The 457,861-nt window shown below is 69.9% G+C and carries 417 protein-coding genes and 9 pseudogenes (1 of these 426 cut by a window edge); 192 read left to right on the top strand and 234 right to left on the bottom strand.

Going from position 1 to position 457,861, the window contains the following annotated elements; translation table 11 throughout:
* On the bottom strand, positions 1-231 hold the 5' portion of the coding sequence (locus tag ABFX45_RS05045) for an acyl-CoA thioesterase (protein ID WP_346127967.1). It extends 183 nt beyond the left edge of the window; the window shows 231 of its 414 coding nt (coding positions 1-231); its start codon is at positions 229-231; the stop codon falls past the left edge of the window.
* 13 nt (positions 232-244) lie between these two features.
* Positions 245-2,623 (bottom strand): LuxR family transcriptional regulator, encoded by a 2,379-nt coding sequence (locus ABFX45_RS05040; RefSeq protein ID WP_109636801.1) that lies wholly within the window; start codon positions 2,621-2,623, stop codon positions 245-247.
* A 187-nt stretch (positions 2,624-2,810) separates the two neighbouring features.
* Between ABFX45_RS05040 and bdeA the strand changes: the two genes are divergently transcribed.
* A complete protein-coding gene (bdeA, locus tag ABFX45_RS05035) occupies positions 2,811-3,659 on the top strand; it encodes a bis(hydroxyethyl) terephthalate hydrolase (protein WP_407656916.1) in 849 nt (282 codons plus the stop codon).
* 38 nt (positions 3,660-3,697) lie between these two features.
* On the opposite strand, the gene ABFX45_RS05030 is transcribed toward bdeA, so the two are convergent.
* From ABFX45_RS05030 to ABFX45_RS05015, 4 genes are read right to left on the bottom strand one after another with little or no spacing between them, the layout of a single operon-like run.
* Positions 3,698-6,073: a bifunctional salicylyl-CoA 5-hydroxylase/oxidoreductase gene (locus ABFX45_RS05030; RefSeq protein WP_346127965.1), complete on the bottom strand. Its 2,376-nt coding sequence runs from the start codon at positions 6,071-6,073 to the stop codon at positions 3,698-3,700.
* Positions 6,070-7,659 (bottom strand): AMP-binding protein, encoded by a 1,590-nt coding sequence (locus ABFX45_RS05025; RefSeq protein WP_346127963.1) that lies wholly within the window; start codon positions 7,657-7,659, stop codon positions 6,070-6,072. The genes ABFX45_RS05030 and ABFX45_RS05025 overlap by 4 nt, the downstream gene beginning before the upstream one ends.
* A 22-nt stretch (positions 7,660-7,681) precedes the next feature.
* Entirely contained in the window at positions 7,682-8,587 is a 906-nt protein-coding gene (locus ABFX45_RS05020) for an acyl-CoA thioesterase (protein WP_346127961.1), read from the bottom strand.
* Positions 8,584-9,066 carry a cupin domain-containing protein gene (locus tag ABFX45_RS05015; protein WP_109636796.1) on the bottom strand — a complete coding sequence of 161 codons (483 nt, stop codon included), beginning with the start codon at positions 9,064-9,066 and terminating at the stop codon, positions 8,584-8,586. Before ABFX45_RS05015 ends, ABFX45_RS05020 begins: the two co-directional genes overlap by 4 nt.
* Before the next feature lie 40 nt (positions 9,067-9,106).
* Here ABFX45_RS05015 and ABFX45_RS05010 point away from each other — a divergent pair, with 40 nt between their 5' ends.
* From ABFX45_RS05010 to ABFX45_RS04995, 4 genes are all read left to right on the top strand, one after another.
* On the top strand, positions 9,107-9,520 hold the full coding sequence (locus tag ABFX45_RS05010; RefSeq protein ID WP_346127958.1) for a RidA family protein: 414 nt from the start codon (positions 9,107-9,109) through the stop codon (positions 9,518-9,520).
* A gap of 33 nt (positions 9,521-9,553) precedes the next feature.
* Complete coding sequence (locus ABFX45_RS05005) at positions 9,554-10,405, top strand: fumarylacetoacetate hydrolase family protein (protein ID WP_346127957.1); 852 nt, start codon at positions 9,554-9,556, stop codon at positions 10,403-10,405.
* Between the two features lie 8 nt (positions 10,406-10,413).
* The gene (locus ABFX45_RS05000) at positions 10,414-11,295 is read left to right on the top strand and encodes a PaaX family transcriptional regulator (RefSeq protein ID WP_346127955.1); all 882 of its coding nucleotides are present in this window, start codon (positions 10,414-10,416) and stop codon (positions 11,293-11,295) included.
* Positions 11,296-11,524: 229 nt separating this feature from the next.
* A complete protein-coding gene (locus tag ABFX45_RS04995; RefSeq protein ID WP_346127953.1) occupies positions 11,525-12,310 on the top strand; it encodes an ANTAR domain-containing protein in 786 nt (261 codons plus the stop codon).
* A gap of 98 nt (positions 12,311-12,408) precedes the next feature.
* Here the strand turns inward: ABFX45_RS04995 and ABFX45_RS04990 are convergent, their stop codons facing one another.
* The 4 genes from ABFX45_RS04990 to ABFX45_RS04975 form a co-directional block, all read right to left on the bottom strand.
* On the bottom strand, positions 12,409-12,939 hold the full coding sequence (locus ABFX45_RS04990) for a hypothetical protein (protein WP_112225318.1): 531 nt from the start codon (positions 12,937-12,939) through the stop codon (positions 12,409-12,411).
* Between the two features lie 359 nt (positions 12,940-13,298).
* On the bottom strand, positions 13,299-14,120 hold the full coding sequence (locus ABFX45_RS04985; RefSeq protein WP_346127950.1) for a hypothetical protein: 822 nt from the start codon (positions 14,118-14,120) through the stop codon (positions 13,299-13,301).
* On the bottom strand, positions 14,111-14,323 hold the full coding sequence (locus ABFX45_RS04980) for a hypothetical protein (protein WP_346127948.1): 213 nt from the start codon (positions 14,321-14,323) through the stop codon (positions 14,111-14,113). Before ABFX45_RS04980 ends, ABFX45_RS04985 begins: the two co-directional genes overlap by 10 nt.
* A 17-nt stretch (positions 14,324-14,340) precedes the next feature.
* A complete protein-coding gene (locus tag ABFX45_RS04975) occupies positions 14,341-14,868 on the bottom strand; it encodes a hypothetical protein (protein ID WP_109636789.1) in 528 nt (175 codons plus the stop codon).
* A gap of 210 nt (positions 14,869-15,078) precedes the next feature.
* Between ABFX45_RS04975 and ABFX45_RS04970 the strand changes: the two are divergent.
* Positions 15,079-15,219 (top strand): annotated as a pseudogene (locus ABFX45_RS04970) (alcohol dehydrogenase catalytic domain-containing protein); the annotation flags it as partial.
* A gap of 3 nt (positions 15,220-15,222) precedes the next feature.
* Here ABFX45_RS04970 and ABFX45_RS04965 read toward each other — a convergent pair.
* Positions 15,223-15,915, bottom strand: a pseudogene (locus ABFX45_RS04965) (helix-turn-helix transcriptional regulator); the annotation flags it as partial.
* A 112-nt stretch (positions 15,916-16,027) separates the two neighbouring features.
* On the opposite strand from ABFX45_RS04965, the gene ABFX45_RS04960 reads away from it, so the two are divergent.
* Positions 16,028-16,480, top strand: a complete 453-nt coding sequence (locus tag ABFX45_RS04960) for a VOC family protein (RefSeq protein ID WP_346127946.1) — start codon at positions 16,028-16,030, stop codon at positions 16,478-16,480.
* A 134-nt stretch (positions 16,481-16,614) separates the two neighbouring features.
* On the top strand, positions 16,615-18,936 hold the full coding sequence (locus ABFX45_RS04955; RefSeq protein WP_346127944.1) for an ATP-binding protein: 2,322 nt from the start codon (positions 16,615-16,617) through the stop codon (positions 18,934-18,936).
* Here ABFX45_RS04955 and ABFX45_RS04950 read toward each other — a convergent pair.
* The 3 genes from ABFX45_RS04950 to ABFX45_RS04940 form a co-directional block, all read right to left on the bottom strand.
* A complete protein-coding gene (locus ABFX45_RS04950) occupies positions 18,878-20,881 on the bottom strand; it encodes a GH36-type glycosyl hydrolase domain-containing protein (RefSeq protein ID WP_346127942.1) in 2,004 nt (667 codons plus the stop codon). The two genes, ABFX45_RS04955 and ABFX45_RS04950, sit on opposite strands and share 59 nt — an antisense overlap.
* A 326-nt stretch (positions 20,882-21,207) precedes the next feature.
* A complete protein-coding gene (locus tag ABFX45_RS04945; RefSeq protein ID WP_346127940.1) occupies positions 21,208-23,499 on the bottom strand; it encodes a VIT domain-containing protein in 2,292 nt (763 codons plus the stop codon).
* Positions 23,496-24,056 carry a MerR family transcriptional regulator gene (locus ABFX45_RS04940; protein ID WP_346127938.1) on the bottom strand — a complete coding sequence of 187 codons (561 nt, stop codon included), beginning with the start codon at positions 24,054-24,056 and terminating at the stop codon, positions 23,496-23,498. The genes ABFX45_RS04945 and ABFX45_RS04940 overlap by 4 nt, the downstream gene beginning before the upstream one ends.
* Before the next feature lie 101 nt (positions 24,057-24,157).
* On the opposite strand from ABFX45_RS04940, the gene ABFX45_RS04935 reads away from it, so the two are divergent.
* Genes ABFX45_RS04935 through ABFX45_RS04915 form a run of 5 tightly spaced genes read left to right on the top strand, consistent with a single transcriptional unit; the run spans position 24,158 to position 28,618 of the window.
* Positions 24,158-25,387 (top strand): lysyl oxidase family protein, encoded by a 1,230-nt coding sequence (locus ABFX45_RS04935; RefSeq protein WP_346127936.1) that lies wholly within the window; start codon positions 24,158-24,160, stop codon positions 25,385-25,387.
* 34 nt (positions 25,388-25,421) lie between these two features.
* On the top strand, positions 25,422-26,402 hold the full coding sequence (locus tag ABFX45_RS04930; protein WP_346127934.1) for a hypothetical protein: 981 nt from the start codon (positions 25,422-25,424) through the stop codon (positions 26,400-26,402).
* Positions 26,396-26,905 carry a GNAT family N-acetyltransferase gene (locus ABFX45_RS04925; RefSeq protein ID WP_346127932.1) on the top strand — a complete coding sequence of 170 codons (510 nt, stop codon included), beginning with the start codon at positions 26,396-26,398 and terminating at the stop codon, positions 26,903-26,905. Before ABFX45_RS04930 ends, ABFX45_RS04925 begins: the two co-directional genes overlap by 7 nt.
* Before the next feature lie 48 nt (positions 26,906-26,953).
* The gene (locus tag ABFX45_RS04920) at positions 26,954-28,126 is read left to right on the top strand and encodes a thiolase family protein (RefSeq protein WP_346127930.1); all 1,173 of its coding nucleotides are present in this window, start codon (positions 26,954-26,956) and stop codon (positions 28,124-28,126) included.
* Positions 28,127-28,153: 27 nt separating this feature from the next.
* Positions 28,154-28,618, top strand: a complete 465-nt coding sequence (locus ABFX45_RS04915) for a PaaI family thioesterase (RefSeq protein WP_428834085.1) — start codon at positions 28,154-28,156, stop codon at positions 28,616-28,618.
* Here the strand turns inward: ABFX45_RS04915 and ABFX45_RS04910 are convergent.
* The 6 genes from ABFX45_RS04910 to ABFX45_RS04885 form a co-directional block, all read right to left on the bottom strand.
* Entirely contained in the window at positions 28,602-29,078 is a 477-nt protein-coding gene (locus tag ABFX45_RS04910; protein WP_346127926.1) for a winged helix-turn-helix transcriptional regulator, read from the bottom strand. The genes ABFX45_RS04915 and ABFX45_RS04910 overlap by 17 nt on opposite strands.
* A gap of 42 nt (positions 29,079-29,120) precedes the next feature.
* Complete coding sequence (locus ABFX45_RS04905) at positions 29,121-29,735, bottom strand: hypothetical protein (RefSeq protein ID WP_112225330.1); 615 nt, start codon at positions 29,733-29,735, stop codon at positions 29,121-29,123.
* Positions 29,736-29,824: 89 nt separating this feature from the next.
* Positions 29,825-30,469: a response regulator transcription factor gene (locus ABFX45_RS04900; RefSeq protein ID WP_109636775.1), complete on the bottom strand. Its 645-nt coding sequence runs from the start codon at positions 30,467-30,469 to the stop codon at positions 29,825-29,827.
* The gene (locus ABFX45_RS04895; protein ID WP_346127923.1) at positions 30,454-31,500 is read right to left on the bottom strand and encodes a hypothetical protein; all 1,047 of its coding nucleotides are present in this window, start codon (positions 31,498-31,500) and stop codon (positions 30,454-30,456) included. The genes ABFX45_RS04900 and ABFX45_RS04895 overlap by 16 nt, the downstream gene beginning before the upstream one ends.
* Positions 31,493-32,509: a sensor histidine kinase gene (locus ABFX45_RS04890; RefSeq protein WP_346127921.1), complete on the bottom strand. Its 1,017-nt coding sequence runs from the start codon at positions 32,507-32,509 to the stop codon at positions 31,493-31,495. The genes ABFX45_RS04895 and ABFX45_RS04890 overlap by 8 nt, the downstream gene beginning before the upstream one ends.
* A gap of 332 nt (positions 32,510-32,841) precedes the next feature.
* The gene (locus tag ABFX45_RS04885; RefSeq protein ID WP_346127919.1) at positions 32,842-34,263 is read right to left on the bottom strand and encodes an RICIN domain-containing protein; all 1,422 of its coding nucleotides are present in this window, start codon (positions 34,261-34,263) and stop codon (positions 32,842-32,844) included.
* Between the two features lie 251 nt (positions 34,264-34,514).
* On the opposite strand from ABFX45_RS04885, the gene ABFX45_RS04880 reads away from it, so the two are divergent.
* Both ABFX45_RS04880 and ABFX45_RS04875 read left to right on the top strand, forming a co-directional pair.
* Complete coding sequence (locus ABFX45_RS04880; RefSeq protein ID WP_233439525.1) at positions 34,515-35,255, top strand: FadR/GntR family transcriptional regulator; 741 nt, start codon at positions 34,515-34,517, stop codon at positions 35,253-35,255.
* A 337-nt stretch (positions 35,256-35,592) separates the two neighbouring features.
* Positions 35,593-36,099, top strand: coding sequence for an RICIN domain-containing protein (locus ABFX45_RS04875; RefSeq protein ID WP_346127916.1), 507 nt, complete (start codon positions 35,593-35,595; stop codon positions 36,097-36,099).
* On the opposite strand, the gene aspA is transcribed toward ABFX45_RS04875, so the two are convergent.
* The 14 genes from aspA to solA (ABFX45_RS04805) all read right to left on the bottom strand — a co-directional run bounded on the left by aspA (position 36,068) and on the right by solA (ABFX45_RS04805) (position 50,804).
* Positions 36,068-37,546: an aspartate ammonia-lyase gene (gene aspA, locus ABFX45_RS04870; RefSeq protein WP_346127914.1), complete on the bottom strand. Its 1,479-nt coding sequence runs from the start codon at positions 37,544-37,546 to the stop codon at positions 36,068-36,070. The two genes, ABFX45_RS04875 and aspA, sit on opposite strands and share 32 nt — an antisense overlap.
* Positions 37,547-37,619: 73 nt before the next feature.
* The gene (locus tag ABFX45_RS04865) at positions 37,620-38,903 is read right to left on the bottom strand and encodes an NAD(P)/FAD-dependent oxidoreductase (RefSeq protein WP_346127912.1); all 1,284 of its coding nucleotides are present in this window, start codon (positions 38,901-38,903) and stop codon (positions 37,620-37,622) included.
* 20 nt (positions 38,904-38,923) lie between these two features.
* Positions 38,924-39,589: a haloacid dehalogenase type II gene (locus tag ABFX45_RS04860; protein ID WP_346127910.1), complete on the bottom strand. Its 666-nt coding sequence runs from the start codon at positions 39,587-39,589 to the stop codon at positions 38,924-38,926.
* A 16-nt stretch (positions 39,590-39,605) separates the two neighbouring features.
* Positions 39,606-40,541 (bottom strand): aldo/keto reductase, encoded by a 936-nt coding sequence (locus tag ABFX45_RS04855; protein WP_346127908.1) that lies wholly within the window; start codon positions 40,539-40,541, stop codon positions 39,606-39,608.
* A complete protein-coding gene (locus ABFX45_RS04850; protein WP_346127906.1) occupies positions 40,538-41,989 on the bottom strand; it encodes an aldehyde dehydrogenase family protein in 1,452 nt (483 codons plus the stop codon). The genes ABFX45_RS04855 and ABFX45_RS04850 overlap by 4 nt, the downstream gene beginning before the upstream one ends.
* Positions 41,986-42,939: a succinylglutamate desuccinylase/aspartoacylase family protein gene (locus ABFX45_RS04845; protein WP_346127904.1), complete on the bottom strand. Its 954-nt coding sequence runs from the start codon at positions 42,937-42,939 to the stop codon at positions 41,986-41,988. The genes ABFX45_RS04850 and ABFX45_RS04845 overlap by 4 nt, the downstream gene beginning before the upstream one ends.
* Positions 42,940-43,000: 61 nt before the next feature.
* Positions 43,001-43,204 carry a hypothetical protein gene (locus tag ABFX45_RS04840; RefSeq protein ID WP_346127902.1) on the bottom strand — a complete coding sequence of 68 codons (204 nt, stop codon included), beginning with the start codon at positions 43,202-43,204 and terminating at the stop codon, positions 43,001-43,003.
* Position 43,205: 1 nt separating this feature from the next.
* Entirely contained in the window at positions 43,206-44,594 is a 1,389-nt protein-coding gene (locus tag ABFX45_RS04835) for an aminotransferase class III-fold pyridoxal phosphate-dependent enzyme (RefSeq protein WP_346127900.1), read from the bottom strand.
* Positions 44,591-45,454 (bottom strand): ABC transporter permease, encoded by an 864-nt coding sequence (locus ABFX45_RS04830; protein WP_346127898.1) that lies wholly within the window; start codon positions 45,452-45,454, stop codon positions 44,591-44,593. The genes ABFX45_RS04835 and ABFX45_RS04830 overlap by 4 nt, the downstream gene beginning before the upstream one ends.
* Positions 45,451-46,374 carry an ABC transporter permease gene (locus ABFX45_RS04825; protein ID WP_346127896.1) on the bottom strand — a complete coding sequence of 308 codons (924 nt, stop codon included), beginning with the start codon at positions 46,372-46,374 and terminating at the stop codon, positions 45,451-45,453. Before ABFX45_RS04825 ends, ABFX45_RS04830 begins: the two co-directional genes overlap by 4 nt.
* A 3-nt stretch (positions 46,375-46,377) precedes the next feature.
* On the bottom strand, positions 46,378-47,517 hold the full coding sequence (locus ABFX45_RS04820) for an ABC transporter ATP-binding protein (RefSeq protein WP_346127894.1): 1,140 nt from the start codon (positions 47,515-47,517) through the stop codon (positions 46,378-46,380).
* On the bottom strand, positions 47,510-48,616 hold the full coding sequence (locus ABFX45_RS04815) for an extracellular solute-binding protein (protein WP_346127892.1): 1,107 nt from the start codon (positions 48,614-48,616) through the stop codon (positions 47,510-47,512). The genes ABFX45_RS04820 and ABFX45_RS04815 overlap by 8 nt, the downstream gene beginning before the upstream one ends.
* Before the next feature lie 61 nt (positions 48,617-48,677).
* On the bottom strand, positions 48,678-49,664 hold the full coding sequence (locus tag ABFX45_RS04810) for a succinylglutamate desuccinylase/aspartoacylase family protein (RefSeq protein ID WP_346127890.1): 987 nt from the start codon (positions 49,662-49,664) through the stop codon (positions 48,678-48,680).
* Between the two features lie 6 nt (positions 49,665-49,670).
* On the bottom strand, positions 49,671-50,804 hold the full coding sequence (solA, locus tag ABFX45_RS04805; RefSeq protein ID WP_346127888.1) for an N-methyl-L-tryptophan oxidase: 1,134 nt from the start codon (positions 50,802-50,804) through the stop codon (positions 49,671-49,673).
* 257 nt (positions 50,805-51,061) lie between these two features.
* Between solA (ABFX45_RS04805) and ABFX45_RS04800 the strand changes: the two genes are divergently transcribed.
* Positions 51,062-51,811, top strand: a complete 750-nt coding sequence (locus tag ABFX45_RS04800) for an IclR family transcriptional regulator (RefSeq protein ID WP_346127886.1) — start codon at positions 51,062-51,064, stop codon at positions 51,809-51,811.
* 94 nt (positions 51,812-51,905) lie between these two features.
* Here the strand turns inward: ABFX45_RS04800 and ABFX45_RS04795 are convergent, their stop codons facing one another.
* From ABFX45_RS04795 to solA (ABFX45_RS04780), 4 genes are read right to left on the bottom strand one after another with little or no spacing between them, the layout of a single operon-like run.
* A complete protein-coding gene (locus ABFX45_RS04795) occupies positions 51,906-53,093 on the bottom strand; it encodes an aminotransferase class V-fold PLP-dependent enzyme (protein WP_346127885.1) in 1,188 nt (395 codons plus the stop codon).
* Positions 53,094-53,137: 44 nt separating this feature from the next.
* Positions 53,138-53,338, bottom strand: coding sequence for a hypothetical protein (locus tag ABFX45_RS04790; RefSeq protein ID WP_346127883.1), 201 nt, complete (start codon positions 53,336-53,338; stop codon positions 53,138-53,140).
* Positions 53,339-53,381: 43 nt separating this feature from the next.
* Complete coding sequence (locus ABFX45_RS04785) at positions 53,382-54,350, bottom strand: M14 family metallopeptidase (protein ID WP_346127881.1); 969 nt, start codon at positions 54,348-54,350, stop codon at positions 53,382-53,384.
* 7 nt (positions 54,351-54,357) lie between these two features.
* Positions 54,358-55,491, bottom strand: coding sequence for an N-methyl-L-tryptophan oxidase (solA, locus tag ABFX45_RS04780; RefSeq protein ID WP_346127879.1), 1,134 nt, complete (start codon positions 55,489-55,491; stop codon positions 54,358-54,360).
* Between the two features lie 184 nt (positions 55,492-55,675).
* On the opposite strand from solA (ABFX45_RS04780), the gene ABFX45_RS04775 reads away from it, so the two are divergent.
* Positions 55,676-56,422 carry an IclR family transcriptional regulator gene (locus tag ABFX45_RS04775; protein ID WP_109637079.1) on the top strand — a complete coding sequence of 249 codons (747 nt, stop codon included), beginning with the start codon at positions 55,676-55,678 and terminating at the stop codon, positions 56,420-56,422.
* 40 nt (positions 56,423-56,462) lie between these two features.
* Here ABFX45_RS04775 and ABFX45_RS04770 read toward each other — a convergent pair whose 3' ends face one another.
* Genes ABFX45_RS04770 through ABFX45_RS04760 form a run of 3 tightly spaced genes read right to left on the bottom strand, consistent with a single transcriptional unit; the run spans position 56,463 to position 61,992 of the window.
* Positions 56,463-57,899, bottom strand: a complete 1,437-nt coding sequence (locus ABFX45_RS04770; RefSeq protein WP_346127876.1) for an NAD-dependent succinate-semialdehyde dehydrogenase — start codon at positions 57,897-57,899, stop codon at positions 56,463-56,465.
* Positions 57,899-60,736, bottom strand: a complete 2,838-nt coding sequence (locus ABFX45_RS04765; protein ID WP_346127874.1) for an FAD-binding and (Fe-S)-binding domain-containing protein — start codon at positions 60,734-60,736, stop codon at positions 57,899-57,901. Before ABFX45_RS04765 ends, ABFX45_RS04770 begins: the two co-directional genes overlap by 1 nt.
* Positions 60,733-61,992, bottom strand: a complete 1,260-nt coding sequence (locus ABFX45_RS04760) for an aspartate aminotransferase family protein (RefSeq protein ID WP_109636758.1) — start codon at positions 61,990-61,992, stop codon at positions 60,733-60,735. The genes ABFX45_RS04765 and ABFX45_RS04760 overlap by 4 nt, the downstream gene beginning before the upstream one ends.
* A gap of 211 nt (positions 61,993-62,203) precedes the next feature.
* On the opposite strand from ABFX45_RS04760, the gene ABFX45_RS04755 reads away from it, so the two are divergent.
* Both ABFX45_RS04755 and ABFX45_RS04750 read left to right on the top strand, forming a co-directional pair.
* Positions 62,204-63,766 carry a PucR family transcriptional regulator gene (locus ABFX45_RS04755; RefSeq protein ID WP_346127871.1) on the top strand — a complete coding sequence of 521 codons (1,563 nt, stop codon included), beginning with the start codon at positions 62,204-62,206 and terminating at the stop codon, positions 63,764-63,766.
* 113 nt (positions 63,767-63,879) lie between these two features.
* On the top strand, positions 63,880-64,029 hold the full coding sequence (locus ABFX45_RS04750) for a hypothetical protein (RefSeq protein WP_346127869.1): 150 nt from the start codon (positions 63,880-63,882) through the stop codon (positions 64,027-64,029).
* On the opposite strand, the gene ABFX45_RS04745 is transcribed toward ABFX45_RS04750, so the two are convergent.
* The 3 genes from ABFX45_RS04745 to ABFX45_RS04735 all read right to left on the bottom strand — a co-directional run bounded on the left by ABFX45_RS04745 (position 64,013) and on the right by ABFX45_RS04735 (position 68,478).
* Positions 64,013-64,780 (bottom strand): alpha/beta fold hydrolase, encoded by a 768-nt coding sequence (locus ABFX45_RS04745; protein WP_346127867.1) that lies wholly within the window; start codon positions 64,778-64,780, stop codon positions 64,013-64,015. The two genes, ABFX45_RS04750 and ABFX45_RS04745, sit on opposite strands and share 17 nt — an antisense overlap.
* A gap of 28 nt (positions 64,781-64,808) precedes the next feature.
* Positions 64,809-65,801 (bottom strand): glycoside hydrolase family 5 protein, encoded by a 993-nt coding sequence (locus ABFX45_RS04740; protein WP_346127865.1) that lies wholly within the window; start codon positions 65,799-65,801, stop codon positions 64,809-64,811.
* 160 nt (positions 65,802-65,961) lie between these two features.
* Entirely contained in the window at positions 65,962-68,478 is a 2,517-nt protein-coding gene (locus tag ABFX45_RS04735; protein ID WP_346127863.1) for a CHAT domain-containing protein, read from the bottom strand.
* 75 nt (positions 68,479-68,553) lie between these two features.
* On the opposite strand from ABFX45_RS04735, the gene ABFX45_RS04730 reads away from it, so the two are divergent.
* The 5 genes from ABFX45_RS04730 to ABFX45_RS04710 all read left to right on the top strand — a co-directional run bounded on the left by ABFX45_RS04730 (position 68,554) and on the right by ABFX45_RS04710 (position 74,004).
* Positions 68,554-69,744, top strand: a complete 1,191-nt coding sequence (locus tag ABFX45_RS04730; RefSeq protein WP_346127861.1) for a S8/S53 family peptidase — start codon at positions 68,554-68,556, stop codon at positions 69,742-69,744.
* On the top strand, positions 69,744-70,037 hold the full coding sequence (locus ABFX45_RS04725) for a hypothetical protein (protein ID WP_109636751.1): 294 nt from the start codon (positions 69,744-69,746) through the stop codon (positions 70,035-70,037). Before ABFX45_RS04730 ends, ABFX45_RS04725 begins: the two co-directional genes overlap by 1 nt.
* A complete protein-coding gene (locus tag ABFX45_RS04720) occupies positions 70,034-70,591 on the top strand; it encodes a carboxymuconolactone decarboxylase family protein (RefSeq protein ID WP_112225350.1) in 558 nt (185 codons plus the stop codon). The genes ABFX45_RS04725 and ABFX45_RS04720 overlap by 4 nt, the downstream gene beginning before the upstream one ends.
* 135 nt (positions 70,592-70,726) lie before the next feature.
* Positions 70,727-73,828 (top strand): M14 family metallopeptidase, encoded by a 3,102-nt coding sequence (locus ABFX45_RS04715; RefSeq protein WP_346127858.1) that lies wholly within the window; start codon positions 70,727-70,729, stop codon positions 73,826-73,828.
* A gap of 20 nt (positions 73,829-73,848) precedes the next feature.
* Positions 73,849-74,004 (top strand): hypothetical protein, encoded by a 156-nt coding sequence (locus ABFX45_RS04710; RefSeq protein WP_170154936.1) that lies wholly within the window; start codon positions 73,849-73,851, stop codon positions 74,002-74,004.
* Positions 74,005-74,101: 97 nt separating this feature from the next.
* Here ABFX45_RS04710 and ABFX45_RS04705 read toward each other — a convergent pair whose 3' ends face one another.
* Positions 74,102-75,331, bottom strand: a complete 1,230-nt coding sequence (locus tag ABFX45_RS04705; RefSeq protein WP_112225352.1) for an aspartate aminotransferase family protein — start codon at positions 75,329-75,331, stop codon at positions 74,102-74,104.
* A gap of 93 nt (positions 75,332-75,424) precedes the next feature.
* On the opposite strand from ABFX45_RS04705, the gene ABFX45_RS04700 reads away from it, so the two are divergent.
* The 3 genes from ABFX45_RS04700 to ABFX45_RS04690 all read left to right on the top strand — a co-directional run bounded on the left by ABFX45_RS04700 (position 75,425) and on the right by ABFX45_RS04690 (position 80,215).
* Complete coding sequence (locus ABFX45_RS04700; protein WP_109636747.1) at positions 75,425-76,294, top strand: LysR family transcriptional regulator; 870 nt, start codon at positions 75,425-75,427, stop codon at positions 76,292-76,294.
* Between the two features lie 10 nt (positions 76,295-76,304).
* A complete protein-coding gene (locus ABFX45_RS04695; protein WP_346127854.1) occupies positions 76,305-77,297 on the top strand; it encodes a LacI family DNA-binding transcriptional regulator in 993 nt (330 codons plus the stop codon).
* A gap of 122 nt (positions 77,298-77,419) precedes the next feature.
* Positions 77,420-80,215: a glycoside hydrolase family 2 TIM barrel-domain containing protein gene (locus ABFX45_RS04690; RefSeq protein ID WP_346127852.1), complete on the top strand. Its 2,796-nt coding sequence runs from the start codon at positions 77,420-77,422 to the stop codon at positions 80,213-80,215.
* Here the strand turns inward: ABFX45_RS04690 and ABFX45_RS04685 are convergent.
* Positions 80,199-81,476 carry a lanthionine synthetase LanC family protein gene (locus ABFX45_RS04685; protein WP_346127850.1) on the bottom strand — a complete coding sequence of 426 codons (1,278 nt, stop codon included), beginning with the start codon at positions 81,474-81,476 and terminating at the stop codon, positions 80,199-80,201. The two genes, ABFX45_RS04690 and ABFX45_RS04685, sit on opposite strands and share 17 nt — an antisense overlap.
* 80 nt (positions 81,477-81,556) lie before the next feature.
* Here ABFX45_RS04685 and ABFX45_RS04680 point away from each other — a divergent pair, with 80 nt between their 5' ends.
* On the top strand, positions 81,557-84,592 hold the full coding sequence (locus ABFX45_RS04680) for an AfsR/SARP family transcriptional regulator (protein ID WP_346127848.1): 3,036 nt from the start codon (positions 81,557-81,559) through the stop codon (positions 84,590-84,592).
* A 13-nt stretch (positions 84,593-84,605) separates the two neighbouring features.
* On the opposite strand, the gene ABFX45_RS04675 is transcribed toward ABFX45_RS04680, so the two are convergent.
* The 11 genes and pseudogenes from ABFX45_RS04675 to ABFX45_RS04625 all read right to left on the bottom strand — a co-directional run bounded on the left by ABFX45_RS04675 (position 84,606) and on the right by ABFX45_RS04625 (position 96,335).
* The gene (locus ABFX45_RS04675; RefSeq protein ID WP_346127846.1) at positions 84,606-85,379 is read right to left on the bottom strand and encodes an ABC transporter permease; all 774 of its coding nucleotides are present in this window, start codon (positions 85,377-85,379) and stop codon (positions 84,606-84,608) included.
* Positions 85,376-86,326 (bottom strand): annotated as a pseudogene (locus tag ABFX45_RS04670) (ATP-binding cassette domain-containing protein). The gene ABFX45_RS04675 and the pseudogene ABFX45_RS04670 overlap by 4 nt, the downstream one beginning before the upstream one ends.
* 69 nt (positions 86,327-86,395) lie before the next feature.
* On the bottom strand, positions 86,396-87,502 hold the full coding sequence (locus ABFX45_RS04665; RefSeq protein WP_346127844.1) for a MalY/PatB family protein: 1,107 nt from the start codon (positions 87,500-87,502) through the stop codon (positions 86,396-86,398).
* Entirely contained in the window at positions 87,499-88,539 is a 1,041-nt protein-coding gene (locus ABFX45_RS04660) for a tartrate dehydrogenase (protein ID WP_346127842.1), read from the bottom strand. Before ABFX45_RS04660 ends, ABFX45_RS04665 begins: the two co-directional genes overlap by 4 nt.
* Positions 88,539-90,143, bottom strand: a complete 1,605-nt coding sequence (locus ABFX45_RS04655) for an SLC13 family permease (RefSeq protein WP_109636740.1) — start codon at positions 90,141-90,143, stop codon at positions 88,539-88,541. Before ABFX45_RS04655 ends, ABFX45_RS04660 begins: the two co-directional genes overlap by 1 nt.
* Positions 90,144-90,243: 100 nt before the next feature.
* Positions 90,244-91,734, bottom strand: coding sequence for an alpha/beta hydrolase (locus ABFX45_RS04650; RefSeq protein ID WP_346127839.1), 1,491 nt, complete (start codon positions 91,732-91,734; stop codon positions 90,244-90,246).
* Positions 91,735-91,815: 81 nt separating this feature from the next.
* Positions 91,816-92,562 (bottom strand): glucose 1-dehydrogenase, encoded by a 747-nt coding sequence (locus ABFX45_RS04645; protein ID WP_346127837.1) that lies wholly within the window; start codon positions 92,560-92,562, stop codon positions 91,816-91,818.
* Positions 92,563-94,068 carry an aldehyde dehydrogenase family protein gene (locus tag ABFX45_RS04640; RefSeq protein ID WP_109636737.1) on the bottom strand — a complete coding sequence of 502 codons (1,506 nt, stop codon included), beginning with the start codon at positions 94,066-94,068 and terminating at the stop codon, positions 92,563-92,565. It lies immediately after the preceding gene.
* Positions 94,069-94,093: 25 nt separating this feature from the next.
* A pseudogene (locus tag ABFX45_RS04635) lies at positions 94,094-94,945 on the bottom strand (3-oxoacyl-ACP reductase); the annotation flags it as partial.
* Between the two features lie 21 nt (positions 94,946-94,966).
* A complete protein-coding gene (locus ABFX45_RS04630) occupies positions 94,967-96,052 on the bottom strand; it encodes a Zn-dependent alcohol dehydrogenase (protein WP_346127834.1) in 1,086 nt (361 codons plus the stop codon).
* Positions 96,053-96,143: 91 nt separating this feature from the next.
* The gene (locus tag ABFX45_RS04625; protein WP_109636734.1) at positions 96,144-96,335 is read right to left on the bottom strand and encodes a ferredoxin; all 192 of its coding nucleotides are present in this window, start codon (positions 96,333-96,335) and stop codon (positions 96,144-96,146) included.
* Positions 96,336-96,380: 45 nt separating this feature from the next.
* Here ABFX45_RS04625 and ABFX45_RS04620 point away from each other — a divergent pair, with 45 nt between their 5' ends.
* Together ABFX45_RS04620 and ABFX45_RS04615 are read left to right on the top strand one after the other, a co-directional pair.
* A complete protein-coding gene (locus tag ABFX45_RS04620) occupies positions 96,381-97,541 on the top strand; it encodes an acyl-CoA dehydrogenase family protein (RefSeq protein ID WP_346127831.1) in 1,161 nt (386 codons plus the stop codon).
* 12 nt (positions 97,542-97,553) lie between these two features.
* Entirely contained in the window at positions 97,554-98,465 is a 912-nt protein-coding gene (locus ABFX45_RS04615) for an acyl-CoA dehydrogenase family protein (RefSeq protein ID WP_346127829.1), read from the top strand.
* Here the strand turns inward: ABFX45_RS04615 and ABFX45_RS04610 are convergent.
* Together ABFX45_RS04610 and ABFX45_RS04605 are read right to left on the bottom strand one after the other, a co-directional pair.
* A complete protein-coding gene (locus tag ABFX45_RS04610; RefSeq protein ID WP_346127827.1) occupies positions 98,449-99,537 on the bottom strand; it encodes an NAD(P)H-dependent flavin oxidoreductase in 1,089 nt (362 codons plus the stop codon). The two genes, ABFX45_RS04615 and ABFX45_RS04610, sit on opposite strands and share 17 nt — an antisense overlap.
* Positions 99,538-99,581: 44 nt before the next feature.
* Positions 99,582-101,168 carry an acyl-CoA synthetase gene (locus ABFX45_RS04605; RefSeq protein WP_346127825.1) on the bottom strand — a complete coding sequence of 529 codons (1,587 nt, stop codon included), beginning with the start codon at positions 101,166-101,168 and terminating at the stop codon, positions 99,582-99,584.
* A 74-nt stretch (positions 101,169-101,242) separates the two neighbouring features.
* Between ABFX45_RS04605 and ABFX45_RS04600 the strand changes: the two genes are divergently transcribed.
* Entirely contained in the window at positions 101,243-102,034 is a 792-nt protein-coding gene (locus ABFX45_RS04600; RefSeq protein WP_346127823.1) for a crotonase/enoyl-CoA hydratase family protein, read from the top strand.
* 85 nt (positions 102,035-102,119) lie between these two features.
* Complete coding sequence (locus ABFX45_RS04595) at positions 102,120-102,872, top strand: hypothetical protein (RefSeq protein ID WP_346127821.1); 753 nt, start codon at positions 102,120-102,122, stop codon at positions 102,870-102,872.
* 342 nt (positions 102,873-103,214) lie between these two features.
* Here ABFX45_RS04595 and ABFX45_RS04590 read toward each other — a convergent pair whose 3' ends face one another.
* The 4 genes from ABFX45_RS04590 to ABFX45_RS04575 form a co-directional block, all read right to left on the bottom strand.
* Complete coding sequence (locus ABFX45_RS04590; protein WP_346127819.1) at positions 103,215-103,913, bottom strand: SAM-dependent methyltransferase; 699 nt, start codon at positions 103,911-103,913, stop codon at positions 103,215-103,217.
* Positions 103,914-104,074: 161 nt separating this feature from the next.
* Positions 104,075-105,784, bottom strand: a complete 1,710-nt coding sequence (gene kstD, locus ABFX45_RS04585; RefSeq protein WP_346127817.1) for a 3-oxosteroid 1-dehydrogenase — start codon at positions 105,782-105,784, stop codon at positions 104,075-104,077.
* A gap of 38 nt (positions 105,785-105,822) precedes the next feature.
* On the bottom strand, positions 105,823-107,337 hold the full coding sequence (locus ABFX45_RS04580) for an acyl-CoA synthetase (RefSeq protein ID WP_346127815.1): 1,515 nt from the start codon (positions 107,335-107,337) through the stop codon (positions 105,823-105,825).
* 25 nt (positions 107,338-107,362) lie between these two features.
* The gene (locus tag ABFX45_RS04575) at positions 107,363-108,391 is read right to left on the bottom strand and encodes an LLM class F420-dependent oxidoreductase (RefSeq protein ID WP_109636724.1); all 1,029 of its coding nucleotides are present in this window, start codon (positions 108,389-108,391) and stop codon (positions 107,363-107,365) included.
* Between the two features lie 45 nt (positions 108,392-108,436).
* Here ABFX45_RS04575 and ABFX45_RS04570 point away from each other — a divergent pair, with 45 nt between their 5' ends.
* From ABFX45_RS04570 to ABFX45_RS04545, 6 genes are all read left to right on the top strand, one after another.
* Entirely contained in the window at positions 108,437-109,381 is a 945-nt protein-coding gene (locus tag ABFX45_RS04570) for a Zn-ribbon domain-containing OB-fold protein (RefSeq protein ID WP_109636723.1), read from the top strand.
* A gap of 7 nt (positions 109,382-109,388) precedes the next feature.
* Complete coding sequence (locus tag ABFX45_RS04565) at positions 109,389-110,444, top strand: thiolase domain-containing protein (protein ID WP_346127812.1); 1,056 nt, start codon at positions 109,389-109,391, stop codon at positions 110,442-110,444.
* Positions 110,445-111,587: a thiolase domain-containing protein gene (locus ABFX45_RS04560; RefSeq protein WP_112225374.1), complete on the top strand. Its 1,143-nt coding sequence runs from the start codon at positions 110,445-110,447 to the stop codon at positions 111,585-111,587.
* Positions 111,584-112,444, top strand: a complete 861-nt coding sequence (locus tag ABFX45_RS04555; RefSeq protein WP_109636720.1) for a TIGR03619 family F420-dependent LLM class oxidoreductase — start codon at positions 111,584-111,586, stop codon at positions 112,442-112,444. Before ABFX45_RS04560 ends, ABFX45_RS04555 begins: the two co-directional genes overlap by 4 nt.
* Positions 112,441-112,881: a nuclear transport factor 2 family protein gene (locus tag ABFX45_RS04550; protein WP_109636719.1), complete on the top strand. Its 441-nt coding sequence runs from the start codon at positions 112,441-112,443 to the stop codon at positions 112,879-112,881. The genes ABFX45_RS04555 and ABFX45_RS04550 overlap by 4 nt, the downstream gene beginning before the upstream one ends.
* 99 nt (positions 112,882-112,980) lie before the next feature.
* Positions 112,981-113,103 (top strand): hypothetical protein, encoded by a 123-nt coding sequence (locus ABFX45_RS04545; protein WP_267900064.1) that lies wholly within the window; start codon positions 112,981-112,983, stop codon positions 113,101-113,103.
* Positions 113,104-113,362: 259 nt separating this feature from the next.
* On the opposite strand, the gene ABFX45_RS04540 is transcribed toward ABFX45_RS04545, so the two are convergent.
* Entirely contained in the window at positions 113,363-114,589 is a 1,227-nt protein-coding gene (locus ABFX45_RS04540; protein WP_346127808.1) for a cytochrome P450, read from the bottom strand.
* Positions 114,590-114,718: 129 nt separating this feature from the next.
* On the opposite strand from ABFX45_RS04540, the gene ABFX45_RS04535 reads away from it, so the two are divergent.
* Both ABFX45_RS04535 and ABFX45_RS04530 read left to right on the top strand, forming a co-directional pair.
* Positions 114,719-115,846 carry a steroid 3-ketoacyl-CoA thiolase gene (locus ABFX45_RS04535; protein WP_346127806.1) on the top strand — a complete coding sequence of 376 codons (1,128 nt, stop codon included), beginning with the start codon at positions 114,719-114,721 and terminating at the stop codon, positions 115,844-115,846.
* A gap of 35 nt (positions 115,847-115,881) precedes the next feature.
* Positions 115,882-116,832: a S41 family peptidase gene (locus ABFX45_RS04530; protein WP_346127804.1), complete on the top strand. Its 951-nt coding sequence runs from the start codon at positions 115,882-115,884 to the stop codon at positions 116,830-116,832.
* Here ABFX45_RS04530 and ABFX45_RS04525 read toward each other — a convergent pair.
* Positions 116,805-117,668, bottom strand: a complete 864-nt coding sequence (locus tag ABFX45_RS04525; RefSeq protein WP_112225378.1) for an SDR family oxidoreductase — start codon at positions 117,666-117,668, stop codon at positions 116,805-116,807. The genes ABFX45_RS04530 and ABFX45_RS04525 overlap by 28 nt on opposite strands.
* Complete coding sequence (locus tag ABFX45_RS04520) at positions 117,665-118,417, bottom strand: SDR family oxidoreductase (protein WP_109636715.1); 753 nt, start codon at positions 118,415-118,417, stop codon at positions 117,665-117,667. Before ABFX45_RS04520 ends, ABFX45_RS04525 begins: the two co-directional genes overlap by 4 nt.
* Before the next feature lie 70 nt (positions 118,418-118,487).
* Here ABFX45_RS04520 and ABFX45_RS04515 point away from each other — a divergent pair, with 70 nt between their 5' ends.
* Genes ABFX45_RS04515 through ABFX45_RS04500 form a run of 4 tightly spaced genes read left to right on the top strand, consistent with a single transcriptional unit; the run spans position 118,488 to position 121,795 of the window.
* The gene (locus tag ABFX45_RS04515) at positions 118,488-119,255 is read left to right on the top strand and encodes an enoyl-CoA hydratase family protein (RefSeq protein ID WP_109636714.1); all 768 of its coding nucleotides are present in this window, start codon (positions 118,488-118,490) and stop codon (positions 119,253-119,255) included.
* On the top strand, positions 119,230-120,027 hold the full coding sequence (locus ABFX45_RS04510) for a CoA transferase subunit A (RefSeq protein WP_112225379.1): 798 nt from the start codon (positions 119,230-119,232) through the stop codon (positions 120,025-120,027). The genes ABFX45_RS04515 and ABFX45_RS04510 overlap by 26 nt, the downstream gene beginning before the upstream one ends.
* The gene (locus tag ABFX45_RS04505; RefSeq protein ID WP_109636712.1) at positions 120,024-120,737 is read left to right on the top strand and encodes a CoA-transferase subunit beta; all 714 of its coding nucleotides are present in this window, start codon (positions 120,024-120,026) and stop codon (positions 120,735-120,737) included. The genes ABFX45_RS04510 and ABFX45_RS04505 overlap by 4 nt, the downstream gene beginning before the upstream one ends.
* On the top strand, positions 120,734-121,795 hold the full coding sequence (locus ABFX45_RS04500; protein ID WP_346127800.1) for an NAD(P)H-dependent flavin oxidoreductase: 1,062 nt from the start codon (positions 120,734-120,736) through the stop codon (positions 121,793-121,795). The genes ABFX45_RS04505 and ABFX45_RS04500 overlap by 4 nt, the downstream gene beginning before the upstream one ends.
* Here ABFX45_RS04500 and ABFX45_RS04495 read toward each other — a convergent pair.
* The 4 genes from ABFX45_RS04495 to ABFX45_RS04480 are packed head-to-tail and all read right to left on the bottom strand — an operon-like array spanning position 121,779 to position 125,362.
* The gene (locus tag ABFX45_RS04495) at positions 121,779-122,909 is read right to left on the bottom strand and encodes an acetyl-CoA C-acetyltransferase (RefSeq protein ID WP_109636710.1); all 1,131 of its coding nucleotides are present in this window, start codon (positions 122,907-122,909) and stop codon (positions 121,779-121,781) included. The two genes, ABFX45_RS04500 and ABFX45_RS04495, sit on opposite strands and share 17 nt — an antisense overlap.
* A gap of 13 nt (positions 122,910-122,922) precedes the next feature.
* Positions 122,923-123,528: a TetR/AcrR family transcriptional regulator gene (locus ABFX45_RS04490; protein WP_109636709.1), complete on the bottom strand. Its 606-nt coding sequence runs from the start codon at positions 123,526-123,528 to the stop codon at positions 122,923-122,925.
* Between the two features lie 14 nt (positions 123,529-123,542).
* Complete coding sequence (locus ABFX45_RS04485; RefSeq protein WP_109636708.1) at positions 123,543-124,286, bottom strand: SDR family oxidoreductase; 744 nt, start codon at positions 124,284-124,286, stop codon at positions 123,543-123,545.
* Positions 124,283-125,362 (bottom strand): acyl-CoA dehydrogenase family protein, encoded by a 1,080-nt coding sequence (locus tag ABFX45_RS04480; protein ID WP_346127796.1) that lies wholly within the window; start codon positions 125,360-125,362, stop codon positions 124,283-124,285. The genes ABFX45_RS04485 and ABFX45_RS04480 overlap by 4 nt, the downstream gene beginning before the upstream one ends.
* A gap of 42 nt (positions 125,363-125,404) precedes the next feature.
* Between ABFX45_RS04480 and ABFX45_RS04475 the strand changes: the two genes are divergently transcribed.
* The 6 genes from ABFX45_RS04475 to ABFX45_RS04450 all read left to right on the top strand — a co-directional run bounded on the left by ABFX45_RS04475 (position 125,405) and on the right by ABFX45_RS04450 (position 131,110).
* Complete coding sequence (locus ABFX45_RS04475; protein WP_346127794.1) at positions 125,405-126,892, top strand: FadD3 family acyl-CoA ligase; 1,488 nt, start codon at positions 125,405-125,407, stop codon at positions 126,890-126,892.
* Positions 126,889-127,719 carry an enoyl-CoA hydratase gene (locus ABFX45_RS04470; RefSeq protein WP_346127792.1) on the top strand — a complete coding sequence of 277 codons (831 nt, stop codon included), beginning with the start codon at positions 126,889-126,891 and terminating at the stop codon, positions 127,717-127,719. Before ABFX45_RS04475 ends, ABFX45_RS04470 begins: the two co-directional genes overlap by 4 nt.
* Positions 127,719-128,810, top strand: a complete 1,092-nt coding sequence (locus ABFX45_RS04465; protein WP_346127790.1) for an acyl-CoA dehydrogenase family protein — start codon at positions 127,719-127,721, stop codon at positions 128,808-128,810. Before ABFX45_RS04470 ends, ABFX45_RS04465 begins: the two co-directional genes overlap by 1 nt.
* A complete protein-coding gene (locus ABFX45_RS04460) occupies positions 128,807-129,622 on the top strand; it encodes an acyl-CoA dehydrogenase family protein (RefSeq protein ID WP_346127788.1) in 816 nt (271 codons plus the stop codon). Before ABFX45_RS04465 ends, ABFX45_RS04460 begins: the two co-directional genes overlap by 4 nt.
* Positions 129,619-130,647: an acyl-CoA dehydrogenase family protein gene (locus ABFX45_RS04455; protein WP_346127786.1), complete on the top strand. Its 1,029-nt coding sequence runs from the start codon at positions 129,619-129,621 to the stop codon at positions 130,645-130,647. The genes ABFX45_RS04460 and ABFX45_RS04455 overlap by 4 nt, the downstream gene beginning before the upstream one ends.
* 202 nt (positions 130,648-130,849) lie before the next feature.
* Entirely contained in the window at positions 130,850-131,110 is a 261-nt protein-coding gene (locus tag ABFX45_RS04450; RefSeq protein WP_346127784.1) for a hypothetical protein, read from the top strand.
* Here ABFX45_RS04450 and ABFX45_RS04445 read toward each other — a convergent pair.
* Entirely contained in the window at positions 131,107-131,496 is a 390-nt protein-coding gene (locus ABFX45_RS04445) for a helix-turn-helix domain-containing protein (RefSeq protein WP_109636700.1), read from the bottom strand. The genes ABFX45_RS04450 and ABFX45_RS04445 overlap by 4 nt on opposite strands.
* Positions 131,497-131,538: 42 nt before the next feature.
* On the opposite strand from ABFX45_RS04445, the gene ABFX45_RS04440 reads away from it, so the two are divergent.
* Complete coding sequence (locus tag ABFX45_RS04440; protein WP_109636699.1) at positions 131,539-132,360, top strand: class I SAM-dependent methyltransferase; 822 nt, start codon at positions 131,539-131,541, stop codon at positions 132,358-132,360.
* On the opposite strand, the gene hsaB is transcribed toward ABFX45_RS04440, so the two are convergent.
* The 6 genes from hsaB to ABFX45_RS04410 are packed head-to-tail and all read right to left on the bottom strand — an operon-like array spanning position 132,346 to position 137,639.
* Entirely contained in the window at positions 132,346-132,915 is a 570-nt protein-coding gene (hsaB, locus tag ABFX45_RS04435) for a 3-hydroxy-9,10-secoandrosta-1,3,5(10)-triene-9,17-dione monooxygenase reductase subunit (RefSeq protein ID WP_346127781.1), read from the bottom strand. The genes ABFX45_RS04440 and hsaB overlap by 15 nt on opposite strands.
* The gene (gene hsaC, locus ABFX45_RS04430) at positions 132,879-133,781 is read right to left on the bottom strand and encodes an iron-dependent extradiol dioxygenase HsaC (protein ID WP_109636698.1); all 903 of its coding nucleotides are present in this window, start codon (positions 133,779-133,781) and stop codon (positions 132,879-132,881) included. The genes hsaB and hsaC overlap by 37 nt, the downstream gene beginning before the upstream one ends.
* Positions 133,781-134,590, bottom strand: a complete 810-nt coding sequence (hsaD, locus tag ABFX45_RS04425) for a 4,5:9,10-diseco-3-hydroxy-5,9,17-trioxoandrosta-1(10),2-diene-4-oate hydrolase (RefSeq protein ID WP_109636697.1) — start codon at positions 134,588-134,590, stop codon at positions 133,781-133,783. Before hsaD ends, hsaC begins: the two co-directional genes overlap by 1 nt.
* 10 nt (positions 134,591-134,600) lie before the next feature.
* Positions 134,601-135,767 (bottom strand): 3-hydroxy-9,10-secoandrosta-1,3,5(10)-triene-9,17-dione monooxygenase oxygenase subunit, encoded by a 1,167-nt coding sequence (hsaA, locus tag ABFX45_RS04420; protein ID WP_109636696.1) that lies wholly within the window; start codon positions 135,765-135,767, stop codon positions 134,601-134,603.
* Entirely contained in the window at positions 135,764-136,786 is a 1,023-nt protein-coding gene (gene dmpG, locus ABFX45_RS04415) for a 4-hydroxy-2-oxovalerate aldolase (protein ID WP_109636695.1), read from the bottom strand. Before dmpG ends, hsaA begins: the two co-directional genes overlap by 4 nt.
* Positions 136,740-137,639, bottom strand: coding sequence for an acetaldehyde dehydrogenase (acetylating) (locus tag ABFX45_RS04410; RefSeq protein WP_346127777.1), 900 nt, complete (start codon positions 137,637-137,639; stop codon positions 136,740-136,742). Before ABFX45_RS04410 ends, dmpG begins: the two co-directional genes overlap by 47 nt.
* Before the next feature lie 128 nt (positions 137,640-137,767).
* Between ABFX45_RS04410 and ABFX45_RS04405 the strand changes: the two genes are divergently transcribed.
* Entirely contained in the window at positions 137,768-138,925 is a 1,158-nt protein-coding gene (locus ABFX45_RS04405) for an RNA-guided endonuclease InsQ/TnpB family protein (protein ID WP_428834078.1), read from the top strand.
* A 33-nt stretch (positions 138,926-138,958) separates the two neighbouring features.
* On the opposite strand, the gene ABFX45_RS04400 is transcribed toward ABFX45_RS04405, so the two are convergent.
* Both ABFX45_RS04400 and ABFX45_RS04395 read right to left on the bottom strand, forming a co-directional pair.
* Positions 138,959-139,729 (bottom strand): 2-keto-4-pentenoate hydratase, encoded by a 771-nt coding sequence (locus ABFX45_RS04400; RefSeq protein WP_109636693.1) that lies wholly within the window; start codon positions 139,727-139,729, stop codon positions 138,959-138,961.
* A complete protein-coding gene (locus tag ABFX45_RS04395) occupies positions 139,723-141,228 on the bottom strand; it encodes an FAD-binding protein (RefSeq protein ID WP_267900062.1) in 1,506 nt (501 codons plus the stop codon). Before ABFX45_RS04395 ends, ABFX45_RS04400 begins: the two co-directional genes overlap by 7 nt.
* An 84-nt stretch (positions 141,229-141,312) precedes the next feature.
* Between ABFX45_RS04395 and ABFX45_RS04390 the strand changes: the two genes are divergently transcribed.
* Genes ABFX45_RS04390 through ABFX45_RS04370 form a run of 5 tightly spaced genes read left to right on the top strand, consistent with a single transcriptional unit; the run spans position 141,313 to position 146,055 of the window.
* Positions 141,313-142,884 carry an FAD-dependent oxidoreductase gene (locus tag ABFX45_RS04390; RefSeq protein ID WP_109636692.1) on the top strand — a complete coding sequence of 524 codons (1,572 nt, stop codon included), beginning with the start codon at positions 141,313-141,315 and terminating at the stop codon, positions 142,882-142,884.
* Positions 142,881-144,023, top strand: coding sequence for a 3-ketosteroid-9-alpha-monooxygenase, oxygenase component (locus tag ABFX45_RS04385; RefSeq protein ID WP_109636691.1), 1,143 nt, complete (start codon positions 142,881-142,883; stop codon positions 144,021-144,023). Before ABFX45_RS04390 ends, ABFX45_RS04385 begins: the two co-directional genes overlap by 4 nt.
* On the top strand, positions 144,020-144,259 hold the full coding sequence (locus ABFX45_RS04380; RefSeq protein WP_428834077.1) for a hypothetical protein: 240 nt from the start codon (positions 144,020-144,022) through the stop codon (positions 144,257-144,259). The genes ABFX45_RS04385 and ABFX45_RS04380 overlap by 4 nt, the downstream gene beginning before the upstream one ends.
* Positions 144,252-145,217 carry a ferredoxin--NADP reductase gene (locus tag ABFX45_RS04375; RefSeq protein WP_109636690.1) on the top strand — a complete coding sequence of 322 codons (966 nt, stop codon included), beginning with the start codon at positions 144,252-144,254 and terminating at the stop codon, positions 145,215-145,217. Before ABFX45_RS04380 ends, ABFX45_RS04375 begins: the two co-directional genes overlap by 8 nt.
* 10 nt (positions 145,218-145,227) lie before the next feature.
* Entirely contained in the window at positions 145,228-146,055 is an 828-nt protein-coding gene (locus tag ABFX45_RS04370; protein WP_346127771.1) for a MaoC/PaaZ C-terminal domain-containing protein, read from the top strand.
* Between the two features lie 161 nt (positions 146,056-146,216).
* On the opposite strand, the pseudogene ABFX45_RS04360 reads toward ABFX45_RS04370, so the two are convergent.
* The 8 genes and pseudogenes from ABFX45_RS04360 to ABFX45_RS04325 form a co-directional block, all read right to left on the bottom strand.
* Positions 146,217-147,056, bottom strand: a pseudogene (locus tag ABFX45_RS04360) (arabinofuranosidase catalytic domain-containing protein); the annotation flags it as partial.
* Positions 146,956-147,204: an arabinofuranosidase catalytic domain-containing protein gene (locus ABFX45_RS04355; RefSeq protein ID WP_346128052.1), complete on the bottom strand. Its 249-nt coding sequence runs from the start codon at positions 147,202-147,204 to the stop codon at positions 146,956-146,958. The pseudogene ABFX45_RS04360 and the gene ABFX45_RS04355, both read right to left, overlap by 101 nt.
* A 258-nt stretch (positions 147,205-147,462) precedes the next feature.
* Positions 147,463-148,623 carry a lipid-transfer protein gene (locus ABFX45_RS04350; protein WP_109636688.1) on the bottom strand — a complete coding sequence of 387 codons (1,161 nt, stop codon included), beginning with the start codon at positions 148,621-148,623 and terminating at the stop codon, positions 147,463-147,465.
* Complete coding sequence (locus ABFX45_RS04345) at positions 148,620-149,003, bottom strand: MaoC family dehydratase (RefSeq protein WP_109636687.1); 384 nt, start codon at positions 149,001-149,003, stop codon at positions 148,620-148,622. The genes ABFX45_RS04350 and ABFX45_RS04345 overlap by 4 nt, the downstream gene beginning before the upstream one ends.
* Entirely contained in the window at positions 148,990-149,886 is an 897-nt protein-coding gene (locus ABFX45_RS04340) for a bifunctional MaoC family dehydratase N-terminal/OB-fold nucleic acid binding domain-containing protein (RefSeq protein WP_146231549.1), read from the bottom strand. Before ABFX45_RS04340 ends, ABFX45_RS04345 begins: the two co-directional genes overlap by 14 nt.
* Complete coding sequence (locus ABFX45_RS04335; RefSeq protein WP_109636686.1) at positions 149,883-151,010, bottom strand: acyl-CoA dehydrogenase family protein; 1,128 nt, start codon at positions 151,008-151,010, stop codon at positions 149,883-149,885. The genes ABFX45_RS04340 and ABFX45_RS04335 overlap by 4 nt, the downstream gene beginning before the upstream one ends.
* Entirely contained in the window at positions 151,000-151,977 is a 978-nt protein-coding gene (locus tag ABFX45_RS04330; RefSeq protein WP_109636685.1) for an acyl-CoA dehydrogenase family protein, read from the bottom strand. The genes ABFX45_RS04335 and ABFX45_RS04330 overlap by 11 nt, the downstream gene beginning before the upstream one ends.
* A complete protein-coding gene (locus tag ABFX45_RS04325) occupies positions 151,977-153,884 on the bottom strand; it encodes an acyl-CoA dehydrogenase family protein (RefSeq protein WP_346127764.1) in 1,908 nt (635 codons plus the stop codon). Before ABFX45_RS04325 ends, ABFX45_RS04330 begins: the two co-directional genes overlap by 1 nt.
* A 159-nt stretch (positions 153,885-154,043) precedes the next feature.
* Between ABFX45_RS04325 and kstR the strand changes: the two genes are divergently transcribed.
* The gene (kstR, locus tag ABFX45_RS04320; RefSeq protein ID WP_233439566.1) at positions 154,044-154,619 is read left to right on the top strand and encodes a cholesterol catabolism transcriptional regulator KstR; all 576 of its coding nucleotides are present in this window, start codon (positions 154,044-154,046) and stop codon (positions 154,617-154,619) included.
* Positions 154,620-154,698: 79 nt separating this feature from the next.
* On the top strand, positions 154,699-155,100 hold the full coding sequence (locus ABFX45_RS04315; protein ID WP_346127762.1) for a hypothetical protein: 402 nt from the start codon (positions 154,699-154,701) through the stop codon (positions 155,098-155,100).
* Positions 155,101-155,125: 25 nt separating this feature from the next.
* On the opposite strand, the gene ABFX45_RS04310 is transcribed toward ABFX45_RS04315, so the two are convergent.
* From ABFX45_RS04310 to ABFX45_RS04280, 7 genes are all read right to left on the bottom strand, one after another.
* Positions 155,126-155,422 (bottom strand): hypothetical protein, encoded by a 297-nt coding sequence (locus ABFX45_RS04310; RefSeq protein WP_346127760.1) that lies wholly within the window; start codon positions 155,420-155,422, stop codon positions 155,126-155,128.
* A 114-nt stretch (positions 155,423-155,536) separates the two neighbouring features.
* Positions 155,537-157,168, bottom strand: a complete 1,632-nt coding sequence (locus ABFX45_RS04305; protein WP_346127758.1) for a LuxR C-terminal-related transcriptional regulator — start codon at positions 157,166-157,168, stop codon at positions 155,537-155,539.
* Positions 157,169-157,255: 87 nt separating this feature from the next.
* Positions 157,256-158,623 carry a cellulose binding domain-containing protein gene (locus tag ABFX45_RS04300; protein WP_346127756.1) on the bottom strand — a complete coding sequence of 456 codons (1,368 nt, stop codon included), beginning with the start codon at positions 158,621-158,623 and terminating at the stop codon, positions 157,256-157,258.
* On the bottom strand, positions 158,608-160,011 hold the full coding sequence (locus ABFX45_RS04295) for a beta-N-acetylhexosaminidase (protein WP_346127754.1): 1,404 nt from the start codon (positions 160,009-160,011) through the stop codon (positions 158,608-158,610). Before ABFX45_RS04295 ends, ABFX45_RS04300 begins: the two co-directional genes overlap by 16 nt.
* On the bottom strand, positions 160,008-160,829 hold the full coding sequence (locus ABFX45_RS04290; protein ID WP_109636678.1) for a carbohydrate ABC transporter permease: 822 nt from the start codon (positions 160,827-160,829) through the stop codon (positions 160,008-160,010). The genes ABFX45_RS04295 and ABFX45_RS04290 overlap by 4 nt, the downstream gene beginning before the upstream one ends.
* A complete protein-coding gene (locus tag ABFX45_RS04285; protein ID WP_346127752.1) occupies positions 160,826-161,770 on the bottom strand; it encodes a carbohydrate ABC transporter permease in 945 nt (314 codons plus the stop codon). The genes ABFX45_RS04290 and ABFX45_RS04285 overlap by 4 nt, the downstream gene beginning before the upstream one ends.
* The gene (locus ABFX45_RS04280) at positions 161,767-163,002 is read right to left on the bottom strand and encodes an extracellular solute-binding protein (RefSeq protein WP_346127750.1); all 1,236 of its coding nucleotides are present in this window, start codon (positions 163,000-163,002) and stop codon (positions 161,767-161,769) included. The genes ABFX45_RS04285 and ABFX45_RS04280 overlap by 4 nt, the downstream gene beginning before the upstream one ends.
* A gap of 178 nt (positions 163,003-163,180) precedes the next feature.
* Here ABFX45_RS04280 and ABFX45_RS04275 point away from each other — a divergent pair, with 178 nt between their 5' ends.
* Positions 163,181-163,945, top strand: coding sequence for a GntR family transcriptional regulator (locus ABFX45_RS04275; RefSeq protein ID WP_109636676.1), 765 nt, complete (start codon positions 163,181-163,183; stop codon positions 163,943-163,945).
* 39 nt (positions 163,946-163,984) lie between these two features.
* On the opposite strand, the gene ABFX45_RS04270 is transcribed toward ABFX45_RS04275, so the two are convergent.
* Genes ABFX45_RS04270 through ABFX45_RS04255 form a run of 4 tightly spaced genes read right to left on the bottom strand, consistent with a single transcriptional unit; the run spans position 163,985 to position 169,630 of the window.
* Entirely contained in the window at positions 163,985-165,001 is a 1,017-nt protein-coding gene (locus tag ABFX45_RS04270; RefSeq protein WP_346127747.1) for a hypothetical protein, read from the bottom strand.
* A 43-nt stretch (positions 165,002-165,044) separates the two neighbouring features.
* Entirely contained in the window at positions 165,045-166,241 is a 1,197-nt protein-coding gene (locus ABFX45_RS04265; protein WP_346127745.1) for an SGNH/GDSL hydrolase family protein, read from the bottom strand.
* 43 nt (positions 166,242-166,284) lie between these two features.
* Positions 166,285-167,982, bottom strand: coding sequence for a cation:proton antiporter (locus tag ABFX45_RS04260; RefSeq protein WP_346127743.1), 1,698 nt, complete (start codon positions 167,980-167,982; stop codon positions 166,285-166,287).
* Positions 167,983-168,019: 37 nt separating this feature from the next.
* Complete coding sequence (locus tag ABFX45_RS04255) at positions 168,020-169,630, bottom strand: purine-cytosine permease family protein (RefSeq protein WP_346127741.1); 1,611 nt, start codon at positions 169,628-169,630, stop codon at positions 168,020-168,022.
* A gap of 78 nt (positions 169,631-169,708) precedes the next feature.
* Here ABFX45_RS04255 and ABFX45_RS04250 point away from each other — a divergent pair, with 78 nt between their 5' ends.
* Positions 169,709-170,176, top strand: coding sequence for a hypothetical protein (locus ABFX45_RS04250; protein ID WP_146231547.1), 468 nt, complete (start codon positions 169,709-169,711; stop codon positions 170,174-170,176).
* Here ABFX45_RS04250 and ABFX45_RS04245 read toward each other — a convergent pair.
* A complete protein-coding gene (locus tag ABFX45_RS04245) occupies positions 170,173-172,143 on the bottom strand; it encodes a WD40 repeat domain-containing serine/threonine protein kinase (RefSeq protein WP_146231546.1) in 1,971 nt (656 codons plus the stop codon). The genes ABFX45_RS04250 and ABFX45_RS04245 overlap by 4 nt on opposite strands.
* Before the next feature lie 123 nt (positions 172,144-172,266).
* Positions 172,267-172,887, bottom strand: a complete 621-nt coding sequence (locus ABFX45_RS04240; protein ID WP_109636669.1) for a class I SAM-dependent methyltransferase — start codon at positions 172,885-172,887, stop codon at positions 172,267-172,269.
* Between the two features lie 70 nt (positions 172,888-172,957).
* Here ABFX45_RS04240 and ABFX45_RS04235 point away from each other — a divergent pair, with 70 nt between their 5' ends.
* A complete protein-coding gene (locus ABFX45_RS04235; RefSeq protein ID WP_346127737.1) occupies positions 172,958-173,869 on the top strand; it encodes an AraC family transcriptional regulator in 912 nt (303 codons plus the stop codon).
* Positions 173,870-173,944: 75 nt separating this feature from the next.
* A complete protein-coding gene (locus ABFX45_RS04230) occupies positions 173,945-174,427 on the top strand; it encodes a GtrA family protein (RefSeq protein WP_428834074.1) in 483 nt (160 codons plus the stop codon).
* Positions 174,428-174,430: 3 nt separating this feature from the next.
* On the opposite strand, the gene ABFX45_RS04225 is transcribed toward ABFX45_RS04230, so the two are convergent.
* Positions 174,431-174,676, bottom strand: a complete 246-nt coding sequence (locus ABFX45_RS04225) for a DUF2630 family protein (RefSeq protein ID WP_109636666.1) — start codon at positions 174,674-174,676, stop codon at positions 174,431-174,433.
* Complete coding sequence (locus ABFX45_RS04220) at positions 174,677-174,982, bottom strand: nuclear transport factor 2 family protein (protein WP_346127735.1); 306 nt, start codon at positions 174,980-174,982, stop codon at positions 174,677-174,679. It lies immediately after the preceding gene.
* A gap of 74 nt (positions 174,983-175,056) precedes the next feature.
* Here ABFX45_RS04220 and ABFX45_RS04215 point away from each other — a divergent pair, with 74 nt between their 5' ends.
* Positions 175,057-176,112: a hypothetical protein gene (locus ABFX45_RS04215; protein ID WP_346127733.1), complete on the top strand. Its 1,056-nt coding sequence runs from the start codon at positions 175,057-175,059 to the stop codon at positions 176,110-176,112.
* A gap of 410 nt (positions 176,113-176,522) precedes the next feature.
* On the opposite strand, the gene ABFX45_RS04210 is transcribed toward ABFX45_RS04215, so the two are convergent.
* The 3 genes from ABFX45_RS04210 to ABFX45_RS04200 are packed head-to-tail and all read right to left on the bottom strand — an operon-like array spanning position 176,523 to position 179,981.
* The gene (locus tag ABFX45_RS04210) at positions 176,523-176,939 is read right to left on the bottom strand and encodes a hypothetical protein (protein WP_346127731.1); all 417 of its coding nucleotides are present in this window, start codon (positions 176,937-176,939) and stop codon (positions 176,523-176,525) included.
* Between the two features lie 2 nt (positions 176,940-176,941).
* Positions 176,942-177,370, bottom strand: a complete 429-nt coding sequence (locus ABFX45_RS04205; RefSeq protein ID WP_146231544.1) for a hypothetical protein — start codon at positions 177,368-177,370, stop codon at positions 176,942-176,944.
* 43 nt (positions 177,371-177,413) lie between these two features.
* A complete protein-coding gene (locus ABFX45_RS04200; protein WP_346127729.1) occupies positions 177,414-179,981 on the bottom strand; it encodes an ATP-binding protein in 2,568 nt (855 codons plus the stop codon).
* Between the two features lie 72 nt (positions 179,982-180,053).
* Here ABFX45_RS04200 and ABFX45_RS04195 point away from each other — a divergent pair, with 72 nt between their 5' ends.
* The 7 genes from ABFX45_RS04195 to ABFX45_RS04165 all read left to right on the top strand — a co-directional run bounded on the left by ABFX45_RS04195 (position 180,054) and on the right by ABFX45_RS04165 (position 187,232).
* Positions 180,054-184,310 (top strand): HAD-IC family P-type ATPase, encoded by a 4,257-nt coding sequence (locus tag ABFX45_RS04195; RefSeq protein WP_346127727.1) that lies wholly within the window; start codon positions 180,054-180,056, stop codon positions 184,308-184,310.
* 117 nt (positions 184,311-184,427) lie between these two features.
* Positions 184,428-185,276: a lytic polysaccharide monooxygenase gene (locus tag ABFX45_RS04190; protein WP_109636662.1), complete on the top strand. Its 849-nt coding sequence runs from the start codon at positions 184,428-184,430 to the stop codon at positions 185,274-185,276.
* On the top strand, positions 185,261-185,806 hold the full coding sequence (locus tag ABFX45_RS04185; protein ID WP_346127725.1) for a DUF305 domain-containing protein: 546 nt from the start codon (positions 185,261-185,263) through the stop codon (positions 185,804-185,806). Before ABFX45_RS04190 ends, ABFX45_RS04185 begins: the two co-directional genes overlap by 16 nt.
* A 49-nt stretch (positions 185,807-185,855) precedes the next feature.
* Positions 185,856-186,275 (top strand): hypothetical protein, encoded by a 420-nt coding sequence (locus tag ABFX45_RS04180; protein ID WP_109636661.1) that lies wholly within the window; start codon positions 185,856-185,858, stop codon positions 186,273-186,275.
* A 40-nt stretch (positions 186,276-186,315) separates the two neighbouring features.
* The gene (locus ABFX45_RS04175; protein WP_211337331.1) at positions 186,316-186,642 is read left to right on the top strand and encodes a DUF8129 domain-containing protein; all 327 of its coding nucleotides are present in this window, start codon (positions 186,316-186,318) and stop codon (positions 186,640-186,642) included.
* Positions 186,643-186,663: 21 nt separating this feature from the next.
* Entirely contained in the window at positions 186,664-187,074 is a 411-nt protein-coding gene (locus ABFX45_RS04170; protein WP_346127722.1) for a PRC-barrel domain-containing protein, read from the top strand.
* A 29-nt stretch (positions 187,075-187,103) separates the two neighbouring features.
* Positions 187,104-187,232, top strand: coding sequence for a hypothetical protein (locus ABFX45_RS04165; RefSeq protein WP_346127720.1), 129 nt, complete (start codon positions 187,104-187,106; stop codon positions 187,230-187,232).
* On the opposite strand, the gene ABFX45_RS04160 is transcribed toward ABFX45_RS04165, so the two are convergent.
* Both ABFX45_RS04160 and ABFX45_RS04155 read right to left on the bottom strand, forming a co-directional pair.
* On the bottom strand, positions 187,219-188,400 hold the full coding sequence (locus ABFX45_RS04160) for a PP2C family protein-serine/threonine phosphatase (protein WP_109636658.1): 1,182 nt from the start codon (positions 188,398-188,400) through the stop codon (positions 187,219-187,221). The genes ABFX45_RS04165 and ABFX45_RS04160 overlap by 14 nt on opposite strands.
* 51 nt (positions 188,401-188,451) lie before the next feature.
* The gene (locus ABFX45_RS04155) at positions 188,452-188,829 is read right to left on the bottom strand and encodes an STAS domain-containing protein (protein WP_112225417.1); all 378 of its coding nucleotides are present in this window, start codon (positions 188,827-188,829) and stop codon (positions 188,452-188,454) included.
* A 168-nt stretch (positions 188,830-188,997) separates the two neighbouring features.
* On the opposite strand from ABFX45_RS04155, the gene ABFX45_RS04150 reads away from it, so the two are divergent.
* Positions 188,998-189,810 carry an MEDS domain-containing protein gene (locus ABFX45_RS04150; protein ID WP_346127717.1) on the top strand — a complete coding sequence of 271 codons (813 nt, stop codon included), beginning with the start codon at positions 188,998-189,000 and terminating at the stop codon, positions 189,808-189,810.
* Complete coding sequence (locus ABFX45_RS04145) at positions 189,807-190,733, top strand: sensor histidine kinase (protein WP_109636655.1); 927 nt, start codon at positions 189,807-189,809, stop codon at positions 190,731-190,733. Before ABFX45_RS04150 ends, ABFX45_RS04145 begins: the two co-directional genes overlap by 4 nt.
* Here ABFX45_RS04145 and ABFX45_RS04140 read toward each other — a convergent pair.
* The 5 genes from ABFX45_RS04140 to ABFX45_RS04120 form a co-directional block, all read right to left on the bottom strand.
* Positions 190,661-191,167, bottom strand: a complete 507-nt coding sequence (locus tag ABFX45_RS04140; RefSeq protein WP_109636654.1) for an MSMEG_6728 family protein — start codon at positions 191,165-191,167, stop codon at positions 190,661-190,663. The genes ABFX45_RS04145 and ABFX45_RS04140 overlap by 73 nt on opposite strands.
* A gap of 165 nt (positions 191,168-191,332) precedes the next feature.
* On the bottom strand, positions 191,333-191,764 hold the full coding sequence (locus ABFX45_RS04135; RefSeq protein WP_233441869.1) for a YflT domain-containing protein: 432 nt from the start codon (positions 191,762-191,764) through the stop codon (positions 191,333-191,335).
* A 27-nt stretch (positions 191,765-191,791) separates the two neighbouring features.
* Positions 191,792-192,202 carry a DUF2243 domain-containing protein gene (locus ABFX45_RS04130; RefSeq protein ID WP_112225419.1) on the bottom strand — a complete coding sequence of 137 codons (411 nt, stop codon included), beginning with the start codon at positions 192,200-192,202 and terminating at the stop codon, positions 191,792-191,794.
* Positions 192,202-193,416, bottom strand: coding sequence for an Nramp family divalent metal transporter (locus tag ABFX45_RS04125; protein WP_109637065.1), 1,215 nt, complete (start codon positions 193,414-193,416; stop codon positions 192,202-192,204). The genes ABFX45_RS04130 and ABFX45_RS04125 overlap by 1 nt, the downstream gene beginning before the upstream one ends.
* 13 nt (positions 193,417-193,429) lie before the next feature.
* A complete protein-coding gene (locus ABFX45_RS04120; RefSeq protein ID WP_109636651.1) occupies positions 193,430-194,293 on the bottom strand; it encodes a manganese catalase in 864 nt (287 codons plus the stop codon).
* A 166-nt stretch (positions 194,294-194,459) separates the two neighbouring features.
* Here ABFX45_RS04120 and ABFX45_RS04115 point away from each other — a divergent pair, with 166 nt between their 5' ends.
* The 3 genes from ABFX45_RS04115 to ABFX45_RS46830 are packed head-to-tail and all read left to right on the top strand — an operon-like array spanning position 194,460 to position 196,645.
* Positions 194,460-195,137: an AfsR/SARP family transcriptional regulator gene (locus ABFX45_RS04115; protein ID WP_109636650.1), complete on the top strand. Its 678-nt coding sequence runs from the start codon at positions 194,460-194,462 to the stop codon at positions 195,135-195,137.
* 36 nt (positions 195,138-195,173) lie between these two features.
* Positions 195,174-196,307 carry an aminotransferase class I/II-fold pyridoxal phosphate-dependent enzyme gene (locus ABFX45_RS04110; protein ID WP_487047083.1) on the top strand — a complete coding sequence of 378 codons (1,134 nt, stop codon included), beginning with the start codon at positions 195,174-195,176 and terminating at the stop codon, positions 196,305-196,307.
* Positions 196,295-196,645, top strand: a complete 351-nt coding sequence (locus tag ABFX45_RS46830; RefSeq protein ID WP_487047082.1) for an Orn/Lys/Arg family decarboxylase — start codon at positions 196,295-196,297, stop codon at positions 196,643-196,645. The genes ABFX45_RS04110 and ABFX45_RS46830 overlap by 13 nt, the downstream gene beginning before the upstream one ends.
* On the opposite strand, the gene ABFX45_RS04105 is transcribed toward ABFX45_RS46830, so the two are convergent.
* On the bottom strand, positions 196,605-196,793 hold the full coding sequence (locus tag ABFX45_RS04105) for a DUF3072 domain-containing protein (RefSeq protein WP_109637064.1): 189 nt from the start codon (positions 196,791-196,793) through the stop codon (positions 196,605-196,607). The genes ABFX45_RS46830 and ABFX45_RS04105 overlap by 41 nt on opposite strands.
* 52 nt (positions 196,794-196,845) lie before the next feature.
* Entirely contained in the window at positions 196,846-197,175 is a 330-nt protein-coding gene (locus ABFX45_RS04100) for a hypothetical protein (protein WP_109636648.1), read from the bottom strand.
* A 112-nt stretch (positions 197,176-197,287) separates the two neighbouring features.
* Between ABFX45_RS04100 and ABFX45_RS04095 the strand changes: the two genes are divergently transcribed.
* Complete coding sequence (locus tag ABFX45_RS04095; RefSeq protein WP_109636647.1) at positions 197,288-197,644, top strand: DUF6401 family natural product biosynthesis protein; 357 nt, start codon at positions 197,288-197,290, stop codon at positions 197,642-197,644.
* Positions 197,645-197,688: 44 nt separating this feature from the next.
* Here ABFX45_RS04095 and ABFX45_RS04090 read toward each other — a convergent pair whose 3' ends face one another.
* The 3 genes from ABFX45_RS04090 to ABFX45_RS04080 all read right to left on the bottom strand — a co-directional run bounded on the left by ABFX45_RS04090 (position 197,689) and on the right by ABFX45_RS04080 (position 200,675).
* A complete protein-coding gene (locus ABFX45_RS04090; RefSeq protein ID WP_109636646.1) occupies positions 197,689-198,507 on the bottom strand; it encodes a mechanosensitive ion channel family protein in 819 nt (272 codons plus the stop codon).
* 87 nt (positions 198,508-198,594) lie between these two features.
* On the bottom strand, positions 198,595-198,849 hold the full coding sequence (locus tag ABFX45_RS04085) for a hypothetical protein (protein ID WP_109636645.1): 255 nt from the start codon (positions 198,847-198,849) through the stop codon (positions 198,595-198,597).
* A gap of 47 nt (positions 198,850-198,896) precedes the next feature.
* The gene (locus ABFX45_RS04080) at positions 198,897-200,675 is read right to left on the bottom strand and encodes a hypothetical protein (RefSeq protein ID WP_346127710.1); all 1,779 of its coding nucleotides are present in this window, start codon (positions 200,673-200,675) and stop codon (positions 198,897-198,899) included.
* 135 nt (positions 200,676-200,810) lie between these two features.
* Here ABFX45_RS04080 and ABFX45_RS04075 point away from each other — a divergent pair, with 135 nt between their 5' ends.
* The 5 genes from ABFX45_RS04075 to ABFX45_RS04055 are packed head-to-tail and all read left to right on the top strand — an operon-like array spanning position 200,811 to position 206,339.
* The gene (locus tag ABFX45_RS04075; protein WP_346127708.1) at positions 200,811-201,800 is read left to right on the top strand and encodes a LacI family DNA-binding transcriptional regulator; all 990 of its coding nucleotides are present in this window, start codon (positions 200,811-200,813) and stop codon (positions 201,798-201,800) included.
* 14 nt (positions 201,801-201,814) lie between these two features.
* The gene (locus ABFX45_RS04070) at positions 201,815-203,410 is read left to right on the top strand and encodes an FAD-dependent oxidoreductase (protein WP_346127706.1); all 1,596 of its coding nucleotides are present in this window, start codon (positions 201,815-201,817) and stop codon (positions 203,408-203,410) included.
* 13 nt (positions 203,411-203,423) lie between these two features.
* Positions 203,424-204,632, top strand: a complete 1,209-nt coding sequence (locus tag ABFX45_RS04065; RefSeq protein ID WP_346127704.1) for an ABC transporter substrate-binding protein — start codon at positions 203,424-203,426, stop codon at positions 204,630-204,632.
* Complete coding sequence (locus tag ABFX45_RS04060; RefSeq protein WP_233439513.1) at positions 204,629-205,516, top strand: carbohydrate ABC transporter permease; 888 nt, start codon at positions 204,629-204,631, stop codon at positions 205,514-205,516. The genes ABFX45_RS04065 and ABFX45_RS04060 overlap by 4 nt, the downstream gene beginning before the upstream one ends.
* Positions 205,506-206,339, top strand: a complete 834-nt coding sequence (locus tag ABFX45_RS04055) for a carbohydrate ABC transporter permease (protein WP_109636641.1) — start codon at positions 205,506-205,508, stop codon at positions 206,337-206,339. Before ABFX45_RS04060 ends, ABFX45_RS04055 begins: the two co-directional genes overlap by 11 nt.
* A 52-nt stretch (positions 206,340-206,391) precedes the next feature.
* On the opposite strand, the pseudogene ABFX45_RS04050 reads toward ABFX45_RS04055, so the two are convergent.
* Positions 206,392-207,344 (bottom strand): annotated as a pseudogene (locus ABFX45_RS04050) (Ppx/GppA phosphatase family protein).
* Positions 207,345-207,436: 92 nt separating this feature from the next.
* Between ABFX45_RS04050 and ABFX45_RS04045 the strand changes: the two are divergent.
* Entirely contained in the window at positions 207,437-207,694 is a 258-nt protein-coding gene (locus tag ABFX45_RS04045; RefSeq protein ID WP_346127701.1) for a hypothetical protein, read from the top strand.
* A 13-nt stretch (positions 207,695-207,707) separates the two neighbouring features.
* Here ABFX45_RS04045 and ABFX45_RS04040 read toward each other — a convergent pair whose 3' ends face one another.
* The 3 genes from ABFX45_RS04040 to ABFX45_RS04030 all read right to left on the bottom strand — a co-directional run bounded on the left by ABFX45_RS04040 (position 207,708) and on the right by ABFX45_RS04030 (position 211,569).
* Complete coding sequence (locus ABFX45_RS04040; protein WP_346127699.1) at positions 207,708-208,220, bottom strand: hypothetical protein; 513 nt, start codon at positions 208,218-208,220, stop codon at positions 207,708-207,710.
* Positions 208,210-208,989 carry a thermonuclease family protein gene (locus ABFX45_RS04035; RefSeq protein ID WP_109639439.1) on the bottom strand — a complete coding sequence of 260 codons (780 nt, stop codon included), beginning with the start codon at positions 208,987-208,989 and terminating at the stop codon, positions 208,210-208,212. The genes ABFX45_RS04040 and ABFX45_RS04035 overlap by 11 nt, the downstream gene beginning before the upstream one ends.
* 291 nt (positions 208,990-209,280) lie before the next feature.
* Positions 209,281-211,569, bottom strand: a complete 2,289-nt coding sequence (locus ABFX45_RS04030; protein ID WP_346127697.1) for a M28 family peptidase — start codon at positions 211,567-211,569, stop codon at positions 209,281-209,283.
* Between the two features lie 173 nt (positions 211,570-211,742).
* Between ABFX45_RS04030 and ABFX45_RS04025 the strand changes: the two genes are divergently transcribed.
* The 3 genes from ABFX45_RS04025 to ABFX45_RS04015 are packed head-to-tail and all read left to right on the top strand — an operon-like array spanning position 211,743 to position 214,110.
* Positions 211,743-212,303, top strand: coding sequence for a VanZ family protein (locus tag ABFX45_RS04025; protein ID WP_346127695.1), 561 nt, complete (start codon positions 211,743-211,745; stop codon positions 212,301-212,303).
* A 50-nt stretch (positions 212,304-212,353) separates the two neighbouring features.
* On the top strand, positions 212,354-213,013 hold the full coding sequence (locus tag ABFX45_RS04020) for a response regulator transcription factor (RefSeq protein ID WP_346127693.1): 660 nt from the start codon (positions 212,354-212,356) through the stop codon (positions 213,011-213,013).
* The gene (locus tag ABFX45_RS04015) at positions 213,010-214,110 is read left to right on the top strand and encodes a sensor histidine kinase (protein WP_109639442.1); all 1,101 of its coding nucleotides are present in this window, start codon (positions 213,010-213,012) and stop codon (positions 214,108-214,110) included. Before ABFX45_RS04020 ends, ABFX45_RS04015 begins: the two co-directional genes overlap by 4 nt.
* Here ABFX45_RS04015 and ABFX45_RS04010 read toward each other — a convergent pair.
* The gene (locus tag ABFX45_RS04010; protein ID WP_346127690.1) at positions 214,077-215,264 is read right to left on the bottom strand and encodes a serine/threonine-protein kinase; all 1,188 of its coding nucleotides are present in this window, start codon (positions 215,262-215,264) and stop codon (positions 214,077-214,079) included. The genes ABFX45_RS04015 and ABFX45_RS04010 overlap by 34 nt on opposite strands.
* Before the next feature lie 198 nt (positions 215,265-215,462).
* Between ABFX45_RS04010 and ABFX45_RS04005 the strand changes: the two genes are divergently transcribed.
* Complete coding sequence (locus ABFX45_RS04005) at positions 215,463-216,071, top strand: TetR/AcrR family transcriptional regulator (protein WP_346127687.1); 609 nt, start codon at positions 215,463-215,465, stop codon at positions 216,069-216,071.
* Between the two features lie 167 nt (positions 216,072-216,238).
* Here the strand turns inward: ABFX45_RS04005 and ABFX45_RS04000 are convergent, their stop codons facing one another.
* From ABFX45_RS04000 to mptB, 6 genes are all read right to left on the bottom strand, one after another.
* Positions 216,239-216,799, bottom strand: a complete 561-nt coding sequence (locus ABFX45_RS04000) for a helix-turn-helix domain-containing protein (RefSeq protein ID WP_109639668.1) — start codon at positions 216,797-216,799, stop codon at positions 216,239-216,241.
* Entirely contained in the window at positions 216,799-217,479 is a 681-nt protein-coding gene (locus ABFX45_RS03995; RefSeq protein WP_346127685.1) for an alanyl-tRNA editing protein, read from the bottom strand. The genes ABFX45_RS04000 and ABFX45_RS03995 overlap by 1 nt, the downstream gene beginning before the upstream one ends.
* 19 nt (positions 217,480-217,498) lie before the next feature.
* Positions 217,499-218,125: a DUF2238 domain-containing protein gene (locus ABFX45_RS03990; RefSeq protein ID WP_112225431.1), complete on the bottom strand. Its 627-nt coding sequence runs from the start codon at positions 218,123-218,125 to the stop codon at positions 217,499-217,501.
* Between the two features lie 69 nt (positions 218,126-218,194).
* Positions 218,195-219,430: a glycosyltransferase 87 family protein gene (locus tag ABFX45_RS03985; protein WP_346127682.1), complete on the bottom strand. Its 1,236-nt coding sequence runs from the start codon at positions 219,428-219,430 to the stop codon at positions 218,195-218,197.
* Positions 219,427-220,626: a glycosyltransferase 87 family protein gene (locus tag ABFX45_RS03980; protein ID WP_346127680.1), complete on the bottom strand. Its 1,200-nt coding sequence runs from the start codon at positions 220,624-220,626 to the stop codon at positions 219,427-219,429. The genes ABFX45_RS03985 and ABFX45_RS03980 overlap by 4 nt, the downstream gene beginning before the upstream one ends.
* A complete protein-coding gene (gene mptB, locus ABFX45_RS03975; protein ID WP_267899824.1) occupies positions 220,619-222,106 on the bottom strand; it encodes a polyprenol phosphomannose-dependent alpha 1,6 mannosyltransferase MptB in 1,488 nt (495 codons plus the stop codon). The genes ABFX45_RS03980 and mptB overlap by 8 nt, the downstream gene beginning before the upstream one ends.
* Before the next feature lie 236 nt (positions 222,107-222,342).
* Between mptB and ABFX45_RS03970 the strand changes: the two genes are divergently transcribed.
* From ABFX45_RS03970 to ABFX45_RS03960, 3 genes are all read left to right on the top strand, one after another.
* Positions 222,343-223,626, top strand: a complete 1,284-nt coding sequence (locus ABFX45_RS03970; RefSeq protein ID WP_109639447.1) for a glycosyltransferase — start codon at positions 222,343-222,345, stop codon at positions 223,624-223,626.
* A gap of 81 nt (positions 223,627-223,707) precedes the next feature.
* Positions 223,708-224,787: an NAD(P)H-dependent amine dehydrogenase family protein gene (locus tag ABFX45_RS03965; RefSeq protein WP_346127678.1), complete on the top strand. Its 1,080-nt coding sequence runs from the start codon at positions 223,708-223,710 to the stop codon at positions 224,785-224,787.
* Positions 224,784-225,263, top strand: a complete 480-nt coding sequence (locus ABFX45_RS03960; RefSeq protein WP_109639449.1) for a carboxymuconolactone decarboxylase family protein — start codon at positions 224,784-224,786, stop codon at positions 225,261-225,263. The genes ABFX45_RS03965 and ABFX45_RS03960 overlap by 4 nt, the downstream gene beginning before the upstream one ends.
* A 16-nt stretch (positions 225,264-225,279) precedes the next feature.
* On the opposite strand, the gene ABFX45_RS03955 is transcribed toward ABFX45_RS03960, so the two are convergent.
* Positions 225,280-226,827 carry an FAD-dependent oxidoreductase gene (locus ABFX45_RS03955; protein WP_456085580.1) on the bottom strand — a complete coding sequence of 516 codons (1,548 nt, stop codon included), beginning with the start codon at positions 226,825-226,827 and terminating at the stop codon, positions 225,280-225,282.
* 484 nt (positions 226,828-227,311) lie between these two features.
* Here ABFX45_RS03955 and dinB point away from each other — a divergent pair, with 484 nt between their 5' ends.
* Entirely contained in the window at positions 227,312-228,499 is a 1,188-nt protein-coding gene (gene dinB / locus ABFX45_RS03950) for a DNA polymerase IV (protein WP_346127675.1), read from the top strand.
* Here the strand turns inward: dinB and ABFX45_RS03945 are convergent.
* Positions 228,496-228,996 carry a nuclear transport factor 2 family protein gene (locus ABFX45_RS03945; RefSeq protein WP_346127673.1) on the bottom strand — a complete coding sequence of 167 codons (501 nt, stop codon included), beginning with the start codon at positions 228,994-228,996 and terminating at the stop codon, positions 228,496-228,498. The two genes, dinB and ABFX45_RS03945, sit on opposite strands and share 4 nt — an antisense overlap.
* Before the next feature lie 62 nt (positions 228,997-229,058).
* Here ABFX45_RS03945 and ABFX45_RS03940 point away from each other — a divergent pair, with 62 nt between their 5' ends.
* Both ABFX45_RS03940 and ABFX45_RS03935 read left to right on the top strand, forming a co-directional pair.
* A complete protein-coding gene (locus ABFX45_RS03940) occupies positions 229,059-229,943 on the top strand; it encodes a LysR family transcriptional regulator (protein ID WP_346127671.1) in 885 nt (294 codons plus the stop codon).
* Between the two features lie 84 nt (positions 229,944-230,027).
* A complete protein-coding gene (locus ABFX45_RS03935) occupies positions 230,028-233,021 on the top strand; it encodes a TIM-barrel domain-containing protein (RefSeq protein ID WP_346127670.1) in 2,994 nt (997 codons plus the stop codon).
* Here ABFX45_RS03935 and ABFX45_RS03930 read toward each other — a convergent pair whose 3' ends face one another.
* The gene (locus ABFX45_RS03930; RefSeq protein ID WP_112225440.1) at positions 233,022-233,723 is read right to left on the bottom strand and encodes a FadR/GntR family transcriptional regulator; all 702 of its coding nucleotides are present in this window, start codon (positions 233,721-233,723) and stop codon (positions 233,022-233,024) included. It abuts the gene before it with no gap.
* A gap of 125 nt (positions 233,724-233,848) precedes the next feature.
* On the opposite strand from ABFX45_RS03930, the gene ABFX45_RS03925 reads away from it, so the two are divergent.
* The 3 genes from ABFX45_RS03925 to ABFX45_RS03915 are packed head-to-tail and all read left to right on the top strand — an operon-like array spanning position 233,849 to position 237,996.
* On the top strand, positions 233,849-235,126 hold the full coding sequence (locus ABFX45_RS03925; RefSeq protein WP_109639456.1) for an SLC13 family permease: 1,278 nt from the start codon (positions 233,849-233,851) through the stop codon (positions 235,124-235,126).
* 7 nt (positions 235,127-235,133) lie between these two features.
* Positions 235,134-236,540, top strand: a complete 1,407-nt coding sequence (locus ABFX45_RS03920) for an acyl-CoA synthetase (RefSeq protein ID WP_346128046.1) — start codon at positions 235,134-235,136, stop codon at positions 236,538-236,540.
* Complete coding sequence (locus ABFX45_RS03915; protein WP_346127667.1) at positions 236,524-237,996, top strand: carboxyl transferase domain-containing protein; 1,473 nt, start codon at positions 236,524-236,526, stop codon at positions 237,994-237,996. Before ABFX45_RS03920 ends, ABFX45_RS03915 begins: the two co-directional genes overlap by 17 nt.
* Here the strand turns inward: ABFX45_RS03915 and ABFX45_RS03910 are convergent.
* Entirely contained in the window at positions 237,977-238,399 is a 423-nt protein-coding gene (locus ABFX45_RS03910) for a hypothetical protein (protein WP_346127665.1), read from the bottom strand. The genes ABFX45_RS03915 and ABFX45_RS03910 overlap by 20 nt on opposite strands.
* Positions 238,400-238,480: 81 nt before the next feature.
* On the opposite strand from ABFX45_RS03910, the gene ABFX45_RS03905 reads away from it, so the two are divergent.
* Entirely contained in the window at positions 238,481-238,861 is a 381-nt protein-coding gene (locus ABFX45_RS03905) for a hypothetical protein (protein WP_346127663.1), read from the top strand.
* Positions 238,862-238,977: 116 nt separating this feature from the next.
* Here the strand turns inward: ABFX45_RS03905 and ABFX45_RS03900 are convergent, their stop codons facing one another.
* Both ABFX45_RS03900 and ABFX45_RS03895 read right to left on the bottom strand, forming a co-directional pair.
* The gene (locus ABFX45_RS03900; protein WP_109639459.1) at positions 238,978-240,450 is read right to left on the bottom strand and encodes an amidase; all 1,473 of its coding nucleotides are present in this window, start codon (positions 240,448-240,450) and stop codon (positions 238,978-238,980) included.
* A gap of 16 nt (positions 240,451-240,466) precedes the next feature.
* On the bottom strand, positions 240,467-241,402 hold the full coding sequence (locus tag ABFX45_RS03895) for a patatin-like phospholipase family protein (RefSeq protein ID WP_346127661.1): 936 nt from the start codon (positions 241,400-241,402) through the stop codon (positions 240,467-240,469).
* Positions 241,403-241,641: 239 nt separating this feature from the next.
* On the opposite strand from ABFX45_RS03895, the gene ABFX45_RS03890 reads away from it, so the two are divergent.
* From ABFX45_RS03890 to fxsT, 5 genes are all read left to right on the top strand, one after another.
* Positions 241,642-243,252 (top strand): ABC-F family ATP-binding cassette domain-containing protein, encoded by a 1,611-nt coding sequence (locus ABFX45_RS03890; RefSeq protein WP_346127659.1) that lies wholly within the window; start codon positions 241,642-241,644, stop codon positions 243,250-243,252.
* Positions 243,245-245,302, top strand: a complete 2,058-nt coding sequence (locus ABFX45_RS03885; RefSeq protein WP_346127657.1) for an ATP-binding cassette domain-containing protein — start codon at positions 243,245-243,247, stop codon at positions 245,300-245,302. Before ABFX45_RS03890 ends, ABFX45_RS03885 begins: the two co-directional genes overlap by 8 nt.
* A 96-nt stretch (positions 245,303-245,398) precedes the next feature.
* Positions 245,399-246,901: a VMAP-C domain-containing protein gene (locus ABFX45_RS03880; protein ID WP_346127655.1), complete on the top strand. Its 1,503-nt coding sequence runs from the start codon at positions 245,399-245,401 to the stop codon at positions 246,899-246,901.
* Positions 246,902-246,903: 2 nt separating this feature from the next.
* Positions 246,904-247,935 (top strand): AAA family ATPase, encoded by a 1,032-nt coding sequence (locus tag ABFX45_RS03875; RefSeq protein WP_112225450.1) that lies wholly within the window; start codon positions 246,904-246,906, stop codon positions 247,933-247,935.
* Positions 247,932-252,344 (top strand): FxSxx-COOH system tetratricopeptide repeat protein, encoded by a 4,413-nt coding sequence (gene fxsT, locus ABFX45_RS03870; RefSeq protein ID WP_346127652.1) that lies wholly within the window; start codon positions 247,932-247,934, stop codon positions 252,342-252,344. The genes ABFX45_RS03875 and fxsT overlap by 4 nt, the downstream gene beginning before the upstream one ends.
* Positions 252,345-252,348: 4 nt before the next feature.
* Here fxsT and ABFX45_RS03865 read toward each other — a convergent pair whose 3' ends face one another.
* Both ABFX45_RS03865 and ABFX45_RS03860 read right to left on the bottom strand, forming a co-directional pair.
* Complete coding sequence (locus tag ABFX45_RS03865) at positions 252,349-253,905, bottom strand: HEXXH motif domain-containing protein (RefSeq protein WP_346127650.1); 1,557 nt, start codon at positions 253,903-253,905, stop codon at positions 252,349-252,351.
* Positions 253,906-254,293: 388 nt separating this feature from the next.
* A complete protein-coding gene (locus tag ABFX45_RS03860; protein WP_346127648.1) occupies positions 254,294-255,046 on the bottom strand; it encodes a class I SAM-dependent methyltransferase in 753 nt (250 codons plus the stop codon).
* Positions 255,047-255,114: 68 nt separating this feature from the next.
* On the opposite strand from ABFX45_RS03860, the gene ABFX45_RS03855 reads away from it, so the two are divergent.
* From ABFX45_RS03855 to ABFX45_RS03845, 3 genes are all read left to right on the top strand, one after another.
* Complete coding sequence (locus tag ABFX45_RS03855; RefSeq protein ID WP_346127646.1) at positions 255,115-255,741, top strand: GNAT family N-acetyltransferase; 627 nt, start codon at positions 255,115-255,117, stop codon at positions 255,739-255,741.
* 100 nt (positions 255,742-255,841) lie between these two features.
* Positions 255,842-257,158 (top strand): cytochrome P450, encoded by a 1,317-nt coding sequence (locus tag ABFX45_RS03850; RefSeq protein ID WP_233440017.1) that lies wholly within the window; start codon positions 255,842-255,844, stop codon positions 257,156-257,158.
* Positions 257,159-257,293: 135 nt separating this feature from the next.
* Positions 257,294-258,217, top strand: coding sequence for a hypothetical protein (locus tag ABFX45_RS03845; RefSeq protein ID WP_109639466.1), 924 nt, complete (start codon positions 257,294-257,296; stop codon positions 258,215-258,217).
* A 46-nt stretch (positions 258,218-258,263) separates the two neighbouring features.
* On the opposite strand, the gene ABFX45_RS03840 is transcribed toward ABFX45_RS03845, so the two are convergent.
* The gene (locus ABFX45_RS03840) at positions 258,264-258,863 is read right to left on the bottom strand and encodes an ABC transporter permease (protein ID WP_346127643.1); all 600 of its coding nucleotides are present in this window, start codon (positions 258,861-258,863) and stop codon (positions 258,264-258,266) included.
* Positions 258,864-258,893: 30 nt separating this feature from the next.
* Positions 258,894-259,958: an FtsX-like permease family protein gene (locus ABFX45_RS03835; RefSeq protein ID WP_346127641.1), complete on the bottom strand. Its 1,065-nt coding sequence runs from the start codon at positions 259,956-259,958 to the stop codon at positions 258,894-258,896.
* Positions 259,959-260,168: 210 nt separating this feature from the next.
* Here ABFX45_RS03835 and ABFX45_RS03830 point away from each other — a divergent pair.
* From ABFX45_RS03830 to ABFX45_RS03800, 7 genes and pseudogenes are all read left to right on the top strand, one after another.
* Positions 260,169-263,400: pseudogene (locus ABFX45_RS03830) on the top strand (serine hydrolase).
* Between the two features lies 1 nt (position 263,401).
* Positions 263,402-264,466 (top strand): M20 family metallopeptidase, encoded by a 1,065-nt coding sequence (locus ABFX45_RS03825; RefSeq protein WP_346127639.1) that lies wholly within the window; start codon positions 263,402-263,404, stop codon positions 264,464-264,466.
* Entirely contained in the window at positions 264,463-265,215 is a 753-nt protein-coding gene (locus ABFX45_RS03820; RefSeq protein WP_109639469.1) for a GNAT family N-acetyltransferase, read from the top strand. Before ABFX45_RS03825 ends, ABFX45_RS03820 begins: the two co-directional genes overlap by 4 nt.
* A complete protein-coding gene (gene menC / locus ABFX45_RS03815; RefSeq protein ID WP_346127636.1) occupies positions 265,212-266,309 on the top strand; it encodes an o-succinylbenzoate synthase in 1,098 nt (365 codons plus the stop codon). The genes ABFX45_RS03820 and menC overlap by 4 nt, the downstream gene beginning before the upstream one ends.
* Before the next feature lie 20 nt (positions 266,310-266,329).
* Positions 266,330-267,922 (top strand): PucR family transcriptional regulator, encoded by a 1,593-nt coding sequence (locus ABFX45_RS03810; RefSeq protein ID WP_346127634.1) that lies wholly within the window; start codon positions 266,330-266,332, stop codon positions 267,920-267,922.
* 204 nt (positions 267,923-268,126) lie between these two features.
* On the top strand, positions 268,127-270,238 hold the full coding sequence (locus ABFX45_RS03805; protein ID WP_346127632.1) for a DUF8189 domain-containing protein: 2,112 nt from the start codon (positions 268,127-268,129) through the stop codon (positions 270,236-270,238).
* Between the two features lie 24 nt (positions 270,239-270,262).
* A complete protein-coding gene (locus ABFX45_RS03800; RefSeq protein ID WP_346127630.1) occupies positions 270,263-272,566 on the top strand; it encodes a glycoside hydrolase family 95 protein in 2,304 nt (767 codons plus the stop codon).
* Positions 272,567-272,644: 78 nt separating this feature from the next.
* On the opposite strand, the gene ABFX45_RS03795 is transcribed toward ABFX45_RS03800, so the two are convergent.
* Entirely contained in the window at positions 272,645-273,289 is a 645-nt protein-coding gene (locus ABFX45_RS03795; RefSeq protein WP_346127628.1) for a class I SAM-dependent DNA methyltransferase, read from the bottom strand.
* Positions 273,290-273,310: 21 nt separating this feature from the next.
* The gene (locus tag ABFX45_RS03790) at positions 273,311-274,318 is read right to left on the bottom strand and encodes a LacI family DNA-binding transcriptional regulator (RefSeq protein ID WP_346127626.1); all 1,008 of its coding nucleotides are present in this window, start codon (positions 274,316-274,318) and stop codon (positions 273,311-273,313) included.
* A gap of 98 nt (positions 274,319-274,416) precedes the next feature.
* On the opposite strand from ABFX45_RS03790, the gene ABFX45_RS03785 reads away from it, so the two are divergent.
* Positions 274,417-276,267 (top strand): discoidin domain-containing protein, encoded by a 1,851-nt coding sequence (locus ABFX45_RS03785; RefSeq protein ID WP_346127624.1) that lies wholly within the window; start codon positions 274,417-274,419, stop codon positions 276,265-276,267.
* A gap of 37 nt (positions 276,268-276,304) precedes the next feature.
* Positions 276,305-278,110 (top strand): ricin-type beta-trefoil lectin domain protein, encoded by a 1,806-nt coding sequence (locus ABFX45_RS03780; RefSeq protein WP_346127623.1) that lies wholly within the window; start codon positions 276,305-276,307, stop codon positions 278,108-278,110.
* Positions 278,111-278,151: 41 nt separating this feature from the next.
* Here ABFX45_RS03780 and ABFX45_RS03775 read toward each other — a convergent pair whose 3' ends face one another.
* Positions 278,152-279,321: a zinc-dependent alcohol dehydrogenase gene (locus tag ABFX45_RS03775; protein ID WP_346127621.1), complete on the bottom strand. Its 1,170-nt coding sequence runs from the start codon at positions 279,319-279,321 to the stop codon at positions 278,152-278,154.
* A complete protein-coding gene (locus tag ABFX45_RS03770; protein ID WP_346127619.1) occupies positions 279,318-279,722 on the bottom strand; it encodes a hypothetical protein in 405 nt (134 codons plus the stop codon). The genes ABFX45_RS03775 and ABFX45_RS03770 overlap by 4 nt, the downstream gene beginning before the upstream one ends.
* A gap of 123 nt (positions 279,723-279,845) precedes the next feature.
* Between ABFX45_RS03770 and ABFX45_RS03765 the strand changes: the two genes are divergently transcribed.
* Together ABFX45_RS03765 and ABFX45_RS03760 are read left to right on the top strand one after the other, a co-directional pair.
* Positions 279,846-280,088 carry an acyl carrier protein gene (locus tag ABFX45_RS03765; protein WP_109639478.1) on the top strand — a complete coding sequence of 81 codons (243 nt, stop codon included), beginning with the start codon at positions 279,846-279,848 and terminating at the stop codon, positions 280,086-280,088.
* A 41-nt stretch (positions 280,089-280,129) separates the two neighbouring features.
* The gene (locus tag ABFX45_RS03760; RefSeq protein ID WP_267899825.1) at positions 280,130-280,258 is read left to right on the top strand and encodes a hypothetical protein; all 129 of its coding nucleotides are present in this window, start codon (positions 280,130-280,132) and stop codon (positions 280,256-280,258) included.
* A 1-nt stretch (position 280,259) separates the two neighbouring features.
* On the opposite strand, the gene ABFX45_RS03755 is transcribed toward ABFX45_RS03760, so the two are convergent.
* Positions 280,260-281,075: a UbiA family prenyltransferase gene (locus ABFX45_RS03755; protein WP_346127616.1), complete on the bottom strand. Its 816-nt coding sequence runs from the start codon at positions 281,073-281,075 to the stop codon at positions 280,260-280,262.
* A gap of 87 nt (positions 281,076-281,162) precedes the next feature.
* Between ABFX45_RS03755 and ABFX45_RS03750 the strand changes: the two genes are divergently transcribed.
* Genes ABFX45_RS03750 through ABFX45_RS03735 form a run of 4 tightly spaced genes read left to right on the top strand, consistent with a single transcriptional unit; the run spans position 281,163 to position 284,817 of the window.
* Entirely contained in the window at positions 281,163-281,798 is a 636-nt protein-coding gene (locus tag ABFX45_RS03750) for a class I SAM-dependent methyltransferase (protein ID WP_346127614.1), read from the top strand.
* A 3-nt stretch (positions 281,799-281,801) separates the two neighbouring features.
* Positions 281,802-282,944 (top strand): acyl-CoA dehydrogenase family protein, encoded by a 1,143-nt coding sequence (locus ABFX45_RS03745; RefSeq protein ID WP_346127612.1) that lies wholly within the window; start codon positions 281,802-281,804, stop codon positions 282,942-282,944.
* Complete coding sequence (locus ABFX45_RS03740; protein WP_346127610.1) at positions 282,941-283,990, top strand: type III polyketide synthase; 1,050 nt, start codon at positions 282,941-282,943, stop codon at positions 283,988-283,990. Before ABFX45_RS03745 ends, ABFX45_RS03740 begins: the two co-directional genes overlap by 4 nt.
* 11 nt (positions 283,991-284,001) lie before the next feature.
* Entirely contained in the window at positions 284,002-284,817 is an 816-nt protein-coding gene (locus tag ABFX45_RS03735) for an SDR family NAD(P)-dependent oxidoreductase (protein ID WP_211337552.1), read from the top strand.
* Here ABFX45_RS03735 and ABFX45_RS03730 read toward each other — a convergent pair.
* Entirely contained in the window at positions 284,806-285,300 is a 495-nt protein-coding gene (locus ABFX45_RS03730) for a DUF2231 domain-containing protein (protein WP_109639483.1), read from the bottom strand. The genes ABFX45_RS03735 and ABFX45_RS03730 overlap by 12 nt on opposite strands.
* A gap of 82 nt (positions 285,301-285,382) precedes the next feature.
* On the opposite strand from ABFX45_RS03730, the gene ABFX45_RS03725 reads away from it, so the two are divergent.
* Together ABFX45_RS03725 and ABFX45_RS03720 are read left to right on the top strand one after the other, a co-directional pair.
* Positions 285,383-285,700, top strand: coding sequence for a hypothetical protein (locus ABFX45_RS03725; protein WP_112225465.1), 318 nt, complete (start codon positions 285,383-285,385; stop codon positions 285,698-285,700).
* The gene (locus tag ABFX45_RS03720; RefSeq protein ID WP_170155150.1) at positions 285,697-285,855 is read left to right on the top strand and encodes a hypothetical protein; all 159 of its coding nucleotides are present in this window, start codon (positions 285,697-285,699) and stop codon (positions 285,853-285,855) included. Before ABFX45_RS03725 ends, ABFX45_RS03720 begins: the two co-directional genes overlap by 4 nt.
* A 1-nt stretch (position 285,856) precedes the next feature.
* Here the strand turns inward: ABFX45_RS03720 and ABFX45_RS03715 are convergent, their stop codons facing one another.
* The 15 genes from ABFX45_RS03715 to ABFX45_RS03645 form a co-directional block, all read right to left on the bottom strand.
* Positions 285,857-286,678: a carbohydrate ABC transporter permease gene (locus ABFX45_RS03715; protein WP_346127607.1), complete on the bottom strand. Its 822-nt coding sequence runs from the start codon at positions 286,676-286,678 to the stop codon at positions 285,857-285,859.
* Positions 286,675-287,571, bottom strand: a complete 897-nt coding sequence (locus ABFX45_RS03710) for a carbohydrate ABC transporter permease (protein WP_346127604.1) — start codon at positions 287,569-287,571, stop codon at positions 286,675-286,677. The genes ABFX45_RS03715 and ABFX45_RS03710 overlap by 4 nt, the downstream gene beginning before the upstream one ends.
* Positions 287,571-288,878: an extracellular solute-binding protein gene (locus ABFX45_RS03705; RefSeq protein WP_346127602.1), complete on the bottom strand. Its 1,308-nt coding sequence runs from the start codon at positions 288,876-288,878 to the stop codon at positions 287,571-287,573. The genes ABFX45_RS03710 and ABFX45_RS03705 overlap by 1 nt, the downstream gene beginning before the upstream one ends.
* Positions 288,875-289,225, bottom strand: a complete 351-nt coding sequence (locus ABFX45_RS03700; protein ID WP_346127600.1) for a hypothetical protein — start codon at positions 289,223-289,225, stop codon at positions 288,875-288,877. Before ABFX45_RS03700 ends, ABFX45_RS03705 begins: the two co-directional genes overlap by 4 nt.
* On the bottom strand, positions 289,222-289,506 hold the full coding sequence (locus tag ABFX45_RS03695; RefSeq protein WP_346127598.1) for a hypothetical protein: 285 nt from the start codon (positions 289,504-289,506) through the stop codon (positions 289,222-289,224). Before ABFX45_RS03695 ends, ABFX45_RS03700 begins: the two co-directional genes overlap by 4 nt.
* A 3-nt stretch (positions 289,507-289,509) precedes the next feature.
* Positions 289,510-289,761: a hypothetical protein gene (locus tag ABFX45_RS03690; RefSeq protein ID WP_346127596.1), complete on the bottom strand. Its 252-nt coding sequence runs from the start codon at positions 289,759-289,761 to the stop codon at positions 289,510-289,512.
* 13 nt (positions 289,762-289,774) lie between these two features.
* On the bottom strand, positions 289,775-289,927 hold the full coding sequence (locus ABFX45_RS03685) for a hypothetical protein (protein WP_346127594.1): 153 nt from the start codon (positions 289,925-289,927) through the stop codon (positions 289,775-289,777).
* A 63-nt stretch (positions 289,928-289,990) separates the two neighbouring features.
* Positions 289,991-290,776 (bottom strand): MBL fold metallo-hydrolase, encoded by a 786-nt coding sequence (locus ABFX45_RS03680; protein WP_346127592.1) that lies wholly within the window; start codon positions 290,774-290,776, stop codon positions 289,991-289,993.
* Positions 290,773-291,396: a DUF3618 domain-containing protein gene (locus ABFX45_RS03675; protein WP_346127590.1), complete on the bottom strand. Its 624-nt coding sequence runs from the start codon at positions 291,394-291,396 to the stop codon at positions 290,773-290,775. Before ABFX45_RS03675 ends, ABFX45_RS03680 begins: the two co-directional genes overlap by 4 nt.
* The gene (locus tag ABFX45_RS03670) at positions 291,372-291,758 is read right to left on the bottom strand and encodes a phage holin family protein (protein ID WP_346127588.1); all 387 of its coding nucleotides are present in this window, start codon (positions 291,756-291,758) and stop codon (positions 291,372-291,374) included. Before ABFX45_RS03670 ends, ABFX45_RS03675 begins: the two co-directional genes overlap by 25 nt.
* Positions 291,759-291,780: 22 nt before the next feature.
* The gene (locus ABFX45_RS03665) at positions 291,781-292,434 is read right to left on the bottom strand and encodes a hypothetical protein (RefSeq protein WP_346127586.1); all 654 of its coding nucleotides are present in this window, start codon (positions 292,432-292,434) and stop codon (positions 291,781-291,783) included.
* Positions 292,435-292,545: 111 nt separating this feature from the next.
* Positions 292,546-292,737: a hypothetical protein gene (locus tag ABFX45_RS03660; protein WP_109639495.1), complete on the bottom strand. Its 192-nt coding sequence runs from the start codon at positions 292,735-292,737 to the stop codon at positions 292,546-292,548.
* A 35-nt stretch (positions 292,738-292,772) separates the two neighbouring features.
* Positions 292,773-293,186 (bottom strand): DUF6292 family protein, encoded by a 414-nt coding sequence (locus tag ABFX45_RS03655; RefSeq protein WP_346127584.1) that lies wholly within the window; start codon positions 293,184-293,186, stop codon positions 292,773-292,775.
* An 80-nt stretch (positions 293,187-293,266) separates the two neighbouring features.
* The gene (locus ABFX45_RS03650; protein WP_346127582.1) at positions 293,267-293,647 is read right to left on the bottom strand and encodes a hypothetical protein; all 381 of its coding nucleotides are present in this window, start codon (positions 293,645-293,647) and stop codon (positions 293,267-293,269) included.
* A 59-nt stretch (positions 293,648-293,706) separates the two neighbouring features.
* Positions 293,707-295,071: a M14 family zinc carboxypeptidase gene (locus ABFX45_RS03645; protein WP_346127580.1), complete on the bottom strand. Its 1,365-nt coding sequence runs from the start codon at positions 295,069-295,071 to the stop codon at positions 293,707-293,709.
* A gap of 150 nt (positions 295,072-295,221) precedes the next feature.
* Here ABFX45_RS03645 and ABFX45_RS03640 point away from each other — a divergent pair, with 150 nt between their 5' ends.
* Positions 295,222-295,545, top strand: a complete 324-nt coding sequence (locus ABFX45_RS03640; protein ID WP_346127578.1) for an AAA family ATPase — start codon at positions 295,222-295,224, stop codon at positions 295,543-295,545.
* Here ABFX45_RS03640 and ABFX45_RS03635 read toward each other — a convergent pair.
* Positions 295,505-296,494 carry a TDT family transporter gene (locus tag ABFX45_RS03635; protein WP_346127576.1) on the bottom strand — a complete coding sequence of 330 codons (990 nt, stop codon included), beginning with the start codon at positions 296,492-296,494 and terminating at the stop codon, positions 295,505-295,507. The genes ABFX45_RS03640 and ABFX45_RS03635 overlap by 41 nt on opposite strands.
* Positions 296,495-296,603: 109 nt before the next feature.
* Here ABFX45_RS03635 and ABFX45_RS03630 point away from each other — a divergent pair, with 109 nt between their 5' ends.
* Both ABFX45_RS03630 and ABFX45_RS03625 read left to right on the top strand, forming a co-directional pair.
* Entirely contained in the window at positions 296,604-297,533 is a 930-nt protein-coding gene (locus ABFX45_RS03630) for a LysR family transcriptional regulator (RefSeq protein ID WP_346127574.1), read from the top strand.
* On the top strand, positions 297,517-297,879 hold the full coding sequence (locus ABFX45_RS03625) for an HNH endonuclease (protein WP_346127572.1): 363 nt from the start codon (positions 297,517-297,519) through the stop codon (positions 297,877-297,879). The genes ABFX45_RS03630 and ABFX45_RS03625 overlap by 17 nt, the downstream gene beginning before the upstream one ends.
* Here the strand turns inward: ABFX45_RS03625 and ABFX45_RS03620 are convergent, their stop codons facing one another.
* The 3 genes from ABFX45_RS03620 to ABFX45_RS03610 are packed head-to-tail and all read right to left on the bottom strand — an operon-like array spanning position 297,880 to position 300,174.
* Positions 297,880-298,446: a hypothetical protein gene (locus ABFX45_RS03620; RefSeq protein ID WP_346127570.1), complete on the bottom strand. Its 567-nt coding sequence runs from the start codon at positions 298,444-298,446 to the stop codon at positions 297,880-297,882. It abuts the gene before it with no gap.
* Positions 298,447-298,493: 47 nt separating this feature from the next.
* Positions 298,494-299,813, bottom strand: coding sequence for an MATE family efflux transporter (locus tag ABFX45_RS03615; RefSeq protein ID WP_346127568.1), 1,320 nt, complete (start codon positions 299,811-299,813; stop codon positions 298,494-298,496).
* Positions 299,728-300,174: a hypothetical protein gene (locus ABFX45_RS03610; protein ID WP_346127566.1), complete on the bottom strand. Its 447-nt coding sequence runs from the start codon at positions 300,172-300,174 to the stop codon at positions 299,728-299,730. The genes ABFX45_RS03615 and ABFX45_RS03610 overlap by 86 nt, the downstream gene beginning before the upstream one ends.
* A 172-nt stretch (positions 300,175-300,346) precedes the next feature.
* Here ABFX45_RS03610 and ABFX45_RS03605 point away from each other — a divergent pair, with 172 nt between their 5' ends.
* Both ABFX45_RS03605 and tsaA read left to right on the top strand, forming a co-directional pair.
* Entirely contained in the window at positions 300,347-301,750 is a 1,404-nt protein-coding gene (locus ABFX45_RS03605; RefSeq protein WP_346127564.1) for a protein adenylyltransferase SelO, read from the top strand.
* The gene (gene tsaA, locus ABFX45_RS03600; RefSeq protein WP_346127562.1) at positions 301,750-302,145 is read left to right on the top strand and encodes a tRNA (N6-threonylcarbamoyladenosine(37)-N6)-methyltransferase TrmO; all 396 of its coding nucleotides are present in this window, start codon (positions 301,750-301,752) and stop codon (positions 302,143-302,145) included. Before ABFX45_RS03605 ends, tsaA begins: the two co-directional genes overlap by 1 nt.
* Before the next feature lie 252 nt (positions 302,146-302,397).
* Here tsaA and ABFX45_RS03595 read toward each other — a convergent pair whose 3' ends face one another.
* Both ABFX45_RS03595 and tal read right to left on the bottom strand, forming a co-directional pair.
* Positions 302,398-304,230, bottom strand: coding sequence for a transketolase (locus tag ABFX45_RS03595; protein ID WP_346127560.1), 1,833 nt, complete (start codon positions 304,228-304,230; stop codon positions 302,398-302,400).
* Positions 304,231-304,233: 3 nt separating this feature from the next.
* Positions 304,234-305,313 carry a transaldolase gene (gene tal, locus ABFX45_RS03590; RefSeq protein ID WP_346127558.1) on the bottom strand — a complete coding sequence of 360 codons (1,080 nt, stop codon included), beginning with the start codon at positions 305,311-305,313 and terminating at the stop codon, positions 304,234-304,236.
* 56 nt (positions 305,314-305,369) lie between these two features.
* Here tal and ctaD point away from each other — a divergent pair, with 56 nt between their 5' ends.
* Positions 305,370-307,121 (top strand): aa3-type cytochrome oxidase subunit I, encoded by a 1,752-nt coding sequence (gene ctaD, locus ABFX45_RS03585; protein WP_346127556.1) that lies wholly within the window; start codon positions 305,370-305,372, stop codon positions 307,119-307,121.
* Here ctaD and ABFX45_RS03580 read toward each other — a convergent pair.
* From ABFX45_RS03580 to ABFX45_RS03565, 4 genes are all read right to left on the bottom strand, one after another.
* Positions 307,102-307,959 (bottom strand): NmrA/HSCARG family protein, encoded by an 858-nt coding sequence (locus ABFX45_RS03580; RefSeq protein WP_346127554.1) that lies wholly within the window; start codon positions 307,957-307,959, stop codon positions 307,102-307,104. The two genes, ctaD and ABFX45_RS03580, sit on opposite strands and share 20 nt — an antisense overlap.
* A 242-nt stretch (positions 307,960-308,201) precedes the next feature.
* Positions 308,202-308,762, bottom strand: coding sequence for a hemerythrin domain-containing protein (locus ABFX45_RS03575; protein WP_109639507.1), 561 nt, complete (start codon positions 308,760-308,762; stop codon positions 308,202-308,204).
* Between the two features lie 12 nt (positions 308,763-308,774).
* Complete coding sequence (locus tag ABFX45_RS03570; RefSeq protein ID WP_346127552.1) at positions 308,775-309,449, bottom strand: hypothetical protein; 675 nt, start codon at positions 309,447-309,449, stop codon at positions 308,775-308,777.
* Between the two features lies 1 nt (position 309,450).
* Complete coding sequence (locus tag ABFX45_RS03565) at positions 309,451-309,777, bottom strand: plasmid stabilization protein (protein WP_346127550.1); 327 nt, start codon at positions 309,775-309,777, stop codon at positions 309,451-309,453.
* A 235-nt stretch (positions 309,778-310,012) separates the two neighbouring features.
* Here ABFX45_RS03565 and ABFX45_RS03560 point away from each other — a divergent pair, with 235 nt between their 5' ends.
* From ABFX45_RS03560 to ABFX45_RS03550, 3 genes are read left to right on the top strand one after another with little or no spacing between them, the layout of a single operon-like run.
* Entirely contained in the window at positions 310,013-311,197 is a 1,185-nt protein-coding gene (locus tag ABFX45_RS03560; RefSeq protein WP_346127548.1) for a cytochrome P450, read from the top strand.
* The gene (locus tag ABFX45_RS03555; RefSeq protein ID WP_346127546.1) at positions 311,194-311,988 is read left to right on the top strand and encodes an SDR family oxidoreductase; all 795 of its coding nucleotides are present in this window, start codon (positions 311,194-311,196) and stop codon (positions 311,986-311,988) included. Before ABFX45_RS03560 ends, ABFX45_RS03555 begins: the two co-directional genes overlap by 4 nt.
* Positions 311,988-312,584 (top strand): flavodoxin family protein, encoded by a 597-nt coding sequence (locus ABFX45_RS03550; RefSeq protein ID WP_346127544.1) that lies wholly within the window; start codon positions 311,988-311,990, stop codon positions 312,582-312,584. The genes ABFX45_RS03555 and ABFX45_RS03550 overlap by 1 nt, the downstream gene beginning before the upstream one ends.
* A 104-nt stretch (positions 312,585-312,688) precedes the next feature.
* Here ABFX45_RS03550 and ABFX45_RS03545 read toward each other — a convergent pair whose 3' ends face one another.
* Genes ABFX45_RS03545 through ABFX45_RS03500 form a run of 10 tightly spaced genes read right to left on the bottom strand, consistent with a single transcriptional unit; the run spans position 312,689 to position 320,617 of the window.
* Complete coding sequence (locus ABFX45_RS03545; protein WP_346127543.1) at positions 312,689-313,081, bottom strand: phosphatase PAP2 family protein; 393 nt, start codon at positions 313,079-313,081, stop codon at positions 312,689-312,691.
* A gap of 33 nt (positions 313,082-313,114) precedes the next feature.
* A complete protein-coding gene (locus tag ABFX45_RS03540) occupies positions 313,115-313,786 on the bottom strand; it encodes an SDR family oxidoreductase (RefSeq protein ID WP_346127541.1) in 672 nt (223 codons plus the stop codon).
* Entirely contained in the window at positions 313,786-315,063 is a 1,278-nt protein-coding gene (gene rfaE2 / locus ABFX45_RS03535; RefSeq protein WP_109639513.1) for a D-glycero-beta-D-manno-heptose 1-phosphate adenylyltransferase, read from the bottom strand. The genes ABFX45_RS03540 and rfaE2 overlap by 1 nt, the downstream gene beginning before the upstream one ends.
* A complete protein-coding gene (locus ABFX45_RS03530; protein ID WP_428834072.1) occupies positions 315,060-315,635 on the bottom strand; it encodes a D-sedoheptulose-7-phosphate isomerase in 576 nt (191 codons plus the stop codon). The genes rfaE2 and ABFX45_RS03530 overlap by 4 nt, the downstream gene beginning before the upstream one ends.
* Complete coding sequence (locus ABFX45_RS03525) at positions 315,632-316,831, bottom strand: glycosyltransferase (RefSeq protein WP_346127538.1); 1,200 nt, start codon at positions 316,829-316,831, stop codon at positions 315,632-315,634. Before ABFX45_RS03525 ends, ABFX45_RS03530 begins: the two co-directional genes overlap by 4 nt.
* Complete coding sequence (locus tag ABFX45_RS03520) at positions 316,828-317,697, bottom strand: glycosyltransferase (RefSeq protein ID WP_346127536.1); 870 nt, start codon at positions 317,695-317,697, stop codon at positions 316,828-316,830. Before ABFX45_RS03520 ends, ABFX45_RS03525 begins: the two co-directional genes overlap by 4 nt.
* Positions 317,694-318,668, bottom strand: a complete 975-nt coding sequence (locus ABFX45_RS03515) for a glycosyltransferase family 9 protein (RefSeq protein WP_346127534.1) — start codon at positions 318,666-318,668, stop codon at positions 317,694-317,696. The genes ABFX45_RS03520 and ABFX45_RS03515 overlap by 4 nt, the downstream gene beginning before the upstream one ends.
* Positions 318,665-319,180, bottom strand: coding sequence for a D-glycero-alpha-D-manno-heptose-1,7-bisphosphate 7-phosphatase (locus ABFX45_RS03510; protein ID WP_109639518.1), 516 nt, complete (start codon positions 319,178-319,180; stop codon positions 318,665-318,667). The genes ABFX45_RS03515 and ABFX45_RS03510 overlap by 4 nt, the downstream gene beginning before the upstream one ends.
* A 52-nt stretch (positions 319,181-319,232) precedes the next feature.
* The gene (locus ABFX45_RS03505; protein ID WP_346127532.1) at positions 319,233-320,225 is read right to left on the bottom strand and encodes an NAD-dependent epimerase/dehydratase family protein; all 993 of its coding nucleotides are present in this window, start codon (positions 320,223-320,225) and stop codon (positions 319,233-319,235) included.
* Positions 320,222-320,617 carry a ChaB family protein gene (locus ABFX45_RS03500; RefSeq protein ID WP_109639520.1) on the bottom strand — a complete coding sequence of 132 codons (396 nt, stop codon included), beginning with the start codon at positions 320,615-320,617 and terminating at the stop codon, positions 320,222-320,224. The genes ABFX45_RS03505 and ABFX45_RS03500 overlap by 4 nt, the downstream gene beginning before the upstream one ends.
* Positions 320,618-320,662: 45 nt before the next feature.
* On the opposite strand from ABFX45_RS03500, the gene ABFX45_RS03495 reads away from it, so the two are divergent.
* Positions 320,663-322,015 (top strand): aldehyde dehydrogenase family protein, encoded by a 1,353-nt coding sequence (locus tag ABFX45_RS03495; RefSeq protein WP_346127529.1) that lies wholly within the window; start codon positions 320,663-320,665, stop codon positions 322,013-322,015.
* Here ABFX45_RS03495 and ABFX45_RS03490 read toward each other — a convergent pair.
* From ABFX45_RS03490 to ABFX45_RS03455, 8 genes are all read right to left on the bottom strand, one after another.
* Positions 321,999-323,228 (bottom strand): UDP-glucose dehydrogenase family protein, encoded by a 1,230-nt coding sequence (locus ABFX45_RS03490; protein ID WP_109639522.1) that lies wholly within the window; start codon positions 323,226-323,228, stop codon positions 321,999-322,001. The genes ABFX45_RS03495 and ABFX45_RS03490 overlap by 17 nt on opposite strands.
* Positions 323,180-324,115, bottom strand: a complete 936-nt coding sequence (locus ABFX45_RS03485; RefSeq protein ID WP_346127527.1) for a glycosyltransferase family 9 protein — start codon at positions 324,113-324,115, stop codon at positions 323,180-323,182. Before ABFX45_RS03485 ends, ABFX45_RS03490 begins: the two co-directional genes overlap by 49 nt.
* Complete coding sequence (locus ABFX45_RS03480) at positions 324,112-325,011, bottom strand: glycosyltransferase (protein WP_109639524.1); 900 nt, start codon at positions 325,009-325,011, stop codon at positions 324,112-324,114. The genes ABFX45_RS03485 and ABFX45_RS03480 overlap by 4 nt, the downstream gene beginning before the upstream one ends.
* On the bottom strand, positions 325,008-326,600 hold the full coding sequence (locus ABFX45_RS03475) for a carbamoyltransferase family protein (RefSeq protein ID WP_346127524.1): 1,593 nt from the start codon (positions 326,598-326,600) through the stop codon (positions 325,008-325,010). The genes ABFX45_RS03480 and ABFX45_RS03475 overlap by 4 nt, the downstream gene beginning before the upstream one ends.
* Positions 326,601-326,609: 9 nt before the next feature.
* Positions 326,610-327,527 (bottom strand): NAD-dependent epimerase/dehydratase family protein, encoded by a 918-nt coding sequence (locus ABFX45_RS03470; protein ID WP_346127522.1) that lies wholly within the window; start codon positions 327,525-327,527, stop codon positions 326,610-326,612.
* On the bottom strand, positions 327,517-328,650 hold the full coding sequence (locus ABFX45_RS03465) for a zinc-dependent alcohol dehydrogenase (RefSeq protein ID WP_109639527.1): 1,134 nt from the start codon (positions 328,648-328,650) through the stop codon (positions 327,517-327,519). Before ABFX45_RS03465 ends, ABFX45_RS03470 begins: the two co-directional genes overlap by 11 nt.
* Positions 328,651-328,762: 112 nt before the next feature.
* Complete coding sequence (locus ABFX45_RS03460; RefSeq protein WP_346127519.1) at positions 328,763-331,003, bottom strand: GH92 family glycosyl hydrolase; 2,241 nt, start codon at positions 331,001-331,003, stop codon at positions 328,763-328,765.
* Between the two features lie 20 nt (positions 331,004-331,023).
* Positions 331,024-331,623 carry a hypothetical protein gene (locus ABFX45_RS03455; protein ID WP_109639529.1) on the bottom strand — a complete coding sequence of 200 codons (600 nt, stop codon included), beginning with the start codon at positions 331,621-331,623 and terminating at the stop codon, positions 331,024-331,026.
* A gap of 207 nt (positions 331,624-331,830) precedes the next feature.
* Between ABFX45_RS03455 and ABFX45_RS03450 the strand changes: the two genes are divergently transcribed.
* The gene (locus ABFX45_RS03450; RefSeq protein ID WP_109639530.1) at positions 331,831-333,192 is read left to right on the top strand and encodes a hypothetical protein; all 1,362 of its coding nucleotides are present in this window, start codon (positions 331,831-331,833) and stop codon (positions 333,190-333,192) included.
* 20 nt (positions 333,193-333,212) lie between these two features.
* Here the strand turns inward: ABFX45_RS03450 and fusA are convergent, their stop codons facing one another.
* From fusA to ABFX45_RS03435, 3 genes are all read right to left on the bottom strand, one after another.
* Positions 333,213-335,201: an elongation factor G gene (gene fusA, locus ABFX45_RS03445; protein ID WP_346127516.1), complete on the bottom strand. Its 1,989-nt coding sequence runs from the start codon at positions 335,199-335,201 to the stop codon at positions 333,213-333,215.
* A 245-nt stretch (positions 335,202-335,446) separates the two neighbouring features.
* Positions 335,447-335,902: a P-loop NTPase family protein gene (locus ABFX45_RS03440; RefSeq protein ID WP_346127514.1), complete on the bottom strand. Its 456-nt coding sequence runs from the start codon at positions 335,900-335,902 to the stop codon at positions 335,447-335,449.
* Positions 335,878-336,093: a hypothetical protein gene (locus ABFX45_RS03435; protein ID WP_346127512.1), complete on the bottom strand. Its 216-nt coding sequence runs from the start codon at positions 336,091-336,093 to the stop codon at positions 335,878-335,880. The genes ABFX45_RS03440 and ABFX45_RS03435 overlap by 25 nt, the downstream gene beginning before the upstream one ends.
* A gap of 82 nt (positions 336,094-336,175) precedes the next feature.
* On the opposite strand from ABFX45_RS03435, the gene ABFX45_RS03430 reads away from it, so the two are divergent.
* From ABFX45_RS03430 to ABFX45_RS03415, 4 genes are all read left to right on the top strand, one after another.
* The gene (locus ABFX45_RS03430) at positions 336,176-336,772 is read left to right on the top strand and encodes an SGNH/GDSL hydrolase family protein (RefSeq protein ID WP_109639533.1); all 597 of its coding nucleotides are present in this window, start codon (positions 336,176-336,178) and stop codon (positions 336,770-336,772) included.
* Positions 336,773-336,843: 71 nt separating this feature from the next.
* Positions 336,844-337,992: a xylose isomerase gene (gene xylA / locus ABFX45_RS03425; protein ID WP_233440023.1), complete on the top strand. Its 1,149-nt coding sequence runs from the start codon at positions 336,844-336,846 to the stop codon at positions 337,990-337,992.
* A 1-nt stretch (position 337,993) separates the two neighbouring features.
* Positions 337,994-339,376, top strand: coding sequence for a xylulokinase (xylB, locus tag ABFX45_RS03420; RefSeq protein ID WP_346127509.1), 1,383 nt, complete (start codon positions 337,994-337,996; stop codon positions 339,374-339,376).
* Positions 339,373-340,512 (top strand): ROK family protein, encoded by a 1,140-nt coding sequence (locus ABFX45_RS03415; protein ID WP_346127507.1) that lies wholly within the window; start codon positions 339,373-339,375, stop codon positions 340,510-340,512. Before xylB ends, ABFX45_RS03415 begins: the two co-directional genes overlap by 4 nt.
* Here the strand turns inward: ABFX45_RS03415 and ABFX45_RS03410 are convergent.
* A complete protein-coding gene (locus ABFX45_RS03410) occupies positions 340,469-340,786 on the bottom strand; it encodes a DUF6223 family protein (RefSeq protein ID WP_346127505.1) in 318 nt (105 codons plus the stop codon). The genes ABFX45_RS03415 and ABFX45_RS03410 overlap by 44 nt on opposite strands.
* A 131-nt stretch (positions 340,787-340,917) precedes the next feature.
* Here ABFX45_RS03410 and ABFX45_RS03405 point away from each other — a divergent pair, with 131 nt between their 5' ends.
* Positions 340,918-342,003, top strand: a complete 1,086-nt coding sequence (locus ABFX45_RS03405) for a sensor histidine kinase (protein ID WP_346127503.1) — start codon at positions 340,918-340,920, stop codon at positions 342,001-342,003.
* On the top strand, positions 342,000-342,653 hold the full coding sequence (locus ABFX45_RS03400; RefSeq protein WP_109639538.1) for a response regulator: 654 nt from the start codon (positions 342,000-342,002) through the stop codon (positions 342,651-342,653). Before ABFX45_RS03405 ends, ABFX45_RS03400 begins: the two co-directional genes overlap by 4 nt.
* An 83-nt stretch (positions 342,654-342,736) precedes the next feature.
* Here ABFX45_RS03400 and ABFX45_RS03395 read toward each other — a convergent pair whose 3' ends face one another.
* A complete protein-coding gene (locus ABFX45_RS03395) occupies positions 342,737-343,402 on the bottom strand; it encodes a patatin-like phospholipase family protein (RefSeq protein ID WP_346127501.1) in 666 nt (221 codons plus the stop codon).
* A 27-nt stretch (positions 343,403-343,429) separates the two neighbouring features.
* Here ABFX45_RS03395 and ABFX45_RS03390 point away from each other — a divergent pair, with 27 nt between their 5' ends.
* Positions 343,430-343,963: a helix-turn-helix transcriptional regulator gene (locus ABFX45_RS03390; RefSeq protein WP_346127499.1), complete on the top strand. Its 534-nt coding sequence runs from the start codon at positions 343,430-343,432 to the stop codon at positions 343,961-343,963.
* A gap of 1,005 nt (positions 343,964-344,968) precedes the next feature.
* On the opposite strand, the gene ligA is transcribed toward ABFX45_RS03390, so the two are convergent.
* Genes ligA through ABFX45_RS03375 form a run of 3 tightly spaced genes read right to left on the bottom strand, consistent with a single transcriptional unit; the run spans position 344,969 to position 347,386 of the window.
* Positions 344,969-346,960, bottom strand: coding sequence for an NAD-dependent DNA ligase LigA (gene ligA, locus ABFX45_RS03385; protein ID WP_346127497.1), 1,992 nt, complete (start codon positions 346,958-346,960; stop codon positions 344,969-344,971).
* 46 nt (positions 346,961-347,006) lie between these two features.
* Positions 347,007-347,129 carry a hypothetical protein gene (locus tag ABFX45_RS03380; RefSeq protein ID WP_267899827.1) on the bottom strand — a complete coding sequence of 41 codons (123 nt, stop codon included), beginning with the start codon at positions 347,127-347,129 and terminating at the stop codon, positions 347,007-347,009.
* A 26-nt stretch (positions 347,130-347,155) separates the two neighbouring features.
* The gene (locus ABFX45_RS03375; RefSeq protein WP_346127494.1) at positions 347,156-347,386 is read right to left on the bottom strand and encodes a hypothetical protein; all 231 of its coding nucleotides are present in this window, start codon (positions 347,384-347,386) and stop codon (positions 347,156-347,158) included.
* Positions 347,387-347,441: 55 nt separating this feature from the next.
* Between ABFX45_RS03375 and ABFX45_RS03370 the strand changes: the two genes are divergently transcribed.
* From ABFX45_RS03370 to ABFX45_RS03345, 6 genes are all read left to right on the top strand, one after another.
* Positions 347,442-348,494 carry a pyridoxal-phosphate dependent enzyme gene (locus ABFX45_RS03370; protein ID WP_346127492.1) on the top strand — a complete coding sequence of 351 codons (1,053 nt, stop codon included), beginning with the start codon at positions 347,442-347,444 and terminating at the stop codon, positions 348,492-348,494.
* On the top strand, positions 348,481-349,596 hold the full coding sequence (locus ABFX45_RS03365; protein ID WP_346127490.1) for an ArgE/DapE family deacylase: 1,116 nt from the start codon (positions 348,481-348,483) through the stop codon (positions 349,594-349,596). Before ABFX45_RS03370 ends, ABFX45_RS03365 begins: the two co-directional genes overlap by 14 nt.
* A 256-nt stretch (positions 349,597-349,852) precedes the next feature.
* A complete protein-coding gene (locus ABFX45_RS03360; RefSeq protein WP_346127488.1) occupies positions 349,853-350,083 on the top strand; it encodes a hypothetical protein in 231 nt (76 codons plus the stop codon).
* A 58-nt stretch (positions 350,084-350,141) separates the two neighbouring features.
* Positions 350,142-350,519 (top strand): hypothetical protein, encoded by a 378-nt coding sequence (locus ABFX45_RS03355; RefSeq protein WP_109639545.1) that lies wholly within the window; start codon positions 350,142-350,144, stop codon positions 350,517-350,519.
* 6 nt (positions 350,520-350,525) lie between these two features.
* Positions 350,526-351,467, top strand: coding sequence for a hypothetical protein (locus tag ABFX45_RS03350; protein ID WP_109639546.1), 942 nt, complete (start codon positions 350,526-350,528; stop codon positions 351,465-351,467).
* Positions 351,464-354,373, top strand: a complete 2,910-nt coding sequence (locus ABFX45_RS03345) for a CHAT domain-containing protein (RefSeq protein WP_346127485.1) — start codon at positions 351,464-351,466, stop codon at positions 354,371-354,373. The genes ABFX45_RS03350 and ABFX45_RS03345 overlap by 4 nt, the downstream gene beginning before the upstream one ends.
* Positions 354,374-354,389: 16 nt before the next feature.
* Here the strand turns inward: ABFX45_RS03345 and ABFX45_RS03340 are convergent, their stop codons facing one another.
* The 5 genes from ABFX45_RS03340 to ABFX45_RS03320 are packed head-to-tail and all read right to left on the bottom strand — an operon-like array spanning position 354,390 to position 358,512.
* On the bottom strand, positions 354,390-354,764 hold the full coding sequence (locus ABFX45_RS03340; protein WP_346127483.1) for a MerR family transcriptional regulator: 375 nt from the start codon (positions 354,762-354,764) through the stop codon (positions 354,390-354,392).
* 41 nt (positions 354,765-354,805) lie between these two features.
* The gene (locus ABFX45_RS03335; protein ID WP_346127481.1) at positions 354,806-355,798 is read right to left on the bottom strand and encodes an acyltransferase family protein; all 993 of its coding nucleotides are present in this window, start codon (positions 355,796-355,798) and stop codon (positions 354,806-354,808) included.
* Positions 355,795-356,748: a D-alanine--D-alanine ligase family protein gene (locus ABFX45_RS03330; protein WP_346127479.1), complete on the bottom strand. Its 954-nt coding sequence runs from the start codon at positions 356,746-356,748 to the stop codon at positions 355,795-355,797. The genes ABFX45_RS03335 and ABFX45_RS03330 overlap by 4 nt, the downstream gene beginning before the upstream one ends.
* 52 nt (positions 356,749-356,800) lie before the next feature.
* Complete coding sequence (alr, locus tag ABFX45_RS03325) at positions 356,801-357,910, bottom strand: alanine racemase (RefSeq protein ID WP_346127477.1); 1,110 nt, start codon at positions 357,908-357,910, stop codon at positions 356,801-356,803.
* On the bottom strand, positions 357,895-358,512 hold the full coding sequence (locus tag ABFX45_RS03320) for a M15 family metallopeptidase (protein WP_109639550.1): 618 nt from the start codon (positions 358,510-358,512) through the stop codon (positions 357,895-357,897). Before ABFX45_RS03320 ends, alr begins: the two co-directional genes overlap by 16 nt.
* A 146-nt stretch (positions 358,513-358,658) precedes the next feature.
* On the opposite strand from ABFX45_RS03320, the gene ABFX45_RS03315 reads away from it, so the two are divergent.
* From ABFX45_RS03315 to ABFX45_RS03300, 4 genes are all read left to right on the top strand, one after another.
* Positions 358,659-359,453: an MBL fold metallo-hydrolase gene (locus tag ABFX45_RS03315; protein ID WP_346127475.1), complete on the top strand. Its 795-nt coding sequence runs from the start codon at positions 358,659-358,661 to the stop codon at positions 359,451-359,453.
* A 21-nt stretch (positions 359,454-359,474) separates the two neighbouring features.
* Positions 359,475-360,326, top strand: coding sequence for an NAD(+)/NADH kinase (locus ABFX45_RS03310; protein WP_346127473.1), 852 nt, complete (start codon positions 359,475-359,477; stop codon positions 360,324-360,326).
* Complete coding sequence (locus ABFX45_RS03305) at positions 360,323-360,796, top strand: GNAT family N-acetyltransferase (protein ID WP_346127471.1); 474 nt, start codon at positions 360,323-360,325, stop codon at positions 360,794-360,796. Before ABFX45_RS03310 ends, ABFX45_RS03305 begins: the two co-directional genes overlap by 4 nt.
* Before the next feature lie 93 nt (positions 360,797-360,889).
* On the top strand, positions 360,890-361,807 hold the full coding sequence (locus ABFX45_RS03300) for an alpha/beta fold hydrolase (RefSeq protein ID WP_346127469.1): 918 nt from the start codon (positions 360,890-360,892) through the stop codon (positions 361,805-361,807).
* Here the strand turns inward: ABFX45_RS03300 and ABFX45_RS03295 are convergent.
* A complete protein-coding gene (locus ABFX45_RS03295; protein WP_428834071.1) occupies positions 361,788-362,612 on the bottom strand; it encodes an MFS transporter in 825 nt (274 codons plus the stop codon). The two genes, ABFX45_RS03300 and ABFX45_RS03295, sit on opposite strands and share 20 nt — an antisense overlap.
* Positions 362,613-362,771: 159 nt before the next feature.
* Entirely contained in the window at positions 362,772-363,761 is a 990-nt protein-coding gene (locus tag ABFX45_RS03290; RefSeq protein ID WP_346127467.1) for a helix-turn-helix domain-containing protein, read from the bottom strand.
* Positions 363,762-363,892: 131 nt separating this feature from the next.
* Here ABFX45_RS03290 and ABFX45_RS03285 point away from each other — a divergent pair, with 131 nt between their 5' ends.
* From ABFX45_RS03285 to ABFX45_RS03255, 7 genes are all read left to right on the top strand, one after another.
* Entirely contained in the window at positions 363,893-364,843 is a 951-nt protein-coding gene (locus tag ABFX45_RS03285; protein WP_346127465.1) for an alpha/beta hydrolase, read from the top strand.
* A 414-nt stretch (positions 364,844-365,257) separates the two neighbouring features.
* A complete protein-coding gene (locus ABFX45_RS03280) occupies positions 365,258-366,463 on the top strand; it encodes a glycoside hydrolase family 5 protein (protein ID WP_109639557.1) in 1,206 nt (401 codons plus the stop codon).
* Between the two features lie 171 nt (positions 366,464-366,634).
* On the top strand, positions 366,635-367,717 hold the full coding sequence (gene chvE, locus ABFX45_RS03275) for a multiple monosaccharide ABC transporter substrate-binding protein (RefSeq protein ID WP_109639558.1): 1,083 nt from the start codon (positions 366,635-366,637) through the stop codon (positions 367,715-367,717).
* A gap of 26 nt (positions 367,718-367,743) precedes the next feature.
* Complete coding sequence (gene mmsA, locus ABFX45_RS03270; protein WP_109639705.1) at positions 367,744-369,249, top strand: multiple monosaccharide ABC transporter ATP-binding protein; 1,506 nt, start codon at positions 367,744-367,746, stop codon at positions 369,247-369,249.
* A complete protein-coding gene (gene mmsB / locus ABFX45_RS03265; RefSeq protein WP_109639559.1) occupies positions 369,246-370,460 on the top strand; it encodes a multiple monosaccharide ABC transporter permease in 1,215 nt (404 codons plus the stop codon). The genes mmsA and mmsB overlap by 4 nt, the downstream gene beginning before the upstream one ends.
* A gap of 31 nt (positions 370,461-370,491) precedes the next feature.
* A complete protein-coding gene (locus ABFX45_RS03260; RefSeq protein ID WP_346127461.1) occupies positions 370,492-373,584 on the top strand; it encodes a family 43 glycosylhydrolase in 3,093 nt (1,030 codons plus the stop codon).
* 183 nt (positions 373,585-373,767) lie between these two features.
* On the top strand, positions 373,768-374,664 hold the full coding sequence (locus ABFX45_RS03255) for a cellulose binding domain-containing protein (RefSeq protein ID WP_346127459.1): 897 nt from the start codon (positions 373,768-373,770) through the stop codon (positions 374,662-374,664).
* On the opposite strand, the gene mmuM is transcribed toward ABFX45_RS03255, so the two are convergent.
* The 3 genes from mmuM to ABFX45_RS03240 all read right to left on the bottom strand — a co-directional run bounded on the left by mmuM (position 374,653) and on the right by ABFX45_RS03240 (position 377,864).
* The gene (mmuM, locus tag ABFX45_RS03250; protein ID WP_267900089.1) at positions 374,653-375,540 is read right to left on the bottom strand and encodes a homocysteine S-methyltransferase; all 888 of its coding nucleotides are present in this window, start codon (positions 375,538-375,540) and stop codon (positions 374,653-374,655) included. The two genes, ABFX45_RS03255 and mmuM, sit on opposite strands and share 12 nt — an antisense overlap.
* Before the next feature lie 62 nt (positions 375,541-375,602).
* Complete coding sequence (locus ABFX45_RS03245) at positions 375,603-376,637, bottom strand: LacI family DNA-binding transcriptional regulator (protein WP_109639562.1); 1,035 nt, start codon at positions 376,635-376,637, stop codon at positions 375,603-375,605.
* Positions 376,638-376,952: 315 nt separating this feature from the next.
* The gene (locus tag ABFX45_RS03240) at positions 376,953-377,864 is read right to left on the bottom strand and encodes a pectate lyase family protein (RefSeq protein ID WP_233440026.1); all 912 of its coding nucleotides are present in this window, start codon (positions 377,862-377,864) and stop codon (positions 376,953-376,955) included.
* Between the two features lie 191 nt (positions 377,865-378,055).
* On the opposite strand from ABFX45_RS03240, the gene ABFX45_RS03235 reads away from it, so the two are divergent.
* Entirely contained in the window at positions 378,056-378,823 is a 768-nt protein-coding gene (locus ABFX45_RS03235; protein ID WP_346127456.1) for a pectate lyase, read from the top strand.
* A gap of 36 nt (positions 378,824-378,859) precedes the next feature.
* Here the strand turns inward: ABFX45_RS03235 and ABFX45_RS03230 are convergent, their stop codons facing one another.
* The 5 genes from ABFX45_RS03230 to ABFX45_RS03210 are packed head-to-tail and all read right to left on the bottom strand — an operon-like array spanning position 378,860 to position 385,215.
* A complete protein-coding gene (locus tag ABFX45_RS03230) occupies positions 378,860-380,005 on the bottom strand; it encodes an enolase C-terminal domain-like protein (protein WP_346127454.1) in 1,146 nt (381 codons plus the stop codon).
* Positions 380,002-381,270 (bottom strand): ABC transporter substrate-binding protein, encoded by a 1,269-nt coding sequence (locus ABFX45_RS03225; RefSeq protein WP_346127452.1) that lies wholly within the window; start codon positions 381,268-381,270, stop codon positions 380,002-380,004. The genes ABFX45_RS03230 and ABFX45_RS03225 overlap by 4 nt, the downstream gene beginning before the upstream one ends.
* Positions 381,271-381,281: 11 nt before the next feature.
* Complete coding sequence (locus ABFX45_RS03220; RefSeq protein WP_346127450.1) at positions 381,282-382,163, bottom strand: carbohydrate ABC transporter permease; 882 nt, start codon at positions 382,161-382,163, stop codon at positions 381,282-381,284.
* The gene (locus ABFX45_RS03215; protein ID WP_346127448.1) at positions 382,160-383,035 is read right to left on the bottom strand and encodes a carbohydrate ABC transporter permease; all 876 of its coding nucleotides are present in this window, start codon (positions 383,033-383,035) and stop codon (positions 382,160-382,162) included. Before ABFX45_RS03215 ends, ABFX45_RS03220 begins: the two co-directional genes overlap by 4 nt.
* Positions 383,032-385,215, bottom strand: coding sequence for a pectinesterase family protein (locus tag ABFX45_RS03210; protein ID WP_346127446.1), 2,184 nt, complete (start codon positions 385,213-385,215; stop codon positions 383,032-383,034). The genes ABFX45_RS03215 and ABFX45_RS03210 overlap by 4 nt, the downstream gene beginning before the upstream one ends.
* Before the next feature lie 379 nt (positions 385,216-385,594).
* Between ABFX45_RS03210 and ABFX45_RS03205 the strand changes: the two genes are divergently transcribed.
* Genes ABFX45_RS03205 through ABFX45_RS03180 form a run of 6 tightly spaced genes read left to right on the top strand, consistent with a single transcriptional unit; the run spans position 385,595 to position 391,849 of the window.
* The gene (locus ABFX45_RS03205; RefSeq protein WP_346127444.1) at positions 385,595-386,488 is read left to right on the top strand and encodes a cellulose binding domain-containing protein; all 894 of its coding nucleotides are present in this window, start codon (positions 385,595-385,597) and stop codon (positions 386,486-386,488) included.
* A gap of 40 nt (positions 386,489-386,528) precedes the next feature.
* The gene (locus tag ABFX45_RS03200; protein ID WP_346127442.1) at positions 386,529-387,533 is read left to right on the top strand and encodes a TerC/Alx family metal homeostasis membrane protein; all 1,005 of its coding nucleotides are present in this window, start codon (positions 386,529-386,531) and stop codon (positions 387,531-387,533) included.
* A 60-nt stretch (positions 387,534-387,593) separates the two neighbouring features.
* Entirely contained in the window at positions 387,594-389,024 is a 1,431-nt protein-coding gene (locus tag ABFX45_RS03195; protein WP_346127440.1) for a hypothetical protein, read from the top strand.
* A gap of 2 nt (positions 389,025-389,026) precedes the next feature.
* A complete protein-coding gene (locus ABFX45_RS03190; RefSeq protein ID WP_346127438.1) occupies positions 389,027-389,641 on the top strand; it encodes a VOC family protein in 615 nt (204 codons plus the stop codon).
* A 43-nt stretch (positions 389,642-389,684) separates the two neighbouring features.
* Complete coding sequence (locus ABFX45_RS03185; RefSeq protein WP_109639572.1) at positions 389,685-390,263, top strand: TetR/AcrR family transcriptional regulator; 579 nt, start codon at positions 389,685-389,687, stop codon at positions 390,261-390,263.
* Complete coding sequence (locus ABFX45_RS03180) at positions 390,260-391,849, top strand: CocE/NonD family hydrolase (protein WP_346127435.1); 1,590 nt, start codon at positions 390,260-390,262, stop codon at positions 391,847-391,849. Before ABFX45_RS03185 ends, ABFX45_RS03180 begins: the two co-directional genes overlap by 4 nt.
* Positions 391,850-391,852: 3 nt before the next feature.
* On the opposite strand, the gene ABFX45_RS03175 is transcribed toward ABFX45_RS03180, so the two are convergent.
* Positions 391,853-392,056, bottom strand: a complete 204-nt coding sequence (locus ABFX45_RS03175) for a cold-shock protein (RefSeq protein ID WP_346127433.1) — start codon at positions 392,054-392,056, stop codon at positions 391,853-391,855.
* 480 nt (positions 392,057-392,536) lie between these two features.
* On the opposite strand from ABFX45_RS03175, the gene ABFX45_RS03170 reads away from it, so the two are divergent.
* Positions 392,537-392,767, top strand: coding sequence for a hypothetical protein (locus ABFX45_RS03170; protein WP_109639576.1), 231 nt, complete (start codon positions 392,537-392,539; stop codon positions 392,765-392,767).
* Between the two features lie 4 nt (positions 392,768-392,771).
* Here the strand turns inward: ABFX45_RS03170 and ABFX45_RS03165 are convergent, their stop codons facing one another.
* Together ABFX45_RS03165 and ABFX45_RS03160 are read right to left on the bottom strand one after the other, a co-directional pair.
* Positions 392,772-393,860 carry a serine/threonine-protein kinase gene (locus ABFX45_RS03165; RefSeq protein ID WP_346127430.1) on the bottom strand — a complete coding sequence of 363 codons (1,089 nt, stop codon included), beginning with the start codon at positions 393,858-393,860 and terminating at the stop codon, positions 392,772-392,774.
* A 69-nt stretch (positions 393,861-393,929) separates the two neighbouring features.
* Positions 393,930-394,517 (bottom strand): NADPH-dependent F420 reductase, encoded by a 588-nt coding sequence (locus tag ABFX45_RS03160; RefSeq protein WP_346127428.1) that lies wholly within the window; start codon positions 394,515-394,517, stop codon positions 393,930-393,932.
* Between the two features lie 66 nt (positions 394,518-394,583).
* Between ABFX45_RS03160 and ABFX45_RS03155 the strand changes: the two genes are divergently transcribed.
* The gene (locus ABFX45_RS03155) at positions 394,584-394,964 is read left to right on the top strand and encodes a winged helix-turn-helix transcriptional regulator (RefSeq protein ID WP_109639711.1); all 381 of its coding nucleotides are present in this window, start codon (positions 394,584-394,586) and stop codon (positions 394,962-394,964) included.
* Between the two features lie 295 nt (positions 394,965-395,259).
* On the opposite strand, the pseudogene ABFX45_RS46320 reads toward ABFX45_RS03155, so the two are convergent.
* Positions 395,260-395,445 (bottom strand): annotated as a pseudogene (locus ABFX45_RS46320) (hypothetical protein); the annotation flags it as partial.
* Between the two features lie 241 nt (positions 395,446-395,686).
* On the opposite strand from ABFX45_RS46320, the gene ABFX45_RS03145 reads away from it, so the two are divergent.
* Complete coding sequence (locus ABFX45_RS03145) at positions 395,687-396,094, top strand: hypothetical protein (protein WP_346127424.1); 408 nt, start codon at positions 395,687-395,689, stop codon at positions 396,092-396,094.
* A gap of 1 nt (position 396,095) precedes the next feature.
* Here the strand turns inward: ABFX45_RS03145 and ABFX45_RS03140 are convergent, their stop codons facing one another.
* Entirely contained in the window at positions 396,096-397,103 is a 1,008-nt protein-coding gene (locus ABFX45_RS03140) for a LacI family DNA-binding transcriptional regulator (RefSeq protein ID WP_233441884.1), read from the bottom strand.
* A gap of 125 nt (positions 397,104-397,228) precedes the next feature.
* Between ABFX45_RS03140 and ABFX45_RS03135 the strand changes: the two genes are divergently transcribed.
* The 8 genes from ABFX45_RS03135 to ABFX45_RS03100 are packed head-to-tail and all read left to right on the top strand — an operon-like array spanning position 397,229 to position 406,611.
* Positions 397,229-398,731, top strand: coding sequence for a sugar ABC transporter ATP-binding protein (locus tag ABFX45_RS03135; RefSeq protein WP_346127421.1), 1,503 nt, complete (start codon positions 397,229-397,231; stop codon positions 398,729-398,731).
* Positions 398,728-399,777 carry an ABC transporter permease gene (locus ABFX45_RS03130; RefSeq protein WP_346127419.1) on the top strand — a complete coding sequence of 350 codons (1,050 nt, stop codon included), beginning with the start codon at positions 398,728-398,730 and terminating at the stop codon, positions 399,775-399,777. The genes ABFX45_RS03135 and ABFX45_RS03130 overlap by 4 nt, the downstream gene beginning before the upstream one ends.
* Entirely contained in the window at positions 399,770-400,729 is a 960-nt protein-coding gene (locus tag ABFX45_RS03125) for an ABC transporter permease (protein WP_346127417.1), read from the top strand. Before ABFX45_RS03130 ends, ABFX45_RS03125 begins: the two co-directional genes overlap by 8 nt.
* Positions 400,726-401,787, top strand: coding sequence for a rhamnose ABC transporter substrate-binding protein (gene rhaS / locus ABFX45_RS03120; RefSeq protein ID WP_346127415.1), 1,062 nt, complete (start codon positions 400,726-400,728; stop codon positions 401,785-401,787). Before ABFX45_RS03125 ends, rhaS begins: the two co-directional genes overlap by 4 nt.
* Before the next feature lies 1 nt (position 401,788).
* Positions 401,789-402,100 carry an L-rhamnose mutarotase gene (locus tag ABFX45_RS03115; protein ID WP_346127413.1) on the top strand — a complete coding sequence of 104 codons (312 nt, stop codon included), beginning with the start codon at positions 401,789-401,791 and terminating at the stop codon, positions 402,098-402,100.
* A gap of 19 nt (positions 402,101-402,119) precedes the next feature.
* Positions 402,120-403,274, top strand: a complete 1,155-nt coding sequence (rhaI, locus tag ABFX45_RS03110; protein WP_346127411.1) for an L-rhamnose isomerase — start codon at positions 402,120-402,122, stop codon at positions 403,272-403,274.
* Positions 403,274-405,298 (top strand): bifunctional aldolase/short-chain dehydrogenase, encoded by a 2,025-nt coding sequence (locus tag ABFX45_RS03105; RefSeq protein WP_346127409.1) that lies wholly within the window; start codon positions 403,274-403,276, stop codon positions 405,296-405,298. The genes rhaI and ABFX45_RS03105 overlap by 1 nt, the downstream gene beginning before the upstream one ends.
* The gene (locus ABFX45_RS03100) at positions 405,295-406,611 is read left to right on the top strand and encodes a rhamnulokinase (protein WP_346127407.1); all 1,317 of its coding nucleotides are present in this window, start codon (positions 405,295-405,297) and stop codon (positions 406,609-406,611) included. The genes ABFX45_RS03105 and ABFX45_RS03100 overlap by 4 nt, the downstream gene beginning before the upstream one ends.
* On the opposite strand, the gene ABFX45_RS03095 is transcribed toward ABFX45_RS03100, so the two are convergent.
* Genes ABFX45_RS03095 through ABFX45_RS03080 form a run of 4 tightly spaced genes read right to left on the bottom strand, consistent with a single transcriptional unit; the run spans position 406,559 to position 411,148 of the window.
* Entirely contained in the window at positions 406,559-408,238 is a 1,680-nt protein-coding gene (locus tag ABFX45_RS03095) for an amylo-alpha-1,6-glucosidase (protein WP_346127405.1), read from the bottom strand. The two genes, ABFX45_RS03100 and ABFX45_RS03095, sit on opposite strands and share 53 nt — an antisense overlap.
* Before the next feature lie 10 nt (positions 408,239-408,248).
* Positions 408,249-409,052 carry a carbohydrate ABC transporter permease gene (locus ABFX45_RS03090; RefSeq protein ID WP_109639590.1) on the bottom strand — a complete coding sequence of 268 codons (804 nt, stop codon included), beginning with the start codon at positions 409,050-409,052 and terminating at the stop codon, positions 408,249-408,251.
* Complete coding sequence (locus tag ABFX45_RS03085; protein WP_346127402.1) at positions 409,049-409,933, bottom strand: carbohydrate ABC transporter permease; 885 nt, start codon at positions 409,931-409,933, stop codon at positions 409,049-409,051. The genes ABFX45_RS03090 and ABFX45_RS03085 overlap by 4 nt, the downstream gene beginning before the upstream one ends.
* On the bottom strand, positions 409,934-411,148 hold the full coding sequence (locus ABFX45_RS03080) for a sugar ABC transporter substrate-binding protein (protein WP_346127400.1): 1,215 nt from the start codon (positions 411,146-411,148) through the stop codon (positions 409,934-409,936).
* Between the two features lie 50 nt (positions 411,149-411,198).
* Between ABFX45_RS03080 and ABFX45_RS03075 the strand changes: the two genes are divergently transcribed.
* The 5 genes from ABFX45_RS03075 (at position 411,199) to ABFX45_RS03055 (ending at position 417,419) form a co-directional block, all read left to right on the top strand.
* A complete protein-coding gene (locus ABFX45_RS03075; RefSeq protein ID WP_346127398.1) occupies positions 411,199-412,329 on the top strand; it encodes a LacI family DNA-binding transcriptional regulator in 1,131 nt (376 codons plus the stop codon).
* A 119-nt stretch (positions 412,330-412,448) separates the two neighbouring features.
* Positions 412,449-414,938 carry a hypothetical protein gene (locus ABFX45_RS03070; protein ID WP_346127396.1) on the top strand — a complete coding sequence of 830 codons (2,490 nt, stop codon included), beginning with the start codon at positions 412,449-412,451 and terminating at the stop codon, positions 414,936-414,938.
* 12 nt (positions 414,939-414,950) lie between these two features.
* Complete coding sequence (locus ABFX45_RS03065) at positions 414,951-415,085, top strand: hypothetical protein (RefSeq protein WP_346127394.1); 135 nt, start codon at positions 414,951-414,953, stop codon at positions 415,083-415,085.
* A gap of 125 nt (positions 415,086-415,210) precedes the next feature.
* Positions 415,211-416,440 carry an SGNH/GDSL hydrolase family protein gene (locus ABFX45_RS03060; RefSeq protein ID WP_346127392.1) on the top strand — a complete coding sequence of 410 codons (1,230 nt, stop codon included), beginning with the start codon at positions 415,211-415,213 and terminating at the stop codon, positions 416,438-416,440.
* A 7-nt stretch (positions 416,441-416,447) separates the two neighbouring features.
* Positions 416,448-417,419 (top strand): NAD-dependent epimerase/dehydratase family protein, encoded by a 972-nt coding sequence (locus ABFX45_RS03055; protein WP_346127390.1) that lies wholly within the window; start codon positions 416,448-416,450, stop codon positions 417,417-417,419.
* A gap of 9 nt (positions 417,420-417,428) precedes the next feature.
* Here the strand turns inward: ABFX45_RS03055 and ABFX45_RS03050 are convergent, their stop codons facing one another.
* From ABFX45_RS03050 to ABFX45_RS03040, 3 genes are all read right to left on the bottom strand, one after another.
* The gene (locus ABFX45_RS03050; protein ID WP_346127388.1) at positions 417,429-420,509 is read right to left on the bottom strand and encodes a family 78 glycoside hydrolase catalytic domain; all 3,081 of its coding nucleotides are present in this window, start codon (positions 420,507-420,509) and stop codon (positions 417,429-417,431) included.
* A 196-nt stretch (positions 420,510-420,705) separates the two neighbouring features.
* Complete coding sequence (locus tag ABFX45_RS03045; protein ID WP_346127386.1) at positions 420,706-422,616, bottom strand: DUF1996 domain-containing protein; 1,911 nt, start codon at positions 422,614-422,616, stop codon at positions 420,706-420,708.
* A gap of 95 nt (positions 422,617-422,711) precedes the next feature.
* Positions 422,712-424,748 carry a beta-galactosidase gene (locus tag ABFX45_RS03040; protein ID WP_346127384.1) on the bottom strand — a complete coding sequence of 679 codons (2,037 nt, stop codon included), beginning with the start codon at positions 424,746-424,748 and terminating at the stop codon, positions 422,712-422,714.
* A gap of 152 nt (positions 424,749-424,900) precedes the next feature.
* Between ABFX45_RS03040 and ABFX45_RS03035 the strand changes: the two genes are divergently transcribed.
* From ABFX45_RS03035 to ABFX45_RS03000, 8 genes are all read left to right on the top strand, one after another.
* A complete protein-coding gene (locus ABFX45_RS03035) occupies positions 424,901-426,190 on the top strand; it encodes an ABC transporter substrate-binding protein (RefSeq protein ID WP_346127382.1) in 1,290 nt (429 codons plus the stop codon).
* A gap of 1 nt (position 426,191) precedes the next feature.
* Entirely contained in the window at positions 426,192-427,085 is an 894-nt protein-coding gene (locus ABFX45_RS03030; protein WP_109639597.1) for a carbohydrate ABC transporter permease, read from the top strand.
* Positions 427,082-427,915 carry a carbohydrate ABC transporter permease gene (locus tag ABFX45_RS03025; RefSeq protein WP_233440030.1) on the top strand — a complete coding sequence of 278 codons (834 nt, stop codon included), beginning with the start codon at positions 427,082-427,084 and terminating at the stop codon, positions 427,913-427,915. The genes ABFX45_RS03030 and ABFX45_RS03025 overlap by 4 nt, the downstream gene beginning before the upstream one ends.
* A 26-nt stretch (positions 427,916-427,941) precedes the next feature.
* Positions 427,942-428,982 (top strand): LacI family DNA-binding transcriptional regulator, encoded by a 1,041-nt coding sequence (locus ABFX45_RS03020; protein WP_109639598.1) that lies wholly within the window; start codon positions 427,942-427,944, stop codon positions 428,980-428,982.
* Between the two features lie 161 nt (positions 428,983-429,143).
* Positions 429,144-430,256, top strand: a complete 1,113-nt coding sequence (locus tag ABFX45_RS03015) for a glycoside hydrolase family 53 protein (protein WP_346127378.1) — start codon at positions 429,144-429,146, stop codon at positions 430,254-430,256.
* Positions 430,257-430,320: 64 nt separating this feature from the next.
* Complete coding sequence (locus tag ABFX45_RS03010) at positions 430,321-431,589, top strand: poly(ethylene terephthalate) hydrolase family protein (RefSeq protein WP_346127376.1); 1,269 nt, start codon at positions 430,321-430,323, stop codon at positions 431,587-431,589.
* A gap of 54 nt (positions 431,590-431,643) precedes the next feature.
* Positions 431,644-432,675, top strand: a complete 1,032-nt coding sequence (locus tag ABFX45_RS03005; protein WP_346127374.1) for a rhamnogalacturonan acetylesterase — start codon at positions 431,644-431,646, stop codon at positions 432,673-432,675.
* A gap of 77 nt (positions 432,676-432,752) precedes the next feature.
* Positions 432,753-433,748, top strand: a complete 996-nt coding sequence (locus tag ABFX45_RS03000; protein ID WP_346127372.1) for a family 43 glycosylhydrolase — start codon at positions 432,753-432,755, stop codon at positions 433,746-433,748.
* Between the two features lie 108 nt (positions 433,749-433,856).
* Here ABFX45_RS03000 and ABFX45_RS02995 read toward each other — a convergent pair whose 3' ends face one another.
* From ABFX45_RS02995 to ABFX45_RS02960, 8 genes are all read right to left on the bottom strand, one after another.
* Entirely contained in the window at positions 433,857-436,121 is a 2,265-nt protein-coding gene (locus ABFX45_RS02995) for a cellulase family glycosylhydrolase (protein ID WP_346127370.1), read from the bottom strand.
* Between the two features lie 249 nt (positions 436,122-436,370).
* Positions 436,371-437,243, bottom strand: coding sequence for a glycoside hydrolase family 5 protein (locus ABFX45_RS02990; protein ID WP_346127368.1), 873 nt, complete (start codon positions 437,241-437,243; stop codon positions 436,371-436,373).
* Between the two features lie 206 nt (positions 437,244-437,449).
* A complete protein-coding gene (locus ABFX45_RS02985) occupies positions 437,450-440,206 on the bottom strand; it encodes an immunoglobulin-like domain-containing protein (RefSeq protein WP_346127366.1) in 2,757 nt (918 codons plus the stop codon).
* A gap of 156 nt (positions 440,207-440,362) precedes the next feature.
* The gene (locus tag ABFX45_RS02980) at positions 440,363-441,613 is read right to left on the bottom strand and encodes an ABC transporter substrate-binding protein (RefSeq protein WP_346127364.1); all 1,251 of its coding nucleotides are present in this window, start codon (positions 441,611-441,613) and stop codon (positions 440,363-440,365) included.
* Between the two features lie 49 nt (positions 441,614-441,662).
* Positions 441,663-442,757 (bottom strand): ROK family protein, encoded by a 1,095-nt coding sequence (locus tag ABFX45_RS02975; RefSeq protein ID WP_346127362.1) that lies wholly within the window; start codon positions 442,755-442,757, stop codon positions 441,663-441,665.
* 140 nt (positions 442,758-442,897) lie between these two features.
* Positions 442,898-443,626 carry a WXG100 family type VII secretion target gene (locus ABFX45_RS02970; RefSeq protein WP_346127360.1) on the bottom strand — a complete coding sequence of 243 codons (729 nt, stop codon included), beginning with the start codon at positions 443,624-443,626 and terminating at the stop codon, positions 442,898-442,900.
* Positions 443,627-443,639: 13 nt separating this feature from the next.
* Complete coding sequence (locus tag ABFX45_RS02965) at positions 443,640-444,131, bottom strand: YbaB/EbfC family nucleoid-associated protein (RefSeq protein WP_109639611.1); 492 nt, start codon at positions 444,129-444,131, stop codon at positions 443,640-443,642.
* Between the two features lie 86 nt (positions 444,132-444,217).
* On the bottom strand, positions 444,218-446,584 hold the full coding sequence (locus tag ABFX45_RS02960) for an ATP-binding protein (protein WP_346127357.1): 2,367 nt from the start codon (positions 446,582-446,584) through the stop codon (positions 444,218-444,220).
* A 407-nt stretch (positions 446,585-446,991) separates the two neighbouring features.
* On the opposite strand from ABFX45_RS02960, the gene ABFX45_RS02955 reads away from it, so the two are divergent.
* Positions 446,992-449,430: a glycoside hydrolase family 95 protein gene (locus ABFX45_RS02955; RefSeq protein ID WP_346127355.1), complete on the top strand. Its 2,439-nt coding sequence runs from the start codon at positions 446,992-446,994 to the stop codon at positions 449,428-449,430.
* A gap of 143 nt (positions 449,431-449,573) precedes the next feature.
* Positions 449,574-450,875, top strand: a complete 1,302-nt coding sequence (locus tag ABFX45_RS02950) for a jacalin-like lectin (RefSeq protein WP_346127353.1) — start codon at positions 449,574-449,576, stop codon at positions 450,873-450,875.
* 3 nt (positions 450,876-450,878) lie between these two features.
* On the opposite strand, the gene ABFX45_RS02945 is transcribed toward ABFX45_RS02950, so the two are convergent.
* From ABFX45_RS02945 to ABFX45_RS02935, 3 genes are all read right to left on the bottom strand, one after another.
* Positions 450,879-453,620, bottom strand: a complete 2,742-nt coding sequence (locus ABFX45_RS02945; protein ID WP_346127351.1) for a beta-L-arabinofuranosidase domain-containing protein — start codon at positions 453,618-453,620, stop codon at positions 450,879-450,881.
* Between the two features lie 73 nt (positions 453,621-453,693).
* Positions 453,694-454,578: a peptide-N-glycosidase F-related protein gene (locus tag ABFX45_RS02940; RefSeq protein WP_346127349.1), complete on the bottom strand. Its 885-nt coding sequence runs from the start codon at positions 454,576-454,578 to the stop codon at positions 453,694-453,696.
* The gene (locus ABFX45_RS02935) at positions 454,508-455,152 is read right to left on the bottom strand and encodes a discoidin domain-containing protein (protein ID WP_346127347.1); all 645 of its coding nucleotides are present in this window, start codon (positions 455,150-455,152) and stop codon (positions 454,508-454,510) included. Before ABFX45_RS02935 ends, ABFX45_RS02940 begins: the two co-directional genes overlap by 71 nt.
* Before the next feature lie 192 nt (positions 455,153-455,344).
* Between ABFX45_RS02935 and ABFX45_RS02930 the strand changes: the two genes are divergently transcribed.
* Together ABFX45_RS02930 and ABFX45_RS02925 are read left to right on the top strand one after the other, a co-directional pair.
* Positions 455,345-456,298 carry an arabinan endo-1,5-alpha-L-arabinosidase gene (locus ABFX45_RS02930; protein ID WP_346127345.1) on the top strand — a complete coding sequence of 318 codons (954 nt, stop codon included), beginning with the start codon at positions 455,345-455,347 and terminating at the stop codon, positions 456,296-456,298.
* Between the two features lie 33 nt (positions 456,299-456,331).
* On the top strand, positions 456,332-457,699 hold the full coding sequence (locus tag ABFX45_RS02925; RefSeq protein ID WP_346127343.1) for a glycoside hydrolase family 43 protein: 1,368 nt from the start codon (positions 456,332-456,334) through the stop codon (positions 457,697-457,699).
* A gap of 23 nt (positions 457,700-457,722) precedes the next feature.
* Here ABFX45_RS02925 and ABFX45_RS02920 read toward each other — a convergent pair.
* Positions 457,723-457,861: pseudogene (locus tag ABFX45_RS02920) on the bottom strand (IS110 family transposase); the annotation flags it as partial.

Below are 457,861 nucleotides of genomic sequence, written 5' to 3'. Positions count from 1 at the left end.
CCCGCCGTCCAGCGCGTCTGGGAACGAGACCGAGGCGCGGTAGTTGCAGTGGGACTCCACGCACAGGCCGATCACGGTGCCGTCGTGGATGTCCAGGCCCGCGCCGATCAGCCACGTGTTGATCACGGTGTCCATGAACGCGTAGTGGACGACGTTGTTCACGTGCCCGTACACGTCGTTGTCCGCCCACCGGGTCGGAATCCTCTGCCAGTGCCGGTAACCGTCGCGCACACGACCTCCAGTCTCAACCGAGTCTCCTGGTGAGCTCGACCCTCGACCGCACGCCGAGCCGCGCGAAGATGTTGCGCAGGTGGTGCTCGACCGTGCGGTGGCTCAGGAACAGCTGCGCGGCGATCTCGCGGTTCGTCGCGCCTTCCGCGACCAGGCGGGCGATCTGCGCCTGCTGCGGCGTCAGCTCGGACCGGGGCAGCGGCGCGCCGGTCGGCTCCCCCGCCGCGCGCAGCTCGGCGCGAGCACGGGTCACCCAGTGGTCTGCCTGGTAGGACTGGAAGATGCGCATGGCGTCGCGCAGGTGTTCGCGCGCCACCTTGGGTTTGCGCCCGCGCCGCAGCCGGTTGCCGTACAGCAGCTCGGTCTTCGCGAGCTCCATCGCGGTGCCGCTTGCGCGGTGCAGCCGGATCGCTTCCTCGAAGTGCTCGTCGGCCGTGCCGTGAGCCAGCAGCGCGTGGCAGCGGTGCGAGAGCGCCAGCCGGGCCGCGCTGCCGGTGGCACCGGCCCACTTCTCGTACCTGCGGAGCGCTCTGTCCCCTGTGGACGGTTCGCCGCACGCGACGGCGGCCTCCACGACGTGCGGTGCGGCCATCACCTTGATGCCGACGTGACCGGAGTGCAGCCGCAACCGGCCCAGTGCGTCGGCCGGCCGGTCCCGTGTCAGGTCGACGCACGCGAAAGCCCACGCGCGCAGTGTGCCGGGCCGGATCAGCCCGCGCTGGGTGATGTGCTCGGTGGCGGTGCCGATGCGTTCCAGCGCGCTGTCCGCGTCCCCGCGCAACGCCGCGAGCAGCGCGAGGATCGTCAGGTGGTCGACCACCGCGTTGTGCTGGCCGATCGCGGTCGCCGCGTGCACGCCCTCGGTGGCCGCCGTGAGCGCCGCGTCGTGCTGGTCCAGCAGCAACGCCGACAGCGCCCGGTACACCAGCGCCCACGGCACCAGCGCGATCAGTCCGCACTCCCGCGCCGACGTGACCGCGCTGGTCGCCATCTCGTGCGCACGGGCGGCGTCGCCCAGCACGTACGCGGCCTGGCTCGCCCAGATCCGCGCCTGCGGTCCCGGGACCTGGCCGGCGAGCTCGACCACCTCGCGCAGCACGGGCAGGGCCTCGTCGTGCCGTCCGGCGAACGTCGCGGACATCCCGATCAGGTGGTCGAGCGTGAGACGGGTGGCGGGCGACTCGTCGTCGCGGAGGATCTCCCTCGCGAACTCCGCCGCCTCGGCGTGCCGGCGCTGGTCACCCGCGATGTTCGCGGCCTCGCCGGCGAACCCCAGCGCGGCCACCGCGAGCGAGCGCCGGGTGCCCGCCAGGCTCTTCGCGGCCCGGACCAGGCGGTCGGCGGCCACGTCCGGCAGTCCCTCACCCAGTTCGATGCCGCCGGCCAGCAGGTCCGTGAGCGCCGTCAGCTCCGGGTTGTCGGTCAGCCGGACGGCGGTGCGCAGGACGGCCCGCGACCGGTGCGGCGCACCGTGCGACCAGTGGTCCGAGGCGGCGTTCAGCAGGCGCCGCGCCTTCACCTCGGGATCGGCGGTGAGCTGGGCCGCGCGGTCGTGGTCGCGGGCCGCGGTGGCGAAGTCACCGCACCGGCGAGCGCGTTCGGCGTGCGCGGTGAGCACCTCCGCGAGCGCGGTGTCCTGGCTCGTGACCGCCTCGTGCCAGGTGCGGCGAGGTCCCGGTGGCAGGATCGCCGCCAGCTCTGCGTGTGCCTCGCGGCGCAGCTCCAGCGGCACTTCCGCGCGCAGCACCGACCGGACGAGCCTGCGCGGATCGAGCAACGAACCCGCTTCCACCACGGCATCGAGGTCCAGCGCGGCCAGAGCCTCGGCGTCGAGCTCCTCGTCCACCGCGGCCAGCGCGACGACGTGCCGTGCGCGACGCGACAGCGCGTCGAACCGGGCACGCCACCGGATCCGCAGCGAGCTGTTCGCCGGCAGCACCTCTGGCGGCGGCGCGGTGCCCCCGAGCTGGGCGGGCGTGAGGGACTCCGCCAGCTCGACCAGCGCCAGCGGGTTCCCGCAGGCCAGGTCGGCGAGGTCCACGGCGAGGGTGGCGGGCACACCCGGCACCAGGTCGTGCAGCACGCGCAGGCTCGTCGAGCGGTCCAGCGGGTCGAGGGTCACGCTCGGCAGCCCGCGCGGCTCGCCCTCGCTGGCGATGAGCAGCGCGGCCCGTGTGCCGGTGACGTCGCGAGCGAGCCGCAGGAGGTCGTCGTCGAGAGCGAGGACGTCCAGGCACAGCAACGCGTCGTAGCTGTCCCGTACGGCGTTCAGCAGCGCGGTCTTGCCCGAACCGGCCTCACCGCGCAGCACCAGCACCCCGCCGCACCCGACGCGCGCACGGCTGATCAACGCGTCGACGGCGACGCGCTGCCGGTCACGACCACGCAGCATCGGGCCAGTCTTACGGCCCCCGGACGGCCCGCGGAAGGGGTCACGGCGAAATTCACCTACCGCTGTTAGTTTTGTGCCCGAAGTTTCTCGGTCAAGACCGGTGGTTGCACCGATGCGGACCGCACGACAGGGGTTGCAGGGTCGAGAACGTCCTCTCAGTTCCCTGCCGAATGAGGAGTACAACGCCGTGCAACTCCGTTCACTGATCCCGATCGCGCTCTCACTGCTGCTGGTCGGCGGCACCGCGCACGCCGCCGACAACCCGTACGAGCGCGGCCCCGCCCCCACCACCGCGAGCATCGAGGCGGCACGCGGCCCGTTCGCCATCTCGCAGACCTCGGTGTCGTCGCTCGTCGGCGGCTTCGGCGGCGGCACGATCTACTACCCGACCAGCACCGCGTCCGGCACGTTCGGCGCGGTGGCCATCTCGCCCGGTTTCACCGGCACGCAGGCCACCATCGCGTGGCTCGGCCCGCGCATCGCGTCCCAGGGCTTCGTGGTGTTCACCATCGACACGACCACGGTCTTCGACCAGCCCGACAGCCGCGCGACGCAACTGCTCGCGGCGCTGGACTACCTGACCCAGCGCAGCGACGTGCGGTCGCGGGTCGACGCCACCCGGCTCGGCGTCATGGGTCACTCGATGGGCGGTGGCGGCAGCCTGCGCGCCGCCGCCCAGCGCCCGGCACTGCAGGCGGCGATCCCGCTGACCGGCTGGCACACCACGAAGAACTGGTCGACGGTGCGGGTGCCGACCATGGTGATCGGCGCCGAGAACGACTCCATCGCGCCGGTCGCACAGCACTCCGAGCCGTTCTACACGTCACTGCCGTCCACTTTGGACAAGGCGTACCTGGAGCTCAACAACGCCTCGCACCTGGCACCGAACACGTCCAACACGACGATCGCCAAGTACAGCATCTCGTGGCTCAAGCGGTTCATCGACAACGACACCCGCTACGAGCAGTTCCTCTGCCCCGCCCCACGTCCCGGCACCCTGATCGAGGAGTACCGCGACACCTGCCCGCACTCCTGATCCGAGCACGGGTCGCGGCACGGCGCCGCGACCCGTTCTCAGGAGAGCGCCGCCGGTTCCCGGTGCGGGGTCCAGCGCAGGTGGACGTTCCGGTCGGGAGCGTCCGCCCGCAACAGCGACAGCCGCGGCCGGACGGCGTCGGTGCGCGACGTCGGCGGCTTGCGGCTGCCGGCCTGGAACTGGACGGGCCACTGCGCCCCGGCGCCGCGGTAGTCCTGTTCGGCCGCCGCGTGCAGGGTCCAGTGCGGGTCGTACAGGTGCGTGCGGCCGATCGCGCACAGGTCGGCGCGGCCCGCCAGCAGGATGGAGTTCACGTCGTCGTAGGACGCGATGGCACCGACCGCGATGACCGCCGTGCCGGTGGCGGCGGCGACCTCGTGCCGGATCCGGTCGGCGAACGGGGTCTGGTACGAGCGGCCGTACGCCGGCCGCTCCTCCCTGGCGACCTGCCCCGACGACACGTCGATCCCGTCCGCCCCGTGCGAGATGAAGGCACGGGCGATCTCTACCGCGTCGTGCTCGGTGTTGCCGCCGCTGATCCAGTCGGTCGCGGAGACGCGCACGATCATCGGCCGTTCGGCCGGCCACGCCGCGCGAACCGCGTCGAACACCTCCAAGGGGTACCGCAGCCGGTTCTCCAACGAGCCGCCGTAGGAGTCGGCGCGCTGGTTCGCGATCGGCGAGAGGAACGACGACAGCAGGTAGCCGTGCGCACAGTGCAGTTCGACCAGGTCGAAACCCGCTTCGGCACCACGCCGGGCGGCGGCGGCGAACTCGGCGGTGATCCGGTCCATCTCGTCGCGGCCGATCTCGCGCGGCACAGGCGATCCCGGCCCGTACGGCAGTGGCGACGGACCGACGGTCTCCCAGTTGCCCTCCGGCAGCGGGTCGTCCATGCCCTCCCACATCAGGCGCGTCGAGCCCTTGCGGCCGGAATGCCCCAGCTGCAGACCGATCCGGGCGGTGCTGCGCTCGTGGACGAACGACACGATCCGCGCCCAGGAGTCGCGCTGCTCGTCGTTCCACAGGCCGGTGCAGCCGGGCGTGATGCGGCCCTCCGGCGAGACGCAGACCATCTCCGTCATCACCAGCCCCGCCCCGCCCATCGCCTTGGACCCGAGGTGGACGAGGTGGAAGTCGCCCGGAACGCCGTCGACGGCCGAGTACATGTCCATCGGCGAGACGATCACCCGGTTCTTCAGCTCCAGCTGTCCCAGGCGGAACGGCTGGAACATCGCCGGCGCGGTGCTCTCCAGCCCCTGCGAGGCGGCGAAAGCGGCATCGACGCGGTCGGCGAAGTCCGAGTCGCGGGTGCGGAGGTTGTCGTAGGTGATCCGGCGGGACCGCGTCAGCAGGTTGAAGCAGAACCGGGTCGGCTCCTGCCCCACGTACATGCCGATGTTCTCGAACCATTCCAGCGACGCCTGCGCGGCTCGTTGCGTGGACTCCACGACGGGACGCCGCTCGGTCTCGTACGCCGTCAGCGCCGTCTCGACGTCCGGGTGCTCGTGCAGGCACGCGGCGAGAGCGAGCGAGTCCTCCATCGCGAGCTTGGTGCCGGAGCCGATCGAGAAGTGCGCGGTGTGCGCGGCGTCGCCGACGAGGACGAGGTTGCCGTCGTGCCAGCGCTCGTTGCGCACGGTGGTGAAGCTCAGCCACTTCGAGTTGTTCGCGAACACCTGGTGGCCCGCCAGTTCCTCGGCGAACAGCTCGCGGATCCGCTCGACAGCGGACATGTCGGAGACGCCGGGAGGAAACTCCTCGGCGGTGTCGAATCCGGCGCGGCGCCAGACGTCCTCGTGCATCTCGACGATGAACGTGGAACCGGTGCCGGAGTACGGATAGCCGTGGACCTGCATCGTGCCCCACTCGGTGTCCCTGATGAAGAACTGGAACGCCTCGAAGACCCGATCGGTGCCGAGCCACATGTACCTGTTGTGGCGGCGGTCCAGGGTGGTGCGGAAGCTGTCCGGAAAGGACTGTCGCACCAGCGAGTTGACGCCGTCCGCCCCGACCACCAGATCGTGCGACTCGCGCAGCCGGTCCGCGGCGGGGGCGGGTGTCGAGAAGTGCACCACCACACCGAGATCACGGCATCGCCGCTGCAGCAGGCCGAGCAGCTCCTTGCGCCCCATCGCCGCGAAGCCCTGACCACCCACGGTGTGGCTCTCGCCCCGGTAGTGGATGTCGATGTCCGTCCACCTGGCGAACCTGCGCGCCATGGCGTCGGCGAACTCGGGGTCGGCGTTCTCGATCCCGCCCAGGGTCTCGTCGGAGAACACCACGCCGAAGCCGAACGTGTCGTCCGGGGCGTTGCGTTCCCAGACGGTGATCTCGTGGCGCGGGTCGAGCTGCTTCATCAGCGCGGCGAAGTACAGGCCACCGGGGCCACCGCCGACGACAGCGATCTTCACGTGAGCACCTCGTCCTCGACGATCTTGCGGAGTGCGAAGCGCTGCAGCTTGCCGCTCGCGTTGCGCGGCAGCGAGTCGCGGAACCGCACGTCGCGCGGGTACTTGTAGGGGGCGATGGTCCGCTTCACGTGGTCCTGGATCTCCCTGGCCTTCTCGGCGTCGGCCGGCACGCCCTCCCGCAACACCACGAAGGCGCACACGACCGAGCCGCGTTCGTCGTCGGGCTTGGCCACGACGGCGGACTCCACCACGTCGGGATGGGTGTCGATGGCCTCCTCGACCTCCGGCCCGCCGATGTTGTACCCGGAGGACACGATCATGTGGTCGCTGCGGGCGTGGTAGTGGAAGTAGCCGTCCTCGTCGCGGTGGAACACGTCACCGGTGACGTTCCAGCCGTTCACCACGTAGTCCCTCTGCCGCGCGTCGTCGAGGTAGCGGCAGCCGACCGGGCCGATGACCCCCAGCCGCCCCGGCTCACCGGGGCCGAGCTCCTCGCCCTCGGGGCCGAGCACGGTCGCGCGGTAACCGGGCACCGGCTTCCCGGTGGCGCCGGGCCGGATGTCGTCGCCGGCGGCCGAGATGAAGATGTGCAGCAGCTCGGTGGCGCCGATGCCGTCGATCACCCGGAGCCCGAGCCGCTCGCGCAGCCGTTCCCAGGTCTCCCGCGGGATGTGCTCACCGGCCGACACCGCGCCGCGCAGGCCCGCGAGCTTCTGCTCCGCGCCGTCCCGCAGAATCGCCTTGTACGCCGTCGGTGCCGTCGCGAGCACCGTGACCCCGTGCTCTGCCACCAGATCCGCGATCTGCGCCGGAGTGGCGGCCTCGGTCAGCAGCGCGCAGGCGCCAGCTCGCAACGGGAAGACCACGAGCATGCCCAGGCCGAAGGTGAAGGCGAACGGCGCCGTGCAGGCGACGAGGTCGTTCTCGTTCAACCGCAACACGTGCCGGCCGAACGTGTTGTCGATCGACAGGACGTCGCGGTGGAAGTGCGCGGTGATCTTGGGCGCCCCGGTGCTGCCGGACGTCGGCGCCAGCAGCGCCACGTCGTCGGCGGCGGTGTCCACGGCGGTGAACTCCCCCGGCTTGGTTCCCGCACGTGCCGCGAGGTCGTCGTACTCCACGACCTCCAGCGACGACAGCATGGTGCGCACGTCCTCGGTGAACCTGTTGTCCACCAACGCGATCGACGGGCGTGTCCGCTCCAGGACCGGCGTCAGTTCACGGCCTCGCAACGCCACCATCGTGGTCACGACGACACCGCCGGCCTTGAGCACGCCGAGCCACGCGGCCACCGTCCACGGGTTGTTGGGCGACCGCAGCATCACCCGTTGTCCCGGCACGAGTCCGAGGTCCTCGGTGAGCACGTGAGCGACCTGGTTGGCACGGGTCCGCAGCTCGCCGTAGGACCACACCTCCCCGGCGGGCGTGCGCAGCGCGGGCCGGTCGGGTCCGAACTTCGCCACCGGGACATCGATGAGCTCGGTGGCGGCGTTCAGCCGCTCCGGGTAGTTCAGCTCCGGTGTCGTGAACTCGATCGTCGGCCACAACTCCGCGGGCGGGAGGTGGTCACGAGCGAAGGTGTCCATGCTGAGTCCTTCCGGCGGCAGGTCAAGCGGCGCGGATCATGCCCTCCTGGGCAACGGTGGCGAGATGACGGTGATCGCGGGTGAAGAAGCGGCCGTACCCGAGGCCGCGTCCCCCGTCCGCGGCGACCGCTTCCTGGGTGTAGAGCAGCCAGTCGCCGACCGGCCCCTGGCGGTGGAACCACATGGCGTGGTCGAGGCTCGCGGTGACCAGTCCCGGCTGCGCCCACGGCAGGTCGAGCACCCGCAGGACGGGCTCCAGGATCGTGTAGTCGCAGACGTACGCCAGCGCGGCGAGGTCCCGTTGCGCGTCGGTCAGTCCCTCGACCGGGCGCAGCGGGTCGAACGGCCTGACCCATACCGCCTGGTGCGGGACGCGCTCGCCCTCGACCGCGAGATAGACGGGGCCGGGCACGTGCCGCATGTCGAAACTCCGGCCACCGGACCAGTACGCCTTCGACACGTCGGTCATCGAGCCGCCGCTGCGCCCGGCGAGGTAGTCCGCCGAACCGGGCAGCTCCTCCGGTCCGGGCACACCGCCGGCGAACTCGGCCTGGAAGCTGCCGCCGGCCTCGCCGGCCGCGAAGTTCGCCAGGCAGACGTAGAGGGGCTTGCCGTTCTGGTAGCCGCGCACCTGACGGGTGCTGTAGCCACGGCCGTCGCGCAGCAGCTCCACCTCGTAGCGCACCCGGGCGCCGATGTCGGCCGGGCGCAGGAAGTAGCTGTGCATCGAGTGCAGCGTCTTGCCGTCGGTCACCGATCGCATGGCGGCGGCAGCCGCGGCGGCGACCAGGTCACCGCCGTACGCCTTGGGCCACGGGCAGGGCTGGGTGACGGCGGTGAAAGCCAGGTCGAAGTGCTGCGGCTCGGCCTCGTCCAGGGTGATGGCCGACGTGAACACCGCCGACGTCGCGAGGGTCCCGGCGGTCATCGGGTCAGCCAATCGCGCAGCTCCTCGTCCGGGACGTCGTCGAGGTTGACGACGATGTTCTCCGGCGTCCGCGTCGTCATCCACGTCAGGGGCTTGTTGCGCGAGAGGTTGCACTCGATGTGCGGCATGAACGGCGGCACGAAGACCCAGTCGCCCTCCTCCATGTCGACGTAGTCCTCGAACTTCTCGCCGAAGTAGATCCGCGCCCGCCCGGAGAGGACGTAACCGCCGGTCTCCGCCTCACCGTGGTGGTGGGTGACCGAGCGGTAGCCGGGTTCGTTGGTGACCTTGCCGAACCACAGCTTCGTCGCCGGGGTGTGCTGGATGCTCACGCCGGAGATCCGGATCGCGCCGCCGGAGTTCGCGGTGTCCGGGTTCTCCATGCCGCCACGCGTCACCACCGGGGCGACCAGACCGCTGGGCAGCCGGTACATCGAGTTGTCGCCTTCGAGCTGGTACTTGCTCAGGTCGGGCTCCATATATCGCATTCTTCACCGCCGTCAGATATTGTCAATACGCATGAGGCCAGTAGCAGTGAACCCGCCGAGCCTTCCCGTCCCGAGCGGCTACTCACACGGCACGCTCGCGGGCAACACGCTCCACCTGGGCGGGCAGACCGCCCTCGACGCGGACATGAAGATCGTCCCCGGCGGCATCGTCGAGCAGTTCCGCCAGGCGTTCGGCAACGTGCTGACCACGCTGCGCGAAGCGGGAGGCGAGCCGGAAGACCTGGTCAGCATCACGATCTACCTCACAGACATCCCGGACTACCAGGCCCACGGCAAAGAGATCGGCAAGGTGTGGCGCGAGCTCGCCGGCCCCGTCTACCCCGCCATGGCGGGCATCGGCTGCACCGCCCTGTGGCAGCCGGAGGCCCTCATCGAGATCCTCGGCGTGGCCGTGATCCCCGACCACCGCCTGCGCAATCCATAGCGGTTTCATGATCAGCGAAATGGGGACGCGATAGTGAAACTCGCTGCTGTGACCGTCGACGGCGTCCGCCGTGCCGGTGTCGTGGACGAGGCGGAGCAGTCGATCGCCCTGCTGCCGGCCACCGTCGACGACATCGTCCGGGGCAGGCCGGCCGGTGCCCGCGGCGATGTCCTGCCGCTGGCCGAGGTCCGCCTGGAGTCGCCGCTGCACCGCTTCAACCGCGACATCCTGTGCACCGGCTGGAACTACCTGGACCACTTCGAGGAGTCGAAGGGCAAGCGCGAGGGGCAGGATCCCGCTTCCCTGCCCGAGCGCCCGACGTTCTTCACCAAGGGCCCGGACACCGTCATCGGCCCGGCCGACGACATCGCCTACGACCCGGGCCTCTCCACGAAGTGGGACTACGAGGCCGAGATCGCGATGGTCATCGGCCGCGACGGCCGGTCGATCCCCGAGGAGAAGGCCATGGACCACGTGTTCGGCTTCCTCGTCGCCAACGACGTCTCCCTGCGCGATCTCCAGCGCGCGCACGGCGGACAGTGGCTCAAGGGCAAGAGCGTCGACGCCACCATGCCGCTCGGCCCGTGGCTGACGACGGCCGACGAGGTGGACGACCTCGCGAACCTGCAGGTGCAGTGCGAGGTCAACGGCCGCCTGCTGCAGAACGCCTCCAGCGGGCAGATGGCGTTCTCCTTCGCCCGGATCATCGCCGAGCTCAGCCAGGGCATGACGCTGCGCGCGGGCGACGTCATCCTCACCGGCACGCCCAGCGGCATCGGGAGCGCCCGTGAGCCGCAGATCTTCCTGCAGGACGGCGACGTGGTGGTCACGCGGGTCAGCGGGCTGGGCGAGCTGCGCAACACCGTTAAACTCACCCGCGGTTGATCACGGGCATGGACGAGGAGACGGCACTGAACGTCGCGCTGAACAGCGGCGCCGAGGTGGACACGGCCGCCCCCGCCGGGCGCGACCGGCTCGGCCCGCTCATCATCACGATCTTCGGCCTGTACGCGCGCGGCGAGCACAACTGGCTCTCGGTGGCGTCCGTCGTGCAGCTCATGGCCGATCTCGGCGTCGAAGGCCAGGCCGTGCGGTCCTCGATCTCCCGCCTGAAACGCCGTGGCGTGGTCCGCAGCGAGCGCCGCGACGGCGCCGCCGGGTACGCGCTGGCCGAACCGACCCTCGAAACGCTCGCGGAGGGCGACGCCCGGATCTTCGAACGCAGGCGGGCGACCGCCGGGGACGGATGGCTCGTCGTCGTGTTCTCCGTGCCAGAGTCCGAACGCGAGAAGCGCCACGCGCTGCGCACCAGCCTGACCCAGCTCGGCTTCGGCACCGCGGCACCGGGGGTGTGGGTGGCGCCGGGCAACCTCGCCACCGAGACCCGCCGGACCCTGGAACGCCGCGGGCTGGCCGAGTACGTCGACATCTTCACCGGCCACCACTTCGCGTTCGGGGACCTGCGGTCGAAGGTGCGGGCGTGGTGGGACCTGGACGAGCTGGCCGACCTGTACGCGGACTTCGTGCGCCGCCACCGCCCCGTTCTCGACGCCGTCGCGGACCGCGTCACGACCCCGGAGCAGGCTTTTCAGCTCTACGTGCCGATGCTGACCCAGTGGCGGCGCCTGCCCTACAGCGACCCGGGGCTGCCCCTGTCGCTGCTTCCGCCCGGCTGGAACGGCGTCACCGCGGAAGCGCTGTTCGAGCAGCTCAACACCACGCTGAGCGCACCGGCGCGCGAGCACGCCCTGGCCGTGATCCACGGCCACGCCTGAACGTGCAGGAGTGAGATCGGTGGCAAACGGGTAATGGGAGGAAGCCGTGCACGTGCATGTCAGCGCGGTAGGCCTGCCTCCGGGTGGACCGGCCGGTTCCGGCCCGGGAAGTTGAGCACTGCAGCGACCCGGCGCCGGTCCGGTTCCGGCCCGTGGCCGTACCATGCCTTGAGCGCGTCAAGCAGTCGGCGTCGTGGACTCCACTTGACGGAGGAAGAGGTACCACGGCATGGCTTACGAGGCGACCCACTCCGCATCCACGCCCTCCACCAACGGGGATCGCCCCGATCCGCTCGAGCGCCTGGACGAGACGGCCGAAGCCCTTGTGGTGCTGCGCGACGCTCTGACCGGCGAGGAACCGCTCGACAACGCGCTGCAGCGGCTGGCCGACACCGCGGCCAGGGCGGTGCCGGACGCCGACGCGGTGACCATTTCCCTGGTGACGGCGGAGCAGCCGCAGACGGCGGCCACGACCGACACCGGACTGGTCGGCGTCGACGAGGAGCAGTACCGCGCCAACCGCGGGCCGTGTCTCGAGTCCGTGAGAACCCGGCAGGTCGTGCGCGCGGTCGTGGGCGAGCACGTCGACGAGTGGCCGGAGTTCGAGGCGGCGGCGGCCGGGCACGGGATCCGCGCCTACCTGTCGGTGCCCGTCCTGCTGCCCTCGGCGGACGAGGCCACCGCACAGCTCATCGGCTCGCTCAACATCTACAGCCACACCGCGGAGGCCTTCGACCCGTTCGACGAAGGCCTGATGCGGCTGTTCACCACGGCCGCGTCGGCGGCGATCAGCGGCGCTCACCGGTGGCAGCGCTCCCGCGAGCACATCACCCAGCTGGAGCAGGCGCTCGTGTCCCGTGCCGCCATCGACCAGGCGAAGGGCGTGCTGATGGCGGTCCACAGCTGCACGGCGGACGAGGCGTTCGCCATGCTCGTGCAGCGTTCGCAGCACGAGAACGTCAAGCTCCGCGACGTCGCGAAGAACCTGCTCGACACCGTGACTCGCGGCGACTGACCGGGGCCGGCTCGCGCGGTCACCCCGGGTCCGGTACGACCTCGGAGACACGTGAGCGCGCCGGCCACCGCTCCCGGCGCGCCTTGCACGTGATCAGGTCAGTTCTGCCTGGACTTCAGGAAGCTGATGTACGACTCCGCGGCGGCGCGCGCCCTCTCCCGCAGCGCCTGCGGATCCGTCGCCGCGGCGGCCTTGATCTCCTCGCAGCTGGCAGCGAGCGCGTCCGGACCCAAGGTGGACAGGGCCAGGTCCGGCAGCTCGCTCTTCAGGCAGCGGGTCGCCCGCCCGACGGCATCGGGGTTGCAGTAGTCGTCCGGCGAGTAGCACTTCTCGACGGCGCCGTCCAGGACCGGCTTGCCGCGGGCGTAGACCAGCTCCAGGCCGCCGAGCCCCTGCACGGCCTTGGGCAGCACGACGTCCTTGAGCTCCTGGACGTCCCTGCGGTCTGTTCCCGGTTGGAGCTGGGCGGCGCAGACGCGGGACATGAACTCCTCGCGCGTGATCTTCGTCAGTGCGCCGACGGTGTCGCTGAAGTTGCCGAGGCAGGCGAGCGCGTTCGCCGCGGTGGGAGCGAGCACCAACGGAATCGCCGCACACAAGGCGGCGAACGCGGTAGTCCTGGCCTTCATGTCGTCCTCCTGGGACTTGGAGCCGATCGGTCAATCCCCGGTACCCGCGAGATCACGAAAAGCACGGCGCGGGGCCAGGATCAACCGCATCAAGTGATGGTGAACTCATGCTCCACTTTGGAGTCCAGCAACAATGACGTCGCGTTGCGGACACGGGCGAGTCACCCGGTTTCCGTCGTGGTGATCGCTGAGCATCGACGAGAACTTCCACCCGATCCAGTGTGGACAGATCACCCGCCGTGACGCGATGTCGTCCACGACCGCGGCCGCCAGGACCGCGCTGTCCTCCAGTTCGGTGACGACGAGGCCGGCCCGCCGCAGCCACCGGCGCCGTGGTCGTGCAGTCGCCGCGCGGTGACTCACCTCTGGTCGGCGCTGCGTTCCTCGCGCGCCTTTTCGATGCGCTCCTCCAGCGCCTCGAACCACTCCTGCCCCTGCTCGCCGCAGCTGTCGCGGATCTCGCACTTGAGCTCGGACGTGTTGGCGTTGAGCGTGCGGACCATCTCCAGTCCCTGATCGACCTGGACACGCAGCTCGCCGTGCGAACGAGCCAGGGCGTCCGCGGCGGCGTACATCTCGGCGCGTGCCCGCCTCGCCACGACCCGATGCGGGGCGAACCGCGCGCGGCGCACCAGGTACGACATCGTGTGCAGCGACGTCTGCGCGGACTGGTACGTCAGGTGGGCGGTGTCAGCGCACTGGTACGACTCGCGGTGGAACGTGCGCAGGGCGTAAAAGTCGGTGTCCGGGCGTTGTCCCGGCCGTCCCGGTCCGCTCGACCCCGCGCTCGGACGGCCGGCCGGGCCGGTGCCCCGCGCGCGGATCTTCGTCAGGCGCGCCTGCACCTGTGCTGCCTGCCGGCGCACCCGCTCGTTCTCCGCGCGGACGCGACGCAACGCGCGGTCCGCCTCCGCGGCCGCGGAGCGCACCTCCTGGACCGTGACCCGCTGGGGTCGGCGGTCCCACAGCCTGATCGCGACGAGCGCGCCCACACCGGCCAGCGCCGTGAGGGCGAGCGGGCCCATGCCGTCCTCGATGACGTGCTCACCGGACCTCAGCTTCAGGAAGGCGACCACGTTCATCGCGCCGAGCAGCACCCCGGACCGCGCCAGCAGCCCCAGCCACCGCTTGATCACCGGCGTGCCCCGGCCACGCAGCCGTCCGTCGCGCCTCAGCGCCACCGGACCAGCACCAGCGCCACCGGCACCGAGCCCGCCGAGGCCCACAGCCATTCCGACAGGTACGGCGCCTGGACGGGAGAGCCACCGGCCGCCACGTGCGCCGCGATCGCGGGCGACACCAGCAGCATGAGCAGCGGCAGGCCGAAGAACAGCAGGAAGAGCAGGATGGCACAACCACCGCGGCCGCTACGCCCGCGCGCCACAGCTCAGCACCCCGCCTTCATCGGCGGGTTCCGCGCTTGCCCGGTGCCCGTCCAGGACTGCGCCGCTGGGGCGCCAGCGCCGTCGCGCCGGATCCGTTGAGCACCTTGTCGATGACCTCGGCCACCCCGCCGGTGAGACCGGTGTGGTGCTGGACCAGCATCGTGGTGAAGTGCTGGGTCAGCTCGATGTAGGCGCGGCGCTCCGCCAGCGGCAGCCCCGGCTTGACGGTCTCGCGCTGCATGTTGACCATGCACTCGCGCAGCGCCCGCGCGCTGTCGTCGGCCCTCCCGAGTTCCTTCCGCATCTGCCGCAGTGAGGCGCTGGACTCCTTCCTGCGCTGGTCCAGCAGCTTCAGGGTGATCTCCTTGGCGTCGGCCGCCAGGTTCTCCTCGAGCCTCACCCTGCGCATCTCGGCGTCCAGGGCATAGGACTCGGCGACGTGCCGGCCGGCGGGACCCAGCGGTTTGAGCGACTCCGCGATGCGGGACACCGACTCGGTGAACCCCACGTGGTCGCCGGTCATGCGGATCAGACCGTTCGCCACTCAAACCGCCTTCCGCGCGAGCGTTCGTGGCGCGGCAGAGGCCGGCCACGGCTGGTTGATCCAACCGGCCGCACGGGACGTTACAAGATCCCGGTCGCAGCGGTGATCACGCTGCGTAACAGGTGCTCGAACTGCTCCGATAGCAGTAGCAGCAGGGGAGGCACGCGTCCGAACTTGGTTGTGCCTCACGGCGGAACGCGGCGGGGCCGCCTCATCCCGACCACGTTCCCGGCGACCGTCGGCAGCGACGCGACAGGGATCGTCGACGAGGTCGGTGAGGGCGTCAGCGGTGTCGAGATCGGCGACCGGGTGTTCGGACTGGGGCAGGGCACCACGGCCGAGTACGCGATCCGCCGCGACGTCCCCGCCGGGCACCTCCCTCGGTGTGAAGCGGGGGCCGTTGGGAGTCCGCGGGGTCATCCGGTCGGCGCGGTAGGTGCGCCAGTCCTCGTGTTCGGGGCTCCATCCGACGAGGTACCAGCGGCCGGCCCTGACCACGAGGTGGTGCGGCTGCACGCGGCGGGGCGGCCGCGGTCCGGTGTCGTCCGGGCGGCCCGGTGAGCGGTAGTCGAAGCGCACCTCCTCACGGGCGCGGACGGCACCGCTCAGGGCGAGCACCACGTCGGTGTCCACCTGAGGACCAGTTGATCCGACCGCGGTGATCTCCAGGGCGTCGACGCGCCGGCGCAGGCGGGCCGGCAGCACCTGGCGCACGGTGACCAGGGCGCGGGCGGCGGATTCCTCGATGCCCGCCCCGCTGCCCACGGCGATCCGCAGCGCCACGGCGAGCGCGATCGCCTGCTCCTCGTCGAACAGCAGGGGCGGCACCTCGCTGCCCGCCTCGAGCCGATAGCCACCGTCCGGCCCCTTGACCGCGTGGACGACGTAGCCGAGCTCGCGCAGCCGGTCGACGTCACGGCGCACCGTCCGTTCGCTTACGCCCAGCCGCTCGGCGAGCAGACCTCCCGGCCAGTCGCGGCGGACCTGCAGCATCGACAGCAACGCGAGCAGCCGGCCGGACGTGGCCGTGGAGGAGGCGATCGGCATGTTCCCAGCCTCGCACGAGTAGCGGACGTTCCCTGTCCTCTACTGCTGACATCGTCGTTCTCGCCGCCGGAAACCTCCGGCGACGACAACCACTTCCGAAGGACCGGACACGATGTCGATCAACGCTGTCGCCCACCTGAACTTCCGCGGCCAGGCCAGGGAGGCCCTGGAGTTCTACCAGTCGGTGTTCGGAGGCGAGGCCACCATCGCCACCTACGGCGACTTCGGCCTGCCCGCGGAGCTGCCCGGCGCCCGGCACGTGGTGTTCGGCCAGGTCGTCGCCGACAACGGATTCCGGGTCATGGCCTACGACGTGCCGGGCGAGCACACGCCACGGCCGCAGGGCGGGCCCACCACGCGCCGGGAGAACGGCACCACGATCACCGAGGAGCCCTTCTTCCTGTCCGTGCGCGGCGAGACCGTCGAGGAGGTCGCCGCGCACTGGAAGGGCCTCGCCGACGGCGCGACGGTCATCGAGGACTTCGGTCCCGCGCCGTGGTCACCCGCTTTCGGCATGCTCACCGACCGGTACGGCGTCACCTGGATCCTGGACGTCGCTGCCTGAGGACACCCAGGTCCACTTTGGACAGTCCAGGGGTCACGGCGCTGGCGACAACCCGCCTGGCCGTGGCCCTGCGGCGGCACGGTTGCCATAATCGGTTGTCACTGCCCTGCGACCCGCGAGGTGAGACGAGCGACGTGATCCTCCCGAGCAGGCGCGCGGCGCGGGGCAACCTGCCGGCCGACGTCTCCAGTTTCGTGGGGCGCGGGCAGGAGATCAGCGCCGCGCGTGACCTGCTGACCAGGACCCGTCTGCTGACGCTGACCGGTGCCGGCGGGGTCGGCAAGACGCGGCTCGCGCTGCGGGTGGCAACCGAGGTGCGGCGGGCGTTCCGCGACGGCGTGTGGCTGGTGGAGCTGGAGACGTTGCGGGAGCCGGAGCTGGTGCCGCACGCGGTGGCGGCGGCGTTCGGGCTGGAGGACAACACCGTCGGCTTCGGCTGGGCACCGCGCTCGCACCCGGACGTCGTGCTGGACCACCTGCGGGACAAGCAGGCGTTGCTGGTGCTGGACAGCTGCGAGCACCTGGCCGTGGCGTGCGCCGGGCTCATCGCCTCGTTGCTGGCGTGCGCTCCCGGGCTGCGGATCATCACCACCAGCCGCCAGCCCCTCGGAGTCGCCGGCGAGCACCTGCTCACCGTGCCGCCGTTGTCGCTGCCGGACCGCGACCGGACACCGCCGCCGGACGAGCTCTGCCGGTACGAGGCGATCACCCTCCTGACCGAACGCGCCAGGGCGGTCCACCCGGCGTTCGCCGTCACGCCCGAGAACGCGGCCGCGGTGCTGCAGCTCTGCCGGCGGCTCGACGGCATTCCGCTCGCGATCGAACTGGCGGCGGTGCGGCTGCGCGCGTTGTCGGTGCTCCAGGTGCTGGAGCGGCTGGACGACCGGTTCCAGATGCTCACCGGACGCCACCAGACGCTGTGCGCCGCGATCGACGGGAGCCACGAGCTGTGCTCGCCGCGGGAGCGGCTGCTGTGGGCTCGGGCGTCGGTGTTCGCCGGCGGTTTCGACCTCCGCGCGGCCGAGGAGGTCTGCGGCGGTGCCGGGATCGAGCCCGCAGAGGTCGTCGATCTCGCGACGGGCCTGGTGGACAAGTCGATCCTGACGCGGTGCGAGGAGCAGCGCGGGCAGGAGCCCCGCTACCGCATGCTCGACGTCCTGCGGCGGTACGGCCTGGAGAAGCTGCGTGCGGCCGGCGAGGACCACGCGATGACGGTCAGGCACCGCGACTGGTTCCTGCGCCTTGCGGAGGAGGCCGCGGCCGGCTGGTTCGGCCCCGACGAGCGGGCGTGGATGGACCGGCTGCGCAGTGAGCACGACAACGCGCGCGCGGCGCTGGAGTTCTGCCTGTCCGATCCCGGCAGTCTCGAGGCGGGTCTGCGGATCGGCGGAGCGCTGTGGTGCTACTGGGTGCCCGGCGGTCTGCTGGTCGAGGGACAACAGTGGCTCGATCGCCTGGTGGCTGCGGCAACCGAGCCGAGCCGGGCACTCGGGGTGGTGTTGTGGGTGTCCGGCTGGGCGGCCTCCCACGCCGGCGACCTCGTCGCCGCGGAGGCCAGGGCCGAGCAGTGCCGGCAGCTCGCCGCGCAACTGGGCGACGCGCGGCTGGAGGCCTACGGCCTGCAGGTCGCCGGGCTGGGAGCGTTGCTGAAGGGAAATCTGGAGCAGTCGCACGAGCTCTGCGCGCGGTCCTGGGAGCGGCACGTCGCGCTGGGCGAGCTCACCAGCCCGGCGCTGAAGGTCCTGACGAAGCTCAGCCTGGTGGCGTCGATGACGGGAGACGTCGACCGGGCCGTCGCCTACGCCGAAGAGTGCGTGGACCTCAGCAGGCGGCACGACGCCCGGTGGGTCTACTCGTGGGGCCTGGTGCTGCTGGGCCTCGCGCTGTGGCGGCGCGGCGACGCCGAGCAGGCGATCGGGCCGCTGCGCGAGAGCATCAGGGTCAAGCTGGAGCTCAACGACCTGTTCGGGCTCGGCATGGGCGGCGAGTACCTGGCGTGGGCGCTCACCACCACCGGACGGCACCGCGAGGCCGCCCGGCTGTTCGGCGTGCTGGAGCAGCTGTGGCCGACGGTGGGCATGCCGCTGATGGGACTCGCGCAGCTGGTCGAGTTCCACGAGCAGAGCGTGGCCACGGCCCGCGCCGCGCTGGGCGGCACCGCGTACGCCGAGGCGGCCGGGCACACCGCGTCCCATCCGTTGCAGGCGCTGGAGAACCTCCCGTGCGGCGACACCGCGCCTCGCCCGTCCCGGCAGGACGAGAAGTCGTGGGCGCCGCTCACCCGGCGCGAGCAGGAGGTCGCCGCGCTCGTCGCCAAGGGGCTGTCCAACAAGGAGATCGCGGCCAGGCTGGTGATCTCCCAGCGCACCGCGGAAGGTCACGTCGAACGCGTGCTGGTCAAGCTCGGGATGACCTCCCGCACCCGGCTCGCAGCGTGGGTGCATCAACGCCGGTGAGCACATCGCTGGGGGCTCCGCCGGCGTTGGGTTCCACGCCGAGCAGCCGCAGGTAGGCGAGCAACGGCTGCGCGTGGCTGTGCAGGTTGGCCACGGGATAGGCCTGCATCGCGACGCCGAGCTCCGGCAGTGCCCACGTCTCGCCGGGCCGGTCGCTCTCCGGCGCGAGGTAGCAGTCGGGTCCGGACAGCGTGCCGGTCCACGTGCCGGGGTAGGCGGCGGAGTGCGCGTGCAGGGTCATCCGCCGCCACTCGTCCCACGCCAGGTCGGGGTCGTAGCGGGCAGCCGCCCAGATCAGCGTCATGTTGACCGAGAACCACACCTGGCCGGGCCTGCCTTCGGGAACGGGCCACCGCGACCGCGCGCCGAGCGGTGATCCGGCGCGGCACGTCTCGTCGATCGTGCGCAGCAACGCCCGCGCCTGCTCGGGTGTGGCCGCGCCGCACAGGATCGCCCACGGCTGCACCTCGAGCCACAGGTCGTTCTCCCCAACAGGCCCGCCACCAGGGGCGTGCGCACGCCGGAACCACCGGCCGTTCCACTCGTTCGCGACCCGCTCACGGAGATCGGCGGCACGCTGCCGCGCCTCGGCGGCAGTGGCCCGGTCGCCGAGCCGTTCCGCCAGCCCCGCGTACACGGGCAGCACCCAGGCCGCCATCGCCGAGTTGAGCACCGACTCGCCGCGCTCGATCATCAGCTCACGGTCCACTTCGGACTCGCTGATCGCGAGGTCGTTCCAGTCGGCGTTCAGGATGCGGACGTGCCCGTGCTCCCCCACGCCGACCTCGTCGACGAAGAAGCGGAACTGGCGCCGCAGGTTCTCTGCCAGCGCAACCGGCTCGGCCCCGTGGCACGGGTGGTACGGCACCGGCCGGTCGAACGCCGCGAGGTCCCCGGTGGCCGCCGCGTACTCGGCGGCCAGCCAGAGCGCCCACAGGTTCTGGTCGGACGGCCGGAACAGCCGGGTCCACGGCTGCTTGCGGCCGTCGAGCGCGTACGGCAGGTCACCGTCCGGGCTGCCCCAGGCGCAGGTGTTGCGAAGGACCGACAGCGCGAGGTCCGGTTCGAGGTGGACGAGCGGGAGCGCGTGCTGCAGCGGATCCCTTGCCGCGCCGTTGAAACCGTGCCGGAACGAGTACGCGGACCCCTGGTCGAGCGTGTGGCCGCCGAGCACGCCGTCCGCACAGGCGCCGCCGGTGAGCAGCGCCGCGTGCCAGGGGATCTCGATGGCCGCCTCCGGTGCCCGTGGGGCCGTCGCCGAGGGGAGCCGGTCGCGCAGGCCCGCCAGACTGGAGGCGTACCGGGCCGCGGGATCCTCGAATCCGTCGAACAGCCCGAACCGGAACCACACCGTCGTCCGCCCGCCCGGTGGCAACGAGACCTCGACGGCGACCGTCAACGGCCCGTCCACGGTCTCCACCCGCTCACCACCGAACTCCTCCAGCGCCACCACGGGTGCGTCCGCCGGAGCAACCTCGCGCGACGGCCCGAACTCCAGGTCCACCAAGCGCGGCCGCACCACCCACTTCTCGGTCAACGGCCGGCGCAGCGCAACCGCACCCCGGTTGACCACGTCAACCCGGATCAGCACCCACGGCACCGCACCTTCCGGGCACAGCACCGTGCGCTCGACCTCGGCCTCCTCGTCGGCGACCGCCACCCGGAAGAAGGTCGGCCCGAACAGCTTGGTCCCGGCTTTGTCCGTGGACAGCGCACCGAACCGCCCGACACCGGTGCGCTCGGCGATCCAGCGGCACCCGAGGTGCTCGTCCCACACCCCGGTGAGCCCGTCGCTGTCGGCCACCAGGGTGATCCGGCGGTTGCCCACGTGAACCCGATGCGCCGACGACGGCGGGTCGATGATCGGATCCCAGGGCTGAGGGCCCGCCCGGTACTCGAACGCGGGCAGGCCCTCGGCCGTCGTCCACACCCCGAACACGCTCACCTGTGAAGCGTTGCGGCAGAACGCAGGGGCGGGCTAGGTCCGTTCAGCGCCAGAACCTCGCAACCGGTCTCCCCTGTGCCCGACCAACTCCCGCAGCAGGGGCGGGCCGGATCCGTTGAGCGCCACAACCTCGGCCGACGCTCACCCGCCCAACTCCCGCAACACGAGCGAGCGGGACCCGATCAACGCCACAACCCCGCCAACGGAGTCCCGTCCGCGCACGCAACCCACAACACCGGCGGGCCCGCCCCACTCAGCGCCACAACCCCCGCCAACGGACTCCCGTCACCGCGCCCAACTCCCACAAACTGACGGCCCCGAGCCACTCAGCGCCAGAACCTCCGCCGACGCTCTCCCGTCTGCCCGGCGAACTCCCGCAACACCTGCAGTGCCCGTGCCCACAACTGGTCCACGTCACCGGCGGCCGTGAGCTCCGCAACCAGGCGGCGCAGCGGCTCGTACGCGGACCCCTGCCTGGAGCCGACGAGCATGCCGAGCCGGCTGGCCAGATCCGCCAGCAGCTCCCGGCGTTCCCAGCCGGGCCGGCCAGCGTCCTTCTCGAGGCGCTGAACCTCCAGCGCCGCGATCTCGCGCAGTTCCGCCGGGTCGTCGGGCACCGGTGCGGCACCACCACCCCCAGGAACCAGCTTCGGCCCCGCCGCCCGGAGGAGACGAGCCTGCGGCGCGGCGGGGAACCCTGCAGGAGCGGCGGGCGGCGGCGCGCCGAACCCGGCCGGCGCGGCCATCGCGACGGGGAAGGCGGGCATCGGCGCGGCGAACCGCGGCGTCTCCCAGCCCGCGGGCTGCTCGACCGGCTGCACCACGCGGTGCACCGTGCCGTCGGACACCACTCGCTCGTCCACCGCGACGAACGCGGTGAAGCGGCACAACACACCGAACCGCAGCGAAGTCTCCACGATCGGCGCCTCCACCGCCCTCTCCCCGCTCGCGTACCGGTCTTCGAGGTCACGCAGCGCGGCGCGGGCCCACTGCGCGCGGACCGCGGGCTCGGTGTGGTGCTGCACGGCGACCGTCTCCTGCCAGTCCGCGCCGTCCCTGGTCCGGCCGCGCACGGTGAACGACTCCGGGGCCTGCGCGGTGTAGCGGCCGAGGACCACCAGCGGTACACCGGGATAGATGGCCGAGGGCGGCTTGGGCAGCGAGGACGATGGTGTCACCACCACGTCGGTGATCACCGGCGCACCGATCCGGCGCTGGATGTGCGTCATCGCCTCGTCCAGGCGGTCCTCGCTCTCGACGAGCTCGCACCGGCCGGCACCCCTGGCGGCCAGCCTGCCGAGGAAGCCCGCGTTGACGGCCGTGTCGATGCCGACGGCGTGCACCCTCGTCCGGTTGATCACCGGTGCCATGTCGCGCAGGATCTGGTCCTCGTTGCCGACCTGCCCGTCCGTGACGAGCACCAGGACGGGGTCGCGCTCGGAGCTCGCATCGGCCAGCAGCCCGAGCCCCTGCCGCAACGGCTCGAACAGCTCGGTCCCGCCGCGGGCCTGCACGCCGGCCAGGTGCTCGACGGCGCGGAAGCGGTGGCGGTCGGTGGCCGCGACGAGTCCCGTGCCGAGCTCGGCAGGCCGTTCCACGCGGTCGTCGAAGGTGATCACGGCGAAGGTGTCGTCGGCGGTGAGCGTGTCGACGATGCGGGCGGCCGCGCGCCTGGCCGCGACCATCTTCCAGCCCGACATGCTGCCGGAGCGGTCGAGCAGCAGCACCACGTCACGAGGGCGGACCGGGGTAGCCGGGTCCGGTGGCAGGACCGTCAGCTGGTAGGTACCGCCGTCGTCGTCGGGCACGCACACGGCCGCGGAGCTGTTGCCCGCGTACTCCAGGCGCAGCACGAAGTCCCGGTCGACGCGCTCCCCCGGCACGACCGTGACGGTGTCACCCTCGGCCACGACGGTGTGCAGGCTCGACCGCACCTCGCCGAGCTCCAGACCGGCCGGGTCGATCCGCACGCCGATGCCCAGCCGCACGGGGTTCGGGAATCCCGGCAGCAGCACCGGCGGAGTGATCCGGGAGGCGTCCGGCACCACGTCCGTGTCGTCCGCGTACCCGTCGCCCACCGACGGCCCCGGCAGCGGCGTGCCCGGCACGTACCGGGGTGCGACCACCAGCGGGAACCGGAACGTGGCAGCGCCGTCCTCGAACACCAGCGGCCCGACCAGGCTCAGCTCGACGGTCACCCGCTCACCCGCCGGGATGTTGCCGACCCGCATGGTGAAGACGTCGGGCCGTTCCTCCTCGACGATGGACGCTCTTCGGCCGGCAGCTATCGCTTCGTCGTAAGCCTCCCGCGCGGCACCGCGTTCCTGCAGCTCGGCCTCGACCGTGCGGTCCCCGGCGGTCATCTTCATGCCGATCACGGCGGCGCGATCCGGGAGCGGGAACACGTACGTCGCTTCGAGAGCCGTGTCGTGGGAGTTCACGAAACCGGTCGTCAGCACGACGCGGCCGACCAGGCCGGTGATCGTCGCGCGCACGTCGAGGCGTTCCAGCGGCAGGTTGCCGCGTTCGGTGTGCAGCGCACCGACACCCGCGTCCTCACTCGTCCCGCCGACGCGGTCCAGTTCGGGAGCCTTCATCGGGGCGACGGAGAAGGTCATGACGATTCCCTTTCGTTCGTGAGCAGGCCACGGGCGGCGAGCAGGTCGAGCAACGGCCGGGCGGCGGCCGCGATGTCCGCGCAGTCGGCGGCGGCCGGCACACCCGGCACCAGGAGAACGGCACCTCCACCGAGCGCGACACCGTTCAGCGGAGCCGCCGGCGGCGCTGGGGCGGGGGTGGCGACGGGTTCGGCCCAGAACCGCGGGCGGACGGCCTCCGCCGGTGGCGGTTCACCGGGTTCGAGCAGTCCTTCCGGCACGCGGGCGATGGCCGCCAGCGTGGTGTCGGTGGCGCCCGCGAGCTCGGCCTGGACCTCGGCCAGCGTCCTGCCCTGCGACTGCAGTCTCTTCACGGCCACGAGCTGAAGCAGGTGGCGCTTCTCGTACAACGCCGTCCGGCCGCGCATCGCGGACGGCCGGTCGACCAGCCCGGTCGTCGCGTACCAGCGGACTGCCCGCCGATCGGGCACGTCCCGCACCCTGCCGTTGGGCGCGCCCGAGTACTCCGCCGTGAGCGCGGCGGAGACACGTTCCAGCAACTCGTCGAGCGTCCACACACCCCGATACTGACACTGCAATCGTTACAGTGTCAACGTTGCAGCCCGGAGTAACCTCACGAGTTGCTGAGCGTGACCAAACCTGCATGAGGGGGCACGGAATGAGAGGCTTGGCAATCCTGGCAGCACTCCTGCTGCTCTTATCCCCGTCCGCAGCCGCTGCGGCAGCGGTGGTCGTGGACTCCCACCGCCCGGTCTTCTGGAAGGGCGAGGTGCGCAAGTCCGATCCGCGGCTGCGCGATGTGCCCGAATGCCGGACCAACGGGTGCGACCGCGCGTTCGTCTCCGTCCGGCTGCCCGCCGGTCTGCGGGCGAAGGCCGGCGGCGTCGAGCTCGCGATCCAGGCGGTCGGCGCCACTCCGGACGACAGTCTCGGGTTCGCCGTCTACCAGGGGTCGCGGCGCGTGGCACTCGCCGACGCGCAGATCGGCCCGGCTCGATCGGTGTGGCTGCCGAAAACCACCGCGCGCTACACCGTTTACGTCTTCTACAACCCGTTCGTACCCGAGCTGGGGTCGGACGTCGTCCGGTACGAAGGCCTGCTGGAGAACGAGAACTCGCCCAGGCCGTCTCCGCGCGAGCTCCTGCCGGATCTCGAGGCACTCCCCCAGCGGTACGCGACGTTCGAGACGCCACCGCCGTTCTTCGACGACGTCGCGGCGCCCGGCTCGTCGTGCTTCCGCAGCGAGGTGGAGGAGCAGAACGCCCGCAAGTGCCTGCGCTTCGGCCAGGCGATGTCGAACGTCGGTGAGGGTCCCGTCGACGTGCGGTACTCGACCCCGGCCGGCCAGCGCCCGCACGAAGTCCCGGGCTCACAACGCATTTATCGCGCTGACGGGACGTATCGCGACGTGCCGTCCGTCGGGGTCATGCACTATCACGAGATCCACCACCACTATCACTTCGAGGACTTCTCGGTCTCCAGGCTGGAGAACTCGGCCGGTGCCGTCGTCGCCACCGGGAAGAAGAACGGCTTCTGCATGGCCGACACCGAGATGCCCTGGTGGGCGCGCAAGGGCAACGCGCCGCAGAGCTATCCGGCGCCGCGCTGCCTGGACCCGGAGCCGTCGTCGCCACCCGGTGTCGACGCGTTCAAGAACGGCATCTCACGCGGGTGGGCCGACGAGTACTGGTGGGCACTGCCCGACCAGATGATCGAGGTCAGCGCGCTCGCGGATGGCACCTACACGCTGGTCACCCACGTCGACCCGAACGACAAGATCCGCGAGACCGGCGAGGGCAACAACTGCGTCCGCATCCCGATCACGCTGTCCGGACTGGCCACCGCCACCCCGAAAGCCGTGCTGGGGACCACGCCGAAAACCTGCTGAGGTTCACGCCGGGTGACCCGGTAGGGTGCCGCGGGTGACCACGGACAAGGTCGGCCACAACACCCTGCACAGCAACGACCACAGGGCCGAGCTGGGCCGGCTCAAAACCAAGAAACTGCAGATCCAGTACGCGCTGGAGCACATGCCGCGCGGGAGCACCGTCGAGGAAGTACGCGCCTGGCTGGGCGAGCACGGGCAACCGGCGCCCAGCCGGCCGTACACCGCGCCGATCGTCAACGAATGGCGCGCCCGCAACGGTGTGACGGACACGAGCGGACACGTGCCGCTGACGCCCGAGCTGATCGCACAGCTGGACGAGGCGGACGGCGGCACGCCCGCCGAACCGGCGAAACCCGCCGGTGCCAAGGGTTTCTACGCGGTCGCGGTGCTGAGCATCGGCGTCAGCGTGGACACCTCGTGGAGGTTTTTCGAGCAGCGCCTGGGAATCACCGACGTCGTCGAGCGGGTCGTGCTGTTCTCCGTGATGGAGGCGGCGCTGATCGCGTGCGGCTGGGCCATGCGCGCGGGCGTGCGCGGGAACGGCCGTCCTGGCCCTGCCCGCCTGGTGGCGTGGGCGCTCACGGCGTTCGCCGCGTTCGCCGCTCTCAGCCTGTCCGGTCCGGTCGCGGGTACCGCCCGCGTCCTGCTCGGACCGGTGCTGGGCCTCGTGATGCTGCACCTCGCGCTCGGCATCGAGATCCGCGCGACGCGTCAGCGCACGACCACCTGGGCCCGAGTGGGCCGTGAGCTCCGGGAACGCCTGTTGTCGTTGCTGGGCTTGGGAGACGACCACCGCGACGCGGTGGCGCGCACCCGCGACCGGGCGGCGCTGCGTGCAGCCAAGCTGGCGCTGGCGAGTCGGTGGACGCCGTTCCGGACGAGGCGCCTGCGCAAGGCTCTGCACGCCTCGCACGTCGCACACGACCCAGTACAATGCGACCGGATGCTGCGCGAACTGGGCGTGCTTCAGCACGCGCACAAGCTCGCCGAGACCACCCAGCCGTCGCCATGGTGACGTTCACCGACGACGCCGGGCTCGCCGCGGAGATCGCCGAGCTGGTGAACCGGGTGTACGCCGAAGCCGAGGCGGGACTCTGGCTCGACGGCGCCGCCCGGACGAGCGAAGCCGAGGTGGCGGACCTCATCCACGCTGGACAGATCGCGGTGGTCCGAGCGGGCGAGCGCGTCGTGGGCGCGGTGCGCGTCCAGCAGCTCGGCGACGGCCTGGGCGAGTTCGGGATGCTGGTCGCCGCCCAGGAGGAGCGCGGCACCGGCCTCGGCAGGGACCTCGTGTCCTTCGCCGAACGGTGGGGCCGCGAGCGCGGTCTCTCCCGCATGCAGCTGGAGCTGCTGGTGCCGCGGACCTGGAACCATCCGGTCAAGGACTTCCTGCGGGCCTGGTACACGCGCATCGGCTACCGCGTGGTGCGCACGGGCGACCTCGGTGAGGACTACCCGGCGCTGGTGCCGCGGCTCGCCTGTCCGTGCGACTTCCTCGTGTTCCACAAGGCGCTGTGACCCAGGTCTAACTTTGCTTTTCCATAGCCAGTAGCTACTGTGCTGGCTATGGCTACCACTAGTCAGACTGCCGTCATCGTCGACGCCGTCCGCACTCCGCTCGCCAAGGGCAAGCCCGGCGGCGCCTACGCCGAGATCCATCCCGTCGACCTGCACAGCACGGTCCTCGCCGCCCTCGTGGAGCGCACCGGTATCGACCCGGCCGCGGTCGACGACGTGATCAGCGGAGCCGTGGGCCAGGTCGGCGAGCAGTCCGGCAACACCGCCCGCTGGGCCGCGCTCGCCGCCGGTTTTCCGGAGTCGGTGCCGGGTGTGACCGTCGACCGCCAGTGCGGTTCCAGCCAGCAGGCCCTGCACTTCGCCGCGCAGGGCGTGATCGCCGGCGCCTACGACGTCGTCATCGCCTCCGGTGTCGAGTCCATGAGCCGCATCCCGATCGGCTCGCAGACCCTGGGCAAGAACTTCGCCGGTACCAAGGTCTCCGAGCGCTACGAGCTCATTCCCCAAGGCATCAGTGCCGAACTCATCGCGGACCGCTGGAACCTCTCCCGCGCCCAGCTCGACGAGTTCTCCGCCGAGTCCCACGACCGCGCCGCCACTGCGTGGAAGAACGGGTTCTTCGACGCGCAGGTGACGTACGTCAACGACCTGCGCACCGACGAGACGATCCGTCCGGACACGACGGCCGAGGTCCTCTCCGGGCTCCGTCCCGCGTTCCGCAGCGAACACTGGGAGCAGCGGTATCCGGACCTGGACTGGCGCGTCACCGCCGGCAACAGCTCACCGGTCAACGACGGCGCCGCCGCCGTGCTGGTGACGAGCGAGGAGGCGGCCACCCGCCTCGGCCTCCGCCCGCGTGCCCGCGTCCATTCCTTCGCCGTCGTCGGCGACGACCCGGTGCTGATGCTCACCGGCATCATCCCGGCCACCCGGAAGGTGCTCACCCGCGCCGGCCTGACCATCAACGACATCGACGTCTTCGAGGTCAACGAGGCGTTCGCGTCCGTCGTGCTGGCGTGGCAGGCGGAAACCGGTGCCGACCCGGCCAAGGTCAACCCGACCGGCGGCGCCATCGCCATCGGTCACCCGCTCGGAGGTTCGGGCGCCCGCCTGATGACCACGCTGCTCCACAACCTGGAGCAGACCGGTGGCCGCTACGGGCTCCAGGTCATGTGCGAGGCGGGCGGACTCGCCAACGCGACCATCGTCGAGAGGATCTGACATGCCCCCGCGGCAGCGCAGCTACGACTGGAGCGACCCGCGGATCCTCGCGCAGGCCGCCACCGAGATGGACGGGATCGAGTTCCTCAAACGGATCGGCACCGGCGACCTGCCACCCCTCCGGCCGGTCAGACCACCGGCATCGTTCCCGTGGAGGTCGGTGACGGGTGGGCGCGTTTCGAGCTCGAGCCCGCCGAGTGGCACTACAACGTGATCGGATCGGTGCACGGCGGCATCCTGTCGACGCTCGCCGACACCGCGCTCGGCTGCGCCATCCACACGAAACTGCCGGCCGGCACCGGCTACACGTCACTGGACCTGACGATCAAGTTCACCCGAGTGGCCACAGTGGACAGTGGCGTGCTCACCTGCGAGGGAACGGTGATCACGATCGGCCGCCGCACCGCCACCGCGCAGGCCCGCATCACCGACAGCTCGGGCAGGGTGATCGCCCACGCCGTGACGACGTGCTTGATCATCCCTTCCGGTTGATCCGGACGGCCAGCCCCTCCGGCCCGAGCGACTCGGCGCCGGACGGGGCGACCCGCACGCTGACGGGCTCTCCGGTCTCCGCCGCCACGACCCGCAGCGGCCCGCCGTCGTCACGCAGGTAGGTGTCGCCCCACTGCATGAGGGCTACGACCACCGGCAGCAACGCGTTGCCCATCTCGGTCAGGACGTACTCGTACCGGGTCCGCGATCCGGGCTCCCGGTAGGGCCGCTTCTCCAGCAGGCCGTGCTCCACCAGTTCCTTGAGCCGCTTGGCCGCCACCGCCTCGGTGATGCCGACGCGGCGCACGAAACCGTCGAACCGCGTTGTCCCGTAGAACGCCTCCCGCAGCAGGAGCATCGCCGACTTGGTGCCGACGACGTCCAGCGCCATGGCCATGGAACACCGGTCCGGCTGCCACTTGTCCAGCGCGGCCAGCGGCCCGCTCATCTGCATGGGCATGCGGGAAGCCTACACCTGACTAGCGTTGAGCATACCCAGGTGTCAGCTCTCCCAGGTCACCGGCGACTTGTCGTAGCCGTCACCGCGGCTGTACTCGGCTGCCGCGACCTTCGACCCGTCCGGCGCCCCGCTCAGCACGCACGTCTCGTAGGTCGCACCTGCCGTCGTGAACGTCTTCGGCGCGCTGGTGGACTCGCACTTCGGCGTCTCACCGCTGATGATCACGCCGGTGCCCTTGCCGTCCACACCGAGGCCGCGCAGCGACACCGAGACGTACCTGAGGTCGGTGCCGCTCAGGTTCTCGACTCGCACCCGCAGGTAGAACGGCGTGATGTGCTTCGCCTTGTCACCGAACTTCGCGAGATCCTCCTTCGCGCCCTGTTCGATGGCGGTGAGCGTGACCGCCACGGTGCCGTTCTTGTCCGACGAGGCGTACGGGATCACCGCGCGAGCGCCGACCTTGAGCTTGGTGCCGGGCGCGGTGACGTCACCGGGGGCGGAGACCGGTGCGGCGGCGGACGTAGGGCTCGCGCTGGTCGTCGGGGTCGCGCTGGTCGTCTCCACGGGAGCCGGTGCACCGGTGGTCGCGGAGCCGCACGCCGACAGGAGCAGTCCTGCGGCGGCGGCGATGATCAGGGGGCCACGGGCGTGCGTCACTGCGGAACTCCTCTGGGCGGAACCTGGGGTCGCCGAGGAGGCTAGGTCGCGGCTGGTGGCGGCGGTATCGGTCGTTCACACCACACGGGTCAGAGGTCGTCGAGCCCGATCAGCCCGTCCTGGATCGCCCTGGCCACCAGCGCCGCCTTGGTGGGTGCCTGCCTGCCGATCGCCGCGTACTTGACCCTGATCCGTTCCAGATGCGAGTTCACCGTGCTGAGCGTGATGTTCAGGCGCTGGGCCACGAACTCCTTGGACTCCGACTGGAACCACTCGACCAGGACCTCGGTCTCGCGCGGTGACAGCGCGGGCCGGGTCTCGGACCTGTCGCCCGCCAGCGCGCCCGCGAGCGCGGGTGGCGTGTAGGACTGGCCTGCCGCCGCCGCACGCACCGCCTGCACGAGGTGATCCGCACCTTCGGACTTCGTCAGGTAGCTGAGCGCGCCGATCTCCAGGCATTGCAACGCGGTGTCGTCGTCCGCGCGCATCGAATAGACGACGACCTTGCGGCCGGCTTCGACGAGCCTGCGCAGTGCGGGCATCGCCGGTGCGGCACCGCCGAGGTGCAGGTCGAGCACGACCACCGACTCGGCGGGCGCGGTCCAGGCGACCTCGGGGTCCTCGCCGCTCGCCACGAGCGCGATCGGCGGCTGCGCGGTGGACAGCCAGTGCGCCACGCCCGCGCGCACGACGGGATGATCGTCGACCACGACCGCCGTCACGTCGTCCGCCATCTCGCCTCGCTCCTCACCAGTCCGCTGTGGACGCTGGTCTCCACGGTGACCAACGCCGGCGAGCCGCCGTCCGGCAACACTCCCGGCGCATCCGCGACCACCGCCACCCGCACCTCGTCGGCGGTGCGCAGCAGGCTCACCTTCGCACGTCCGTCAGCGGCGGCAAGCGCCTGGGCCATCGGTGCCACCAGTTCCCGGCGCACCTCCGTCGGCACCGGTGTCGCCGTGCCGCTCACCGCGAGCGACACCACGACTCCGCGCCGCTCGGCCACGTCCACGCACGCGGTCAGCTCGTGCAGCAACGGGTCCGGCACCTCGTCGTTCTCCGCGAACAACCTGCGCAGCTGCACCGCCGCGACCGAGCAGCGCAGCCTGGTGGATTCGTCGGCCGCGCTCACCACCTCGTCGGCGAGATCGGCGAGCAGCGGCAGCACCGCGCCCAGCTGACCGGCGAACCCGGTGCGGAGGTCCTGTTCCCGTTGCCTGGCAAGCTCTTCCCGCGTACGGGCGGCGTCGTGCTCGGCGGCGGCTTCCGCGGCGAGGCGGGCATCGCGCACCAGCACACGCGTCATCACCAGAACCCCGATCTGCAGGCTCGTGCCGCTGAGGATCACGACGCCGGCAGTACCGATGTCGCCGTTGCCGTCGTGCAGGAACCACGCGACGGAAAACGCGATGTGTGCCGCGAGTGCGGCCATCGCCACCTTCGGCCGCTCGATCAGCAGAAGCAGCACGTACCAGCCGACCAGCCCGAACGCCCAGTCGGCGGGACCGAACGACGCCGCGTGCGGCAGGGCAGTCGTCGCGAGGATGGACGCCACGAGCACCAGAGCTGTACCGGGCAGCGCGATGACGGCGGGCAACTCCGCGATGAACCCGGCCACCAGCACGGAGCTCAGCAGCACGAACGCCACCCACGACGCCTCACGGGAGTACGTCACGAGCACGGGCAGCGTCAGCCCGAGCTGGATGACGACGACCACGACCAGCAGAACACGCCGCGTGGTGGCGAAAACGGCGTGGTCAGTCATCGGCGGGCCAGACCAGTCGCACGCTGGTACCTCGTCCCGGCACCGAGTCGATCCTGGCCTCACCACCCGCAGCCCGCAGCCGTTCCACCACCGACCCGCGCAACCCCCGCCGATGCTCCGGCACGTCGCCGGGCACGAACCCGCGGCCATCGTCCGCAACGACCACGAGCACGCCTTCGTCGGTTCTGCTCACTTCCAGTTCCACGGTGGCGGCACCCGCGTGCCGCTCAACGTTCTTGAGCAGCTCCCCCACGGCCCGCACGAACGCCAGCGCGACGGCAGCGGGCACCGGCGCCGGCTCCACGGACACCGTGACAGCACTGCCCCGAGCCACCGCCGTGAGCGCGGCCCCGAGGTCCACCGCACCCTGGGCGTTGTCCCGCTCGGCCAGCACCGCGAGGTCACGCCGGGCCTGCACCGCAACGGCCGACGCATCACCCCCGTACGCGGCCATCAGGAACGTAGCCGCAGCAGTGTCGTGCAACAACGCCAGAAACTCCCGCTCCCGCCTACCGCGTTCCAGCGCCACCGCCGCCGCCCGCTGCTGCTCCGCCGCCCGCTCGCGCAACGCGTCGACCCGCCGGCTGGACCGCCGCAGCAGCTCGTAGGCGACCCGCGCGAGCACCGACTCCAGCACCGCCCGAACCAGCACGCCAGGCCCGGCCACCGCCACCTGCACCGCGAGCAGCAAGGCCGTGGCGGGCACGGTGACCCGCGGCGGCCATTGCCACTGCCAGGTGATCAGCGTCGTGGTGAGCACGGTGAGGGTCCACTGCTGATCCCCCAGCGCCACCGACAACACCACCACGCGCAGAAACGCCACCGGCAGCGCCACCCTCGGCACGCGGAAGTCCGCGATCGAGGTGAGCACGACGAACGCGAACAACGCCCAGCCCAACGGCGAGTTCACCGACAACGCGCCGAACACGCTGATCAGGAAGACACCGGCACCGCGGACCGGACCGGCGAGACGGTTGACCGTCGCGAGGAGCCTCGCCTCCAGCAGCACGCCGGGATTGTGTCAGGTGGCGGATGCGCGGGGTGGGGTGGCGGAGAGAGTGGCGACCCGCGGCGGGTGAGGCCGCTGGTTTTGGATTTGGTCTGGCGCCGTTGGCGGGATCGCGGCAGCCCGGTCAGCCCCGGCCGGCGGGGCCGACGGTGTTGACCGGGCTAAGGGGCCTGGCGGGGTTGACCGGGCGGACGGATGAACGTACTGCCGCGGGCCGGCAGAGGTAACGGGTCAGCTCGGCCAGCCCGCTCAGCCCCGTCAGCCCCGTCAGCACGGCCGGCGCTGTCAGCCCGCAGCAGCCCGGCCGATCCACTCCGCCGAGCCCAGCCCCATCAACCCGCCGCGATAATCCGCCACTGCTGGTTCAGGCTGTTGCTGTCTCCCCACTGCCCGAGGTTCGGCGCCCCCGAAGCCCTCCCCATCCCGTCCAGATAGAGCCCGGTGGCCCGGTTCCTGATGCGCACATCGTTGCCCCGGCTCTTCCCGGTGACCACGGTCCACTGCTGACTAGTGGCCGAACTACCACCACGCTGCCCCGCATCCGCACCGTTGGACGAACTCCCCAGCCCGTCGAGGTACAGCCCGCTGACCACGTTGCGGAACCGCACGTACGAGCCGGTGTTCTCGACGATCCACCGCTGGCTCGTGCTGGTGCCGCCGGTGCCCTGACCGGCCGTGGAAGCGCTGGTCCTGCCCAGGCCGTCGACGTACCAGCCGGTGCCGATGTTGCGGATCTCGACCTCGGTGCTGCCGCCGTCGCCCAGGCCCCAGGCGTAGCGCAGCCGTTGCAGTCCCGACGGGTTGGTCAGCGACAGGGTCTGGCCGCTTCTGCTGGTCAGGCTGTACCAGTCGCCGTCACGCAGGCCCGGCCAGTACACGCTGCCCATGCCGAGGCTGCGCAGTTTCGCGCTGACGCCCCGGACGTAGTCGGACATGTACGACCCGCTGGGGATGTTGTAGTCGATGGCGTCGAAGTACACGTTGTTCTTGGTGCCGGGGGACATCGCGCCGCCCCACTCGGTGGCGATGGTGCGGGCGGCGTGGTTGCCGATGTAGCTCGCGATGTGGTCGGCCCACTGGGTTTCGCTCTCGTAGCCGGCGAAGAACGAGTAGTCGTGCACCGCGAGCAGGGTGCCGTTGAGCCTGCTGTCGTTGCCGACGGCGGGCACGTTCTGGGCGAGGCCGGCGCCGTCCAGGATCACCCTGCCGCGCGGGAGGCTCGAGTACCTGTTCAGCCAGCCGTAGTACATGTTGTTGAGGTCGGTGGTGCTGTAGCCGTGCGGCTCGTTGATGACCTCGAAGTAGGCGTTCGGGTTGCCGCCGTACTTGGCCACGACCTTGTCCCACATCTGGTTGAACGCGGTCATGTTCGGCGGACGGCCGCCGGTGTGCGCCCAGTACGCGAAGATCACGTTGCCCTTGGTCAGAGCCGTGTCGATGGCGCCGGTGTAGGTGCCCCAGTAGTTCGCCACGGTCGGCTCGTTGATCGGGATCCGCACCGTGTTGGCGCCGGTGATCGAGTACAGCTGGCCCACCACGCGGTCGGCGACGGCGGCGGCCGAGGAGTAGGTGTCCGAAGCGGTGAGACCTGACGGGTACAGCACTCCGTTGACGAAGTTGTCCCGTTGGTCGGCCCAGTTCACGCCCCTGAACTGCGCGGTGGAGGCCTGGGCCGGGCTCTGCACGGCGGTCAGCAGCCCGAGTAGCAACACCGGGGCCAGTAGCGCGGTAAGCGCTTTCCATCGACGACTCATCGGCTGCTCCACTACAGTGTGTCGCTCATTGCGATCGGTCGAATGCGGGCCGTGCCCGGCGGGTTCATGAGAGCAGCCTGACGAAGCGGGCGTCAAGCGGATGAGCATGCTTATCCGGAGCTTCGTCCACGAGGCTGATCACCGCGCTGGTCAGGTTCGATTCCATGTTCGATGGCCTGTCCTGCTCGTTCGACGCGCATGTATTCTGGTTCGACGAACGAAAAAGTCATACTCATGAAGGAGCCGTTTCGGTGGATGCAGAAGCCGCGTACGCGCCGCCCGCCTCCTACCGGCCGGGCTACGAGCTCGTCGCCGAGCGGATCCTGCAGCTCATCGCCGAGCTCGAACTGCGGCCGGGCGACCGCATGCCGACCGAGAACGAGCTGGCCGGCCGGATGGGGACCAGCCGGACCGTCGTCCGCGAGGCGGTGAAGATCCTCTCCGCGCTCGGCAGGGTGCGCGCGCACAAGGGGCGCGGGCTCTACGTCGCCGACGACGAGGGCATGCTCGGTTCTTCGAGGTGGGGCGGCTTCTTCATGCCCACCGACCTCGACCACGTCTACATGCTCTTCGAGTTCCGCCGGGTCCAGGAGACCGCGGCGGCCAGGCACGCCGCGACCCGCGCGACCCCCGCCGAGCTGCGTGCGATCGAGGTCGCCGCGGAACTGTGCAAGCAGGGGCACGTCACGGGGCAGGCGGCGCTGTTCGACCGCGGCGACGACGACTTCCACCTGGCCATCGCGGCCGCCTCGCACAACCAGTTCCTGGTCGCGGCGGTGCGCGAAGCCCGTCGCCTGCAGCGCCAGTCCAACATCATCGGCCTGCACGGCGCCGTCGGCGACCACGCCGCGGAGGCGGTGCAGGAGCACGCCGCGATCTACCGGGCCATCCGCGACGGCGACGAGGACGCGGCCGCCGCTGCCGCCGCCGTGCACGTCGACAGGACGCTCGAGGACTACCGCAGGGAGATCCAGCGCCGCGTCTTCGGCTGACCTGGACCGCTCTTCTGGATGCGTGCTACAACCTTCCCGGTGTTCAGTGTGATGTATCGCACTACGCCCGATGCCATAACGCATCGAGGGAGGGACTCATGTCCGCCGCCGAACGCACGTGCGTGACGCCGTGAGCACGCCCGGATCCACCCCGGCGCCGCCGGCCACCACACCGCGCCCGCGAGCGCGAAGACCTTGACTGTCCACTGAGGACCGCCCTGGCTGCCGCGCCGCCGCCGGCACACGGGCGCACGGCCGGCGTGCCTCAACGCCGGAGAACTCGGATGAACCCACCTACAAGCTGTTCCCCAACCGGGACTACAGCTACACGTACCGGTTGAAGCCGTTGCCCGACCTCGCCCAGGCGCTGGCGCTGTCCCGCAAGCCGGTCGGCGCTGCGGGCGGCGGCACCGGCCCGGTGCAGCCGGGCGTGGACTACCGCCTCGTCGCCCAGCACAGCAACAAGATGGTCGACATCAACGCCGCCTCCACCGCGGCGGGTGCCGCCGCGATCCAGTGGACCGCGACGGGCGGGCTGAACCAGGTGTTCGACTTCATCGACTCCGGCGGCGGCTACTACCGGATCCGGGCGCGGCACAGCGGTCTCGTGTTGCAGGTCGCGAGCAACAGCACCGGCGCCGACATCACCCAGCAGTCCGACACCAACTCACCCAGCCAGCAGTGGCAGGTGGTCGACCAGGGTCTCGGCGTGGTCAGCCTGGTGAACCGGCAGAGCGGTCTCGCCATGGACGTGTGGGAGCAGTCGACCGCCGACGGTGCCCGCATCTCGCAGTGGACCGCGGGCAGCGGCCTCAACCAGCGTTTCCTGCTCCAGCGGCTCTAGGTTGATCGTGGGTGGTCTCCGTCGCCGCGGCGACGGAGACCACCCAGGCGGCCGTGCCGGCCACCACCTCCGGCCGCAGCAGGTCCGTCAGCGTCTGCGCGGGCAGCAAACCCTTCTCCAGCACCAGTTCCGCCACTCCCCTGCCGGTGGCGAGCGCTTCCTTCGCGATGGCGGTCGCGGCGGTGTAGCCGATGTACGGGTTGAGCGCGGTGACCAGTCCGATGGAGTTCTCGACAGCCGCCCGCAGCACCTCGGTGTTGGCGGTGATGCCGGCGACGCAGCGCTCGGCCAGCGTCACGCAGGCCGCGCTCAGGTGCGTGATCGACTCCGACAACGAGTGCAGGATGATCGGCTCGAAGGCGTTGAGCTGCAACTGACCCGCCTCGGCCGCCATGGTGATGGTGACGTCGTTGCCGATCACCTCGAAGGCGACCTGGTTGACCACCTCGGGGATCACCGGGTTGACCTTGCCCGGCATGATCGACGAACCGGCCTGCACGGGCGGCAGGTTGATCTCACCGAAGCCCGCGCGCGGGCCGGACGACAACAGGCGCAGGTCGTTGCAGGTCTTGGAGAGCTTGACGGCGATTCGCTTCAACACGCCGGACATCTGCACGAACGCTCCGCAGTCCTGCGTCGCCTCGACCAGGTTCGCCGCGGTCACGAGGGGCAGCCCGGTGATCGCGGTGAGGTGGCGGCGGGCGGCCTCTGCGTAGCCGGGTGCCGCGTTGAGACCGGTGCCGATCGCGGTGGCGCCCAGGTTGATCTCGTGGATCAACGAGACCGCCTCTGCCAGCCGAAGACGATCCTCGTCGAGCATCACGGCGTAGGTGGAGAACTCCTGCCCGAGCGTCATCGGCACGGCGTCCTGCAGCTGCGTGCGGCCCATCTTCAGCACGTCGCGGAACTCGACCGCCTTGCGGGCGAACGCGTCCTGCAGCACGGCCATGGCGTCCAGCAGGCCGCGCACGGCGAAGATCGTGGCGATCCGCACGGCCGTCGGGTAGACGTCGTTCGTGGACTGGCCGAGGTTCACGTCCTCGTTGGGGTGCAGGTGGGAGTACTCGCCCTTCTCGTGGCCGAGCAGCTCCAGCGCGCGGTTCGCCACGACCTCGTTGGCGTTCATGTTGGTCGAGGTGCCGGCACCGCCCTGGACGACGTCCACGACGAACTGGTCGAGCAGCTTGCCCGCCCGGATCTCCCGGCAGGCCTCGGTGATCGCGGCGGCCTTCGCCGGGTCCAGCAGCCCGAGCTCCTCGTTGGCGAGCGCGGCCGCCTCCTTGACCGCGGCGAGGGCTTCGACGAGGTGCGGGTAGACCGAGATCGGCATGCCGGTGATCGGGAAGTTCTCCGTGGCGCGCAGGGTGTGCACGCCCCAGTAGGCGTCGGCGGGCACGTCGCGGTCGCCGAGCAGGTCGTGCTCTCTTCGGGAGTCTGCGGCGGTCATGGCTGTGCTGCTCTCTCGGGAAGGAGTGGAAGGCCTTCCGCGACGGGAGGGCTGTCGCGGAAGGCCGGCAACGTCAGCTCCAGCGGTCCTTGGCCTTGTAGTAGGCGCCGCCGAACGGCAGGAACCACGCGGTGCCGTTGTAGAACGGCACGGGCACCTTCGGGAAGCCGAGGCCCCGCAACGGGTTCGCCTCCGGCCTGCCGTCCATCACCTCGGCCATCGCCCGCCCCATGTACGTGGCCATCTGGACGCCGTGGCCGCAGTAACCCATGGAGTAGTACAGGCCGTCGATCTCACCCGCGTGCGGGATGCGGTCCCAGGAGAAGCCGACCATGCCTCCCCACACGTAGTCGATCCGCGTCCCCGCGAGCTGCGGGAAGATCTCCGTCATCTCCCGCTTGAGGATGTCGCCGCTCTTGATGTCGGAAGCCGGGTTGGAGGGGGCGAAGCGGGCCCGGCCGCCGAAGGCGAGACGGTTGTCCGGGGTGAGGCGGACGTAGTGGCCGACGTTCTTGTGGGCGACCAGCAGGCGGCCGTTCGGGATGAGCTCCTTGGCGCGCGCCTCCCCCAGCGGCTCGGTGACGATGATGAAGCTGCCGACGTTGATCAGCCGCTTCCGGAACCACGGCATCGACTTGTCGCTGTACGCGTCCGTCGCCGCCATGACCTGCTTGGCACGGATGGTGCCGTGCATCGTCTCCACCACGAAGCCGCCGCCGGGAAGGCGGGTGAGGCCGGTGGCGGCGTTGCGCTCGTGGATCTGGGCGCCCGCCCTCTCGGCGGCGTCCGCCAGGCCGCCGACGAACTTGCCCACGTGCAGGCCCGCGCTGAGCGGGTCGAGCAGAGCGCCGTGGTAGTAGTCCGAGCCGATCTCGGCCCGCAGGTCGCTCTTGCCCAGCACGACCGTCTCGTGACCGAAGTTCTCGGCCAGCTCGCGCTGCTTGGCCTGCAGGCCCTTGACGTGACTGGCCTTGCAGGCCAGGCCTAGACGCCCGGAGCGGGTGAAGTCGCAGTCGATCTGCTCCTTGAGCGTCAGCTCCTCCACGAGGTCCACGGCCTCACGGAACGCGTTGTACAGCTCGACGGCACGCTCGTCGCCGTACCGCTTGCGTGCCTCGCCGGGCGGGATCGTGATGCCCTGCGTGCACATGCTGCCGTTGCGGCCCGATGCACCGGAACCGATCTGGTCCTTCTCGACCAGCACCACGGACGCGCCCTTGCGTGCCGCGTGGTAGGCGGTCGACAGGCCGGTGAGACCGCCGCCGATCACCACCACGTCCGCGCTCTCGGGAAGTGGCTTGCCCGAGCGGTCGGGCCGTTGCGGGGCGGTGTCGAGCCAGTAGGGGATCTGTTTCATGGCGACGGCTCCTCCTGTGGTCAGCAGCCGAGCAGGGCGGGCAGCCCGGAGAGGTCGGGCAGCTCGTCGTAGGGCTGGTAGTCGCTGCTGCCGCGACGGCCGTAGCGGTTGATCCACACACGACGCTTCAGACCGAGGTCCCTGGTGGGGATGTGGTCGTACTCCCAGCCCTGCGCGACGTGGATCACCTGGCTCGGGTCGACGTCCATGGTCTGGAAGGCGTACTCGAACGTCTGCCGGTCCGGCTTGTACGCCTTGGCCTGCTGCGCGGTGATGACGTGGTCGAAGTCCACACCGATGTTGGCGACGTTCCGCGCGATCAGGTCGTCGTCGGTGTTGGAGATGATCGCGATCTCGTACTTGGACTTCAGCGCACGCAGGGCGTCCGGCACCTCGGGGAAGGGGCCGAACGTCGGCACGGCCTCGACGAGGGCATCGCCGTCGGACTTGCGGTACTCCAGGCCGTGCAGGCGCATGGCCATCTCCAGGCTGGAGTGCAGAACCTTGTGGTAGGGCCGGTAGGCCTCCAGGACCGCCTGAAAGCGCATGACCCGGAAGTCGTCCAGGAACTCGTCGACGTCCAGTCCGTCCAGGTCCAGCCGGTCGGCCAGCACCTTCAAGGTGGTCGGGCCGAGCTGGAAGTCAACCAGAGTGCCGTAGGCGTCGAAAGTGACGATCTGACGCATGGTGTCCAACCTCTTCTCAGACCACCCGGTCGCCGGGGGTCACGATCTCGTCGAGTGCGGCCAGGTCGGCCTCATCGGGGGTCCAGTCGGCGGCCGCCGCGTTGGCGGTCACCTGCTCCGGTGTCATGGCGCCGCAGATCACCGAGCCCACGGCAGGCAGCGCGGCGAGTCCGCCGACGGCCACCTGCAGGAGGGTCAGACCGCGGTCGGCCCCGTACGCGGTGAGAGCTTCCAAGCGGTCGAGGGCGGCGTCGGTGAGCCAGCCCTGCCGCCACGAGAGCCTGCTGCCCGGCGGCGGTTGCTCGCCGCGCCGGTACTTGCCGCTGAGCAGTCCGTTGGCCAGCGGGTAGTACGGCAGGATCGCGACGCCGAGTCGCACGCATGCCGGGGCCAGCTCCGTCTCCACGCCGCGGTCCAGCAGGTGGTAGCGGGCCTGCACGGTGACGAAGTCGCCGGTGAGCTGGTCGGCGGGCAGGTTCGAGCAGCCGAAGTGGCGGATCTTGCCTTCCTCGACCAGCTCCCGCAGGGCCGCGACGGTGTCGTCCAACAGCGTCACACCGTCGGGTTCGTGGTACTGGTACAGATCGATCCGGTCGGTGCCGAGCCGGCGCAGCGAGGCTTCCACGGCGTGGCGGACGTAGCGGCGGGAACCGCGCGCACCGTGGCGGTCGTCCTCCGGACTCATCTCCATGCCGAACTTGGTGGCCAGGACGACGTTGTCCCGGTGGCCCTTGAGCGCGGCGCCGAGCAGACGCTCACCGTCGCCACGCGACCCGTTCCCGCCGAACCCGCCGTACATGTCGGCGGTGTCGAACAGGGTGATGCCCGCGTCCAGCGCGGCGTGGACGACCACGTTCGTGCCGTCCTCGTCCAGACGTGATCCGAAGTTGTTGCCGCCCAAGCCCACCACCGAAACGACGGGCCCGCGTTCACCGAGCGTGCGGTATCTCATGGACGATCACCGAATCCGATGCAGACGTTCTTCGTCTGGGTGTAGCTCGCCAGTGCCTCGAGGCCCTTCTCGCGGCCCCAGCCACTGTGCTTGTAGCCGCCGAAGGGCAGCTCCACGCCGGTGCCGACGCCGGTGGCGTTGACGTACACCTGTCCGGCCCGGATTCCTTCGGCCATCCGCATGGCCTTGTCCAAGTCGCGTGTCCAGACGTACGAGGACAGGCCGTACGGGCTGTCGTTGGCGATGGCGAGTGCCTGGTCGGCGTCGTCGAACGCGATGACGGTGACAACCGGCCCGAAGATCTCCTCACGGGCGACGCGGGCCTCATTGGTCAGTCCACACAGGACGGTCGGCTGGACGTAGTACCCCTGAGCCAGCTCGGGGTCATCCGGACTGCCGCCACCGGCCAGCGCTGTCGCGCCTTCCTCACGCGCCAGCGCCAGGTAGCCCAGGACGCGGTCGCGCTGCCGTGCCGACACCAGCGGGCCGACGTCCGGGTCGGTCGTGCCGGGGCCCAGGCGCAGCGACGACGCGTGCGCCGCCAGCCTGTCGAGGAACTCCTCGGCACCGCGCTGGAGCAGCAGCCTCGTTCCCGCCGAGCAGGTCTGCCCGGCGTTGCCGAACGCCGAGGCCGCGACGGCGGTCAGGGCCCGGTCGAAGTCGGCGTCGGCGAAGACGACCACCGGAGACTTGCCGCCCAGCTCCACGACGGAAGGCACCACGTTGGCCGCGGCGGCCTGCGCGACCTTGATGCCGGTGGTGACCGAGCCGGTGAAGGTGACCTGGTCGATGCCGGGATGACCGGCCAGTGCCGCTCCGGTCTCGCCATCGCCCGGCACGACGTTGAGCACACCCGGCGGCAGGCCGCACTCCAACGCGATCCTGCCGATCTCCAGCGGGGTGAGCGGAGCTTCGGGCGAGGGCTTGAGCACGACCGTGCAGCCCGCGGCCAGAGCGGGCGCACTCCCCCGCGCCGTGTTCTGCATCGGATAGTTGAACGGGATGATCTGGCCGGAAACACCGATCGGCTCACGGACCGTGTAGTCCAGCAGGCCTGGTCCCAGCGGAACCGTGGACCCGCCGAGCTTGTCCGCGACACCGGCGTAGAACTCGAAGTACCGGGCGGCCGCCTCGACGTCGGCCTCTGCTTGCCGCAGCGGCTTTCCGACGTCGAGGCTTTCCAGCCGGGCCAGGCGGTCGGTGTCGCGCCGGATCGCCTCGGCGATGCGGTACAGCAGCCGGCCTCGGTCGGCCGCGCGCATCCGCGCCCACGCGGGCGCGGTGAACGCGGCGCGCGCGGCCGCGACCGCCTGGTCCACATCGGACTTTCCGGCGAGGGAGACCTCGGCGATCGTGGTGCCCTGCGCCGGGTCGAGAACGGTGAAGGTGCGGCCGTCGGCGGCGGGGACGCGCTTGCCGTCGATCAGCAGCTCCGCCGTGCCGGTCATGGTGTGATCTCCCCTTCGACGGCGCCGAAGATGACGACCTCGTCGCCGGGACGCACGGTGCGGATCCGGCGCACCCACAGCACGATGCCCTCCTTCTCGGCCCGCACCTCCTCGAGCGTCGTGCCGTAGTGGTCGACGACCTGACCGATCAGGTCGCCTTCCTTGCACGCGTCACCGGGCTCGGCGTGGCCGAGGAAGAAGCCGCCCGAGGCGGAGCGGGCGAAGGTGCCCGTCACGGCGGTGTAGCTGTCACGCAGCTCCACCTCGCCGTCGACCATGCCGAGGTGCCGCATGATGTTGCGCACGGAGCTGACGTGCAACTCGACGTTCTCCTCGCGGTACGTGCCGCCGCCCGCCTCGATCGTGACGGCCGGCTTCCCCGCGGCCAGCGTGGGGTGGCGCACCGTGCCGCCCCATTTGCCGCCCTTCCACACCAGCTCGTGCCCGGCCGCGAGGCCGATGCCCGTCGCGAGGTCCTCGTAGCCGCCCTGCACGATCGTCAGCGGGGCGATCTCACCGAACGTGCCACCGGTGTGCAGGTCGACCAGGGCGTCGATGGCGGGCACGACCTGCTCGACGAACGTGGCCGCGAGGCGGAAGGAGTACGAGCCCTCCGGGTCGCCGGGGAAGATCCGGTTCAGGTTGGCGTGGTCGAGGCCGCTGGCGCGGGCCGCCGCCTCGAAGGCCGCGGTGTTCATGCAGGGGATGCCGACGAGCGTGCCGCGCAGAGTGGCCGGGTCGGTTTCCGCGAGCACCTGGCGCACAGCCTGCTGCCCGTCGTACTCGTCACCGTGCACGCCCGCGTCCACGCACAGCACGGGGCCTGGCTCGGCCCCGTTGACCACAATCAGCGGAATGCCGAGCTCCACGCCGTAGGTGCTGGTGCCGACCGGGATCAGGCCCTGGGCACGCCCACCGGGAGCGACGGTCAGCGGACCGATCGAGTACATGAGACTTCCTTTCGTGGTGTGGCGTGGGAGCGTCATCGGGCACGCACCCGAAAAAGAACGATCAGGCGAAACGTGTGCGAGTCCAGCCGTGGCGCTGCAGGTCCGCGTGGCTGAGCGCGTGCGGGCGTCCACGGTCGTCGACCGCGACCCACCGGGCCCGGAAACCCTCGAGCACGTAGGCGTGGCCCTTGCTCCACCCCACGCTGCAGGGCTCGGTGGGACGGGAGGTTTCCGGTGCCCGCTGGGCTTGCGCGGAGGTGCTCATCTCATTTCCCTCCTCCGGTGCGGACGAGTGCTCGCGACGCCTCGTCGAGCGTGTCGGCGATGATCTCGGTGATGCGGTCGAGGAGCCGGCGGTCGCTGATCAGCGGCGGTGCGATCTGCACCAGCGGCGCCGCGCGGTTGTAGACCCTGGCGAGCAGTCCGGCCTCGCGCAGCCTGCGCGGGATCAGATCGACGATCAGCGCCGTCCGTGCGGCGTCGGAGAATCCGCCGTCCGGCGCGTCACCGAGCAGCTCCACCGCGTAGAAGAACCCGGCTCCGCGGACGTCGCCGACGATCGGCAACCCGGCCAACGCCGCCATGCGGCCGGCGAGGTGGTCCTGCAGGTCGCGGACGTTCTCGAGAACCTGGTCGCGTTCGACGATCTCCAGGGCGCGCAGGGCGATCGCGGCGCTGAGCGGGTGGCCGCCGAAGGTGTACCCGTGGTTGAACACAGCTCCTGGCTGGTTGATCACCTCCGCGATCCGCGATCCGACGAGCGTGGCGCCCATCGGCGCGTATCCGGCGGTGATGCCCTTGGCGACGGTGACGATGTCGGGCCGTGCGCCGTAGCGGTCACCCCCGAACCACTCCCCCAGGCGACCGAAAGCGGTGATCACCTCGTCGGCGACCAGGAGGAAGCCATAGCGGTCGGCCAGTGCGCGCAACCCCTGCCAGTAGCCCTGTGGCGGGGTGATGCACCCGCCGCGGTTCTGCACCGGCTCGGCGATCAGCATCGCGACGGTCTCCGGCCCCTCGGCCAGGACCGTCTCCTCCAGCTCAGCGAGCAGGTGGGCGGTGAAGGCCCGGTCGTCCGCCATCTCGGCGGGCAGGAGATGGCGGTTGGTGTTGGAGACGAAGCGGGTGTCGATCGCCGGTGGACCGTAGGGCTCGGTGAGCCCGGGGTCGTCGGTGAGCGACAGAGCACCGAGGGTGAGCCCGTGGTACGCCCCGCGCCGGGACAGTGCCTTGGTGCGGCCGGGTTCCCCGCGCAGCGCGTGGTAGCGGCGGGCGATCTTCCACGCGGCCTCCACGGCTTCCGCGCCACCGCTGGAGAAGAAGGTGTGCCGGAGGTCAGCGGGAGCAAGGCCGGCCATTCGCTCCGCCAGCTCGATGGCCGTCGGGTGCGCCGAGGCGGACCACAGTGGACTGAAGCACAGCTCCCGCAGCTGCTTGCCCGCCGCTTCGGCGATCTCGTCGGCGTAGGAGTAGCCGAGCTGGCAGCAGTACAGGCCGGACAGCCCGTCGATGTAGCGCTTGCCGTCGATGTCGTCGACGTACGGGCCGTCTCCCCGCCGCACCACGAAGACACCGTCGCGGCCGAGCGAGCCGTTGGGGGTCATGTTGAGCAGCAGGTGCTGCGCCGCCGAGTCGGACAACGTCCTGGCGGTCATGAGGTCTCATCTCCTTTGGTGATGCCCGCGCCGGTCTCCACGGGCAGCAGTCCGCCCTGCTTGCCGGACCCGAGCCTGCGCACGAAGCCGACCAGGGCCAGCGCCACGAGGGCGACGGCGATGAGGACCGCGCTGATGGCGGTGACCGAGGGATCGACGTCGTACTGCAGGACGTTGAACACCTGCACGGGCAGGGTGACGGTGTCCACAGAGGACAGGAACTGGGAGATGAAGAACTCGTCGAAGCTGGTGATGAAGGAGAACACCGCCGCGGCGACCACACCCGGTGCGGCCATGGGGAACGTGATGCGCCGCGCGATGGTCAGACGGCTGGCGCCCATGCTGGCAGCAGCGTCCTCCAAGCGCTCGTCGATGCCCTTCAAGGTGGCCATGAGGATCATCACGGCGATCGGCGAGGCCAGCACGGTGTGCCCGAGGGCGATCGCGATCGGGCTGCCGAGCATCGCGGCGGGCTCGAACAGCAGGAAGAGCCCGAGCGCGATCACGACCTGGGGGATCACCAGTGGTGCGAGCACCAGGCCGTAGACGGCCGATCGCAGCGGCAGCTCACTGCGCACGAGCGCGGTCGCCGCCGTCATCCCGAGCACCACGGAGAACACCGTGGTCAGCGCGGCGACCAGCGCGCTCAGCGAGAGCGCGGCAGGCCACTTGCTGTCATCGGCGAACATCTGCTGGTACCAGCCCAGCGTCCAGGAGTCGGGAGGGAAAGATCCCAGCGCGTCGCTGCCGAACGAGGTGACGACGATCAGGACGATCGGCATTGCCAGGAACAGCAGGATCAGTACCGAGAAGAGGGTCAGGACAAGGCGTCCCGCCAAGCTGTCGCGCAAGCTGATCATGCCGCACCTCGATTCCGCGCGGCCTCGCTCGCCGTCTTGACCAGCCGCAGGAGCAGCAGGCCGGCGAAGGTGAGCAGCAGCAGGATCACGCCGAGCGCCGAGGCGCCGTTCCACTGGTTCTGGCGCATGACCTGCTCGTCGATGAGCGAGGCGACCATCGTCTGCTTGGGACCGCCCATGAGAGCGGGCGTCAGGTAGTAGCCCAGGCACAGGATGAAGCTCAGCAACCCGGCGTTCACCAGTCCCGGTGCCACCAGCGGCAGGTAGACGCGGCGGAACGTGACCAGTCGACCGGCACCCAGGCTCGCCGCGGCGGCGAGGAGCCCGCGATCCACGCCGCGCATCACGGCGTACAGCAGCAGCACCGTGTACGGGAGCATGACTGAAGTGGTGCCGATGACAACGCCGATCTCGTTGTACAGCAACTGGAACGGCGCACCAGGGACGTGCAGAGCGGACAATGCGTCGTTCACCAGGCCGTGGTCGCCGAGCAGGATGATCCAGCCGTAGGTGCGGACCAGCGCGCTGATGAAGTGCGGGACGACCACGACGAGCATGACGAGCCCCGCCCACAACGGTCGCAGCCGCGTCACCCAGAACGCCAGCAGGAAGCCGACGACCAGGCTGAGCAAGGACGTCTCCGCGGAGATCCGCAGCGTGGTCAGCAGAATGTCCAGGTTGGAGCCGCTCAGCGCGTCCGCGTACCAGTGCAGGGTGAACCCGCCGTCCTCACCCTCGAGGCTGAGCAGCAGGGTGCTGAAGATCGGGTAGACGAACAGCACGAGCAGGTAGACCACGACCGGGGCGGCGGTGAGAAGCCCGAAGCGGGCACGCCGGCCCGACAGCCTGCGGCGCAGGCGCTGACCGCGGCTGGAACGGACGGGAGTCACCCGGTCCGGTGGTGGGGCGAGTACGGTCATGGCTCACCCCGCCGTTCCGGCTTCGAACACCGTGACGTCGTCCGGGTCGGCGGTCAGGCCGACGCGGTCGCCGATCAGGGGTGCCCGGCCCGCGGGGATCTCCAGGCGGACCACGTCGGGGCCTGCGGAGCCTTCCGGGCGCAGGGTGACGCGGACCAGGGTGCCGACGTAGGTGACGGTTTCGACGATGCCCGCGCAGAACCCGTCGGTGGCCGGACACAGGCCGAGCCTGCCCGGCTGAACAGCTGCCCGCACCCGCGTACCGCGCGGCAACTGCTGAGTCCGGGCGCGCAGCAGGCCGCCGGTGTCCAGGCGCACCGCGGTGGCGTCACCGGTGTCCTCGACGACTCCGGACAGGAAGTTGGCGGCGCCGAGGAAGTCCGCGACGAAGGGCGTCTTGGGGCGTTCGAAGAGTTCCTGCGGCGTGTCGAACTGGTCGATGCGCCCGTCGCGCATGACGGCGATCCGGTCGGAGAGCACGAGTGCCTCCTCCTGGTCGTGCGTCACGTAGATGACGGTCAGGCCGAGCTCGCGCTGGATCCGCTTGATCTCGGTCTGCAACTGGTCGCGCAGCTTCTTGTCCAGCGCGCCGAGCGGCTCGTCCATGAGAATCACCGGCGGCCGGTACACCAGGGCACGGCACAGGGCGACCCGCTGCTGCTGCCCGCCGGACAGCTCGCGGGGACGGCGCCGGGCGAAGCCGGACAGTCCGGCCATCTCCAGCGTCTCGCCCACCCTGCGGCGGATCTCCGCCTTCGGCACACCGCGCAGCTGCAGCGGGAAGGCGATGTTCTCGCCGACAGTCATGTGCGGGAAGAGCAGGTACTGCTGGAACACGAAACCCAGTCCGCGCTTCTGCGGCGCCAGCCTGGTCACGTCGCGACCACCGACCACAATGGATCCCGAGTCCGGCTCGACGAATCCGGCGATCATCATCAGCGTGGTCGTCTTGCCCGAGCCGGACGAGCCCAGGAAGGTCACGAACTCGCCGGCGGCGATGTCCATGGAGACCTCGTCGACCGCGGTCATGGCGCCGTAGGTCTTGCGCACCGCGGTGACCGAGAGCGGTTTGCCGATGGCGGTCTCCGCCGGTGCGGAGAGCGGATGGGACTGCTGCTGGGACACGACGTCGAGTTCAGGCACGGGCCCACTCCTGCCAACGCTTGAGGACTGCGGTCTCGTTCTGCACCCACCACTGCACGTCCATGTCGAACCCGGTCTTCAGGTGTTCGGGTGAGCTGGCCAGGTTCGCCGCGGCCGACTCGCTCAGCTTCCGGTAGGCGGCGGGCACCACCGGGCCCATCGGGTAGATCTCGGCGAAGGCCGCCTGCACCTCCGGCCGCAGGGAGAAGTCGATGAGCTGGTAGGCCGCGTCCGGGTTGCCGGAACCCTTGGGAATCGCCCAGGCGTTGCTCTGCCGGCGTGTGCCGTTCCACTGGTAGGCCAGGGGCTGCCCCTGCCTGATCAGTTCGTCCAGGCGGCCGTGCCACACGCTGGTGGCGTCGACCTCCTTGCGGCCCAGCAGCACACCGGGCAGGGCGCCGGTGTCCCAGTACTTCTTGATCGACCCCTTGACCTGGTCCATCACCCGGAACGCGCGGTCGACGTCCGGCGGGTACAGTTTGTCCAGCGGCACGCCGTCGGCCAGCAGCGCGAACTCCAGCTCGGGCATGTCCGCGTCCGCGTGCTGGAGCGCGCGGTTGCCGGGGAGGGCCTTGACGTCCCAGAAGTCCGCCCAGGAGCTCGGCTTCTTCCCGCCGAACGCGTCCGTGCGGTAGGCCATGACACTCGCCCAGTAGTTCTTGCCGACCATGTTGGGCGCCAGGAGGTTCGGGGCGATGCCCGCGTCCTTGGTGCTCTTCAGCCGGTCGTAGTCGAGCTGCTCGGTCAAGCCCTGCGCGGCGAACTTCACGAAGTCCGGCATGGATCCGTCGATCACGTCGAACTGCGGTCGTCCCTGCTGCATCTGGGCGAGCATCTGCGCGCCGACGACGTTGACGACCTTGACCTCGATGCCGGTCTCCTTGGAGAACGGCTCGTAGATCGCCTTCTGGTTGGCTTCGCCGTAAGCGCCGCCGCTGTTGCGGACGACGATCGTCTTGGAACCGGTGGCACCACTGTTGGTGCCTGCCGAGCGGCTGGTGCCGGTACCGCAAGCGGTCAGCGAGGTCACGGCAGCGCCTGCCGCGACGGCGCCGATACCTCGCAGGAACAGTCTGCGGTCGATCCGTACGTCTTTCACCGGGGCCTCCTGGTGGCGGAGCGGAAGCTCGTAGAACGGGGGGGGAAGTGGGAGGAGAGGATCAGCGGGTGGTGTCTCGAAGGGCCGCTATGGCGACCAGTTCGGAGCCGGGTGCGACGGTGAGGCCGCGCATGCCGTAGAAGACGCGGCCGGTGGCGGACGCGTGGACCTCGTGATCCGCGCCGTCGGCGGGGTTCACGATGCGTCCGATGACCTCGCCTTCGGTCACGTCGTCCCCGGCGGTGAAGTGCGGGTACCACAGACCTCCCACCTCGGCCGTGATACCTGCGACCCAGACCCATTCGCGGATCTGCGCCTGCTGGTGCTCAGTGCCCGTGAGGAGGCGCAGCAGCCCGTCGACGAGGCGCTCGGCCGCGTCCGGGTCACGCTCGCCGAGCTGGCCGTTCTCGACCAGGACGGCAGGGATGCCGTGGCGGGCGGCCGCCGCGTGGCTGTTGCCGCCCTCGGCGTTCAGCCCGAGGATGACGTCGTCGATCCCGATGGCGCGGGCCATGTCCGCGGCCCTACAGTCGATCTCCGGGTCGCCCGTGAGGCGGTAACCCGTGAAGTCGCGCAGGACTTCGTCGATGCCGCCGGAGTGCAGATCGACGTACGCGTCGGCCCCGTCGAGCAGGGTGGCGAACAGCCAGGCCGCCAGCCTCTCCGTCGGGCTTCCTCCGGGATCGCCGGGGAACACCCGGTTGATGTTGACCCCGTCGAGCGGGGAGGTGCCCAGCCGTCCGTTGTAGACGGCGGGAGGGTTGGCGACCGGGCACAGGACGACCTGCCCTCGCACCTGGTCCGGCTCCAGCCGGGCCGCGAGCCGCGTGGCCGCGTCGATTCCGGTGAACTCACCACCGTGCACGCCGGCGGTGACCACGATGCGGGGGCCGGGACGGGTGCCGTTGACCAGGGTCAGCGGTACTTCGACGGTGAGCGTGCCGAGGTCGGCCTGGACGCTGCCGCGCACCTTCGCGCCCGGTTCGGCGCTCAGCGCGCTGATGCTCAGGGTCGTCGCCCTGCTGTTGTCCATCGCAATGTCAGTCATCGGAAGTCAGGCCTCGGTGCGGTTCACAGTGGACAGGAACTCGATCGGCCGGGGTGTGGCGCCGTCGAGGGCCAGGTCGGCGGCGATGTCACCCATGGCGGGCGACAGCTTGAAGCCGTGGCCGGAGAACCCGGCGAGCAGCACGACGGCGTCGTTACCGGGCAACGGACCGACGAGCGGGCGGCTGCTCTCGGTGTAGCCCTCCATGAACACCGACAGCCGGATCGGGTCGGGATGCAGGTCGGGCATGTACTGCTCGATCAGCTGGGTGAAGATCTCCAGCTCGTGCGGCTCCACCGTCCTGTTGAGACGGTTCGGGTCGTCCACCGGCAGGTGCACTGCGCGGGACAGGCCCAGCTTGACCGACACGCCGTCCGGAGAGGGCAGTCCGTAGCAGTGGGTGGGGGCGGTGCGGATGAAGGCGGGGCGCTCGTCACCGAACCAGGCGTCGGTGGTGGGCACGTACCAGGCGTTGATCAGCCTGCGGATGTCGACCTCCCACGGCAGATCGGGCAGCAGGTCGTTCACCCACGGACCGACGGTGACCACGGCCGCGTCGAACTTCTCGGCGCCGGCGTTCGTGTGCACCTCCACTCCGCTGCCCGATGGCGTGATCGTGCGGACCGGGGTGTAGCGGTGGATGCGGGCGCCCAACTCCTCGGCGTGGCGGACGGCGGACTGGATCGTCAGCTCCGGGCGGATGAACCCCGCACGACGGTCCAGCACCGCCGCGTCGCCCTCTTCGAGGCGGAACTGCCCGAACCGCTTCGCCAACAGTTCGGCGTCCAGCACCTCGTGGTCGAGGCCGTGCTCGGCGATGGACTCCAGGACCGTGCGCATCTGGTGGTGCTCGGCAGGGCCCATCAGCAGGCACCCCGTCAACCGGCGCAGCTCGCGGCCGGTCTCGCGTTGCAGCTCTTCCCACAACGCGTCGGCGTGCTTGAGCAGCGGGACGTAGCGGGAGTCCTCGAAGTGCGCGCTGCGGAAGATCCTGGTCTCGCCGCCGGCGGCACTGCGGTCGTGGCCGGGGGCGAAGCGGTCGTACCCGACCACCTCGGCGCCACGGGCCGCCAGGCGCCAGGCGGCCTGGCTGCCCATCGTTCCGACGCCGACGACGGCGACTCGCTTCCTGGCAGGCACGAAGGGTTCCTTTCGTCTCGTCGGGCGTGTCACGCTGCGCGCCCAACGCGGGGTCGTTCGACAAGGAGGGCCGACGGGGTGTCGGAGATCCGGGTGGTGGCCGCTGCGGATGGGCTGCTGGGCACCTTCTCGGATCTTACATGCCACATTGTGGCACGCCGTGCTAGTATCTGGTACGAGGATGCAGTCTCGTCCAAGCGGAGTCAATAGGTGTCGGCATCCGAATCGACGGATCAACCGGGGGTAACCAAGTGGAAATGAAGAGCGTGACCAGGTCGTTGCGCATCCTGGAAGCGGTCGCGCAGCACCAGCCGGTCACCGTGGGGGAACTGACGAAGATCTTCGGGCTGCCGAAGTCGACCGTGCAGCGAACCCTGGTCACCCTCAACGAGGCGGGTTGGCTGCGAGCGAACCGCAAGGACACCACGCGCTGGGAGATCGGCGCCCGCGTGCTCGCCGTGCGACCGGCGGCGCTCCAGGGCTCCAGCCTGTTCGCCGCGGCACGGGAGCCCATGATCCGGCTCCGGGACGCGGTGAACGAGACCATCCACCTGTCGGTGCCGGATGCGCTCGACTGCATCGTGGTGGTCGACCGGGTCGACTCCAGCCACGCGGTGCGCACGTTCCACGACATCGGCGACACCTCGCCGATGCACGCCACCGCGACCGGGCGGGCGATACTGGCCCACCTGCCGGAGACCGACGTGGACGAGTTCGTCTCGGGCGGGCTGGAGCGGTACACCGAGGCGACACTCATCGACCCGGCGGAACTGCGTGCCGAACTGGAACGCGTGCGCGCCGACGGCTACTCGGTCAACCGGAACCAGTACCGGCCGGATGTGTGCGCGATCGCGGCGGCGGTCCTGGACGGGGACGGCACGCCGCTCGCCACCGTGGCCATCTCCATGCCGGACTCCCGGTACGACGGAGCCCGGTTGCCCGAATGGGGACGGCTGGTGGCCGACACGGCGGCGGAAGTCGCCGCCCGCCGGGCAGGTGCCGCCTGACCGACCTGGCGCGATGGGGCGCTGGTACCGCGACAGCTGGAGCCAGAGCCCCATCGGTCATGGCCGCGTCTCGGGTCGGACAGGGCAGGGGCGATCAGCTCCTGAGTTCGGAAGTCTCCTTCGCGACCACCTCGGTGAGCGCCTCCACGAAGCTGTCGAGCTCGCTCTCGCGCGTGTAGATGTGCGGTGAGACGCGAAGGCCTCGCAGATCCCGCACCTCCCGGTACTTCACGTGCACCTGGTGGCTTTCCCTGAGCTCCCGCTCCACGGTCCTGGCGTCCAGGTGATCGATCGAGAACAGGCTGACCGCGCCGACGTCATCGGTCTCCACCGGGGTGTGCAACCGGAACCCGGGGATCTCGCGAGCCAGGCCGACCCAGTACCGGGTCAGCTCGCGCAACCGTTCGTGGATCGTTCGAACGCCGATCTCCCGGTGGAACCGGGCGGCGGGCGCGATTCCGGCCTGCAAAGCCGAGTTGTACGTGCCGAGGTTCCAGTGGTCGAACTTGTCGACACGCAGCGGGGGCGGGTCGAAGGGCGCCAGCAACGGCCACGTCCGGTCGATCCGGTCTTCCTTGACGACCAGCATCCCGTTGCCCACCGGCGCCCCCATCCACTTGTGCAGACTGGTGACGAAGTAGTCGCAACCGAGGTCGCGGAAGCTCACCGGCATCTGGGCGAACGTCTGCGCACCGTCGACGACGGTGACGACGCCGTTCGCCCGCGCGAGGCGGCACAGTCGCTGGGCCGGCAGGACACGCCCTGTCCAGTGGAACATGTGGGTCAGCTGGAGCACCCGCGTGCGCGGTGTGAACGCCGTCTCGTACGCCGCCACGATGTCGGCGTCGCTGTCCATCAGGTCGAAGTCCACGGGAACTACTTTGATGCCTTCACGTTGCTCCCGCTGGAACCACGCGGCGCGCATGCTCGGGTACTCCCAGGCCGACACCAGCACTTCGTCGCCCGCCGCCAGCGGTATGCCGAAGATCGCCGTGCAGAGACCTTCCGTGGAGTTCCGGTTCAGGGCGATCTCACCGGGTGCGCAGTCGATCAGTTCCGCGAGCTGCTCCTTCACGGCGGGCAGCGCGGTGTCGAGCTTGCTCCACATGTTGACGTCGGGATTGCGACTGATCAGCTGGTAGGCGTCGATCACCGCCTGCTCGACGACCAGCGGCGGCGGGCTGACCGCCGCGTTGTTCAGGTTCAGCAACGGCTGTTGCTCCGGATACGCCGCACGAACGCGCTCCCAGAAGTCTTCCCGGCCGAGGTGAGGGTTGTGCATGAGCGTGTCTCCGCGGTGTTGTCCATCGGGGGTACAGTGTCCACTCATCGCGCCGGCACCGCCACGTAGAGCGCCTTCATGTTGGCGTCGCGGTAGGCGCCGCCGCTGTTGCGGACCACGAGCGTCTTGGAGCTCGCGCCACTGCTGTTGCCGGACGAGCGGCTCGTGCCGCTGCCGCGCGCGGCGAGCGCCGAGGTCGCGGCGACCGCGCCTGGACCTCGAAGGAAGAGTCGGCTGTCTTTCACAATGGACCTCCTGGGGGCGGAGAGGAAGCGTTGAGGGCGGGGTTCATCGGGGTGCCGCGATCGCGGCGAGGTCGGTGCCGGGCAGCACGGTGAGGCCGCGCATTCCGTAGAAGACGCGTCCGGTCGCGGTGGAGCGGACCTCGTGCTCGCGGACGTTGGCCGGGTCGACGACGCGTCCGATGACCTGGCCCTCGGTGACGTCGGTGCCGGGGGTGAAGTCCGGGTACCACAGGCCGATAGCCTCGGAGGCCACGAAACCGGCCCAGACCCATTCGGTGACCGGCCGCGGCTCGATGTGCTCGCCGTTGAGGAGGTCGAGCACCCTCAGCAACGCGGCGGCGAGATCTGCGGCCGCCTGGGGATCACGCTCTCCGAGCTGCCCTGTCTCGACGAGGATGGCCGGGATGCCGCGACGTGCCGCCGCGGCGTGGCTGTTGCCGCCGTCGGCGTTCAGGCCGAGGATGACGTCGTCGTAACCGATGGCGTTGGCCATGGTGGCGGCCTTCGCGTCGACTTCCGGATCGCCGGTGAGGCGGTAGCCGACGAAGTTCTGCAGGAACTCGTCGATGCGGCCGGCGTGCAGGTCGACGAACGCGTCGGCGCCCTCGATGTTGTTCTCGAAGAGCCACGCCGCCAGCCGCTCGGTCGGGCTGCCCTCGGGATCGCCGGGGAAGACGCGGTTGATGTTGATCCCGTCGAGCGGGGACGTGCCGAGCCGTCCGTTGTAGACGGCGGGAGGGTTGGCGACGAGGCAGAGCAGCACCTGCCCGCGCACCTGCTCCGGGTCGAGGCGGCCAGCGAGCCGGTGGAGCGCGTCGATGCCGGTGAACTCACCGCCGCGCACGCCGGCGGTGATCACCACGCGCGGGCCCGGCCTGCTGCCGTTGATCAGGGCCACCGGGACGTCCGTGGTGAGCGTGCCCAGCTCGGCGCGCACGCTGCCGCGCACCTTGGTCCCCGGCCCGGCGCTCAGCGCGCCGACGGTGAGGGTGGTAGCGGTGTCGCTGGTCATGGCTGCGTCACGCCTCCGTGCGGTTCGTGGTCGAGATGAAGTCGATGGGCTGGGCCGACGTGCCGTCGAGGGCGAGGTCCGCGGCGATGTCGCCCATGGCGGGCGAGAGCTTGAAGCCGTGTCCGGAGAAACCGGCGAGCAGCACGACGTTCTCGTTGCCGGGCAACGGGCCCACCAGAGGGCGGCTGCTCTCGGTGTAGCCCTCCATGAACACGGACAGCCGGACGGGGTTCGGGTGCAGATCGGGCAGGTACCGGCCGATCAGCTCGTGGAATATGTCCAGTTCGGACGGTTTCACCGTCCTGTCGAGACGGTTCGGGTCGTCCACCAGCCGGTGCAGGGTCCTGGACAGGCCGAGCTTGACCGAGACGCCGTCGGGCGACGGCAGGCCGTAGCAGTGGGTCGGCGCGGTGCGGATGAACGCCGGGCGCTCGTCCCCGAACCACGCGCCGGTGGTGGGCACGTACCAGGCGCTGACCAGCCGGCGGATCTCCACCTCCCAGGGCAGGTCGGGCAGCAGGTCGTTGACCCACGGGCCGACCGTGACCACGACGGCGTCGAAGTGCTCGCTGCCCTCGTCGGTGCGGACCGTCACGCCGCCGCCCGTCTTGGTGATCTCGCGGACCGGCGTGTACCGGTGGATCCGGGCACCCAGCTCCTCCGCGCGGCGTGCGGCGCTCTGGACGGTCAGCTCCGGCCGGATGAAGCCCGCGTGCCGGTCGAGCACCGCCGCGTCGCCGTCCTCGATCCGGTACTGCGGAAAGCGCCGCGCGAGCAGGTCCGCGTCGAGAACCTCGTGGTCGAGGCCGTGCTCGGCGATGGACTGCAGGACGGTGGCCATCTGCTGGTGCGAGGTCGGCCCCATGAGCAGGCAGCCGGTCAGGCGGCGCAGCTCTCGCCCGGTCTCCCGCTGGAGCTCGCCCCACAGCGCGTCGGCGTGCTTGAGCAGCGGGACGTAGCGGGAGTCCTCGAAGTGGGCGCTGCGGAAGATCCGCGTCTCGCCACCGGCGGCACTGCGGTCGTGGCCGGGGGCGAACCGGTCGTACCCGACGACCTCGGCCCCGCGGGCCGCGAGGCGCCAGGCAACCTGACTGCCGATCGTTCCGACGCCGACGACGGCGACACGCTTGCTGGCAGGCACTTGGACTTCCTTTCGGCTCACCGGACGGTGAAGCTGACGTGTCCGAGGGGTGATGTTCCGCTGAGCTGTGCCACTATGTGGCATACCGTGCTAGAATCTGGCACGAGAATGACACCCCGTACAAGGCGCGGTCAAGAGGTGTCTCATGGCAGAGCAGAGGATCAACCGGGGGTAACGTGTGGAGATGAAAAGCGTGACCAGGTCGCTGCGCATCCTGGAGGCGGTTGCGCATCACCAGCCGGTCACGGTGGGAGAACTGACCAAGCTCTTCGGGCTGCCCAAGTCGACTGTTCAGCGCACGCTCGTCACACTGCACGAGGCGGGCTGGTTGCGTGCGAACCGCAAGGACACCACGCGTTGGGAGATCGGTGCGCGCGTGCTCGCGGTGCGACCGGCGGCCCTGCAGGGTTCCAGCCTGTTCGCGGCTGCCCGCGACCCGATGATCCGGTTGCGGGACAAGGTCAACGAGACCATCCACCTGTCTGTACCCGACGCGCTGGACTGCATGGTGGTGGTCGACCGCGTCGACTCGTCACACGCCGTGCGCACGTTCCACGAGATCGGTGACATCTCTCCGTTGCACGCCACGGCGACAGGGCGGGCAATACTGTCCAACACAGGCAAGTCCGATGTGGACGAAGTACTGGCCCGGCGGCTGGAGAGCTACGGCGAGGCCACCATCACCGATCCGGAGCAGCTCAAGGCAGAGCTGGAGCAGGCACGGGCGAACGGCTACGCGCTCAACCGCAACCAGTTCCGGCCCGGCGTCTGCGCGATCGCCTCAGCGATCCTGGATGAGGACGGCACCCCGCTGGCCGCGGTGGCGATCTCCATGCCGGACTCCCGCTTCGAGCCGGACCGGCTGCCAGAGCTGGGCCGGCTGGTCGCGGACACCGCCAAGGAGATCTCCAACCGCAGACTGGGTTCCTGAGGTCGTGAGTGGTTTCCGTCGCCATGGCAATGGAAACCACTCACGACACCGGCACCGCCACGTACTTGTAGTCCAGGAACTCGTCGATGCCCACGCGGCCGCCCTCGCGGCCCAGCCCGGACTGCTTCACGCCACCGAACGGCGCGGCGGGGTTGGACACGAGCCCGGTGTTGAGGCCGACCATGCCCGCCTCCAGCCGTTCGCTCACGCGCAGCGCCCGGTCGAGCGACTCGGTGAAGACGTAGCCGACGAGTCCCCACTCGGTGTCGTTGGCCTGGCGCACGACCTCGTCCTCGTCGTCGAACGTCAGGATCGCCGCGACCGGGCCGAAGATCTCGGTCCCCATCAGGTCGCTGTCCGGTGACACCCGGCTCAGCACGGTCGGAGGGTAGAAGCTGCCGGGACCGGTGGGCGTCCTGCCGCCGGCGAGCACGCGCGCGCCGCGCTGGACGGCGTCCTCGACCAGGCGCTCCACCTTGCGGCGTCCGTTCTGGTCGATCAACGGCCCGACGTCGACTCCGGGTTCGGTACCGGGTCCGACGGTGAGCGCGCTCATGCGGGCGGCAAGCCGCACGGCGAACTCCTCCGCGACGTCGCGGTGCACGAAGAACCGGTTGGCCGCTGTGCAGGCCTCACCCATGTTGCGCATCTTGGCGACCATCGCGCCGTCGACGGCCTTGTCCAGGTCGGCGTCGTCGAACACGATGAACGGCGCGTTGCCGCCCAGCTCCATCGACGTGCGCACGACCTGCTCGGCGGACTGCTCCAGCAGCAGCTTGCCGACCTGGGTGGACCCGGTGAAGGACAGCTTGCGGATGCGGCCGCCGCGCAGCAGCGGCTCGACGACCTCCCCCGGCTTGGACGTCGTGACGACGTTCAGCACGCCGTCCGGCAGCCCTGCCTCGCGCAGGATCTCCGCCAGCACGAGGCTCGACAACGGCGTCTGCGGCGCGGGCTTGAGCACCATCGTGCAGCCGGCCGCGATCGCCGGGCCGATCTTGCGGGTGCCCATGGCCAGCGGGAAGTTCCACGGCGTGATCAGCAGGCACGGCCCGACCGGGCGGCGCATCAGCAACATCCGGTTGCGGCCGTCCGGCAGGGTTCCGAACCCGCCCTCGATCCGCACGGCCTCCTCGGAGAACCAGCGGAAGAACTCCGCCGCGTACGCGACCTCGCCCCTGGCCTCCGCCAGCGGCTTGCCCATCTCCGTGGTCATCAGCAACGCGAGCTCGTCGGTGCGCGAGACGATGATGTCGTAGGCGCGGCGCAGGATCTCGCTGCGCGCCCTCGGCGCGGTGGCGGCCCACTCCACCTGCACGCGCACCGCGGCGTCCACGGCGAGCTGCGCGTCCTTGGCTCCCGCGTCGGCGACGTGGCAGACGACCTCGCCGGTCGCCGGGTTGTCGACGGGCATCGTGGCGCCGTCCGCGGCGTCCACCCACGTGCCGCCGATGAACAACTGCTTTGGAACTTCCATCACGGGTCTCCTCCTGGGTCGAGCAGCTCTGCCAGGTGCACGGCGCGCACGCCTCGACCGCCCGCGAGGTGGTCGACCTGGGTGGCGCAGCTGAAGCCGTCCGCCACGACGACGGCATCGGGGTTTTCTTCCAGTCGCGGCCGCAGGGCGAGGTCCGCCACGGCCATCGAGGTGTCGTAGTGCTCCGCCTCGAAGCCGAAGTTGCCCGCGAGCCCGCAGCAGCCCTCCGCCTCGGTCACGGTGCGCACGCCGAGTCGGCGCAGCAGGTCGCGCGGGCGCCGGCCGCCGAACGTGGAGTACTCGTGGCAGTGCGTCTGCAGCACCACGGAGTCCGGCACGACCGGCTTCCAGTCCGAAGTGGGCAGATCCGTCAACGCGGCCGTGAGCGTGTGGACGCGCGCCGCCACGCGGCGGGCGGCGTCGGTGCCCAGCAGTTCTGGCACGTCCCGCTTCAGCGCCGCCGCGCAGCTCGGTTCGGCGACGACGATCGGCAGGTCGCGGTGCGGGCCGCGGTCGAGCCTGGCGACGGTGCGGGCCATCACCCGGCGCGCCACCGACAGCTGACCGGTGCTGACCCACGTGAGGCCGCAGCACAGTCCGCTGCTCGGTGTGCAGGGCACCCCCGCGGCGCCGAGCACGCGGGCCGCGGCACCGGCGACCTGGGGACGGAAGGCGCGCGTGAAGCTGTCCACGAACAGCAACGCGGCCGGTCTGTCGACCGCCGTGCGCAGAACTGAACGCAGCGCACGGCGGGACGCGAAGGAAGGGATGGCCCGGCGGGTGGTGACACCGCCCAGCCACGCGGCCACCTTGCCCAGCGGGCCGCGCAGGACCGCGTTCAGCGGGCGTGCGACGTGGCCGGCGAGCTTGGAGGTCGCGGGCAGCCATCCCAGGGAGTAGTGCGAGCGCGGCCGGATCCGGCCGCGGTAGTGCTGGTGCAGGAACTCGGCCTTGTAGGTGGCCATGTCCACCCCGGTGGGGCAGTCGCTGGAACAGGCCTTGCACGACAGGCAGAGGTCCAGCGCGTCCTTGACCTCGGTGGAGCGCCAGCCGTCCCGGACGACGTCGCCGCGCAGCATCTCCTGCAGCATCCGAGCACGGCCGCGGGTGGAGTGGTTCTCCTCCCCAGTCGCGCGGTAGCTCGGACACATCACACCGCCGGAGCTGCCACGACAGCGGCCGACGCCGACGCAGCGCCGGACCGCGCCCGCGAAGCCGTCCTCGTCGTGGGGGAACGTGAAGAGCGTCGTGCGTCCCTGCGGCTGCGGGACGTCCAGTGCGAGATCGGCATCGACCGCGGCAGGTGCCACGATCACGCCGGGGTTCAGCAGGCCGTCCGGGTCGAACACCCGCTTGAAAGCCTCGAACGCCCCGATGATCGCCGGGCTGTACATGACCTCCAGCAGTTCGCTGCGCGCCCGTCCGTCACCGTGCTCGCCGGAGAGCGTGCCGCCGTGGCGGACGACGACCTCGGCCGCCTCGTGCAGGAACCGGCGGGTGGCGTCCCTGCCCTCCTCGCTGCCGAGGTCGAAGTCGATGCGCACGTGCACGCACCCGGCACCGAAGTGCCCGTAGAGGACTCCGGTGAGCCGGTGCGCGGCCAGCAGCGCGCGGAAGTCGCGCAGGTAGCCCGCCAGGTTCTCGGGCGCGACCGCCGCGTCCTCCCAGCCCGGCCACGACTCGCCGCCGTCGACCAGCCGGGCGGCGAGGCCCGCCCCGTCCTCGCGCACCCGCCACAGCGAACGCCGCTCCTCGCTGTCGGCCACCCGGCCGTCGACCATGCGGCCGCGGGCCTTCAACGTGTCGAGCAACTCCCCGGCGCGGACGGCGACATCTGCCTCGTCGTCGCCGTCCAGCTCGACGTACAGCCAGGCGCTCCCGTCCGGCAGGCCGGTGACCGAGCCGGGGCCGCGGCGGGCGCGCATCGTGGCGACGATCGCCGCGTCCATGCCCTCGACCGCGGTCGGGTTCCAGCGCAGGATCTCCGGCACGTCCTCGGCGGCGTCCACGACGTCGTCGTAGCCCAGGGCCAGCAACGTCACCGCGGGTGACGTCGTCACGAGCCGGACGGTCGCCGCCACGACGACCGCGCACGTGCCCTCGGTGCCGACCAGGGCGCGGGCCAGGTCGAACCCGTTCTCCGGCAGGAGGTGGTGCAGCTGGTAACCGGAGACCTGGCGCGGGATGCGGCCCAGTTCGGTGCGGATCGGCGCCAGGTGGTCGCCGATCAACCGCCGCAGTGCCGCCTCCAGCTCGGCGACGGCGCCGTAGTCCGCGGGGTCGGCGGGACGCAGTCCGGTGTGGTCCGCGATCGCGTGCAGACCGTCGATGGTGACGATCTCCAGCGCCTCCACGTGACCGCTGGTACGCCCGTGCCGCACGGACCGGTTGCCGCACGCGTCGTTGCCGATCATGCCGCCGATCGTGCAGCGGCTGTGCGACGACGGGTCCGGGCCGAACGTGAGGCCGTGCGGTGCGACCGCATCGCGCAGGTCGTCCAGCACGACCCCGGCCTCGACCCGAGCGGTGCGGTTCTCCTGGTCGACGCTGAGGATCCGGTTCATGCCGCGGGAGAAGTCGAGGACGAGGCCCGGCCCGACGGCGTTGCCCGCCATGCTCGTGCCGCCACCTCGCGCCGTGACCGACACACCGAGCTCCTTGCAGGCCCGCAGCGCCGCGGACGCCTCCTCGGGAGAACGGGGGAAGGCCACGGCGCGAGGCGCCACCCGGTAGTTGGAGGCGTCGTAGGCGTAGGGCGCAGTTCCTCCGGCCTTCGCCTCCACCCGCATTCCGGGGGCGGTCTCGGCGAGCAGTCGCACCAGCGGGTCGGCTGTCATCGAGCCGACACTCCCGCTTCCACGGCGGCGGACCAGGCCCGCAGCCCTTCGTCGACGGCGTTCTCGTCGATCACGAGGGCAGGGATCATCCGCACGACCTGGTTCCACGCGCCGCACAGCAGCAGGAGCAGGCCCTGGTCCACGGCGGCGCGCTGAACCCGGCCGGCGGTCTCGGGGTCGGGGCTGCCGTCCTCGTTGACGAACTCGGTCGCGAGCATCAGGCCCGCGCCCCGCACGTCGCCGATGGCCGGTGTCCTGGCGGCGACCGCTTCCAGGCCCGCCCGCAGGCGCGCGCCCATCAGCTCGGCGTTCTGGACGAGCTTCTCCTCCTCGACGACCTCCAGCGTGGCGACGGCGGCCGCGCACGCCACGGCGTTCGCGCCGTAGGTGCCGCCCTGCGAGCCCGGCCACGCCTTGCTCATCAACTCCTCGCCCGCCGCGATGCCGGACAGGGTGAAGCCGCTGGCCAGGCCCTTGGCGGTGACGAGGATGTCCGGCGTGACGCCGGAGTGCTCGTGGCCCCAGAACCGGCCCGTGCGCCCGACGCCGGTCTGCACCTCGTCGAGGATCAGCAGGAAGCCGTGCCGGTCGGCGCGCTCACGCAGGCCCTCCAGGAACGCGCGGGGAGCGGGCACGTAGCCGCCCTCGCCCAGCACCGGCTCGACGATGAGCGCCGCGGTGTCGGCGGGCGAGGAGATCGTCTGCAGCACGTAGTCCAGCTCCTGCAGGGCGAACCGCGTCGCGGTCTCCTCGTCCCAGCCGTAGCGGTAGGCCGTCGGGAACGGCGTGACCACCACACCGCTCATCAACGGGGAGAAGCCCGAGCGGAACCGCGTGCCGGAGGTCGTCATGGAGGCTGCGGCGACCGTGCGGCCGTGGAAGCCGCCGTGGCAGACGAGGATGTTCGGCCTGCCGGTGGCCTGCCGCGCGAGCCGCATCGCCGCCTCCACGGCCTCGCTGCCGGAGTTGACGAAGAACAGGCTGTCGAGGCCCTGCGGCAGCACCTCGCCCAGCTTGTCGACCAGCCGGCGCAGCGGCTGGTGCATGACCGTCGTGTACTGGCCGTGGATCAGCGTCGCGACCTGCTCCTGGGCCGCGGCCACCACCTTGGGGTGGCAGTGCCCGGTGCTGGTGACGCCGATGCCCGCGGTGAAGTCGAGGTACCGGCGGCCGTCTTCCCCGTACAGGTGCACGCCCTCACCGCGGACCGCGACGACGGGGGTGGCTTGGCGCAGGTGCGGTGACAGAGCGGTCATGGTCATCTCCCGGGCGGAGTGGTCGTGTTCTTCGTGCGGTCACCTGAGCGTTGCCGCAGCGACGCACGCCGACAACGCGTGTTCTGTCCGGCCGAGGGCCGTTGTTTGGACGTTTTGTCAACCGCGGCCGACCGCCCTCGCCGTCCGGAGCCCTCCCGAGGCGTCCGGATCCGCGCTTGCGCAGGTGAGGACCGCTTGTCAAAGTGGCGCCGTGCCTCAGAAGCAAGGTCTCACCGTGGCCGACGTGCTGGCCCTGCCCGTGCTGGCCTCAGGTCGGCCCGAGGTCGTGGCCGGCGAGCAGAACCTCGACCGGCTGGTGCGCTGGGTGCACATCACCGAGCTGACCGACCCGGCGTCGTTCCTCAAGGGCGGCGAGCTGGTCCTCACGACCGGTGTGCCGCTGCCCGGTGACGCCTCCCAGGTGCGCCGCTACGTCGACGAGCTCGCGGACGTCGGCGCCGCCGCGCTGGTCCTGGAGCTGGTCCGCCGGTTCCACCGCGCGCCGGAACCGCTGATCCGCGCCTGCCGCGCCCGCGGACTGCCGCTGGTCACGCTGGCGAGGGACGTGAACTTCCTGGAGGTCACGCAGGTCGTCCACACGCTGATCCTGGGCAACCAGACCGAGGTGCTGCGCCGGACCCAGCAGATCCACGAGGCCTTCACGACGCTGACGCTGCGCGGCGCGGGACCGGAGGAGGTGGTGCGGACGGCGGTCGAGATGAGCCGCCGCACCGTCGTGCTGGAGAACCTCGCCCATCAGGCGGTCATCTGCGAACCCGCCGGAACCGACGCGGAGACCGCACTGGCGCACTGGGAACGGCGGTCGCGGGCCACTCCCGTCGTGGACCACACGGAGGTGGCCGGCGAGGAGGGCTGGCTGACCACGCCGGTCGAGTTCCAGGGCGAGCGCTGGGGCCGTGTAGTCATGGTGCCGGACACCAGGTCCTTCAGCGCCGAGGACGTCACCGTTCTCGAACGAGCCGCCATGACGCTGACGATCGCCCGGCTCATCCACTCCACCGCGTGGGAACGCCGGGCGCACCGCACGGTGCTGCACGACATCGCCGAACAGCGCTACCGCTCCCCCGGCGAGGCGCGAGCCCGCGCCGCCGCTCTCGGCCTGCCCGTCACCGACGCCTCGTTCCTCGCCGTGCTGGTCGACGTTCCGCGCAGCGCTGGAGAGGTGGAAACCCTGCTGTCGCGGACGCTGGAGCGGACCGCTCTGGTGGGCACGCTCACCGAACGGCGTGTCGGCGTGCTGCTGTTCCTGCGCAAGGGTCAGCCGTGGCAGTCCACAGTGGAACAGCTGAGCCGCACCGCACGGGAGGAGGACGCCGGCGCGGTGGTGAGCGTCGGGTGCGAGGTCGGCGACCTCACCCACGTCGCGCGCTCGTTCCGTGAGGCGGGGCGAGTGGCCGAAGCGGTTCTTCCCGGCTCCGACCTGCTCTTCCACCGGCTGTCCGACATCGGCCTGCGGCACCTGCTGCACACCCTGCGCGACGACGTCCGCGTGCAGGACTACGTCGAACGGCAGATCGGCCGGCTGGTCGAGCACGACGCCCGCAACGGCACCGAACTGCTGCCCACCCTGCGCCACTACCTCGACGCCGCCGGCAACAAGACCATCGCCGCACGCCGCGGCGGCATCTCACGCCAGACGATGTACGACCGCTTGCACGCGCTGGAACGGCTGCTCGACCGCGACCTCGAGCTGGGCGAGCACCGCACCGAACTGCACGTCGCGCTCCTCACTCTCGACGTGCTCCGCGGCTGACACCCGCCGGCCTGCTGGTCCCGGGCAGCCGGTCGGCGGGCTGTCGGGGCCGGGTCACCGGTGTTCGCGGGTGGTGCCACGTGCCGAACATGGTGGTGAGAAAGGAGTCCACCATGGACCATCAGGACCGCGAACCGAACCTCGCCATCGACCCCGCCCTCACGTTCCAGCCCGGCCACGGGGTGGAACGCACACCGGACACCGCCCTCGAGCAGGCCCCCGCGAACCAGGACGACGGTTCCAGTCTCACCGACCCGTCCTGATCCTCAGCACGGCCTCCGCCACTGCATCGGGGCGATCCAGCTGCATCAGATGCCCCGAACCCGGCACGATGCGATGCACCCCACGTGGTGCGAGAGCGGCCATCGCCCCGTGGGCAGCGAGGATGCGGCGTGCCGAACGTGGACCTCCCAGCGCTTCCCCCGCCGTGAGCACCCACCACGGCACGTCGGGCAACGGGTGCGCGCCACGCAATCCGTCCACTTCGGACACCAGATCCGCGTAGCCGGCCAGCTCCGCCACCGCGGCGGCGCGCGCCGGTGGCCGCCCGGCCAGCCGCAGCAGCGGACTCACCCACCGCGCCGCCAGATCGGCCAGCCCGAGCCTGGCGACGGCGGTGGCGAGCACCGCACCCGGATCGAGCGGCCGGCCGATGCCCGGTGGCGCGAGGCTCGGGTCCACGAGCACTGCAGCGCACACGCGCGAAGGCCGCAGCCGCACGCAGGCCTCCACGTGCAAGCCGGCGAGCGAGTGCCCGACCAGCACGACCGGAGCCCCCGCGATGTCCAGCACCTCGTCCAGCACGGCCACCTCCCGCCGCGCCGACGGTGCCTCCGGCGACGGTGCGCTCGCCCCGTACCCCGGCCGATCGAACCGCAGCACCCGCATCGACGGTGCCAGCAGCCTGGTCAACGGGTCCCAGTCGGTGAGCGCGCCCGCGAGCCCCGAGGTGAGCACGACGGGAGGCCCGTCCGCCGGTCCGTCCTCCAGAACATGGATCACGAGAACCAGCATGCCGGAAACCGTCGCGACAGGAGCGCGCCTACCGGCTGCTGTAGACGGTGGCTTCCTTCGAGGTCTGCCGGATCCCGTTGGGGCCGTTGAGGAACCGCTCACCCCACGGCGTGAGACGGGCCGGGTCGAACGAGGTGACGAGGTCGAGGTACTCGACGCCGCCGCTGTTGCCGCTCCACGACCAGCCGAGGTAGCCGAGGCCGCGTTCCTGGGCCTGGGCCATGATCGCGTTCTCGTCCGGGTCACCGTCCGAGTGCTTGTCCCCGAACTCCCCCACCACGAGCGGGAGCCCGTCGGCCCGGAACGCGTCGAAGTAGGCACCGACCTTCGCGGGGGTGTTGTAGAGGCCGTACATGTGGACCGAGAAGACCGTGTTGTGCAACGGATCCGCCTTGAGGACCGAGGCCGCGTTGTTGCGCATGATGTGCGCCCAGTCCTGGCCCCACATCGGCGCGTCCGCCATCAGCAGGTGCCGCAGCCCCGCCGCGCGCAGCCGGCTGATCGCCTTGCTCGTCGCGCTCGCCCAGAACGGGCTCACCAGCAGGTTGTTGCCGAACGGCTCGTTGCCCAGGTTGATCACGACGTGGGCCTCCTGGCCCCGCAGCGCCGCGGCCACCCCGATCCACCAGGTGGCGGCCTGGTCGAGGCTCGCGGCGCCGAGCTGGTCGCCGTACCCCGTGGTGTCGTGGGCTTCCAGCACGCAGATCAGCCGCGACCGCTTGCACAGCGAGACGACCTCGCTGACGTCGGCGGCCGACGTCGGTCCCCACCGCTGCCCGCTGCCCAGCACGACCCGGACGGTGTTGGCACCGAAGGACTTGATGTCCGCGAACGAGCCGGTCCGGTCCGGGAACCACACGTGCGGGTGGTTCACGCCGCGCATCACGAACGCGGCGCCGTTCGCCTCGACGACCCGCGCGCCGTCGACGTGCAGGCCCACCGCGGTGTCGGCGGAAGCGGAAGCGGGAGACACACCGGCGGCGAGGATCAAGCCTGCCAGCACTGCACGAAGCCAGGTCACAGCGGCGCACTCTATCGACTTGATCACCCGCGAAGCACTCCGCCGGACGGCCGCTCATCATCCGTCACCTCCGGCACGCGAACCGAGCCGGCGTGCGTGGGGCGAAGCAACGCCCCCTCACGAAGCACGGTCACATGAACTCTCTGCCGGCCAAGAAGACCTAGGCCCCGACGCATACGAACCCGTTGGGCTCGCCGAGTTCCTCCTGGGCCTCGGCGAGCGCCCGCGCCGGGGGCAGGTTGTCGCGCAACCGGCGGTGCACCGCGATCATCAGCTCCTTGGTCGCGGCGTCCGGGACCGGGACGACCGAGGCGATCAGCTGCGAGGCACCGCGTTCGAGGAACGTCGCGGCCAGGCCCAGAAGCTCGTTGCCCGCCACCACCACAGAGCGGCCGACGTCGCACGCGGCCATGATCACGGTTTCCGGGACCTGGTCGAGCCGCTGGACGTCGTAGACGACCAGCGGTCCGTCGTGCAGCGACAGCGCCGAGAACAACGGGTTGTCCGGGTTGAGCCGGCCGTGCGCCGCGAGGTGCACGGTCCCGGCCGTGCCGAGGATCTTCAACACCTCGTCGACCGTCGCGTCAGGAGGGTTGGCGGTCTGGTGGATGTCCGCCACGGCCCGCGCTTCCTCCTCCGCGCCCGGCAGACCCGGACCGCTGGCGACGGCGAAGGTCCTCGCGCGGGCAGGACGGTTCGCCGCGGTGTGCCACAGCGTTGCCGAGGGTGACACCACGACCGGCTTTCCCCGGCACGACGGCAAAGTCGACCACGGAACGTCGTGGAGCACACCGGTCGGCACGACGACCAGCGGGCGATCGGCACGAGGCAGGAGCAGCTCGTCCAGCTTCGCGGCCGTGGCGTGCAACAGTTTCCTGACGTCCGGACGGGGTCGCTTGGCCAGGTGCCGCAAGGCGAACGGAACGCGTTCGAGCAGACCGCTCACCTCGGCGACGGTTCCGATCCCGCGCAACGTCAGCCGGCCGTCGACGATCGTCAGCGCCAGCAGGCAGCCGTCGATCTCGATGAACTGGACCAGCACGCGGTCACCGAGGTCCAGTTCGGACGGACGCACCGGCTCGGCGGGGCCGCCGGCGGTGGCGCGGAGCAGGCGGCTGCGGTTCTTGATCCGGCGTTCGAGGTCCACCTGCCGGTGTTCGAGCTTCACCGCGGGACGGCCCTCGGCGCGAGCGAGCTCCAGTTCCGCGACCGTGGCGCGCAGCTGCGGCAGCAGCGAGGCGAGTTCCGGGTCGTCCGGCGGGCGGACGGACCGGTGGAGGAACCGGCTCGCCCGGCCGCGTTCCGCCCATTCGAAGACGTCTGCGGCCCTGCCGGTGCCCAGGGCGACGCGCAGACCCAGCGAGGCCAGGTCAGCGCGGTGCAGGGCCGAGTGCGCACGAAGATCACCGGCGCCCAGCGCGGCGTGGTTCTCGTCGAGCACCCGCAGGCCGCGCCGGGCCGCCGCCAGCGCCGAACGAGGACCGGTGCGTTGACGCAGAAGGGCTTCGGCGTACCAGCCGCGAGCCCGCAACGTCGCCGGGCCGCCACTGCGTGCGCGGCTCGCGATGCCCAGGTGCGAGACCGCGCGCGCCTCCTGCCTCCGGCGTTCCGCGACCAGAGCCAGGTCGATGTGCGCCTGCACCACGGCGGCAGGGCGGCCGGCCAGTGCCGCGATCATCGCGTCGGGATCGCTGATGCGGCACGGCTTCCCTGCGCTCAACGCGGCACGCAGCACCGTCGCGCGAGCCAACGCGGCGTGGTGGTGCCGTCCCTGCCGGGTGAACTGGGCGAGCGCGGCGCGGGCGTACTTGCCTGCGGCAGCCCAGTCGGAGGCCAGCAGGGCCGCGTCGGCGAGCAGCAGACGCGTCTCGGGGACCTTGAGCTGGCGGCCCTCGGCACGGAAGGCGGAGATGGCCTGCGAGGCGTGCTCGCGTGCTTCACCCACCAGGCCCACGGACAGCAGCAGCTCCGCGCGGTCTTCCAGCACCGGCGCCAGCTGGCCCCCGTGGTGCGCGATGATCTCCTCTGCGCGGTCCAGGTGTGCCAGGGCGGCCGGGACGTCACCGCGGCGGCTCTCCACGAACCCGAGGTTCTCGGCGATGATGCCCACGACGAGGTCACGGCCGAGCTCACGTGCCAGCCGTTCGGCCTCCAGCAGGTCCTTCACCGCCGCGGCGAAGTTGAGGCGCTCCGCCTGCAGGATCCCCCGGTTGACCAGGATGCGCTGCAGGGCGAGCCGGTCACCGCCGCGGCGCAGCGCGCGCTCGGCGGACTGGTAGTCGGCGAACGCGTCGTCGAGGTGGCCGAGGTGGTAGAGGATCACCGCCCGCTGGCCCCGTGCACGAGCGCCCAGCACGGGCACCGCCAGGTCCACCTCGCGCAACGCCGAAGCGGCACGGCCCTGCTGGACGAGGGCGAACGCGAGCTTCATCCGGCTCTCGGCGGCCGCCTTCCCCACCCCGAGCCGGACCGCACGGCGCAGGTGGGTGACGGCCTCGGACACCTGCCCGGTCTGGGCCAGCGCGTACCCCCACGCCTGCTCGGCCAGCGCCTGAGCGGCGGCGTCACCGGAGGCGTCCCCGACCACGAGCGCGGCCAGCGGGAGCACCCGCGCCGGGTCGACGTCCGCGAGCCGCATCGCCTCACGTGCGGCTTGTAACGCGGATCCGGGCGGCATGATGACCAATGTGCCAGGTATCAACGCCGGGCGTGGCGGCATCGGTTCGGCGGAAGCTCACCCGCGGAGGCTGAAGTGCAGAAGGACGACAAGGACCAGGCCGCACCCGACACGCTCGTCGTGGACCTCACCGAGATCGAGGTCGTCGGTTCGGTGCTCGACGACCTCGGGATCTGGGTCACCGAGACCGAGAAGGTCGTCGAGTTCGACCTCGCGCTGCTGAAGCTCGAGCTCGGCGGCGCGGCCCTCACCGACATCGACCCCGTGCTCGCCGAACTGCGCGCCCGGTTCGCGGGGCGTGCCGCCGGCTGGTCACCGCTCATCGGCAAGAACCGGAGGATGGCGAGCGTCTTCGGCGCGTACCCGCAGACCAAGAGCATGAGCCTCTGGGACCCGGTGCCCGCCGAGGACTCGCTGCCGGCCTTCACCCGTGAGGCGGGCGAGGGGGTGCGGATCGGCCTGCTCGACACGAGGATCTACGAACACCCCGCTCTCGCCGGCCTCGACATCGAGACCCCCGACCCCGCCACCCGGTTCGGCAAGGACCCCGGCACGGAGTGCACCGTCGAGGACGGGCACGGTGTGTTCACGGCGGGCCTCATCCTGGAGCAGGCGCCGAGAGCCACCCTCGTCGCGCGGCACGTGCTGGGTTCCGACGGCAAGGCCTACGCGTGGGACGTGATCAAGAAGCTCGCCGAGTTCCTGAACGACAAGCATCCGGTCGACCTCATGGTGCTGGCCAGCGGCTGCCGCAACACCCTCGACGGCCGCCCGCCGCTGATCGTCGAGCGCGCGATGGAACGGCTGAGCGCGCACATGATGATCGTGGCCGCCGCCGGCAACCACGGGATCGTCGAGGGCATGTCCTCCGACGTCCACACCACGCGCAACTCGGCGACATGGCCGGCCGCGCTTCCGCGCGTCGTCGCCGTCGGGGTGGCCGGCGCCAGCTACAGCCCTCAGCTGCCGTGGGTCAACTGTGCCGTCCATCTCGGGGAGGACCCGAGGTTCGTCAGCACGTACCTCGAAGACGACAACGTGAAGATGCTCGACGGCACCACCCACGTGGACTTCTCCAAGGGCTACGCGTCCTGGGTGGGCACGTCCTCTGCCGCGGCGTACGTGGGCGGGATGGTCGCCGCGAAGCTGGCGGCGTCGGACAAGAAGAGCGCCTACGAGGTGCTGCCGGAGGTGTGCGCCGGGCCGACCGTGAAGGAGTTCGACTGGCAGTACCGCGACGACGGGAGCCAGCGCATACTCGGCTGATGGACGACCCGGGCGGCAGGCTGGCCGCGCTGCGTGCGGCGGTGCTCGGCGGGCCCGGTGCCACGGACCGCGACCTGCGCCGGGCGGCGGCCTCGGGAGCCGCGCCCGGCGTGTGGTCGGGCTACGTCCGATCCGTGCGCGAAGCCTCCTACCGGGTGTCCGAAGAGGACATCGCGGTGTTGAAAGCCGGCGGGATCGGCGAGGAGGAGATCTTCGAGGTCACCGTGGCCGCGGCCGTGGGCGCAGCCTTCGACCGGCTCGAAGCCGGTCTGCGGGCGGTGGCGGAGTCATGAGGCTCGGGGTCCTGGAACACGGGCACGGCCGGGCGGCCCGGTGGTTCCAGAAGATCGTGGTCACGCTCATGGGCCACGAGGTGGACGACGTCGTCAAAACGGCGATGCACCGGCCCGGCTTCTTCGGCAGGCACTTCTTCGCCTACGGCCAGGAAGTCCTGCGCGGGCCGTCGTTCTGGACGGTGGCCGAGCGCGAGCACCTCGCCGCGGTGTCCTCCGAGCTCAACGAGTGCCCGTTCTGCGTGCGGGTGCACACCGAGACAGCACGCCTCGCGGGACACCACGACGTGCGGCCGGAACTCGCCGCCGTGATCACCTTCATCACGCTGCTCAACCGCGGCGGGGTCACCGCGGCCGACGCGGCGGCGGTGCGCGCGGCCGGGGTGCCGGTCGAGGCCCTCGTGGAAGCGTTGCACGTCAACACGATCTTCAACATCGTCAACCGGCTCGGCAACGCGTTCGGCTGGAGCTGGGACTCCGACGAGCACGTCCACGCCGCCGCACGCGTGATCCAGCGAACCCGCTATCGGTTGCCAGGACTCGTGTTGCGGTGACGGCACGCGGCCACACGGTCACGTCGTGCCACCGTTGAGCCGAACGAGTAGGGCCGAAAGGCTCGTCAATGTAACGCCCGATCGGCGTAGCGTCGGCACGTCTTGCGTCGACCACGCACGCCACGGAGGAACGCGATGAGGCGGTCCACGACATTCCTGTCCGCATTGGCTCTCGTCCTGGGAGGCGTGGCGGCGTCACCCGCCCAAGCCGCGCCCGAACACGATCCCCTCGACGTCTACGTCGCCCAGGTGACGCCCGCGCAGGCGGGTGATCTCTCCAGGCAGGGCTTCGACGTCGCGCACGCCGCCACGGCCGGCGACAGGGTCGAGGTCGAGCTCGTGCTCTCCGGCGGCCAGCAGAAGGAGCTGGCCAGACGCGGAGTCGACGCGAAGGTCAAGAAGAACGCGGACGGCAAGAGCGCGCGGCAGCTCGCCGCCGAGCAGGCCGCGAACGGGTTCACCGTGTGGCGGTCCTTCGACGAGCCGGGCGGGATCCGCGACCAGCTGTACACGCTGGCGCGCACCAACCACAACCTCGTCAAGCTCTCGGTGCTCGGCAAGACCGGACAGGGGCGCGAGATCATCGCGCTGAAGGTGACGCAGGGCGCCAACGGGCTGCGCGACGGCAGCAGGCCCGCGGTGCTGTACTCGTCGACGCAGCACGCGCGGGAGTGGATCAGCACCGAGGTGAACCGCAGGCTGCTCAACCACGTCGTGGACCGCTTCAAGGCCGGCGACAAGGAGATGAAGGACCTCCTCAAGGACACCGAGCTGTGGTTCGTGATCGTCGCCAACCCGGACGGCTACCAGTACTCGTTCGACGTGGAACGCCTGTGGCGCAAGAACCTGCGCGACAACGACGGCAACGGGCAGATCACCGTCGGCGACGGCGTCGACCCGAACCGCAACTTCGACGAGCACTTCAACTACGACAACGAGGGTTCGTCGAGCGCGTTCGCCAGCGAGACCTACCGCGGGCCGAGTGCGGCCTCCGAACCCGAGACGAAGGCGATGCAGGGGCTGCTGGACCGGATCAAGCCGAAGTTCCAGTCGAACTGGCACTCCGCCGGTGAGTGGATCCTCTACCCTCAGGGCTGGCAGACCGGCTCGCCGGAGGCGGACAACCCGATCTACGTCGCGCTGGCCGGCACCGACGCCAAGCCCGCGATCGCCGGGTTCGACCCCGGCATCAGCTCCGACGAGCTGTATGTGACCAACGGCGAGACGACCGACTACGCCGACAGCCGCAACGGCACGGTGGCGTTCACCCCTGAGCTCAGCGAGGGCTGTGACGGCTGCGGCTTCGTCTTCCCCGACGACGAGGCGCTCGTCGAGCAGGAGTTCCAGAGGACGCTGCCGTTCTCGCTGTCGCTCGCGAAGTCCGCCGTCGACCCGGCGAATCCGAAGTCGAGCGTCGGCATCGACGTCAAGCCGTTCTACCTCGACCAGGCCGATCTCGACCAGGAGAACGGTCCACTGTCCATGTTGGACTTCACGTTCGACGTCTCCTACGGCGATCCGCAGGAGGTCCGGGTGCTGGCGAAGAAGTCGCTCGGCGCCGTGACCGCGAAGTGGCAGATCGGCGACGGGCCGGTGCAGAGCGCGCCCACGTCGGTGTGGACCGGCGGTGAGCGGTACAACACCGGCAATGCGAACTACTACCACGTGGTGCGCGGCACGGTGACCGGAACCAACCCGGGCGACCAGGTCAAGGTGTGGTTCGAGGGCGGCGGGCAGACGAGCGCTTCGTTCACCTACCGCGCTGTCTCCGAGACGGGCAACAAGGTGCTCGTTCTGGCCGCGGAGGACTACACCGGCGCCTCGCCCGTGCAAGGCGTAGCGGCGCCGAAGTACGTCTCGTACTACCTCGACGCACTCGCCGCCAACGGCATCGCCGGCGACGTGTACGACGTGGATGCCAACGGCCGCAAGGCACCTGACGCGCTCGGCGTGCTGAGCCACTACCAGGCCGTCGTCTGGTACACCGGCGACGACGTCATCACCCGCGAGGCGGGCTGGGGTCCCGGCAACGCCTCCAGCCTGGCGCAAACGGAGCTGTTCGAGATCCGCGACTACCTCAACGAGGGCGGAAAGGTGCTCTACACCGGCAAGTACGCCGGGCATCAGTACGCGGGCGGGCACGGCACGCAGCTCTACGACCCGTTCGAGAACAAGCAGTGCAGCACGCTGCCCGACGCCGCCACGCGGTGCCGCCCGCTCACCGGTTCCGGCAACGGCGTGAACGACGTCATCGAGTACTGGTTCGGTGCCGCGATCATCACCGAGGGCGCCGGCCAGGACCCCGACACCGGCGACACGTTCCCCGTCGCCGGTGTCGCCAACCCGCTCACCGGCATCTCCTTGTCCCTCAACGGAACCGACAGCGCGCAGAACCAGGACCACACCGCGTCGTTCCTGACGACCAGTGGCCTGCTGCCGGTGACCCAGTACCCGCAGTTCGCGAGTGAGGTCGCCGCTGCGTGGGACCGCCCAGGTGGCCCGTTCGCGCCGCACACCGGCGACTACTACATGTACTCGCAGATCAGCGACGTGTCGTACAAGCGGCTGACGCGCACGATCACCGTGCCACCGGCCGGCGCGCAGATGTCGTTCTGGACGTCGTACGACACCGAACCCGCCTGGGACCACCTGTTCGTCGAGGCCCGCACGGCCGGCGGCACCAACTGGACGACGCTGCCCGACCTGAACGGGCACACGACGACCGCTCCGGGGGACAGCTGCCTTGCGGGCTGGCGCGACCTGCACCCGCACCTCGACCACTACCAGACGATCAACGCCGACGGCACCTGCTCGCCCACCGGTTCCAGCGGTGTCTGGAACGCGGCGTCCGGCGGGTCCGGCGGCTGGCAGCAGTGGAACGTCGACCTGTCCGCCCATGCGGGTTCCCAGGTCGAGGTGTCCATCGCCTACGCCAGCGACTGGGCCGTTCAGGGTCTCGGCGTCTTCGTCGACGACATCGAGGTCACGACCGGTGAGGGCACAACGTCGTTCGAGTCCGGTTTGGACGGTTGGACCGTCACCGGCCCGCCCGCGGGCAGTGCCCCCAACGGCAACAACTTCATCCGCACCACCGCCGCAGGCTTCCCGGAGGGTGCCGTGGTGAGGACCGCCGACACCCTGTACTTCGGGTTCGGTTTCGAGGGCATCACCGACGCCGCGACGCGCAACGACGTGATGGGGAGGTCGATGCAGCACCTGCTCGGCACAGGACCGTGAACAGTCCTAACATGGGTTCCATGGGCACCACGACCCTGGAACTGACCGATGAGGAGCTCGTCCTCCTCCGGCACGCGCTGCGCCACTACCTGTCGGAGTTCGGTCACGAAGAGGCCGACATCCTGCGGAAGGCACGCGCACTGCTCGGCAAGCTCCCCGAGCCGGTCCGCAAGTAGGCCGGAGCACCGACGTCGCCGGGTCGCCTCGCACCCGGCGACCGGTGCCGTCCGGCCTCGACCGCGCGCCAGGTCCGCCGACCCGCCTCCGGGGTGATCAGCCAGCCGTCCCGATGGCCTCGTCGAGAATGCTCAGCCCCAGCGCCAGTTCCTCTTCGGTCGCGGTGAGCGGCGGCGCGATCCGGAACACCCCGCCCATCCCGGGAATCTGCACGATGTTCATGTGCAGCCCCAGCTCCAGGCACTTCTGCGTGATCGGCGCGCTCAGGCTCTCGTCCGCGATCTCCAGTCCCACCAGCAACCCGCGCCCGCGCACGTCGGACACCAGCGAGTGCCGGGCAGCGATGTCGTCCAGTCCGTTGCGCAGGAACGCCCCGAGCTTCGCCGCCTGCTCGTCCAGCCGTTCCTCCACCAGCACGTCCAGCACCGCGTTGCCCACCGCGGCGACCAGCGGATCCGACACGTGCGTGGTGAAGAACAGGTAGTTGCGGGCGTGCGCCTCCTCCTCGATCTCGGCCGAGGTGATCACCGCGGCGAGAGGCAGGCCGGCGCCCAAAGTCTTCGACAACGTCAGGATGTCCGGCACCACGCCGTCACGCTCGAACGCGTACCAGGTTCCCGTGCGGCACAACCCGGTCTGAGCCTCGTCGAGGATCAGCAGCATCCCGCGCTCCCGGCACTTCGCCGACAGCGCCGCGAAGTACCCCACCGGCGGCTCGAGAATCCCGCCGGAGCTCAGAATCGGCTCGACGATGCACGCGGCCAGCGCACCCACGGACTGCGCGTCGATCAGCTCGAACGCGAGATCCAGCTGCGTCTGCCAGTCACCGGTCGGCGCCGGAATCGCGAAGTTCCCCGGTGTGGCGGGCCCGTACCCCTTGCGCCCGGCGCTGTAGGTGGCGGCAGCCGCGGCAGCCGTCATCCCGTGCCACGAGCGCGCGAACGACACCACCTCGTACTTGCCGGTCACGAGCTTGGCCATGCGCAACGCGGCCTCGTTCGACTCTGCGCCGGTCGTCAGCAGCTGCACCTTGGACAGCGGCGCGGGCAACGTCTCGGCGAGGCGGCGGGCCAGGTCCACCACCGGACGGCTCAGCATGCCGCTGAACAGGTGGTCCAGGTTCGCGATCTGCCGCCGCACCGTCGAGACGACGCGCGGGTGCGAGTGGCCGAGGATCGCGCTCATCTGGCCGGACGTGAAGTCCAGGATGCGGCGGCCGTCCTCGGTGAACAGGAAGCTCCCCGAGGCGCTGTCGATGATCTCTCGCGTGAACGTGCCCCCGTAGCGGACGAGGTGGCGGTCTACGTCCTGCCAGAAAGTGTCCATGCGGGAGACGCTACGAACCCGTGAGCATCAGGTCCATCTCACAATTCCACGCTCGCTGTTCGGAAATACCGAACAACGAGCACACTGCACGGCATGACGCTGAACCCGTGGCGCCTGCGCCTGCTCAGCCAGCTCGACGCGCTGGGGACCGTGCGGGCGGTGGCGCAGGCCGCGAACCTGAGCGCTTCGAGCGTGTCGCAGCAGCTCGCGGTGCTGGAGAGCGAGACGCGCACGCAGCTCATCGAACGGACCGGGCGCCGCGTGCGGCTGACGTCGGCCGGGCTGATCCTGGCCAGGCGGGCACGGTCGATCCTCGACCAGATGGACGCCGTCGAAGCCGAGCTGCGCGGCCTCAACGAGGAGCCGTCGGGCCTCGTCCGGCTGGGTGCGTTCCAGAGCGCGATCCACACGCTCGCCGTGCCCGCGATCGGGCACCTCGGCCACCCGCACCTGCAGGTGGAGCTGGTCGAGCTGGAGCCGCACGCCAGCATGCCCGCGTTGCTGGCAGGCGAGGTCGACGTGATCATCACGACGACGGACTTCGTCGAGCTGCCGGTCCCCAGGGACATCGACGTCGTGCCGCTCGGCGAGGACCCGATCGTGCTGCTCTCACCGCCGGGTCAGCCGAAGACGGACCTCAAGGCGTGCAAGGACGAGCCGTGGGCGTTCGACATCCCCGGTTCATACATGGCGAACCTCGCCACGCGCCTGTGCCGGCAGGCGGGCTTCGAGCCGCGGGTCGCCGGGCGGTTCAGCAACTACATGCTGACCCTCAAGCACGTCGAGGCGGGTCTGGCGGTCGCGGTGCTGCCCGCGCTGGCGGTCGACCCCAGGTTCGACGTCGTGACGAAGGAGCTCCCGGTGACCAGGAAGATCACCGCCGCTGTGCGCAGGGACGCGCGCGCCGCGATCACCGCGGTGCTCAACGCCCTGCATACTCGGTCGCAGTTCAACGAGAGGTGACGCCGACGAGATGGGCACTGCCAGCAAGCGCGTGACGATCAACGACGTCGCGCGGACCGTCGGAGTCTCGCGGCAGACGGTGTCGCGTGCGCTCAACGACAAGGGCGAGATCGACGTCGGCACCAAGCAGCGGGTCCTCGACGCCGCGCGCGAGCTCGGCTATCGGCCGAGCCGGTTCGCCCGCGGGCTGGTGCGGCAGGACACGACCACCATCGGGCTCGTCATCCCCGACCTGCTCAACCCGTTCTTCACCGAGGTCGCCGCCGGGGCGCTGGAAGCCGCCCGCGCCCGCGGCTGGCACGTGATCGTCTACGACACCGCCGGCAGCGCCGACGAGGAGCGCGGCACGCTCGAAGTGGTCGTGTCCCAGGTGGACGCCGTCGTGGGCTACTTCAGCCTGGCGGAGGCCGATCTCGACGCTCACCTCAGCGGCATGCCAGCCGTGCTGATCGGGCGCGAGCACCAGACGCCGCGGTTCAGCTCGATCCGCGTCGAGGGCGCGACGGGCGTCCGCGAGGCCGTCGACCACCTCGTCTCGAAGGGGCACCGCAAGATCGGCATGCTCGACCACGCGGACCGCAGCGAGCCGAGCATCCGCCGCACGTGGTTCACCGATGCGATGAACGCACACGGGCTCGCCGCGGACGCGGTCGGGAACGCCCTGCAGTCGGTCGACGGCGGGACCGAGGCGCTGACCGGCCTGCTCACGGAGCACCCCGAGCTCACCGCCGTCTTCACGTTCAACGACATCATCGCCATCGGGGCGCTGAGGGCGGCCCGGCGGCTCGGCCGGGTGGTGCCGGACGACCTGGCCGTGGTCGGGTTCGACGGGCTGCAGCTCGGCACGGTGGTCGATCCGGCGCTGACGAGCGTCGCGCTCGACACCCGCCGCGTCGGAGCGCTCGCGATCGAACAGGCGGGCAGGCTGCTCACGGGCTCCACACCGCTGCCCTCGGAAGAACTGCTGGTCAACGCCGTTCTTCTCGTGCGCGAATCCGCCTGACTCCTTGACAGATCCAGCCGTTCTGCGCATGCTTCGGAGGTGTCCGTGAACGTTCACGGGAGCGTTCACGGACTCCCTCGAGGGTGAGACGCTGAAGGGCTGAAACCTTGTACATCGAAGACATGGGTCCTGGTACGGGTGCGTTGCCGCCGCGTGCCTTCTTCACCTCCGACGCGGCATCGCTGTCGCTCGACGGAGCCTGGCGCTTCCACCTGTCCCCGTCCGCGGCCGCGGCGCCTGCCGGCGTCGAGCGCGAGGACTTCGACGACAGCGGCTGGTCCACGATCACCGTTCCCGGGCACTGGCAGCTGCAGGGCCACGGCTCTCCCGCGTACACCAACGTGCAGTACCCCTTCCCGATCGAGCCGCCGTTCGTGCCGTCCGACAACCCGACGGGCGATCACCGGCTGACGTTCGACCTGCCTTCCGGCTGGCCTTCCGACGAGCCCGCCGCGCTGCGGTTCGACGGCATCGACTCGTGCGGGCGGGTGTGGCTCAACGGTGCCGAGCTCGGCGTGACGCGCGGCAGCAGGCTGCCGTCCGAGTTCGAGGTCGGCCACCTGCTCCGCCCGCGGGGCAACGTGCTGGTCGTGCGCGTGCACCAGTGGTCGTCCGGCAGCTACCTGGAAGACCAGGACATGTGGTGGATGTCCGGCATCTTCCGCGCCGTGACGTTGCTGTCGCGGCCGCGCGGCGGTGTCGCGGACTTCCACCTGCACGCCTCGTACGACCACGTTTCCGGGCTCGGCCGGCTGTCGATCACCGCCGCTCCCGAGGTGCTGATCACCGTGCCGGAGCTGGGCGTGCAGGACGCGCGGTCCGCCGAGGTGCCGGTGGAGCCGTGGAGCGCCGAGAACCCCCGGCTCTACGACGGTTTCGTGCACACGGCCGTCGAACGCGTGCCGGTGCGGATCGGCTTCCGCACCGTCGCCATCGAGGACGGCGTGATCACGATCAACGGCTCGCGCGTGGTCTTCCGCGGCGTGAACCGGCACGAGCACCACCCGCGTCTCGGACGCGCCGTGCCGCGCGAGACCGCTCTCGCCGACGTCCTGCTGATGAAGCGTCACAACGTCAACGCCGTCCGCACCAGCCACTACCCGCCGGACCCGCACTTCCTCCAGCTGTGCGACGAGTACGGCCTGTGGGTGATCGACGAGTGCGACCTGGAGACGCACGGCTTCGGCGACCTGGGCTGGGAGGGCAACCCGAGCGACGACCCGCGCTGGACCGAGTCCTACCTGGACCGCATGCGCCGGACCGTCGAACGCGACAAGAACCACCCGTCCGTCGTGATGTGGTCGCTCGGCAACGAGGCCCACACCGGCCGCAACCTCGCCGCGATGGCCTCGTGGGCCCGCGACCGCGACCCGTCCCGCCCGGTGCACTACGAGGGCGACCGCGAATGCGAGTACGTCGACGTCTACAGCCGCATGTACGCCCCCCACGAGGAGGTCGAGGAGATCGGCCGGCGTGAGGACACCAACGCCCGGCGCCGCACGCTGCCGTTCATCCTGTGCGAGTTCGCCCACGCCATGGGCAACGGGCCGGGCGGCATGCTCGAGTACCGCGAGCTGTTCGAGCGCTACCGCCACGTGCAGGGCGGGTTCATCTGGGAGTGGATCGACCACGGCCTCGAGGCCGACGGGCACTACGCGTACGGCGGCGACTTCGGCGAGAAGATCCACGACGGCAACTTCGTGATCGACGGCCTGGTGTTCCCCGACCGCACGCCGTCGCCCGGCCTGGTCGAGTTCGCCAAGGTCTTCGAGCCGGTGCGGATCACCGGGACCGCGCAGAGCATCCGGGTCGAGAGCCACTACGACCACGTGTCGCTCGACCACCTGCGGTTCGACTGGGTGTACGAGGTCGACGGGGCAGAGGTCGCCTCGGGGTCGCTCGACGTGCCCGCGATGACTGCCGGAGAGCACGCAGAGCTCCAGGTCCCGCAGCTCCCGGCGGCGTCCGGCGAGGGCTGGCTGACCGTCCGCGCCTCCCTGGCCACCGCCACCACCTGGGCCGACGCCGGTCACGTCATCGCCTGGGGTCAGATCGCCATCGCGGAAGCCGCCCCGGTCTCCCCCGTCACCGCCGTGGAACTGGTGGGCGTCGGCGATGTCCTCTCGCTCGGCCCCGGCGAGTTCGACCCGGCCTCCGGCCTGCTGACCAGGATCGGCGAACACCCGGTGCAGGGTCCGCGCCTTGACCTCTGGCGCGCCCCCACGGACAACGACCGAGGCTCCGACGCACCGGACGACCGCGCCTGGCGCGAGGCGGGCCTGCACCGCCTGCAGCACCGCGTCATCGAGGTCGGCGTCCGGGAGAAGGCGCTGGTCGTCCGTACGCGGGTGGCACCACCGGCGCTCGGTTTCGGCATGCTCGCCGACTACCACTGGACCGCCGACGGCGGCCGCCTGCGACTCCAGCTCGACGTCACCCCCGACGGCGAGTGGCCCTGCACGCTCCCCCGCCTCGGTCTGCGGTTGGCCCTCCCGGCCGAGCTGACGACCGTCGAGTGGTTCGGCGCGGGTCCGGGCGAGGCGTACGCGGACAGCCGCCAGGCGGTCCGCACCGGCCGGTTCAAGTCCACTGTGGACGATCTGCGGACGCCGTACGTCTTCCCGCAGGAGAACGGCAACCGGGCGGACGCGCGCTGGCTCCAGATCACCGCGGGCGGTCGTGGCCTCCGGGTGAGCGGCGAGCCGGTGTTCGACTTCACCGCCCGCCGCTGGACCACCGAGGACCTCGACGCGGCCCGGCACCCGGACGAGCTGAAGCCGCGCGAGCACGTCCACCTGAACCTCGACCTCGCCCAGAACGGACTGGGCACGGCGTCGTGCGGGCCGGGCGTGTTGCCGCAGTACCGGCTCTACGCGCAGAAGGCGAGCTTCTCGCTCACCTTCACCCCGTTGTCCTGAGCGCCCACCAGGTGTCCATTCGAGGCACGGCGGCCGTGTCGCCCTGAGCGACACGGCCCGCGTGGAACAGGAACGCGGCGATGCCCGCCGCGCCCTGCATCCAGCCGACGCCGGGTGGCAGCAGCGGGTCGTCGTTCCTGTGCTCGAGGAACCGCCAGCACACCCCTGTCCCGTCCGGAATCGCGCGCTCGACGAGCACATCGGCAAGGTGCAACGCGAAGTCCGTGTGTTCGCCGGTGTCCAGCAACCTGTCGCCGACCCCGGCGGTGCCGCAGCAACGGCCGTCGTTGTCCCAGAACCCCGGATAGCGCCGTTCTGGCAGGCCGGAGGACAGGATGCTGTGCAGGCACCGGTCGTGCCAGTGCGTCACCGGGGCATCGGCCACGTCGGAGACACCGGCGTGGCCCAGCGCCGGCCACAGCAGCGACGTTCCGGTGGGGCCGTGGCACCAGCCGTAGCTGAACGGCTCCATGTCCTCCAGCAACGGGATGCGCAGCGGCACGCGGAAACCACCGTCGCTCACCTCGGCGAGCGTCACGAGGTGCTCCGCACCCGAGGCCGCCGCCTTGACCAGGTCCGGCCGCCCGAACTCCGCGCCGGCGAGCGCCAGCGCGGTCGCGATGCCGGACAGGCCGTGCGAGAAGTTCGGCATCTCCCGTTGCACGACGCACGAGCGCACCGGCACCGCACGCCAGTTGAGCCCGGCCGGCACCTCCTCCTGCTCGGCCAGCAGGATCTCTGCCGCCGTGTCCGCGAGCTCGCGCGCTCCCCCGGCACCGTGGCGGTGAGCCCACACGGCCGCGAGCAGGACGCCTGCCGTGCCGAGCGTCAGGTCCTGGCTGCGAGCGCCTTCCAGGAACCGCGGCGGGCTGTAGTGGTCGAGCGCCCAGCCGTCCGGTGTGGACAGTTCGAGCAGCCGGGTGACGGCCGCGCCGGATCCGGGCTCGCCGAGCGCGGTCAGCACGCCGATCGCGCTGACCAGGCCGCCGAAGAACGTGTAGTCGGTCGTGGCGGCGATGCCCGCGCGGACCTGCTCGGCGACGACCGCGGCCAGGCGCTGCTCCTCGTCCGTCCACTCCCGGCTCAGGCGGATCTCCGCCAGCACGTGCGCCAGGCCGCCGACGCCCGCGTACATGCCGTCGCGGTCCTCCGGGTCGAGCTCGTCGCCCGCTGACGGCGGAATCCACACCGCGTCGTCGTAGCGCACCTGATCCAGCACCCACCGCCAGGCTGCCTCGGCGGTCCCCCAGTACGTTTCCATCGCGCGATCATCGCATCGCGCCGGCCCGCGTACCCGGCGTTCCCGCCCGGCCGCGTCAGGTGATCTGGAAAGCTGGATCCGTGCGCGTGGCATTGCTGGGCCCCACGACCGTGGAGGCCGACGACGGCACACCGGTCGACATCGGTGGTGCCCGCGTCCGCATGCTCCTAGCCCGCCTCGCGCTCGATCCCGGCCGACCCGTGCCCACCACGACCCTCATCGACGACCTGTGGGGCGAACAGCCACCCGCGGACGCGTCGAACGCCCTGCAGTCGCTCGTCTCGCGGCTGCGCAAGGTCTGCCCGGACGTGACGCTGGAGCCGGGCGGCTACCGGCTCGCGATCGCGCCGGACGACGTCGACGTCCACCGGTTCGAACGGCTCCGCGCCGCCGGGCGGCTCGACGAGGCACTCGAGCTCTGGAGAGGTGACGCGCTCGCCGACGTGCGAGAAGCGCCGTTCGCCCAGTCCGCCGCCGCACGGCTCGACGAGGCGCGCCTCAGCGCCGAGGAGGAGCGGTTCACGAGCGGCGAGCCCGACATCGCCGCGCTGACCGCGATGCACGAGAAGCACCCGTTGCGGGAACGCCTGGCCGGACTCCTGATGCGGGCGTTGTGCGCTCAAAGCAGGCAGTCGGACGCGCTGCGCGTCTACGAGGGCGTCCGCCGCCGACTCGCCGACGAGCTGGGCGTCGACCCGTCCCACGAGCTGCGGGACGTCCACGTCGCCGCCCTGCGCGGCGAGCTCACCCCGAGGCCCTCGGTCGACCGGCTGCCCGTGCGGCTCACCAGCTTCGTCGGCCGCGACGAGGAACTGGCCCAGATCACCGGTCAGCTCGGCCACGCGCGGCTCGTGACGCTGGTCGGACCGGGCGGTGCGGGCAAGACGCGGCTGGCCACCGAGGTCGCGGCCCGGCATCCGTTGCACGCCAAGGGGCGCGTGTGGTTCGCGGCACTGGCCGGTGTCCGCGCGCCGGAGGATCTCGTGGGTGCGGTGCTCAGCGCGTTCGACGTGGCCTTCGGCGGGGATCCGTTGCGGCGCGGGGCGGAGGGCATGAACCGGATCGCCGAGGTGCTGGGCGCGGGCGAGTCGTTGCTGGTGCTGGACAACTGCGAGCACCTCATCGGCGCCGCCGCCGAGTTCGCCGGTGATCTGCTGCGGCGCGTGCCGAACCTGCGGGTGATCGCGACCAGCAGGGAGCCGCTCGCGATCGACGGCGAGTCGCTCTGCCCGGTCGGCCCGCTCTCCGTGCCCAACGGCCAGGCCGACGTGTCGGGGTTCGGCTCGGTGCGGCTGTTCCTGGACCGGGCGAACGCGGTGAAGCCTGGCTTCCGGCTGGACGAGTCCACTGTGGACGAGGTGCGGCAGATCTGCCGCAGGCTCGACGGCATGCCGCTCGCACTCGAACTCGCGGCCGCGCGGCTGCGGTCGATGACGATCCGGCAGATCACCGAGCGTCTCGACGACAGGTTCCGGTTGCTGACCTCGGGCAGCCGCACGGCACTGCCCCGCCAGCGCACGCTGCGCGCCGTCGTCGAGTGGAGCTGGGACCTGCTCACGGAGGAGGAACGCCAGCTCGCGCGCAGGCTGTCCGTGTTCCCGGCGGGAGCCGACCTCGCCGCGATCGAGCAGGTCTGCCACGAGGACGCGCTGTACGTGCTCACGTCACTGGTCGAGAAGTCCATCGTGGACGTCACCGAGCACGACGAACCGCGCTACCGGATGCTCGAGACCATCCGCGTCTACGCGGCGGAACAGCTGGACGCGTCCGGGGAGAAGCGCGAGGTCGTCGACCGGTTCCGCCAGTACTACCGGGCCCTCGCCGGCAGGTGGGAGCCGCTCACCCGCACCACCCGCCAGCTCGAGGCGATCGGGATGTTCGACGCGGAGCAGGACAACATCGCCGCCGCGCTGCGCGGCGCGTTGGACGATCGCGACGCGGCGCTGGCGGCGGACCTGGTCGGCGGCACCTTCTGGTACTGGCTGGTCAAGGGCGACAACGAACGTGCGGAGCTGTCGGTGCGCGACGTGCTCGCGCTCGGCAGCGACCTGCCGGCCGACCTCGCCGCCTCGTTCCGCGCGATGCACCTCATCATGACCGCGATCCCCGGCGCCCCGGAGACCGTGCAGGCCGCGGACGTCATCGAGGACTGTGTGCGCACCGGTGCCACGCAGAAGTATCCGGCGCTGTCGATCGCGCTGCCGATGCTCGCGTTCCTCAGCCAGAACCGCGAGCTGGCACGCCGTGAGGTGGCGCGGGCCTCGGCGAGCGAGGACGCGTGGGCGCGAGCGGCGGCCGACTGGGCGTTGAGCTTCATCCTCGTCGACGAGGGTGATCTCGACGGCGCCGAAGTGGCCCGTGACCGCGCGTACGAGCAGTTCATGGCCGTGGGCGACCGCTGGGGCTCGGCGATGACTCTCGGCATGAAGGCCGCGTTCGTCTCGCACACCGGCGACAACCAGGCGGCGATCGACCTGTACCAGCGCGGGCTCGACGTGGCGCTGGAACTGCGGTCGCAGGACGACGCGGTGCAGCAGCAGTGGCGGCTCGCGGTCGAGTACGCGCGCGCCGGCGACCACGAGTCGGCCGCGCGTGAGGTCGCCGAGGCGGAGCAGTACGTCCGCGACGTCGGCAACGACCAGATGTCTCTCATGGTCGGCTACGCGAAGGCCGAGGTCAGGCTCCGCGCCGGCCACGCCGCCGAAGCACGTGAGCTGAGCACGCGGTTCAAGGAGTCGGCCACGATCTCGGCCGTGTTCGGCTCGTACGTCGCGGAGTGGTCGGCGATCCTCGACGCGCGCATCGCGCTCGAGGAGGGCGATCTGGCCGAGGCGGAGGCACGCGCCGCGGTGGCGATCGGCATGACGTCGGATCGCGGCGACATGCCGGATCTCGCGACGGTGACCGAACTGCTCGCCCACATCCGGCACCGGCAGGGCCGCGACTCGGCGGCCCGGCTGCTCGCGCTCGCCCAGGTGATCCGCGGCCGGCTCGACCTGGGCGATCCCGACGTGCGGCGCCTCGTCGCCGAGCTCGGCGAGCCCGGACAGCTCACCATCGGCAAAGCGGAAGCGCTGCGGGAGTTACGCGAGGAAGCGGGCATCAGCACCGGCTGACACCCGCCTCGCACTAGACCCTCTTGCGGTAGGACCACGTGGCCAGCGGGAAGAACACCGCGACCGCCGCCACCATCCAGATCAGCGAACCGGTGAGCGGTGCGGCGATCGCACCGCCGTTGAGCAGTCCGCGCAGCGCGTCCGCCATCAACGAGACCGGGCTGATGTCCGCCCACGCCTTCAGCCAGCCCGGCATCGTCGACGTGCCGACGAACACGTTGCTGCCGAACGTCAGCGGCATGATCAGCACGAACATCATGCCCTGCACGGCCTGCGGGGTCTTGAGCAGCATGCCGACGAACACCGACGCCCAGCAGAAGGCCAGCCCGAACACGATCGTGAGGCCAACCGCGACGAGCAGTTCCACCGGCCCGGTCTGCACCCGGAAGCCCATGACGGTGGCGACGACGAGCAGCACCATGATGCAGACGACGTACCGCACGATGTCCGCCAGCACCGCGCCGATCAACGGTGCCGAGCGGGCGATCGGCATGGACCGGAACCTGTCGAACACGCCCTTGGAGACGTCCGTGTTCAGCTGCACGCCCGCGGTCATGCTGGCCTGCAGGATGTTCATCACCATGATCCCCGGCACCAGCATCTGCAGGTACGCGTCCGTGTTCCCGGCGAGCGCGCCGCCGAAGAGGTAGGTGAACATCGCCAGGAAGACGATCGGCGCGATCGTCACGTCCATCAGCTGCTCCGGGTTCTTGCGGATCTTCAGGATTCCGCGCCACGCCAACGAGAACCCGTGGCGCATGCCCTTGTCCAGCGCGATGGTGCTCATGCCAGGCTCCCCTCGGTCTGCTTGCCGGTCAGCGCGAGGAAGACCTCGTCGAGCGACGGCAGGCGCAGCGCCAGCTCGTCCGCGGTGATGCCGGCGTCGTCGAGCTTGCGGACCAGAGTGGACAGCAGCACCGGATCGTTGACCGGCGCCGTGAGCAGTCCGGTGTCCTCGTCGCGCGTCGGCCGAACCCCGGTCAGGTCGCCGAGAATCCGTTGCACGACATCGAGATCGCGCAACGACGTCGGCCGCACCTGCAGCGTCTGCCCGCCCACGCGGCGCTTCAGCTCGTCCGGCCGTCCCTCGGCCACCACGCGGCCGTGGTCGAACACCGTGATCGTGTCCGCGAGCTGGTCGGCCTCCTCCAGCTACTGCGTGGTGAGCAGGACCGTCACCCCGTTCGCGACGAGCTTGCGCACCACCGCCCACACCTCGTTGCGGGCGTGCGGGTCCAGCCCGGTGGTCGGCTCGTCGAGGTACAGCACCGACGGATTCCCGACCAGGCTCGCCGCGAGGTCGAGCCGCCTGCGCATACCGCCCGAGTACGTCTTGGCGGCCCGCCCCGCGGCGTCGGTCAGCTCGAACTGCTCCAGCAACTCGGCCGCCCTGGCACGCGCCCCCGCCCGTGAGTGGTCCAGCAGCCGCGCCAGCAGCACCAGGTTCTCCGTACCGGAGAGGTCCTCGTCCACCGACGCGTACTGCCCGGTCAGCCCGATCAGCGACCGCACCGCCCTGGGATTCTTCACCACGTCGTGCCCTCCGACCGTGGCGTGCCCGGCGTCCGGCCGCAACAACGTGGCCAGCACCCGCACCGCCGTGGTCTTGCCCGCACCGTTCGGCCCGAGCACGCCCACGACCTTCCCCTCCGGCACCTCGAGGTCCACGCCGTCCAGCGCTTTGGTCTCCCCGTAGTGCTTGACCAGGCCTTCTGCCCTGATCGCCAGTGACATCGTCGGTACCTCCCCGTGTTCGGGAGGAACTGTGCGCCGCCCCGCTGGCAGGACGCGCACAAGCCGCTGTCAGCCCCTGACAGCCGCTGTCATGCGCCGGACGGCCTCCGTGAGGATCTCGGGCGAGGTGGCGATGTTGAGCCGCGCGAAGCCCGCTCCCCCGCTGCCGAAGTCCGTTCCCGAGGTCAACGCGACCCGTCCACGTTCGAGGAACAGCGCCGCCGGGTCCGCGCCGATGCTCCGGCAGTCCAGCCAGGCCAGGTAGGTCGCGGGTGCCGGCCGGTACCCGATCTCCGGCAGATGCTCCGCGAGCAGCCCAGCCAGCAGCGCGCGGTTCTCCTCGAGACCTTCCAGCACCGCGTCCAGCCAGTGGCCACCTTCCTTCAACGCCGCGGTGTGCGCGATGGAGGCGATGTGACTGGGCCCGTGGCTGACCTCCACCGGCAACCTGTCGAGGTCGTCCGCGTCTGCCCCGGCAACGGCGATCGCGGCCTTCAGCCCGGCCAGGTTCCAGCCCTTCGACGCGGACATCAACGACAGCCCTCGCGGATCAACGCTCAAGTACGGCACGAACGTCGCGCTCCTGGACACGATCGGCGCGTGAATCTCGTCGGCGATGACCCGAACCCCGTACTTCCCGGCGAGGTCGGCAACGGCGGCCAGCTCTTCGGCCGTGTGCACGGTCCCGGTCGGGTTGTGCGGACTGCACAGCAAATACACCGGCCGCGCGGCGCGGACGTGCCTGAAGGTTCGCTCCAACACGTCCGCATCGAGCCGGCCGTCGTTCAGCGGCGCTTCGACGATCGGCAGTCCCATGCTCCTCACGAACATGTAGAACGGCGGATACACCGGCGGGCTGACGATGACGAGGTCACCGCCCACCACCTTGATCGTCTCGACGATGCCGAGCATCACGTCCGCCACGACCGCCGTGCGGTCGACCGCGATCCCATCCCACCTCCAGCGGCTACTCGCGAAGCCTGCCAGCGCCTCGGCATATCCGGTTCCGCACGGGTAGCCCGTATCGCCGAGCTGCACGGCATCGATGATCGCCCGCGCGACCGGTTCGGCCGGCTCGGCGTCCATCTCGGCCACCCACACCGGCAGCACGTCTTCCGGGTACTGGCGCCACTTCACGCTCGTACGCCGCCGCAACCGGACGTCGAACGGGTTCACGAGGCCGACCGCACCAACGCCTCAGTGACTTCGCGGGTCGACGCCGTGCCTCCGAGATCGGGAGTTCTGGTGGACGGCTGGGCCAGTGTCGTCTCGATCGCGGCCAGCACGTCCGCGGCGGCATCGGGCCGGCCGAGGTGCTCCAGCATCAGCGCGGCCGACCACACCGCGCCGACCGGGTTGGCCACTCCCGTGCCCGCGATGTCCGGCGCAGACCCGTGCACCGGCTCGAACATCGACGGGAACTCCCGCGTCGGGTCGAGGTTGGCGGATGGCGCGATGCCGATGCTGCCCGCGACGGCCGCCGCCAGGTCGCTCAGGATGTCACCGAACAGGTTCGAGCCGACGACGACGTCGAACCGGCCCGGCTGCAGCACGAACTTCGCGGCCAGCGCGTCGATGTGCTCGGAGTCCCAGCGCACCCCGGGATGGTGCTCGGCGCGTTCGGCGACGATCTCGTCCCAGAACGGCAGGGTGTGCACGATGCCGTTCGACTTGGTCGCCGACGTCAGGTAGCCACGGCGCAGTGCCGCGAGGGCGAAGGCGTAATCGACGATCCTCGTGACGCCGGCCCGCGTGAAGATCGCCTCCTGGATCGCGAGCTCGTCGGGGAAGCCGCGGTTGAGCCGGCCGCCCGCCTCGCTGTACTCGCCCTCGACGTTCTCCCGCACGACCACGAAGTCGAACTCGGCCTCCCGCACCGGCGTCTCGACGCCGGTGAACGTCCGGATCGGCCGGAGGTTGACGTACTGGCGGAAGGTGCGCCGGATCGGGATGAGCAGACCCCACAGCGACACGTGGTCGGGTACCCCGGGCCAACCGACCGCGCCGAGCAGGATGGAGTCGAAGTCCCGCAACACGTCCAGCCCGTCAGCCGGCATCATCGCGCCCTCACGCGTGTACCGCTCGCACCCCCAGTCGAACTCGGTGTACGACAGCTTGAAGCCGTGCGCGGCCGACACCGCGTCGAGCACGTCCCTGGCCGCGCCGATCACCTCCCGGCCGATCCCGTCGCCCGGTATCACCGCTATCCGCATCAGCCACCGATTCCCAGCAGTGCGACCATCACCGGTAGCCCGAGCAGGATCAGGATCGCGCCCAGCACGTCGAACGAGATGCCGGAGCGGATCATTCTCGTGATCGGAACCATCCCTGATCCGTACACGACCGCGTTCTGCGGTGTCGAGACCGGCAGCATGAAACCGAACGACGCGGCGAACGTCGCGGCGAGCGCGGGCACGAACGGGTTGGCGCCCGCGGCCATCGCGATCGGGATGATGATCGGGACGACGACGGCGGCGGAGGCGGTGTTGCTCGTCGTCTCCGACACGACGATCGCGAGGACGACCGCGAAGATCGTGATCGGGACGACGCTGCTCAGGCCGAGCAGGTCGGACGCCGACTCGCCCAGCGTCTTGGCGAGACCGGTGCTCGCCAGCAGCGAGCCGAAGATGATGCCGGTGCCGAACAGCAGGATCGTGCCCCAGTCGATCTCGGCCGCGTCACGCCAGCGCAGCGTGAACTCACGCTTCGGCCAGTCGACCGGCAGCAGGTACAGCAGCGACGCGCCGATCACCGCGATGACACCCTCGTCGAGCCGGTCGCTGACCGTCTCGTAGACCTTCGAGTCGTTGCCCGCGATCAGCGCGACGATGCCGGGCACGATCCACAGCGTCACGGTGACCCCGAACGCGATCAACGTGTTCTTCTCCGCGCGGGACAACGGCCCCATCGCGTCACGCTCCCGCTGGACGTAGTCGCGCACGCCGTCGATGCGCTTGATCTCCGGCCGGTTGAGCAGCAACAGGACCACCCCCAACGCGACGAACATCAGCGCACAGATCGGCAACGCCGTCGCGGTCCACTGGGCGAACGAGATCCGCTCCCCGGTGGCTTCCTCGATCAGGCCCCTGCCGATGAGGTTCGGCGGTGTCCCCACCGGTGTCAGCAGTCCGCCGACGCTGGCGCCGTACGCGAGCATGAGCATGATCGCGGCACCGACCCGCAGCCGCAGCGGGTCGAAGTCCTCGGCCACCAGCCCGCGTTCCTGCAGCAGCTTCGCGATCACGGCGAGGATGCCGATCGCGGTCGGCAGCAGCATCGCGACCGTCGCCGTGTTGGACACGAACGCGGACAGCACACAGGTGATGCCGCCGAACGCGATGATCACGCCAGTCGTCGAGCCACCCACCCGCGGCAACGCGAGGATCCGAAACGCGAACCGGCGCGCCAGCCCGTGCTTGAGCATCGCCTGGGCCAGGATGAACGCCCCGATGAACGTGAAGATCGTCGACGAACCGAACGGGCGCAGCGCCGCGTCCGGCGGCACCACACCCAGCACGACGATCAGCCCGACACCGATCAGCCCGCCGACCGGGATCGGCACCGCCTCGGTGATCCACAGGACGATCACGCCGAGCAGGATCCCCGCGAGGGTCTGCTGATGACCTGCCAGGTCGATCGGCAGCGCCAGGAACACGATCGTCACGAGCGGTGCGAGCCACAGTCCCACCGTGCGGCGGCCGCGCTCGAACCTCTCCTCGGTTTTGGACAGCTTCTGCTCGCCCAGACTCCGATATGTGGCGTGGCCGAGCAGTGCGGCGTCCACATCGGTCCGGTTCGTCGGTCGGTCGTTCGGCATGGTGCGCCTCCCATCGATCCAGGACCAGGGTGGCACCGGGGAGCACGACCGGCTACCCCTGAGGGCCTCACCAGCCGGTGAGGCCCTCCCCGGACCGCTGTCAGGCGAACGGCAACTTGTCGATGCCGCACGTCTTCTGCGCAGGCAGCACCCCGGTGAAGAGGTACTCCCGCTTCACCTTCTCCGCGCAAGCACTCCGCACGTACATCGACGTGTGCCCGTACCCCTCAACGGTGAGGAACCCGGTGCGAGCCATCTCCGCCGCACCGTCGCGAGCACCGTGCAGCGGCGTGGACGGGTCGAACCTGCTGTTGATGAACAGGATCGGCGCCGACGTCCAGCGGTTCCACGGACCGGTGTAGCGGTCCTCGTCACGACCCTGCCAGAACGCGCAGGCCATCATGTCGTACACCACGGCACGGCCCCAGTACGGCACGCGCTCGTCCTCGCTCTTGCCGTACTTCGTGTACGTGGCGGTGTCGCGCGGGAAATCGCTGTCCGAGCACTGAACCGCGTTGAACCCCTCGAACCGGTTGGTGACGTAGTCGGCGGACGCCGCGCGCAGCGACGCCGGCGCCTGCCACACCCCCTGCAGGATCCGGGCGGTGTCCTGCCAGTTCTCCGGCTGCGCCAGCGCGTCCCAGACGGTGCTGATCAGCGTGACGCGGTCGAAGCGGCCGTCCGGCGTGGTGACGGGAGAAGCCGTCACCTTGGCCACCAGGTCCGCCCACTTCTTGCGCAGGTCGCCGCCCGCGAACGCGCACTTCGCGCCCGGCGCCGCGCACAGCTTCAGAAACTGGTCGAACGTCTCGGCGACACCGCGCGGCACGTCCTGGCGCGTGTCGAGCGGCACGGTCGTGCCCTGGTTGCCGTGCCCGGTGGCGTTGCCGATGAAGTCGAGCGCGCCGTCGAACGCGAGCGCGCGGACCTTGTCCGGGAACATGTTCGCGTAGATCGCGCCGAGGTGCGTGCCGTACGAGATGCCGTGGTACGTCAGCTTCCTGTCGCCGACGGCCTTGCGCAGCTGGTCGAGGTCACGCGCCGTGTTGGCGGACGAGACGTGGTCCAGCAGGTCGCCGGACTTCGTCTCGCAGCGCCGCACGAACTCCCGGTATCCCTCGTAGAACGCCGGCTCCTCCGCGGCGGTGTCGGGGTAGACCGGGATCGAGTTGAGGAACGCCTGCTGCTCCTCGACGCTGTCGAAGCACCGGACAGTGGCGCTGCGACCGATGCCGCGCGGATCCCACGACACCACGTCGAACCGCGCCCGCAGGTCGGACGAGAACAGCCACTCCCACTTGCCACGTGCGCGCAACCGGTCGACACCGGACGCGCCGGGCCCGCCGAAGTTCACGAACAGCGAGCCGATCCGCTTCGACGGGTCGGTCGCGGGCAACCTGATGACCGCCAGGTCGATCTTCGTGCCGCTCGGCCGGTCGTAGTCGAGCGGCACTTTCGCGGTCGCGCACTGGAACCCGTCCTGACAGTCCTGCCAGGACAGCGCAGGCGTCTGCGCGTCGGGTTCGGCGACGGCGACGGAGGCGGGCGCCAGACCGATGAGCAGCGCCGCCGTGATCAGTATCGATTTCAAATTGAAGCTCCCCAGTTCCAACCTCTCGGTCAGGAGACGCTGGTGCCACCCGCCGGGTTGCATCCGGGGAACGAGCGAAAGTCAGCTCAGCGCGTGCGTGGCGGTCGCACCTCCGTCCACCACGAACTCCGCGCCCGTGCAGTACGCGCTTTCGCCGCTGGCCAGGAACAGAACGACGTTCGCGACGTCCTCCGGCTGGCCGACTCGGCGCAGCGCCACCTTCTTGCCGATCGGTGAGATGTCGACCGGGCGGCCCAGCGCCTCGCCCACCATCGGGGTGTTGATCGCGCCGGGATGCACGGAGTTGACGCGGATGCCGTGCTGGCCGAGCTCCATCGCGGCCACTTTGGTCATGCCGCGGATCGCGAACTTCGAAGCCGTGTAAGCAACCAGGTACGGCATGCCGCCCAGGCCCTCGACCGACGACACGTTGACGATCGATCCGCCGCCCGCCCGCGTCATCGACTCCACGACGGCGCGCATCCCGAGGAACGTGCCGACCTGGTTGATGCCGATCACCCGCTGGTAGTCGGCGAGTGTCGTGTCCGTCAGCGCCGAGAAGTGCAGGACGCCCGCGTTGTTCACCAGCACCGAGATGTCGCCGAACGTGCTGATCGTGAACGCGACCGCCTCGGCCCACTCGTCCTCGTTGGACACGTCGAGGTGGCAGTACTCCGCGCCCAGCTCGGCGGCGAGCTCCTTGCCCTGGTCGTCGAGGACGTCGGTGAGCATCACCCGCGCGCCCTCCTCGGCGAACCGGCGGGCCGCGGCCGCGCCCTGACCGCGGGCCGCACCGGTGATCAGGGCGATCTTGCCGTCCAGCCGCATCTACATCAGCTCGTCGGTCAGCGGCATCATGACGGTCTTGAGCTCGGTGTAGGCCTCGTAGGCGCTCTGGCCGCCCTCGCGGCCGAGACCGGACTGCTTGAAGCCGCCGAACGGCACGTGCGGTTCGAGCTGGAAGCCGTTGATGCCGACCATGCCGACGCGCAGCCTCTTCGACACGCGGAACGCGCGGCGGACGTCGTTGGTGTAAACACCGGCTCCCAGGCCGTACTCGGTGTCGTTCGCGATGCGGATGGCTTCTTCTTCGTCGTCGAACGGCACCACGGTGAGCACCGGTCCGAAGATCTCCTCGCGGGCGATCGTCATGTCGTTGCTGGCATCGGCGAAGATCGTCGGCGCCACGAAGTTGCCCGACGCGAGATCGCCTTCGAGCCGGGTGCCGCCGGTGACCAGGCGAGCGCCGTCCTGCTGGCCGCGTTCGATGTAGCCGAGCACGCGGTCGAGCTGTTTCTGGTTGATCAACGGACTGGCCAGCACCGCCGGGTCGAACGGGTCGCCGAACGTGACCGCGCTCGCGAGCATCGAGGCGGTGGCGACGAACTCCTCCTGCACGTCCCGCTGCACCAACGCCCGCGTGTGCGCGACGCACGCCTGACCCGACAGGCCCATGGTGACCATGCCCATGCAGGTCATCGCGGCGAGGCCGACGTTCGGGGCGTCCGCGAACACGAGTGCGGGCGACTTCCCGCCCAGCTCCAGGGAAACGCGCTTCATCGTGCCCGCGGAGGCTTCGACGATCCGGCGGCCGACCGCGCGGCTGCCGGTGAAGCTGATCTTGTCGACCGCGGGGTGGGTGATCAGGGCTTCGCCGGTCGGATCGCCGGGACCGGTGACCAGGTTGATCACGCCCTCCGGCAGACCCGCCTCGATCAGCAGCTCGACCATGCGGATCACGCAGAACGACGCGTACTCCGAGGGCTTCACGACGACCGTGCACCCGGCGGCGAGCGCGGGCGCGAGTTTCTGGGCGAACAGCACGAACGGCGCGTTCCACGGCAGGATCGCCGCGACGACACCGACCGGCTCGCGGAACGTCATCGCCAGGTGGTCGCCACCCTGGTACGGCGGCAGGGTCTGGCCGCCGACCTTGTCGATCCAGCCCGCGTGGTGGTCGAAGATGTCCGCCGCGATGCCGACGGACGTGGCGTAGATCTGGCCGAACGACAGCGGCACGCCGTTGTCCAGCGCCTGCAGGCCGCGCAGCTCGTCGGAGTGCTCCCGCAGCAGGTCGCTGTACCTGCGCAGCACCCGGATGCGTTCACCGACCTTCGACCTCGACCACGTGCCCTCGTCGAACGCCTTGCGCGCGGCGAGCACGGCGGCGTCGACGTCCTCGGGCGACGCGACGGCGAAGTGGCCGATCTCCTCGCCCGTGGCCGGGTGGTGGTGGGTCCAGGTCTCGGCCGTCTCACGGAACTCGCCCCCGATGAGGAGCCGGCCGTCCTTCAGGCCGAGCGTCTCGCGGTGCGGTTGCACGGTGAGCGTCACAGCTCCTCCTACAGCACAGTGTCGTTCAAAGACTCATGGTTTCGGTGCACGAGAACGTCTTCTTCGGATCGCGACCGGCGAAGTGGTCGTCCAGATCTTCGAACCCCGTGAACTTCTGCTCCACGGTGGGCGGCGCCATCAGCGCGACCATGCCGCCGTGCACCACGAAGACCTGGCCGTTGATCTTCTCGCCGGATGGACCCGCGAGGTGCGCCACGAACTTCGCGACGTGCTCGGGCGCCAGCGGGTCGTCGCCTTCCGGTGCGTCGCCGAACACGTGCGCGGTCATGCCCGTGCGAGCACGCGGGCAGATCGCGTTGGCGCGGACGCCGTAGCGGGACGTGCCTCGGGCGGTCGCGACCGTCAGCGCGGCGATCCCGGCCTTGGCCGCCGCGTAGTTCGCCTGGCCTTCGGAGCCGAGCAGGAACGCCTCCGACGAGGTGTTGACGATCCGCCCGTAGACCTGTTCGCCGGACGACTTGGACTGCTGCCGCCACAACGAGACGGCGTTGCGCGACAACAGGAAATGACCTCGCAGGTGGACTCTCATCACGAGGTCCCAGTCCTCGTCGGACATGTTGAACAGCATCCGGTCGCGCAGCACCCCGGCGTTGTTCACGACGACGTGCAGGCCGCCGAACTCCTCCAGCGCCGCGGTGACGAGGGTGTCCGCGGTGGTCCGCTCCCCCACGTCACCCTCGACCACGACGCACTTGGCGCCCAGCTCCTCGATCTCGGCCGCGACGGCGTCGGCCGAGCCGGGCAGGTCGTTCAGGACGAGCGAAGCACCGGCACGAGCCAGCTCCAGTGCTTCCGCCCGGCCGAGCCCGGCTCCCGCGCCGGTGACGACGGCGACCTTCCCCGCAAGGTCCACTTGAGACTCCCGATGGCTGTGTGTTCAGTCGAAGAGGATGACCTGACGGATCAGGGATCCTCCGCCGCGCAGCGCCTGCAGGCCCTCGTTCACGTCCTCGAGGCGGATCCGCTTGCTGATCATGCCTTCCAGGTCGAGACGCCCCTGCCGCCACAGCGCGATCATGCGCGGCACGTCCCGGCGGAAGTTCGCCGTTCCGTAGAACGACCCGTGCAAGGTCTTGTCGTGCAGGAACAGTTCCTGCGCGCTGAACGACACCATCGCGTCCGCACGTCCGGCGCCGACGACGACCGTGTGGCCGCCGCGCCGGGTCAGGTCCCACGCCTGCCGGATCGTGGCGGACAGGCCGACCACGTCGAAGACGTAGTCGAAGCCCATGCCGCCGTTGAGCTGGTTGTTGAGATCGGCGACGCCCTCGGGTGTCGTCGCGTGCGTCGCGCCGAACCGTTGTGCCACCTCGTGCTTCTCGACCACGGGGTCCACGCCGACGATCTTCGCCGCCGCGGCGAGCCGCGCGCCCTGGATCACCGCGATGCCGACGCCACCGCAGCCGATCACCGCGACGCTGGAACCCGGTTCGACCTTCGCGGTGTTGAGCACGGCGCCGACACCGGTGAGAATGCCGCAGGACAGCAGTGCCGCGATCTCCCACGGCACGTCGTCGTCGACCTTCATCGCCGCGTCGGCGGGCACGACCATCTCTTCGGCGAACGCGCCGAGACCCGCGTAACCGAACGCGGGATTGCCACCGACGACGAAACGCGGCGAGGTGAACGCGGACAACGTGTGCACGAGACACAGGTGGGCCTGACCGGTCACGCACTGCGCGCACTTCCCGCACGGCGGCACGAACGTGATCGCCACGTGGTCGCCCACCGCGAGCGATGTCACGGCACTGCCGATCTCGACGACCTCACCGGCACCTTCGTGCCCGATCACACCGGGCGCCAGCGCGGGCAGCGTTCCGTCCATCGCGGACAGATCGCTGTGGCATACCCCGCACGCCTTGATCTTGATGCGCACTTCCTGCGGCCCCGGCGCGGTGGTCGTCACGTCGTCCCGGAGCTCGAGCTTGTCGTCACCGACCTGGTTGAGCACGGCTGCCTTCACCGGTATCACTCCTCGCTGAGCTCACGGCCAGTGCCGCGGCACTCGATACCCGTCGCACAGTAGAATCTGTTCCTGTTCGTGACAAGGTCCATCAGCGTGAGAGCCGCAGCGCGCCCATGGGGCACGACGTGACGGCACGCTCGGCCCGCTCCACCTCGTCATCAGCGAGCTCACCCTCCCGGATCTGCAGAACCTCTTCGTCGTCAAGGTCAAACACCTCGGGCAGGATTGACATGCAGACCCCGTGCGCCTCACAGACCGAAGGGTCGACGTCCACCTTCATGGCAGCCTCCTGACAGCAGGTAGAACTTGTTCTAGAGTAGCGGCCATGCGCATCGGTTTCACGCCCGAACAGGAGCAGTTGCGCCAGGAGCTGCGGGCGTACTTCGCCGCGCTCATGACGCCGGAACGCCGGGCAGGGCTCGCCGGCGGCAGCGACTACGGTGATGCCGAGGTGTACAAGGACACCGTCCGCCAGATGGGCAAGGACGGCTGGCTCACCATCGGCTGGCCGGAGGAGTACGGCGGCCGCGACCGGCCGATGATCGAGCAGCTGATCTTCCTCGACGAGGCGTCCGCCGCCGGTGCGCCGGTCCCGTTCCTGACGCTGAACTCGATCGGGCCGACCATCATGGCGTACGGCACGGCCGAGCAGAAAGCGTTCTACCTGCCCAGGATCGCTTCCGGTGAGATCCACTTCGCCATCGGCTACTCCGAACCCGAGGCGGGCACCGACCTGGCGGGACTGCGCACTCGGGCGGTCCGCGACGGCGACGACTACGTCATCAACGGCCAGAAGATGTGGACCAGCCTCATCCAGTACGCGGACTACGTGTGGCTGGCGTGCCGCACCGACCAGGAATCGCAGCGGCACAGGGGTTTGAGCATCATCATCGTGCCGACCACGGACCCCGGTTTCTCCTGGACACCGGTGCCGACCATGTCCGGGCCGACCACCAGCGCCACCTTCTACGACAACGTGCGCGTGCCGGCGACGAACCTGATCGGTGAGGAGCACAAGGGCTGGAAGCTCATCACCAACCAGCTCAACCACGAACGCGTCGCACTGTGTTCGGCCGCACCGCTGCAGACCGCGCTGCGCGAAGTTCGTCAATGGGCGCAGGAAACCGGCGCCGACCGGAACGAGTGGGTGCGGCTGCACCTCGCTCGTGTGCACGCCAAGACCGAGTTCCTCAAGCTGATCAACTGGCGGATCGCCTCCGGTGGTGACGAGGCGCCTTCGCCCGCGGAAGCCTCGGCCACCAAGGTGTTCGGCACCGAGTTCGCCACCGAGGGCTACCGGCTGCTGATGGAGGTGCTGGGCGCCAACGGAATCGTGCGCGCCGGTTCGCCGGGCGCGTTGTTGCAGGGCCGGGTGGAACGCATGCACCGCTCGTCGCTGATCCTGACGTTCGGCGGCGGCACCAACGAGATCCAGCGGGACATCATCGCGCGCGCCGGCCTCGGCCTGCCCGCGGTGCCTCGATGACCGGGAGACGACATGGACTTCACCCTGACCGAGGCACAACGCGAGCTCGCCGCGCTGACCCGCAAGATCCTCGACTCCTCGGCCGACCCGTGGCCTGATCTGGTCAAGTCGGGTGTCGTGCCCGAGTCCCCCGACGAGTTCGGTGTCCTGGAACAGTGCTCGGTGCTGGTCGAGCTCGGCCGCGCGGTCGCCGCTGTGCCGTACCTGCCCACGATGGTCGCGGCGTCGGCCCTCGCGGAATTCGGGGCGGCGGAACAGCGTTCGCGGTGGCTGACCCCGGGAACCGTCCTGTCCGTGGCGCTTGCGGAAGCCGATGGCGCGAAGACGACAGTACCGTTCGCGACCAGTGCTGCCGCGTTCCTGGTGTCGCACGACGAGCAGGTGTTCCTCGTCGAGGCCGACCGGCTCGACATCACCCCGCAGGAACTGGTCGACGGCTCGGAGGCGGGCTGGTTCGAGTTCTCCGGTGGCGAACCGGTTCCCGGACTCACCCCGGAGTGGCTCGTCACGCGGTACACGTTGGGGCTCTGCGCCTTCCAGCTCGGCGTGACCGAACGAGCGCTGGAGCTGACGGCCGAGTACGCGCGCACCCGCGTGCAGTTCGACCGGCCGATCGGCAGCTTCCAGGCCGTGGCGCAACGCCTCGCTGATGCGTACATCGACGTGGCGGCGATCCGGTTGACGCTGTGGCAGGCGGCCTGGCGGCTGTCCGAGGGCCTGCACGCGGACGCCGAGGTGGCGACGGCGAAGTTCTGGGCTGCCGACGCCGGGCACCGCGTGGCGCACACCGCCGTGCACGTCCACGGCGGCACGGGCATCGACATGAGCCACGACGTGCACAAGTACTTCACCGCGGCGAAGCGGGCCGAGTTCGAGCTGGGCGGGGCGACCGCCCAGCTCCTGAAGCTCAGCGCAGCTTGGTGAGCCGTTCCACCGTCTCGTCGAACTCCCGCAGCAACTCCGCGAGCACCTCCGCGACCGGGCGCACCTCGTTCATCCGCCCGACGACCTGCCCGACCGGCATCGACACCACGGACGGGTCGTCGGTGCGGGCGATCCGCAGGTGTGCCTCGCTGACGAGCAGGTTCTGCAACGGCATGGGCAGCGGCTGCGGGGCTTCCTCCGCCGCCCACGCCTCCGTCCACCGCGTCTTCAGCAACCGCGCCGGCTTGCCCGTGTAGATGCGGGTGCGGACGGTGTCGCTGGAACCGGCGGCGAGCAACGCCTGCTGCGTGCTGGAGTTCCCGAGCGTGTACTCGGTGGTGGTCAGCCAGTACGAGCCCATCCACACCCCGGAGGCGCCGAGCGCCATGGCCGCGGCAGCCTGTCGGCCGGAGCCGATGCCACCGGCCGCGAGCACCGGCACTTCCACCGCGTCGACGATCTCCGGCACGAGCACCATCGTGGCGACTTCACCGGTGTGGCCGCCCGCCTCGTAGCCCTGGGCCACCACGATGTCGACGCCGTTCTCCACATGCCGTCGCGCGTGCTCGGCCTTGCCCGCGAGGGCGGCCACCGGAACGCCGGCAGCGTGCACTCGTTCGATGACATCGGAGGGCGGCGAGCCCAGCGCGTTCGCGATCAGCCGGATCGGGTGCTCCAGCGCCACGTCGACGTGCGACCGCGCGACCGAGTGCAGCCAGCCGAGCACGCCCTGGCTGTCCTCGCCCTCCGGCAGCGGTGGCACGCCGAGCTTCAGCAGCGTCTGCTGCACGAAGTCCTTGTGGCCCTGAGGGATGAGCTTGCTCAGGTCCACCTGCGTGCCTTCCGCGGGCACCTTGGCGGGCATGACGATGTCGACGCCGTACGGCTTGCCGTCGGTGTTCTCGTCCATCCACGTCAACGCGCGGTCGAGGTCCTCCGCGTCGTTGAACCGCACGCACCCCAGCACGCCGAGGCCGCCCGCCCTGCTGATCGCCGCCGCCACGTGCTCGGACGGTGTGAAGCCGAAGACGGGATGTTCGATGCCGAGCTGGTCACACAGGCTGGTGCGCATGGTCCTCCACGTGGCGGCGAGCCCACTGGTAGTCGGGTTTACTGTCACGCGGGCTGGTGCGCGTGCTCTTCGACGTGACGGCGAGCCCACTGGTAGTCCGGCTTGCCGGTGGGTGTCCTGCCGATCTCGTCGACCAGCCAGAGCGACCGCGGCACCTTGTAGCCCGCGAGCGTCTCGCGGACGTGAGCGTCCAGTTCGGACAGTGTGGGAGTCTTGCCCTCGCGCGGGTGCACCAGAGCGCCGACGCGCTGGCCGAGCCGGTCGTCGGGAACGCCGATCACGAGGGCGTCGTACACGTCCGGGTGCGACTTCAGCGCCGCCTCGACCTCCTCCGGGAACACCTTCTCGCCACCGGTGTTGACGCAGGTGTTGCCGCGGCCGAGCAGCGTGATGTCGCCGTCCTCCTCGAACCTGGCGTAGTCGCCGGGCACCGTGAACCGCCTGCCGTCGACCTCGACGAACATCCGCGCGGTCTTCTCGGGGTCCTTGTAGTAGCCGAGCGGGATGTGCCCGCCGCGCGCCAGCTTGCCGATGACACCCGGCACCGGTTCCAGCCTGTTGCCGTCCTCGTCGATGACGATGGTGTCGTCGTTGAGCTTCACCTTGGTGCCGTCGGTCTTCACCATCTCCTTGGACACCGCGCCGATGCCGGTGGAGCCGGTCTCGCTCGACCCGATCGACTCCAGCAGCGTCGTGTGCGGCAGGAGCTCGTGGTACATCTTCTTCACGGCGTAGGAGAACAACGCGGCGCTGCTGTTGATGATGTACAGCGACGAGGCGTCGTAGTCGCCGCGCTGGAACTCCTCGATCAGCGGGCGTCCCATCGCATCGCCGGTGATCACGGCGACCTGGACCTTCTCCTTGCCGATCACCCGCCAGATCTCGGCGGGGTCGAACTTCGGCACGAGCACGACGGTGCTGCAGCTGAACAACGCGCCGAGCACGGCCCACTGCGCGGCGCCGTGGATCAGCGGCGGCAGGCAGAGCCGGACGAGACCGTAGTCCTTGCCCGCCTTGGCCTGCTGCCACTCGTCGGTGAGACGTTCGCCGGTCACAAAGTCGATGCCGCCGCCGAGCGTGCGCCACACGTCCTCGTGCCGCCACATCACGCCCTTGGGCATGCCGGTCGTGCCGCCGGTGAAGAGGATGTAGAGGTCGTCGCCGCTGCGTGGCGCGAAGTCCCGCTCGCCCGACTCCTCGGCGAGCGCCGTCTCGTAGTCGGCGCCGGCGAACTCCTCTTCGGACTCGTCGTCGATCACGACGGTGTGGCCGGGAGCCCCGACCTCCGCGACCAGCGGCGAATACCGCCGTTCGTGTACGAGTGCGACCAGATCCGCCTCACCGAACAAGTACTGCAACTCGTTCTTGGTGTAGCGGTAGTTCACGTTGATGGCCACCGCGCGCAGCTTGTAGACCGCGAGCATGGCTTCGACGAGCTCGATGGAGTTGCGTGCGTAGAGCCCGACGTGCGATCCCTGTGTCACGCCGTTCTTTGCCAGGTGGTGAGCCAGTTTGTTGGCTCGCGACTCGAGCTCGGCATAGGTGACCCTCCGGTCGCCGCACACGAGGGCGATCCGGTCGGGCACGGTGTCAGCGGCGTGTTCAACGAGGTCTGCGACGTTGAGGGCCATGGTAGGCAAAGTAGAACGTGTTACTGTTCTGGACAATCCCCCGTGCGGTCAGACTCGATCCAGGAGGCGCGCGAATGACGACCACGACGGAACCCCACGCCTTGGTGGACCTGGTCGGCAACGTTCTGGTCGTGACGATGAACAGGCCAGAGGTCCGCAACGCGTTGTCGGGCCCGATGATGGCCATCATGCGCGAGGCCTGGGACCGCGTGGACGACGATCCCGACGTCCGGGTCTGCATCCTGACCGGCGCCGGCGGGTCGTTCTGCGCGGGCGCCGACCTCAAGGCGATGACGTCGAACCATCCCAGTGACACGGCGGGAAGTCACGACTTCTCGGTGATCGAGCCACTGCTGAAGGGTCGCCGGTTGACGAAACCGCTCATCGCGGCGGTGGAGGGCCCGGCGGTCGCCGGCGGCACCGAGATCCTGCAGGCGACCGACATCCGGGTGGCCGGCGAGAGCGCGCGGTTCGGTGTCTCCGAGGCGCGGTGGGGACTCTTCCCGCTCGGTGGATCGGCGGTGCGGCTGCCGCGGCAGATCCCCTACACCGTCGCGGCCGATCTGTTGCTGACCGGGCGGCACATCAAGGCACCCGAAGCCAAGGAGATCGGCCTGATCGGGCACGTGGTGCCGGACGGTCAGGCACTGGACAAGGCGATGGAGCTGGCCGGGCTGATCACGGCCAACGGACCGCTGGCGGTGCAGGCGATCCTGCGGACGATGCGGGAGACCGAGGCCATGCACGAGAACGAGGCGTTCAAAGTGGACGCCCGGCTCGGCATGGAGGTGTTCCGCAGCGAGGACGCGAAGGAGGGTCCGCGCGCCTTCGCCGGGAAGCGGAAGCCGGAGTTCAAGGGCCGCTAGCCACTTCGTTCGTACCCGTAACACCTGCCGACGGTCTGCCGATCAGCCACTCAGCACGCATTCGCAGTCCGGGCAGGGGCCAGTCGTGAAGCACTCTGATCAGTCGACCGACAACGCCGTCGACGGCGATGTGCAGGGCACGTCGATCCAGGCGGGATCGATCGGCGAGGTCCACGTGACCGCGCAACGCGAGCCGCGGTGGCGCAGGCCCAGCTGGTTTCTCGGCGTGGCGGCGGCTGTGGTGAGTGCGGCGGTGCTCGCGTTCGTGCTGGTGCCGGACGAGCAGGCGCAGCACACAACCGCGGCCGCCACCACCGCGACCTCGGCCCCGGCCGTCACAGCGTCGCCGACGGCTTCAGGTGCACCGGCCACCACGACAACGGCCGGTGCCGCCCGTCCGGCGCCCGGCGGCTCGGTGCTGCGTACGACCAACGCCGTCCCGACCGCAGTCGCGCCCACGACAACGACCACCACTGCCGCCGCCGTCGCGCCCCCGCCCGCGGCCACCGGCGTGCGGTACAGCGGCACGCTGCAGTTCGGCAGCTTCCACCTCGACCTCGCGCAGCCACGCGACGTGCCGGGCACCAACCTCTGGCGGCTCACCCAGCACCGTCTGCACGGCGACGACGGCTACGAACTCGCGGAGTGGCTGGGCGACGGCGCACCGGGACAGGCCGAGTGCGCCGCCGACCTCGTGAAGCGCGCGACGAAGGACGCGGAGAACCTGGTCGCCGGCAGCCGCGTGTGCGGAAGGTCGCCCGCCGGCCGGATCTTCCGGATCGACGTCGTCGCGATCGACAGCACCGCGATCACCGGTGACGTCACGGTCTGGGAGTGATCAGCCGCCCGCCACGTGGAAGTCGCCCGGTGGTACCCACGGCGATCCGCGCCAGAAGATCCGCCCCTCCGGCCGCATCTGGCGGCCGACCGCGTAGGCGTGGGCGTCCCCGCTCAGCTCGGGGACGTGCGGCCAGCACTGGTCCCAGATCTCTTCCTTCCGGGCCCGCCACTAGCCGAACACGGTCTCCGGGTGGTTCTGGATGCTGCAGCCCGTGTACTCGTCGCGCCGGATCCACGTGTTGCCGGCACCGTCCAGGTCGGCCTCCGCGGCGAAGATCGCGGCGGAGGTGTGGTCGACGTGGTCGGTGTTCGGGTGGTCGCGGTGGCCGATGGGTTTCCCTCAGGACACCTCAGTCGATGCCCGGGGCGGTGTGCGCCGCAGCAGGAGAACGACGAACCCGAGAATTCCGCGGTAGCCGCCCAGCCAGCTGGCGCGGTGGGCCGCTGACATCTGAAGAGCGAGGTCGCTGTCGGGGTGTTCGGGATTGTCGAGGGCCCACCGGGCGAGGGTGCCGGTCCAGCACCATTCGTACTCGTCCCACTCCGCGATGGTGCTGATGTATCCGTAGACCGGTGTCCATCCGTCGGCGACGACTTGGGCCACGGTGGTCGGGAGATCCGCGTACTTCTGCGGACCGTCCTCCAGTTCCGCTCGGACGGCAGCGTCGGGCTCGCGCTCCCAGAAGCAGTCGCCGAGCAGGAGCATCCCGTCTTCGGTGAGGTGCTCTCGAGCGGCGTTCAACGTGGGGAGCAGCCCGCCGAACGCGTAGGCGGCTCCCACGCTGAGCACCAAGTCCGCTTTCCTGGTCGACCGGTACTCGGCGACGTCCTGGCGGCGCAGTTCGAGCCGATCTTCCAGACCGAGCCGGGCGGCCTCGCCGAGGACGTGGTCGAAGCCTTCACCCGAGATGTCGACTCCGACAGCCGTTACGCCGCCGTGCGCCTGTAGCGCGCGTAGCAACCAGGTGCCATCGCCACAGCCCAGATCGAGCAGGTGATCGTCCTGCCTGCGGATGGCCCGGTGGAGAAGGTGCTCCACTGTGCTGTCGCTCAGTGGAGCCGAAATCGGATGGTCTGCGTGCGCGAGAGCGCTGAGTTCGCGTCGGTCCACCAGCGCTGTCTAGCAGAATCCGGATCTTGTGTCGCATGTATTTGGCGGTGGTGATGTTGGCACTCCCCGCTGCCGACACCGGCCCTGGTCTAGATGTCGTTGGCCGCTATGTAGCCGAACGTCATGGCGGGCCCGATCGTCGAACCGGCACCGGCGTAGCTGCGTCCCATCACGGCCGAGCTCACGTTGCCCGCCGCGTAGAGGCCGGGGATCACCGAGCCGTCCGGGCGCAGCACGCGGGCACGGGCGTCGGTGACCATGCCGCCCTTGGTGCCGAGATCGCCTGGCACGATCTTGAACGCGTAGTACGGCGCCAGCCACAGCGGGGCGAGACACGAGTTCGGGAAGATCGCCGGGTCGGTGTAGTAGTGGTCGTAGGCGCTGTCGCCGCGCTTGAAGTCGGGGTCCCTGCCGGTGAGCGCCTGGTTGTTGAACCGGTTGACGGTGGCCTTCAACGCGTCCGCCGGGACGCCGATCGCGCCCGCCAGGCCGTCGAGCGACCAGTTCTTCACGACCGCGCCGCCCTGGTACCACCCGTCCGGCAGCGGCAGCGTGGGCGCGATGTCGGCGAACAGGTACCTGTTGCGGTAGTTCTGGTCGACGATCAGCCACGCCGGGATGCACGGATCGGTGGGGTTCTTGTCGTACATGACGTGCACGACGTCGCTGTAGGGCGCGGCCTCGTTGACGAACCGCCGGCCCGCCGCGTTGATCATCAGGCCGCCGGGCAGGGTGCGTTCGGCGAGACAGAAGTACGGCGAGCCGGGCGTCGGGATCGCGGGGCCCCACCAGGCGTCGTCCATGAGGTCGAGCGCGGCGCCGACGTGCTGGCCCGCGCGGTGGCCGTCACCGGTGTTCTCCTTCGCCCCGACCGTCCACTGTGTCCCGATCGGCTGACGCTGGTACTGGGCGCGCATCGCCGCGTTGTGCTCGAAGCCTCCGGAGCCCATGATCACGCCGCGCCGTGCTTTCACGAGACCGCGCGAGGTCAGCACTCCCCTGACCGCGCCGTTCTCCACGTGCAGCTCCTCCAGCGGGGTGTTCAGCCACACCGGCACGTTCGCCCGCATCAGTCCCGCTCGCAGACCACCGGCCAGCGCCTGCCCCATCGTCAGCGGCTTCTGGCCGGCCAGCGCGGCAGCCGTTCCTCTGGCGAGCGCCGCCGCGGCCGTCGCGGCGCCCTTGGCGTTGACCAGAGCGAGCGCGAGCCACTTGTAGTCGGCGCCGTAGATGACCAGGCCCGCGGGCGTGGCGAGGTACGGCGCGTTCAGGTTCGCCAGCTCCGCGCCGAGGATGCGGCCGTCCAGCATCTCCGGTTCGATCGACCGGCCCTTCACGATGCCGCCGGGAAGCTCCGGGTAGTAGTCGCTGTAGCCGTCCATGTGCCGGAAGCGCAGCGGGCTGTTGCGCATGACGAACGAGATCATCTGCGGCCCGTGCGCCAGGTACGCCTGCTGCCGCGCCACGGGGATGTCGCCGACGACGGCGGCGAGGTACTGCCGCGCCTTCTCCGGTGTGTCGGGCACCCCGGCGGCGAGGATGATCTCGTTGTTGGGGATCCAGATGCCGGCACCGGATCTGGCGGCGGAACCGCCGTACGTCGGTGCCTTCTCCAGGACCACGCAACTCAGGCCGCGTTTGGCCGCGGTGAGTGCGGCGGTCATGCCGGCCGCGCCCGCGCCGACCACCACGACGTCGAACTCGCCGAGTGGTTGCGCGAGTGCAGGGGAGGTCCTGACGAGTCCTGAGGCCAGCGCGAGACCGGCTCCGGCGAGCACCTGACGGCGGTTCAGGTTCATGGGGTCGCTCCAGACATGGGACTTCCGGTGGTCTCAGGTCACGCGCGGTCGCGCAGCTTTCGCTTGTAGAGCTTGCCGTTCGGGTCGCGCGGCAACTCGGCGAGATAGTCGATCGTGCGCGGCAGCTTGAACTTGGCGAGCCTGGTGCCGGCGAACTCCAGCAGCTCCCTGGTCAGTTCCTCGCTCGGCTCGACACCGTCCGCGGGCTGGACGACGGCCTTGATCTCCTCGCCCCAGTCCGGATGCGGCACCCCGAACACGGCCACGTCCGCCACCTTGGGGTGGCACACCAGCTCGCCCTCGATCTCCGCAGGGTAGATGTTCACGCCACCGGAGATGATCATGTCGTTCTTGCGGTCGCACAGGAACAGGTAGCCGTCCTCGTCCAGATAACCGATGTCCTGCAACGTGAACAGCTTGCCGACCCGCGCGGCCTTCGTCTTCTCGGCGTCCTTGTGGTATTCGAAGGTCGCGTCGCCCATTCGCATGTAGACCAGGCCGCGTTCGCCCGCCGGGAGCTCGGTGCCGTTCTCGTCCAGGATCTTGATCTCCGACGTCGGCCACGGAAGGCCGACGGATCCAGGCTTCTTCAGCCATTCCTGGGCGCTGATCGCCGTGCCGCCGCCCTCGGTCGCGGCGTAGTACTCGATCACGACGGGGCCCCACCAGTCGAGCATCCGGCGCTTGACCTCGAGCGGGCACGGCGCCGCGCCGTGGATCATCGCGCGCAGCGACGACAGGTCGTACTTCGCCTTGACGTCGTCCGGCAGCGCGAGGAGGCGGTGGAACTGGGTCGGCACCATGTGGCTGTGGGTGACCTTGTACCGCTCGATCAGCCGCAGCATCTCCTCCGGCGACCAGTGGTCCATGAGCACCGCGGTGTGGCCGAGCTGGATGGAGATGACGACGAAGTTGAGCACCGCGGTGTGGTAGAGCGGCGATCCGCACAGGTGCACGTGACCGTCGTGCGGCTTGATCCCGAAGATGCCGAAGAACCACGGGGCCGACGGCGGCACGACGTCCGGGTCGGCGCCGGTCAACGGCCTGCGCACACCCTTGGGCCGGCCGGTCGTGCCGGACGTGTAGAGCATCGGTGACCCGGCCGTGCGGACGTCCGGCCTGCCTTCCTCGCCCGCACCGAGCTTGGCGAGCGGCTCGAAGCCGGCGATGTCGCCGACCGAGAACCGGGCGCCGGCCGGCAGGCTCGCCGCGGCTTCGGTGGCGGCCTGCGCGAACCGCTCGTGCCCCACGAAGGCCTTGGCGCCGCTGTCCTGCACGAGGTAGGCGACCTCGGCGCCGGTCAGGTGCCAGTTCGCCATGACGACGTAGAGACCGGTCTGGAACGCGGCGAAGTACACCGCCACCAGTTCGGCGCTGTTGGGCAGCATCAGCACGATGCTGTCGCCGGGTGCCAGCCCCAGGGCCTGAAACCCGCGACCGTACCTGTCTGCCGATGCCGCGAGCTCGGCGTAGGTGATCTCGCGACCGCTCGGATCGACCAGCGCGGTCAAGCCCGGCTGATCGGAAGCGATGTTCCAGAGTCCTGTGACCACACCCTCAAAGTAGAACGCGTTTCACCTACTGACAAGCCTCAGCGACCGCCTTGATCGAAGCAACGTCGCGACACCCGACGAGCAACATCGTGACGCCGGCCTTCTCCCACCGGCCGACCTCCTCGCGTACGTGCTCCGCGGTGCCGACGATGGTGATCTCGGCGACCAGTTCGTCCGGAACCACCTGCGCCGCCTCGTCTTTGCGTCCCGACTGGAACAGCCTGCCGATGTCCTGGACGACCTCGCCGTATCCCATGCGGGTGAAGACCTCTGCGTGGAAGTTCATGCCGGGTGCGCCCATTCCGCCGATGTACAAAGCGACGAACGGCTTGAGCATGGCCCTGACCGATACCGGATCGTCCGTCACGACGACCTGACACGTGGCCGCGACCTCGAAGTCCTCCCTGCTGCGGCCTGATTTCGCGAACCCTTCGGACAGCCACTCGTCGTACATGCCGGCGAGCCTGGGCGCGTAGTAGATGGCGAGCCAGCCGTCGGCGATCTCCGATGTCAGCGCGACGTTCTTCGGCCCCTCGGCGCCGAGCCAGATGGGCAGGTCCGCGCGCAGCGGGTGGGTGATGGGCTTGAGCGGCTTGCCGAGCCCGAGCGCTCCCGGCCCCCGGTAGGGCAACGGGTAGTGCGGGCCGTCGTTGGTGACCGGGGCCTCGCGCGCCATCACCTGACGCAGGATCGAGATGTACTCCCTGGTCCTGGCAAGGGGTTTGGCGAACGGGCGACCGTACCAGCCCTCCACGACCTGCGGTCCGGAGACGCCCAGACCGAGCACGAACCGTCCACCGGAGAGGTGGTCCAGAGTCAGCGCGTGCATCGCGCAGGCCGCCGGTGTGCGCGCCGACATCTGCACGACGGACGTGCCCAGCCGGACGCGCTGCGTCGCGGATCCCCACCACGCCAACGGGGTGAAGGCGTCGGAGCCCCACGCTTCGGCCGCGAACACCGCGTCGAAGCCGGATTCTTCCGCCGCCGCCACGAGTTCGGCGGCGTTCGAGGGCGGACCGGCGCCCCAGTAGCCGAGCTGCAGACCGAGCTTCATGCACCCATCTTGCCACCATTTCGAGAACCTGTTTCACTTTGATCTGTGACTCGGCCGCTGAGTGCTCCGCTCGACGTGGGCTTCGACTACACGCGCTCGCTCGGCCCGACGCTGGGCCGGTTCCTCACGGATCTGCGCCGCCGGAAGGTGACCGGGATCCGCGGTTCCGACGGCCGCGTGCACGTGCCGCCGCTCGAGTACGACCCGGTGACCGCCGAGCGGCTGTCGGAGTTCGTCGACGTGGCGTCGACCGGTGTCGTGCGCGGGTGGTCGTGGATCCCCGAGCCGCTGGAGGCCCAGCCGCTCGACCGGCCGTTCGCGTGGGCGCTGATCCAGCTCGACGGCGCGGACACCTCGCTGCTGCACGCCGTCGACGCGGGCTCGCCGGACCGGATGTCCACGGGCGCGCGGGTGCGGGTGCGCTGGCGGGCCGAACGCGTCGGCGCGATCACCGACATCGAGTGCTTCGAGCTCTCGGACGAGCCTTCCGCTGACCCGGTCGAGGCCGACGAGGTCACGATGGTGACCACGCCGGTGCACCTGCATTACACGCATTCCGCGTCGCCGACCGAGGACCCGTTCCTGCGCGGCCTGATGGAGGGGCGGCTGATCGCCCAGCGCTGCCCGGAGTGCTCGAAGGTCTACTTCCCGCCACGACCGGCCTGTCCCACCGACGGCGTGCCGACGACGGACCGGATCGAGCTGTCCGACCGCGGCACCGTCACGACGTTCTGCGTGGTCAACGTGCCGTTCCTCGGCCAGCGCATCCCGCCGCCGTACGTCTCCGCCTACGTGCTGCTCGACGGCGCGGACATCCCGTTCCTGCACCTGCTGCTCGGCGTCGCGCCCGAGGACGTGCGGATGGGCATGCGGGTGGAGGCGGTGTGGAAGCCGCGCGAGGAGTGGGGCCCGACGATGCAGAACATCGACCACTTCAAGCCTTCCGGCGAGCCGGACGCGCCCTTCGACTCGTACTCCCAGCACCTGTGAGGGCCTGATGCGTGACATCGCAGTTGTCGGGTTCGCGCAGACGCCCTGCGTGCGTGAGACCGACGGCACCACCAACGGTGTCGAGATGCTGGTGCCGATCTTCCACGAGGTGCTCGGCGGGCTCGGCCTGACCAAGTCCGACATCGGCTTCTGGTGCTCCGGGTCCTCGGACTACCTGGCGGGGCGGGCGTTCTCGTTCGTCTCGGCGGTGGACGCGATCGGCGCGTTCCCGCCGATCATGGAGTCCCACGTCGAGATGGACGCGGCCTGGGCGCTGTACGAGGCGTGGGTGAAGCTGCTCTGCGGCGATGTCGACACCGCGCTCGTCTACGGTTTCGGCAAGTCGTCGGCCGGTCAGTTGCGACGGGTCATGGCGATGCAGCTCGACCCTTACGTCGTGACGCCGCTGTGGCCGGATTCCCTCGGCCTGGCCGGGATTCAGGCGCGCATGGGCATCGAGGCCGGTCTCTGGGACGAGCGGCAGATGGCGTCGGTGGCCGCGCGGAGCCGTGCCGCAGCGGTCTCGAACCCGCTGGCGCAGCTGTCGGGTTCCGTGGAGGTGTCCGATCTGCTCGCCACGCCGTACGTGGTGGATCCGTTGCGGCGGCACGACTGCGCGCCGATCACCGACGGCGCCGCCACGATCGTGCTGGCCGCCGGCGATCGTGCGCGGGAGCTGTGCGAGCGCCCGGCGTGGATCACCGGGTTCGAGCACCGGGTGGACTCGCCTTCGTTCGGCGCGCGTGACCTGCTCGGTTGTGCTTCGGCGGTGGCCGCGGGCAAGGCGGCCGGTGCCGGCGGTGTGGAGGTGGCGGAGCTGCACGCGCCGTTCACCCACCAGGAAATCATGCTGCGCCAGGCACTCGGCCTCGGCGACGACGTCGTGGTGAACCCGTCCGGTGGCGTGCTGGCCGGCAACCCGATGTTCGCGGCCGGCCTGGCCCGCATCGGCGAGGCGGCGCGCCGCGTGCACGACGGCTCTGCCTCGAAGGTCCTCGGCCACGCCACGAGCGGCCCGCTGCTCCAACAGAACCTCGTCTGCGTGATGGAAGGGCGGGAGTAGATGCGACCGGCAGCAGTGGTCGGCACCGGCCAGACGCACCACGCCGCGAAACGCCTCGACGTCTCGATGGCGGGCCTGTGCCGCGAGGCGATCGACCGCGCGATGGCCGACGCGGGCGTGGACTGGCCCGACATCGACGCCGTGGTCCTGGGCAAGGCCCCGGACCTGTTCGAGGGCGTGATGATGCCCGAGCTGTTCCTCGCGGACGCGTTGGGCGCGGTCGGCAAACCGTTGCTGCGCGTGCACACCGCGGGCTCGGTCGGCGGCAGCACCGGCAACGTGGCGGCGTCGCTGGTCCAGTCCGGCGTGCACGACCGCGTCCTGGCGGTGGCGTTCGAGAAGCAGTCCGAGTCGAACGCGATGTGGGCTCTGTCCGTGCCGACGCCGTTCACGATGCCGGTGCACGCCGGCGCGGGCGGCTACTTCGCCCCGCACGTGCGCGCCTACATCCGCCGCGCCGCCGCCCCAGAACACGTGGGCGCGATGGTCGCCGCGAAGGACCGCCGCAACGGCGCCCTGAACCCGTACGCACATCTGAAGCAGCCGGACATCACCGTCGAGTCGGTCCGCGCCTCGACCATGCTGTGGGACCCGATCCGCTACGACGAGACCTGCCCTTCCTCGGACGGCGCCTGTGCCGTGGTGATCTCCGCGGAGCCCACTTCAGGTCGTGCCGCGTGGATCCGCGCGACCGCGATGCGCACCGAGCCGACGACGTTCGCCGGCCGCGACCAGGTCAACCCGCAGGCCGGCCGCGACGCCGCCCGAGCGTTGTGGAAACAGGCCGGGATCACCGATCCGCTGTCCGAAGTGGACGCCGCCGAGATCTACGTGCCGTTCTCCTGGTTCGAGCCGATGTGGCTCGAGAACCTCGGCTTCACCGACATCGGCCAGGGCTGGAAGCTCACCGAGGCGGGCGAGACCGAGATCGGCGGCCGTCTCCCGGTGAACCCGAGCGGCGGCGTTCTCTCCTCGAACCCGATCGGCGCGTCCGGCCTGCTGCGTTTCGCCGAAGCCGCCATGCAGGTCATGGGCACCGCCGGTGAACACCAGGTGGACGGCGCCCGAGTCGCCCTGGGCCACGCCTACGGCGGTGGCTCGCAGTTCTTCGCCATGTGGGTCGTCGGACAGGAGAAGCCATGAAGTTCACCCTCGGCATCGCCATGAGCCCGCTCGACCAGCTGACCGAGTTGGCCAAGACCGCCGAGGAGTGCGGCTACGCCTCCATCGCGCTCCCGGACTCCCTCTTCTTCTCGGAGAAGGTCTCCGCCGACTACCCCTACACCCCGGACGGCTCCCGCATGTGGAACGCCGAAACCCCGTGGGTGGACCCGCTCGTGGCCGCCGCCGCGATGGGCGCCGTGACGTCCCGCATCCGCTTCTACACCCAGGTCCTCAAACTGGGCTCCCGCAACCCCTTGCTCCTCGCCCGCCAGATCGGCTCAGTCGCCCACCTGACCGGCAACCGCTTCGGCCTGGGCGTGGGCCTCGGCTGGTCCCCGGAGGAGTTCGAGTGGTGCGGCGCCCCGTTCAAGAACCGCGGCCCGCGCGTCGACGAGATGATCGACATCCTGAAGCTCGTGCTGGACGGCGGCATGGTCGAGTACCACGGCAAGTACTTCGACTTCGACCGCCTGCAGATGTCGCCGGCTCCCACCTCACCCGTGCCGTTCTACGTGGGCGGCCACTCCCCCGCCGCCCTGAAGCGCGCCGCACGGGTCGGTGACGGCTGGACCTCGGCAATGATCAAGTTCGCGGATCTGCGTTCCGTGATCGCACAGCTGAGGGATCTCGGCGCGTTCGAGCGCCCGTTCGAGATCCAGGCCGTGTGCATCGACCGCTTCGGCCTCGACGGCTACCGCCAGCTCGACGAGATCGGCGTGACGGACGTGATCGTCGTGCCGTGGCTGTTCTACGGCGTCGGCTTCGACGGCGACCTTCAAGCCAAGAAGGACGGACTTCGGCGCTTCGCCGACGAGGTGATCGGAGAGTTCGCATGACCGCCGTGACCTGGAAGGCCTCCCGCACGGAAACCCCGGCCCGCGTGGCCTCCTGGCGCTCGATGGACGCCGTGACCCGCGGCGCCAAGGACGAATGGCTGTCGCTGTTCGCCGACGACGCCGTGGTCGAGGACCCGGTGGGCCCGTCGATGTTCGACGCCGAGGGCAAGGGCCACCGCGGCAAGGAGGCGATCGCGGCCTTCTGGGACCTGGCGATCGCGAACGTGGAACGCTTCGAGTTCGCGATGCACGACTCGTTCGCGGCGGGCTCGGAGTGCGCCAACGTGGGCACGATCTCGGCGTTCCTGCCTGGCGGGGCGCGCGTGGACACCGAGGGCGTGTTCGTCTACAACGTGGGCGAGGACGGGCTGATCAAGTCCATGCGGGCGTTCTGGGAGACCGAACGCGCCCTGGCGACCCTGCGGACCGAATCCTGACTGGCTCGGGGCTCGGTTTGGCCTTCGCCGCGCTGGGTTTCCAGGCGCGCAACGGTTCCGCCGAGCGGGGCCAGGGGGCGGCGTGGGTGAGGTTGCGCCGTGGCTTTTGGTGCGGATGCAGGCCAGCTGCCGTTCTTCGCCGGCACGCTGATCCGGGACGAACATCTGATCGTAGACGGCGACAAGATCGCGGGCGCTCACTCGTACGCGGTCAGCGGATAGCAAGGCACCTCCGGAGGTCGGCCCGCCTTGCGTTGGCTGGTCGCGTTCCAGCGGAGGGCTCGCCGACGCGGGTGGCTTGCGTTCCAGCGTGGTTGCGTGGGCATTGACGGGCGGGGTCTTTTCATCGTCGCGAAGCGGCGATGACGAAACCAAAGCTCCGTAAGCCGGTGCGCCCACCCACACACGGCGACGATCGCACCGCAGGCGGCCAACCAGCAACACAGCGAATGCGGGCCCACCGAAGCGGACCCGCCTCCACCTACGAGTACTGGACCTGGAAGTCCTTGATCCCGTTCAACCACCCGGACCGCAGCCGTCGGGGTTCGTCGACCTGCCGGATGTTCGGCATGTGGTCGGCGATCGCGTTGAAGATCAGGTCGATCTCCAGCCGGGCGAGGTTGGCACCGATGCAGAAGTGGGCACCGCTCCCGCCGAACCCGAGGTGAGGGTTCGGGTCCCGGGTGATGTCGAACTTCTCCGGCTCCTCGAACACCTCCTCGTCGAAGTTGGCCGAGGAGTAGAACAGCCCGACCCGCTGCCCCTTCTTGATCTCCACCCCGCTCAGCACCGTGTCCTGCGCGGCCGTCCGCTGGAACACGATGACCGGTGTGGCGAACCGGACGATCTCGTCGGCAGCGGTGGCCGGCCGCTCGGCCTTGAACAGCTCCCACTGCTCCGGATGATCGAAGAACGCCTTCATCCCGTGGGTGATCGCGTTGCGCGTGGTCTCGTTCCCGGCGACTGCCAGCAGCAGGACGAAGAAGCCGAACTCCTCCGACGCCAGCCCTGCACCGTCCACATCGGCCTGGACGAGCTTGGTGACGATGTCCCCGCGTGGACAGGCGCGCCGGTCCTCCGCCATCGTCCAGGAGTAGCCGAGCAGTTCGGTGGCCGCGACCATCGGGTCGCCCTCGAACTCCGGGTCGTCGTAGGAGATCATCTGGTTGGACCAGTCGAAGATCTTGCGCCGGTCCTCCTGCGGGATGCCGATGAGCTCCGCGATCGCCTGCAACGGCAGCTCGCAGGCGACGTCTGTGACGAAGTCGCCCCGGCCCTTGGCGATGGCCTCGGCCACGATCTTCTCGGCCCGCGCGCTGAGGGCGTCGCGCAGAGCGTTGATCGACTTCGGCGTGAAGCCGCGCGAGATGATGCCGCGCTGCTTGGTGTGCACCGGCGGGTCCATGTTGAGCAGGAGGAGCCGCTGCATCTCGATGCGGTCGCGGGTCATGCCTTCGGCGAACCGGATGATCGCGGTGTTCTCCCAGCTCGAGTAGACGTCGCTGCGCCGGGAGACCTCCTTGACGTCCGCGTGTTTGGTCACCACCCAGAAGCCATCGTCCCCGAAACCGCCCTGGCCCGTCGGGTGGGAGTTCCACCAGATCGGCGCGGTCTGGCGCAGCTCGGCGAACTCCTGCAGGGGTAAGCGTTTCGCGTACATGTCGGGGTCGGTGAAGTCGAAGCCCTCAGGGATGCGCGGCTTGCCCACGGACACACCTCCTAGATGTAACACGTTCTAACCGATTCAAACACGGTTGCGCCTTGTGTTGAAGCCCCCAGGCGGCCAATCTGGTCATACACAGGAACGTGTTCTAGTTTCCAGTCCAAGGAGGCTCGCGTGGGCAGTCCGGTGATCGTGGGAGCGGTGCGCACGCCCATCGGCAGGCGCAACGGCTGGCTGTCGGGGCTGCACGCCGCCGAGCTCCTCGGTGCGGCACAACGCGGTTTGCTTGATCGAACGGGTGTTGATCCGTCCACTGTCGAACAGGTCATCGGCGGCACCGTCACCCAGGCGGGCGAGCAGTCCAACAACATCACCAGGACCGCCTGGCTGCACGCGGGCCTGCCGCACACCACCGGCTGCACCACCATCGACGCCCAGTGCGGCTCGGCCCAGCAGTCCACGCACCTCATCGCGGGCCTGATCGCGGCGGGCGCCATCGACGCCGGCATCGCCTGCGGTGTCGAGGCGATGAGCCGGGTACCGCTGCGCAGCAACATCGGCGACGCCGGCTCGCCCCGCCCCGACTCGTGGGCCATCGACCAGCCCAACCAGTTCGTCGGCGCGGAACGGGTCGCCGCACGCCGCGGCATCGGGCGCGAGGAGGTGGACCGGTTCGGCGTCCAGTCCCAGACGCGCGCGGGCAGGGCCTGGGCGGAGGGGCGGTTCACCGCCGAGGTCGTGCCGGTGAAGGTCGGCGAGGAACTGGTGGAGACCGACCAGGGCCTGCGCGAGACCAGCCTGGAGGCACTGGCGGCGTTGAAGCCGGTGATGCCCGACGGCGTGCACACGGCGGGCACGTCCTCGCAGATCTCCGACGGCGCCTCGGCCGTGATGGTCGTGGACGAGGACTGGGCACACGCACACGGGCTGCGGCCGAGGGCGCGGATCGTCACGCAGTGCCTCGTCGGCTCCGACCCGTACTACCTCCTCGACGGCCCGGTCGACGCGACCGCGCGGCTGCTGGAGCGCAGCGGTATGAAGATGGCCGACATCGACCTGTTCGAGGTCAACGAGGCGTTCGCATCGGTCGTGCTGTCGTGGGCCGCGGTGCACCGGCCGAACCTGGACCGGGTCAACGTCAACGGTGGCGCGATCGCGATCGGTCACCCGGTCGGCAGCACGGGCACGCGGCTCATCACGACGGCGTTGCACGAGCTGGAGCGCCGCGACGCGACGACGGCGCTGATCACGATGTGCGCCGGCGGGGCACTGGCCAGCGGCACGATCATCGAACGGATCTGAGGACCGGAACTGTCAGACCCTGATAGCTTCCGGCGGTGGTCGTCTCTGGGCAACGCCCGACGGTGGGCGCAGAGGATCGGCGCGGTGTGCTGGAGCGTGCCGCCGATCTGATGGAGAGCCGGTACGTCTCGATCGAGGTCGGCCGGTCGCTGGCGCAGCAGCTCCGGCACGATGCCGCCGCCGACCGCTGGCAGGCGCTCTCCGACCCCGGTGAGTTCGCCGCGGCGCTCACCGAGCATCTTCGGGAGGGTTCCGGCGATGGGCACCTGGCCGTGAGCTACTCCGCGGCGGCGTTGCCGGCAGTCGAGATCACCGCCGGCGACGCCTACTCGGAGCAAGAGGCGGAGCGCTACTACGGCAGACGGGTCAACCACGGCTTCGAGAAGTTCGAGCTGCTGCCGGACAACATCGGCTACCTCAGCCTGCGCGTGTTCGCTCCGCCGGCCATGGCCGGCGATGTGGCCGCCGCCGCCATGACGTTGCTCGCCCAGGCCGACGCGATGATCATCGATCTGCGTCGCAACGGCGGCGGCCACAGCGACATGGTGGCACTGCTCGCGGCGTACCTCTTCGACCGCAGCGAACCCCTGAGCAGCACCTACTACCGCCCCGAGGACCGGCTCACGACCAGCAACACCCCGGCCTGGGTCCCGGGGCGCCGGTACGGCGCCACCAAGCCGGTGTACGTCCTCATCTCCCCGAAGACGTTCTCCGCCGCCGAGCACTTCGCCTACGACCTGCAGGCGCTGGGCCGGGCCGTTGTGGTGGGCGAGCCCAGCGGCGGAGGCGCGCATCCGTTCGAGTACCGGCGGCTGCACCCGCACTTCGTGTTGTGCCTGGCCGAATCCCGATCGGTCAACCCGATCACCAACGGCAACTGGCAAGGCGTCGGGGTCGTCCCGGACATCGCGGTGCCGGCGGACCGGGCGCTTGATGCCGCACTGGAGCTCATCCGCGCTCAAGCCCCGTACACGGGCACCGGGTGATCCTCGGCGACCAGCTGACGCACCACCCCGCCCAGCTCGTCCGGCGCCCACCGCGCACCCTTGTCGATCTCCGGCCCGCGCTGCCACCCGTGGACCACGCAGATCCGCCCGCCGTCGACCTCGAACATCCGGCCGGTCACGTCCGCAGCCTCCGCACTGCCCAGCCACACCACGAGCGGCGACACGTTCTCCGGCGCCATCGCGTCGAACCCGCCGTCCGGCGCCGCCATCGACTCCGCGAACGTCGCTTCGGTCATCCGCGTCCTGGCGGCGGGAGCGATCGCGTTCACCGTCACGCCGTACCGCGCCAGCTCGGCCGCCGCCACGAGCGTCATCGCCGCGATCCCCGCCTTGGCCGCCGAGTAGTTCGCCTGCCCCACGCTCCCGAACAGCCCGGCGCCGGACGACGTGTTGATCACCCGGCCCGACACCGCGCCGCCCGCCTTGTGGACGCCGCGCCAGTACGCGGCCGCGTGGTGCAGCGGCGCGAAGTGGCCCTTGAGGTGCACGCGCACGACCTCGTCCCACTCGTCCTCGCCGCAGCTCACGACCATCCGGTCGCGCACGATCCCCGCGTTGTTCACGAGCACGTCGAGCCCGCCGAAGGCAGACACCGCAGCCTCGACCACCCGCGCGGCACCGGCCCAGGTGCCCACGTCGTCGGTGTTCACCACGGCACGCGGCCCGATCAACGACGCCACTTCCGACGCAGGCCCCACCGACAGGTCGTTCACCACGACCCTGGCACCCGCGGCCGCGAACGCCAGGGCGTGCGCACGCCCGATGCCCCGACCGGCGCCGGTGACGATGACGACCCGGTCCTCGCACAACATCATGAACTCCCATCGGTCTTGGCGGCGTCCAGGAACGCGGGCACCTCGCCCCCGCCGTGCACCACCAAAGTCGAGCCGGTGACGTACGAAGCCAGCGGAGAAGCGAGGAAGACCGCGCACGCGCCGATCTCGTCCGGCGACGCGAGGCGGCCCAGCGGCACGGTCCGCTCAACGGCAGCGATGCCTTCCGCGGACCCGTAGTGCAGGTGAGACTGCTCGGTCCGCACCATTCCGACTGCCAGCGCGTTGACCCGCACGAGAGGCGCCCACTCAACGGCCAACGAAGCGGTCAGGTTGTCCAGCCCGGCCTTGGCGGCGCCGTAGGCGGCGGTCCCAGGCGAAGGCCGCCGACCGGAAACGCTGCTGACCATCACGATCGAACCGCCGGAGTCCTGCAGCGCTGCGTGAGCGGCCTGGGACACCAGCAGCGGCGCCAGCAGGTTCAGCTCGACGATCTTCTGGTGGAACCGCGGCGAAGCCTTCTCCGCCAACGCGAACGGCGCCCCACCGGCGTTGTTCACCAGCACGTCCAGCCGCCCGAACCGCGAGACGATCCCGGACACGAGCGACGACACCTGCTCGGCGTCCCGGACGTCGCACTGCACGAACGACGCACCCGGCACCTCGGCGGGACGCCGGGCACAGGTCACGACCGTCGCGCCCGCGGCGAGAAACGCACGGGTGATCCCGAGACCGACACCCCGCACGCCGCCCGTCACGAGGACGACGCTTCCGTCCAGGGAGAGTTCCACTCCGCACCTACCCCGGTCGCTCTGGCGCTGCTAAATTACCAAGCAATCGCTTGGTTCGGAAGGCGGCGCGATGGGAATCTCCAGCAGCCACACCGAAAACGGCATCATCGAGGTGACAGTCGACATACCTCCGGTCAACGCCATCCCCGCGCGCGGCTGGTTCGAGCTGGCCGAGACGATCACCTACGCGGGCCGGGATCCCGAAGCACGGGTGGTGATCCTCAGGGCCGAGGGCCGCGGGTTCTGCGCGGGCGTCGACATCAAGGAGATCCAGCGCACGCCCGGTCACGAAGCGCTGATCGCCGCGAACCGGGGCTGCGCCAAGGCTTTCGCTGCTGTCTACGACTGCGAGGTGCCGGTCATCGCCGCGGTGAACGGGTTCTGCCTCGGCGGCGGCATCGGGCTGGTCGGCAACGCGGACGTGATCGTGGCGTCCGACGACGCCACGTTCGGCCTGCCCGAAGTCGATCGCGGCGCGCTCGGTGCCGCGACGCACCTGGCCAGGCTCGTGCCGCAGCACCTCATGCGGACGCTGTACTACACGGCCAGGAACATCAGCGCGCAGGCGTTGCACCACCACGGCAGCGTCTACGACGTCGTACCGCGTGAGCAGCTCGACGACGCGGCCCGCGAGATCGCCAAGGAGATCGCCAAGAAGGACCCGACGGTGATCCGCGCGGCCAAGGAGGCGATCAACGGCATCGACCCGCAGCGCGTGCACACCAGCTACCGCTACGAGCAGGGCTTCACCTTCGAGCTGAACCTCACCGGGGTGTCGGACCACGCCCGGCAGGCCTTCCTGGACGGAAACCATGCGCGACAAGCGAATGACGGCTGACGAGGCAGTAGCCGGGATCAAGGACGGCATGACCGTCGGCATCGGCGGCTGGGGCTCGCGGCGCAAGCCGATGGCCCTGGTCAAGGCGATTCTCCGCACAGACCTGAAAGACCTCACCATCGTCACGTACGGCGGACCGGACGTCGGCCTGCTGTGCGCGGCGGGCAAGGTCCGCAAGCTGGTCTACGGGTTCGTCTCGCTCGACACCATCCCGTACGACCCGTGGTTCAAGCGGGTCCGCGAAGCCGGCGGGATCGACGTGCTGGAGCTGGACGAGGGCATGTTCCAGACGGGGCTCAGGGCCGCCGCGCACCGGTTGCCGTTCCTGCCGATCAGGGCAGGCCTCGGCTCGGACGTGCTCAAGTACGCCCCCGAGCTCAGGACCGTCCGATCGCCCTACGACGACGGCGAGGAGCTGGTCGCCATGCCCGCGCTCAAGCTCGACGTGGCGCTGGTGCACCTCAACCGCGCGGACCGGCACGGCAACGCCCAGTACCTCGGGCCCGACCCGTACTTCGACGACCTGTTCTGCCTGGCCGCGGACCGGCGCTACGTCTCGTGCGAGCAGATCGTGGAGACGTTCGACGGGCCGCCGCAGACGTTGCTGCTCAACCGCATGATGGTCGACGGAGTCGTGGAGGCACCGGGTGGCGCGGGGTTCACGAGCTGCGTCCCCGACTACCCCCGCGACGAGAAGCTCCAGCGCGAGTACGCCGAAGCCGCGGGTGACCTGGAGAAATGGCCGGGCTTCTACGAGAGGTTGCTGGCATGAGCGACATCACCAGGGCCGAAATCTGCGTCACCGCGTGCGCCGACCTGTTCGCGGGCGCCGGTGAGACGCTCGCCAGCCCGATGGGCCTCATCCCGTCCCTCGGCGCGAAACTCGCCCGCCTCACCACCGAACCCGACCTCCTGCTCAGCGACGGCGAGGCGTTCCTGCTCACGCCCGAGTCCACTGTGGAGGGCTGGCTGCCGTACCGGAAGGTCTTCGACGTCGTCGCGCACGGCCGCCGGCACGTCGTGATGGGCGCGAACCAGGTCGACAGGTTCGGCAACCAGAACATCTCCGCGATCGGCGACCACGCCAGGCCCACCAGGCAGCTCCTCGGTTTCCGCGGCGCGCCTGGCAACACCGTCAACCACCGCACCAGCTACTGGGTGCCGCGGCACAGCCCGCGCGTGCTGGTCGAGACCGTCGACGTGGTCTCCGGTGTCGGCTACGACCACGCCGTGGGCCCGTTCCACGACATCCATCGTGTCGTCACGAACCTCGCCGTGCTCGACTTCAACACCCCCGACCACTCGATGCGCCTGGTGTCCACCCACCCCGGCGTGTCAGTCGACGAGGTGCAGAAGCAGACATCGTTCCCGCTCGCCGCGGCAGACGTCACGGAGACCAGGCTGCCCACCGACGAAGAGCTGAAGCTCCTCCGAACCGTGCTCGACCCGGACAGCAAGCGCGACCGGGAAGTCCCGTCATGAGAACCGCGCTGACCGAGCTCGTCGGCGTCCGTCATCCCGTCGTGCAGACGGGCATGGGCTGGGTCGCCGGGCCCCGCCTGGTCTCCGCGACCGCGGAGGCCGGAGGGCTCGGCATCCTGGCCTCGGCGACCATGACCTACGCAGAGCTGGAAGCCGCCATCAAGGAAACCCGTTCCCGCACGTCACAACCGTTCGGCGTGAACCTCCGCGCCGACGCCCAGGACGCGGCGAAGCGGGTCGACCTGCTGATCCGCGAACAGGTCAAGGTCGCTTCCTTCGCGCTGGCACCGAAACCCGACATGATCGCGAAGCTGAACGACGCCGGTGTCGTCGTGATCCCGTCGGTCGGCGCGGCCAGGCACGCGGAGAAGGTCGCGAAGTGGGGTGCCCACGCGGTGATCGTCCAGGGCGGCGAAGGCGGCGGCCACACCGGCGGCGTGGCGACGACCCTGCTCCTCCCGAGCGTGCTGGACGCCGTGGACATCCCGGTGATCGCTGCGGGCGGTTTCTTCGACGGCAGAGGGCTCGCGGCAGCACTCGCGTACGGTGCGGCCGGAATCGCGATGGGCACGAGGTTCCTGCTCACCCAGGAGAGCACGGTCCCCGACGCGGTCAAACACGCGTACCTGCGACGGGATCTGAACGGCACGGTCGTCACCACCCGTGTCGACGGCCTGCCGCACCGGGTCCTGCGCACCGACCTGGTCAACCACCTCGAACGGTCTGGCCGGGTCAGCAGCCTGACACGAGCGATCACCAACGCGGCCAGGTTCCGCCGGCACACCGGGCTCACCTGGCGCGCGATGATCCGCGAAGGCCTGGCCATGAAGCACGGCAAGGACCTCACCTGGTCACAGGTGATCATGGCCGCGAACACGCCGATGCTGCTGCGCGCCGGCCTCGTCGAGGGCAGGACCGACGCGGGCGTGCTCGCGTCCGGTCAGGTCGCCGGTCTGCTGCAGGACCTGCCGACGTGCGAGGACCTGATCACCGGCATCGTGCACGACGCCGAGAAGATCATCGCCAGAATGGGGAACAGTCTCAGAGACGTTCGATGATCGTCACGTTGGCCTGACCGCCGCCCTCGCACATCGTCTGCAGGCCGTACCGGCCGCCCGACCGCTCCAGCTCGTGCAGCAGCGTCGTGAACAGCTTCGTGCCGGTCGCGCCGATCGGGTGTCCCAGCGCCAGCGCTCCCCCGTTGACGTTGACCTTCCCCAGGTCGACGCGCAGCTCCTTGGCCCAGGCCAGTGGAACCGACGCGAACGCCTCGTTGATCTCGAACAGGTCGATGTCCGAAATGGACATCCCCGCTCGCTCCAGGGCGTACCGGGTGGCGCGGATCGGCGCGGTCAGCATGTAGATCGGGTCCGATCCGCGGGCGGAGAGGTGGTGCACCCGAGCCCGCGGCGTCAGCTTCCGCTCGCGCATCGCCCGTTCCGACACGACGAGAACCGCCGAGGCGCCATCGGAGATCTGGCTCGACAAGGCCGCCGTCGTCCGTCCACCCGGCCGCAACGGCTGCAGCGCCGCCATCTTCTCGGCACTGGTGTCCGGACGCGGGCACTCGTCGTGCACGACACCGTCGACCGGCGCGATCTCCCGGTCGAACCGGCCCTCCTTGATCGCGGTAAGCGCTCGCAGGTGGCTCTGCAGCGCGTACTCCTCCATCTCGCGCCGGGAGAGGTCCCACCGCACGGCGATCAGGTCGGCCGCGCGGAACTGGTTGACCTCCTCGTCGCCGTACCGGTGCTGCCAGCCCTCACAGCCCTCGAACGGACTGACCGTCATGGCCGATCCGATCGGCACCTGCGACATGTTCTGCACGCCGCCCGCGACCACGACGTCCGCCGTGCCGCTCATCACCGCCTGCGCCGCGAAGTGCAGCGCCTGCTGGCTCGACCCGCACTGCCGGTCGACGGTCACCCCGGGCACCTGCTCCGGGAACCCCGCGGCCAGCCACGAGGTCCGCGCGATGTCACCCGCCTGCGGCCCGACCGTGTCGACGCACCCGAAGATCACGTCGTCCACGTCGGTGGGATCGACGTCGACGCGGTTGAGCAGTGCCGTGATCACGTGCGCACCGAGATCGGCGGGATGCACGTGGCTCAGTTCGCCGCCACGCCTGCCCGCCGGAGTCCGCACAGCCTCGATGATGTACGCCTCGGCCACGAGGGCCCTCCTTCTACGTCTTGTTCCCCATCGAGTTCTTCCGGCGCCCGGTGGCGATGCCGTCGAGCAGGATCGCGAGGTACTGGTCGGCGACCGCGTCCGCGGACAGGCCTCCGCCCGGCCGGTACCAGCGCACGGCCACCCACACCGTGTCGCGGATGAACCGGTAGGCGAGGTCCACGTCGAGATCGGCGCGGAACACGCCCGCGCGCATGCCGTCCTCCAGCAGCACCGTCCACAGCTTGCGGAACTCCACGTTGCGGTCGTCCAGGTAGGAGAACCGCTCCAGCGGCATCAGGTGCTTGGACTCGTTCTGGTAGATCGCGACCTCGGCGTGCCGGCTGTCGATCGCCTCGAACGATGCCACGACCAGGGCTTTCAGCGTCTGCTTCGGTTCGAGGCCCGCGTCGACGATCTCGCGGTACCGGGTGAACAGCTCGTCGAGGAAGGTCCGCAGGATCTCGTCCACCATCGACTCCTTCGAGTCGAAGTGGTGGTAGAGGCTGCCGGACAGGATGCCCGCCGCGTCCGCGATGTCCCTGACCGTGGTCTGCCCGTAGCCACGTTCGGCGAACATCCGCGCGGCGAGCTCCAGCAGCTCCGCCCTCCTGCCGCTCATCGATCTTTCCTTCCTCACGGGTGCTGACTGCTCACCGAGACGACCTCGCCCGTCAGGTACGACGAGTAGTCGCTGGCGAGGAACACGATCACATTCGCGACCTCCCACGGCTCGGCGGCGCGCCCAAAAGCCTCACGGGACGCCAGCTCGGTCAGCAACTCCTCACTGGTGACCTTGGCCAGGAACGGGTGCGCCGCCAAGCTCGGGGCGACCGCGTTCACCCGGATGCCGTGCTCGGCCACGTCCATCGCGCTGCATCTCGTCAGCGCCATGACACCTGCTTTTGCCGCCGCGTAATGGGCTTGGCCTTTCTGGGCACGCCAGCCGACGACGCTCGCGTTGTTAACGACAACACCGCTTCGCTGGGCGACCATTTGGCGCAACACGGCCCTGGTGCAGCGGAACGTGCCGTTCAACGTCACGTCGAGAACGCGCGACCACTCGTCGTCGGTCATGTCCAGCACGGACTTCTCACCGCCGAGGCCCGCGTTGTTGACCATCACGTCGATGCGGCCGTAGCGCGCGACTGTTTCGTCTACGAGCGTCTGCACGTGCTGTTCGTTCGTGACATCGCACGGGATCGCGTGATCGGTGCCGAGCGACTCGTGCGTCTCCTTGAGGCGGCGCTCGTGCCAGTCGCTGATCACGACCGTCGCGCCCTCTTCGAGGCACCGTTTCGCGGTCGCCGAGCCGATACCCGTGCCCGCCGCGGCGGTCACGACGACGACCTTGTCCCTGAGCAGGTCGTGGCCGGTCATCGCGGTAGCCCCAGAATCCGGTGGGCGATGATCTCGCGCTGGATCTCGTCGGACCCGCCGTAGATGGTCTCCGCGCGGCTGAACAGGAACATCCGCTGCCACTCGTTGCCGTCGATCATCGACTCGGGGCCGAGCGACTCCATCGCGAGCTCACCGAGCCTGCGGTGCCACCCGCCCCAGAACAGCTTCAGCACGGACGCCTCCGGGCCAGGGTCGTCGTTGAGCGTTCTCACCGTGTGTGAGCGCATGACGTGGAGCTCGAGCCACGCTCTGGTCAGTTTCTCCCGCATGTGGTCAGGAGCCTTCGCCATGATCGCGTCGAGCTGGCGGCGGAAGCTCACCTGGTGGCCGAGCATCGCGGTGCCGCGCTCGAAGCCCAGCGTGGCCATCGCGATCTTCCAGCCCTGGCCGGGCTGCCCGACCACGTTCTCGCGAGCCGTGACCGCGCCGTCGAAGAAGACCTCGTTGAACTCCGACGTGCCGGTCAGCTGGCGGATCGGCCGGACCTCGATGCCGGGCTGGTGCATCGGCACGAGCAGGTAGGAGAGCCCGTGGTGGCGTTGTGATCCGGGCTCGGTGCGGCACAGGACGAAGATCCAGTCCGAGTAGTGCGCGTTCGACGTCCAGATCTTCTGGCCGTTGATCACCCACTGGTCGCCCTCGAGGGTCGCCTTCGTCTGGACGGACGCGAGGTCGGAGCCGGCACCCGGCTCGGAGTAGCCCTGGCACCACAGCTCGTCGAGTGAGCGGATCTTCGGCAGAAAGCGTTCCTTCTGCTCGGGGGTGCCGAACGCGATGAGCGTCGGGCCGAGCAGACCCTCACCCACGATGTCGACCTTCGCGGGCGCGTCGGCCTCCGCGTACTCCTCGTGGAAGACGACCTGCTCCTCCACGCTGCGCTCGCCCGGCCAGCCGAGGCACGTCCACCCGTGCGCGGCCAGGTGCCGGTGCCAGCGCAGCCGGCCCTCGAACGCCTCGTGCTCGCGGCCGGGCCCACCCAGGCCGCGCAGCTCCGCGAACTCACCGACGAGGTTGGCGGACAACCATTCCCGCACCTCGCGCCGGAAGGACTCCATGGGCCATACTCTAACCTACCAAGCACTTGCTTTGGAGGCCCAATGGAGGCCACAGTGGCCAGCGATCCAAGCAGGCAAACGGTTTCAGCGGTGCTCGACCGCGCTGCCTCGCTCTTCGGCGGCGCGGAAGCGTTGGTGGACGGGGACGTTCGCCTCACCTACACCGCGCTGCGGGCGCAGGTGCACACCGCCGCACGCGCACTCATCGGGATGGGTGTGCGGCCAGGCGACCGGGTGGCGTTGTGCGCGCCCAACTCGCGGCACTGGGTGGTCGCGGCACTGGGCGCCTTGCACGCGGGCGCCGCGCTGGTACCGATCAACACCCGGTTCACCGCTGCCGAGACGCTCGACGTGCTGCGGCGGAGCAAGGCGCGCGCCTTCATCGTCGAGGGCGAGTTCCTCGGCCGCGACCGGCTCGCGGAGCTGCGCGGAGAGGAGCTCCCCGAGATCATCGTGCGACTACCGGCCGACTGGCTCGACTGGGCCACGAACCTGCCGTCGCTCGATCCGGACCAGCTGTGCGACGTCATGTACACCTCGGGCACGACCGGGCGCAGCAAGGGCGCGATGAGCGCGCACCGGCAGTCGCTCAGGGTCGCGGAGGCGTGGGCGTCCTGCGGTGAGCTGTCGTCGAACGACCGGTACCTGATCGTCAACCCGTTCTTCCACACCTTCGGCTACAAGGCCGGGATTCTCGCCAGTTTGCTGCGCGGCGCGACGATCGTGCCGCAGCCGGTGTTCGACGTCGTGGAGACGATGCGGCTGATCGAACAGGAACGCATCACCGTGCTGCCGGGGCCGCCGACGATCTACCAGACGTTGCTCGACCACCCCGATCGCGGTTCGTTCGACCTGTCCAGCCTGCGTCTCGCGGTGACAGGCGCCGCGGTGGTGCCCGTGGCGCTGGTCGAGCGGATGCAGACGGAGCTGTCGTTCTCGACCGTGCTCACCGCGTACGGGCTCACGGAGGCCGTGGTGGCCACGATGTGCCGTCCCGAGGACTCACCGGAGACCGTCGCGCACACGTGCGGGCGGCCGATGGCGGACTTCGAGCTGCGGCTGGGCGAGAAGGACGAGGTGTTGCTGCGCGGCCCGAACGTGATGCTCGGGTACCTGGACGATCCGGAGGCGACCGCCGCGGCCATCGACGCCGAGGGATGGCTGCACACGGGCGATGTCGGACGCGTCGACGAACGCGGCTACCTGTCGATCACCGACCGGCTCAAGGACATGTACATCTGCGGCGGGTTCAACGTCTACCCCGCGGAGATCGAGCAGGCGCTGGCCCGGTTGCCGGGAGTCGCCGAGTCGGCCGTGGTGGGGATGGCCGACGCACGGCTCGGTGAGGTCGGCGTCGCGCACGTCGTCACCTCGCCCGGCCACGAGCTGACCGAGGACGAGGTGATCGAGTTCTGCCGCGGCCGGCTGGCCAACTACAAGGTGCCGCGGGCCGTCGAGTTCCACCCCGAGCTCCCCCGCAACGCCGGCGGCAAGGTCCTCAAACACCTACTGCGCAAGGAGAACGCGTGACAGTCTCGTATGAGCGGCGGGAGGCGGTCGCCGTCGTGACCATGAACCGCCCGGAGTACCGCAACGCGCAGAACTCGGCGATGACGTACGCGTTGGACGAGGCCTTCACGCGCGCGGTCGACGACGACGAGGTCAAGGTGATCGTCCTGGCCGGTGCCGGTGACCACTTCTCGGCGGGCCACGACATCGGCTCGCCCGGCCGGGACGTCGACGTGTCGTTCGAGCGCAAGGCCGTGCTGTGGTGGGACCACGTCGGGCGTTCCGGTGGTGATCTCCGCTTCGCCCGCGAGATGGAGGTCTACCTCGGCATGTGCCGGCGGTGGCGCGAGATCCCCAAGCCGATGATCGCGATGGTGCAGGGCGCGTGCGTGGCGGGCGGCCTGATGCTCGCCTGGGTGTGCGACCTGATCGTGGCCGCAGAGGACGCGTTCTTCGCCGATCCCGTGGTGCGTATGGGAATTCCCGGTGTCGAGTACTTCGCCCACCCGTGGGTGCTCGGCCCGCGCGCCGCCAAGGAGGTGCTCTTCACCGGCGACCGCTTCTCCGCCCAGCGCGCCTACGAATGGGGCATGGTCGCACGTGTCGTGCCGCGCGCCGAGCTGGAAACGTCGACGTTCCAGCTGGCTTCGCGGATCTCGGCGATGCCGCAGTTCGGGCTGGCTCTGGCCAAGAAGGCGGTCAACCAGTCCGAGGACCTCATGGGCATGAGGGCCGGGATGGACTCGGTGTTCGGGTTGCACCACCTCGCCCACGCCCACAACGCCGAGGTGAGCCCGGACGCGCTGGCGGGCATGGACGCCCGTTCGATGAAGAAGGCCTCCAGCTGATGGACCTCTCACTGGACTCCTCGACTCTTGAGTTCCAAGCCGAGGTGCGCTCGTGGCTGGCCGCGCACGTCCGGCCACTGTCCTCAATGGACACCTTGCAGGGCTTTGAAGAGCACCGCGCGTGGGAACGGCTGCTCGCCTCGGCCCGGTTGTCGGTGGTGTCGTGGCCAGAGGAGTTCGGTGGCCGCGACCTGGGTCTGCTGCAGTGGCTGATCTTCGAGGAGGAGTACCACGCCGCCGGCGCGCCCGGTCGCGTCTCCCAGAACGGCATCTTCCTGCTGGCGCCGACGTTGTTCTCTCACGGCACCGACGAGCAGCGCGCGCGGATCCTGCCGCCGATGGCGCGCGGCGACGAGGTGTGGGCGCAGGCGTGGTCGGAACCCGAGGCCGGATCCGACCTGGCGTCGTTGCGCAGCACCGCCGTTCGTCGTGATGGTGGCTGGCTGCTGCGCGGCCAGAAGACGTGGAGCTCGCGGGCGGCGTTCGCGGACAGGGCGTTCGGCCTGTTCCGGACCTCCGCGGAGGGACGTCACCGCGGCCTGACCTACCTGATGTTCGACCTGCGCGCCGACGGCGTCACCGTGCGGCCGATCAACCAGCTCGACGGCGAACCGGGCTTCGCCGAGATCTTCCTGGACGACGTGTTCGTACCGGACCACGACGTCATCGGCGAGGTCGGCGACGGCTGGCGCGTGGCGATGAGCACCGCGGGCAACGAACGCGGCCTGTCGTTGCGCAGTCCCGGCAGGTTCGTCGCCGCCGCGGGGCGGCTCGTGGAGCTGTACCGCAAGAACCCGGATCCGGCGTTGCGCGACCGGGTCGTCGACGCGTGGATCGGTGCCCAGGCCTACCGGCTGCACACGTTCGGCTCGCTGGCCAACCCGCCCACGGGACCGGCCGCGAGCGTCACGAAGGTGTTCTGGTCCGAGCTGGACGTGGCACTGCACGAGACCGCGATGGACCTGCTGGGCGAGGTCGCGCCGGGATGGCGGGACGGCTGGCTGTTCTCGCTGGCGGGGCCCATCTACGCCGGCACCAACGAGATCCAGCGCAACGTCATCGCCGAACGGATCCTGGGGTTGCCACGATGATGTTCACGCTGTCGCCGGAGCAGACGGACTTCGCCGGGGTGCTGCACGGGTTCCTCGCGGCGGGGAGGCGGGACCTGGCCGAGGTCGGGGTGGACGAGGTGACGGAGCCGGTCGACCTCGTGGTGGTGTTCGAGGAGCTGGGGCATCACGCGGTGCCGGGGCCGCTGATCGAGTCCCTGGCGGTGGTTCCGGCGCTGGTGGACGGGACGGCGACGGGTACCTCGTCGGTTGCCTTCCCACCTCACGTCCCGCACGCCGTCGAAGCCGACCACTACTTCCTCGTCGAAGGCGACACCCTCCGCGAGGCCGTCCCCACCGCCGGACTGTCCTCGGCGGACCCCGCCCGCCGCCTCGTCGAGCTGACCGGCGGCGCGGTGATCGCTACCGGTATCCCGGTCACCCGCGCCTTCGACCTCGGCGTTCTGACCTGCTCGGCACAGCTCCTCGGCCTCGGCCGCGCGATGCTCGAGATGACCACCGCCCACACCCTGGCCCGTACCCAGTTCGGCAGGCCGATCGGCTCCTTCCAGGCCGTCAAGCACCACCTCGCCAACGTCCTGATCGGACTGGAACTGGCCCGCCCGCTGGTGTTCGGCGCCGCCGTGACGATGACGACCCGCGACGTCTCGGCGGCCAAGGTCGCCGCCTCGGACGCCGCCTGGAACGCCGCCAGGACCGCCCTGCAGGTGCACGGCGCGATCGGCTACACCGCCGAGCACGAGCTCGGCCGGTTCCTGCTGCAGACCCGGGCCCTGCGCACCGCCTGGGGCAGCCCGTCGCTGCACCGAGCCCGCGTGCTGGAGGCGTTGTGACACCGGAACAACTCGCACTGCGCGACACCGTCCGCAGCCTGCTCGACAAGCACTCCGACATCCGTGCCGCGATCGAAGCCCCGCATGGCTACGACAAGGACCTGTGGGCGCGGCTGTGCGAGATCGGTGTCCTCCCGATCTCCGAGCAGCACGGCGGATCCGGTGCCGGGGTCGCGGAAACCCTGATGGCGCTGGAAGAACTCGGCCGCACGCTCACGCCCGCTCCCCTGCTCTCGTCGACGCTGGCCGCACAGGCACTGCTCGTCAGCGGAAACGACGAGGCCTGTGGCCGGCTGCTACCGCGGATCGCCGGCGGAACCGTCGCCGCACTCGCCTGGCCCTGGGCCACCGGTGACCACGTCACCACGGCTCCGCTCGACCACCCCGAGGTGACCACGGCTGTCTCCGACGGCCCTCTCCACGCCACCGTCCACCACGTCCTCGACGGCGACCACGCCGAAATCCTGCTGGTCACCGACGGCATCTCGCTCTACGAGGTCGATCCCGGCCAGCCCGGCGTCACGCGCGAACACACGCCGGCCATCGACCTGACCCGCCGCCTGGCCACCATCTGCCTCACCGACGCCGCCGCGACCCGCCTAGGCCCCTGGTCGTCCCAGGTACGTGACACGGCACTGGCCGCACTGTGCGCGGAACAGGTCGGCGCCGCCGCCAGAGCACTGGAGCTCACCGTCGAGTACACGAAGACCAGGGTCCAGTTCGGGCGGCCGATCGGTTCGTTCCAAGCGTTGAAGCACCGCATGGCGGACATGCACGTCCTGGTGGAGACCGCGAGGTCGGCCGCGCGGGCCGCCACCGACGAGGTGTCCGCAGCGGTCGCGAAGGTGTACTGCTCCGAAGCGTTCTGCAAGGTCGCGGCCGAGATGATCCAGCTGCACGGCGGCATCGCGATCACCTGGGAGCACGACGCACACCTCTACTTCAAGCGGGCGCACGGCAGCGCCCAGCTGTTCGGCAGCCCTCAAGATCACATCGACCGCCTCTCCCGTTCCGCACACCGGTGATCAGGCCGCTGCCTGGTCTCCTGGCTCGTGGACGAACGCATCCTTGACCCAGAACGCGCGCACGAGCGGTTGGACGACGACACCCTCCGTTCCGTGCGCGAGGACCACTTCGGCGGCGAGCCGGCGCAGGCCGAGGCGACGTTGCTGCTGAGCATGGCGTACGGGGAAATCGGCATCACGAGGGAAGAGCGAGGCCGATGTCGTGCTGTCCGCCGATGCGGCGCGGCACGGCGGGCGCCGGTTGCGCCGGGCTTGGCGCGAGCCGCCCGACGGGGCGAAGCGGGTGTACGTGCTGCAGGTCGCCGAAGGTGTGAACCTGCTGGGCGCGTTCGCCGGGCTCTCCGGGCGGTTGTGGGTCGTGTTGCAGCAGAGGTGGCCGCTGGAGGTCGTGGCCGAGGGCGAACCGCTGCCGCCCTGCCAGGCCGCAGCGATGACCATCGCCCCGCAGATCTGGAGCAGCTAACCGGTCAGCCGCTCCAGCAGGCGCCGGAACTTCGGACACTCCATGTGCGTCGGCGCCGGGCACGACGCGGCGTGCCGCAACCCGTCGCGCATGACCGTCAGCCGGCGGATCGTCGCGTCCAGTTCGTCCGCCTTGCTCGTGAGCAGCGCGCGGTCCAGGCGCGGGCTGCCGTCGGGGGCGAACATCACCGCGATCTCCTCGAGGGTGAAGCCCGCCGCGCGGCCCACCGAGATCAGCGCCAGCCGCTGGAAGACGCCCTGGTCGAACACCCGCGTGAGGCCGCGCCGGCCGACCGATCCGATCAGGCCGCGCTCCTCGTAGTAGCGCAGAGTGGACGCTGGCACGCCGGATCGCCGCACCACCTCGCCGATACCCAGCTCCTGCATGACACTTGACCTCAAGCCGACTTGAAGTAGGACGGTAGGAGCATGACACCAGAGGTCAACAGCGAACAGGCCGCACTGTGGAACGGGCCCGGCGGGCACGGCTGGGCCGCGGCACGGGACATGGTCGACGTGGTTCTCCAGCCGTTCGAGGACCTGCTCGTCGCGGCGGCGCGGGAGAGGCCGCGCACCGGGGTGCTCGATGTCGGATGCGGGACCGGGGGCGTGACCAGGGCGATCGCGGCGGCACTCGGCGACGTGCCGTGCGTCGGCGTCGACATTTCCGGGCCGCAGATCGCCGTCGCGCAGGAGAGCACGAACGTGCGGTTCGTGCACGCGGACGCGCAGGTGCACGCGTTCGAGCCGCAGTTCGACCTGATCGTGTCGCGGTTCGGGGTCATGTTCTTCGACGACCCGGTGGCCGCGTTCCGCAACCTCGGCAAGGCCGCGAAGCCCGGTGGCGAGCTGCGGGTCGTCGTCTGGCGCGGCAAGGACGAGAACCCGTTCATGACCACCGCGGAACGGGCCGTCGCGCCGCTGATGCCGGATCTGCCGACGTTCGATGCCGACGCGCCCGGGCCGTACGGGCTCGCCGACCCCGACCGGGCGCGGAAGGTGCTGGACGACAGCGGGTGGACCGGCGTCGACATCCGGAAGGTCGATCTGACCTGCACCATGCCAGAGGACGTGTTGCCGACGTACCTGACGATGCTCGGGCCGGTGGGCCGGGCACTCCAGCCCATGCCCGAACACGAACGCGCGGAGGTGCTCGGCACCGTGCTCCGCGCGTTCGAGGAGTTCGTGCAGGACGGGGAAGTCCGCTTCCCCACCGCGTCGTGGGAGATCAGGGCCCTAACTCCACTCTGACTGGCGCTGGGCGGTGAGCAGGTTGTCGAGGACCTCGCCGGACCAGCCTCGGGTGTCCAGCTCGGCGTGCACGGCGTAGCGGCCGCGGTAGAACAGCAACGGCTGCGCGTCGCGCACCGGGCCGAGCTCGACGACCGAGCCGACGACCATGTGGTGGTCGCCGGCGTCGTGCACCGCCGAAACCCGACAGTCGACCCAGGTCAGGGCGCCGTCGAGCACCGGGGCACCGGTGGCCGACGGCGTCCAGGCCACTCCGGCGAACTTGTCCACGCCGGCCTTCCCGAACACCGTCGAGATCTCCCGCTGGTCCTCGGCCAGCACGTTCACGCAGAACGCGCCGGACGCCGCCATCGCCGCCCAGCTGCGCGAAGTCCGTTGTGGACAGAAAAGCACGAGGGGCGGGTCGAGCGACAACGCCGCGAACGCCTGGCAGGCGAACCCGACCGGCCCGTCCGCAGACATGCCGGTCACCACGGTCACTCCCGTGCAGAAGTGACCGAGGACGGAGCGGTAGCGGGCTACTTCTGGTAGCCCACGCTGAAGTCGTGTCCCCACAGGCTCACCGCCGTGCTCTCGCGTGCGATCCAGTCCTCATCGGACACCTGCCGTCCCTCGCAGCCGAACTCGACGTCGAACCCGCCGGGTGTCTTCATGTAGAACGACAGCATCAGGTCGTTGACGTGCCGGCCGAGCGTTGCCGACATCGGCACCTTGCGCCGCATCGCGCGGTCCAGGGTCAGGCCGACGTCGTCGGTGTTCTCGACCTCGACCATCAGGTGCACGATCCCGCTCGGCGTCGGCATCGGCAGGAACGCCAGGCTGTGGTGGCGCGGGTTGCAGCCGAAGAACCGCAGCCACGCCGGTGGCCCGTCCGCCGGACGGCCGACGAACTGCGGAGGCAACCGCATCGAGTCGCGCAGCCGGAAGCCCAGCACGTCCCGGTAGAAGTGCAACGCCGCCTCGTCGTCCGAAGTGGACAGCACGACGTGCCCGAGACCCTGCTCCTCGGTCACGAACCGGTGCCCGTACGGCGACACCACCCGCCGGTGCTCCAGAGCGGCGCCGTGGAACACCTCCAGGGTGTTGCCGGAGGGGTCGTCGAAGCGAATCAGCCCGTTGACCCGGCGCTCGGCCAAATCCGAAGCCGAACCCTCCACCACCGCGACACCGGCGGAAGCCAGCCGCTTCGCCACCTCGTCCAGTTCGGCCTCGGTCGCGACCTCCCAGCCAGAGGCCTGCAAGCGGTCCGCGGTTCCGGGGACGATCACCAGCCGCGCCGGGAAGTCGTCCATCCGCAGATAAAGAGCGCCTTCCGTGGAGCCCTTGCCCTCGACCATGCCGAGGACCTTCAGTCCGAACTCGCGCCACCGGTCCATGTCGGTGGCCTCGATCCGGAGATAACCCAGCGATCGGATCCCCATCACGCCTCCGTCAAGAAGTCGGTCGCCAGCCGGTTGAACTCGTCGAACTTTTCGAGCTGTGCCCAGTGGCCGCAGCCGCCGAACACGTGCAGTTGCGCCCGCGGGATCAGCTTCAGCGCCAGCAAGGCACCGTCGAGCGGATTGACCCGGTCTTCGCGTCCCCAGACCAGCAACACCCGCTGGCGCAACCGATATGCCTCCCGCCAGAGCATCCCCTGCTCGAAGTCCGGCCCGGCGAACGACTTGCCGAGAGCGGCCATGGCGCGCAACGACTCCGGCTGCCGCGCCGCCTCGAACCGTTCGTCGATCAGCTCCTCGGTGACCAGCGACTGGTCGAACACCATGATGCGCAGGAACTCCTCGATCTTCTCCCGTGTCGGGTCCTTCGCGAACGCGCTGAGTTTCCGCACACCCTCGGTCGGGTCCGGAGAGAAGACGTTGAGGGACAAGCCTCCCGGCCCCATCAGCACGAGCCGTCCGGCACGCTTGCCGTGGTCGAGAGCGAACCGGACCGCGGTGCCACCGCCGAGCGAGTTGCCCAGGATGTGCGCCTGCTCGACACCCAGCTCGTCGAGCAGGTCCTTCAGCGCCCGTGCCGCGAAGGTGAAGTACTGGTCGTGCTCTGCGGGCTTGTCGGACTGGCCGTAGCCGGGCATGTCCACGGCCAGCACGCGGAACGACTTCGCGAACACCGGGATGTTGCGGCCGAAGTTGCTCATCGCCGACGCGCCGGGCCCGCCGCCGTGCAGCAGGACCAGCGTCTCGGAGTGGTCGGTGCCCGCCTCGTGGTAGTGCAGCCGCACGTTCATCAACGCCCCCTCAGAACAGCCCGTCGCGGACCTGGATGCCGAGCTCGCCCTTGCCGTACATGACGAGCACGCGCTCCGGGTCGTTGGCCGCGTGCACGCGTGCGGCGTGCGCGTCGCGCCAGAACCGGGGCAGCGGCAGGCCGCTGTTGATGGCCTTGCCGCCCGCGCTCTCGAAGAGCCGGTCGATCGCGGAGATCGCCCGCGCACTGCCGAGCACCTGGTCGCGCCGCGCCCTCAGCCGCAGCTCGATCGGGATCTTCGTGCCGGCGACGGCGTGCTCCCACTCGTCGTTGATGTCCTTCTCGAGCTGCCACCACGCCGTGTCGATGTCGTTGGACGCCATCGCGATCCGCACCTGGGCGAACGGGTCCTCGACGGACTTCTCACCCAGGTAGGCGGCCCGGACCCGCTCACGGGTGGCGTTGACGTGCACCTCGTACGCGCCGTACGCCATGCCGATCATCGGCGCGGTGATCGCGTACGGGTGGATCGTCCCGTACGGCATCCGGAAGAGCGGGCCGGGATTGACGTCCTGGCCGGGGCAGACGCAGCGCGCGGTGTGCATCATGCTCAGCGTCCGGTGCTCCGGCACGAACACGTCGGAGACCACGATGTCGTTGCTGCCGGTGCCGCGCAGACCGACCGTGTCCCACACGTCGTTGATCGTGTAGTCGGCGATCGGCAGCAGGAACGTGCGGAAGTCGACGGGCTTGCCCTCGTCGTTCATCACCAGGCCGCCGAGCAGCACCCACGTCGCGTGGTCGCAGCCGGACGAGAAGCTCCACTTGCCGCTGAACCGGAACCCGCCCTCGACGGGGGTCGCGCGGCCGGTCGGCGCGTACGAGGACGAGATCCGCGTGTCCCGGTCCTCGCCGAACACCTCGTCCTGCGCCCGGACGTCGAACAACCCGACGTGCCACGGGTGCACGCCCAGCACGGACGCGACCCAGCCCGTCGACCCGCACGCGCTGCCGATCAGCTTCACCGCCGTGTAGAAGTCGAGCGGATGCGACTCGAAGCCGCCGTACCGCACGGGTTGCAGCATCCGGAAGAACCCGGTCTCCTGCAACGCCTTCACCGACTCCGGCGGCACCTTGCGCAGCTCCTCCGCCTCCTGCGCGCGTTCCCGCAGAGCAGGCAGCAGATCCCGCACCTTGCCGAGGATTTCCTCGCTCATCGGACTTTCTCCCTGCTCAGCTCCAGTGCGATGTCGATCAGCTGGTCCTCCTGCCCGCCCACGAGCTTGCGCTCGCCCGCGCGCACGAGGATCTGCGCGCCGGACACGCCGTAGCGTTTCGCCTGTGTGTAAGCGTGTTTGAGGAAGCTGGAGTAGACGCCCGCGTAACCCATCATCAGCGCCATCCGGTCGAGCAAGCACTCCTCCGGCATCACGGGCCGGACGACGTCCTCGGCCGCGTCCACGATCTTGAAGAAGTCGACGCCGGTCTCGAACCCGAGCTTGTCGCACACACCGACGAACGCCTCCAGCGGCGTGTTTCCCGCGCCCGCACCGAATCCGCGCACGCTGCCGTCGATCTGCTTCGCCCCGGCTCTCACCGCCGCGACCGAGTTCGCGACGCTCAGCCCGAGGTTCTCGTGCCCGTGGAACCCGACCTGGGCGTCATCGCCGAGCTCGGCCACCAGTGCGGCCACCCGGTCGGAAACCTGTTCCAGCACCAGGGCGCCGGCCGAGTCGACGACGTACACGCACTGGCAGCCCGCGTCCGCCATGATGCGGGCTTGACGAGCCAGCGCCTCCGGTGGCTGCGAGTGCGCCATCATCAGGAACCCGACGGTCTCCAGTCCGCGCTCGCGCGCGAGCTGGAAGTGCTGCACCGAGACGTCCGCCTCGGTGCAGTGCGTGGCGATCCGGACGATCGACGCCCCGTTGTCCTGCGACACCAGGATGTCGTCCTTCACACCGACACCGGGCAGCATCAGCACCGCGATCCTGGCCCGCTGGGCCGTCTCGGCGGCGACCTTGATCAGCTCCTGCTCCGGCGTGAGGCTGAAGCCGTAGTTGAACGACGACCCGCCGAGCCCGTCGCCGTGCGTCACCTCGATGACCGGCACCCCGGCGCCGTCGAGTGCCGCCACGATCGACCGGACGTCCTCGACCGTGAACTGGTGCCGCTTGTGGTGCGAGCCGTCACGCAGTGACGTGTCGGTCAGCCGCAGAATCGGACGCTGCTGCATTCGCGATCTCCTCCCCCACCTTCGTCGCGGCGGCCGTCATGATGTCGAGGTTCCCGGCGTAGGCAGGTAAGAAGTCGCCCGCGCCCTCGATCTCGACGAAGATCGACACGCGGCCGGCGTCGAACTGCGGCTCGCTCAGCAACCGGAACCCCGGCACGTACGAGCGGAGGTCGGTCTCCATCCGCGCGATCGAGTCCGTGATCGCGTCCGGATCGGCGTCCTCGGGGATCGCGCAGAAGATCGTGTCGCGCATGATCATCGGAGGATCCGCCGGGTTGAGCACGATGATCGCCTTGCCGCGCTCCGCTCCCCCGATCGCCTCGATGCCCTTGCTGGTCGTGCGGGTGAACTCGTCGATGTTGGCCCGCGTCCCCGGTCCCGCCGACACCGACGCCACGCTCGCGACGATCTCCGCGTACGACACCGGGACGACGCGCGACACCGCGTGCACCATTGGAATCGTGGCCTGGCCACCGCACGTGATCAGGTTGATGTTGGGCGCGTCCTGGTGCTCGCCGAGGTTCACCGGGGGCACGACGTACGGCCCGACCGCCGCCGGTGTCAGGTCGATCGCCCGGATGCCCGCCTCCGCGTAGCGCGGCGCGTTGGCCCGGTGCACCGCCGCGGACGTCGCCTCGAAGACGACGTCCGGCAGCTCGTCCTGACGCAGCAACCACTCCGCGCCGTCGACCGACACCTCCAGGCCCAGCGACGCCGCCCGGCGCAGACCCTCGCTGGCCGGGTCGATGCCCACCATCCAGCGCGGTTCCAGCACCGGCGAGCGCAGGAGCTTGTAGAGCAGGTCGGTGCCGATGTTGCCGGACCCGATGATGGCCGCCTTCACAGAGACCACCAGCCTCCGCCGCAGGCGCTGCGCACAATTCGATGGTGGGGCGTCGTGCTCATCATGGCTCCCGGTAAATTGCGTATCGTGAGGACGGCGTACAGGTGCGGGCTTACCCGACCCCCGAACGAGCTGCGGTGTTCAACCGCACTTTCGGTTGTGTACGCCTGGTGTGGAACAAGACCCTGAGCGAGCGGAGTGACCGTTACCGCGACAGTGGTGCGCGCACCTCGTACAAGCAGACCTCCGCCACTCTCACCGTGTGGAAGCGCACCGAGGAACTCTCGTTCTTGTCGGAAGTTTCCCCGGTGCCGTTGCAACAGACACTGCGCCACCAGCACGCGGCGTTCCAGAACTTCTTCGCTCGGCGTGCGCGCTACCCGAAGTTCAAGACCCGCAACGGCCGCCAAACCGCGCACTGCACGCGCTCTGCATTCGGAATGCGGCACGGCATGCTGACGCTCGCCAGGACGGGCCTTCCGCTGCGTTTCGTCTGGTCTTTCGCCGATGTGGACGTGACCACGCTCGACCCGACGACCGTGGTCATCACCCGTGAACCAGACGGACGCTGGTACGTCACCTTCGCCGTTGATGCCGAAGAGCCCGCACCCACTGAGCCAGTAGGCCACGCGATAGGTGTTGACCTCCGCTTGACGGATCTCCTGGTGACCAGCGACGGCCTGCGGATCGCCAATCCGCGACAGTTTGCCCGCAGAGCACGCAACCTCGCCCGCTATCAACGCCGAACGGCTCGCTGCCAACGCGGAAGCAACAACCGCCGCAAAGCAAAGACAAGAGGCGCCCGGGTTCACCGGAAGATTCGCAACGCACGGCGAGACTTCCTGCACCGCACGACCACGAACCTGGTGCGTTCGGCTGACCTCATCGCTGTCGAAGACCTGAACGTCGCGGGTATGAGACGCAACCACCACGTCGCACACGCCATCTCCGACGTCAGTTGGGGGGAGTTCAAGCGGCAACTGGCATGCAAATGCGCGCGCGCTGGCCGCACACTGGTGGTCATTGACCGCTGGTACCCGTCGGGCAAAACGTGCTCGGCCTGCGGGCACCGGCTGACTGAACTGGCTCTGCCCGCTCGGCACTGGCCGTGCCCGAGCTGCCGCACCCTGCACGACCAGGACCTCAACGCGGCGAAGAACATCCTTGCGGCTGGTCGAGTCGTAGCCCGAAGCACATCGGGTGATGCCTGCGGAGCTGATGTCAGTCGGCAAGGGTCCTCCCTTCCGCGATCGGCGATGAACCAGGAATCCTGTGCCGTGAGGCGCAGCCCGTAAGGGCCCATCCGCCGCAAGGCGGATAAGAAACAGTCAATCGAATTTCAGGTCTACGGAGCCAAGTCCGGCGAACTCGGCGTGGAACTCGTCACCCGGCCGCGCGTCGATCGCCCGCGTGCACGAACCGGGCAGCACGATGTCTCCGGCGAGCAACCGGACGCCGAAGCTCGCGACCTTCTCCGCGAGCCACGCCACCGCGATCGCCGGATCGCCCAGCACCGCGTCACCGCGTCCTTCGGCGACCACTTCACCGTTGCGCCGCAACGTCGCCGCCACCGCGCCGATGTCCAGTTCGGACGGCCGGACGCGCTCAGAGCCGAGGATGAACCCGGCAGAGGAGGCGTTGTCCGCGATGGTGTCCTGGAGGCCGATCTTCCAGTCGATGATCCGGCTGTCGATCAGCTCGATGGCCGGCGCGACGAACTCCGTCGCCCGCAGCACGTCCTCGACCGTGCAGCCCTCGCCCGGCAGGTCCTGGCTGAGCAGGAACGCGATCTCGACCTCGACCCGCGGGTACAGGTACGCCGAAGCGTCCGCGGTGCCGGTCAGCTGCATGTCGTCGAGCAGGTGGCCGTAGTCGGGTTCGTCGACGCCCATCATCTGCTGCATCGCGAGCGACGACAGGCCGACCTTGTGGCCGATGACGTCACGGTTGCGGTGCCGGACGTTGAGCAGCTGGATCTCGTAGGCGTCGACCACGTCGATCTCGGGGTACAGCTCGACCAGCGGCTTGATCGGCACGCGGTCGCGTTCCGCCACGCGCAGCAGCTCGGCGGCCGCCTCCCTGGACTGGATCGTCAGCACCTGGCCTCCCCTGCATCTGTTGACCTGGCCACGTGTTGCCCGGCGCGGCGGCCCGAGAAGACGCAGTCGGCGAGCGCGAGCCCGCTGACGTAGGACTCCGAGCACACGCCGACCGCCGACCGGCCCGCCGCGTACAGGCCGGGAACTCCTCGCACCTGGCCGGTTTCCTCGTCGACGACGAGTCCGCCCAGCGTGAGCATCGGGCACGGGTAACCGAATCCGGCCTTGATCGAGACGTTGATCAGCGAGTACGGCGGCGTACCGAACGGTTCGGGCGTACCGATCCCCGCTTTGGCCGCCACCTCTTCGATCGTCGGCGCGGTGACCATGCCGCGGCTCAGGAAGTACCGGACCTGCCACCGCTGGAAGGGCGCCGCCTGCGTCCTCACCTGCGCCCGAGCGACCCGCAGGATGTCGTCGTCGACCAGCAGCCAGGCCTTTCCGCCGCGTTCGGCGATCGCGCTCCCGATGGCCGCGCCGTACCGCGTCGCGTCACCGAACCTGCGCCCTTCTGGGTCGACCAGCACCCCGCGTTGCAACGCACTGGGCGGCGTGACGAACCGCCACACCGAGATCTTGTCCATTCGCGCGGTCCTGCCACCGGCGGCGACACCGAGCCGGATCCCGCTGCCGTCGTCGCCGGGCGTGCCGAGCGGGAGGCCACCACGGTAGGCCGGCGAGATCTCGCGCACCCTGTCCCGGTCGGCGATGAACCCGCCCGCCGAGATGACCACTCCCTGCCGCGCGGACACCGTGACGGGACGGCTGAAGCGCCGTTCCAGCCACGCGGCCAGCGCGAACAGCTTCCTGCCGACGGGCGGGTAGTAGAGCCACGGCTTGGCGCCCGCCTTGGACAGCATCGCGTGCACGGTCTGCGGCAGGCCGGTCAGCGTCCGGCAGCGCACACCCGTGACACGGCCGTCGGTCGTGATCAGCTCCTCGGCACGGGTCTGCGGCATGATCCGCACGCCCGCCCGCCGGGTCGCCTCGGCCAGCCGGGCGAAGAAAACCTTGCCCGAGGTGCCTTTCGCCCTGGTCCGGTGGCCACGCGCAGCCGGATCGGGCCAGGCGTCCTCGCTGCCGGACTGGTAGAGGTAGTAGTCGTCTGTCGGATAGGAGGTCTTGAACGGGCACAGGCTCGCGTCGAACGGCACGCCCTGGTCCTCCAGCCAGGCCAGCATCTTGGCGCTGTCCTCGCAGAACCGGCGCAGCGTCGCCTCCGACACCGCGTCCCGGACCTCGTGCTTCAGGTAGGAGAACATCGCCTCTGGCGTGTCCGTGACTCCGGCCTCGACCTGCTGCCTCGTGCCACCGCCCGCGTACACGACGCCACCGGACAACGCAGTCGCGCCACCACCCGCGAACCGGTCCAGAACCAGCACGGACGCACCGGCCACCGCGGCTTCGATGGCGGCGCACGCGCCGGCCGCACCAAAGCCGATGACGATCACGTCAGCGGTGACGTCCACGCGATCCTCCCGGAACACGTTCTCGGTCAACGGACTTGCCTGGAACTCCTACACCATAGCGCCAAACCGCCTCAGAACTATAACCTGTTCTAGTCTGAGCCTCGGGGAGGTGCGATGTACGACGTGATCGTCGTCGGCAGTGGCGCGGCAGGCATGACAGCCGCCCTCTGCACCGCTCAACACGGCCTGCGCACCCTCGTCATCGAGAAGGCCGAGCACTTCGGCGGCTCGACCGCGAGGTCCGGCGGCGGCATCTGGGTGCCGAACAACCACGTGCTCGCCGGGGCCGGCCAGGCCGACTCGCCGGAACTGGCCGCCACCTACCTGGAGCACATCGCCGGGGACGTGCCCGCCGAGCTGCGCGAGGCGTTCCTGGACGCCGGACCGGCCATGCTCGCGTTCGTCTGCGCGCACACGCCGCTGAAGTTCCGCTGGGTCCGCGAGTACGCCGACTACTACCCGGAGGCGCCCGGCGGACAGCCGCGCGGCCGGTCGGTCGAACCGCTGCCGTTCGACACCAAGCTCCTCGGCGAGGAGATCAAGGACCTCGAACCGCCGTACGTGCCGACACCCGCGGGCATCGTGATCACCCAGACCGACTACCGCTGGCTGACGCTGATCGGACGGCATCCCCGCGGCCTCCTGACCGCCGCCAAGGTCTTCGCCCGCAGGTTCCTGCCGGGCAGACGGCTGACCATGGGCCAGGCGCTGGCAGCGGGCCTGCGCGCCGGGCTGAAGGCGCAGAACGTGGAGATCCGGCTCAACACCGCGATGACCGACCTGCACTACGAGAACGGCCGGGTCGCCGGAGTCGTCGTCGGCGACAGGCTGATCACGGCAACGCACGTCGTCCTGGCGTCCGGCGGCTTCGAGCACAACGAACAGCTGCGCAAACAGCACCAGGACATCGGTACGGAGTGGACGGTCGGCGCGCTGGCCAACACCGGCGACGGCATCGAGGCGGGTGTCCGGGCGGGCGCGGCCACCGGGCTCATGGACGAGGCGTGGTGGGGACCGTCGGTGCCGTTGCCGCGCGGCCCGTACTTCCTGCTGGCCGAACGCTCACTGCCAGGCTGTGTGCTGGTCGACGGCACCGGGCGCAGGTTCGTCAACGAGGCGGCGCCCTACATCGACGTGGTGCACGCGATGACCGGCAAGACGTGGCTGGTGTTCGACCACGCCTACCGCAGCCGCTACCCGTTCTGCGGCCTCCCGCCCCGCCGCCCGCTCCCCCGGCGCTGGCAGGACGCCGTGCTCACCGCACCCAGCCTCGACGACCTCGCCCAGCAGGCCGATCTGCCGGAGCTCACCGAGACCGTCCGGCGGTTCAACACCCTGGCCGTGGACGGCGACGACACCGACTTCCACCGCGGCGACAGCGCGTACGACCGTTACTACGGCGATCCGCGCAACCGCCCGAACCCGAACCTGGCGCCGCTCATGACAGCGCCGTTCTACGCGGTCAAGATCGTGCCCGGCGACCTCGGCACCAAGGGCGGCCTGCGCACCGACAGCCGCGCGCGGGTGCTGCGCGAGGACGGTTCGGTGATCGAAGGCCTGTACGCGGCGGGAAACACCAGCGCGCTGGTGATGGGCCACACCTACGCGGGCGCGGGCGCCACCCTCGGACCGGCGATGACGTTCGGTTATCTCGCCGGCCTCGACATCACTGGAGGAACACGATGACGCAGGACGCCGTGCGGACCATCGACACCGGCGCACCTCCGGCGCGGTTCGCGCGCGGCTGGCACTGCCTCGGCCTCGCCGACAGCTTCCGCGACGGCAAACCCCATGCCGTGGAGGCGTTCGGCACGAAGCTCGTGGTGTTCGGCACGGAGGACGGCAAGCTCAACGTGCTCGACGGGTACTGCCGGCACATGGGAGGCGACCTCACCCAGGGCACCGTCAAGGGCAACACCGTCGCCTGCCCGTTCCACGACTGGCGCTGGGCGGGCAACGGCAAGTGCGTGGAAATCCCCTACGCCAAACGGGTTCCGCTGCGGGCGCGCACCCGGTCGTGGATCACGATGGAGGAGAACAAGCAGCTCTTCGTGTGGAACGACCCGCAGGGCAACCCGCCGCCGGAGCACGTGACGATCCCGCGCATCGACGCCGCGTTCAGCGACGAGTGGAGCAACTGGACGTGGGACTCGGTGGTGATCGACAACGCGAACTGCCGCGAGATCATCGACAACGTCGTCGACATGGCCCACTTCTTCTACATCCACTTCGCGTTCCCGACGTACTTCAAGAACGTGATGGAAGGCCATGTCGCCTCGCAGTACCTGACCACGCGCGGACGGCCGGACGTCGCGATGGGCTCGAACTACACCGGTGACGTGGAGGTGCGTTCGGAGGCCTCGTACTACGGGCCGTCGTACATGATCGACTACCTGTGGAACGACTACAAGGGCATCGAGATCGAGACGGTGCTGATCAACTGCCACTACCCGATCACGCCGACGTCGTTCCGGTTGCAGTGGGGCGCGATCGTGAAGAAGCTGCCCGGTGTGTCCGACGAGCACGCGGACAAGATCGCGGCGAAGTTCGCGCGCGGCATCGGTGTCGGGTTCCTGCAGGACGTGGAGATCTGGCAGAACAAGACCCGCATCGACAACCCGTTGCTGTGCGAGGAGGACGGGCCTGTCTACCAGCTGCGGCGCTGGTACGAGCAGTTCTACGTCGACGTGGAGGACGTCACCGACGACATGGTGCGGCGCTTCGAGTTCGAGGTGGACACGAGCCGGGCGGTCGAGGTGTGGGAGAAGGAGGTCGCCGAGAACCTCGCCCGGAGGGAACCGGCACGCCAGGAGCAGGCGACGTGAACGAGCGCGACGAGTTCCTCGTCGGCGGGATGGCGCCGGTGCGGTGCGACTGCGGAAACCGGGTGCTGGTCAAGAAGAACAGCCCGCAGCACACGAGCGTGCAGTGGCTCAGCGACACGAGCTCCTGCCCCGAGCTGTGCGGGCCGCGGTCCGCGTTCGTGCGGACGTGCCTGCGGCTGCGCGACAGCATCGAGAAGGCCGTGCGCGACGGGACGCTGGAGGTCGCCGATGGCTGAGGTGCACCGGTTGCGGGTCGACGCCGTGATCGAGGAGACCGAGGACGCCCGCTCGTTCGTGTTGTCCGGCGCCGACTTCGCGCCACGGCCCGGCCAGTTCCTGACCGTGCGGGCGGGCGACGTGGCGCGCTGCTACTCCCTGTCCAGCGCGCCGGGTGAGCCGTTGAAGATCACGGTCAAGCGGACGCCGGACGGGTACGGCTCGCACTGGATGTGCTCCGAGGTTCAGGTCGGCACCGAGCTGGACGTGCTGGCGCCCGCCGGGGTGTTCACGCCTTCCTCGCTGGACGGGTCGTTGCTCGCGTTCGCGGCCGGCAGCGGGATCACGCCGGTGATGTCCATCATCAGGGCGGTGCTGGCCGAAGCCGGCCGCGTGTTCCTGTTCTACGCCAACCGGGACGAGGGCTCGGTGATCTTCGCTCGCGAGCTCGACGAGCTGGCGCGGGCCCATCCGGATCGGCTGGTGGTCGTGCACTGGCTGGAATCGGTGCAGGGCTTGCCGCACGTGAAAGCGTTGCGTGCGTTCGTCCGGCCTTGTGACGAGGCGTTCGTGTGCGGGCCGGGGCCGTTCATGGAGGCAGCGCGCAAGGCACTGCACGGCGTTCCGGTCGTGCACATCGAGAAGTTCGTGTCGTTGTCCAGTGATCCGTTCTCCGAGGCGGTACCGGTGGCGGACGATCGACCGGACGCCGTGGTCGAGGTCGAGCTGGACGGTGAGCACCACCGGTTTCCGTGGCCGGCGCGGACGAGGCTGCTCGACCTGTTGCTGGAGAAGGGGCTCGACGCGCCGTACTCGTGCCGCGAGGGAGCGTGCAGCGCGTGCGCGTGCCGGCTCGTCGAGGGCGAGGTCAAGATGCTCAACAACGACGTGCTCGACTCCGAGGACATCGCCGACGGCATCGTGCTGGCGTGCCAGTCGGTTCCGGTCACCGACACCGTGAAGATCACCTACGAGTGAGGGGCGCCTGATGCCGATCGACCCGGACGTTGCGATCGGGGCGGAACTTCCCGAGATCAAGTTCTCCTGGACGCACTCGGACGTGCTGCTCTACCACCTGGCACTCGGGGCGACCGAACTCCGCTACGTCTACGAGCGGGGACTGCGGGTGCTGCCGACGTTCGGCGTTGTCGCGCCCCGTTTTCACGAGACCGCGCCGCCCGCCGTGTCGTTCCCCGGCATCGACATCGACCTCGCCCGGGTGCTGCACGGGACGCAGGAGATCACCGTGCACGCGCCCATCCCCGCCGAAGGTGAGGCCGTGCTGCGAACGCGGATCGCCGACGTGTGGGACAAGGGGAAAGCCGCCGTCATCGTGCAGGAGTCGACGGCCGTCACTCCCGACGGGACCGCCCTGTACACGACGCGGTCCAGCATCTTCGCGCGCGGCGAGGGCGGGTTCGGCGGCGAACGCGGGCCTTCTGGCAAGGTCGAGGTGCCTGCACGCGAGCCCGATGCGGTGATCGAGACTTCGACCTTGCCGCAGCAGGCCCATCTGTATCGGCTTTGTGGCGACCGGAACCCGCTGCACGCCGATCCGGAGTTCGCCCGGCTGGCCGGGTTCGACCAGCCGATCCTGCACGGGCTCTGCACGTACGGCGTGGTGTGCAAGGCAGTGGTCGACGCGCTGCTGGACGGGCCGGAGCAGGTGTCGTCGTTCGGAGCGAAGTTCGCCGGCGTGGTGTTCCCCGGCGAGACGCTGACGACTCGGGTGTGGCGGGACGGTTCACAGCTGGTGCTGACGACTTCCGCCGCCGACCGTCCCGTGCTCGCTGATGCCGTGCTCAGCCTCGTATAGCCCACTGCTGGTTGGTGCCGCCGTGACACGACCAGAGAATCAGCCTCGTGCCGTTGGTCGTGCCTGCGCCGTAGGCGTCCAGGCACAGACCTGACTGCACCGGAGATGGTGCCGTTCGAGTTGACGTTCCACTGCTGGTTGGCGCCACCGTGGCAGTCCCAGATGATCACCTGGATGCCGTTGGTGGTGCCCTGGCCGTTGGCGTCGAGGCACTTGTTGCCGTAGATCTGCAGCCTCTTGTCCGCCGTGGTGGTCCAGCGCTGCCGATCGGCGCTCTGGCAGTCCGCCAGCTGCGCCCGGGTGCCGTTGGTGCCGGCCGGCACGTCGACGCACCGGCCGGACTGGCTGCCGACGATCTGCCTGCCCGGCTGCGTGAAGGGTGCGTAACCGGCCGCGGTGATGTTGGCCTGCACGGCGTCCTCGGTGGCGTTCGACGGATAGCCGGAGGTGAGCACGCCCTCGAAGAACGTGCCGGCGCCGGTGACGCTGTTGTCGCCGCCGATGCCGAGGAGGATCGCGCCCTGCTTCTTCATCGGGTGGTAGCCGTTGGGACGCGGGCCGTCGAACATGGTCGACAGCCCGCCCGACTGCGCGTTGCCGCCGCGGATCGCCCAGTGGTTCGGCTCGCCCTTGACGATCGCCGTCACGAAGCGGTGGTTGATGGTCGGGTTCCTGTTGTACCCGGCGTTCACCCCGGAGAACAGGCCCCACTCCAGATCGGCCATGATCCACGGGCCGGGCCCGTCGCCGTAGCCCCACTGCCTGCTGGATCCGAAGTAGACGGTTTCCATGATCGCGGGGCTGTCGGCGGTGTTGGTCGTCTGCGCGTTGCCGTAGTCGAAGCAGCACCACTGGTTGTAGTGCTGCCCGTCCACGACGGCGTAGATGCCTTCGGGCTGGTCACCGGTCGCGACGCCGTTGGTCTTGTTGTTGCGGTAACCGGTGCCCGGCGAGATGTGGACGCCGTAGGCCTTTCGGCCGCCGACGGTGACCGGTGCGGCCTTCGCGTCGGCGAGCTTGTCCCATCCGCCGGGCTCGGACCCCTTCCGAGGACCTTCTGACCTGGTAGAGCGGGCTGTTGTAGTTGCCGTACAACGCCCTGGTGGTGCTGTGCGCGGCCACGCAGGGTGCGCCGCCGGTGGCGTAGATGTCGCACGGACCGGATGCCGCCGCGCGTGCGCTCGGCTCTTCGGGCAGAGCGATGGCGGAGGTGGTGAGCGCGAGTGAGGTCGTAACGGCGAGACTGAGGCGGCTTAATCGACCTTTTATGCCTGTCGATGCCTTCCATGGGTTGCCTCGGATCGAACCGGTTCGTCGAAACCCGAGGACAAAGACTGAATACCGTCAACTGCACAGCATCCCGCAGTTGACGGTAGTCAGCAAAGCATGCGCGCCGAACTGAGCCGTCTACGGTCGAACCGGTTCGACAGAATTGGCCAGTACCAGGCCGCTGGTCGGGACGCCGGTGCCGGCGGTGACCAGAACGTGCTCGACGTCCGCGACCTGGTTGACCGCGGTGCCGCGCACCTGCCGCACACCCTCGGCGATGCCGTTCATGCCGTGCAGGTAGGCCTCGCCGAGCTGGCCGCCGTGCGGGTTGAGCGGCAGGTCGCCGTCCAGTTCGAGAGCGCCCGATGCCACGAAGTCCCTGGCCTCACCCCTGCCGCAGAAACCCAGCTCCTCCAGCTGGACCAGCACGAACGGTGTGAAGTGGTCGTAGAGCACCGCGACGTCCACATCGGACGGGCCGATGCCCGACCTCTCCCACAGTCCGCGTGCCACCACGCCCATCTCGGGCAGCCTGGTCAGGTCGTCGCGGTAGTAGCTCGTCATCGTGAACTGGTCGACAGCGCTGCCCTGCGTGGCCGCCTTGATGTGCGCGGGCTTGTTCGGCAGGTCGCGGGCGTGTTCGGCCGAGGTGACGACGAGGGCGACGCCGCCGTCGGTCTCCTGGCAGCAGTCGAGCAGCCTGAGCGGTTCGGCGATCCAGCGGGAGGCCTGGTGGTCGTCGAGGGTGATCGGCCTGTTGTGGAACCAGGCGTGCGGGTTCGTCGCGGCGTGCTTGCGGTCGATCACGGCGATCCGGCCGAAGTCCTCCGAGGTCGCGCCGTACTCGTGCATGTACCGGCGGGCGAACATGGCGACCATCGCGGCCGGCGTGCCCAGGCCCATCGGGTACGACCAGCTGTTGTCGATGTTCGCTGCGGCCGCGGTCTGCACCTGGCCGAACCGGTGGCCCGAGCGTTCGTTGAAGGCGCGGTAGCAGACGACGACCTTCGCCGCGCCGGTCGCGACCGCCATCGCGGCCTGTTGCACGGTCGCGCACGCCGCGCCACCGCCGTAGTGGATGCGGCTGAAGAACGTCAGCTCCGGGATGCCCAGCTCGCGGGCGACCGCAATCTCGGCGTTGGTGTCCATGGTGAAGCTGACCAGCCCGTCCACATCGGAGGGTTCGAGACCGGCGTCGGCGAGAGCCGCCCGCACCGCCTCGGCGGCCAGCTGAAGCTCGCTGCGTCCGGAGTTCTTGGAGAAGTCGGTCGCACCGATGCCCACGATCGCGGCGTTCATGCCGGCACCTCGATCTTCACGACGCCGGTGACGTGGTCGCCGTGACCGGTCCTGCCGACGACCTCGACGGTCAGCTCCTGGTTCTCGCGTTCGACGACCTGGCCGAAGAACTTCAGCGTGTCGTAGGCGTAGCAGGGCGCGCCGAGCCGGATGTTCACCTGACGCACCAGCGCTTCCGGGCCCGCCCAGTCCGTGACGTACCGCTGCACCAGCCCGGTCGTGGTGAGGATGTTGATGAAGATGTCCTTGGAGCCGCGCTTGATCGCCAGGTCGCGGTCGTGGTGCACGTCCTGGAAGTCACGCGTGGCGATCGCGGTGCTGATCACGAACGTCGGCGTGGCCTCGACGTGCCACTCCGGCAGGGAATCACCGATCCGCACGGGGCCTCCAGCTCGGCATCGTCAGTTCGTCGTCGATCTTCGTGAACACGACCTCGACCGGCAGCCCGATGCTCGGTTCGCCGTCCAGCTCGAAGAGCATGCGCACGCCCTCGTCCAGCTCGACCAGGGCGACCACGAACGGGGTCTGCTTGCCGGGCACCTGCGGATGGTGGTGCACGACGTAGCTGTAGACCACGCCGCGGCCGTCCGACACGAGGTACTTCGGTTTGGTGGCACCGCATTCCGGGCACATCGGGCCCGGTGGGTGGCGCAGGAGGCCGCAGCCGCCGCAGCGTTGGATGCGGAGCTCACCCTGCTCGCAGCCCTCCCAGAAGTACTCGGTGTCGCGGTTGATCGCGGGCCGGATCGCCTGCGCTCTCGGGGCTTCGGGTTGAGGCGCGGGCTTCTCCGCCGGCCGGAACTTGAGCACCCTGAACCGCATCTCCGCCACCGGCTCGTCCCCCACGTACCAGGTGCTCCTGGTCGTGACGAACCATCCCTCGCCGAGCGCGGTCTTCTTGGGCCCGGTCACGTCCTCCAGCGTCGACGTCACCGAGACGTGCTCACCCACGCGCAGGTAGCGGTGGTAGGTCTGGTCGCTGTTCGTCGCCACGACCGACGTGAACCCGGCCTCGTCGAGGATCGCCATCATCGCGCCGAGCGGGTCGTCCGACGTGCGCTGGCCGTGCAGGCCGCCCATCGTCCACACCTGGACCATCGCCGGTGGCGCGACCTCGGTGTAGCCGGGGTGCTGGTCGCCGATGGCCTCCAGCCAGTTGTTGATCATCGGGAGGTTGACCGGATCACGTGCCAGCCGCGGCGCCGACTCACCCCGTTCGGCGATGCGCGCTGCTTCCTTCTCAATGGCAGATTTGTCAGTCACCGCACCACCCTGGGTAGGCCGAGCCCGATGTTGGCGATGAGCTCGCGCTGGATCTCGTTCACTCCCCCGCCGAAGGTCAGCACGAGGTTGCGCCGCGCCTGCACGTCCAGCCACCGGGCGAGCTCCGCGTCGGCGCCGTGCCGTCCGACGAGCTCCTCCAGCAGCCTGCCGACGCGCTGGGTGCGGTCCGCGGCGAACACCTTGGTCGCCGAGGCGTCCGCGACCGACACCTCGCCGCTCGCGACCTGCCAGTTGAGCAGCTCGTTCACCCGGTGCACGGCGCGTGCCTCCGCCAGGGCACGCCGCACGTCCGGCAGGTCGAGCAGCTTCCGTTCGGCGGCCCAGCGGTGGACCCGTTCCACCAACGCGCCGAGGCGTCCGGACGGGCCGAGCATGACGCGCTCGTGGTTGAGCTGGGTGGTGATCAGCCGCCAGCCCTTGTTCTCCTCGCCCACCCGCCTGGTTTCCGGGACGCGGACGTCGTTGTAGTAAGTCGCGTTCACGTGGTGCGCACCGTCGCACGTGATGATCGGCGTCCACGAGTAGCCGGGATCCTTGGTGTCGACGATGAGGATCGTGATGCCCTTGTGCCGCGAGTCCGGTGACCCGGTGCGGCACGCCAGCCACACGTAATCCGCGTCGTGCCCACCCGTAGTGAACGTCTTCTGCCCGTTGACGACGTAGTGATCGCCTTCCCGCACGGCTTTCGTGCGCAACGCCGCCAGGTCCGTGCCCGCGTCCGGCTCGGTGTAGCCGATCGCGAAGTGGAGGTCGCCGCTGAGGATGCGCGGCAGGAAGAAGTCCTTTTGCTCCTGAGTGCCGAACGCCTGCAGGGTCGGGCCGACCGTCTGCAGGGTCACGTACGGCAGCGGGACGTCGGCGCGCGCGGCCTCGTTGACGAAGATCTGCTGCTCGACCGGCCCGAACCCCTTGCCGCCGTACTCCCGCGGCCAGCCGACGCCGAGCCTGCCGTCACGCCCGAGCCTGCGCACCAGTTCGCGGTAAGTCGCGCCGTGGCGTTCAGTCAGCATCGCCTCGCGCTCCTCCGGCGACATGAGCCCGGCGAAGTACTCGCGCAGCTCGTCCCGCAGCTTGCGCTGGCCGGCGGTGAGGTCAATGAACATCGATGGCCCCCAAGCGGTGCTCCACTCCGCCGACGAACCGCGTCAGCTCCTTGGCCATGCCGTAGTAGCGATGCATCGGGTACGTGATGTCGAGGCCCAGGCCGCCGTGCAGGTGGTGGCAGGTGTGGACGGCCGGCAGGGCTTCTGCCGCCAGCCAGTAGGCCGCCGTGGCGAGGTCGTTGTCGTCGAGGCTCCAGCAGGCGGCGAGAGTCGCCAGGTGGAGGGTGCGGGCGGCGATGTAGACGTCCGCGACCTGGCACGCGGCGGCTTGGAACGTCGACAGCGGCTTGCCGAACTGGTGGCGGGTGCCGACGTGCTGCACCGTGAGGTCGAGGGCGCCGGCGAGGACGCCGTCCGCGACCGCGCAGGCTCCGGCCAGCGCGAACCGGCGGATGCCTTCGGCCGCACCGGCTGTCAGAGGAGTACCGCGGGCTCCTTCGAGCTGCACCACACCGTCCGATGTGGACACGCCGGGTTGTGTGGGATCTACGACGAAGACGCCAGGGCCGTCGTCGGCGGTCGCTGACACGAGGATCCGTTGTGCCGCATCGGCGTGTGGCACGTTGATCTTCACTCCGAAGATCCCGTCCGGTCCCGCCTCGGTGTCAGGGAGGGCGGGAAGGGGCTCGGACGGTTCGCTCAGCGCCGCCGTCAGCACCCCGTGCTGCTCGGTCACCAGTGGCAGCAACTCGTCCTGCTGCTCCGGTGTTCCGTATCGGGAGATCGGCAACACTCCCAACGCCAGAGTCGCCAGAGCCGGAACATCTGCAGCTCGCCGGCCGACCTCGGTGAGCAGCACCGCCGTTTCCAGGACGCCGAGCCCGTCGCCACCGAGCCGTTCCGGAACGGCGAGGGCCAGCAACCCGGCCTCCCCCAGGGCTTTCCAGGGTGTGTCGCCCTCCCTCCCCAGCACGTCAGCCGCCAGACGGCTGATCTCCTGCTGGGTCTCGTCGAGCTTGAAATCCATCAGGGCTCCCTCGGTAGACCGAGAATCCGTTCCCCAGCAAGGTTCATCAGCACCTGCGTCGTCCCGCCCGCGATGCTCAGGCACCGCGTCAGCAGGAACTCGTGGACCAGCGCGCTGTCCACGGCACCATCCGGCCCGAGCAGCTCCACCGCGAACTCCGAGACGTCCTGGCGATGCCGCACCCCGACGAGCTTGCGCACGCTGGACTCCGCGCCCGGTTCCTGCCCGCTCAGCACCCGCAGGCTCGCCCGCAGGTCCAGCACCGACACCGCGAGCCCTTCTGCCACCAACGCGCCGAGCCGTTCCGCGTGATCCGGAGCCGCGGGCGATTTGAGAACCTGTTCCAGCGGCTCACCGAGCGACGAACCCCGTCCCATGGCAACGCGTTCGTTCGCGAGCGTGGTGCGCGCCAGCCGCCAGCCGTCGTTCACCTCGCCGACCACGCAGTCGTCAGGGACGAACACGTCGTCGAGGAAGACCTCGTTGAACCGGGCATCACCGGTGATCTCCCGCAACGGCCGCACGTCGACACCGGGCGAGCGCATGTCGACCAGGAAGTACGTGATGCCCTTGTGCTTCGGCACCGACGAGTCCGTGCGGGCGAGGCAGATCGCCCAGTCGGCCTGCTGCGCGAGCGACGTCCACACCTTCTGCCCGGTGAGCCGCCAGCCGCCGTCCACCCGCACCGCCTTGGTGCGCAAGGACGCGAGATCCGAGCCGGCCTCCGGTTCGCTGAACAGCTGGCACCAGGTGATGTCGCCGCACAACGTCGGCCGCACGAACCGTTCCTGCTGCTCAGGGGTTCCGTGACGGAGGATCGTCGGACCCGCCCAGCCCCCGATCACCAGGTCGGGCCTGCGCACGCCGGCACGGGCGAACTCGTCGTCGATCACGAGCTGCCGGGCGGGGTCTGCGTCCAGCCCGTACGGACGTGGCCAGTGCGGCACGAGGAAACCGCTGTCCGCCAGCCGTTCCCGCTGCGCGGCCGCGTCCAGCCCGGCGATCTCCTCGGCGAACGCGCGCACCTCCGGATCACCGGAGATCTCCACGGTGTGCGAGCGACGCATGCCCTGCAGCGCCAGCTCGGCGACCCGCCGGCGCCACCGGGCGACACCACCGGCGAGCTGCTGCAACGAGAGCGCCCGGCGCAGGTAGCGGTGGGCGTCGTGCTCCCAGGTGAACCCGATCCCGCCCAGCACCTGGATGCAGTCCTTGGCGTTGCGGACCGCCGCGTCCAGCGCCACGGCCGCCGCGACCGCCGCCGCCAGCGGGTGCTCGTCCTCGCCCACCGAGCCGGCCGCGTCCCACGCGACCGAACTGGCCTGCTCGGCCCGGCACAGCATCTCGACGCACAGGTGCTTCACCGCCTGGAACGAGCCGATCGCCCGCCCGAACTGCTGACGCTGCCGGGCATACGAGACGGCGGTGTTCAGGCACCACGCGGCGATCCCGCTCGCCTCGGCGGCCATCAAAGTCACCGCGAGGCCGGTCGGATCAGCCACCAGCTCACCGGGTTCGTCGACCACCACCGACCCGAGCGATCGGGACGGGTCGACGGCTTCCAGTTCGGTGACCGTGACATGTTCGCGCGGCACGAGCATCCAACTGTCCGTTTTGAGCAGCAGATGCGTCGCCTCGGCGGCACCCACCACGTGGTGTGACGAAAACCCGAATCCGGCGATTCCGTCGAACTCCGGGACCAGCACGGACACCAGCGCCGTGGGCAGCAACGGTCCCGGCACGAGGTTCTCCGCCGCCCGTTCCAGCATCACCGCGAGATCGGCGACCGTGCCGCCCTCCCGCACCACCTCGAAGAACCCGACCCGGACGAGATCGACCCACTCGCCCTTGGCCGCGTCCACGCTGTCGCGCAACGCTCGTTGTTCCCCGGTCGTGGCGATCGGCATGCGGCCTCCTCCAGTACGTGAAGAAGTTTATAGAACGTGTTCTAATTCGGGCAACAGATCATGGCCGCCAAACCGATCGAGTACGATGAGGGGGCAGCTGCAACACGTTTCAGGAGGATCATCTCCGTGTCACCTTCGAAGTCGCGCACGGACGCGCTGATGGCGGGCGAGGAGCTCAGCTCCGCGGCCCAGCGCGAGCGGCGCAAGCGGATCGTCGACGCGACGATCGCGCTGGCGTCCAAGGGCGGGTTCGACGCCGTCCAGATGCGCGCCGTCGCCGACCGGGCGGACGTCGCGCTGGGCACGTTGTACCGCTACTTCCCGTCGAAGGTCCACCTGCTCGTGTCGAGCCTCGCGGTGGAACTGGAGCGCGCCCAGGAGAAGATGGACCGCACCACGGTCCCCGGCGACAGCGCCTACGAACGCGTGCTGTTCGTCCTCGGCCGCATCACCAGGGGCCTGCAGCGCAACCCGCACCTCACCGAGGCGATGACGCGCGCGTTCACGTTCGCCGACGCCTCCGCGGGCGCCGAGGTCGACCGCGTGGCCTGGCTGATGGAGAGCATGTTCACCCGCGCCATGAGCGACGAGGAACCGACGGACGAGCAGAAGGCCATCGCGCGCGTGATCGGCGACGTGTGGCTGTCCAACCTGGTCGCCTGGGTCACGCGCCGCGCCACGGCCACCGACGTCGCGAACCGGCTCGAGCTCACCGTGCGCCTGTTGCTCAAGTGAGTCCTACTCCTGCGGGATGACCCGGGAGTCACACCGCCGAACGATGCCGGTGCACGCGCAGCGTCCTAACGTCTGTCCTATGAAGACGCTCGTTGTGCTCGGTGTGCTGGCTGTGGTCGGCACGACCACCGTCGTCCTGGTCAACCAGTTCGGCGGCTGGAACACGCTGATGGGCAAGGCCTGGGCCATCACCTACGAGGTGACGACCGAGCCGGCCGCCGACGGGCCGGTGCAGCTCCGGTACCTCGAGAACCCGGACCGCTACAAGAAGCAGCCACCGAAGGTCGTCACCAAGGCCGCGCCCCTCCCGTTCACGCACGAGGTGGTCGTCAACGCCGGCGAGAAGGCCGGGATCAGCGCGACGCCCAACGGGGACCAGGTGCTGACGTGCCGCATCCTGCTCGATGGCGAGAAGGTGCTGGCGAGCGCCACCGGTACACGCGGGCAGAAGGTGACGTGCGAAACGACCACCAGCAGGTGATGGTCGTTTCGCACCGGTCACGAGGTCACGGGGTCAGCGCCCGTGCGGCCGCCAGGCCAGGGGCCGCTCGGCGAACGCCTGCTCCGCCGCCACCGGGGTAGCAGTGGTTCTCGCTCGCGTCGCCGAGGACGGAGTCGACCCAGCCCTGGACGGGCGCGACGGCGTCCGACTCCCACAGACAGGTCACCTCGGTCAGGTCCTGGCTCGGGTGGAACTGGAGCACCTTCACGCCCTCCGGGGCTCGCTCGCCCGAGATGAGCTGCCGACCGCGCTGGAAAGCGGCCTCGGGGTTCTTGATGCGGTGGTGGGCGACGATGTACATGGCGTGTGCCTCCTCGTCGTGAGCTCGATGGACACGACGCTGGACAGCGAGGACCACGTCCCGCCTCGCTCGTATTGACCAACCCGAACAGACGGCATCACCAGCATTGACCACTCAGGCCAGGTGGTGGTCGTGCGCGAACGCGCTCGCCGCCGTCCGCGAGGACACGCCGAGCTTCGTGAAGATGTTCTGCAGGTGCCGCGCCACGGTGTGCTCGCTCAGGAACAGCGTCGCGGCGATCTGGCGGTTGCTGCGGCCGGTTGCGACGAGGCGGAGCACCTCGATCTCCCGGTCGCTGAGGCCGTGCCGCGAACCCTTGTCCGGCGCGATGGACTCCACGTCCGGCCGTGCCCCGAGTGCGGTGAACGTCTCCAACGCCGCCTGCAGCTCCAGGGCGCATGAGTCGTCGTCGCCGAGCAGCGCGCACGCCCGTGCGATCAGAACACGGCTGCGCGCGGCGTCGTACGGTGCCTCGATCTGCTGCCAGGCGTGCCAGGCCCGGCGTGACGCGGTCAGCGCCGCCTCGGGGTCGTCCAACGCCAACGCCAGCGCCCCGCGGGCCTGCCAGGACATCGCGGTGATGGCGTCGCTGTCCTGCCGCGCCGCGATCTCGCCGAGTTCGCGGCAGGCACCGGCGGCCGCGTCGAGGTCGCCCGCCGCCAGCACGATCTCGACGTAGGCGGGCAGCAGCGCGGCACGGGGCAGCCCGCGCGACGTCTCCGCCACCACCCTGCGGATCATCGCGGCCGCCGCCTCCGGCCTGCCCTGCGCCAGCCGGAGCAGGGCGTGACCGGGTTGTGGTTCCCTGCCCAGGGAACTGGCCCTGCGGTACGACTCCTCGGCGAGGGCGAAGTCTCCGCGCAGGCGACGCACCTCGCCCTCGCGATAGGCGGCGTCCCCGCGCGCCAGCTGGTTGAGGGCACCGCGCGTCAGCTCCTCGCTCAGCTTGCCCAGTTCGACGAGTGCGTCGTCCCACGCACCGCCCAGCGTCATGACCTCCGCGCGGTGCACCAGGCAGACGCCCTTGTGGGCCACCATGTTCGGCTGACGCGCGCACCACCGCGTGAGCGCCGCGGTCCACTCCCGGACGCGGCGCAGCTGGTAGACCTCGCGGCAGAAGGAGATCGTGTTGCAGTACACGATCCCGGCGACGATCGGCGAGAGCTCTCCCGAGGTGACGGCGACCATCGTCTCGTCGATCAGCCGCAGGCCGTCGGGCGCGCGCCCGAGCCGGACGAGCGAGTGGCCGAGCGCCATCATGCCCAGCGCCACCAGGTCGTCGTCGCCGAAGCGCTCCCCGGTCTCGACGATCTCGGCTGCCACGGCGCTCTGCGCTTCGAGCTCGCCGTTCATCAGGTGGTTCAGCATGTCCGTGATCAGCACGTAGCCGCGCTCAGCGACGTCGCCCTGCTCCCGTTCGAGCAACCGCCGGGCACGGGCGAACCAGCCCAGCGCGGGCGCCAGCTGCCCGCGGAACAGCCAGCTGTGCCCGATCCAGAACGCGCAGCGCAGCGCCCGCAGCGGCGCACCGGCCGCCAGGTGGGCCCGATGCGCCCGTTCCAGCGCGCTCACGTACTCGTCGTCGCGGCCGAGCATGTAGGCGGTCTGCGCGAACAGCTCCAGGTCCGCCGCGTCCAGGTCTGCCCGGGTGAACGCGGCGTGGGCGTCCCGCCAGTTCGCCTCGGCGAAGCACCGGCGCCCGTGTTCGAGGTCCGGTTCCACGACCACCTCCGACCGCGGCGCCATCGTGACACAGCTCGCCGGGTTCGGCCTGGTGAACCGCGTTGCCGTGAGTGGTTCGGCCGCTCTGGCGCCCGAACCACTCACGACCGGTCAGACGTTGTCGACGTGTTCCACGCCGGAGGCGCGGTAGTTCTGCACGGCGGTCCTCACCTGGGCCGGGCTCAGCACCCGGTCCTTGGCGAAGTACACGTAGTCGACCTCCTGCTGGTAGGCCCGCTCGGTGCTGCTGCCCTGCAGCCCGCCCGAGATGAACCACAGGTTGAAGTTGATCGACATGGGCGTCTCCGGGTAGTACCTGTCACCGTGGTCGGCGACGAGCACGCCGTCGATGTAGTACTTCACCCGGCCGCCGCCGACCTGGAACACGAGGTCGTGCCAGCCCGCGTAGCTGATCCGCTGCTCGTTGTGGATGTTGTCGGCGACCCACGGGTCTGCCTGGTAGGTCTCCCACGTGGTCTCGAACATGATGTTGCCCGGTTCGCCCCAGCCGCCGTTGGGCAGGTACTCGAAGTCGATCTCGCCGTAGTTCGGGTCCATCGGCGCGTTCAGCGGGGTGATGGTGAAGAACGTCTGCACGACGTGGTCGCCGTCCGGGCCGAACACCGGCGCGTCGCTGAACTTCACCCTCGCCGCGTAGGTGCCCTCGAAGAACTTGCGCTGGTGGTACATCTCGGTCTGCTTCGCGGCGGAACCGTTGTTCCACGAGTCGAGGCGCATGACCTTCGAGCCGTCGACGGTCGGGAACGTCACGCGCGACGGGTCCCATTCGGCGCCCGGCACGCCCGGTCCGCCGCCGCCCGACCTGACGGTCCAGCCGCGCTGGCCGATGCGGGAGTCGCTGGAGCTGGTGTAGCTGAAGTCGTCGAACAGGGCGGGGCCGTTGGGGTTCGGCGGGTTCGAGGTCGTGGTCGTCGTGGTGGGCGGGCTGCCGCCGGGCGGCGTGCCCCACAGCAGCGCGCTGCCGCGGTGGACCGTCACCTTGGACCACGGCGAGTAGGTGCTGTCGCCGCGGAACGAGTAGTCGTCGGACTGCGTGATCGGGCCCCAGTTGGTGCGCCAGAACCGCAGCTGCAGGTCACCGGAGTCGCTTCCGGGTGCCAGGGTTCCCGCGCCCGCGGTGAAGCCGACCTCCAGGTAGCGGTCGGCCGTGCCGCCGGTCAGGGTGCCGAACGTGCCGATGACGTTGCCACAGCCGCGAACCGCCCACGAGCAGGCGAAGCGGTAGCCGACGTCCGGGGTCTCGCCGCGGAAGTAGTAGCGGATCTTCACGTCCGACAGCGGCACCGTCGTGGTGCCCGAGTTGACCAGTTTGAACCACGGTTCGGCCTGGTCGGTGGTCGCGCCCGTCGCGCTGGTCCGGTACTGGGCGGTGATCGCGTCGGCCGCGAAGGCGCTCGGCGCCACCGCCAGCGCGGCCGCGGTCAGGGCCGCGCAGGAAACGGCTATGAGTGCTCGCAAGGTTCTCTCCTCACTTCGGCAGGGATGGACAGTGCGGCGAGCCTTGATGCGTGGTGACGCATCCGCGTGGTGAAGCCCTCCCACTCCGGGCGCTGGGACCAGAGGGTGTCGGCCAGCGCGGCGAGACGGGGAAAGGCCAGGTACTCCAGGTGTTCTCGGGTGCGGACGTGCTCGGTCCACAGCTGGCACTGGGCGCCGAGCACACCGTCGGGCAACGGCACGTGGTAGACGTCGCGGCTGGTCACGACGTGGCCGGGCTGACCGGGTGGTTCGCGCGGGTCGTCCGACTGCGGGTAGTCGAGGTAGGTGGAAGTGTGCGGGGCCATCACGACGGGTTGGCCGCGTTCCAGCGCTTTGGCCGCTTGGGTCTCGTCCTTCCACGGCATCACGACGGCGCGCGGATCACCCGTCGGTTCCCAGGCGGCCGGCGTGCGGCCGCGGTCCAGCAGGTACTTGCCGGCCTGCCTGAGGAACGTGCCGTGGACGCCCCCCGGCAGCAGGCATTCGTCGCCGCCGAGGTGCACGTACTCGCCGGGGAACACCTCCAGGACCTCGGCCAGCACCTCGCGGACGAAGCCGAGCGCGTGCGGGCCGAACGCCGAATCGCTGATGCCCCAGCGGGTCCAGACCTGCAGCGGTTCCGGCGCGATGCCCAGGTCCGGGTAGGCAGCGAGCGCCGCGCGGGCGTGACCGGGCATCTCGATCTCCGGCATGATCCGGATGCCGCGTTCGGCCGCGTGCGCGACGAGGCCTTCCAGCTCGCCGCGGGTGTAGGCGCCGCCGTGCCGCACACCGTCGCCGTTGGTCTCCTCTCGCCAGCCGCCGACCGAGGTCAGCAGCGGGTGGCTCGGGATCGGCATGCGCCAGCCCTGGTCGTCGGTCAGGTGCAGGTGCAGGACGTTGAGCTTGTGCAGGGCCATCAGGTCGACGAACCTGCGCAGCACGTTGACCGGCTGGAAGTGCCTGGCGACGTCGAGCATGAACCCGCGCCACGGCAGCCTCGGCACGTCGCGGATGTCGATGCCGGGCACAGTCCAGTCCACATCGGACACACGGCTTGTCCTCAGCGCTTCGACCGGCAGGAGCTGGCGGATCGTCTGGACGCCGTGGGCGAGGCCCGCCGCGGTGGCGGCGCGCAGCAGGACGCCGTGTTCGTTGACGGTCAGCGCGTAACCCTCCGTGCCGAGCCCGACGAGCTTGGCGTCGAGCGCGATGACGACCTGGCCAACGCCTGCGATCGGCAGCGGAAGGCCGGTGGCAGGCCTCAGAAGGGTTCGCAGTAGGCGGGCCGCCGGTTCGGCGCCGGGCGTGACGCGGACGGTGGTGGCGCGGTCGAAGGTGAAGCCCTTGCCGCGGCGCACGGCCCTGGTCGGGAGCGGCACGATCATCCCTTCACCGCCCCTCCGACGATGCCGGTGGTGACCCGGCCCTGCAGCACGACGAAGATCAGCAGGACCGGCAGCATGAACAGCGTCGAGGCGGCCATCGTGGCGCCCCAGTCGGTGCCGAAGGTGTTGTTGAACGAGGACAGCCAGACCGGCAGCGTGCGGTCGTCCTGGTCCTTGATGATCAGCACGTTGGCGAAGGCGAACTCGTTCCACGCGGTGATGAACCCGAACAGCGACGTCGCCAGCAGACCGGGAGCCAGCAACGGGAACACCACCCGCCGGAACGCCTGCCCGCGCGAACAGCCGTCGACCTGCGCGGCCTCCTCCAGGTCGACCGGGATGGCGGCGAGGAACCCGCGCAGCGTCACGACGGTGAACGGCAGCGTGATCATGAAGTAGACCAGCGTGAGCATCCAGAGCGTGTCGAGCATGCCGGTGTCCCTGGCGATCACGTAGATCGGGATGAGCAACGCCTCCCACGGCGTCATCTGCGCGATGAACACCATGAGCACGAACGCCCTGCGGCCCTTCCACTGCAGCCGCGCCACCGCGAACGCCGCCAGCAGGGCGACGACGAGCGCGAGCAACACGGCGCCCCCCGCGACCAGCAGACTGTTGCGCCAGAACGAGAAGAAGCCCTTTGCCGCTATCGCCGTGCCGAAGTGCTCCAACGTGATCGAGGCGGGGAGGAACGTCGGGGTGGCGCCCTGGATGTCCTTGGTGGGTTTGAAGGCCGTCAGGACCATCCAGTAGACGGGGAACACCGAGATGACGAAGACGACGAGCGCCGCCGCGGTTCTGGAGATCCGGCCGATCATGCTTCTCGCTCCTGCCGGTAGAGCTGGCGGAAGTACGCCAGCAGCGCGAGCACGAGCAGCACCACCATGAGCATCGACACGGCCGCGCCCAGGTCGTAGCGCTGCAACGACTGAGCGACCTGGAACGCGTACACCGGCAGCGTCGTCGTGGCCTGCCCGGGACCGCCCTGGCTGATCACCCAGATCTGCACGAACGCCTTGACGACCCAGATCACCTCCAGGCACGTGATCAGGCCGAACATGGCTTTGAGCATGGGAAACGTGATGGTGGAGAACACCCGCCACGCGCCGGCGCCGTCGATCCGCGCGGCCTCGTACAGCTCCTGCGGCACGGTGATCATCGCCGCGTACAGCGACAGCGCCGCGAACGGGATCGACTGCCAGACGATCAGCGTCACGAGGATGCCGAACGTCGCCTCGCCGTCCGCGAACCACGTGTAGTCGCGGTACTGCTCGAAGCCGAGCGCGGTGAGAGCCCAGTTCACGACGCCGAGCCGGGACTGGAAGAGCCACTGGAACACCGTGGTCGCCGCGATGATCGGCGTCGCCCAGGTGAGCACGAGCCCGCCCATCACCAGCAGCCTGAGCCACTTGTTCAGCCGCACGAGGAGCAACGCGACCAATGTGGACAGCATCATGATCAGCACGACGTTGATCGCGGTGAACCACAGCGTTCTCCTGACCACGCCCCAGAACTCGGGATCGGCGAGCACCCGCGCGTAGTTCGCGAGCCCGACGAACTCCGCGTCTCCGCGCACCAGCTGCGGCAGCCCGAACTCCTGCAGCGAGATGATCACGTTGCGGATCAGCGGGTACAGCAGCAGGTACGCGGTGGCAAGCAGCGTCGGCGCGATCAGCAGGTACGGCAGCACCACCCGCTTGCGGCGTGGCGGTTCGGCCGGTGCGGTGGCGCGCACCGGCCGTTCGGCCAGCAACGTCATTTGCCCGAGTTGAGCGCTTGGGTGATCACTTCGTCGGCCTTGGCGGCCGCTGTCCCCGGATCGGCGCCGGTGAGAACCGCGGTCTGGAACTCCTTGATCGGGTTGCGAGCCTCGACCGCCGCCCAGTTGGGCGAGTTCGGGGTGGCGTGCCCGTTGGCCGCGCCAACAGCCATCGCCGCGGTGCCGGGATCGCCGCCGACCTCCTCGGCGAGCGACTTGCGGTTCGGCACGTAGTTCATCGCCTTGGCCAGTTCGACCTGCCACTTCTCGCCGGTCAGCGCCTTCACCACCTCGTAGGCGCCGTCCTGGCGTTTCGCGGCGAGCGGGATGATCAGGTCGGAGCCGCCGGTGAACACCGCACCGGGCTTGTCCGCGGTCTTGCCGGGAATCGGGAAGAACCCGATCTTGCCCTCGAGCTCCGGGTTGGCCTTCGTGACGAGCTTGGCCGCACCGGGCACCGCGATGAACTGCGCGACCTTGCCACCCGCCACGACGTCGGTCTGCTGCGGCTTGGCCTCGTCGGAGTCCTTCGGTCCGTCGCCCAGCGCCTGCAGCCTCTTGTAGAAGTCCATGCCCGCCAACGCCTCCGGCGTGTTGAGCGTGCCCTTCCACGTGCCGCCGTCCTGCTCGGCGAGATCGCCGCCCTCGTCCCAGATGAAGCCGGACAGCGTGTACCAGTTCTGGCCGGGCAGGTAGATGCCCTGCTGCTCGCCCTGGTCGAGCTTCGCGGTGGCGGCGAGCCACTCGTCGCGGGTCTTGGGCGGCGTGACCCCGGCCGCCTCGAACAGGTCCTTGCGGTAGATCACGACCCGGTTGGCCGCGTAGAACGGGATGCCGAACTGCTTGCCGTCCACCGCACCCGGTTCGGCCAGGCCCGGGATCCAGTCCTCGCCCTTGAGCTCGCTCTTCCTGCCGCTCAGGTCGGTGACGCCCTTGCTGGCCACGTACTGCGCCACCTGCGTGTTGCCGACCTCGATCACGTCGGGCGGATCGGTGCTGGCCAGCGCGCTGGTCACCTTCTGCGAGATGCCGTTCCACTCCTGAATCTGGATCTTCAGGTCCAGGTTCGCGTGCTCCCGCTCGAACTCGCTCTCGAACTTGCCCACGAACTCGTCGGTGGCCGTGTCCTTCATGAGCCACACGGTGATCTCCTGCTTCTCACCTCCTCCCGCTTCCGCACCGCAGGCCGACAACGTGAGCGCCAGGACGAGCAGGACGGCGGAGCGCGACACGACTCACCTCTCACCGGGATATGACCAATTGGTCAGGTCTGCTGAGTGGTGTAGAAAGTGGCATAGACCACTTCTCAGGTCAAGCCCCAGGCTGGCCGCGTGAGAGCGCTCTCGATGTTGCACCAGGTGGTTACTTACCAGTGGTATGCGATACTGGCCGCCGACGAAGCGGAGAGGCATGGGCGAAGCGATCCTCAAACGCGAGCGGGTCCGCGACCACCTGCTCGAGCTCATCGAGACCCACCCGGCGGGAGCCCCGATTCCCGCCGAACGCGTGCTGTGCCAGCAGCTCTCGGTGTCCCGCCCCACCGTCCGCTCGGCCGTGGAGGAACTGGTCAACACTGGCCTGCTGGTCCGCCAGCACGGCCGCGGCACGTTCGTGGCGCGCGCCAAGATCACCCAGGAGATGGTGTCCGGCACCGGCTCCATGTCGCTGCCGCAGGCCGGCGGCAGCTGGGAGTCGCGCGTGCTCGAACACGCCCGCATCCCGGCCGGTGCGCGCGTCGGGCGCCGGCTGCGCCTCTCCCCCGCCGCCGAGATCCACTACATCGCGCGGCTGCGGCTCGTGGACGGGGAGCCGATGGCGCTGGAGTACCTGCACGTGCCCGCTTTCGTCGCCCCGGGGTTGACGTTGCACGACATGGAGTCCGGGGACTTCTACGAACGGCTGCGTGAGCACGGGGTGCACGTTCTCGAGGCGGTGCAGTCGATCGAGCCCACGGTGACCAACGAGTCCGAAGCGGCTCTGCTCTCGGTGCCCGTGCTGGCGCCGGCGCTGCTGTTCGAGCGGCTGACGACGGATGCCGAGGGACGGCAGGTGGAGTACGTGCACTCGATCTACCGGGGTGACCGGTATCGGATCGTGTCGCGGCTGACGCTGGGAGACTCGCCGCGCAACACGGTTGACGTGCAGGCCAGGGTGGGCAACGACCCGTTGGCGTAACACCGGATGGCCCCGCAGGGCCACCCGGCAGCACCCTGGTTACCGGTACGGCACCGCGAAGATGTGGCTCATGTCCGAGTCGTGCGTGGAAGTAGACCCGCGCGAGTCGGTCAGGTTCAGCGCGGTCCCCTGAATCCCGCCGGTCTCCCCACCCAGCCACTGCACCAGCACGTAGGCGTTGACCCGCGGAATGCACCCGTCCCCGGTGCGCACCTCGAAGTTCGGCTTGTGCAGCGGCACAACGATGTGGTGCACGTAGTAAGGCACATCAACGGTGGCGGAAGCAGACGAGTCCTGGTGGCACACCGACCCGTCGGCCTTCCACTGGTTGACCAAGAGCGTGAACCGGGCCCGCGAGGACTTCGCCTTGTCGCACGAGCTGTTGGGATGGCAGACCATGTACTCGTTGTCCCCGAACACGCTCAGCCCCTTGACGCCCGGCGCCAGGTCGAACATGGGCAGCAACGGCTCACGGGCGTCGGGGTTCGACGTGTTCAGGTGGATCACGCCCTGCGAGGTGCTCTTCTGCAGAGCCTCGCCACGCGTGTCGTTCTCGACCGACGTGTTGGCGAACCGCATCGACCCGCCGGCCAGGTACACGGTCGAGTTCTCGTAGCCGAGAGACGCTGTCCGCAGGTACGCCGTGCAGGTGACGTCAGCGGCGACGCCCGGATGCACGAGGAAGCGGGTCGTCAGCGTGACGTCCTCCCACTCCGGTTGCGTGCCGCCCTTCTTGTAGACGTTCTGCCCCATCACCATGTTCTTGCTGCCGCCCGCCCACCTGCAGACGACCTCGTTGTCGAACAGCGTGCGGATCGTCGCCGAGTTCACCCGCATCACCGAGACGATGTAGGCGGTCTGCGTGCTGCTCATGCGCAGCGAGACCTGGCCGAGCTCGACGACGTTCTGGTCGGAGGAACCGTCGCGCGGAACACCGGGCCCCAGCACGCTCCTGGGCTCGAAGCCGACGCTCGTCGAGGCCGCGGCGGTGGGGACGTGCACGACGGCCACCAGCGCGGTGGTCAGAACGGCCAGCAAGGACAGCGCTCTTCTCATGCCGTCCTGCCTAGCAGGCCGCTCTACACGTCCCCTACACGCCTCACAACCGGCGTAGATCGACCGCCTCCGCCATCGCCCGGTAGCCCGCGTCGTTGGGGTGCAGGTGGTCGCCGGAGTCGAACGAAGGCCGCAGGACCTCAGGGTCGGACGGGTCGCGCAGCGCCGAGTCGAAGTCCACCACGCCGTCGAAGATGCCCGCGGTCCGGATGAACGAGTTGACCTCCAGACGGATCGACTCGCGCTCGGGCGTGTAGGTCCGCCACCCCTTCCACGGTGCGATCGTGCCGGCGACGACCCGGACACCAGCGGCGTGGCTCCGTTCCACCACCTGCCGCAAAGCCATGATCAGCTGGGCGGCGGGCACCGAGTTCTGGATGTCGTTGATGCCCTCCATCAGCACGATCGTGCGGACTCCCGCCCTGGTCAGGGCGTCGCGGTCGAGGCGGGCGAGGCCGTTGGGGCCTGCGGTGGCGCTGGTGCCCTGGCTGGCCAGCCGGTTGGCGCTGATGCCCGCGTTCAGCACGCCGGACCGCAGTGCCGCGGGACGCTTCATCAGCCGGTCGAACAGCTGGTCCGGCCAGCGCAGGTTGGCGCCCCGCGTCGACCAGGCGCCGTCGGTGATCGAGTCGCCGAATGCCACCACCGCGCCACGGGCCTGCGAGGAGCGCACCTCGACACCGCTGACGTAGTGGAACGAGGTCGTGGCCGCGGCGAAGGGCGTGCCGGTCTCGTCCGAGGCGTGATCGCCGGTGGCGAAGTAGTTCGAGCGGTAGGCCTGCGGGTGGTACGTCGCGGGACCGGACTCGGAAGGCGTGTAGACGGTGACGGCGAGGTCGGCGTCCGGCGGTACGGTCAGCGTGACGGCGTCGCTCACCACCTCCGCGCCCGGCGGGATCGTCACCGACGGCACGCCGCCGAACGTCACCTCGCGCATCGTGAGAGGCACGATGCCGGCGTCCCCCGTGGACAGCGCCACCGTCACGTGGCCCATCAGGACCGGCGCGGTGCCGAAGGCGTTCGACAGCCGCACACGCGCCGCCTTGCCGCCGATGCTCGTGTGGACGACGTTGCGGATCGTCTTGTTCGGATGACCGGTGTCGGTCCCGGCCTGGGCACTGGCGGGCGCCGCCTGCCACGAGCCGATCCACTCCGGCGCGTGCCGGGAGGCCTCCGGAGCCGACGAGCCACCGACAACGAGTGCGAGCACCAGGCTCGCCAAGCCGACTTTCGCGGACATGCCACCACCCTCTGGCCGTGGCGGCGGCGAAGATCACGGTAGCTCATGCGGTGAAGCGGGCGGCCTCGCCGTCGATGAAGATCTGGGCGCGTTCGAGGGTGTGCGAGCCGTAGGTGCCGCCCGCGCGGGCGTCCAGCAACGCGTTCTGCTGCGCGTCCATCATCAGGCGTTGCAGCTCACGGCGCTGGTTCAGGTGGCTGTCCGGATCCTGTTCGGTCAGCATCCTCTCGATGGCCTCGGCGGTCGCGCCGCTGCGTTCGCGTGCCTGTTCGGGCAGCTCCGGGTCGAACGGTTTGCCGTTCTCGCGGACGAGCGCCGGACTCTCCAGCAACGCGCGCGTGGCGGCGATCAGCTCACCTGCGAGCCGCGCGTACTCACGGCGTGAGTGCTCCTCGTCGTTGCCTCGGATGCCCAGCCGGCGGATCACCAGCGGCAGCGAGCCGCCCTGCACGACCAGGGTGACGATCGCGACGGTGAACGCGATCAGGATCAGCTCGGCGCGGTGCGGCACGTCGGTCGGCAGCGACTGGGCGGCCGCCAGCGTGACGACACCGCGCATGCCCGACCAGGCGAGCACCACGCCGCCGCGCCAGCCGAGGCCTTCGCTGGCGTAGAAGTTGACGTCGGCCTGACGCCGTTGGAGGGCACGGGTGGCGCGGTCGAAGCGTTCCTCGCCGCCGGGGCGCGGGCCGCGCGCGGTGAAGCGGTCGACCAGCGTCTTGATCTTGCCGGTGAGGCGGTCCGCGCGGCGTTGCTGGTGGCGCAGCAGGGCGATCAGCGGGATCACGAACGCCACGCGCAGCACGACCAGCGCGGCGGTGGCCAGCAGGCCGGCGACGAGTGCCCTGGCCAGGCCGTCGTCCACGGCGCCGACGACCGAGGTCAGCTCGAAACCCATCAGCAGGAAGACGCCGTTCTCCAGCAGCAGCTGGATCGTGCGCCAGTTGGTGCGCTCGGAGATGCGGTCGTGCGCGGTGAACCGCTTCGCGCTCTGGTGGCCGGTGATCAGGCCCGCCGTGACGACCGCGATCACACCGGACGCGTGCACCTCCTCCGCCGGGATGAACGCGAGGAACGGCACCACGAACGAGATCGCGGTCGTGAGCACCGGCTGCCCCTGGATGCGCGACCGCACCCACACGGACACCACCCCGACGAATGCCCCGATCACGATGCCCAACGAGACGGCGCGCGCGAAGTCGCCGAGCGCGCTGCCGAACGAGACGGTGGCGGTGATCGCGACGATGGCGGTGCGCAGCAGCACGAGCGCCGTGGCGTCGTTGACCAGCCCCTCACCTTCGAGGATGGTGACGAGCCGCGGCGGCAACCCGAGCCGCTTGCCGATCGAGGTGGCCGCGACCGCGTCCGGCGGGCTGATCACCGCGCCGAGCGCGAGCGCGGTCGCGAACCCGATGTCCGGCAACAGCCACCAGATCAGCAGCCCTGTCCCGAACGCCGACCCCACCACCAGCAGCACCGACAGCGCCCCGATGGTCTTGAAGTCGCGCCTGAAGTCCACGACCGGCACGTTCACCGCCGCCGAGTACAGGATCGGCGGCAGCACGAGCCCGAGAATCCACTCCGGCTCCACGAAGACGTGCGGCGCGCCGGGCAGCTGACTGCACCCCATGCCGACGATCACGAGCAGCACGGGCGCCGCCACGCCCAGCTTCGGAGCGGCCCACGACACCGCCACGATGATCAGCACGGCCGCGACGGCGAGCAACGCCAGTTCTTGCATGACGTGCAGTTTGTCGGACGAGAACGGATCTTGCGCGTCAGGCCTGGGCCGGCAGCACGTGGCGTCCGTCGCGGTCCGTGCTCAGGCACAGCGAGCAGATCGTGCCGCCCAGCGCGCTGGCCGTCATGTCCGGCCGCTCGTAGGACTCACCGCACACCACGCAGTCGTACGGCGTCCCGCTCGGGTTGCCGTCGGCGTCGAGCACCGGCTCGTCGATGCCGTCGTCGGTGCGGCGCAGGTAGAAGCGGCCTCGGGTGAGCACCGCGAGCAACGGCGTCAGCACGATGGGGATGCCGACGGCGACCAGTGGCGAGTACGGCTGGATCGCGGCGCCGAAGAGTCCGAAGTAGACGGAGATGGAGAGGATCGACGACGCGAGGAACGACCCGACGCCGACCGGGTTGACCGCGTAGAGCATGCCGCGGCGGAACTCCGGCTGCTTCGGCGACAGCTTCAGCACGTACTTGTTGATCGCGATGTCCGTCGCCACGGTCACGACCCAGGCCATCGCGCAGTTGGAGTAGAAGCTCAGCAGCTTGTTCAGGAAGCTGAACATGTCCGCCTCCATCAGCACCAGCGCGATCGCGAGGTTCACCAGCACGAACACCAGCCGCCCCGGATACCGCCTGGTGACGCGCGTGAACGAGTTCGTCCAGGCCAGCGAGCCCGAGTAGGCGTTGGTGACGTTGATCTTCACCTGGCTGAGCACCACCAGCACCAGCGCCAGCGGCACGACCAGCCACGGCGGCATGAACTGCTTGAACACACCGGTGAACTGCTCGATCGGTTCGATCGCGGCCACCGCACCCACCGCGTCGAGCACGTAGACCGCCATGAACACGCCGATCGCCTGCTTGAGCGCCCCGAACACCACCCAGCCCGGTCCGGCGAGGATCGTCGCGGTCCACCACGCTCGCCGGTTCTCGCCGGTCCGCGGCGGCATGAACCGCAGGTAGTCGATCTGCTCGCCGATCTGCGCCATCAACGACAGACACACGCCGGCACCCAGCATCACCGCGGCCGTGCTCACACCCTTGTCCCCGTAGGCGAGCCAGCGGCTCACCGAGTCCGGGTCCGCGATCACCAGGTACAGCAGCGGCGCGACCATCAGCAGCAGCCACAACGGGTTCGTCCAGCTCTGCAGCTTGGCCAGCACCCTCATCCCGTAGATCACCAGCGGGATGATCACCAGCGTCGAGGCCAGGTACCCCAGCCACAGCGGCAGTCCCAGCGCGTACCGCAGGCCCTGCGCCATGATCGAGCCTTCGAGCGCGAAGAAGATGAACGTGAAGCTCGCGAAGATGACGCTCGTGAGCACCGACCCGTAGTAGCCGAACCCGGAGCCGCGGGTGATCAGGTCGAGGTCGATGTTGTACCGGGCGGCGTAGTAGGCCAGCGGAAACCCGGTCACGAAGATCACGATCGCCGCGAACGCGATGGCCAGCAACGCGTTCCCGGTGCCGTGCGTGAGGCCGATCCCAGCGCCGATCGAGAAGTCCGCCATGTAGGCGATCCCGCCCAGCGCCGACGCCCCGACCACCGAGGGCGTCCAGCGCCGGTACGTGCGCGGCGCGAACCGCAGGGTGTAGTCCTCGAGCGTCTCCTTGGACGCTTCACGGGACGGCGCTCGCACCTCGTCAACGGTCATGAGCCGTGACGCTAGGAACGCCGCGTTTCAGTCGATCACCACCTGTGTGACGACCACGTGACGCTCCCGTCTGCGGTCATGGATGATCTCGTGGCGTTCATGAAGGAACGCAGACGCGCCGACGAAGCCGCGGCAGCGGCGTGGGCAGAGCGTTCGGCGACGATCACGGCGTGGGCGAAGAAGGTCGCGACCCTGCTGACCCGTCACCAGATCCCCGCCGAACAGACGCTGTACGACCGGGCCGGTGAGAACAAGGTCCGGATCGCGTCCGGCTGGCTCGTGCTGACGACGAGGACCCCGAGCGCGGCGCATCCCGGCGTCCTCAAGGACGCCGGGATCCTCCTGACGCCGAGCGGTGAGCTCTGGCAGTACGACAACGAGTGGCCGATGTCGGCCCGCCTCACCCAGGCCATCCCCGCGTTCCGCACCGCGGAGGGTGCCGCGTTGATGGCCAGGTGCGAGTGGATCCTCGACAACGTGATCGAGGCGTTCGCGGACACGCTCGACCGGCACGCCATCGACATCACCGAGCTGGAAGCCCTTTAGCCCAGCTTCCAGATCCGGACGGTGTTGTCCGCGCCACCGGCCGCGATCCGCTCGCCCTTGGGGTCGAACGCCACGGTTTCGATCTGCCCGCCGGCACCGATGACAGTGGCACGGATCCTCTTGGACGCCACGTCCCACAGCTGGACGAAGTTGCCCAGCCCCCAGGCGGCGATAGTCTTGCCGTCCGGGTGGTACAGCGCATGCGTGATGGTCAGGCCGTCGTCGGCCCGGTCGAAGACGGCCTTGCTCTTGACGGTCTCCACGTCCCACAGCTGCATGCTGTTCGTGCCGTCGGCGTCGACGACCGCGAGGGTCTTGCCGTCCGGGGAGAACGACGCACCGCCGCCGGTCGAGTCGTTGATGGTCTTGACCGTCTTGCCGGTCGCGGGGTCGGACAGCCGGATCTCCTGGGACTTGGTGCCGCCGTTGGCCACCAGCTTGCCGTCCGGGCTGAACGCGAGGTCGAAGCCGCCGTCGCCATCGGGCAGGCCGATCTTCACCTTGCGAGTCACCACGTCCCACACCTTGATGCCACCGTGGTGGGTCACGCCGACCAGGGTCTTGCCGTCCGGGTGGAAGACGAGCGACTTCATGATGGACCGACTCTGCTCCAGCCCGCCGATCATCGAGCGGTCGGAGAGGTTCCACAGGTACGTGGTCGCGTCGCCGGTGCGGTTGCCGCCCGCCGCCAGGATCTTGCCGTCGGGGCTGATCGCCACCGCGTTCGCCGAGGCGCCGCCGGGGCCGTCCGGGTTCTTGACGGTGCCGATGAGCTTGCCGGTTTCGGTGTCCCACAGGCGAACCAGGGCGCCGTCGCGGCCGAGGCCGCCGTCGGCGCTGGCGAGCAGCTTGCCGTCCGGGCTCCACGCGATCGACGTGACCCTGTCCTTGTGGTCGGCCAGCTGGATGTGCTCGGTGATCTCCTCCGGCTGTCCCGCCTGGGCCACGGACGGGGTCGTCGACTCCTCGGAGCCGCCCTCCTTGTTGGAGGCGAGCTTGTTGTCGTCGGTGGACGGCAGGCCCGCGCCCGAACCGCTGTCGTCCTTCTTCGAGCCGAGCCACCACGCAGCACCGCCGCCGGCCACCGCGAGAGCGCCGCCACCCGCCAGCAGCAGCGTGCGTCTGCTGACACCGGACTTGTGCGCGGGCAGCACGACCGGAGCACCGGCCAGCAACGCGAATGCCTGGTCCACGGACGCGCGCTCGGCCGGGTTCTTGCGCAGCAACCCGCCCAGCAACGACGCGAGGTACCCGGCGCGCACCGGAGGCGGCGGCTCCTGGGTGAGCAGCATCGACAGCGTCGTCATGAAGTCCTGGCCCTGGAACGGCGGCCTGCCCTCCACGGCCGCGTACAGGGTGGCGCCGAGCGACCACATGTCGGTCGCCGGGGTGATCGGCGCGCCGGTGCCCTGTTCCGGCGCCATGTACGCGGGCGTGCCGACGATCGAACCGTCGGTGGTCAGCGGGACGTCTCCGGTGAGCCGCGCGATGCCGAAGTCGGTGATCACGACCCGATCGCCGGACAGCAACACGTTGGCGGGCTTGAGATCGCGGTGCACGATCCCGGCCTGGTGCGCCGCCCGCAACGCGCTCAGCATCGCGTTCGCGACGTGGGCGACCTGGTCGACGGGCAGCGCGCCGCGGGCCTTGATCGCGTCGGACAGGGAGCCGCCCCGCACGAACTCCATCACGATCATCGGCGTGCCGTTGTACTCGACGACGTCGTGCACCGTGACGATGCCGGGGTGGTTCAGCTGACCGGCCAGCTGTGCCTCACGCATGGCGCGCTGGCACAGCAACGCCCGCTGCTGCGCGTCGAGACCAGCGGGCAGCAGCAGTTCCTTGATCGCCACCTCGCGGCCGATGACCTCGTCACGGCCGAGCCACACCCGGCCCATGCCACCGGTGCCGATCACCTGAACGAGCCGGTAGCGCTGGGCCACCAGACTTCCCGTCGCATCTGTCACGGCGCGCAGCGTAGATGAGAACACGCTCCCGTTCGCGGGGATCCCTCAAGTTCGGGAAATACCGGAACTGTTGGCGTGCAAGAAACATCGTGCGTGTTCAATCGGTCTAGAATGGACCTGTCGCTAGTGGACTCTCGCGACCTCGATCCCGACTTCGCCGAACATCCGCAGCTTCCGCCTCCGCGTCGGCTCGACGGTGAACCCGGCCGCGGCGATCCGCTTCGCCACCGCGTCACCGACGTTGTCCCTCAGGTGCTCGCGGCTGTGGTCGTGCAGCACGGCGTCGGCGAGCACCAGCAGACCGTCCGGCCGCAGGACGCGGCGCACCTCGGCGAGCATCTCGTCCTTCGACGGCGTGTCCAGGTGGTGCAGCATCAGACTGGAGAAGACCCGGTCGAACGAGTCGTCGGGGAACGCCAGCTCCTGCGCGTACCCCCGGTCCAGCCGTGCCCTGAGTCCCGCCCGGCGAATCTTGCGCTCCGCCCTCGCCAGCATCTTCAGATCCGGGTCCACGCCGAAGAGCTCGACGTCACGATGCCGCTTTCCGGTGGACCGCAACAGGTTCCCGGTCCCGCAGCCCACGTCGAGCACGCGGTGCCCGGCCCGCAGCCCCGCCACCGTGATCATCTGCTGGTGCACGCCGTGCAGCCCGGCCACCCTGTGCACCACGTCGTAGAGCGGCATCAGGTAGTGCTTCCCCAGCCCTGGCAGGTAGTCCCTCTCCTGGGACGATATTTCGGTCATGTCTCCATTCTGACCTGGCCAACACCAACGTTCCCGTGGCGATCTGTGGTTTGAATGGGATGATTTGACGGTGCGAACCCGACGAGCTCCGCTGAAGGGTGACGAGCCCGCGACCTACCGGTGGCAGCCGGTGCCCGGCGAGCTGTCCGTGGCCGCCATGCCTCTCGGCCACGCCGCCGACGTCAACGGCGCCCACGAGGCGCACTCGCACGACTTCCCCGGTCTGGCCTACTTCTGGGCGGACGGCGGCATCGTGCGCACCGGGAGACAGGTGAGGCACGTCGAGGCCGGCGACCTGTTCGTGATCGCGCCCGGCGACGTGATGGGCCAGGCGCAGCGCGACGACCTCGTCGGCGCACGGGGCTGGGGCGTGTTCTTCACCGCCGACGCGCTCGGCACGGACACTCCCGGCGCGCACCTGGCGTGGCGCACCCATCCGCTGCTGTTCCCGTTCGTCCGCGGCGGCGCGACCGGAGCGTTGCGGCTCAAGGTGCCTCCGCGGGACCGGGACGAGTGGACCACCCGCATCGAGGCGCTGCACGACGAGCTGGCCCACCGCCGCGAGGGTTACCGGGAGGCCGTGTCGGCGCATCTGGTGCTGCTGCTGGTCGGGGTGTCCCGGCTGGCCGCGGACGTCGTCGGCGACCTGCGCGAGAACGCCGAGCCCCTGCTCGCCGAGGTGTTCGACGTGATCGAACAGCGGTACCGGGAACCGTTGTCCCTGCGCGAGGTCGCGGCCGCCGTGCGCATCTCCCCCGGCCACCTGACGTCCACGGTGCGCAGGCGGACCGGCCGCACGGTGCAGGGGTGGATCACCGAACGCCGGATGGTCCAGGCGCGGCGTCTGCTGGCCACGACCGAGCTGCCGATCAGCGACATCGCACGGCAGGCGGGCTTCCCGGACGCCGGGTACTTCGCGAGGACGTTCGGCAAGCTGCACGGGATGAGCCCGAGCGGCTGGCGGAGCGTGAACGTCCTCTGAACTCCTGTGAACGACCCGGCAAGACCGTGGTGGTTTGCCCGGTTCGTCCCTCCCGGTCGTGGCACTGTCGAGATCATGACCGGCGGCGCCAAGGCGGACAACAGAAGTGACCTCGGACAGCGGTTCCACGCGCTGATGGAAGTCGTCGTGAGGTGGCTGCCGTTCGGACTCTCGAAGATCGTCGCGCCGAGCCTGCTGGGCTTCGCGCTGATCAACGGGTTCACGTTCGCCGTCGACCTGGTGCTGCTCACGGTGTTCCGCAGCGGCATGGGCCTGCCGGTGCCGGTCGCGTTCACCGTGGCATACGTGCTCGCGTTCGGCCTGAGCTTCGTGCTCAACCGCGCGCTGAACTTCCGCTCGCACGCGCCCGTCGGCCCGCAGGCAGGCCTGTACGCCGTGGCGATCCTGATCAACTACCTGGCGTTCATCCTCGGCGTCGGCAGCGCGCTGGCCGCGATCGGTGTCCAGTACCACCTGTCCCGCATCGTCGCCGGCGCCTGCGAGGCAGCCTTCATGTACAGCGTGATGCGGTGGATCATCTTCCGCGACGCGAAGTAGCGGCTACTGCAGGTAGCCCTCGACCTCACCGACGGAACGGGTGGACACGTCGTCCGCGTCCCGACCCTGCGAACGAGCCGACCGCCGTCGCCGCAGCAGGTCCCAGCACTGGTCGAGGGCTTCCTCCAGCGCGCGCAGCCTCGCGTGCTCCTCGTCCGTGGTGATCTCACCGGCCGCTAGCTGCTCACGCAGCCTGTGCTCCTCGTCGACCAGTTCGTTGATGCGGCCCAGCACGTTCTCGTCGCTCATCTACGCCTGTCCCGTCTCGAAGCGGCTGACCTTTCCCGACTCTACGACGAACCGCCAGTACGTGCGCATCTCTCCCCAGGTGTCGTTGCGGTACCGGATGATCAGCGACTTCCCACCGTCGGACTCGGACTCGACCTCCATGTGCCCGTTGTCGTCGAAGATCTCCTTGGCGGTCCACGCGCGGAGGTCGCGGTCCGTGCCGTCGTCGGACATGGTCGCGTCCGGCGTGAGCAGCTCGAAGAACGCGTCCTCGTCGCCCGCGTTCACGGCGGCGATGAACGCGTTCACGGTCGGATCACTGGTCATGGCGATGTCCCTTCTGCAGGTCCTGCGCCCAGTGTTGTCGCAACAGGACGGATCCCGCAGTCCCAGAAGGGATCATGGCTGACATGGACATGTCCCACGGTGCGCGTCTGGCCGCCCACACCGCCGTCTCCACGGCGCTGTCCCTGTTCAGCGATCGTGAACTGCGCGACCTCGTGGACCACGCCGAACCGCTGGGGTCCGGCATCGGCGGGCCGACGGCGCTGCTGGACATCGGCGGCACCCCGGTCTTCGTCAAGCGGATCCCGCTGACCGACCTGGACCTGCGGCCGGAGAACACCAGGTCAACGGCGAACCTCTTCGAGCTACCGGCCTTCTGCCACTTCGGTGTCGGGATCATCGGAGGGCCGGGCTTCGGCGCGTGGCGGGAACTGGCCGTGCACACCATGACGACGAACTGGGTGCTCGGGCAGGAGTACGAGGGCTTCCCGCTGACGTACCACTGGCGGGTGCTCCCGCACACCGGGCAGTCGCTGCCCGAGGAACTGGCCGACGTCGAGAAAGCGGTCGCCTACTGGGAAGGCGCACCGGAGGTACGTCAGCGGATCGAGGCTCTGCGGGACTCCACGGCGAGCATCGCGCTGTTCCTCGAGTACCTCCCGCAGAACCTGCACGACTGGCTGGGTGCCCAGGTCGAAGCCGGTGACGAGGCCACCGAGAGCGCCTGCGCCATGGTCGAGGCGCAGCTGCAGGCCGGGATCTCGTTCCTGAACGCCCGTGGTGTGCTGCACTTCGACGGTCACTTCCAGAACATCCTGACCGACGGTGAGCGCCTGTACTTCGCGGACTACGGCCTCGCGATCTCGTCCCGGTTCGACCTGTCCGAGGACGAAGCCCGCTTCTTCGCCGAGCACCGGGCCTACGACCGGCACTACACCGCCACACACCTGGTGATGTGGCTCATCGCCGCTCTGTACGGGCACAAGGGGGACGACTTCACCGCGTTCGTCCGCGCCTGTGTCCGAGGGGAGCTCCCGCCGGGAGTTCCGCCGCGGGTCGCGGCGATCCTCACCCGCCACAGCCCGATCGCCGAAGTGATGACGGACTTCTACCGCCGGTTCCAGCGGGAGAGCAGGCAGACCCCGTTTCCGGCAAGCCTCCAGGGCAACTAGACCCGGTCTCCACGGTGCCGTGGGTGACACCGTGCGCGGCAAGCCGGGCCAACGTCTCGGTTGAACGCGGTCCCGCTCACCCCGAACGTGACCATCGACCCGCCCACCCGTTCCGCCGCACCATCGACCTGGCGAGGTCACTCACACATCACGCTGTGCAGGTCCAGCCTGGTCCACTCCTCTCGAGTCTGCTCATGAGGAGTGGACCAGGATGTGACCAGAACTCATCGCACTAGCTGCTGCGGGGCAGGATCACGGTTGACGGTGGGACGGAACGGCTGACGCCGACGATCCAGACCCCCAGGCCGGACCGGCGGCGTCTCGGTGAGATCAGCACACCTCCGAGCGTTGTCCCAGGCCCCGCACCGGGAAAGACGTTCGGACGACCCCGGACACATCCGGACAGCCGGTCAGGTCCTCCAGTCCGAGCAGTTCGTCGTGTCCGGTCCCACGCACACCCGCGCCGAGAACGAGTCCATGGACGGGGCGAAGGGCCAGCGGACCTCTGTCGTCGCGCCTGCACCCGAGACGCGGGCGAGCTCCTTCTCGCCCGCCTCCCACCGCACCCACAGGGAGGCGTCCTGGCCGTCGTCCGCGGTGTCCTTCAGGTAGGACAGCTGCGGGTCGATGAACGGCAATCGGTCGAACCACTTGCCCTTCACGGTCGCCTCGGCACCGGTCATGGCGGGTGCCACGGCGAAGTAGCACTGACCGCCGGAACCGGGGTCGTACACGGGGTCGCCGATGCACCTGTCGGCGTGCGCGGCGGGCGTGGCGCACATGCCGAGAGCCAGGGCGGCGATCAGTGACGCGGACAGCTTCTTCACCGTCAGCCCACCCACCTGGAGCAGTTGTCCTCACCGGGGCCGAGGCACACCCGCACCTGGAACCAGTCGACGAACACACCGGCAGGCGACTCCCACACGACCTCTGTTTTCGCGTTGAGCCCCGACGCGACGGCGATGGGTTCTGTCTGCTTGGCGCCGTTCCACTTGCCGTACAACACCCACAGGTGGACATCGAGGCCGTCGTCGGCGGTGTCCTTGACGTAGGACGGATAACCCAGCTCAACCGTGTACTTGGTGTCAAAACGGCCGACCGCAGTGGCTTCGGTGCCGGGCAGGTCGGTGTACGCGACGAACTTGCCGGGACACGCCGAGCCGGGATCGTAAACGGGATCGCAGCCGGCCTGGGCGGTCGGCACGGCGACCGCGCCGAGTGTCAGGGCAGCGGCCATCGACACAGCAAATCTCTTCATCAGTTCCCCCTCTGACCACGGATGTACCAAGCGCCGTGGCGGCTCACAAGCCGTTCGGACGATCCCGGACACCCCGGTAGCCGGCCCTCGTCAGCACCTCGTCGGCCCGCAGCCCGGTCTCCGAGGCCGCCGCCGCATCACCGTGTGCCTCGTACGCCCTGGTCAGAGCAACGAGCGCAAGCCCGGCCAGGATGCTCTGACCGGTGGCGTCCGCACGTTCGTGCGCCTGCGAGGCGTCCCGCACGGCGGCATCGGCGTCGCCGGCGGCGAGGTCCAGCCAGGCCAGTTCGACCAGCGCGTCCGCCACGCCGTGGCCGTAGCCGATCGCGACCGCTCTGCGCCACGCCTGGCGCAGGTCGTCGCGGCTGCCGCGGACCGCGGCGGCTGTGATCAGGGCGTCGATCTCCACCCGGCCCAAGCCCTTGGCCAGCGAAAGTGCCTGTTCCGCGCACCGCAGCGCCTCCTGTGGCCGTCCGGCGTCGCGGTGCACGCGGGCGAGGTCGTCGAACGCGGCGGCCTCGCTGACCCGGTCCTCGTGGTCGTGGTTGAGCTGCTGGGCCCGGCGCAGGAAGTGCGCGGCCCGGTCGAGGTCGCCGAGGTAGCGGTGCACGACGCCGAGCGCGCCGAGCGAGTTCGCGGCGGACCTGGTCTCGCCGATCTCCTCCCGCAGCTCCACGGCCAGCTGGAGATCCGCCGCGGCCTCGACCAGCCGGCCCAGCCGCATCTCGGTCAGGCCGAGATTGCCGAGCGAACGCGCGCGCCTGGCGGTGTCGCCGATCTCGCCGTAGAAGGTCAGCTCGCGGCGGAAGCAGTCGGCCGCCTGATCCAGCGACCCGAGCTCCGAGTAGACGGCGCCGAGGTTGCCGAGCGTGCTGAACTCGCGGAACCGGTCCCCCGCCGCCCGGCTGAACTCGACGGCCTGCTCGAAGTGCGTGGCCGCGGCCCGGTGGTCACCCGCGCCCCAGTGCGCCGTGCCGAGCGACAGGTGCATCGCCGCGGCCGCACCGGGGTGCTGTGCGGCCGCGGCGAGGCCCACGCGGGCGACGGCCAGCCATTCCGCGGTGTGGCGGCGCAGCCAGTAACACCCGCGCAGCGCGTCGGTCAGCAGCCACGCCATCGGCGCCTGTCCCAGCGACTCGGCGCGTTCGATCGCGGTGACCAAAGTGGACCGTTCCGCGTCGAACCACTGCAACGCCTCGGTCGCGTTGGCGAACGTGTGCTGTGGCGTGATGGTCGCGAGCACCGAGAAGTCCGGGCGCACCGCGCGTGCCGCCGCGACCGCCAGGTCCAGGTACTGCGCGTAGAGACGGCCGATCGACTGGCCGGCGTCGCTTTCCTCTGCGGCACAACGCTCACGCGCGTAGAGGCGCAGCAGGTCGTGCAACCCGTACCGGCCGGCGGACCTGACCTCGACCAGGTGCGCGGTGACCAGCGTGCGCAGTGCCGCGTCAGCATCCGGACGGCCGAGCAACGCCGCCGCGGCACGGGCGGGCAGCTCCGGACCCGGGGCCGTGCCCATGCGGCGGAACAGCTTCCGTGCCAACGGGTCCAGCGCCGCGTAGGAGTGGTCGAACGTCGTGCGCACCGCGGCGTCCTCGTCGCCCTCCACCTCCAGCGCGGTGAGGCGGTCGCCCGCGGTCAGCTCCGCCATCAGCTCCGCGATCGTCTGATGTGGACGGTCGGCGAGGTTCGCCGCGGTGATCCGCAGGGCGAGCGGGAGGTAGCCGCAGAGCCGCACGAGCTCGTCGACGGCGCGCTCCTCGCGCAGCACGCGCTCCGCGCCCAGCACGCTGATCACCACCGCCGGTGCTTCCTCGGGGGTGAGCACACCGAGCTCCAGACGGTGCGCGCCGTCGCGGGCGACGAGCCCGGCGAGGCGATCACGGCTCGTCACGACGGTCAGGCAGCCCGGCCCGCCCGGCACCAGCGGTCGCACGTGGGCGGCGCTCGGCGCGTTGTCGACCATGACCAGCACGCGCTTGTCCGACGTGATCGACCGGTACACGCCGACCATCGCGTCCTGCTGCAGCGGGATCTCCTCGCCGGGCACGCCGAACGCGCGGATCGCCAGCGCCAGCGCCTGGTCGGGGGTGACCGGCGGCCCGGACGAGTAGCCGCGCAGGTCCAGGTAGAGCTGACCGTCCGGAAACCGGCTCGCCACCTGGTGCGCCCACTGCACGGCCAGAGCGGTCTTGCCGACGCCGGGAATCCCGCACACGACCGCGAGCCGGCTGCCACCCTCCAGCAGCGCGGTCAGCTCCTTGAACGCCTTGGCGCGGCCGGTGAAACCCGGCACGGCCGCCGGCAGCTGCCGCGGCACCGCGGCCGGGACGCGGGCCGGTTCCGACTGCACCCGGCGCCACGCGGCGAGCCACGGCTCGGCCTCGTCCTCCGTCACGCTGAACGCCCGCAGCAGCCCGCGGAACACCTCCAGCGTCGGCGCGGTCTTCCTGCGCGGGTTGAGCGCGTCGGCCAGTGTGCTGCGGGCGAGCCCCGACAGCTTCTCCATCTGCCGCAGCGACGGGTTTCCCGCCCACACCTTCAGCGCGCGCAGCTGAGCGATGAGCTCGTCGAGCGCGTGCGCATCGTCAGGTCTCGGGCCGGTGGACACGTCAGCAAGCCTAATGATCGCGCGATCGTGGCGGAGTGTTTGGCGTTTCCGGCCGCAGGTCATCCCCCTGACGTGCATCTGCCAGGGTTGCTGAGGGATCTCGCCGGGCTGCGGCGCAGGCAGGTCTGGGCACGGCAGGGGCGGCTGCACGTCGAGGTGCACGGCCTCGACACGCCGCACGCCCGGCGCCTGATCAAGGAGGTCGAGCAACGGCTCGAGAACCTCGACGGCGTGCTGTGGGCACGGGTCAACGCGCCCGCGCAACGCGTCGTCGTCGCCGTCGACTCGCCAGGGCCGCGCCGGGACGAGCTGATCCGGATCATCGAGCGGGCCGAGCGCCACGCCGCCGAACACAGCGACGAGGAACCGTGCGAGGAGCTGCATCACCCCTGTGAGGGACCCGCCACCCGGCAGACCGTGTCGGCGCTGGCCGCGGACGCCGTCGGGCTCGGGCTGTCGGCGCTGACCAGGCTGACGCAATGGGTGCCGCTGCCCACCGAGATCGCCGCGCTCGGATCGATCTTCCAGCACCACCCCCGGTTGCGGAGCCTCGTGGGCAAGGAGCAGTCGGACTCGGTGCTGCCGCACGTGTCCGCCCTGGCTCAGGGCCTCGCGGCCGGTGGCGAGGGCATCCTGCTCGACGGCGCCGAACGGATCGCGCAGATCCGCGAGGCCCGTGCCTACCGCAAGGCGTGGAACAAGGCCGAACCGACGCTGGTCGCCGGGCCCGAGCACGCGGCGGGCGAGCCGGTGCTGCAGCCCCGGCCGGCCAAGCTGCCCCAGGACCCGGTCGACCGGTATGCCGAACGGGCGATGGGCGTCGGCGCGCTCGCAGCCGGTGCGGCCGTGCCGTTCTTCGGGCCCCGGCGCGCGCTGGCGCTCGGGCTCGCCAGCACGCCCAAGGCGCCCGCCGCGGCACGGGAGGGCTTCGCGACCTACCTCGGGCGGATTCTCGCCAAACGCGGTGTGATCGTGATGGATCGCGGTGTGCTGCGCAGGCTCGGGCAGATCGACACCGTCGTGCTCGACGAGCGGGCGCTGCGCACGGGCCACACCGAGCTGACCGACGTCGTGCCGATGGCCGGGGCCGATCCGCGCGAGATCGCGGCGGTGGCGTTCGAGCTGTTCGACCCGCAGGCGCCTGACGAGGTGCAGGAGGCCGACAGGTGGCGGCTCGGGCCGTTGGAGGGCACCCGCGGCAAGCAGGGGGCGCAGCGGCTGCGCAAGCGCGGTGCCGACGACGTGCTGGGGCTCTCGAAAGGACAGAAGCTGCTGGCCGTGGTCGGGGTGTCGGCCCAGCACGCGCACGGCGTGCAGGCGATCGCCGCCGCCGCGCGCAGGGCCGGCGCGCGAGTCGTGCTGGCCGCCGACGGCCCGAACGGCAAGTTCGCCTTCGTCGACGACGTCGTGCCCGGTGGAGCGGAGCTGACGGGGTCGGTGCGGTCGCTGGAGGAAAACGGCGGGGTCGTGCTGCTGCTGTCCGGTGACCGGCGGGCGCTGGGTGCGGCCGACTGCGGGCTCGGGGCCTTCCGCGCGGGTGAGCCGCCCGCGTGGGGCGCGCATGTGCTGGTGGGACACGACTTCGAGGCCGCCGCGCTGGTGATCGACGCGGTCGGCGTGGCGTCACGGGTGGACTCGGACGGCATCAAGCTCGCCGCGGGTGGTTCCGGGGTCGGTGCGGTGGCGGCCGTGCAGGGAACGGCTCCACGTGCGGCCTCGCGGGGACTCTTCGCGGGCAACGCGGCCGCGGCGATCGGGTTCGCGCTCGGGCATTGGCGCGCTCACCAGCTGCTTTCCCGGCCCATCTCGCCACCGGTCAGCACCACGCCGTGGCACCTCATGCCCGTCGACGTGGTGTTGGAGCGCCTCCAAGCCGACGTCGAAGGGCTGGACGGCAAGGAGGCGCAGCAGCGGGCCCGTGCGTCCGGCACCGGTCAGGAACCGCTCGGGCTGAGCCTCTGGCAGGCGTTCGTCGAGGAGCTCGCGAACCCGCTGACCCCCGTCCTCGCGGTGGGTGCGGCACTGGCGGCGGCAGTCGGCTCACCGATGGACGCGGGGCTGGTCGCGGCCATCACCGGGGCGTCCGCGCTGGTCGGGAGCGTGCAGCGGGTGCAGACCGACCGTGCGCTCGCCGACCTGTTCAAGCTGTCCGCGGTGGGGGCGTGCGTCCGCCGTGACGCCACGGAGATCACCGTGGCGGCCGGCGACCTGGTGCCGGGCGACGTCGTGGTGCTGCGGTCGTCCGACGTCGTGCCCGCGGACTGCCGGATCATCGAGGCCACCGCGCTGGAGGCCGACGAGTCGTCGCTGACCGGCGAGTCGCTGCCGGTGGCCAAGGACAGCGCTCCGGTGGTCGCCGCGGACATCTCCGCGCGCAGCTCGATGCTGTACGAGGGCACGACCATCGCGACCGGCAACGCGATCGCCGTGGTCGTGGCCACCGGGATGGCGACGGAGGCCGGGCGCAGCATGGCCACCGCGCGCCAGCACACGCCGACCGGTGGCGTCGAGTCACGGCTCGAGTCGCTCACCCGCACGGCCATGCCACTCGCGCTGGGTGCGGCCGCCGCGGTCACCGGATCCGGTCTGCTGCGCGGGATTCCGCCGCAGGAGACGCTGAGCGCCGCGGTCAACCTCGCTGTCGCGTCGGTGCCGGAGGGTCTGCCGTTCCTCGTCAACGCCGCCCAGCTCGGTGCGGCCAGGCGCCTGGCCGATCACGGCGCGCTGGTCAGGAACCCGCGCACGATCGAAGCTCTGGGACGCGTCGACGTGCTGTGCTTCGACAAGACGGGCACGCTGACCGAGGGCAGTCTGAGCCTCGCCAGGGTGGGCACCGCCGACCGGCACGCCGAGGTGTCCTCTTTGGACGGATCGCTGCGGGACGTGCTGGGTGCCGCGATTCGAGCCACGCCCGCCGCGCGCAACCGTGAGGAGCTGGAGCACCAGACCGACCGGGCCGTGCTGACGGGCGCGCGCAAGGCACGGGTCGGCGTCCGGACGGGTGCCCGTTCGTGGCGGCGCACGGCCGACCTGCCGTTCGAGCCGTCACGCGGCTACCACGCGACCATCGGCACGATCGGCAAGCGGACCCTGCTCAGCGTCAAGGGCGCACCCGAGATCGTGCTGGCGCGGTGCTCCCTGGACGAGGGCTCACGCGCCGCGATCAAGGACCGCATGGAACAGCTGGCCGGATCGGGTCACCGCGTGCTGGCCGTGGCCGAGCGCGTCGCCGACGACATCGAGCTGGACGACGAGGCGGTGCGGGACCTGAAGTTCCGCGGGTTCGTCGCACTCGCCGACCCGGTGCGCGACAGTGCCGCTCCCGCCGCCGAACAACTCGCCGCCGCGGGCGTGAAGGTCGTGATGATCACCGGTGACCACCCGGCCACCGCGGACGCGATCGCCTCGACAGTGCATCCCACCGAGGACCAGCGCGTGATCACCGGCTCGGAGCTCGACGAGCTCGACGACGACAAGCTCGCCACCGCACTGTCCGAAGTGGACGTTATCGCCCGCTGCAGCCCCACCCACAAGGTCCGGATCATCCAGGCCTACCAACGGGTCGGGCGCACGGTCGCGATGACCGGCGACGGCGCCAACGACGCTCCGGCGATCCGCCTGGCCGACGTCGGCATCGCGCTCGGCCGGCGCGGCACCCCGGCCGCTCGCAGCGCGGCCGATCTCGTGGTCACCGACGACCGCCTGGAGACGATCACCGCCGCCGTGCTGGAAGGCCGGGCGATGTGGTCGTCGGTGCGCGAGGCACTGGCGATCCTGCTCGGCGGCAACCTCGGCGAGATCGGCTTCAACGTCCTCGCCGCACTGATCACCGGCCGGTCTCCGCTGAACGCGCGGCAGATCCTGCTGGTGAACCTGCTGACCGACCTCGCGCCCGCGCTGGCCATCGCGTTGCGCCCGCCCAAGGCCGATCAGATGGAGAGCCTGCTCCACGAAGGACCCGAGACGTCGCTGGGTGGTCAGCTCGACCGCGACATCATGTTGCAGGCGCTGACGACGACGTTCGGCGCGAGCACGGCGTGGGCCATCGCGCGGCTCACCGGCCGGTCGCGGCGGGCGAGCACGGTGGCGCTGGCCGCGCTGGTGGGCACTCAGCTGGGACAGACGCTCGTCACGGGCGGGTTGGACCGGCGGGTGCTCGGCGCGAGCCTGGGTTCGGCGGCGGCGCTGGCCGCGGTGATCCAGACGCCCGGCGTGAGCGGGTTCTTCGGCTGCACACCGCTCGGACCTGTCGGCTGGAGCATCGCGGCGGGAGCGACGACGACCGCGACCGCGCTGAATGCTCTGCTGTCAAAGGTTCTCCGCAGGTGAATTCCTTCGGTTGGCCGACGAAATGGTCCAACCACTTGTTTACACTCGTGAACCGGGCCGCCGATCCCGCTGTGCGAACACCTTCGTGTTCGCCGCCTCCGCCTGCCAGGAGGAGCTGTGAAGACACGGAATCGGCTCGCGCTCGCGAGTCTCGTCGCATCCACCGCACTGGCCGTCGCGTTCGTCGTTCCCCTGACGACCGCCAGCGCCCACGGCACGATGTCCGACCCGGCCAGCCGGGTCTACACGTGCAAGCAGGAGGGCCCCGAGAACCCGAAGTCCGACGCGTGCAAGGCGGCTGTCGCCGCCGGTGGCACACAGGCGTTCTACGACTGGAACGAGGTGTCGCTTCTCGACGCGGGCGGCCGCCACCGCCAGATCATCCCGGACGGCAAGCTGTGCAGCGCGGGCCGCGACAAGTACCGCGGCCTCGACCTGCAACGCGCCGACTGGCCGGCCAAGCGCGTCTCCGCCGGGCCGTTGACGGTGACCTACCACGCGTCGGCACCGCACTCGAACAGCAACTTCGAGTTCTACATCACCAGGGACGGCTGGAGCCCGACGCAGCCGCTGCGCTGGTCGGATCTCGTGCACCTGCAGACGTTCAACAACCAGAACCCGACCACGTTCACGAACTGGACGCTGAACATCCCGCACCGCACCGGCCGGCACATCATCTACTCGATCTGGCAACGCGTCGTCGGCAGCGCGGAGGCGTTCTACACGTGTTCGGACGTCGACTTCGGCGGCGGCACGAACCCGCCGCCCACGACCAGCAACCCGACGCCACCGCCCACGACCACCACAACTCCCCCGCCACCGAGCGGAACGTGGGCGGCGGGCACGACGTACCAGATCGGTAACCGCGTGACCTACAACGGTTCCAGCTACGAGTGCACCCTGGCGCACACCGCCATCGCCGGGTGGGAACCGCCGAACACGCCGGCACTGTGGAAACGCCTCTGATGCGGATCTTCCTGCTGTTGCTCGCCTTCGCGGTGTCCGGTTGCGCTCCGCGACCGGACACCGTGTTGCGCGGCGACCCGTTGGACGTGATGTTCCTGCAGATGATGCTCCCGCACCACGAGCAGGGCGTTTCGATGGTGGCGCTGGCGAAGGACCGGGCGTCCGATGAGGAGCTGCGGATGCTGGCCGCGGCGATCGAGTCGACCCAGGTGACCGAGATCGCCACTATGAAGGACTGGCTGACCTCGTGGGGCGAACCGCTGACAGCACCACCGGACTCGCACGCGGGTCACGGAGGCATCCGGCGAACGAAACCCGAGGAGATCGCCCGGCTGCGGGCGTTGCGCGGCGCGGAGTTCGACCGGCGGCTGCTCAACGTCCTCATCGCCCACCAGGACGACGCCGTGCAGATGGCTCGGTGGGAGGCGGGCAGCGGCGCGCACGCGGAGGTGAAGGACCTCGCGGGCCGCATCGAGAAGTCCCGCGGCGCGCAGATCGACATGATGAAGAGGTTCCTCGGCCGCACGTGAAGGGTATCCGGCGGCTTCGGTCCCGAACGCTCACCGAGGAGGCCAGGACATGATCAGCCGCTCACTGCTGCGGCAGCTGCCCGCGCGCGTCGTCACCGGGGCGTACGTGCTGCACTCCGGGCTCGGCAAGCGCAACGCCGACGAGGACACGGCCGGTCAGCTGCACGGCTGGGCCGCGAGCACCTACCCCGTGCTCGGCAAGCTCGACGCACGGCGGTTCACCAGGCTGCTGGCCGCCGGTGAGATCGCGACCGGCGCGGCGCTGCTGGCACCGTTCGTGCCGGCGGCCGTCGCCGGTGCCGCGCTCGCCGGGTTCGCCGGGGCATTGCTCGGTCTCTACGCCAAGACGCCGGGCATGCGGCAGGAGGGCAGCATCTGGCCGACCGAGCAGGGCATGGGACTCGCGAAGGACGTGTGGATGCTCGGCATCGGCCTCTCGCTCGTACTCGACGACGTCACGCGGGAGTGACGCCCGGTTGACGCGCGGGCGGGCCGGGTAGCCGATTCCAGTGACCGAAGAACTTCCGATACCCGACTACGACCAGCTCCCGCTCGGCGACCTGCGGCATCGCATCCGCTCGCTGAGCGAGGAGGAACTGCGGCGCGTGCGTGAGCACGAGCAGGCGCACGGCCATCGCACACCGGTGCTGCAGCTCCTCGACACCCGGCTCGACGAGCTCGCGAAGGGCGCGGAGCCTTCCGGAGGCGATCCTCGCAACACGCCGCCGGTCAGCGGCAGCGCGGGCGCACCACGGGTGTCGCCGCAGCACTCGCCGAACGACAACACGCCGTTGCGTCACGGCGTGCATCAGCAGACGCCCGCACGAGGGCGCTGACTCAGAACCAGGGAGGCCGAGATGCAACCAGTCCCGTTCGTCCCGTGGGTGTGGAGAGACCCGTCCTGGCTCGACAGGCCAGAGCTCGAACCCGACGAGGCCGAGCTCGCGCGGCGGCCCGACACCGGCTTGATCGGCTACGAGGTCGAGGCCACCGACGGCAAGATCGGCAAGATCGACGACGACAACGCCAAGGTGCCCAGCGACTGCCTGATGATCTCCACGGGCCCGTGGATCTTCGGGCGCACCGTGGTGCTGCCCGTCGGCACGGTGCAGCGGGTGGACCACGAGGAGCGCAAGGTCTACGTCGACCGCACCAAGGAACAGATCAAGAACGCGCCCGAGTACGACCCTGACGACCACGAGGACTACCGGCGCCGGACGGGCGACTACTACACCGAGAGCTACCGGGCGATGCCGCCCATGCTCTAGACGTTCCAGGCACGGAAGGGGGCTGCCGGATGAAGAAGGACAAGGCGCTCAACAGGCAGGCCGACATCGAGCGCGTCGTCACCGCACGGTCCGGGCTCGGCGTGCTGGCCGGGATCGCCGTGATCTGGGTGGTGCTGCGCTGGATCAGGCACGGTTAGGCGTCGACACGAGCAGTGACTTCTCGCGGTCGTGCTGCCACTCCACGAGAAGTGCGCTCGCGTCGTCCTGCAGCCTCCCGCTCTGGTGGTCGAGGACACTGCGCATCAAGCGCCGCAACGTCTCGGGTGCCGCGTGGCCGTCGGCCTCGCGGCGGATCACGAAGTCCGCGAACCGCCGCAGGCCGAACTGGCGGCCGCGGACGTCACGCGCCTCGATGATGCCGTCGGTGTAGAACAGCAGCCGGTCGCCGGGCTCGAGGTGTTCGTGGCACAGCACCGGTTTCGAGGGCAGCCGGAAGCCCATCGGCGGCGCCGGGCGGCACTGCAGCTGCCGCAGCCAGCGGCCCTGGCGGATCAGCAGCGGTGGCGGGTGGCCGCGGTTGACCCAGTTCAGCCTGCCGGTGCGGAAGTCGAGGCGGGCGAGCACACCGGTCGCGAACCTCAGGCCGCCGAACTGCTCGCCGATCACCTCGTCCACGGCGACGCTCGTGTCGACCAGGCCCAGGCCGCGCCGCCGATGGGCGCGGCACGTGCCCGTGGCCAGCGCGACGGTGAGGCCGGCCGCCTGGTCGTGGCCCATCGCGTCGAAGATCGACAGGTGCACCACGTCACCCTCGATCGCGTAGTCGACGGCATCGCCGCCGATCTCGTACGCGGGCTCCAGGACGGCTGCCAGCACGAGATTGTCCGTGGCGAACGTGAGTGGTGGCATCAACGGCCACACGACCTCGGAGGCGACCGTCATCGGCCGGGTGCGCACGAGCCGCTGGTAGGTGTCGCTGTGCGGGCGTTTGCTCACCAGGATCAGCGCGAGCAGTGACGCCAGCGCACGCAAGGTGTCCACAGTGGACTTCGAGTCGTCCGGAGCGGCGACGCCCAGTACGCCCAGCCGTTCGGTGCCGTCCAGCAACGGGATCCAGAAATGGTGGTCGACCTCCCGCGCGGTGGTCACCATCGTGAAGTCGCGGAACGCCCTGCCCGCGAGGCTCGCGTCGACGCGGAACGACCGCACCCCGCCGGGATCGAGCGCGACCAGCACCTCCTCGCGCAGATCCGCGAGCAGGATCAGCAGCTCGGAGAACCCCACGGTGGCCGCGCGTTTTCCGACCAGCTCGGGTACCTGCTCCAGGGTGATGAGATGACTGTCCTCGAGCAGGTTGGCGAGCATGGCGAAGGCCGGGTCCGTGGGCGTTCCTCCTTCGAGTCCGTTGTGGACGGATCACGCCGGGCCGGACACCTCCGGCACGGCCAGCACGTCCGGCAGGCACGGCCGCACGCCGAGCACGCCCGTCAGCTCCAGCACCTGCAACGGCCGCAGCACCGCGACGGTGTTCGCGACGACAACGAGCTCGCTTCCCCTGCGCAGGCACTTGTCCTGGTGATCGAGCAGCAGCCTGATGCCACAGGCACCGATGAAGTCCACTCCGGTCAGGTCGACCACCACGGGAGCGGGCGGGTCGACGGAACGCACCGCGCTGCTCAGGCAGTCGGACAGCTCCTCCGCCGTCTCGCGGTCCAGCTCACCGGCGACCTGCACCACCACTGCCGCGCCCACGCTCTCGCGCGTGGTCTGGAACGGAAGCTCGTCGGCGCACATGCGGCAACCTCTCACTGATCGGCGCGACCGCCACACGGGCTGCCTGCTCAACCCGAGTCGACCGTAGCGCAGTACACGTGCATGTGCGGTCTCGCGGGCCGCACATCGCCGATCGGGCCACAGGTTCCCTCGGATGGACCACAGAACGCGGGCGTAGGATCGGACGTCATGCGCACGTCCGGTGTCACCGACGTTGTCGTCGGGATGCACCCGAACGACCACCTCTGCTGGCCCTTCGACGACTTCGCCGAGTTCCGCGCGCGGGCGGCGGAGTTCCTCGCCGACGGGCTGGAGCTGGGGCAGCGCGCCTGTTACGTGGCACGCGGTGACGACCTGGCCACGCATCTGGCAACGGAACCCGTGCTCGCCGAGGCGTTGCGGGACGGCCGCGCCGAGGTCGTCCGCCTGGAGCCGCGCTCTGCGACGGCCACGCCGGAGGAGCAGGTCAAGGTGTACGCGGCGGCCACGCGTGCTGCGCTCCGCGACGGCTTCACCGGACTGCGCGTGGCCGCCGACGCGACCGCGCTCGTGCGCTCACCGGACTCGCTCGACGCGATCTACCGCTACGAGCACCTCATCGACCGGTACATGACGGCGCAACCGTTCTCCGCCATGTGCGCCTACCACCGCGCGGAGCTGCCCGAGCCGACGATCGCGCGGCTCAACTCCCTGCACCCGGTCAACAACGCACGGTGCGCACCGTTCCGCTTGCACGCCACCGAGGACGGCATCGCGTTGCACGGCGAGATCGACAGCGTGAGCCTGGACCTGCTGTCGCTGGCACTGGACAACGCCACCCCCGAGCGCGGGGCCCTGCGCGTCGACGCCACCGGTCTGCGCTTCATCGACCACCACGGCCTGTTGACGCTGCACGGGTACGCGCGCACGAACGCGGCCACGCTGGTCCTCCGTTCGCAGCGGTCCTCACTCACACGCCTGGTCTCGTTGCTCGGGCTGAACGACGTGAAGTGCGTCCGATGACGGGCTTCTACCACCAGACCGCCCTCTACGGCTCGGACGACGAGTTCCTGACGATCGCGGTGCCGTTCGTAGAGGGCGGCCTGCGCGCGGGTCAGCCGACGGTGATCGCGTGCGCCGAGAAGAACACCACGCTGCTGCGCGACGCACTGGGCCGTGACAACGGGGTCACCTACCTGCCGGGCGCCGACCAGTACGCGCGGCCTGCCGACGCGATCGCGAACTACCGCGACCTGTTCGGCGCGTACGCCAGGGCGGGCGCTCCCCAGATCCGCACGATCGGCGACGTGCCGCACCCCGGCTTGGGCGTGCCGTGGGACTGGTGGGGCCGTTATGAGAACGCCATCAACCAGGTGTACGCGGAGTTCCCGCTGTGGGGCCTGTGCCCCTACGACACCAGGATCACCCCGGCCGAGGTGCTCGCCGACGTCGCACGCACCCACGAGTACATCGCCACGGCTTCCGGCGAGCACCTGCCCAACGCCGACTTCGGCAACGGTCTCGCGCTCAGCAGGCTCGTCCCCGACGTGCTGGAACGGGGCTCGCCGCTGGTCACGCTGATCGACCCGACGCCGGCGGCGGTGCGGGAGGCGGTCAACGCCGCGATCGGGGGCACCAGCCTGTCCGACGACGACGCGCACGACGTCGTGTACGCGGCCAGCGAGATCGTCACGAACGGCCTGACCCACGGCGTCGCGCCCGTGCTGTTCCGGCTGTGGGCGGACGCCTCGCGCGTGGTGGTGACGGTGACCGACCGGGGACCCGGCCCGTCGGATCCGCTGGCCGGGCTGGTACCGACCACCGCGACCAGGACGGCCGGGCTCGGGCTGTGGATCCTGCACCGCACGTGCGACTACGTGTCGATGGGACTCGGCGACGACGGGTTCACGGTTCGCGTAAGCGTGGGCGGACCCGGCCAGACGTAAGGCAGGTCGTCGGGCACGTCGGGGAAGTAGCGCCGGTAGTGCTCAGGATCCTTGCGCACCAACGCCGACCGGTGGCTGCGATGCACCGCCTCGTCGCCCAGCCAGCCGGGCAGCTCCCCCGCCGCGGCGAGCTCCTCCTGGGTGCGGATCACCGTGATGTTCCTGGCGCGCGCCAGATCCGACCGCATGGTCGCCTCGCACGTGTCCAGAAACCCCGCGGCCCTCCACTCGGCGCAGATCTCCAGGCCGTACCGCACGAGCGCTTCCTCGTACCCGGCCCACATCTTCACCGCGGGATGGTGCCGCCAGCCGTGGCCGGGCACGATCAGCGCGCGGTGCACCTGCAAAGTCTCGACCCGTTGCTTGCCGAGCCGCCGGCGGTCCAGCACGCGCGCTGTCGCCGCAAAGTCCGGGTAGGGCAAGAAAGTCTGCATCTAGTGCCGTGGCCTCCAGTATTTGCCTGGTATTTCGACGTTCGGACGGGCGCATCGTGGTGCCGGCCCCACGTCCTCATACTGGATGTATGTGGGCGTGGGGCCGGTGCCGCGAGGCGCCCTGCTGAGCGCCGGAAGACGCGGCGAAGATTGGTGGTCGCGGCACTAGAGAACGAACCTCGCCGCCTCCGCCGCCCGCTCCTTGTCCACGTGCACCTCGTACCGCTGCGCCTGCAACGTCATCACGCTGGAGAAGTCCCGCTTCCCACGCGTGCTCCAGTGCGCGACGAACCCGAAGACAGCACCCCAGAACGCACCGATCACCAGGCTGACCAGCAGCAGCCACACCCAGACCGCACCGGCGGTGAACAGGCCGAACAACAGCCCGACCAGCACACCGAACCAGGCACCGCCACCCGCGCCCGCTGCCGCCGCCCTGCCGCGCGTCATGCGGCCGGTCACCTGCTCGACGGTGCGCACGCCCTCGCCCACGATCCGCACGCTCTCCACCGGGAAGCCCTCGTCCGACATCCGGTCGACGAGCCGCTGGGCCTCGAGGTAGTCGGAGAAGCTCGCCAGCAGGCTCGACTCGGTCACCCTCTGTTCGATTTCCACACCGGACGACTACCCCCGCGCGCGACGGGCAAACAGCGACCCGATCACCAGCAGCACCGCCCCCGACGCGAGAAACGCCAGGTCGTACGCCAGTTGATCAGGTCCTGGCCGCACGTGGTGGATGCCGAGGATCTGGTGGTCCACCACGCCTTCGACCAGGTTGAACACACCCCACCCGGCGAGGATGCCACCCAGCAGCACCCGGTCGGGCAGCGGCGCGCGCCGGTTCAGCAGCGCCACCCCGACGAGTACGAACACCAGGCACAACAGGTGGAACAGGCCGTCGCCGACCATCATCAGCCGCATGTCCTCGCGCGGGTACCAGCCCGAGAGCATGTGGTGCCAGCCGAGCAGCTGATGCGCCACGATCCCGTCCAGGAAGCCCCCGATCCCCACGCCCAGCACCAATGCCGCGATCATCAGCCCACCACCGTCCGCACGAGCAGGAACAGGTTCAGCGCGGAGATCACCAGAGCCGCCGCCGCACCGGCCATCGTCACGCCGCGCCGGTTCACCGACGCGCCCATCACGTCCCGCCGTCTGGCCAGCAGGACCATCGGCACCAACGCGAACGGGATCCCGAACGACAGCACGACCTGGCTCAGCACCAGCGCCTTCGTCGGGTCCACGCCGAACGCCAGCACCGCGAGCGCGGGCGCCATGGTCACGGATCGCCGCAGCCACAACGGGATCCGGCGGCGAAGGAAGCCCTCCATCACCACCTGGCCGGAGTACGTGCCCACGCTCGACGCGGCGAGCCCGGACGCCAGCAACGCGAGCGCGAACGCCAGTGCCGCGCCCGGCCCGAGCAGCTGCCCGAGCCCGGAGTGCATGTCCTCCAACGACTCCCGCGGCGCACCGGCCTGGTGGAAGGCGCCGGCCGCGACCACGAGCATGCTCACGTTCACCGTCGCGGCCACGCCCAGCGCCACGAGGATGTCCGTGCGGCTGGCCCGCAGCACGCCGCGGACGTCGCCCGGCCGGTGGTGCCGCTGCGTCAGCGCCGAGTGCAGGTAGATGACGTGCGGCATGACGGTGGCGCCGAGCATGCCGGTGGCGAGCAGCACGCTGTCGACCCCGGCGAACCCCGGCACGAGCCCGGCCAACGCTCCGGTCAGCGGGCCGAGGTGCAGCGTCTGGTAGAGGAAGCCGCCGAGCACGATCGCGAGCAGGCCGATGATGACCGACTCGAAGCGGCGGCGACGCAGGGGCGCCATGGCGAGGATGCCGAACGACACCACCGCCGTGATCAGGGCCGCGGGCAGCAGCGGCACGCCGAACAACAGGTTCAGCGCCACCGCCGCGCCCACGAACTCCGCCAGGTCGGTGGCCATCGCCACCAGCTCCGCCTGCACCCACAGCATTCCGGTGACCGGACGCGGGTAGTGCTCGCGGCAGAGCTCCGGCAGGTTGCGGCCGGTCACGATGCCGAGCTTCGCCGACTGGTACTGGATGAACATCGCCAGCAGGCTGGCGCTGACGATCACCCACAACAACAGGAATCCGTGCGCCGCACCGCCCGCCATGTTCGTCGCGAAGTTGCCGGGATCGACGTAGGCGACCGCGACGACGAACGCCGGACCCATGACGACGGCCGTCGACCGGACGCGAGCTGGCACCGTGATGCCGGCCATCAGCACACCCTCCTCACGTGAGCTTGCGGATAGCCTTCTCGATCAGCCCGAGGTTCGCCGGGCTGGTGGCGTACAGCAACGGGTCGGGCTTCGGTGCCGATGCCTTGCCGCCCAGCGGTTCCGGTTCCATCACGTAGGAGAACTCGTGCACGCCGTCCGGTGCGGTGCCGGACGCCCAGCCGCCCTCCGCCCCGGCGCGGCCGTCGGAGTTGTGCCAGATCGTGCCCGCGTGCTCGGCGTACTCCTCGTCGAACAGCGCGCTGGGCGAGATCGGGCCTTCGAGGCCGTCTTCCTGCAGTTCCTCGATCGCGGCGAGCCACATGTTCTGGTGTGCCGTGTCGCGCGCGAGGTTGAACTTCAGCATGTCGCGCACGCCCGTGTCGTCGGTCATGTTGTACAGCCGTGCGGTCTGCAGCCTGCCCTGCGCCTCGGCCGCGACGTTCGCGCGGAAGTCGGCCATGAGGTTGCCGCTCGCGACGATGAAGCGGCCGTTCCAGGGCACGCCGTTGCTGTCGGACAGCGTGGGTCCGCCCCCGCTCACGATCGCCTGCTGCGGGTCCATGCCGCCGATCACCGCCGCGATGACGGGGTCGTCGGCGACCGCCTGGGCGGTCACGTCGGCGGGTGCGTTCTCGAGCAGCCGCGCGACCATCGTCGCGATCATCTCGACGTGACCGATCTCCTCGGTGGCCACGTCCATGATCAGGTCCTTGTACTTGCCCTCCATCCGGCAGTTCCAGCCCTGGAACAGGTATTGCATCGTCACGGTCATCTCGCCGTACGCGCCGCCGATGAGCTCCTGGAGCTTGCGGGCGTAGTGCGCGTCCGGGCGATCGGGCTTCGCCTCGAACTGCAACCTGCTGGTGTGCAGGAACATCGCGCCTCCTTGCTCGTGGTTCACCGCGAAGCTAGGCAGGGCCCGTGACTCGAACGGCTCGGTGCCGGCACGCGCACGACACCGGCGCGTCACCGCCGCTGGTCAGGACGGAGCAATTTCGCCGCGAAGGTGTGTGAGGGCGCAACTACCGGGCACTCGGGCAACCATGACGAGGTTGCACATCCAGCTGCTCGGCGGCTTCCGGTTGGACTGCGGCCCTGGGCCGGTCCACGTCGTGCCCGGAGCGCGGAGGTTGCTGGCACTGCTGGCGTTGCGCGACTCACCGGTGCCGCGCCGGGTCGCCGCGGCACTGCTGTGGCCGGACACGACCGAACGCAGGGCGGGTGCGTGTCTGCGCTCCTCGTTGTGGCGGCTCGTCAAACCGGAGACACCACTGATCGTGGTCACCGAGGACGCGCTCGTGCTCGGCGCCGAGGTCGACGTCGACTTCCGGCGGGCCTGCGCGTTCGCCGCCGCGCCCGGCGCCAGCCCCGAGGCGGTGACGATGCTCAAGGCCGACCTGCTGCCCGGCTGGTGGCAGCCGTGGGTGGAGGCCGAGCGCGACTGGTGGCATCAGGCCCGGTTGCGCGCGTTGGAGGTGCTCAGCGACAGGTTCCGGGTGTCAGGGGATCGTCATCACGCGTACCAGGCCGCGCTCGCCGCCGTGCAGACCGATCCGTTGCGGGAGAGCGCGCACCGCACGCTCGTCGAGCTGCACCTGGCGGACGGGAACCCGGCGCAGGCCGTGCGCCAGTACCAGAGCTACCGGACGCGGCTGCGGGCCGAGCTGGGCCTCGAACCGTCGAGTCACATTCACGAGCTCGTGCGGCCGCTGCTGCGGTGAGGTTCGAGACGGTCCCCGGCGGGCTACTCCACCGGCATGGACCACAGCAGAGCACCGGTGCTGGAGGCGTTGCAGGAGTTCCGCGAGCGCGGCTACGTGCCGTTCACGCCGCCGGGGCACCGTCAGGGCAGGGGTGTCGACCCCAGGGTTCTCGACGTGCTGGGCCGGGAGGTGTTCGAGGCCGACGTGATCGCGTTGAACGGCCTGGACGACCGGCTGATGCGCGGTGGCGTGATCGAGCACGCGCAGGAGCTGATGGCGGACGCGGTTCACGCCGAGCACGCGTTCTTCTCGACGTGCGGCAGCTCGCTGTCGGTCAAGAGCGCCATGCTGTCGGTGGCCGGGCCTCACGAGAAGCTGATCGTGCCGCGGCACGCGCACAAGTCCGTGGTGTCCGGGCTGATTCTGAGCGGGGTCTGTCCGGTGTGGATCAGCCCGGACTGGGACGCCGAGCGGCACCTGGCCCATCCACCGGGCGCGGACCGCGTGCGCGAGCTGTTCGAGGCCGAACCCGAGGCCAAGGGCATGCTGCTGGTCACGCCCACCGACTACGGCACGTGCGGTGACATCCGGGCGATCGCCGACGTGTGCCACGAGTTCGGCAAGCCGTTGATCGTGGACGAGGCGTGGGGCGCGCATCTGCCGTTCCACGACGACCTGCCGCCGTGGGGCATGGACGCGGGCGCCGACGTGGTCGTGACGAGCGTGCACAAGTCCGGTGCCGCCGTGGAGCAGAGCTCGGTGTTCCACCTGCAGGGTGACCTGGTCGACCCCAAGGCGCTCAAGGCTCGTGAGGACCTGCTCGGCACCACCAGCCCGACCTCGCTCGTCTACGCCACCCTCGACGGCTGGCGCCGGCAGATGGTGCAGCACGGCGAGCTGCTGCTGACCGCCGCGCTGGCACTGGCCGAGTCGACCCGGTCCGTCATCGAGCGCCTGCCAGGACTGCACGTCATGGAGTTCGGCGGCCTCGTGCACTCCTTCGACCCGCTGAAGGTCGTCATCGACGTGTCGGGGCTGGACATCAGCGGCTACCAGGCCACGGACTGGCTGCGCGAGCACCAGCGGGTCACGCTCGGGCTCTCCGACCACCGCCGGATCGTCGCCCAGTTCACCCAGGCCACGACCACCGCTCGGCCCAGAAGCTCGTCGAGGCGTTGCGAGCGTTGACCGAGGCCGGTCTGCCCTCGCCCAAGCCCGTCGACCTGCCTTCGCCGGACGAGCTGCAGCTGGAGACGGCGATGCTGCCGCGCGACGCGTTCTTCGCGGAGGTCGAGCAGGTGCCGGCGGACCGGGCGGCCGGGCGGATCTCCGCCGAGATGATCACGCCCTACCCGCCCGGCGCGCCCGCGGTGCTGCCCGGCGAGGTCATCACCGACGACGTGCTGGACTACGTGCGCAGCGGACTCGCCGCCGGCATGCAGCTGCCCGATCCGGCCGACCCGGAGCTCAAGACCGTGCGGGTCGTCAGCTCCCGCGCCCGGTCTTCTGCTGCAACCGGTCGATGAGCTGCGACGCCTCCACCTTGGTGAGGTCGTCCGGTACCTCCTCGCCTGCTTCCTGGGCGAGGGTGTGCAGGTAGGACTCCTGAGGACCGGTCATCGGCTCGTCACCGGTCGTCCAGTCCCGCGGGTCCTTCTCCGGCGTGCGGTTCATGACCACCCCTTTCACTCGAACGTGCGTTCGAGATACCCGGGACGGCCGTGAATCATGCACGCAACGTGACGTCACCCGGCCTGGACGGGCTCGGCACGAGCATCGGACGCTGCACGTGGGCCAGCAGGCGGTGGGCGACCGTCAGCAGGGTCCGCGCCTCCATCCGCTCGCTGTAGCCCAGGTGCTCGTCCGCCGCCTCCACGCAGGCGAGGGCCTGGGCCGGAACAGCGGTGCCGGTCGCCGCGCAGTCGGCCAGCGCCTCGCTCAGGTACTTGCGGGCCTCGTCCGCTTCGATGTTGGTCAGGGCTGTGCAGACGGCGTTGTCCAGTTTCTCCAACGCGGTCACGCGCAGCTGTTGCAACGACATGTCGTCGAGGGTCATCGCTCGCCTCCACAGCCGAATCCACGCGCCGACTGCTTGACGCATCGGGACCGAGTACCCGGCTCGAGACCCCTCAAACCAGGATTTCACCGGACCCGGCTACCGTGTCCGGATGCGTGCGACCTGGCGCGAGATCAACGCGCGGCGGTGGATCTCCGAGCTGTCCGACCGGATCGGGATGGCCGGGTGGACGGCGCTCGCCGTCACACCCGCGCTCGCGGCCGAGGTCGACCAGCACGGCGCGGCGGTGCGGGACATCCTCGTGCTCGGTGTCGAGGGTGCCGGCACGGTGGGCGCGGTCGTGCTGCTCGCCGCGTACGGACGTGGACTGCTCGACAACGCGGTCGACTCGGACTGGACGCCGACGTCGTGGCTCGGCGTCCGGCTCATGGCGGTCTGCCAGCTCGCGCACGCGCACGACGTGAAGCCGCTGACAGACGACGTGTACGCGCTTCCCGAGCTCACGTGAAAAGAGGCGCACCCCAGCGGGTGCGCCTCTCTCTGGAACATCTGTCAGCGGTCCTCAGGCCTCCGCGCGCCGAGCACCGGGTCCTCCACCGGAACCTCTCGCGGGGTTGTGGTGACCGGCTCGGCCGACGTGACCGGCGTGGTCTCGGCACCGGCTCGCACCGCGTCCTCACGGCCGCGCTGGTAGGCCTCCGCCTGAGCCTGTGCCTGCGGCAGCTCCTGCTCCGCGCGTCCCAGCCAGCCTTCCCAGCGGTCCTGCATCGGACGGATGAGACCGCCACCCACGCCGACGACGAGGATGCCGCCGGCCGTCGCGAGCACCGCGATCAGCACCGGTGTGGTCACCGTGGTGGCGACACCGATCTGGTTCAGCGCTGCGATGATGCCCAGCGCCCAGATGAAGATCGACGCGATGTTGGCCAGCACGCGTCCGTAGGACAGACCACCGAGCGCGCCACCGATGAAGTCCTTGGCGGCATTGGCGATCGCGCCCGCCACCACGACGATGATGATCGCGACCGCGGCCTTCGGCAGCCACGCCACGATGCCGGTCAGCAGCACGGAGACGGGGTTCGGACCCCACACTCCGAACGCGATCTGCAGCGTGATCAGGATCAGCGCGTAGTAAACCAGCTTCGCGAGCAGGTCAGACGCGTCGTACTTGGTGCGCGACAGCATCTGCCGCACACCGCCGCGCTCGACGAGCCGGTCGAACCCGACCCGCTCGAGCACCTTGTCGACCAGCTTGGCCACGGCTTTGGCGACGAACCAGCCGATCAACAGGATCAGCAGGAAGGCCGCGAGCTTGGGCACGAACGTGATGACCGCGCGCCAGGCGTCGGTCAGCCCTTGCCCGAAGTCCATGTCGAGCTCCCTTCGCACGGGCACCCGGCCGGGTCACCCGACCAGGCAATACCCGGTGCGGGCGACCTTCACACGGATCTCACGGCACTAGGAGACCTGACGCAGCTCGCGGTCGCTCGCCACGAGGTGTTCCCACGTCCGCCCACGCTGACTGGGAGGGGCCGACCCGTCCGCGGTGCACACCGGGTACACCAGACCGAAGGGAACCGGTTGATCGAATTCGTCACCGGTCCGGACGTCCACCAGACGACGCACGTGTGCCATCACAACCACTCCCTCGCGTGTGAGCGGCTTCAGCCGTGGGTTTGGGATCACCGAATACCCGGCGAGCAGCACGAACATGCGTTGTACCGTTGCGACATAAGAGTGAAAGCACTGTCCATTGTGGACTAACGCACGGAGATCGTCAGGGTGAACGTGCCGTTGTGAGGAACCGTCAGGATGTGCATCCTCCGTCCGGGATAGGTGATCGTCGACGCCGGCCGCAGTGACGGATTCAGCTCCTGCGCCCAGTCGAACCGGAACGTCACCCTGCCGCGGGTGAGCGTGAGCCCGCGCGAGTCGAGCGCAGGGGTGTCGGAATCCCTTACCACCAACGGAATCTGCTCGGTCGCGGCCGCGTTCGCCCGCACCGACCGCGTGATCCGGTCGCCCACGGTCACCTGGGTGACCACCGAGCCCGACGGCGTCCGGTAACGGAACCGGTACGGCTCACCACCGAGGAGCTCGGCCTGCTGCGGTCCGTTCGAGTCCGGGACCTGTCCCGGGAACACGGTCGCCCAGCACGCGTGGTTGTTGTTGTTCACGGACTGCACGATCGTGCCCGCGACCGGGTGCCACAGGAACGTCAGCCCGGTGCGCGCCAACGAGGTCGCCCGCCGCGTTCCGAAGTACCCGCCGAGGTAGAACTGAGGCCTGCGCACGAACAGGAAGTCCTGTCCTTGATCACTGCGCCGCTCGGTGAAGTGCGCCCGCTGGTACGGCAACCGCGCGATCGCCGCTGTCCGTTCGGAACGGCTCGGGTAGCGCTCGCCGTAGATCGCGTGGGCCAGGATCCGCGGTGACGTGTCGGGCTTGGTCAGTGCCGGCACCGGAGCCGGGTCGGCGGCCCACTCGGCTCGTGCGGCGGCGAGGTCCTCCCGGCTCGGCACGAACGCGGCCAGGTCCGGCACCTCCGGCACGAACTGGTTGTTGAGCGCGGTCCGTTCAGGATCGGGCCGGACGTCGGCGTAGAACTTCGAGGACGTCCGCGAGTTCGGCGCGATGTTCGCGAACCAGCCGGACCCGTCCGGTTCACGGAGCAGGTTGTAGCCGAGCCAGCCGGTGTACTTCCGCGCCATGTCGACGAGGTTCGCGTCCCCGGACTGTCGCCACGCGTCGGCCAGCTCCGGCAGCATCACCTCGAAGTTGTAGTTGGTGTCCGCGCCGCTCTCCTCGTAGAAGTAGCCGGCCGGACTCTGCCCCGTCGCCGCCAGCCGTGCGAACGCCTCGGTCAGCCGCTGCCGCAGCACGGGATCCGGGTCCTGCTTCAACGCGAGCGCCGACCCGGCGAGACCGGCTGCCGTCTGGTTGGCCCAGGTGAGCGGCGACTGCCAGACGGTGCCGTTCGAGCCGTTGAGGAACCACGTCATCGCGAGCCGCAGCGACGCGGCGATCTGGGCCTGCCGTTGGGGCAGCACCCCGGCCCGGCGCAGCAAGGCGTTGGTCTTGCTCAGGTAGCCCATGGCGAACCCGGTCGCCGCCAGTGAGTGTTGATCGCGCGAGTACTCCGGCCACGAGCCGTCGGCGTGCTGCAGTCCGAGGTAGTGGCCGAGCCCGGCGTCGAGCGCGGCGAGCAGGTTCGCGTTGCCGCGGTAGGGGTTCCACGAGCGGGACTGCGTGGCGAACCACGCCAGCGTGTACACGTGCTCCTGGACCCGGGCGTTGTAGGACGCCGCCGGGTTGCGCCACCAGCCGCCGGCGAAGAAGCCGCCCGGCTCCATGTCGGCGACCATCGGCGAGACCAGCATCAGGTACGGCGCGAACCGTTGCTCCTCCGGGGCGAACGGGCGCCGGTCCGGCGTGACGGGCGGCGGCGCGGGCAAGGCGTGCGCCGGCACGGGCAGGGCGGCGAGCAGTCCGATCGCGGTGGCACCGGTGATCAGGCTGCGACGGCTGAATGCGTTCACGGGCCTACCTCCTTGGCCGAGCACCCTCGCTCGCCCGGCTGCGGCCCGTCAAGATGCTAATTCGAATTATTGCAGGCTTGACTGCTCCCGGTGCGGTGTCGCAGACTCCCTGCCAATTCGAATTGGCAGGTGCTCATGGCCAAGAGGCTCACCCAGCAGGACATCGCGCGGATGGCAGGCGTCAGCCAGGCCACGGTGTCGCTGGTGCTCAACAACCGGCAGGACGCCGGGGTCCGCATCGCGCCGGAGACACGGGCGCGCGTGCTGGAGGTGATCCGCAAGACCGGCTACGTCGCCAACCCGATCGCGCGCAGGCTGCACGACCATCGCAACCGCATCCTGGGCGTCTTCACCTACGAGGCGGTGTTCCCGAGCACCCGCGCGGACTTCTACCAGCCGTTCCTGGAGGGCATCGAAGAGCAGGCCGAGGAGGCCGGGTGCGACCTGCTGCTGTTCACCAGCGCCAAGGCCGCCGGTGGCCGGCGGCGGATCTTCAGCGACGACAGCAGGATCCGGCTCGCCGACGGTTGCGTGCTGCTGGGTCGTTCCCTCGACCGGGACGACCTGGCCCAGCTCCTGACCGAGGGCATCCCGTTCGTCTCGATCGGACGCCGTGACGACGCGGGCGCCCCGGTGCCGCACGTGGGCGCCGACTACCCCGCCGCGGTGCGGGACCTGGTGGACCGCGCGGTCGCGCTCGGCCACCGCAGGTTCGCCTACGTCGGCGCGGGCACGGGTGCCGAGTCCTCGGCGGACCGGTTGCGCGGCTTCCGCGAAGCCGTTGCGGCACACGGGGTCGAAGGCACGCACGTACCGTTCGCCGGACTCGGTCAGCTGCTCGACGCGGGCATCACCGCCGTGCTCGCCGAGGAAGTGTCCGACGGTGCCGCTCTCGTGCTCGCCGCCCGTGAGCGCGGCCTGTCGGTCCCGGGAGACCTGTCGGTGCTCGCGCTGGGCGCGGCCACCCGGCCCGCTCCCAGGGACGTCGATCTGACCGGGTTCACCATCCCGCGGCGCGAGATGGGACGCCGGGCGGTGCAGGCGCTCACCGAGGTGCTGGAGAAGGGCACCACCCCGCAGGAGTTGCTCGCCTGCCGGTTCGTCGAGGGCTCGACCCTCGGTTGATCAGGAGGAAACCTTTGCCGGACAACACAGACGTCGTCGTCATCGGCGGCGGGCTCGGAGGCGTCGCCGCCGCTCTGGCGTTGCTGCGCGCCGGTCGCCGCGTCGTGCTCACCGAGGAGTTCGCCTGGCTCGGCGGCCAGCTCACCAGCCAGGCCGTCCCGCCGGACGAGCACAGCTGGGTGGAACGCTTCGGCGTCACCGCGAGCTACCGGGCGTTGCGCGACGGCATCCGCGACTACTACCGCCGCCACTACCCGCTGACCCCCCAGGCACGGGCCTGGCGCGAGCTCAACCCCGGCGCGGGCAACGTCAGCAGGCTCTGCCACGAACCCCGCGTCGCCGTGGCGGTGATCGACGAGATGCTGGCGCCGTACCGCGGCAGCGGCGCACTCACCGTGCTGCAACCGTGCCGGCCGATCTCCGCGCGCACCGACGGCGACCGCGTCGTGTCGGTCACCGTGGAGCACAACGGGGAGCACGTCGAGCTGTCCGCACCGTACATCCTCGACGCGACCGAGACCGGCGAGCTGCTCCCGTTGTCCGGCACGGAGTACGTGACCGGCTTCGAGTCCACGTTGGACACCGGCGAGCCCAGCGCGCCCGAGATCGCGCAACCGGCCAACATGCAGGCGATGTCGGTATGCTTCGCGATCGACCACGTCGACGGCGACCACACCATCGACAAGCCCACGCGCTACGACTTCTGGCGCAACTACCAGCCTCCGTACTGGGGCGACCGGATGCTGTCGTTCCGCTCCCCCGACCCCCGCACGCTGAACATCGCCGAACGCACCTTCACCCCGAACCCGGACGACGACCCGCTGTCGGTCGTCTCCGACCAGCGGGTCAGCGCGGGTGACAGCAACCTGTGGACGTTCCGCCGCATCGCCGCCCGGCGCAACTTCGTCGACGGCGCCTACGAGAGCGACATCTGCCTGGTCAACTGGCCGATGATCGACTACTTCGAGTCGCCGGTGATCGACGTGCCCGACGCGGCGCGGCACATCGCGGCCGCACGGGAGCTGTCGCGTTCGGTGCTGTACTGGCTGCAGACCGAGGCACCGCGCGCGGACGGCGGCACCGGCTTCCCCGGCCTGCGGCTGCGCGGTGACGTCACCGGCAGCGCGGACGGCCTGGCGCAGGCGCCGTACATCCGCGAGTCGCGGCGCATCAAGGCGGAGTACACGATCGTCGAGCAGGACCTGTCGCTCGCGGTGCGCGGCGACAAGGGCGCGGTGCAGCACGCCGACGCCGTGGGTGTCGGCATGTACCGGATCGACCTGCACCCGTCGACCGGCGGCGACAACTACCTCGACGTCGCGAGCTGCCCGTTCGAGATCCCGCTCGGCGCGCTCATCCCCCAGCGGGTGGAGAACCTCCTGCCCGCGGGCAAGAACATCGGCACCACCCACATCACCAACGGTTCCCACCGGCTGCACCCGGTCGAGTGGAACGTCGGCGAGGTCGCGGGCGCGCTCGCGGACTTCTGCCTGGCGCACCGAGTCACCCCTCGCGCGGTGCGCAACACCCCCGGCCTGCTCGCGGACTTCCAGCACCGGCTGGAACGCGACGGGGTCGAGCTCCGCTGGCCGGACGTGTCCGGTTACTGATCGGGAGACGACGATGACAACGCTGTCACGCCTCACAGCTCTGATTCTTGCCGCGCTGCTCGCTCTCACCGCGTGCAGCGGATCCGCCACCTCCGGCCCCAAGTCGCTGCGCATGACCGTGTGGACCGCCAACGAAGCGCATCTCAAGCTGCTCAACGAGATCGCCGCCGAGTACAAGGCGTCGCACCCGGACATCACCGAGATCAAGTTCGACTCGATCCCGGCCGACGGCTACACCACCACGCTCACCACGCAGATCGCCGGCGGCAACGCCCCGGACCTGGCGTGGATCCTGGAGGAGTCCGCGCCGGACTTCGTCGCGTCCGGCGCGCTCGCCCCGCTGAAGGGCAAGATCGAGAAGGCCGACGAGCTGGTGCCGTCCGCGGTGAGGTTGTGGGAGAAGGACGGCGAGCTCTACGCGTACCCGTTCTCCACCTCGCCGTTCGGGCTCTTCGTCAACACGAGCCTGATCAAGAACGTGCCCGCGCGGTGGACCTGGGACCAGGCGATCGCGGCCGCCGCGTCGAGCAAGGGCCTGGTGCTGCCCGACTTCAAGTACCAGAACTGGGCGGTGCTCTCGGCGATCTGGCGCGGCTGGGAGGCGAACGCCTGGAGCGACGACGGCCGGTCCTGCGGCTTCTCCAGCCAGGAGATGAAGGACGCGATGTCGTTCGTCCACAAGGCGATCTTCACCGACAAGGCGATCCCCGGCCCCGGTACGACCGTGGACTTCTTCGCGGGCAACGCGGCGATGGCGATCAGCCAGATCTCGCGGGCAGGAGCGTTGAAGGACGCCAAGTTCACGTGGACGCTCATGCCGCTGCCGTCCGGGCCCAAGGGCGACTACGCGGTGATCGGCCAGGCCGGGGTGGGTGTGCTGAAGCGGTCGAAGAACGCCGAGGCCGCCGCGGACTTCCTCGGCTTCTTCACCAACGAGGCCAACTCGGCCAAGCTCGCGCAGTTCTTCCCGTCGGTGCGGTCGTCGTTGCTCAACGCCGAAACGCTCGCCAAGAGCAACCCGCTGATCCGGCCGGAACAGCTGCAGTCGGTCGTGGTCGACGGCATCAGCAAGGGCGTGGTGAAGCCGAGCCACCAGGGCCAGGAGGAGCTGAACCAGACCATCCGCGCCGCGCTCGACCCGTTGTGGAAACCCGGCGCGAACGTGTCCGCCGTGCTCGACGACGTCTGCACGAAGATCAAACCGTTGCTGGAGCGCAAGTGACGTTCTGGACGTATCGCAGGCGCGACAACCTGGTCGGGTACCTGTTCGTCGCGCCTGCCCTGCTCGGCAGCCTCGCGTTCGTCCTGGTGCCCCTGGGTCTGGTCGGCTGGTACAGCCTCAACGAGTGGAACGTCCTCGGCGGCACGTTCGAGTTCATCGGCGCCGAGAACTACCAGCGGCTCCTGGCCGACGAGAAGCTGCGCTCGGCGCTGGCCGCCACCGCGTGGTTCGCCGCGGGCCTGGTGGTGCTGAACCTGTCGCTGGCCCTGCTGCTCGCGGTGCTGCTGAACCAGAAACTGCGTGGCACCACCATCTTCCGCACGCTGTTCTTCTCCCCCGTGCTGGTCTCGCTGGTGGCCTGGACGCTGGTCTGGCAGCTGATGCTGCAGCCGGAGGGCAGCGTCAACGGCCTGCTCGGGTTCTTTGGCGTCGACGGCCCGAACTGGCTGCGCGGTGACACCACCGCGATGATCTCGGTGATCGTCGTGCAGGTGATCAAGAACGTGGGTCTGAACATGGTGCTGTTCCTGGCCGCCCTGCAGGGCGTGCCGGCACCGCTGTACGAGGCGGCCAAGATCGACGGCGCCGGCCCGTGGACCAGGTTCCGCCGCATCACGATCCCGTTGATCAGCCCGACGATCCTGCTCACGTCGATCATCACGATCGTCGGCTCCCTGCAGGTGTTCGCGCAGATCGCGGTGCTCACCCAGGGCGGCCCCGGCACGTCCACGACGGTGTTGATCTACTACCTCTACCAGCAGGCGTTCCAGTTCCACCACTTCGGCTACGGCGCGACGATCTCGGTGCTGCTGTTCGTCATCGTCGCAGCCCTCACCCTGATGCAGTGGCGGATGCGCCGGAAGTGGGTGCTGCATGAGACGTGACGTCATGAAGCGCAAGGTGGCGCTCTACGGACTGTTGTGCCTGCTGTGCGTGCCCTTCGTGTTCCCGACGTGGTGGATGGTCACCTCGTCGATGAAACCGATCAGCGAGATCTTCTCCGAGTCGCTGCTGCCGTCGGAGCCGACGTTCGCCACGTACTCGCAGGTGTTCCGGATGCAGCCGTTCGGGCAGCAGTACTGGAACAGCCTCTACATCGCGGTGGTCGTCACCCTCGGCACCATGGCGGTCGCGGCGCTGGCCGGGTACGCGTTCGCGCGCATCCGGTTCCCCGGCCAGAACGTGCTGTTCGTGGTGGTGCTGACCGGCCTGCTCATCCCGAGCGAGGTGACGATCGTGCCGCTCTTCCAGCTGTTCCAGTCGCTCGGCCTCACCAACACGCACTGGCCGCTGATCATCGTGCCGATCTTCGGGGCGCCCTGTGTGCTCGCGATCTTCATCATGCGCCAGTTCTTCATCGCGCTGCCGCCGGAGCTGGAGGAGGCGGCGCGGATGGACGGCCTCGGGCGCGCCGGGATCTTCTACCGGGTGGCGTTGCCGCTGGCGCGTCCCGCACTGGGCGCGGTCGCGATCTTCACGTTCCTGCACTCGTGGAACCTCTACCTGGAACCGATCGTGTACCTGTCCACTCCGGACATGTTCACGTTGCCGCAGGCGCTGACCCAGTTCGTGGACAACTACGGCGGTCCGATGTGGAACGTGCAGCTGGCCGCGGCGACCATGACGGCCGTGCCGATCCTGGTGGTGTTCGTGCTGGCGCAGCGGCAGTTCATCGAAGGCCTGGCGCACACGGGCGTGAAGGGGTGAGCCGACCCGGATCACCTGGTTTGGCCACCGCCCGCAAGGGGGCGGGCCGGCTTCATGTCCAGTGTGGACGCCGGCCTGCCGGCGGACCGGGACGCTCCCGATGACGGGCCACCTCGCCACGGCAGCGCAGACGTTCGCCCGCTGCGCAGGCTCGGCGTGGACGGCGGGCATCGGCACGCTGGTGGTGCTGGGGCTGCTGACCACGGCATCGTCCGGTGCACTGCTCAGCCTGCTCGTGCTGTTCACGATCCAGGAACAGGAGCAGCTGGCCGAGGCGAGGGAGGACGGCCGTGAGAGTGCGCCGGACGAACGGGCCCTCACGTTGCGGTGGCGCACCGGCGAGCCGGGCGAGCTGCTTGAAGGTCTTGGACGTGGCGACGACGTTGCGGGGCACGCTCTCCCAGCGCAGCCGGTCGACCACCTCGCACAGGGTCTCGCGCACGTACCGGCGCAGCTCCTTGACCTCGGAGCGCTTCGGCGGGTCGTGGGGCAGCATCGCGCGCGTCAGCCTCCCGGCGCCCAGCGGCAGCGACAGCGCCAGGTCCGGGCCTGCGTCGCGGCCGAGTGCGATCTCCATCGACCCGCCGCCGATGTCGAACAGCAGCAACCGCCCGCCGACCATCCGTACCAGCGGTGCGCCGCCAGACAGGTCAGCCTGGCCTCCTGCCCACCGTCGAGGAACTGCGGCCGGATGCCGACGCCCCGCTCGACGCGGTCGACGCGGTCGACGACGGCCTCCCGGTTCACCGCGTCCCGCACCGCCGACGTCGCGAACGGGTACAGCTGGTCGACGCCGTGCCTGGCCGCGGCGGTCACCGCGTCCGCGACGGCCCTGACGTCCCGTTCGACGCCGTCGTCGCTGATCGACTCGTCCGGCAGGATCTCCTCGCCGAGCAGGGTGGGTTCCTTCACCGCGTGGGCGGGCAGCGGCGGGGCGCCCGGCCGCACGTCGACGATCTGCAGCTGCGCGGAGTTCGACCCGATGTCCAGCACACCAAGTCGCATGCATCGCACATACCCGGATCCGGCGCCGACGATGCCGGTTTCCGTCGCGGGCTCGCGGGTAGCCGACCGCCATGAGTACGGATGTTCGCGTCATGACCCTGGCAGACCACGAGTACGCCGCCGAGGTGCACGAGGGCACCGAGACGACCACGCACCACGTCGTGCTGTCCGAGGCGTTCCTCGACGATCTCGCGCTCGTCGAGCCCGACGAGTCCGCGCTGGTCGGAGAGATCATCCGCTATCTGCTCAACCGGGAGCCGAACACGGCCGTCCCGCGCGAGCTGGACCCCGCCGCACTCGTGGGCCAGGACCCGGAGTTCCTGCCTGAGCTGCGCCGTCGCCTGACCTGAGGGGGCGCCGCCCTCAGCTGAGCAGCTCCGCGATGTGCACGACCTGGTGACACGGCCACGTCTGGCGCCCTCCACCGTGGAAGACCACGCGCACGTCCTCCCCGGACGCCACCTCGATCACCTGACCGATCGGCCCGATCGAGCCGCACAACCGGACCAGGTCGCCCGGCTCCAGCTCGTGCGCGTGCTTCCTCTCGATGTTGCGCGCCGAGGACGAAGGCCTCACGTACGCGGTGTAAAGCCACCACAAACCACCGCACAGCAATGGAGTCGCGAGTACCAGGACGCCTGCCAGCACGGGAGCCGTGTTCACCAGGACGGCCGCTCCGACCAGTGACCACAGCAGGCCGGCCAGGGCGGCGACGGACGCCGAGTGCACGGGGTGATCGCCGACCTGCAGCCAGCCCGTCGTGCGCACCCACCCGGCCTCGGTCAGGCCGCGCGGCCGCTCGCCGTGCGCGAGGCTGGGTGCGGCGCCGACGTCGGCCGGTTTGCTGAACAGGTTGACGCCGTTCTCAGTCAGCACGTCGCCACCTCAGCTGGTTCCTGCCGTTGCGGGTGCAGACCATCTCCTCGCCGTGCCGGTTCGTCCGCCGCGCGCCCTCCTTGAAGCACACCTTGCCCAGCAGGATGCCGTCCCACTCGTCGTCGTCGGACGACGGTGGAGGGAGCGGGGTGAGCGACAACGTGGGCCGTGGCGGCGCGGAGGGCTCCGGCGCGGTCGTGGTCGTCGTGGCCGTGGTGGTCGTGGTGGGCGCTGAGGACGAGGGCGTGCTGGAAGGCGTCGCCGTCGAGCTGTTCAGGATGCAGTCGGCAGCCCACAGGCCGCGGCGTTCCTGACGAGCGGCCGACTCGACCGGCGCGAGCTCGTCGCGGGCCGCCGGATCCGCCCGTGCCACACCGTCGTGCACGATGGTCCGCGCGTAGTCCGCGCCGTTCGGCAGCTGGACGTCGACCGCGATCAGATCGACTCCCGGATCGACGTCGTTCTTCACGGTGAGCCGCACGGTCTTGCCGCGCAACAGGTTCTGCGCGGTGGTGCGCGACTCCGCCAGCCAGCAGTCCGCGACCCGGCGCAGCCCGGCGACCCGCGCGTCGAAGGACAGCCCGGTCGCGAGCTCCACACCCTCGAACAAGTCCACATCGGACACCGTGTGGACGGTCACCTCGAAGGAGTCGCCTCTGTGCACGGAGGGGGCGCGTCCGGCTTCCTCGCGTTTGCGCGGACCCGTGTCGCCACCGACGAAGCCGGCCGCACCGGTGGTGACGAGCACGGTGAGGACACCGAGGCACATCACGGTGAGCCTCGTGCGCTGGCCGGCACCCCACCAGAAGCGGCGAACGAGTCCCGGATTCGGTTGTCCACCTGTGGGTTCGACTGGGCTCGACAACGGCATTCCCCCTGCGTGATGAGCGATTGTCGAGGCAGTGTTATCGCTCACAAGTGGACCGTCAAGAACGCAAAACGGTTCAATCCATTATCCCGCTATATTTCACAGCGGCCGCGAAGTGATTGCTTCCGCACGCGGCCGCGCACCCTGTGCGCAGAGCTCGGTCGTCCCTGCGCACAGGGTCTGCGGACCAGGTCAGACGGCCGGGTTCAGGTCGAGACTCCACGTGTCGATCGTCCCGACATCTGCTTGTGCGACGTCACGCACACGAAGCTTCCACGTGCCGTTGGCGGACTCGGTGGACACATCGACCGTGTACGTCTGGTTGATGTTGTCCGCGCTCCCGCCGCCGCGGTTGTGCAACGAGTACGCCGTGCCGTCCGGGGCGATCAGGGACACCGTCAGGTCACCGATGTAGGTGTGCCGGATGTTCACCGCCACCGAAGCCCTGGCAGACGGTGCCACCGGGCAGCCGGAGATCACGAGGTCGCTGTCGACGGCGGCACCGGCGTCCGGGATGGCGACGTCGTTCGGGTTGGTGCCCGAGCAGCTGCCACCGCTGCCACCGGTGACGGTCAGGCTGTAGGTGGTGGTGCGGGACACCGACCCGGCCGCGGTGATCGTGATCGGGAAGGTGCCGTTGACGGCCGCCGCCGTCGTACTGATCGTCAGCGTCGAGCTGCCGCCGGTCGACACCGCGGCCGGGTTGAACGAAGCCGTTGCCCCGGCAGGCAGACCGGACGCCGACAGCTGCACGGTCTGCGGCTGCCCGGTCACGGTCTGGGTCTGCACGGTGGCCGAGGCCGACGACCCCGCCGTCACCGAACCGGAGGTCGGCGACACCGCCACGGAGAAGTCCGCGGCCGGTGAGCCGCCGACCGCCGACTTCCACAGGGTGTAGGCGATGCCGTCGACCGCGCGGTTGAGGTGGGTGTCGCTGATGTTGGCCGTGGTGTCGCAGGCCCGGTGGTAGCACGGGTCGAACGCGCTGCCGGCGGTGCCGCCCCACTTCGCCGCCTGAGCGGACGTCTTGGTGGCGCTGGCGCCCATGGCGTACCCGGACGCGGGGATGCCCGCGTTGGTGAAGGACGCGTCGTCGGAACGGTTGCGGCCCTCGGTGTTCTCCTCCGGCGACAGGCTCAGGGAGTCCCAGTAGGCCTTCATGTGCGCCGACTGGGTGGAGTTGATGTTGTTGATGAAGTAGCCGCCGTTGACCGAGCCGACCATGTCGAAGTTGTAGTAGGTCTTGATCTTCGTGCGTTCGGTGGACGGCAGCTGCGAGACGTAGAAGCGCGAGCCGTTGAGGCCCTGCTCCTCGTCTGTCCACCAGGCGAAGCGGACCTTGTTCAGCATCGTGGGGTTCGTCCGCGCGAGCACGAGCGCGGTCTCCAGCAACGCCGAGGAGCCGGAGGCGTTGTCGTTGATGCCGGATCCCGCGGACACGGAGTCCAGGTGGGCGCCGAACATGTACACGTTGCTCGCGTTGCCGCCGGGCCACTCGGCGATCACGTTCGGGCCGGCGCCCGTGGTGCAACCCGAGGTGCAGGGCTGCTCGAACACGGTGAACCCGGCCGCGGCGAGCTTGTCCTTCACGTAGGTCACCGACGCGCGGTAGCCGGCCGTGGTGGAACGCCGGTTGCCGCCGTTCTGCGAGGCGATCGTGGCGAACTGGGTCAGGTGCTGCTTGACCGCCGTGATGTCGATGTCGGGGATCTGCACGCCACCACCGGAGGTGACGGTCAGCGTGTAGGTCGCGGTCTTGGCGGTGTTGCCTGCAGCCCGGACCGTCACGGGGTAGGTGCCCGCGGGTGTCGAAGCGCTGGTGGAGATCGTCAGCGCGGAGTTCGCACCCGTCGTGACGGACGCCGGGTTGAACGACGCGGTCGCGCCGGAGGGCAGGCCGCTCGCGGTCAGCTGCACGGTTTGCGCCTGGCCGCTGGTGGTCTGCGTCTGCACGGTCGTGGCCGCGGACGATCCCGCCGCCACCGAACCGGACGCGGGCGACACGGCGACGGAGAAGTCGTCCGCCGGGGTGGAGCCGCCGAGGTTCAGCGACCACGAGTCGATCCGGCCGACGTCGTTGGCCGCGTTGTCGTTGACCCGCAGCCTCCACGTGCCGTTCGCGGTCTCGCTCGACAGGTCCACGGTGTAGGTCTGGTCGATGTTGTCCGCGGAGCCGCCGGTGCGGTTGTGCAACGGGTAGGCGGTGCCGTCCGGGGCGACCAGCGACACCAGGAGGTCGCCGATGTAGGTGTGGACGATCTTCACCGGCACCCTGCTGGTGGCGGACGGCGCCGACGCGCAGTCGGCGATGGTGATCGGCGACTCGACCGTGGTGTTGTCACCGATCGCGACGTCCGTGTCGCTGGCGCCGGAGCAGGCCAGGTTCGCGGACGGTGCGGACGCGGCGGCGGCAGGGACGATCATCGCGGCCGCGACCACTGTTGCCAGTGCTGTGGAGAGCAGGGGTCTTCTTCTTCGCACCGTTGGGCTCCTTCGCAGGGTTCGCAGGGTCTGGCGAACGTAGCGCCGGAGAACGCGGCCGACATCGGGTCGTTCGGATGGTTTGCCGTCACCATCGACGAGATGCGGGCGTATCGCGGGCATATCGAAAACTGGATACGCCGCCACAACGACCAGTCGTCTTGGGTGAGGCCATGCTCAACAGCTGGCACGCCTGGTTCGGCACGTTCACCGGCGTCGCCGCCCTCACACTGCTCTCCCTGCCGGTGGCCGCGGTGACGGCCGCCGTCCTCGGCTGGCGCCGGAAGGCCGCCGGTACCGCGTCGCCGTGGCGGCTGTCGTTCGCCGACGTCGGCATGGTCCACGGGACCGTGCCGTGGGTGTGGATGGTCCTGTTGCCGGGCGAGCACCCCGGTGTCGAGCGCGGCCCGCTGAACCTGGTGCCGTTGCGGGACCTCCTGGAGATGGACACCGGCCAGGTCGTCGGCAACCTGTTCATCTTCGCGGCGCTGGGGTTCTTCGCACCGCAGCGGTTCGCGGCACTGGCGTCGCTGCCGCGCGTCCTGGCGCTCGCGGGCGGCTGGTCGGCGCTGCTGGAGATCACGCAGTACCTCTGGCTGGACCGGGTGTCCTCTGTGGACGACGTGCTCCTCAACGCGGCGGGTGCGGGGCTGGCCGCGCTGGCCTCACGCCGATGGTGGCGCCGCCCGGCAGAGCTGCACGAGGACACGGCGGTGATCTGCCGCGCCGGCTAGGGGTTCGCGAGGATACGGCGGCGATATACCGCCGTGCCTAAGGTGCGGGTATGCGCGTGCTGATCGTGGAGGACGAGCCGTACCTGGCAGAGGCCGTGCGGGCGGGGCTCCGGCTGGAAGCGATCGCCGCCGACGTCGCGGGTGACGGCGACACCGCCCTGGAACTGCTCAGCGTCAACTCCTACGACCTCGCGGTGCTCGACCGCGACATCCCCGGCCCGTCCGGTGACGAGGTCGCGCGGCGGATCGTCGCGTCCGGCAGCGGCATGCCGATCCTCATGCTCACGGCCGCCGACCGGATCGACGACAAGGCCTCCGGGTTCGAGCTCGGTGCCGACGACTACCTCACCAAGCCGTTCGAGCTCCGTGAGCTCGTCCTGCGGTTGCGGGCGCTCGACCGGCGGCGCGCGCACGCCCGGCCGCCGATCCGCGAGATCGCGGGCCTGCGGGTCGACCCGTTCCGCCGGGAGGTGTTCCGCGACGGACGCTACGTCGCGCTCACCCGCAAGCAGTTCGCCGTGCTCGAAGTGCTCGTCGCCGCGGAAGGCGGTGTCGTCAGCGCCGAAGAGCTGCTGGAACGGGCGTGGGACGAGAACGCCGACCCGTTCACCAACGCCGTCCGCATCACGGTCTCCGCCCTGCGCAAACGCCTCGGCGAACCCTGGCTCATCGCCACGGTGCCCGGCGTCGGCTACCGGATCGACGCGTGAACCGGCCTCCCGGGCTCAGCGCCCGCCTCAAGCTCACCCTCAGCTACGCCGGGCTCGTCCTCGTCACCGGCGCCGTCCTGCTGGCCCTGGTGTGGCTCTACCTGCTGCGCCACGTGCCCGACAACGCCCAGGGCCTGCTCGGGATCTCCCCCAACCGGTACCTGCTGTCACGAATCTTCGGGCGCGCCGCCGCCGTCGCACTGGTTCTCCTGCTGCTGTTCGGCCTCGTGGGAGGGTGGATCCTCGCCGGCCGGATGCTCGCACCACTGCACCGGATCACCGACGCGGCAAGGAGGTCCACTGCCGGTTCGTTGTCCCACCGGGTTCGGCTGCCAGGCCGCAAGGACGAGTTCCGCGAGCTCGCCGACGCGTTCGACACCATGCTCGACCAGCTCGAGTCCCACGTCGCCAGACAGCAGCGGTTCGCCGCGAACGCCTCCCACGAGCTGCGGACGCCGCTGGCGATCACGCAGTCACTGCTCGACGTCGCCCGCAAGGACCCGGCGCACGACCACGGCGAACTCGTCGAGCGCCTCCGCACGGTGAACACGAGAGCGATCGACCTCACCGAGGCTCTTCTGCTGCTCAGCCGCAGCGACAGCGGAAGTTTCGCCCGCGGAGACGTCGACCTCTCCCTCGTCGCGGAAGAAGCCACCGAGACGCTGCTCCCCCTCGCCGAAAAGCGGAAGATCACGCTCGACGTCACCGGTGATGCGGCTCAGACCGTCGGCTCTTCCGCACTCCTGCTGCGCATGGTGACGAACCTCGTCCAGAACGCCATCGTCCACAACGTCCCCACCGGCGGCACCGTCAAGATCCACACGGAGTCGCGGCGCCACGCGAGCGTGCTGCGGGTCGAGAACACGGGCCCGCCACTCCCGGCGGCGCTCGTCCCCACCCTCACCGAGCCGTTCCACCGCGGCGCCGAACGGACCCGCACCGACGAGCACGCCGGCGTCGGACTCGGGCTGGCCATCGTGCACAGCGTCGTCCGCGCCCACGACGGCGCCCTCGACCTCAGGCCCCGCTCCGGCGGCGGGCTCGTCGTGACGGTCCGGCTTCCTCAGAAACCACAGCCCTCCGGCGACCACGTCTGATCACTCGCGTTGCTGCCGTCGGCCCGCACGACCCGCACCTGAACGCACAGCGCGCCGGGGGCGTAGAGATCGACCGACGGCGTCTCGACCGTGCCCGACTTCAGGTCGTCGTTGGTGCGCCAGGCGAACGTGTCTCCCGCCAACGGTGACTGGTAGGTCCACGAGAACCGGAGCGTTTCGCGGTTCACGCGGGTGACGCTGACCGTGACCTTGGGCGACGGCCCGGCCTCGGCTCCCGCGTTCTGCGGCTGCGCCACCGGGTTCTGCTGCGGCAGCGAGTCGTCCTTCAGCCACAGCACGCCACTGGTGCCCACCACGCCGGCCGCCACCGCGGCGGCACTGGCGTACACCGGCCAGCGCGACCGGCGGCGCGGACGCGGATCGGCCGGCGTGACCACGGCGTCCACAGTGGACCCGGCTGGAGCGGTCTCGTGGTAGATCTCCCGCAGCCGCAGCGCGAAGGCCTCCGCCGACGCCGGGCGCACAGCGGGGTCGGCCGCCATCGCCTGGCGCAGCAGGAGCTCCAGCGGCCGCGGTGCCCGGCCGGTCGGTGGCGGGCTGCCGTGCAGGATGCGCCGCTCCAACGCGGCGTGCGAGTTGTCGCCGCGGGGCAGCACGAACGGCGAGTGCCCGACGAGCAGGTGCCACAACGTCGCCCCGAGCGAGAACACGTCCGCACGCACGCTGTAGAAGCCGCTGGTGATCACCTCGGGTGCCGTCCACGGCAGCCGGTCCCTGCCGAGCACGCCGAAGTCGGTGAGGCAGGCGTTGCCGGCCTCGTCGAGCAGGACGTTGGCCGGCTTGACGTCGCGGTGCACGACCCCGGCCCGGTGTGCGGCCTGCAGCGCGTCCGCGATCTGCAAGCCGATGTCCAGGACGCGCTCGACCGGCAGCGGTGCGAGCGCGGCGAGATCACCGTTCGAGTAGTGCTTCATCACCAGGTACAGCAGTCCGGCGCGCATGCGGCCCGCGCGGTGCATCACGACGATGCCGGGGTGCCCCAGCCCGAGGACCGTCCGGATCTCGCCCGCCCGCGGCGGGTCGGCGAGCAGTTTCACCGCGACCTCGCCGTCCGGGCCGCGGTAGAGATGGACGTTCTTGCCGAGCGGTCGGGCGTACCGGAATCCGGGGATCTCCGGTAACTCCTCTGTCATTCGCCACCTCGTTGCCGACGACTGCGGTCAGGTGGCCCCGCCCACCTCCGCTGACTGAGTAATCCACCCCGGCTCGACTGTCAACGGTCAACCGCCAGTTGAGACGACGGTTGCCACGAATTCGGAACCATCCGGCCGCCGACTCGCCGGTCGGCACGCGTCCTGACGGGGCACCGCCCGCGGGTAGCGTTCAGCGGCGTGGAACCTGTCGCGCTGCCGCTGGGCCGGCCCCGTGAGGAGCGGGCCGACGCCGCGCGCAACCGCGCCCACCTGATCGACGTCGCGCGCCGGATGGTGGCGGAACTGGGCGCCGACAAGGTCACCATGGACGGCCTCGCCGAACGGGCGGGGCTGGGCAAGGGCACGGTGTTCCGCCGCTTCCGCACCCGTGCGGGCATCTTCCTCGCGCTGCTCGACGAGGAGGAGAAGCACTTCCAGCGACGGCTGCTGAGCGGACCACCACCGCTCGGTCCCGGTGCGCCGGCGGTCGAGCGGCTGGTCGCGTTCGGCCGGGCACGCCTGGAGTTCCTCCTGGAGCACATGGTGCTGGCGCGTGCCTCGCTCGACCCGAGCCAGCCGGTTCCTCTCGACGAGAGCCCGTCGCTGTTCCACGTGCGGATGCTGCTGGGCGAGGCGTGCCCGGACGTGGCCGCGACCGGCCCCCTGGCGCTGCAGCTGGTCGCCGCGCTGGAGGGCCCTGTCCTGCTGTACCTGCAGAGCGCGGACCGCCCGGATCTCGCCACCGCCGTGGACGACCTGATCGCGAGCTGGCAGGTCCTGGCCGAGCGCGTCTGCGGCGTCAGCTGAGCGCGCTCATGGCCGTCGCCAGCCCGTCGACGTCCTCCGGGTGTCGGTGCCGTACCCGGCGGCCCGGAGGCGGCGCGGGCGACGGCGTCGAGGATCTCCTACGTGGTCCCCGCGGACTTGTCACTGGCGAAGGCGTGCGCGTAGGCGGTCATGTGGCGGGGCTCTTTTCAGCTGACGATGGGCGAGGCGATGACGACGGTGACGTCCGCCGGTCCGGCGCCGGTGCGGTAGAGGTGGGGAGCGTCGCCGGCGAAGGCGAGGAGGTCGCCGGGCCTCAGTTCGCGCGGGGCGTCCGACGGGCCCGCGGTCAGCCGGCCGGAGACGACCAGCAGGTGCTCCACGGTGCCGGTCGCGTGCGGCACGCCGTCCAGCTCGGTGTTCTCCGGCATGCGCAACCGCCAGATCTCCAGGCTGTTGCCGCTGCTGATCCGGCGCAGCAGCTCACGGCCGACCTCGCCCTCGGCGATCTCGGTGCCCGGCACGTACACCGGGCCGGGATCGGTGTCGCGGGTCAGCAGGTCGGTCAGCGGGATCCGCAGCGCGATGGCGAGCGCGTCCAGCGTCTCCACCGTCGGGTTGCCCAGCCCGGCCTCCAGCTTGGACAGCGTCGCCTTGCTCAGGCCGGCACGGCGGGCCAGCTCCGAGCCGGTCATGCCGCGCTGCTCACGCCGCCGGCGGATCTGCGCGCCGACGGACGCGGCGGTGCTGCTCGTCGAGCGCCCCGCCATCACCGCGCCCCGTGCGCGGCGGAGTACGACACCCGGATCCGGCCCTTCTTGACCTTCAACGTCGGCAGCACGAGATCTTCGAGGTCGCCGAGCGCGCGCACGTGCGTTCCCCCGCAAGGCGCCGCGTGCAGGGCACCCAGGCACACCACGCGGCGTCCCCGCCCGTCTGTCTCGGCGGTCACCGGCAGGTTCTCGTCGACGGCCGCCGCGACCGCCTTGCGCAGCTCGGCGGTCACCTCCTCGCGGCCCGCCGGGTCGGCCAGCCGCGGGTCGTGCCCCGGATCGGCGAACTCGACGCGGGCCTGACCGGGGAAGTGGTTGTTGCCCGCCAGCTCCCACCCCCGCGCACGACCGGCAGCCTCGACGAGATGCCCGGCCGTGTGCAGCGCGGCGTGCGTCAGCCGCAGCTGGAGGTCGATCCGGGCCCGGACCCGTTGTCCCACGGCGAGCACCGGCCCCTCGGTCACCACCAGCCCCGACTCGTCCCGGACCGGCACGACCTCGACGTCGTCGAGCCACCCCCGGTCAGCGGGCTGACCACCGCCCTGCGGGTGGAACAGGCAGTGCTCGACGGCGGCCCACGGCCGTCCGTCCCGCTCCCCCACCGCGATCACCGTGGTGTCGGCCTGATCCGCGTAGGTGTCGTCGAGGTAGGTCCTGACCTGCATCGGGTACTCCAAGCGTTGAACGATACGTTTACTATATCGAACGCTGGAGCTGACGGTCGTGGATCCGGCGCCACACGAGCAACGAGACGATCGCGCCGCACAGGCACAGGAACATGTCCCACTGCGTGTCCCACTGGTCGCCTTGCGTGCCGAGGAAGTCGTCCGCCCCGCTGCCGAGAGCGAGCGCGCTGAACCACTCGACGAACTCGAAACAGGCGCTGATCGTGAGACACACGCACACGGTGAGGAAGCCGGTCCAGCCGCCGGGCCGCAACGGTGTCCGGCGCAGCAACACCTCCCGGACAGCGACCGCGGGCACGAAGCCTTGAACGACGTGCGCGAAGCGGTCGTAGTTGTTGCGCTGGGTGCCGAACAGTTCCTGCGCCCACTCCCCGAGCGGCGTCTCCGCGTACGTGTACTGCCCGCCGTAGCAGAGCACCAGCGCGTGCAGCACCAACAGCCAGGTGAGCAACCTGGTCAACGGGAACCGCTTGTGCAGCACGACCACCAGCGGGAGTCCGATCAGGACCCACACCACCTCGAGCAGCCAGGTGCCGGGCGACCTCGCCAGCACACCGGTCACCACCAGCGCGGCGACCACGACGCCCGCCAGCACCCATCCCTCGGTCCGGCCCACACCGCGCACTTCGTGTTCCATGCCGGGAGAACCTATGGGAAACCGCCACCGACGCGGACGCGCCGGCCGATCCGGTTACCTCATCTACATCTATCCGACGGTGTTCATCGGCCTGACGGTGTCCTTCAGGTCCGTCGAGCGGATTCGCATGGTGCCGGCGAGGGCGACCGCGATGACGACCAGCGTGACCAGCGCCAGCGCGGGATAGGCCCACCCGACCGCCGACAGCCAGCCGGGCCGGCTGATCGTCCAGATCGTCGGCTGCCGGCGCAGCTGGAACGCGATCACGTCCCAGAACACGACAGGACACCACAGCATCAGCAAGGTGATGCGCGCCCACGTCGCGATCCGCGTGTACACCAGCCAGATCAGCAGCGGAGCGACCCACACCCAGTGGTGGTCCCACGAGATCGGCGAGAGCAGCAAACCGAGGAACTGCACGGTCACCACACCGATCAGCGCGTCGCCCGCCCGCACAGCCGCCCGCAGCGCGAACCCGGCCAGCACCACCGCCGCCACCGCGGCGATCAACCAGGGCCACGACATGCCCACGTCGTAACCGAAGGTGCGCGACAACGCCCCGCGCAGCGACTGGTTGTGCGCGGTGGCGACCGGGCCCACCCGGTCCGGGTCGCCGAACAGCACGAACCAGTACTGCTTGGCCTGGTTGAAGTCCACCAGGAAGCCGAGTCCGACGCTCGCCGCGAACGCGACGATCGACCACACCGCGGCCGCCCACCTGCGGGTGGCGAGGAAGTACAGGCCCGAGATCGCGGGCACGAGCTTCACGCCCGCCGTCAGGCCGATCCCGGCGCCCGCGACGCGCTGGTCGCGCGCCACCATCGCGGCGAGCACGACGGCCGCCAGCACCAGGTTGATCTGTCCGAACTCGAAGGTGTGGAAGACCGGCATCATCCACAGCAGCACCGCGGTCCACAGGATCGCCCGCTGCCGCCACAGGCGCGTGTCGGTCGTCCAGCGCTCGCCCGCGATCAGCCGCAGCGTCACGCGCACGATCCAGTACAGGCACAGCACCGACAACAGCCGGAAGCTCCACTGGGCGAGGCCCCAGAACATCCACGTCATCGGCAGGAACACCAGCGCGCCGAACGGCGGGTAGGTGAACGGCAGCGGGAAGTCAGGCGGCGAGTGCGGCGAGGTCACCTGGTACAGGTCGCCCTCGAGCACGTGCGGAGCCAGCGACCAGTACACGTACAGGTCGATCGACTCGTTGCCGAACCCGGTGACGATGACCCACGTGCGGGCCACCGCGGAGATCGCGAGCAGCCAGGGAGCGACGGCGAGGAGCCGCTGTTCCAGTTTCACAGCGCGACCTCCGCGCGTCGTCCCACGCGGAGCAGTCTCGGCACGGCCGCGAGGGTGAGCAGTCCGAGCGCCGGGTAGACCCAGCCGAGCGCGGCCAGCGGCCACGGCCTCGGAATGTCCCAAATGGACGGTTGCTGGTTGATGAGGAAGGTGATGACGTCAGAGCCGGTGACGACGACCCACGCGACGGCGAGCGCCAGATGCCTTGCCCCGTAGGCCAGCCACAGCACCAACGGGATGACCCACAACCAGTGGTGGCTCCACGAGATCGGCGAGATGAGCAGTCCGAAGAACTGCACCGCGAGCACCGCGGCCAGCTGGTCCCCCGCCCGCACCGCGGCGCGCACGGCGAACCACGTCAGCGCGGCCGACACGGCCACCGCGAGTAGCCACGGCCAGGACATCTCGACGTCGTAACCGAAAGAGCGGGACAACGCCCCGCGCAGCGACTGGTTGATCGCCGAGCCCACCGGTCCCACCCGGTCCGCCGCACCGAGCAGCTCGAACCAGTAGCGCCACGAGTCCGGGGCCGACACGAGGAAGCCCAGCGCCACCGTGATCGCGAAACCGGCCGCCGACCACGCCGCCGCGGCGAACCTGCGGGTGGCGAGGAAGTACAGCACGGAGATCCCCGGCGTCAGCTTCATCCCGATGCCGGCGCCGACACCGAGTCCCGCCACCGCCTGCCGGGCCGACACCACGGCCGCGAACACCCCGGCGACCAGGACGAGGTTGATCTGTCCGAAGTCGAGGGTCTTGCGCACCGGCTCGCACCACAGCGCCACCGCGGTCCACAGCAACGCCCGGCGCGACCACGTGACGTCGTAGGGCTGATCCGCCTTGGCCGCCAGCAGCTTCAGCGCCGTCCGCACCAGCCACCACAGGCAGAGCACCGACAGCACCTGCCACACGATCCGCGCGGCGAGCCACGGCAGGGCCGACACCGGCAGGAACACCATCGCCGCGAACGGCGGGTAGGTGAACGGCAGCGGGAAGTCCGCCGTGAACGGCATGTTGACGTCGTAGAGCTGGTCGGACAGGACGTTCGGAGCGAGGCTCCAGTAGACCTTGAGGTCGATCATTCCCCAGTTCGCCGGATTGCCGAGCGTCCAGGCGTACACGGCGAGCGACAGGCCCAGCACGAGTGGCGCGAACCTCAGCGCCCGGCTCTCGGCGGCCCGCACGAGCTCAACCACCGTTCCCCCTGACCAGTTGCGTCGGCTCGGTGACCGTCGGCGCGGGTTGCAGCAGCGACCGTCCGACCCACCAGCCGGCGACCACCGTGGCAGCGAAGTAGGGCCACCACACCCAGGGGTTCATGTCGTCGTAGGTCCACCGGGCGACGATCGTGCCGTCGGGCAGCGTGACCAGCACCATCCAGACGGAAACGCCTGCCAGGACGGCGATCCCGCGTTCCTTCCACGCGAAGGCCGCGGCCAGTGCCAGCGCCCAGGTGAAGTACCACGGCAGCACCGACGGTGCGAGCAGTGACGCCGCGAGCAGGGCGATGGTGGCGCGCCTGACCGCCTCCACGCCGCCCTCCCGCGCGAGCCACCACTGCCGGACGAGCACGACGGCGAGCACGACCAGGCCCGCCGCGCGGAAGAAGCCGAGGAAGCCGTCGCGGGTGAAGCCGGGGACGTAGTGGCCCACGGAGTAGAAGAGGAGTTCCGCCGCGGCGCACGGCAGCGACATCCACGTCAGCAACGGGCCCTGTGACCGCAGCACGCTGATCCAGCCGAGGTCGACCCCCGCGACCACGGTGGCCGCGGCGAAGGTGGCCGCGAAGACCGCTCCGCCGGCACCCGCCGCCACGAGGAAACGCTGCCGGGCCGGACCGGTCAGCCGGGCCGCCCACACCCACACGAGGAAGGGCGCGACGAGCAGCGCTGTCGCTTTCACGGCGGCGGCCAGCGCGATGAACGCGAAACCGGTGAGATGTCTGCGGTCCAGCACTTTGAGCACGCCGACCGCCATCAGGCCGACCATGAGGATGTCGTTGTGAGCACCGCCGATGCCCAGTGCCACTACCAACGGGTTGGCCACCGTGAGCCACAGCGCGACGGAGGTGCGTCCGCCGAGGTGTGCGGTGAGACGGGGAATCGCCCAGGCGAGCAGCACCAGGCCCGTCAGCACGGCGAGCCGCATGAAGATGGCGCCGAGGATGACGTTGTCACCGGTCAGGAAGACCGTCACCTTGCCCAGCAGGAGGAACAGCGGCCCGTAGGGCGACGGCGTCTCCTGCCAGAGCCCCGCCACGTTGCCCCGCAGCGGAAGATCCAGCACTGACGCGCCGCGCACGTACGGGTCGAAGCCGCGCAACGCGACGGCGCCCTGCGCCAGGTAGCTGTAGACGTCGCGGCTGTAGAGCGGGGGCGCGATGATCAGCGGCGCGGTCCACGCCGCGGCGGCCACCGACACGATCCGGCCGCCCGCCTCGCCCTTGAGCACCATGCGACCGAGCCGCACCCACGACAGCACCATGAGCCCGAGACCGGCGAACAGGACCATGAAGGCGAGGTCGTGGCCGTGCCCGTACCTGATCGCGTTCAGGATGGTCCCGCTCAGCAGCGGGTCCCTGCGCACGATCGCACCGGCTCCCAGGCCGCCGACGGCGAGCATGACGGCACCGATCACGCCTGGCCACAGGATTCGCCGCGGAATTCGCCGGAGCACAGCTCCAACAGCGGTCACAACAACTACGCGCCCTTCGTCCCCGGCGGCGAGCGCTGAGCAGCTGCGGGGTTAGTACAGAACGGATTGGCCTCGATGCAATCACAAGATCAATCCGCAGACCAGGAAGAAGTGTCGGAAGGATCCGATGCACAGTTCTGCCGGTGGTTCTGCCTGCGTTCCGCCTGCCGGACGGATAAACGGCCTGGTCGTCGCCTGTGCCAACTACTCTCGCGAACATGCGCGCGTTGTGGGTGCCCGCGAGTCAGCTGGGTGCGGTCCTGCCGGTGATCCCGGTCGCGGAACACCTCGCGTCCAACGGGTGCGAGGTGACCGCCGTCGCGTCCGGCGCCCTGGAGCTGCACCGGCCCTCGGTCGCGGAGTCGGTGCGGTTCATCTCCTTTCCCACCACCGTGAAGCACACGGGAAGGGAGGAGGTGAGCGCGGCCAGCAGCCGCCTGGAGCACGTCGAGACGCAGGAGGAGAAGGAGCGGCGCATCTTCGCGCGGACCGTGCGCGAGATCGAGGACATCACCGCCGCCGTCAAGATGACCCGGCCCGACGTGATCCTCGGCGATCCGTTCGTCATGGGCACACCGCTCGCGGGCGAGCTCCTCGGCGTGCCGGTGGTGTCCCTGATCCACCACCTCTTCGACGAGGGCGCCTCGCACTACTGGCCGCACCAGCACGTGTGGATGCGCAGGAACCCGAAGAGCCCCGAGGGGTTCGTCGAGTGGTGGAACGGCCTGCGCTGCCGGCTCGGCCTGCCCCCGGAACCGAGACCCGCCGCGCAGGCCCAGTGGTGGCCGCACTCCCGCCACGCCTCGGTGCTGCTGACGCACCCGATGGTGCGTTATCGCCCCCGCCCGCTGCCCGCGTACGCCGGCCTCGCGCTGCCGCGGACGTGGGACCCCTCCGCGGGGTACGGCGACGCCGAGTCCGTCGTGGACAGGATGACGACCGGGCGGACGCCCCAGGTGCTGGTGACGAGTTCCTCGCTGTGGCAGCCGGACAGCGGCTTCGTGTGGTCGGCCATCGAGGCGTGCCGCGAGCTGGGCTGGGACGTCACCACGACCGTGCCGTCCGTCAAGGACTCCGGCAGCCGCGTGACGGCCGCCCACTCGTTCCTCCCGCACTCGCGCCTTCTCCCCGCGGCGGACGTCGTCGTGACGGGAGCCGGTCTGGGGACGGCACTGCGCGCCGTCGAGGCCAGGACTCCGCTCGTGCTCTGCCCGTCGAGGTGGACCAACCCGCGGTCCCGGAAGCGGGACACCACGCACATCGCCGAGGTGCTCACCGGCGCGGGCGTCGCCGAACGCGTCTTCCAGGAGGACGCGACCCCGGACGCGATGCGAGCCGCGCTGCAACGGCTCGTCGCGCGCCGCGACGAGGTGCGCCGCCGGTTCGGCGAGTTCGGTGCGGCGCTGGAGGACGGCCTGAGATGCAGGGCGGTCCTCGACACGGATGGCCTCTGCGAGCTGATCCGGCGCGTCGCGGAACGCGGACGTCCGGCGCCGGCCTGAGCCTCGGCCGAAAAGTTCCGGTACCGCGGGTGACCCGCAAGGCCTATGCAACTGAAACGTGTTCTAGTTATCCTACGACGCATGATCGCCACAGTGGTGTGGGGCACGGGAAACGTCGGCCGTGCCGCGATTCGGGCCGTCGAGGCTCATCCGGCGCTGAAGCTGGCGGCCGTCGTCGTCCACAACCCGGACAAGGTCGGACGGGACGCGGGCGTTCTCGCCGGGCTCGACGTCGAACTCGGGATCACGGCCACCAGCGACATCGACGCGGTGCTGGCCGCCAGTCCACGTGCCGTGGTGTACGCGGCCTCCGGCGACATCCGCCCGGACGACGCGCTCGCCGACATCACCAGGGCGATCCGGGCCGGCGCGATCGTCGTCACGCCCTCGCTGTACGCGCTCTACGACCACCGCAGCGCGCCGCCGGAGCTACGAGAACCGGTTCTAACTGCCATCGCGGAGGGCGGTGGTTCGCTGTTCGTCTCCGGTGTCGACCCCGGCTGGGGCAACGACGTGCTGCCGTTGCTGATCAGCGGCCTGGGCAGCGAGATCGACGCGGTCCGCTGCCAGGAGATCTTCGACTACTCGACCTACGACCAGCCGGACGCGGTGCGGTGGCTGATCGGCATGGGCCAGCCGCTGGACTACCAGGCGCCGATGCTGATGCCGACGGTGCCGACCATGGTGTGGGGCGGGCAGATCCGGCTCATGGCCAGGGCGCTGGGTGTCGAGGTCGAGGAGATCCGCGAGACCGTCGACCGGCGTGCGCTCGACGCCACGGTGACGACGCGGACCATGGGCGAGTTCGAGGCGGGCACGCAGGGTGCGATCCGGTTCGAGGTGCAGGGCATCGTCGGCGGCAAACCGCTCATCGTCATCGAGCACGTCACGCGCATTCACGCGTCGTGCGCCACGGACTGGCCGATGCCGCCGTCCGGGGACGGCGCGCACAAGGTGATCATCGAGGGACGCCCGCGCATCGAGGTCTCGGTCGAGGCCACCGACGAGGGCGAGAACCGGTCCGCGGGCGGCAACGCGACAGCGGTCGGCCGGCTGGTGAACGCCATCGACTGGCTCGCCGCCGCGGATCCCGGCCTCTACGACGCGCTCGACGTCCCGCTGCGCCCCGCCACCGGCAAGCTCGGAAGGACCTCACGATGAACCTCGACATCCCCGAGGGCAAGGACCCGATCGCGTACGTGTGGGGCGAGATGGTGCCCGGCATCGGTGTCGCGGCGGCGAACTTCTCGCTGGCGGTGTACAGCCACACCACGCTCGGGCTGCGCGAGTTCGAGGCGGCGCGGCTGCGGATCGCGCAGATCAACGGGTGCATGTTCTGCATGGACTGGCGGACCGAGCGCGACGGGCAGAAGGTCGAGGAGGGGTTCCTCGACGCGGTGACCCAGTGGCGCACCACCGACGCCTTCGACGACCGCACCAGGCTGGCCGCGGAGTACGCCGAGCGGTACGCACTGGATCACCACGGTCTCGACGAGGAGTTCTGGTCCCGCATGACCGCGCACTACAGTCAGGTGGAGATCGCGGAGCTGAGCATGTGCATCGGCTCGTGGCTCGCGTTCGGCAGGTTGAACCACGTGCTGGGCCTCGACGCCATGTGCGTGCTGCCCAAGTTCTGAGTCCTCCGCACCGGACTCACAGATCAGTCGCGATGATCTTCTCGATGTTCCGCTCGGCCAGCGCGGTGATGGTGACGAACGGGTTCACGGTGGTGTTGCCGGGAATCAGCGCACCGTCCATCACGTACAGACCGCTGTAACCGTGCAGGCGGCCGTGGTTGTCGGTGGCCTTGTTCAGCACGGCGCCGCCGAGCGGGTGGTACGTCAGGTGGTCGCCCCAGACCTTGTAGACGCCGAAGAGGTCGGTCCGGTAGATCGTCCCCTCCTTCGCGTTGATCTTGTCGAAGATGGTCCTGGCGGCGTTGATGGACGTCTGCTTCCACGCGGTCTGCCAGTTGAGGTCGACCCTGCCCGCGGCGGCGTTCCACGAGAACTCGGCGCGGCTCGGCGTCCTGGTGATGGACAGGTAGAACGAGGCGTACGTCTCGATCCCCGTCGGCAGCGGGGCCACCTCCGCGAACGCGCCGCCCGCCGCCCAGTTGTCGATGCCCGCGGTGGGGATGGACGACTGCAGTGAGCCGGTCGGGTCCCACATGTGGTTGGCACGGCCGCACATGACGTTGCCGTTGTCGCCCCAGCCCTTGCCGATCTCGCCGTTGAGGTTCGGCAGCGCTCCGGTGGACTTGAGCTTCACCAGCAGCTTGCTCGTCCCGACGCTGCCCGCCGCGAAGAACACCTTGGCCGCCGTGACGCTCTTGGTCGCGACCGTGGCACCGGTGGTGTTGATCTGTTCGATGGTGACGGTGTAGCCGCCACCGGACGCGGGTGCGACCGACGTGACCTTGTGCAGCGGGGAGATCGTGACCCGGCCGGTCGCCCTGATCTTGCGCAGGTAGGTCTGCTGCAGGGACTTCTTGCCGTGGTTGTTGCCGTAGAGGATCTCGCCGGCCAGCGCCGACTTCGGGACGGTGCCGGCCGCCTCCTGCTTCATGTAGTCCCAGTCGTACACGTTGGGCACGTAGACGAACGGGAAACCGGACCGCTGGGCGTGTTTGCGGCCGACCCTGGCGTACTGGTAGCACGCGGTGGTGCCGAACCAGGCCGGGTCGATCATCGTGACCCCGAGCTCGGCGTTGGCACGCGGGTAGTAGACGTTGTACATCTCGTCCGGGTTGACCGTCGGCAGGACCTCGCCGAAGTACTCACGGCGTGGCGTGACGGCCATGCCGCCGTTGACGAGCGACCCGCCACCGACACCGCGCCCCTGGTAGACGGTGATGCCGCCGAACTCCTCCGCGTCCAGGATCCCGGTGTAGCGCGGGACGTCCTTGTCGATCGGGAAGCCCAGGAAGTTGCTGATCGGCTGTTTCGTCCTGGTCCGCAACCAGTACGACCGCTGGTCCGGTGTCGTGGTGTTGGCGAAGATCTTGCCGTCCGCACCGGGCGTGTCCCACGCCAGACCCATTTCGATCATGTGGACGTCGACACCGGCCTGCGCGAGACGCAGGGCCGTCACGCAGCCGGCGTAACCGGTACCGATGACCAGAGCGGGCACGACGGCGGCGTCGGAGATGGTCGCGGAAGCGGAGGCTCGTGCCGCGGGACTCAGGCCGCCGAGGGCCACCGCTCCAAGAATAGAACCGGTTCCTGCGATGAACGTGCGTCGAGAGGGACCCTTGAAACCGTTGTCACACCTCATTGTGTGGGCCATGTGATCTTCCTCACTCTTGCCGTATGAGAACAAGTTATACCTTTGGTTCGGGGGCAAGTCACTACCTCGCCGTTCCGGTTCTCTGCGCCGGTGAGGTGAAGGTCGGCCTCCCTCGGCCGGATGCCGGACTGCTCCCGGTTGATCCACTCTCGTGAGGTCTTTGCGCGGCAAGGAACTTCGGAGTGCCGCATTGGGGACTTCTCGCCGAGCGCCTGCACCGCCGGGGAAGCCCCGCATGGCCGGGGCGCGCTGCTGGTGGCGTGCGCCGCGCCGTCCCGCTCCCCCAGGCGTGTCCGGCGGTCCTCGCTGCGGACACCCTGCCCGGCATCGAGGCGCTCGCGACCGTCGCAGGTGGACGAATTGAGCACTGTGCTGAACGAGTGATGGATGCGAACATGTGTTCGTGAGCCTCACGCCGATCCTGCACGCCGACCTGGACGCGTTCTACGCCGCCGTCGAGCAGCGGGACGACCCGCGCCTGCGCGGCCGCCCGGTGATCGTGGGCGGCGGCGTGGTGCTGGCGGCGAGCTACGAGGCCAAGGCGTTCGGCATCCGCACCGCGATGGGCGGCGCACGTGCGCTGCGCCTCTGCCCTCACGCCGTCGTCGTGCCGCCGCGCATGTCCGCGTACTCGGCGGCGAGCAAGGCGGTCTTCGAGGTGTTCCGCGACACCACCCCGCTGGTGGAGGGCCTGTCGATCGACGAGGCGTTCCTCGACGTCGGCGGCCTGCCCAGGATCGTCGGGCCACCGGAACTGATCGCCAGACGGCTGCGTGAGCGCGTGCTCGACGAGGTCGGCCTGCCCATCACCGTCGGGGTGGCCCGCACGAAGTTCCTCGCCAAGGTCGCGAGCGCCGTGGCCAAACCCGACGGCCTGCTGGTCGTGCCGGCCGACCGCGAGCTCGACTTCCTGCACCCGCTCCCGGTGCAGCGGCTGTGGGGCGTGGGCAAGGTGACCGCCGCCAAGCTGCACGACCTGGGCATCCGCACGGTCGGCCAGGTGGCCCGCCTCGACGAGACGGACCTGGTCTCGATCCTGGGCAAGGCGGCGGGCCGGCACCTGCACGCGTTGGCGCACAACCGCGACCCGCGCCCGGTCCAGGCCGGACGCCGCCGCCGCTCGATCGGCTCCCAGCGCGCCCTGGGCCGCACGCCGCACGACCTCGACGCCATCCTCGCCTCGCTCGTCGACGGCATCACACGACGGCTGCGCAACGCCCATCGCGCCTGCCGAACCGTCGTGCTGCGCCTGCGTTTCGCGGACTTCACCAGGGCGACGCGCTCGCACACGCTGATCCACCCGACAGCGGAGACCGGCCTCCTGCTGACCGCCGCACGGCTGCTTCTCACCGCCGCCCTGCCGGAAATCGCGAGCCGCGGCATCACGTTGCTGGGCGTGTCCCTGACCAACCTGAGCGACGAGGACACGATTCAGTTGATGCTGCCGTTCGACGACAACCACTCGCCCGGCGCGCTCGACTCCACATTGGACCGGCTGAAGGACCGGTTCGGCTCATCGTCGGTGACGCGGGCCGCGATGCTCGGCCGCGATCCCGGCATCTCGGTGCCGCTGCTACCGGACTAGTCGAACCTTCCCGGGATCGGCGCCAGCGGGTACTGGCGCCAGAAGAACGCGTCGGCGGCGTGCTGGTCGGCGGCGAAGTTCACCGCCTCCACGATCTTGCCGCCACGGATCCGGTACGCCAGCGTCCACGTGATGTCCAGACCCGGAGGCGTCGTGCTCCAGCCGCGATGCATGTCGACCACCCACTCCCCGTCCGCCGCCAGGAACAGGATCTCCGCCCGGAATCCGGACCTGGCCAGCTGACCGAAGAAAGCGAGCACCTCGGAGGCGCCGACCTTGGTGCCGGACAGCGGATGGTGGCCGGGAATGGTCCAGCGGATGTCGGCCGCGAAGAACGGCCGCAAAGACTCCAGGTCGCCGGACCCGTAGGCCTGGTAGTAGCGGCGGATCAGCGTCACGTTGGGGTGTTCGCGGGCGTGCGCGGCAGGCGCGGCGATCGCGGTGGCCGCCAGGCCCGCGGCGCCCGCGCGGATCAGGGTGGATCGGCTCAGTTCCATGGCCGCAACGCAACCAGCGCCGGCTCACAGCGGTCCAATACCCGCGCCCATACGTTTCAGGCATGGACGTCGACACCCGGCTGTTGCGGTACTTCGTCGCGGTCGCGGATCACCTCAGCTTCACCGCGGCCGCCGAGGAGTTGTACGTCGCGCAGCCGTCGTTGAGCCGGCAGATCAAGCAGTTGGAGTCGAGACTCGGCGTGGAACTGTTCGTCAGAGCCAGCTCCGGGATCGAACCGACCGCGGCAGGCAATGCCCTGCTGCCGGCCGCACGACGTCAGATCGCGGACTGGCAGGACGCGGTGCGGCTCGCCCGTACCACCGCGGCGGCGGAGCGGAACGTGCTGCGGGTCGGGTTCACCGCCACCGGTGGTGGCACTTTCGCGCGCAACGCCCGAGCGGTGTTCAAGGAACGGTTTCCGGGCGTGACCGTTGAGCCGAAACGGTTCGACTGGGGCGGTGAGCCCCAGGCGCTGCGGGACGGCTTGGCGGACGTCGCTTTCGTGTGGTTGCCCGCGAACCTCCGGAAGTTGCACTCGGTGGCCGTCGCGACCGAGCCGCGGTGGGTGGCCGTGCGCAAGACACATCCGTTGGCGGAAAAGGAGGAAGTCGGTATTGGCGACCTCCGGGACGAGCCCCTCATGTGGACGAAGCTGGCGCCGCGGGAGTGGGTGGACTGGTGGGCGGTCAACCCGCGGCCGGACGGGTCGGCGCCGGTGTGGGGGCCGGAGAACGAAAACGTCGAGGAGATGCTGGAGCACGTCGCCACCACGTCCGGGGTGTGCATCGGGCCGGAGTCGATGAAGAGCTTCTACGTGCACCCGGACCTCACCTGGCGGCCGATCGTCGACGTCGAACCGCTGCGGATCGCGCTGGCCTGGCCGGAGCAGCCGGCCAACCCGCTGGTCCGGGAGTTCGTCGGCGTTGTGCGCCGACTGGAGTCTTGATCGCTCCACACGGTCAGGCCAAGGTGAGGGAAGTTCAGGTACCTGAACACCTCGGAAGCCGACGGCGTCAGACGAGGAGCACGGATGCGGAAACGCGCGACAGTCGTCCCACTGCTGGCCCTGCTGGGGCTGGTCCTTCCCACTCCGGCAGCGGCCCAGCCGACCAACACGGTCGTGTCCGGGCAGGCCAGGTTCCAGGTCCTCTCCCCCACCCTCGTGCGCAGTGAGTACGCGGGAGACCGCAGGTTTGAGAATGCGCCCACTTACAACGTTGTAAATCGCACCGGCTTTCCCCGAACCCCCTATCTCACGCGGGTCGAAGACGGCTGGCTGATCATCACCACCTCGGCTCTGACCTTGCGTTATCGCGTGGACTCCGGGCCGTTCCGCGCGGACAACCTCGAACTGACGACCAACGGCACGACCGCGTCCCCGTGGCGGCGGGTGGTCTGTGCGACCGGTCAGCTCTGCGAGGCAGAAGACCAGCAACGAGAGGGCATGCTGGTCGCGCGGGAGCATCCCGGCCACACCGGCGCGGGCTTCGTGGCGGGTTTCTCCTACGCCAACAACGGGATCACTGCGACGGTCAGAGCCGCCGCCCCGGGAAAGCACCGGATCGCCGTCAAGTACGCGAACGGGCGTGGCGGTGACGGCAGGCACGAGAACCGCACGCTCAGCCTCAGCGTCGACGGCCGGTTCTCGCGGCAGATCACCTTGCCGGCGACAGCGGACTGGCGCGACTGGAAGCCGGCCGAGGCCGAGGTCGACCTGCCGGCGGGTGAACACCGCGTCTCGCTGACGAAGAACCTCACCGACTCGGGCAATGTCAACGTTGACAGCCTCGCGCTGCTCGGACTCGGCCAGCCGTACCCGGCCACACCGGACCGGGCGCTGGACGACTGCCGGTTCGGTACCACGTGCGAGGCCGAGAACGGCGCGCTCACCGGCGCGGCCGCCATCGCCGACGAGCACGCCGGCCACACCGGCACCGGGTTCGTCGCCGAGCTGGTCGGCGGGACGAAGCTCAGCCAGCGGGTGAGCGGTGTCCCGGCGGCGGGCACCTACACCGTGAACCTGCGCTACGCAAACGGTGTCGGCGGCGACGGCAGGCACGAGCCGCGAACCGTGCTGCTCAACGGGCAGGCGATCACGTTGCCCACGACGGCGAACTGGGCCACGTGGGCCACCACAGCCGCGCGGATCCCTTTGCCCGCAGGTACTTCCGACCTCGCCGTCACGTGTCCGGACACCGGCTGCCACGTCAACCTCGACACCATCGGCGTCGACGCCACCCAGCAGCACCTGGCGCTCGGCGGCTACCGGCGCTCGCTCGACGGCTACACCGGCAACAGCGGTGCCCCACAGCTCTACCCCGGCCTGTTGTACCGCGACGGCTGGTACCTGCTGGACGACACGGGTTCCGCCTACGCCAACGGCACGCCGCGACCGGACCGTGGAGCGCAGCCGTACCAGGACGGTTACGTGTTCGGATATGGCCAGGACCACAAGGCGGCACTGGGTGACCTCGCGCGGCTGACCGGCGGGCCGAACCTGTTGCCGCGCTGGGCTTACGGCGTCTGGTACTCCGAGTACATCGACCGGACCGCCGCCGACTACCGCGACCGGATCCTGCCCGCGTTCCGGCAGCACGGCGTGCCGCTGGACGTGCTGGTGGTGGACACCGACTTCAAGGCGCACAACACGTGGAACGGCTGGCGCGTCGACACGAACAAGTTCCCCGACCCGCAAGGCTTCCTGGACTGGGTGCACGGCGAAGGGCTGCACAGCACGCTCAACATCCACCCGAGCATCCAGGGCACCGATCCGGACTTCCCGCGGGCTCAGGCCACCGCCAAGGGCAAGCTCGCGAAGGGGCAGGGTTGCACGGACTGCTACGTCTTCGACTGGGGCGACCCGGACCAGCTGCGCGCGTACATCGAACTGCACCAGAAGATGCCGACGGACTTCTGGTGGCTCGACTGGTGCTGCGACGGTTCGGGATCGTCGTTGCGCGGGGTCACGCCGGACTCGTGGATCAACGAGCAGTACGCGAAGCTCGGAGGGTTCGCGTTCTCGCGCGGCTTCGGGTCGTTGCAGGCGGGCGGCTACAGCGGATCCGGGCCGCTGCCGACCGGACCGTGGGCGGAGAAGCGCACCACCCTGCACTTCACCGGCGACACCTCGTCGACGTGGGGCGCGCTCAAGGCGACCATCGGCTACACCTCGGCCGAGGGGGTGTCGACCGGGATGTCCGCGATCAGCCACGACATCGGCGGGCACAACGACACCACCGGGCTGCGCGGCTCGGAGACGTACCTCGACAACGGTCAGCTCCGCTACACCACCAAGCTGCCGGACGATCTCTACGCGCGGTGGGTGCAGCTCGGCGCGTTCCAGCCGATCACGCGGCTGCACAGCAACCACGGTGATCGCCTGCCGTGGCAGTACGGTCCGGCCGCGCAGGCGTCGGCGACCAAGTTCCTGAACCTGCGCGAACGCCTGGTGCCGTACCTCTACACGCTGGCGGAGCAGGCCAGCCGCACCGGAGTTCCCGTGGTGCGCCCGGCTTTCATCGACCACCCCGGCAGCCCGGAGGCGTACTCCACCGTGGACACCCAGTTCCTGCTCGGCCCGGACGTGCTGGTCGCGCCGATCACGACGCCCGGTGACACCGGTGAGACGCGGGTGTGGTTCCCGCCGGGCCAGTGGACCGACTACTTCACCGGCCGCGTGTACCAGGGCAACACGTGGGCGACCGTCAGCGCGGGCTGGGACACCATGCCGGTGTTCCTGCGCGCCGGCGGAATGCTGGTCGAACGCACGAACAACGTCACCAACGACGTGCAGAACCCGACCGACGCGCTCACGGTGCACGTGACCGCCGGAGCGACGGGCGAGTTCACGTTGTACGAGGACAAGGGCCGCACCCGGATCACCCAGCACAAGGGCGTGATCACGGTGCAGCAGAGCAAGGTTTCCAAACGGGACTGGACGGTCGTCGTGCACAACGCCGACGGGTCGAGTCGTGTCGTCCGGGCGCCGGGAGTGCGTCAGCTGGCGGTGATCGACATCCGCTGATCAGTCCTCCGGCACCCAGTCCAGCAACCGCACCTTCGCGACCGTGCGGACGTGCTTGCGCATGGCGGCCGCCGCCTTCTTCGGATCGCCCGCGGCGATGGCCTCGTAGATCGCCGTGTGCTGCGCCAGTGAACGGGACGGGCGACCCGGCTGGCGCAGCGACTCGGTGCGGCTCTCGGTGATCTGGCCGGCGATGGTCTTCATGAAGTCGGCGAGCAACGAGCTGTGCGCGGCGGCGGTGACGGCGGCGTGGAAGCGGCGATCTCCTTCCACGCCGAAGTCACCGCCGGCGATCTCGTCGCGCATGAAGTCCAGGGCCTGGCGGATGTCCTCGAGCTCGGCGTCCGTGCGGCGTTCCGCGGCGAGCTCGGCGAGCTTCGTCTCCAGCGCCTCGCGCGCCTCCAGCACCTCCGGGAGGCGCTTGCGGCGTTCGACGAGCTGCTCGACCGGTTCGACGTCGAGGGTGTCGCGGACGAGGTAGGTGCCGCCGCCGTGACGTGCTTCGACGAGGCCCTGAACCTCCAGCACCACGATCGCCTGCTTCACCGACGCGCGGCTCACGCCGAGGCTCGCGGCGAGCTCGCGCTCGGCGGGCAGCTTGTCGCCCGCGCTCAGGCCCGCTTCGGCCACGTACGCGCGCAGGCGTTCGAGCACCTGCTCGTACAGGCGGGACTTGACCATGGGCCGCAGTGCCTCCGACATCGGTCCAGGATATCCGCTGAAGTGGCTCAGCCACTAGGCCACCTCTTGACAGCCGGTGGACCGTGGGCGGAAAGTGGCTCAGCCACTTAGCCACCTCTGGGAGAGCCCAACGACGGGAGCCCTGCATGTCCGCCGAACTGATCTCCATACTCGTGCTGGTCGTGGTCTTCGTCATCGCCACGACCAGGTCGATCAACATGGGCGCGCTCGCGTTCGCCGCCGCGTTCGGCGTCGGCACGCTGGTCGCGGACATGAAGACCGACGACATCTTCAAGGGCTTCCCCGGCTCGTTGTTCGTCGTGCTGGTCGGGGTGACGTTCCTGTTCGCCATCGCGCGGGCCAACGGCACCACGGACTGGCTGGTGCACCTGGCGATCCGGCTGGTGGGCGGGCGGATCGCCCTGATGCCGTGGGTGATGTTCGCGATCACCGGCGTCCTCACGGCGATCGGCGCGGTGAGCCCGGCGGCAGTCGCCATCGTCGCGCCGATCGCGATGGGCTTCGCCGCGAAGTACAAGATCAGTCCGCTGCTGATGGGCGTGATGGTGGTGCACGGCGCGCAGGCCGGCGGCTTCTCCCCCATCAGCATCTACGGCACGATCGTCAACGGCATCGTGGCCAAGGAAGGCTTACCGGGCAACGAGATCGTGCTGTTCCTGGCGAGCCTCGTGGTGAACCTGCTGATCTCCGCCGTGGTGTTCGTGGTGTGCGGCGGCATGAAGCTGGCCCGGCACCCCGTCGCGGCACCCGCGCTCGTCCACGCGGGCGGTGGAGGAACCGCGGACGACGCCGAGGACCCGATCACGCTGACCGCGCCGCGCATCGCCACCCTCGTGGGGCTGACCGCGCTCGTCGTGGCGGCGCTGGTGTTCGACCTCGACGTCGGACTCGCCGCGATCACGGTGGCGGTGCTGCTCAGCGTGGTGTGGCCGGAGACCTCCAAGCAGGCGATCACCCAGATCACCTGGCCGACCGTGCTGCTGATCTGCGGCATCCTCACCTACGTCGCCGTGCTGCAGACGATGGGCACGATCAAGTGGGCCGGCGACTCGGTCGCGGGCGTCGGTGCTCCCCTGCTCGCCGCCCTGCTGATCTGCTACATCGGCGCGATCGTGTCCGCGTTCGCCTCGTCGGTCGGCATCATGGGCGCGCTGATCCCGCTCGCCGTGCCGTTCCTGCTGCAGGGTGAGGTCAGCGCGGTCGGGCTGATCGCGGCGCTCGCGGTGTCGGCGACCGTGGTCGACGTGAGCCCGTTCTCCACGAACGGAGCGCTGGTGCTGGCCGGTGCGCAGGACGTCGACCGCGACAAGTTCTTCAAGCAGCTCATGGTTTACGGCGGGATCATGGTCGCGGCAGCGCCGCCGCTGGTCTGGCTCGCCCTCGTCGTCCCCGGAATCTGGTGAGCCCGTGATGTTCCCCTTGTCCTCCGACCGCGTCGCGCTCCGCTTCGGCGACCGCACCCTCACCCACACCGAGCTCGCGTCCTGTGCGGGAGCCCTGGCACGCGAGTTGTCCGGGCTGCCCCGCGTGGCGATCTGGGCAACGCCGTCGATCGAGACGTGCGTCGCCGTCGTCGCGGCTCTGCTCGCCGGGGTGCCCGCCGTGCCGCTCAACCCGAAGGTGGGCGAACGCGAACTGGCGCACATCGTGGCGGACAGCGCGCCCGCCAACGTGCTCGCAGCACCGGGAGCGCGGTTGCCCGAAGGACTGCAGTCGGTGCCGCGGCGGGACGTCACGCTCGACGTCTCGTCGGACGAGCCGTTCGCGGAGCCGGATCCCTCCTCGCCCGCGCTGACCGTCTACACCTCGGGCACCACGGGAGCGCCCAAGGGCGTCGTGCTGCCCCGCCGGGCGATCGTGTCCACACTGGACGCCGTGGCCGAAGCGTGGGAGTGGACCTCCTCGGACGTGCTGGTGCACGCGCTGCCGCTGTTCCACGTGCACGGCCTGATCCTCGGCGTGCTCGGCCCGTTGCGGCGCGGCGGCACGCTGCACCACCTGGGCAAGTTCTCGACGACCGCGTTGACCGAGGCGCTGGACGGCGACGGCACGATGATGTTCGGCGTGCCGACGATGTACCACCGCATCGCGGAGGAGGTCGGCTCGAATCCCGGCCTCGCTCACGCGCTGCGCTCGGCACGGCTGCTGGTGTCGGGCTCGGCCGCGTTGCCCGTGCGCGACCACGAGCGGATCGCGGCGGCGACCGGCCAGCGGGTGGTCGAGCGCTACGGCATGACAGAGACGCTGATGAACACCAGCGTGCGCGCCGACGGCGACCGCCGTCCCGGCACCGTCGGCGTGCCGCTGCCGGGGGTCGAGGCCCGGCTCGTCGACGACAACGGCCAGACCTTGGAAGAAACCGGTGCGGTGGGCGAGATCCAGGTCCGCGGGCCGAACCTCTTCACCGAGTACCTGAACCGCCCGGACGCCACCGCCGAGGCGTTCGCGGACGGCTGGTTCCGCACCGGCGACGTCGGCACGCGCGACCCCGACGGCTACTACCGGATCGTCGGGCGCAAGGCCACGGACATCATCAAGAGCGGCGGCTACAAGATCGGCGCCGGCGAGATCGAGAACGCCCTGCTGGAACACCCGGGAGTCGCAGAGGTGGCGGTGACCGGCGAACCCGACGACGACCTGGGCGAGCGGATCATCGCCTGGGTCGTGCCCGCCGGCCCCGCGCCCGACGAACGGGAGCTCGCCGACCACGTGGCCCGCCTGCTCACCCCGCACAAGCGGCCGCGGCTCGTCCGGTTCGTGGAGTCGTTGCCGCGCAACGACATGGGCAAGGTCGTGAAGCGTGCGCTCCGGGCCTGAGTCCGCCCGCGCGCTGATCGGGCGGCTGGCGTCGGTGTTCACCGAGCTGCCTGATCCGGAGGTGGCCTCGGGATCGGGCAGGCTCGGGTGGGGCGACGTGCCGGCCGCCGCCGGGTGCTCGAGTGGCGGTCCTCTTGGCCGCGCCGGTCACGACGACACCTCAACCACCGCCACCACCACACACGACCGCTCCAGCCACACCGACACACCCACCACCGCGCACGACGGCCCCCTCGGCTGGCCCGGCTACGACGACCAGCTGGCCCAGGCCACCGAGCGAACCGGCGAACGCGAGTCCGTCGTGTGCGGCATCGCGGAAATCGGCCGCGTCACCGCGATGGTCGTGGCATTCGAGTTCGGCTTCTTCGGCGGCTCGCTGGGAACCCGCACCGGCGCACGCATCGAGCAGGCGTTCGAGCGGGCCCGCGCGCTGCGGCTGCCGGTGGTGTCGCTGGTCAGGACCGGAGGCAGCCGGATGCAGGAGGGCACGCCCGCCTTGCTGCAGCTGCAACGCATCGCGCGCCAGCTCGTCCTGACGCGTGAGGCGGGGCTGCCGCACATCGCCGTGCTGCGCGACCCCACCACCGGTGGCGGCTGGGCGACGCTCGGGGCCGGCGCCGACGTCGCGCTGGGCCTTCGCGGTGCCCAGGTCGGGTTCGCCGGGTCACGGGTGCGGCCGCCGGGATACTCGGTGACCCAGCAGTTCGCGGCCGGTCTGGTCGATCAGCTCGTGCCGCCGGACGAGCTGCGGGTCCGGCTGGAACGCTGGCTGCGGCTGCTCACCCCGGCCGAGCTCGAGCCCGCTGCCGTGCCGGCGGCGCTGGGATGTGCGGAGTTGCCGGACACCGGCTGGGACGCGGTGCAACGCGCCCGTGCACCGGACCGGCCGCGTGCCGCCGCTTACCTCGCGGCCTACTTCGACTGGCACGAGCCGATCAGCGGAGACCGTTGCGGCGGCGTCGATTCCGGTGTGCTGTGCGGGTTCGGACAGCGTTCCGGCACGACGATCGCGTACGCCGCGCAGTGCGGCACGGCCACGCGGCCGGCCGGGTTTCGCACGGCGGCGCGCCTGGTGCGGCTGGCCGACCGGCTCGGGATCCCGGTGCTGACGCTCGTGGACACGCCCGGCGCGGCCAACGACGCGGCCGCCGAGAAGGCGGGTGTCGGAGCGGCCATCGCGGACATGTTCACCGCGGTCGCGGCCGCTCGGGTGCCGGTGACGACGCTGGTGATCGGCGAAGGCGGGTCCGGTGGAGCACTCGCGTTCGCGGCGCCCGGCCGGTTGTGGGTCACGCCGAACAGCTACCTCGCGGTGATATCGCCCGAGCTCGCGGCGGCGATCCTGAAGCGCGATCCGTCGCGGGTGCGGGACACCGCCGACCAGTTGCGGCTGCGGCCGCAGGACCTGGTCGAGCTCGGGATCGCGCGCGGAGTCGCTAGGCCGCGGGAACGGTGAACACCCGCAGGAACGTGTCGAGCAGCTTGCGGCGGCCGCTCACGTCGACCCGCCCGCTCTTCGCCGCCCGCACGATCGCGCGGTAGGAGGCCAGCTCGTCGTCGGCGAGGTTGGCCGTGATGACCAGATCCGGCTTGCCGGGGTGCGGACCGACACCGGTCTCGAGCTTGCCGTCGGTCAGCACGGCGTGCAGCACGAAGTCGCGCGCGTGGATCTCCCAGCTCGCGGTCACGCCGGCCGCCTCCTGGGGCTGGAAGGCGGCGCGGAGGTTCAGCGTCACACCCTCGACGCTGACGTGGTCGCCCGGCTGCGGGTCGCCGAGCTGCCTGGCACCCCAGCGGCCGAGCGCGAGGAGTGCGGGCTCCAGCTCCTGGCCGGACGGGGTCAGCGCGTAGACGGTCATCAGCGCGCCGAGTTTCTTGTGCCGCTCCGGCGCGAGCTCGACGACGGCGGCGCTGAGCGAGACATCGGACGGAGACCGCTGATGATCGGCGCCCTCGCCCTCGAACTCGTGGCGATGCTGGTGTTCCTGTTCGCGCCGTCGATCGGCTGGCTCATCGCCGCCCGCATCGTCCAGGGCGTCGCCACCGGCGCGGCGTCGAGATCGGCGGCGATGGTCGCGATCCTCGTCGCGGCCGGTGCACCGACCCCGCTCTGGCCGATCTACCAGCACGACTGGGGCCTCCAGCCGTGGCTGCTGACGCTGGCGTTCGGCGTCTACGCCTTATCTCGCGATGGACTGTCCGCGATCGTGGCGGGCGTGGTCATCGGCGTCACCGGAATCGCGGCCACGGCAACGGGTTTCGGCGTGGTCACCGCGGACGTCGGCCTGTCCGGTGTGGTCCTCACCGTCCGCAAGCGGTGACCCGCCTGCCCGGCCTGGGCGACAGCACGGGCATGGTCGTAGCCGCCCAGGGGCAGGCCGACGCGGTCCGGGGCACGGCAGTCCCGCGGACGACGAACATCGGCTGCTGCGCTTCCTCAGCGAATGACCGCCACCTTCTCCGACCACGGCAGCGCTTCCTCCAGCTGGGCCGCGAGCCGGATCAGCAGCGACTCGCCCGCGAGCGGCGCGACGAACTGCACGCCCAGCGGCAACCCGTCCGCCGTCCAGTGCAGCGGCAACGAGATCGCCGGACGCCCCGTCAGGTTCGCGAGCTGCGTGTACGGGACCCAGCCGAGGTTGTCGGAGATCATGTCGTCGAGGATCTTCGTGTAGCGCAGGAGATGGGCCGTGCGGGTCTTGAGCAGCACGTCGGTCGCCCGCTGCAACGACTGCGGCAGGTCGAACGCGCCGACCGCGGGAGGCGGGGTGGCGAGCGTCGGCGTGAGCAGCAGGTCGTAGGACTCGAAGAACACGCTGAGTCTGCGGGTGTGCTCGTGCCGCCGGTGGACGGCGTCCACGTAGTCGACGGGGCTCGTTGCCCGTCCCAGCGCGGCCATGAGCAGCGTGTCGCGCTCGAACGCGATGTCCGGCGCCTTCGACACCCGCTTGGCGTCGGCGACCTTCCAGGCGAGGTTCACGAACCACTGCAGCAGGAAGTCGCGGGCGAGCGCGGCGTCGTCGAACGGCGCCTCCGGCAGTTCCTCGACCTGGTGGCCGAGATCGGTCAGCACCCGCACGGCGTTCTCGACGGCCGCGTACGCCTCGGCGTGCGGCTTCGGGGTGATCGCGGACGGCACCCGCACGCCGATCCGCAGCTTGCCCGGACTCTCGCCGACGCACGACGCGAACGACGCTTCCGGCATAGCGGGCGAGAACGGCCCGAACGGCTCGCCGCCGCAGATGACGTCGAGCATCGCGGCCGTGTCCCGCACGGTCCGCGACACGACACCCTGCACCGCCGCGCCGTGCATCATCTCTGCGGTCTCCGGGCCGAACGGGGTGAGCCCGCGGCCCGGCTTCAGCCCGACGAGCCCGCAGCACGCCGCGGGAATCCTGATCGAGCCGCCACCGTCGTTCGCGCCGGCGCACGGCACGATCCCCGCGGCGACCGCGGCCGCCGATCCGCCCGACGACCCGCCGGGCGTCCGCTCCAGGTCCCACGGGTTGCGCGCGGGTCCCCAGGCGAGCGACTCGCTGATCGCCTTCGCGCCGAACTCCGGCAGGTTGGTCTTGCCGAAGATCACCAGGCCCGCGTCGAGCCAGCGCTGGACGACGGTCGAGTGCTCGGCGGCCGGATGCGCCTTCAGCGACCGGGACCCGTTCGACGACGGCAGGCCCGCGTAGTCCTGGCCGAGGTCCTTGATCAGGAACGGCACCCCGGCGAACGGGCCGGTGAGGTCGTCCGACGGCTCGGCGGGAACGTCCCTGACGATCGCGTTGATCCGCGGGTTGACCGCGGCGGCACGGTCCCGCGCCGCCGTCAGCAGTTCAGCCGCGGACACCTGCCGGTCCGCGACCAGCCGGGCCAGCCCGGTGGCGTCGTACTTCCGGTACTCGTCGAAGTCCACGCGATCAAAGTAACCGCTATCGGGGCTCCAGGACGCAGGTCGCCAGTTCGTTCATGGCTGCCCGGATGCCGGTGTCGACGACGGCGCGCAACACGTCGGGACGTCGTTCGGTGCGGCCGACGCGCAGGCTGCCGAGGGGCGGGCGGATCTGCAGGCACGCGGGATGCGACGCGAGCAGGTCCTCCTCCTCGAGGCGGATCTCCAGGTGACGCAGCCAGGTCTGCGCGACTCCCGGCGCGTGGCGGGCGAACCACCGCGTCAGCACGATCCGTTCGCCGCGGGACGGGGCGGACGGGGTCTCGTCGCTTCGGCGCGTGCGCAGGGCGACGATGTGCGTGGCCTTCTGGGCGAGTGCCGTCCGCACGCCGAACGACTCGCTCAGGCCCGCGTCGACGTACGGGCGGCCTTCGATCACGACAGGCCTGCCGGTGAGCAGCGGCATCGCGGTCGACGCCCTCAGCGCGGCCTGCAGGCTCGGGATGTCGTGGATCAGCGGGTGCAGGTCGGCCGGCTCACCGGTGCGGGCGTCGGTGGCGATCGGGTGGAACTCGACGGGGTTGTCGAGGATGTCCTGGAAGCCCATCGGCATGACCCGGGTGTAGACGGTGTGGATGAGGTGCTGGGTGTCCACGACCGGTTGCCGGCGGAAGGCGCGCATCGGGTTGATCGTCGTCCGCATGACTCTCGGGTCCCACCACGCGTGTTTGGTGCTCTCGGCACGGCCGCACAACAGCCACGCGCCGTTCAGGGAACCCGCCGAGCTGCCGTAGACCGCGTCGAACGCCGGCAGCAGGCCGAGTCGCTCGATGGCGACGGTCATGCCGCTCGAGTAGGCACCGCGTGAGCTTCCACCTTCGATCAGCAGCACCAGGCGCGCGTCGTCGGTTCGCTGTCCTGGAGTGCTTCGGCGCTGCACGCGGTCGCGCAGCAGCTGTAGAACGGCGTCGGACACCTGTCCCCCTTCGTGCGAGTGCGAGCAGTACCAGTGTCCCCCGCCGAATTGCGCGGTGCTGCTAACGTGGAAGAGAGATCAACGCCTCGATGAGGAGCTCGACGTGCTGCTGGTGGGTGAAGACGACATCTCAGGGTGAGCCCGAGATGTGACAGGCCATCGCTCGTGATGGCCGTTTCGTCGTCCCCTTTTCCACTCGCGCGATCGGTTCGCGCGCAGCACATCCCGAGGTTTCACCCATGCCCGACGCAGGCATCGTCGTGTCCACCCTGTCCTTCGCCTGGCCCGACGACACCCCGGTGTTCGACGGCCTCTCCGTCACGGTGCCCAGCGGCCGCACCGGTCTCGTCGCCCCGAACGGCGCGGGTAAGTCGACACTGCTCAAGCTCATCGCGGGAACGCTGACGCCCACCGGTGGCAGCGTGTCCGTCGACGGCGTGCTCGGCCACCTGCCGCAGGACCTCCCGCTGACCGCGGAGCTGACCGTCGCCGAGGTGCTCGGCGTGGCGGACGTGCTGCGGGCGATCGCGGCCGTCGAGTCCGGTGACGTCGACGAGGAGCACTTCACCGTCATCGGCACCGACTGGGACCTGGAGGAACGCACCCGCGCCCAGCTCGACCGGCTCGGGCTCGGCGACCTCGCGCTCGACCGCAGGCTCGGCACGCTGAGCGGCGGGCAGATCATCTCGCTCGGGCTCGCGGCCCAGCTGCTCAGGCAGCCGGACGTGCTGCTGCTCGACGAGCCGACCAACAACCTCGACCTGGAGGCCCGGCACCGGCTGTACGACGTCCTGGACGACTGGCGCGGGTGCCTGCTCGTGGTGAGTCACGACCGCGCGCTGCTCGACCGGATGGACCGGATCGCGGAGCTCGACGGCGGCGAGATCCGGTTCTACGGCGGCAACTTCAGCGAGTACGAGGAGGCCGTCGCCGCCGAGCGCGAGGTCGCGGAGAAGAACATCCGCAGCGCCGGGCAGGAGGTCAAGCGCGAGAAGCGGGAGATGCAGCAGGCTCGCGAACGCGCGGCCAGGCGGGCGAGCAACGCGCAGCGCAACCTCTCCAGCGCCGGTCTGCCGCGGATCTTCGCCGGCAACATGAAGCGCAACGCCGAGGTGACCGCGGCCAAGGCCGACGGCACGCACGCGGCGCGGCTCAGTGCCGCCAGGACGCGGCTGGACCAGGCCGAGCGGGCGTTGAGGGACGAGCAGAAGATCAGCCTGGAGCTGCCGCAGACCGCCGTGCCGGCCGGCCGCACGCTGTTCCTCTGCACGGGTCTCCGCGTCCGTGACCTGTTCGACGGTGTGGACCTGGCGATCCGGGGTCCGGAACGCATCGCGCTGGCCGCCCCGAACGGTGCGGGCAAGTCGACGCTGCTGCGCGTCGTCCACGGGTCGCTCGCACCGGACAGCGGCGAGGTGAAGCGCGCCGACGGCCGCGTCGCCTACCTGTCGCAACGGCTGGACCTGCTCGACGACGCCCGCACGGTGGCCGAGAACCTCGCCGCGTTCGCCCCGGCCCTGCCACCAGCGGAACGGATGAACCTGCTGGCGCGCTTCCTCTTCCGCGGCCCGCGGGCCCACCTGCCGGTCGGCGTGCTGTCCGGCGGCGAACGGCTGCGGGCCACGCTGCCGTGCGTCCTGTTCGCCGAGCCCGCGCCGCAGCTGCTGTTGCTCGACGAACCCACCAACAACCTCGACCTGATCAGCGCAGGTCAGCTGGAAAGCGCGCTGAACGCGTACCAGGGCGCGTTCGTCGTCGTGAGCCACGACGAACGGTTCCTGAACGAGGTGAGGATCGACCGCCGGCTGCGCCTGGACAACGGCAAGTTGCTGGAGGCCGGCAATGGCTGAGGCCGCGCTGGTCGCCTCCGAGCTGGTGCGCGTCTTCGGCGACCGGCGGGTGCTCGACGGGGTGTCGCTGACCGCGGCACCCGGCAGGCGGATCGGGCTGATCGGGGAGAACGGTGCAGGCAAGTCGACGCTGCTGCGGCTGTTCGCGGGCACCGACCAGCCCGACCGTGGCACCGTGACCCGCCCGCCCGATCTGGGTTTCCTGCACCAGGAGATGCCTTACGCGGAGTCCGCCACGGTCGCCGACGTCGTCGACGACGCACTCGCGGAGGCACGGGCGGACCTCGCCGAGCTGGACCGCCTCGCATCGTTGCTCGCCACCGAAGACGTTTCGGCCGCCTACGCGGAACGACTCGAACTGGCGCAGCGGCACGAGGCCTGGGACGCGGACCGCCGCGCCGGGATCGTCCTCGCCGGCCTCGGTCTCGCCGACGTGGCCTGGGAACGCCGGCTCGGTTCGCTCTCCGGTGGCGAGCGCCGCCGGCTCGCGGTCGCCGCGCTCGTGGTCCGCAGGCCGTCGGCGTTGCTGCTCGACGAACCGACGAACCACCTCGACGACGCCGGGGCCGAGTTCCTCGCGGAGCGGCTGCGGGAGCTGCCCGGCACCGTCGTGCTGGCGAGCCACGACCGGGCGTTCCTCGACGCGGTGTGCACGGACCTCGTCGACCTCGACCCCGCGGTGGACGGCCCGGTCCGGTTCGGCGGCACCTACAGCGAGTACGTGCGGCACAAACGCGCCGAGCGCGACCGCTGGGAACGCCGTCACCTCGAAGAGCAGGAAGAGCTCGCCGAGCTGCGAGAGTCGCTCGGCATCACCGCGCACCGTGTAGCGCCGAACCGCGCGCCGCGGGACAGCGAGAAGATGGGCTACGGCGTCCGCGCCAACCGCGTGCAGAGCCAGATCTCCCGCCGGGTCCGCAACACCACGCGCCGCATCGAGGACCTGGAACGCCGCCGCGTGCCCGCTCCCCCGCGCCCGCTGAGCTTCACCCCCGACGCGCTGACGTCGTTCGCCGAGGACGAGCTTCTGGTGTCACTGCGACAAGTCCACGTGCCCGGACGCCTCGAGCTCGACCACCTCGACGTGCGCGACGGCACGCGGCTGCTCGTGACCGGCCCCAACGGCGCGGGCAAGTCGACCCTGCTGCTGGTGCTCGCCGGTCAGCTCCAGCCGCCGGGCGTGCGGCGGCATCCTCGGCTCCGCGTCGGTCTGCTCGCCCAGGACACCGAGTTCGCCAACCCGCGCCTCACCCCGCGTGGCACCTACGGCCGGGCGCTCGGCGCCGAACGGGTCGGGCGGGTGTCGCTGGAGTCGTTGGGGTTGCTGCACAAGCGGGACCTGGGCAAACCGGTCGGCGCGCTGTCGGCGGGCCAGCGACGCAGGCTCGCGCTCGCGCTGCTCGTGGCCGATCCACCGCACCTGCTGCTGCTCGACGAGCCCACCAACCACCTGTCGCCGACGCTGTGCGACGAGCTGGAGGACGCGCTGGGGGTGGGGCCGGGCGCGATCGTGCTCGCGAGCCACGACCGGTGGTTGCGGCGGCGGTGGGAAGGCAGAGATCAGCCTCTGACCGGCCACAGTGGACAGTCGCGCACCGGCGGGAGCTGTGCCAAGCTGCGAGACGTGACCGAGCCCGAAGAGCCGCCCACCCACCGCAACGAGATGAGCGGATCGGCTCAGAACGTGGTGCAGGCCGGCACGGTTCACGGCGGGATCCACGTCTACGGGTCCAGCACACCTCCCCGCCCGGCAGACTCCGGTGACGCGTTCACGGCCGTCGTCAACGCGCTGCTGGAGGTGCCTTCGGTGCGTGACGAGTCGAGCCGCAAGCTGGTCCTGGCGAGATTGCGACGGGAGATCGCCGAGGCGGTGCCGCACCACCAGCGCGCCCGGCTGCACGTGATCGAGCTGGTGCGCACCTGCCAGGACTACGACGGCGGTCTCGACGATCTGCTGCGTGTGCTGCGGGAATTGGAAGGCGAGTCCAATCCGGTGCGCCGTTCGGAGGAAGCCGTGCGCGCACTGGTGGACGACAGTCCGCGAATTTGATTGCGGTCTGTAATACACGACGGTGACAAACCGACACCCTGAGGTCGGGCGATCGCTGCCATACTCCGAACACCGACCTCGACCGGGGAGGCCAGGATGGTGTGGGCGGAGGAGAGTGCTGAACGCGGTACTCTGTGGCCTCTTGTCGACGCCATGCGGAAAATCACCTGTTTGGCGGATCGCAGTGGCCGCAACCTGGTAGCCCGGATGGTGTGTGACGAACTGCGCGAGCAATTGCCGTTCGAGGAGCACAAACAGGCGGTCGGACACCTGTACAGCCTGGCAGAGGTGTGCACGCAACACCCGAAAGGGCTGACTGCGTTGCAGCGCGTGCTCGAACGGATTGAGCAGGGCTCGAAGCCGATGGCAGCGCTGCGGGCAATAGTTGCGGAGATGACAGCACTCGAAATCCTTCCGGCGGAGGAAACCAAGAGGCTGTTCACGTTGCTGCACGGCGTCGTGGTGGCCGACATCGCCGATATTTACGAGACCATCGCGGGTCCGGCGGCGCCCCGGCTCCGCGAGCAAACGACCTATCTCGAGGTGTTCCGCGCACTTGAGACCATGAATTCCGATCCGAGCGGAATACCGAAACCGCTGCTGCTCGTCGAGCACATCGCGGCCAGGGTGCGACCGGAGCTCGCGATCGAGCTGCGCCGGTGGGTGGAGCACCAGGCCATCCGGATGGATCTCGCGCACGAGCTCAAAGCCGTGCGGGACAACGCCCCGGACACGCCGGACCTGCTGGCGCCCCCGCCCCGCTCCGCGGCCTATCTGTTGCTGCAGCTGCAACGCGAGGGCGCCACGGGCGACCGGTACCGCCTGTCGCACTGGCGGCAGCTCGACCTGTCTCAGGGGTGGTCGCCGCACCGCGGCCGGGACCTGGTCGACGATCTCGAGGCGATGAAGGAACACGTCGCCGCACTCATCGAAGAGGTCGAGGAGAACTGGGGGCAGTACCGCCCCGACATCCACATCGAGATCATCCTGCCCAGCGAGATCATCTCGCTCGACGTGGACCAGTGGCCGTGGGAGACCGACAGCCTGATTCCGGAACCGATCGGCTGCCGGTACCCGTTGGTGGTGCGCAGCCTCGACCGGATGGTGCGGCGCAAGTGGCACCGGTCCTGGCACGCCCGCTGGGAAGTGCTGGTGACGCAGCTCAAGATCAGCCATGCGATCAAACGCGACTCCGCGTGCTGGAGCCGTGCCTCCACGGGCGACGGGTTGCGCGAGCTGATGTCGAACTTCGAGCGCAAGCCGAAGCTCGTGTCGCTGGTGCTGAGCGCGCCGCCCCAGGTCGAGAAGGCGGGCCAGGACGAGGTCGCGGTCGGGCTGAGGGCGGGCGTGCCGCTCATCGTGTGGCATCGGGAGAAGTGCGACTCGACCGAGTTCGTCGCGATGGTCGAGGAACTCCTGCACGGCGAGGACGATCCCCATCACCTGCTCGAACGGGTCCGCTTGGCACGTGCGACAGCCTTCCAGGAAGGCTCGGCGGCGAGGCACGTCTGCGAGAAGTTGACGATCTTGTTCGATGACCCGGCAAGGGTGGTGGTGCCGGTCCCGCCGGCAGCGCCAGAAGGGGTGTCGGTGGCCTGAGTATGAGCGAGCAGCTCGATCCGTCCGGATGGCACGTGTACCGCGGCACCGGGGATGCCGCCGAGTCACCCATCGCCGAACTGCCCGAGCCGCCGCCGTGGCGCAGGTTCACGGGCACCGGCGAGGTCACCCGTCCTCCCGACGACGGGTCCGAGGTCCACCGCCGGATCGGCGCGTTGCTGCGGACGCCGCGCAAGCCGCAGCCGCTCGAGGTGCTCATGGTCAACGCGGCGATCTACCTGCGCAGGCCGTTGCTGGTGACGGGAAATCCGGGTACGGGCAAGTCGTCGCTGGCGTACCTGATCGCCAGAGAGCTCGGACTGGGCCCAACGTTGCGGTGGCCCGTCACGAGTCGCACGGTGCTCAAGGACGGCCTGTACCTCTACGACGCGATCGGACGCGTGCAGGCCGCGGCGAGCCAGGGGCCCGGCAGCGAGTCCGACATCGGCGACTACGTCCACCTGGGTCCGCTCGGCACCGCGCTGCTGCCGTTCGACCTGCCGCGGGTGCTGCTGATCGACGAGCTGGACAAGGGCGACATCGACCTGCCCAACGACCTGCTGAACGTCTTCGAGGAAGGCGAGTACGACATCCCGGAACTCGTCCGGCTGGCGAGGAGGCAGCCGGACGTCTCCGTGTTCACCGCCGATCGCGGCGGCTCGGCGGTGGTGCGCAACGGTGTCGTGCAGTGCAGGCAGTTCCCCATCGTCATCATCACCAGCAACGGCGAACGCGAGTTCCCGCCCGCGTTCCTGCGCCGATGCCTGAAACTCCACTTCGAGGCACCCGACTTCGACCAGCTCGGCGGCATGATCGCCGCTCATCTCGGCGAGGCGGAGGGTGTCGACGTCGCCCTGCTCATCGCCGACTTCCTCGAGCGCAGCGCGCAGCTCGGCGGGCTCGCCTCCGACCAGCTGCTCAACGCCGTGCACCTGGCGACCCAGCTCGCCACGTCCGGCTCCTACCAGCTGGACCAGGACTGGAACAAACTGCTGACCGCGATCTGGCACCCGTTGTCGTCGGAGGTGGGATGAGCCGGCTGCCCAGGGATGAACGGACCCCGGTCGACGCGTCGACCGGGTTTGACGCTGTTGTCCTGCAACAGTTCGTTCAGACAGGCGGCCAGGACCAGCCACTGTCCACATCGGACCTGACCTACCGCGAGGTGCGGGACGCGCTCTGGCTCGCCCGGCAGCTGCACCGGCCGGAACCGGCGACGCCACCGGCCCCGCCGGACGACCCGGTTCCTCCCGCGGCAACCGAGCAGGACGAGCCGGACCGGGAAAGCCCGGCCGCGGAGGAAGAAAACAAACCGGAACCCCGCGACACCACCACCGCACCCGCTCCGCCCGAACCTCCGAAACTCGCCGAGGAGGAGAACTGGACACCGGGACCGGCCAACGTTTTCCCGATCCCGGTCGGCGATGGCGCGACGACGAACGGCGACTCCGCGCTCGCCTGGCCCACGGTGCCCGCGCTGTCGGAACCCCGCCGGATCGCGGGCGCGCTGCGGCCGTTCATGCGGCCGGCGCCGTCGCCGTGGCGCCGGGTCCTGGACGAGGAGGCCACGGCGGTGCGCGCGGCGCAGGAAGGCCTGTGGCTGCCCGAGTGGCGACCGGCGCCCTCGCGCCAGTTCGACGTGGTGCTGGTCGCCGACACCGCGCCGTCGATGGAGATCTGGCGGCAGACGGTCCAGGACTTCTTGGTCCTGTTGCAACGCCAGGGAGCGTTCCGCGACGTGAGGTTGCTGCGTCTCGACTGTTCCAAGGCCTCGCTCGCGGACCTCGTGCTGCGACCGGAAGGCCAGCAGGAGCGCGGACATCACTGGTCTGACCTCGTCGATCCGACGGGCCGCCGGATCGTCCTGGTGATGACGGACGCCATCGGCCGCGCGTGGCACGAAGGCGCGGCGAGCGAGCTGCTGTTCCGGTGGGGACGGGTGATGCCGACCGCCGTCGTGCACGTGCTGGAGCAACGATTGTGGCGGTGGGGCGGTATCGCGACCCGCCGCGTCCGGCTGTGCGCGCCCGCACCGGGATCGGCCAACAAGGACCTGCGCGTGCGCGTGGTCGAGCCGGACCTCGCACTCGACGTCGGCGATCCCGCCGCGATCCCGGTGCCCGTCCTCGGGCTGTCGGCCGAGTGGTTCGCCGGCTGGTCGCGGCTGCTCACCGCGCCGGGCTCGGAATGGGTCGAGACCACGGCGGCGATGGTGCAGCCACGCCCGGACGAACCCGTGGTGAGCACACCGGAAGAGCCGGCAGAGAAACTGACGGCACGCACCAGGGTCATGCGCTTCCGGACGCAGGCGTCGGTGCAGGCGTTCCACCTCGCGGGTCTGCTGGCCGCGACACCGCTGAGCCTGCCGCTGATCAAGCTCGTCCAGCGGATCATGCTGCCGGGCGCGAGCCTCTCCGTCCTCGCCGAGGTCGTGCTCGGCGGGCTGCTGAAGAGCGTGCCCGCCAAAGGATCCTCGCCGGATCCGACCCGCGTGGCCTACGAGTTCCACGACGGCGTTCGTGAGGAATTGCTCTCGGGAGTGCGCCGGTCGGACACGATCCGGGTCGCGCGAATGGTCGGCCAGTACGCCGATCGCATCAACGCGACATTGCGAAATTTCGCCGCCGCACTCGATGCGCCGAACGACACCGCCGATCCCACGCCGATCGCCGAAAACCTTCCGTACATCCGGGTGCAGGAGGCGGTGTTCCGCGCACTCTCCGGCCCGTACAGCAGGCGAGCAAAGCGTCTTGCGACCTCTAGACTTCGCTTGGAATACGACGTTCCTGTATCGATACAGCAGCTTGAACGGCAAGCGGAGCAGGAGAAATCCAGCGTGCAGCTGACCGAACCCCCGAACGTGACCGCTTCGACCGGCGGCACGTTCTCGGCCGAGGGAGAAGACGTGACCGCCCCAGAATTCCCTCTTTCGGTGGAACAACGACGCGAAGGTATGAGCAAACCTCAGGTGTGGGGCTCGGTTCCGCTGCGAAATCCCGACTTCGTCGGCAGGAAACAGCTGCTGGAAAGCCTCCGCCAGCGCCTGCTCGAACCCGGCGCCACTGCCGTTCTTCCCGAAGCACTGCACGGCATGGGCGGTGTCGGCAAGTCCCAGACGGTCGTCGAATACATCTACCAGCACGCTGCCGAGTACGACATCGTCTGGTGGATCTCGGCCGAGCACCCGGCACAGATCACGGCCAGCCTGGTCGAGCTGGCGAAGAAGATGGGCCTGCCCACGGCGGCGACCGCGGACACCGCGATTCCCACCGTGCTGGACGCGCTGCGGCGCGGCGAGGAGCCCTACTCCCGCTGGATCCTGGTGTTCGACAACGCGGACCGCCCCGAGACCGTCCGTCAGTTCTTCCCCGCGGGTTCCGGTCATGTCGTGGTCACGTCGCGCAACTCCGAGTGGGGCAACATCGCGCGGCCGGTCGAGGTCGACCTGTTCACCCGCGCCGAGAGCAAGCAGCTGCTGAACCGGCGCGGTGGTGAGCTGACCGACGCCGACGCCGACCGGCTGGCCGAGGCACTGGGCGACCTGCCACTGGCCATCGAGCAGGCGGCCGCCTGGCGGTCGCAGACCGGCATGCAGGTCTCGGAGTACCTCGACCTCCTCGAGCAGAACCGCATCGAGCTGCTGGAGGCCGGTACGTCGAGCGACTACCAGCTGCCGGTCGCCGCGGCGTGGAACGTTCCGCTGAACCGGTTGAAGCAGGAGCACCGCGCGGCTCTGCAACTCCTGCAGGTCTGCGCCTTCTTCGGCCCGGAACCCATTTCCCGCAAGCTGTTCAGCGGCGCACGCGGCACGCCCGTGCCCGAGGCGCTCGCCAAGGCGTTCGCCGACCCGATCAAGCTCAACCGCGCGGTGCGCGAGATCAGCCGGTACAGCCTCGCCAAGATCGACCACAGGAACAACACGTTGCAGCTGCACCGGCTCGTCCAGACCGTGCTGAAGAACCGCCTGAACGCCGACGAGCAGGACGTCATGCGGCACGCCGTGCACGAGCTGCTGGTCAAGGGCGATCCCGGCGACCCCGACAGCGCGGCCAACTGGCCGCAGTACGCCGCACTCCTTCCGCACGCGACCATGTCGAAGGCGGTGAACTGTCATGACGACTGGGTGCGCGAGCTGATGATCAATCTCGTTCGCTACCTGCTCGCCAGCGGTGACTACGGCGGCGCGCTCGACTTCTCCGAGCAGTGCATCTCCGTCTGGCGGGACAACCTCGGCGAGACCAACCTGGGTACGCTGAAGATGTCCCGCTGGCACGCCATCGCACTGCGCAGGCTCGGCAAGATCGACCAGGCGATGGAGCTCAACGAGAAGACCCTCGGCCTGCTGCGCAGCGAGGTCGGCGAGGACAACGACGCCTTCCTCAGCATGCTCGACACCGTCGCGGCCGACCGGCGCACGAAGGGCAGGTTCACCGAGGAACTGGAACTGCAGCAGCAGGTGTACGAGCGGTCCAAGGTCATCCTCGGCGAGACCGAACCGGACACGCTCTACTACGCGGCCAACCTCGCGAGCTGCTTCCGGATCATGGGTGACTTCTTCCGCGCACGGGAGCTCGACCAGGAAACGCTGAGCCGCCGGAGCGTCGTGCTGGGCGAGGACCACATCCTCACGTACCGCTCCCGCAACGCGCTCGCCATGGACATCCGCGAGTCCGGGGACTACGTCGCCGCGGGCAAGCTGCAGGAGGAGACGCTCGAGAAGCAGAAGGAGCTCTTCGGCGAGGACCACCCGTTCACCATCGGCGCCATGCGCAACCTGGCGGTCGCCCTGCGCAAGGCGGGTGACCACGAAGGCGCGCGGCAGCAGTCCGAGCAGTGCGTGGCTCTCTACAGCCGCCGTCACGGCGAGAAGCACATCGACACCGTGACGTCGTTGATGTGTCTGTCCGCGGACCTGCGGCTCATACCCGACCTGGCGAGGTCGCTCGAACTGGCGGCGCAGAGCCACCGCCTGTTCAAGGACATTCGCGGCGAGGACCACCCGTACACCCAGATCGCGGCCACGAACCTCGCGGTGACGTGCCGGCTCGCCGGTGACCCCGGCAGGGCCCGTGCGCTCAACGAGGAGGCCGTGGCGAAACTGCGGGAGTTGTTCCACAACGACCACCCGTTCACGATGGTCGCGGCGACGAACCTCGCCAGTGACCTCGCGGCGCTCGGCGAGCACGAGAACGCCATGAGGCTCGACGAGGACCTGCTGGCCCGGTCGACCGAGGTGCTCGGCGCGGAGCACCCGTCGACGCTCGCCGTGGCGCTGAACCTGTCGATCGACCTGACGAACGTGGGCCGGGCGGAGGACGCGGCGATCCTGCACTCGACCACGATGGCCGGATTCCGCAGGGCGCTCGGCGACAACCACCCGGCCACGTTGGCGGCGAGCCAGTCGGTACGGGCGAACTGCGACTCGGACACGATGGAGCTCTGAGGGATCAGCTCGCCGTCATCCAGGCGGCGAGCTCTTCGGGTGCAGGCGGTGCACCGGTGCGTGCTGTTACGCACGCGTGCACCGCACGCACAGTCGCGGGCTGATCGAGCAATGCGGCGACCTGAGAGGCGAGACCCAACCCGATCCAGGCGTCCACGTCACGCGGATCCCTCCGCACCCGGCGCGCGTACGCCGCTGCCGCGCTGCCGCGCTCCCCGCGGGCGAACATGGCTTCCGCCGACTCCAGCGACACCGCCCGTTCGAACCGATCCGGCGCCAGTGCCCGCATCTCCAGCAGCACACTTCTCGGCCTGGCAGCGGTGGTACCGCCCGGCACGACCTCACTGCGCGCCCGGCCAGGACACGGCGCATCCCGCATCCAGGCGTCCGCCAGCACCACGACGTCGGCGGGTTCCGGCCGCAGGTGGTGCATCCGCCACACCGCGCGGTGCTCGGCCAGCAGATCGGCGACGGTCCCGGCCAGGTCGTCCGGCACGGGCGCCGTCTCGCACACCGACAACCGCACCGAGGCCGCCGCGACGAACGCGCGTCCCAGATCGGTGAGTCTCGTGTTGCCGCGCAACGAGTCGACGGCAGCACGTACCTGAGCGCGCCGCAGCGCGAAGGAGAACCAGGCGCGGCGGGCCTCGGAGGGAGGGACGAGGTCGCGCTGCACGTGCCAGAACTCGACCACGGCCGTGAACGCGTAGATCCCGTGCAGCAGGCCGACGAGCCCGCGCGGATCGTCACGCCACGGCGCGTACACCCAGCCCGGCTCGGTCGTGGTCAGGTCGACGAGGTCGACCAGCGCGTTGAGCTTCGAGTGCTGGATCTCGTGCACCAGCGCCTCGGCGAGCTGGGTCGCCGTCGCCTTGGCGGACATGGCGATCCCGCCGAACGCGTTCGACGACGACGCGGCGAACACCGAGGTGCCGGCACCGAGCGGGATCAACGCGCGCAGGCCCGCCGCAAGCTCGTCCGCGCACCCCGGGTGCCACCGCGTCAGCAGGTGCCAGGCCTCGTCGAGCAGCTTCGCCCACTCCTCCCGCTCGACCGCGTCGAGCGGGGCGGGAGCAACGGGCGTGGTGAACTCGCGATGCGGGTCCAGGTCCTCGAACGTGATCGCCAGCGTCCGGCCGCCCGCCGAGACCCGGTGATCCCTGGCGCGCAGGAAGGTGCCGCCGTGCGCCACCGTGACCTCACCGCCTCCGATGCTCAACTCGGCCTGTCCGGCGGGGAACCCGGTGGACGGCAGCTGCCACTGCCCCACGGTCGGCAGCATCACCGCGCCGTGCACGACGGGGACCGAGATGGTGCACTCCAGTCCACCTCGGACGGCTGCCGCGGCGGCGACCGTGTGCAGCACCCCGGCTTCCCGCCAGGACGGTGCCGCACCGGCGATGTCGTGCAACGCCTTCGCCAAACGGACGCCCACGGTCGGATACATCACCACGTCTTCAACCACGGCTGGCGCGATGTTTTCGGCGTCAGCGAGCAAATTCCACGCGTGCTCGACATCGCGCAACGCCCCGACGGCTGCCTCGAACAACGACTTCAGCATCAACCGCCGAATGCTGTACTGGCCTTTTCGCAACGCCGCCGTGCTTTCGGCGTCGATTTGCCCGGCGCAGATCTGTTCGAAGACCGAACGCGGTAGCCGGAGTGTGGCCGGGGTGCCACCACTCAACGTTGTTCCTGGACGGCGTCGCCCGGGGTACAGCTCCGGGCGTTCGACATCATCCGCGCAATCGCGTCGTCGAGCTCCGGTCCCCGGAAATTGCGAAGCGCCGAGAGGGGAATCCCGGTCAGATCCATCTGGTGGGTCAAGAGATCCGGTCGCGAATCCATCGTTGGCCCTCCCTCGCCCCGACAGCAATTCCATCATGCCCGCCAGGAGACGGTATGGGGAGCGCCCAGCGCGGCGAATTCCTCTCGTCCGAACGGATTCGTCACCCGTGCGGGGCGGCCGCCCTGGCGAGAACGCGCCGCCGCCCGTCGGAGGCCGCCAGCACCCGCCGCGCCTCGTCCTGCATCGACTGCAGCGCGAGGTCGTCACCGGCCTCGACGGCGAGCGACTCCTGCCAGAACCGGTCCTCGATCGCGCGCCAGTCCGGCTTCTCGGTGACCTCGACGCCGACGAACCCCGCTGCCGGCAGCTGCTCGGCGAGGTTCGTCCGCCGCATCCGCGCCGGCAGTCGTTCGTCGGTGGCGTCGATGGCCTCCCACGTGGTGATGACCAGGCGTCCGCCGGGCCGCAGCACGCGGAGGCACTCGCGCAGCGCGTCGAGCTTCGGTTCGGCGAACTGGAAGGCGTCGACGACGAGCACCGCGTCGACGGAGGCCGTGCCGAGCCCGATGTCCGTGAGCTCACCGACCCCGAACTCGGCGGGGATCGCCAGCTCCGCAGCGCGCTGCCGGGCCTGGTCGATCGCGACGGCGGAGAAGTCCACGCCCACGAGCCGGCAGCCGGTGCGCCGGACGATCTCCAGGCCGTGGCCGCCGCGGCCGCACGCGAGATCCAGCAGGACCTGGCCGGGGCGCGGGTCGAGGATCGCCACGACCTCGTCCAGCCCCGGCCCGCTCAACAGGCTCGTGGACTGCAGATCGGGAGGAAGAGCGAGCATGCGCCGTACGAGCTCGTCGGCCACCGGCGACTCGACCCAGTCGGCGTACCAGTGGTCGAAGTCCTCAGCACTCGTCACACCTCGACCATGCCACCGCCGGCCAATTCGGTTGATCTCCCTGGGCGGCCACCGGTCCACTGTGCAGGGTGAAGATCCGTTCCACCGCCGGCATCACCACCGTGGAGGTGCTGCCCACGCACCGCCGTCAGGGCATGCTGACCGAGATGATGCGGTTCCAGCTCGCTGACCTGCGCGAACGTGGCGAGTTCCTCGCCGTGCTGCTGGCGGCCGAGTGGCAGATCCACGGCAGGTTCGGCTACGGGCCGGCGACGTTCGACCACGACCTGGTGACCGAGGTCGCGTTCAAGCACTTCCCCACCGACCATCCGCTGCGCTGGCAGCTCGCGGACGTCAACGCCGGTCAGCTGAGCGGTGAGATGGACTGGCTGTGGGTGCGACTGCTGGACGTTTCGCGGGCACTCGCGACGCGGGGCTACCGCACCGGCGGTGACCTGGTGCTGGAGGTGCACGACCCGTTCCTCGGCGAGCACGACCGCTACCTGCCGAGCGTCCGCGGCGGCGAGGCGGAGTGCGTGGGGACGGGCCGCGAGCCGGACCTGTCGCTCGACGTGCGCGACCTCGCCTCGATCTACCTCACGCGAGCAGCGCGCCGGCGTCCGCGAGGGCCGACGTACTCTTCGGCGCAGCACATGCGCCGCACTGCCCGCACTGGTTCTGATCGATCTCTGGCCCAAAGTATGACGGCGCGTTAGGCCCAGGTATGACGACGTGTGATCGGCGTCGTCGTTATTGTCCGTTCCGGTGGCGACCAGGCGCCACGAAGACCCTTTCCGCCGAAGGGACAGCCACCTCATGAGGGAAGTTCTGCAGTCAGCGACGGACATGCGTTCGCGGGTGACCGGATGGATGAGCAAGCGGCTGCTCGCTCACCTCAGCCGGACCGGCTTCGACCTCGAGTCGTCGTGGTTCGTGCCGTCGCGCGTGCTGGCACCACTGCGGCGCAACGGGCTGAACCCGGTGCCCGAGCTGGCGCGGATGCAGGCACAGGGGCCGATCACGCGGTTGCCGCTGCCGGTGACGGTGTGGCTCGTGACCGGCTACGAGGCGTCGAAGCGCGTCCTGGTGGACGTCGAGTCGTTCAGCAACGACTTCGGCCACTTCAAGGAGCTGGGGCTGTTCGCGGAGGAGGCACCTGGCGGGCTCGGGTTCAGCGACCCGCCGGAGCACACGCGGCTGCGCAAGGTGCTGACGCCGGAGTTCACCATGCGGCGGCTGTCCCGGCTCATCCCGCGCATCGAGGCCATCGTCGCCGACCAGCTGGACCTGATGTCCATGAAGGACGGCCCGGTCGACCTCGTCGAGGACTTCGCCATGCCAGTGCCGGCGCTCACGATCTGCGAGCTGCTGGGCGTGCCCGCGAGCGAGCGCGAGGAGTTCCAGCGGCGCAGCGTGGCCCGGTTCGACCTGGGTGGTGCCGCGACGGCGTCGTTGTCCGCGGTGTCGGAGTCGGTCGTCTACTTCCGGGAGCTGGTGCGTGCCCAGCGGCTCGCGCCCACCGACGGACTGCTCGGCGAGCTCATCCGCAAGCACGGTGACGAACTGGAGGACGACGAGCTCGCGGGCCTGGCCGACGGGCTGCTCACCGGCGGGTTCGAGACGACCGCGAGCATGATCTCGCTCGGCACGCTCGCGATGCTGCGGTCCCCCGGCCTGTTCGGCCGGGTCCGCGACGACGACGAGGCCGTGGGCGGCGTGGTCGACGAACTGCTGCGCCACCAGTCCGTCGTGCAGGTGGCGTTCCTCCGCGTCGCGCGCAAGGACGTCGACGTCGCGGGAACGAAGGTGCGGGCGGGTGACATCGTCGCGTGCTCGCTCTCGCAGGCCAACCGCGACCCGGGCGTCTACGCCTCGCCGGACGACATCCAGCCGGACAGGGCCGCCGGTCAGCACCTCGCGTTCGGCTACGGCGCGCACCGCTGCATCGGCGCCGAGCTCGCGAAGATGGAGCTGCGGATCGCGTACCCGGCGCTCGTCCGCCGGTTCCCCGAGATGCGGCTGGCGGTGGACCCCGCGGCGCTGTCGTTCCGCAAGCTCTCCATCGTCTACGGGCTGCACTCGCTGCCGATCCACCTCGGCAAGCACGCCAGCCCGATCCATCCGGATCTTTGACAGAGGCGGGTGGGGGATGGCCTGATACGCCCAACTTTCGCAGATCGGGGTTGAGGGTTCATCCCTCATGCCTTCGTGTTCGCGATCCAAGAGTCTTTACCTACCAACGCAAACCGCGACCGGAAGGTAAAGACAATGATCCGCAAGGCCATCATCGCCGCCGCCACCCTCTCGACCATCGCGCTCCCGGCCGTCGCCGCCGCCGACCCGGTCATCGGCCAGCCGACGCCGTGCGTGAAGGTCACCGACCTGGTGGGTCCCGACTTCTCCGTGAAGCAGTGCGGGATCAGCGACGTCGACCAGCACCGCGCGGGTCTGGAGAGCAACGGTGGCGCGTACTGCGGCCCGGCTTCGCTCTACAACGTGCTGCACTACTGGGCGCACGAGAAGAACGCGCCGGTCGGCTGGCTGACCACGAAGGTCAAGGAGCTCGACCCGCAGGACCAGACCGACTACAACGTCATCACCAACTCGATCTGGCGAATCGGCGTGGACGCCAAGTACGACGGCGGCACCAGGATGAGCAACCTGCGCAACGCCTGGATGATCGCCACCAAGCCTGCCCGTGACGCCGGCTGGGCCGCGGTCACCGCGGGGGTGGACAGCAACGGCGCCGCGGACTTCGGCGGTGACCTGGCGAAGAAGCTGGCCCGCGGACCCGTGCAGATGGTCTACGGCCGCTACTCGGAGGGCCCGCAGAACAGCCTGCAGCGCGGCGGTGGCCACATCGTCACGCTGGTCTCCGTCGACGGTTCCTTCGGCGGCAACACCCTCCAGGTCCGCTACATGGACCCGGGCCGCGCCTCCGACCACGGCGTGGGCGACTACCTGAAGACCCAGTCCGACTACGCGACGCTCAACGCGACGCTGACCAAGAAGGCCGTCTACGAGTACATCCCGGTCAAGGACAACCCGGACACCGCGATGGACGAGAGCCTCACGCCGGGCACCTACCGCTGGGTGACTCGCTGGCAGCTCACGACGCCGGGCTCGACCGCGCCGACCACGCAGCTGGTCGAGGGCTACAACTGGTTCGACATGGCGCCGCCGGTCGGCTGATCACGCGCGACAAGGCCACCCCGGACTCGGGGTGGCCTTTCGGCGTTCACTCACGGAGGCCGATCGTGTCGATGGGTTTGGCGCGCAACGACAAGCGGGTGGACACCGCGATCGACACGACGCCCAGCAGGGCCGCTCCGGCGAGCACGCCGAGGTAGACCCAGATCGAGCCGCTCGGCAGCGGGACACCGGTGAAGCCGATCGCCAGCAGGGTGAGGGGCAGTGCGGCCACCGCCGTGCCGAGCACCGCGGCGAGACCGACTGTCACCAGCGCCTCCGCCCGCATCATCCGCACGATCTGCCGGCGTCCGGTGCCGACCAGGCGCAGCAGGGCGAACTCACGCCGCCGTGACACCGTGGACATCACGAGCGTGTTGGACACCGAGATCGCGACGTACCCGAGGATGACGCCGACGGCGACCAGGTTGAGCAGGAACTGGGTCCGCTGGTCGCCCTGGTCCTGCGCCGCCACCTGCTCGGTCACCGTCAGCCCCGGATAGCGGCTGACCAGGTCCTTCAGCGCGGAGGCGGTGCCGGACCTCACGAGCACCGCGCTGTCCAGGCCGGCACTGGTGTGGGCGCGGGCGTCGGCGGCGGACAGCACGTGGCCGCCGAACGCGAGGTCGTGCTCGTACGTCGCGACCACTCGCAGCCGGGCTTGCTGACCGTCCGCGAATCAGAACTCCACGGTGTCCCCGACCTTCTTGTCCTCCCACGACGCGTGCGCGTGACTCAACGCCACCGTGCCCGCGGTGAGATCTTCGAGACGGCCTGAGGTGACAGCGAGGTCGACGGTGTCGCCGGCGTCGGCGTCGAGGCCGTTGGCCGGTCCGCGGTTCACCTCGACGCTGTCACCGGTCTTGCTCGCGGTGATCACCTCGGTGCGCACCAACGACGTCGCGGCGGTCACGCCGGGGAGCTTCCGCGCGGCCTCCGAGACTTCGGCAGGCACTCCGATCACACCGGTGATGACGTGGTCGGCGGTGATCGACCTGGTGGTTTCGTGCTGCACGGCGGCGGTGAGCGTCGTCTGGCTGTAGTAGTTCACCAGCGCGAACCCGATGGCCAGCATCAACGGCGTCACGGCCGCGGCCAGTCGCCTCGAGTTCTTGAGAACGTTCGCGGACGCCAGGTAGCCGCTCACCCCGGGGAACCTGCTGAGCGCCGGTGCGATCCTGCTGACCACCGTGGCCACGACCCTGGGACCGGCCAACCCCAGGCCGATGATCAGCACGAGCGCGGCCATCACGGACATCGCCGCGCCGAGCGGGCCACGGAGGAACAACGGGAGCGTGGTTGCCGCCGTGCCGATCGCCAGCAGAACCCAGCCGATGGCCAGGCGGACCGGGCCGAGATCCCTCTTCTGGACCGCCACCTCCCCCAGCGCCTCGACCGGTTTGATCGAGGACGGGCGCCGCGACGCGCTCCAGGCCGCCAGCCGTGCCGCCGCCACGCCGATCAGGAGGGCGGCGACCAGCGGGAGCGGGCTGATCGAGAGGGTGAAGTCCGCCGGCACCACTCCGATCTCGGCGAACGCGGCACGCAGGCCGTGGCTGACCGCGATGCCCAGTGCGCTGCCGAGCACCCCGGCGACCGCCGAGACCACGAGCGTCTCCGCGCCGATCATCTTGCGGATCTGGCGTGGTGTCGCCCCCACGGCGCGGAGGAGGGCGAACTCGCGGCGGCGTTGCTCGACGGTCAGTGCCTCATCACGTTCTCCTTGGCTCGCAACGACTTCCACGGAAGAGCGTGATTTCGCCGGGCGTCCGTAACGATCACGCAGGCTGCCCCGACCGAGGTAGAGCCTGCTCCACCCCGGCGCGAGTTCGTCGGCGCGGACAGATCCGGCCACCCGGATTCGTCGGCTACGACGAGGTGACCGCGGGGGCGCCGGACCTAACGTTGGCATGATCGTGGAAGAGGGTGCGGCCGAACTGACGAGGGGACCCGGATCGTGACCACCATCGAAGACCTGTACGGCCACGCGCTGCCCGAGCAGCCCGCGGTGTCGCCGGACGGCACCGAGATCGTCTACGTCCTGCGCGCCACCGACCGCGAGGGCGATCGCGACGTGCGCGCGCTGTGGCGAGTCTCCGGTGGTAGCACGAAACAGCTGACCAGGGGCACGTCCGACACGTCTCCCGCGTGGTCGCCGGACGGCAGCCGCATCGCGTTCCTGCGCGCCCAGGACGGGCCGGCGCAGGTGTGGCTGCTGCCCGCGCACGGCGGCGAGCCCGAGCAGCTGACGTCGCTGCCGCTCGGCGCGGGCGCACCGGTGTGGAGCGCGGACGGCAAGCACCTCGCGTTCCCGGCGCCGGTCGACGTCGCGGACGCCTCTGCACCGGTCGTCGCGAGCCGGCTCGACTACAAGTCCGACGGCTCCGGCTTTCTCCGCAGCATCCGCACTCATCTGCACGTGCTCGACGTGGAAAGCCGTGAGGTCCGGCAGATCACCGACGGCGACTGGCACGCCGGTGCGCCCGCGTGGTCACCGGACGGCACCAGACTCGCGTTCCCGGCGTCCTGTGACGAGGACGCCGACCTGACGTTCCGCGTGGCGGTGCACGTCGTCGAGGTCTCCGGACGTGCGGAACCGAAGCTGGCCGGGCTCGCCGCGGGCCAGGCCGCGACGGTCACGTGGACGGAGGACGGCCTGCTCGTCACCGGACGGACCACCGCCGGAGCCGGACACCTCAGCCTGCTGCACGTCTCGCTCGACGGCCAGGTGCGCGACCTGTCCGCACCGCTGGACCGCAACGTGATGCCCGGCGAGGCCGGCTACCCCGGCGGACCACCAGCGCTGAACGGAAACGCGGTGCTGTTCTGCGCGCGCGACCGCGGGTGCACGCAGCTCTACTCGGTGGACCTCGGCGGCGGCACGCCGCAGCTCGTCGTCGGCGGAGATTCCCGAGTCGTCGCAGGGCTTTCGGTCGGCAGCGGGATCGCGGCGATCGTGCTCGGCACGCCGACCTCGTACGGTGAGGTCGCCACCGTCGACCTGGCGACCGGCGAGCTGACCGTCCACACCGAACACAACAGGACCGATCTCCTCGTCCGCGAGGAGCGCGAGTTCACCATCTCCGACGGCACGGTCGTGCACGGCTGGCTGGTGCGCGACCCGTCCCGCACCGGTCCGCGACCGCTCCTGCTGGACATCCACGGCGGCCCGCACAACGCGTGGAACGGCGCCGCCGACCCGGCACCTCTACCACCAGGTCCTCGCGCGGCAGGGCTGGACGATCCTGGTCCTCAACCCGCGCGGCAGCGACGGCTACGGCGAAGCCTTCTACACCGCCGCGATCGGCGCCTGGGGCAAGGCCGACGCCCGGGACCTCCTGGAGCCGATCGACCAGCTGGTGGCCGAGAACCTCGCCGACCCGGCGAAGCTCGCCGTCACGGGCTACAGCTACGGCGGCTACCTGACCTGCTACCTGACCAGCCGCGACACCAGGTTCGCCGCGGCCGTCGCCGGTGGTGTGGTGAGCGACCTTCGCAGCATGGCGGGCACATCGGACGGCGGGCGTTACCTGACCGAGCTCGAGCTGGGCGGTACCGGCGAGCACATCGCCGAGCTCTCCCCGCTCACGCTCGTCGACGAGGTCCGCACGCCCACGCTGATCTACCACGGCGCGAGTGACGACCGGTGCCCCGCTGGTCAGGCCGAGCAGTGGTTCAGCGCGCTGCGCCAGAACGGTGTGCCGAGCAAGCTGGTGCTCTACCCCGGCGAGTCGCACCTGTTCATCCTCGACGGCAAGCCGTCGCACCGCGAGGACTTCAACCGCCGGGTCGTGGACTGGGTGCGCGAACACGCCGAGAAACGCGTCCCGCTCGACGCGAAGCACTGGCAGCGCAGGCTTTCCGCGCTCGCGAAGAAGCACGGCGTCCCCGGCGCGGCACTCGGCATCCTCCGGGACGACGAGATCGTCCAGGCGCACCACGGCGTGCTGAACACCGCGACCGGGGCGGAGGTCACCGACGACTCGATGTTCCAGATCGGCTCCATCAGCAAGGTGTGGACGACCACCGTCGTCATGCAGCTCGTCGACGAGGGACTGCTCGACCTCGACGCGCCGATCATCGACGTGCTGCCCGAGCTGAAGCTCACGGATCACGTGGCGGAGCGGAAGGTGACGATGCGGCACCTGCTCACGCACACCAGTGGCATCGACGGTGACGTCTTCACCGACACCGGCCGCGGCGACGACTGCCTGGAGCGCTACACGGAGCTGCTCGCGGACGCCGCCCAGAACCACCCGCTCGGAGCCACGTTCTCCTACTGCAACTCGGGTTTCGCGCTGGCGGGCCGGGTGGTCGAGAAGCTCACCGGCCGGACGTGGGACGCGGCGGTGAGGGAGAGGCTCTTCGCACCGCTCGGCCTCACCCGCACAGGCACCCTGCCGGAGGAAGCGCTGCTGCACCGCGCCGCCGTCGGTCACATCACAGAGGACGGCAGGACCGAACCGGTGTCGGTGTGGGCGCTGCCGCGCTCGGTCGGCCCGGCCGGGACGATCTTCGCGACGGCCGCCGACGTGCTGGCGTTCGCGCGAATGCACCTCGACGGCGGGATCACGCGGGACGGCACACGGGTGCTGACGGGGGCGGCGGCCAAGGCGATGACCGAGAAGCAGACCGGCCTGCCCGACCCGAACGCGCTGGCCGACTCGTGGGGTCTCGGCTGGATCCGGTTCGGCTGGGACGGCCAGCGGCTGGTCGGCCACGACGGCAACACGATCGGCCAGTCCGCGTTCCTGCGGCTGTTGCCGGAGCAGGGCCTGGCGGTCACGTTGCTGACCAACGGCGGCCACACGCGCGAGCTGTACCTGGACCTGTACCGGGAGATCTTCGCCGAGCTGGCGGGCGTCGCCATGCCCCGTCCGCCGGAGCCGGCCGACGCACCTCCGGCCGTGGACCACGCGCGGTACGCCGGCCGGTACGAGCGTGCTTCCGTGCGCTTCGACATCACCGAGGGCGAACACGGGCTGCGGCTGAAGACGACGGTGACGGGGTCGTTGGCCGGGCTCCTCCCGGAGCCGCCGGACGTCGACCTCGTGCCGATCGGCGACTCGACGTTCCTGTGCCGGGACTCCGAGGACGAGAGCTGGAGGTCCGTCGTGTTCTACGAGCTGCCCACCGGTGAGCGGTACGTGCACGCCGGTCTCCGCGCCACGCCGAAGGTGTCCTGACATGAACCTGCTCCACGACGTCGAACGGCTCGTGTCCTGCGAGTCGCCGTCCACCGACCTCGCGGCGGTCGCCCACAGCGCGGACGTCACCGCCGAGGTGGGTTCCGCACTGCTCGGCGCACCCGCGGAACGGATCGTGCTCGACGGTCACACGCACCTGCGGTGGCGGCTGGGTTCCGGGCCGCGCAAGGTGTTGCTGCTCGGCCACCACGACACGGTGTGGCCGATCGGGACCCTGGAACGGATTCCGTTCGAGGTGCGCGACGGTGTGCTGCGCGGGCCGGGCTGCTTCGACATGAAGACGGGACTCGCGATGATCTTCCACGCGGTGGCGGCACTGGGTTCTCCCGACGGCGTCACGGTTCTGGTCACCGGCGACGAGGAGATCGGATCGCCGTCGTCGCGCGGGCTGATCGAGGCCGAGGCACGGGAGCACCAGGCCGTGCTGGTCACCGAGGGATCGGCGGACGGCGGCGCGCTGAAGACCGAGCGCAAGGGCACGTCGATGTACGAGGTCACCTTGCACGGCCGGGCCGCGCACGCCGGTCTCGAACCCGAACGCGGTGTCAGCGCGACGATCGAAGCCGCGCACCAGGTCCTGGCCGTCGCGCGGCTGGCGGATCCCGCTGCCGGCACCACCGTGGTGCCGACCGTGCTTTCGGCGGGCACAACGACGAACACGGTGCCCGCGCAAGGAAAGTTCATGGTCGACGTGCGCGTGCGGAACCTCGCCGAGCAACTTCGCGTGGACGAGGCGATGCGCGCGCTGCAGCCGGTGGTCGACGGGGCGAAGATCGAGGTGACCGGTGGCCCGAACCGCGCGCCGATGGAGCTCTCCGCCTCCGCGGGACTGTTCGAACTGGCGTCCAGGCTCCTTCCGGGGATCAGGCAGGCCGCGGTCGGCGGTGCGTCCGACGGCAACTTCACCGCGGGCGTGGGGGTGCCGACGCTCGACGGACTCGGTGCCGTCGGTGGTGGCGCGCATGCCGAGAGCGAGCACGTCCTCGTGTCCGAGCTCGTCCCGCGCACCACGCTGCTCACCGCACTCGTGAGGGAGCTGACATGATCATCCGGCAACTCGACGAGCACAAAGAACTCCTCGCCGCGCAACGGTTGTACGAGTCGATCTGGCGTTCTGCCACTCCCCCGATGACCGCCGAGCTGATGCGCGCGTTGCTCAAGTCCGGCAACTACGTGGCCGGCGCCTTCGACGGCGAGGACCTCGTCGGTGCGTGCGCGGCGTTCTGCTCGCCACCCGCGGAGAGCTCGTTGCACAGCCACATCGCCGGGGTTGCGCCGGGCATGCGCGGACGCGACATCGGGCACGCGCTGAAGCTGGACCAGCGGGAGTGGGCACTGGCGCGCGGGATCAAGACGATCACCTGGACGTTCGACCCGCTCGTGCGCCGCAACGCCCACTTCAACCTCGCCAAGCTCGGCGCGGACGCCACCGACTACGTGCCCGACCTGTACGGCCCCATGTCCGACGACATCAACAGCGGCGGGGAGAGCGATCGCCTCCTCGTCACCTGGGACCTGACAGCCGCCCGGCCTCGCGGCGTCAGCGCGGCCGGCGTGGTCGGGCTGGGGATCTCCGCGGACGGCCTGCCGGTGCCGGGCACCACCGCGGGCCACACCGTGCTGGTCGCGGTGCCGCCGGACATCGAGACGCTGCGGGCCACGAACCCGGCCGCGGCGAACGAATGGCGTCACGCCGTGCGGGACGTGCTCGGCGGGCTGCTCGCCGCGGGCGCCCGCGTCACCGGGTTCGACAGGTCCGGGTGGTACGTCGTCGAGAGGAACGATGCGTCATGAAGCTCACCGGTGTGGAGCTCCGCTGGGTCGAGATGCCCTTGAAATCACCGTTCCGGACGTCGTTCGGCACGCAGACCGTGCGCTCGTTGCTGCTGCTGCGTGCCGTCACCGACGAGGGCGAGGGCTGGGGCGAGTGCGTCGCGATGGCCGACCCGGTCTATTCGCCGGAGTACACCGAGGGCAGCGCCGACGTGCTGCGCCGGTTCCTGATCCCGGCTTTGACAGGACCTGTCGACGGGGTGTCGGTCGCTCCCCGGCTGGCCAGGTTCCACGGGCACCGGATGGCCAAGGGCGCGCTGGAGATGGCGGTGCTCGACGCCGAGCTGCGCGCGCGTGGGGTGTCGTTCGGCCGTGAGCTGGGCGCTGTCCGCGACCGCGTGCCGTGCGGGGTGTCGGTCGGGATCATGAACTCGATCCCGGAGCTGCTCGACGCCGTCGGCGGTCAGGTCGACGAGGGGTACGTCCGGATCAAGCTGAAGATCGAACCGGGCTGGGACGTCGAGCCGGTGCGCGCGGTCCGCGAGCGGTTCGGCGACGTGCTGCTGCAGGTCGACGCGAACACCGCCTACACGCTCGCCGACGCCCGCCACCTCGCCCGGCTCGACCCGTTCGACCTGCTGCTGATCGAGCAGCCGCTGCCGGAGGAGGAGATCCTCGCCCACGCCGAGCTCGCGAAGATCGTGCGCACGCCGATCTGCCTGGACGAGTCGATCACCTCGGCCCGTTCCGCCGCCGACGCCATCAGGCTCGGCGCCTGCCAGGTCGTCAACATCAAGCCGGGCAGGGTCGGCGGCTACCTGGAGGCCCGCCGCATCCACGACGTCTGCGCGGCGCACGGCGTCGCGGTGTGGTGCGGTGGCATGCTCGAAACGGGCATCGGCCGTGCCGCGAACGTGGCGCTGGCGGCGTTGCCCGGCTGCACGCTGCCGGGTGACACCTCCGCGTCGGACCGCTACTACCAGGTGGACGTAACCGAGCCGTTCGTGCTCGACGAGGGCCACCTGACCGTGCCGACCGGACCGGGCCTCGGTGTGACGCCGTTGCCGGACGTGCTCGACGCCGTCACCGTGAAGACGGAGTGGATTCCTCTGTAGACGGTTGGCAGGGTGTCGGTATGAGTCCTCGAACAGGCCTCGCCCGTGTGCTGGACGACCTCGGCACCACGCTGATCGACCTGGTGCGTGGTGACCCGGGCCGGGCGACGGACATCGGTGGCGTGGTGATCCACGACCCGCACGACGACCAGGTGCTGCCGCCGTCCGCGCTGGTGCTCGGCGTCGGCGTGCGGGAACCGGTGGAGATCCTCGGCCTGTTGAGCGAGCACGGTGCCGCGGCGCTCGTCGTCCGAGGCCCGGTCGACCTGACCGAGGAGATCATCGAGGCCGTCGACAGGTCCGGCGTGGCGCTGCTCGGCCTCGCGCCGGGTGCGTCCTGGACGCAGCTCGCGGCCATGCTCCGGTCGCTGCTGGCCGAGGGCGAGGTGGACCCGTCCGGAACGCTCGGCGGGGTGCCGGCCGGTGACCTGTTCGCCCTGGCCAACGCCGTGGCGTCGCTGATCGGCGCCCCGGTGACGATCGAGGACCGCAGCTCGCGCGTGCTCGCGTTCTCGGGGCGCCAGGACGAGGCCGACTCGTCCCGCGTCGAGACGATCCTGGGCAGGCAGGTCCCCACGCGCTACTCGCAGGTGCTGGAGGCGCGCGGGGTCTTCCAGCAGCTCTACCGCAGCGACGAGCCCGTGTACGTCGACGGCCTGCCCGCCGACGACGGCAGCCTGTGCCTGCCCCGCGTCGCCGTGGCGGTCCGCGCGGGCGACGAGTTCCTCGGCTCGATCTGGGCCGCCGTTCGCTCGCCGCTGCCCGCCGACCGGTCGCAGGCGTTCCGCGACGCGGCCAAGCTCGTGGCGTTGCACCTGATGCGCCAGCGGGCGGGTGCCGACGTCGAGCGGCGACTGCGGGCGGATCTCGTGTCCACCGCGGTGGAAGGCGGACCGGGTGCGGCCGAGGCGGTGCGCCGGCTGGGGCTGGCGGACCAGGCGTGCGTCGTGCTCGCCCTGGCGCTGACCCACCCGCACGGCGACGATCCCGCCGAGCACGCCCGCCTGCTCGCCGAACGGCAGCAGATCGCCGACGCGTTCGCGATGCACCTGACCGCGGTCCATCCGCGCGCCGCCGCCGCGTTGATCAACGATGTCGCCTACGCGATCCTGCCGGCGGAGTCGGAGGACCGGGCGCTGCGCATCGCCACGGACTTCCGCGGCCGCATCGGGAACCGTGTCGTGGTGGGGGTCGGTCCGGTGGCGGACGGCAGGTCGCTGTCCCGGTCTCGTGCGGGTGCCGACTTCGTGCTGCGGGTGTTGCGCGCCGGGCGGGCACCTCACTCGGTGGCGCGAGTGTCCGATGTGCACGGTGAGGGACTGCTGCTGGAACTGTCCGACCTGATCTCCTCGCGCGGCGACACGGTGAGCGGGCCCCTCGCGCGGCTGATCGAGTACGACCGCAAGCACAGCGCCTGCCTGGTCGAGACGCTCAACGCGTGGCTGGACGCGTTCGGCGACGTGACGGCCGCGTCCGCCGCCGTCTTCGTGCACCCCAACACCTTTCGCTACCGGCTGCGACGGCTGGCCGAGGTCGGCGAGATGGATCTCGGCGATCCCGGCGTGCGGTTCGCGGCGATGCTGCAGTTGCGGTTGTGGCGGCCGGACCGCTGAACAGGACAATGCAGCACACCTCGGATGATCTCGGCCTCTCTGCGGCGCATCACGAGCGACTTCAGCCGTGCCTGAGGGACATAGATCGGACCACTGCTACCGTATGCCTGGGCGCAAGGACTACTAAACCTTATTTAGTATTTATTCTTGACTCGATCGGGCGGCCACCGCATGCTGTGGCCCTCGACGAGGAGAGGTACGGGTATGCCCAGAACCCTGCTGACCGTGGCCACCATCGCGCTCGCTCTGCTGGCGCCCACCGCCGCCGCGGCCGCCCCGCCCCCGATAGAACACGCTGGCGCCGACCAGGGCGCTCCCACCTACTACGACTCCGGCCTCGCCCGCACCCCGTACATGGGGTGGAACTCCTACTTCGCCGTGGGTGCGGCGTCCGAGGAGAAGGTGCTCGGGGTCGCCGACTTCCTCGTCAGCAGCGGGCTCGCCGAGGCCGGCTACGACATCGTGTGGATCGACGGCGGGTGGAACGCGAGCCCGCCGCGCAACGACCAGGGCAAGCTGCTGCCCGACCCCGCGCGGTTCCCGTCCGGGTTCACGAGCCTCGTGGACACGTTGCACGGCAAGGGTCTCCGTGCCGGCATCTACACCGACGCCGGCGCGTGGGACGGCAAGAACTGCGCGGCCGGAAGCGGTGGCGGCTACTACGAGGCGGACGCCAGGCAGTTCGCCGCGTGGGAGTTCGACGCCATCAAGATCGACTTCCTGTGCGGCATCGCGCAGAACATGGACCCGGCGGTCGCCTTCACGCAGTTCAGCGCCGCGGTGCAGAAGGCGGGGCGCAAGATGATCCTCAACCTCTGCAACCCCGTGACCGACGAGTGGAGCGTCCCGCACCGGTGGGACCAGACCGCTTATGTGGCCTACACCTACGGGCCGCGCGTGGGTGACTCGTGGCGCACGAGCACCGACGTCGCGTTCGGCACGCCGTACGAGGGCATCTGGCGTGACGTGTTGCGGAACATGGACCGGAATTTGTACCGGCCCGGTGCGCAGGGACCCGGCCACTACAACGATCCCGACTACCTGATTCCGATGCGCAAGACGGAACAGGGGACGTACGAGCTCAACGAGGAGGAGTCGACCTCGCAGCTCGTCATGTGGTCGGTCATGGCCTCGCCGCTGATCATCGGGTCGGACCCGCGCACGCTGCCGCCGTCGATGATCGAGACGCTGAAGAACCCCGAGATCATCGCGGTCGACCAGGACCCGCTCGCCATCCAGGGTGTCCGCGTCGCGGGTGCGAACAACGTCGACGTGTACAGCAAGGTGTTGTCCGGCAAGGGTGAGCGGGCCGTCGCGGTGCTCAACCGCAACGACCAGCCCGCCGAGTTCACGGTCAGCTTCGCCGACGCCGGCCTGAAGGGTGCCGTGCAGATCCGCGACCTGCGGGCCCGCGCCGATCGCGGCACGGCCACCGGGACGTACACCGTCACGGTTCCCGCGCACGGCACCGCGTTCCTCAAGCTGCGCGGCGAGACGGCCGTGCCCGGCACCGACCTCGGCGGCGACGTCTCCGCCAGCCCGGCGCTCGTGCGGCACGACGACCAGAGCATGGCGGTGTTCGCGCGGGACAGGTCCGGACGGCTCCAGCAGCGTTCGATGACCGGCGGCACGTGGCGTGGCTGGGTCACGCTCGGCGGCCCGAAGAACGGCCGGATCCTCGGCCAGCCGTCCGCGTTCGCGAGCCCGGGTGGCCGGATCGACCTGTTCGTCCGCGGCACCGACAACGTTGCCTACCAACGGACCTACTCGGGTGGCCGATGGGGCGCCTGGATCTCGCTCGGCGGCACGCTGACCGACTCCGTGTCGGTGGCGTTCACCGGGCCGGACAGCTGGAGCCTCTTCGGCCGCGGCGCCGACGGTCGCGTGTGGACGCGCGACCAGAGCAGCGGCTGGACCTCCGTCGGCTCGCCCGGCAACCAGCAGATCTACGGCAGGCCGGGTGCCGCGACGGTGTCCGCCGGCACGTTCGTCACGGTCCGGCTGCAGGACGACTCCGCGTGGTACCGCAAGCGCACCGCGAACGGCTGGTCGGCGTGGACCTCGCTCGGCGGCGTGATCAGCGGCAGCCCGACGGCGCTGGCGAACGGCGACAGGGTCAACGTCTTCGTGCGCGGCAGCGACTACACGGTGTGGCAGCAGGATCTCGTCGACGGCGCGGGCACCTGGTGGTTCAAGCGCGACCAGTTCCCGAGCAACGCGCTCACCGGCGCGGTCGGTGCGGCCGCGGGTGCGAACGGATCGTGGGTCGCGGTTCGGGGCCCGGACAACGCCGTGCACGTCGCCCACCTGTCCTGACCCGCCTCTTCGAGGAGCACCACGATGACGACTCGTCGCGCCTTCCTGAAGGCCTCCGGCGCGCTGGGCCTGGGCGCACTCGTCCTGCCCGCCTTCACCGCCCACGCGGAACCCCGGCGGCCCACCGGGAATCCGCTCAACACCAACCCCACGACCCTCTGGTACCCCGCTCCCGCCGACGAGGCGATGATCATCGAGCAGGGTCTGCCGATCGGCAACGGGCGCCTCGGCGCGCTCGTCGGCGGCGGCGTCGAGAAGGACTTCCTGTACCTGACCGACGTGACGATGTGGACCGGCGAGCTCAACGACGCGCTCGACGGCGACGGCCAGTTCCCGTACGACCCGACGCACTTCGGCACGTTCTCGTTGCTGGCCAAGCTGTACGTCGAGATGCCGGCCCACACGGGCGCCACCGGGTACCGCCGCGCACTCGACCTGAGCAACGGCATCGTCACCACGACGTACACCCACGGCGGCAAGCAGTACCGCCGTGAGGTCTACGCGAGCCACCCCGACGACGTGATGATCGTCCGGCTCACCGGCCCGAGCCAGACCGGCACGATCACGCTGGCCGGCGCCCACGGTGAACCGACCGTCGGCGACGCGCCGCACACCGCCGCCGTCTTCACCGGCTCGTTCCAGAACCGGTTGGCGTACAGCGGTGTCGTGACCGCCTACAGTCCTGATGGGACAGTCGCGGTCGACGGCGCGAAGCTCGCGTTCACCGGCTGTTCGGACCTGGTGATCGTGTTCTCCGGCGGCACGAACTACGTCCCGGACGCTTCGAAGGGCTTCCTCGACCCGTTCGTGGAACCCGCCGCCATCGCGTTGGGCAAGGCGGCCGTCCGCGCGTCCGGCAGCGCTCTGCTGCGCACCCACGTCGCCGACTACCGCAAGCGCTACGACCGGCAGAAGGTCGATCTGGGCCGGTCGACCGACGCCCAGCGCGCCATGGACACCTGGACCCGGCTCAGGGCGCGGGCGTCGAGCGGCACGCCGGACCCGGAGCTGGAGGCGAGCTACCTGCAGTTCGGCCGCTACCTCACGATCACGGGGTCGCGCGACAACCTGCCGATCAACCTGCAGGGCCTGTGGCTCGCGAACAACAACCCGGACTGGTACAGCGACTACCACTCCGACATCAACATCCAGATGAACTACTGGCTCGCGGACCGGGCCGCGCTGCCGGACAGCTTCGACGCGCTCGCCGACTACTGCCTCGCCCAGCTGCCGGCGTGGACGAACTCCACTCAGGCGTTGTTCCAGGACCCGCGCAACAGGTTCCGCAACACCAGCAACCGCGTCGCCGGGTGGGCGATCGCCTTCTCCACCAACATCTACGGCGGCAGCGGCTGGTGGTGGCACCCCGGCGGCAACGCGTGGCTGTGCATGTCGCTGTTCGAGCACTACGAGTACACGCTGGACCGCGACTACCTGGCCAAGATCTACCCGTTGCTCAAGGGCGCCTGCGAGTTCTGGGAAGCCCGCCTGGTCGAGACCCCGCAGGGCCTGGTCGACGACCACGACTGGTCACCGGAGCACGGCCCGCAGGACGCACGCGGCCTCACCTACGCACAAGAGCTGGTGCACAACCTGTTCGGCAAGTACCGGATCGCGACCGACGTGCTGCGGCGCGACCAGTCCTACGGCCGCAGGATGTCGGCGTTGCGCGATCGCCTGTACCTGCCGGAGGTCAGTCAGAAGACCGGCATGCTGCAGGAGTGGATGTCACCGGACGACCTCGGCGAGACCACGCACCGGCACCTGTCACCGCTGGTCGGCTTCTTCCCCGGTGACCGCATCAACCACGACGACTCCCCCGCCGCACTGATCGAGGGCGTGAAGCAGCTGCTGATCACCCGCGGCATGGAGAGCTTCGGCTGGGGCCTCGCGTGGCGGGTGGCGTGCTGGGCGCGGCTGAAGGACGCCGACCGCGCCTACGAGTTGTTCCTGAAGGTGATCAGGCCGTCGATAAGCTTCTCGAACGGCACGGCGCCGAACTTCTTCGACATGTACAGCTTCGGCGACCGGTCGATCTTCCAGATCGACGCGAACCTCGGCGCGCCCGCCGCGATGCTGGAGATGCTGCTGTACGCGCGGCCCGGCGTGATCGAGCTGCTGCCGGCACTGCCGCCGGCGTGGAAGTCCGGCTCTGTCACCGGAATCGGCGCACGTGGCGGCTTCAGCGTCGACCTGGCGTGGCGGGACGGTGAGGTCACCAGCGTGACGGTGCGCAGCGTCGGCGGCACCGAGACCGAGGTGCGCGCCGGTCGGTGGTCGAAGCGGATCAAGCTGAGGAAGGGGCAGTCGGTGACGCTGCGGCCGTAGAGCCGCGGTTCGTGGTCACCGGCATTCCGAGATGGGCTGGTGACCGCGAACCCCGCCGAAGTCACGCTGAACGGCATCTCAGGGCTGACGGCGTGCGAAGACGATCGCTTGTGGAATGTCCTCCTCCGGGGTCAGCAGCAGCTGGGCCTCGATCGTGAACCCGGATTCGCGCAGCCGGGCTGCCACCTGGTCCGGCCGGCGGCGGTGGACGTGGATCCTCATCGGATGGCCGCCGTAGCCTTGTGTCTTCAGCCGCGACTCGTCGCCGACGTGGAAGCCGAGCGCCAGCAGTCCGCCAGGTCGCAACGCTCGATGGAAGTGCGCGAGGGCCGCGGGGACCGCGTCGTCGGGGACATGGATCAACGACCACCACGCGAGCAAGCCGGCGATCGAGGCGTCGTCGAGGGCCAGGTCCGTCATCGAGCCCACCTCGAACCGCAGCCCGGGATGGTCGCGCCGTGCCACATCGATCATCACGGGGGAAAGGTCGATCCCGAACGCGTCGACACCCAGGTCATGCAGGTGAGCGGTGACGTGCCCCGGCCCGCAGCCCACGTCCGCCACGGCGCCGCCGCCTGCGATGCGCACCAGGTCGGCGAACAACGCCAGAGCTGCTCGCATGTACGGCAGCTCGGCGATGGCGCTGCGCATCTGGTCGGCATAGCTGACCGCGACCGTGTCGTAAGAGGTGCGGGTGTCTGTCAACCAGCGGTCCGAGTTCACCTCCGACACGGTAGGTGATGATCACGCAGAGTTCACCGCGGCTGTAGAGCCGCGGGCCACCAGGGTGGTCGCGAGCTCGATGTGCAACGCCTCGGGCTCGTGGCCGTCCAGCACCCGCATCAGCTGCGTGACCGCGATCCTCCCCATCTCCTGCAACGGTTGCCGCACGGTCGTCAACGGCGGATCCGTCGCCTCCGCGAGGTCGATGTCGTCGAACCCCGCCACCGACAGGTCTTCCGGCACCCGCAGCCCGCGTTCCCGTGCCGCCTGGAGCGTGCCCACCGCGACCTTGTCGTTGAAGCACACGATCGCCGTCGGGCGGGGCGAGAGGTCCAGCAGCTCCGCAGCGGCGCGCCTGCCCTGCGCGGTCGTGGGTTCGACGTGCCGCAACCGGTCCGGCGTCAGCAGGACGCCCACTTTCGCCAGAGCGGCGCGGTGGCCGGCCAGCCGCGCGTCGCCCGCCAGCCACTCCTCCGGCCCGGCGATCACGGCGATGTCGCGGTGGCCGAGACCGATCAGGTGGTCCGCGACGGCGCGTGCCCCGGACGAATGCGCGGCGGAGACGGCGGCGATGTCCGGCGGCGGCGGGGTGCGGGGATCGACCACGACGAACGGGAAACCCGCCTGGGACAACGCGACCAGCTCGTCGCCCTCCTCCGGCGGCAGGATCAGGATCGCGGCGTCGACGTCGTCCTGACCCGGCAGGCCGCGCAGCGCGCCGCTGTGCTGGCCGGACTCCCCCGCGTCCAGCAGCAGGCGCAGGCCGTGCAGCTTCAGCGTCTCCGCGATCGAGGAGACGATCAGGCCGAAGTAGTCGGTGAGCACGTACGGGCAGCGCACGTAGACGGTCCTCGTGGGCGTCTCCTGCTTTCGCCGTTCCACGGCCTGAAGGACCAGGTCACGGGTCCGCGGAGCCACGTTGACGTGGTCGTTGAGCACGCGGGAGACAGTCGCGACCGAGACGCCGGTCTCCGCAGCGATGTCTCGGAGGCTGGCGCGCTGTTTCACGTTCCCGATCTTGCGTTCCACCAGGTCAATGTACCGGAACTCGTCCACACCATTGACCTGCGCCACGGCCGGGTTTCATCCTGAAAAGCTGCTGTTTCACAGTGATGAACGGGTGTTACATGCGACGAACCGCGATCGTGGCCCTGGTGCTCGGCCTCACCGCCGTGCCGACCGCTGAGGCGTCCAACGCCCCGGCAGCGCGCGTGTGGGTGACCACGCCGGACCGGGCGGAACTGCTGCACGAACGCCCGCGCGTCACGTTCGGCACGACGCCGTCGACCCACCCGACGATCGTGGTCGACCCCGATCGCACCTATCAGTCGATGGACGGGTTCGGCGCGTCCATCACCGACTCGTCTGCCGAGCTGCTCGCGAGCCTCGCGCCCGCCGTGCGCGCCGAGACGATGCGCAAGCTGTTCGACCCGGTGCGCGGCATCGGGGTGAGCTTCCTGCGTCAGCCGGTCGGTTCGTCCGACTTCACGGCCGCGCGGGAGCACTACACCTACGACGACGTCCCCGCCGGGCAGACCGACTTCGGGCTGAGGCACTTCAGCATCAGGCACGACGAGGCGAAGATCCTTCCGTTGCTGCGCGAGGCGAAACGGCTCAACCCGCGGCTGAAGGTCATGGCCACGCCGTGGAGCCCGCCCGCGTGGATGAAGACCAACGACTCGCTGATCGGCGGCCAGCTCAAGGACGACCCGGAGATCTACGACGCCTACGCGCGCTACCTCGTGAAGTTCGTGCAGGCGTACACGGCCGCGGGCGTGCCGATCGACTTCCTGTCCGTGCAGAACGAGCCGCAGAACCGCAAGCCGGACGCCTACCCCGGCACGGACCTCCCCGTCGCGGCGCAGCTCGAGGTGATCGAGCCGCTCGGGCCGAAACTGCGAACGGCCAGCCCGGGCACCAAGATCCTGAGCTACGACCACAACTGGGCCACGCATCCCAACGACGGCGCAGCGGAAGCCGACTACCCGTTTCAGATCCTCAGGTCCAAGGCCGCGAAGTGGATCGCGGGCACCGCGTACCACTGCTACCACGGCGACCCGAGTGCGCAGACCGCGCTCCACAACGCCTTCCCGGACAAGGGGATCTGGTTCACCGAGTGCTCGGGCTCCAAGGGCGTCACCGACCCGCCGGCCAAGGTCTTCCGCGACACCCTGACGTGGCACGCCCGCAACGTCGTCCTCGGCACCACCCGCAACTGGGCCCGCAGCGCGGTGAACTGGAACATCGCGCTCGACAGCACCGGCGGCCCGCACCTCGGCGGCTGCGGCACGTGCACCGGCCTCGTCACGGTGCAGCCGGACGGTTCGGTGACGACCGACGCCGAGTACTACACCATCGGCCACCTGGCGAAGTTCGTGCGGCCCGGCGCGCGCCGGATCGCCAGCACGTCGTTCGGCACCACCGGCTGGAACGGCCAGATCATGGACGCCGCGTTCCGCAACCCGGACGGCTCCACAGCTCTGGTGGTGCACAACGAGAACGACGACCCGCGCACGTTCGCGGTCAACGCCGGCGACCGCACCTTCGAGTACACCCTGCCCGGTGGCGCGCTCGCGACGTTCACGTGGACCGCCGATCTCCGCACCAAGCTGGACTTCGTGCCTCTCACCGGTGCCACCTCCGATGCCGCGCTCGCGATCGACGACGACGCCTCAACCCGCTGGTCCAGCGGCGGCGCGCAGGTTCCCGGCCAGTTCGTGCAGGTGGATCTGGGGCGGCGCAAGCACTTCCGCCGGGTTGCCGTCGACAGCGGCGGCCACCTCGGCGACTACGCCCGCAGCTGGGAGCTGTCGGTCAGCGGCGACGGCACGACCTGGCGCACGCTCGCATCGGGTGCCGGTGCCGGCCAGCTGACCAACATCGACGTGCGCCGTACCAGCGCGCGACACCTGCGCATCACGTCCACCGGTGCCGCGAGCAACTGGTGGAGCATCGCCGATCTCCGTCTCTACAACTGAAAATCCCTGGGCGCCCAAACCCCTGCAAGGAGCGCTTATGTCAACGACGACACAACGCTGGCGCGGCATCGCGGTGATCTCCGCCGTCGTGATGGCGGGGCTCGCCACCCCGTCCGCGACCGCGGCGACGAACGCGAACGTGTGGCTCACCACCGCCGACCGCTCGAACCTGTTGCGGCAGCAGGCGGACGTGACGTTCGGCTCGGGCGGCAGCGGTCCGACGATCACCGTGAACCCGAACACCACCTACCAGTCCGTGGTCGGCTTCGGCGCGTCGTTCACCGACTCCGCGGCGTGGAACATCTTCAACTCGCCACGCCGTGACGAGATCATGACCAACCTGTTCAGCAGGAGCAGCGGCATCGGCCTGAGCTTCCTCCGCCAGCCGATCGGCTCGACCGACTTCTCGCGCAGCTTCTACACCTACAACGACGGCGCGCCGGACCCGACTCTCTCGCGGTTCTCCATCACCCACGACAACGCCTACATCCTGCCGCTGGTCCGGCAGGCGAAGTCGTTGAACCCCCAGCTCTCGATCATGGCGACGCCGTGGAGCGCGCCGGCGTGGATGAAGAACAACAACAGCCTCATCCGGGGTTCGCTGAACGACAGCCAGATCGGCGTGTACGCCGACTACCTGGTCAAGTTCACCCAGGCCTACCAGGCGGCGGGCGCGCCGATCGACTACCTGAGCGTGCAGAACGAGCCGAACTTCGAGCCGCCGGGCTACCCCGGCATGCGAATGCCGGCGCAGCAGCAGGTGAACGTCATCAACAACCTGGTGCCGAAGCTGCGCGCTGTCGGCCAGAACGCGCGCCTGCTGGGTTACGACCACAACTGGGACGACACGACCTACGCGCAGGTTGTGAACAACGGTGCGGGCAACAACGTCGTCGGATCTGCGTGGCACTGCTACGGCGGCAACCCGAGTGGGCAGTCCGTCGTCCGCAACGCCCAGCCCACCAAGGAGATCTTCTTCACCGAGTGCTCCGGCACGTCGTCGGGCGACGACGCCGCGACGTTCCGCGACACGTTGCGGTGGCAGGGCATCAACCTCGCGATCGGCGCCACCCGCAACTGGGCACGCACCGTCGCGATCTGGAACATGGCCCTGGACGCGAGCCACGGCCCGGTCATCGGCAGCTGCACCAACTGCATGGGTGTCGTGACGACCAACGGCGGCAGCGTCAGCTACAACGCCGAGTACTACGTGCTGGGCCACCTGGCGAAGTTCGTGCAGCCCGGCGCGGTCCGCGTCGACTCGACCGGCTACGGCGAGGGCGGCATCCAGAACGTCGCCTTCCGCAACCCGGACGGCCGGATCGTGCTCGTCGCCCTCAACTCCGGCGGCCAGCAGAGCTTCCGCGTCTCCTACGCGGGCCAGACGTTCGGCTACACCCTGCCCGCGGGTGCGATGGCGACGTTCACCTGGCCCGGCACGCTCGACCCCGGCCAGCCCGGCCGCACGGGCGCCATCACGGGCCTGGGCGGCAAGTGCCTCGACGTCACGAACGGCTCCACGGCGAACGGCAACCAGCCGCAGATGTGGACCTGCTACCCAGGCCCGAACCAGACGTGGACGCTCGCGTCCGACGGCACCGTGCGCGGGCTCGGCAAGTGCCTCGACGTCACCGGCAACGGCACCGCCGACGGCACACCGGTCCAGCTCTGGGACTGCTTCGGCGGCGGGAACCAGCGCTGGACCGCGGCGAACGGCACGCTGGTGAACGTGGGCAGCAACAAGTGCCTGGACGTGATCGGCAACAACACCGCCGTTGGCGCGAGACTGCAGATCTGGTCCTGCACGGGCGGCGCCAACCAGAGGTGGACCGTTCCGGCGTAGCCGGTGATGGCCGGTGCCCGCGGGCACCGGCCATCAGCTCGTCAGAGCTGGAAGACCGCGCGCACGCAGCCGTCTTCCTTCTTCTTGAACAACTCGTAGCCGCGCGCACCTTCGCTCAGCGGCATGATGTGCGTCGCCAGGTGGTTGGTGACGAGCTCGCCGGACGCGATGCGGTCCAGCAGCATCGGGATGTAGCGCTGCCCGTGCTGCTGGGCACCGCGCACGGTCAGGCCCTTGTTCATCAAGGCGCCCAACGGGAACTTGTCCACCAGGCCGGTGAAGACACCGAGCACGAACACCGATCCGCCCTTGCGGCAGTTGTAGATCGCCTCCCGCACCGCGATCGGGCGGTCCGTCTCCAGCTTCAGCTTGCTCTTCACCTGGTCGTAGGCGTACTGCGGGCCGGTGGAGTGCGCCTCGCAGCCGACCGCCTCGATGCACACGTCCGGACCGCGGCCACCGGTGGCCTCCAGGAGCGCGTCACCGACCGACGTACCGGCGTAGTTGATCGTCTCGACGCCGAAGGCCTGTTCCGCCTGCCGCAGCCGGTAGTCGAAGCGGTCGATCACGAGCACCCGCTCGGCACCGAGCAGCTGTGCCGCGCGTGCCGCCATCTGGCCCACCGCACCAGAACCCCACACGGCGACCACGTCACCCGGTTTGACGCCACCCAGATCGGCGCCCATCCAGCCGGTCGGCACCGAGTCGGAGGCGAAGAGGGCGCTCAGGTCGTCCACGCCCTCGGGAATCGGGATGGCCGTGTGGTCGGCGAACGGCACGCGCACGTACTCCGCGTGGCTGCCGCGGAACCCGCCCATCGCGTGCGAGTAGCCGAAGATGCCGCCGGGGTCGGCACCCCACAGCTGCTGCGTGATCGCCGGGTTGGTGTTCGTGTTGTCGCACAACGAGTACAGCTCGTTGCGGCAGTACCAGCAGCGCCCGCAGACGATGAAGGAGCACACCACCACGCGGTCACCCGGCCGGTGCCTGGTGACGCCGGGCCCGACTTCGGCCACCTCGCCCATGAACTCGTGGCCGATCACGTCACCCGCCTGCATGAACGGGATGTGCCCCGTGAGCAGGTGCAGGTCCGAGCCGCACACGGTGCTCAGCCGGACCTTGACGATCATGTCCTGGTCGTTCAGCAACTGGGGATCGGGCACGTCCTGCACCCGCACGTCGTTGATCCCCTCCCAGCACAACGCCTTCACAGCCGGCCACCGCCTCCGGCCCGGCTCGTCACGAGCCGCAGCGCCTTGCCCATCGGCCCCGGATGGGTCGGCGCCGTGTCGGACTGCACCACCTCACCTGCCTCCAGCACCGCCTTCGCCCTGCGCAGCACGAGCCTGAGCTCGTGCCGCGACACCTGCTCGGACGGCTGCACCGACAGTTCGGTGCCCTTGTCCCCCGCCGCCGGCCGGATGCGGATCTCGACCCGGTCCCGCCACCGCGCCAGGTCCTCCGGCAGTGACGACTGCACCTCGTCCGGCGCGCGGTTCACCGTCACCGCCAGGTATCGGTCCCGCTCGTCCGGAGCGCGCCTTCTGCGCCTGGCCACCGCCGCGACGGTCACCGCGCCTGCGGCGAGAAGCACTTTTCCTGCTGTGTTCATCGTTTCGGCCTCTCTCGGAGCACGAACACCCGGGATACCCGTGCTGGTGAAGAACAACCGGGGCCGGGTTCGGGACGATCTGCGCGGGTACCTCGTACGTGCCGACAACCACGGGAGGTAGCGATGGCAACCGGTGAGACCGGCTTCGACGACGTCACGTACGACCTGATCTCCGTGCAGTACCACGCGCTCAAGGCCGGGCACGACTACGGCCAGTACGTGCGCGACGCGGACAACGCGGGCCGTCAGGACATCGCCGACTTCTTCCGGCGGGTCATGGAGGAGGACTCCGGCCGCGCCAAGCAGTGCCACGAGTTCCTCAAGGAACTTTCGGGCTCCGAGGAGTCCGGTCCGGCGGTCAGCTGACCGCGTGCTTCGGTGCCGTGCCGTCCGGGTAACCGGGCGGCATGACCGATCCGCTCAACCCCGAAGCACCGCACTCACCGGGCACCCCCAGCCTCGACGACCTCGAGACCGAGGAACCAGAGGTGCCGCAGGACGTCACCGACGAGGACACGTCCGAGCCGCCGGACTGACTCACGCCCCGGTGATGATCAGCAACGCGACGTCCACGACCGCCACCGCGAGCAGCGCGTTGAAGTTCGCCCGCGACCCGGCTCGTCGTCCGCGCAGCCTGCCGACCGCCAGGATCACCACCGACAACGGCACCGCCACCACTCCCGCCGCCGTGACGGGACCAGGCGGGCCGACCGCGAGGACCACTCCGGTGATCACCGCCAGCGCGGCGGCCACGCCCGCGCTGGCGGCCTTGCCCAAGCGGTGCGGCAGTCCGAGCACACCGGTGGCGGCGTCGTCCTCCAGATCAGGAATGACATTGGCGAAATGCGCGGCACTGCCCAGCAGGGCGGCCGCCGCGATGAGCCACGACGGCGGCCAGTGCCCGTCCGGAGCACCGAGCGTGACGAACGCGGGCAGCAGCCCGAACGACACCGCGTACGGCACGACGGAGAACGCCGTCGCTTTGAGCCCGAAGTCGTACGCCCACGCGGAGCACAGCGTGACGACGTGCACGAGAGTGGCGTCCGCACCGGACAGCAACGACAGACCAACAGCGGTGGCCGCGGCGGCGATCGTCGCGATGAGCACGAGTTTCCGGGACACGACACCGGCGGCGACCGGTTTGTCCTTGCGGCCGACGCTCGCGTCCCTGCCGGCGTCGAGCAGGTCGTTGAGCCAGCCCACGGACAGCTGACCCGCCAGCACCGCCGCCCCCACGGCGACCAGTCCACCCGGTGACCTGCCGGTGGTCACGGCCAGCGCGGTGGCGACCACGGTGACCGCGAGGGAAGGCAGCGGATGACAGGAACGCGCGAGCGCTTCGATGCGGCCCATGGATCTCCACTGTGCCAGCCCGCAGGCCGGCCGCATCTCGAGCCGAATGATCCAGAGCTGTACGAACGGCTCGCCGACCAGTGGTGGATGCCGCGCGGCCGGTTCGTCATGCTGCACTGGCTCGCCGCCGCACGCGCCCAGCTGATCCCCCGGCCGCGGCCGGGCGCGGTCCTGGTCGACCTGGGCTGTGGCGCGGGACTGCTCGCCCCGCACATCCGCGGCTACCACCACGTCGGTGTCGACCTCTCGCACGAAGCCCTGCGCCAGGCCGCGAAGCACGGCGTGCAACCGATTCGCGCGGACGTGCTCGCCGTACCGTTGCCGAACGGGCGCGCGGACGTCGTGGTCGCGGGCGAGATCCTCGAACACGTCGCCGATCTGCCCCGAGCGGTCGCCGAGGCGTGCCGGCTGCTCCGCCCCGGCGGGCTGCTGGTGCTCGACACGCTGGCCGACACCGCGCTGTGCCGCCTGGTCGCGGTCGGCGTAGCGGAACGCCTTCTCGGACTCGCGCCGCGGGGGGTGCACGATCCCTCGTTGTTCGTCGACCGCAAGGCGCTGGTGCGTGAATGCGCCCGGCACGGTGTGCGCCTGGCGTTGCGGGGTATCCGCCCGGCACTGCTCGATCTGCTCGCATGGTCGGCGCGCCTCAGGCCTTCCGTCCGCATGGTGCCCACCGCGACCACGGCGGTGCTCTTCCAGGGTGCCGGCCGCAAGAAGGGATGAGCCTTGGACCTGCACTCCCTGGCCGACCGCCTGTCCGGACGGGCGTCGAAGTACGACGTGTCCGGCGATTTCCCCGAGGAGGACTTCGACGACCTGCGCGAGGCGGGCCTGATGGGCCTGATGGTGCCGCACCGGCTCGGCGGCGCGGGCGCGACGTTCGCCGAGTACACCGACGTGGCGATGCGGCTGGGCAGCGGCGCGGGTGCCACCGCGCTGGTCTTCAACATGCACGCGTCGGTCACCGGCGCGCTCGCGCACACGCCCGACGAGCTGGTGCGGCAGTTCGGCGCGCCGGAGAGTTTCTTCGCCTCCCGCGATCGCGTGCTGGCCGCCGCGGCCAAGGGTGCCCTGTACGCCGTGGCGATGAGCGAACGCGGCATCGGATCGCGGCTGTCACAGGTGCGGACCTCCTACGAGCGCACGGGTTCCGGCTTCCGGATCACGGGCGCCAAGACGTTCGTCTCCGGTGCGGGCCACGCCGACGCCTACCTCGTCGCCGCCAGGGACAGCTCGGCGGCGGAACCGAGGGTGTCCTACTTCCTCGTTCCCGCCGGCCCCGGCGTGGAGGTCCGGCCTGCCTGGGACTCGCTCGGCATGCGCGCCACCGCGAGCCACGACCTGCGGCTGGACGTGGAGGTCGACGAGGACGCGCTCGTGGGCGGCATCGAGGGCGCCGCGCTGCTGCTGGCCCAGGTGATGCCGCAGTGGCTGGTCGCGTCCTACGCCGCGGTCTACGTCGGCGTCGCCCAGGCCGTGCTGCGGCACGGTGTGGAACACCTGCGCGAGCGCGGGCTGCACACCCTCCCGCTGGTCCGCGCCCGCCTGGGGCGTGCCGACTCGCAGGTCGCCGCAGCCGAGCTCGTCGTGCGGAGAGCCGCCCGGCAGGTCACCGACGATCCCGGCAGCCAGGAGACGAACCGGTGGGTCTGGCGGGCGAAGCTGATCGCCGGTGACACGGCCGCCGACGTGGCGTTCTCCGTGCTGGAAGCCGCGGGCGCGTCGGCCACCCGCCGCGGCCACCCGCTGGAACGGCTCTACCGCGACGCACGGTGCGGCGCGCTGCAACCGGCCACGTCCGACGTCTGCGCCGACTGGCTCGGAGCCTGCGCGCTCGGCGACGATCCGGACGAGGTGGCGCGCTGGTGACCGCGCACATCGCCGCGATCGGGACCGCCCTGCCTCCCGTCGTCGAGCAGAGCGACCTGTGGGACGACCACTTCCGCGCCCGGCTGAACGGGAGCAGGGCGGCCGGGCGGATCTTCTCGGGGGCCGGGGTGCGGCGCAGGCACGCCGTCGTCAGTCCACTGGACCACGACGTCTCGGAGTGCACGACCGGCGAGCGGATGCGCCTGTACGACCAGAACGCGCGGCCGCTGGGGCATGCGGCGGTAACTGCCGCTCTGTCCTCCGCCGGGCTCGAACCGGCCGAAGTCGGTCAGCTCACCGTGGTGTCCTGCACCGGGTACGCCGCCCCGGGACTGGACGTGCAGCTGGCCGCGTCGCTCGGCCTCGCTCCCGACGCGCAACGACTGCTCGTCGGGCACATGGGCTGCTACGCCGCACTGCCGGCGCTCGCCACCGTCACCGACTTCGTCACCGCCCATCGGCGTCCAGCCGTGTTGCTGTGCCTGGAACTGACGTCACTGCACGTTCAGCCGTCCACAATGGATGTCGAGCAGATCGTGTCGCACGCGCTGTTCGGCGATGCCGCCACCGCACTGGTCGTGCGCCCGGACGAGGGCAGCCTGCAGGTCGTCGCCACCAGCGCCGTCACCGATCCGGCCAGTGCCGGCCACATGACCTGGACCGTGACCGACCACGGCTTCCGGATGACGCTGTCGCGGCAGGTGCCGGAGGTGCTGGGCAAGCACCTCCGGCACGCCGTCGAACGCCTGCTCGCGGACAACGGCCTGACCGTGCCCGAGGTGCGCGGCTGGGCGGTGCATCCCGGCGGGCCGCGCATTCTCGACACCGTCGGCCACGAGCTCGGGCTACCGTCCCGTGCGCTCGAACCGTCCCGGCACGTGCTGCGCGAACACGGCAACTGCTCGTCGGCGACCGTCGTGCTGGTGCTCGACGAACTGCTGCGCAGCACCGCGCTGCGACCAGGTGATCCGGTGGTGGCCATGGCTTTCGGTCCAGGACTGACCCTGTACGTCACGCTCTTCCGCCACCATCTCCAGGCGAGGTGATCATGCGATCCGTGGCAGGCACCGTTGTTCTCGTCACCGGAGGGTCGGCCGGCATCGGCCGGCTCACCGCCAGGCGGCTGGCCCGGCAAGGCGCGCAGGTCGCGATCTGCGGCCGCGACCAGGACCGGCTCGACGCCGCGCTGCGCGAGATGCCCGGCGCGTGGGGCGTCCGTTGCGACGTCACCGATCCGGACGATCGCGCGCTGCTCGTGCGCGCTGTCGCCGAACGGTTCGGCCGCATCGACGCGCTGGTGAACAACGCCGGGCAGGGCCGGATCGGCAAGCTCGCCGATCTCCGCCACGAGCAGGTGGAAAGCCTCGTCGCGGTCAACTTCACCGCGGTCGCGGAACTCACCCGGCTGGTGCTGCCGCTGTTCGGCACGCGCGGCGGACACGTGGTGATGATGTCGTCGATCGGCGCCTGGGTACCGGTACCACCGTTGTCGCTGTACTCGGCGACGAAGGCGGGCGTGCTGGGTCTCGCCATCGGGCTGCGCCGGGAGGTGCCGCGCGGGGTACGGGTGCACGCGGTGTGCCCGGGACCGATTCGCACCGAGTGGCTGACGCGCGACATCGACGGCAGGCCTTCCGAGCAGTCCGCGCCACGCCGGCTGTCCGCGGGTGCCGATCCCGAACGGGTGGCCCGCGCGGTCGAGAAGTGCCTGACCGCGCGGACGTCCCGCACCATGGCCGTGCCGCGCTGGTGGGGAATCGCGCGGCTCGGCGCCTTCGCCCCGGTGAGCCGGGTGCTCGATGTCGTGGTCGCGCCGGTCTCGACCGCGATCGTCCGGGTCACCAGGCGCTACGGCAGCCGGTTATCGTCCTGACGCGGCCACCCCGCTCAGCGAGCTGGACGCGTCGGGGTGAGCTCCTTCCTCGACACTGATGCCGAGCCGTTCCACGAGTTCGCCGCCGAGCCAGCCACCGAGCCCGCCCCCGAGCACGCCCAGCCAGGCCGCGACCAGGGCGGGCCAGGCAGGCGTCCAGCCGGTCTCGGCCAGGCGCAGCGCCCAGCTCACCGCGAACAACACCAGCACCACGGCGTTCACCAGCCCGTGCAACAGGCCGATCCGGCGGGCGCGGGTGCCCCGCGGGGTGACGAGAAACCAGTCCAGCCACCCGGTGGCGGCGGTGACCACCCCCATCAGCACACCGGCGGCGATGAGGTGGGCCGCGGTGAAGGCGAAGCTGGTGCGATCGGTGATCAGGTACAGCACGTCGAAGCCGACCGCCGTGGTCAGCAGACCCAGCGGGAACACGATGAGGATCGGGTGGACGGCGTGGCCCGCGGCGCGCACACGACTGCGCATGAGGTGCTCCTTCCCAAAGACAGCTGTCACCGAGAACAGCTGCCACAGGCGTACCCAGCGGCGCAGCGGATACCCCTCTGGCATGAACACCGAGGAAGTGCGGAAATTCGTGCTCGAGCGGCTCGACGAGGACGAGGTGCGCCTGGCCGAGGGGAAGCTGCCGCTCCTCGACGAGGCCGAGGGCCGGGGCAGGCTGCGGATCATCGCCTCGGACGACGGTTCCGGGCTGCTCCTGCTGCCCGGCCCGATCCAGGCGGCCGAGGAACGGGTGCCGGTGCCGTTCCCGGAGAAGTACGCCCTGCTGCGGACCGAGGTCGAGCAGACCCGTGACGAGGCCCTGCTGAGACTGCTGGCCGCCGCCTACGACACCCACCACGGCTGGCAGGAGGAGTGGCGATGACCAAGCCGGAGCCCGACCGCGTGACCGCCGAGAGCGAGCTGGAGGACGCCGACATCGGCTCCGAGCACACGCGACCGACCTATGCCGACGAGAACCCCGGCGGCCCGCACCGCGGACCTGACGAGTCCGAGCCCGAGGACGAGGGCGGCCTGTAGGTCACTCCTCGACCCGTTGCGTCACGACACCGCGCACGAAGTACCGCTGTGCCACCAGGAACAGCAGGATCATCGGCACGGTGGCGACGACGCTCGCCGCCATCACCAGCTCCCACTGGGCCTCGCCGCCCTGCCCGAACCGGTCGAGCACCGCCTTCAGCCCGCGCGGCAGCGTGTACAGCTCCGGTTCGCGCAGGTAGATCAACGGCCTGATGAGGTCGGTCCAGGCCGCCTTCAGCTCGAACACGAACACCACGATCAGGCCCGGCCTGGCGAGCGGCAGCGCGATCGAGGTGAACTGCCGCCACGGCCCGGCGCCGTCGACCCGTGCCGCGTCGAACACCTCCGCGGGCAGGCCGAGGAAGAACTGGCGCAGCAGGAAGACGTAGAACGCCGAACCGAAGAGGTTGCCGGCCCACAACGGGACCTGCGTCGTCGCGAGCCCCACCGCGTGCCACTCCAGGTACACCGGCACCATGGTCACGGCGGCGGGCAGCATCATCGTGGCGAGCACGAGTCCGAAGAGGACGGTGCGACCGCGGAACCGGAACCGCGCGAAGCCGAACGCCACGACCGCGCTCGACACGGTGGCGGCGACCGCGGCGGCGACACCGACGGCCACGCTGTTGCCCACCCATGCGAGCAGCGGCACCGCACGCCATACCTCGGTGTAGTTCTGCGGGTTCACCGGTGACGGCAGCAGGGCGTTGTCGAAAACGTGCGACCGGTCCTTCAGCGACGCGCTCAGCAGCCACCAGAACGGGTACGCGAACAGCACACCGACCGCGACGAGGGCGAACAGGACGGGCACGCGGCGGGTCATGCCCGGTCCTCGTAGTGCACGTAGTCGCGAGACAGCCGCACCTGCAGCGCCGTGATCGCGGCGATCACCACGAACAGCACCCACGCCAGCGCGGACGCGTAACCCATCCGCAGCGAACCGAACGCCTCCTGGAACAGGTAGATCACGTAGAACAGCGCCGCGTCACCCTCCGCCGGCGTGGACGGCCGTGCGCCGAAGAACATCGTGTAGGCCTCGGTGAACACCTGCAATGACGCGATGGTGTTGACGATCAGCGTGAAGTACACGGTGCCGCTGATGCCGGGCAGCGTGACGTGCCAGAACTGCCGCCACGGCGAAGCCCCGTCCAGCCGCGCCGCCTCGTACCGCTCCCCCGGCACCCTGGTCAGCGCCGCCAGGTACAGCACGGCGGTGCTGCCGGCCGTCCAGAGGCTCATCAGCACCAGGCCGGGTTTGATCCACGCGGGGTCGGTCGTCCACTGCGGCCCGGTGAACCCGAACCAGCCCAGCATCGCGTTGATCGCGCCGTTCTGCCCGTTGAGCAGCAACAGGAACAACGCCGCGAGGGCGACCGGCGGGGTCATCGTCGGCAGGAACAGCACGGTGCGGAAGAAACCGGCCGACCGTCCCGCGCGACGCAGCAGTGACGCGAGGCCGAGCGCGAGCACGATCTGCAGCGGGACGTGCAGCAGCGTGAAGAACACGGTGTTCCACAACGCTTTGGCGGCGCGTTCGTCCTGCAGCATCTCGCGGTAGTTGCTCATGCCCGCGAACCGCGCCGGCTTGAGCAGGTCGTAGTGCGTGAACGACAGGAACAGGCTGTAGAGCATCGGACCGGCCGTGAGCAGCAGGAACCCGGCGACCCACGGCAGCACGAACAACCAGCCGGCCCGTGCCTCGCGCGCACTCGCCATCAACGGCCTCCCACGCGGGTGATCGCTCGATCCGCCTCACGTCGCGCCTGCGCCATCGATTCCTCCGGGCTCTGCTGACCGAGCAGCACCCTCGTCACCGCCGACTCCCACGAGCGCACGAGATCACTGGCCGCCGGGTTCGGCGGCAGGGCGAAGGCCTTGTTCTGCACGGACTGCAACACCCGCACACCCTGTTCGAGCACGCGGATGCCACGCGGGTCGTACACCTCGCTGAAGATTTTCTCGTCGGCCGCGCGGTTCCCGGTGAACGTGCCGCTGTAGGGCTTGCCCTTCTTGGCGAGCGCGTCGCGACGTGCCTTCGCCGCGGTGACCCAGGTGTCCGCCGCGGTCATCGTCGCGATGAACTCGCACGCCAGCTCGGGGTGCCGGGCGCCCTGCGGAATGGCCCACGCCTGCCCGCCGGCCTCGGTGAGCGGGTTGCCCTGCCGGTCGGTGAAGGGCGCGACCGTGACGTCGGCGTCCGGCGAGTTGGCCGCGATCGTGTTGACGTACCACGAGTCCATCGCCATGGCGGCGACCTGCCCTGTGACGAACTCGTTGTTCGCACCGAAGGAGTCGAAGGTGTCGCGGAACGCCTTGAACGCCGCCCAGCCGCCCTGCGCGCGCACCAGGCCGGTGGTGTAGCGGACGGCTTCGACCACGCGCGGGTCGTCCAGGTGCGGCTCGTCGCCGATCAGGTCGGCGCCGTTCGCCTTGGCCCACAGCGCGACGAACTCCGGCACCCGTGGATCGAACCCGATCCGCCGGAGCCTGCCGTCCTCGGTGCGCGCGAGCTTCGCTGTCGTCTCGGCGAGGCGCTGCCAGTCCGTTGTGGACAGTGTGGCCGGATCCACGCCTGCCTCGCGCAGCACCGGGTTGTTGAGAATGAGCACGCGGACGCTGAAGAAATCGGGCACCCCGTAGACCGTGCCGGCGTAGGTCACCTGCCGCACCGCCGCCTCGCGGAAGACCTTCAGGTCGACCTGGTGCCGCCGCAGACAGGGCCCGAGATCCTGCACCGCTCCCCTGGCCGCGTACCCGCCGAGCTTGCGCCGGTCCGCGTACACCAGGTCCGGAGGATCATCGGCCGCCACCGCCGAGAGGAACTGCTGCTCGTCCAGCGCCCCCTCGTTGACCCGGAGATCGACCTCGGGATGGCGTTCCCTGAACACCTTCACCCGTGCGGTGGCGTGTTCGTCCGGCAGCCCGAACCCCATGGTGGTGAGTGTGTTGGGCTGATCCGCGACGCTCGGGCCGAGACCTCCGCACCCCGTGACGAGCAGCAGTGCGACCAGCCACCGGGTCATGCGCGTGCGGCGACCACGGCCCTGCGACCGGGCAGGAACCGGCGCGCCGCGGTCAGCAACGCGCGTGCCTCCATCACCTCACCGAGCTCGAGGTGCTCGTCGGCCGCCGCGATGTGCTCCAGCACCCGGCGGGGCGCGTCCGGCGCGTCCATCACCGCTGTGCTCAGGCACCTGCGCGCCTGTTCCGCCTGCAGGGCGAGATCGGCGCCCGAGGTGAGGCGGATGAGGACGAGAGCATCGCAGATCGCCTGATCGAGTTCGTTGTGCTGCACCATGATCGCCGCCTTCGGGACAGCCGGGGGTGGCAGCGCCGACTGCTTGACGCTGGTCCCGGCTACCCGGGTCACCGACCCCTCAAACGATCGGCCCGCCGCTGTGTCCGGGGCCGTGCGGCCGCGGCGCACCGCCGGCACAGCGCCATCACCGGTGCGCCCGCGGTGTCGTTGATCCAGAGCGCGTCGATCCACAGCACGTGCGGGAACCGGTCGAGTCGCGCCCGGCTCAGCGGCACACCGCACAGCGTCTGGTTCTGGCCCGGCCACCAGGCGTGGACGTCACCCGACGGCATGCGGATGCCCTCGTCGTCCCGCCAGCCGCTCGACGCGGCCACCGCGGGCGTCGCCGCCACCGGTCAGCCTCCCCGGTTGTCCTCGGCGGCGGCGAGCGACGCGGCTGCCTCGTCGAGATCGCGCTCCGTCACCGGCCACCCGCCGACGCGCTCGAGCAGTTCGTCCCGCGTGACCACGGGCAGTGCGCCGCGCAACGCCGTGGTGGCGAGCTCGTCGCGGCCCGCCACCACGTAGCTGCCCGCGACGAGCACGAGCGCCGCCTCCGGCCGGGTCGACTGGAGCAGCAGTTTCAGGTCTTCCACTCGCACTGGCATGACCCGGTTCCGATCAACCGTCGTCGCCGAGGCGACCGCCACCGTCCAGGCCCGCGCCCTGCCCCGGCGGACGCTCGTCCGCCTCTTCCTCTGTGGGGGTCAGCGGTGCACCGCTCTGCTCCTCGGCCGCACCGCGTTCCACGTCGTCGTGCTCGGGTTCGGTCACAGCGCTCTCCCGTCCTCGCTGAACTGGTGTCTGCGGCATACCCGGTGACGCACCGCCGAACCGTCACAGCGGCAGCGTCTCTCCTCGCGCCACCACGTGCACGTCGAGACCAGCCGCACGCCGCGAGATCTCCGCGGTGAAGTCGGCCAGCGGTGACTTCATGACGCCGTACTCCTCGTAGTGCACGGGCACGGTGGTGCGCGGTCCGAGCAGGTCCATCAGGTCGGCGCCCTGCTTTCCGTCCATCGTGAGCAGGACACCCAGCACCTTGGTGCCGCCGAGGTGCAGCACCGCGAGGTCGATGCCGTCGAAGCGTTCGCGGATCCGGCGCAGCTCGGGGTGCACCAGTGTGTCGCCACTGAGGTAGACGCGGAACGGGAGCACGCCCGCCGCCTCCCGGTACTCGATCATCGTGCCCATGACGGGAGGCAGCAGACGGCCCACCGGCCCCAGCCCGTGCCTGCCCGGCAGTGAGGTCACGGTCAGCTTCGCCGCGCCGCGGGACAGCGTGACCGTCTCCCACGTCCGCAGCGGAGCGGCTTCGACGAATCCCCTGCGGGACAGCCGTTTCGCCGCGTGCGGCGTGGTGAGGACGGGCAGGTCGCGGGCGAGCTCCCGGCTCGCAACCCGGTCGAAGTGGTCGCCGTGCAGGTGGGACAGCACCACGGCGTCCAGCTCGGGCAGATCCGCGATCTCGATCGCCGGATCCGTGAGTCTCCGTGACACCACGCCCTGACCGATGTGCGTCCACTGTCCTCTGTGGAGGAAGTTGGGATCGGTCAGCAGCGTGAACGGCCCGAGCCGGAGCACCGTGGTGGCGTTGCCCACGAAGTACAGCGAACCGGTCATGTCTGCCCGGACACCCGCTGGCCGGACTCGCGGGCGTGGCCGCCGACGTCCTGTGCCGCTTCCCTCGTGTGTTCGGCCGTGGTCTGCGCCGCGTCGGTGGCCACCTGCTTGACCTCACCCGCCGCGTCGCTCACCGAGGTCTTCACGTCCTCCTTGATGTGCTGCGCCGACTCGGCCATCGCCTCCTTGGCCGGTTCCACGACGTCGCCGAAGCTGTCGGACAGCTGCTGCACCGCCTGTTGTTCGGCGTCGGTGCGCGGCAGCACCGCGGCCAGCAGCAGGCCGCTGCCGAACGCGATCAGGCCGGCCGCGAGCGGGCTTCCCTGCGTCTGCCGGGCGACCCGCTGCGGTGCGTCCTGCACCGCCTGCACGGCCTGCTCCGCCCGTTCGGCGACGGCGTGGCCGGTGTCCTGTCCCTGCTCCCTGACCGCGGTCGTGGCCTGTGCGGTGGTACCCATCACTCGCTCCTTCATCGCCGTCAGCCCTCGCCGCACGCCGCGGACGCGCCGCTGGGCGATGCTCCGCGGGCTCGCGTGGTCGACCAGCCGGTTGGCGTCGGTCCGCAGCTCAGCGCGGGTCACTTCGATGTCGCGCCTTATCTGGTCGGGTGTTTCGCCCATTCCGCGTCCTCCTTCAGCGTTTCGACGGTGCGTTCGGGTTTCGGGTTGACGGTGCGCAGCTTGGCGCGTCCGCTGGAGTACAGGACGGCGCCCGTGACGCCCCACAGCGCGGCGACGATCAGCGCGGCCCAGCCCAGCGGCATGACCGCGCCGAGCGCGAACACCAGCGCGAGGCTGAGCAGCACCGTGGTGAGGTAGCCGGCGAACCCGGCGGCCGCGAGCATCCCGGTCGCCTTGCCCGCCTTCGCGGCCTCCTGCCGGATCTCCGCCTTGGCGAGCTCCAGCTCCTGCCGCATGAGCTTGGACAGGTCACCGGTCAGCTCGCTGACGAGATCGCCCAGCGACTCCCCGGAAGTGTCCATTCGCGACGGTGGTGGTGGTGCCTCAGGGCTCGACATGCGGCACCCCCGGCGTGGAAGCCGGGCTCTGCGGCAGCGGCGTGCCGTACGGCGGCGTCGGGGCCTGGCTCTGCTGCGACGGCAGCGGAGCGCCGTATTCCGGTGCCACGTCGGGACGTTCCGCCGCCACCGGCGCAACCCCGCCCTGCTGCTGTTGCCCCTGTCCGCCACCGGTCGCGCTCTTCGCGACGCGGCCGACGAGGAACCCCGCCACGGCGGCACCCAGCAGGAAGGTACCGGGCTTGCGCCGCGCGTAGTCCCGCGCCGAGTCGAGCAGACCCTGTGCTCCCCGTTCGTCGAGGAACCGGGCGGCCTGCCTGCTCGTGTCGGAGGCACTGCGGATCGCCCCCGCCGACATGGAGCCGGGCGGCGCGGAGCGGGCCATCTCACCCAGCTCGTCGGCGATCCGGCCGAGCTGCTTCGACACCCGCTGTGCCTGCGACTCCGCTTCTGCCGCAACACGTTCCCGCACGTCCTTCACGACGTGCCGGGCCTGGTCCGCGGTTTCCCGCCGCACCTGCGCCGCCTGCTCCGCGACGGTGGTGCCCACCTGCCCGGCGGCCTCCCTGGCGTGCTGTGCGACCTCCACGCCCTCGTCGCGGGCCGCAGTGCGCACTCCGCCCATCTGGTTCTCGGTCACGGCCGACTCCTCAGCTCGTAGTCGTCTCCTGGACTACGAGCTACCCTGGGGGCCACACCGCAAACGGGGCCGTTTTGCCCTAATCACACCAGTTTCGTCGAACCACGTGCCTCAGCCCGCGTCCGGGTCGTCGGAGGCCGAGTAGTCGGACAGACCGACGTTGCCGGTCGGATTCGGTTCCGGATGAGTGGAGCCGGAACCGCTGCGGCCGGGCACCGTGTCGTCCTCGCCGGTGCCGGACTCCTCCAGCGACGCGCGGCTCGCGTCGTCGTACTCCTGCTCTCGCCGCCGTTCAGTGCTCATGCCGATCGGCTACCCCGATCGGGCACCCGTGAACGTCATGAGAAGTCGTTGACCCGCGGCGACGGCACGAACGCCGCGAAATCGCGGTTCGACCGGTCCCGCGCGCGCTCGCGGCGGAACAGGCCCTGCACCCAGCGCACCACCGCGGCGGACGAGGGCTCGGGGGCACCGCCCATACGCGCGATCTCCACCAGTTCACCGCGGCGGTCCTCGACGGCCGCCGACCAGCCGCTCAGCTCGTTCCACAGCAGGGCCACGTCGTGGTCGGGGAAGTCGGGCAGCCGCCCGTCCAGCGCCACGTACGCTCCCACGCGCGGTTCCGTCTCCACGAACGAGCTGTCACCGCGCAGCCCGAGTCCCGCGACGACCTCGCTCACGTAGCGCCGCACCCGGCGCGCTGCAGAGTCGTCGAAGTCGATGTCGAAGTCGATGATCACGTCGCGGTCCATGCCAGCGCGCCTCCGTCGGCCGTACTACCCCCTGTGGTGCAACGGCCGAATACCCCTGCGGGGTGTGGGCAAAACCCTGGTCAGGTCGCCTCCCGCAGCACCAGGCCGCGGATCGACAGCACGGTCGACTCCGGTGCGTCCGGGAGGACGAAGAAGATCTCTCCGGCCGGCTCGACATCGCGGCCGGACCCGGCCCACGGCACCGGGGAGCGGGACGTCAGCTCGACCTTGCCGCCGGGCTGCGCCACCGTCGCCGCCAGCGAGTCGCCGTCCTGCTCCAGCAGCACGGTGCCGCCGTCCTCCGGCCCACCCGCGTCGGGCAGCTCGGCGACCAGCCGCAACCCGGAAAGGCGCACCGAGTCCCCCGCCCGCTCGACCCGGCACTCGCCGTGGAAGTCCAGCACCATCGTCTCGGACCGCAGCGTGACCTCGGCACGGGCGCTGCTCGCAGTGTTGGCCATGCGGTCCGCTTACCCGTGACCACGGCGCGGGAAACGCCGCGGTCACGGGAAGCCGGGCATCATCCCCCGTAGGGGTTCGCGGCCTTGCGCGCCGCGTACAACAACATCGGCTTGATCTTCGCCCAGTGCCCGTCCTGGCACGAGTAGGCGGGCAGGAAGCCGGCGCAGTCGCCCTGCCAGTTGCCGATCTCCCAGGTGTAGTGCGGAACACCGAGCTCGCCGTACACCCAGTCGTCGATCGAACCGCCCGCGGTGTAGAGCAGCTCACCGGGCTGCCCGTACTCCCAGCCACCCGCGAGCTGGGCCATGTCCTTGGCCATCGCCCGCAGCTTGGCGTCGTTCGGCGAGGGCTGCGTGGTGTAGCCCCACGGCAGCAGCACGACGTTCAGCGCGGCGTGCATCGTGACGACCATGCCGCGCGTGTCCGGCGCGGCGGGGTCGTTCAGGCCGGGACCGCGCTTGTCCGGGAAGAGCGACCGGAACAGCTTCTCGACCGCCTTGGTCTCCACCTCGGAGTCGGCCTGCGGGCCGCGGTAGACCTGGCTGCACGGGTCGGCCGACGTGCCGTTGTCGCCCCACTGTGCGTTGAAGTTGCGGTTGAGGTCGATACCGATCTGCGCGTTCGGGTCCTGGGTGGTGGGACATTCCTTCGGACCGTTGGTGTAGTTGGCGTTCTTGCGCTGGAGCTTCGGCGAGTCGCCGCCCGACTGCACGATCTGCACGCCGTCGGGGTTCGCGATCGGCACGACCCAGATCTCGGTCGTGTCCAGCAGCGACGTCACCTCGGCGTCCTTGCCGTAGCCGGTGGTGAGGTGGTCGATCCAGCGCCACGCCATGTCACCGGTGGTGATCTCGCGGGCATGGATCTGAGCCGAGACGAAGAGACGCGGCTTGCGCGCGTCCGGCGTCAGCCGGCAGTCGCCGGGAGACCTCTTGGTGAGGCAGACGGCTTTCAGGTCGTGGCCGCCCGCGCCCTGGGTCTTGCGCCACGAGTCGCCGTAGTCGACGAGGGTGGCGAGGCGCGGGTACCGCCACGCGACCTGGTCGAGGTGCGCGTAGTGCGCTTTGACCGTCCGGTAGCCGCCGTAGTAGGTCTCCTTGACGCCGGTGCCCTGGGTCTTCAGCTCGGCCCGGGGCGGCGCCATGACCGACTCGACCGTGCCGGTGTAGCCCGCCTCGGCGAGCTTGGCGTGCACGTCCTTCGAGCCCAGCACGAACAGGTCGTCGCCGTCCCGCTGCTCCAGCACGTCGAAGCCGCGCGCGAGCAGGTCCTGCGCCTTCTGCCCGAGCGGGGCGGGCACGCGGTAGACGTACGTCGGCCCGTCCTGCGCCGGCGCCGGGGGTGGTGGTGCGGCCACCGACGTCCCGACGAGGAAAGCCACGCTGGCGACGCCCGCCAGGACGAGGCTCAACCGTTGCCTCATGCTCAAGAAACCCCCTGTGCGTGAAAACGCTCTCAGCAGGACAAGGATGTTTGCCCCCTGACGACACCGTAGCGAGGGTGATCACAGGGGGAGGCGATTTGAGACGCCCGGAACCTCAACCGGCACCAACGGGTCGCACAGCCTTCGGTCGTGCTCACTCCGGCGGCAGCTTCTTCTCGCCTGCTCGGCCGCGGTGGTGCGATCGTCCTGCGCGGTGAGGCGGGCATCGGCAAGAGCGCACTGCTGGAACACGTGCGGGAGAAGGCATCCGGGTTCAGGGTGCTGACCGCGTCCGGGTCGGAGTTCGAGACCGAGCTGCCGTTCGCGGCGCTGCACCAGTTGTGCTTGCCGCTGCTGGATCGCCTCACGGAGCTGCCTCCCGGACGCCGTGCGGCACTGGAGGTGGCCTTCGGGCTGGACAGCGATCGGCCGGTTACGCAGACCGCTGAGCGAGCGTCCGCACAGCCACCGTGATCCACGCGAGCACCAAAGCGCCGTACAGCTCGATCGAAACGCAGGTGAACATCGGCGACGGGACGTGTTTCGCGAGTGTGCTCGTGCCGGTCACCAACGTGCCCAGCGGGAAGACGAAGCTCCACCACGTCAGCGCGAACGGCAGCCCGCGGCGTGCCGTTCGCACGGTCACGGTCGCCGCGATCGCCACCCACAGCAGGGCGAAGCCCCACGTGGTCGTGCCGTAGAGGACGCCGAACGCGGTCTGGCCCGGCAGCACGTGCACGCCGGCGAGGAGGTTGGCTGCGGTGATCGACTGGCCCAGCGGGCCGAGCACGATCCACAGCGTCGGCACGGTGGAGGCGGCGCCCAGGCCGTGCTGGACGAGCCGCTGCCAGATCTGCGGCACGATCACCAGCGTCGCGAACAGGCTGACGCCGAACAGCGCGTAGCAGCCGAGCACCATCGCCTGGCGGAACTGGCCCTCCGGCAGGTACTGGGCGAGCAGAGCGCCGGAGGCGGCGGACACCATCGGCGGCACCACGGGCATCAACCAGCCGCCGAACGCGCGCTCGCCGCTTCCGATCATCCGCAGCGGCACCAGTACCGAGGTCATCAGCCCCAGCGCGGTGCCGAGAGTCCACAGTGTCCAGTCGATCGCCAGTGCGGCGGTCAGGCCGATCCAGTCGGAGCCGAGCAGCAGTGTGCCCGTGCCGACGGTCATCAGCGCCATCGGTGGCGCGCCCCAGAACTGGGCCATCACCGGGTCCGCCAGCTGGTCCCGCACGGTCGCCCACGTCCAGCGGCGGAGAGCCGCGACGACCAGGAACGCCAGCAGTGCGGCGTCCAGCGCCCAGACGACGGTGGCGGGCGTGCGCAGGCCGGGCATCGCGGCGCCGGCCGTGGCGACGATGCCGGTGCCCATGACGGAGGCGAAGAGGTTCGGGCCGAAGGGCGCCGCTCGTCGCACCTCGGGGGCACGGTGTGGGTGAGGTGCGAGAGCGGTCACGACACGACAATCCTCGCGCGCCGGGGATCCCGGTAGGCGGCGATCACCGATGGACACATAGGCTGCCCCTATGCCTCTGCCGTCCAGGGTCAGCGACCTGACCAGCTTCGACCTGCTGCTGAGCGTGGCCGAGCTGGGCAGCATCGGCCGGGCGGCCAAGGCGCACGGCATGTCCCAGCCCTCGGCCAGCGAGCGGCTGCGGACGCTCGAAGCCCGCGTCGGGGTGGCACTGCTCGAACGCACCTCACGCGGCGCGCGCCTCACCACGGCCGGTCAGCTCGTGGCCGGGTGGGCGGCGCCGGTGCTCGCGCGGGCACTGGATCTCGACGCCGGCATCACCAGCCTGCGCGCGGACCGCCACAGCCAGCTCAGGATCGCCGCGAGCCTCACCGTGGCCGAGTACCTGCTGCCCGCGTGGCTGATCGCGCTGCGGACGGTCAGCCCGGACACCGCGACCGTGCTGACGGCGGGCAACTCGGTCCACGTCGCCGACCAGGTGCTCGCCGGGCGCGCCGATCTTGGGTTCATCGAGTCGACCGACGTGCCCGCCGGGCTGACCAGCCGGGTGGTGGCCGAGGACGAGCTGGTGGTCGTCGTCGCGCCAGGGCATCCGTGGGCCAGGCGTCGCCGGGTCACCGCCGGGAAAGCCGCCGCGACCCCGCTCGTGAGCAGGGAGTCCGGTTCCGGCACGCGCCAGGCGTGGGAGCACGCGCTGGGCACCGCCGGAATCGGCGAGTCGGCGGGAGCGTTGCTGGAGATGTCGTCGACCACCGCGATCAAGGCGGCGGCCATCGGCGGCATCGGGCCGGCAGTGCTGAGCATCCACGCCGTGCGGGCCGATCTCGCGACCCGCACGCTGGTCCGCGTCGAGGTGAGCGATCTCGATCTGCACCGGGCGTTGCGCGCGGTGTGGCCGGCGGGCAGGACACCCCGGGGGCCGGCCTCCGACCTGTTGACCATCGCGACGCGTAGTGTCACCCACCGTGCCGACCGGCGGTAGCAAACAGGTTCGCGCGGCCCGCAAGCGCAAGAAGCGCATGGCGCGGGTCGTCCACGACCTCACCGACGCGCAGTGGGACGCGCTCAGGACGTCCTGGGGCGGGTGCGCCTACTGCGGAACGCCCGCGACCTCGTTGCAGAAGGACTGCGTGCAGGCGATCTCGCGCGGTGGGCGCTACACGCTCGGCAACGTCGTGCCCGCGTGCGGGTCGTGCAACGCCAGCAAGTGCAACGCCGAGGTGACCGGCTGGCTGCGGCGCAAGAAGCTCGACGAACGCTTGTTCCTGGTGCGGCACTACGAGATCTCGAACGAACTCACCGCCAGGTTCGGCCCGCAGCCGTCCTGACTACGTCGTCGGAAACACCACCGGTGGTTCGGTGGCGGGCGCCGGCACGATCTTGCCGCTCGTCTCGACCTTGAACGACATCGCCGGGTAGTACTCCTCCAGCCACTGCCGGAGGTCGGCCGACGCCTCCGTCACCCCGATCCGCACACCGGACCCGTCCACCTCCGGCCCCGCCGACACGATCTGCGCGCCGCGGCCCTTCCAGTGCTCGGTGTCGTCCATGACGCGACGGACGTGCTCCGCCATCGCGACCCGTGCGTACCTGGCGTCGCGGAACTCGATCCGCACGTCCGGCGCGGCCTCGCGGACCTCCGCGTCGAGCCTCGGATCTGGCTTGCGGTACACCACCAGCATCGGCACGCCGCTGCGCACCTCCAGACCGGCGTAGGTGCTCGCGAACCCCGACTCCAGCAGCGGCTGCACCACGTCGGCCGCCTTGGTCAGCGCCGGGACGTCGAGGTCGGGCGTGGTACCTGGCGCGATGGTCGCCGGACCACCGCCGCTCTGGTTCATGCCGCAGGAGGCCACCGCGACCAGCAGCAGCACCAGCAGGACGACTCTTCGCATGGTTCTCCCCCGATCTCCGTTCCCCGTTCAGTACGGAGCCGGGCGCCTCAGAGGTTGCTCGCCCGCCGGAACGCGAAGCCCTGCCCCACCGCCACGGCCAGGTTCGCCGCGGCCAGTGCCGCCCACAACCCGGTCAGGCCGTGCTGGGCCGCCGGGACCGCGATGACCGCCAGCACGCCGTAGCAGCCCAAGAAGATGACGAAGCTCGGCGTCGTGCGCTTCAGCCCGGCGAGGCCGAACCCCAGCACCGCCTGCAGACCGTCCGCGAGGACGACCACCACGAGCAACGCCAGGAGGCCGGCAACTGCGGCACGCACCTCGGGATCGTCGGTGAAGAGCCGTTCGGCACCGCCCAGGACGACGACCGCGCAGATGGCCGCCAACGTCACCATGGTGATCGTCAGGCCGGCGATCACCGCACGCCGTACGCCTTCGGTGCGCGTGCTCACCAGCGGCACCACGGCCTGCCCGATCGCCACCGCCGCGGTGAACGTCAGGCCGGCCAGGCCCGCCGCGATGTTGTGCGCCGCCACCGCCGTCGTGCTCACCCGCGCCGCGGCCACGGTCAGCACGCCGAGCACCGCGAACTTGACCAGCACCGTGCCCGCCATCGGGATGCCGACCTTCGCGAGCTCCCTGATCTGTCCGAAGTGGATGGTCCGGCCCAGCCGGCCGGGCAGTCGCCCGCGCAGCCCGGAAACCGTGATCAGGCAGCTGACGAGGTTCGCGGTGCACAGTGCGATGCCCGCGCCGTTGAGGCCGAGTTTCCAGACCAGCAAAGGCGAGAGGACCGCAGTGGACGCCGCGCCTGCCAAGCCGGCGCGCATCACGACCTTGCTCCGTCCCAGCCCGACGAGGCAGGACGTGGCCATCGAACCGAAGCCGCCGATGAGCATCGCCGCCGACATCAGCAGCGGGAACGGCCCGAGCTGCGCCACGGTCGCCGCGGGCACGCCCCCGGCCCGCGCGATCACCCCGGCACCGGCGACCGCGAGTGCGGCGGGCACACCGACGAACACCGCGAGCCACGTGCCGTTGCGCACCACGCGCAGCAGCTCTGGCGGATCGTCCGCCTTCGCGGCCACGAACGGCATCACGCCGCGCACGGCACCGGCGACCGCTGCCGTCGCGGGGAAGTACACGGCCGTGGTCACCGCGAAGGCCGCCAGCGCCTCCGTGCCGTACCGGCCGAGCGCCGCGGTGTTGACCAGCGCGCCCAGCGACACCGCCACCATCGACAGGTACAGCGGCAGCGCGACGCGCCCGATGCTCCTGGCGTCGCTAAGCAGCGTTCCGCAGCGCGTTGTAGCTCTGGTAGAGCTCGTCCCACGCCTTGTCGCACCGGGCGTCGAGCTGCCCGTCGGCACTCACCCCGCCCGCCGCGAACCACGGCTCGCACGGCGCGATGTCGGCGAGCGCCTTGCGCACCTGGTCGATGGCGGAGCGTCCGGCGGGAGGCAGTTTGGCCGCCTGCTTCCCGGCCTCGTCGACCACGCCCGTCACGTCCGGCATGAGGTGGGCGCAGTTGTCCATCCTGTCGACGGGCTCGCCCAGCAGCCTCGGGATGCAGGCCGTCAGCAGGACCCCGACCGCGTCGAGCCGGGGTTGCAGCTCCGGCAGCGGCGAGGCGGACGAGGAGGTGGGCGCCGGGACGATGGTGGGCAGCGACGTCGTCTCGGAACCACACCCGACGAGAAGGAACACCAGCGCAAGGGCGGAAGAGCGCATGGCTTGGAGCCTATCGCCGCCACCTCGTGCTGCCTGATCGGGTGACACGCAGGGTCGGTGGCTGTCGCTGAACCCGCCTTGCCGAAGTCCACCTCGGACTCATCGGCGGACTGCGTTGCGGCCGCCACGACGACGGCACGGCCGCTTGGAGCCGCCCGGTACCGTTGGGGACGTGAGCATCAGCCTGAGCAGCGACTTCGCTCGTGCCGTCCCGGAGATGGCGGTCTCCTGGGAAGCGGTACCGGTCCCCGAACCGGTCCTGCTCGTCCTCAACGAGCCGCTGGCGAAGGAACTCGGCCTCGATCCCGCCTGGCTGCGCTCCGACGGCCTGCCGTTCCTCGTCGGCAACGAGGCACCCGGCGTCGCACAGGCCTACGCCGGGCACCAGTTCGGCGGCTACTCGCCCAGGCTCGGCGACGGCCGCGCGTTGCTCCTCGGCGAGCTGACCCACGCCGACGGCACCCTGCGCGACCTGCACCTGAAGGGCTCCGGCCGCACTCCGTTCGCCCGCGGTGGCGACGGCCTGGCCGCGGTCGGCCCGATGCTGCGCGAGTACGTGCTGAGCGAGGCGATGCACGCCCTCGGCATCCCGACGACCCGCTCGCTGGCGGTGGTGGCGACCGGCGCCGTCGTGCACCGCGAGCTGCCGCTGCCGGGAGCCGTGCTGGCGCGGGTGGCGTCCTCGCACCTGCGGGTCGGCAGCTTCCAGTACGCCCGCAACACCGGCGGCCACGACCTGCTGCGCCGCCTCGCCGACCACGCCATCGCCCGCCACCACCCCGGCAGCACCCACCTGGAGCTGTTCGAGCGGGTGGTGGCCGCACAGGCGGAGCTGGTCGCCCGGTGGATGCTCGTCGGCTTCATCCACGGTGTGATGAACACCGACAACATGACGATCTCCGGCGAGACCATCGACTACGGCCCGTGCGCGTTCATGGAGGCCTACGACCCGACGACGGTCTACAGCTCCATCGACCACGGCGGCCGTTACGCCTACGGCAACCAGCCGATCGTCGCCGAGTGGAACCTCGCCCGGCTCGCCGAAGCCCTGTTGCCGTTGTTCGCCGATGACGAGGACCAGGCGGTTTCGCTGGCTCTCGAAGCGCTCGGCACGTTCGACGGGCACTTCGAACGCGCCTGGATCGGCGGCCTGCGGGCGAAGCTGGGCGTGACCGGGGACGTTCAGCCGCTGCTGAAGGACCTGCTCACGTTGCTGCACGCGAACCACGTCGACTTCACGTCGTTCTTCCACCGGCTGGCCGCGGCCGCGCGCGGCGACGCCGAGCCGGCGCGGTCGCTGTTCCTCGACCTGGCGGGGATCGACGACTGGATCGCGCGGTGGCGGTCGCTCGGACCCGACGCCGACGCCATGGAACGGGTCAACCCGGTGTACATCCCGCGCAACCATCTCGTGGAGGAAGCGCTGGCGGCGGGGTCCGCCGGAGACCTCGGCCCGCTGGAACGGCTCCTGGACGCGGTGACCTCGCCGTACGGTGAACGCCCCGGTCTGGAACACTACGCGGCACCTGCGCCGCAGGACTTCAGCGCCACCTACCGGACCTTCTGCGGGACCTGATGAAACTGCAGCCGATCGGCCACGTCGAGTCGCCCCTCACCGACCGCGCCTCCGCGCCCAAGCAGGGCGACGAGGGCGCGCCGGAGTCCTGGCTCGTCTTCGCCCCGGAGTACGCGCGGGCCATGCGCGAGCTCACCGCCGGGCAGGAAGTCCTGGTGCTGACCTGGCTCGACCGCGCGGACCGTTCCGTGCTGGCCGTCCACCCGCGCGGCGACACGACCCGGCAGGAGACCGGTGTGTTCTCCACCCGGTCGCCGGACCGGCCGAACCCCATCGGGCTGCACCGCGTGCGGATCCTCGGCGTGGACGGGCTGAAGGTGCTGGTCGCCGATCTGGAGGCGCTCGACGGCACGCCCGTGGTCGACGTGAAGCCGGTGCTGGGTCCCGAACGTTAGATCCAGTCGGCCGGGCCGGCCCGAATTCGCGGCCGGACGGAATCCGGGCTGGTGAGAGCGGGTTTCAGGGTGGGTACCCGGCGGGCATGAGCCAGCCAGTACCGCCTCCAGAACCGCTGCCGCCCACGCCGGGGCCGGACCAGCCCCGGCCGCCGGGGCCGGACCCGGATCCGCTGCCGCCGATGCCAGAGCCGACCTAGACCCCGGGCCCGGCTCCGCCAGCACCGGAGCCGGATCCAGACCACTCACGCCCTACCTCTTCACGAGCTGCCGCGCCGCCTCCGCCACGGCCTCGGCATCGATGTGCGCGGCGTGCAGCAACTCCCCGGGCTTCCCGGACACCGGCATCGCACTGACCGCGAGCTTGCGCACCGGCGGCCGATCCGGACAAGCGGCCAGCGCGTCCAGCACGGCATCCCCGAGCCCGCCCTCGGGCCAGTGATCCTCGACGGTGAGCACCGCGCGTGTCTGCGAAGCCGCCTGCACCAACGTGTCCCCGTCGATGGGCTTGATCGAGTAGCAGTCGATCACCCGAGCCCTGATGCCCTCGGCATCGAGCACCTCTGCCGCCTTCTCCGCCTCCCCGACGGTGATGCCGCAGGCCACGATCGTCAGATCGTCGTGGTCGCTGTTCCGCAGCACCCTGCTGCCACCGACCCGGATGTTCTCGTCCGGCGACGTCCGCACCGGCGTCTTCCCGCGCAGCGTCCGCAGGTACGAAATCCCGGGCAACGTGGCCATTTCGGCGACGAGAGCAGCAGTCTGGTTCGCGTCGGACGGGTGCAGCACCGTGCTGCCGTGAACGGCGCGGAACATCGCGATGTCCTCCAGCGCCATCTGCGACGGCCCGTCCTCACCGATCGACACCCCGGCGTGCGAACCGCACAGGCGAAGGTCCGCGCGCGAGATCGCGGCCATGCGGATGAAGTCGTGGGCGCGGGTCAGGAACGCGCCGAACGTCGACGCGAACGGCACCCAGTTGCGGGCCTGCAGGCCCACGGCGGCGGCGATCATCTGCTGCTCGGCGATGAACATCTCGAAGTAGCGGTCGGGATGCGCCTTGGCGAACAGCTCGGACATCGTCGAGTTCGAGACCTCGCCGTCCAGGGCCACGACGTCCCCGCGCAGTTCGCCCAACGCGGTGAGCGCCTGCCCGTACGCCTGCCGGGTCGCCACTTCCTCACCGATCTCCCAGCGGGGCAGCGCGCCGCCGGTGGTGGCGAAGCGGTGCGGGCTGCCGGGTGTGGGCGTCTTGACCGTCACGGCCAGCGAACGCGCGCCGCCGAGCTCCTCGACGGCTTCCTCTGGCTCCTCCAACAGCTTGCCGTGCTTGCCGGGCTGGTCCTCGACGGCCTTCACGCCGCGGCCCTTGTGGGTCCGCGCGAGGATCGCGGTCGGCCGGTCGGTCACGGACGTGGCCTGTGCCAGAGCGGCGTCGATGGCGTCCAGGTCGTGGCCGTCGATCGCGATGGCCTTCCAGCCGAACGCCTCGGCGCGGGCGGCGTAGCCGTCGACGTCCCAGCCGAGCATCGTCTCGCGGGTCTGGCCGAGGCGGTTCACGTCGACGATCGCGGTGAGGTTGTCGAGACCCGCCCAGCCCGCGTGCTGGAACGCCTCCCACATCGAGCCCTCTGCCATCTCCGAGTCACCGCACAGCACCCACACGCGGTAGGGCAGCCGGTCGAGCCGTTTGCCGGCGAGCGCCAGGCCGACGCCGACCGGCAGGCCCTGGCCGAGCGAGCCGGTGGCCACGTCGGTCGGCGGGATGCGGGGTGTGGGGTGGCCTTCCAGCCTGCTGCCGAACGTGCGGAAGCTCAGCAGTTCCTCGTCGGTGATGGCGCCTGCCGCCTTGAGCATCGCGTAGTACAGCGGTGAGGCGTGGCCCTTGGAGAACACCAGGTGGTCGTTGACCGGGTTGTCCGGGTTGGCGTAGTCGAGCTTCAGGTAGCCGTCGAGCAGGACGGCCATCAGGTCGGCCGCGGACATCGACGACGTCGGGTGACCGGAGCCGCCCGCGGCGCTCGCGCGGACCGAGTCGACGCGCAGCTGCTGGGCGAGTTCGTGGCGGAAGTCGTTGTTGGGCAAGGGTCACCTCCGTGCTGGTTGGGCGGTCAGGCTGTCGAGGAGCTGCCGGTAGGAGTCGGCGAACTTCCGCACGCCCTCGCGTTCGAGCGTGTCGGTGACGGCGCGGTAGCTGATCCCGATCTCCGCGAACCGGTCGAGGACGCGCCGGGCTCCCTCGACGTCGCGGGTCAGGGTGTCGGCGACGCGCCCGTGGTCCTGGAAGGCCTCGATCGTCTTGCGCGGCATGGTGGTCACCGTCTCGGGGCCGATCAGCTCCTCGACGTAGCGCGTGTCGCGGAACGCCGGGTTCTTGGTCGACGTGGACGCCCACAGGCACCACTGCGGCGTGGCGCCGGCCTTGGCCAGCTCCTCCCACGCCCTGCCGGAGAAGATCTCCAGGTACTGCTGGTAGGCGAGCTTGGCGTTGGCGATCGCGAGCGTGCCCTTCAGCACCTCGTGCCGTCGCAACGCATCCAGCCGCTTGTCCGCCTCGGTGTCCACTCTGGACACGAAGAACGACGCCACCGAGGCGACCTTGCCGAGGTCGCCGCCGTTCGCGCGCAGTCTGTGCAGCCCGCGGAGGTAGGCCTGGGCGGCCGCGCGGTGCCGGTCGAGTGAGAACAGCAGCGTCACGTTGACCGGGATGCCGTTCGCGATCGACTCCTCGATGGCGGGCAGGCCCTCAGAAGTACCGGGGATCTTCACGAACAGGTTCGGCCGGTCGATCAGCGCGTGCAGGCGCCGGGCTTCGTCGATCGTCGCCTGCGTGTCGTGGGCGAACCCGGGGTCCACCTCCATCGACACCCAGCCGTCGCGCGGCGAGGTGCCTTTCCCCACCAGCAGGTCGCAGGCCTTGCGGATGTCCTCGGCGGCGAGCGCGAGGAAGATCTCCTTGGGGTCGTGCTCATGCAGTTCGCGTTTCTGGGCGTCGTAGGCGGTGCCGCTGCTCATGGCGTCCTGGAAGATCGTCGGGTTCGACGTCACGCCCAGCACGCCGTCATCGATCAGAGCGGCCAGATCGCCTCCGCGGAGCAGGTCTCGGGACAGCTGGTCCAGCCACGGGCTCTGGCCGTGCTCGGCCAGGCCGTGCAATGCGGTGCGCATGGCAGGTCCTCTCTCATGGCCGTTTTCGGGTACCCGTGGCCGGGGTAGCCACACTCATGACCGCCCTGAGGCCGACGCCGGTCGTGCCGCATCCGGGGGCTGCGCGCCGCCGTCCCAAAGGCGCCGTGCTCCTCGGGCTGCTGCGCACCACGGACCCCAAGCAGATCGGCATCCTCTACCTGGTCACGTCGTTCGCCTTCTTCATGGCGGGCGGCGTGATGGCGCTGCTCATCCGCGCCGAACTCGCCCGTCCCGGCCTGCAGTTCCTGTCGAACGAGCAGTACAACCAGCTGTTCACCATGCACGGCACGGTCATGCTGCTGCTGTACGCGACGCCCATTCTGTTCGGGTTCGCAAACTTCGTGCTGCCGCTGCAGATCGGTTCGCCGGACGTGGCGTTCCCGCGCCTCAACGCGTTCTCGTACTGGTTGTTCCTGTTCGGCGGCCTGATCGTGATGAGCAGCTTCGTGACGCCCGGTGGCGCCGCCGACTTCGGCTGGACGGGCTACACCCCGCTGTCCAGCGCCACGCACGCCCCGGGAATCGGCCCCGACCTCTGGATCATGGGCCTGGCGGTCTCCGGTCTGGGCACGATCCTGGGCGCGGTCAACATGATCACGACGGTCGTGTGCCTGCGGGCCCCCGGCATGACCATGTTCCGGATGCCGATCTTCACCTGGAACATCCTGGTGACGTCCGTGCTGATCCTGCTGGCGTTCCCGATCCTGACCGCCGCGCTGATGGGCCTGGCCGCCGACCGGCATCTGGGCGCGCACGTGTTCGACCCGGCCAACGGTGGGGTCATCCTCTGGCAGCACCTGTTCTGGTTCTTCGGCCATCCCGAGGTCTACATCGTCGCCCTGCCGTTCTTCGGCATCATCACCGAGGTCCTGCCGGTGTTCAGCCGCAAACCGCTGTTCGGCTACAAGGGCCTGGTGTTCGCGACGTTCGCGATCGCCATGCTGTCGGTCGCGGTGTGGGCGCACCACATGTTCGCGACCGGCGCGGTGCTGCTGCCGTTCTTCTCACTGATGACGTTCCTGATCGCGGTGCCGACCGGGATCAAGTTCTTCAACTGGGCCGGCACGATGTGGAAGGGGCAGCTGACGTTCGAGACGCCGATGCTGTTCTCGATCGGGTTCCTGGTGACGTTCCTGCTCGGCGGCCTGACCGGGATCATCCTGGCCTCACCGCCGCTGGACTTCCACGTCACCGACACCTACTTCGTCGTCGCGCACTTCCACTACGTGCTGTTCGGCACGATCGTGTTCGCCACCTACGCCGGCATCTACTTCTGGTTCCCGAAGATGACGGGCCGCATGCTCAACGAGCCGCTGGGCAAGCTGCACTTCTGGACCACGTTCCTCGGCTTCCACGGCACGTTCCTCGTCCAGCACTGGCTCGGCAACCAGGGATTCCCGCGCCGGTACGCCGACTACCTGTCCAGCGACGGGTTCACGTTGCTCAACACGATCTCGAGCATCAGCGCGTTCGTGCTCGGCGCGTCGGTGCTGCCGTTCCTCTACAACATCGTGCGCAGCTACCGGTACGGCGAACCGGCCGGGCACGACGATCCCTGGGGCTACGGGAACTCGCTGGAGTGGGCCACGACCTCTCCCCCGCCGCGGCACAACTTCAAGGAACTGCCGCGGATCCGGTCCGAGCGGCCCGCGTTCGAGCTGCACTACCCGCACATGGTCGACCGCATGCGCGACGAAGCGCATTTCTCGATCCTCCGGCGCGGCCGCCACACCACGCCCGACCAGCCGACCGAGGACGCCCTCGCCGCTACCGACCGCGAGAGCTGAGCCATTCGCGCACGGTCTTGGCACCCGGCACGATCGCCCGCGTCTCCGCCGGGTCCACCTCGACCGGATGGTCGTGCAGCCAGCGCCACATCACCAGCAGGTCGTCGCCGACGAACCGCTCGAACAGCCAGGCAGGCATCGGGAAACGCTGTGGCGGGCGCCCGAACTCCGCACGCCAGATCTCGCGGCACTCGTCGATGCTCCGCGCGTCGGAGGTGAGCGGGAGGTCCGCGCCCGCGAACCGGTCCGGCTCGGCGAACGCCCGTGCCGCGACCGCGCCGAGGTCGTCCGCGCACAGCCACACCAGCGGGCGGTCACCACCGATCAGCTTCGGCATCAGGTGCCACATCGACACCTGCGGGTAGAAGTCCTTGTCGGTCATCAGTTCCATGAACGCCATCGGCCGCAACACCGTCAACGGCAGGCCCAGCGACTCCAAGTGGGCGTTGATGACCACCTTGGACTCCCACTGCCGGACCCCGGTGCCGGACCGCGCGACGCCGGCCGACCCGTACACCACGTGCCGCACGCCGGCCGCCGCCGCTACGTCACCCACGTTGCGTCCCTGCACGATCTCGGCGTCGTGCCCGCTGATCATCGGGTTCTGCACGCTGAACACGCCGTGTGCCCCGGCGAACGCGGGCCGCAGGGTGGCGGGGTCGGCCATGTCCGCCCGCACCACCTCCGCGCCGGCGTCCGCCAGGCGCCTCGCCTTCTCGGACGACGGGTCGCGGGTCAGCGCCCGCACCCGCCAGCCGGCCGCGAGCAGGTGCCGGGCGACCGCACCGCCCTGGCGGCCCGTCGCACCGGTGACCGCCACCAACCCGGGATCGTCCATCGCAGGCCTCCTGGCCTGCTTATCGCCAGAAATTCCACGTCATTACGACGCTTCTCCTCACCGGACCGGATCGCGGTGCCCCACGCCGGTCGGCCTGGCTCTGATGCGGTCCTGGTCGCGTGCACGGTGACCTGCTTCGCAGCACCGGCACTCGCCGCCCTCGTGCCGTCGTCACGCGACTTCGGGCCGCACGTCAGTGCGGACCGTCCGCTTCCGGACGGTCCGCACTGACCGGGCACGGCTCAGGATCCGGAGCCGGCCTTCTGCATCTCGCGCTGCAACTCGGACTTGCTCATCGACGAGGCGTTCTGCAGGCCGAGGTTGCGCGCCTGCGCGAGCAGCTCCTCCCGGCTCGCCTGACCGGGGATGTCGCCGAGGTGGTCGGCGCGGACGTGCGCGAACTTCTCGCCGAGCTCGTGGCGGCGCTCGTCGCTCAGGCGGCTCTTCATGCCCGGCAGGACGGTCTTCTCCTCTTCCTCGACGTGGTGGGTGACCGCGTCGACGACCTCGCGCAGCTTGGCGTCGTACTGCGGCGAGTCGTACTCGCAGTCGAGCAGCTCGGCGAGCAGGCGCTCCGCCTGGGCGTGCTCCTCCTGGCTGTGCTCGACCTCGTCGGACTCGCCGGCCTCCTGCTTGGCCACCGGGTAGACCTCGGTCTCCTCCGCCCGGCTGTGGGCGACGAGCAGGCCGCACAGCACCGGGGTGAGCAGCGGCCGTTTCTCCGGGTGGTTCTTCAGCTCCTCGAACAGGCGCTCGACCTCGCGGTGGTCCTGCATGATGAGATCGACGACGTCGTACTTCACGGTGGTTCTCCTTCAGTTCGGGTTGTTGCGCGGATAGCGCGTGGTGATGGGCGCGACGCCGCGCCGTCCGATCCGGCCGAGCGCCACGCCGAACGCGCTGATCACGATCAGGGCGACGACAGCGCCGATGACGATCGACCACGTCACGCCGGCGCCGAGCAGACCGCAGGCCGCGCCGGCGGCGGCACCCGCGACGAGGCCGTTGACCAGGTTCACGAGACCGGACACACCGAGGGCGGTGCCGACCAGCCGCGGCCGCCTCGCCTTGCGCCAGCCGGTCTGGCCCGCGTCAGCCTCGACGCCGGCCGTGTCGTCGTGCAGCTGCCGGACGAAGACGTCCCTTGTGGACGGCTCGAGGTCGCCGTACACGTGCCTGATGCGGTTGATCCCCAGGCCGGCCTGCACGTCTTCGATCGTGAGCTCGACCGTGCGGAACAGCGTGGCGAGCCCGATCAGGAACAGGCCGGTGAAGATCACCAGCATCAGCGTCAGGAGCACCCGCGGCGACACGACCTGGGCGACGAACCCGAGGGCGATCATGGACGCGGAGATGGTGGTGAGCAGGTGCCCGGCCCTGCTCGACGCGTCGGTGATCGTCGCGGTGCGCGCCATCTGCAACGTGTAGTGCTCGGCGGTGAGGATCGTCAGCGCCGAGGTCTTGTCCACGTCCGGGCTCAGTTCCTGCACGTCAGCGTCCGAGGGCGTTGGCGAGCTCCTTCTTCGTCATGGTGGAGCGGCCCCTGATGTTCTTCTTCTTGGCCTCGTTGTAGAGCTGCTCCTTGGTCAGGCCCTTCGGCCTGTTGGTGCCCGAGCGCTCGCCGCCGCGCTGCTGTGGCGACTTGTCCTTCGTGGACGACTTGCTCGCGGTCTTGGACTCGCCGGACTGGGCGCGGTTCTTGTTCACCGTGCGCGCGGCGAGTTCTTTCGCCCGTTCGGGTGAGGCGCCACGGCTGCGGGCGGAGTCCTTGATGTGTTCGTACTGGCGTTCACGTTTCGCGTTCGATCCCGCTGGCATCACGACCTCCTGGTTCGAGCTGGTCCGCGAATACCCCCGGTCAGGGCGGTTCACACTCGGGTGACCCAGTGCCGCGGTAGTCGGCCTTCGCCCCGTGTTCGGCGGTCAGACGGTCGCATCGTGGTGCCGGCCCCGCGTCCCTAGTACTGGTTGCCGGTGCCGCGAGGTGGTGGCCGCTGAGCGGTGAAGACGCGGCGGAGGTTGGCTGCCGCGGCACTGGGGGTAGCCGATGGGCATGGCGATCTCTTCACGACTCGACACCGCCCGCACGTTCGCGACGGTGTTGCTCCCCACGCTCGCGAAGGGCGTCATCGTCCGCAGGCCGGGCGTGATGGCCCTGTCCGAGAAGCTGCAGTCCGACGGCACCGCGATCGACACCATGCGGCACCTGCGCGACCGGTACGGCCCGGAACCGGTGCGGTTGCGCGTCACCGGCCGCAGCATCGCGATCCTCGTGGACCCCACCGACGTCAGCCGGTTGCTCGCCGAGTCGCCGGAGCCGTTCGCGCTGGCCACCAAGGAGAAGAAGGCCGCGCTGAAGCACTTCCAGCCGCACGGCGTGCTGATCTCGGAAGGCATGATCCGGGAGAAGCGCCGGGAGCTGAACGAACGCGCGCTGCGGCCGGAGAACGTGCCCGTCGACGCGATCGTGCGCGACGAGGCCGACCTGCTCACCCGGCACGTGATGAGCACCGGCGAGCTGACCTGGGACGCCTTCGCCCAGGCGTGGTGGCGCGTCGTGCGCAGGATCGTGCTGGGCGACCGCGCCCGCGACGACGACCAGCTGACGGACGACCTGAAGGAGCTGCGGGAGAACGCCAACTGGGCATTCCTGCACCCCAGGCAGCGCGATCTGCGGGAACGGTTCCAGCGCAGGCTCGACGAGTACCTCGACCGCGCGGAGGAGGGCAGCCTGGCCGCCCAGCCCGGCGACCTGTCCGGCCAGGTGCCGCACTGGCTGTTCGCGTTCGACGCGGCCGGAATCGTCACCATGCGGGCACTCGCGATCGGCGCCCGCGGCCCGAACGGCATCCTCGAGTCGGCCCGGCTGTGGCCGACGACCCCGGTGATCCTGCGGGAGAGCACGAAACCCACCCGCTGGCACGGCACGTGGCTGCCGAAGAACACCAAGTTCGTCGTGTTCACACCGTTCTTCCACCGTGACCCGGACCGGCTGCCGTACGCCGACGAGTACGCGCCGGAGATCTGGGACGGGCCGCGCGACCCGGCGATCGTGCCGTTCAGCGGCGGTCCCGGCGTGTGCCCCGGCCGCGATCTGGTGCTGGCCACCGGCAGCGCGATGCTGGACGCGCTGAGCGATCACCTCGCGTTCCCGAAGCTCAGCGCACCGCTGCCGAGGACGCTGAACCACTTCGGGCTGCGAATGCACGCCACCCCGACGGGTACACGGGTTTCATGAACGCACCTATGTACGCCGTTGTGACGGGCTCGGATTCCGGCATCGGCAAGGCTGTCGCCGTAGCGCTGGCCGGTGGCGGCGTGGACGTGGGCATCACGTACCACGAGGACGCCGACGGAGCCGCGAAAACCGCCGAGGAGGTACGGGAGGCGGGCGCACGCTGTGCCGTGCGGCAACTCGACCTCACCGACCTGCCGACAGCCGCGGCCGTGGTCGACGAACTGGCCGAGGAACTGGGCGGTGTGGACATCCTGGTGAACTGCGCCGGTACCGGTAGCAGCCAGAAGGTCATGGACATGCCGTTCGACACCTGGCGCGAGGTGATCTCGGTCGACCTGGACGGCGCGTTCCTGTGCTGCCAGCGCGCGGCCAAGCACATGATCGCCGCCGGGCGCGGTGGCCGGATCATCAACATCACCTCGGTGCACGAGCACCTGCCGCGGGTGGGTGCGGCGCCCTACTGCGCCGCGAAGGCGGGACTCGGCGCGCTGACCGAGGTGCTCGCGCTCGAACTGTCCGAGCACGGCATCACGGTGAACTCCGTGGCACCCGGTGAGATCTCGACGCCGATGACGGGCCAGGAGGACGTCGACCCGCGCACCCAGCCGCGGCCGGGCGTGCCGCTCGGCAGGCCGGGTCACGCCGCGGAGGTCGCGGCCGTGGTGGCGTTCCTGGCCACACCCGCCGCCAGTTACGTGACCGGAGCGTCCTTCGTCGTGGACGGCGGGATGTCCCTGATGGGACCGCAGGCCAGCGGAATGCTCGCCGACGAGAAGTGGAGGCAGCCCTGATGCGTGCCGTGGTGCTGAACTGCACCCTGAAGAAGTCCCCCGACCAGTCCAACACCGACCTGCTCGCCCAGGTCGTGATCGACGAGCTGACCAAGAAGGACGTCGACGTCACCACGTACCGGCTCGCGGACCACAACATCCCGCCGGGTGTCACGACCGACCTGGGGACCGGCGACGAGTGGCCGCGGATCCACGCCTCGTTGCTGGAGTCGGAGATCCTGGTGATCGCGACGCCGACTTGGGTCGGGCACCCGTCCTCGCTCGCGCAACGGGCGCTGGAGCGGATGGACGCGATGATCTCCGAGACCGACGACGAGGACCGGCCGGTGGCGTACAACCGCGTGGCGGGCGTCGTGGTGACGGGCAACGAGGACGGCGCGCACCACGTGATCAGCGAGATCGCCGGCGGGCTCGGCGACATCGGCTACACGATCCCCGGTCAGGCGTGGACGTACTGGAACCGCGGTCCGGGGCCGGGCCCGAGCTTCTCGGAGACCGGTGAAGGTCACGAGTGGTCGGAGGACACCGGCCGCACCATGGCCACCAACCTCCACGCCGTCGCCCTGGCCCTGGCGGAGCGCCCGATCCCGGCCTGAGCCAGCGCGACCGCCGCGCCGATCAGCAGTCCTCCCAAGGACGTCCGTGGGCCAGTGCACACGGGTCCGCAGACGGCTGTAGGCGACCAGAAGCACCAGCGGCGTCACGAAACAGCGGCCTCACGGTCCTCCAGCGCGGTGTCGGTGCCGAACGCGGCAGCCGTCACCGCGTGCTTCGACGGGAACGACGACGAGTCCGGGTGTGCCGGTGATGCACGTCTCGCGGGCATGTTCGCGACCGACGGCCTGCGGCGGTGCACGACCAGGCTGATCAGGTGCCCGACCGGCATCGCCACCGCCGTCGCGGTCAACGCGCGCTTCGCCGCTTTTCTCTTGCCCGCCAACGCCACCAGGCCGGCGACCGGCACCCACAGCACGCCACCCCGAGCGGTGACGCTCGCGGCGATGATGATCGGGTTCGGACGTTCGGACGGCAGCGCGTCGCTGTCGTGCAAGGACTCCTCGTCCAGTTCATCGAGCTCGTCGTCACCGATCACGCCGCACGGCGTACCCGGAAACGCCGTTTTGAATCACGGCCAGGACGGTTCCTCGCTGTGCGCGATCACGAGCTCCCTGATCTCGCAGCCGGGCGGCTGGCCGAGGGCGAACAGGATCGCGGCCGCCACCCGGTCCGGCGGGTTGAGCTTCTCCAGGTCCTTCGGCCGGTACTGCTCGGTGCGGTCGTCGAAGAAGTTCGTCCGCATCCCGCCGGGCACGACCAGCGTGACGCCGATCCGTCCCGCGGTCTCCGCGGCCAGCGCACGCGTGAACCCGACGACGCCGAACTTCGAGGCGCAGTAGGCCGTCGCGTCGCTGACCGCCCGCAGGCCGAGCGTGGACGCGACCGTGACGACCCGCCCGTTCTCCAGGTACGGCAACGCCGCCCTGATCACGGCCGCCGTGCCGAACAGGTTGACCCGGACCACGTTCTCCCACTCCTCGGCCGGTACTTCGGCGAGAGTGCCGCACCGGTCGATGCCCGCCGCGGTGACGACACCGCTGAAGGCACCGTGCCGCTCCGCGAGTTTGTGCACGGCTGCTTCGGCCGCGCGGCCGCCCGACAGGTCGACCAGCTCGAAGTCGCCCAGCGACGGCGCCGACTTGTCCAGCACCAGCGGGGTTCCCCCGGCTTCGCGCACCGCGTCGGCCACGGCGGCGCCGAGCCCGCCCGCGCCTCCGGTCACCAGCACGTTGCCCAGCATCAAGCCCTCCTCGACAGGATCTCGGTCGTCGAATGACCCCGGTGGTACGGCACGACGACGGTCCGGCCGCCCCAGCGCCGCACCACCGCGGCTTCCGGCAGCAGGTCGGCGTTGTAGTCGCCGCCCTTCACCCACACGTCCGGCTTCAACCGGCCCAGCACGTGTTCGGGGGTGTCCTCACCGAACACGATCACGTCGTCCACGGATTCCAGGGCGAGCAACACCTCGATGCGCTCGTTCTGGCCGTTGACCGGCCGCCCCTCGCCTTTCAAGCGCCGCACCGAGAGGTCCGAGTTGAGGCACACCACCAGACAGTCCCCCAGCGCCCGTGCCGCCGCCAGCATTCGCACGTGCCCGGGGTGCAGGACGTCGAAACACCCTCCGGTGGCGACGACGGTCCCGCCGCGCCTGCGCACCTCGTCCACTGTGGACGGCAACGGTGCCCGCAGGCCCGAAACCCCGCCATGTGCGAGGAACTCGGCCGCAGCGGACACGGCATCGGCCACCGCGTCGTCCGGAGCGGCACCGCCGGCCAGCCGCAGGGCCGCCGTCACGGCGAACCGATCGCCCGCACCGCACGGGTCCGCGACAGGAACGGCCGGTGCGGGCACCGCGACCGGCGTCCCTCCACAGTGGAGCACCGCGCCGGCACTGCCCATCGTCACCACGACGGCTCGCGCCTTCCACTCGGCCAGCAGCCGGGCCGCTGCCTGGTCCGGATCCGCCGTGCCGCTCAACGCGGTGGCCTCCGGCAGGTTCGGGGTCGCGAGCCGCACTCCCGGCACCGGGGCCGGTCCACGCGGATGCGGGTCCCAGACCACCGGGACGCGCGTGAGCACCGAGCGCAGCCTGTCGTCGCGGAGCAGTCCTCGTCCGTAGTCCGACGCCAGCACGAAGTCCGCCGACAGCACGACGTCGAGCATGTCGTCGGTGACCTGCGGCGGCGCGGAGCCGCCACCTCTGTCCATCCGGGCCAAAGACGTGCCACCACACCGCAACCGGGTCTTCACCGGCACGGAGTCGGCGCGGCCGAACACCCCGGGAACCTCGATCAGGGACCGCAGCCGCTCCCCCGCCTCGTCGTCGGACAGCGCGCTGACCAGCGTCACGTCCACGCCGTCCCGCGCGGCCATCGTCGCCGCCAGCGCCGCACCGCCGGCCCGCGGGTGCTCGGCGGTGACGTCCAGCACGGGGGCGGGAGCGTCCGGGCAGAGCCTGCTGACGGTTCCCTCCACGTCGACGTCGAGCAGTGCGTCTCCCACCACGACCAGCCTCACGACGCCCTCCGGTACGCCGAGGGCAACGCCGCCTCGAAGGCCTCGCACAACGCGTGCACGACCACGAGCTGCGCCTCCTGCACGTGGCAGGGATCGCCGGGCAGCGCCAGGGTGTCGTCGGCCAGCGAGGCCAGCGGGTTCGGCAACGGCCCGGTCAGCGCCCAGACGGTCGCCCCCGCCAGCCGGCCGGCGTGAGCCGCCTCCAGCAGGTTCGGGCTGCGCCCGCTGGTCGACAGCAGCACGACGATGTCGCCTGGCCGCGCGTGCGCGGTCACCTGACGCGCGAACACCTGGTCGTAGCCGTAGTCGTTGGCGATCGCCGTGACGCTGGAGGTCTCGGCGCACAACGCCAGTGCGGAGAACGCGGCGCGGTCTTGCCGGTACCGCCCGACCAGCTCGGCGGTCAGGTGCTGGGCTTCCGCCGCCGATCCTCCGTTGCCCGCGGCGAGCAGCCTGCCGCCGTCGGTGAGCAGGCGGGCGAGCAGCGAGCCCCAGCGGTTGATCCGCGACGCCTGCGCACGCAGACCGGTCAGCGTGTCGGCCAGTCCGGCGAGATGGCTTTCGACGGTCACCGGGCCACCGCCAAGCCCTCGTTCGAGCACACCCGGCGGTACACGAGCTCGGCACGGGCCGCGACCCCGTCCCACGTGTACCTGGCGTCCACCCGGTCCTGTCCCGCGATGCCGAAAGCCATGCGGCGCGAGCGATCCGCGAGGAGCCTGCGCAGCACCCGTCCCAGTGCCTTCGGATCACGTGGAGGGGTCAGCACGCCGGTGACGCCGTGGACCACGGTGTCGGTCAGGCCACCGACGGCAGACGCGACCACTGGTACGCCACAAGCCATCGCCTCCAACGGCACCATTCCGAACGGCTCGTACCACGGCACACATGCCACCACGTCCGCGGAACGCAGCAACGCGGGCATGTCCGTGCGCGCGACCTGTCCGATGAGATGCACGCGGTCCGCAACACCGCGAGCCTCCGCGAACGCGAGCAGCCGTTGTGCCTCGGGATCGGCCTGGAGATCGGGAGGCCCGCCCGCGATCACCAGCTCGGTGTCCGGCACCAGCGCCAGCGCGGCGATCAGGTCGTCGAAACCCTTGCGCGGCACCAATCTGCCGACCGACACGATCCGGTTCGGCGCCGTCCGCGCGGCCACCGGGCCGACCGACTCGAACAGCTTCGTATCCACCCCGCACGGCACCACCGTGATCTTTCTCCGCTTCAGCCCCATCACCATCAGCTCTTCGACCTCGTCGTCACACGTGGCCGCGATGGCGGCCACCTCCTGACCGATGAGCCGTTCCACAGCGATCCGGTTCGCGGGACTCGTGTCCCGCGCGCCCTGGTAGCGACGCTTCACCGTGCCCAGCGCGTGGTAGGTGTGCACGACCGGGACCCGGTGACGCCGCGTCGCCAGCACCGAGGCCAGGCCGGACATCCAGAAGTGGCTGTGCACCACGTCCGGCCGCCACGCCTGCCAGTCGTGCATCAGAAACCGGGAGAAGTCGGTCATGTGCGGCAGCAGGTCGTCCTTCGGAATCTGCTCCGCCGGTCCCGCGGGCACGTGCACGACCTCGTAGCCGTCCGAAGTGTCGACGCGCTGCGGCAGTGCGGGAGCGTCGCGCCGGGTGTAAACCGCGATCTCATGACCACGTCGCACCAGAGCCGCCGCCAGCGCGGCCACGTGGACGTTCTGCCCTCCCGCATCGGTCCCGCCCAGAGCCGCGAGCGGGCTTGCGTGCTCCGACACCATCGCGATCCTCATCCGATCACCTCCTTCAGCAGTGCGTCCCAGTTGCGCAGGAACGCATCGAGCCCGTACCTGGCCAGCACGAACTCGCGGGCCCGTTTCCCCTTCTCCTGCGCGAGATCCGGATCGGCGACCAGGTCCCGCGCGGCACTTGCCAGCTCCTCCACGTTCGTCGAGATCACGCCCACCTCGGCGGGCACGGCCCGGACGGCCTCCGTCGACGCCAGCGCGACGACCGGCATGCCGATGTGCATCGCCTCCAGCAGCGACAACCCCAGCGAGGTCCAGCGCGCCGGGTGCACGTAGACCCGGCGGCGGGCCAGTTCCCGGTGCAGCACCGGAAGTTCGTGGTCGCCCAGACCGCCGATCTGCTCGGTTCTCATGCCGAACACGTCGATCGGCTCGAACCGCGGCAGCAGATCGGTGCCGACGATCCGGCCGCGGCGCACCGGGTCGTTGATCACCGCGGCCGCACGCGGGAGCTCGCCGGTGTAGAGCGGCCCCGGGTCGGCGACGCCGTGCTCGATCACGACGGTCCTCGTGCTGCCGCAGTCCCACATGAGATCGTTGAAGTGTGTGACGTGGACGATCGTGCCGTCCCAGCCGGCCAGCGGGTGTTCCTGCGCCGGCGCGGCCGGCGTGTTGTGCTCCAGGTACACCACCGGGATCCCGACCGGCACCCGAGAGAGCTCCTCAACCCGTTGCACGATCGCGATGTCGGCGCCGGAGGCGTCCACTTCGGACAGCCGGACCTCACTCGCCGCCCAGGGCCGCCCGGCGAGCCCGATGCCGTCGGGCGGGCCGGGGATCAGGTAGTCGTGACCACCTTGGACGAAGGAGTGCGTCCACGAACCGTGCACGTGCCACAGCAGAATCCTCATGCCGTCACCTCCGCCACCGCCGCGACGACCTCGGCAGGGTCGATCAGGTCGAGGCACGGGTGGCCGGGCACAGGACACTCGCGCGCTCTGGTACCGCGGCACGGCGCGTTCTGGTCGCCGAGCAGCACGTGCCTGCCGTGCGGTGCCCACCTGGCCGCCGGGACGACCGGGGAGAACAGCGACACGACGGGCGTGCCGACCGCGGCCGCGAGGTGGGCGGGCCCGGTGTTGCCGGCGACGACCGCGTCGGCACCGGCCAGGACCCCGGCCAGCTCGCGGAAGCTGGTGCGCCCGCCCAGATCGGTTCCGCACGCACCCGCGACGTGCTCGGTCAGCCCGGCCTCCGCCGGTCCTCCGGTCACGACGACGCGGTACCCGGCCGCGGTCAGCGCGACCACGGCCTTCGCCCACCGGTCGGGCGACCAGGTGCGGGCGGGCGCCGTCGCACCGGGGTGCACCACCACGTACGGATGGCTCAGTTCCGTCTTCGGCGGCTCGACGACCGCGAGACGGCTGTCGGACGAGGTGAAACCGGCGGCGCGGGCGACCTCCAGCGCTCGTTCCGCTTCCGGGAGGTCCGGGTCGTCACGCAGCCGAACGTCCAGCAGCGAGCCGGCGTAGTCGACCGAGCGCGCGACGATCTTCGGCACACCCGCCAGCCGCAGCACGAGGGCCAGCGGCAACGGGCTCTGGTGGAACGACGTCAGGATCAATGCCACGTCCGCGCGAATACCGCGCAGCAACGCCGTTATCGCCTCGATGTCGAACGCGCGGACGTCCGGCGCGGGGTTCGCGATCCACGGGCACTCCCACTCGACGATCCGGGTGACGCCGGGCAGCAGTTCCGCCGCCTGCACCCCGGCGGGACCGCACAGGAAGACGACCTCGCCCGCCTCCGCGGCCGCGCGCACAGCCGGTCCGGAGAGCAGCACGTCACCGTCGCTGTCGAGTCGTGCGATGAGCGTCCTCACCGGATCATCCCCAGCACGGCGTGCAGGTCAGGGGCGGTACGCGGCGCGCGTTCGACTTCTTCCGGCCGCGTGACGTCGGTGGGCACCAGGACGGGCACCGCACCGGCGGCAACCGCTGCGTCCACATCGGCTCCGATGTCACCCACGACGAGCGTGCGTTCCGGGCGGACGCCGAGCGCCGCACAAGCGGAAAGCACCAGGCCGGGCGCAGGTTTGCGGCACTGGCAGCCGTCGTCGGGATGGTGCGGGCAGATCTGCCAGGTGCCGAACCGGCCCAGCAGCTCCTCGACCCGCGCGTTCACCGCGGCGACCTGCGCTTCGGTGAGCAGGCCTCGGCCGATGCCGGACTGGTTGCTCACCACACCGGTGCGCAGCCCGTGTGTGCGCAGGTCCCGCAGGATCTCGCGGGCGCCGGGCATGATTGTCACGCGGTTGGGGTCTCCGTTGTACGGAACGTCCCGGATGAGGGTGCCGTCCCGGTCGAACAGCACCGCCTCGAAGCCCTGGTCCATAGAGGAGATTTAGCCGCGAGAAGCGGCTTGAAACGCTACTCCGCGAAGCGATTCACAGCACCGGGCTGGCCTGCACGTGTTTGCCTTCCCCGATGCCGCGAACCAGCGATCGAAGCGTTTCCCGCGCGTCGTGCACCGGCTTCCAGCCGAGTTCCGTCCTGGCCCTGGTCGCGTCCAGCAACGGCGCTGTCAGCCCCAGATCCACCCAACCCGGCGGTGTGGGCTGCAGGCGCAGTCGCCAGGTGACGTTCGCGAGCACGCGCAACAGCCGCGGCGGGATCGGCAGGTGCCTGCCGCCGAGGAGCTCGGCGAGGACACGGGGAGTGATGACGGGCTCGGCGACGAGGTTCACCGGTCCGTGGAGACGCTGCTGGAGGATGAGTGCGATTGCCTCGGCGACGTCGTCCGAATGGACGAACTGCAGCACGAGGTCCTTCGGCAGCGGCAGGATCGGGATCCTGTGCCGGAACAGTGCTTTCGGCACGAGGCTGCCCAGGAAGTAGTCGCGGATCTCGGATCCCGCGTCGGGCTGCAGGATCAGGCCGGGCCTCGGCCGGGAGATCAGCATGCTGGTCTCGTACTGGTTCAGCATGTGTTCCACGGCGGCTTTGTGCCTGCTGTAGAACGACGACGTCACACCGTTGACCGGCCACGACTCATCGACGCGGTGATCCTTGCGGGTCGGCGAGTACGCGCCGACCGACGACATGTGGACGAGGTGCGGCACGCCGGCTTCGGCCGCGGCGGTGAACACGCGCGACGATCCGGCGACGTTCGTCCGGTACAGCTGGCGCTCGTCGCGGGACGGCTGGATGAGCCAGGCGAGGTGGACCACCGCGTCGGCGTTTTCGAAGGCGATGCCGAGCAACTCCTCCGCGCCGGGCTGACCGATGTCGACCGGCGTCCAGTCGAGGCCCTGGTAGGGCGGCGCGTCCGAGGGTGGGCGGCGGGAGATGCCGTGAACCCGCACGTCCGGCTCTTCCGCGAGCCTGCGCAGCAGCGCGGTGCCGACGTTGCCGGTGGCCCCCGTGACGACGACCTTCACGATCGTGCCCGCGCGGTCTCGCGGTTGTTCGCCTTCTCGATGGCGTCGACGAGCTCGTCCTTCGTCATCTGCGACCGGCCCTCGATCTTCAGCCGCTTCGCGATGTCGTAGAGGTGCTGCTTGCTGGCGTTCGCGTCCACGCCACCGGCCGTCTCGCCCTGGGCCGGTGTGCTGCGCTCCGCCTGTGCGTCGGACGGCCCCTTCTCGGCCTTGGCCTCCCAGTGGTCGCCGACCTTCTCGAAGCTGTGCTTCAGCGCCGAGAAGGCGGTGCGGTGCGCCCGTTCGCCCTCGCCGTACGTCTCAACAGCGGAGTCGTGCGCCTTGATCCACGTCCGCTGTGCCTTCTTCGACGAACGTGCCACCGTGCTGGGCAGTTCCTCGCGTCCGGGCATGGCTCCTCCAAGGTTTCGACCTGCGCCAACGGGTACCCGCGAGCCATGACCGCCATGCACGCCATTGATGTCCACAGCCCCCTCGACGACCAACTGGTCGGCTGGCTACCGGCCGCACGGGAGGACGACGTGACCGCCGCGCTGGCGGCGGCTCGCACCGCCTGGCCGCACTGGGCGGCGACGCCCGCGGCGGAACGCGGAGCGGTGGTCCGGGCGGCCGCCGCCGCGGTGCGGGAACGGGCGAACGACCTCGCGACCGTGATCGAGACCGAGACCGGGCGGCCGTTCGCGTCGGCTCGTGAGGGTGTGCTGGCCGGTGCCGGGACGCTGGAGCAGTACGCCGAGCTCGGTCCAGTCCATCGTGGACAGTCGCTGCTCGGCTCTGCCGTCGACTTCATGGTTCCCGAACCACGCGGAGTCGTCGTCGCCCTCACGCCCTGGAACGACCCGATCGCGGTCGCGTGCGGTCTGCTCGGGGCCGCCCTGGTGACCGGGAACGTCGTGGTGCACAAGCCGAGTGAACGCAGCCCGCACACCGGTTTGCTGCTGGCCACCGTCCTGCGGCCGTGCTTGCCCGACGGCGTGCTGCAGACGCTGGTCGGCGACGGAGAGGTGGGCGCAGCTCTGGTGCGTTCGTCCGACGTCGACGTGGTCGCCCATGTCGGCAGCACGGCCGCCGGTCGCGCGATCGCGCAGGTCTCCTCGGCGAAGCTGTTGCTGGAGAACGGGGGCAACGACCCGTTGCTCGTCGACGACGACGTGGACCCGTCGTGGGCGGCGGGACAGGCCGCTCTGGGTGCCTTCACCAACGCGGGCCAGCTGTGCACGTCCGTCGAACACATCTACCTGCACAAGACGATCGCCGCACCGTTCCTGGAAGCCCTGTGCGCCAAGGCCCGCGCGTGGAACGAGAAGCCGCAGCCGCTGGTCGACACCCGGCACCGCGAGTTCGTGCACTCGCAGGTGGCCGACGCGGTGGGTTCAGGCGCCTCCGCGCTGGTCGGCGGCTCTGTTCCGGAGGGCCGCGGCGCCTACTACCCCGCGACCGTGCTGGCCGACTGCTCGTCGGCGATGCGGATCATGTGCGAGGAGACGTTCGGCCCGGTCGCGCCCGTGCAGCTGGTGTCGTCGTTCGACGAGGGCCTGGCCGAGGCGTGTTCCGGTGACTACGGCCTGGCCGCGACCGTGCTGACCAGCTCGATGGAACACGCCCAGCGCGCCTGGCGCGCCCTTCCCGTTGGCACGGTGAAGGTCAACGCGGTGTTCGGTGGTGCCCCCGGCGGTGCCGCACAGCCGCGCGGCGCGTCCGGCACCGGTTTCGGTTACGGCCCTGAGCTTCTGGACGAGATGACCACGACCAAGGTGGTCCACCTCGGCGTTCCTAACGCCCGGTCCTGATCAGCCGGAAGCCTGCTTCCCGGACCTTGTCCCCCGGCACCACGTTGCGGGTGTCGTAGAGGCGCGGGTCCGCCATCCGCTCGGCCAGCTCCGGCCAGTCCAGCTCGGCGAACTCCGGCCACTCCGTCAGCACCACCAGCATGTCCGCGCCGGCTGCCACATCTGCCGCGCGGTGGGCGATCCTGATGTTCGGCCGGTCCTCGTGGACGCACGGATCGAAGGCCGTGAGCTCGGCACCTTCCTGCACCAGCAGCCGGGCGACCACGAGCGCGGGTGAGTCGCGCAGGTCGTTCGTGCCGGCCTTGAACGTGAGCCCGAGCAGCCCGATCCTGGCGCCGTCGAGCGTCCTGAGCTCCTCGCGGATCCGGTCGGCGACCCGGTGGGGCTGGTGGCGGTTGGTGCTGACGGCCGCTTCGAGGGTGGCGAAGTCGACTCCGGCGGCCCTCGCGGTGGCGAGGAGGGCGAGGGTGTCCTTGGGCAGACAGGATCCGCCCCACCCCGGGCCCGGCTGCAGGCACGACGCCCCGATCCGGTCGTCGAGCCGCATGCCCTCGGTGACGCCGTCGATGTCGGCGTCGACGTGCTCGCACAACTCCGCCAACGTGTTGACGTACGACAGCTTCAGCGCCAGAAAGCAGTTGCTCGCGTACTTCACCAGCTCGGCGCTCGTGTTGTCGGTGAGCACCGTCGGTGCCTTGGTCGGCGCGTACAACGCGGCCACCTCGTGGGCCTGCCGCTCGTCCTGCGCACCGACCACGATCCGTTGCGGGCGCAGGAAGTCCTCGACGGCATGGCCTTCCCTGAGGAACTCCGGGTTGGACACGACACCGGGGTGCTTGGCCGCGGTCCCGACCGGGACCGTCGACTTCAGCACCACGCGGGTCGTCGGCGGAGCCTCGCTCAGCACCTGGTCGACCGCCGACAGGTCGGCCGCGCCGTCGGGCCCGGTCGGTGTCGGCACGCAGACGAAGGCGAAGTCCACGTCCGACAGGGCTCGCGCGTTGTCCGTGACGAACTCGAGCCGCTCGCGGTTCTCCTCGACCAGCTCGCGCAGTCCCGGTTCGTGCAGGGTGATCTCACCGGCGTTGAGCGCCTCGATCTTGGCCGTGTCCGCGTCCGCGCAGATCACCCGGTGCCCGAGGTGCGCGAAGCACGCGGCCGTGGTCAGACCGACGTAGCCCGCGCCGACGACACCGATTCGCTTCGCTCGCACAGCACACCTCCTACCGCGTCCAGCACTTCCTCGATCGTGATCTTGAGCAGGCCCGGCGACGGGTCGTCGGCGAACGTGTCACCCGGCTCGCCGTGCCAGAGCACCCGGTGCGGGCCGCGCAGGGGACCCCAGAGCTGGGGTGAGACGGGGCCGAACAGCAGGACCGACGGCGTGCCGTAGGCGGTGGCGACGTGGGCCACGCCGGTGTCGCCGCAGATGACCAGGCGGGCGGTGGCGACGAGGTCCATGAGCTCTGCGAGGCTGCCGGACACCGGGTCGGCGACGATGCGACGGGCCAGATCCCCCTCGCGCGGCCCGGCGGTCACGACGAGGGCGAGCGGGTCTGGTGACGCCTCCGCCCTCAACTCCCTGGCAACGGCCGCGTATCTGTCGACCGGCCACCTCCTGGCCCCGGTGCTGGCACCCGGATGAATTACGATCCAGCCGGTCCGGTGGCCGACGGGGTGCAGCCTGAAGTCCTCCGGATCACACCTGATCCCGTTCCGTTGCAACAGATCGCACCACTTCAGAACCTCGTGCCGTTCACCCGGCCACGCGGAGACGGCCATCCGGGTCTCACCGCACCGCGGCCCGTCCCCGTACGTGATCAGGGCGCGCGGCTTCGTCGCCAGCAGCCGGTCGATGCTTTGCGGCCCTTTGCCGTGCAGGTTCACCGCGAGGTCCGGCCGTTCGAACCCGATCGGCGCCAGCTCCTCCGTCGGCAGCAGCCGGTCCACCGCCTCGATCCGCTCCACCGCGTCCCGCAGCCACTCCGGAGCCGCCAGCGTGATCTCCGCGCGCGGGAAGGCCGCCCGCAGTCCCCTGAGCGCCGGCACGGCCGTCAACAGGTCACCCAGGCCGAGTGCTCTCAACACCAGGATCTTCATGCTCTCACCCGCCGGTACCGCACCTCGCCGAGCAGCCGGTGCGCACAGGCGGCCGGCGGGATGAGGGCGCTGGTCACCACCATCCGCACGATCTCGTCCGGCGTCCGCGGCCCGGGAGCGATCCGGACCGCCGCGAACCATCCGGTCAGCGCGGCCCACACCACGCCCAGTGCCGCCGCCGGACGCCGCCACCCGAAGAGTCCACAGAGGACAGATCCGGCCCCGGCCACCGTGGCCGCCACGTGCGACCGCAGCCGTCCTCGCTGCCCGCCGATCCGGGACCGCCAGCGTGAGCCCACCAACCGCCGCATCAACGCGTCGTCGGCGTTGCCACGCTGCTGGTCCACACTCGTCAGGAACGTCGCGGGCTTGACGGGGTGGGTCGTCACCCGCCTGCCCCGCACGATCCGGTAGCCGAGGGACTGCACGCGCAATGCCAGCTCGGCGTCCTCGCGGTAGGCACGCCGGAACCGTTCGTCAAAGCCGCCCGCACGCGCCAGCGCCTCGCGCCGGTACGCCATGTCGGCGGTGATCCAGCGGGCGGTGGCCAGACCGGCCGTGCCGCGTTCGGCGTCGGTCGGGCGCCGGTCATCGGGTAGCGGCACGACGATCCTGGCCTGGCTCGCGCCCACGTCGTCCGGCAGGTCCGCCAGGTCCGCGCACAGCTGCGCTTTCCAGTCGGGCGGGATCACCACGTCGTCGTCGAGGAACGCCACCCAGTCGCCACGGGCCTCGCGCCAGCCGGTGTTGCGCGCGGCTGCCGGACCCAGACCGGACTCGCTGTCGTCGACCACGATGATCTCGCACGGTTCCGGACCCGAGCCCTCGACCAGCGCGTCCAGCAGGTCGTTGAGGTTCGGGCGGCCCACGGTCGGAATCACGACGGAGTAGTTCATCGGCGCACCACGTACGGTCCGATGGCGAGCAGGTCGATCGGGGACGAGCCGAAGCACTCCAGCGCGTCGCGCGGGCTGTCGACCATGGGGCGGCCCGCGGTGTTGAGGCTCGTGTTCACCACGACCGGGACACCGGTCCGCGCGTCGAACTCGCGCAGCATGCGTTCGAGCAGCGGGTCGCCGGCCACGGTCTGCGCACGCGCGGTGCCGTCCACGTGCACCACCGCCGGGATCCGATCAGTCCACTCCGGACGGACGTCGTGCACGAAGAGCATGTAGGGGCTGGGAAGCGGACCGCGGGTGAACACCTCGGCCGCCCGCTCGGCCAGCACCATCGGGGCCACCGGGCGGAACTGCTCGCGGCCCTTGACGTCGTTCAGCCGGGTCAGGTTCTCGGCGAAGCACGGGTTCGCGAACAGCGACCGGCGGCCGAGCGCGCGCGGGCCGTACTCGCTGCGCCCCTGGAACCACGCCACGATCTTGTTCGCGGCCAGTGCCTCCGCCACCTCCACCGCGACGTCCGCGGGCTTCGAGAACGGCACCGCGGCCGTGCGCAGCACCGACTCGATCTCCTCGTCCGAGAAGCCGCGGCCGAGGTCGGCACCGGGCATCGCCGACACGCGGTCCGACACGTGCAACGCCGCGCCGAGAGCCGTTCCGGCGTCCCCCGCCGCCGGCTGGACCCAGACCTCGTCGAACGGTCCCTCGGCGAAGATCCGGGTGTTGGCCACGCAGTTCAGCGCGACCCCGCCGGCCATCGTCAGGCGGCGTTCACCGGTGCGGTCGTGCAGCCACCGCACCAGCTCCAGCAGCACCTCCTCCAGCCGCACCTGCACGCTCGCGGCCAGTTCGGCGTGCTCCTGGGTGATCTCCTCGTCCTTCGCGCGCTGCTTGGCCAGGGCGTTCCAGTCGAGCGGCCGGATCTCGAAGCCGCCGTCGCGCACCAGCACGTGCTCGCGCATCAGGTCGAGGTGCACCGGTTTCGCGTGGGAGGCCAGTGCCATGACCTTGTACTCGTCGCTGGATCGCAGAAAGCCCAGGTGTTCGGTCAGTTCCTCGTACATCAGCCCCAGCGAGTGCGGCAGCCGTTGCGACGCGAAGGTGGTCAGCGCCCCGTCGACGTAGCGTCCGGCGAGGTGGGAGCCGCACTCGCCGCGACCGTCCGCGACCAGCACCGCGCAGTTCCCGTCGAACGGCGCGGCGAGGCCGGTGGACGCGGCGTGGGCGACGTGGTGCGGCACGAACCGCACGATGTCGGGGTCGAGGCCCGGCAACGAGGTCGCCAGGAACTGCGGCGCCTTGCAGGCATAAGTCGTGCGCAAGTCCTCCCACGGCGCGTACTCCGCGTCCACCAGTGACGGGTCGTACGAGTACGCCACCGCGTCGAGGTCGGCGGCGCTGAGCCCGGCCTGGTCCAGGCACCAGCGCGCCGAGAGCTCCGGCTGCTCCCACGCCGAGAACGGCACGGGGCGTTTGCCGTGCTTGCGGCGGGAGAACCGTTCTTCCTCCGCTGCCGCGACAATCGAACCGTCGACCACCAGCGCTGCGGCCGGGTCGTGGAACACCGCGTTGATCCCGAGAACTCGCATGAAGGGCGGCTACCCGGCGAATGTCCGGGCAAACGAGCGAAGTCCTTCCTCCAGCGGAACCGTCGGCTGCCAGTGCAACACCTCTCGCGCGAGGCTGATGTCCGGCCGCCGCCGCCGCGGGTCGTCCGTCATCGACTCGACGTGCCGGACCACCGAGGAACTGCCGGTCACCTCGATCGTCTTGCGGGCGACGTCCAGCACGGTGACCTCGGTGGGGTTGCCGAGGTTGATCGGACCGGGGTGGTCGCTGCGGGCCATCGCGAGCAATCCGCGCACCAGATCGTCCACGTAGCACAACGATCTGGTCTGCAGGCCGTCGCCGTGCACCGTCAGCGGCTCACCGGCCAGGGCCTGTCTCAGGAAGGTCGGGATCATCCGCCCGTCGTGCGCCCGCATCCGGGGACCGTAGGTGTTGAAGATCCGCACGATCCCCGCGTCGACGCCGTGTTCCGCCCGGAACGCCGTGGTCATGGCCTCGCCGAACCGCTTCGCCTCGTCGTAGACGCTGCGCGGCCCGATCGGGTTCACGTGCCCCCAGTACGACTCCCGCTGCGGGTGCTCCTCCGGGTCGCCGTACACCTCGCTGGTGGACGCGACGACCACGCGAGCGCCCTTGCGGCGGGCCAGCTCCAGCACGTGGTACGTGCCGAACCCGCCGGCCCGCAACGTGTCCACCGGCATCCGCAGGTAGTCGGCCGGCGAGGCCGGGCACGCCAGGTGCAGGATCAGGTCGACGGGTCCGAGCAGGTCGAGCGGGCGGGACACGTCGGCGGTGACGACTCCCACGCCGTCCGGCACGTTGCCGCGCGAGCCGGTGCGGAAGTCGTCGACGCACACGACCTGTGCGCCGCCGGCCAGCAGCGCCTCGCAGACGTGCGAGCCGAGGAAGCCTGCGCCACCGGTGACGACGACCCGCTCAGGCGACATCGAGCACCGTCTTCAGCCAGCCGTCCTCGCGCAGGTCGAACGACCGGTAGGCGTCGATCGCGGACGTGGGCTTCTCGTGCCGGGTGATGAACGCGGTCGGGTCCATCGAGCCGGTCAGCACCATGTTCAGCAGGCGCGGCAGGTAGCGGCGGTGGTTGCAGTTGCCCATGCGCAGCGTCAGGTTCTTGTTCATCGCCTGGCCGATCGGGAAGTCGTCGAAGCCCGGCGGGTAGACACCGATGATGCCGATGGAGCCCGCCTTCGCGGCCAGCTCGACCGCCCAGTCCAGCGCGAGCCGCGGCGCGTCGCCGGGTTTCCACTGTTCGGAAGTCCGTTCGCCCGGCTGCTCCGCGTCGACACCGACCGCCTCGATCACGCGGTCGGGGCCGATCCCGCCGGTGAGCTCCCGCACGACCTCGACGGGGTCCTCCTCGTTGAAGTTCACGGTCTCGGCGTTCTGCGCGCGGGCCTTGTCCAGCCTCGACGCGATCCCGTCCACGACGATCACCCGTCCGGCACCCTGCCGCTTCGCCGACGCGATCGCGAACTGCCCGACCACGCCCGCACCCAGGACGAGCACGGTGTCGCCGGAGCCGACCTCGGCGAGCCTGGCGCCGAACCACGCGGTCGGGAAGATGTCCGACAGCAGGATCGCCTGGTCGTCGCTGACCCCGTCCGGCACCCGCACCAGCGTCGTCATCGCGTGCGGAATCCGCGCGAACTCGGCCTGCAGGCCGTTGATCGGACCGGTCGACCTCGGTCCGCCGAAGAAGCAGGTACCAGCCGCGGGCCCGTTCGGGTTCGCGGTGTCGCATTGGGCGTAGTACCCCGCACGGCAGTACGAGCAGGTGCCGCAGCCGATCGTCGACGTCACCACGACGCGGTCGCCGGGGGTGAACCCGCGGACCTCGGAGCCGACCTCCTCGACGACACCGACCGCCTCGTGGCCGAGCACCGTGCCCTCGACCATGTCCGGCATGGTGCCGCGCACCATGTGCAGGTCGGTGCCGCAGATGGCGCTGCGGGTGATCCGGATGACCGCGTCCGCCGGTTCCTGCACGCGCGGGTCGTCCACCTCGTCCAGGCGGATGTCTCCCACGTCGTGCCACACGACAGCCTTCACGTCTCTTCTCCTCCCGTTTCTCGGCTGGTTCCCCACTGCGGGCAGCGCAAACACGGACAAAACGGGCGAAGAGGCGGCGTGCGGTTGTGCAGGTTGTGCTGGTTGCAGGTGCTCAGCGCGTCGCGGTGCTGACCCTGAGCACTCCACCGCGCTGCACGAACTGCTCGGGCAGCCACGGAGTCGTTTGCCTGCGGCCGTTCCACCTGACGTCGTCGACGTGGATGCCCGGCGCGCCCGGCGCGAGGATCGTGATGCCGCGCTGGGCGATGCGGGCCTTCGGGAACATCGGGCTGGACACGTGCAGTTCCGCGCTGCTCGGCGTCCTCGGGTACAGGCCCAGCGCGGCGAAGACGTACCAGGCGGACATCGTGCCGAGGTCGTCGTTGCCCGGCAGGCCGTTCGGGCCGGTGCGGTAGACCAGTTTCGCCATGGCCCGCACGGTCTCCTGGGTCTGGTGCGGGCGGCCGAGCTCGTTGTAGAGCCACGGGGTGTGGATGCCCGGCTCGTTCGTCGGGTCGTACCGCAGCGGGTCGCCGCCGGTCGCCCACGAGCCGTCCGGGCGGCGGAAGAAGGCGTCGAGCCTGGCGGCGGCGATGTCCTTGCCGCCCATGGCTTCCGCGAGGCCCTGGGCGTCGTGCGGCACCATCCACGTGTAGGTGGCGCTGCTGCCCTGTGCGAAGCCCTGGTCCGAGGCGGAGTTGAACGGGGTCACCCAGCTGCCGTCCGCCCTGCGCGCCTGCTGGTGACCGGTTGCCGGGTTGAACGTGTTGCGCCACCAGCCGGCGCGTTTCCGCAGCTCCTCGCTCGGGAGGCCGAGACGGGCGGCCAGGTCGGCCAGCGCGTGGTCGGCGACCGCGTCTTCGAGCGTCTCGGCGGCGCCGCCCCAGCAGTGGCAGGTGTCGTGCGGCGCGTAGCCGAGGCGGAGGTGCTCGGCGAGGTTCGGGCGCTGACCCTCGCACTGGCCGGGGCAGCCCTTGTCCGACAGGCCGTCCGGATGCGGGACGGTCGCCTGGTGCAGCAACGAGTCGTAGGCCGCCCGCACGTCGAAGTCCGTGGCGCCCATGGCGTACATGCCCGCGATGGCCGGGGCGGACGGATCGCCGGTCATGACGTGCGTCGGGCCGGTGATGTGCACCCAGCGGTCCCACACGCCGCCGTTCTTGCGGGCGATGTCCAGCAGGGACTGGGCGTACGTGCTCGCGACGTCGGGTGCGAGCAGCGCCAGGAGCTGGGTCTGGGCGCGGTACTGGTCCCAGCCGGAGAAGTTGCCGTACCGCAGCTCGCGACCGGCGTCACTGATCACGTTGGGCTGCAGGAACGTGTGGTAGAGCGCGGTGTAGAAGATCGTGCGCTCGTCGGCGGTGCCGCCGTCGACCTCGACCGCGCGGAGCTGCTTCGCCCAGGCCTTCCTGGCTTCCTCCGCAATCTGCGCGACGGTCGCACGCTTCGGGATCTCCGCCGCCAGGTTGCGTTCGGCGGCTTCCGCGCTGGTGTAGGAGATGCCGACCCGCGTGGTCACCTTGTTGTCCGCAAAGGACACGTAGCCGCCGGACCCCTTGCCCGCGCGGGCGTTTCCGGTCAGGTAGCCTTCGCCGCCGCTTGCGGTCGTCGTGCCCGGCCTCAGCTCACTGTTGACCCACGTGCCGTACGCGGTGATCGGGCGGTCGAAGCTCGCCGTGAAGTACAAGCGGTAGTAGGTCTTCTGGTTGTTCACGCCGCCGTTGGCGCGCCTGCCGCAGAACGCGCCGGTCAAGACCGAGCCCGAGACCGTGTTGGCCACCGGGTCGATGGTGACCTCGGCGTCCTCACTGCCGTTGAGCGAGTTCGACACGCGGAAGAGCAGCGACCCCTCTGCCGGGAACGTGAACTCACCGATGCCCGCGCGGGTGGTCACCGACAGATCCGCTGTGGCGCCGGACTTCAGGCCCACCCGGTAGCGGCCCGGTTCGGCGATCTCGTCGGCGTGCGTGAAGTCGCTGGCGTAGACCTGGTCCCCGGTGTCGGCCGTCGGTGACGACGTGATCGCGCCGGTGTGCGGCATGATCGGCACGTCCCCGGCCGCGCCGGGATGGCAGCCGGCGCCGTTGACGTGGGTGAGGCTGAAGCCGCGGACTCTCGTGACGTCGTAGGCGTACCCGTTGGCGGCGCCCGTGTTCGTCTGGTCGCCTCGGGTCGAGGTCGGGCTCCACGAGATCATGCCGAACGGCCGCACGGCGCCCGGATAGGTGTTACCGCCTCCCGCCGAGCCGATCAACGGGTCGACGTAGCGCGTGTCGTCCCTGACCGCCGCACTCGCGGGAGTCACCAGCGCGGCCGTCAGGACGAGGCTCAAGCCTGCAGAGAGCGCTCTCACGCTTGGACCCTACCGGTTTCTCAGTAAACGCAGGGTGGCCGATAGCCGTCGATCCGCAGGCTCCGGAACTCCAGGTCGTTCGGCGTCTTGCCGACGAAGACCAGCCCGCGGGCGTCGTCGAGCGCCTCGCTCAGCGGATAGGCGGGCTTGCCGAGCTCCGGCAGGGTCGTCCAGTTCTTCTCGTTGAAGCCGAAGAACTTCTTCACCAGCTCGCCGCGGGTCGACGGGATCTTGGTGACCCACTTGTCGCCGCCGCTCCAGTGCGACGCCGGGCGCAGCTGGACGTAGAGGTCGTCGGTCGCGCGGTAGGTCATCCAGAACCCGCGCGAGTGCTTGAGGTCGGCCTGGGCCTCGAACTCGTTGCCGAGCCACACGACCATGACGTGCCAGTCGTCGGCGAGGAACTTGATCTTCGCCGTGTAGTCGTGCCGGTTCCCGGGCACGAGGATGCTGCCGGTCGCGGGCTCGGTGGCACCTTCGCCGCTGGCGAGCCACTGTTGCAGCCGGTCGATGGACGGGGTGGCGCACTCTCTGCCGTGCGCGGCGTTGGCGGTCGCCGTGGAGCCGAGCGCGAACAGCGCGATCACCGCGATGCGGCCGAGCGTCGAATTCAAGCGCATCTCGCCGACCGTAGCGGAAATTGGTTGAACCATTCTCCGTTCACGGTTGACCGCATCTACCTGGACAGCGGATTGTGAGGGCACCTCACGACGGCTCACAGTTGCGGCGTGCGCCCTGCCAGATGGCTTGGATTCATAAGTGTCGTAACGATTTTCTGCGCCCAGCTGACGTCTCCGGCCACCGCCACGCGCGACTGCCCAGCCGTCGTGGACGACCGCAGGTTTCCCTCGGCGGCCACCCTGCGAGACCTGAACGCCCAGGTAGCCGGGTTCGGCGTGCGAGCCACCGGCAGCCCGGCGCACCACCGGCTCGTCTCCTGGCTGGAACGCCAGGTCTCCCGCCTCCCCGGCATGTCGGTGCGTTCGGAACGATTCCCCATCCACCGCTGGCAACCACGCCCCGGCTTCCTCCTGTCCGGCGGCATGGTGCCCGTCGCCGCCCCGATCCCCTACTCCGCCCCGGGCCTGCGCTCCGGCGAGCTGATCCACCTGCCCACCGCCGAGCCCATCACCGCCGCCAACGCCCGCGGCAAGGTGGTCCTGCGCGACTTCCCCGCCGTGGACCGCGGCTATCACGCCGAACCCCAGCTGCACCGCGACATGATCGACGCGGGCCTGGCCGCAGCCGCGGGCGTCATCGTCGCTCTTCCGTTCCCGCACGAGCAGGCCCGCGGCTACTGGGACCCCCACACCGGCACGCACTACCGCGTGCCGGGCGTGTTCGTCGGCTCCGACGCGGCCCTGAAACTCAAAGCAGGCACCCGCACGACCATCGGCGTCCTGGCCGGCCGCGCCCCCGCCGTGACACGCTCACTCATCGCGACGCTGCCCGGCCAGAGCCGCGAACGCATCGTCATCGACACCAACACCGACGGCGTCGGCTGGGTGCAGGAGAACGGAACCGTCGCCCTGCTCGCCCTCGCCGAGCACTTCGCCCGTCTCCCACTGCGCTGCCGCCCGCGCACCCTGGAGTTCGTCTTCGCCACCGGCCACCTGCACCGCCCCGCCGAGGGCAGCGAGTTCCGCGCCCGCGCGCTCGACGCCGAGTACGACTCGGGGTCCGTCGCGTTCGCGTTCGTCCTCGAACACCTCGGCACGCGGGAGTTCCTGCCCAGCGCGGGTTCCCTGCGGCCGACAGGAGCAGCGGAGCTGTCGGGCTGGTTCGCGGGCAGTCCCGTGCTCGCGCGAACAGCCGCAACAGCGTTGGCCGGACGGCAGGTCGACCGCACCTTCGTGTTGCCCGGCATCGACGTTCCGGTGCCGGGCAGGGCGCCGCCGCAGTGCTCGTTCGGCGGCATCGGCACGCACTTCCACTCGCACCTGGTGCCGGCGATGGCGATGATCTCCGGACCGTGGACGCTCTGGGCGCCCTCGTTCGGCGCCGAAGCCGTCGATCACGAGCGGATGCGGCGCCAGACCCTGGCCGCGGGCGACGCCGTGCTGGCGCTCGGGCCGGTACCGCGCGAGCAGATCGCCGGGCCGTACCTCGACCTCCGCCGGGCTCGGGCGGCAGGCGCGGCAACCTGTTCGCACGACCTGCCACCCGAGTGGGCGCCGGGCCCGCCCTGAGCACAGGACGGGCCCGGGTTCTACGCCGGCGCGTAACCGGTCGGGCGTGCGGTGAAGGTGCCGCGGCCCTGCGTCCGGCTGCGCAACCTCGTCACGTAGCCGAACATCTCGGCCAGCGGCACCGACGCCGTCACCACCGTCGAGCCGGTCCTGACCTCAGAGCCGAGGATCCGGCCCCGGCGCGCGGCCAGGTCACCGAGCACGCCGCCGAGGTGGTCGCCCGGCACGGTGACCGTGACCTCGGCGATCGGTTCGAGCAACGTCATCGCGCCCGCCTTCAGGGCCTCGCGCAGACCCAGGCGACCGGCGGTGCGGAACGCCAGGTCCGTCGAGTCCTTGACATGCGTGGACCCGTCGGTGAGCGTCACGCGCAGGCCCGTCACCGGGTGGCCGAGCGGTCCCTCGGCCAGCGCGTCGCGGCAACCCTGTTCGACCGCGCGCACGAACTCCTGCGGCACACGCCCGCCGGTGACCGCCGAGCGGAACTCGAAGCCGGTCGCCAGCGGCTCGGTGTCGATGACGATGTGCGCGAACTGGCCCGCTCCTCCGTCCTGCTTCACGTGCCGGTATACGAATCCCGTGACGCCGCTCGCCACGGTCTCCCGACAGGCCACCCGCGGACGGCCCGTCGCGATCTCGATGCGGTGGTTCGTGCGCGCCTTCTCCACCGCGACCTCCAGGTGCAGCTCACCCAGCCCCGACAACACCGTCTGGCCGGTCTCCGGGTCCGTCCTCACCTGCAGCGACGGGTCCTCCTCGACCAGGTGCGCCAGAGCCTCGGCCAGCCGTCCGTTGTCCGCGCTGGTCTTCGCCTCCACCGACACCGACACGACCGGATCAGCCGACACGGGCGGTTCCAGCAGCAGCGGAGCCGCCGGAGCGCACAGGGTCGTCCCGGTGCGAGCCGACTTCAGGCCCACCACGGCCACGATGTCACCCGCGACGGCCGTGTCGACCGCCGTGTGCCGATCGGCCTGCACCCGCAGGATCCTGCCGATGCGTTCGGCCCGGCCACCCACCAGCACGGTCTCTCCTTTGTGGAGGATGCCCGAGTACACGCGGACGTACGTCAACCGGCCCGTGGCGGTGGCGTTCACCTTGAACACCAACGCCGAGAACGGCGCGTCCGGATCTGCCTGCCGCTCCTCACCGCCGACGCCCCGCACCGGCGGAACGTCCACAGGGGACGGCAGATACGCGATCACCGCGTCCAGCAACGGTTCGACGCCGCGGTTGCGGTACGCCGAACCGCACAGCACGACGGTTCCAGTGCCGTCGCGCGTTATGTCGCGCAACGCTTCCCTGAGCGTCTGCTCGGTCAACGTGCCCTGCGCATAGAACTCCTCCAAAGCCTTGAGATGCAGTTCCGCCACCGTCTCCTCCAGCAGGCGACGACGCCGTTGTGCTTCTGCCAGCAACGTTTCCGGCACAGGTCCTTCGACGAGGTCCGGATCCCAGGTCAGCGCACGCATGCGGACCAGGTCGACCACACCGACGAACTCGTCCTCGACCCCGATCTGCAGCTGCACGACCAGAGGCACGGTGTGCAACCGCGTTCTCAGCGACTCCACGGCCCGGTCGAGGTCCGCGCCCGCCCGGTCGAGCTTGTTGACGAACGCGATCCGCGGCACGCCGTGCCGATCCGCCTGCCGCCACACGGACTCGCTCTGCGGCTCCACCCCGGCGACGCCGTCGAACACCGCGACAGCCCCGTCCAGCACGCGCAGCGACCGTTCGACCTCGTCGGAGAAGTCGACGTGCCCCGGCGTGTCGATGAGGTTGACGCGATGCCCGTCCCACGTGCAGCTCACGGCCGCGGCGAAGATCGTGATGCCGCGATCGCGCTCCTGCGGGTCGAAGTCCGTGACGGTGGTGCCGTCGTGGACCTCACCGCGCTTGTAGGTGCTGCCGGTGGCGAACAGGACGCGTTCGGTGAGCGTGGTCTTGCCCGCGTCGACGTGGGCGAGGATGCCCAGGTTGCGGACAGCGTTCAACGTGATGGTGCGCATGGCTCAGTGCCTTTTCGGTGCGAAAGGACTACAGGTCAGCGCGATGAACCGACGAACGACCGAACGGGTTCGTCAGACACTCCGGTGCCCGGCGCGCAGCGGGCAGCCGGGGTCCGGAGACACGAGGATCACGTCGAAACGGGACGGGGGAACGACAACGGCGGTACGCACGGCCGGTCTCCCCTCGTCACTCGGTGATGTTGATCGTGGAGTGTAGACGGACAGGCGCGGCCGTGAAACGGGTTTTAGCGACTGAGCAACGAAACGACCTTGCCCGCGACCGCACGCACGACCGGCCACAGAGGGTTCCGCGCCCAGTTGGCGGCACCACCCGCCTCGATGGTGTCCAGCAGTTCGCGCAGCTCGGCGACCGCGTCGACTTCCTGCCGGTCGCGGAAGACCACACCGAGCCCGAGCGACACCGCCGGCGACATGACCTCGCGGATGGCGTACTCGCTCTCCCCCGCCCGCAACAGCCGCACGCCGTGGAAGAAGTCCACTCGCCGCGGCGGTTGCCGCACCCCGGCCTGGACCGTCGCGTCGAGAGCCCACCTGACGACGACTTCCTCGGCCTCCTCGCGGGACTCCCACTGCCGCAGTGTGCCCCACTCCTTCCACTCCCCGGTGAGCTCGCGACGAACCGCGGGCTGGTAGATCCCGCGGACCCGGAAGTTCGTCAGGTGCACCCGCGGCACGACCATCCGCACCAGCCGCCCACGAGTGCCGCGGTGCGCTCCCACCACGAAGACGTCCTGCCCACCATCACCCCACTGCGGCGGCAGACCCACATCTTCGCGCCGGGTGCGAAGTGCTTCAGACCGGAGCGCGCCTCCACGCCGCCCTCGCCGTGAAACGTCTCGGCGGCGACGCACCACCCCAGCAGCTCGTCCACCCGCACAGTCTTACGCCCTGTGAGCTGGGCCCGCGCGGGATCTACGCGGGAACACCGCTGATCCACCTGCCGTTGAACAAACATGCGTCTGCGTCTGCTCGGCGACTCCATCGCCGCGGGTGTCGGCAGCACACGTCGCGAAGACACCCTCGGCCCGTTGCTCGCCGCCCGTCTGCGCGCGGCCGGGCACGACGTCGATCTGCGCGTGCACGCCGTACCGGGTGCCCGTTCGGCCGACCTGCGCGCGCAGGTGCGGGCCGCGGTGGCGAGCGGGGTGGACATCGCAGTGGTGGTGGTCGGGGCCAACGACCTTACGAGGTTCGTCCCCGCGCACGTCGGTGCGCAGGAGCTGCACGACGCCGTCGCAAAACTGCGGCGAGCCGGCGCCGGAGTCGTCGTCGCCACGGCGCCCGACCTCAGCGTCGTCGCGCACGTGCCGCCCGCGTTGCGCGACGTCGTGTCGGCCGTGAGCCGTGACTACGCCCAGGCGCAGCTGCAGGCCGTCATCCGGGCGGGTGGCGTGGTCGCCCACGTCGAACGCGTCGTCACGCCGCAGTTCGCCGCCGATCCCGCGCTCTTCGCCGCGGACCGCTTCCACCCGTCCGCCGCCGGCTACCGCGCGATCGCCGCGGCACTCGCGCCCGCGGTCGAGGCGGTCGCCGCGGAACACCGCGCCTGAGCGATTGCGATCTCGGGCCCGGCGTCGTACTGTCCGCATTAAGTTCAAGCATTGAACGAATGAGGTGGATCATGACCACGCCCACTCCGGCGGACAAGTTCTCCTTCGGTCTCTGGACCGTGGGCTGGCCGGGCCGCGACCCGTTCGGCGAAGCCACGCGGCCCGAGCTCGACGTCGTCGAGGCCGTGCACCGGCTGGCCGAGCTCGGCGCCTACGGGTTGTCGTTCCACGACGACGACCTGTTCGGGTTCGCGGCCACCGAGCGCGAAAAGCAGATCGGTCGCCTTCAGGGCGCTCTGCAGGAGACCGGGATGGTCATCCCGATGGTGACGACGAACCTGTTCAACCACCCCGTGTTCAAGGACGGCGGCTTCACCAGCAACGACCGCGGCGTGCGGCGGTTCGCGCTGCGCAAGGTGCTGCGCAACATCGAGCTGGCCGCCGAGCTGGGCGCCAAGGTCTTCGTGCTGTGGGGCGGGCGGGAGGGCTCCGAGTACGACACCGCCAAGGACGTGCGGGCCGCGCTCGACCGGTACCGCGAGGGCATGAACCTGCTGACCCAGTTCGTCACGGACCGGGGCTACGACCTGCGGTTCGCGCTCGAGCCGAAGCCGAACGAGCCGCGCGGCGACATCCTGCTGCCGACGATCGGGCACGCGCTCGCGTTCATCACGACGCTGGACAAGCCAGAGCTGGTCGGCCTCAACCCCGAGGTCGGGCACGAGCAGATGGCGGGCCTCAACTTCGTGCACGGCATCGCGCAGGCGTTGTGGCACGACAAGCTCTTCCACATCGACCTCAACGGCCAGCGCAGCATCAAGTACGACCAGGACCTCGTGTTCGGGCACGGCGACCTCATGAACGCGTTCGCGCTGGTCGACCTGCTGGAGAACGCCGGTTACGACGGGCCGCGGCACTTCGACTACAAGCCGTCGCGCACCGAGGACATCACGGGCGTCTGGGACTCCGCCAAGGCCAACATGCGGACCTACCTGCTGCTCAAGGAACGCGCCAAGGCGTTCCGGGCGGACCCCGAGGTGCAGGAGGCGCTGCAGATCGCGGGGGTCGACGAGCTCGGAAAGCCCACGCTCAACGCCGGCGAGTCCTACGAGGACCTGATGAACGACGACAGCTTCGACCCCGAGAAGGCTGCCGAGCGCGGCTTCGGGTTCGTGCGGCTCAACCAGCTCGCGCTCGAGCACCTCGCCGGGGCGCGCTGACATGACGCTCGTCGCGGGCGTCGACTCCTCGACGCAGTCGTGCAAGGTCGTGGTGCGCGAGGCCGAGACCGGCAGGCTCGTCCGGGAGGGCCGCGCGGCTCACCCGGACGGCACCGAGGTCCACCCGGACCACTGGTGGACGGCGCTCCAGGCGGCGATCGAACAGGCCGGCGGGCTCGACGACGTCGACGCGCTGAGCGTTGCCGGGCAGCAGCACGGCATGGTGTGCCTCGACGAGGACGGCAACGTCGTCCGTGAAGCCTTGCTGTGGAACGACACGAGGTCCGCGGCTGCGGCCGCGGACCTCACCGCCGAGCTGGGTGCCGAGCAGTGGGCGCACCGGATCGGGCTCGTGCCGGTCGCGTCGTTCACGATCACCAAGCTGCGCTGGCTCGCCCAGCACGAGCCGGCCAACGCCAAGCGCACCGCCGCCGTCTGCCTGCCGCACGACTGGCTGACGTGGCGGTTGCGCGGCACCGGCCACCTCGCCGACCTCGTCACCGACCGGTCGGACGCCTCCGGCACCGGCTACTTCGACTCGACGACGAACGAGTACGTGCCGGACCTGCTCGAGCGCGGGTTCGGCCGCGCGGACGTGCTGCTGCCGCGCGTGCTCGGTCCAGCCGAGTGGGTCGAGGGATCGCTGCGGCTCGGCGCGGGCGCGGGTGACAACGCGGCGGCGATCCTCGGCGTCGGGGCGGGCACGGAGGTGCTGGTGTCGCTCGGGACCTCCGGTGTCGTCACGGCGACCAGCGAGGTGCGCGCGGCGGACGCTTCCGGCATCGTGGCGGGCTTTGCCGACGCCACCGGCCGCTACCTGCCGCTGGCGTGCACGCTCAACGCCGCCCGCGTGCTGGACGCGACCGCCCGGATGCTGGGCGTCGATCTGGCGAAGCTCAGCGACCTCGCGCTGTCCGCGAAGCCCGGCGCGGAAGGCGTCGTGCTGGTGCCGTACCTGGAAGGCGAACGGACGCCGAACCTGCCGGACGCCACGGGGGCGCTGCACGGCCTGACGCTCACGAACGCCACGCCTGCCAACATCGCGCGCGCCGCGGTGGAAGGCATGCTGTGCGGGCTCGCCGTGGGCCTCGACGCTCTCGCCGAGCAGGGCGCGGACGTCACCGGTGTCCGGCTCGTGGGCGGGGCGGCTGCCTCGCCGGCGGTGCGGGAGATCGCGCCGACGGTGTTCGGCGTGCCGGTGACGGTGCCCGCGCCGGGTGAGTACGTGGCCGATGGCGCGGCGCGACAGGCGGCGTGGACGCTCACGGACGGGACGACGCCACCGGAGTGGGCGGGGTCGGAGAGCAGCCGGTACGCGGCGGACGCGGTACCGGAGATCCGGGCGAGGTACGGCGAAGCGGCGCAGCGATACTTGAGCCGATGACCACCGTCGACCACCTGCGCCAGGTTCGCCTCGGCAACCTGCGGACGGTCCTGCTCGCCCTCGTCGACCGCCCCGGTTCGCGGGCCGATCTCGCGGCCCGCACCGGGCTGACGAAGGCGACTCTGTCGAACCTCACGGAACCGTTGCTGGCCAACGGGATCCTCGTCGAGGAACCCGCCACGCTCGCCGGGATGGGCAGGCCGTCCAAGCCGTTGCGGTTCCACCCCGGCGGCCCGGTGGCGGTCGGCGCGGAGATCAACGTCAGCCATCTCGCCGTCGAGACCCTCGGCCTCGACGGCGAGACCATCCGCCGTCACCTCGTGCCGGCCGACATCCGCGACTCGACGCCGGACGAGGTGCTCGACCGTGTCGCCGAGCTGATCCGCGACATCACCCCGGCCCGGCCGCTGCTCGGCGTCGGCCTCGCCGTGCCGGGCGTCGTGCACGACGGCGTCCTGGTCAGAGCCCCCAACCTCCCGAAACTCGTCGGCTCACCCCTGGCGGACGACCTGCGCCGGCGCCTGGACCTCGACGTCGAGCTGGACAACGAGGCGAACCTCGCCGCACTGGCCCACCTCTGGCCCCGCCACCTCGCGGGTGAGGACTTCGTGCACGTCTCCGCGGACGTCGGCATCGGCGCGGGCGTGGTGATCAACGGCGAGGTCTACCGCGGTGTCAGCGGTTTCGCGGGCGAGCTCGGGCACGTGGTGATCGAACGCGACGGCGTGCGCTGCACGTGCGGCGGCCGCGGCTGCGTCGAGCGGTACGCGGGCCTCGACGTGATCCTGCGCGAGGCCGGGCGGCGCCGGCTCGACTCACTCGCGAAGGCACTCGAAGCAGGCGATCCCAAGGCGCTCGCCGCGGTCGAGGCCGCCGGAGCGGCGCTCGGGGTCGGCCTGGCCACGCTGATGAACCTCTTCGACGTGCCGACCGTCGTGCTCGGCGGCAGCTACGCCGTGCTGCACGAGCACCTCAGCACCGCTGTTCAGTCCGAAATGGACGCCAGGGTGCTCGCGGGCGGCGAGCGGCACACCAGCCTGGTCGCCTCACCGCTCGGCGAGTTCGCCGTCGTGCGAGGCGCGGCGGGGCTCATCACCCGGCGCGCCGTGCACCAGCCCGAGCGCCTTTTCGCATAGCCAGACCCCCGAGCACCGCAGCCACCACACCCAGCACCAGCGAGATGTAGCCACCGACGATGCCGTAGCCGGTGCCGGGACCGCCCTTGGCCATCACGACGACCAGCACACCGATCAGCGCTCCGGCGGCTCCGCAGGCCACGGCCACCACTCCACGGCGCCGCGCGAACACGCCGATGCCGATCCCCACCAGACCCAGTGCGGCGCCCACCAGGGACCAGGTGCGCCCCGCGGTCATCCCGTACGTTTCAGCGGCAATCTGTGAAAGAGACATGGCATGAGCTTGTCCGCCGCACTGCCGTACGTCGTCGTGCGCGCGTAGACATCATCTACTACGGGCGCGGTAGGCCCGATCTCATCCCAGCGCACGATCTACCAGTGCGAACACGGGTTTAAGGTGCAGGCATGGACAAGCGCTGGCTGGACTGGGTGATCGCCATCGGGGTGGCGGCGAGCCTCGTCGTGGCCGGACACCCGGCGAGCCCTCCGGGTTACGTGCTGCTGGCCGCGGGAGGCTTGGCGCTCGTGGCGCGCCGGGCCGCGCCGATCGCCGTGCTGGCCGCGACCGGGCTCACGGCTCTGGGCTACCAGGCACTCGGCCACGACGTGCCGGTGATCGCCTTCTTGTTCGCGGTCTACTCGACGATGAGGGCGGGCCACCGCGTCGTCACCGTCGCCGGTTCGGTGCTGATGGTCGCCGCACTCCCCCTCGCGGCGCTCGTCTCACCGCTCGACCTCACGACGTCCGAGGCGTTCGCCCAGTCCCGCGACGTCCTCCAGATCGCCTGGCTCATCGCCGCCGCGGCCGCGGGCGAGGCCCTCCGGCAGGCCGAACGCCGCGCCGACGAAGCCGAACGCACTCGCGAGGAGACCGCGCTGCGGCGTGCCAACGAGGAACGCCTGCACATCGCACGCGAGCTGCACGACTCCCTCACCCACCAGATCTCGGTGATCAAGCTCCAGGCCGAGGTCGCCGTCCACCTGGCCCAGAAGCGGGGCGAGGACGTTCCCTCGTCGCTGCTGGCGATCCGCGACGCCGGGCGAGAAGCCGCCAGGGAGCTCCGCGCGACCCTGGAAGCCCTCCGCGACGACGACAAGAGCCCGCCCCACGGCATCGGCGACGTCCCCGCGCTGGTCCAGCGAGCGAGATCGTCCGGTCTGGACGCGGAGCTGACGATCGAGGGCGAGCGCGACGACGTGCCCGCCGCCGTGGAGCGGACGGCGTACCGGATCGTCCAGGAGTCGCTGACCAACATCGCCAGGCACGCCGCCGCGGCGACCGCGCAGATCCGCATCGACTACCGGCCGGACGCGCTCGTCATCCGAGTCGACGACGACGGCACGGCAACCCCTGACACAGCACCAGGGCCCGGCGTGGGGCTGCTCGGCATGCGCGAACGCGTCACGGCGCTCGGCGGCAGGCTCGACGCGGCGCCGCGCACCGGAGGCGGCTTCACCGTCCACGCCGAACTCCCGGTGGCGCAACCGTGATCCGCGTCCTGCTGGTCGACGACCAGCCGCTCATCCGCAGCGGTTTCCGCGCGCTGCTCGCCGCCGAGGACGACATCGAGGTCGTCGCCGAAGCCGCGGACGGTGCGGAAGGCCTGCGGCTCGCCCGGCAGCACCTGCCGGACATCGCCCTGGTCGACGTCCAGATGCCGGTCCTGGACGGTATCGAGGCGACCAGGCGCATCGCCGCGGACCCGGCGCTCGCCGGGGTCCACGTCGTGATCCTGACCAACTACGGCCTCGACGAGTACGTGTTCAACGCCCTCAAAGCCGGTGCGGCGGGGTTCCTCGTCAAGGACATCCAGCCGGAGGACTTCCTGCACGCCGTCCGGGTGGCAGCCCGCGGCGACGCGCTGCTCGCGCCGTCGATCACCCGCAGGCTGATCGACCAGTACGTCAGCCGCCCGCCGCACCCGAACGGCGACGTCACCGGGCTCACCAACCGCGAACGCGAGGCCGTCGTCCTGGTCGCCCGCGGCCTGTCGAACGACGAGATCGCCGACCACATGGTGATCAGCCCGCTCACGGCGAAGACCCATGTCAACCGCGCCATGACGAAGCTGCACGCCCGTGACCGCGCCCAGCTCGTGGTGATCGCCTACGAGTCCGGCCTGGTCGTCGCGCAGGCGTGAGGCACGGGACTGCCGGGGCAGCCTGCGGCCAGTCGCAGGTGCTCGCGTATGCGGTATCGATCAGCTCAAGCGCCCTGCTGAAGTCACCGGGTGACACCCGCAGCGGGCAGAGCGACGGCACCACCCGGAGGTCGACCAGGTCCCGGTAGCGTTCGACGTCCACCGCCAGCCGGTGGTTGACCTGCAACGTCAGCGCCTGCAACGCGATACCGACAGCACTCCGCGGCGGCGAGGTCAGCCACACGCGTAGCCGGTCGGCAGCACCCACACCAGGTCGCGCCGAGCTCGACCGCGTGGGACACCGGGTTGTGGTTCACCGCGCCGCCGTCCATCAGGTAGCGCCCGTCGAGGTGCAGCGGAGGGAACACCGCTGGGATCGCGGTCGAGGCCAGCACAGCATCGACCGCCGATCCCTTCGACAGCAGGACTTCCGCGCCGGTGAGCACGTCCGTCGCACCGACGTGCACCGGAATCTCTGTGCCGGTCAGGTCGATCTCGCCGAGCCAACGTTCCAGCAGCCGCCGCAATCCGGAGTTCGGCACGAGGTGATCACGGAATCCCAGCAGGCCGAGCAGACCCCGCACCGGCCGGGTCGGCAAGACGTCCGTTCGGCGCAACGAGAGCCACAGCGAAGCCAAGGAGTCCACATCGGACGGATAAAGCACGAACCACACCGCGTTGGCAGCGCCCACCGAGGTGCCGACCATCAAGTTCGGGCGGACGTCGGTTTCGGTGAGCGCGGCCAGCATGCCGACCTCCGTCGCACGTGATCCACAATGGACAGTCATGTCGTCCACACCCACCACGCCCGCGCGTCACAGGCGCCCAAGCTCGTGGAACCGCTGTTGTCAGGCGAACTTCCGGCGCTCGCGGCACCGACGAACGTGGACGGCTGGCTGCCGGAAGCAGTGCTGGTCGGCCGCTCCGGCGACCAGCGCCGAGCACACGAGGCTCTCACGAAGGCGCTGGCCGCCGCGGAACCGTACGGCGCGCTGCGCCCGTTCTTCAACGCGGGCAAGCCCGTCCGCGACCTGCCGGCTCGCGGCGCGGGCCGCTTCGGCAGGCTGGAGTCGTTCGCCACCACCACGATGACCGCGCTGCCCGCCGCGTCCACCGACTCCGTCGACGTGCTGACGAGCCGCGAACGCGACCTGCTCCTCGAACTGCCGTCCATGCGCACCACCGAGGAGATAGCCGACTCGCTGTTCGTCTCGGTCAACACGGTGAAGACCCACCTGCGCGGCATCTACCGCAAGCTCGGCGTGAACCAGCGCCGCGACGCCGTGCTCCAGCACGCCGGCCAGGCCTGATCCAGGGCCTGCTCCAGCCGCGATTTGGCCCCTTGGGCCTGCTCGGCGCGAGCGCCACACTTGATCCACGCGAGCCCGCCGACACGATCGCCCGGCTCGTCTCACTCGCCACCGGCGAGCCAATTCCGCGCCAACGGCACCCCCGGCCGTGCGTTGCACAAGGCTGCGCACGGCCGGGTGGGGTGCCTCCACTTGCGCACAGGCTTCTGCGTGGTGAGCGACCACACAGATCATTGGGAAACACCCGGCACACCGTCGCCGTTGTACGAAGCGGTCGGTGCGGTTCGTGTCCCCCGGGCCTCACCCAAATCGCCTTCGCGGAAGACCGTTCGGCTGGTACCGCGTCGTGCCCCTCGCCGAGAGGTGACCGCCGCACCGACCACCACACGCGTTTTCCTTGCAGAACAACAACTATCGACGGTGAGCCACCACACACGTCATCCGGAAACACACGGCAGACCGTTGCCGTTGAAGGGGATGGTCGGTCGAGCTCCGCTGAGCCCCACCGCCGATCGCAAGCTCGCCCCAGGCCGTCGTACTCCCCCGGGCGACGGTCTGAGGGCCTCCCGCAAGCCCGCCCTCAGGCCGCTGTACCCCCAGCTGCGGCCTGAGGGCTTCCTGCAGCCATCACACCAGTGCGCGAACCTCCTGGAGACGTCCGCCACCGACCCGAGCTTGCCCCCAGACCGTCGCGTTCTCCCCCGACGACGGCCTGGGGGCATCCACACCCGGCACCGCTTTCCTTGCAACAAAACAAGTTCCCCACCGTGAGCGACCCCACAGCCCACCGGGAAACACCAGACACCACGACACCGTTGAACACAGTGGCTGGTGCGGCCCAGGTCCCCCGGGCCTCACCCAAAATCGCCTTCGCGGAACACCGTCCGGCTGGTACCGCGTCGAGCCCACCGCCGAGAGGCGACCACCGCACCGGCCATCACCAGACTCGCCTTCAGGCCGTCAACTCTCCCCGACGGCGGCCTGGGGGCGTCCTGCCGCACAGCCTCAGGCGACGCCGGCCTCGATCAGCACCGTCCAGATCTCGCTCTGGTCGACCACCTCGACGCCGAGCTTCTCGGCCTTCGTCAGCTTGCTCGCGCCCACGCCGGCTCCGGTGATGAGCATGTCCGTGGTGGACGACACCGAGGACGCGGCGGTGGCGCCGGCGCGTTCGCACATCTTCTGGAACGTCGGGCGGGTCACCTTCTCGCCCGAGCGCGGGTCGCTGATCGAGCCCGTGATGACGACCGACTTGCCCGCGAGGGGTGCGCCGGCCACCACCTTCGGCGGCAGGTCCTCCTCACGCACGTCCAGGTTGACGCCTCGCTCGCGGAGGCGTTCGATCTCCGGGCGCAGGCGGGCCAGGTGGTGGGTCAGGGACTCGGCGACCTTCTGGCCGATGTCCTCCACGGCCACGAGCTTCTCGACGCCCGCGTCGGCGACCTCTTCCAGGGAGCCGAAGCCGGCGCGGCACAGGCGGGCCGCGGTGCCTTCGGAGGCCATCGGGATGGAGAGGCCGATCAGGGCTCGGCGCAGACCGACCGAGCGGCTGCGGTCGATCGACTCGATCATGCGGGTCGCGGAGACCTCGCCGACGCGGTCGAACTCCAGGAGCCGTTCCTTGGTGAGGGTGTAGAAGTCCGACGGGTTCACCAGGTCGCCGGTTTCGGCGAGGCGTTCGATCCACACCTGGCCGATGGCGTCGATGTCGGCTCCTGCGCGGGACGACCAGTGGATCAGGCGGCGCACGGTCTGGGCGGGGCAGGCGCCGTTGGTGCAGAACAGCTCGCGGCTGTTGCCCTGCTCGGTCAGCGGCTGGGCGCAGGACGGGCACACCGACGGCGGGACGATCTCGCGCTCGGCGCCGGTGCGCTTGGAGGCGTCGAGCACGCCGGCCACGAACGGGATCACGTCGCCCGCGCGGCGGACCAGGACCGTGTCGCCGATCTTGATGCCCCGGGAGCGGATGACCTCCTGGTTGGCCAGGGTGGCGCGGGTGACGGTGGTGCCGCCGACGAAGACCGGTTCCAGCCAGGCGACCGGGGCGATCTTGCCGGTCTTGCCGACGTCCCAGACGACGTCGGTCAGGACCGTCGTCTTCTCCTCGGCGGCGAACTTGTAGGCGATGGCGCCGCGCGGGGAGCTCGAGCGGGTGCCGGCGGCGGCGTACGCGTCGCGGTTGGCCAGGCGCAGGACGGCGCCGTCGAGGTCGTAGTCGAGGTTGTTGCGCTGCTGCTCGATCGCGCCGATGAGCTCCTGCGCTTCGGCCGCGGTGGAGCAGTGGCGCATCTCGGCGACGCTGAAGCCGAGCTTGCGCAGGCCCGCGTCCAGGTCGGAGTCGGCGCTCTCGGGTTCCGTGGTCAGGTCGAACGCGAAGAACTGCATGCGGCGGCCCTCGACGGCCTTCGGGTCCTTGGCGCGCAGGGTGCCCGCCGCGGCGTTGCGGGGGTTGATCAGCGGCTTGTCGGGGTTCTTGGCGTTGTAGGCGTTGAACGTCGAGCGCAGCATCACGCACTCGCCGCGCACCTCGACCCTGCCCGGCGCGTCGACCGCGTCCGGCACGCCGTCGCACAATGCGCGCGTGAGGAACGTGACGTCGTCGCCCGTCGTGCCGTCGCCACGCGTGACCGCGCGCGCGAGCCTGCCGTTCTCGTAGACCAGGGCCAGCGACAGACCGTCCAGTTTGGGCATGACGACCACGGGCTGGCCGGGGAAGCGGGTGAAGAACGCCTCGACCTGCTCCGGCTTGTTCGCCTTCTCCAGCGACAGCATCGGCCGCGAGTGCCGCACCGGCGCGTGCAGCACCGACGGCGCGCCCACGTGGTCCAGCGGGTTGTCCTCCGGTGCCAGCTCCGGGTGCGCGGCGATCAACGCGCGCAGCTCGTCCTCCACCGCGTCGTACTCGGCGTCGGCCATCAGCGGCGCGCCCTGGTAGTACGCATCGCGCAGCTCCGTGACCCGCGCGGCGAGCTCCTGAATCCGGTCCCCAGCACTCATGGGATGGACGGTACCGGCCGGTACCGACAATTCCGTGCAGTCGGGCTCAAGCCCTGTTCAAGCGCTCGTAGAGCCACCCGAACCGGTCAATTCGCCACAGCTGCGCGACCACGGCGAGTACCGCTCCGAACACCGTCGGCCACACCTCCGGGCCCACCACGCCGGGCATGATCAACCCGAAGCCCGCCGATCCCGCTAGTCCCGCGGCCCTCTCAGCGTCAGAACCACCCGCAGCACGTGCTCGACCGCGGCCGGGAACAGGGCGCCCCGCAGCTCGTCGCGGTGCGCGAGCGTCTGGCCCGCGAACTCGACCATGCGCTCCGGCCCCATCCTGCGGACCACCAGTGCCGCGACCTCCTCCAGGTCGAGGCCGGGGTTGTCGAGGCGGGTCAGCGCGAACTCGACGATCAGCTCCTCGCCGGTCACAGGCACCCCCTCCCCAGAGATTCGTCGGATTCTTCCACCGATACAGATCGAGAACATGCGCTGGACCGACGATCGGTGCCACCGCACGCTGGTGCTCATGAAGTTCATGCGGCCAGACGCCCGCGCCTGGAGGTGCCCGCCCGCACCCACCGGCGTGCGGGACTTCCACGCGCGACTTCCCGGCTACGCGCCCACACCCCTGACCGAGCTCCCCGCCCTCGCGACGGAACTCCGCGCCGGCCGGCTGTTCGTCAAGGACGAATCCTCCCGGCTGGGGCTGCCCGCTTTCAAGGCTCTCGGCGCATCGTGGGCCGTTCACCGCGTTCTGGCAGACCAAACGGAACAGGTCACGCTCACCACGGCGACCGACGGCAACCACGGCCGCGCAGTGGCCCGCATGGCGCGCCTGTTCCACCAACGCGCGCACATCTTCGTGCCGCACAACGTCCACCCGCACGCCATCGAAGCCATCAAGGCCGAACAGGCTGAGGTCACGGTCGTCCGGGGAACGTACGACGACGCGGTCCGGATGGCCGCCGAAGCCGACGGAATCCTCGTCCAGGACATGGGATGGCCCGGCTACGAGCAGATCCCGGCCTGGATCGTCGAGGGCTACGGCACGCTGTGCGCCGAGATCGACGAGCAACTGCCGGACGAACCCGACCTCGTCGTCATCCCGGTAGGCGTGGGTTCGTTCGCCCAGGCCGTGATCACCCACTACCGCAGCCGCGACTCGCGCACGAGACTCCTGGCCGTCGAACCGGACCAGGCCGCCTGCGTCCTGGCAAGCCTCATCGCAGGCGAGCTCAGGACCGTTCCCACGAGCGACACGATCATGGCCGGGCTCAACTGCGGCACGCCCTCGGCCACCGCGTGGCCGTTCCTGCACAACGGCCTGGACGCCGCCGTGGCCATCTCCGACGCCGAATGCGCCCTGGCCGTCCGGGATCTCCACGCCCTGAACGTCCACTCCGGACCTTGCGGCGCCGCATCACTGGCCGGGCTCCGCGCCGTCCGCGACGACCTCGGAGATCTCGGCACGGTCGTCCTCATCAGCACCGAAGGCAGCGCCGCCAACCCGTGGGGAGGCTCCGGTGAATCCGCGTGACCTGCTCGCCGAACTGATCGCCATCGACTCGGTCAACCCGGACCTCGTCCCCGGCGGCAACGGTGAGACAGCCATCGCCGACCACTGCACCGATTGGTTCAGGCACAACAACTTCGAGGTCCATCGCCTGGAGCAACGCCGGGGCAGGCCGTCGCTCGTCGCCGTCAGGAGAGGCACCGGTGGCGGCAAGTCGTTGATGCTCAACGGCCACATCGACACGGTCGGCACGTCCGGTTACGACGGCGACCCGCTCGCGCCGGAGATCAAAGACGGCAGGATGTTCGGCCGCGGCGCGTTCGACATGAAGAGCGGAGTGGCGGCGATGATGGTCGCCGCCACCAAGGCCACCGAACACCCGCTGAGAGGTGACGTGATCGTCGCGTGCGTCGCCGACGAGGAACACGGCAGCTTCGGCACCGAAGAGGTCCTGACGAGGTTCACCGCCGACGCCGCCATCGTCACCGAACCCAGCCACCTCGAGGTCACCCTGGCACACAAGGGTTTCGTGTGGTTCGACGTCGAGATCGAAGGCAAGGCGGCACACGGCTCACGACCGGAGCTGGGCGTGGACGCGATCGCCAAGGCCGGGCACTTCCTGGTGGCACTGGAACAACTCGGCCAGGACCTCACCACCCGACACCACCTGCTCGGCACCGGCACCGTCCACGCGTCCCTGATCAGCGGCGGCGAGGAGGCCTCCACCTACCCGTCGAGCTGCCGGATCACCCTCGAACGCCGCACGATCCCCGGCGAGACCCCCGACGTCGTCGAGAACGAGCTCAGGAAGATCCTCGACCACCTCACCGCCACCGTCCCGGACTTCCGGGCCACGCTCACCCGCGGCCTCGCCAGGGACCCGTTCGAGGCCGACCCGGACGCCGAGATCGTCCGCACGCTGATCGCCGGCCTGGGCGAGCCACCGGTCATCAGGGCGGAACCGTTCTGGACCGACTGCGCCTTGCTGGACCGGGCCGGCATTCCCTGCCTGCTGTTCGGTGTCGACGGAGCGGGCGCCCACGCGGCCACCGAGTACGTCGACCTCGCCTCCCTCGACCGGCTCACCGACGTCCTGACCAGAACGATCACCGGCTTCTGCGGCTGACGGTAGGGTCCTGCCAGGTGAAGCGCTGCCAGATCTACTCCAGGCGCGAAGATCTGCTCGTTCGTGGCACAGGCGAGGACCGGCACCGGCTTGTGGATCTCCTGGCCACCGTTCACCAAGGTGCCGCTGGACGCGCCCGCCGAGGACATCGGGGCGCTCGTGCTGTCCGCCCTGGACAAGACCACGTACGACGTCCCGGCGCCGAACTTCCGCACCGATCCGATGCCCCATCACACCGGTTCTCGCACTCGCCGGGGTGAAGACGTGGGGCGCGTTCGTCAAGGGCACCGAACTCGTCGGAGCCGAACTGGACGACGGGCGGCTCTCGCTCGTTCCCATGGTGAACAGGGGCAGCCGTCGGGGCTTCGACCACCCGGACGCCGAGCAGATCGTGCGCGCCGCGGCGCTCGATCCGGCCACGATCGGGCAGCTGCTCAAGGACCTGTTCGGAGCGCCCGTTCGTCCGGGCGGCTCATCGACGTCCTGACCAGAACGATCACCGGCCTCTGCGGCTGATGGTGTATGGATGTGTTCGGGAGGGCGGGATGCGTGATGAAGACATCGTGGCCGCGGCGCGCACGATCCGGACGGATCCGATGATCGGTTCGGTCGCTGAGCCGCTCGACGAGCTGCTCGCACGCGCCGACGCCGGGGAACGCGTGGCCGACGACATTCTGGTGCTGCTGACTGCCGAGCCCGCGCTGCGCGAGGAGATGCGCCGCCGTCTGCCGCAGGAACAGGACACCAGCCGCACGGCCGACCAGCTCGGGTCGTATCAGGCTCTGCCGGGACACGGGGCCCCGTCGGCGGAGATCCTCTACCGGTGTTCGACCTGCGACTACGAATACCCGATCTTCGAGGTCGGTGAGCCCGTCCCGGACGGCTGCCCGCGAGGGCACGGCCGGCTCGACCGGATTCGGTGACGCCGGATGCTCAGTGCACTCGGGACCGGCCTCGGGACCAAGGTCGCCGAGCGGTGGGCCGGTCTGCTCGGCTCCCCCGCGCTGGTGTTCTGGATCGGCGGCCTGCTGGCGTGGACGTGGGGACACGGCGGGTTCGCCGGTCCGAACTCGGGCTGGCGAGAGCTCGAACGCTGGTGGGCAAGGTCCTTCGGCACCACGTCCGTAGCCGTGCAGGCTTTCGTCGCCGTGCTGTTGTTGCTCCTGGTGGCGGGGTCGGCGCGGCTGGGCGAGTCGCTGATCTTCGGTGTGCTGCGGTTGCTGGAGGGTTACTGGCCGCGCTGGGCCCGGCCGCTCAGAGTCGTGATGGTCGCGTTGCGAGGAAGGGTCGTTCGTCGCCGTGCCGAGCGCTGGCGGGCGTTCGCCCGGCGTCGCGAGGAGCTCACGACCGCGGAACGCGCCGAGTACGCCTCCCTGAACCGGTGGCGGGCGGGTGTGCCGGCCGATCCCGGCGATCGGATGCCCACCAAGCTCGGTGACGTGCTGAGGGCGGCGGAATCCCGGTCCCGGCACCGGTACGGTCTGGACGCGGTCGTCTGCTGGCCGCCGCTGTGGCTCGCCATGCCGGACACCGCTCGCGCAGAGGTTTCCGCCGCCCGCACCCAGCTGGACGACGGCGCGAGGTTGTGGTTGTGGAGCCTGCTCTTCTGCGTGTGGACGCCTTTCACCTGGTGGGCTCTGGGCGTCGCGCTGCTCGGCATGATCGTCGGCTACCGCGTGGCGCTGGCCGGATCCGTCCCCTACGGTCGGCTCGTTCAGACGTGCTACGACCTGTACCGCAAGGACCTTTATGCCGCGTTGGGGCATGAAATGCCCACCGACCCGCAACTGGAGATCGAGGCAGGCCGGCGGCTGACGGCACACCTGGAGCGCGGTCCCGGACTCACGAGCGCGGCGGGAGAGGCAGGGTGAACGGGCGGCGTGCGGAGGAGCAGCTGGGGTGGCAGCCGATCCCCGACGTGCCTCGCCGCTTCCAGCGTCTGCTCGCGAAAGCCGGAAGTCACCTCGACCGCTGTGTGGTGGAGGGAGATCTGTCGCACCAGATCCTGGTGGCCGAGACGCTCGACCGAGTGGTGGCGGACAGGAAGTTCGCCGCGAGTTCCGTCGCGTTCCGGGTCGCGGTGCTGAACCGCGCCGGCATCGCGCACAACTGGTGCGGCATCAACGAGTCCAGCATCCCGGACCTGGAGGCGGCGGCGAGGTTGTTCGCCGCGGGCCTGCACCTGGTGCCGGCCGGGAGCCTCGAACAGGTCCGGCTGGACTGCAACCTCGCCGGCACGCTTCGTCACCTTCACGACTGGACCGGTGACCGGACCAGGCTCGACGACGGCATCCGGCACGCTCGACGTGCCGCCGCGCACGTCGAGGAGGGGACCCCTCTGGCAGCTTTGTGCCACAGCGCGCTCGCTCTCCTGTTGCGGCGGAAGTTCCTGCTCGGCGACCTGGACGTGCTGGACGAGGCGATTCGCCACGCGGAGCGCGCCGCGTCCGTGCCCAGCCTCGTAGAACTCCGGGACACCCTCGCCGACCTGCTGTCCGACCGGTACGAGGCGCGTGGCGGTCTCGACGACCTCAGCCGCGCGATCGAGTTCTACCGGCAGATCCTCGCGGGCGGCAGGCCGACTGCCCCAGCGTCACCGACAGGGCTGCCCGCCCGGCTCGGAAACCTTCTGCGCGACCGGTATCTCCGCACCCGTGACCCCTCCGACATCGAAGAAGCTGTTCGGCTGCTGACTGAAACAGTCAACGCGAACCGACCCTTCGGGGCGACGTTGAGCAACCTCGGCAGCGCCCTGCTGACCCGCTACCACGCCAACGGTGACATGGCCGACCTGTGGTCCGCGGTCGACCTGCAGACGAGGGCACTCGCCGCAACTGCGGACATGGAGCCTGGCGCGAACATGGCCGGCAGTCACAACAATCTCGCCAACGCGCTCACGGAAGCCGCCCGTGCCAACGCCGATCCGGAACTCGGCGAGCAGGCGATCGAGCACTACCGGACGGCGCTCCGTCTCACGCCCGAAGGTGACGTCGGCCGATCGTCGCGGGAGTACAACCTCGGCCGCGCCCTGCAGGCGCAGAGCAAACTCACCAACGACGACACGCTGGTCGACAGTGCGGTGGCCGCCTACCGGCAGGCCGTCCACCACGGCTTCAGCGCCTCACTGGAATGGGCGCTGTCCGCCGCACGCCTGTGGGGCGACTGGGCGGCCGAACGCGGCGCCTGGCCGGAAGCGGCCGAGGCGTACGGCTACGCGCTCGAGGCCACCCAGCGCCTGTTCCGCACGCAGTTGCTGCGCGAGGACAAGGAAACCTGGCTGGCCGACTCGCAGGGCCTGCCCGCCGAGGCCGCCTACGCCATGTTCCGAGCCGGCCGCTCCGAGGACGCGGTCGTCGCCCTCGAAGCCGGACGCGGCCAGCAGCTGGCGGAAGCACTCGAACGCGACCGCGCCGAGCTCGACCACCTGGCCGGCACGGAACACGCCCAGCTGGCCGGCCGGTACCGCGTCGCGGCCGCGGAGTTGGACAGCGCGACGCGGAAGGGAGCCGGACCAGCCGAACTGCGCGGTCATCGAGACGCTCTCGATCAGGCGATCAACGCCATCCGGGGGATCGACGGCTACGAACGCTTCCTGCTCGCCCCCACGATCTCCGACGTCCACCGCGCCGTCCCACCCGGCTCCGTGATCGTCTACCTCGCCGCGGCGCAATCGGCAGGACTCGCGTTGACGGTGCACCCGGACGGCCAGATCCGAGGCGTGGAGCTGCCCTCGGCAACCGCCGCCGCCGTGGGAAGCCGGACCCGCGCGCTGCTCGACGCACGCCACTCGGCGACCACGGGACCCGGACGCTGGCAAGGCACGCTGGACGCGGTGACCCGCTGGGCCTGGCAGGCGATCACGGCACCGGCACTCACGACCACCGGAGGCACCGACCGGATCATCGTCGTGCCTTCCGGCATGCTCGCCATGCTCCCCGTGCACGCGGCCTGGAAGCCGGACCACGACACGTCGAGCACCCGCCGCTACCTCCTCGACGACATCACGGTCACCTACGCCCCGAACGCCCGCAGCCTCGACATCACCGGCCGCATCGCGGCACGAACCCCCGCCGAGCGACTCGCCGTGGTCGTCGATCCCCGGCCCACGTCCCGCCAGCCGATCGGCTACGCCCGTGCCGAGGCCGCCTGGGTCACGCACTGGTTCCCGCGCACGACCTCCCTCGAAGGCGAGCAGGCCGACCACGCGAACGTGGCCGCCGCCGCGGTGGATGCCGAGGTCCTGCACTTCATCACGCACGGCCACGCCAACCCGGACAGTCCCCTCGACAGCGCCCTGATCCTGGCCGGCGACCACGAGCTCACGCTCCGCGAGATCCTCGAGCTACGACCCGAAACCCCCGGCCGCGGTCACGAAGCACGTCTGGCGGTGCTGTCCGCGTGTGACACCGACCGTCCCGGCACGACCCTGCCCGACGAGGTCGTCAGCCTTCCCAGCGGTCTGATCCAAGCCGGGTTCGCCGGCGTCGTCGCCACCCAATGGGCGATCCGCAGCGAGGCCGTCAGCCTCCTCATGGCCCGCTTCTACCAGCTCTGGAAGGACGAGCGGTGCCCGCCGACGGCAGCGCTGCGCGCGTCCCAGAAGTGGCTGAGGGACACCACCAACGCGCAGAAGATCCAGGACCTCAGCGGCGTGGCTGCCCGATCCTCCGATCACGACCTGCTCAGCCTCGTCCGCAACCTGCAACTGCGCGACCCGGACTCGCGCCCCTACCTCCACCCGTCGGACTGGGCCGGCTTGAGCTACCACGGCTCCTGACGAAGCGCGGACCAACCTAGGTGGCGAGTGCCTGCTTGAACTCGGGACACTCGACCAACGGCTCGTGCGTGCAGGTCGAGGCGTGCTGCAGGCTGTGCCGCATGCGTTGCAGCCGAGCGATGTCCTCGTCCAGCTCCGCGACCTTCTCGGCCATCCTGGCTCGCACGGCGGCGTCGGCGGGAGTCGCGCCCAGGAACCGGCGGATCTCCGCGATCGAGAACCCCGCCCGGCGCGCGCAGTTGATCAGCTCCAGCCGGTGCAGCACCTCTTGCTCGTAGGTGCGGCGCAGGCCGTTGCGGCCGCTCGAGGCGAGCAGCCCCTTCTTCTCGTAGAACCGCAGAGCCGACGGGGCGAGCCCCGTCTTCTCGGCGACCTCGGCGATGTCCAACACCCGTTCGAGGCTAATCGCGATCTTGCCATTCTTCGAACAGCTCAAGAAGGGGTGGCCGGAGCTGGGGAACGGCCACCTCGCCGCATGACCGGTTCCTCCACGTAACGCCAGCTGAGCGCCGCCGCCACGATCGTGAGCACCGCCGCGACCGGCCCGGCGGCGGCGCCCAGCTCCGGTCGCAGCCACAGGGTCAGCGGGTAGTTCCACAGGTAGGCGCCGTAGGAGAGCACTCCCAGCGCCACCAGCGGGCGGATCGGCGTCGCCACCCGTTCCCACTTCGACCAGGACAGCAGCAACACCGCGGTGCAGGCCGCGATCGCCGGACCCGCCACCAGATACGTCAGCGCGTGGCCCCGCAACGGGACCACCGACAACACCGCCAGGCCGGTGAGCGCGACCGGCACCGCCCAGCGCGGCACCGCAGACCCCCTGAGCCTCGTCGCCGCGCCGACCACGAAGCACACGAACCACGACGTCGGCAGCGCGTAGGCGTTGTCGGCGTGCGGCCACAGCCAGACGAGGGTCGCCGTGCAGGCCGCGAGCGCCGCCAGCGCCGTGACGGCCAGCGCCGCGCCGACCTTGTTGCGCGCCCACGCGAACGCCAGCAAAGCAGGCCACAGCAGGTAGAACTGCTCCTCGGTGGCGAGCGTCCAGCTGTGGAACGCCGCCGGGCTCACCCCGCTGATCGGCAGGTTGCCGGTGAACGTGACCAGTACGATCGCCGTCTTGAGCAGCCGGTCGCGTTCGCCCAGCGGGTCGAACACGAGCGTGACCAGCACGAACACCACCAGCAGAGCGAGCAGTGCCGGCAGCAGCCTGCGCGCGCGGCGCAGGTAGAACCGCTTGAAGTCGACGCGTCCCCTGGTGCCGAGCTCGCGGCTCAGCACGCCGGTGATCAGGTAGCCGCTCAACGTGAAGAACACGACCACGCCGACCACACCGGCACCGGGGAACACGTCCGGGAACGCGTGCCTCAGCATCACGAGCAGAATCGCGATGCCGCGCAACACGTCCAACCCGGCGATGCGCTTCACCGCATCGCTCCCCTGACGAGCTTGTCCAGCAGTTCCGAATAGGGCAGTCCGGCGGCCGCGAACATCTTGGGCACCTGCGACTCCGCCGTCATGCCTGGCATGGTGTTGACCTCGTTGAGCACCAGGCCGTCGTTCGTCAGGAAGAAGTCGACCCGAGCCAGCCCGCGGCACCCGAGCGCCTCGTAGACCCGCAGCGCCGCATCCTCCAGGGCCTTGAGCTCCGTGTCGGCCAGCGGCGCCGGGATCACGAACGTCGCGCTGCCGTCGTACTTCACCGTGGTGTCGAAGAGACCCGGCACCGCGATCTCCAGCGGTGGCCCGGTCCGGCGGCCCTCGTCCGGGTCGTCGAGCACCGCGATGTCGATCTCCCGGCCCTCCAGCACCTCCTCGACGAGCACCCGGTCGTCCAGCTCCAGCGCCTGGCGGACGGCGGGTTCGAGGTCCGCCTCGTGCTCGACCAGCCGCACCCCGAAACTCGACCCCGCCGCCACCGGCTTCACCACGACAGGACCGGTGAAGTCCACAGTGGACGCGTCGGCGACCAGCCTGCCCCTCGCCGTGCGCACCCCGACCGCCTCGGCGACGAGCTTGGTGGCCCACTTGTCCATCGCGAGCGCACCGGCCCGCAGCGGTGAGCCCACGTAAGGCACCCCGGCCAGTTCACACAGGCCGGCCAGCGTGCCGTCCTCACCCAGTGGCCCGTGGATCAGCGGCAACACGACGTCGCACGTCGCCAGCACGTCGAGCGCGCCGGCGAGGCTGCGCGAGTTCAGCGTGCCGAGCACCTGGCCGTCCGGCCCGGACCACCTGCCGTCCCGGCCGATGGTGAGCGGCACGGCCTCGTACCTCGCCGGATCCAACGCCGCCCGCACGGACGCCGCAGACGCCACCGACACGTCGTGCTCGCAGTTCTGTCCGCCGCCGATGACGGCGACCCTGATTCCCCTCAACGCCACAACACCTCAGACTTGGTTTTTGTCAACACTGAAGCTATAGAGACAGTCAACGGACGTTTCGCCGCACCCGCGCCCCGATGCCGGTCACGATTTCGTGCGGGATCGTCCCCGCCCACCGAGCCCAGTCCTCCACCGTCGGCTCGCCGTCGTCCCCCGCCCCGAACACCACCGCCTCGTCGCCGGGCGCCACGGCGTCGTCCCCGACGTCGGCCACGACCTGGTCCATCGAGATCACTCCGGCGACCGGCCTCCTGCGCCCGCCCAGAAACACCTCGGCCCGCCCGGAAGCCGCCCGCGGGAGCCCGTCCGCGTACCCGACGGGCAGCAGCGCCAGCGTGGTCGCGCGCTCGGTCACGTACGAATGCCCGTACCCCACCCCGGAACCGGCCTCGACCCGCCGCACCTGCACAACCGGCGCCGTGAGCCGCAACGCGGACCGCAGCCGGGTGGTCCCGGACGGATCGATCCCCACCAGACCCGCGCCGATCCGGACCACGTCCAGGTGAGAGCTGGGATCCGTCAACGCGGCGCTCGTGGCGGCCAGATGCCGGACCGCAGGCCGCAACCCCGCCTGACGGGCCATCTCCACGCCACGCAGCAACGCCCGCCGGCCGGTCGCGTTGGCCCCCGGCGTGTCCGCGCACGGCAGGTGCCCCATCACCCCGACGACCGAGATCTTCCCGGCCAGTTCCGCGCGCCGGGCCGCGGACATCAACGCCAGCCACGAGTCCGGCGAGGCGCCGTCGCGTGCCATGCCGGTGTCGAGCTGCAGGTGCACCCGGACCGGCCCGGCCTGCTCGATCACCGCCAGGTGGTGCAGGCTCGGCACGCTCAGGTCGATCCCGTACCGCACCGCTGTGCGGACGTCGGCGTCCACCGGGTTCAGCCAGCTCAGCACCGGAACGTCCACACCGGACTCCCGCACCGCCACCGCCTCGGCCAGCGACGTGACGCCGATCCACGTCGCACCGGCCGCGGCCGCCGTCCGCGCGACGTCACCGAGCCCGTGCCCGAACCCGTCCGCCTTGACCACGGCCATGACCTCGCCGCGCGCCAGCGACACGAACCGCCGGGTGTTGGCCGCGACCGCCCCCAGGTCCACCGACAGCGACGGCTCGGCGGCGGCCTGGCGGAGGCTCGTCACGAGCGCGCCCACGCCGGCACCTCCACTGGTCCGTAGACGGCGTGGTCGGCCCCGGTCAGCAGGGCCCAGTAGCGGTCGCCGTAGGACCAGTGCCACCACTCGGTCGGGTAGTTGACCAGGCCCGCACCGCTCAACGCGTCGGCCAGCACGGTCCGGTTGCGCCGCGCCTCCGCGTCGACCTCGGCGTTGAAGAAGCACGCGCCGCCGCTCTGCTCCGGCGTGGCGTCGATCTCGGTGCCCATCCACAGCTCGTCGCCCCACGAGTCGACCAGCGTCAGGTCCACGGCCGCGCCCGCGACGTGCGGCGCGACGGCCAGCGGTGCCACGAACCGGCTCGACAACCGGCTCAGCTCGACGGCATCGGCCGACGGGTGGAGCTCCCGCAGCTCGTCGGTGTACCGCTCGATGATCGCGTTCTGGTCGGCGACGCTGCGGTGCCCCTCGACCACCCGCAGGTCCACACCGGACGGCAGCGCGTTGCGCGCCTCGACGAGCCGCAGCGCGAGCCCCTGCCTCACCAGCACATCAGGCGCGAAGATCAGTGGTACCAACGGATCACCGTTGTCGAGCACGCGAACGGCGCGCACGACCGGATCAGCTAGCAGGATGGTCATGTGGCCAAACCTAGGAACGCGCGACCACTCCGGACTCCTCCTCAAGGTCATCCCCGCACGCCGATCGGCCGGTTCGGCATCGTCCACATCAGCCGATCGGCCGAGGCCTTGACTTGAACCGCGGTTCAAGTCGCAAGCTCGACCCCATGAAGATCCACCACCTGAACTGCGGTTCCGTCCGCGAGATCGATCCCACCTACGAAGGCCTGCCGAGCACTCCGGCGGTGAACCACTGTCTGCTGGTACAGACCGACAACGAGCTGGTTCTCGTCGAAACCGGACTCGGCCTGGACGACGTCCGCCGGCCGCACGAGACCCTCGACCCGGCGTGGGTGGAGATGGCCGCGCCGGCGTTGAACGAGGACGAAACGGCCATCCGGCAGGTGGAGCGCCTCGGCTTCTCACCGTCCGACGTCAGGCACGTCCTCGTCACGCACCTCGACGTCGACCACTGCGGAGGCCTGCCGGACTTTCCCGACGCCACGGTCCACCTGCTGGAGGCCGAACTCCGTGCGGCCATGAGGGAAGCCCCGAGCCGGCGCTACCGCCCTGCCCATTGGGCCCACGGTCCACAGTGGCGCACCTGCGAGTCCACAGGCGACCCGTGGTTCGGCTTCACGGCGATCCAGCCGACCGGTCTCCCGCCGGAGATCAAGCTCGTCCCGATGGGTGGCCACACCGCCGGGCACGCGGGCATCGCCGTGCACGACGGCAGCAAATGGCTTCTGCACTGCGGCGACGCCTACTACTACCACCGCGAACTGGACGAAAACCCCGAACCACACCCCTTGCTCGACATCGTGCAGACCAGCTCCGAGGTCGATCACGACAAGAGGATCGACACGCAGGCCCGGCTGAGGATCCTCGCGCGCGACCACGCCGACGAGGTCACGCTCTTCAGCGCACACGACCCGTGGGAATTCGGCAAACTGGCGTCGTGACCTCATCGAGGAAGTGCTGACGTGCACGCCGCCGGCCTGGTGCTGCACCCGCAACGAGACTCCGCCGCCGCCGTCGAGGCGGTCCTCGGCTGGGCGGCCAAGCGCGGCGTCGAGATCCTCGGCATCTCCGACGAGATCCAGCGACTGCGCTGCGAGGCCACCCCGGTCTCCGCGGAAGAGCTGGGCCGCCGCGCCGACCTGGTCGTGAGCCTCGGCGGCGACGGCACGATGCTGCGGGCGATGCGCCTGGCCGACGGCGAGCACGCCCCGGTCCTGGGCGTCAACCTGGGCAAACTCGGTTTCCTGGCCGAGGTGGACGTCCCCGACCTGCCTGCGGCGCTGAGCGCGATCGACGCCCGCGAGTTCACCGTCGAGCCCCGCCTGGCCGTCGACGCGGTGTTCAGCGGCGGCAAGGTCACGGCGTTCAACGACATCGCCGTCGTCCGCATCCCCGGCGAGGGCAGCGCGCGGGTGGCGGTGCGCGTGGCGGGTCAGCCGTTCGTCAGCTACGCGGCGGACGCGGTCATCGTGGCCACCCCGACCGGCTCGACCGCGTACAGCTTCTCCGCGGGCGGTCCGATCACGAGCCCGTCCGTCGAGGCGGTGCTGGTCACCCCGGCCGCACCGCACTCCGCCTACAGCCGCGGGGTGGTGCTGTCGGTGCACGACGACGTGGATCTCGACCTGCTGCCGTCCAGCGGACGGCTGGCCGTCGAGGTGGACGGGATGGTCGCGGGCTACGTCGAGCCGGGCGAGCGCGTGTCGTTGAAGGCCAGGCCCGGTGCCGCGCGGGTGGTGCGGCTCGGGATGACGACGTTCTACCAGCGGGCGCGGCGCAAGCTGCGGCTGACGGACTCGGCGGAGCTCGGGTGAGGCTGCGCGAGTGGACCGTCGACGACGCGGCCTGGTACGCGGAAGCCACCAGGGATCCGGAGGTCCAGCGCTACACCACCGATCCGCCGACGATCACCGCGGCACAGGTGGCCGCGGCGATCGAAGGGCTGCGGACCAACCCCGCCACCGCGTCGTTCTGCGTCGAGGACGCGGGTGAGCGCTGCGGCAACGTCGCGGTCGACCTCGCGGACGGCGTCGGCCACGTGTCCTACCTGATCGCGGCGCAGGCGCGCGGACGCGGACTGGCCACCAGGGCACTCGCGGAGTTCGTCGCGTGGATCTTCGCGAACCACCCGGTCGACGAGCTGCGGTTGTGGACGCACCGCGACAACACCGGATCCCGCAAGGTCGCCGAACGCGCGGGCTTCGTCCGCGACCCGGCACGCGACGACGACCGCGAGATCAAAGGGACGAACTGGCCAACTGTGGCCTACCGGCTCTGTCGATGATCCGGACATCTCGGCCTAGTCTCTACGCGCGCTCGGCGAGCGCCGGGCGCGGTAGATGGGGGTACCGAGATGTCAGAGTTGAACAGACGCAGTGTGTTCGCCTTAGGGGCGGGCATCGCCGCGTTGAGTGCCACGGGTGTCGCGTCCGCCGAGAGCAACCACGAAGCGGACCTGCCGGGATTCCGGCACAACTACGCCCAGGTCAACGGAGTGCGCCTGCACTACGTGACGGGCGGGCGCGGTGAGCCCCTCGTGCTGCTGCCCGGCTGGCCGCAGACGTGGTGGGAGTACCACAAGATCATGCCTGCGCTGGCCACGAAGTTCCGGGTCATCGCGGTCGACCTGCGGGGCATGGGCGGGTCGGAGAAGCCCCAGGGCGGCTACGACAAGAAGACCATGGCGGCCGACATCCACGAGCTCGTCAAGAAGCTCGGGTACGAGAAGGTGAACATCGCGGGGCACGACATCGGGAGCCAGGCCGCGTTCAGCCTCACGGCCAACTTCCCCGACGCCGTGCGCAAGGTGGCGTTGCTGGACGTGCTGCACCCCGACGAGAGCTACTACCACATCCCGATGCTGCCGCCGCCCGGCCAGTTCAGCCTGTGGTGGTTCGCGTTCAACCAGGTGCAGACGTTGCCGGAACAGTTGCTCGCCGGACGGTTCCGGTACCTGATCGACTGGATGTTCGAGAACACCTCGTTCAACCCCGCGGCGATCGACGAGCGGTCCAGGGCGATCTACGCGCGGGCGTACAACTCGCCGGAGGCCATCCGGGCGAGCAACGGCTGGTACAAGGCGTTCCACCACGACATCGCGGACGGCAAGACGTACGCCAAGCTGACGCCGCCCGTGCTCGGGCTCGCGTCCGTCCTGTCGTACGAGCAGATGGTCGCCGCGCTGCCGAACGTCGCGGTCGACTCCAAGGTGGTGGCGGTCGAGGGCGCCGGGCATTGGCTCGCGGAGGAGCAGCCCGACGCCGTCGCCCGTGCGCTCACGGAGTTCTTCGGCTGAGCCGAGGGATGCACGCCGTGACCGCGCACGCCAGCAGCGCGGTCGCGGCGCCCAGGCCCATGATCAGGCGGAAGCTGAACGGCATCGTCACCTGCGTCAGCACCACACCGGCCACCGCGCTGGAGACCGACGTGCCGATCGCGCGCATCAACGTGTTGAGGCTGTTGGCCGCGGCGGTGTCCGATGCCGGCACGGCCGCCATGGTCAGCGCGGGCATCGCGCCGTACGTGAGACCGATACCGGCACCGATCATCGCCGACACCACGACGAGCTGCCACACCGCGGACATCAGGAAAATCCCGGCGCCATAACCAGAAGCGACCACGACGGCGCCCAGCATCAGCGTCGCGCGCGGGCCGCGCGTGTTCGAGATCCGTGCCGACACCGGCGCCATCGCCATCATGACCAGCCCGGACGGCACCAGCACCAGACCGGTGACGAGCAGCGACTGCCCGAGCCCGTGGCCGGTGGACGCGGGCAGCTGCAGGATCTGCGGCAGCACCAGCGACTGAGCGAACATCGAGAACGCGAACACCACCGAAGCGACGTTGGTCAGCAAGACCTGGCGACGGGCCGTGGTGCGCAAGTCCACCAACGGCTGGGATGACCGCAGTTCCCACCAACCCCACAGCAGCAGCACGACACCGGCCGCGACGAACAGTCCCGCGGTCGTGCCACCACTCAGCTCGGACGCCTTCGAGACGCCGAGCAGCAGGCACACGAGCGCGACCGAAAGCCCGGCCGCGCCAACGAGGTCGAAGCGGCCACCGGTGCGGACGGCGGACTCCGGCACGAACACCAGCACCGAAGATCCACGTACACGGCTTCATCGGCCCCGAGGTCTCCGTTGTGGAGAGAAGCCTGGCCGAACGTCGTTTCGTGGCACGCTTTCATCGCGACGGCGAGCTGACCGGTGTGCTGGGCTGGAACATGCCCGAGCAGGCCAGGCAGCACCGCCGGGAGCTCACTCCGGGTTGTCCCGCAACCGTCGCAACATCAACGCCAGGTACAGCCTGAACCGCCCGTACGCCGAGTCGAGCTCGAACCCGAGCATCGACTCGGCACGGGCGAACCGTGCGGTCATCGTGCTGTGATGCCGGTGCACCGCGGCCGCCGCCTTGCGCACCGACCCGGTCGCGCTGAGCGCTTCCAGTGCCGTGATCAGGTCCGGCTCGGCACCGAGCCGGTCGAGCACCTGCACGTCGTGCAGCGCCGCGATGTCAGGGGGCTCCAGCTGTTCGGCCAGAATCGCGAGGCTGCCCAGCCGCTCCCACCACATGACCGGTGCGCTGTCCGAGGTGAACCTCAACGCCGTCCGCGCGGCCCGCCACGACTTGACGGCGTCGACGGCGGGCAGCAGCGGCCCCACCCCGAGCCGCCCGTCGACCTGGAGGACCTCGGTGGCCAGCACCGCCCGCACCGTGCCCAGCAACGCCGACCGCCCGCCGATCCCACCGGTCGCGGCGAGCACCCGCAACGGGCTCGTCGACGCGATGCCGAGCAGGTGCAGCGCACGGGACCGTTCGGCGGTGCCGACGCTTTCCGAGAGCACCAGTTCGACGAGCGCGGGATCACCCAGCTCAGGCAACGGGACGCTGGAGTGCTCGAGCAGAACCGCCGCGGCGATCGCGAAGCGCTCCAGCAGCATGTCGTCCAACGGCGCGGACTTGCCCTCGCGCGCGACCCACACCTCCACGCCGTCTTCGAGCGACCGCACCACCGCCTTGGCGGGCACCGGCCCCGCGGTGACGGCGGCGCCGGAGTCGGCCCGCAGCGAGAGCCCCTTCCCGGGCGCGTGCAGGCCGGCCGGGCACCCGGCGAGCTCGGCCGTGTTGCGCACCAGGGTGTCGAGGCCCGCGCGCTCGGTGATCAGCCGATCGAAGAACCCGATCACCCGCACCGCGTTCTCGGCGTCGGCGTCCAGCGCGGACAACCTCAGCAGCAGGCCTCTCATCCCGCCACCATAACCTCCGGCAGGTCACTGTCAGACCGCCAGAACGGCCCCGCCACCTGGCGTGCCGGACACCCCGATTGCCCGCCACGTGTCGGCTGCCCGCGCCGTCGCCCCGAGCCGAGGATCGTCGCATGAGCTACGCCATCGACCCCGAACTGCTGCCCTGGCTCGACATGCTGCCGGCGGTCGCGTTGACCGACTACGAGTCCCTCGTGGCCGCGAGGGACCAGCGGTCGCGGCTGAACGACCTCCTGCCGTCCTACGAGCCCGTCAACCCGATCGACGTCCGCGACACCGCGGTGCCCGGTCCCTCCGACGCTCCGGACGTGCCGGTGCGCATCTACAGCCCGGCCGGGCGCACGGAGGCGGTGCCGGGGCTGGTCTACATCCACGGCGGCGGCTTCGTCCTCGGCGACCTCGACATGTTCCACGCGATCGTGCTGCGGCTGGTGGACGAGCTGGGCATCGTCATCGTGTCGGTGGACTACCGCCTCGCGCCCGAGCACCCGTTCCCGGCGCCGGTCGAGGACTGCTACGCCGCCCTGAAGTGGGTGGCGGCCAAGGCCGACGAGCTGGGCGTCGACCCCCGGCGGATCGGCGTCGGCGGGGAGAGCGCGGGCGGCGGGCTCAGCGCCGGCACCGCCCTGCTGGCCCGTGACCGCGGCGGTCCCGAGCTCTGCTTCCAGTACCTCGGCATTCCCGAGCTGGACGACCGGCTGGACACGGACTCGATGCGCGACTACGTCGACACCCCGTTGTGGAACCGGCCCAACGCCATCTTCAGCTGGGCCAGCTACCTCGGCACCGAACCGGGCGGCGACGACGTCTCGCCGTACGCGGCGCCCGCCCGCGCCACCGACCTGGTGGGCCTGCCGCCCGCGTTCGTGACGACCTGCCAGTACGACCCGCTGCGCGACGAGGGCATCGAATACGCCCGCCGCCTCGCGCACGCCGGTGTGCCGACCGAGCTGCGCCACTACCCCGCCACCTTCCACGGCTCCGCGTTCGTCGAGAGCGCGGCCATCACGCGCCGGATGTTCGCCGACGAGGTCGACGCACTGCGCCGGGGACTGCGGCTCTGACTTCCGGCTGCCGAACCCGCGCGTCCGCAGGGGCGCGCGGGTTTCGTTTTGTTCGACAGTCGATTCGACAAACCAATTCCGTCCCAAATGAAGAATTTCCCGCACAGGTCTCAATACGACCAAACCCGCGCCGGAGCCGAGGTGCCCAACGATCCCGGAATCGCGCTGATTGGATGACATAGCCGCAGTTCACCGGATTGAGGACGACGTGGACGGGTTGCGTTGAAACACTGTCGAACAGAGCCTGACCCCGTCCGCGTAAAGGCTTCCAGCCGCTGGGTCGAACACGCCCCGGGGCACGGACGGGCGATCAGTTGAAAGCTTGACCACCTCCCGCGATCAGCCCTATCGTCAGCACGGAAAGCACTTTCTGAGGTCCTACAAATAACCGCCGCCGAAGAAAGGAGCGCCGGCATGCCTTTTGACAGACGAAAGGTCCGCGGCATCTCGCTCGCCGTCCTGCTGACGGTCGCCACGTCCGTCACCGGCCTGACGAACCAGGCGGCGGCGGACACGATGACCCAGCTGAACGCGGCACGCATCGTCGCCGACATGGGCGCGGGCTGGAACCTGGGCAACCAGATGGAGGCCAGCTCCAACGGGATTCCCAGCGAGACCGCGTGGGGCCAGCCGACCATCACGCAGGCCCTCGTCGACAAGGTGAAGGCGGCCGGGTTCAAGACCATCCGGATCCCCGTCTCCTACCTCGGCCACATCGGCCCCGGCCCGAACTACACGATCAACTCCGCCTGGCTCAACCGGATCCAGCAAGTCGTCAACTACGCCTACAACCGCGGCATGCACGTGCTGATCAACATGCACGGCGACGGCTACAAGACCATCAACGGCGCCTGGCTGATCTGCGACGCGGCGAACCAGACGGCGATCAGGGACAAGTACCAGAAGGTCTGGCAGCAGATCGCGACCCGGTTCGCGAACTACGACCAGCGCCTGATCCTCGAGTCGATGAACGAGAACTTCGACGGGCAGTGGGGCCAGCCGACCCAGCCGTGCTACTCGAACATCAACAGCTACAACCAGATCTTCGTGGACACCGTGCGCAGGGCGGGCGGCAACAACCCGTCCCGGTGGCTGCTCGTGCCGGGCTGGAACACGAACATCGACTACACGGCCGGCAACTACGGGTTCGTGGTGCCCACCGACCGGTACCGCTCCCCCTCCATCCCCGGCAACGAGAAGCGCATCATGATCTCCGTCCACTACTACGACCCGTGGGACTTCGCCGGCGAGGAGAACACGAGGATCACGCAGTGGGGCCGGGCGTCGACGAACCCGGCGAAGAAGTCGACCTGGGGCCAGGAGGACCATCTCGACCGGCAGTTGAAGAAGATGTACGACAAGTTCGCCACGCAGGGATACGCCGTGGTCGTCGGTGAGTACGGCGCGATCGACAAGGCGTTCGCCGACTCCGCGAACCCCAGGTACCGCGCGGACTACGTGCGCGCCGTCGCGGCCACCGCCAAGAAGTACGGCGCGGCCGCCGTCTACTGGGACAACGGCTACACCGGCCAGTACGGGTTCGGGATGATCGACCGGCGGACGCTCGCGGTGACCCAGCAGGGCATGATCAACGCCATCATGAGCGGTACCGCCGGGTGACCAGGCGACCGCTCTGGGCCGCCGCGGCTGGTGTCGCGGCGGCCCTCACCAGCAGGAACCCCGCCAAGCCGCAGGTGGGACCGATCCATTTCTGTGAGCGCTAACATCAATTTGGTTTCGGAGTTAACAAGACCTTGACGAGCAGGTTGTTAGCGATAACACTCGCCGCCTATGAGGTTCCCGCAGATCGCCGCCGCCGCGCTGGTGCTCACCCTCTCGGCCTGCGGTTCGGCACAGAAGACGATCGACCAGCAGAGCGGGTCGAGTGAGGGCGCGCTCGTGGGCGTCACCATGCCGACCCGGTCGTCGGAACGGTGGATCCACGACGGCGACAACATCAAGAAGGCCCTGGAAGCCAAGGGTTACAAGGTCGACCTCCAGTACGCGGAGAACGACATCCCCACGCAGGCGAACCAGATCGAGAACCAGATCACCAAGGGCGCCAAGCTCCTGATCGTGGCCTCGATCGACGGCACCGCGATCACGTCGCAGCTGCAGCAGGCAGCGGACGCCAAGATCCCGGTGATCGCCTACGACCGGCTGATCAGGCAGAGCCCGAACGTCGACTACTACGCGACGTTCGACAACTTCAAGGTCGGCGTGGAGCAGGCGAACTCGCTCCTGGCCGGGCTGAAGACGCGTGGTGAAGGACCGTTCAACATCGAGCTCTTCGCCGGCTCGCCGGACGACAACAACGCCACCTTCTTCTTCAACGGCGCCATGTCCGTCCTGCAGCCGCTCATCGACCAGGGCAAGCTCGTCGTGAAGTCCGGCCAGAAGGACTTCAAGACGGTCGCGATCCTGCGCTGGGACCCGGCCACCGCGCAGAAGCGCATGGAGGACCTGCTCACCTCGACCTACGGCGGTGCCAAGGTCGACGGCGTGCTGTCCCCCTACGACGGCATCTCGATCGGCATCCTGTCGGCGCTGAAGAGCAGCGGCTACGGCACGGCCGGCCAGCCATACCCGATCGTGACGGGCCAGGACGCCGAGGTCGCGTCGGTGAAGTCGATCATCGCCGGTGAGCAGTACTCGACGATCCACAAGGACACCCGCAAGCTCGCCGAGGTCACCGTGACGATGGCCGACGCCGTGCTCAAGGGTGGCAAGCCCGAGGTGAACAACACCAAGGACTACGACAACGGCGTCAAGGTCGTGCCGTCGTTCCTGCTGCAGCCGGTTCCTGTCGACAAGGCGAACTACCAGAAAGAGCTGATCGACTCCGGCTACTACACCGCCGACCAGCTCAGGTAAGAACCGTGTCTGACGAAATCCTGGTGATGCGCGGCATCACCAAGAGGTTCGCGGGTGTCACCGCGCTGCACGACGTCTCGTTGAGCGTGCGGCGCGGTGAGATCCACGCGATCTGCGGAGAGAACGGCGCCGGCAAGTCCACGCTGATGAAGGTGCTGTCCGGGGTTCACCCGCACGGCACGTACGACGGCGAAATCGTCTTCGACGGCGAGCCGTGCGTCTTCCACGGCGTGCGCGACAGCGAGCGGCGCGGCATCGTGATCATCCACCAGGAGCTGGCGCTGTGCGGGCAGCTCTCGGTGGCGGAGAACCTCTTCCTGGGCAACGAAAGAGCGCGGCGCGGGTTCATCGACTGGAACCGCACCAACCACGAGGCCCAGGCGCTGCTCGACCGCGTCGGCCTGCGGGAGAACCCGACGACGCCGGTCAACGACCTCGGTGTCGGCAAGCAGCAGCTGGTCGAGATCGCCAAGGCACTGTCCAAAAAGGTCAGCCTGCTGATCCTGGACGAGCCGACGGCGGCGCTCAACGACGACGACTCGCAGCACCTGCTCGACCTGCTCGACGGGCTGCGGGACGAAGGCATCACCTCGGTGATCATCTCGCACAAGCTCAACGAGGTCACCAGGATCGCCGACAGCGTCACGGTGCTGCGCGACGGCAAGACCATCGAGACGCTGCCCGCCAAGGGACTCAGCGAGGAGCGGATCATCTCGGGCATGGTCGGCCGCGACCTGGAGCACCGGTTCCCGCCGCGCACCCCGGACATCGGTGACGAGGTGCTGCGCATCGAGGACTGGACCGTGCACAGCCCGGCCCAGCCCGACCGCGTCCTCGTCGACCGCGCCACGATCTCGTTGCGGCGCGGTGAGATCGTCGGTCTCGCCGGGCTGATGGGCGCGGGCCGCACCGAGCTCGCGATGAGCGTGTTCGGACGCTCGTACGGTGCCGGCGTCTCCGGCCGGGTCGTGAAGGACGGTGTGGAGATCGACACCCGGACCGTGCAGGCCGCCATCCGCAACGGGCTCGCGTACGTCAGCGAGGACCGCAAGCGCTACGGGCTCAACCTGATCGAGGGCGTGCAGCGCAACGTCTCCGCGGCGGCGCTGGGCAAGCTCTCGAAGAACGGCTGGGTGAACGAGAACGAGGAGTTCTCGGTCGCGGAACGGTTCCGCCGCTCGATGGGCATCCGCACGCCCGCGGTCTCGACGCAGGTCGGCACGCTCTCCGGTGGCAACCAGCAGAAGGTCGTGCTGGCGAAGTGGATGTTCACCGACCCGGACGTCCTCATCCTCGACGAGCCGACGCGCGGCATCGACGTCGGCGCGAAGTACGAGATCTACTCGATCATCAACGACCTCGCCGCGCAGGGCAGGGCCGTGCTCGTGATCTCCTCCGAGCTGCCGGAGCTGCTGGGCCTGTGCGACCGGATCTACGCGTTGTCCGAGGGCCGGATCACCGGAGAGGTGGACCGTGCGGAGGCAACGCAGGAACGCCTGATGCAGTACATGACGCGAGGACAGAACTCATGACCACGAAGACCGCGACCACAGCGGCCACCGCACCGACGGCTCCCCAGAGCCGGCTCTCCATCAACCTGCGGCAGTCCGGCATCTACGTCGCGTTCGCGCTGATCGTCGTTCTCTTCGCGGTGCTGACGGACGGCGCGCTGCTGCAGCCGCAGAACATCTCGAACATCATCGTCCAGAACTCCTACGTGCTGATCCTGGCGATCGGCATGATCCTGGTGATCATCGGCGGGCACATCGACCTGTCGGTCGGCTCGACGGTGGCGCTGACCGGCGCGATCTGCGCGGTGCTGACCGTCCAATGGGGACTACCGTGGCCGGTCGCCGTGCTGCTCACGCTCCTCGCGGGCGCGATCATCGGTGCGGCGCAGGGCTACTGGATCGCGTACTTCGGCATTCCCGCGTTCATCGTGACGCTGGCAGGCATGCTCGTGTTCCGCGCGCTGACCCTGACCACGCTGGGCAACCAGGGCATCGGGCCGTTCCCGGACGAGATCCGCTCGCTGGCCAACGGTTTCACCGGCGGCTACCTCGGCAACATCGGCCTCGGCCCGCTCGGCGGCGCCGACCTGGTCAGCCTGCTGGCCGGCCTGCTGTTCGTGGCCGGGTTCGCGTTGTCGCAGTGGCGCAAGCGGGCGGCCCGGCTCGGCTACGGCCAGACCGTCGAACCGATGCCGCTGTTCGTGCTCAAGATCGTCGGTGTCGGCGTGGTCGTGATGGCCGTCGTCGTGCAGCTCGCGCGGTTCCGCAACCTGCCCTGGGTGCTGGTGCTGCTCGCGGCGCTCGCGCTCGGCTACTCCTTGATGGCCAACAACTCCGTGTTCGGACGGCACATCTACTCGATCGGCGGCAACCTGCAGGCCGCCACGTTGTCCGGCGTGAAGGTCAAGGCCGTCACGTTCTGGGTGTTCGTGAACATGGGCGCGCTGGCCGCGCTCGCGGGCGTCATCTTCGCCGGACGGCTCAACCAGGCCGGTCCGACCGCGGGCACGGCGTTCGAGCTCGACGCCATCGCGGCGGCGTTCATCGGTGGCGCGGCCGTCCAGGGCGGTGTCGGCAAGGTCGTCGGCGCCATCACCGGTGGCCTGATCATGGGCGTGATCAACAACGGGATGTCGCTGATCGGCGCTCCCAGTGAGCAAGTGATGCTCGTGAAGGGACTGGTCCTGCTCGCGGCGGTTGCCTACGACGTGTGGACCAAGAGAAGGGCCTGACCCCCTGCAAATCGGAAGGCAGACAACAAAGATGTTGTTATCCCTGCGTCGCCTCGGCGTCGTTCTGGCGGTGACGGCCGCGCTGGTACCCCTCCCTGCCAACGCGGCCGAGTCCGTGGTGAAGACCGCCGCCGAGGCGTTGTCCGTGCCGAACATCGACGACGTTCGCGGACACCTGACCCTGCCCACCACCGGCACCGGCGACACCACCGTCACGTGGACGTCGTCGGACCGGTCCGTGATCACCCCGACCGGTGAGGTCACCCGCCCGGCCACCGGAGCCAAGCCGGCCAAGGTCGTGCTGACGGCGAAGGTGAGCCGCGGGTACCAGAGCACGACGAGGAAGCTGACGGCCACGGTCGCCCCGCTGCCGGCCAAGGAACCGCTGGCGGGCTACAGCTTCTTCTACTTCACCGGCGAGGGCAGCCCGATCGGCGAGCAGATCTACGCCGCCGCCAGCAAGGGCAACAACCCGCTGGACTGGACCGAGGTCAACAACGGCCAGCCGATCCTCAAGTCCACCCTCGGTGAGCTGGGCGTGCGCGACCCGTTCATCCTCCGCTCCCCCGAGGGCGACAAGTTCTTCCTGCTGGCCACCGACCTGAAGATCAACGGTGGCCGCGGCTGGGACGCGGCGCAGCGCAGCGGCAGCCGGTCGATCATGGTCTGGGAGTCGACGGACCTCAGGAACTGGTCGCGTCAGCGCAGTGTCGAGGTGTCGCCGCCGACCGCGGGCAACACGTGGGCGCCGGAAGCCTTCTGGGACGCCAAGCGCGGCACCTACGTCGTCTACTGGGCCTCGAAGCTCTACGCGGAGAACGACCCCGGTCACACCGGCGACAGCTACAACCGCATGATGTACGCGACGACGCGTGACTTCGTGACGTTCAGCGCGCCGAAGGTGTGGATCGACCCAGGTTACTCCGTGATCGACTCGACGATCATCGAGGACAAGGGCACGTACTACCGGTACACCAAGGACGAGCGGAACAACACGTCGACCACGCCGTGCAGCAAGTTCATCACCGCGGAGAAGTCGACCGACCTCCTCGACCCCTCGTACGACTTCGTGGCGGAGTGCATCGGCAAGGCCACCCCGACCAGCCCGGGACTCTCGGCGGGTGAGGGGCCGACGGGCTTCAAGTCCAACACCGAGGACAAGTGGTACCTGTTCATCGACGAGTTCGGCGGCCGCGGCTACGTGCCGTTCGAGACGACCGACCTCGCGTCCGGCAAGTGGACGATGTCGACCGGTGCCAGGCTGCCCGCTTCCCCGCGCCACGGCACGGTCCTCCCGGTGACGCAGGCCGAGCTGAACCGGCTGACCGCTCCCCCGGCGCCGGTCAAGGCCGACGCGAAGGGCCTCGTCGCGCACTGGCCGCTCAACGCCACGTCCGGGCAGGTCGCCAAGGACGCCACCGGGCACGGCTACGACGGCGTGCTCGCGGGCAAGACGTCGTGGTCCGGTGGAGCGCTGTCGCTGTCCGGCGGGTACGTCCAGCTGCCGAACAACATGCTGACCGGAGCTTCGGCGGTCACGATGTCCGCGGACGTCCTCGTGGATCCCGGGCAGCAGACGCCGTACTTCCTCTACGGGTTCGGCAACACCGCACCGGACGGGGTCGGCAACGGCTACCTGTTCAGCACCGGCGACTCGTATCGCGGCGCGATCGCGAGCGGAAACTGGACCACCGAACAGGTGGCGAACTCCGGCCGGGCGTTGCCGCGCGGTGTCTGGAAGAACGTGACGCTGACCGTCGGCAACGGGGCCGAGGTGCTCTACCTCGACGGTGCCGAGGTCGCGCGCAACACCAACGTCACGATCAAGCCGTCGGACATCGGCGGTGGCGTGACGGCAGCGAACTACCTGGGCCGCTCGGTCTACTCCGCGGACAAGACCCTCGTGGGCAGGATGAAGGACGTCCGGCTCTACAACCGCGCCCTGTCGGGTGCGGAGGTCGCCGCGCTGCCGTCGAACAGCACGATGATCAGCTCCGTCGAGCTGGCCTCGCTCAAGGTGCCCGCGGTGATCGACTCCGCGGCGAACACGGTCGTGCTGCCGGTCAAGCCCGGCACCGACCTGCGCAGCCTCGCGCCGAAGTTCGGTCTCGCCCCCGGCTCGAAGATCACTCCGTCCGGGACGGTCGACCTGCGCAAGCCCAAGAAGTTCATGGTGACCAACGCCTCGGGCGATCGTCGTGTGTGGACGGTCGAGGCACACCACATGCGCAGTCCTGTGCTGCCGGGCCTGAACGCCGACCCGAACATCATCACGTTCGGGGACACCTACTACATCTACGCGACGACGGACGGTTTCGACGGCTGGAGCGGCACGAAGTTCTCCGCGTGGTCGTCGAAGAACCTCGTCGACTGGAAGGACGAGGGCGTCATCCTCGACCTCGGCCCCGACGTCAGCTGGGCCGACAGGAACGCGTGGGCTCCGACGATCGCCGAGCGCGACGGCAAGTACTACTTCTACTTCTGCGCAGAGGCGAAGATCGGTGTCGCGGTGTCCGACTCGCCGACCGGGCCGTTCGTCGACTCCGGCAAGCCGCTGGTGGCGAAGAACCCCAACGGTGGCCAGGCGATCGACCCGGCGGTGTTCATCGACAAGTCCGGCCAGCCGTACCTCTACTGGGGCAACGGTGAGGCCTACGTCGTGCCGCTGAACCCCGACATGGTCTCGTACGACCCGGCGAAGATCACCCGGCTGACCGGGCTCGACGGGTTCCGCGAGGGCCTGTTCATGGTGGAGCGCAAGGGAACCTACTACCTGAGCTGGTCGATCGACGACACCCGCAGCGAGGACTACCGCGTCGGGTACGCGACCGCGCCAAGCCCGCTCGGCCCGTTCACCAACCGCGGACTGATCCTCAGCAAGGACCCGAAGCTCGGCGTCCTCGGCACCGGCCACAGCTCGATGGTGCAGGTGCCGGGCACGGACGACTGGTACATCGTGTACCACCGCTTCGCGATTCCCGGCGGTGACGGCATGCACCGCGAGACCACGATCGACAGGATGCGGTTCAACCGCGACGGCACCATCGCGCCGGTCGTGCCGACCCTGGAAAGCGTGGCACCGCAGAAGATCCGGCCGCAGCACTGCCGGGCGCAGTACAACTGATCACCTGATGTCCCCGTGCCATTCGACGCCGTTCGACTCGAACGGCGTCGAATGGCACGTTTCATTGTCACGAAGTGGCCTCCACAAGCGGGAAAGCGCTTCCCGACGTCCGCCGGCGCGTCGTACGCTGCGCCTCCAGCCGCCGCTGGAACAGAGCGTGACCAGTACCGCACCGGGGGATTCGTGAGACTGTTCGACCACCACCGGCCGATCCTGTACACGCCGGTCGCCGTCCTCCTGGTGGCCACCGCGTGTGCGACGAGCTCCGCCCACACCCCTGCCGCGTCGACCGTGTCGACCTCGCCCCAGCACGTGACAGTTCTGCCGCCACCGCCGGAGACCGTCGAGGATGTCGTCGACGCCAGAACGGTGGTGCTGTCCAACGGGGTGAAGGCGCGGCTGCTCGGACTCGCCGCACCGGGAGAGTGCTGGTCGGCCGGCGCGCTGAAGTTCGCGAAGGAAACCCTGATCGGCAAGCCGGTGCGCTACAGCCGCGCCTCGGAGTCCGCCATCACGTTGCGGCTGGCCAACGACACCAACAGCGACTACGCCACCCTCGCGGTGAGCCGGGGCGCCGCGCGGGCGGAGAAGGACGACCCGGTCCTCACCGAGCCGGAGCAGACCGCGGCGAAGGCGGGCCTGGGCCTGTGGGGCCCGCCGTGCAAGGGACAGGACACCACCCCGACGGCCGCTCCCCCACCGCCGCCGCCTCCACCCGCCGGCAGCACCACCACGACCACCACACCGCCGGCCGAGAAGAAGGGCTGCGCCGTCACCTACCGCGTGGCCAAGGAGTGGCCGGGCGGGTTCCACGCCGAACTGGTCGTCCGCAACAACACCGACAAGCCGATCTCGCAGTGGAAGCTGTTCTGGAAGTTCCCGAGCGGTCAGCACATCCGGGAGACGTGGGGCATGACCGCCTACCAGTACGGCGACGGCGTCCTCGCGCTGAGCCAGGACCCCAACGGTTCGATCAGTGCCGGCGGGCAGGTGTCGTTGCGGTTCAACGCCGCCACCACCGGCCCGAACGTGGCGCCGACCGCCTTCATGCTCAGCGGCGTGACCTGCTCAGCCGGCTAGGGTATCGGCGAGCACGGCGATGGCGTCCGGACCGGTCCGGCAGCACCCGCCGACCAGCCTGGCACCACGCCCGGTCCACTCCCCCGCCAGCGCGCCGAACCCGGTGCCGTCGCCGCGCCACGCGCGTTCCCGGGCGTCCCACTGCTCGCCGCTGTTCGGGTAGACCACCACGGGCAGCCCGGTCTTGCCCGCGACGGTGACCGCGTTCGCGACGTCCTCCGGCGGGCAGCAGTTCACGCCGACGGCGATCACCTCGTCGATCCCTGCGGCAACCGCGAACGCCTCCTCCAGCGGCTGCCCGGCACAGGTCCGATCGCCGCGAACGCTGTAGGAGAGCCAGGTCGGCACGCCGCTGCCGCGCACGACCTCGAGCACCGCCTCGGCCTCGGCGACGTCGGGAATCGTCTCGACGGCGAGCACGTCCGGTCCGGCCTGGACCAGCGTCTCGATGCGAGGCCGGTGGAAGTCCACGAGCCCCTGCTTGGTGAGCCCGTAGTTGCCGCGGTACTCCGATCCGTCGGCGAGCATCGCCCCGTACGGGCCGACGGACGCCGCGACCCAGCGTTCTCCGTCCACATCGGAGGCAGCTGACCGGGCGAGCGAGACACTGGCGTGCAGCAGACGCGCGGTCTCCTCGGCGCTGACGCCGTGCCGGGCGAACCCCTCGAAGGTCACCTGGTAGCTCGCGGTGATGGCCACCTCGGCACCGGCCCGGTAGAACGCCAGGTGCGCGTCGCGCACGGCATCGGGATCGGAGAGGAGAAGCCTGCCGGACCACAGCGCGTCGGACAGGTCGTGCCCGGCCTGCTCCAGTGCCGTCGACATGCCGCCGTCCAGCACGACGACCCTGTGCGCCAAGGCGTTCGCGAGTTCCACCAGGCGATCCTACGTCCGCGCCCCGGCAACGACGGCTGAAGCACGGCCAGATCGAAGCGCCGTCAGCCCGAGGAGGCCGCCCCGAAGCGGGCGGAGGCCAGCTCCGGGGTGCTCACCCTGCGGGACAACCGGGGTGGCAGCAACAGCAGCGGTGGCACCGCCCTGCCCTCCAGCTTGCCGACCAGGAGCTCCACCGCGTGCCGGCCGAGCTCCTCCACCGGCAGCCGCACCGACGTGAGCGGTGGCGACACCTGTTCGGCGAGCTCGTCGGGGCAGATCGCGACCACGGCGACGTCACCGGGCACCTTCCGCCCGGAGGCGCGCAGGCAGGAGCTCACCCAGGCGAGCGCCGCGTCGTTGTGCACGACCAGCGCCGTCATCGCCGGGTGTGCGCGGATCAGTGCCTGGACGGACCTGAGCACCGACTCGTAGTCCTCTTCCGCGGGCATGGCCGTGGTGGCGATGCCGCGGCGCATGGCCGCCGCGCTGAAGCCGGCCATCGCCCGGTGCGCGAAACCCGTGTTGCGGCGGTAGACCGCGCTGGGCGCGCCGAGGAAACCGATCGAGCGGTGACCGAGGTCGGCGAGGTGGTCGACGCACTTGGCGCCCGCGGCCTCGAAGTCGAGGTCCACGCAGGTGAGGCCCTTCGTGGCCGTCGGATGTCCGATGAGGACGGACGGCTTCGCGAGCTCCCGCAGCACGGGGACGCGGTCGTCCTCCATCTCCACGTCCAGGACCAGGAAACCGTCGGCCTGGGCGCTGTCCGCGGCCCTGCGCAGGCCCGGCGCGCCGTCCTCGGCGGTCATCAGCAGCACGTCCATCTCGTGCCTGCGCGCGGCCGTCACGGCGGCCGTGACGAACCGCATCATCACCGGCAGGTGCAGGCCGGCGCGCAACGGCAGCACCAGCCCGATCACGTTGGCACGGCTGGCGCTCAGCGCCCGCTCGCCCGTGTGCGGCTGGTAGCCGAGCGCCCTGATGCTCTCGCGCACCCTCGACTTGGTGTCCGCAGAGATCGACCGCTTTCCCGTGAGCACGTAGGAAACCGTGCTCGGCGCGACACCCGCGTGCCGAGCGACGTCCGCGATGGTGACCACACCGACCCCTCTCGCGAACCCACTACACCCGCTGTAGTCCCGACACGATAGGGAGCGCGCTCAGGTGAACTCAAGGGTAATGTTCGCGTTAACATTGTTCGATACTCGTGGTCCAGACGAATTGTGCTGTCTGGAAACTTCCAGAACAAAAGCTTGTTGCAGCTCAGGACGTCCGCACCGTCCACTCCGCGCTGCACATCGGCCCGACACGGAGAGTGGGCACGTTCACATCAAGGGGCCAGCTGAGACGGCGTCGCGACGTCACCAGCGCGAAACAGGGGGCGCCCGCCGCCGCGCGAACGCCCCCTGGTCCCGTCAGCCGCGACCGGCTCCGGCACCGGCCGTGACCACGCTCTTCACACTGCTCGCGCTGTCGAGCGGGTACGAGTAGGGAATGCTCTTCACCGAGCCGCCCTGGTCACCCGAACCCGAGTTGACGAAGTGGTTGTTGCGCGCGACCAGCGCGCCGCCGGGCGAGCTGCCCTCGCCGCGGTGGAACGGGTCCTCGGTGTTCTCGAAGTAGTTGCCCTCGACCAGGACACCGGCTTCCACCGTGGACGCGACGCCGTAGTCGACGACGCCGCCGTAGTAGTTGTTGTAGACGTGCACCGGGTTGCCGAACCGCACACGCGGGTGGCGCTGCTTGGTGCCGGCGAACCAGTTGTGGTGGTAGGTCACCCGCAGCTTGCCCCGGTCCTCGGAACCGTTGCCGTCGCTGTGACCCAGCAGCATCGTCTTGTCGTGGCTGGAGAACTTGTTCCACGACACCGTGACGTAGTCGGACGCACGCTTGACGTCGACCGCCCCGTCGTAGCCGCTCGAGAAACTGTTGTGATCAACCCACACGCGGGTGGAGTACTGGACGTTGATCGCGTCGTCACCCCAGTTGCGGAAGTTCAGGTTGCGCACGATCACGTTCGAGGCATTGGAGATGTTCAGGCCCTGCCCGGTGATCGTCGCGGTCGAGCCGACACCTTCGACGGTCTTGTTGGACGCGACCTTCGTCATGCTCGACAGCGAGATCGTGCCGGACACCCGCACCACCGCGGGGCTCGACGAACCCACCGCGGCGGCGAACGCGGACGCCGTGGTGACGGTGATGGGCGTGGCGTTGCCCCCACCGCTCGTGCCGCCGCCCTGAGTGGCCCAGCCGACGAGCCCGAACGGCGCGGCCACCGACTGCGGAACACAAACAGCACCGGCGGCCAGCGCGACCGCGGAAATCAATGCCGCACGTTTAAGAAACATTCCACGCTCTCCCAACGAGTGAGCGGCGGTGAACCGAAGGTAGCGAATCCCGAACAAACCGGTCAACCAATTCGACAATATTCGAATCGAACAGTCGACAATAGTTGACAGAAATCCCGGTCGCCCTACCATCGAAATACCGCCGCGCATCCCCTGCAAGCGGAGCGCACATGAAGAAACTGGCAACAATGGTGTTGGCCGCGGCGCTGACCGCGTTTCTCGCACCCCAGGCACAGGCCGCAGGCAGCACTTTCCCCACCCCGACCGGTCAGAAACCGACCGGCGCGACCATCAAGGTGCCGGCAGGCACCCCGTACGACGGTGGCATGAAGCGGTTCTACGGCACCGGCAACCTCGGTTCCGGCGGCCAGAACGAGGGCCAGGACCCGATCTTCCAGCTCGCCGACGGCGCGACGCTGAAGAACGTGGTGCTGGGGGCGCCCGCCGCGGACGGAGTGCACTGCCTCGGCACGTGCACGCTGACCAACGTGTGGTGGGAGGACGTCGGCGAGGACGCGGCCACGTTCAAGGGTTCGTCGTCATCGCAGACCATGACCATCAACGGTGGTGGCGCGCGCAAGGCGTCCGACAAGGTGTTCCAGCACAACGGACCGGGCACGATGATCATCCGCAACTTCCAGGTGGACGACTTCGGCAAGCTCTACCGGTCCTGCGGCAACTGCAAGACCCAGCACAAACGCCACGTCGTGCTGGAGAACATCACCGCGTTCTCGCCGGGCAAGTCACTGGTGGGCATCAACACCAACTACGGCGACACGGCGCGGTTCTCGAAGATCACGATCGTGGGCGACAGCAGCAAGAAGATCGCGATCTGCGAGAAGTACAAGGGCGTCACGAGCGGTGAGCCGACGAAGATCGGCAGCGGCCCGGACAGCACGAACTGCTTGTACAAAACGTCAGATGTGACGTATCGATAGCGAAATGGCCCCGGGGTTCACCCGGGGCCATTTTCGTCACCACATTTCGACGGTGTGCGAACCGATGTGCTCGAAATTCCAGTCGTCACCGATTCCGGGCAGCACCGGCAACGGCACCTCCCCGTTCTCGTCGAGCGGATCGGCAATCGAGTTGCGGTGCGGCGGCACCCGGTCGAAGTCGACGTGCGGGTGCAGCAGACCGCGTTCGTACCACCGGCCCGCGTCAGTCGCCCCGAGCACGACGAGGCTCGCCGTCCCGTTGCCGTGGATCTCGCATTCCAGGTTGAACGACTCCGCGAGATGCACGGTTTTCAGCACCGGCGTGATGCCGCCGGCTCCGGCCGGGCCCGCCCGCAGGATGTCGCACGCCCCGGCGGTGACCCACTCGGCGCGCGTCAGGTGCTTGCCCCACGCCACCTCCGGGCCGATCACCGGGATCGCCAGCTGGTCGGCGAGCCACCGGTAGGAGCTGATGGACGCCTCCTCCATCGGTTCCTCGAACCAGTAGTAGCCCAGCTCCTCCAGCGCCCTGCCGAGCCGCAGCGCGTCGAGCCTCGAGTACCAGTGGCTCGCGTCGAGCATCAGCTCCACGTCCGGCCCGACCGCCTCGCGCACCGCCCGGCACGCCTCGATGTCGCGCGAGACGCTCGGCGCACCCGGCACCGGCGGCATCCAGGTGTGCAGCTTGATCGCCCGGTACCCGATCGACACCAGGTGCTTGGCGAAGTCCGCGTAGTCGCCCGGCGTCGCCAGCCCGTCCGTGTCGCCGCACATCGTGCTGCCGTACGCGGGAATCCGGTCACGAGCACCACCGGCGAGCTTCCACGCGGGCACCCCCGCCTTGCGCGCGACCAGATCCCACAGTGCCGTGTCGACGAACCCGAGCGCGCGGTCGGTGAACCCGCCGCCCGATCCCCGTTGCCGCCGTGCCATCAGCCGCCACAGGCGTTCGCGGTCCCACGGGTCCTGCCCGCGCAGCACCGGCCGCACGTGCTTGTCCAGCACGGCCGGACGGAGGTGGTCGGGCTGGATCTGGCAGTACCCGGTGGCGCCGTCGGAGTCGGTGATCTCCAGCAGTGCCTCGGTCACCTCGTGCTCGGGCGCGGGGTGCCGGTGTCCCTCAGGATCCACGGCCGTGCACGCGGTCGTGGTGAACGTGCGCACCGCAACGCGTTCGATCACTTCCGCTTCTCCCACTCCTGCTGGGCGGTCGTGAGCTTGGCCGCGAGCTGGTCGAGGAACTCCTGCGCGGACATCTGGCCGAGCAGCACCTTCTGGTAGAGCGGCTCGGTGTCGGTCTTGGTGATCGACGAGTACTCCGGCAGGTAGACCGGCGCGGGCACGATCACGGTCGCCGGGTCCTCCAGCACACCCAGCGCCATCTTCACCGCCGGGTTCTTCTGGATCCACTCGGCACCGCGCACGTCGGTGTTGGCCGGGATCTGCCCGACCTTCTCGTTCCAGTACCCGTTGCTCTCCGCCGAGGTCAGGAACTCGACGAACTTCCACGACGCGTCACGGTTCTTGCTGCCCTTGAACACCGCGAAGCCGTCGGTCGGGTTCGGCACGACGGTCCGCTTGCCCGACGGGCCCTTCGGCAAGGGCATGGCGCTGACGCGTTCCGGGCCGAGCGCCTTCATCACGTCCGCGGTCGAGCCGAGGTTGTGGTGCATCATCGCCACCGTGCCGCCGGTGAACTGCGCGACCATCTGCGTGTAGCTGTTGTTGACGTCCGCTTCCGGCGTGGCCTTCTTGTACAGCTCGGCGACCTTGCGCACGAGCTCGGCGTTGCGCGGGTCGGACACCGTGCTCTTGCCACCGTCGTAGAACTTCTCGATGCCCGAGTACGAGTAGGCCTCGGACAGCAGCTGGAAGACCGACCCCGCGCCGCCGCGGATCGTGAAGCCGTACTGGTTCTCCGCCGGCTTCGTCAGCTGCGTCGCCGCCTTGACCAGGTCGTCCCACGTGGACGGTTCGGAGATCTTGGCCTCCGCGAACCGGTCCGACCGGTACCAGATGACGTCGAGGTTGCCCGACGCCGGCACCGCGTAGAGCTTGCCGTCAGGCGCGGTCTGCCGCACGGTCTCCAGCAGGCCGGACAGCAGCTTTCCCTTGAGCGGACCGCCTTCCACCCGGTCGTCGGCCGGTTCGAGCGCGTCCTGGCCCACCAGGTGGGCGAGGTACGAGGTCGTGACGCCACCGACGTCCGGTGTCGACCCGCCCGCGATGGCCGTGTCGTACTTCTGCTGCACCGACGAGCTCGGGATGCCGACGTACTCGACCTTGATGTCCGGGTTCGCCGCCTCGAACCGTTTGATCAGCTCCTGGTAGATGGGCGTGCGGCCGGGGCCACCGTTGTTGTCCCAGAACGTGATCGTCGTGGGTCCGTCCTGCCCAGCGGAGCAGGCGCTCAGCACGAGCGCCAGTGCGACCAGCAGTCTCCTCATGCTTGTCTCCCCTATCCCTTGACCGCGCCCGCACTCAGTCCCTGCACCAGGAACCGCTGCACGACGGCGAAAACCAGCACAACCGGCACCGCGGCGACCACTCCGCCCGCAGCGAGCGCCCCGAAGTCGGTGTTGAACTCCCCCAGCGCGTAGCTCAGGCCGACCGGGAGCGTGAACTTGTCCTGCTTGCTCGCGAACATCAACGCGAACAGGAAGTTGTTCCAGGCACCGATGAACGCGAACGACCCGACGGCCACCAGCGCCGGACGGAGCTGAGGCAGCGTCACCGCGAAGAACGCCCGCAGCCGCGTACAGCCGTCGACCATCGCGGCCTCTTCGAGCTCGACGGGCACGTTGCGCACGAACCCGCTCATCAGGATCAGCGCCAGCGGCAGCTGGAACGCGGTGTCCGCGATGATCAGCCCGGTGAGGCTGTTCAGCAGCCCGGCGCTCTTGAAGATCACGAACAGCGGGATCAGCATCATCGCGCCGGGGATGAACTGCGTGCACAGCAACGCCAGCAGGAACACCCGCTGGCCGCGGAACTTGAACCGTGCCAGCGCGTAGCCGCCCATCAGCGCGAACACCGTGACCGTGACCAGCGTGCCGAGCGCGATGATCAGGCTGTTCTGGAAGAACAACCCGAAGCCGATGCCGTTCCACACGGTGTCGAAGTGCTCGAACGTGATCGGCCACGGCACCAGCGCGGTCTCCCCCGCGGGCCGCAGGGCGAAGACGAGCATCCAGTAGAACGGGATCAGCGTGAACAGCAGGTAGAGCACCAACGGCAGGTGCAGGCGGAAGAACCGGCTGGGGTCGCGGTGCTTCTTGCGCCGCGGTGGTGCCGGTGGCGGCGGCACGATCGTTTCCGGGCGGGTGAGGGTTTGCGTCATGCCCGGCTCCCGAACTTGGACAGCCTCAGGTAGAGGATCGAGAAGAACAGCAGGATCACGAAGCCGGCCATCGTCAGCGCGGAGCCGTAGCCGAAGTCGTGCGAGTCCACGGCTTTGCGCGCCACGTACAACGGCAGCGTCGTGGTCTGGTTCGCCGGACCACCGCCGGTGAGCGTGTAGATCAGGTCGACGTTGTTGAACTCCCACACCGCGCGCAGCAGCGTCGACAGCACGATCGCGTCGCGCAGGTGCGGCAGGGTGACGCTGATGAACCGCCGCCAGCGTCCGGCGCCGTCGACCGACGCGGCCTCGTACAGGTCGTTGGGGATGGTCTGCAGATCGGCGAGCAGCAGGATCGCGAAGAACGGCACGCCCCGCCACAGTTCGGTGACCACGGTGGCGGGGAAGACCGTCGCCGGGTCACCGAGCACCGACGTGCCGGGATCGCCGATGCCCCACTGCGCGAGCTGCTGGAAGACGCCGGTGGACGGGTTGTAGAGCAGGATCCAGATGCCGGTGGTGAGCACACCGGAGACCGCCCACGGCGAGAACACCAGCGACCGTGCCACCGCGCGGCCGATGAACGTCTCGTTGACGATCAGCGCGAGGATCAGGCCCAGCACCAGCTGCAGACCGACCTCGACGAAGACCCATTTGGCGCTGAACACGAGGCTCTGCCAGAACAACGGGTCGTCGAACAGCATCCGGCGGAAGTTCTCGAGCCCGATGAAGCCGTTCTTCCAGGGCTGGGTGACCGTGTGCTGGCGGAGGCTGAACCAGCCGACCGACGCGATCGGGTAGACCAGGAACACCGCCATGAGCAGCAGTGTCGGAGCGATGAGCGCGTACGGCGCCCAGGTGCGAGTCCTCACGCGGGGTTCCACCCGCCCAGGTAGGCGCTCTTGGTGTACCGCTTCGCCTCGTCGTCGGTCAGCTGCGGCCGGTCGGCGCCCTGGCCGACACCCGGTCCGGTGTTGCGGTACTCCGCGAACCTGGCCTCACGCCACGGGAACCCGGACATGTCCGTCCACGGCACGGGCTTGATGGCGGCAGGCAGCACGGTGTCGCGGATGACGACCTGAGCGATCGCCTCGGGGTCACCGCCGGGGTGCCACGGCCTGCCGAGGAAGTACGTGCCGGCGGGCGCGTCGCTGCGGATCTTCGAGTTCACGATCAGGAAGCCGTACGGGTTGGCGCGCTGGGTGCTGGCGGCGGTGACGTAGCCGTTCGGATCGCTGCCGCGGGTGAGGGCGGTGATCGTGGCCCGGTCGAAGACGGCGGTGGCGCGGCCGAAGATGAAGTCGACGTCACCGGTGATCGCGCAGTCGCGGTAGTACTGGCGGGAACGCGTGGTCACGTTCGGGCTGTCGGCGTACAGGGTGTCCTGGTGGCCCTCGAAGTGGACCCGGTCGAAGAACATCCGGTCGCCGGTGGCCTTCACCGCGACGGCCTGCGTGTTCGTGATCTCCGGGTGTTTCTTGCGGTCGAACGAGTTGCGGAACGTGAGGTCACGCGCCTTGAAGTCGTCCGCGGCGATGGTCGCGGTGGCGCTGCCGGACGTGCCGTATGTGGTGCCGTCGGGCTTCTTCGTGCCGTTGGCGTTGTCGTAGTCGATCACGACGTCCTGGGCGCGTCCGGTGGCGCCGCGCAGGGTCAGGCCGCGCTTGCTCGCCGGGATCTTGACGACCTCGCGGTACACGCCCTTCGGCAGGGTGATCACGGCACCGGCCGGGGCGGCGTCGATCGCGGACTGCACGGTCGGGAAGCCGTGGCCCACCACGAGGTGGTGGCCCGCGGGTTGCGCGCCCGCCTTCAGGTGCCTGATCCGGTGCGCGGGTTCGAGGCCGCGGTTCAGCGTGGGGGTCCACCCGGCGTCCGTGCCGAGCGCCTTGTCGGGGAACGCGGCGTTGTGCGCGCCGACCAGGCTGGTGAGCCGGCCGTCGACCAGGTTGCCGGTGTCGGTGATCGCCGTGCCGCCCCAGTTGTAGACGACCTTCTCCGGCGCGATGCCGCGGATGAAGTTGTTCTGGGCGTAGATCTGCGACTGCACGCCGACGCCCCAGCTGTAGACCTGCGCGCCTTCGTAGAGGTTGTTGTAGACGTGCACCTGGCCGAACCGGACTCGCGGCGCGCGTTCCTGGGTGTTGCGGAAGACGTTGTGGTGCACCGAGACCCGCAGCTTGCCGGGGTCTGTCGTCGAGGTGTTGGACCCGCCGATCAGCATGGTCTTGCCGTGGTCGGCGAAGACGTTGCGCGACACGGTGACCAGGTCGGAGGCCGCGGTGATGTCGAGCTGGCCGTCGTGCACCTGGTAGGGCCGGTTGAAGTAGAGGGGCTGGGTGCTGTCGACGTTCGGCTCGTCGGTGAACGTGTTGTGGTCGACCCACACGTTCTCGGACTTCTGCAACGACACCGAGTCCCAGAGCGAGTTCCAGTTGCCGGGAGGGGCGCCGGGGCTGTTGTCGGTCGGGTCCCAGGCGGGGAAGCAGTCGCGGGTGTCGCGGAAGGTCAGGTTGCGCACGATCACGTTGCGCGCGCCGTGGATGCGCAGGCTGCCGCCGGTGATCCCGGCACCGGGAGTGGCGCCGATGATCGTCGTGTCGGAGCCGACCTCGAACCCGATCACCGCCAGCTGGTTGCGCGCGGAGGCCGCCCGTGCGTCTTCGAGGGGGCCTTGCGGCTTGCGGTCACGCCCCCACACGGCCGGGTCGTAGGCGGCGAGGTACGCGGGCAGCGTGTAGCCGCCGGTCGCGTAGTCCGTGCACGCCAGCGGTTTCCCGTCGGGGCCGGTGTTCGCGTCGATCACGCCCTTGACGCGGATGATCCGCGGGGCGGGCGCGGCGAGTGCGGCGACGAGCTCGGCGCGGGTGCGCACGGTGTGCACGTGATCGGCGGGCGCGGCGGCGCCACCGGTCGTCCCCTGCCCGCTCGACGCCCAGCCGTCCCCCGCGGGCAACACCTGTCTGGCGGGGTCGTGACCGGCGTGCGCGGGTGCGCCGGTCAGCCCCGCGCAGGCACACGCCAGCACAAGCGCACGTACGAACAATCGCATGGCGCAATACCCTTCGAATGGTTGTTCATATCCATGAACGCCGTCCACGAGCGTGAACCGGATATTACGAACGTGTGCGCCAGGCGTCAATGAAATGAATGCGTTCGACAATTCGACCCGGAATTCGACGGCAATTCGAATCGAACGCCTCGAAATGGGCCCTGCGGCCCGTTTTGGCACGTGCCAGGTGACGTGCTCATCACGATCTGTCAAGTCGTCGAACGCGCATGAAACGCCGCCACCAGCCCGTTCGACGCGATTCGACGACCGGATCGTCGAACGGAACCCATCAGTCTCGTATTGACCGTGCCTGCCAACTGGTCTAACTTTCCGGGCCGTTGCCCAGTCCCACTCGTACTACCGCAGTACCGGGGGAAAAATGAGTACCAGATCCGCTGTCTCGGCGGTGGCGGCGATATTCCTCGCCACCGGGTGCACCGGTTCGCCCGCTCCGGTCACGTCCGCGCCTCCGACCACCCACCGCCTCATCGCGCCGCCGACCATCGCGAACACCCTGACCGTCCACGGGGTGGAGGACGGCCGCACCGTCCTGCTGTCGGACGGCACGCGAATCCGTGTGGCCGGGCTCGCCGCGCCGGAGGAGTGCTGGGCGGGCGCCGCCACCGCGTTCGCCAAGGCGTTCCTGCTCGACAAGCCGGTCAAGGTCGATCCCGGCGATCCGGCCATCGTCGACGAGGCGCCGCTGTGGCTCGACGACGGCACCGAGTACGCGCTGCTCGCCGTCAGCCAGGGGGTGCTGCGCGGCGACTCACCGCACGACCCCGCGTTCCGCGACGCGGAGGCCGCCGCCACCAAGGCGGGGCTCGGGCTGTGGGGTGCGCCCTGCCGCGGCCAGGCCAAGGGACCCACCAGCACCACACCACCGCCGCCACCACCCGCTGCCGCCCCGGCACCGAAACCGGCGCCGACGACCACCACTCCCGCACCCGTGTTCGGGTGTGCCGTGAACTATCGCGTAACCCATCGCTGGTACGGCGGGTACAACGCCGACGTGACGATCACCAACACGGGGAACACACCGATCTCCGGCTGGACGCTGCGCTGGACGTTCACCCGCGGCCAGATCATGACGGACATCTGGAACGCCACCGGCCAGCAGTCCGGCTCCAACGTGACCGCCACGAACGTCTCCTACTCCGCCAACATCCCGGTGGGTGGTACGCAGGTGGTCGGGTACACCGGGAACCACCGGGCCGACAACCCGGACCCGATCGGCTTCTCGCTGAACAACCACCCGTGCCAGATCCGGTAATGTCCTTTTAAGACGGACATGTTTCTCGGAGGGGTGCTCTGTGCTGGAGATCAGCGGACTGACGTGGGCGGTCACGATCGGGTTGATCGTGCTGCTGCTGGCGGTCGACCTCGTGCTCGCGGCGTGGCGGCCCCACAGGATCGGCTTCCGCGAAGCCAGTCTGTGGTCGGTGTTCTACATCCTCGTCGCCATCGGGTTCGGCGTGTGGTTCGCGAGCGCCCACGGCGGCGGGTTCGGCGCGGAGTACTTCGCCGGCTACATCGTCGAGAAGAGCCTGTCGGTCGACAACCTCTTCGTCTTCGTGATCATCATGACGACGTTCCTCGTGCCTGAGGAGCACCAGCACAAGGTGCTGACGTTCGGCATCGTGCTGGCGCTGATCATGCGCGCGATCTTCATCGCGGTCGGCGCGACGCTGCTCGCGTTGTTCTCGTTCATGTTCCTGCTGTTCGGCCTGCTGCTGATCTACACGGCCGTGCAGCTGTTCCGCCACCGCAACGAGGACCCCGACGTCGAGAACAACGTCGTGGTGAAGACCGCGCGCAAGCTCCTGCCCGTCACCGACGACTACGTCGGCGGCAAGATCTTCACGCGGATCGACGGCAAGCGCATGGCCACTCCCCTGTTCGTCGTGCTGGTCGCGATCGGCGGCGTCGACCTGCTGTTCGCGCTCGACTCGATCCCCGCGGTGTTCGGCGTGACCGAGCAGCCCTACATCGTGTTCACCGCCAACGCGTTCGCGCTGCTCGGCCTGCGCGCGTTGTTCTTCCTCGTCAAGGGTCTGCTCGACCGGCTGGTGTACCTGTCGGCCGGGCTCGCGATCATCCTCGCGTTCATCGGCGTGAAGCTGATCCTGCACTGGGGCCACGTCGACATCTCCCCGAGCATCCCCGAGGTGCCGACGCCGCTCAGCCTCGGCGTGATCATCGCGATCCTGGTGATCGTGACGGTCGCGAGCCTGATCAAGACCCGCAACGACCCGACCGCCAAGGCGCACCCCGGTTCGCTGCGAGGACACCGGGACGAGCACCCCGAATCGCACTGATCCGCGTCGGCGGCTGTGGGATCCTGCCCGCACGCGAACCGCCGATCTCGGAGGTGCACCTTGGGTGCCGGCACGTACGGAGACGCCGCCTACCGCTTCCTCGTTCCCGACGCGCCGCACCACAAGCGCACCGACCGGGACCTGTTCCCCGCCTTCGACTCCACGCGTGCCGCCACGCTGAACGTGTTCCGCGCCAGTCCGGGCGTCCAGCGCCCGAGCCTGGTGTCGTCGTGGTCGGGGTCGATCGACAGGCTGCTGCTCTCGTTCCCCTCCTACGGGGTCCACGCCGCCGAACTGGCGGCTGGCTATCGCTCGGTGATCAACGCGATGCGCGTGGGGACCCAGTTCGTCGTGGTGCACCACGAGAGCGACAGGCAGACCGTCGAGGAGTGGTTCAGCGGGCATCCCGCCGGGAACGTGTCGTACGTGCCGATGCCCGACTACGTCGACTTCACCGACTGGGCCGAGGACGGCTACCTGGCGCTGATCGACACCGACGACGCCGACGAGGGCAGGACCTATCTGCTGGAGCCGTGGTCGTTCCCGCGCTCCGGCGACTCGCTGATCGCGGACAACGTCGAGGAGCACACCTCGGTGCGGGCGAGCCAGGCCCCGCTGGTGTTCCAGGGCGGGAACTGCCTCATCGGTGACGACTTCTGGCTGCTGGGCACCGACTACTTCCTCGACACGCTGGAGCTGATCCGCAGCGGCGAGCTGCCGGTCAGCGTGCCGGAGGGCCGCACGGAGGTCGAGTTCGTGCGCGAGCTGTTCAGCCGCCACGTCGACAGCGCGCGTGAGCTCCAGCTCGTGGGCACGAAACGCCCGCTGGGCCTCAAGAAGTACTACACGACCGCGGACGCCGGGGAGTTCTTCCTCGACCTGCCCGGTGGCGGCACCGGCGACCTCCAGCCGATCTTCCACATCGACATGTTCGTGACGCTGGCCGGTCCGGCGGACGACGGCCGGTTCCGCGTGCTCGTGGGCAGCCCGCGGCTCGCCGACGAGGTGCTCGGCACGAAGTCACCGTACGGCCTGCAGAACGCCTACGACGAGATCGCGGCCGAGTTCGACCGGCGCGGCTTCGCCGTTCAGCGCAACCCGCTGGTCCACCGGCCGCGGATCACCCAGCAGCTCACGTTCGCGGCGCTGCGGGACTTCGCGGGCACCGCGGACGGCGCCGAGCTGCGCGAGGTCGTGGCCGAGTTCACGGCAGCCGGCGCACAGCCGGGATCCACGATCCAGGTGCGGTCGTGGCACCACATCACCTGGAACAACTGCCTGGTGGAGAACAGTTCCAGCGTGGGCAGGACCGTCTACCTGCCCACGTTCGGGCACGGCGAGCAGGCCGACCTGGCCGTGATCGACGACGAGATGGACCGGCTGTGGACGGAGCTGGGCTTCAAGGTGGTCCGGCTCGCCGACTTCAACGCGTTCGCCAGCCGTCTGGGTGTCGTGCACTGCATCAAGAAGTACCTCGGGCGGGGTGCGTGAGCGTGCGGATCGACCACCTCGTCTACGCCGCGCCGGACCTGGACGCGGCGGTGGACGCGGTGGAGGAACGGTTCGGCGTGCGGGCCGCGGGTGGTGGCCAGCACGTCGGTCTGGGGACGCACAACAGGTTGGTCGCGCTCGGCCCCCACACGTACCTGGAGATCATCGCGCCGGACCCGCACCAGCCGGAGCCGGCTGGGCCGCGGCCGTTCGGGGTGGACGGCGTGACGGAGCCGGGCCTGGTGGGCTGGGCCGTGGCGTGCGACGACATCGACCGGGCGCGGGAGGATGCCGTCGCAGCGGGCTTCGACCCCGGTGAGGTGATCGACGGGCAGCGGCGGACGGCCTCGGGCGACGTCGTGCGGTGGCGGCTCACGAGCAACGCTCTCGCCGGTGGCGTGGTGCCGTTCCTGATCAGCTCGGGCGGCACACCCTCTCCGGCGATCTCCGCGCCCGCCGGCCTCGTCCTGGAGTCGCTGCACGTCGAGCACCCCGATCCCGCCCTGATCACGCCACGTCTGCGCGCCGTCGGAGCGGACGCCGAGGTGCGGCTCGCCGCGGCGCCCGGTCTCGTGGCCCAGCTCGCCGGACCGACCGGACGCCACATCCTGAGATAAGTAACACTTGACTACTTAGTAACAGGTGTGCACGATCTGCGGCATGGATCTGCACGAGGACGAGCCCGCGCGCGACCCGCGGGTGCGCCGCACCCGCGCCGCCGTGCTGAAGGCGGTGTTCGACCTCGTCACCGAGCGCGGCACGACGGCGGTCACGGTGTCCGAGATCGCCGAGGCCGCGGACGTCAGCCGCCGCGTCGTCTACCAGCACTTCGGTGACCTCGACACGGTGCTGCTGGAGACAGGGCTCGACCTCGCCCGGCGTGAGCTGCTCCCCCGCCTCACCGACTTCCGGGAGGTCGTGGACGGGCGGGCGGAAACCGTCGTCATGGCCCAGCACTTCGCCGACCACAAGGTGTTCTACCGCGCGCTGCTGACCGGCTCCTGCGCCTACGCGCTCGACCGGGGGCTGATCAGCCTGCTCCTGCCGGTCAACCGGCAGGGCATCGAGCGCCTGTACGGCGACCGGCTCAGCGCGCAGGCCGTCGACGACCTCGCCGCCTTCATCACCGGCGGCGCGGGGTCGTTCGTCACCGCCTGGGTGATCGAGGGCGCGCACGATCCGGAGGCGTTCACCGACCGGTTGATCGCCGTGATCTCCGCACTGATGGAGGTTCGATGATCAGCCATCTCGTCCAGCGCATGATGAAGCTCTCGCCGCCGCCGACCCGCGACGTCGTGGTGCAGAAGGACTTGCGGGTACCGATGCCCGACGGCGTCGAGCTGCTGGCGGACCGGTGGACGCCGCGCTCCGGCGGCGACGGGCTGCCGACCGCGTTGATCCGCTCCCCGTACGGCCGGCGCATGTTCGGCCAGCTCCTGGCGCGGCCGCTCGCCGAACGCGGGTACCAGGTGGTGATCCAGAGCGTGCGCGGCGGCTTCGGTTCCGGCGGCACGTTCGATCCCATGACCCAGGAACGGGCAGACGGGCTCGCGACCCTCGACTGGCTGGTGTCGCAGCCGTGGAGCGATGCGATCGTGCTGTACGGGGTGAGCTACCTCGGGCACGTGCAGTGGACGGTCGCCGACCAGCTGCCGCCACAGGTCAAGGCGATGATCCCGGTCGTGACCGAGTCGGCGCTGACGCTCGAGTTCCTGCGCTCCGACGGCATGTCGCTGGAGACGCCGTTCGGGTGGGGCGTGCTGGTCGGCACCCAGGAACTCCCGCTGGCGATGCTGCGCAAGCCGTTCCAGGACAAGAAGACCGCGCGAGCGCTGCGGACGCTGCCGCTGGCCGAGGCCGACATCGCCGCGCTGGGTTCGCGCTCCGCCTACATCCAGGACGTTCTCACCCACGACGCGGATTCGCCGCGGTGGGAGGGGGTGGACCACAGCCACCGGGTCGCGAACGTCACCGTGCCGGTCAGCTCGATCGGTGGCTGGTACGACATCTTCCTGCCCGGCCAGCTGCGCGACTTCCAGGTGCTGCAGGACAACGGCCGTGCCGCCCGGCTCACCGTCGGGCCGTGGACGCACGCGGAGTTCACCTCCACGCCGATCGACGAGGCCGTGGAGTTCGGTCTCTCCCACGCGCGCGGCGAGCAGCCGCCGGACCGCGCACCGGTGCGGCTGTACGTGATGGGTGAGGAAGCCTGGCGCTCGTTCGACTCGTGGCCACCCGCCGGGTACTCACCGACGCGGTTCCACCTCGGCTCCGGCGGTTCGCTGACCACGGAGGCACCGGCCGAGTCCGCTGTGGACTCCTACCGCTACGACCCGGCGGATCCCACGCCGGCGGTGGGCGGTGTGCGTTTGGTGCAGGACTGCGGGCGCGTCGACAACACCGCGCTGGAGGCCAGGCCGGACGTCCTCACCTACACGACGCCCGTGCTGGAGTCCGACGTCGAGGTGATCGGCCACGTGAGCGCCGAGATCTGGTTCTCCTCGAGCCTTTCCCACGCCGACGTGTTCGTGCGGCTCTGCGACGTCGACCCCGAGGGCCGGTCGTGGAACGTGTGCGACGGCCTGGTGAGTCTGTCCGACGCCACCGAAAAGCAGAGCGCCGTCGTCCGGTTGTGGCCGACGGCGCACCGCTTCCAGCGTGGGCACCGGATCCGCGTGCAGGTCTCCAGCGGCGCTTTCCCGCGCTACGCCCGCAATCCCGGTACCGGTGAACCACGCGCGACCGCCACGAAGCTGCTCGCGGCCGACCAGACGGTCCACTTCGGACCCGATCAGCCGTCCGCGATCACGCTTCCCGTGCGCTGAACGTCACAGCACGCGGACGGAGACCGCCTGCGGACCCTTGGGCCCCTGGGTGATCTCGAACTCGACGGCCTGGTTGTCCGGGATGCCGTGGAAGTCGTAGCCGGCGACCTCGGACTGGTGCACGAAGAGGTCGGCGCCGCCGCCTTCGGGTGCGATGAAGCCGAAGCCCTTGCTGCCGCTGAACCACTTGATGGTGCCCTGAGTCATTCGCGTGCTCCTTCGGTGGACCGGAACACACTGAGCGCATCCGGGGTGAGAGAGTTCGTGCGCGGGTTCGTGAGCCCGAGCATCAGGAGGAGTTCCCGGCAGTCGCCCACGTCGTGGGAGTGTTCTGCCACTCTGCGGGCTGCCGCACGTTGCTGAACAGCCTCTGCCTGCTCGGCGGCGACCCTCGCCTCGGCGAAGGCGACCGCGGCACCGCGTGCGTGGCCAGACGATCTCGTTGACATCATCCGGGCATCAGCCGCACAGATGAACGCCGAAATCCGTCGGCGGCGAAGAACTGGGGAGGAACGAGGTAGAGCTGATGATCCGGCGGCAAGCCGGTGCTCCTGTCCCCGGCCGGATGTCCACCGGGCCGGACTGGATCGGGGAGCCGCGACGGCGGGCTGCCGACAACTCCGAACCCCGACCGGCCCGACTGTACAGCAGAAGCGCGGCCAATGCGCCGCGCAGTACTGTCTGTGCATGTCGGAAGAACAGGGCGGCCCCGCGGTAGGCCCCACGCTGTCGGAGTGGCGCAAGGCGCGCGCGGAGACCGAACGACACCTCGCCGCGGGCGCCACACCACCCGTCGACGCGGTCTGGGTGCAGCGGCTCGCGGATCTGCTGGCCACCGAGCGGTCCTGGCAGGACCAGTACACCGAGCTGCTCGCGCTGGGCAGCAGCGGAGGCCAGTTCCCGTCGTCCAACCGGTGACGCCTCAGGGCCGTCCCTTGCCCTTGCCGTTCCCGTTGCCCTTGCCGGACTTGCCCTTCCCGCTGCTGACATTCCCATTGTCGCCCTGAACCGGTGGTGGTGGCACGACGGCCGGCTGCTCCACGACCGGCGCGGGAGCCGGCTGCGTCGCCGCGGGCGGGGTGGTGACCGGCGGTGCCGACTCCGCCGGTGCGGCGCGGTGCTGCACGACGAGCCCGGTGCCGACAGCAGCGGCCAGCACCACGACGGACGCGGCGGCGAGCAGTCCGTGTGAACGCCGGGGAACAGGCGCGACGAGAGTCGGTGGGCCCGAACCGCGCAGTGTGTCGGCGCACTCACGCGCGGTAGGACGGCGCCCCGCGGACAAGGACGTCATCAACGCCAGCAGCCGCGCGAGGTCGAAAGGCAGATCGTCCGGGACGACCGGCGGCCGGTGCAGGCGGGCGACAGCGGCCTCGATCTCGGCGCCCTCGTACTCCCGGTGCCCGGTCAGGCACTCCAGCAGCACCAGCCCCAGCGCGTACACGTCCACCGCCGAGGTGATCTTCCCGCCGCGCACCTGTTCCGGCGCCAGATAGGCCGCCGTGCCGACGACCTGGTCCGCCCGCGTCATCCTGGCGCCGTCCGCCAGGCGCGCGAGACCGAAGTCGGCCAGGCGCGGCACGTCGTCATCACCGAGCAGGATGTTGGACGGCTTGACGTCGCGGTGGATGTACCCGTGATCGTGCACATGAGCCAGGGCGTCGGCCAATGCCGCCCCGAGCCGGCGCACCTCGCCGACGTCCATCGGCCCCTGCGCGACGCGATCCCGCAAGGTGCGGCCGTCGACCAGTTCCAGCACCATGAACGGCGTTTCACCGGACGTGCCCGCGTCGTACACGCTCACGAGTCCCGGATGCGACAACATGGCGAGCGTGCGGATCTCGTTGTCGAACCGCCGCACGTCGGTCGCGTCCCGGCCCCGCCGGAACAGCTTGACCGCGACGTCCCGCGCCAGCACGACATCCCTGGCGCGGCGCACCTCCGCCATACCGCCCGTGCCCAGCACCTCGCCCAACCGGTAGCGGTCCGCGAGGAGACGCGTGTCCGACATACCAGAAGGTTCCCCCCCGTACGGGTGATCTAACCCTGGGGCGGAGACTGCTCCATCCGGTGCACGGCCTCAGTCGGCGATCGCGAACGCCGCCTCCAGCGGCGGCAGCGCGGCACGGGCGTCGGCGCCCGCGAACCACATTCCCACCACGAACGCCGACATCGCCTCCAGGTACCGGGCCCTGTTCAGCCCGCCCGCGCGGACCGGCTCGGCCTTCAGGTCACGGATCAGTTCCTCGACCCGCGCCAGCGCATCCGCGTCATCACCGCACAACGGCACGGCCAGCCGGTGCCCGTCGAAGACCCGCTCGTCCGCCGCCCACACCTCGGCCGCACACAGGTTGAACGCCTTCACCACCCGCGCTCCCGGCGCCAGTGCCGCCACCCGTTCGGCGACGGCGTCCTCACCCAGCACCATCATGCCGTCGTCCGGCTCGAAGGCGTTGGCGCAGTCGATCAGCGTCTGGCCGTCGAAGCTCCCTTCTCCCAACACTTCCGTCAGTGCCGGCACAGGCACGGCCAGCAACGTGACGTCGCCGAACTCCGCGGCGGCGCGGACATCCCCGCGCCCGCCGTACCGGATCTCGTGGCCTGCCGCGGCCCAGCCGTTGCCCAGTGCCCGTGCCATCTGTCCCGCACCGATGATTCCGATTCGCATGCCGCAGACGGTAGGAATGCCGAAAGGCACCTGCGGGTGCGCAACGGCGCTGGCAGGCTGAACGCCGTGACGATCGGACAAACCGACCTCGGGCCGTACGGCGACTTCGAGGCCGACTGCCCGGCCAGGATCGCGGTCGACCTCTTCGGCAACTCCTGGCTGACGGTGATCGTCTACACGTTGCGCGACGGCCCGATGCGCCCCGGTGAACTGCGCGCGACCATCGGTCACATCAGCCAGAAGATGCTCACGCAGACGTTGCGCCGCATGGAGAACATGGCGCTCGTGGAGCGCCGCCGTTACGCCGAGGCCCCGCCGCGGGTCGAGTACGAGCTGACCGAGGCGGGACGGGACCTGCTGGTGCCGATCTTCGCGCTCGGCGAGTGGGCCGACCGGCACGGTGACACCGTCCGCACCGCGATGCTGGGGTCGCCCGACGACTGGTGAGCCGCTGTCCGCACTGGCGCCGACAGCGTTCGACCAGGTCCACGAACGAGCCCGGCGAACGGTCCAGCCACGCCGGGCTGATGCCGATGTCGAACCCGTACGTCTCCCGGTTCCACCGCAGCTCGTCCGCCTGCCCCTGCACGGCGGCGTACCGGCGCATGCTCGGAATCATGCGGAAGAAATGCGCGAACGGCTTGAGGAACCTGATCGTGCGTTTGGCCTCCCGCGTGCCGTCCGCGGTCTGCGATGCCAGGTACCGGTCGTAGCTGTGCAGCCGCAGCGCGACCATCGTGGTCGGATGCTTCACCACCCCAACGGATTCCACGTCGGCCCACGGGATCGTCCCGCCGATGTCGATGCCCTCCGGGGTGAGGGTCAGCCGGCGCGTCCTCGCGTTGACGATCACGAGAACGAGCAAGCCACCGAAGAACGCGACCGACAACGCTCCGGCGACGAACGCCCCGGCGTCGCCGGACGACATCAACCACACGCCGGCCACGACGAACACCACGGCGCCGAGCAGGTACAGCGCGAGCTTCCACGGCCTGGGCCGCACCACGAGTCGATCTGCACACGTCGTCACGAAACCCGGATACCCTCGCGTGTTCACCTTTTAACAAATGGACCCGCACATTTGGCCCCTCGCCCGTTTGATCACGCCGTGACTAATGTCGGCTTGCGCCTTACAAGACGCAACCGCCAACAACAACGAGGTGAAAAACGTGCGCGCTATTTCGACGTTCGTGCTGACCGCCGCCGCAATTGTGGCCACGGCGTTGCCGGCCGCGGCACAGGTCGAGGCCGCTGTCGCCCTTCAGTCGCAGGGCCGGCTGGAGGCGCGTGGCGCGGCTGTGACCGTGCCGACGCGGGTGATGTGCCAGAACGGCGCCACCGGGTCGTTGTGGGTGCAGGTCACGCAGAACGTCCGCGGTGAGCTCGCCATCGGTGAGAAATACACGCCGAGCGTTCCGTGCACCGGTCAGTACCACAAGGTCGACGTGACCGTGGTGTCCCGCACGAAGGCGTTCCAGCGGGGCGTCGCATTCACGTCGGCGTCGCTGAACGTGTATCTCCCGCCGGACAAGTCGACCGTTGTCGAGGACGACCGGGAAATGCTGCTCGTCCGGTAGTTCACCGTTTTACGGCACTCGACGCCCTGACCACGAGCTCCGGCTGGAACTTCACGTGCCGGTGCTCGTGGTCCGGTTCGTTCTCGGTGAGCAGCAGCTGGGCGGCGGTGCGGCCCAGCTGCTCGCGCGGCTGGCGCACCGACGTCAGCGGAACGGCGGCGGCCGCGGCGAAGTCGATGTCGTCGTACCCCACCACGGCGAGGTCGTCCGGCACGCGCAGGCCCTGCTGCGTCATCGACTGGAGCAGGCCGAGCGCGAGCAGGTCGTTCGCGCAGAACGCCGCCGTGGGACGGCGGGACGACGGCAGGCCCACCAGCCGCTCCCCCGCGCCGCGACCCTCCGCCACCTGCAGGTCCTTCGTCTCCAGCAACGTCAGCGCGTCCGGCGGCAGGCCCGCGCCGGCCAGCGCGCGCAACGCTCCCTCGTGGCGGTCGCGCACCTGCTGGATCGACAGCGGGCCGCCGATCATGGCGATGCGCGTGTGGCCGGCCTCGATCAGGTGGGTCACCGCGAGCTCGCCGCCCAGCACGTCGTCGACGGCGACCGAGCAGCGCGTCCCGTCCGTGGACTCGCGGTCGACCAGCACCAGCGGCGTGCCGCGTTCGGCGAACTGCGCGCTGGCACCGTCGACCGGGGTGATCAGGATGCCCTCGACGCGCTGCTCGTGCAGCAGCTCCAGGTACTCGCGTTCGCGGCTGTCGTCGGAGGCGCTGTTGCACAGGAACAGCGCGAGCCCCGCCTCCCGTGCCGCGTCCTCCACGCCGCGCGCCACGTCGGTGAAGAACGGGTTCGCCGCGTCGAGCACGACGTAGGCGATCACCCGGCTGCGACCGGCGCGGAGCTGGCGCGCGGACTCGTTGCGCACGAATCCCAGCTCGGCGATGGCGGCCAGGACCCGTTGCCGCGTGGCCGGGGCGACGACGTCCGGCCGGTTCAGCACGTTCGAGACGGTCGCGTTCGACACGCCGGCGTGCTGCGCGACGTCGCGGATGCCCACTGACGGCTTCACGGGCGGCTCCTTTGTTGAAACGTGACAACGAATCGTACCCCGCCTCCCTTGACACAGGGCCTCGGCGCACCCAGAGTGCACGTAACTCAGCCGTTAAAACGTTTCAACATGGAGGAGACGGAAACGTGGACCGACCTCCCGTGGTGGCGCTGGACGAGGTGAGCAAGTCCTTCGGTGCCGTCCGCGCGTTGTCCGGGGTGTCGCTGCGGCTGCTGCCCGGCGAGGCCCACGCGCTGCTCGGGGAGAACGGCGCCGGCAAGTCGACGCTGATCAAGACGCTCGCCGGGGTGCACCGGCCGGACGCGGGCCAGGTGCTCGTCGACGGGTCCGCGCAGAGGTTCTCCGGCCCCGCCGACGCGCTGGCCGCGGGCATCGCGATCATCTACCAGGAGCCGACGCTCTTCGGTGACCTGTCGGTGGCCGAGAACGTCTTCATGGGCCGCCAGCCGCTCGGCTTCGGCCGCCGCATCGACGTCGCCGAGATGCACGCCCGCACCTCGGAGTTGTTCTCCCGTCTGGGCGTCCGGCTCGACCCGGCCCGTCCGGCGCGTGGACTGTCCATTGCGGACCAGCAACTGGTGGAGATCGCCAAGGCGTTGTCGTTCGACGCCCGCGTGATCGTGATGGACGAGCCGACAGCGGCTCTGTCCGCCCACGAGGTGCAGCGCCTCTTCGGTGTGGTGCAGGCACTCCGCGACCAGGACGCCGCGGTGCTGTTCGTGTCGCACCGGCTCGACGAGGTGTTCGCGTTGTGCCAGCGGGCCACGGTGTTGCGCGACGGCGAGTTCGTCTGGTCCGGCTCACTGGAGGGTGAGACCCCGGACTCCCTGGTGCGCCGCATGGTCGGCCGCGAGCTGTCGCAACTGTTCCCCAAGGAGGACACGACCGCGGGCGACGTGCTGCTGTCGGTGCAACGGCTCACCCGCGAAGGCGTGTTCACCGACGTGTCGTTCGACGTCAGGGCGGGCGAGATCGTCGCGCTGTCCGGTCTGGTCGGCGCCGGGCGCAGCGAGGTCGCGCGGGCGGTGTTCGGCATCGACCGTCCCGACGGCGGTGCCGTCGTCGTGCGCGGCCGGAAGCTGAAGTACGGCTCCCCCACCGCCGCGATGGCCGCGGGCATCGGGTTCGTGCCGGAGGACCGCCGCCAGCAGGGCCTCGTGATGGACGCGTCGATCGAACGCAACACCGCGCTCGCGTCGCTGGGCCGGCTCTCGACCTTCGGGTTGCTGCGGAGGCGTTCCGAACGCGCGCTGGCCCAGGACTGGGCGGTGAAGCTGCGGCTGAAGTTCGCACGGCTGAGCGACCCGGTCGGCGTGCTGTCCGGCGGCAACCAGCAGAAGGTGGTGCTGGCGAAGTGGCTGGCGCGCAAGCCTTCCGTGCTGATCGTCGACGAGCCGACCCGCGGGATCGACGTCGGGACGAAGGCGGAGGTGCACCGGTTGCTGTCGGAGCTCGCCGGGCAGGGCGTCGCGGTGCTGATGATCTCGTCGGAGCTTCCGGAGGTGCTCGGGATGGCCGACCGCGTGCTGGTGATGCACGAAGGCCGGTTGGTGGAGGAGCTTTCACGGGCCGAGGCGACGGAAGAGCGGGTCGCGATGGCGGCAGCCGGACAGGCGGTGACGCGATGACTGCTCAACTCGACACCACGACCGCCCCACCCTCCGCACGCCGCACCGCAGCCCGCCGCCTCTCCACCCGAGTGGGGCGCGTCCGCGAGCTCGGCATCGTCGTCGCCCTCGCCCTGGTGGTCATCCCCACCGCGGTTGTGAACCCGAGGTTCATCCAGGCCCAAAGCCTGCGCGACCTCCTCCTCAACGCCTCGATCGTCGCACTCCTGGCCGTGGGCCAGACCCTGGTGGTGGTGACCAGGAACGTCGACCTGTCCGTGGGTTCGGTCCTCGGTCTGTCCGCCTTCCTGACCGCGCAGCAGTTCGCCGACCACCCCGGCACCCCGCTGCTCGCGGGCATCGGGCTCGGTGTCGCGATCGGCCTGGCGTGCGGCCTGCTCAACGGTCTGCTGGTGGCACTCGGCAACGTGCCCAGCCTCGTCGTCACCCTCGGCACGCTCTACGTGTTCCGCGGCGTCGACTACGCGCTGGCCCAGGGCAGGCAGGTCAACGCCGCCAACCTCCCCGACGCGCTCCTGGACCTCGGCAGCAGCCGCGTCCTCGGCATCCCGGTCCTCGTGCTGATCACCGTCGTGGTCATCGCGGTCGCCGCGGTCTACCTCCGCTCCTACCGGTCCGGCCGCGAGCTCTACGCGATCGGCTCCAACCCGGAGGCCGCCACCCTGGCGGGCATTCCGGTCGCCAGACGCACGCTCACCACGTTCGTCCTCTCCGGACTGATCGCGGGACTCGCCGGCGCGCTCTGGGTCGCGAGGTACGGCACGGTCGACGCGGCCGCGGGCACCGGACTGGAGCTCCAGGTCGTCGCGGCGGTAGTCGTCGGCGGTGTCGCGATCTTCGGCGGATCCGGGACCGTGGCTGGTGCCGCGCTCGGCGCGCTCCTGCTGGGCACGATCACCAGCTGCCTGGTGGTGCTGCAGATCCCCGCCTTCTGGCAGCAGGCGATCGCGGGCGCGCTCCTGCTGAGCGCCATCACCGTCGACCGGCTGCTCGCACTGCGACTCGCGAAGGCCTTGCGCACCTCGGAAGGGACCAGCCATGCGTAACCTCCTGCGGTGGGAGACCGCGCTGGTGTTCCTGCTGATCGTCGTGGCGCTGACCGGCCAGGTCAGCACGGACGGGTCGTTCCTGTCCGGCGGCAACCTCTTCTACCTCGGCCTCGACATCGGCGAGATCGCGCTCATCGCGCTGCCGCTGACGCTGGTGATCGTCGCGGGCGAGATCGACCTGTCCGTCGCCTCCGTGCTGGGCCTGTCCAGCGCGTTGATCGGCTGGCTGTGGAACGCGGGCTGGCCGCTCGAGACGATCCTGCCGACGGTCGTCGTGGCCGGCGCGCTCTGCGGGGCGTTCAACGGGTTGCTCATCACGAGGCTCGGCCTGCCCAGCCTCGCCGTCACCATCGGCACGCTCGCCCTCTACCGGGGCCTCGCGCTGGTGGTGCTCGGTGACACGGCGGTCGCGGACTTCCCGGCGAGCTACACGGCGTTCGGCACGACGCCGGTGCCGGGCACGAACATCCCGTACCCGATCGTGCTCGCGGCCGTCCTCGCCGTCCTGTTCGGGATCGCGTTGCACGCCAGCTCGTTCGGCGGGTCCGTGTACGCGATCGGCGCCAACGAGGAGGGCGCGCGCTTCTCCGGCATCCGGGTGAAGCGGATCAAGCTGACCCTCTTCGTGCTCGCCGGCGCGGTGGCCGCGATCGCGGGCATCGTCTACACGTTCCGCTTCTCCAGCGCCCGCGCGGACAACGGCGTCGGGCTCGAGCTCGCCGTCGTCGCCGCCGTCCTGCTCGGCGGCGTGTCCATCTTCGGCGGCAAGGGATCGCTCTTCGGCGTGCTCGCCGGCGTGCTGCTGCTGGGCGGTCTGCGCAACCTGCTCATCCTGCAGGACACCTCCACGGAGGTGCTCACCATCGTCACCGGCCTTCTGCTGCTGGTGAGCGTTCTCGCTCCATCCGTCACCCGTCGCGTCGGAAGTCTGAGGAAGGCAACGCCATGAACACACGTCTAGTGCTCGCCCTGGTGGTGTCCGGGGCCGTCGCGCTCACCGCCTGCGGTGGCACCACGAAGGACAGCGCGGGCCAGCAGACCGGCGGCGCCACCAACGCCGCGAAGGCCGACCCGAACGCGGCGCTCAAGGAAGGGCTCAAGATCACCTTCCTGCCCAAGCAGGTCAACAACCCGTACTTCACCGTGGCGCAGAAGGGCGCGGAGAGCGCGGGCACGGCGCTCAAGGCAGAGGTCAAGGCGACGGGCCCGTCCGACGCCGCCGCGAGCTCGCAGGTCACCTACATCAACACCGCCGCGCAGCAGAAGCAGGACGCGCTGGTGATCTCCGCGAACGACGCCAACGCCGTCGCGCCCGCCCTCAAGTCGGCGCGCGGTCAGAGCCTCAAGGTCGTCACGTTCGACTCCGACGCGGCGCCCGACGCCCGTGACGTCTTCATCAACCAGGCCACCTCGCAGGAGATCGCAGCCGGCCAGGTGAAGCTGATCTCCCAGGCGATCGGCGGCAGCGGCGAGATCGCGATCCTGTCGGCGACCCCGAACGCCACCAACCAGAACGCGTGGATCGAGGTCATGAAGGCCGAGCTCGCCAAGCCCGAGTACTCCGGCCTCAAGCTGGTGGAGACCGCCTACGGCAACGACGAGGACCAGACGTCGTTCCAGAAGACCCAGGGCCTGCTGCAGGCGCACCCGAACCTCAAGGGCATCATCTCGCCCACCACCGTCGGCGTGGCCGCCGCGGCTCGCTACCTCAGCTCGTCGGAGTACAAGGGCAAGGTCCAGCTGACCGGTCTCGGCACGCCGAACCAGATGCGCAAGTTCGTGCAGGACGGCACGGTCAAGGACTTCATGCTGTGGGACCCGAGCAAGCTCGGCTACCTCGCCGCCTACGCCGCGGCCGCGCTCGCGTCCGGGCAGATCACCGGTGCCCAGGGCGAGAAGTTCAAGGCGGGTGACCTCGGCGAGTACACGATCGGCGCCAAGGGTGAGATCGTGCTCGGCCCGCCGACCGTGTTCAACAAGGACAACATCGAGAAGTTCGACTTCTGACATGCGGATCTGCTTCACCCTGCGGGTCCGGCCCGACCGGATCGACGAGTACAAGGCACGGCACCGCGAGGTGTGGCCCGAGATGCGGGCCGCCCTCAGCGAGGCGGGATGGCACAACTACTCCCTCTTCCTCGCAGAGGACGGCCTGCTGATCGGCTACCTGGAGTGCGACGACTTCCACGCGGCGCTCGCCGAGATGGCGCGCACCGAGGTCAACGCGCGGTGGCAGGCCGAGATGGCCGGGTTCTTCGTCGGTGACGGCAACGCCGACGAACGGATGCGGCCGCTGGACGAGGTCTTCCACCTCGATTGAGCTTTTGGGGAGAACAGTGATGAGTGTGAAGGCCGCTCTGCGCGAGCAACGGATCGAAACCCCCTCCTGGGCCTACGGGAACTCGGGGACGAGGTTCAAGGTGTTCGCGCAGCAGGGAGTTCCACGCACGCCGTACGAGAAGATCGACGACGCGGCGGTGGTGCACCGGCTCACCGGTGTCGCGCCGACCGTCGCGTTGCACATCCCGTGGGACAGGGTCGACGACTACGGCAAGCTGGCCGAGTACGCGCGGGACCGCGGGGTCGCGCTCGGTGCCATCAACTCGAACGTCTTCCAGGACGACGACTACAAGCTCGGCAGCGTCTGCCATCCGGACGCCGCCGTGCGGCGCAAGGCGATCGGGCACCTGCTCGAGTGCGTCGACATCATGGACCAGACGGGCTCGCAGGATCTGAAGCTCTGGTTCGCGGACGGTCTCAACTACCCCGGCCAGGACAACATCCGCGCCCGCCAGGACCGGCTCGCCGAGGCGCTGCAACAAACCTACGCGCGGCTCGGCGATCACCAGCGGATGCTGCTGGAGTACAAGTTCTTCGAGCCCGCCTTCTACACGACCGACGTGCCGGACTGGGGCACGGCGTACGCGCACTGCCAGCAGCTCGGCGAGAAGGCCCAGGTCGTGATCGACACAGGGCACCACGCACCGGGCACGAACATCGAGTTCATCGTGTCGTTCCTGTTGCGCGCGAACAAGCTCGGCGCGTTCGACTTCAACTCCCGTTTCTACGCCGACGACGACCTGATGGTGGGCGCGGCGGACCCGTTCCAGCTGTTCCGGATCATGCACGAGATCGTGCTGGCCGACGCGCTGAAGCCGGCCGCCGGCATCGCGTTCATGCTCGACCAGTGCCACAACCTGGAACCGAAGATCCCGGCGATCATCCGCTCGGTGCTCAACGTCCAGGAGGCCACGGCGAAGGCTCTGCTGGTCGACCACGAGGCTCTCGCGCAGGCACAGCAGGCCGGTGACGTGCTCGGCGCGAACGGCACGTTGATGGACGCCTACAACACCGATGTCCGCCCGCTCCTGCGCGAACTGCGTGAGGAGATGGGCCTCGACCCCGACCCGATGGCCGCGTACCGGCGGTCCGGGTACGCCGAGCAGATCGTCCGTGAACGAGTCGGCGGCGAGGCCGCCGGATGGGGTGCGTGATGGACCAGGTCGAAGCGCTGTTGGGGCGGAGCAACCGGCTGGGAGCCGATCCGCGCAACACCAACTACGCGGGCGGCAACACGTCGGCCAAGGGCGAGGAGCTCGACCCGGTCACCGGGCAGCCGGTGGAGCTGGTGTGGGTCAAGGGATCCGGCGGTGATCTCGGCACGCTGACCGCGTCCGGGCTCGCGGTGCTGCGCCTGGACCGGCTCCGGGCGCTCACCGAGGTGTATCCGGGGGTCGAGCGCGAGGACGAGATGGTCGCCGCGTTCGACTTCTGCCTGCACGGCAAGGGCGGCGCGGCGCCGTCGATCGACACGGCCATGCACGGCCTGGTCGACGCGGCTCACGTCGACCACCTGCACCCGGACGCGGGCATCGCCCTCGCGACGGCCGCCGACGGCGAGGCGCTGGTGAAGGCCTGCTTCGGCGACCGCGTGGTGTGGGTGCCGTGGCGCCGGCCCGGTTTCCAGCTGGGGCTGGACATCGCCGCGGTCAAGCGGGACAACCCGCAGGCCATCGGCGTGATCCTGGGTGGGCACGGCATCACGGCGTGGGGCGCGACGAGCGAGGAGTGCGAGGCGAACTCCCTGGAGATCATCAACACCGCCCAGCGCTACCTCGACGAGCACGGGCGCGCCGAACCCTTCGGCCCGGTCGTCCACGAACCGCTGCCCGAGGAGGAACGCCGGTTGCGGGCCGCCGAGCTCGCGCCCGTGATCCGGGGTCTCGCGTCCACGGACTCCCCGCAGGTCGGCCACTTCACCGACAGCGACGTGGTGCTCGACTTCCTGGCCCGCGAACGGCATCCCGAGCTGGCCGCGCTCGGCACGTCGTGCCCGGACCACTTCCTGCGCACCAAGGTCAGGCCGCTGGTGGTCGACCTGCCGCCGACGGCACCGCTCGAAGATGTCGTGGCACGGCTGGAACAGCTGCACGAGGCCTACCGCGAGGACTACAAGTCCTATTACGAGCGGCACGCCGAGCCGGACAGCCCGCCGATGCGCGGCGCGGACCCGGCCATCGTCCTCGTGCCGGGCATCGGCATGTTCAGCTTCGGCAGGAACAAGCAGACCGCGCGCGTCGCGGGCGAGTTCTACGTCAACGCCATCAACGTGATGCGCGGTGCCGAGTCGGTCTCCCGGTACGCGCCGATCCAGGAGAGCGAGAAGTTCCGCATCGAGTACTGGGCGCTCGAAGAGGCCAAGCTGCAGCGGATGCCGAAGCCCAAGCCGCTCGCCACCCGCGTCGCGCTCGTCACCGGTGGCGGATCGGGCATCGGCAGGGCCATCGCGCAACGGCTGGCCGCCGAGGGTGCGTGCGTGGTGGTCGCCGACCGCAACGGTGACGCCGCACGCGAGGTCGCGGAAGGCATTGGAAACACGGACGTCGCGGTGCCCGTGACCGTCGACGTCACCGACAGCGCGGGCATCGCCGCGGCGTTCCGGGAGGCGTCGCTCGCCTTCGGCGGCGTCGACCTGGTGGTCAACAACGCCGGGCTGTCGATCTCCAAGTCGCTCGAGGCGACCACGGAGGCGGACTGGGACCTGCAGCACGACGTGATGGCCAAGGGCTCGTTCCTGGTCTCCCAGCAGGCGGCGAAGGTCATGCGCGCCCAGGCGATGGGCGGTGACATCGTCTACATCTCCAGCAAGAACTCGGTCTTCGCCGGCCCGAACAACGTGGCCTACGGCGCGGCGAAGGCAGACCAGGCGCACCAGGTCCGGTTGCTGGCGGCGGAGCTCGGTGAGGACGGCATCCGCGTCAACGGCGTCAACCCGGACGGCGTGGTCCGCGGCTCCGGCATCTTCGCGGGCGGCTGGGGTGCCCAGCGCGCGGCCGTCTACGGCGTGCCCGAGGAGAAGCTCGGCGAGTTCTACGCCCAGCGCACCCTGCTCAAGCGCGAGGTGCTGCCAGAGCACGTGGCCGCGGCGGTGTTCGCGCTGACCGCGGGCGAGCTGTCGCTCACCACAGGGCTGCACGTGCCGGTCGACGCCGGTGTGGCCGCGGCGTTCCTGCGATGACCGCCACGGTCGCCGCCGTCGACCTGGGCGCCTCCAGCGGCCGTGTGCTGCTGGGCCGCGTCGGCGATGGCAAGCTGCACACCGAGCAGGTGCACCGGTTCCCGAACGGTCCGGTGCACCTGCTCGGCACCCTGCACTGGGACGTCCTGGCGCTGTACCGGGAGGTGCTCACCGGCCTGCGCCTCGCCGCCGAGCTGGACTCCGTCGGCCTCGACAGCATCGGCATCGACAGCTGGGCGGTCGACTACGGCCTGCTCGACGCTCGCGGCGCGTTGCTGGGCAACCCGGTGCACTACCGCGACTCCCGCACCGAGGGCATCACACCACCGGACGGCCTGTACGAGATCAACGGCCTGCAGTTCCAGCCGTTCAACACGATGTTCCAGCTGATGGCCGAACCGCTGCTGGCGCACGCGAAACAGCTCCTGCTCATCCCGGACCTGTTCTCCTACTGGCTGACCGGCGAGCGCGGCGCCGAGTACACCAACGCCACCACGACCGGCCTGATCGACGTCCGAAGTGGACGGTGGTCGGCCGGGCTGACGCGCGACCTGCCCGCTGGCCTGCTGCCGGACCTGCGTCATCCCGGCGATCCCGCGGGCACGCACGAGGGCGTGCCGGTCACCGCGGTCGGGTCGCACGACACCGCGTCCGCGGTGGTCGCCGTACCCGCCGAGACCGAACGGTTCGCCTACATCTCGTGCGGCACGTGGTCGCTGGTCGGTGTCGAGCTCGGCTCCCCCGTGCTCACCGAGGAGAGCCGCGCCGCCAACTTCACCAACGAGGGCGGCGTCGACGGCACGATCCGCTACCTGCGCAACGTGATGGGCCTGTGGCTGCTGCAGGAATGCCTGCGGACCTGGGACACCGGCCTGGAGCCGTTGCTGCGGGAGGCCGCCGGCGCGCGAGGGTCGGTGTTCGACCCGAACGACCCGGTGTTCCTGCCACCCGGTGACATGCCCGCGCGGATCCAGCGGCAGTGCGGGAAGACCATGACCAGGCCCGAGATCGTGCGATCCGTCCTGGACAGCCTGGCGCTGGCCCACCGCGACGCCATCGCGGACGCCCAGCGGTTGTCCGGCACGGAGGTCGAGGTCGTGCACATCGTCGGCGGCGGCTCGCACAACGAGCTGCTGTGCCAGCTCACCGCCGACGCGTGCGGTCTCCCGGTGGTCGCGGGACCCGCCGAGGCGACCGCGCTGGGCAACGTCCTGGTGCAGGCGCGTGCCGTGGGCGCGGTGCACGGCACGCTCGCCGACCTCAGGACGCTGGTGCGGAAGTCCCAGCCGCTGCGGCGGTATCTCCCCCGCTGAGCAACAGGTAGGCGCTGGCCGTCCACGTGTAGGCGCGGTCGCGCAGGCCCTGGCCGGTGAGCGCGTCGAAGTTCTCGGCGAACCCGGACTTCTCGCACGTGGCCCGGAACCGCGCGCTCACCTCGCCGGCCAGCTCCACCGCGCCACCCCGGCGCAGCCCGTCCTCGATCAGCACGGTGGCCGGGGCCCACACCGGGCCCCGCCAGTAGCCGTCCGCCTCGTAGTAGGGCGAGCTGGGCAGCTCCGTGGCCGGTCCGACCGGCGTCAGGTGCTCGGCGACGCCCTGACACAGCCGGTCGAAGATCTCCCGCGGCAGATGCTCCCCCAGCACGACCGGCATGAGGTCGAGCAGGCTCGCCGTCGCCCGCAGCTCGCCGGACGCCACACCCCGGCTGACGAACCGGTCGCCGTCCCACAGCTCCTCCAGCAGCGCGGCCAGCATCTCGTCGGCCCGCTCCGCCCAGGGAGCGGTGTCACCGAGCTCGGTGGCGAGCACGGCCAGTTCCTTCATCTGCAGCACGAGGAACGCGGCGAGGTCGGCCGACTCCACGAGCCGATCGGCGGCGAACACCGTCGAGTTGTCCCAGCCGCTGTCGTTGCCGTGCTCGTAGTACGGCAGCCGTCGGCCGGGCGCCCGCCGGTGATCGAGCCAGAACGCCGTCCACTCGGACAGCTGGCGGTAGGCCAGTGCGGGGTCGGGCAGCCCGCCGGGCAGCCGTTCCCGCAGACGGCTGAGGGTCCAGCCGTGCACCGGTGGCTTCACGAAGTTGCGCAGCACCTCGGAATGCGTGATCGAGTCGGGTAGCGCGCCCTGCGCGTCCTGGTGGTCGAACACCACCTGGAACTGGTGCCACGCCAGCTCCGGCGCGCCGGGCGCGAGGGCCAGCGCGTTGAAGCAGTGGTCCCAGCTCCACACCTTGTTCATCCAGTGCTTGGACATGAGCACCGCAGGGCGCGTGACGAAGCCGGCCGGATCCACGGTGGCGGACCAGATCACGTAGCAGGCGAGTTCCGCGGCAGGGGCACGCGCCGGTGCCACGGCATCGGTGAACCGGCCGAACGCCTCGCGTGCGGCACTCACCGCGTCGGTGAAGCCGGTGCTGGAACGGAACGGTGGCAGCGCGGTGGTGATCTCCTCGATCACCACCTCCCACGGTTCCTCTCCCAGGACGACCGCGCGGTCAGCGGTCGCGAGCTCCTCGGCGCCGACGTGCTCCGCTTGTCCGGAAAGGACCGTGAGACGGAACCTGTGCCCGGTCTCGTACGACGTGAACACCGCGCCACCCGAAGGTTCAGCGAAGAAGTAGGTGCCCGTGAACGGCGTCAACGTCCGTTCGGCGGCAGCGATGCGCATCCCCAGGCCGCTGCCGGAGATCCGGAGCGTGTCGGGCGAGGCGAAGACGGCCCGGATCTGCGACTCGCCGCTGCGCCACGTGAGCACGGCCGGCTCGGCGATGATCTCGGCGGGCCGCGCGGGTGTCAGGGACAGCACGGCGTGCATGCCGTTGCGGTGCGAGACCACGTGCACGTCCTGCGCGTATCTGGCCAGTCCCACCACCGGCGACAGGCCGAACCACGCGCCGGCACGGCTGAACGGGATCTCCCGCACGGAGAACTCGGTGGCCACGGGTTTCCTTTCAGTCCTTGACGGCACCCGAGGTGACGCCGGCGGCGACGAACCGCTGGGCGACCACGATGAGCACCGTCGCGGGCACGGACGCGACCACGGCGGTGGCCATGATCGAGTTCCACTCCTGGTTGTTGTTGCCGATGTAGCGGTAGATGCCGAGGGTGAGCGGCTGCAGCCGGCCACCCGAGTCGAGCGTGGCCGCGAAGAGGAAGTCCGACCACGCCCACAGGAACGCGAACAGGGCCGCGGTGACGACACCGTTGCGGCTCGCGGGCAGCACGATCGACACGAACGACCGCCACGGCCCCGCGCCGTCGATCGTGGCCGCCTGCAGCACCTCGTCGGGCACGGACGCCATGAACGAGGTGAGGATCAGCACGGCGAACGGCACCGCGATCGTCGAGTCCGCGAGAATCAGGCCCCACACCGTGTTCGTGATGCCGAGCTTGACGTAGATGCCGTAGAAGCCGAGCGCCATGATGATTCCCGGGATCATCTGCGCGACCAGCAGCACGAACCCGAGCGCTCGCCGCCCGGCGGGGCGGAGCTTGGCCAGCGAGTACGCGGCCGGCGCCGCCAGCACCAGGGTCAGCACGACCGTGCCGGCTGCGACGAGCAGGCTGGTGCCCAGATACGGCACCTGCTCGCGCAGCACCCGTTCGTAGCCCTCGGTCGTCGGGTTGACCGGGATCAGGCTGGGCGACTTGCGCATGTCGCTCATCGGCGTGAGCGACACGTTGATCATCCAGTAGACGGGGAACAGCATCACGGCGGTGAGCAGCACGCCGACCGGTGTGCGCCAGGACGTCATGAGAGCTCCTGCCTGCGCTGCACGCGGATGTACAGCAGCCCGGCCACCACGGCGATCAGGATCAGCACGTTGCCGACGGCGGCGCTGGGCCCGAAGCGCGGCAGCATGTTGCCGAACCCGAGTTCGTAGGACCAGGTGGCGAGCGTGGTGGACGAGCCGCTCGGCCCGCCCTTCGTCATGATCCAGATGACGTCGAACACCTTCAGCGTGTAGACCAGCCCGAGCAGCAGGGTGATCGCGGAGACCGGGCGCAGCAACGGGAACGTGACGTGCCAGAACGTCTGCCAGCCGCTCGCACCGTCCAATGCGGACGCCTCGTACACGTCGCGGGAGATGTTCTGCAGACCGCTGTAGAGCACGACGAGGTTGAACGGGATGCCGATCCAGATGTTCGCGATCGTCACCGACACCAGCGACCACTCCGGCGAGGTCAGCCAGTTGACCGGACCGAGGCCCACGACCTTCAGCGCCGCGTTGACCAGCCCCGACTCGCTGTTGAGCAGCCACGCCCACGTCGAGGCCGACACGATCAGCGGCAACAGCCACGGCACGAGGAACAACGCGCGCAGCGTCGCCGACAACCGGAAGCCGCGGGCGAAGAACAGCGCCGCGGCGAGGCCGATCGTGTACTGGAAGAACAGCGAGATCACGGTGAACAGCACGGTGTTGAGCAGCGCCGTGCGGAAGGTCGGGTCGCCGAACACGGTGGCGTAGTTGGCGAACCCCACCAGCGGGGCACCGCCGCTCACGAACGAGCGGACGTTGTACCCGCGGATGCTCAGGTCGACGTTGGTGAACAGCGGGTACGCGTAGCACACCGCCAGGTACGCCACGAGCGGGACGAGGAACGCCCAGCCCGCGAGCCTGGACCGCACTCGCACCTACTTCACCGACGCCTGGGCGTCCCGCAACGCCGCTTCCGGCGCCTTGGCACCGGTGAGCGCGGCCTGCACGGCACCCCACAGCGGCTGCGAGATCCTGGGGTAGCGCGTGCCGAGGTTGTCACCGGTGCGTCCCTTGGCGTTCTTGACCGCCTCGACCCACACGGTGAGCTCCGGCTGGGCGGAGACCTGTTGCTGCTGCACCGAAGGCACGGCCGAGATGTAGGTCAGCGCGGTGTCGGCGGCCAGCACCTTGTCCGGTGCGGTGAGACACGAGGCGATGCGCCCGGCCTTGGCCTCGGTGTCCTTGTTGTCCTGCACCGGCACGGTGACGAACTCGCCACCCGTCGGCGCGGGCGCGGTCCCGCCGGTGCGGCCGGGGATCGGGATGACGCCGTACTCGAAACCGGCCTTCTTCGCGTTGCCCAGCTGCCAGGTGCCGTTCTCGGCGAACGCGTACTCGCCGGTGGCGAACTCCTGCCAGCTGGTCGTCTGGGTGTTGCCGACGACCGAGTTCGGCGCGTACCCGTTGTCCAGCCAGGACTTCCACAGCTCCAGCGCGGCCTTGCCCGACGGCAGGTCGGTCAGCGACGCGCCGGCGCCCCAGAACCACGGCAGGAACTGGAAGCTGCCCTCCTCGGTGCCGATCGCGGAGAAGGTGATGCCCTTCTTGCCAGCGGCCTTCACCTTGGCCAGCGCCGCGTTCAGCGACTCCCAGTCCTTGACCCACGCCGGGTCGACGCCCGCGCCGGCCAGCACCGCCTTGTTGTAGTAGAGCGCCAGGGTGTTCGCGCCGATCGGCACGCCGTAGGTCTGACCGTCGACGGTTCCGGCGGCCACCAGGTTCGGTGAGACCTGCCCGGCGTCGAGACCGGCCTCGGAGTTCGGCTTGAGGACCCCTGCCTCGACGAGCGTGGACACCACCGGGTTGTCGACCACCAGCACGTGCGGCGCGGTGCGCTGCTGGGCCGCGAGCAGGACCTTGCTGGTCAGGTCGGTGGTGTCGTAGGCCTGGCGCTGGATCTTCACGCCGGCCTCGGCGCCGCACTTCTCGATCGTCCTCACCCACTCGGACTCGGCGGTGAACTGCGGGTACGGGTCCCAGACGGAGAAGGTGTCCGGGGTGCCGGCGGTGGGCGCGGACGAGCACGCCGCCACGGACACGACCAGGCCTACCGCGGCCAGCAGACGTGTGGATACAGGTGCGGGGAACATGGGGGTCCTTCCTGGCGGCTGCGCTGACGACAAGAGGTCGAACCGGTTCGATGCCGAGAAGCGGCGCCAACGTAAACCCCCGAGATGATGTCTTGCAAGAGGGAAAGTTCTACGATGGCGGGCAGTCGAACCGGTTCTCAGCAACGGGCCGGAGACAGGAAGCGCGCATGAACATCGGAGAGATCGCCAAGCGGGCCGGGGTGTCCCGCAGCACCGTGTCGTACGCGTTGAGCGGGAAACGGCCGGTGTCCGCGGCGACCGCCCAGCGGATCAACGACGTGATCGACGAGCTCGGCTACCGGCCCAACGCCAGCGCCCGCGCGCTCGCCGAGGGACGCACCCGCACGTTCGGGCTGGTGATACCGCCCGCGAGCACCCGGCTCACCGACGTGCAGCTCGCGTTCGTCGCGAGCGTCGTGGAGGCCGCCGCCGTCCACGACCACGACGTGCTGCTCTCCCCCAGCGGCGGCGACCACGACAGGTCGTTCGAGCGGATCGTCACCGGCCGGCGCGTCGACGGCGTGATCCTGATGGAGATCCTCCTGCAGGACCCGAGGGTCGAGCGCCTGACCAGCGCCGGGCTGCCGTTCGTGACGATCGGCCACGTCGAGGACCCTGCCGCGTCGTGGTGGGTCGACGTCGACTACGCGGGCCTGATCAGCCGCTGCGTCCGCCACCTCGCCGACCTGGGTCACTCCGACGTCGTGCTGATCAACCGGTCCGACGAGCTGGTCGCGGCGGGCTACGGCCCGGCTCTGCGCGCGACGACGGCGTTCGCCGGGACCGCGAGGGAGTGCGGCATCACCGCGCACACGGTGTGCTGCCCGGACGATCCCGCCGCCGGTGTCGCGTGCTTCGAGGAGATCAGGACCCGCTGGCCGGAGGTGACCGCGGCGGTGACGATCAACGAGGCGGCGCTGCCCGGTGTGCAACGCGCCCTGCACAGCGCCGGGCTCGACGTGCCGCGGGACTTCTCCCTCACCGGCGTGATCGCCGACCGGCTCGCCGAGGACTTCCACCCGCCGCTGACCGCCGCGGACGTGCCCGCCGGTGACATGGCCCGGCTGGCCGTCGACCTGCTGCTGGAGCAGATCGGGGACCCGTCCGCGACGCCCCGGCACAGCATGCTGGCGCCGCCGATCACGCTGCGCTCGAGTACCGGGGCGCGCCGCAGGGCGTGAGGCTTGCGAACCGGTTCGACACGCTCAATCCTTGCCTTGTCTGGATGAGTGCGCGTACGTTCTCGACCTGATCGAACCGGTTCGAGCCTCCGTGTCCCTGTTCTCGTTCGGAGTCCCCCATGGTTCAACGGCGAACTGTGCTCGCGCTCGCCGCGACACTCGTCTCGGCCGCCCTGATTCCCAGCACGAGCGCCGCTGCCACCAGCACGCTCACCATCGACCTCGGCGCCAGCACCGGAGCGTTCCACGGCGGCGCCGCGGGTTCGCTCTACGGCGTGTACGGCCCCGGCGTGCCGAGCAATGCGGCGCTCGCCGGCTTCTACCCGAAGACGCTCGCCACCAAGGCCCAGGACGGTCCCCAGCACCCCGGCGCGGACGCGCTCGAGGTGGCCGGGCCGTGGGTGGCCAACGGCGGCGGCGACGTCTACATCTACATGACGGACATCTACCGGGGCTTTCCCTACCAGCGCGCACAGGGTCAGGCCGGCCGGGACGACTTCCGCGCCAAAGTCCAGTCACAAGTGCGGCAGGTGCTCGACTCCGGCCACCGCGACCACATCGTCTACGTGCCGTTCAACGAGCCGGAAGGCAACTGGTACGGCACCGGCCAGTACAGCTACAACAACATCAGCTGGCTCAACGACCCGAAGTACTTCTTCGAGGAGTACAAGCAGATCCACGACCTCATCAAGAGCATGGACCCGAAGGCGCGCATCGCCGGGCCCAACACCTCCCTGCTCTACGACCAGGTCAAGGGCTTCCTCCAGTACTGCAAGGCGAACAGCTGCCTGCCAGAGGTGATGACCTGGCACGAGCTGTCGTCGCCGGACGTGGTGCGCAAGAGCGTGGCGAAGTACCGGGGCTGGGAACGCGAGCTCGGCATCGCGCCCCTGCCGATCAACATCGACGAGTACGCCTACCGCTACCACCTCTCCGTGCCCGGCCAGATGATCCAGTGGATGTCCGCGATCGAGGAGTCCAAAGTGGATGCCGATCTGGCGTACTGGAACATCGACGGCAACCTCAACGACTCGACCGTCGAGGCCAACAAGGGCAACGGCCAGTGGTGGCTCTTCAACGCCTACGGCCAGATGACAGGTGACACGGTGCGCGTCACGCCCCCGTCGCCTGGGCAGCAGTACACGTTGCAGGGCATCGCCACGCTCGACAAGGCCAAGCGCCAGTCCCGCGCCATCTTCGGCGGTGCGAACGGTGCAGCCGACGTGAGGTTCACCAACGTGGACCCCGCCGTGTTCGGCAGGACCGTGCACGCCAGCGTGCGCGAGATCCCGTGGACCGGTCAGGTCGGTGACTCTCCCGAACCGCGCCCGTTGCTGGACACCAGGCTCGCGGTCGCGGCCGACGGCAGCGTGGTGCTCCCGTTCACCGGCATGAAGGAGATGTCGGCCTACCAGGTGATCCTGAGCCCCGGTGCCAGCGGCAGCACGACGGCCGTCTCCGTGCCGTGGAGCCGTACCTACGAGGCCGAGAACGCCCGGCACACCGGCGACGGCTGGAGCCTCAACGGTCCCGAGGGCAGCCCGCAGAACGTAAGCAAGTTCGCCACCTCCGGCAACTACAACGTCGGCGGCCTGCGCACGGGCTCGAACGTCGTGCTGTCGTTCGACGTGGAAGTTCCGCACACCGGCGTCTACGACCTCAGCGTCTTCTCCAGCACGCACAACAAGTACGCCAGTGTCGTACCGCAGGGCCCGACCAACGTCTTCATGCGCATTGACGGCCAGCAACCGCAGGAGCTGCGTCTGCCGGTGTCGTACGCGTGGGTGGTGTGGGATCACACGGACACCCGTGTGCAGTTGAGCGCAGGCAAGCACACCATCACGCTCGCCGCGTCCGACCCGCTGGGCACCACTCGCGGTGACGCGATCATCGACAAGATCGACCTCACCGCCGTCGACGCGAACACCGACGGACGGTCGGTCTACGAGGCCGAGTACGCGGACCTCAGGAGGGCCAAGCCCCAGTACACCGTCTCGAACTCCTCGGGGCCCGGTGTGGCGGCCATCGGAATGGGCGCGTCCGCGACGTTCTGGGTCCACTCGGACCGAGACGGCTACTCGATGGTGTCCTTCGACCACGCCGGCGGCGGTCTCGGGTCGGTGAAGCTCGACGGGCGCAACGTGGACGGCGTTGTCGTCGGCGCGGGAACCCGGTCTGTGCCGTTGTTCCTCTCCGCAGGCATCAACCAGCTCGCGGTCACCGGCACCATCGGCACCCTCCGGCTCGACCGCGTCCGCACCTCCGCCGCGTTGCAGCCCGCACCGGTGAAGGTCGAGGCGGAGAGCGGAACGGTCACCGGCGCGGCCAGGATCAGCACCGGCTTCTCGTTCGCCTCCGGCGGCGTGGCGACCGGTGTCGGCGACGGCCCGGCCAACGCGCTCACGGTCAACGTCAGTGCCACGCGGCCGGGACAGCACATGCTCGTGGTCCGGTACGCCAATGCGCAGGAATCCATTCCCACGCATTACAACCCGGATCCGGTGACCCGGCACGCGGACGTCTCCGTCAACGGGATGACCCCGAAGCGCGTCGATTTCCCGAACACGTTTCACGGCAACCAGTTCCGCGACCTGGGCGTGCCGGTGTGACTGAACGCCGGGGTGAACACGATCAGGTTCACCTCGAAGGAACTGCCCAACTGGGACGGCAGGACGTACAACGAGTACGGCCAGCGCTCGAAGTACGCCCCGGAAATCGACTACGTGACGGTCGCTCCGGTGGTGGGCCGCTCCTGATCAGCGGCGGTTTCGAAAAGTTTCCACGCGTTTCGAAAATGAATTCGAAAACGCCGGCGATTGACGCTCCTTCACGCATCCTCCTACGTTGATCTTTCAACTCCCGTTCCGAGAGGACGTGGAAGATGCGCAGGCGTTTGTTCCTCGGCCTGGCCGCCACCGGCGTGCTCAGCCCCGCCGTGGCCCAGGCCGAGGCGACCGGGCGAACCGGCTGGGCCGGTACCTGGACGTCGATGCCACAGCTGTGCGAACCGCACAACATGCCGCCTCCCCCGTTCACCCAGGACGGCCTGGTGCTGGCCGATGCCACGCTGCGCCAGACCGTCCGGGTGACGGTAGGAGGACGGCGGATGCGGTTGCGCTTCTCCAACGCGTTCGGCGGCGCGGTGCTGCCGATCACCGCGGTCACCGTCGCGCTGCCGAAGGACGGCCGCGCGGGTGTCAGCGCGATCCAGCCGAGCACCGTGCGGCGGGTGACGTTCAACGGGCGGTCCTCTGTGGACGTTCCGAAGGGCGCGCTGATGGTGTCCGATCCGCTGGACTTCCCGCTGAAGCCCGGCATGAACCTCACGGTGACCGCCTATCTCGCGCGCGGGCAGGCGTCCAATGACATCACCTCGCACCCCGGTTCCCGCACCACCTCCCATCTGCTGGCGGGCAACCACGTCGAGTCAGCGGACCTCGTGGGCTCCACACCGACCGACCACTGGTACTTCCTCAGCGGCATCGAGGTGCTCTCGACCGCCTCTGCCGTCGTGATGATCGGCGACTCGCTGACCGACGGCCGGGGCTCCACCACCAACGGCAACGACCGCTGGCCCGACCAGCTCCTGAACCGCATGCCACCCGGCGTCGCGGTGCTGAACCAGGCCGCGGGCGGCAACCGCGTGCTCAACGACGGTCTGGGGCCGAGCGTGCTGGCGCGCCTGGACCGCGATCTGCTGGCACAGAGCGCAGTCCGGTGGTCGATCCTCTTCGAGGGCATCAACGACATCGGCACGGCCGCGACGACGGAAGCCGCCCAGAAGCAGGTGGCCGACGACCTGATCGCCGGCTACCAGCAGATCGTCGACCGGGCGCACGCGCGCGACATCAAGGTGTACGGCGCGACGCTGACCCCGTTCGGAGCCAGCTTCTACGACGAGGGCTTCCGCGAGGAGACAAGGCAGACCGTGAACCGGTGGATCCGCACCAGCCGCCGCTTCGACGCGGTCGTCGACTTCGACGCCGCTGTCCGCGACCCGGCCAACCCGCGGCAGCTCGTCGCCGCCGCGGATGTCGGCGACCACCTGCATCTCAACCCGACGGGCTACCGGATGCTCGCCGAAGCAGTTCCCCTGCGGCTGTTCCGTTAGGACGGCCATGCGAGTCGTCGTCGTTGGCGGAAGCGGGCACATCGGCACGTTCCTCGTGCCCCGGCTGGTGCGAGCCGGCCACGAAGTGATCAACATCAGCCGCGGCGTCCGCGGCGCCTACCTCGACGCGCCCGAATGGGAGCAGGTGCGTCGCGTCGTCGCCGACCGGCAGCGGGAAGACGAGGAAGGCACCTTCGGCGACCGGGTGGCCGGCCTGGCGCCGGACGTCGTCGTCGACCTGGTCTGCTTCACGCTCGACTCGGCCACCGCTCTGGTCGACAGCCTTCGCGGCCGGGCCGGGCACCTGCTGCACTGCGGCTCGATCTGGCGCCACGGCCCCAGTCACCACGGGCCGATCTCCGAGACCTCCGGTACCGCTCCGGTCGGCGAGTACGGCATCCAGAAGGACCGCATCGCCCGGATGCTGAAGGAGGAGACCGCCTCCGGCGGCCTGGTGACCACCTCCCTGCACCCCGGGCACATCGTCGGTCCCGGCTGGCCACCGATCGGTCCGCTGGGAAACCTCGACCCCGCGGTCTGGCACGCGCTGTCGGCCGGGCACCCGTTGCGGATACCCGGCATCGGCGCCGAGCTGATGCACCACGTCCACGCCGACGACGTCGCACACGCCTTCGAACAAGCCGTGGCGCACAGGGACACGGCGGCGGGTGAGGACTTCAACATCGTCGCCCCCACCGCGCTGAACGTCCGCGGGTACGCCCACGCGGCCGCGGGCTGGTTCGGGCAGACCGCGTCGCTGGAGCCGGTGAGCTGGGAGGAGTTCGGCCGGACCACGACGCCGGAGCACGCGGCGACCAGCTGGGAGCACCTCTACCGCAGCCACTGCATCAGCATCGGGAAGGCCAAAGCCCTGCTCGGCTTCGCACCGCGCTACGAACCCGGTCCGGCAGTGCTCGAATCAGTCCGCTGGCTGATCGAACACGACGAGCTGGAGGTGGCCCGGCCGCTCGTCGTCTGACGGAACACCTCATGCCTTCCCGGTGAACGTCCACCTTCCGTGCGGCGCCGACACCACCGACTTGCCGGGCACGTGCACCTCGGCGGTGGAGCCCACCGGCACGTCGACGGTCAGCCGCAGCACGCCGTCGACCTTGGCCCATGCCACACCGATGCGTCCGCGCACGCTCTCGAACTCCAGCCGTGCCCAGGAAATGGTGGTGGCGTTGGGCTTGACGGTGAACGTCCGGTAGCCCGCGTCACCCGGCACCAGCCCGGCGACGTGCTCGTAAAGCCATTGCGCCACAGTGCCTTTGAAGTAGTGGTTGCGAGAGCGGGTGCCGGTGTCCCACATCTCCCACATGGTGTCGGCTCCGTTCGCGAACCAGTGTCCCCAGCTCGGGTACGACCGTTCGGTGGCCATGGCGTGCGCGACGTCGGCGTGTCCGTTGTCGCTCAACGCCTTCAGCAGCACGCTCGCGCCGAGGCAGCCGACGTTGACGTGGTTGCCGCCGGCCTTCACCTCGGCCGCGAGCCGGTCCGCGACGGCCTGGACCGAACCGGCGGGCACCATGCCGAACGCGAGCGGGATGGCGTTGGACGTCTGCCGGTAGTCAGGATCCCTGGCCGTGCGGTAGTAGCCGCTCGGATCGAGGAAGGTCCTGTTGAACACCGACAGCAGACTCGCGGCGACTTCCCGGTACCGCGGCACGGGTTTGCCGATCACGTCACCGAGCTCGGCGGCGTGCAGCAGAGCGCCGTACAGGTACGCCGTCGCGGTCAGCCTCGTGTCCTCCGGCGGCAGGCCACCGGATCCGGGCGGCAGGAAGTCGCCGAGCGCGGTGACGGCGAGCCCGTCCCTGAGCCTGCCGATCTCCCAGTCGAGGTAGCGGGTGAGCACCGGCCAGTGCTGCGCGGGCAGCCGGTCGTCGCCGTAGATCCGGTACATCTCCCGCAGCACGAACGGGTACACGGTCGTCCACTCCGGCGCCGGCGCGAGCTCGCGGTAGCCCCAGCCGCCGCTCGGCACGATCACCGGCAGCTGGCCGGCCGCGTCCTGGCTGTCCGCGAGGTCGCCGAGCCACTTGGTGAAGAACTTCGCCATGCCGAACTCGGCGAGCATCGACGGCGCGCCTACCTGCGCGTCTCCGGTCCAGCCGTTCTTCTCGTAGGTCGGAGTGTCGGTCGGGATGCCGTGCAGGTTGTTCAGGACCGTGCGGCGCATCGCGGCGTCGTACTGCTCGAACAGCGGCTCCGAGCATCGGAACGTGCTCGCTCGCGGCACGTCCGAATGCACGACCCGGCCGACCAGTCGTGGTGCGGCGGTCAGGCCGGTGACCTCGACGTACCGGAAGCCCTTGTAGGAGAACTTCGGTTCCCACGTCTCCTCGCGCCCCGCGCAGACGTACTCGTCGAGCTGGATGCGGTTGCCGGTCACGTGACCGTTCTCCATCCGCACCGTGCCGTCGGGGTTGAGCGTCTCGCCGTGCTTGAGCCGGACCGTCGTGCCCGCGGGCGCGTTCACGGTGAGCTGCGTCCAGCCGGACATAGTGCGGCCCATGTCGGCGACGAACACGCCGGGCTTCGGGGACGTGATGGTCGGCGTGACCGACTCGATCACGCGGATCGGTTCGTGTTCCTGGGCTTTCAGCGTGCCCTTCGGAGCGGGCCTGACCGGTGCGGACTGCCAGGTACGGTCGTCGAAGCCGGGATTGGTCCAGTCTTTCGGGGCCAGGCGGGCGTCGTAGGTCTCGCCGGTGTAGAGCGAGTTCGACACCGTGGGACCGTCGGTGAGCCGCCACGACTCGTCCGAGGCGATGATCGTGCGCGTGCCGTCCGGGTGTTCGATCTCCAGCTGTGCCAGCAGTTTCGGCTCGTCGTGCCACGGCGGCTTCTCCCACCGCCACACGTTCGGCGTCTTCATGCCGTAGAACCCGCGCCCCAGCGTCACACCGATCGCGTTGCGACCGGGCCGGACGAGCGCGGTGACGTCGTGCGTCGCGTACAGCACGGTGTTGTCGTAGTCGGTGAAGCCGGGATCGAGCACCCTGTCACCGACGCGCCGGCCGTTGATCTCGGTCTCGTGGTAGGCCAGCCCGCTGACGTACAACCTCGCGCGCCTGACCGGTTTGCCGAGGCTGAACTCCTTGCGCAGCAACGGTGCGGGCTGTTCCTCGACCGTCACGTTCGAACCCCACGGCCCTTGCCCGTACGGGTCGAGCACGGTCGCCGGGGTCCACGCGCTGTCGTCGAAGTCCGGTGCCTGCCAACCGGTTTGCTCGGTGTCGGCCACCTTCCAGCCGGGCCCGGTGACGATCTCGCGCTGCCCGTCCGGCAGGTCCACGATCAACCGCACCAGCAGTCCAGCCGGCCCAGCCGACCGGTTCGTGGCGCGCACGGCGAGCACGATTCGCCGGCCTTGGACCAGCCTCGTGACGTCGGCGCGTTGGCCGACCTTCCACACGTCCGTCTGCTCCGGCACGTGCAGCGCCTCGGACCCGTTGACGTACAACGTGAAGTCGTCGTCCGCGGTCGCGACAAGCCTCGCCCTGACCGCGTCGGCGGGCAGGTCGACGCGGGTGCGGAACCACCGGCTCTCCGGCGGCGTGGTGGCCGACCAGATCCACGAGGCACCCGTGAAGCCGATCGAGGTGTCCGGCGCGCCGATCCACCGCGCCTGCCACGGCGTGCCGAGCAGCGCGGTCTCCCACCAGCTGTCCGTGCTCCACGCCGAGGGTCTGCCGGCACCGTCCCACACCCGCACCCGCCAGTGGTAACGCGTGCGCGGCCTGAGAGCCTTGCCACCGCAGGGAATCCCGGTGGTGCGATCGGAACTGACCTTCCCGGACTGCCACACGTCGGCACGACCGGGCGCGGTGCCGACCTCGACCTGGTAGGCCGTCTGCCGCGCACCGGTGCCACCCGCCTCGAGCACCCAGCCCAGCCGCGGCGCCGTGACATCCGTGCCCAGCAAGGTCTCCGCGTACTCGACGGTGGTGCGCACGACCCGCAACCCGCTCGCCTTCTCCTGCTCGGCCTGCGCCACCCCGACCGGCAGCGCCGTCGCGGAAAGCCCCACCGCCGATGTCTTCAGGAACACCCGTCGCCGCACGTCGTCTCCACCTTCGTCGCTGGATGAAACGTTTCAATTCCTGAGGCGACAGCCAGGGTCGTTGGGTTTGGCGGAGTGCGTCAAGACGTTCGGTGCAAGCCTGTCCACAACTGGACAGCCGGGTTGAAACGCTTCAATCGCATCGACTCCGTGCTCACCACCGTCTGAGACGGTGGTGAGCACGGCGATCTGACGATCAGGAGCACTTGCGCCCTTCGTTCACGCACTTCACGATCTGTGCCATCGTCTGTTCGGAGTTGACGTTGACGTAGTCGTTGTGGTCGGAGAACGGGTTGTGGTTCTCCTCCGGGAACGCGTCGAGCTGGTACTGGCCCTTCTCCTGCACGTCCCGCGGGATGTTGTAGGAGATGCTGATCCGCAGCTGCGGGATGGCCTTGGTGCCGCTCGGGCACTTGCCGGAGTTCTTGTCCGCGAACTTGACGTGGTCGCGGTGGTTGGCGCTGTCGGTGTTCTTGCCGTCCCAGCAGCTGGCGAAGTCGTGCACGCGCATGACCTTGCTGCCGTTCGGGCAGATCACGTACTTGTCCGACAGCCGGTCCTCGAACCCGCTGCAGGTCCAGGTGGCACGGGCGTTGGCGGGGCCGCGGCTGGTCGGCTTCGCGTCTCCGACGATCATCTTCAGGAACTTCGGCATGGCGGTGACCTTGCTGGCCGCGTTGCCCCGGTACTCGATCTTCACCTGGGCCGGCCGTTCGATCTTGCCGTTGTTGCCGACGAGCTCCAGGTTCGGGCCAGAGGGAACCGCTAGGGCCGCGTCGCCGCCGCCGTTGTTGTTACCCGCGTTGTTGCCGTTGTTGCCACCGTTGTTGTTGCCGCCGTTGTTGTTACCACCGTTGTTGTTGCCGCCGTTGTTGTTACCACCGTTGTTGTTGCCGCCGCCGTTGTCGTTGCTGAGCTTGCACGGCGCCAGGCGTTCCAGACCCTGCGGCTTCTGGACGTTGCGACCGATCGCGATGGCCATCCGGTCGATCGTGGCGACCCGCTTGTCCTTCAGCGGTCCCAGAATGGCGTTGTTGATGAAGTTCGGGCCGCCCTGCCCCTTGCTGGTCACGATCCGCTGGTTGGCCTCGGCGATCTGCTTGTCCAGCAACGCGAGGTTGCGGTCCACCTCCGCGATCGCCTGGTCCGGCACGGCACCCAGCTCGCCGCGCACCGACGGGCACTTCACAGTCGGCGTCGCATCGTCGCCGTTGCCGCCCGGCTGGCCGGCGAACTTGCGCGGAGCCTGGCCGTGGTCGCCGTGCTGGCCGTGGCCCTCCGAGCCGCCCTGCTGACCGCTGAACTTGCGCGGCGCCTGGCCGTTGCCGCCGTGTCCGGCGCCGAAGAACATCTCGCAGTCGGCGAGCGAGGTCAGGTTCGGCTTGGGCGCGCTGCGGCCGATCGCGATCGCCATGCGGTCCAGCGTGGCCACGCGCTTGTCGCGCAGCGGGCCGAGGATCGCGTTGTTGACGAAGTTCGGGTCACCGGGGTTCTCGTTGCGCGCCACCCGGTCGTTGGCCTCCTTGAGCTGCTTGTCCAGCAGCTCGAGGTTGCGGTCCACCTCGCCGCGCGCCTGCTGTGGCACGGCGGGCAGCCGGTCCTTGACCGACGGACAGGCGATGTGGGGTGCGCCCGCCTCCTTGATCTTGTCCGGCCCGGACCCCGACGAGTTCACGTTCGCCTTGGGGTTGATCCGCACGACCGGCCAGAAGTACGACGACTTGTCACCGTTCTTGCAGGTCGTCTCGGAGTCCGCGAGGCTCTCGTCGCTCGAGTCGGCGCTGATCGACAGGTTGCCGACGAAGTCGTGGACGTGCTGGGCACCGTGGGGCAGCCCTGGCTGGGCGACCGGGTTGTCGGCACTGAACTTGCCGCTCTCGTTCGTGCCGCAGTCGACGGTGAACACGCCACTGGCACCGTTTTGCTGCACCTTCGGCGTGACGACGTTCTTGGCGACCTGCTCAATGCGCACGAACGCGCCGACTGGCGCCGGCTCGCCGTCCTTGGCGGCCAGCGCCACGGTAGCGGTGCCTGCGGCCACGACGGCGACCGCCGACAACGAGGCGATCAGGCGGAACTTCCGTCTGTCGGCTTCGCGGTGTGTCATTCGTCCTCCTCGCTCATGCCGTGCATGATCGGGAGTACGTGCCAGGAGCCCTTCCGGATCAATCGGAAGTGCTGCGTCACAAGTTGATTGAGAACTCAGGCCTCGTTCGGGTAGGAAGCGCTTTCCGGCTGCCGCGGTGTGAACGTCACTCTGACAGCACCAGGTGGTAACTTGAGGTGACCGTCCACGCTCTCACCGGTGAGCAGTTCGGTCCCCGTGGCCGGGATCAGTTCCGTCTCGTCCGTGTGGTTGATCGCGAACAGGTACCGCCCCTGCTCCCCCTCCCGTTCGACCACCTCGACGTCGCGGGGCAGGTCGCGCGAGGAGATCCCGGCCTCCGCGCTCGCGGCGACCAGCACGGCGTCGAGCCCGTCCTCCCCCAGACACGTCGACACGTACCAGGCGCTGCCCGTCCCGAACGGATGCCGGGTGACTGCGGGCAGGCCGGCGGCAGGGCCGTCCACGTAGGACCACACCGGCACGGCGCCGCGCAACGTCACGACCTCGGACCACACGTCACCCGCCATCCCGCTGTCGAGGCGCACCCGCTCACCGGCGCGCAGCGGCGTGAACTCCTCCACCGTCAGGCCGAGCACGTCCCGCAACGCGCCGGGGTGCGGACCGTCGTGGATGGTGTCGTGCTCGTCCACGATCCCGGAGAAGCACGACACGACCAGGACGCCGCCGTTCTCGGCGTACCGGCGCAGGTTGGCCGACGCGGCCTCCGTCATCGCGTACAGCGCTGGCACCACGACCAGCGGATAGCCGCTCAGGTCGGCTTCCGGGTGCGCGAAGTCGCCGGTGAGGTGCAGGTCGTACGTGGCGGCGTACCAGGCTTCCGCCCGCTCGCGGGCGTCGAGGTCGGCGCTGGGCCGCCACTCCTGCCGCTGCGCCCACCACGACTGCCAGTCCCACAGCAGCGCGATGTCCGCGACCACGCGGCTGCCGCGCAGTGCGGCGAGCGCGCCCAGGGCCTCGCCGAGGCGCACGACCTCCCGCCAGATCCGGCTCTCCGTGCCGGCGTGCGGCAGCATCGCCGAGTGGAACTTCTCGGCGCCGAACCGGGAAGCCCGCCACTGGAAGAACATCGCGCCGTCAGAGCCGCGGGCGACGTGCGCGAGACTGTTGCGCGCCATCTCCCCGCGACTCTTGGCGATGTTGCGGCGTTGCCAGTTCACCGCACTGGTGGAGTGCTCCAGCAGCAGCCACGGCCGGCCGCCGGCCAGCGAACGCGTCAGGTCGGCGGTCATCGCGAGGTTCACGTGCGCGCGCTCGTTCTCGGCGATCAGGTAGTGGTCGTTGGTGACGACGTCCACCTCGCGCGCCCAGGACCAGTAGTCGATCGACTGGCACTGGGACAGCGCGGCGTGGAAGTTCGTGGTGATGGGGACGCCGGGTGACGCCTCGCGCAGGACGTCCCTCTCCCGCTTGAAGTTCGCGAGCATCGCGTCGTTGGTGAACCGCTCCCAGTCGAGCTGCTGGGCGGGGTTGCCGGCGGTCGGGGTGAGGCGTGGCGGCTGCACCTGTTCCCAGCGGTTGTAGGTCTGGCCCCAGAACGTGGTGCCCCACGCCTCGTTGAGCTCCTTGACCGTGGTGTAGCGGTCGGTGAGCCAGCGGCGGAACGCGGCCGCCGCGAGGTCGCAGTAGCAGGCGCTCACCGGTGCGCCGTACTCGTTGTGAACGTGCCACATCGCGAGGGCGGGGTGCTCGCCGTAGCGACGCCCGAGCTGCCGGGTGATCGACACCGTGGCCTGCTGGTAGGCGGGCGCGTGGTGGCAGATCGTGCCCCGGCCGCCGAACGCGTACCGCACGCCCTCGCGGGACACCGGCAGCGCCATCGGGAACTTCTCGTAGAACCAGGCGGGCGGCACGACCGTCGGCGTGCCGAGGTCGACGCGGATCCCGTTGTCGTGCAACAGGTCCATCAGCCCGTCCAGCCAGCCGAAGTCGTACTGGCCCGGCTCGGGTTCCAGCTGGGCCCAGGTGAAGATCCCGATGCTGACCATCGTCACCCCGGCCTCGCGCATGAGGCGGACGTCCTCCTGCCACACCGGTTCCGGCCACTGCTCGGGGCTGTAGTCACCGCCGTACGCCATGGCCTCCAACCCGATCGGCCAGTGCCGCCGCTCCATTCGCACCCCTGTCTCTGTGATCGTGCACAGCGAAGGAACCCGTCCAAGAACGTGCTCCCAACCGTACATTTCGCCTATTGCCCGTGTCGAGGACGCGTCTCTACTGTGAACGTGCACAGCCCACCAGCCTCCCCCCGACATCGGAGGAACGGATGCAGCGCCGCACCGCCCTCGCAGTCATCGCACTCGCCGGCTCCCTCGCGCTCACCGGATGTGACGGCGGAACCCCTGCCGCGACCGGCCCGGTCGAGCTGACCATGTGGTCCTGGGCAAGCCTGCAGAAGGTCGCGGAAATGTGGAACGCCGACCATCCCGACATCAAGGTCACCGTGCAGGAGCAGGGAGGTGGCGACGAACTCGTCACCAAGGTCATCACCGCCGCGAAGGCGGGCGACGGACCGGATCTGGTGCAGGCGGAGTACCAGATGATCCCGACTCTGGTGTCCAACGACGTGCTCACCGACGTCGCGGAGTTCGCCGGTGGCGCCGAGGACTCGTTCTCGGAAAGCGTCTGGAAGCAGGTGACCCTGGGCTCCCCCGCGGTCTACGCGATTCCGCAGGACACCGCTCCCCTCGCACTCTTCTACCGCGAGGACCTCTTCACGCAGTTCGGCCTCGCGGTGCCGAAGACGTGGACCGAGTTCGCCGAGACGGCTCGTCAGCTCAAGCAGAAGGACCCTAACCGCGCACTGACCACCTTCTCCAGCAATGACGCGGGACTTTTCGCCGGACTCTCCCAGCAGGCGGGAGCGACCTGGTGGCAAACGTCCGGCGACACCTGGAAAGTCGGCGTCGACGACGAGTCCTCGCGCAAGGTCGCCGACTTCTGGGGCGGCCTGGTGAAGGACGGAGTCATTGATAACCAACCGATGTACACGCTCGCGTGGAACAAGGCGCTGAACGACGGCACTCAGATCGCCTGGGTGAGCGCGGTCTGGGCGCCGGGCACGCTGACCACCAGCGCGCCGGACACCAAGGGGAAGTGGAAGATGGCGCCGCTGCCGCAGTGGACCGCCGGGGCGACCAAGACCGGCAGCTGGGGCGGTTCGGCCACCGGAATCACCGGCAAGGCGGCCAAGAGCGGCAAGGCGCAGGCCGCCGCGAAGTTCGCCACCTGGCTCAACACCGACCCCAAGGCCATTGCCGCGCTGGTGAAGGAAGCGGGTGTCTACCCGGCCGCCACCGCCGCGCAGAGCAGCGGCGCGCTCACCACCCCGGAGTTCTTCCAGAACCAGCCCGACTTCTACGCGCTCGCGGCCGACATCGCGAAGGGCACCGCGGCGGCGGGCTGGGGACCGAACGTGAACGTCGCCTACAACACCTTCAAGGACGCGTTCGGCAAGGCGGCCACCGAGAAGTCGTCGTTCCCCGCCGCGCTCAGGACGGTGCACGAGACGACTGTCGCGGACATGAAGAAAAACGGCTTCAAGATCGAGGGCTGAGATGGCTCACACCAGGCGGCTCGTGCCGTACGGCTTCCTCGCGCCCGCGATCGTCCTGTTCGGACTGTTCTTCGCACTGCCGATCGGCTACGCCGTCCACCTGAGCCTGCACTCTTTGCAGGTCAAGGGCCTGGGACTCGGCCGCAACGCCCGTGAGGAGGTGTGGGTCGGGCTGGACAACTACGCCACCGCGCTGGCCGACCCGGAGCTCCTCGCGGGCGCGGGCCGGGTCCTGCGGTACGGGGCGATGCTCGTGCCCGCGATGCTCGGTCTCGCGCTGCTGTTCGCGTTGCTGCTGGACCTGCCGCGCACGAGGTTCCGCGCGTTCTCCCGGCTCGCGATCTTCCTGCCCTACGCGGTGCCCGGCATCATCGCCTCGCTGCTGTGGGGGTTCCTCTACCTGCCGAGCGTCAGCCCCGGCTACTTCCTGCTGAACGCGGCCGGGTGGAGCGGTCCCGACCTGCTGCACGGCGACGGGTTGTTCCTGGCGCTCACCAACATCTCGGTGTGGGGTGGCACGGGCTTCAACATGGTCGTGATCTACACCGCGCTGCGTGCCGTCCCGCCCGAGCTGTACGAGTCGGCACGGCTGGACGGCTGTTCCGAGGCGCAGATCGCGTGGCGGATCAAGATCCCGCTGATCAGGCCGTCGCTCGTGCTGACGTTCTTCTTCTCCACCATCGCCACGCTGCAGGTGTTCGCGGAACCGATGACGCTGCGACCGCTGACCAACTCGCTGACCTTCACCTGGAGCCCGTACATGAAGGTCTACCGGGACGCTTTCGTGCAGGGCGGCCTTCACTCCGCCGCCGCGACGGCCGTGGTGATCGCGGCGGTCACGCTGCTGCTCTCGTTCAGCTTTCTCAAGCTGGTCAACAGACGGGCCGCGTCGTGAAGCGCCGCACGTCGTGGGTGCCGACGCTCGTGTTGCTGCTGGGCGCGGTGTACTGCCTGATCCCCGTGCTGTGGGTGCTGATGGCGGCGACGAAGAGCCGCAGCGAGCTGTTCAGCACCTTCACGTTCCTGCCCGGCAGCGGGCTGTGGTCGAACCTCGCCGAGCTCACCGCGTACCGCGACGGGGTGTACTGGCTGTGGATGCTCAACTCGGCGCTGTACGCCGGGGTGGGCGCGCTGCTGTCCGCCGTGGTGTCGGCGGTGAGCGGGTACGCGCTGGCCAAGTTCGACTTCCGCGGCCGCGGCGTCATCTTCACCGTGATCCTCACCGGTGTGCTGATGCCGCCGATCACGCTGGCCGTGCCGCAGTACCTCCTGCTGGCGAAGGTCGACCTGGCCGGGACGTACTGGTCGGTGCTGCTGCCCAGCATCCTCAGCCCGTACGGCATCTACCTGGCCCGCGTGTACGCCGCCGCCGCCGTGCCGGACGAGGTGCTGGAGGCCGCCAGGATGGACGGGGCCCGTGAGCTGCGGCTCTTCACCTCGATCGCCTGGCCGATGATGCTGCCGGGGCTGGTGACGATCTTCCTGTTCCAGTTCGTCGCGATCTGGAACAACTTCCTGCTGCCCTACGTCATGCTCGCCGACGACGGCACGTTCCCGGTCACGGTCGGCCTCTACAGCCTGCTGCAGCAGGGCGCGAGCAGACCCGCCCTCTACACCCTCGTGATCACCGGCGCACTGCTGTCGATCATTCCCCTGATCGCGCTGTTCCTGGGCTTGCAGCGCTACTGGCGGGTCGATCTGCTGTCGGGAGTCGTAAAGTCGTGACCACCAACCGGAGCAGATGAGGGCCGATGACGGACACAGCGCCACGACGGCGGGCACGCGCTCAGCGGCCGCCGACGATCATCGACGTCGCCGAGCACGCCGGTGTCTCCCGTGGCACGGTGTCACGCGTTCTGCAGGGCGGGCACAACGTGAGCCCCGCCGCCAGGGAGGCCGTCGACGCCGCGATCCGCAAGCTCGGCTACGTGGTGAACCGCGCGGCCCGCAGCCTCGTGACCCAGCGGGCCGGTTCGGTCGCGTTCCTGCTGTCGGAGACCCAGGACCGGCTGTTCGCCGACCCCAACTTCACCACGCTGCTCACCGGGTGCACCACCGCCCTGGGCGAGCACGACATCCCGCTCATCCTGATCACCGCGGGCACCGACGCCGAACGCCGCCGCATCCTGCCGTTCCTGTCGGCGCACCACGTCGACGGAGTGCTGCTGATCTCCTCGCACCGCGGCAACCCGATGATCGAGCACCTGCGCCGGGCGAACCTGCCGTTCGTGTGCTGCGGCAAGCCGCTCGGCGAGCGCGGCACGCTGTCCTACGTCGCGTCCGACGACCTGGAGGGCGCCAGGACGATGGTGCGCCACCTGATCGAGTCCGGCCGCAGGCGCGTCGCGACCATCGCCGGCCCGCAGGACATGCCCGGCGGGCTCGAACGGCTGCAGGGCTACCGCGAGATGCTCGCCGAGCACGGCATCGCGTACGACAAGCGGCTGGTCACGACCGGCGACTACAGCCGGGCGAGCGGTGAGGCGTGCATGCAGCAGCTGCTCGCCACGGCGAAGGACATCGACGCGGTGTTCGTCGCGTCCGACCTGATGGCCGACGGAGCGCTGGCGGCGATCGAGCGGGCGGGCCTGCGTGTGCCCGATGACATCGCTGTCGGCGGTTTCGACGACTCACCGGCCGCGACGGCCGTCCATCCCCCGCTCACGACGATCCGCCAGCCGTGGAGCCGGATCAGCGAGATGATGGTGCGCCAGCTGCTCGCACAGATCGCCGGCGAGGGACCCGCGACGGTCATCCTGCCCACCGAGCTCGTGGTCCGCGAGTCCGCTTGATCTTTCTCGACGAATTGGGACGCATTCGACTGAATTCGACTGTGCACGTTCACATCATTCGACATTCTCACTCTTGAATAGATCTCTCAATTGCGGTTCTATCAATGTAGATGCCGCGCACGAACACTGTGCACGTTCACAGAACTCAAAGGAGAGATCTCATGACCGCGCACGGCACCAGCCGCGCGGGAAGAGCCGCCGCTTTCCTGTCGGTGCTGGCACTTTCCGCGACGCTGCCGGCCCCTGCCGCCTCCGCCGCGTCGCTGACCATGCGAGGCGCCGACGTCTCGACCGTCCAAAGGGCATTGGAGCTCGGGGCGGAGTACTACGACGCGAACGGCACCGCCAGGGATCCGCTCGACGTCCTCCAGGGTGTCGGCGTCAACTACGTCCGCCTGCGCATCTGGAACAACCCGCGCAGCGGCTACAACAACAAGGCCAAGGTCCTGCAGTACGCGAAGACCGCGAAGGCCAAGGGCCTCAAGCTGCTCGTCGACTTCCACTACTCCGACACGTGGGCGGACCCAGGCAAGCAGGCCAAACCCGCGGCCTGGGCGAACCACGGCATCAGCCAGTTGCAAACGGACGTCTACAACTACACCTACGACGTCTGCAACAGCCTCAAGGCACAGGGAACCGCGCCGGACAGCGTGCAGATCGGCAACGAGATCAACACCGGCATGCTGTGGGACGACGGCAGAGTCGTCAACAGCAACTTCACGAACCTCGGCCGTCTGCTCAAGGCCGGTTACAACGCCACGAAAGCGTGCAACCGGAGCACCCAGGTGATCATCCACACCGCGAACGTCCGCACCGGTCCACGCTGGTTCTACGACGGCATTCGCGCCCAGGGCGTCCAGTGGGACATCACCGCCCTGTCGTACTACTGCTACTGGCACGGCAGCATGTCCGCGATGGCCGGCGTGGTGGCCGACGTGCGGTCGCGGTACGGCAAGCCGGTCGTCCTCGCCGAGACCGCTTACCCGTACACCACGGCGAACCACGACGGCACGGCGAACGTGATCAGCGCCGCGCAGCCGTGCGCGGGCTATCCGGCGACGCCCGCCGGGCAGGCGGCCAACTTCACCGCCGTGCAGAACACGGCCCGCAACGCCGGTGCGATCGGCGTCTTCTACTGGGAGCCCACCTGGCACGCCGTGCGCGGCAACGGCTGGGACCCCGCCGACATCGCCAACTCCGGCAACGGCTGGGAGAACCAGGCCGTGTTCGACCGCACCGGGCGCCTGCTGCCCGGCATCCGCTGGACGTCCTGACAACGATGTTCCGCTAGCTCCGAGTTCTCTTTCGCCGCCCCTGCCAAGGAAGAGGTACCTCGTCATGCCCGGAATCCGTCTGCTGCGCCGAGCGGCGATCGCCTGCACGGCCGCCGTCCTCGCGTCCACCGTCGCCGCGGTTCCGGCGGCCGCCGCCGACAACCCCTACCAACGCGGGCCGAACCCGACCCGCGAGAGCGTCGCCGCCAGCCGCGGCACCTTCGCCACGGCCGAGACGAGCGTGGGCGGCGGCAACGGCTTCGCCGCGGCGAAGATCTACTACCCGACCGACACCGGCCAGGGGAAGTTCGGCGCGATCGCCGTCGTGCCCGGCTACACGGCGACGTGGGCGGCAGAAGGCGCGTGGATGGGGCATTGGCTGGCCTCGTTCGGGTTCGTCGTGATCGGCATCGACACGCTCAGCCGCAACGACTGGGACGTCGCGCGCGGCACCCAGTTGCTGGCCGCGCTCGACTACCTGACCCAGCGCAGCTCGGTGCGCGACCGGGTCGACGCGACCCGGCTCGCGGTGATGGGCCACTCGATGGGCGGTGGCGGCGCCATCTCCGCCGCCCTGCGCCGGCCGTCGCTGAAGACCGCGATCGGCAACGCGCCGTTCAGCGCCTCGCAGAACCTGAACAACATGCAGATCCCCACCGCGCTGCTGGCAGGTCAGCGGGACGGGACGACCACCCCCTCGTCGATCTCCGGCTACTACAACCAGATCCCCGCAGGCGTCGAGAAGATGTACCTCGACCTCACCGGCGCCGGACACGGTTTTCCCACCTCGAACAACTCGGTGATGACGCGCAAGGTCATCCCGTGGATGAAGATCTTCATCGACAACGACACGCGCTACCACCAGTTCCTGTGCCCGTTGATGGACAACACCGGGATCTCGGCCTACCGCAGCACCTGCCCGCTGATTCCCGGTGACCCGACGCCTCCCGCGGACACCTACAGCCTGGTGGGCGCTGCCTCTGGCAAGTGCGCGGACGTCGAGGGCGTGTCCCAGGCGAACGGCGCCAGGCTGCTCCTGTGGACCTGCAACGGTCAGGTCAACCAGCGGTGGACCCAGACCGCCGCCGGTGAGCTGCGTGTCTACGACAACCCGAAGTGCATGGACGCGGGCGCTTCCGCTCAGGGCACACGGGTGACGATCAACGCCTGCAACGGCGGCAACAGTCAGAAGTGGACGGTCAACGCCAACGGCACGGTCACGAACGCCGCTTCCGGGCGTTGCCTCGACGCCGGCGGCACGGCCGACAACTCGCCGGTCGTGGTGAACACCTGCACCGGTGGCTCCAGCCAGAACTGGAGCAAGCGGTCATGAGCGGCACCTCTCCGTTCACCGGCTACAACTTCGTCAACATGTGACAGGAGAACCGTGTACCTCAAGCGTCTGGCGCTCCTCACGGCCGCACTGAACGCGGCCGTGCTGGCGCCGATCCCCGCGTCGGCCGCACTGCCACCGCAGTGCTCAGGCACCGCGCCGATCAGGTGCAGCTTCAACCTCGCCCCCGGCAACTACGACGTCACCGTGGAACTGGGAAGCACCAGCAAGGCCGCCAACACCTCCATGTCCGTGGAGGCACGCAGGCAGATCCTCAACCCCGTCTCCGCCACCTCCGGCCAGCTCGTCCGCACCAGGGCGACGGTCAACGTCCGCAGCCCGGAGGGGCAACCCACCGGGCAGGGCGGTACGGGCACGTCCGGCCTGCAGATCACGTTCAGCGGCACCGCACCCGCGGTCAACTCGCTGACCGTGACCCCCGCGCAGGCTCCCCTGGTGGCGTACCTCGCCGGCGACTCGACCGTCTGCGACCAGCCGACCGCGCCCTACACCGGCTGGGGTCAGTACCTGCCGTCGCGGATCCGTGAAGGCGCGGTCGTCGCCAACTACGGCGACTCCGGCGAGAGCTCGGGCAGCTTCCTGTCCAACCGCGCGCTGTTCCCCACGATGAAGCCGCTGATCAAGAGCAAGGACCTGGTGTTCATCCAGCTCGGGCACAACGACAAGACCACGAGCGCGACCACGTTCCGCGACAACCTCGCCAAGTTGGTCAGCGGCGTCCGGGAGCGCGGCGGCGTCCCGGTGCTGATGACCCCGCCGGTGCGCAGGTTGTTCAGCGGCGACCGGCTCACCGGTGCCGCGCTGCACGTCAACAGCGTGGGCGTCGACCTGCCCGCGGTGATCAGGGCGCTGGGCCGCAGCGCGAACGTGCCGGTGATCGACCTGACCGCGAAGAGCAAGGCCCTGGTCGAGTCGATGGGACCGTCGGCGTCCCAAGCCCTCTACCTCACGAGGGAGGCGGGCGACAACACCCACTTCTCCGCGCGAGGCGGCGCGGAGATGGCTGGACTCGTCGTGCAAGGCGTGCGTGAGCTGAACCTGCCGTTGGTCAGCTACCTGCGCTGAGCCCATCCAGCCGCTGGCCCTGGCGTGGCGGCGCCAGGGCCAGTTTCCAAATCCGCCCTTCCCGGAAAGGAGGCGCCATGCCACGACTGTCCGCGGTCGCCCTGCTGGTGAGCGCGCTTCTCGCCGTCCCCCTCAGCGCTTCGGCCGCACCGGTGACGGTGACCAACGGAACCCAGTTCACCGACACGTCCGGCAACGTCGTGCACGCCCACGGCGGCGGCATGATCAAGGTCGGTGCGCACTACTACTGGTTCGGTGAGAACCGCAATCCCGACAACACCTTCAAGGCGGTGTCGGTCTACCGCTCGACGGACCTGAAGACGTGGGAGTTCCGCAACAACGTCCTCACCAACTCGTCAGCCACCGAACTGCGTCTGGCGAACATCGAACGACCGAAGGTCATCTACAACAGCACCACCCGCCAGTTCGTCATGTGGATGCACAAGGAGAACGGCCGGGACTACAGCGAGGCCCGCGCCGCCGTCGCCACCTCGTCCACGGTGGACGGCAACTACACGTGGCGCGGCAGCTTCCGCCCGTTCGGTCACATGTCCCGCGACATCACGTTGTTCAAGGACGACGACGGGACCGCCTACATGGCCTCCGCCGCACGCAACAACGCCGACCTCCACCTGTACCGGCTCAACGCCGACTACACCCAGGTCAGCACGCTGGTGCGAGTGCTGTGGCGAGGCGTCTCCCGCGAATCTCCCACCTTCTTCAAACGGAACGGCGTCTACTTCCTGGTCACCTCCGGGGCGACCTACTGGAACCCCAACCAGCAGAAGTACGCGACCGCGACCAGCATGACCGGAACGTGGAGCGGGCTCGCGAACGTCGGCGACTCCACCGCCTACCGCAGCCAGACCGCGTTCGTACTGCCGGTGCAGGGCACCGCGACCACGTCCTACCTGTACCTCGGCGATCGCTGGGCGGGAGCGTGGAACCGTCCGGTCAACGAGTCGCAGTACGTGTGGCTGCCGCTGAAGTTCCCCACTCCCAGGACCATCACCATGTCCTGGCACCAGAGGATCAGCATCGACACCGCCACCGGTGTCGTGCAGGGCCTCTGACCCGAGTTCGCGCACGGACCGGCCCTGGTGACGGCGAGGTCACCAGGGCCGGCGTGACCACCGGGGCGGGCGTGCTGACTTCGGGGTCGCGCCCGCACCGGCGGCCGATCAGGAGGTCGTGCAGGTGTTGCCGTTGAGCGTGAACGAGGCCGGCGCCGGGTTCGACCCGTTGTACGTGCCGTTGAACCCGATGCTCGCCGACGCGTTCGGTGCCAGCGTGCGGTTCCAGGTCAGGTTCGTGGCGGTGACGTCGGCGCCGGACTGGGTGAACGTGGCACCCCAGCCGGGCAGCGTGACCCGCTGGCCGTTGGCGTAGCTGAACGCCAGGGTCCAGCCGTCGATCGCGCTGGTGCCCGTGTTCGTGATGGACACGCTCGCGGTGAACCCGTTGCCGCCGCCCCAGTTCTGGGCCGAGTAGCCGACCTTGCACGTGCCGGTGCCGCCGCCCGTGCCGGTCGTCGCCGTCGCGATGCCGGAGTTCGCCGAGACGTTGCCGGCCGCGTCCCTCGCCCGCACCTGGTACCGGTACGTGGTCGACGGGGTCAGGCCGCTGTCGGTGAAGGTCGCCGACGCGACCGGGCCGACGAGGGTGAACGACCCGCTGCCGACCGCGCGGAACACGTCGTACCCGGTGACGCCGACGTTGTCGGTCGACGCGGCCCAGGTCAGCGTGAGGCCGGTCGAGGTGACGCCCGACGCGGCCGGAGTGCCCGGGGTGGACGGTGGCTCGGTGTCACCGGGGCCTCCGCCGCCGAAGATGGTGGCTTCCTTCGAGGTCTGGCGGACACCGTTGGCGCCGTTGAGGAAACGCTCACCCCACGGCGTGAGACTCGCCGGGTTGAAGGAGTTGGTCATGTCGAGGTAGCCGACATCGCTGCTGTTGCCGCTCCACGACCAGCCGAGGTAGCCGAGTCCGCGGGCCTGGGCCTGCGCCATGATCGTGTTCTCGTCCGGGTCGCCGTCGCTGTGGTTGTGCCCGAACTCGCCCACCACCAGCGGAAGGCCGGCGGTCTGGAACGCGTTGAAGTAGGCGTTGATCTCGGCCGCGGTGTCGTACACGCCGTACATGTGGACGGAGAACACCATGTTGCGCAGCGGGTCGGCGTTGAAGACCGACGCCGCGTTGTCGCGCATGATGTTCTGCCAGTCCTGGCCCCACATCGGCGCGTCGGCCATGATGAGGTGCTGCAGACCGGCGCCGCGCAGGCGGCTGATCGCGCTGCTCGTCGCACTCGCCCAGGTGGCGCTCACGGACGCGTTGTTGCCGAACGGCTCATTGCCCAAGTTGACGATGACGTAGTTCTCCTGGCCCTTCAGCACGTTCGCCACGCTGAGCCAGTACGTCGCCGCCTGGTCCAGGGACGCGGCGCCGCTCTGCTCGCCGTAACCCGTGGTGTCGTGGACTTCCAGCACGCAGATCATCTTGTTCTGCTTGCACAGCGAGATGACGTTGGCGACCTCGGTGGCCGGCGTCGGTCCCCACCGCTGACCGCTGCCGAGCACCACGCGAACAGTGTTGGTGCCGAAGGACTTCATGTCCGCGAAAGCCCTGTTCTGGGTCGGGTACCAGACGTAGGCGTGGTTCACGCCGCGCATCACGAACGGCGTGCCGTTGGCCTCGACGACCCGCGTGCCCTCGACGTGCAGCCCGACCGCCGGCGTGGGACCGCCGGCCAGCGCCGCGACCACGGCCGGGTACCAGCGGCTTTCGATCTTCTGGATGCCGGTGGTGCTGTTGGGGTGGACGCCGTCGGTCGTGTCCGTCGCGGTGCTGAAGCCGGTCCACTGGTCGACGACGGTGATCGGCGAGGCGGCGGTGCTGTTCGCCTGCGCCCAGCCGGGGATCGCGTTGTTCAGGTCGACCACCCGCTGCCCGCACGCTGAACAGCCGGACGGGTTCATCGGGATGATCTTGGCGACGATCAGCTTGATCGCGGGGTTGCTCGCCCGCATCTGGCCGAGCATCGTGGTGTAGGCGTTGAGGATCGTCTGCGCTGAGATGTTGTTCCAGACGTCGTTGGTGCCCAAGTGCATCAGCACGATGTCCGGGCGCGCCGACGACAGCCAGCCGGGAAGCTGGTTGTCCCGCACGATGTTCGTGGCGAGGATCCCGCCGTGACCCTCGTTCTCGCCGTCGTAGGGGAACCCGCAGCCCGGCGCAGGGAGTGAGCCGACGAAGTCGACGTCGGTGTGCCCGGTGTCCTGCAGGTGTTTCCACAGCAGTGCCCGCCAGCAGCCCGGCGAGCCGGTGATGGAGTCGCCGAGTGCCATGATCCGCGTGGGCGCGGCGGCACCGGCCGGGGCCGGAGCGATGACCGCGCAGGCCGCCAGGAGCAGGCCGGCCACCACCGCTCGGAGAAATCGCCAGGTCAAAACGACCTCCTGGGGGGATGTGCGACAGGGGAAGGTCCGATTTCCGGGAGCGCTCCCAGAAATCGGACTGTAACCACGGGGAAATCCGGTGCCACACCGCCGAGTGGCCCACCGGCACAGCCTGTCCGTTTGCGGACAACCCGTTGACATCGGCTTGTCCGGCAGGACAGATCTCAGCCGTAGATCGTGGCTTGCTTCGAGGTCTGCCTGACCCGTTGGCACCGTTGAGGAACCGCTGTCCCCACGGCGTCAGCCGCGACGGGTCGAACGAATGGACCATGTCGAGGTACGCCACATCGCTGCTGTTGCCGCTCGACGACCACCCGAGGTAGCCGAGTCCGCGGGCCTGGGCCTGCGCCATGATCGTGTTCTCGTCCGGGTCGCCGTCGCTGTGCCGGTCACCGAACTCGCCCACCACCAGCGCAGCCCCGCCGACCGGAACGCGTCGAAGTAGGCGTTGACCTTCGCCGCGGTGTTGTAGACGCCGTACATGTGCACGGAGAACACGGTGTTGCGCTGCGGGTCGGAGTTGAACACCGAGGCGGCGTTGTTCCGCATGATGTTGTTCCAGTCCTGGCCCCACATCGGCGCGTCGGCCATCAGCAGGTGCTGCAGACCGGCACTGCGCAGCTTCCTGATCGCGCCGGTCGTCGAGCTCGCCCACCGAGAGCTGACCGACGCGTTGCCGAACGGCTCGTTGCCCAGGTTGATGACGACGTAGTTCTCCTGCCCCTTCAACGTGTTGACGATGCCGACCCAGTAGTTCGCCGCCTGGTCCAGGGTCGCCGCACCGCCCTGGTCGCCGTACCCCGTGGTGTCGTGCACTTCCAGCACGCAGATCAACCTGTTCTGCTTGCACAGCCCGATGATCCGCGAGGCCTCGGACGCGGGCGTCGCGCTCCACCGCTGCCCGCTGCCCAGGACGACCCTGACCGTGTTGGCGCCGAAGGACTTGATGTTCGCGAACGAGCTCGTCTGGCTCGGATACCAGGCGTACGCGTGGTTCACGCCGCGCATCACGAACGTGGCACCGTTCGCCTCGACGATCCGCGGGCCGTTGACCCGCAGACCGACCGCCGCGGCCGCAGGGGTGTCGGCGGAGACAGCGGGAGCGGCGATCACCCCGTGGCCAGCAGCAGGCAGGCCACCACCGCACGACGAAATCGCCAGGCCATCAGAGCCTCCCGCAGACAACGTTGTCAGACGTTCGCGAGGCCAAGGCTCGTGAACGTGCACAGCGAGGAAATCGGCGACAGCTCAGATGGAACAGCACATCAGAGATCGAAGCAAGCCTTGAAGTTTCCAGCGCTGTGCACGTACACAGTCCTCTAGCGCCGCAGAGCGGCGATCTCCTGTGTGGTCAGCACCCGGTTCCACACCGTCAACCTGCGCATCTTGCCCTTGAGGTACCGGCCGGCGGAGTTCGACGTGTCATGCGGATTCACTGTCACACCGTCGAATTTCGCGAATTCGACGGCATTGTCGAACAAACGCGCGGTGCCGTTCGCCAAGGTGCAGGTGATGGTGTGCCAATTGCCGCGCGGCAAAGCTTGTTCGCCGCCGACGTCGAGCTCGCCGAGATCCCACAGCGAATAGGGCGTCCGCTGAGCGCTGTCGATCCACACCTGCGCGGACACGGTCAGGCCGTCGAGTCCGGTCGTGAGGTTGTCCGGCAGCTGCAGCTGACCGTCCGTGCCGCCGAAGACGAGCCCGGCAGGAGAGCGGCCGACGTCACCGCGGATCGTCGCCGTACGGCCGTTTCCGGACCGGTCCGCGATGGCCGAGCCGGTTCCGCCGGTCAGGTCGTAGTCGGCCACGACGCCCTTCTTGTTGCCGCGCACCGGTGGCGGGCCCTGCCGCAGCCGTTCGAGCTCCGCCTTCGACACCGGCAGCACCGTGCCGTGACGGGGTTTCGCGGGCAGCTGGTAGTCCGCGGGGATCGACCAGTTCGGGTTCTCCAGCGAGTCGGTGACGAACGGGAGGTAGCCGCGGCGCGGTGTCTCGTCCATGAAGACGTAGAACTTGCTGCCGTCGTTGGACTTGAACGCCGTCGGCCCCTCGACCCAGTCGGTGCCGAGCCGGGTGCGGACGCAGTCGTCGACGAGCTCCCAGTTGCGGGGCCCGGTTCCCGGCAGGTCCACCGCCCGCAGGTCCTTCGACCGCTCCAGCACGATGTCCCGCGTGCACGACCCGATGACCTTCTCGTCCGTCGTGAAGCGGTAGTAGTACTCGCCTTCCTTGAGGACGGTGGAGTCGATCACGCCACTGCCGGGGTCGTTCCAGACCTGTGGGGTGGTGAACGTGCGGAAGTCGCGGGTCGTGGAGTACATCATCCGCGGGTACGTCGAGCCGGTGTGGCCGGGGTCCGCCGCCGAGTACACGTTGGACGCCCAGTAGACGACGTAGGCGCCGATCAACGGGTCGTAGGTCGCTTCAGGGGCCCACGTCATACCGGCCGTCGCGTCCGACACCAGGACGTGCCGTTGTTCCGACCAAGTGACGAGATCCGTCGACTCCCAGATCTCCAGGTACCTGCTGCCGTGCCGCATCGCGGCGTCCCAGCCGCGCCCGTCGTGGATCTGCAGGTCGGTCGCGACGAGGAAGAACCTGTCGCCCTCCGGACTGCGGATGATGAACGGGTCGCGCACGCCGGTCTCGCCGTGCTTCGACCTCAGCACAGGGCGGCCGCCGTTGAGCTCGTCCCAGTGCAACGGGTCGTTGCCCCTGCTGACCGCGAAGTGCACCTGTTCGGTGTCCTCGCTGGCTTCGCCGGTGAAGTACGCGAACATGTACCCCTCCATCGCCGCCTTCCTGGGCAGCGGGAGCACCGTGAGCGTGAAGTAGCGGGTGCTGGTCGTGTACCCCTTGGTCGCCTTGACCGAGAGGCGAGCGAGGCGCGGGCGGGATCCGGCCGGCGGCCTGGTGACCTCACCTGTGGCGGTGACGACACCGGGATCGCTGCTCTGCCAGGTGAACTTGACGTCGCGGGCACCCTTGACGGGCAACGTGATGTTGCCGCGGATCGCGTCCTCGTCGTGGATCACGATGGCTTTCAACGCGTTGTCGACCTTCTGCCGGTCGGTGATGTCCTCCAGCACTGTCACGGCGAAGTCGCGCGTGGCCGTGTAGCCGGCGTAGGTGGCCGTCGCTGTGAGCGTCAACGTCACATCGCCGGTCCGCGGCGCGGGTCGGGTGACGACGCCGGTCGCCGACATCACCGAGGGCCTGCTCGACTCCCAGGAGATCACCGAGCCACCCGGGGTTCTGGTGGGGAGCGTGAGGTTCTCCGTCACGGCCGACGTGTTTCCCAGGTTGAGAGCCGCGACGTCGGCGGCAGGCCGGCCCGCCGCCGTTCCCTTCCCCAGTTCACGTGCTTCGCCCGCGCTGAGCGCCCGGCCGTAGAGGCGGAAGTCGCGGATCTTGCCCTTGAGGTGCTGATCCAGCGGGTAGACCGAGCGGCCGAGGTGGTTGGCCGTCGTGGTGCCGCCGCCGATGGAGCCGGGAGTGATGGTCACGCCGGTCTTCCTGGCGACCGCGACGCCGTCCTCGTAGAGGATCGCGGTACCGCTGCCCAGCGTGTAGGTGATCGTGCGCCAGCTTCCGCGCGCGAGGTTCCGTCCACTGTCGACGGTCTGCTCGGTGGACCAGTTGCCGGTCGCGATCGAGGCGCGGAACTGGTCGCCCGTGGCGAACAGGTAGCCGTTCCCGCTGTTGTCCAGGGTGTTGCCGAGGCCCCAGAGGAAGTACGGGACCGGCTGGTCGGCCGCGATCTCGACCTGAACCGAGACAGTGACGTCGGTCAGGCCGCGAAGCACGTTGTCGGGCAGGCGGACGTGGCCGCTCGTGCCACCGAGCCGGAGGCCTTCCGCGCCCAGCCAGGCGGTGTCACCGCTGACCGTGCCGTCGCGGCCGAAGCCGGACGTGTCGGGCACCGTCGTGCCGCTGGCCTGAGTGAGGTCGTAGTGCACCACGAGACCGTCGTCGAGCGTCGCGGCCGAGCTGGTCGTGACCGAGATCGCGAGCCCGGCCGCGGTGAGGGCGACGGCGACGAGCGCCGACGTGAAAGTGAGATGACGAAAGGACATGCCGACCTTTCCCGACGGGCGCGCGAAGGCGCCCGGAACAGGCTGAAAAGGGGAACACGCGGACAGTCCCTGAAGTGAGCGCCAACATAGCTGGCACTCGATAGATCGTCAATGAACCTGGCGGGCGGGGCGGGAGAGGCCCCGCCCGCCGGGCGGTCATTTGCCCATGGTCTCGAGCGACCGCTGGGCGGCTGCCAGGCCGTCCTTCGGCGTGACGACACCGTCGCAGATCTCGCCGATGATCGTCCCGAACGCCTTCTGCATGCCGCCCCACTCCGGCGTCATCGGTGGTGTGAACGCGAACTCCGCGGACTCCTTGAACGCCGACATGTTGATGTCCGAGATGGCCCACGCCGGACGCAGGAAGTCCTCACTGTCCTGCACCTCCTTGTTGGCCGGTGCGTCCTGCCCGCTGGTGGCGATGGGTTTCTGCCCCTCGGCACTGGTCAGGAACTCGAGCACCTTGAACGCGAGCTCGGGACGCTTGCTGGACTTGGTGATCGCGAGGCCGCTCTGGAACGAGATCGTCGCCTGCTTGGTGTTCTTGAACAGCGGCGAGATGCCCCACCGCACCTGCGGGGTCTCCTTGAGCGAGGCGATGTTCCAGAAGCCGGTCATGATCATCGCGGCGTTGCCCTGGGCGAAGAGCTTGTCCGGGCTGGAGACCTTCAGCGCCTCGTAGTCCTTTTTGGACGGCGCGACGCGGTGCTTGTGCACCAGGTCGGCGTAGAACTGCATCGCCTTGACGTTCTCCGGCGAGTTGATCACCGGCTTGCCCGCGTCGTCGAGGACCCTGCCGCCGTTCTGCAGCATGAACGCCATCCACCACGGCCACCAGTCGCCCGCGGCGAAGCCGTACCGCATGGTCTTGTCGCCTTCCCTGACCGTCAGCTTCTGCGCGGCAGCCAGGAAGTCCGGCCACTTCCAGTCGGCGGTCGGGTAGGCGACACCGTCCTTGTCGAAGAGATCTTTGTTGTAGTACAGGACCATTGGCCCGTTGCGGTCCGGCAGCGCCCAGGTCTTGCCCTCGCGGTCGTAGGAGCGCGCGGCCCGCTCACCGAACCTCCCGACGAGGTCCAGCTTCGCGGTCTCGATGAAGGGGTTCAACGGCAGCAGCTGGTTGTTGCCGCTGTAGCTGTGCACGGACTCGGCGACCTGGATGATGTCCGGCGGGTTGCCCTCCGACATCATCTTCTGGATCGCCGAGCCGTAGTCCTTGGGGAGGTGCATCAGCTTGACGTTCACCCCGCCCACGCGCTCGCTGGCGAGGTCGACCCGCTGCTGGTAGGTCTTCGCGTCCTGGTCACCGCCCCAGACCGCGACCGTCACCTCGGGGTCGGGCGCGGCTGCCGGCGCGCCGGTGGTGGTACACGCGGTCGCGACGAGGCACGCCACGACTGCGGACATGGCTCTGAACGGGCGGAGTTGCCCCATGAATTTGGATCCCCTCGGAAGTTCAGTCGAGCAGGTGGGTTTCGAAGGCGAGCACGGCCATACCGAGGGACACCGGATTGTCCAGGTGCCTGCCCAGCACGGTGGTCGCCGCTTCGAAAGCGGTTGCGAGCGCGTACTCCTTGATCACCGGGGTGACCGCCGACACGAGCGGCTCTCCGAGCGCGGCGCTGACCCATCCGCCGAACACGATCAACCCGGGGTTGAGCACGTTCACGGCGTTGGCGAGCGCCAGGCCGAGCGGACGGGCGTACCGGGCGAGCGTCTCCAGCGCCGCGGAGTCGCCCCGCCGCACGGCTCCCGCGAGCCGTGCCACCGTCGCCTCCAGGTCACCAGGAGGGCCGTCCCCGGCAAGGCGCACCAACGCGCCCGCTCCGACGTAGGCCTCCACACACCCGCGGCCCCCACACCGGCACGGTTCCCCACCGTCGTGAAGGACGGTGTGGCCCCACTCCCCCGCGCTGTTGGTCGCACCGCGCAGCAACCGGCCGTCGGCGAGCACTCCCAAGCCGACACCGGTCCCCAGGCTGACCACGATCACGTCGTCCTGGTCGCGCGCCGCACCGAACATCTGCTCGGCCAGCGTGATCGCCTTCAGCGGATGATCCAGCACCACCGGCACGTCACAGCGCCGTTCGAGCAACGCCCGCAACCGCGGCTCCGGCACGCCGACCCCGATCGCACGGATCGGCGCCTCGTACACCTGCTGCCGCACGGCGGCCACAGCGGTGAGAACGTGCTCGACCACGGCTTCCGGCGCGTTCTCCTCCACTGGCACCCGTTTCCGGGCCAGTCGCGCCATGGCTTGGTCGAACAACTCGGCCGTCACGTGTGTTTCCGCGACGTCCACTCCCACCACCAACGAACCGCCGCCGCGCAACGTCAGCTGCGTGGCAGGCCGCCCACCGGTGCGCGGTCCAGCCGTTTCCTTCAGGAATCCGGCTTTCGTCAGCTCACCGACGATGGTGCCTATCGTGGCGACGGACAGGCCGAGCTGGTTCGCCAGCTCCAGCCGGGTCCGGGGTTCGCCACCGTAGAAGCTCCGCATGACCTCGACACGGTGTGCCCGCCTCAGATCACCCGAATGCTTCAGTCGCATGAACCTGTTCCTCGTACTGCGCTCCGATCGGGCACAGTACGTGATCTTCATTCAATTTTGAAGAGGTTCTTTCAACGGTCAGCAGAAGTGTGATCGCCTCGCCACCAGGATGTTTGCGCGATCAAGCTTCATCCGGACCGCTAACGGTTCGCAACGCTACGTGTGCGGCCGGTAGGTGTCCGAGTCGAGGTCCGCGAACGCCTCCCGTTGCGCTGTCTCGATGATCGGGCGCTCGAACTGCTGGATGAACGCGTCGGCCACGGCGTCCACACCGTGCTCGCGGATCGAACCAGCGACCTCATCAGTCCTGGTGTCCAGCACCACTGACGCCCGCAGCAGGTGCAGTCCGGCCTCATGATGATGTCGCGCAGGACCGAGACGATCGTGCCCATCATCGCCACGACCTTGGCCTTGCCCTCGACCGCGCCGGCCAGGCTGTCGAGCTCCTTGCCCATCGTGTCCATGCTCGTCTGGAACTTCTCCGACGCGGCACCGGTCCAGCCGTCGAAGGTCGCCAGCGAACTGCGGTGGTCCTCCGCCAGCACACGCAGCTCCGCGGCCTTCGCCTTGGTCGCCTCGACGTTGGCCTGGATGTCCTCCGGATCGCCCAGCACCTCGTCGAGCAGTTCCTTCAGGATGCTGATGTGCTCCATCATCCAGCCGAAGGCGGAGCCCAGCAGCGAGCCGAACGGGTCGACGACGAGCGAGACCGTCGAGGCCACAGCGCCGATCGCGTTGAACGCGAGGTCCAGTTCGCTCTGCGCCTGTCCGGTGATCGAGTCGATCAAGCTGTCGTAGGACTCGATGAAGAGCGTGCCCTTGTACTTGTTCTTCTCGTCCATGTTGACCAGCAGCGGGTTGTCGCTCATCGCTGGATTCCCTTCACCACGGCTGGTTCTCGTCGTCGTCCTCGTCGTCCGCCGGGCGACGGCCACGCACCGGAGGCGCCTGGGCGGGCGCCGGTTTGGTCTCGGCGACCGGCTCGTCGTCTTCTTCGATCTGCTCGAGGGCGTGCGTCTCGTCCGGCTCCGCGTCCTCGTTCGCCTCGATGACGTCCGTGATCATCTGCATCGTCTCGGTGCCCTCACCGATCGGCCGGAACACCTCGACCACCTGCGCCGACGCGTTCTTCTGGGCCTGCCGCGCGGTCTCCAGGATCAGCGCGGTGAGCCGGGGAGCGCCGAGCTCGACCGCCCTGTGTCCCAGCTGGAGGTTCGTCAGGCCGCCGTTGGGTCCGACGGTGACCGTGACCGCACCGTCCTTGCTGGACGCGGTTCCCGACACGGCCGCGAGGTTCTCCTGCGCCTCAGCGGCCTTCCGCTGAAGTTCGGCCGCTCGGGCTTCGAAGTCGTTGACCCACGCGTACGGATCCAAGGCAGCCTCCTGTGGCGACACACCAGTGCACCGTGGAGTCCACTTGATCTCGCCAACGGCAGCCCAACGTCACACCAACGCGGGCCTCACGGCGCGTTGCGGCGCTCGGTCACCCAGGCCGCGAGCTGCGTGCGCGACCCGAAACCGAGCTTCTGCAGGATGCGTTCGACGTGCCCTTCCGCGGTCCGGCGGGCGATCACCAGGCGGGCCGCGATCTCCTTGTTGGACAGTCCGTCCGCGACCAGCTCGGCGACCTGCCGCTCACGCCGGGTGAGCGGGGTCGGCGGCGCCGCGGGCGGTGGCGTGGCGTCCCGCTGCTCCTCGAACGCGAAGGCGAGCACTTCGTCCAGCGTGAGGCTCCGGCCGGCGGCGAAGGCCTCGTCGAACGCCTCGTCACCGATCGCCTCGCGGATCCGGCGGGCACACGCGTCGTGATGAACGACGAGGTGCCGGTAGGAGGCGATGGAGGCACCGATGTCGGCCCAGCGCGCGGTCGCGGCACCCAGCAGCGTGGCGGCCCGGCGGTGACGCCGCTGACCGGCGGTGATCCAGGCCAGCAGCTCCAGGCACAGCGCCGTGCCGTACCGGTCGTCGGCGCCGCAGCCCTGTTTGAGCCGAAGGCACTCGAGAGCTCGCTCGGCGGCCTGGCGCAGGTCCTCGCGGAGCCAGGCGCCGAGGGCGACCTGCCAGATCACGAACGACCGGTCGAGACCCGACTCCCGCGACTCGACGATCGACATCATCTCCTGCACGCAGGCGTCGGCGCGGTCGAGGTCACCGGACAGCGCGGCCGCCGGCCCCAGCGTGAGCAGGACGTTCAGCGGCAGGTCCAGGTCGGGTTCGAGGTCCGGCAGCACGGCCACGGCCGCCTGGGCGCTGGTGAGAGCCGCGACGGCGAGCTGCAGGTCGTTGGCGTGCAGCGCGGCCAGCCCGCGCAGGAAGGCGGCACAGGCCAGGACGACCGGAGCGCCAGCCTCCCGAGCCAGTTCCTCGCTCCGTTCCACCAGCCGCATCCCGCCGACGGTGTCGCCCTGCCAGAACGCGAGCTGACCGGCGACCACGAGCGCCCGCGCCCTCAGCACGGTCCGCCCACTGGTCTGGGCGAGCGCGCGGTCCAGCCAGCGCCTGCCTTCGGTGAGCACGCCCCCGGCCCGCCAGTGCAGGCGCGGCACGGTGACCGCGAGCCGCAGCGCGGCCTCGGACTCGCCCGGTTCGGTCAGGCAGAACTCCATCGCCACCCGCAGGTTGGGCTGCTCACGGCAGAGGCGGGCGAGCCAGTACCCGTGCTGGTCGGTGATCGCCTCGCCGCGCGCCCGGTCCAGCAGGCCCTGGTACCAGTCGCGGTGCCGCCGTCGCAGCAGCGCCTCCTCGCCGGACGCGCGCACCCTGTCCCGGCCGTAGCCGCGGATCGTCTGCAACATCCGGTACCGCGCCGCCGCGCCTGAGGCGTCGTCGCGCACCAGAACCGACTTGTCCACCAGCGCGGCCACCAGCTCCGGCAGGTCCGCCTCCGGCACGTGCTCGTCAGTGCAGACGCCCTCGGCCGCGTCGAGCTCGAACCCGCCCGCGAACACCGACAGCCGGCCCCACAGGATCCGTTCCGGTTTGGAACACAGGTCGAACGACCAGTCCATGCAGGCCCGCAGCGTCTGCTGGCGCTCCGGCGCGGTGCGGCTCCCCCGCGACAGCAGGGCGAACCGGTCGGTCATCCGCTCGAGGATCTGCTGCGGGGTGAACACGCGCAGGCGCGCGGCGGCCAGCTCGATCGCGAGCGGCAGCCCGTCGAGCACCTCGCACACCTCCGCGACCGCGCGGTGGTTGTCGGCGGTCAGCGCGAAACCGGGCGCCGCCGCCGCGCCCCGCGCGACGAACAGCGCCACCGACTCGCACCGGGCCAGCTCCGCCCGGCTCGTACCGGAGTCCGGGACGGGCAGCGGCGGCACCCCGTACACCACCTCGCCGAAGATTCCGAACGGTTCCCGGCTGGTCACGAGCAACCGCATCTCCTGGCAGCCCCGCAGCAGCGCGTCGGCGACGATCGCACAGCACGGAATCAGGTGCTCGCAGTTGTCCAGGATGAGCAGCAGGTCCCGGCCCCGCAGCCACTCCACCAGCGCGTCCAGCGGCGACCCGTTGCCCGGCTCCGGCTGCTGCAGGGCCGAGCCCACGAGGTACGCGAGCACCTCGGGGCCCTGGATCTCCCGGGTGAGCAGCCTGGTGTCGCGCAGCTGCGTCATGTCGACGAACCACACCCCGCCGGGGAACGCCCGCCGCAACGCCGTGCCCGCCCGCAACGCCAGCCTGGTCTTGCCGGTACCGCCGACGCCGGTGAGCGTGACCAGCCGTGACTCGCCGAGCAGCCGCTTGACCTCGTCGAGCTCGCGCCGCCGGCCCACGAAGCTCGTCAGCTCGGCGGGAAGGTTCCCGGTGGTGGTCCGCCCGGTCGTCCGCATCGTCCCACCTCGCCCCGTCGCGAGCCGCCGTCGAGCCCATGAGACCGGAGCGAGGCGAGCCGGTCAACGGGCTCTGGACCACCGATCTCATTGACACGCAACACTTTTGGCCCAATGTGGCGAACCGGTCTGTCCGGGCGGCCGATGCTGTGGAAGCATCCGAGGGTTGGGCTGCATCCGCGGTGCGGATCTCGGGCGTCAACGAGACGACGACCGCGTCGGCGGCGCCAACACCGATGCCTGCGCGACCGACCACAACGGACCACGGCGGCGCGACTGCCCGGCCTTCAACGCGTTCGATAACAGGCAATTTGTGAGCGATCCGATCTCTTGATCCGATCCCGCGCACACCACCACGCTGGGGTGATCACCGACGAGTCGCCCGTCCTGCCGACGAGGAGCCAGCTGTGGCGAGCAGATCGACATCCGCGAAAGTCTCCCGCCGGTCGTTCGTCGCCGGCACCGCGGCCGCCGCGATGACCGGCGCCACGACCGGCCGGGCGGAAGCAGACCCCGAGGCCGAACAGACCGCCCAGGCCGGCCTCACCCTCTGGTACACCGAACCCGCGGCCAACTGGGAGTCGGAGTCGCTGCCCATCGGCAACGGCGCGCTCGGCGCGAGCGTCTTCGGCGGCGTGGCGAGCGAACTGCTGCAGTTCAACGAGAACACGCTGTGGACAGGCGGCCCTGGCTCGCCGGGGTACGACTTCGGCAACTGGAAAGTCCCGCGGCCCGGCGCCGTCGAGGAGGTCCAGCGCCGGATCGACGCCGACGGCAGCGCCGACCCGGAATGGGTGGCGGGCAAACTCGGTCAGGCGAAGACCGGGTTCGGCGCCTACCAGTCCTTCGGTGACCTCGTGCTGACGCTCCTACCGGCCCCCGGCACGGTGAGCTCGTACCGGCGGCACCTCGACATCGCCGAAGCCGTCGCCGGGGTGAGCTACACCTCCGGCGGCGTGCGGTACACGCGCGAGTACTTCGCCACCGCACCGGACAACGTGATCGTGGCGCGGCTGACCGCGGACCGGCCGGGCCGGATCGGTTTCACCACGGCGGTGCGCACGCCGTCGAACCGCACGGCGACGATCACCTCGCGGGCCGGTCGCATCACCCTGACCGGACGTCTCAACGACAACGGGTTGAGGTTCGAGTCGCAGGTCCAGGTGATCAACCAGGGCGGTACCCGCACCGACAACGCGGACGGGTCCGTGACCGTGCGCGGTGCCAACTCCGTGGTGCTGGTGCTGGCCGCCGGCACCGACTACGCCACCCGCCATCCGGTCTACCGCTCCGGTGTGCACCCGCACAACACGGTCACCCGGCGAACGGACCGGGCAGTCGCGAAGGGGTACGAGCGGCTGCGTGCCGACCACGTCTCCGACCACCGGAAGCTGTTCGACCGGGTGCGCCTCGACGTGGGTCAGCAGATGCCGGACATCCCGACCGACGAACTGCTGCGCCGCTACCGCGACGCGAACACCCCGGCCGCACACCGGAAGGCGTTGGAGGCGTTGCACTTCCAGTACGGCCGCTACCTGCTGGTGGCGTCCTCCCGGGGCGGGTCGCTGCCCGCGAACCTGCAGGGCGTGTGGAACAACTCGACGTCGCCGCCGTGGAGCGCGGACTACCACGTGAACATCAACCTGCAGATGAACTACTGGCCGGCGGAGACCACGAACCTCGCGGAGACCGCGGCACCGCTGTTCGACTACGTGGACTCGCTCGTGCCACCCGGTGAGGTGACCGCGCGGCAGATGTTCGGCAACCGCGGTTGGGTGGTGCACAACGAGACCACGCCGTTCGGGTTCACCGGCGTGCACGACTGGGCGACGGCGTTCTGGTTCCCGGAGGCGGGCGCGTGGCTGGCCCAGCACTACTACGAGCACTACCTGTTCACCCGGGACGAGTGGTTCCTGCGGGTGCGGGCCTACCCGATGCTCAGGTCGCTCGCCCTGTTCTGGATGGACGAACTGGTGGCCGACCCGCGGGACGGCGCGCTGGTGGTGAACCCGAGCTACTCCCCTGAGCAGGGCCCGTTCTCCGCGGGCGCGTCGATGTCGCAGCAGATCGTGTGGGACCTGCTGACCAACACCGCCGAGGCCGCCACCGCGCTCGGTGATCACGAGTTCGCAGCCCAGGTCAAGTCCACCGTGGACCGTCTCGACCCCGGACTGCGGGTCGGCTCGTGGGGCCAGCTGCAGGAGTGGAAGAAGGACTGGGACGACCCGAACAACACCCACCGGCACGTGTCCCACCTGTTCGCGCTGCACCCCGGACGGCAGATCACGCCGCAGGACGACCCGGCACTGGTCGCCGCGGCACGGGTGTCGCTCACCGCGCGCGGCGACGGCGGCACCGGGTGGAGCAAGGCCTGGAAGATCAACTTCTGGGCACGGCTGCTGGACGGCGACCACTCCCACAAGATGCTGTCCGAACTGCTCGCGACCAGCACGCTGGACAACCTGTGGGACACCCACCCGCCGTTCCAGATCGACGGCAACTTCGGCGCCACCGCGGGCGTGGCGGAGATGCTCCTGCAGAGCCACCGCGGCGTGGTGGACCTGTTGCCCGCGCTGCCGAAGTTCTGGGACACCGGCTCGGTCACCGGGCTGCGGGCACGCGGCGACGTGACGGTGGACATCCGATGGGTGAACGGAAAACCGGTCCGCGTCCAGCTCACCGCGGGCCGGAGCGGACCGTTGACGGTGTCGAGCACGTTGTTCGAGAACCGCTACGAGGTGCTCGACGCGCACACCGGCCGCAAGGTCGAGGTCCGGGGTGAGGGCGGTGTCATCATCATCGACGCCACCTCCGGAACCACCTACCTGGTACGCGCACTGGCCTGAGCGGTGAACAACGCGCCAACTCCGTCGATTCGACGTCGATTTCGACAACGGTCGGGGAACGGACGCTGTGTTAGCGCTCACAAATCGTGGATCATCGTGCCGCGTTCCCGTGTTGCGGACGCTCCAAACCTGCGAGGAGCAGCATGCGACGATCCACCCTGCTCGTCATCCCCGTCGTGCTCGCGACGCTGGTGCCGCCGACGGCCACCGCCGCGACCGGCGGCAGCTTCGAGGTGCTGACCTACAACGTGGCCGGGTTGCCGGAGGGCCTTTCCTCCGGCAACCCGGCCGTGAACACCCCGTTGATCAGCCCGCGACTGGCGCCCTACCACGTCGTCAACGTCCAGGAGGACTTCAACTACCACGCGGCCCTGTACGCGGGCGACAACCACGCGCACCGCACGCCGACGAGCGGCGGAGTGCCGTTCGGCAGCGGCCTGAACACCTTGTCCCACCTGCCCTACAGCGACCTCGCGCGCACGAAGTGGTCCTCTTGCAACGGCACGGACTGCCTGACTCCCAAGGGCTTCACGTACAAGCGGGTCAAGCTGGCCGACGGCGTGCACGTCGACGTCTACAACCTGCACCCGAACGCGGGCGTGGAGAACGCCGACCTCGCCGCGCGCCGGTCGAACATCACCCAGCTGTCGCAGTACATCGCCGCGAACTCCGTGGGCAACGCGGTCATCGTCATGGGTGACACCAACACCCGGTACACCCGCGAGGCCGACAACATCCGCGAACTGGTCACGACCAACGGCCTGACCGACGCGTGGGTGCAGCTGGAACGCGGCGGCCAGGCACCGGCGGCGGGCAGCCCGGCGCTGGTGTGCGACCCGGCGGCGGTCACCGACTCGTGCGAGGTGGTCGACAAGATCCTCTACCGGGGCAACCGGCAGATCACCCTGACCGCGCGGGACTACCGCAACGACAACACGAAGTTCCAGGACGCCCAGGGCAAACCGCTGTCCGACCACTACCCGATCGCCACCCGGTTCGACTGGGCCGCCGACGACGGCATCCGGCTCAGCCCCGAACTCGGTGGCCCGCACGGCACGCCGTTCACCGACCTCGCCGCCGTCGACCTGGGCGCCGTGCGCTCGCTGACCCTGCGCGGTGGCAGCAGGCTGGACCAGGTGTCGCTCACTCTGGCGAACGGCAGGACGTTCACCCACGGCGGCAACGGCGGTACGGCGACGACGCTCACTCTCGAACCGGGTGAGCACCTCGTGTCCGCGAAACTGAGCCAGGGCAAGTACAACGGCCACACGCGGGTCTTCTCGGCCGCGTTCACCACCAGCCGGGGACGCACGCTCTCCGCCGGTCAGCCGACCGGTGAGACGATCACCGTCACCGCGCCGGCCGGATGGCGCATCGCCGGGTTCACCGGCCGGTCGGGCACCGAGGTCGACCGGCTCGGCGCGATCTTCGTGCCGGCCTCGTGACACCTACCTGATCGGTGCGTTGCGGGCCGTGCGGATGACACGGTCGTGGTCGGCGACGGACATCAGGCCGTCGCCGACCCACCGCCGCGCCACGGCCGTCACCCGGTCCAGGAACACGCTCCTGGAGGAGAACGGCGCGGCCACCCACACCTCGTCGAGGAACGTGGCCCCGTCCGCGCGCACGGGGTTCGCGACGCCGGAGTCCACGCCCGCGAACACGATCTTCGGCTCCACGCGGCGGAAGTACGAGTGGAAGGCGTCCTCGGTGCCCTCGAAGAACGGGGCCAGCGCGACCTCACCGAGCCGGAAGTGCAGCGGACTGCCCGCGATCGGCTGCAGGTTGCCCGCCAGGTCGCCGGACAACGCCGCGCGCCCGTACAGCCCGAGTTCCAGGAAGTCACGCCGCGCATCACGCGCAACCAGGTGGATCGGGCCGTACATCAGCGACTGCACGAGAGGCTGGTCAGGAGTGCGCTCGGCCCGCAACGCGAACGGCATGCGCACGCGCACAACGTCTCCGTCGCGCCACGACCGGGACAGCGTCACGTAGGTGCCGGGCAGGGCGTCCAGCCGCTGCCGCACGCCGTTGACCGTCACGGTGAACTCCCCCGCCCACGCGGGCACGCGCAGGCTCAGGTCGAACCGGGCGCGGCCGGTGACCCGCAGCGTCGTGCCCTGCTCGACCGGGAAGCCGGTGGTCTGGGTGACGGTGACGCCCTTCCACTTCAGCACGGACGGGCTGTAGAGATTCACGTACAGCCGCGAGTCGTCGGCCGCGCGGAAGTACACCGAATCCTGGTACTTCGTCGCGCTCTCCATGCCGGTGCCCTCGCAGCACGTCGTGCCCTGCTTGGGGGTGAAGTCGCGGACGGCACCCGGAGTGAGGCCGATGAAGTACGTCATCAACGGCAGCTCGGCGTCGGCACGGTCCTGTTTGGAACCGAGGATCTGGTTGTAGAGCGCGCGTTCGTAGTAGTCGAAGTACTTCGGCGACTGCTCGTGCAGGAACAGCTGGCGGCTGAGCTTGAGCAGGTTGTGCGCGCAGCAGGTCTCCGCCGACGTGTCGCTCAACCCGCCGGCGACGACGTTGCGCGCCCGCCAGAACTCGTCTGTGCTGGTACCGCCGATGCTGAACATCCTGGGCGGGACGACCATGCCCCAGAAGTTCCTGGCCGCCAGCCAGTACCGCTGCTCACCGGTGGCCTCGTAGAGCCGCAGGAGGCCGGTGAAGATCGGGATGTGCTGGTTGGCGTGCAGGCCTTCGAGCACGTCGCGGTTCTCGGCGCACGCGGTGATCAGCGAGTCGAGGTCGAAGAGCCTGGCCAGCTCCAGGTGCTTGCCGGTGATCGCGTGCAGGTCGACGATCGCCTCCACGAGGCCGCCGTACTCGCCGCTGGAGAAGATGCCCCACATCCGCTGACGCACCTCTGCGGGCAGCTTGCTCACCCGCGAGAACATCCAGTCGCACAAGCCGTCCGCGAGGTCGAGGGCCCGCGTGTCCTGGGTGTTGCGGTAGGCGTCGACCAGGCCTTTGAGGATCTTGTGCGCGGTGTAGTAGGGCGCCCACACCACCTGGTAGTCCGGGCGCGTCATGGTTTCCAGCGTGATGAACTGCGTTTCCGGGTACGCGGCGAGGAAGCCCGGGTGGCTCGGACCGCCCCAGGTGCGGCGCAGCGTGGCGTGGCGGTCGCGTCCGGACACGTCGGCGAACGTCCCGCCGGTCGTCTCGTCGAACGCGTAGGAGTTCAGATCTCCCTCGAGGGACGCGGTGATCTCGTCCGCGCCCAGTGCCCGGGAGAAGAGGTTCACGTCGTCGAGGGCGCCGGCGAACACCGGGTCGCCACCGAAGTGGGACCGCCCCAGCCAGTGGTGCGCGAGGGTGCCGAGTGCCGCCGGGTTGACCGACATCGCGGTGTTCGTGCCGGCTCGGACGCCGTTCACGTACAGCGTGCCGGTGGTGCCCGCGATCGTCACCGCGACGTGGCTCCACTCGTTCAACGGCAGCGGTGCGGTGCCGTTGATGCCCTGTTCGGCACCCGGACCGTTCAGGGTGATGGCGAACCGCGGCACACCGTTGCCGTTGCGAGCAGCCAGGTACAGGTAGCGGGTGGTGTCGTTGCCGAAGTCGAAGATCCGCGTCCAGTTCGCGTCGTGCGACGGCCGGACCCAGGCCGTGAACGTGAACGTCGCGGGCAGCGGTTCAGCCGGAAGATCGATGTACTGGTACGAGCCGCGCACCTGCTCCACCGCGCGGCCGGACTTCCCCGGCACGCTCAGCACCTGGGGATCACGGCGCAGCGCGGCCCGGCACTCGGTGAGCGCGCCCAGCATCGTGCGGATCTTCTCGAGGTACACGGTGTCGCCGGTGCTGCCGTACGCCTGGGCCAGCATCGACAGGAAGTGCCCGGTGTAGTGGCCGCGCAGGTTGCCGTTCGCCTCGCCGTCGAGACCTTCCCAGCCACCGGGCGCGACGGCGCCCAGCGTGTCCAGGCCCGCGTTGGCGCGGAACACCTGGAGCAGCCGGTTGACGTCGTAGCCGCGCGCGTAGGCGAGGACGAGGTCGCGCTTCTTCGAGAAAACGCCTTCGGTCAGCGCCACTTCGGACAGTTCGAAGGGACGCAGGCCACCCGGCGCGACAGCTTCCGGTGCCGCCATCGCCTCTCCCGCCGCCACGCCGAGCAACGGCGCGGCGGCGGTCAAGGACGCGGCCCTGAGGAAGTCCCGCCGTGCGAACCCGTTCACCATGCGCCAGCTCCTCACGCGAAAATGTGAGCGCTAACATAGGTGGCCTGCCCACCGGCGTCAACGGTTGCAGCGATCAGCGCTCCAGCCGGGAAACACTCGTGCGGTAACCGGAGTCGCCGACGTACGGCACCCGGCAGCCGATGCCGATGGTCACGGTGACGTTCCTCCCGGCGATGTCACCGGTCGGGAAGTACCGGCTCGGGATCAACCCGCCTGGGCACCAGCTGCGCGGGTTGCCGGCGGTGTTGTTGCGGAAGATCCCGGGGTTGCCGTCCGGGTCGTCCTGCTCCAGGCTCACGCAGTCCACGCGGTGGAGAACGACCCCGACCCTGGTGCCGTTCACCGACACGGTGACGGTGGTGTTGGAGTACTCCTCGCCGCCCGCCGCCGAGCCGTAGCCGGCGATCACCAGCGCGATGTCACCGCGGTTGCCCGTCGCGGTGTGCGACCGGGCCCGCGTGATCGAGTTGGTGGTCTCGCGGACGCCGGAGATCATCCCGGCGACGTCGTGGTCCCGCGCGGTCAGCGCGACGGTGGAGACCAGCGACATCGAGTACTTGAAGCCGATCGTCCTGAACTCGGGCGTGACCTCGGGATGCGAGTCGCACGGGTCACCGCGGTACGGGTTGGAGCCGCCGCCGATGCCGAGGTACACGTCCTTGCCCGGATCCGCCAGCGCGACCGCGTACGGACCGAGGTCGGCGTCCGGGAACGTGTAGTTCGCCTCGCCACCTCGCCAGTAGCTGCTGAACGGGGTGATGAAGTCCAGCAGGGTCACCCTCGGCGTGGCCGCGGTCGGCGTGGTGCCCTTCGGCACGGCGACGTAGAACACGGTGCCGATCCGGTCGTAGTTGTCGCACTGCGCGTGATAGCTCACCCGCAGGTCGTCACCGATCAGCGCCTTCTCCGCGTCGGTCCGCTTCCTCGCGAACTCGGTGCCCCGGTTCCACGTCAGCACGCCCGCGGGCGGGTGTAGCCGACCGGGTCACCGCTGGTGTAGATGCCGAACTGCGGGATGCGGTCGAACACCGGGATGACGCCGCCGCCGGGGTACCGCTGCTCGCGCCGTACACCTCGAACTCGTAGATCCGCGCGGCCGGGTCGGCGGTCTGGGTCGGTGTGGTGACGACGAGTTTGGCGCAGCGGGCACTGGCCGCGGTGATCGGATGCGTCGTGGTGCTCGCGGTGTTGTCCGTAACGGACACCGCCGTCGTCCACGTGCTGCCGTCGGAGGACAGCTGAACGGCGAACGCCTTGGTGTTGTACGTGGCCGCCTCACCACCGGCGCCCGCGTGCTCGACGGTGAAACCGGTGATCGACGCAGGCGCGCCGAGGTCGACCTGGAGGTACTCGACGCTCGCCGTCGAGCACCACTTGTCGCCGTTGCCACCGGCGACGCCGCCGTTGACGGCCTTCTCCGGCCCTTCGGCGCCCGCGCACGCGAGGGAGCCGGTGGCCGGCTTGTCCAAGGCCAGGTTGATGTCCGCAGCGAACGCGGCCGGGGCACTGACGAGCAGGGATGGTTGTCGCACGCCCACATATGTGAACGCTCACCACACCTCTGATCGAACATTCGACAAACCTTGCCAGGCAAGAAAAAGTTGGGTTACGGTGCGCTGGGAACGTTCACATTCAACTGTCGGCCCCGGAGTCCGGGAGCGCGAGATCGGCGCACAGCAACACCTGTTAGCGCTAACAGCCATCGGTTGCCAACGGAGGCATCCATGTCGATCACTCGAGTCACCGCACTCGCCGCCGTAGCCGCACTGGTCGTCGCGCCGTCCGCGTCGGCGGCCGCGTATCCGGACCCCGCCCGTGTCACCGGCGACATCCGCGTGCACGACCCAGCGGTGGTCAAGCGGCCCGACGGCAGCTATCTGCTGGCGCACACCGGCGACAACCTGGCGCTGAAGACCTCCCGCGACCGCGTGACGTTCCGCAACGCGGGCACGGTGTTCCCCGGCGGCGCGCCGTGGACCACGGCCTACACCGGCGGTGGCAGGAACCTGTGGGCCCCGGACCTCTCCCATCTCGACGGCCGCTACCACCTGTACTACTCGGCGTCGATGTTCGGATCGAACCGCTCGGCGATCTTCCTGGCCACCAGCCCCACCGGTGACTCGGGTACTTGGACGCACCGCGGCCTGGTGATCGAGTCGCGCACCTCGGACGACTTCAACGCCATCGACCCGAACCTCGTGGTGGACGACCAGGGCCGCTGGTGGCTGAGCTTCGGCTCGTTCTGGTCGGGCATCAAGATGATCCAGCTCGATCCCGCCACCGGCCTGCGGCTCGGCAGCGGCATCACCGCCATCGCCGGGCGCGGTGGCGGCGCGATCGAGGCGCCGTTCATCGTGAAGCGCGGCCAGTACTTCTACCAGTACGTCTCGTTCGGCTTCTGCTGCCGCGGCGCGTCGAGCACCTACCGGGTGATGGTGGGGCGGTCCTCCAGCGTCACCGGCCCCTACCTCGACCGCAACGGTGTGCCCCTGAACTCCGGTGGAGGCACGGAAGTGCTGGCTGGCCACGGCAGCGTGCACGGGCCGGGACATCAGGCCGTGCTCGCCGACACCAGCGGCGACTTGCTCATCTATCACTACTACGCCGACAACGGCACGTCGCTGCTGGGCATCAACCGCCTGACCTACGACCCAGCCGGCTGGCCCCGCGTGCTCTGAGAGGTTCGTCCCTCTGTTCCAAGGAGAAGGTCCATGCGTTCGTCCCTGCCGCGCGCCGCGCGTTCCATCCGGCGGTACGTGCTGATCGGTGTCACGGCTGCCCTCGCCGCGGCCGGCGCTGTCTCCGGCTCGCCGACGGCATCGGCCGCCGGTCCCGTGCCGCACTACCTGATGACCGCGTTCACCAACAGCAGCGAGTCGAACATGTACGTGTACGACTCGGCGAACGCGACCGGCTTCACTCAGGTCAGAGCCAACGCGTACACGCCTCCGACAGGCCTCATTCGCGACCCCAGCGTCATCCGGCACACCGACGGCTACTACTACATCGTCTACACGACGAACTGGACGGGCGACACGATCGGTTTCGCCCGCAGCGCGGACTACGTGTCCTGGACGTTCGTGCGCAACGTCCGCGTCGGCCTCAACGGGGCCACAGGCAGCACGTGGGCGCCGGAGTGGTTCAAGGACTCCGACGGCAGCGTCCACGTGATCTTCTCCGCGTCCACGACGGGCACGGCGGGACAGTTCCGTCCATACCGGATCACCGCGACGAACCCGGACCTGTCCGCGTGGACCAGCCCCGTGGCACTGGGCATCCCGGCCAACTACATCGACAGCTTCGTGGTCAAGGCCGGCGGCACGTACCACAACTTCCTCAAGAACGAGACGACGAAGTACATCGAGCACGCCACCGCCACGTCGCTGAACGGTCCCTGGACGTTCGTCGGCACCGGCAACTGGGCTGGCTGGGGCGCGGGGCTCGAAGGTCCCGCGATCACGCGGCTGCCGGACGGCCGGTGGCGGATCTACTTCGACCAGTACGGCCAGCGGCGCTACTTCCACGCCGACAGCGCGAACCTGACCACCTTCGGCGCCAAGGTCGAGCTGCCCGGTCTGTCCGGCACCGCCCGGCACTTCACGGTGCTGCGCGAGGACTCCGGTGACGGCACGCCGGTGGCGACGGGCAACCGGTCGCTGCGGTCGGTCAACTTCCCCGACCGCCACGTCCGGCACCGCGACAACCTGGCCTACGTCGACCCGGTGAGCTCGTCCAGTGACGTCACGGTCCGGAGGGACGCGACCTTCACCATCGTGCCGGGCCTCGCGAACGCCGCCTGCTACTCGTTCCGGTCGGTGAACCACCCGGACCGCTACCTGCGGCACTACGCCTTCCGCGTCCGGCTGGACACCAACACCGGTGACTCGGTGTTCGCCCGCGACACCACGTTCTGCGGGCGCGCCGGTCTCGCGGGCAACGGCAGCACGTCGTTCGAGTCCTACGCCCAACCCGGCCGGTACCTGCGCCACTACGGCTTCGAGGTGCGCGTCGACTGGCGCACGTCCGACGCGGCCTTCGCCGGCGACTCGTCGTTCACCGTCTCCTCACCACTGGCCTGAAAGACATCCCAGGAGCTGAAATGTCAAGCCGCGATGTTCTCGGCGTGATGCGACCAGGCGGTCGTCTCGTCGTAGAGGGTGCCGGTTTTGAGGCAGCCGTGCAGGATGCCGACCAACCGGTTCGCCAGCTGGCGCAGGGCGGCGTTGTGCCCTGCGCCGCGG

Source organism: Lentzea roselyniae (assembly GCF_039537795.1).
Taxonomy (GTDB): Bacteria; Actinomycetota; Actinomycetes; order Mycobacteriales; family Pseudonocardiaceae; genus Lentzea; species Lentzea atacamensis.
This window is presented reverse-complemented; position numbering and strand designations above follow the sequence as displayed.

Bases quoted from the DNA above. Each gene is read 5' to 3' on its own strand.
- mmsB (WP_109639559.1), top strand. From the start codon at position 369,246: ATGACCACGAAGACCGCGACCACAGCGGCCACCGCACCGACGGCTCCC.
- ABFX45_RS02970 (WP_346127360.1), bottom strand. From the start codon at position 443,626: ATGAGCGACAACCCGCTGCTGGTCAACATGGACGAGAAGAACAAGTAC.
- ABFX45_RS04550 (WP_109636719.1), top strand. From the start codon at position 112,441: ATGACCGCCGTGACCTGGAAGGCCTCCCGCACGGAAACCCCGGCCCGC.
- ABFX45_RS02975 (WP_346127362.1), bottom strand. From the start codon at position 442,757: ATGCGACTGAAGCATTCGGGTGATCTGAGGCGGGCACACCGTGTCGAG.
- rhaI (WP_346127411.1), top strand. From the start codon at position 402,120: ATGAGTGTGAAGGCCGCTCTGCGCGAGCAACGGATCGAAACCCCCTCC.
- kstD (WP_346127817.1), bottom strand. From the start codon at position 105,784: ATGAACCTGAACCGCCGTCAGGTGCTCGCCGGAGCCGGTCTCGCGCTG.
- ABFX45_RS04325 (WP_346127764.1), bottom strand. From the start codon at position 153,884: ATGCCGATCGCCACGACCGGGGAACAACGAGCGTTGCGCGACAGCGTG.
- ABFX45_RS03765 (WP_109639478.1), top strand. From the start codon at position 279,846: ATGGCAACCGGTGAGACCGGCTTCGACGACGTCACGTACGACCTGATC.
- fusA (WP_346127516.1), bottom strand. From the start codon at position 335,201: ATGCGCACCATCACGTTGAACGCTGTCCGCAACCTGGGCATCCTCGCC.
- tal (WP_346127558.1), bottom strand. From the start codon at position 305,313: ATGCGCACCGCATTGCACGGCCTGGCCGAGCACGGCCAGAGCCCGTGG.
- ABFX45_RS03390 (WP_346127499.1), top strand. From the start codon at position 343,430: ATGGACAGTCATGTCGTCCACACCCACCACGCCCGCGCGTCACAGGCG.
- kstR (WP_233439566.1), top strand. From the start codon at position 154,044: ATGGCGGGCGAGGAGCTCAGCTCCGCGGCCCAGCGCGAGCGGCGCAAG.
- ABFX45_RS04760 (WP_109636758.1), bottom strand. From the start codon at position 61,992: ATGACCGCTCTGTCACCGCACCTGCGCCAAGCCACCCCCGTCGTCGCG.
- ABFX45_RS03080 (WP_346127400.1), bottom strand. From the start codon at position 411,148: ATGTTCCCCGCACCTGTATCCACACGTCTGCTGGCCGCGGTAGGCCTG.
- ABFX45_RS04100 (WP_109636648.1), bottom strand. From the start codon at position 197,175: ATGACCCTCGACGACATGTCGTTGCAACAGCTGCGCGTGACCGCGTTG.
- ABFX45_RS04150 (WP_346127717.1), top strand. From the start codon at position 188,998: ATGCGCACGTCCGGTGTCACCGACGTTGTCGTCGGGATGCACCCGAAC.
- ABFX45_RS04720 (WP_112225350.1), top strand. From the start codon at position 70,034: ATGAGGCTCGGGGTCCTGGAACACGGGCACGGCCGGGCGGCCCGGTGG.
- ABFX45_RS03045 (WP_346127386.1), bottom strand. From the start codon at position 422,616: ATGACACACCGCGAAGCCGACAGACGGAAGTTCCGCCTGATCGCCTCG.
- ABFX45_RS03750 (WP_346127614.1), top strand. From the start codon at position 281,163: ATGCCGCGCGGCCGGTTCGTCATGCTGCACTGGCTCGCCGCCGCACGC.
- ABFX45_RS04715 (WP_346127858.1), top strand. From the start codon at position 70,727: ATGAGGCGGTCCACGACATTCCTGTCCGCATTGGCTCTCGTCCTGGGA.
- ABFX45_RS04220 (WP_346127735.1), bottom strand. From the start codon at position 174,982: ATGACCAGTGATCCGACCGTGAACGCGTTCATCGCCGCCGTGAACGCG.
- ABFX45_RS04645 (WP_346127837.1), bottom strand. From the start codon at position 92,562: ATGCGGCTGGACGGCAAGATCGCCCTGATCACCGGTGCGGCCCGCGGT.
- chvE (WP_109639558.1), top strand. From the start codon at position 366,635: ATGAGGTTCCCGCAGATCGCCGCCGCCGCGCTGGTGCTCACCCTCTCG.
- ABFX45_RS05040 (WP_109636801.1), bottom strand. From the start codon at position 2,623: ATGCTGCGTGGTCGTGACCGGCAGCGCGTCGCCGTCGACGCGTTGATC.
- ABFX45_RS03520 (WP_346127536.1), bottom strand. From the start codon at position 317,697: ATGAGGATTCTGCTGTGGCACGTGCACGGTTCGTGGACGCACTCCTTC.
- ABFX45_RS03690 (WP_346127596.1), bottom strand. From the start codon at position 289,761: ATGCCAGTGCGAGTGGAAGACCTGAAACTGCTGCTCCAGTCGACCCGG.
- ABFX45_RS04775 (WP_109637079.1), top strand. From the start codon at position 55,676: ATGAAAAGCGTGACCAGGTCGCTGCGCATCCTGGAGGCGGTTGCGCAT.
- ABFX45_RS03820 (WP_109639469.1), top strand. From the start codon at position 264,463: ATGATCATCCGGCAACTCGACGAGCACAAAGAACTCCTCGCCGCGCAA.
- ABFX45_RS04810 (WP_346127890.1), bottom strand. From the start codon at position 49,664: ATGACTGACATTGCGATGGACAACAGCAGGGCGACGACCCTGAGCATC.
- ABFX45_RS04835 (WP_346127900.1), bottom strand. From the start codon at position 44,594: ATGACCGCCAGGACGTTGTCCGACTCGGCGGCGCAGCACCTGCTGCTC.
- ABFX45_RS03935 (WP_346127670.1), top strand. From the start codon at position 230,028: ATGCGGAAACGCGCGACAGTCGTCCCACTGCTGGCCCTGCTGGGGCTG.
- ABFX45_RS04000 (WP_109639668.1), bottom strand. From the start codon at position 216,799: ATGGCGGGGCGCTCGACGAGCAGCACCGCCGCGTCCGTCGGCGCGCAG.
- ABFX45_RS03440 (WP_346127514.1), bottom strand. From the start codon at position 335,902: ATGGTCGTGCCGCGGGTGCACCTGACGAACTTCCGGGTCCGCGGGATC.
- ABFX45_RS04895 (WP_346127923.1), bottom strand. From the start codon at position 31,500: ATGACTGACCACGCCGTTTTCGCCACCACGCGGCGTGTTCTGCTGGTC.
- ABFX45_RS03680 (WP_346127592.1), bottom strand. From the start codon at position 290,776: ATGACCGGTTCGCTGTACTTCGTGGGCAACGCCACCACGGTGCTCCGG.
- ABFX45_RS03805 (WP_346127632.1), top strand. From the start codon at position 268,127: ATGCCCAGAACCCTGCTGACCGTGGCCACCATCGCGCTCGCTCTGCTG.
- ABFX45_RS03260 (WP_346127461.1), top strand. From the start codon at position 370,492: ATGTTGTTATCCCTGCGTCGCCTCGGCGTCGTTCTGGCGGTGACGGCC.
- ABFX45_RS04860 (WP_346127910.1), bottom strand. From the start codon at position 39,589: ATGCGTCAGATCGTCACTTTCGACGCCTACGGCACTCTGGTTGACTTC.
- hsaC (WP_109636698.1), bottom strand. From the start codon at position 133,781: ATGGGGATCCGATCGCTGGGTTATCTCCGGATCGAGGCCACCGACATG.
- ABFX45_RS04945 (WP_346127940.1), bottom strand. From the start codon at position 23,499: ATGACCTTCTCCGTCGCCCCGATGAAGGCTCCCGAACTGGACCGCGTC.
- ABFX45_RS02950 (WP_346127353.1), top strand. From the start codon at position 449,574: ATGCGACGATCCACCCTGCTCGTCATCCCCGTCGTGCTCGCGACGCTG.
- ABFX45_RS03510 (WP_109639518.1), bottom strand. From the start codon at position 319,180: ATGGACCAGGGCTTCGAGGCGGTGCTGTTCGACCGGGACGGCACCCTC.
- tsaA (WP_346127562.1), top strand. From the start codon at position 301,750: ATGAAACTGCAGCCGATCGGCCACGTCGAGTCGCCCCTCACCGACCGC.
- ABFX45_RS03100 (WP_346127407.1), top strand. From the start codon at position 405,295: ATGACCGCCACGGTCGCCGCCGTCGACCTGGGCGCCTCCAGCGGCCGT.
- ABFX45_RS04240 (WP_109636669.1), bottom strand. From the start codon at position 172,887: ATGACCGAAATATCGTCCCAGGAGAGGGACTACCTGCCAGGGCTGGGG.
- ABFX45_RS03560 (WP_346127548.1), top strand. From the start codon at position 310,013: ATGGCGATCTCTTCACGACTCGACACCGCCCGCACGTTCGCGACGGTG.
- ABFX45_RS04565 (WP_346127812.1), top strand. From the start codon at position 109,389: ATGCGTGACATCGCAGTTGTCGGGTTCGCGCAGACGCCCTGCGTGCGT.
- ABFX45_RS03470 (WP_346127522.1), bottom strand. From the start codon at position 327,527: ATGTCGCCTGAGCGGGTCGTCGTCACCGGTGGCGCAGGCTTCCTCGGC.
- ABFX45_RS03670 (WP_346127588.1), bottom strand. From the start codon at position 291,758: ATGGACACTTCCGGGGAGTCGCTGGGCGATCTCGTCAGCGAGCTGACC.
- ABFX45_RS02925 (WP_346127343.1), top strand. From the start codon at position 456,332: ATGCGTTCGTCCCTGCCGCGCGCCGCGCGTTCCATCCGGCGGTACGTG.
- ABFX45_RS03370 (WP_346127492.1), top strand. From the start codon at position 347,442: ATGCGCTGGACCGACGATCGGTGCCACCGCACGCTGGTGCTCATGAAG.
- ABFX45_RS03960 (WP_109639449.1), top strand. From the start codon at position 224,784: ATGAACCTCGACATCCCCGAGGGCAAGGACCCGATCGCGTACGTGTGG.
- ABFX45_RS03010 (WP_346127376.1), top strand. From the start codon at position 430,321: ATGCCCGGAATCCGTCTGCTGCGCCGAGCGGCGATCGCCTGCACGGCC.
- ABFX45_RS05000 (WP_346127955.1), top strand. From the start codon at position 10,414: ATGGACGAGGAGACGGCACTGAACGTCGCGCTGAACAGCGGCGCCGAG.
- ABFX45_RS03865 (WP_346127650.1), bottom strand. From the start codon at position 253,905: ATGCTGAAGTCGTTGTTCGAGGCAGCCGTCGGGGCGTTGCGCGATGTC.
- ABFX45_RS04785 (WP_346127881.1), bottom strand. From the start codon at position 54,350: ATGACCAGCGACACCGCTACCACCCTCACCGTCGGCGCGCTGAGCGCC.
- ABFX45_RS04560 (WP_112225374.1), top strand. From the start codon at position 110,445: ATGCGACCGGCAGCAGTGGTCGGCACCGGCCAGACGCACCACGCCGCG.
- ABFX45_RS03770 (WP_346127619.1), bottom strand. From the start codon at position 279,722: ATGAACACAGCAGGAAAAGTGCTTCTCGCCGCAGGCGCGGTGACCGTC.
- ABFX45_RS03280 (WP_109639557.1), top strand. From the start codon at position 365,258: ATGCCTTTTGACAGACGAAAGGTCCGCGGCATCTCGCTCGCCGTCCTG.
- ABFX45_RS03610 (WP_346127566.1), bottom strand. From the start codon at position 300,174: ATGCGCTCTTCCGCCCTTGCGCTGGTGTTCCTTCTCGTCGGGTGTGGT.
- ABFX45_RS04140 (WP_109636654.1), bottom strand. From the start codon at position 191,167: ATGCAGACTTTCTTGCCCTACCCGGACTTTGCGGCGACAGCGCGCGTG.
- ABFX45_RS03645 (WP_346127580.1), bottom strand. From the start codon at position 295,071: ATGAGGCAACGGTTGAGCCTCGTCCTGGCGGGCGTCGCCAGCGTGGCT.
- ABFX45_RS03235 (WP_346127456.1), top strand. From the start codon at position 378,056: ATGAAGAAACTGGCAACAATGGTGTTGGCCGCGGCGCTGACCGCGTTT.
- ABFX45_RS04315 (WP_346127762.1), top strand. From the start codon at position 154,699: ATGAAGACGCTCGTTGTGCTCGGTGTGCTGGCTGTGGTCGGCACGACC.
- ABFX45_RS04250 (WP_146231547.1), top strand. From the start codon at position 169,709: ATGGATGATCTCGTGGCGTTCATGAAGGAACGCAGACGCGCCGACGAA.
- ABFX45_RS03720 (WP_170155150.1), top strand. From the start codon at position 285,697: ATGACCAAGCCGGAGCCCGACCGCGTGACCGCCGAGAGCGAGCTGGAG.
- ABFX45_RS04260 (WP_346127743.1), bottom strand. From the start codon at position 167,982: ATGCAAGAACTGGCGTTGCTCGCCGTCGCGGCCGTGCTGATCATCGTG.
- ABFX45_RS03285 (WP_346127465.1), top strand. From the start codon at position 363,893: ATGAGCTACGCCATCGACCCCGAACTGCTGCCCTGGCTCGACATGCTG.
- ABFX45_RS04735 (WP_346127863.1), bottom strand. From the start codon at position 68,478: ATGCCGCCCGGATCCGCGTTACAAGCCGCACGTGAGGCGATGCGGCTC.
- ABFX45_RS03660 (WP_109639495.1), bottom strand. From the start codon at position 292,737: ATGAGCACTGAACGGCGGCGAGAGCAGGAGTACGACGACGCGAGCCGC.
- ABFX45_RS04505 (WP_109636712.1), top strand. From the start codon at position 120,024: ATGAGCGACATCACCAGGGCCGAAATCTGCGTCACCGCGTGCGCCGAC.
- ABFX45_RS04155 (WP_112225417.1), bottom strand. From the start codon at position 188,829: ATGTGCGCCGACGAGCTTCCGTTCCAGACCACGCGCGAGAGCGTGGGC.
- ABFX45_RS04625 (WP_109636734.1), bottom strand. From the start codon at position 96,335: ATGAAGGTGGACGTCGACCCTTCGGTCTGTGAGGCGCACGGGGTCTGC.
- ABFX45_RS04095 (WP_109636647.1), top strand. From the start codon at position 197,288: ATGCGTGCGACCTGGCGCGAGATCAACGCGCGGCGGTGGATCTCCGAG.
- ABFX45_RS04525 (WP_112225378.1), bottom strand. From the start codon at position 117,668: ATGATGTTGTGCGAGGACCGGGTCGTCATCGTCACCGGCGCCGGTCGG.
- ABFX45_RS03905 (WP_346127663.1), top strand. From the start codon at position 238,481: ATGATCGGCGCCCTCGCCCTCGAACTCGTGGCGATGCTGGTGTTCCTG.
- ABFX45_RS04765 (WP_346127874.1), bottom strand. From the start codon at position 60,736: ATGACAGCCGACCCGCTGGTGCGACTGCTCGCCGAGACCGCCCCCGGA.
- ABFX45_RS04480 (WP_346127796.1), bottom strand. From the start codon at position 125,362: ATGGAGTCCTTCCGGCGCGAGGTGCGGGAATGGTTGTCCGCCAACCTC.
- ABFX45_RS04475 (WP_346127794.1), top strand. From the start codon at position 125,405: ATGGAGGCCACAGTGGCCAGCGATCCAAGCAGGCAAACGGTTTCAGCG.
- ABFX45_RS04840 (WP_346127902.1), bottom strand. From the start codon at position 43,204: ATGAGCACCTCCGCGCAAGCCCAGCGGGCACCGGAAACCTCCCGTCCC.
- ABFX45_RS03210 (WP_346127446.1), bottom strand. From the start codon at position 385,215: ATGCGATTGTTCGTACGTGCGCTTGTGCTGGCGTGTGCCTGCGCGGGG.
- rhaS (WP_346127415.1), top strand. From the start codon at position 400,726: ATGAACACACGTCTAGTGCTCGCCCTGGTGGTGTCCGGGGCCGTCGCG.
- ABFX45_RS03920 (WP_346128046.1), top strand. From the start codon at position 235,134: ATGTTCCCCTTGTCCTCCGACCGCGTCGCGCTCCGCTTCGGCGACCGC.
- ABFX45_RS04935 (WP_346127936.1), top strand. From the start codon at position 24,158: ATGAGAGGCTTGGCAATCCTGGCAGCACTCCTGCTGCTCTTATCCCCG.
- ABFX45_RS03315 (WP_346127475.1), top strand. From the start codon at position 358,659: ATGAAGATCCACCACCTGAACTGCGGTTCCGTCCGCGAGATCGATCCC.
- ABFX45_RS04330 (WP_109636685.1), bottom strand. From the start codon at position 151,977: ATGGATTTCAAGCTCGACGAGACCCAGCAGGAGATCAGCCGTCTGGCG.
- ABFX45_RS04990 (WP_112225318.1), bottom strand. From the start codon at position 12,939: ATGAAGGCCAGGACTACCGCGTTCGCCGCCTTGTGTGCGGCGATTCCG.
- hsaA (WP_109636696.1), bottom strand. From the start codon at position 135,767: ATGAGCGAGGAAATCCTCGGCAAGGTGCGGGATCTGCTGCCTGCTCTG.
- ABFX45_RS04180 (WP_109636661.1), top strand. From the start codon at position 185,856: ATGATCAGCCGCTCACTGCTGCGGCAGCTGCCCGCGCGCGTCGTCACC.
- ABFX45_RS03035 (WP_346127382.1), top strand. From the start codon at position 424,901: ATGCAGCGCCGCACCGCCCTCGCAGTCATCGCACTCGCCGGCTCCCTC.
- ABFX45_RS04690 (WP_346127852.1), top strand. From the start codon at position 77,420: ATGGGTCCTGGTACGGGTGCGTTGCCGCCGCGTGCCTTCTTCACCTCC.
- ABFX45_RS04725 (WP_109636751.1), top strand. From the start codon at position 69,744: ATGGACGACCCGGGCGGCAGGCTGGCCGCGCTGCGTGCGGCGGTGCTC.
- ABFX45_RS04830 (WP_346127898.1), bottom strand. From the start codon at position 45,454: ATGATCAGCTTGCGCGACAGCTTGGCGGGACGCCTTGTCCTGACCCTC.
- ABFX45_RS04170 (WP_346127722.1), top strand. From the start codon at position 186,664: ATGCAACCAGTCCCGTTCGTCCCGTGGGTGTGGAGAGACCCGTCCTGG.
- ABFX45_RS03785 (WP_346127624.1), top strand. From the start codon at position 274,417: ATGCGACGAACCGCGATCGTGGCCCTGGTGCTCGGCCTCACCGCCGTG.
- ABFX45_RS04205 (WP_146231544.1), bottom strand. From the start codon at position 177,370: ATGAAGAGATTTGCTGTGTCGATGGCCGCTGCCCTGACACTCGGCGCG.
- ABFX45_RS03940 (WP_346127671.1), top strand. From the start codon at position 229,059: ATGGACGTCGACACCCGGCTGTTGCGGTACTTCGTCGCGGTCGCGGAT.
- ligA (WP_346127497.1), bottom strand. From the start codon at position 346,960: ATGAGTGCTGGGGACCGGATTCAGGAGCTCGCCGCGCGGGTCACGGAG.
- ABFX45_RS03755 (WP_346127616.1), bottom strand. From the start codon at position 281,075: ATGGGCCGCATCGAAGCGCTCGCGCGTTCCTGTCATCCGCTGCCTTCC.
- ABFX45_RS03845 (WP_109639466.1), top strand. From the start codon at position 257,294: ATGATCCGCAAGGCCATCATCGCCGCCGCCACCCTCTCGACCATCGCG.
- ABFX45_RS03160 (WP_346127428.1), bottom strand. From the start codon at position 394,517: ATGCGAATCGGAATCATCGGTGCGGGACAGATGGCACGGGCACTGGGC.
- ABFX45_RS04115 (WP_109636650.1), top strand. From the start codon at position 194,460: ATGACGAGGTTGCACATCCAGCTGCTCGGCGGCTTCCGGTTGGACTGC.
- ABFX45_RS04105 (WP_109637064.1), bottom strand. From the start codon at position 196,793: ATGAACCGCACGCCGGAGAAGGACCCGCGGGACTGGACGACCGGTGAC.
- ABFX45_RS04655 (WP_109636740.1), bottom strand. From the start codon at position 90,143: ATGCCGAACGACCGACCGACGAACCGGACCGATGTGGACGCCGCACTG.
- hsaD (WP_109636697.1), bottom strand. From the start codon at position 134,590: ATGAACGTGCGGCTGCACTACCACGAGGCGGGCACCGACCACTCCGAG.
- ABFX45_RS03415 (WP_346127507.1), top strand. From the start codon at position 339,373: ATGACCACCGTCGACCACCTGCGCCAGGTTCGCCTCGGCAACCTGCGG.
- ABFX45_RS04295 (WP_346127754.1), bottom strand. From the start codon at position 160,011: ATGATCGTGCCGCTCCCGACCAGGGCCGTGCGCCGCGGCAAGGGCTTC.
- ABFX45_RS02960 (WP_346127357.1), bottom strand. From the start codon at position 446,584: ATGCGGACGACCGGGCGGACCACCACCGGGAACCTTCCCGCCGAGCTG.
- ABFX45_RS03350 (WP_109639546.1), top strand. From the start codon at position 350,526: ATGCTCAGTGCACTCGGGACCGGCCTCGGGACCAAGGTCGCCGAGCGG.
- ABFX45_RS04485 (WP_109636708.1), bottom strand. From the start codon at position 124,286: ATGACCGGCCACGACCTGCTCAGGGACAAGGTCGTCGTCGTGACCGCC.
- ABFX45_RS04075 (WP_346127708.1), top strand. From the start codon at position 200,811: ATGGCCAAGAGGCTCACCCAGCAGGACATCGCGCGGATGGCAGGCGTC.
- ABFX45_RS05020 (WP_346127961.1), bottom strand. From the start codon at position 8,587: ATGACCGCCGGGACCCTCGCGACGTCGGCGGTGTTCACGTCGGCCATC.
- ABFX45_RS03405 (WP_346127503.1), top strand. From the start codon at position 340,918: ATGGACAAGCGCTGGCTGGACTGGGTGATCGCCATCGGGGTGGCGGCG.
- ABFX45_RS04120 (WP_109636651.1), bottom strand. From the start codon at position 194,293: ATGTTCCTGCACACCAGCAGGTTGCAGTTCGAGGCGAAGCCCGATCGC.
- ABFX45_RS03290 (WP_346127467.1), bottom strand. From the start codon at position 363,761: ATGAGAGGCCTGCTGCTGAGGTTGTCCGCGCTGGACGCCGACGCCGAG.
- ABFX45_RS03725 (WP_112225465.1), top strand. From the start codon at position 285,383: ATGAACACCGAGGAAGTGCGGAAATTCGTGCTCGAGCGGCTCGACGAG.
- ABFX45_RS04110 (WP_487047083.1), top strand. From the start codon at position 195,174: ATGGACCACAGCAGAGCACCGGTGCTGGAGGCGTTGCAGGAGTTCCGC.
- aspA (WP_346127914.1), bottom strand. From the start codon at position 37,546: ATGACCGCCGCAGACTCCCGAAGAGAGCACGACCTGCTCGGCGACCGC.
- ABFX45_RS03965 (WP_346127678.1), top strand. From the start codon at position 223,708: ATGATCGCCACAGTGGTGTGGGGCACGGGAAACGTCGGCCGTGCCGCG.
- ABFX45_RS04855 (WP_346127908.1), bottom strand. From the start codon at position 40,541: ATGAGATACCGCACGCTCGGTGAACGCGGGCCCGTCGTTTCGGTGGTG.
- ABFX45_RS04270 (WP_346127747.1), bottom strand. From the start codon at position 165,001: ATGAGAAGAGCGCTGTCCTTGCTGGCCGTTCTGACCACCGCGCTGGTG.
- ABFX45_RS04615 (WP_346127829.1), top strand. From the start codon at position 97,554: ATGGACTTCACCCTGACCGAGGCACAACGCGAGCTCGCCGCGCTGACC.
- ABFX45_RS04025 (WP_346127695.1), top strand. From the start codon at position 211,743: ATGCTCAACAGCTGGCACGCCTGGTTCGGCACGTTCACCGGCGTCGCC.
- ABFX45_RS03925 (WP_109639456.1), top strand. From the start codon at position 233,849: ATGTCCGCCGAACTGATCTCCATACTCGTGCTGGTCGTGGTCTTCGTC.
- ABFX45_RS03890 (WP_346127659.1), top strand. From the start codon at position 241,642: ATGCCCGACGCAGGCATCGTCGTGTCCACCCTGTCCTTCGCCTGGCCC.
- ABFX45_RS03485 (WP_346127527.1), bottom strand. From the start codon at position 324,115: ATGAAGATCCTGGTGTTGAGAGCACTCGGCCTGGGTGACCTGTTGACG.
- ABFX45_RS02945 (WP_346127351.1), bottom strand. From the start codon at position 453,620: ATGGTGAACGGGTTCGCACGGCGGGACTTCCTCAGGGCCGCGTCCTTG.
- ABFX45_RS03675 (WP_346127590.1), bottom strand. From the start codon at position 291,396: ATGGGCGAAACACCCGACCAGATAAGGCGCGACATCGAAGTGACCCGC.
- ABFX45_RS03540 (WP_346127541.1), bottom strand. From the start codon at position 313,786: ATGCTGGGCAACGTGCTGGTGACCGGAGGCGCGGGCGGGCTCGGCGCC.
- ABFX45_RS04695 (WP_346127854.1), top strand. From the start codon at position 76,305: ATGGGCACTGCCAGCAAGCGCGTGACGATCAACGACGTCGCGCGGACC.
- ABFX45_RS03040 (WP_346127384.1), bottom strand. From the start codon at position 424,748: ATGGAGCGGCGGCACTGGCCGATCGGGTTGGAGGCCATGGCGTACGGC.
- ABFX45_RS04620 (WP_346127831.1), top strand. From the start codon at position 96,381: ATGCGCATCGGTTTCACGCCCGAACAGGAGCAGTTGCGCCAGGAGCTG.
- ABFX45_RS04090 (WP_109636646.1), bottom strand. From the start codon at position 198,507: ATGGACTTCGGGCAAGGGCTGACCGACGCCTGGCGCGCGGTCATCACG.
- ABFX45_RS04770 (WP_346127876.1), bottom strand. From the start codon at position 57,899: ATGGAAGTTCCAAAGCAGTTGTTCATCGGCGGCACGTGGGTGGACGCC.
- ABFX45_RS03630 (WP_346127574.1), top strand. From the start codon at position 296,604: ATGCCTCTGCCGTCCAGGGTCAGCGACCTGACCAGCTTCGACCTGCTG.
- ABFX45_RS04145 (WP_109636655.1), top strand. From the start codon at position 189,807: ATGACGGGCTTCTACCACCAGACCGCCCTCTACGGCTCGGACGACGAG.
- ABFX45_RS03650 (WP_346127582.1), bottom strand. From the start codon at position 293,647: ATGGCCAACACTGCGAGCAGCGCCCGTGCCGAGGTCACGCTGCGGTCC.
- menC (WP_346127636.1), top strand. From the start codon at position 265,212: ATGAAGCTCACCGGTGTGGAGCTCCGCTGGGTCGAGATGCCCTTGAAA.
- ABFX45_RS02930 (WP_346127345.1), top strand. From the start codon at position 455,345: ATGTCGATCACTCGAGTCACCGCACTCGCCGCCGTAGCCGCACTGGTC.
- ABFX45_RS04610 (WP_346127827.1), bottom strand. From the start codon at position 99,537: ATGCGCACCAGCCTGTGTGACCAGCTCGGCATCGAACATCCCGTCTTC.
- ABFX45_RS04370 (WP_346127771.1), top strand. From the start codon at position 145,228: ATGCCGATCGACCCGGACGTTGCGATCGGGGCGGAACTTCCCGAGATC.
- ABFX45_RS04230 (WP_428834074.1), top strand. From the start codon at position 173,945: ATGACCGGCGGCGCCAAGGCGGACAACAGAAGTGACCTCGGACAGCGG.
- ABFX45_RS03655 (WP_346127584.1), bottom strand. From the start codon at position 293,186: ATGGACCGCGACGTGATCATCGACTTCGACATCGACTTCGACGACTCT.
- ABFX45_RS04685 (WP_346127850.1), bottom strand. From the start codon at position 81,476: ATGGAAACGTACTGGGGGACCGCCGAGGCAGCCTGGCGGTGGGTGCTG.
- ABFX45_RS03495 (WP_346127529.1), top strand. From the start codon at position 320,663: ATGACCGCCATGCACGCCATTGATGTCCACAGCCCCCTCGACGACCAA.
- ABFX45_RS04225 (WP_109636666.1), bottom strand. From the start codon at position 174,676: ATGAGCGACGAGAACGTGCTGGGCCGCATCAACGAACTGGTCGACGAG.
- ABFX45_RS04305 (WP_346127758.1), bottom strand. From the start codon at position 157,168: ATGGCGCCGCGGTCGGAGGTGGTCGTGGAACCGGACCTCGAACACGGG.
- ABFX45_RS03205 (WP_346127444.1), top strand. From the start codon at position 385,595: ATGAGTACCAGATCCGCTGTCTCGGCGGTGGCGGCGATATTCCTCGCC.
- ABFX45_RS03885 (WP_346127657.1), top strand. From the start codon at position 243,245: ATGGCTGAGGCCGCGCTGGTCGCCTCCGAGCTGGTGCGCGTCTTCGGC.
- ABFX45_RS03580 (WP_346127554.1), bottom strand. From the start codon at position 307,959: ATGGACGATCCCGGGTTGGTGGCGGTCACCGGTGCGACGGGCCGCCAG.
- ABFX45_RS03125 (WP_346127417.1), top strand. From the start codon at position 399,770: ATGCGTAACCTCCTGCGGTGGGAGACCGCGCTGGTGTTCCTGCTGATC.
- ABFX45_RS04335 (WP_109636686.1), bottom strand. From the start codon at position 151,010: ATGTTCATTGACCTCACCGCCGGCCAGCGCAAGCTGCGGGACGAGCTG.
- ABFX45_RS05025 (WP_346127963.1), bottom strand. From the start codon at position 7,659: ATGGACACCTTCGCTCGTGACCACCTCCCGCCCGCGGAGTTGTGGCCG.
- ABFX45_RS04035 (WP_109639439.1), bottom strand. From the start codon at position 208,989: ATGTGCCTCGGTGTCCTCACCGTGCTCGTCACCACCGGTGCGGCCGGC.
- ABFX45_RS03705 (WP_346127602.1), bottom strand. From the start codon at position 288,878: ATGACCCGGTGGCTGGTCGCACTGCTGCTCGTCACGGGGTGCGGAGGT.
- ABFX45_RS03970 (WP_109639447.1), top strand. From the start codon at position 222,343: ATGCGCGCGTTGTGGGTGCCCGCGAGTCAGCTGGGTGCGGTCCTGCCG.
- ABFX45_RS03990 (WP_112225431.1), bottom strand. From the start codon at position 218,125: ATGGAACACGAAGTGCGCGGTGTGGGCCGGACCGAGGGATGGGTGCTG.
- ABFX45_RS04705 (WP_112225352.1), bottom strand. From the start codon at position 75,331: ATGGACACTTTCTGGCAGGACGTAGACCGCCACCTCGTCCGCTACGGG.
- ABFX45_RS04555 (WP_109636720.1), top strand. From the start codon at position 111,584: ATGAAGTTCACCCTCGGCATCGCCATGAGCCCGCTCGACCAGCTGACC.
- ABFX45_RS03525 (WP_346127538.1), bottom strand. From the start codon at position 316,831: ATGAGGATCGCGATGGTGTCGGAGCACGCAAGCCCGCTCGCGGCTCTG.
- ABFX45_RS04275 (WP_109636676.1), top strand. From the start codon at position 163,181: ATGGGCGAAGCGATCCTCAAACGCGAGCGGGTCCGCGACCACCTGCTC.
- ABFX45_RS03565 (WP_346127550.1), bottom strand. From the start codon at position 309,777: ATGCCAGCGGGATCGAACGCGAAACGTGAACGCCAGTACGAACACATC.
- ABFX45_RS04350 (WP_109636688.1), bottom strand. From the start codon at position 148,623: ATGAACGCCGCGATCGTGGGCATCGGTGCGACCGACTTCTCCAAGAAC.
- ABFX45_RS04710 (WP_170154936.1), top strand. From the start codon at position 73,849: ATGGGCACCACGACCCTGGAACTGACCGATGAGGAGCTCGTCCTCCTC.
- ABFX45_RS03760 (WP_267899825.1), top strand. From the start codon at position 280,130: ATGACCGATCCGCTCAACCCCGAAGCACCGCACTCACCGGGCACCCCC.
- ABFX45_RS04085 (WP_109636645.1), bottom strand. From the start codon at position 198,849: ATGTTCGTGCTGCTCGCCGGGTATTCGGTGATCCCAAACCCACGGCTG.
- ABFX45_RS04850 (WP_346127906.1), bottom strand. From the start codon at position 41,989: ATGACCGGCACGGCGGAGCTGCTGATCGACGGCAAGCGCGTCCCCGCC.
- ABFX45_RS03800 (WP_346127630.1), top strand. From the start codon at position 270,263: ATGACGACTCGTCGCGCCTTCCTGAAGGCCTCCGGCGCGCTGGGCCTG.
- ABFX45_RS03165 (WP_346127430.1), bottom strand. From the start codon at position 393,860: ATGTCGGACACGCGTCTCCTCGCGGACCGCTACCGGTTGGGCGAGGTG.
- xylA (WP_233440023.1), top strand. From the start codon at position 336,844: ATGACCACGCCCACTCCGGCGGACAAGTTCTCCTTCGGTCTCTGGACC.
- ABFX45_RS03780 (WP_346127623.1), top strand. From the start codon at position 276,305: ATGTCAACGACGACACAACGCTGGCGCGGCATCGCGGTGATCTCCGCC.
- ABFX45_RS03115 (WP_346127413.1), top strand. From the start codon at position 401,789: ATGCGGATCTGCTTCACCCTGCGGGTCCGGCCCGACCGGATCGACGAG.
- ABFX45_RS04130 (WP_112225419.1), bottom strand. From the start codon at position 192,202: ATGATCGCGGCATTGGTGCTGGGCGTGGGGATCGGGGGCTTCCTGGAC.
- ABFX45_RS03395 (WP_346127501.1), bottom strand. From the start codon at position 343,402: ATGCTGGCCGCGCTCACCGAAACCGACGTCCGCCCGAACTTGATGGTC.
- ABFX45_RS04900 (WP_109636775.1), bottom strand. From the start codon at position 30,469: ATGGCGGACGACGTGACGGCGGTCGTGGTCGACGATCATCCCGTCGTG.
- ABFX45_RS04600 (WP_346127823.1), top strand. From the start codon at position 101,243: ATGACGACCACGACGGAACCCCACGCCTTGGTGGACCTGGTCGGCAAC.
- ABFX45_RS03020 (WP_109639598.1), top strand. From the start codon at position 427,942: ATGACGGACACAGCGCCACGACGGCGGGCACGCGCTCAGCGGCCGCCG.
- ABFX45_RS03000 (WP_346127372.1), top strand. From the start codon at position 432,753: ATGCCACGACTGTCCGCGGTCGCCCTGCTGGTGAGCGCGCTTCTCGCC.
- ABFX45_RS04375 (WP_109636690.1), top strand. From the start codon at position 144,252: ATGGCTGAGGTGCACCGGTTGCGGGTCGACGCCGTGATCGAGGAGACC.
- ABFX45_RS04675 (WP_346127846.1), bottom strand. From the start codon at position 85,379: ATGAGCACCATCGCGCTGGACAAGGGCATGCGCCACGGGTTCTCGTTG.
- ABFX45_RS04440 (WP_109636699.1), top strand. From the start codon at position 131,539: ATGACACCAGAGGTCAACAGCGAACAGGCCGCACTGTGGAACGGGCCC.
- ABFX45_RS03850 (WP_233440017.1), top strand. From the start codon at position 255,842: ATGAGGGAAGTTCTGCAGTCAGCGACGGACATGCGTTCGCGGGTGACC.
- ABFX45_RS04055 (WP_109636641.1), top strand. From the start codon at position 205,506: ATGAGACGTGACGTCATGAAGCGCAAGGTGGCGCTCTACGGACTGTTG.
- ABFX45_RS04920 (WP_346127930.1), top strand. From the start codon at position 26,954: ATGGCTACCACTAGTCAGACTGCCGTCATCGTCGACGCCGTCCGCACT.
- ABFX45_RS04510 (WP_112225379.1), top strand. From the start codon at position 119,230: ATGCGCGACAAGCGAATGACGGCTGACGAGGCAGTAGCCGGGATCAAG.
- ABFX45_RS04310 (WP_346127760.1), bottom strand. From the start codon at position 155,422: ATGTACATCGTCGCCCACCACCGCATCAAGAACCCCGAGGCCGCTTTC.
- ABFX45_RS04960 (WP_346127946.1), top strand. From the start codon at position 16,028: ATGTCGATCAACGCTGTCGCCCACCTGAACTTCCGCGGCCAGGCCAGG.
- ABFX45_RS03130 (WP_346127419.1), top strand. From the start codon at position 398,728: ATGACTGCTCAACTCGACACCACGACCGCCCCACCCTCCGCACGCCGC.
- ABFX45_RS02980 (WP_346127364.1), bottom strand. From the start codon at position 441,613: ATGTCCGCAGTCGTGGCGTGCCTCGTCGCGACCGCGTGTACCACCACC.
- ABFX45_RS03180 (WP_346127435.1), top strand. From the start codon at position 390,260: ATGATCAGCCATCTCGTCCAGCGCATGATGAAGCTCTCGCCGCCGCCG.
- ABFX45_RS03875 (WP_112225450.1), top strand. From the start codon at position 246,904: ATGAGCGAGCAGCTCGATCCGTCCGGATGGCACGTGTACCGCGGCACC.
- ABFX45_RS04605 (WP_346127825.1), bottom strand. From the start codon at position 101,168: ATGGCCCTCAACGTCGCAGACCTCGTTGAACACGCCGCTGACACCGTG.
- ABFX45_RS04125 (WP_109637065.1), bottom strand. From the start codon at position 193,416: ATGGCCGGCATCACGGTGCCAGCTCGCGTCCGGTCGACGGCCGTCGTC.
- ABFX45_RS03380 (WP_267899827.1), bottom strand. From the start codon at position 347,129: ATGCCCGGCGTGGTGGGCCCGGAGGTGTGGCCGACGGTGTTCGGAGCG.
- ABFX45_RS03060 (WP_346127392.1), top strand. From the start codon at position 415,211: ATGCGCAGGCGTTTGTTCCTCGGCCTGGCCGCCACCGGCGTGCTCAGC.
- ABFX45_RS04660 (WP_346127842.1), bottom strand. From the start codon at position 88,539: ATGCGGATAGCGGTGATACCGGGCGACGGGATCGGCCGGGAGGTGATC.
- ABFX45_RS04910 (WP_346127926.1), bottom strand. From the start codon at position 29,078: ATGCCCATGCAGATGAGCGGGCCGCTGGCCGCGCTGGACAAGTGGCAG.
- ABFX45_RS03430 (WP_109639533.1), top strand. From the start codon at position 336,176: ATGCGTCTGCGTCTGCTCGGCGACTCCATCGCCGCGGGTGTCGGCAGC.
- ABFX45_RS04825 (WP_346127896.1), bottom strand. From the start codon at position 46,374: ATGACCGTACTCGCCCCACCACCGGACCGGGTGACTCCCGTCCGTTCC.
- ABFX45_RS03455 (WP_109639529.1), bottom strand. From the start codon at position 331,623: ATGCGCTTGAATTCGACGCTCGGCCGCATCGCGGTGATCGCGCTGTTC.
- ABFX45_RS04885 (WP_346127919.1), bottom strand. From the start codon at position 34,263: ATGAGTCGTCGATGGAAAGCGCTTACCGCGCTACTGGCCCCGGTGTTG.
- ABFX45_RS03810 (WP_346127634.1), top strand. From the start codon at position 266,330: ATGAGTCCTCGAACAGGCCTCGCCCGTGTGCTGGACGACCTCGGCACC.
- ABFX45_RS03500 (WP_109639520.1), bottom strand. From the start codon at position 320,617: ATGCCCGGACGCGAGGAACTGCCCAGCACGGTGGCACGTTCGTCGAAG.
- ABFX45_RS03550 (WP_346127544.1), top strand. From the start codon at position 311,988: ATGCGTGCCGTGGTGCTGAACTGCACCCTGAAGAAGTCCCCCGACCAG.
- ABFX45_RS04465 (WP_346127790.1), top strand. From the start codon at position 127,719: ATGGACCTCTCACTGGACTCCTCGACTCTTGAGTTCCAAGCCGAGGTG.
- ABFX45_RS04845 (WP_346127904.1), bottom strand. From the start codon at position 42,939: ATGTACTCGATCGGTCCGCTGACCGTCGCTCCCGGTGGGCGTGCCCAG.
- ABFX45_RS04460 (WP_346127788.1), top strand. From the start codon at position 128,807: ATGATGTTCACGCTGTCGCCGGAGCAGACGGACTTCGCCGGGGTGCTG.
- ABFX45_RS03030 (WP_109639597.1), top strand. From the start codon at position 426,192: ATGGCTCACACCAGGCGGCTCGTGCCGTACGGCTTCCTCGCGCCCGCG.
- ABFX45_RS04750 (WP_346127869.1), top strand. From the start codon at position 63,880: ATGGACCATCAGGACCGCGAACCGAACCTCGCCATCGACCCCGCCCTC.
- ABFX45_RS03170 (WP_109639576.1), top strand. From the start codon at position 392,537: ATGTCGGAAGAACAGGGCGGCCCCGCGGTAGGCCCCACGCTGTCGGAG.
- ABFX45_RS04515 (WP_109636714.1), top strand. From the start codon at position 118,488: ATGGGAATCTCCAGCAGCCACACCGAAAACGGCATCATCGAGGTGACA.
- ABFX45_RS04745 (WP_346127867.1), bottom strand. From the start codon at position 64,780: ATGCTGGTTCTCGTGATCCATGTTCTGGAGGACGGACCGGCGGACGGG.
- ABFX45_RS04925 (WP_346127932.1), top strand. From the start codon at position 26,396: ATGGTGACGTTCACCGACGACGCCGGGCTCGCCGCGGAGATCGCCGAG.
- ABFX45_RS03320 (WP_109639550.1), bottom strand. From the start codon at position 358,512: ATGACCATCCTGCTAGCTGATCCGGTCGTGCGCGCCGTTCGCGTGCTC.
- ABFX45_RS04285 (WP_346127752.1), bottom strand. From the start codon at position 161,770: ATGACGTTGCTGGCCGAACGGCCGGTGCGCGCCACCGCACCGGCCGAA.
- ABFX45_RS03105 (WP_346127409.1), top strand. From the start codon at position 403,274: ATGGACCAGGTCGAAGCGCTGTTGGGGCGGAGCAACCGGCTGGGAGCC.
- fxsT (WP_346127652.1), top strand. From the start codon at position 247,932: ATGAGCCGGCTGCCCAGGGATGAACGGACCCCGGTCGACGCGTCGACC.
- ABFX45_RS05015 (WP_109636796.1), bottom strand. From the start codon at position 9,066: ATGGAGCCCGACCTGAGCAAGTACCAGCTCGAAGGCGACAACTCGATG.
- ABFX45_RS02985 (WP_346127366.1), bottom strand. From the start codon at position 440,206: ATGTCCTTTCGTCATCTCACTTTCACGTCGGCGCTCGTCGCCGTCGCC.
- ABFX45_RS03175 (WP_346127433.1), bottom strand. From the start codon at position 392,056: ATGACTCAGGGCACCATCAAGTGGTTCAGCGGCAGCAAGGGCTTCGGC.
- mmsA (WP_109639705.1), top strand. From the start codon at position 367,744: ATGCGCGGCATCACCAAGAGGTTCGCGGGTGTCACCGCGCTGCACGAC.
- ABFX45_RS03945 (WP_346127673.1), bottom strand. From the start codon at position 228,996: ATGGAACTGAGCCGATCCACCCTGATCCGCGCGGGCGCCGCGGGCCTG.
- ABFX45_RS04255 (WP_346127741.1), bottom strand. From the start codon at position 169,630: ATGACCGTTGACGAGGTGCGAGCGCCGTCCCGTGAAGCGTCCAAGGAG.
- ABFX45_RS03070 (WP_346127396.1), top strand. From the start codon at position 412,449: ATGGTTCAACGGCGAACTGTGCTCGCGCTCGCCGCGACACTCGTCTCG.
- ABFX45_RS04490 (WP_109636709.1), bottom strand. From the start codon at position 123,528: ATGAGCGGCAGGAGGGCGGAGCTGCTGGAGCTCGCCGCGCGGATGTTC.
- ABFX45_RS03930 (WP_112225440.1), bottom strand. From the start codon at position 233,723: ATGTCGGAGGCACTGCGGCCCATGGTCAAGTCCCGCCTGTACGAGCAG.
- ABFX45_RS03880 (WP_346127655.1), top strand. From the start codon at position 245,399: ATGGTGTGGGCGGAGGAGAGTGCTGAACGCGGTACTCTGTGGCCTCTT.
- ABFX45_RS03225 (WP_346127452.1), bottom strand. From the start codon at position 381,270: ATGAGGAGACTGCTGGTCGCACTGGCGCTCGTGCTGAGCGCCTGCTCC.
- dmpG (WP_109636695.1), bottom strand. From the start codon at position 136,786: ATGCAGCAGCGTCCGATTCTGCGGCTGACCGACACGTCACTGCGTGAC.
- ABFX45_RS03410 (WP_346127505.1), bottom strand. From the start codon at position 340,786: ATGTCTCTTTCACAGATTGCCGCTGAAACGTACGGGATGACCGCGGGG.
- ABFX45_RS04010 (WP_346127690.1), bottom strand. From the start codon at position 215,264: ATGACAGAGGAGTTACCGGAGATCCCCGGATTCCGGTACGCCCGACCG.
- ABFX45_RS03730 (WP_109639483.1), bottom strand. From the start codon at position 285,300: ATGCGCAGTCGTGTGCGCGCCGCGGGCCACGCCGTCCACCCGATCCTC.
- ABFX45_RS04065 (WP_346127704.1), top strand. From the start codon at position 203,424: ATGACAACGCTGTCACGCCTCACAGCTCTGATTCTTGCCGCGCTGCTC.
- ABFX45_RS04865 (WP_346127912.1), bottom strand. From the start codon at position 38,903: ATGAAACAGATCCCCTACTGGCTCGACACCGCCCCGCAACGGCCCGAC.
- ABFX45_RS03055 (WP_346127390.1), top strand. From the start codon at position 416,448: ATGCGAGTCGTCGTCGTTGGCGGAAGCGGGCACATCGGCACGTTCCTC.
- ABFX45_RS03090 (WP_109639590.1), bottom strand. From the start codon at position 409,052: ATGACGTCCTGGCGCACACCGGTCGGCGTGCTGCTCACCGCCGTGATG.
- ABFX45_RS04445 (WP_109636700.1), bottom strand. From the start codon at position 131,496: ATGCAGGAGCTGGGTATCGGCGAGGTGGTGCGGCGATCCGGCGTGCCA.
- ABFX45_RS03185 (WP_109639572.1), top strand. From the start codon at position 389,685: ATGGATCTGCACGAGGACGAGCCCGCGCGCGACCCGCGGGTGCGCCGC.
- ABFX45_RS04290 (WP_109636678.1), bottom strand. From the start codon at position 160,829: ATGATCGGCCGGATCTCCAGAACCGCGGCGGCGCTCGTCGTCTTCGTC.
- ABFX45_RS04160 (WP_109636658.1), bottom strand. From the start codon at position 188,400: ATGCTCGCCAACCTGCTCGAGGACAGTCATCTCATCACCCTGGAGCAG.
- ABFX45_RS04265 (WP_346127745.1), bottom strand. From the start codon at position 166,241: ATGTCCGCGAAAGTCGGCTTGGCGAGCCTGGTGCTCGCACTCGTTGTC.
- ABFX45_RS04575 (WP_109636724.1), bottom strand. From the start codon at position 108,391: ATGAAGCTCGGTCTGCAGCTCGGCTACTGGGGCGCCGGTCCGCCCTCG.
- ABFX45_RS03555 (WP_346127546.1), top strand. From the start codon at position 311,194: ATGAACGCACCTATGTACGCCGTTGTGACGGGCTCGGATTCCGGCATC.
- ABFX45_RS04020 (WP_346127693.1), top strand. From the start codon at position 212,354: ATGCGCGTGCTGATCGTGGAGGACGAGCCGTACCTGGCAGAGGCCGTG.
- ABFX45_RS03475 (WP_346127524.1), bottom strand. From the start codon at position 326,600: ATGCGAGTTCTCGGGATCAACGCGGTGTTCCACGACCCGGCCGCAGCG.
- ctaD (WP_346127556.1), top strand. From the start codon at position 305,370: ATGACCGCCCTGAGGCCGACGCCGGTCGTGCCGCATCCGGGGGCTGCG.
- ABFX45_RS03015 (WP_346127378.1), top strand. From the start codon at position 429,144: ATGACCGCGCACGGCACCAGCCGCGCGGGAAGAGCCGCCGCTTTCCTG.
- ABFX45_RS04700 (WP_109636747.1), top strand. From the start codon at position 75,425: ATGACGCTGAACCCGTGGCGCCTGCGCCTGCTCAGCCAGCTCGACGCG.
- ABFX45_RS04385 (WP_109636691.1), top strand. From the start codon at position 142,881: ATGACGCAGGACGCCGTGCGGACCATCGACACCGGCGCACCTCCGGCG.
- ABFX45_RS05010 (WP_346127958.1), top strand. From the start codon at position 9,107: ATGAGGCCAGTAGCAGTGAACCCGCCGAGCCTTCCCGTCCCGAGCGGC.
- ABFX45_RS04045 (WP_346127701.1), top strand. From the start codon at position 207,437: ATGACCCTGGCAGACCACGAGTACGCCGCCGAGGTGCACGAGGGCACC.
- ABFX45_RS03910 (WP_346127665.1), bottom strand. From the start codon at position 238,399: ATGACCGTCTACGCGCTGACCCCGTCCGGCCAGGAGCTGGAGCCCGCA.
- ABFX45_RS03620 (WP_346127570.1), bottom strand. From the start codon at position 298,446: ATGCGAAGAGTCGTCCTGCTGGTGCTGCTGCTGGTCGCGGTGGCCTCC.
- ABFX45_RS04390 (WP_109636692.1), top strand. From the start codon at position 141,313: ATGTACGACGTGATCGTCGTCGGCAGTGGCGCGGCAGGCATGACAGCC.
- ABFX45_RS04795 (WP_346127885.1), bottom strand. From the start codon at position 53,093: ATGCACAACCCTCACCTCGGCCGGGAAGACTTCTGGGAGCGCGTTCGT.
- xylB (WP_346127509.1), top strand. From the start codon at position 337,994: ATGACGCTCGTCGCGGGCGTCGACTCCTCGACGCAGTCGTGCAAGGTC.
- ABFX45_RS04215 (WP_346127733.1), top strand. From the start codon at position 175,057: ATGGCTGACATGGACATGTCCCACGGTGCGCGTCTGGCCGCCCACACC.
- ABFX45_RS04800 (WP_346127886.1), top strand. From the start codon at position 51,062: ATGAAGAGCGTGACCAGGTCGTTGCGCATCCTGGAAGCGGTCGCGCAG.
- ABFX45_RS03710 (WP_346127604.1), bottom strand. From the start codon at position 287,571: ATGGCGAGTGCGCGCGAGGCACGGGCCGGCTGGTTGTTCGTGCTGCCG.
- ABFX45_RS03075 (WP_346127398.1), top strand. From the start codon at position 411,199: ATGCCGAGAAGCGGCGCCAACGTAAACCCCCGAGATGATGTCTTGCAA.
- ABFX45_RS03825 (WP_346127639.1), top strand. From the start codon at position 263,402: ATGAACCTGCTCCACGACGTCGAACGGCTCGTGTCCTGCGAGTCGCCG.
- ABFX45_RS04165 (WP_346127720.1), top strand. From the start codon at position 187,104: ATGAAGAAGGACAAGGCGCTCAACAGGCAGGCCGACATCGAGCGCGTC.
- ABFX45_RS04500 (WP_346127800.1), top strand. From the start codon at position 120,734: ATGAGAACCGCGCTGACCGAGCTCGTCGGCGTCCGTCATCCCGTCGTG.
- ABFX45_RS03715 (WP_346127607.1), bottom strand. From the start codon at position 286,678: ATGACCCGCCGCGTGCCCGTCCTGTTCGCCCTCGTCGCGGTCGGTGTG.
- ABFX45_RS04995 (WP_346127953.1), top strand. From the start codon at position 11,525: ATGGCTTACGAGGCGACCCACTCCGCATCCACGCCCTCCACCAACGGG.
- ABFX45_RS03220 (WP_346127450.1), bottom strand. From the start codon at position 382,163: ATGACGCAAACCCTCACCCGCCCGGAAACGATCGTGCCGCCGCCACCG.
- ABFX45_RS03480 (WP_109639524.1), bottom strand. From the start codon at position 325,011: ATGAACTACTCCGTCGTGATTCCGACCGTGGGCCGCCCGAACCTCAAC.
- ABFX45_RS03355 (WP_109639545.1), top strand. From the start codon at position 350,142: ATGCGTGATGAAGACATCGTGGCCGCGGCGCGCACGATCCGGACGGAT.